This is a genomic window from Rhodococcus sp. MurmanLake-1, from assembly GCF_056945715.1.
Map to the genome: position 1 here is coordinate 173015 of NZ_JBWZNF010000004.1, position 357019 is coordinate 530033.

At 62.8% G+C, this 357019-nt stretch carries 317 protein-coding genes, 3 tRNA genes, 1 other RNA gene, 1 pseudogene and 2 riboswitches (1 of these 324 only partly in view); of the genes and pseudogenes, 193 read left to right on the top strand and 129 right to left on the bottom strand.

Going from position 1 to position 357019, the window contains the following annotated elements:
- From AC2ETI_RS13640 to AC2ETI_RS13670, 7 genes are all read right to left on the bottom strand, one after another.
- Positions 1-732, bottom strand: partial view of a universal stress protein gene (locus AC2ETI_RS13640; RefSeq protein WP_019749037.1) — the 5' portion only. The gene continues 165 nt to the left of window position 1, outside the view; only the first 732 of its 897 coding nucleotides appear in the window; the start codon lies at positions 730-732; the stop codon falls past the left edge of the window.
- 55 nt (positions 733-787) lie between these two features.
- Positions 788-1564 carry a DUF998 domain-containing protein gene (locus tag AC2ETI_RS13645; RefSeq protein WP_020908202.1) on the bottom strand — a complete coding sequence of 259 codons (777 nt, stop codon included), beginning with the start codon at positions 1562-1564 and terminating at the stop codon, positions 788-790.
- Between the two features lie 94 nt (positions 1565-1658).
- The gene (locus AC2ETI_RS13650) at positions 1659-2414 is read right to left on the bottom strand and encodes a sirohydrochlorin chelatase (RefSeq protein WP_020969974.1); all 756 of its coding nucleotides are present in this window, start codon (positions 2412-2414) and stop codon (positions 1659-1661) included.
- Between the two features lie 4 nt (positions 2415-2418).
- Positions 2419-3705 (bottom strand): sulfate adenylyltransferase subunit 1, encoded by a 1287-nt coding sequence (locus tag AC2ETI_RS13655; RefSeq protein WP_020969973.1) that lies wholly within the window; start codon positions 3703-3705, stop codon positions 2419-2421.
- A complete protein-coding gene (cysD, locus tag AC2ETI_RS13660) occupies positions 3705-4640 on the bottom strand; it encodes a sulfate adenylyltransferase subunit CysD (protein ID WP_020908199.1) in 936 nt (311 codons plus the stop codon). The genes AC2ETI_RS13655 and cysD overlap by 1 nt, the downstream gene beginning before the upstream one ends.
- Positions 4637-5380 carry a phosphoadenylyl-sulfate reductase gene (locus AC2ETI_RS13665; protein WP_020908198.1) on the bottom strand — a complete coding sequence of 248 codons (744 nt, stop codon included), beginning with the start codon at positions 5378-5380 and terminating at the stop codon, positions 4637-4639. Before AC2ETI_RS13665 ends, cysD begins: the two co-directional genes overlap by 4 nt.
- Positions 5377-7107 carry a nitrite/sulfite reductase gene (locus AC2ETI_RS13670; RefSeq protein ID WP_020908197.1) on the bottom strand — a complete coding sequence of 577 codons (1731 nt, stop codon included), beginning with the start codon at positions 7105-7107 and terminating at the stop codon, positions 5377-5379. Before AC2ETI_RS13670 ends, AC2ETI_RS13665 begins: the two co-directional genes overlap by 4 nt.
- 503 nt (positions 7108-7610) lie before the next feature.
- Here AC2ETI_RS13670 and hemW point away from each other — a divergent pair.
- On the top strand, positions 7611-8837 hold the full coding sequence (gene hemW, locus AC2ETI_RS13675; RefSeq protein ID WP_019749029.1) for a radical SAM family heme chaperone HemW: 1227 nt from the start codon (positions 7611-7613) through the stop codon (positions 8835-8837).
- A 35-nt stretch (positions 8838-8872) separates the two neighbouring features.
- A complete protein-coding gene (locus AC2ETI_RS13680) occupies positions 8873-9493 on the top strand; it encodes a CG0192-related protein (protein ID WP_483634030.1) in 621 nt (206 codons plus the stop codon).
- A gap of 26 nt (positions 9494-9519) precedes the next feature.
- Here AC2ETI_RS13680 and AC2ETI_RS13685 read toward each other — a convergent pair whose 3' ends face one another.
- Entirely contained in the window at positions 9520-9843 is a 324-nt protein-coding gene (locus tag AC2ETI_RS13685) for a type II toxin-antitoxin system VapB family antitoxin (protein WP_003944521.1), read from the bottom strand.
- A gap of 157 nt (positions 9844-10000) precedes the next feature.
- On the opposite strand from AC2ETI_RS13685, the gene hrcA reads away from it, so the two are divergent.
- The 5 genes from hrcA (at position 10001) to AC2ETI_RS13710 (ending at position 15214) form a co-directional block, all read left to right on the top strand.
- The gene (gene hrcA, locus AC2ETI_RS13690) at positions 10001-11044 is read left to right on the top strand and encodes a heat-inducible transcriptional repressor HrcA (protein WP_019749027.1); all 1044 of its coding nucleotides are present in this window, start codon (positions 10001-10003) and stop codon (positions 11042-11044) included.
- A gap of 81 nt (positions 11045-11125) precedes the next feature.
- Positions 11126-12277, top strand: a complete 1152-nt coding sequence (dnaJ, locus tag AC2ETI_RS13695) for a molecular chaperone DnaJ (RefSeq protein ID WP_019749026.1) — start codon at positions 11126-11128, stop codon at positions 12275-12277.
- Between the two features lie 2 nt (positions 12278-12279).
- The gene (locus AC2ETI_RS13700) at positions 12280-13041 is read left to right on the top strand and encodes a 16S rRNA (uracil(1498)-N(3))-methyltransferase (protein WP_021333396.1); all 762 of its coding nucleotides are present in this window, start codon (positions 12280-12282) and stop codon (positions 13039-13041) included.
- A 143-nt stretch (positions 13042-13184) separates the two neighbouring features.
- The gene (locus tag AC2ETI_RS13705; protein WP_020908192.1) at positions 13185-14423 is read left to right on the top strand and encodes a L,D-transpeptidase; all 1239 of its coding nucleotides are present in this window, start codon (positions 13185-13187) and stop codon (positions 14421-14423) included.
- A 14-nt stretch (positions 14424-14437) separates the two neighbouring features.
- On the top strand, positions 14438-15214 hold the full coding sequence (locus AC2ETI_RS13710) for an alpha/beta hydrolase family protein (protein ID WP_021333395.1): 777 nt from the start codon (positions 14438-14440) through the stop codon (positions 15212-15214).
- On the opposite strand, the gene AC2ETI_RS13715 is transcribed toward AC2ETI_RS13710, so the two are convergent.
- The gene (locus AC2ETI_RS13715) at positions 15206-16810 is read right to left on the bottom strand and encodes an MFS transporter (protein WP_400822026.1); all 1605 of its coding nucleotides are present in this window, start codon (positions 16808-16810) and stop codon (positions 15206-15208) included. The genes AC2ETI_RS13710 and AC2ETI_RS13715 overlap by 9 nt on opposite strands.
- 128 nt (positions 16811-16938) lie before the next feature.
- Between AC2ETI_RS13715 and AC2ETI_RS13720 the strand changes: the two genes are divergently transcribed.
- From AC2ETI_RS13720 to era, 5 genes are all read left to right on the top strand, one after another.
- Positions 16939-17634 (top strand): TetR/AcrR family transcriptional regulator, encoded by a 696-nt coding sequence (locus AC2ETI_RS13720; RefSeq protein ID WP_020908189.1) that lies wholly within the window; start codon positions 16939-16941, stop codon positions 17632-17634.
- A 112-nt stretch (positions 17635-17746) separates the two neighbouring features.
- A complete protein-coding gene (locus AC2ETI_RS13725) occupies positions 17747-18835 on the top strand; it encodes a PhoH family protein (RefSeq protein WP_019749020.1) in 1089 nt (362 codons plus the stop codon).
- Between the two features lie 48 nt (positions 18836-18883).
- A complete protein-coding gene (gene ybeY, locus AC2ETI_RS13730; RefSeq protein ID WP_003944525.1) occupies positions 18884-19426 on the top strand; it encodes an rRNA maturation RNase YbeY in 543 nt (180 codons plus the stop codon).
- A gap of 21 nt (positions 19427-19447) precedes the next feature.
- The gene (locus tag AC2ETI_RS13735) at positions 19448-20752 is read left to right on the top strand and encodes a hemolysin family protein (protein ID WP_019749019.1); all 1305 of its coding nucleotides are present in this window, start codon (positions 19448-19450) and stop codon (positions 20750-20752) included.
- 24 nt (positions 20753-20776) lie between these two features.
- Positions 20777-21694 carry a GTPase Era gene (era, locus tag AC2ETI_RS13740; RefSeq protein ID WP_020908188.1) on the top strand — a complete coding sequence of 306 codons (918 nt, stop codon included), beginning with the start codon at positions 20777-20779 and terminating at the stop codon, positions 21692-21694.
- A gap of 49 nt (positions 21695-21743) precedes the next feature.
- On the opposite strand, the gene AC2ETI_RS13745 is transcribed toward era, so the two are convergent.
- Positions 21744-22298 carry a TetR/AcrR family transcriptional regulator gene (locus AC2ETI_RS13745; RefSeq protein WP_483634031.1) on the bottom strand — a complete coding sequence of 185 codons (555 nt, stop codon included), beginning with the start codon at positions 22296-22298 and terminating at the stop codon, positions 21744-21746.
- 4 nt (positions 22299-22302) lie between these two features.
- Entirely contained in the window at positions 22303-23721 is a 1419-nt protein-coding gene (locus AC2ETI_RS13750; protein ID WP_020908187.1) for an amidase, read from the bottom strand.
- A gap of 329 nt (positions 23722-24050) precedes the next feature.
- On the opposite strand from AC2ETI_RS13750, the gene kdpF reads away from it, so the two are divergent.
- Genes kdpF through AC2ETI_RS13780 form a run of 6 tightly spaced genes read left to right on the top strand, consistent with a single transcriptional unit; the run spans position 24051 to position 31818 of the window.
- On the top strand, positions 24051-24149 hold the full coding sequence (gene kdpF / locus AC2ETI_RS13755) for a K(+)-transporting ATPase subunit F (protein ID WP_007731078.1): 99 nt from the start codon (positions 24051-24053) through the stop codon (positions 24147-24149).
- Positions 24149-25834, top strand: a complete 1686-nt coding sequence (gene kdpA / locus AC2ETI_RS13760; RefSeq protein WP_020908186.1) for a potassium-transporting ATPase subunit KdpA — start codon at positions 24149-24151, stop codon at positions 25832-25834. Before kdpF ends, kdpA begins: the two co-directional genes overlap by 1 nt.
- A complete protein-coding gene (gene kdpB, locus AC2ETI_RS13765) occupies positions 25831-27936 on the top strand; it encodes a potassium-transporting ATPase subunit KdpB (protein ID WP_483634032.1) in 2106 nt (701 codons plus the stop codon). Before kdpA ends, kdpB begins: the two co-directional genes overlap by 4 nt.
- Positions 27937-27942: 6 nt before the next feature.
- Positions 27943-28593 carry a potassium-transporting ATPase subunit C gene (locus AC2ETI_RS13770; protein ID WP_019749013.1) on the top strand — a complete coding sequence of 217 codons (651 nt, stop codon included), beginning with the start codon at positions 27943-27945 and terminating at the stop codon, positions 28591-28593.
- 7 nt (positions 28594-28600) lie between these two features.
- Entirely contained in the window at positions 28601-31141 is a 2541-nt protein-coding gene (locus AC2ETI_RS13775) for a sensor histidine kinase (RefSeq protein WP_020969962.1), read from the top strand.
- On the top strand, positions 31138-31818 hold the full coding sequence (locus tag AC2ETI_RS13780) for a response regulator (protein ID WP_069146814.1): 681 nt from the start codon (positions 31138-31140) through the stop codon (positions 31816-31818). The genes AC2ETI_RS13775 and AC2ETI_RS13780 overlap by 4 nt, the downstream gene beginning before the upstream one ends.
- 23 nt (positions 31819-31841) lie before the next feature.
- Here AC2ETI_RS13780 and AC2ETI_RS13785 read toward each other — a convergent pair whose 3' ends face one another.
- Positions 31842-32822 carry a zinc-binding alcohol dehydrogenase family protein gene (locus tag AC2ETI_RS13785; RefSeq protein ID WP_483634033.1) on the bottom strand — a complete coding sequence of 327 codons (981 nt, stop codon included), beginning with the start codon at positions 32820-32822 and terminating at the stop codon, positions 31842-31844.
- Positions 32819-33280 carry a MarR family winged helix-turn-helix transcriptional regulator gene (locus AC2ETI_RS13790; protein ID WP_047887960.1) on the bottom strand — a complete coding sequence of 154 codons (462 nt, stop codon included), beginning with the start codon at positions 33278-33280 and terminating at the stop codon, positions 32819-32821. The genes AC2ETI_RS13785 and AC2ETI_RS13790 overlap by 4 nt, the downstream gene beginning before the upstream one ends.
- Before the next feature lie 121 nt (positions 33281-33401).
- Here AC2ETI_RS13790 and dinB point away from each other — a divergent pair, with 121 nt between their 5' ends.
- On the top strand, positions 33402-34700 hold the full coding sequence (gene dinB / locus AC2ETI_RS13795) for a DNA polymerase IV (protein WP_257237252.1): 1299 nt from the start codon (positions 33402-33404) through the stop codon (positions 34698-34700).
- On the opposite strand, the gene AC2ETI_RS13800 is transcribed toward dinB, so the two are convergent.
- Positions 34697-35977, bottom strand: coding sequence for an LLM class flavin-dependent oxidoreductase (locus tag AC2ETI_RS13800; RefSeq protein ID WP_021333385.1), 1281 nt, complete (start codon positions 35975-35977; stop codon positions 34697-34699). The genes dinB and AC2ETI_RS13800 overlap by 4 nt on opposite strands.
- A complete protein-coding gene (locus AC2ETI_RS13805) occupies positions 35977-36741 on the bottom strand; it encodes a 3-oxoacyl-ACP reductase (RefSeq protein WP_483634089.1) in 765 nt (254 codons plus the stop codon). Before AC2ETI_RS13805 ends, AC2ETI_RS13800 begins: the two co-directional genes overlap by 1 nt.
- A gap of 17 nt (positions 36742-36758) precedes the next feature.
- Positions 36759-36852, bottom strand: a riboswitch (TPP riboswitch).
- A gap of 138 nt (positions 36853-36990) precedes the next feature.
- Here AC2ETI_RS13805 and AC2ETI_RS13810 point away from each other — a divergent pair.
- Together AC2ETI_RS13810 and AC2ETI_RS13815 are read left to right on the top strand one after the other, a co-directional pair.
- Complete coding sequence (locus tag AC2ETI_RS13810) at positions 36991-37431, top strand: DoxX family protein (protein WP_060939209.1); 441 nt, start codon at positions 36991-36993, stop codon at positions 37429-37431.
- Between the two features lie 104 nt (positions 37432-37535).
- Positions 37536-38525: an AurF N-oxygenase family protein gene (locus AC2ETI_RS13815; RefSeq protein ID WP_019749004.1), complete on the top strand. Its 990-nt coding sequence runs from the start codon at positions 37536-37538 to the stop codon at positions 38523-38525.
- Here AC2ETI_RS13815 and AC2ETI_RS13820 read toward each other — a convergent pair.
- Complete coding sequence (locus AC2ETI_RS13820) at positions 38522-39271, bottom strand: TetR/AcrR family transcriptional regulator (protein WP_007731095.1); 750 nt, start codon at positions 39269-39271, stop codon at positions 38522-38524. The genes AC2ETI_RS13815 and AC2ETI_RS13820 overlap by 4 nt on opposite strands.
- Before the next feature lie 96 nt (positions 39272-39367).
- On the opposite strand from AC2ETI_RS13820, the gene recO reads away from it, so the two are divergent.
- From recO to AC2ETI_RS13835, 3 genes are read left to right on the top strand one after another with little or no spacing between them, the layout of a single operon-like run.
- Positions 39368-40183: a DNA repair protein RecO gene (gene recO / locus AC2ETI_RS13825; protein ID WP_029255636.1), complete on the top strand. Its 816-nt coding sequence runs from the start codon at positions 39368-39370 to the stop codon at positions 40181-40183.
- Positions 40140-40958: an isoprenyl transferase gene (locus AC2ETI_RS13830; protein ID WP_019749001.1), complete on the top strand. Its 819-nt coding sequence runs from the start codon at positions 40140-40142 to the stop codon at positions 40956-40958. The genes recO and AC2ETI_RS13830 overlap by 44 nt, the downstream gene beginning before the upstream one ends.
- Positions 40955-41377: a YbjN domain-containing protein gene (locus AC2ETI_RS13835; RefSeq protein WP_019749000.1), complete on the top strand. Its 423-nt coding sequence runs from the start codon at positions 40955-40957 to the stop codon at positions 41375-41377. The genes AC2ETI_RS13830 and AC2ETI_RS13835 overlap by 4 nt, the downstream gene beginning before the upstream one ends.
- Positions 41378-41410: 33 nt before the next feature.
- Here AC2ETI_RS13835 and AC2ETI_RS13840 read toward each other — a convergent pair whose 3' ends face one another.
- Both AC2ETI_RS13840 and AC2ETI_RS13845 read right to left on the bottom strand, forming a co-directional pair.
- Positions 41411-41842 carry a Fur family transcriptional regulator gene (locus AC2ETI_RS13840; RefSeq protein WP_020908177.1) on the bottom strand — a complete coding sequence of 144 codons (432 nt, stop codon included), beginning with the start codon at positions 41840-41842 and terminating at the stop codon, positions 41411-41413.
- Positions 41843-41853: 11 nt separating this feature from the next.
- On the bottom strand, positions 41854-42237 hold the full coding sequence (locus tag AC2ETI_RS13845; protein ID WP_003944457.1) for an ArsR/SmtB family transcription factor: 384 nt from the start codon (positions 42235-42237) through the stop codon (positions 41854-41856).
- Between the two features lie 198 nt (positions 42238-42435).
- Between AC2ETI_RS13845 and AC2ETI_RS13850 the strand changes: the two genes are divergently transcribed.
- Both AC2ETI_RS13850 and AC2ETI_RS13855 read left to right on the top strand, forming a co-directional pair.
- Positions 42436-43827 (top strand): glycine--tRNA ligase, encoded by a 1392-nt coding sequence (locus tag AC2ETI_RS13850; protein ID WP_003944491.1) that lies wholly within the window; start codon positions 42436-42438, stop codon positions 43825-43827.
- Positions 43828-43919: 92 nt separating this feature from the next.
- Positions 43920-44501 carry a dihydrofolate reductase family protein gene (locus tag AC2ETI_RS13855; protein ID WP_019748997.1) on the top strand — a complete coding sequence of 194 codons (582 nt, stop codon included), beginning with the start codon at positions 43920-43922 and terminating at the stop codon, positions 44499-44501.
- Here the strand turns inward: AC2ETI_RS13855 and AC2ETI_RS13860 are convergent.
- A complete protein-coding gene (locus AC2ETI_RS13860; protein WP_483634034.1) occupies positions 44476-44937 on the bottom strand; it encodes a MepB family protein in 462 nt (153 codons plus the stop codon). The genes AC2ETI_RS13855 and AC2ETI_RS13860 overlap by 26 nt on opposite strands.
- A gap of 48 nt (positions 44938-44985) precedes the next feature.
- A complete protein-coding gene (locus AC2ETI_RS13865) occupies positions 44986-45351 on the bottom strand; it encodes a nuclear transport factor 2 family protein (protein WP_024487641.1) in 366 nt (121 codons plus the stop codon).
- A 137-nt stretch (positions 45352-45488) separates the two neighbouring features.
- On the opposite strand from AC2ETI_RS13865, the gene AC2ETI_RS13870 reads away from it, so the two are divergent.
- Positions 45489-46295 (top strand): helix-turn-helix domain-containing protein, encoded by an 807-nt coding sequence (locus AC2ETI_RS13870; protein ID WP_483634035.1) that lies wholly within the window; start codon positions 45489-45491, stop codon positions 46293-46295.
- On the opposite strand, the gene AC2ETI_RS13875 is transcribed toward AC2ETI_RS13870, so the two are convergent.
- Positions 46270-47007 carry a polyprenol monophosphomannose synthase gene (locus AC2ETI_RS13875; RefSeq protein ID WP_003944487.1) on the bottom strand — a complete coding sequence of 246 codons (738 nt, stop codon included), beginning with the start codon at positions 47005-47007 and terminating at the stop codon, positions 46270-46272. The genes AC2ETI_RS13870 and AC2ETI_RS13875 overlap by 26 nt on opposite strands.
- Positions 47008-47106: 99 nt before the next feature.
- Entirely contained in the window at positions 47107-49173 is a 2067-nt protein-coding gene (locus AC2ETI_RS13880) for a TPM domain-containing protein (RefSeq protein WP_483634036.1), read from the bottom strand.
- Between the two features lie 69 nt (positions 49174-49242).
- Here AC2ETI_RS13880 and AC2ETI_RS13885 point away from each other — a divergent pair, with 69 nt between their 5' ends.
- The gene (locus AC2ETI_RS13885) at positions 49243-49932 is read left to right on the top strand and encodes a YdcF family protein (protein WP_007731109.1); all 690 of its coding nucleotides are present in this window, start codon (positions 49243-49245) and stop codon (positions 49930-49932) included.
- 5 nt (positions 49933-49937) lie between these two features.
- Entirely contained in the window at positions 49938-51236 is a 1299-nt protein-coding gene (locus tag AC2ETI_RS13890) for a deoxyguanosinetriphosphate triphosphohydrolase (protein ID WP_019748992.1), read from the top strand.
- Positions 51237-51249: 13 nt separating this feature from the next.
- On the opposite strand, the gene AC2ETI_RS13895 is transcribed toward AC2ETI_RS13890, so the two are convergent.
- Complete coding sequence (locus AC2ETI_RS13895; protein WP_435369473.1) at positions 51250-52788, bottom strand: serine/threonine-protein kinase; 1539 nt, start codon at positions 52786-52788, stop codon at positions 51250-51252.
- An 84-nt stretch (positions 52789-52872) separates the two neighbouring features.
- Here AC2ETI_RS13895 and dnaG point away from each other — a divergent pair, with 84 nt between their 5' ends.
- A complete protein-coding gene (gene dnaG / locus AC2ETI_RS13900; protein ID WP_483634037.1) occupies positions 52873-54792 on the top strand; it encodes a DNA primase in 1920 nt (639 codons plus the stop codon).
- Position 54793: 1 nt separating this feature from the next.
- On the opposite strand, the gene AC2ETI_RS13905 is transcribed toward dnaG, so the two are convergent.
- On the bottom strand, positions 54794-55045 hold the full coding sequence (locus AC2ETI_RS13905) for a hypothetical protein (protein WP_003941570.1): 252 nt from the start codon (positions 55043-55045) through the stop codon (positions 54794-54796).
- Between the two features lie 136 nt (positions 55046-55181).
- On the opposite strand from AC2ETI_RS13905, the gene AC2ETI_RS13910 reads away from it, so the two are divergent.
- Positions 55182-55254 (top strand) — tRNA-Asn (locus tag AC2ETI_RS13910).
- A gap of 56 nt (positions 55255-55310) precedes the next feature.
- On the opposite strand, the gene AC2ETI_RS13915 is transcribed toward AC2ETI_RS13910, so the two are convergent.
- Together AC2ETI_RS13915 and AC2ETI_RS13920 are read right to left on the bottom strand one after the other, a co-directional pair.
- Entirely contained in the window at positions 55311-55934 is a 624-nt protein-coding gene (locus tag AC2ETI_RS13915; protein ID WP_483634038.1) for an HAD-IA family hydrolase, read from the bottom strand.
- 131 nt (positions 55935-56065) lie between these two features.
- Positions 56066-56263 (bottom strand): hypothetical protein, encoded by a 198-nt coding sequence (locus AC2ETI_RS13920; RefSeq protein ID WP_003941659.1) that lies wholly within the window; start codon positions 56261-56263, stop codon positions 56066-56068.
- A 177-nt stretch (positions 56264-56440) separates the two neighbouring features.
- Between AC2ETI_RS13920 and AC2ETI_RS13925 the strand changes: the two genes are divergently transcribed.
- Positions 56441-56514 (top strand) — tRNA-Ile (locus tag AC2ETI_RS13925).
- A 1147-nt stretch (positions 56515-57661) separates the two neighbouring features.
- Here AC2ETI_RS13925 and AC2ETI_RS13930 read toward each other — a convergent pair.
- Complete coding sequence (locus AC2ETI_RS13930) at positions 57662-59092, bottom strand: O-antigen ligase family protein (protein ID WP_099697619.1); 1431 nt, start codon at positions 59090-59092, stop codon at positions 57662-57664.
- A 1363-nt stretch (positions 59093-60455) separates the two neighbouring features.
- Between AC2ETI_RS13930 and AC2ETI_RS13935 the strand changes: the two genes are divergently transcribed.
- A complete protein-coding gene (locus AC2ETI_RS13935; protein ID WP_483634039.1) occupies positions 60456-60665 on the top strand; it encodes a hypothetical protein in 210 nt (69 codons plus the stop codon).
- Positions 60666-60762: 97 nt separating this feature from the next.
- Here AC2ETI_RS13935 and AC2ETI_RS13940 read toward each other — a convergent pair whose 3' ends face one another.
- Positions 60763-61053 carry a hypothetical protein gene (locus tag AC2ETI_RS13940; protein ID WP_483634040.1) on the bottom strand — a complete coding sequence of 97 codons (291 nt, stop codon included), beginning with the start codon at positions 61051-61053 and terminating at the stop codon, positions 60763-60765.
- A 49-nt stretch (positions 61054-61102) separates the two neighbouring features.
- Here AC2ETI_RS13940 and AC2ETI_RS13945 point away from each other — a divergent pair, with 49 nt between their 5' ends.
- Entirely contained in the window at positions 61103-61621 is a 519-nt protein-coding gene (locus tag AC2ETI_RS13945; RefSeq protein ID WP_031331961.1) for a DinB family protein, read from the top strand.
- Here the strand turns inward: AC2ETI_RS13945 and AC2ETI_RS13950 are convergent, their stop codons facing one another.
- Positions 61622-63094 carry a mannitol dehydrogenase family protein gene (locus AC2ETI_RS13950; RefSeq protein WP_483634041.1) on the bottom strand — a complete coding sequence of 491 codons (1473 nt, stop codon included), beginning with the start codon at positions 63092-63094 and terminating at the stop codon, positions 61622-61624.
- A 7-nt stretch (positions 63095-63101) separates the two neighbouring features.
- Entirely contained in the window at positions 63102-64112 is a 1011-nt protein-coding gene (locus AC2ETI_RS13955) for an NAD(P)-dependent alcohol dehydrogenase (protein ID WP_031331962.1), read from the bottom strand.
- Positions 64113-64251: 139 nt separating this feature from the next.
- On the opposite strand from AC2ETI_RS13955, the gene AC2ETI_RS13960 reads away from it, so the two are divergent.
- The 13 genes from AC2ETI_RS13960 (at position 64252) to AC2ETI_RS14020 (ending at position 79136) form a co-directional block, all read left to right on the top strand.
- Entirely contained in the window at positions 64252-65250 is a 999-nt protein-coding gene (locus AC2ETI_RS13960; protein WP_021334180.1) for a sugar-binding transcriptional regulator, read from the top strand.
- Positions 65251-65313: 63 nt separating this feature from the next.
- Positions 65314-66666, top strand: a complete 1353-nt coding sequence (locus tag AC2ETI_RS13965) for an ABC transporter substrate-binding protein (RefSeq protein WP_259119350.1) — start codon at positions 65314-65316, stop codon at positions 66664-66666.
- Positions 66663-67613: a carbohydrate ABC transporter permease gene (locus AC2ETI_RS13970; RefSeq protein ID WP_019748978.1), complete on the top strand. Its 951-nt coding sequence runs from the start codon at positions 66663-66665 to the stop codon at positions 67611-67613. The genes AC2ETI_RS13965 and AC2ETI_RS13970 overlap by 4 nt, the downstream gene beginning before the upstream one ends.
- The gene (locus AC2ETI_RS13975; RefSeq protein WP_020969937.1) at positions 67613-68479 is read left to right on the top strand and encodes a carbohydrate ABC transporter permease; all 867 of its coding nucleotides are present in this window, start codon (positions 67613-67615) and stop codon (positions 68477-68479) included. Before AC2ETI_RS13970 ends, AC2ETI_RS13975 begins: the two co-directional genes overlap by 1 nt.
- A gap of 27 nt (positions 68480-68506) precedes the next feature.
- On the top strand, positions 68507-69601 hold the full coding sequence (locus AC2ETI_RS13980; protein WP_019748976.1) for an ABC transporter ATP-binding protein: 1095 nt from the start codon (positions 68507-68509) through the stop codon (positions 69599-69601).
- 95 nt (positions 69602-69696) lie between these two features.
- Complete coding sequence (locus AC2ETI_RS13985) at positions 69697-70614, top strand: carbohydrate kinase family protein (protein WP_483634042.1); 918 nt, start codon at positions 69697-69699, stop codon at positions 70612-70614.
- A gap of 95 nt (positions 70615-70709) precedes the next feature.
- Complete coding sequence (locus AC2ETI_RS13990) at positions 70710-72926, top strand: MMPL family transporter (RefSeq protein ID WP_483634043.1); 2217 nt, start codon at positions 70710-70712, stop codon at positions 72924-72926.
- An 18-nt stretch (positions 72927-72944) separates the two neighbouring features.
- On the top strand, positions 72945-74147 hold the full coding sequence (locus tag AC2ETI_RS13995; protein WP_483634044.1) for a sensor histidine kinase: 1203 nt from the start codon (positions 72945-72947) through the stop codon (positions 74145-74147).
- Positions 74144-74818, top strand: a complete 675-nt coding sequence (locus AC2ETI_RS14000) for a response regulator (protein WP_020969934.1) — start codon at positions 74144-74146, stop codon at positions 74816-74818. The genes AC2ETI_RS13995 and AC2ETI_RS14000 overlap by 4 nt, the downstream gene beginning before the upstream one ends.
- A 64-nt stretch (positions 74819-74882) precedes the next feature.
- Positions 74883-76184, top strand: coding sequence for an HNH endonuclease signature motif containing protein (locus AC2ETI_RS14005; RefSeq protein WP_416315459.1), 1302 nt, complete (start codon positions 74883-74885; stop codon positions 76182-76184).
- 310 nt (positions 76185-76494) lie between these two features.
- Positions 76495-77622: an NDMA-dependent alcohol dehydrogenase gene (locus AC2ETI_RS14010; protein WP_019748970.1), complete on the top strand. Its 1128-nt coding sequence runs from the start codon at positions 76495-76497 to the stop codon at positions 77620-77622.
- A gap of 36 nt (positions 77623-77658) precedes the next feature.
- Entirely contained in the window at positions 77659-78498 is an 840-nt protein-coding gene (locus AC2ETI_RS14015; RefSeq protein WP_070386530.1) for a serine hydrolase domain-containing protein, read from the top strand.
- A gap of 128 nt (positions 78499-78626) precedes the next feature.
- Positions 78627-79136, top strand: a complete 510-nt coding sequence (locus tag AC2ETI_RS14020; protein WP_003941617.1) for a DUF3145 domain-containing protein — start codon at positions 78627-78629, stop codon at positions 79134-79136.
- A 110-nt stretch (positions 79137-79246) separates the two neighbouring features.
- Here AC2ETI_RS14020 and AC2ETI_RS14025 read toward each other — a convergent pair whose 3' ends face one another.
- From AC2ETI_RS14025 to aceE, 6 genes are all read right to left on the bottom strand, one after another.
- Positions 79247-80680 (bottom strand): acyl-CoA carboxylase subunit beta, encoded by a 1434-nt coding sequence (locus AC2ETI_RS14025; RefSeq protein WP_003941597.1) that lies wholly within the window; start codon positions 80678-80680, stop codon positions 79247-79249.
- A gap of 108 nt (positions 80681-80788) precedes the next feature.
- Positions 80789-82039, bottom strand: coding sequence for a KasA/KasB family beta-ketoacyl-ACP synthase (locus AC2ETI_RS14030; protein ID WP_020969930.1), 1251 nt, complete (start codon positions 82037-82039; stop codon positions 80789-80791).
- A 7-nt stretch (positions 82040-82046) separates the two neighbouring features.
- Positions 82047-82322: a meromycolate extension acyl carrier protein AcpM gene (gene acpM / locus AC2ETI_RS14035; protein ID WP_003941649.1), complete on the bottom strand. Its 276-nt coding sequence runs from the start codon at positions 82320-82322 to the stop codon at positions 82047-82049.
- A gap of 84 nt (positions 82323-82406) precedes the next feature.
- Positions 82407-83315, bottom strand: coding sequence for an ACP S-malonyltransferase (locus tag AC2ETI_RS14040; protein WP_020908154.1), 909 nt, complete (start codon positions 83313-83315; stop codon positions 82407-82409).
- Positions 83316-83442: 127 nt separating this feature from the next.
- Positions 83443-84771 (bottom strand): PucR family transcriptional regulator, encoded by a 1329-nt coding sequence (locus tag AC2ETI_RS14045; protein ID WP_019748966.1) that lies wholly within the window; start codon positions 84769-84771, stop codon positions 83443-83445.
- Positions 84772-84870: 99 nt separating this feature from the next.
- Positions 84871-87726: a pyruvate dehydrogenase (acetyl-transferring), homodimeric type gene (gene aceE, locus AC2ETI_RS14050; protein ID WP_007735476.1), complete on the bottom strand. Its 2856-nt coding sequence runs from the start codon at positions 87724-87726 to the stop codon at positions 84871-84873.
- A 233-nt stretch (positions 87727-87959) separates the two neighbouring features.
- Between aceE and AC2ETI_RS14055 the strand changes: the two genes are divergently transcribed.
- The 6 genes from AC2ETI_RS14055 (at position 87960) to AC2ETI_RS14080 (ending at position 91118) form a co-directional block, all read left to right on the top strand.
- A complete protein-coding gene (locus AC2ETI_RS14055; protein ID WP_020969928.1) occupies positions 87960-88520 on the top strand; it encodes a hypothetical protein in 561 nt (186 codons plus the stop codon).
- A gap of 177 nt (positions 88521-88697) precedes the next feature.
- Complete coding sequence (locus AC2ETI_RS14060) at positions 88698-89123, top strand: DUF3052 domain-containing protein (protein WP_003941575.1); 426 nt, start codon at positions 88698-88700, stop codon at positions 89121-89123.
- A 35-nt stretch (positions 89124-89158) separates the two neighbouring features.
- Positions 89159-89623: a peroxiredoxin gene (locus AC2ETI_RS14065; protein ID WP_070386528.1), complete on the top strand. Its 465-nt coding sequence runs from the start codon at positions 89159-89161 to the stop codon at positions 89621-89623.
- A gap of 32 nt (positions 89624-89655) precedes the next feature.
- Positions 89656-89727, top strand: a tRNA-Val gene (locus AC2ETI_RS14070).
- Between the two features lie 93 nt (positions 89728-89820).
- A complete protein-coding gene (locus AC2ETI_RS14075) occupies positions 89821-90045 on the top strand; it encodes a hypothetical protein (RefSeq protein WP_003941648.1) in 225 nt (74 codons plus the stop codon).
- 65 nt (positions 90046-90110) lie between these two features.
- The gene (locus tag AC2ETI_RS14080; RefSeq protein ID WP_483634090.1) at positions 90111-91118 is read left to right on the top strand and encodes a cobalamin biosynthesis protein; all 1008 of its coding nucleotides are present in this window, start codon (positions 90111-90113) and stop codon (positions 91116-91118) included.
- On the opposite strand, the gene AC2ETI_RS14085 is transcribed toward AC2ETI_RS14080, so the two are convergent.
- The 3 genes from AC2ETI_RS14085 to AC2ETI_RS14095 are packed head-to-tail and all read right to left on the bottom strand — an operon-like array spanning position 91059 to position 93219.
- Complete coding sequence (locus AC2ETI_RS14085; RefSeq protein WP_092763379.1) at positions 91059-91997, bottom strand: SURF1 family cytochrome oxidase biogenesis protein; 939 nt, start codon at positions 91995-91997, stop codon at positions 91059-91061. The genes AC2ETI_RS14080 and AC2ETI_RS14085 overlap by 60 nt on opposite strands.
- A 48-nt stretch (positions 91998-92045) precedes the next feature.
- Positions 92046-92537 carry a low molecular weight protein-tyrosine-phosphatase gene (locus AC2ETI_RS14090; RefSeq protein WP_483634045.1) on the bottom strand — a complete coding sequence of 164 codons (492 nt, stop codon included), beginning with the start codon at positions 92535-92537 and terminating at the stop codon, positions 92046-92048.
- The gene (locus AC2ETI_RS14095; RefSeq protein ID WP_021334192.1) at positions 92524-93219 is read right to left on the bottom strand and encodes an HAD hydrolase-like protein; all 696 of its coding nucleotides are present in this window, start codon (positions 93217-93219) and stop codon (positions 92524-92526) included. Before AC2ETI_RS14095 ends, AC2ETI_RS14090 begins: the two co-directional genes overlap by 14 nt.
- Positions 93220-93275: 56 nt before the next feature.
- On the opposite strand from AC2ETI_RS14095, the gene cobC reads away from it, so the two are divergent.
- From cobC to AC2ETI_RS14115, 4 genes are all read left to right on the top strand, one after another.
- Entirely contained in the window at positions 93276-94310 is a 1035-nt protein-coding gene (gene cobC, locus AC2ETI_RS14100) for an Rv2231c family histidinol phosphate aminotransferase CobC (protein WP_483634046.1), read from the top strand.
- Complete coding sequence (locus tag AC2ETI_RS14105; RefSeq protein ID WP_483634047.1) at positions 94307-95440, top strand: Nif3-like dinuclear metal center hexameric protein; 1134 nt, start codon at positions 94307-94309, stop codon at positions 95438-95440. The genes cobC and AC2ETI_RS14105 overlap by 4 nt, the downstream gene beginning before the upstream one ends.
- Positions 95441-95548: 108 nt before the next feature.
- Positions 95549-96286 carry a zinc ribbon domain-containing protein gene (locus tag AC2ETI_RS14110; RefSeq protein ID WP_483634048.1) on the top strand — a complete coding sequence of 246 codons (738 nt, stop codon included), beginning with the start codon at positions 95549-95551 and terminating at the stop codon, positions 96284-96286.
- Entirely contained in the window at positions 96283-97407 is a 1125-nt protein-coding gene (locus AC2ETI_RS14115) for a bifunctional RNase H/acid phosphatase (RefSeq protein ID WP_020908143.1), read from the top strand. Before AC2ETI_RS14110 ends, AC2ETI_RS14115 begins: the two co-directional genes overlap by 4 nt.
- A 29-nt stretch (positions 97408-97436) precedes the next feature.
- Here the strand turns inward: AC2ETI_RS14115 and AC2ETI_RS14120 are convergent, their stop codons facing one another.
- On the bottom strand, positions 97437-98672 hold the full coding sequence (locus AC2ETI_RS14120) for an SLC13 family permease (protein ID WP_283309857.1): 1236 nt from the start codon (positions 98670-98672) through the stop codon (positions 97437-97439).
- Between the two features lie 28 nt (positions 98673-98700).
- Positions 98701-99228 (bottom strand): DUF1697 domain-containing protein, encoded by a 528-nt coding sequence (locus tag AC2ETI_RS14125; RefSeq protein ID WP_283309856.1) that lies wholly within the window; start codon positions 99226-99228, stop codon positions 98701-98703.
- A 54-nt stretch (positions 99229-99282) separates the two neighbouring features.
- Here AC2ETI_RS14125 and rnpB point away from each other — a divergent pair.
- From rnpB to AC2ETI_RS14140, 3 genes are all read left to right on the top strand, one after another.
- Positions 99283-99697, top strand: an RNA gene (gene rnpB / locus AC2ETI_RS14130) — RNase P RNA component class A.
- A gap of 320 nt (positions 99698-100017) precedes the next feature.
- Positions 100018-100203: a hypothetical protein gene (locus AC2ETI_RS14135; RefSeq protein WP_007735457.1), complete on the top strand. Its 186-nt coding sequence runs from the start codon at positions 100018-100020 to the stop codon at positions 100201-100203.
- A gap of 77 nt (positions 100204-100280) precedes the next feature.
- The gene (locus AC2ETI_RS14140) at positions 100281-101690 is read left to right on the top strand and encodes an RNB domain-containing ribonuclease (protein WP_483634091.1); all 1410 of its coding nucleotides are present in this window, start codon (positions 100281-100283) and stop codon (positions 101688-101690) included.
- A 4-nt stretch (positions 101691-101694) separates the two neighbouring features.
- Here the strand turns inward: AC2ETI_RS14140 and pip are convergent, their stop codons facing one another.
- Genes pip through panB form a run of 3 tightly spaced genes read right to left on the bottom strand, consistent with a single transcriptional unit; the run spans position 101695 to position 104021 of the window.
- Positions 101695-102678, bottom strand: coding sequence for a prolyl aminopeptidase (gene pip / locus AC2ETI_RS14145; RefSeq protein ID WP_483634049.1), 984 nt, complete (start codon positions 102676-102678; stop codon positions 101695-101697).
- Positions 102678-103118 carry a hypothetical protein gene (locus tag AC2ETI_RS14150; protein ID WP_020969914.1) on the bottom strand — a complete coding sequence of 147 codons (441 nt, stop codon included), beginning with the start codon at positions 103116-103118 and terminating at the stop codon, positions 102678-102680. The genes pip and AC2ETI_RS14150 overlap by 1 nt, the downstream gene beginning before the upstream one ends.
- A gap of 51 nt (positions 103119-103169) precedes the next feature.
- The gene (gene panB / locus AC2ETI_RS14155) at positions 103170-104021 is read right to left on the bottom strand and encodes a 3-methyl-2-oxobutanoate hydroxymethyltransferase (protein ID WP_003941624.1); all 852 of its coding nucleotides are present in this window, start codon (positions 104019-104021) and stop codon (positions 103170-103172) included.
- A 207-nt stretch (positions 104022-104228) separates the two neighbouring features.
- Between panB and AC2ETI_RS14160 the strand changes: the two genes are divergently transcribed.
- From AC2ETI_RS14160 to AC2ETI_RS14170, 3 genes are all read left to right on the top strand, one after another.
- A complete protein-coding gene (locus AC2ETI_RS14160; protein WP_283309855.1) occupies positions 104229-105800 on the top strand; it encodes an alpha/beta hydrolase in 1572 nt (523 codons plus the stop codon).
- A gap of 107 nt (positions 105801-105907) precedes the next feature.
- Entirely contained in the window at positions 105908-107248 is a 1341-nt protein-coding gene (locus AC2ETI_RS14165) for a glutamine synthetase family protein (protein ID WP_003941637.1), read from the top strand.
- On the top strand, positions 107245-110259 hold the full coding sequence (locus AC2ETI_RS14170; protein WP_019748946.1) for a bifunctional [glutamine synthetase] adenylyltransferase/[glutamine synthetase]-adenylyl-L-tyrosine phosphorylase: 3015 nt from the start codon (positions 107245-107247) through the stop codon (positions 110257-110259). Before AC2ETI_RS14165 ends, AC2ETI_RS14170 begins: the two co-directional genes overlap by 4 nt.
- A 9-nt stretch (positions 110260-110268) precedes the next feature.
- On the opposite strand, the gene AC2ETI_RS14175 is transcribed toward AC2ETI_RS14170, so the two are convergent.
- On the bottom strand, positions 110269-111129 hold the full coding sequence (locus AC2ETI_RS14175; RefSeq protein ID WP_029255610.1) for a spermidine synthase: 861 nt from the start codon (positions 111127-111129) through the stop codon (positions 110269-110271).
- Positions 111130-111295: 166 nt separating this feature from the next.
- On the opposite strand from AC2ETI_RS14175, the gene AC2ETI_RS14180 reads away from it, so the two are divergent.
- From AC2ETI_RS14180 to AC2ETI_RS14195, 4 genes are all read left to right on the top strand, one after another.
- The gene (locus tag AC2ETI_RS14180; protein ID WP_020908136.1) at positions 111296-112423 is read left to right on the top strand and encodes an NDMA-dependent alcohol dehydrogenase; all 1128 of its coding nucleotides are present in this window, start codon (positions 111296-111298) and stop codon (positions 112421-112423) included.
- A gap of 189 nt (positions 112424-112612) precedes the next feature.
- On the top strand, positions 112613-113434 hold the full coding sequence (locus AC2ETI_RS14185; RefSeq protein ID WP_019748943.1) for an alpha/beta fold hydrolase: 822 nt from the start codon (positions 112613-112615) through the stop codon (positions 113432-113434).
- A gap of 43 nt (positions 113435-113477) precedes the next feature.
- Positions 113478-114509, top strand: a complete 1032-nt coding sequence (locus tag AC2ETI_RS14190; protein WP_483634050.1) for a cupin domain-containing protein — start codon at positions 113478-113480, stop codon at positions 114507-114509.
- A gap of 18 nt (positions 114510-114527) precedes the next feature.
- Complete coding sequence (locus tag AC2ETI_RS14195) at positions 114528-115049, top strand: hypothetical protein (RefSeq protein ID WP_080910122.1); 522 nt, start codon at positions 114528-114530, stop codon at positions 115047-115049.
- A 48-nt stretch (positions 115050-115097) separates the two neighbouring features.
- On the opposite strand, the gene AC2ETI_RS14200 is transcribed toward AC2ETI_RS14195, so the two are convergent.
- Positions 115098-115784, bottom strand: a complete 687-nt coding sequence (locus AC2ETI_RS14200) for a GntR family transcriptional regulator (RefSeq protein ID WP_020969908.1) — start codon at positions 115782-115784, stop codon at positions 115098-115100.
- Between the two features lie 128 nt (positions 115785-115912).
- On the opposite strand from AC2ETI_RS14200, the gene AC2ETI_RS14205 reads away from it, so the two are divergent.
- Genes AC2ETI_RS14205 through AC2ETI_RS14215 form a run of 3 tightly spaced genes read left to right on the top strand, consistent with a single transcriptional unit; the run spans position 115913 to position 118831 of the window.
- A complete protein-coding gene (locus AC2ETI_RS14205; RefSeq protein WP_483634051.1) occupies positions 115913-116833 on the top strand; it encodes a sulfurtransferase in 921 nt (306 codons plus the stop codon).
- A gap of 43 nt (positions 116834-116876) precedes the next feature.
- Positions 116877-117722, top strand: coding sequence for a hydroxyethylthiazole kinase (gene thiM / locus AC2ETI_RS14210; RefSeq protein ID WP_483634052.1), 846 nt, complete (start codon positions 116877-116879; stop codon positions 117720-117722).
- Positions 117722-118831: an LLM class flavin-dependent oxidoreductase gene (locus AC2ETI_RS14215; RefSeq protein ID WP_097387258.1), complete on the top strand. Its 1110-nt coding sequence runs from the start codon at positions 117722-117724 to the stop codon at positions 118829-118831. Before thiM ends, AC2ETI_RS14215 begins: the two co-directional genes overlap by 1 nt.
- Here the strand turns inward: AC2ETI_RS14215 and AC2ETI_RS14220 are convergent.
- Both AC2ETI_RS14220 and AC2ETI_RS14225 read right to left on the bottom strand, forming a co-directional pair.
- Positions 118824-119174, bottom strand: coding sequence for an inorganic pyrophosphatase (locus tag AC2ETI_RS14220; RefSeq protein WP_019748936.1), 351 nt, complete (start codon positions 119172-119174; stop codon positions 118824-118826). The genes AC2ETI_RS14215 and AC2ETI_RS14220 overlap by 8 nt on opposite strands.
- A gap of 2 nt (positions 119175-119176) precedes the next feature.
- Positions 119177-119956 carry a helix-turn-helix domain-containing protein gene (locus tag AC2ETI_RS14225; RefSeq protein ID WP_202022306.1) on the bottom strand — a complete coding sequence of 260 codons (780 nt, stop codon included), beginning with the start codon at positions 119954-119956 and terminating at the stop codon, positions 119177-119179.
- A 56-nt stretch (positions 119957-120012) separates the two neighbouring features.
- Here AC2ETI_RS14225 and AC2ETI_RS14230 point away from each other — a divergent pair, with 56 nt between their 5' ends.
- On the top strand, positions 120013-120405 hold the full coding sequence (locus AC2ETI_RS14230) for a VOC family protein (protein ID WP_019748934.1): 393 nt from the start codon (positions 120013-120015) through the stop codon (positions 120403-120405).
- A 72-nt stretch (positions 120406-120477) separates the two neighbouring features.
- Here AC2ETI_RS14230 and AC2ETI_RS14235 read toward each other — a convergent pair whose 3' ends face one another.
- The 5 genes from AC2ETI_RS14235 to AC2ETI_RS14255 all read right to left on the bottom strand — a co-directional run bounded on the left by AC2ETI_RS14235 (position 120478) and on the right by AC2ETI_RS14255 (position 123893).
- Positions 120478-121521 carry an alpha/beta hydrolase gene (locus AC2ETI_RS14235; protein WP_019748933.1) on the bottom strand — a complete coding sequence of 348 codons (1044 nt, stop codon included), beginning with the start codon at positions 121519-121521 and terminating at the stop codon, positions 120478-120480.
- Between the two features lie 150 nt (positions 121522-121671).
- The gene (locus AC2ETI_RS14240; protein ID WP_020908124.1) at positions 121672-122037 is read right to left on the bottom strand and encodes a DUF3349 domain-containing protein; all 366 of its coding nucleotides are present in this window, start codon (positions 122035-122037) and stop codon (positions 121672-121674) included.
- A gap of 11 nt (positions 122038-122048) precedes the next feature.
- Positions 122049-122375, bottom strand: coding sequence for a DUF3349 domain-containing protein (locus AC2ETI_RS14245; protein ID WP_020908123.1), 327 nt, complete (start codon positions 122373-122375; stop codon positions 122049-122051).
- A 34-nt stretch (positions 122376-122409) separates the two neighbouring features.
- Complete coding sequence (locus AC2ETI_RS14250) at positions 122410-122691, bottom strand: hypothetical protein (RefSeq protein WP_003941641.1); 282 nt, start codon at positions 122689-122691, stop codon at positions 122410-122412.
- A 14-nt stretch (positions 122692-122705) separates the two neighbouring features.
- Entirely contained in the window at positions 122706-123893 is a 1188-nt protein-coding gene (locus tag AC2ETI_RS14255) for an inorganic phosphate transporter (protein ID WP_003941590.1), read from the bottom strand.
- A gap of 183 nt (positions 123894-124076) precedes the next feature.
- Between AC2ETI_RS14255 and AC2ETI_RS14260 the strand changes: the two genes are divergently transcribed.
- From AC2ETI_RS14260 to AC2ETI_RS14270, 3 genes and pseudogenes are all read left to right on the top strand, one after another.
- Complete coding sequence (locus AC2ETI_RS14260; RefSeq protein WP_060938889.1) at positions 124077-124385, top strand: PNPOx family protein; 309 nt, start codon at positions 124077-124079, stop codon at positions 124383-124385.
- 96 nt (positions 124386-124481) lie between these two features.
- Complete coding sequence (locus AC2ETI_RS14265) at positions 124482-124940, top strand: DUF5994 family protein (RefSeq protein WP_003941615.1); 459 nt, start codon at positions 124482-124484, stop codon at positions 124938-124940.
- Positions 124941-125709: 769 nt separating this feature from the next.
- Positions 125710-125992, top strand: a pseudogene (locus AC2ETI_RS14270) (ATP-binding protein); the annotation flags it as partial.
- Between the two features lie 86 nt (positions 125993-126078).
- Here AC2ETI_RS14270 and AC2ETI_RS14275 read toward each other — a convergent pair.
- Positions 126079-127020, bottom strand: a complete 942-nt coding sequence (locus AC2ETI_RS14275; RefSeq protein ID WP_060938937.1) for an alpha/beta fold hydrolase — start codon at positions 127018-127020, stop codon at positions 126079-126081.
- Between the two features lie 110 nt (positions 127021-127130).
- On the opposite strand from AC2ETI_RS14275, the gene AC2ETI_RS14280 reads away from it, so the two are divergent.
- Together AC2ETI_RS14280 and AC2ETI_RS14285 are read left to right on the top strand one after the other, a co-directional pair.
- Positions 127131-128096 carry a helix-turn-helix transcriptional regulator gene (locus AC2ETI_RS14280; RefSeq protein WP_133727511.1) on the top strand — a complete coding sequence of 322 codons (966 nt, stop codon included), beginning with the start codon at positions 127131-127133 and terminating at the stop codon, positions 128094-128096.
- A 122-nt stretch (positions 128097-128218) separates the two neighbouring features.
- The gene (locus AC2ETI_RS14285; protein ID WP_080910093.1) at positions 128219-128836 is read left to right on the top strand and encodes a YdeI/OmpD-associated family protein; all 618 of its coding nucleotides are present in this window, start codon (positions 128219-128221) and stop codon (positions 128834-128836) included.
- 144 nt (positions 128837-128980) lie between these two features.
- On the opposite strand, the gene glnA is transcribed toward AC2ETI_RS14285, so the two are convergent.
- Positions 128981-130417, bottom strand: a complete 1437-nt coding sequence (glnA, locus tag AC2ETI_RS14290) for a type I glutamate--ammonia ligase (RefSeq protein WP_003941609.1) — start codon at positions 130415-130417, stop codon at positions 128981-128983.
- A gap of 213 nt (positions 130418-130630) precedes the next feature.
- On the opposite strand from glnA, the gene AC2ETI_RS14295 reads away from it, so the two are divergent.
- Positions 130631-131104 carry an RDD family protein gene (locus tag AC2ETI_RS14295; RefSeq protein WP_019748923.1) on the top strand — a complete coding sequence of 158 codons (474 nt, stop codon included), beginning with the start codon at positions 130631-130633 and terminating at the stop codon, positions 131102-131104.
- 73 nt (positions 131105-131177) lie between these two features.
- On the opposite strand, the gene AC2ETI_RS14300 is transcribed toward AC2ETI_RS14295, so the two are convergent.
- The 5 genes from AC2ETI_RS14300 to sucB all read right to left on the bottom strand — a co-directional run bounded on the left by AC2ETI_RS14300 (position 131178) and on the right by sucB (position 136634).
- Positions 131178-131933: a DUF4191 domain-containing protein gene (locus tag AC2ETI_RS14300; protein WP_003941625.1), complete on the bottom strand. Its 756-nt coding sequence runs from the start codon at positions 131931-131933 to the stop codon at positions 131178-131180.
- Positions 131934-132009: 76 nt separating this feature from the next.
- Positions 132010-133020 (bottom strand): lipoyl synthase, encoded by a 1011-nt coding sequence (gene lipA / locus AC2ETI_RS14305; protein ID WP_003941610.1) that lies wholly within the window; start codon positions 133018-133020, stop codon positions 132010-132012.
- 51 nt (positions 133021-133071) lie between these two features.
- On the bottom strand, positions 133072-133833 hold the full coding sequence (lipB, locus tag AC2ETI_RS14310) for a lipoyl(octanoyl) transferase LipB (RefSeq protein ID WP_029538295.1): 762 nt from the start codon (positions 133831-133833) through the stop codon (positions 133072-133074).
- Between the two features lie 29 nt (positions 133834-133862).
- The gene (locus AC2ETI_RS14315) at positions 133863-134750 is read right to left on the bottom strand and encodes a TIGR01777 family oxidoreductase (protein WP_317559519.1); all 888 of its coding nucleotides are present in this window, start codon (positions 134748-134750) and stop codon (positions 133863-133865) included.
- Positions 134751-134870: 120 nt separating this feature from the next.
- Positions 134871-136634 (bottom strand): 2-oxoglutarate dehydrogenase, E2 component, dihydrolipoamide succinyltransferase, encoded by a 1764-nt coding sequence (sucB, locus tag AC2ETI_RS14320; RefSeq protein ID WP_400822165.1) that lies wholly within the window; start codon positions 136632-136634, stop codon positions 134871-134873.
- A gap of 364 nt (positions 136635-136998) precedes the next feature.
- On the opposite strand from sucB, the gene AC2ETI_RS14325 reads away from it, so the two are divergent.
- Positions 136999-137349, top strand: a complete 351-nt coding sequence (locus tag AC2ETI_RS14325) for a hypothetical protein (RefSeq protein WP_003941713.1) — start codon at positions 136999-137001, stop codon at positions 137347-137349.
- Between the two features lie 55 nt (positions 137350-137404).
- Here AC2ETI_RS14325 and AC2ETI_RS14330 read toward each other — a convergent pair whose 3' ends face one another.
- Positions 137405-138922 carry a leucyl aminopeptidase gene (locus AC2ETI_RS14330; RefSeq protein WP_020908114.1) on the bottom strand — a complete coding sequence of 506 codons (1518 nt, stop codon included), beginning with the start codon at positions 138920-138922 and terminating at the stop codon, positions 137405-137407.
- 159 nt (positions 138923-139081) lie between these two features.
- Here AC2ETI_RS14330 and gcvT point away from each other — a divergent pair, with 159 nt between their 5' ends.
- Together gcvT and AC2ETI_RS14340 are read left to right on the top strand one after the other, a co-directional pair.
- On the top strand, positions 139082-140182 hold the full coding sequence (gene gcvT, locus AC2ETI_RS14335; protein ID WP_483634053.1) for a glycine cleavage system aminomethyltransferase GcvT: 1101 nt from the start codon (positions 139082-139084) through the stop codon (positions 140180-140182).
- A gap of 32 nt (positions 140183-140214) precedes the next feature.
- On the top strand, positions 140215-141318 hold the full coding sequence (locus AC2ETI_RS14340; protein ID WP_003941766.1) for a branched-chain amino acid aminotransferase: 1104 nt from the start codon (positions 140215-140217) through the stop codon (positions 141316-141318).
- Here AC2ETI_RS14340 and AC2ETI_RS14345 read toward each other — a convergent pair.
- The 6 genes from AC2ETI_RS14345 to AC2ETI_RS14370 form a co-directional block, all read right to left on the bottom strand.
- Positions 141312-142133: a dienelactone hydrolase family protein gene (locus AC2ETI_RS14345; RefSeq protein ID WP_283309778.1), complete on the bottom strand. Its 822-nt coding sequence runs from the start codon at positions 142131-142133 to the stop codon at positions 141312-141314. The two genes, AC2ETI_RS14340 and AC2ETI_RS14345, sit on opposite strands and share 7 nt — an antisense overlap.
- A gap of 126 nt (positions 142134-142259) precedes the next feature.
- Complete coding sequence (locus AC2ETI_RS14350; protein ID WP_047887995.1) at positions 142260-143234, bottom strand: GlxA family transcriptional regulator; 975 nt, start codon at positions 143232-143234, stop codon at positions 142260-142262.
- 9 nt (positions 143235-143243) lie between these two features.
- Positions 143244-144011, bottom strand: a complete 768-nt coding sequence (locus AC2ETI_RS14355) for an adenosylcobinamide-GDP ribazoletransferase (RefSeq protein ID WP_446695827.1) — start codon at positions 144009-144011, stop codon at positions 143244-143246.
- A gap of 2 nt (positions 144012-144013) precedes the next feature.
- The gene (cobT, locus tag AC2ETI_RS14360; RefSeq protein ID WP_046379938.1) at positions 144014-145159 is read right to left on the bottom strand and encodes a nicotinate-nucleotide--dimethylbenzimidazole phosphoribosyltransferase; all 1146 of its coding nucleotides are present in this window, start codon (positions 145157-145159) and stop codon (positions 144014-144016) included.
- A 23-nt stretch (positions 145160-145182) separates the two neighbouring features.
- The gene (cobU, locus tag AC2ETI_RS14365) at positions 145183-145770 is read right to left on the bottom strand and encodes a bifunctional adenosylcobinamide kinase/adenosylcobinamide-phosphate guanylyltransferase (protein ID WP_069146848.1); all 588 of its coding nucleotides are present in this window, start codon (positions 145768-145770) and stop codon (positions 145183-145185) included.
- 2 nt (positions 145771-145772) lie between these two features.
- Positions 145773-146429: a DUF3043 domain-containing protein gene (locus AC2ETI_RS14370; RefSeq protein ID WP_007730051.1), complete on the bottom strand. Its 657-nt coding sequence runs from the start codon at positions 146427-146429 to the stop codon at positions 145773-145775.
- A gap of 134 nt (positions 146430-146563) precedes the next feature.
- Between AC2ETI_RS14370 and AC2ETI_RS14375 the strand changes: the two genes are divergently transcribed.
- The 3 genes from AC2ETI_RS14375 to AC2ETI_RS14385 all read left to right on the top strand — a co-directional run bounded on the left by AC2ETI_RS14375 (position 146564) and on the right by AC2ETI_RS14385 (position 149305).
- Positions 146564-147631 carry a glycerate kinase family protein gene (locus AC2ETI_RS14375; protein ID WP_483634054.1) on the top strand — a complete coding sequence of 356 codons (1068 nt, stop codon included), beginning with the start codon at positions 146564-146566 and terminating at the stop codon, positions 147629-147631.
- Positions 147632-147780: 149 nt separating this feature from the next.
- A complete protein-coding gene (locus AC2ETI_RS14380; protein ID WP_007730053.1) occupies positions 147781-148131 on the top strand; it encodes a HesB/IscA family protein in 351 nt (116 codons plus the stop codon).
- 196 nt (positions 148132-148327) lie between these two features.
- Positions 148328-149305 (top strand): carbohydrate kinase family protein, encoded by a 978-nt coding sequence (locus tag AC2ETI_RS14385; RefSeq protein ID WP_003941700.1) that lies wholly within the window; start codon positions 148328-148330, stop codon positions 149303-149305.
- 63 nt (positions 149306-149368) lie between these two features.
- Here the strand turns inward: AC2ETI_RS14385 and asnB are convergent, their stop codons facing one another.
- A complete protein-coding gene (asnB, locus tag AC2ETI_RS14390; RefSeq protein ID WP_019748911.1) occupies positions 149369-151294 on the bottom strand; it encodes an asparagine synthase (glutamine-hydrolyzing) in 1926 nt (641 codons plus the stop codon).
- Between the two features lie 319 nt (positions 151295-151613).
- Here asnB and ctaC point away from each other — a divergent pair, with 319 nt between their 5' ends.
- On the top strand, positions 151614-152678 hold the full coding sequence (gene ctaC, locus AC2ETI_RS14395; RefSeq protein WP_019748910.1) for an aa3-type cytochrome oxidase subunit II: 1065 nt from the start codon (positions 151614-151616) through the stop codon (positions 152676-152678).
- Between the two features lie 39 nt (positions 152679-152717).
- On the top strand, positions 152718-153134 hold the full coding sequence (locus AC2ETI_RS14400) for a cytochrome c oxidase subunit 4 (protein WP_003941723.1): 417 nt from the start codon (positions 152718-152720) through the stop codon (positions 153132-153134).
- Between the two features lie 107 nt (positions 153135-153241).
- Here AC2ETI_RS14400 and AC2ETI_RS14405 read toward each other — a convergent pair whose 3' ends face one another.
- Entirely contained in the window at positions 153242-153631 is a 390-nt protein-coding gene (locus tag AC2ETI_RS14405; protein WP_020908106.1) for a DUF3224 domain-containing protein, read from the bottom strand.
- A gap of 66 nt (positions 153632-153697) precedes the next feature.
- Here AC2ETI_RS14405 and AC2ETI_RS14410 point away from each other — a divergent pair, with 66 nt between their 5' ends.
- A complete protein-coding gene (locus AC2ETI_RS14410) occupies positions 153698-153994 on the top strand; it encodes an antibiotic biosynthesis monooxygenase family protein (protein WP_020908105.1) in 297 nt (98 codons plus the stop codon).
- A 148-nt stretch (positions 153995-154142) separates the two neighbouring features.
- Here AC2ETI_RS14410 and qcrB read toward each other — a convergent pair whose 3' ends face one another.
- From qcrB to ctaE, 4 genes are all read right to left on the bottom strand, one after another.
- The gene (gene qcrB, locus AC2ETI_RS14415) at positions 154143-155747 is read right to left on the bottom strand and encodes a cytochrome bc1 complex cytochrome b subunit (RefSeq protein ID WP_044480654.1); all 1605 of its coding nucleotides are present in this window, start codon (positions 155745-155747) and stop codon (positions 154143-154145) included.
- A 59-nt stretch (positions 155748-155806) separates the two neighbouring features.
- Positions 155807-156949, bottom strand: a complete 1143-nt coding sequence (gene qcrA, locus AC2ETI_RS14420; protein WP_020908103.1) for a cytochrome bc1 complex Rieske iron-sulfur subunit — start codon at positions 156947-156949, stop codon at positions 155807-155809.
- Positions 156946-157797, bottom strand: a complete 852-nt coding sequence (gene qcrC / locus AC2ETI_RS14425; protein WP_020908102.1) for a cytochrome bc1 complex diheme cytochrome c subunit — start codon at positions 157795-157797, stop codon at positions 156946-156948. Before qcrC ends, qcrA begins: the two co-directional genes overlap by 4 nt.
- Before the next feature lie 64 nt (positions 157798-157861).
- A complete protein-coding gene (gene ctaE / locus AC2ETI_RS14430; protein ID WP_020908101.1) occupies positions 157862-158473 on the bottom strand; it encodes an aa3-type cytochrome oxidase subunit III in 612 nt (203 codons plus the stop codon).
- Between the two features lie 127 nt (positions 158474-158600).
- On the opposite strand from ctaE, the gene AC2ETI_RS14435 reads away from it, so the two are divergent.
- A complete protein-coding gene (locus AC2ETI_RS14435; RefSeq protein WP_133727505.1) occupies positions 158601-159089 on the top strand; it encodes a hypothetical protein in 489 nt (162 codons plus the stop codon).
- 140 nt (positions 159090-159229) lie between these two features.
- A complete protein-coding gene (trpD, locus tag AC2ETI_RS14440) occupies positions 159230-160321 on the top strand; it encodes an anthranilate phosphoribosyltransferase (protein ID WP_020908099.1) in 1092 nt (363 codons plus the stop codon).
- An 8-nt stretch (positions 160322-160329) separates the two neighbouring features.
- Here the strand turns inward: trpD and AC2ETI_RS14445 are convergent, their stop codons facing one another.
- Both AC2ETI_RS14445 and AC2ETI_RS14450 read right to left on the bottom strand, forming a co-directional pair.
- Positions 160330-160605, bottom strand: a complete 276-nt coding sequence (locus AC2ETI_RS14445; RefSeq protein ID WP_003941677.1) for an Lrp/AsnC family transcriptional regulator — start codon at positions 160603-160605, stop codon at positions 160330-160332.
- A gap of 78 nt (positions 160606-160683) precedes the next feature.
- Complete coding sequence (locus tag AC2ETI_RS14450) at positions 160684-162444, bottom strand: DEDD exonuclease domain-containing protein (RefSeq protein ID WP_483634055.1); 1761 nt, start codon at positions 162442-162444, stop codon at positions 160684-160686.
- Between the two features lie 521 nt (positions 162445-162965).
- Positions 162966-163144: riboswitch (cyclic di-AMP (ydaO/yuaA leader) on the top strand.
- A 14-nt stretch (positions 163145-163158) separates the two neighbouring features.
- Here AC2ETI_RS14450 and AC2ETI_RS14455 point away from each other — a divergent pair.
- The 4 genes from AC2ETI_RS14455 to AC2ETI_RS14470 all read left to right on the top strand — a co-directional run bounded on the left by AC2ETI_RS14455 (position 163159) and on the right by AC2ETI_RS14470 (position 167761).
- Positions 163159-163716 carry a C40 family peptidase gene (locus AC2ETI_RS14455; protein WP_019748904.1) on the top strand — a complete coding sequence of 186 codons (558 nt, stop codon included), beginning with the start codon at positions 163159-163161 and terminating at the stop codon, positions 163714-163716.
- A 324-nt stretch (positions 163717-164040) separates the two neighbouring features.
- Positions 164041-165093: a C40 family peptidase gene (locus tag AC2ETI_RS14460; RefSeq protein ID WP_020969878.1), complete on the top strand. Its 1053-nt coding sequence runs from the start codon at positions 164041-164043 to the stop codon at positions 165091-165093.
- Between the two features lie 74 nt (positions 165094-165167).
- Positions 165168-166526 carry a hypothetical protein gene (locus AC2ETI_RS14465; protein WP_021334104.1) on the top strand — a complete coding sequence of 453 codons (1359 nt, stop codon included), beginning with the start codon at positions 165168-165170 and terminating at the stop codon, positions 166524-166526.
- A gap of 107 nt (positions 166527-166633) precedes the next feature.
- Positions 166634-167761, top strand: a complete 1128-nt coding sequence (locus tag AC2ETI_RS14470) for a glycosyltransferase family 4 protein (protein ID WP_020908095.1) — start codon at positions 166634-166636, stop codon at positions 167759-167761.
- Positions 167762-167843: 82 nt separating this feature from the next.
- On the opposite strand, the gene AC2ETI_RS14475 is transcribed toward AC2ETI_RS14470, so the two are convergent.
- Positions 167844-169655, bottom strand: a complete 1812-nt coding sequence (locus AC2ETI_RS14475; RefSeq protein ID WP_019748900.1) for an AMP-dependent synthetase/ligase — start codon at positions 169653-169655, stop codon at positions 167844-167846.
- Between the two features lie 159 nt (positions 169656-169814).
- Here AC2ETI_RS14475 and AC2ETI_RS14480 point away from each other — a divergent pair, with 159 nt between their 5' ends.
- The 8 genes from AC2ETI_RS14480 (at position 169815) to AC2ETI_RS14515 (ending at position 176463) form a co-directional block, all read left to right on the top strand.
- A complete protein-coding gene (locus AC2ETI_RS14480) occupies positions 169815-170201 on the top strand; it encodes an SRPBCC family protein (RefSeq protein WP_019748899.1) in 387 nt (128 codons plus the stop codon).
- Between the two features lie 63 nt (positions 170202-170264).
- Positions 170265-170702, top strand: a complete 438-nt coding sequence (locus AC2ETI_RS14485) for an SRPBCC family protein (protein ID WP_019748898.1) — start codon at positions 170265-170267, stop codon at positions 170700-170702.
- The gene (locus AC2ETI_RS14490; RefSeq protein ID WP_483634056.1) at positions 170703-171971 is read left to right on the top strand and encodes an ArsA family ATPase; all 1269 of its coding nucleotides are present in this window, start codon (positions 170703-170705) and stop codon (positions 171969-171971) included.
- Positions 171968-172363: a hypothetical protein gene (locus AC2ETI_RS14495; RefSeq protein ID WP_019748896.1), complete on the top strand. Its 396-nt coding sequence runs from the start codon at positions 171968-171970 to the stop codon at positions 172361-172363. Before AC2ETI_RS14490 ends, AC2ETI_RS14495 begins: the two co-directional genes overlap by 4 nt.
- 124 nt (positions 172364-172487) lie before the next feature.
- Positions 172488-173528 (top strand): ROK family protein, encoded by a 1041-nt coding sequence (locus AC2ETI_RS14500; RefSeq protein ID WP_020969875.1) that lies wholly within the window; start codon positions 172488-172490, stop codon positions 173526-173528.
- 94 nt (positions 173529-173622) lie between these two features.
- The gene (locus AC2ETI_RS14505; protein ID WP_042952139.1) at positions 173623-174429 is read left to right on the top strand and encodes a lysophospholipid acyltransferase family protein; all 807 of its coding nucleotides are present in this window, start codon (positions 173623-173625) and stop codon (positions 174427-174429) included.
- A gap of 66 nt (positions 174430-174495) precedes the next feature.
- Positions 174496-174987: a polyadenylate-specific 3'-exoribonuclease AS gene (locus AC2ETI_RS14510; protein ID WP_029255562.1), complete on the top strand. Its 492-nt coding sequence runs from the start codon at positions 174496-174498 to the stop codon at positions 174985-174987.
- Between the two features lie 90 nt (positions 174988-175077).
- The gene (locus tag AC2ETI_RS14515) at positions 175078-176463 is read left to right on the top strand and encodes a class II 3-deoxy-7-phosphoheptulonate synthase (protein WP_007730070.1); all 1386 of its coding nucleotides are present in this window, start codon (positions 175078-175080) and stop codon (positions 176461-176463) included.
- A gap of 83 nt (positions 176464-176546) precedes the next feature.
- Here AC2ETI_RS14515 and AC2ETI_RS14520 read toward each other — a convergent pair whose 3' ends face one another.
- Both AC2ETI_RS14520 and pknB read right to left on the bottom strand, forming a co-directional pair.
- Positions 176547-176975: a protein-tyrosine phosphatase family protein gene (locus AC2ETI_RS14520; RefSeq protein ID WP_070386501.1), complete on the bottom strand. Its 429-nt coding sequence runs from the start codon at positions 176973-176975 to the stop codon at positions 176547-176549.
- A 27-nt stretch (positions 176976-177002) separates the two neighbouring features.
- Positions 177003-179066, bottom strand: coding sequence for a Stk1 family PASTA domain-containing Ser/Thr kinase (gene pknB, locus AC2ETI_RS14525; protein ID WP_019748891.1), 2064 nt, complete (start codon positions 179064-179066; stop codon positions 177003-177005).
- A 347-nt stretch (positions 179067-179413) separates the two neighbouring features.
- Here pknB and AC2ETI_RS14530 point away from each other — a divergent pair, with 347 nt between their 5' ends.
- Positions 179414-179782, top strand: coding sequence for an Rv2175c family DNA-binding protein (locus AC2ETI_RS14530; protein WP_003941747.1), 369 nt, complete (start codon positions 179414-179416; stop codon positions 179780-179782).
- Positions 179783-179802: 20 nt separating this feature from the next.
- On the opposite strand, the gene AC2ETI_RS14535 is transcribed toward AC2ETI_RS14530, so the two are convergent.
- From AC2ETI_RS14535 to AC2ETI_RS14550, 4 genes are all read right to left on the bottom strand, one after another.
- Positions 179803-180747 carry a phytoene/squalene synthase family protein gene (locus AC2ETI_RS14535; RefSeq protein ID WP_195791319.1) on the bottom strand — a complete coding sequence of 315 codons (945 nt, stop codon included), beginning with the start codon at positions 180745-180747 and terminating at the stop codon, positions 179803-179805.
- Positions 180748-180757: 10 nt separating this feature from the next.
- Entirely contained in the window at positions 180758-182335 is a 1578-nt protein-coding gene (locus tag AC2ETI_RS14540) for an alpha-(1->6)-mannopyranosyltransferase A (RefSeq protein ID WP_483634057.1), read from the bottom strand.
- A 98-nt stretch (positions 182336-182433) separates the two neighbouring features.
- Complete coding sequence (gene crtI / locus AC2ETI_RS14545) at positions 182434-184026, bottom strand: phytoene desaturase family protein (protein WP_483634058.1); 1593 nt, start codon at positions 184024-184026, stop codon at positions 182434-182436.
- 2 nt (positions 184027-184028) lie between these two features.
- Positions 184029-185168: a polyprenyl synthetase family protein gene (locus AC2ETI_RS14550; protein WP_021344573.1), complete on the bottom strand. Its 1140-nt coding sequence runs from the start codon at positions 185166-185168 to the stop codon at positions 184029-184031.
- Positions 185169-185338: 170 nt separating this feature from the next.
- Here AC2ETI_RS14550 and AC2ETI_RS14555 point away from each other — a divergent pair, with 170 nt between their 5' ends.
- Complete coding sequence (locus AC2ETI_RS14555; RefSeq protein WP_003941803.1) at positions 185339-186328, top strand: methylenetetrahydrofolate reductase; 990 nt, start codon at positions 185339-185341, stop codon at positions 186326-186328.
- Positions 186329-186367: 39 nt separating this feature from the next.
- On the opposite strand, the gene AC2ETI_RS14560 is transcribed toward AC2ETI_RS14555, so the two are convergent.
- From AC2ETI_RS14560 to AC2ETI_RS14570, 3 genes are all read right to left on the bottom strand, one after another.
- Positions 186368-187168 carry an LppM family (lipo)protein gene (locus tag AC2ETI_RS14560; RefSeq protein ID WP_483634059.1) on the bottom strand — a complete coding sequence of 267 codons (801 nt, stop codon included), beginning with the start codon at positions 187166-187168 and terminating at the stop codon, positions 186368-186370.
- Positions 187169-187238: 70 nt separating this feature from the next.
- Complete coding sequence (locus tag AC2ETI_RS14565) at positions 187239-188837, bottom strand: phytoene desaturase family protein (protein ID WP_483634060.1); 1599 nt, start codon at positions 188835-188837, stop codon at positions 187239-187241.
- A complete protein-coding gene (locus AC2ETI_RS14570; RefSeq protein WP_029255555.1) occupies positions 188834-189439 on the bottom strand; it encodes a GNAT family N-acetyltransferase in 606 nt (201 codons plus the stop codon). The genes AC2ETI_RS14565 and AC2ETI_RS14570 overlap by 4 nt, the downstream gene beginning before the upstream one ends.
- A 147-nt stretch (positions 189440-189586) precedes the next feature.
- Here AC2ETI_RS14570 and AC2ETI_RS14575 point away from each other — a divergent pair, with 147 nt between their 5' ends.
- From AC2ETI_RS14575 to AC2ETI_RS14695, 25 genes are all read left to right on the top strand, one after another.
- Positions 189587-190138 carry an SAV_6107 family HEPN domain-containing protein gene (locus tag AC2ETI_RS14575; protein ID WP_483634061.1) on the top strand — a complete coding sequence of 184 codons (552 nt, stop codon included), beginning with the start codon at positions 189587-189589 and terminating at the stop codon, positions 190136-190138.
- A 237-nt stretch (positions 190139-190375) separates the two neighbouring features.
- Complete coding sequence (locus AC2ETI_RS14580; RefSeq protein ID WP_019748880.1) at positions 190376-190822, top strand: DUF3040 domain-containing protein; 447 nt, start codon at positions 190376-190378, stop codon at positions 190820-190822.
- Positions 190823-191418: 596 nt separating this feature from the next.
- Positions 191419-191850: a division/cell wall cluster transcriptional repressor MraZ gene (gene mraZ, locus AC2ETI_RS14585; RefSeq protein WP_003941779.1), complete on the top strand. Its 432-nt coding sequence runs from the start codon at positions 191419-191421 to the stop codon at positions 191848-191850.
- A gap of 190 nt (positions 191851-192040) precedes the next feature.
- The gene (gene rsmH, locus AC2ETI_RS14590; protein WP_020969860.1) at positions 192041-193054 is read left to right on the top strand and encodes a 16S rRNA (cytosine(1402)-N(4))-methyltransferase RsmH; all 1014 of its coding nucleotides are present in this window, start codon (positions 192041-192043) and stop codon (positions 193052-193054) included.
- A complete protein-coding gene (gene ftsL / locus AC2ETI_RS14595; RefSeq protein WP_019748878.1) occupies positions 193051-193695 on the top strand; it encodes a cell division protein FtsL in 645 nt (214 codons plus the stop codon). The genes rsmH and ftsL overlap by 4 nt, the downstream gene beginning before the upstream one ends.
- The gene (locus AC2ETI_RS14600) at positions 193692-195566 is read left to right on the top strand and encodes a peptidoglycan D,D-transpeptidase FtsI family protein (protein ID WP_020908076.1); all 1875 of its coding nucleotides are present in this window, start codon (positions 193692-193694) and stop codon (positions 195564-195566) included. Before ftsL ends, AC2ETI_RS14600 begins: the two co-directional genes overlap by 4 nt.
- A 185-nt stretch (positions 195567-195751) precedes the next feature.
- Positions 195752-197386, top strand: coding sequence for a UDP-N-acetylmuramoyl-L-alanyl-D-glutamate--2,6-diaminopimelate ligase (locus AC2ETI_RS14605; protein ID WP_256064404.1), 1635 nt, complete (start codon positions 195752-195754; stop codon positions 197384-197386).
- Entirely contained in the window at positions 197383-198942 is a 1560-nt protein-coding gene (locus AC2ETI_RS14610) for a UDP-N-acetylmuramoyl-tripeptide--D-alanyl-D-alanine ligase (RefSeq protein WP_020908074.1), read from the top strand. The genes AC2ETI_RS14605 and AC2ETI_RS14610 overlap by 4 nt, the downstream gene beginning before the upstream one ends.
- Positions 198939-200021, top strand: coding sequence for a phospho-N-acetylmuramoyl-pentapeptide-transferase (gene mraY / locus AC2ETI_RS14615; protein WP_003941699.1), 1083 nt, complete (start codon positions 198939-198941; stop codon positions 200019-200021). Before AC2ETI_RS14610 ends, mraY begins: the two co-directional genes overlap by 4 nt.
- 5 nt (positions 200022-200026) lie before the next feature.
- A complete protein-coding gene (gene murD, locus AC2ETI_RS14620) occupies positions 200027-201550 on the top strand; it encodes a UDP-N-acetylmuramoyl-L-alanine--D-glutamate ligase (protein WP_047890080.1) in 1524 nt (507 codons plus the stop codon).
- A complete protein-coding gene (gene ftsW / locus AC2ETI_RS14625) occupies positions 201547-203025 on the top strand; it encodes a putative lipid II flippase FtsW (RefSeq protein ID WP_019748873.1) in 1479 nt (492 codons plus the stop codon). Before murD ends, ftsW begins: the two co-directional genes overlap by 4 nt.
- The gene (murG, locus tag AC2ETI_RS14630) at positions 203022-204191 is read left to right on the top strand and encodes an undecaprenyldiphospho-muramoylpentapeptide beta-N-acetylglucosaminyltransferase (RefSeq protein ID WP_046378701.1); all 1170 of its coding nucleotides are present in this window, start codon (positions 203022-203024) and stop codon (positions 204189-204191) included. Before ftsW ends, murG begins: the two co-directional genes overlap by 4 nt.
- Entirely contained in the window at positions 204188-205696 is a 1509-nt protein-coding gene (murC, locus tag AC2ETI_RS14635; RefSeq protein WP_019748871.1) for a UDP-N-acetylmuramate--L-alanine ligase, read from the top strand. Before murG ends, murC begins: the two co-directional genes overlap by 4 nt.
- Positions 205693-206499, top strand: coding sequence for a cell division protein FtsQ/DivIB (locus AC2ETI_RS14640; RefSeq protein WP_019748870.1), 807 nt, complete (start codon positions 205693-205695; stop codon positions 206497-206499). Before murC ends, AC2ETI_RS14640 begins: the two co-directional genes overlap by 4 nt.
- A 258-nt stretch (positions 206500-206757) precedes the next feature.
- Positions 206758-207945, top strand: coding sequence for a cell division protein FtsZ (gene ftsZ / locus AC2ETI_RS14645; protein WP_003941788.1), 1188 nt, complete (start codon positions 206758-206760; stop codon positions 207943-207945).
- A 108-nt stretch (positions 207946-208053) separates the two neighbouring features.
- Positions 208054-208821: a peptidoglycan editing factor PgeF gene (gene pgeF / locus AC2ETI_RS14650; RefSeq protein ID WP_070796856.1), complete on the top strand. Its 768-nt coding sequence runs from the start codon at positions 208054-208056 to the stop codon at positions 208819-208821.
- 6 nt (positions 208822-208827) lie between these two features.
- On the top strand, positions 208828-209577 hold the full coding sequence (locus AC2ETI_RS14655) for a YggS family pyridoxal phosphate-dependent enzyme (protein WP_019748868.1): 750 nt from the start codon (positions 208828-208830) through the stop codon (positions 209575-209577).
- 85 nt (positions 209578-209662) lie between these two features.
- A complete protein-coding gene (locus AC2ETI_RS14660; RefSeq protein WP_003941752.1) occupies positions 209663-210313 on the top strand; it encodes a cell division protein SepF in 651 nt (216 codons plus the stop codon).
- 189 nt (positions 210314-210502) lie between these two features.
- Positions 210503-210781 (top strand): YggT family protein, encoded by a 279-nt coding sequence (locus AC2ETI_RS14665; RefSeq protein ID WP_003941780.1) that lies wholly within the window; start codon positions 210503-210505, stop codon positions 210779-210781.
- A 126-nt stretch (positions 210782-210907) separates the two neighbouring features.
- Complete coding sequence (gene wag31, locus AC2ETI_RS14670) at positions 210908-211735, top strand: DivIVA-like cell division protein Wag31 (RefSeq protein WP_003941722.1); 828 nt, start codon at positions 210908-210910, stop codon at positions 211733-211735.
- 49 nt (positions 211736-211784) lie between these two features.
- Positions 211785-212099 carry a hypothetical protein gene (locus tag AC2ETI_RS14675; protein WP_021334087.1) on the top strand — a complete coding sequence of 105 codons (315 nt, stop codon included), beginning with the start codon at positions 211785-211787 and terminating at the stop codon, positions 212097-212099.
- 291 nt (positions 212100-212390) lie between these two features.
- Complete coding sequence (ileS, locus tag AC2ETI_RS14680) at positions 212391-215504, top strand: isoleucine--tRNA ligase (protein ID WP_020908068.1); 3114 nt, start codon at positions 212391-212393, stop codon at positions 215502-215504.
- 68 nt (positions 215505-215572) lie between these two features.
- Positions 215573-215911, top strand: a complete 339-nt coding sequence (locus AC2ETI_RS14685; RefSeq protein WP_070796855.1) for a TfoX/Sxy family protein — start codon at positions 215573-215575, stop codon at positions 215909-215911.
- 36 nt (positions 215912-215947) lie between these two features.
- Complete coding sequence (locus AC2ETI_RS14690; protein ID WP_019748863.1) at positions 215948-217312, top strand: DNA polymerase IV; 1365 nt, start codon at positions 215948-215950, stop codon at positions 217310-217312.
- 116 nt (positions 217313-217428) lie between these two features.
- A complete protein-coding gene (locus tag AC2ETI_RS14695) occupies positions 217429-217938 on the top strand; it encodes a WKL family lipoprotein (protein WP_029538256.1) in 510 nt (169 codons plus the stop codon).
- Positions 217939-218022: 84 nt separating this feature from the next.
- Here AC2ETI_RS14695 and gad read toward each other — a convergent pair whose 3' ends face one another.
- The 3 genes from gad to AC2ETI_RS14710 all read right to left on the bottom strand — a co-directional run bounded on the left by gad (position 218023) and on the right by AC2ETI_RS14710 (position 221244).
- The gene (gene gad / locus AC2ETI_RS14700) at positions 218023-219414 is read right to left on the bottom strand and encodes a glutamate decarboxylase (RefSeq protein ID WP_046378698.1); all 1392 of its coding nucleotides are present in this window, start codon (positions 219412-219414) and stop codon (positions 218023-218025) included.
- 142 nt (positions 219415-219556) lie between these two features.
- Complete coding sequence (locus tag AC2ETI_RS14705; RefSeq protein WP_408989266.1) at positions 219557-220321, bottom strand: sensor domain-containing protein; 765 nt, start codon at positions 220319-220321, stop codon at positions 219557-219559.
- A complete protein-coding gene (locus AC2ETI_RS14710; protein ID WP_097387282.1) occupies positions 220318-221244 on the bottom strand; it encodes a hypothetical protein in 927 nt (308 codons plus the stop codon). Before AC2ETI_RS14710 ends, AC2ETI_RS14705 begins: the two co-directional genes overlap by 4 nt.
- A gap of 68 nt (positions 221245-221312) precedes the next feature.
- Here AC2ETI_RS14710 and lspA point away from each other — a divergent pair, with 68 nt between their 5' ends.
- The 5 genes from lspA to dnaE all read left to right on the top strand — a co-directional run bounded on the left by lspA (position 221313) and on the right by dnaE (position 228203).
- Positions 221313-221999 carry a signal peptidase II gene (lspA, locus tag AC2ETI_RS14715; protein WP_021344550.1) on the top strand — a complete coding sequence of 229 codons (687 nt, stop codon included), beginning with the start codon at positions 221313-221315 and terminating at the stop codon, positions 221997-221999.
- On the top strand, positions 221996-222922 hold the full coding sequence (locus tag AC2ETI_RS14720) for an RluA family pseudouridine synthase (protein WP_007733161.1): 927 nt from the start codon (positions 221996-221998) through the stop codon (positions 222920-222922). Before lspA ends, AC2ETI_RS14720 begins: the two co-directional genes overlap by 4 nt.
- Positions 222919-223602 carry a hypothetical protein gene (locus AC2ETI_RS14725; protein WP_021344549.1) on the top strand — a complete coding sequence of 228 codons (684 nt, stop codon included), beginning with the start codon at positions 222919-222921 and terminating at the stop codon, positions 223600-223602. The genes AC2ETI_RS14720 and AC2ETI_RS14725 overlap by 4 nt, the downstream gene beginning before the upstream one ends.
- 11 nt (positions 223603-223613) lie before the next feature.
- A complete protein-coding gene (gene rarD, locus AC2ETI_RS14730) occupies positions 223614-224567 on the top strand; it encodes an EamA family transporter RarD (RefSeq protein ID WP_029255546.1) in 954 nt (317 codons plus the stop codon).
- Positions 224568-224666: 99 nt separating this feature from the next.
- On the top strand, positions 224667-228203 hold the full coding sequence (gene dnaE / locus AC2ETI_RS14735) for a DNA polymerase III subunit alpha (protein WP_007733155.1): 3537 nt from the start codon (positions 224667-224669) through the stop codon (positions 228201-228203).
- A gap of 95 nt (positions 228204-228298) precedes the next feature.
- On the opposite strand, the gene AC2ETI_RS14740 is transcribed toward dnaE, so the two are convergent.
- A complete protein-coding gene (locus tag AC2ETI_RS14740) occupies positions 228299-228532 on the bottom strand; it encodes a hypothetical protein (RefSeq protein ID WP_019748854.1) in 234 nt (77 codons plus the stop codon).
- 220 nt (positions 228533-228752) lie between these two features.
- On the opposite strand from AC2ETI_RS14740, the gene AC2ETI_RS14745 reads away from it, so the two are divergent.
- From AC2ETI_RS14745 to ilvA, 3 genes are all read left to right on the top strand, one after another.
- Positions 228753-229187 (top strand): nitroreductase family deazaflavin-dependent oxidoreductase, encoded by a 435-nt coding sequence (locus AC2ETI_RS14745; RefSeq protein WP_019748853.1) that lies wholly within the window; start codon positions 228753-228755, stop codon positions 229185-229187.
- Between the two features lie 116 nt (positions 229188-229303).
- Positions 229304-231079, top strand: a complete 1776-nt coding sequence (locus AC2ETI_RS14750; protein WP_020969844.1) for a pyruvate dehydrogenase — start codon at positions 229304-229306, stop codon at positions 231077-231079.
- Positions 231080-231158: 79 nt separating this feature from the next.
- Positions 231159-232514 (top strand): threonine ammonia-lyase IlvA, encoded by a 1356-nt coding sequence (gene ilvA / locus AC2ETI_RS14755; protein ID WP_019748851.1) that lies wholly within the window; start codon positions 231159-231161, stop codon positions 232512-232514.
- 13 nt (positions 232515-232527) lie between these two features.
- On the opposite strand, the gene AC2ETI_RS14760 is transcribed toward ilvA, so the two are convergent.
- Positions 232528-233049 carry a TetR/AcrR family transcriptional regulator gene (locus AC2ETI_RS14760; RefSeq protein WP_019748850.1) on the bottom strand — a complete coding sequence of 174 codons (522 nt, stop codon included), beginning with the start codon at positions 233047-233049 and terminating at the stop codon, positions 232528-232530.
- A 129-nt stretch (positions 233050-233178) separates the two neighbouring features.
- Between AC2ETI_RS14760 and AC2ETI_RS14765 the strand changes: the two genes are divergently transcribed.
- Entirely contained in the window at positions 233179-234723 is a 1545-nt protein-coding gene (locus AC2ETI_RS14765) for an MFS transporter (RefSeq protein WP_019748849.1), read from the top strand.
- 50 nt (positions 234724-234773) lie between these two features.
- Here the strand turns inward: AC2ETI_RS14765 and treZ are convergent, their stop codons facing one another.
- A complete protein-coding gene (gene treZ / locus AC2ETI_RS14770; protein WP_483634062.1) occupies positions 234774-236495 on the bottom strand; it encodes a malto-oligosyltrehalose trehalohydrolase in 1722 nt (573 codons plus the stop codon).
- Between the two features lie 69 nt (positions 236496-236564).
- Positions 236565-237926: an NAD(P)-binding domain-containing protein gene (locus AC2ETI_RS14775; protein ID WP_020969841.1), complete on the bottom strand. Its 1362-nt coding sequence runs from the start codon at positions 237924-237926 to the stop codon at positions 236565-236567.
- Positions 237927-238021: 95 nt separating this feature from the next.
- On the opposite strand from AC2ETI_RS14775, the gene AC2ETI_RS14780 reads away from it, so the two are divergent.
- The 4 genes from AC2ETI_RS14780 (at position 238022) to AC2ETI_RS14795 (ending at position 240867) form a co-directional block, all read left to right on the top strand.
- Positions 238022-238906: a helix-turn-helix domain-containing GNAT family N-acetyltransferase gene (locus AC2ETI_RS14780; protein ID WP_042952096.1), complete on the top strand. Its 885-nt coding sequence runs from the start codon at positions 238022-238024 to the stop codon at positions 238904-238906.
- A 64-nt stretch (positions 238907-238970) separates the two neighbouring features.
- The gene (locus tag AC2ETI_RS14785) at positions 238971-239357 is read left to right on the top strand and encodes an ArsR/SmtB family transcription factor (protein ID WP_042952095.1); all 387 of its coding nucleotides are present in this window, start codon (positions 238971-238973) and stop codon (positions 239355-239357) included.
- Positions 239354-240457 carry an ACR3 family arsenite efflux transporter gene (arsB, locus tag AC2ETI_RS14790; RefSeq protein ID WP_069146870.1) on the top strand — a complete coding sequence of 368 codons (1104 nt, stop codon included), beginning with the start codon at positions 239354-239356 and terminating at the stop codon, positions 240455-240457. Before AC2ETI_RS14785 ends, arsB begins: the two co-directional genes overlap by 4 nt.
- The gene (locus tag AC2ETI_RS14795) at positions 240454-240867 is read left to right on the top strand and encodes an arsenate reductase ArsC (protein WP_021333708.1); all 414 of its coding nucleotides are present in this window, start codon (positions 240454-240456) and stop codon (positions 240865-240867) included. Before arsB ends, AC2ETI_RS14795 begins: the two co-directional genes overlap by 4 nt.
- A 21-nt stretch (positions 240868-240888) precedes the next feature.
- Here the strand turns inward: AC2ETI_RS14795 and AC2ETI_RS14800 are convergent, their stop codons facing one another.
- From AC2ETI_RS14800 to AC2ETI_RS14810, 3 genes are read right to left on the bottom strand one after another with little or no spacing between them, the layout of a single operon-like run.
- Positions 240889-241020, bottom strand: coding sequence for a hypothetical protein (locus AC2ETI_RS14800; RefSeq protein WP_007733137.1), 132 nt, complete (start codon positions 241018-241020; stop codon positions 240889-240891).
- Entirely contained in the window at positions 241017-241607 is a 591-nt protein-coding gene (locus AC2ETI_RS14805; RefSeq protein ID WP_019748842.1) for a TetR/AcrR family transcriptional regulator, read from the bottom strand. The genes AC2ETI_RS14800 and AC2ETI_RS14805 overlap by 4 nt, the downstream gene beginning before the upstream one ends.
- Positions 241608-241647: 40 nt before the next feature.
- On the bottom strand, positions 241648-243645 hold the full coding sequence (locus tag AC2ETI_RS14810; protein ID WP_317832862.1) for an MFS transporter: 1998 nt from the start codon (positions 243643-243645) through the stop codon (positions 241648-241650).
- Positions 243646-243838: 193 nt separating this feature from the next.
- Here AC2ETI_RS14810 and AC2ETI_RS14815 point away from each other — a divergent pair, with 193 nt between their 5' ends.
- From AC2ETI_RS14815 to AC2ETI_RS14825, 3 genes are read left to right on the top strand one after another with little or no spacing between them, the layout of a single operon-like run.
- Positions 243839-244033: a DUF1918 domain-containing protein gene (locus AC2ETI_RS14815; RefSeq protein ID WP_003941743.1), complete on the top strand. Its 195-nt coding sequence runs from the start codon at positions 243839-243841 to the stop codon at positions 244031-244033.
- A 57-nt stretch (positions 244034-244090) separates the two neighbouring features.
- Complete coding sequence (locus AC2ETI_RS14820; protein WP_317832864.1) at positions 244091-244714, top strand: TetR/AcrR family transcriptional regulator; 624 nt, start codon at positions 244091-244093, stop codon at positions 244712-244714.
- Positions 244715-244771: 57 nt separating this feature from the next.
- Positions 244772-245128, top strand: coding sequence for a PLD nuclease N-terminal domain-containing protein (locus AC2ETI_RS14825; RefSeq protein WP_019748838.1), 357 nt, complete (start codon positions 244772-244774; stop codon positions 245126-245128).
- A 1-nt stretch (position 245129) separates the two neighbouring features.
- Here AC2ETI_RS14825 and AC2ETI_RS14830 read toward each other — a convergent pair whose 3' ends face one another.
- Positions 245130-246020: a LysR family transcriptional regulator gene (locus AC2ETI_RS14830; RefSeq protein ID WP_097387289.1), complete on the bottom strand. Its 891-nt coding sequence runs from the start codon at positions 246018-246020 to the stop codon at positions 245130-245132.
- A gap of 83 nt (positions 246021-246103) precedes the next feature.
- On the opposite strand from AC2ETI_RS14830, the gene AC2ETI_RS14835 reads away from it, so the two are divergent.
- Complete coding sequence (locus tag AC2ETI_RS14835; RefSeq protein ID WP_151531573.1) at positions 246104-246997, top strand: EamA family transporter; 894 nt, start codon at positions 246104-246106, stop codon at positions 246995-246997.
- A gap of 34 nt (positions 246998-247031) precedes the next feature.
- Here the strand turns inward: AC2ETI_RS14835 and AC2ETI_RS14840 are convergent, their stop codons facing one another.
- Positions 247032-247625: a TetR/AcrR family transcriptional regulator gene (locus tag AC2ETI_RS14840; protein WP_317832869.1), complete on the bottom strand. Its 594-nt coding sequence runs from the start codon at positions 247623-247625 to the stop codon at positions 247032-247034.
- Between the two features lie 55 nt (positions 247626-247680).
- Between AC2ETI_RS14840 and AC2ETI_RS14845 the strand changes: the two genes are divergently transcribed.
- The gene (locus AC2ETI_RS14845) at positions 247681-248100 is read left to right on the top strand and encodes a PaaI family thioesterase (protein ID WP_230544121.1); all 420 of its coding nucleotides are present in this window, start codon (positions 247681-247683) and stop codon (positions 248098-248100) included.
- A gap of 6 nt (positions 248101-248106) precedes the next feature.
- Here the strand turns inward: AC2ETI_RS14845 and AC2ETI_RS14850 are convergent, their stop codons facing one another.
- The 5 genes from AC2ETI_RS14850 to AC2ETI_RS14870 all read right to left on the bottom strand — a co-directional run bounded on the left by AC2ETI_RS14850 (position 248107) and on the right by AC2ETI_RS14870 (position 256070).
- Positions 248107-249036, bottom strand: coding sequence for an NADP-dependent oxidoreductase (locus AC2ETI_RS14850; protein ID WP_317832872.1), 930 nt, complete (start codon positions 249034-249036; stop codon positions 248107-248109).
- Between the two features lie 66 nt (positions 249037-249102).
- Positions 249103-249915 (bottom strand): mycofactocin-coupled SDR family oxidoreductase, encoded by an 813-nt coding sequence (locus tag AC2ETI_RS14855; protein WP_019748832.1) that lies wholly within the window; start codon positions 249913-249915, stop codon positions 249103-249105.
- Between the two features lie 94 nt (positions 249916-250009).
- Positions 250010-252367, bottom strand: a complete 2358-nt coding sequence (gene treY / locus AC2ETI_RS14860; protein WP_483634063.1) for a malto-oligosyltrehalose synthase — start codon at positions 252365-252367, stop codon at positions 250010-250012.
- A 13-nt stretch (positions 252368-252380) separates the two neighbouring features.
- Positions 252381-254720 carry a glycogen debranching protein GlgX gene (glgX, locus tag AC2ETI_RS14865; protein ID WP_483634064.1) on the bottom strand — a complete coding sequence of 780 codons (2340 nt, stop codon included), beginning with the start codon at positions 254718-254720 and terminating at the stop codon, positions 252381-252383.
- A gap of 57 nt (positions 254721-254777) precedes the next feature.
- Positions 254778-256070: an adenosylmethionine--8-amino-7-oxononanoate transaminase gene (locus tag AC2ETI_RS14870; protein WP_060938922.1), complete on the bottom strand. Its 1293-nt coding sequence runs from the start codon at positions 256068-256070 to the stop codon at positions 254778-254780.
- 38 nt (positions 256071-256108) lie between these two features.
- On the opposite strand from AC2ETI_RS14870, the gene AC2ETI_RS14875 reads away from it, so the two are divergent.
- The 3 genes from AC2ETI_RS14875 (at position 256109) to AC2ETI_RS14885 (ending at position 259427) form a co-directional block, all read left to right on the top strand.
- Entirely contained in the window at positions 256109-257254 is a 1146-nt protein-coding gene (locus AC2ETI_RS14875) for an 8-amino-7-oxononanoate synthase (protein WP_080910799.1), read from the top strand.
- Positions 257251-257934 (top strand): dethiobiotin synthase, encoded by a 684-nt coding sequence (gene bioD, locus AC2ETI_RS14880; RefSeq protein ID WP_459114256.1) that lies wholly within the window; start codon positions 257251-257253, stop codon positions 257932-257934. The genes AC2ETI_RS14875 and bioD overlap by 4 nt, the downstream gene beginning before the upstream one ends.
- Before the next feature lie 80 nt (positions 257935-258014).
- Complete coding sequence (locus AC2ETI_RS14885) at positions 258015-259427, top strand: GGDEF domain-containing protein (RefSeq protein WP_483634065.1); 1413 nt, start codon at positions 258015-258017, stop codon at positions 259425-259427.
- Positions 259428-259486: 59 nt separating this feature from the next.
- Here the strand turns inward: AC2ETI_RS14885 and AC2ETI_RS14890 are convergent, their stop codons facing one another.
- The 7 genes from AC2ETI_RS14890 to AC2ETI_RS14920 all read right to left on the bottom strand — a co-directional run bounded on the left by AC2ETI_RS14890 (position 259487) and on the right by AC2ETI_RS14920 (position 266414).
- On the bottom strand, positions 259487-260869 hold the full coding sequence (locus tag AC2ETI_RS14890; protein ID WP_003941745.1) for a tripartite tricarboxylate transporter permease: 1383 nt from the start codon (positions 260867-260869) through the stop codon (positions 259487-259489).
- The gene (locus tag AC2ETI_RS14895; protein WP_020908043.1) at positions 260866-261372 is read right to left on the bottom strand and encodes a hypothetical protein; all 507 of its coding nucleotides are present in this window, start codon (positions 261370-261372) and stop codon (positions 260866-260868) included. Before AC2ETI_RS14895 ends, AC2ETI_RS14890 begins: the two co-directional genes overlap by 4 nt.
- A 60-nt stretch (positions 261373-261432) precedes the next feature.
- Positions 261433-262401, bottom strand: coding sequence for a hydroxymethylglutaryl-CoA lyase (locus AC2ETI_RS14900; RefSeq protein ID WP_078377482.1), 969 nt, complete (start codon positions 262399-262401; stop codon positions 261433-261435).
- Between the two features lie 5 nt (positions 262402-262406).
- Complete coding sequence (locus AC2ETI_RS14905; protein ID WP_195849596.1) at positions 262407-263696, bottom strand: hydroxymethylglutaryl-CoA reductase, degradative; 1290 nt, start codon at positions 263694-263696, stop codon at positions 262407-262409.
- A 106-nt stretch (positions 263697-263802) separates the two neighbouring features.
- Complete coding sequence (locus tag AC2ETI_RS14910) at positions 263803-265776, bottom strand: helix-turn-helix domain-containing protein (RefSeq protein WP_483634066.1); 1974 nt, start codon at positions 265774-265776, stop codon at positions 263803-263805.
- A gap of 10 nt (positions 265777-265786) precedes the next feature.
- Positions 265787-266302 (bottom strand): tail fiber domain-containing protein, encoded by a 516-nt coding sequence (locus tag AC2ETI_RS14915; protein ID WP_019748821.1) that lies wholly within the window; start codon positions 266300-266302, stop codon positions 265787-265789.
- Positions 266286-266414 (bottom strand): hypothetical protein, encoded by a 129-nt coding sequence (locus AC2ETI_RS14920; RefSeq protein WP_019748820.1) that lies wholly within the window; start codon positions 266412-266414, stop codon positions 266286-266288. Before AC2ETI_RS14920 ends, AC2ETI_RS14915 begins: the two co-directional genes overlap by 17 nt.
- 288 nt (positions 266415-266702) lie before the next feature.
- Here AC2ETI_RS14920 and AC2ETI_RS14925 point away from each other — a divergent pair, with 288 nt between their 5' ends.
- Positions 266703-266867, top strand: coding sequence for a hypothetical protein (locus tag AC2ETI_RS14925; RefSeq protein ID WP_019748819.1), 165 nt, complete (start codon positions 266703-266705; stop codon positions 266865-266867).
- A gap of 5 nt (positions 266868-266872) precedes the next feature.
- On the opposite strand, the gene AC2ETI_RS14930 is transcribed toward AC2ETI_RS14925, so the two are convergent.
- From AC2ETI_RS14930 to AC2ETI_RS14940, 3 genes are all read right to left on the bottom strand, one after another.
- Positions 266873-267247, bottom strand: a complete 375-nt coding sequence (locus AC2ETI_RS14930) for a VOC family protein (RefSeq protein ID WP_021333693.1) — start codon at positions 267245-267247, stop codon at positions 266873-266875.
- A 29-nt stretch (positions 267248-267276) separates the two neighbouring features.
- A complete protein-coding gene (locus AC2ETI_RS14935; protein ID WP_019748817.1) occupies positions 267277-267690 on the bottom strand; it encodes a VOC family protein in 414 nt (137 codons plus the stop codon).
- 101 nt (positions 267691-267791) lie between these two features.
- Positions 267792-268364: a helix-turn-helix domain-containing protein gene (locus AC2ETI_RS14940; protein WP_019748816.1), complete on the bottom strand. Its 573-nt coding sequence runs from the start codon at positions 268362-268364 to the stop codon at positions 267792-267794.
- A gap of 64 nt (positions 268365-268428) precedes the next feature.
- On the opposite strand from AC2ETI_RS14940, the gene AC2ETI_RS14945 reads away from it, so the two are divergent.
- Both AC2ETI_RS14945 and AC2ETI_RS14950 read left to right on the top strand, forming a co-directional pair.
- Positions 268429-269124: an AzlC family ABC transporter permease gene (locus AC2ETI_RS14945; protein WP_483634067.1), complete on the top strand. Its 696-nt coding sequence runs from the start codon at positions 268429-268431 to the stop codon at positions 269122-269124.
- Complete coding sequence (locus AC2ETI_RS14950) at positions 269121-269441, top strand: AzlD domain-containing protein (protein WP_483634068.1); 321 nt, start codon at positions 269121-269123, stop codon at positions 269439-269441. Before AC2ETI_RS14945 ends, AC2ETI_RS14950 begins: the two co-directional genes overlap by 4 nt.
- Here AC2ETI_RS14950 and AC2ETI_RS14955 read toward each other — a convergent pair.
- Positions 269427-270083, bottom strand: a complete 657-nt coding sequence (locus AC2ETI_RS14955) for a TetR/AcrR family transcriptional regulator C-terminal domain-containing protein (RefSeq protein ID WP_336504307.1) — start codon at positions 270081-270083, stop codon at positions 269427-269429. The two genes, AC2ETI_RS14950 and AC2ETI_RS14955, sit on opposite strands and share 15 nt — an antisense overlap.
- 164 nt (positions 270084-270247) lie before the next feature.
- Here AC2ETI_RS14955 and bioB point away from each other — a divergent pair, with 164 nt between their 5' ends.
- The 3 genes from bioB to AC2ETI_RS14970 are packed head-to-tail and all read left to right on the top strand — an operon-like array spanning position 270248 to position 272084.
- Entirely contained in the window at positions 270248-271261 is a 1014-nt protein-coding gene (bioB, locus tag AC2ETI_RS14960; RefSeq protein ID WP_024487821.1) for a biotin synthase BioB, read from the top strand.
- On the top strand, positions 271258-271482 hold the full coding sequence (gene bsaP, locus AC2ETI_RS14965) for a biotin synthase auxiliary protein BsaP (protein WP_019748812.1): 225 nt from the start codon (positions 271258-271260) through the stop codon (positions 271480-271482). Before bioB ends, bsaP begins: the two co-directional genes overlap by 4 nt.
- Positions 271483-271493: 11 nt before the next feature.
- Complete coding sequence (locus AC2ETI_RS14970) at positions 271494-272084, top strand: DUF2567 domain-containing protein (RefSeq protein ID WP_279219181.1); 591 nt, start codon at positions 271494-271496, stop codon at positions 272082-272084.
- Between the two features lie 45 nt (positions 272085-272129).
- Here the strand turns inward: AC2ETI_RS14970 and AC2ETI_RS14975 are convergent, their stop codons facing one another.
- Entirely contained in the window at positions 272130-272960 is an 831-nt protein-coding gene (locus tag AC2ETI_RS14975) for an SDR family NAD(P)-dependent oxidoreductase (RefSeq protein WP_020908030.1), read from the bottom strand.
- A gap of 83 nt (positions 272961-273043) precedes the next feature.
- On the opposite strand from AC2ETI_RS14975, the gene AC2ETI_RS14980 reads away from it, so the two are divergent.
- Together AC2ETI_RS14980 and AC2ETI_RS14985 are read left to right on the top strand one after the other, a co-directional pair.
- Positions 273044-273646: a TetR/AcrR family transcriptional regulator gene (locus tag AC2ETI_RS14980; protein ID WP_046378680.1), complete on the top strand. Its 603-nt coding sequence runs from the start codon at positions 273044-273046 to the stop codon at positions 273644-273646.
- Positions 273647-273756: 110 nt separating this feature from the next.
- A complete protein-coding gene (locus tag AC2ETI_RS14985) occupies positions 273757-274089 on the top strand; it encodes an SDR family NAD(P)-dependent oxidoreductase (RefSeq protein WP_355331514.1) in 333 nt (110 codons plus the stop codon).
- A 14-nt stretch (positions 274090-274103) separates the two neighbouring features.
- On the opposite strand, the gene AC2ETI_RS14990 is transcribed toward AC2ETI_RS14985, so the two are convergent.
- Complete coding sequence (locus AC2ETI_RS14990) at positions 274104-274832, bottom strand: NUDIX hydrolase (protein ID WP_007733069.1); 729 nt, start codon at positions 274830-274832, stop codon at positions 274104-274106.
- Between the two features lie 102 nt (positions 274833-274934).
- Here AC2ETI_RS14990 and nadA point away from each other — a divergent pair, with 102 nt between their 5' ends.
- The 3 genes from nadA to nadC are packed head-to-tail and all read left to right on the top strand — an operon-like array spanning position 274935 to position 278412.
- Positions 274935-275972 (top strand): quinolinate synthase NadA, encoded by a 1038-nt coding sequence (nadA, locus tag AC2ETI_RS14995; protein WP_020908027.1) that lies wholly within the window; start codon positions 274935-274937, stop codon positions 275970-275972.
- Positions 275969-277540: an L-aspartate oxidase gene (locus AC2ETI_RS15000; protein ID WP_483634069.1), complete on the top strand. Its 1572-nt coding sequence runs from the start codon at positions 275969-275971 to the stop codon at positions 277538-277540. Before nadA ends, AC2ETI_RS15000 begins: the two co-directional genes overlap by 4 nt.
- On the top strand, positions 277540-278412 hold the full coding sequence (gene nadC, locus AC2ETI_RS15005) for a carboxylating nicotinate-nucleotide diphosphorylase (RefSeq protein WP_003941805.1): 873 nt from the start codon (positions 277540-277542) through the stop codon (positions 278410-278412). Before AC2ETI_RS15000 ends, nadC begins: the two co-directional genes overlap by 1 nt.
- 6 nt (positions 278413-278418) lie before the next feature.
- On the opposite strand, the gene AC2ETI_RS15010 is transcribed toward nadC, so the two are convergent.
- Entirely contained in the window at positions 278419-279327 is a 909-nt protein-coding gene (locus tag AC2ETI_RS15010; protein WP_021344517.1) for a LysR family transcriptional regulator, read from the bottom strand.
- Between the two features lie 71 nt (positions 279328-279398).
- Between AC2ETI_RS15010 and AC2ETI_RS15015 the strand changes: the two genes are divergently transcribed.
- From AC2ETI_RS15015 to AC2ETI_RS15040, 6 genes are all read left to right on the top strand, one after another.
- A complete protein-coding gene (locus AC2ETI_RS15015; protein ID WP_483634070.1) occupies positions 279399-280292 on the top strand; it encodes a dihydrodipicolinate synthase family protein in 894 nt (297 codons plus the stop codon).
- 48 nt (positions 280293-280340) lie between these two features.
- Positions 280341-281645, top strand: coding sequence for an HNH endonuclease signature motif containing protein (locus AC2ETI_RS15020; RefSeq protein ID WP_336504305.1), 1305 nt, complete (start codon positions 280341-280343; stop codon positions 281643-281645).
- 123 nt (positions 281646-281768) lie between these two features.
- The gene (locus AC2ETI_RS15025; protein WP_019748801.1) at positions 281769-282281 is read left to right on the top strand and encodes a GNAT family N-acetyltransferase; all 513 of its coding nucleotides are present in this window, start codon (positions 281769-281771) and stop codon (positions 282279-282281) included.
- 93 nt (positions 282282-282374) lie between these two features.
- Entirely contained in the window at positions 282375-284384 is a 2010-nt protein-coding gene (locus AC2ETI_RS15030) for an ArnT family glycosyltransferase (protein ID WP_416315411.1), read from the top strand.
- A 34-nt stretch (positions 284385-284418) separates the two neighbouring features.
- Complete coding sequence (locus tag AC2ETI_RS15035; RefSeq protein WP_483634071.1) at positions 284419-285654, top strand: hypothetical protein; 1236 nt, start codon at positions 284419-284421, stop codon at positions 285652-285654.
- 574 nt (positions 285655-286228) lie between these two features.
- Complete coding sequence (locus AC2ETI_RS15040; protein ID WP_020908019.1) at positions 286229-286732, top strand: GbsR/MarR family transcriptional regulator; 504 nt, start codon at positions 286229-286231, stop codon at positions 286730-286732.
- A 36-nt stretch (positions 286733-286768) separates the two neighbouring features.
- Here AC2ETI_RS15040 and AC2ETI_RS15045 read toward each other — a convergent pair whose 3' ends face one another.
- Together AC2ETI_RS15045 and AC2ETI_RS15050 are read right to left on the bottom strand one after the other, a co-directional pair.
- Complete coding sequence (locus tag AC2ETI_RS15045) at positions 286769-287800, bottom strand: iron-siderophore ABC transporter substrate-binding protein (protein ID WP_483634072.1); 1032 nt, start codon at positions 287798-287800, stop codon at positions 286769-286771.
- A gap of 182 nt (positions 287801-287982) precedes the next feature.
- Positions 287983-289842: a DUF4012 domain-containing protein gene (locus AC2ETI_RS15050; protein WP_134999820.1), complete on the bottom strand. Its 1860-nt coding sequence runs from the start codon at positions 289840-289842 to the stop codon at positions 287983-287985.
- Between the two features lie 192 nt (positions 289843-290034).
- On the opposite strand from AC2ETI_RS15050, the gene AC2ETI_RS15055 reads away from it, so the two are divergent.
- On the top strand, positions 290035-306189 hold the full coding sequence (locus AC2ETI_RS15055; protein ID WP_483634073.1) for a non-ribosomal peptide synthetase: 16155 nt from the start codon (positions 290035-290037) through the stop codon (positions 306187-306189).
- A 389-nt stretch (positions 306190-306578) separates the two neighbouring features.
- On the opposite strand, the gene AC2ETI_RS15060 is transcribed toward AC2ETI_RS15055, so the two are convergent.
- On the bottom strand, positions 306579-307148 hold the full coding sequence (locus tag AC2ETI_RS15060; RefSeq protein ID WP_483634074.1) for a DUF5655 domain-containing protein: 570 nt from the start codon (positions 307146-307148) through the stop codon (positions 306579-306581).
- Between the two features lie 41 nt (positions 307149-307189).
- Positions 307190-307843, bottom strand: coding sequence for a GNAT family N-acetyltransferase (locus tag AC2ETI_RS15065; protein ID WP_483634075.1), 654 nt, complete (start codon positions 307841-307843; stop codon positions 307190-307192).
- A gap of 123 nt (positions 307844-307966) precedes the next feature.
- Between AC2ETI_RS15065 and AC2ETI_RS15070 the strand changes: the two genes are divergently transcribed.
- From AC2ETI_RS15070 to AC2ETI_RS15090, 5 genes are all read left to right on the top strand, one after another.
- Positions 307967-309364 carry an MFS transporter gene (locus AC2ETI_RS15070; protein WP_308370738.1) on the top strand — a complete coding sequence of 466 codons (1398 nt, stop codon included), beginning with the start codon at positions 307967-307969 and terminating at the stop codon, positions 309362-309364.
- Positions 309361-310929, top strand: coding sequence for a pyridoxal phosphate-dependent decarboxylase family protein (locus AC2ETI_RS15075; protein ID WP_483634076.1), 1569 nt, complete (start codon positions 309361-309363; stop codon positions 310927-310929). The genes AC2ETI_RS15070 and AC2ETI_RS15075 overlap by 4 nt, the downstream gene beginning before the upstream one ends.
- Positions 310930-311074: 145 nt before the next feature.
- Positions 311075-312406, top strand: a complete 1332-nt coding sequence (locus AC2ETI_RS15080) for a class I SAM-dependent methyltransferase (protein WP_483634077.1) — start codon at positions 311075-311077, stop codon at positions 312404-312406.
- A gap of 20 nt (positions 312407-312426) precedes the next feature.
- A complete protein-coding gene (locus AC2ETI_RS15085; protein WP_084326985.1) occupies positions 312427-313746 on the top strand; it encodes a lipase family protein in 1320 nt (439 codons plus the stop codon).
- Positions 313747-313814: 68 nt separating this feature from the next.
- Entirely contained in the window at positions 313815-314486 is a 672-nt protein-coding gene (locus AC2ETI_RS15090) for a DUF1345 domain-containing protein (RefSeq protein ID WP_020908009.1), read from the top strand.
- A 4-nt stretch (positions 314487-314490) separates the two neighbouring features.
- Here AC2ETI_RS15090 and AC2ETI_RS15095 read toward each other — a convergent pair whose 3' ends face one another.
- Positions 314491-315120: a LysE family transporter gene (locus AC2ETI_RS15095; protein WP_020908008.1), complete on the bottom strand. Its 630-nt coding sequence runs from the start codon at positions 315118-315120 to the stop codon at positions 314491-314493.
- A gap of 110 nt (positions 315121-315230) precedes the next feature.
- On the opposite strand from AC2ETI_RS15095, the gene AC2ETI_RS15100 reads away from it, so the two are divergent.
- Both AC2ETI_RS15100 and AC2ETI_RS15105 read left to right on the top strand, forming a co-directional pair.
- Positions 315231-315887 (top strand): nitroreductase family protein, encoded by a 657-nt coding sequence (locus tag AC2ETI_RS15100; protein WP_003942413.1) that lies wholly within the window; start codon positions 315231-315233, stop codon positions 315885-315887.
- Positions 315881-316504 (top strand): dihydrofolate reductase family protein, encoded by a 624-nt coding sequence (locus AC2ETI_RS15105; protein WP_020969795.1) that lies wholly within the window; start codon positions 315881-315883, stop codon positions 316502-316504. The genes AC2ETI_RS15100 and AC2ETI_RS15105 overlap by 7 nt, the downstream gene beginning before the upstream one ends.
- On the opposite strand, the gene AC2ETI_RS15110 is transcribed toward AC2ETI_RS15105, so the two are convergent.
- Positions 316501-317304 carry a sulfite exporter TauE/SafE family protein gene (locus AC2ETI_RS15110; protein ID WP_483634078.1) on the bottom strand — a complete coding sequence of 268 codons (804 nt, stop codon included), beginning with the start codon at positions 317302-317304 and terminating at the stop codon, positions 316501-316503. The two genes, AC2ETI_RS15105 and AC2ETI_RS15110, sit on opposite strands and share 4 nt — an antisense overlap.
- Positions 317305-317396: 92 nt before the next feature.
- Here AC2ETI_RS15110 and AC2ETI_RS15115 point away from each other — a divergent pair, with 92 nt between their 5' ends.
- Positions 317397-318200 carry an AraC family transcriptional regulator gene (locus AC2ETI_RS15115; RefSeq protein WP_020969793.1) on the top strand — a complete coding sequence of 268 codons (804 nt, stop codon included), beginning with the start codon at positions 317397-317399 and terminating at the stop codon, positions 318198-318200.
- Here the strand turns inward: AC2ETI_RS15115 and AC2ETI_RS15120 are convergent.
- From AC2ETI_RS15120 to AC2ETI_RS15135, 4 genes are all read right to left on the bottom strand, one after another.
- Positions 318178-318627, bottom strand: coding sequence for a DUF8021 domain-containing protein (locus AC2ETI_RS15120; RefSeq protein WP_020969792.1), 450 nt, complete (start codon positions 318625-318627; stop codon positions 318178-318180). The genes AC2ETI_RS15115 and AC2ETI_RS15120 overlap by 23 nt on opposite strands.
- Positions 318628-318673: 46 nt before the next feature.
- Positions 318674-319927 carry a glycoside hydrolase family 1 protein gene (locus AC2ETI_RS15125; protein WP_097387308.1) on the bottom strand — a complete coding sequence of 418 codons (1254 nt, stop codon included), beginning with the start codon at positions 319925-319927 and terminating at the stop codon, positions 318674-318676.
- A gap of 140 nt (positions 319928-320067) precedes the next feature.
- Positions 320068-323337 (bottom strand): arabinosyltransferase domain-containing protein, encoded by a 3270-nt coding sequence (locus AC2ETI_RS15130; protein ID WP_483634079.1) that lies wholly within the window; start codon positions 323335-323337, stop codon positions 320068-320070.
- A gap of 153 nt (positions 323338-323490) precedes the next feature.
- Positions 323491-323667 (bottom strand): hypothetical protein, encoded by a 177-nt coding sequence (locus tag AC2ETI_RS15135; RefSeq protein WP_483634080.1) that lies wholly within the window; start codon positions 323665-323667, stop codon positions 323491-323493.
- Between AC2ETI_RS15135 and AC2ETI_RS15140 the strand changes: the two genes are divergently transcribed.
- The 11 genes from AC2ETI_RS15140 (at position 323660) to hisF (ending at position 331738) form a co-directional block, all read left to right on the top strand.
- Positions 323660-323941 (top strand): hypothetical protein, encoded by a 282-nt coding sequence (locus AC2ETI_RS15140; RefSeq protein WP_483634081.1) that lies wholly within the window; start codon positions 323660-323662, stop codon positions 323939-323941. The genes AC2ETI_RS15135 and AC2ETI_RS15140 overlap by 8 nt on opposite strands.
- Before the next feature lie 152 nt (positions 323942-324093).
- On the top strand, positions 324094-325416 hold the full coding sequence (gene hisD / locus AC2ETI_RS15145) for a histidinol dehydrogenase (RefSeq protein WP_020908000.1): 1323 nt from the start codon (positions 324094-324096) through the stop codon (positions 325414-325416).
- On the top strand, positions 325413-326555 hold the full coding sequence (locus AC2ETI_RS15150) for a histidinol-phosphate transaminase (protein ID WP_483634082.1): 1143 nt from the start codon (positions 325413-325415) through the stop codon (positions 326553-326555). Before hisD ends, AC2ETI_RS15150 begins: the two co-directional genes overlap by 4 nt.
- Positions 326552-327166, top strand: a complete 615-nt coding sequence (hisB, locus tag AC2ETI_RS15155) for an imidazoleglycerol-phosphate dehydratase HisB (protein ID WP_003942383.1) — start codon at positions 326552-326554, stop codon at positions 327164-327166. Before AC2ETI_RS15150 ends, hisB begins: the two co-directional genes overlap by 4 nt.
- Positions 327163-327312 (top strand): hypothetical protein, encoded by a 150-nt coding sequence (locus AC2ETI_RS15160; RefSeq protein WP_019748775.1) that lies wholly within the window; start codon positions 327163-327165, stop codon positions 327310-327312. The genes hisB and AC2ETI_RS15160 overlap by 4 nt, the downstream gene beginning before the upstream one ends.
- 44 nt (positions 327313-327356) lie before the next feature.
- Complete coding sequence (locus AC2ETI_RS15165) at positions 327357-328478, top strand: MFS transporter (protein WP_047889938.1); 1122 nt, start codon at positions 327357-327359, stop codon at positions 328476-328478.
- 9 nt (positions 328479-328487) lie between these two features.
- Positions 328488-329123, top strand: coding sequence for an imidazole glycerol phosphate synthase subunit HisH (gene hisH / locus AC2ETI_RS15170; RefSeq protein WP_047889937.1), 636 nt, complete (start codon positions 328488-328490; stop codon positions 329121-329123).
- Positions 329120-329371 (top strand): hypothetical protein, encoded by a 252-nt coding sequence (locus AC2ETI_RS15175; RefSeq protein WP_483634083.1) that lies wholly within the window; start codon positions 329120-329122, stop codon positions 329369-329371. The genes hisH and AC2ETI_RS15175 overlap by 4 nt, the downstream gene beginning before the upstream one ends.
- Before the next feature lie 19 nt (positions 329372-329390).
- Entirely contained in the window at positions 329391-330125 is a 735-nt protein-coding gene (priA, locus tag AC2ETI_RS15180) for a bifunctional 1-(5-phosphoribosyl)-5-((5-phosphoribosylamino)methylideneamino)imidazole-4-carboxamide isomerase/phosphoribosylanthranilate isomerase PriA (protein ID WP_003942371.1), read from the top strand.
- A 9-nt stretch (positions 330126-330134) separates the two neighbouring features.
- A complete protein-coding gene (locus AC2ETI_RS15185) occupies positions 330135-330968 on the top strand; it encodes an inositol monophosphatase family protein (protein WP_308370732.1) in 834 nt (277 codons plus the stop codon).
- Complete coding sequence (gene hisF, locus AC2ETI_RS15190) at positions 330965-331738, top strand: imidazole glycerol phosphate synthase subunit HisF (protein ID WP_003942380.1); 774 nt, start codon at positions 330965-330967, stop codon at positions 331736-331738. Before AC2ETI_RS15185 ends, hisF begins: the two co-directional genes overlap by 4 nt.
- Here hisF and AC2ETI_RS15195 read toward each other — a convergent pair.
- Complete coding sequence (locus AC2ETI_RS15195) at positions 331735-332352, bottom strand: TetR/AcrR family transcriptional regulator (protein ID WP_175413870.1); 618 nt, start codon at positions 332350-332352, stop codon at positions 331735-331737. The genes hisF and AC2ETI_RS15195 overlap by 4 nt on opposite strands.
- 118 nt (positions 332353-332470) lie before the next feature.
- Here AC2ETI_RS15195 and AC2ETI_RS15200 point away from each other — a divergent pair, with 118 nt between their 5' ends.
- On the top strand, positions 332471-333952 hold the full coding sequence (locus AC2ETI_RS15200) for a flavin-containing monooxygenase (protein WP_446695858.1): 1482 nt from the start codon (positions 332471-332473) through the stop codon (positions 333950-333952).
- Positions 333953-333973: 21 nt separating this feature from the next.
- Here AC2ETI_RS15200 and AC2ETI_RS15205 read toward each other — a convergent pair whose 3' ends face one another.
- Positions 333974-334495, bottom strand: a complete 522-nt coding sequence (locus AC2ETI_RS15205; protein WP_020969784.1) for a universal stress protein — start codon at positions 334493-334495, stop codon at positions 333974-333976.
- A gap of 101 nt (positions 334496-334596) precedes the next feature.
- Here AC2ETI_RS15205 and hisI point away from each other — a divergent pair, with 101 nt between their 5' ends.
- The 4 genes from hisI to AC2ETI_RS15225 all read left to right on the top strand — a co-directional run bounded on the left by hisI (position 334597) and on the right by AC2ETI_RS15225 (position 336357).
- Positions 334597-334944, top strand: a complete 348-nt coding sequence (gene hisI / locus AC2ETI_RS15210; RefSeq protein ID WP_003942390.1) for a phosphoribosyl-AMP cyclohydrolase — start codon at positions 334597-334599, stop codon at positions 334942-334944.
- A 6-nt stretch (positions 334945-334950) separates the two neighbouring features.
- The gene (locus AC2ETI_RS15215; protein WP_029255502.1) at positions 334951-335244 is read left to right on the top strand and encodes a DUF1905 domain-containing protein; all 294 of its coding nucleotides are present in this window, start codon (positions 334951-334953) and stop codon (positions 335242-335244) included.
- A 26-nt stretch (positions 335245-335270) separates the two neighbouring features.
- Positions 335271-335897 (top strand): SRPBCC family protein, encoded by a 627-nt coding sequence (locus AC2ETI_RS15220; protein ID WP_029255501.1) that lies wholly within the window; start codon positions 335271-335273, stop codon positions 335895-335897.
- A gap of 73 nt (positions 335898-335970) precedes the next feature.
- The gene (locus tag AC2ETI_RS15225) at positions 335971-336357 is read left to right on the top strand and encodes a DUF2784 domain-containing protein (RefSeq protein WP_211917591.1); all 387 of its coding nucleotides are present in this window, start codon (positions 335971-335973) and stop codon (positions 336355-336357) included.
- A gap of 60 nt (positions 336358-336417) precedes the next feature.
- On the opposite strand, the gene AC2ETI_RS15230 is transcribed toward AC2ETI_RS15225, so the two are convergent.
- Positions 336418-336843, bottom strand: coding sequence for a nitroreductase/quinone reductase family protein (locus AC2ETI_RS15230; protein ID WP_483634084.1), 426 nt, complete (start codon positions 336841-336843; stop codon positions 336418-336420).
- Between the two features lie 109 nt (positions 336844-336952).
- On the opposite strand from AC2ETI_RS15230, the gene AC2ETI_RS15235 reads away from it, so the two are divergent.
- The 3 genes from AC2ETI_RS15235 to AC2ETI_RS15245 form a co-directional block, all read left to right on the top strand.
- On the top strand, positions 336953-337375 hold the full coding sequence (locus AC2ETI_RS15235) for an ArsR/SmtB family transcription factor (RefSeq protein WP_029255499.1): 423 nt from the start codon (positions 336953-336955) through the stop codon (positions 337373-337375).
- Positions 337372-338403: a cation diffusion facilitator family transporter gene (locus tag AC2ETI_RS15240; RefSeq protein ID WP_483634085.1), complete on the top strand. Its 1032-nt coding sequence runs from the start codon at positions 337372-337374 to the stop codon at positions 338401-338403. The genes AC2ETI_RS15235 and AC2ETI_RS15240 overlap by 4 nt, the downstream gene beginning before the upstream one ends.
- Before the next feature lie 209 nt (positions 338404-338612).
- Positions 338613-357019 (top strand): non-ribosomal peptide synthase/polyketide synthase (locus AC2ETI_RS15245; protein ID WP_483634086.1); only part of this gene is annotated, 18407 nt, incomplete at its 3' end.

The following is a 357019-nucleotide window of genomic DNA, read 5'->3' on the forward strand; positions in this document are numbered from 1 at the left end:
CTGGACACTCCGGGTGACTTCGACATCGGGGTACTTCTCCGTCCAGCCGGCGAGGCACTCGGACAGCAGAGCGTGCTCATGCTGTTCGTACGGTCCCCAGTCGACGAAGCGCCTGGCTTCGGAGTACCCGCCGAGCGAGGCGTGCTCGTTCCAGGTGTGAACCGCAACCAAGGGCGCGCCGAGGAACGCGGCAAACTCGAAAGCATGCGCGACGGCGAGTTCGCTGAGCTTGCTCCCGTCGACGCCGACGACGATGGGCCTGGTGTCGGCGACCGCGTGCTCGCCGGTACCGCGGAACACCGCCACGGGGCAGTGCGCCCGGTTGACCACTCGAATGGTGTCGGAACCGAGAAACACCGATTGCATTTCGCTGGTACCGGCCTGGCCGAGTGCAACGATGCGAGCGGATTTCGAAAGTTCGACGAGTGTGGTTGCGGGAGTGCCGGTCACGAGGCCGCGTTCGACGGTGACGTCGGTGTGATCGTCGCGAATGGCGTCCTCGGCCTCGTCGAGTAACTTTGCACCCTCGACGCGAAGGTGGTGGTCGAACATCTCTTCGTCGGTGACGTTGGTACCGCCACCTGACTCGGGTTGTCCCGGCAGAACGTGGGTCAGTCGCAATGGTTCGTCGAATCTCTTTGCAGCCGATGCTGCCCACCTCGCGGCGTTGACCGCGCTTGCCGAGCCGTCGATGCCGGCCACGATTCCGTGTCGAACAGATGCACTGGTCATGGAAGTCTCCTCGCGTCGCCTCCCTACCAGTGTGTCCCTGGTCACCCCGGGTTCGCTACAAACTCGTCAGCTCCCGCGGTGCGAGAACGTCGGTAGGCACTGCTGCGCGAGTTCGACGCGGGCGCAACGACAACAGAGCGGTGATGAATCCGTTACCGGGCAGTGTCAATTCCACGTTCTTCAACACGGTTCGGCGCATCAACGCGAGCAGGGCTGCGACGCCGGTGACTGCCATCCACATCGGCAGCGGGTACAGCGTCAAGCGTTCACCCAAGCCGAAAGTGAGTGTTCGTCCGAGAAGCAGTACGGCGCCGACGATTCCGGTGGCCGCGCACAGTCCCGACCATACTGCGATCCATTTGCTGTGCTTCCAGAATTGAATTGCCATGAGTACGAGAACGGCATGACGGGCGACGAAGCCGGGAAGTACTGCGGTCCAGTGAACGAAGGTCCCGTCGTTGGCCGGGAAGAGGCCGGTAGCCGCGGTGCTCAGTGCAACGACGACGGCAAGGCCGAGAATCCACTTTTTCGCACGACCGTCCGGAATGTACTTGTGCAGCAAGGCCGCACCGAGGATGGTGAGCGCACCGAGGATCATGAAGGCCGCGTTCATCACGTCGTGCATCGGCGAACACGAATCCACGCTGCATGTCGTCACGCCCAGCGAACTGATGGAGTCACGCGCGAAGCTGTACGGCGTCTTCCAGGCTCCGGCCGTGAAGATCTCGACAAGCAGGTAGAGCACCGACAGGACCCAGGCGGTGCCGGCTGTGCCGAGGCGAAGATTGTGAGTGATGGTGTTCCCTCTCGCGGCGCTCTGAGGGGATTGCACCCAAAGATCTGTTTCGCAGGCGAAGGATGAACCTTCGCAGGCTGGACAGATCCAACACTACGGTAACAATCTGATAACGGCCTGTGAAACCGGATCAGGCGGAGCGGACCAGACGGTCGGGTAGTGCATCAGCGACTTGTCGGTAACGGTCGATCATCGTTTCGATCAGTAGAGAGTGCCCACCGATCGTTTCGGCGAAACGCGCGCGCGGACATACCGTTGCTGCTGCAGCGCTGAGCCGGTCGGTCAGTAGGCCGGGAGCCAAGAACCAGGGTGCGACGACAACGCGTTCGGCGCCGTTCTGCTCGAGAGCGGAGATCGCCTGGGCAACTGTTGGTTCCGCGGATGTCGCGAAACAGATTCGAACGCCCGACCAGTTGGTTCCGCTCAGGAGAGTGGACGCCAGTTCTGCGGTCGCGGCGTTGGCACGCGCGTCGGACGAGCCGACCGCCGCAAGAGCGACACCGACCGACGGATCGTCCGGCCGGGCGCCCGCTTCGAGGATTCGCTCGCGCACTGCCTCGATAAGCCGAGCATCGCGACCTAGTACGTCTGCTTGGAACACGGTCAGTTGGGGGTGGCGTGTCGCGGCAGCGGCCAAGAGCCCGGGCAGATCTACCCGAGCGTGGAAGGCGTTGCCCAGCAGCATCGGAACAACAACGGCGTGAGTGTGGCCGTCGTGTGCAACTCCGTCCAGGACCTGATCGATGGACGGTGCATTGAGATCGAGAAACGCCAGCCGGACATCGAGGTCTGGCCGGGCTTCACGAAGAGCCGCCACGGCAGCCGCGATCACCCGAGCAGAACGGGGATCACGGCTGCCGTGCGCAACAGCAATGAGCGGAACCATCTTCTTAGACGCGCTCGCCCAATTCGACAGCGGAAATGACGTCGCCGACCAAGCCGGCTGCGAGAGTGTTTCCACCAGCGGGATCGATCAACAGGAAGCTGCCGGTGTGGCGGTTCACTGCGTAGTCGTCGGCCACGATCGGCTCGGCCACGCGGATCGAGATCTTGCCGATCTCGTTGAGCTCGAGAGTATCCGGGCCCTGATCCGTGGTGAGATCCTGCTCGTTGAAGCGCTCCACCAAGCTGCCGACGATGGCCTGCGTCGTGCGCGTGCCGTGCTTGAGCAGCAGACGTGCGCCGGGGCGCAGCGACTTCTCGGCCAACCAGCAGACGGTGGCGTCGAATTCGCCGATCGGCTCGGGTGCGTCAGACGGCGAGGCGATGGTGTCGCCGCGAGAGACGTCGACGTCGTCGGCCAGGATCAGCGTGACGCTGCGCCCCGCGTGGGCGACGTCGAGTTCGCCGTCGGCCGTGTCGATACGAGTGACGGTGGTGCGCGTACCCGAGGGCAGGATCACCACTTCGTCGCCGGGTACGACGGAACCGGCGGCAACCTGGCCGGCGTATCCGCGGTAGTCGAGGAACTCGGCGGTACGCGGACGGATCACGTACTGCACCGGGAAACGCAGGCCGACGCGATGCGGCTCGGCGTCGACGGGAATCGACTCGAGGTGCTCGATCAGCGTGGGGCCGGTGTAGTACGGGGTCTTGTCGGAGCGGATGGCGACGTTGTCACCGTGCAGTGCCGATACCGGGATCTCGACGACGTCTTCGCTTGCCCAGCCCAGTGAGCTGGTGAGTTCGTTGAACTCGGCGGAGATCGAGGTGAAGACCTCTTCGGGGTTCTCGACGAGGTCGATCTTGTTCACGGCGAGAACGAGCTTCGGGACACCGAGCAACGCGAGAACCGCTGCGTGCCTACGAGTCTGCGCGATGACGCCCTTGCGGGCATCGACCAGCAGGATCACGAGCTGAGCCGTCGAGGCGCCGGAGACCGTGTTGCGGGTGTACTGCACGTGGCCCGGTGTATCGGCAAGCACGAAGGTGCGCTTGGGGGTCGCGAAGTAGCGGTACGCCACGTCGATGGTGATGCCCTGCTCACGCTCGGCGCGCAGTCCGTCCACCAGGAGCGACAGGTCAGGGGTGTCGAGACCGCGGTCCACCGACGCACGGGTCACGGCGTCGATCTGGTCGGCGAGAACGGATTTCGTGTCGTACAACAGGCGGCCCACGAGGGTGGACTTTCCGTCGTCGACGCTGCCGGCAGTTGCCAGTCTGAGCAGATCGCTCATCAGAAGTAGCCCTCTCGCTTGCGGTCTTCCATGGCCGCTTCGGAAACTCGGTCGTCGCCACGGGTCGCGCCGCGCTCGGTCAAACGTGATGCCGCAACCTCGGCGAGAATCGCTTCGTTGTCAGCCGCATCGGAGAGAACAGCACCGGTGGTCGAACCGTCGCCGACGGTGCGGTAACGCACCGAAAGGGTCTGCAGCTCTTCGCCGTCAGCCGGACCACCCCAGACTCCGGGGGTCATCCACATGCCGTCGCGCTGGTACACCGGACGCTGGTGGGCGTAGTAGATGCTGGCGAGTTCGACGTTGTCGCGGGCGATGTAACGCCAGATGTCCAGCTCGGTGAAGTTGCTGAGCGGGAAGACGCGCACCTGCTCGCCGGGGGAGTGGCGACCGTTGTAGAGGTTCCACAGTTCCGGGCGCTGCTTCTTGGGATCCCACTGGCCGAAAGCGTTGCGCAGCGAGAAGATCCGCTCCTTGGCGCGGGCGCGCTCCTCGTCGCGGCGAGCGCCACCGAAGACGGCGTCGAAGCGGTTCTCGGAGATCGCGTCCAGCAACGGAACGGTCTGCAGCGGGTTGCGGATACCGTCGGGGCGCTCGGTGAGGCGACCGTCCGCGATGTACTCCTCGACGCTGGCCACGTGCAGGCGCAGGTTGTACTTGGCGACGACGTGATCGCGGAAGTCGAGAACTTCCTGCAGGTTGTGGCCGGTGTCGACGTGCAGCAGGGTGAACGGCAGCGGCGCAGGCCAGAAGGCCTTGATCGCCAGATGCAGCAGCACGGTGGAGTCCTTACCTCCCGAGAAGAGAATGACCGGGCGTTCGAACTCGCCGGCTACCTCTCGGAAGATGTGGATCGCTTCGGACTCGAGGGCGTCGAGAGTATCGAACTGTGTGCCGTCGAGCTGAGGACGTGAAAGTGTCAAGTCAACTGTCATGATGCGTGCAACCCGCATTCTGTCTTGGAGGCACCGGCCCAACGACCGCTACGCGGATCGCTGCCGGGGGCTGGCTTGCTGGTGCAGGGTGCGCAGCCGATGGACGGATAGCCCTCGTCGACAAGAGGATTGACGAGGATGGAATTGGTGTCGATGTAGTTCTGCATCTCCTCGTCCGACCACGGAGCGATCGGGTTGATCTTCACGAGGCCGAAGGCCTCGTCGAAGGAGATCAGGGGAGCGTTGGCGCGGGTGGGCGCTTCGACGCGGCGGATGCCGGTCACCCACGCGCTGTAGCCGGACAGTGTCTGCTTGAGGGGTGCGACCTTGCGCAATGCGCAGCAGCGGTTGGGATCACGGGCGAACAGATCCTTGCCCTCGGCGACATCCTGCTCGGCGACGCTTGCCAGCGCGCGTGCATTGATGACGTTGACGCCGTAGACCTGCTCGACCGCGTCACGTGTGCCGATGGTCTCGGGGAAGTGGTAGCCGGTGTCGAGGAAGAGTACGTCGACGCCCGGATGCACCTGTGCGGCAAGGTGAACCAACACACCATCCTGCATGTTCGACGCAACAATGTAACCGTTACGATCCCCCGTCGCTGCGCTCGCCCCGTCACCGAACGTGTCCTCGGTCCACTGCAACAGTTCCTGTGCGCTGGCTCCGTCGAGTTCTACGGCACCGCGCTCGGCGATGGACCGAAGCTCGTCGGCGGTTGCTCGCGAAATGTCCACTGTCATCGCAAATCTCCTTCGTCTGCGCGCACTGCCCATTCGGCGAACCGTTCACCTTCGTTGCGGTTCTTGACGAACTGACGTACGACGCGGTCGATGTAGTCACCCATCTCGACGCTGGTGACCTTGTGCTGGCGCAGCTTGCGTCCGAAGGCGCTGTCGAATCCGAGGCTGCCTCCCAGGTGAACCTGGAAACCCTCGACTTGATTCCCCTCACCGTCGTCGACGAGCTGGCCCTTGAAGCCGATGTCGGCGATCTGCGAGCGAGCGCAGGAGTTGGGGCAACCGTTGATGTTGATGGTGATCGGCACGTCGAGCTGGCTGTTGATGTCGGCGAGACGCTGTTCGAGTTCGGGCACGAGCACCTGCGAACGCTTGCGTGTCTCGGCGAACGAGAGCTTGCAGAACTCGATGCCGGAGCAGGCCATCAGGTTCTTGCGCCAGTGCGACGGTCGGGCGGGAAGGCCCAGCGCGTCGAGATCGGCGATGAGCGGCTCGAGGGTCTCGTCGGCGACGTCGAGGATGATCAGCTTCTGGTACGGCGTGAAGCGGATCCGGTCGCTGCCGGCTTTCTCCGCGGCGTCGGCGACCTGAGCCAGGATGTCTCCCGAGACGCGGCCGGCGATCGGAGCGAAGCCGACTGCGTTGTGGCCGTTGCGGGTCTTCTGGATGCCGACGTGGTCGATCGGGCGCTTGGGCTTCTCCGGCGCGGGGCCGTCGATGAGCGGGCGCTCGAGGTACTCCGTCTCGAGAACCTCGCGGAACTTTTCGATGCCCCAGTCCTTGATGAGGAACTTGAGCCTTGCCTTCGCGCGCAGACGGCGGTAGCCGTAGTCACGGAAGATCGAGACGACACCCTCCCAGACATCGGGGACCTCGTCGAGCGGAATCCAGGCGCCGACGCGCTGCGCCAGCATCGGGTTGGTGGACAGTCCGCCGCCGACCCAGAGGTCGAGGCCCGGGCCGTGCTCGGGGTGGTTCACGCCGATGAAGGCGATGTCGTTGATCTCGTGAACGACGTCCTGCTGACCGGAGATGGCGGTCTTGAACTTGCGCGGCAGGTTGGAGTACTTGGGGTCGCCGATGTAGCGGCGCACGATCTCGTCGATCGCCGGGGTGGGATCGAGGACCTCGTCGAGCGATTCGCCGGCCAGGGGAGAACCGAGGACGACGCGGGGGCAGTCACCGCACGCTTCGGTGGTCTTGAGTCCGACGGCTTCGAGGCGCTTCCAGATCTCCGGAACGTTCTCGACCTCGATCCAGTGGAACTGGACGTTTTCGCGGTCGGACAGGTCGGCGGTGTTCCGGCCGAATTCCTTCGAGATGCCGGCGATGGTGCGCAGCTGCTCGACGTTGAGAGCGCCGGCGTCGCAACGCACGCGCATCATGAAGTACTTGGCCTCGAGCAGGTCGATGTTCTCGTCGCCGGTGAAGGTGCCGTCGTAGCCTTCTTCGCGCTGGGTGTAGAGACCCCACCAGCGGAAGCGGCCGCGAAGGTCGCCCTTGTCGATGCTGTCGAATCCCTGCTTGGAGTAGATGTTCTCGATGCGGGCCCGAACGTTGAGCGGGTTGTCGTCCTTCTTGGCCTGCTCGTTGGCGTTGAGCGGCTCGCGGTAACCGAGGGCCCACTGACCTTCGGCGCGACGCTTGGCGGGACGCGCAGCGCGTGCGGGCCGGGCTTCGGCAGGTGCTGCCGAATCGGCGGGTGTGGCGGCGTCGGTGGTCGACGTCATCGATGAACTCCTGGATCTGGGCGGTTGATCGGCACGCGGCACGCACTATCGACGAACTGTGGCGGTGTCTGATCGGGACGCACCGGTCCGTGTCGGAAATCGAGGGGGCTGTCCTCGGTCTCGGAAAGCTCGCGGCCGGCAGGTGTGCTCACGAAAACGAACAGCTGGAGAAGCTGTATCTCTGAAACGACGTGTCTCTGCAGAGAGTTGTTTCGGTGAAGCAGATGGAGATGAGCGGGAAAGGCTGGAAGATCAGTGAAAGATCAACAGCTACACAGGTGCAGACACGACGAGCTGCACACACGCTTGAAGTCGACATGGCGACGCGCCACAAGTCGCACTCCGAGTCCGGTCATGCGGACCATTGTGCCACGTCAACTCGATAATTCCGACTCGGGCGCATATTTCCACGAAAAACGGGGGAAATATCGAGTTCAGGCCACGCGCCGACCTGCATCGCAGGCTGAATAGGTGTGCGTTCCGGATGCTGGGACACTGGAGGCGTGAATGCCACCAGCACGACTCCCACTCGACAGAGCGAGGCGACGCCCTTCGCCTTGCCCGCGCGATCGCTCGAGGGTGTCGGGAAACGGCCGTTCGGGATCTACATCCACGTCCCGTTCTGTGCCACCAGGTGTGGGTACTGCGATTTCAACACCTACACGGCCGGTGAGCTCGGAACCTCGGCGTCGCCGCAGTCGTGGCTGGAGGGTTTGCGACGCGAACTCGATCTCGCGGCCGAGATGACGGGCGCCCCGGCGGCCGAGACGGTGTTCGTGGGCGGTGGAACGCCGTCGCTGCTCGGTGGCGACGGGCTGTCCGACGTGCTGTCGGCGGTTCGCAGCAGCTTCGGCTTGGCGTCCGGCGCCGAAGTGACCACGGAATCGAACCCCGAATCGACGTCGCCGGAATTCTTCGACGCTCTCCGCAGTGCGGGATTCACCCGCATTTCCCTCGGCATGCAGTCCGCGGCTCAGCACGTCCTGAAGATCCTCGACCGCACCCACACTCCCGGCCGCGCCGTCGCTGCCGCGAAAGAGGCTCGCGCAGCTGGTTTTTCGCACGTGAACTTGGATTTGATCTATGGAACGCCAGGGGAGCGAGACCAAGATCTGGACGCCTCACTCGATGCGGTTCTCTCCGCCGATGTCGACCACGTCTCGGCCTACGCGTTGATCGTCGAGGACGGCACCGCCATGGCTCGCAAGGTCAGGCGCGGCGAGCTGCCCGCGCCGGACGACGACGTGCTGGCCTCACGATACGAACGAATCGATTCACGCCTGTCCGAGGCCGGCTTGCACTGGTACGAGGTCTCCAACTGGGCAAAGGCGGAAACCGCGGACTCCGGTGACACCCGGTGCCGTCACAACCTCGGCTACTGGGACGGTGGTGACTGGTGGGGCGCCGGACCGGGCGCGCACAGTCACGTCGGCGGAGTGCGGTGGTGGAACGTCAAGCACCCGGCACGGTACGCGGAACAGTTGGCCCTCGGTGAACTTCCCGTCGGCGGCAGCGAAGAACTGACCGCCGAGGACGAACACATGGAGCGCGTCATGTTGACCGCGCGGTTGCGTACGGGACTTCCGTTGTCGGAACTGTCTGCATCCGAACGCCTTTCGGCCGAACAGGTGGTAGTCGACGGGTTGGCCGTGATCGAGAACGATCACGTGGTTCTCACCGACCGTGGCCGCCTGCTCGCTGATGCGGTGATTCGCACGATCCTGACCTGACGCGGCACCATCCTTCGCCGCGTAATGTGGCCGTGGTGGCCATCATTCATCGTGCGCAGCTGAATCCGTCCAAGAACGACCTGCTCCGAGCGTGGGTGCCCAAGCAGCCATGGATCAGGTCGGTCGACTGTTCGACGCTCGAACGCGTCGACGCCTATCGTTTCGACGACCCGGACGGCGAGGTCGGAGTCGAGACGCATCTGCTCCGCTCTGCCGACGGTCGAATTCTTCAGGTCCCGCTCACTTATCGTGGTGCTCCGCTGGACGGGGCGGAGACTGCGCTGATCGCAACCATGGATCATTCGGTACTGGGCGAGCGGTGGGTGTACGACGCTTGCTGCGATCCGGTCTACGTGAGCGTGGTGGCGACCGCGATTCTGACCGGTGGGGCCGGAGTCGATCTGGTTTTCGCGGACTCCGCCGATCACATCCCGGTGACGGCTCACGTAGTAGGCAGCGGTACGGCCGGCGCTTCCGTACCGGACGTCGAATCGGTGACCTGCTCGACAGTCGGCACCGACTCGATCATCAGCGCGGGAGAACTGGAATTGACCGTGGTGAGAGTGATCGACGCAGATCGAGTGTCAGGCTCGGCGACGCTCACCGGAACCTGGCCGGGGCAGCCGAATCCCGCACTGCTCGCGTTCGTCGGTTGAGTCTCGGCGCCTGAGTCGCGTGAGCGTCAGCGGACGCCCTCGATGACACCGGGCATCGCGTCGAAGTCGAAGACACGCGCGTGCAGCACGACGCGGTTTCGCAGGGCCGAACGAACCGCTCGGTGCAGGCCGTCCTCGAGGTAGAGAGTGCCGCGCCACTGCACTGCGTGAGGGAACAGATCGCCGTAGAAGGTCGAGTCCTCCGACAGCAGGCGATCGAGTTCGAGGACCTTCGTGGTGGTCACGATCTCGTCGAGTCGAACCTGACGTGGAGGGAACTTCGACCAGTCGCGTAGAGACAGTCCGTGATCGGGATACGGTTTGCCGTCCATCACGCCTTTGAAGATCATGTGCCGCCTTGTCCATGGTTGTGCGATCGACCCTTCGCCGATCTCACTCCACAGTAAGGGCAACAGCCGTCTCTGGCGCTCGGGCGATTAGACTGCCAGTGGGAACCGATGTGTAAATGTCGGTGTTCGTTCTGTTCAGGAAACGGAGGTGGCAACGATGTCGAGTACCGACGACAGGCGTTTCGAGGTCTTACGTGCAATCGTGGCCGATTACGTCTCCACCCAGGACCCGGTGGGATCCAAGGCCCTGGTCGAGCGTCACAACCTCGGAGTGTCGAGCGCCACTGTGCGCAACGACATGGCATTCCTCGAGGCCGAGGGCTACATCGCCCAACCGCACACCAGTTCCGGCCGCGTCCCCACCGACAAGGGATACCGCGAATTCGTCGATCGCATCGCCGACGTCAAGCCCATGTCCGGACCCGAGCGACGAGCGATCCTCGAGTTCTTGGAGTCGGGTGTCGACCTCGACGACGTTCTGCGCCGCGGTGTGCGACTGCTCGCGCAACTGACCCGTCAGGTCGCGGTTGTCCAATATCCGTCGCTGTCCGCGTCGTCGGTTCGCCACCTCGAGGTGGTCGCATTGACGCCGGCGCGCCTGCTCCTCGTTCTCATCACCGATTCCGGCCGCGTCGATCAGCGAATCGTCGAACTCGGGGACGTCCTCGAAGACGAAGACCTGTCCCGGTTGCGCGCGCTTCTCGGCGGGGCCCTGGAAGGCAAGCGCCTGGCCGCCGCGTCGATTGCCGTGGCGGAACTGGCCGACGAGTCTCCGGCCGACCTGCGCGACGCCGTGATCCGGTCGGCAACGGTTCTGGTCGAGACCCTGGTCGAACATCCGGAAGATCGCCTCGTCCTGGGCGGAACCTCCAACCTCACGCGCAACGCCGCCGATTTCTCCGGTCTGGCCGGCTTCCCCGGTTCGCTGCGCGCAGTGCTCGAAGCACTGGAAGAGCAGGTAGTGGTCCTCAAACTGCTCGCTGCGACGCAGAATTCCGGCACGGTCACCGTCCAGATCGGTGAAGAGACGCAGGTCGAACAGATGCGCGGAACCTCCGTGATTTCGACTGGCTACGGCGCGGCCGGTACCGTTTTCGGTGGTGTCGGTGTGCTCGGACCCACTCGGATGGACTATCCGGGAACAATTGCATCGGTTGCCGCCGTTGCCAGATACATCGGCGAAGTTCTCTCCGAGCGATGACGGACGTCGACATTTGGTCGGCACACCTCCTCGCGAGGACTGAGGAAAACCTAGAAGTAAGAGAAGGACGAGAGACTCAACGTGGCACGGGATTACTACGGATTGCTCGGCGTCGGCAAGAACGCGACAGACCAGGAGCTCAAGCGCGCTTACCGCAAGCTGGCACGCGAACTGCACCCGGACGTCAACCCTGACGAGGCGGCGCAGGCCAAGTTCAAGGAGATCTCGACGGCCTACGAGGTCCTGACCGACCCGGAGAAGCGTCGCATCGTCGATCTCGGCGGAGACCCGCTCGAGTCCGGTGGCGGCGGAGGTGGTGGCTTCGGCGGCGGATTCGGTGGCGGTGGCCTCGGCGACGTCTTCGAAGCCTTCTTCGGCGGCGGTGGCGGCGCAGGTCGTGGGCCGCGCGGTCGCGTTCAGCCCGGAGCCGACTCGTTGCTTCGCACCAAGCTGACCCTCGCAGAATGTGCGACGGGCGTCAGCAAGCACGTGACCGTCGAGACGGCCATTCTGTGCGACAGCTGCACCGGAGCCGGAACCAACGGCGACTCCAAGCCTGTCCGCTGTGAGACCTGCAACGGTGCCGGCGAAGTTCAGTCCATCCAGCGATCGTTCCTCGGCCAGGTCATGACCTCGCGTCCCTGCCCGACGTGCCGCGGTGCCGGTGAGACCATCCCGGATCCCTGCCACAAGTGTGGCGGCGACGGCCGAGTGCGGGCCAAGCGCGACATCACGGTGAAGGTTCCGGCGGGCGTTGCCGGTGGCATGCGCATCCGTTTGACTGCGCAGGGTGAAGTCGGCCCAGGCGGCGGACACCCCGGCGACCTCTACGTCGAGATCGTCGAGCAGCAGCACGACGTCTTCGTTCGGGACGGTGAAGACCTGCACTGCACCATCCGTGTTCCCATGGTCGACGCAGCACTGGGTACCAGTGTCACCGTCGACACCATCATCGACGGCCCCAAGGAAATCACCATCGAGCCAGGCACCCAGCCCGGGCACGTTGCTGTTCTTCGCGGTCACGGTATGCCGAAACTGCGGTCGGGAGTGCGCGGCGACGTCCACGCTCACCTCGAGGTGGTCATCCCGAGCCGCCTCGATCACAAGCAGTCCAAGCTGCTCAAGGAATTCAAGCTGCTCCGCGATCGTGACGAGGCCGAGGTCGTTTCGACGACGTCGCAGAACAGCGGTGGTCTGTTCTCGCGTCTTCGCGAAGCATTCAGCGGCCGCTGACGGTGGCCGCAACGGTCTTCTTTCTCGACCCGGTTCCCGGCGTCGGTGAAATCGCAGTTCTGGACGGGCAGGAGGGTCGCCACGCGGCCACTGTCCGCCGGATCGGTGTCGGCGAGCGTTTGGTGTTGGCCGACGGCCGTGGCCGGGTAGCCGACGCCGAGGTGACGAGCGTCGGCAAGGATCGCCTCGAACTGTTGGTCAGCGACGTTCAGGTTCTCGAGCAGCCCAAGCCGTTGGTGACCCTGATTCAGGCACTGCCCAAGGCCGAGCGCTCCGAATTGGCCGTCGAACTGGCCACCGAGGCTGGTATCGACGCCGTGATTCCGTGGCAGTCCTTGCGTTGTGTCGCCAAATGGGAAGGCCCGAAGCTCGCCAAGGGCGTCGCACGCTGGCGAAGTGCCGCAGTGTCTGCGGCGAAGCAGTCCAGACGCGCGTTCGTCCCGGAGATTTCGGATCTGCACAAGACGGCGGCGGTGATCGCGTTGGTTCGCGACGCCGTTGCCCGCGGCGCTGTGGTTGCGGTGCTTCACGAATCGGCGACGACGCCGTTGGCCGGCTTGCCGTTGGCGAGCGCGGACGAGGTATTTCTCGTTGTCGGTCCCGAAGGTGGGCTCGACGATTCGGAGATCAGTGCGTTGTCGGAGGCCGGGGCCACTCCGGTGCTTCTCGGGCCGACGGTCCTGCGCACGTCGACCGCCGGGGCTGTTGCTCTCGGCGCGATCGGAGTGCTGACCGATCGCTGGGGACCACGGCCACTGCACTGATCTTGTTGTGACTGCACTGACGTTGGTGTGATCCCGAGCTGAATCGGATCCGGCGCTCAGCGAAGTGTCAGATTTGCGCACTATCGTAAGGACGTCGGGGGTCGCCTTCGGCGTGAGTTGGTTCGGGGATTTCAGGAGGCCAGATGTTGTCACGTGCGCATATGCGAATTGCCGGAGCGGTGTGTGCCGCGGCGGCGATGATGCTGGTTGCGGGGTGCACCGTCTCCACCGGAGACAATCCTGGCTCTTCCGGTAATGCCGTCACCACCACACCGACCAGCGAGGCGCTCGTCACCGTCACTCCCGCCGACGGCGGAACCCCAGTGAGCCCCCTCGATCCCATCGAGGTCCAGGTCGCGAAGGGAACACTGACGACCGTCGCGCTGACCAATCCCGAAGGTAAGGAAGTCGCCGGTATCACGACGCCTGACAAGACGTCCTGGAAGCCGAGCGAACCACTCGGATACGGCAAGACCTACAAGCTTGTCGTCGATGCCGTCGACGCGAATGGTGTTGCCACGACCAAGAACACGACGCTGACCACCGTCGCGCCGAGTAATCAGACTCGCGCGTACATCAACACCACCGGTGGCGCCTCGATTTCGGACGGTGGCACGTACGGCGTCGGCACGGTCGTCGCCGTTCATTTCGACGAGTTGATCGGTGACAAAGCCGCGGCCGAGAAGTCTCTGGTGGTCACCACCAATCCGCCCGTACAAGGATCGTGGTACTGGGTCGACGGTCAGAACGTTCACTGGCGTCCGCAGAATTACTACGCACCAGGCACGACGGTCTCGGTGAACGCGAACATCTACGGCAAGCAACTCGGCAACGGACTGTACGGCCAACAGGACGACACCGTGTCCTTCAAGATCGGCGACTCCCACGTCTCGGTCGCCGACGACAACACCAAGATGGTGACCGTCTACGAAAACGGTCAGGTGATCAAGGAGATGCCGACCTCGATGGGTATGGGCGGCACCGAAACGATCGGCGGCACGACGCTCTCGTTCTGGACCCAGCCCGGCACGTACACCGTGATGGACAAGGCCAATCCCGTCATCATGGATTCGTCGACCTACGGTCTGCCGATCAACTCGCGCCTGGGCTACAAGGAATCCATCAACTGGGCCACCCGCATCAGCACGGACGGTATCTATCTTCACGAGTTGGAGAGCACCGTCTGGGCGCAGGGAAACACCGACACCTCGCACGGTTGCCTCAATCTCAGTGCGGCCAATGCCAAATGGTTCTTCGATTTCTCGCAGCCAGGAGATGTCGTCGAGATCAAGAACACCGGCGGGGCTCCGCTGGAGGTGTGGCAGAACGGCGACTGGACCCTCTCGTGGGCAGACTGGGCCGCAGGCAGCGCCCTCGCCTGAGATAGATTTCCTCGGTGCCTCGATTCAAGATTCCGTACGGCCGACACGAGCAACAGTTCGGGCATCTCTACGTTCCCGACGAGGCGGTTGACGGCCCGATCCCGATCGTCATGCAGATCCACGGCGGCTTCTGGAGCGGGCAGTACGGATTGAATCTGGGCACCGCATTTGCCGTCGAACTCGCGCGGCACGGCGTCGCAGTGTGGAACATCGAATACCGCCGCCTCGGGGCGGGCGGTGGTTGGCCGGAAATGTCCGCCGACGTGAAAACGGCGTACGACGAAATCCCCGGACTGGTTGCCGCGAAGTCCTCGGCCGAATTCGATCTGAATCAGATTCGCCTGCTCGGGCATTCGGCCGGCGGACATCTTGCAGTGTGGCTGGCGGGAGAGAAGGACACGTTCACCCGGCCTGAACGGGTAATCGCGCAGGCTGCCGCACTCGATCTGGCGTCGGCAGGCGAGCGTGGACGACGGATCAGCTTCATCGAGGATCTGTTCGGCGTTCCGTTCGAAGCGGACCCGGATCTGTATCGCAATGCGTCGCCACAGCATCGACTGCCGATCGGCGTTCCCGTTGTGTGCGTCACGGGTGCGGAGGATCTGCAGGTGCCGGCCAAGGTGAGCTCCCGGTATGCGAAGGCTGCCGAAGCGGCTGGTGATCCCGTGGCACTGCGTGTGATCGAGGGCGAAGGGCACGACGCATTTCTCTCACCCTCGACCGAGTCCTGGCGGGTCTCCCGCGAGTTGGTTCTCGCCGAAGACCCGCTGGCTCCGAGCACGTCAGACTGACACGGGGCCTTCTTGCACAGGGGCCTTCTTGCCCGGCAGGATGAACGCCACGACAACTGCCCCCACGAACAGTGCAAGGCCGCCCGCCCAGCTGGCCGCCGAAATCGCGTCGGCGTAGGCACTGCCGGCGGCGTCGAGCAACGGCGCTGCCTGAGCTGCAGCCAAGGGGTTGCCTGCCATCTCTTCGGCGACCAACGAAGCGCCGCCGACGGATTCTCCCGACACCTCCATCGCGTACGCGGCCTGTTGCGCCAGCTCACCCGTCAACTGTGGAACCTGCATACCGCTGATGAATCCTGCGATCGAATCCTTGTAGCTCGCAGCGAGGATCGAGCCCAGGATCGCGATTCCCAGAGAGCCGCCGAGTTCGATGGCGGTGTCGTTGAGGCCACCAGCAGCGCCGAGATCGTCCTCGGAGAAGTTGTCCATGATGGCGTCGGTGGCCGGCGGTTCACTCAAGCCGATGCCCAGGCCGAGCAGGATCAGTGGGACAGCGAACATCCAGTAGCCCGAATCGCCGTCTACCTGCGTGAGAATCAGAACACCGACCGCGGCGACGACCATGCCGCCGACGATGGATGCCCGGACGCCGATCAGCGGAGTGATCCGGCCACTGACCACGGCGCCGATCGAAACGGCAATTGCCAAGGGCAGCAGACGAACACCGGTTTCGAGTGCGCCGTAGCCGAGGATGAACTGGAACTGCTGTGAGATGAAGTAGATGGCACCGAAGGCGGCCAGGAAGAGCAGAAGTACGGCGAGTGTCGCGCCGCCGACCATGCGCTGGCCGAGTTTGCGGACGTCGAGCAGTGGCTGCGGGTGACGCCGTTCCCAGACGACGAACGAGACGAGACCGATCGCAGCGAGCACGGCGGTGCCGATGGGTCCGCCGGTCCACCCGAAGTGGAATCCGTTGATGATCGAGTACACGAGCGAGCCGATGGTGACCACCGAGAGTGCGCCGCCGATCCAGTCGATCCGGCCCAGGTGCTCGGCCTTGCTCGGCGGCACCAGGATTACGGCGGCGACGGCAGCGACGGCGGCGATCGGGACGTTGATCAGGAAAGTGATGCTCCAGGAATGACTGTCGAGAATCCAGCCGGCCAGTAGCGGACCGAGGGCAATCGCCAGACCCGACGTCGCCGCCCACGCCGCGATGGCGCGTGATCGCTCCGCTTTGGGAAAGGTGGCGACCAGAAGCGAGAGCGTCGCGGGCATGATGATCGCGGCGCCGACGCCCATGATCATTCGTGCCGCGATGACGGCGTTGGTGGTGTCCGCGATACTGCCGAAGACGGCGCCGCCGGCGAACACGGCGAGTCCGGCCAGAAGCGCTCCGCGGCGACTGTACTTGTCACCGATCACGCCGAACAGCAACATCAGCGCGGCGTAGGGGACTGTGTAGCCGTCGATGACCCATTGCAGTTGAGTGCTGGTGAGCCCGAGGTCTCTGGTCATGTCCGGCGCCGCGACGATCAGCGCGGTATTCGCCATCACGACGATCAGCAAACTCAGGCATAACACCCCGAGCGCGGCCCACCGCCGTGAGTACGGCTGGTCCATCTCCGAGACAGGTTTGCTCATGAGTGTCGTCATGACGCGACTCCGTTCCTGATGATCGAAGAGACTCCTCGATCTATTTGCACACTGATGTGTAAGTTAATAACTTGCACACCGATGTGCAACTATGATTGACCTAGATCACAGTTGGGCAGTCGAAAGAGGTGGAACGCGCGTTGACGCATTCGGGCACAGTCGTTTCGGGAACTGCCGAATCGGGCGGAAGGCAGCGTCGTAGTCAGGCCGCGGCGAATCGCAATCGCATCATCGAGGCGGCGATCACGGCGTTCGCTGCTGATCCGGATGCGAGTATGGACGACGTCGCAAAGGCTGCCGGTGTGGTCAGACGAACCGTGTACGCGCATTTCGACAGCCGTGAGGCGCTGATCAACGGCATCGTGGACGAGGCGTCGACCGATCTCGTTGCTGCGCTGAGCCAAGCCGGTGAGCCGCCCGAGCGCCCCGATCTGGCGACTGCCGTACTGGCATTGCTGTCATGGCCGGTCGGTGATCGATTCCGGATGCTACTCAGTTTTGCTCGCAAAGAGTTGGGGGAGCAGCGGATTCTCGATTTGATGGAGCCCGCGCGCGCCGTGAGTATCAGCGTCGTCGAGCGAGGTCAGCGTGACGGCACCTTCTCGACATACCTGCCGGCCGAGACTCTGGTAGCGATGACCGAGGCGATCACGATCACTTTGTTCGATCAGGCCAACAGTGGGCTCATCACCGACTCTGGCGAATCCTTTGCCGCCGTATGCCTGGTCATCGCGGGTATCAGTCCGGACAGAAGCGCCGAGGTCGTCGCCGAAGCGTCGGAATGGATCCGAGAATCGCTGCCGTCCGGTCGCCGCGAGGATTAGGCCGGGACGATTAACAAGTGGGCCGTGTCCGACTCTGGCGCTAGACTTCGAAGTATCGAGGCTCACGAGTCGAGTGGGCTGATCGGACCAGAAAGCAGGCCATATTCACCACGTGAGTGAACACAGTGAACTCGACGGGAACCGTGTAACCACCATCACCGATCGCGCTCTGCCCGCAGAGCGCACCGTCCGTTCGAGTATGGATCTGGCGCCGGAGACCGTGCGTCAAATCCTGGGGGCGACGGACGAGAATCTCACCGCGATCGAACGTGAGCTTCGTGCCGACATTCACGTACGTGGCGGAACTGTCTCCTTGTCGGGGACGGCTGCAGACGTTGCGCTGGCAGAACGTGTGTTCAGTGAATTGGCGTCGCTGGCCGGTCGGGGGCAACCCATCGCACCGGATGCTGTTCGACGAACCATCGGCATGCTCACCAACGAGGTCGGCGAGTCTCCGGCCGAGGTGCTCTCCCTCGACATTCTTTCGCGTCGGGGCAAGACGATTCGGCCCAAGACCCTCAACCAGAAACGCTACGTCGACGCCATCGACGAGAACACCATCGTGTTCGGAGTCGGCCCGGCCGGCACCGGCAAGACCTACCTCGCCATGGCCAAGGCCGTTCAGGCGTTGCAGGCCAAGCAGGTCTCTCGGATCATCCTGACCAGGCCGGCAGTCGAGGCAGGCGAGCGACTGGGCTTTCTGCCCGGCACATTGCACGAGAAGATCGATCCGTATCTGCGCCCGCTGCACGACGCATTGCACGACATGATGGATCCCGAGGCGATTCCGAAGTTGATGCAGGCCGGAGTCATCGAGGTCGCTCCGCTCGCCTACATGCGCGGCCGGACGCTCAACGACGCCTTCATCATCTTGGACGAAGCGCAGAACACCACGGCCGAGCAGATGAAGATGTTCCTGACCCGTCTCGGGTTCGGTTCCAAGATCGTGGTCACCGGAGACGTGACCCAGGTCGATCTACCTGGTGGGGCCCGTTCGGGTCTGCGTGCGGCATCCGAAATCCTCACCGGGATCGACGATATTCATTTCGCCACCCTCGACAGCAGTGACGTCGTACGTCATCGGCTGGTCTCCCACATCGTCGACGCTTACGAGCGTCACGAATCGGATCGGTCCGGCGAGTTGGCCGTCGGAAACCGGGCGCAGCGCCGCGCTGCACATGCTCATTCACCGCGACGGTAGGCTGATCGACGCATCAACCCCTACTTTTCCCAGGAAAGAGCGTCGCACATGAGCATCGAGGTCTCGAACGAATCGGGCATGGACATCTCCGAACCGGAGTTGATCAGCGTTGCCCGTTTCGTGATCGCTCGGATGGATGTCCATCCGGCGGCCGAGCTGTCGATGGTTCTCGTCGACTCCGCGACGATGGCGGATCTGCACGTTCGCTGGATGGACCTGCCGGGCCCGACCGACGTCATGTCGTTCCCGATGGACGAACTCGAGCCGGGTGGCCGTCCTGATTCCCCGGAGCCGGGACCGTCGATGCTCGGCGACATCGTGTTGTGTCCGTCTTTTGCCGCGGATCAGGCTGACAAGGCCGGGCATTCACTGGCCCACGAACTTGCCCTCCTGACCGTCCACGGTGTGTTGCACCTCCTCGGCTACGACCACGCGGAGCCGGAAGAGGAGAAGGAGATGTTCGGCTTGCAGAACAGCCTCCTCGAAGAGTGGTACGAAGACCTTCGCCGTATCGACCGCGAAGCAGCACTGGCCGAACGCGATCAGAAGCTGCTCGGCAAGACCGGTTTCGTCGACGGAGTGGACCGATAACAGGCATCCGGGGGTTCTGTAGTGAGTAGCGCCATAGCGCTCTTTGTTCTGGCGATTGCTCTTGTCCCGGTCGGTGGTGTCTTCGCGGCCGTCGACTCGGCGCTCAACACCATTTCGTCGGCGCGCATCGACGAGATGGCAAAGGAAGAGCGAGCCGGCGCCGCGCGCGTGCAGCGCATTCTGACCGATCGTCCGCGATACGTGAACCTGATGGTCCTGCTTCGCATTTTGTGCGAGATCACGGCCACCGTCGTACTCGTGGGCGGTCTGATCGACATCCTCTCGTTGGGCTGGGCGCTGACCGTCACCGCGGTGATCATGGTTCTCGTCTCGTACGTGGTCATCGGCGTCGGACCGAGAACGCTTGGGCGCCAACATGCGTACTCCATCGCGATGGCCGCGTCGTTGCCACTGCTGTGGATCGGTGTTCTGCTCGGGCCGATCAGTCGCGTCCTGATCCTCGTGGGTAACGCCTTGACCCCGGGTAAGGGCTTCCGCAACGGTCCGTTCGCTTCGGAAATCGAGTTGCGTGAACTCGTGGACATGGCGCAGGAACGCGGCGTCGTCGCCGACGAAGAACGCCGAATGATCCAGTCCGTCTTCGAACTCGGAGACACGTCGGCACGCGAGGTGATGGTGCCTCGCACCGACATGGTGTGGATCGAAAATGACAAGAATGCCGGACAGGCGACGTCGTTGGCCGTGCGCAGTGGTCACTCGCGCTTGCCGGTCATCGGGGAGAACGTCGACGACGTGCTCGGTGTCGTCTACCTCAAGGATCTGGTCAAGCAGACCTACCACCTGCCCGACGGCGGCCGGAACGTCAACGTCTGCGACGTCATGCGGCCGGCGGTCTTCGTTCCCGACTCGAAGCCACTCGACAGCTTGCTGGCCGAGATGCAGCGCGACCGCAATCACATGGCGATCCTCGTCGACGAGTACGGCGGAATCGCCGGGCTGGTCACGATCGAGGACGTCATCGAAGAGATCGTCGGTGAGATCGCCGACGAGTACGACGAGGACGAGACGCCGCCCATCGAGGATCTCGGCGACGGAATGTTCCGCGTATCCGCGAGGCTTCCCATCGAAGACCTCGGCGAATTGTTCGATCTCGAACTCGAACTCGACGAGGTGGAGACCGTCGGCGGGCTGATCGGATACGTACTCGGCCGAGTTCCGCTTCCTGGTTCCGAGGTGGAATACGACGGTTTGATCCTGCGCGGTGAGGGAACCAACACGGGCCGAGGCCGGGTACGCATCAGCACGGTGTTCGTGCAGCGCATCCCGCGGTCCGAAGACGAAGAGACAGAAGACACCGATGACTGAGCGAGTGTTCAGCGAGGAGCAGTTATGAGCAAGAACGAATTCCGGTCAGGCTTCGTGTGTTTCGTGGGTCGACCCAATACGGGTAAGTCCACGCTGACCAATGCGTTGGTCGGCAGCAAGATCGCGATCACGTCCTCGCGCCCGCAGACGACGCGCCATACGATTCGTGGCATCGTTCACCGCGAGCATGCGCAGCTGATCCTGGTGGACACCCCTGGACTGCACAAGCCGCGCACATTGCTCGGGCAGCGCCTCAACGACCTGGTTCGTGACACGTACTCCGAGGTCGACGTCATCTGCCTGTGCATCCCGGCCGACGAGGCCATCGGGCCCGGAGACCGCTGGATCGTGCAGCAGATTCGTCAGATGGCGCCCAAGACCAAGCTGGTCGGCATCGTCACCAAGATCGACAAGGTCAGCCGCGACGCCGTCGGAAAGCAGTTGCTTGCGCTGTCCACCGTGCTCGGCCCCGAATCCGAGGTCGTTCCGGTGTCCGCGAAGTCGGGCGAACAGGTCGAGATCCTGGTCGACGTCCTCGCCGGTCTGATGGACGAGGGCCCGGCCTTCTACCCGGACGGCGAATTGACGGACGAGCCCGAAGAGGTGCTCATGGCCGAACTCATCCGTGAGGCTGCGCTCGAGGGTCTCGGTGAGGAATTGCCGCACTCCCTGGCCGTGGTGATCGAGGAGGTCATCCCGCGCGAAGGACGCACCGAGAAGCAGGGCGAGATGCTGGACGTCCACGCGTTGCTCTACGTCGAGCGGCCCAGCCAGAAGGGCATCGTCATCGGTAAGGGCGGAGCGCGTCTGCGGGAAGTCGGTACCAGTGCGCGCCTGCAGATCGAGAAGCTGCTCGGTGTGCGGATCTTCCTGGAGTTGCACGTCAAGGTCGCCAAGGACTGGCAGCGCGACCCGAAGCAGCTCGGCCGGCTGGGCTTCTAGGGCCTCCGGCCCCGTGAGCGGTTAAGGAGTCCAGGGACTGCCTAACCACTCACAGGGGCCGGAGGACCCTGAGGATCGCCGCGCCGATGTCCTGCTCGTCGACGCCGGTGGCCAGGCGTCGGAGTTGGAGTCCAGTGATGACGGCGACGAGCGTCGATGCAATCGATTCGGGATCCGGTACGTCGAGTGCCGTCAGAATCGTGACGGTCAAATCGTCGTAAGCGGCAAAGCATTCGACCGCCACTTCATGGAGTTCGTGGTCGCGGCCGGCGGCGATGTACATCTCGAACGGAGCGATTCGCTCGGCCGAGAACGAAAGATCTCGCGTCACCTTCTCAGCTATTGCCGCGGCATCCTCGACGCTGAGACCTTTGTCGCGGTACTCCTCGGCCAAGGCGCGCAGGCGCCACGTCTCGTCTGTCACGAATCGAGACAGAGCAGCGCGAAGCATGTCCGACTGGCTCGCGAAGTGATACGTGATCGATCCGAGTGAGACGCCGGCCTGCGCGGCGATGCGCCGGTTGCTCACACCCGGGATGCCGTCGGTACCGACGACGTGCAGAACGGCGTCGAGTATTCGCTCGCGAACGTCCCGGTTACTCATCGGGTCACCACCACGGCTCGGGTCGGACCTGATCCCAACGCAGGACCGATTCCAATTGTGAAGCGAGGGAGACCAACAGAGGCTCGGTGTTCTCGTTGCCCATCAACTGCGCACCGATGGGCAGGCCGGCCTTGCTGAATCCGGCCGGCACGTTGACCGAGGGCCAGCCGAGGACGTTCCACGGCCACGCGTACGGGCAGGCGCCGGTCATGACCTTGTCGGTGTCCCAACCACCGATGCCGTCGATCGCGGTCGCCATGATCGGTGGAGTTGCCGTCGTGGGTGCCAGGACGACGTCGTAGGTGTCGAAGATCGCTCCGATCCGCTTTCGCATCCGCGGTTCGGCCGCGCGGGCCGCGCGCAGTGGCGCACCACGAAGTAGCTTGCCGTTCTGTGCATTTCCGCGTGTTCGGGCATCGACCAGTGTCGGGTCGGGAACGCGTCCGAGCCAGTCGTGGACCCCGACGAGTGAGCGGGGCAGAAAGTTCAGGCCGAAGATCAGGCCGTATGCGGGATCGTCGACGACGACGTGGTGTCCGAGTTCCCGCAGCGTGTCGGCGATCGAATGCACGGCCAGGCGCACTTCCGGGTCCAGCTTCACAGGAGTGGCGGTGAACGGATTACGAAGGGAAAGAGCGATTTTCAGCTTTCCGGGGTCGCGTCCCACCGCGTCGCTGACGGTGACCGGTGTCGGCTTGTGGAGATCGCCGTCGTGGTTGCCGGCAGCGACGTCGAGCAGCAGTGCCGCGTCGGCGACGGTGCGAGCGAGCGGGCCGTTGACCGTCAGGCCGTAGAAGGCTTCGGCGTCGGGCCAGGTGGAGATGCGCCCGCGCTGCGGCTTGATTCCGACGAGGTTGGTCCAGGCCGCGGGGATTCGGATGGAACCGGCTCCGTCGGAACCGATTCCGGCGCTGACCAATCCGGCAGCGACGGCCGCGGCGGTGCCGCCCGACGATCCGCCTGGAGTGTGGTGACGCGACCACGGATTGCGCGTGTAACCGAAGGCTGAACCGCTCGTGAGCGGCCACTGGCCCAGTTCCGGGCTGTTGGTCTTGCCTACGATCACTGCGCCGGCGTCGCGGAGGCGTCGAACCATCTCCGAGTCCTCGGTCTTGGCCGGGAAATCGCCAGGGCAACCGAAGGCGGTGGGTTCGCCGGTGATGTCGACATCGTCCTTCACTGCGATCGGCACGCCGAGAAGAGGTAGGCGCTCGCCGAGTGCGAGACGCCTGTCGGACTCGGCAGCTTCTTCGAGTGCCTTCTCGCGCCGCACGATCTTGAACGCATTGAGGTGAGGCTGAGTGGCCTCGATCCGGCTCAGCGTTGCCTCCGTGGCCGCGACGGACGAGGTAGCACCCGAAGCCAGACTCGCAACCTGGTCGACAAGGCCGGGGGCGAGATCGTGGTCGGTTCGAGAAGTCATCAAGTTCCCTTCGCAAAACTGTTCGTTCGAACGAACAGTAACTTGTTTCAGTATTAGCGAACTTGGGTTCCGCGTCAAGATCGCGTCAAGACGCCAGGTCAGTGCGTAAGTGGATCGTCAGAGACACGGAATCGGCCTCTCTGGAGGTCGAAGCTGAGAGAGCGCATCCGGTCGAGGGCGACCGAGCGTCATGGCTGCGATGCACAGCAGCACGGCAAAAGATTTCGAAGAGGGAAGCTCATGGCCGATCTGGCCTACGTTGCTCTGATTCTCGGTGGTTTTCTCGTGTGCGCGCTGGTGCTGCGCGCCCTACAGGCGAGCGCTCCCAAATGACGGTTGCCGGTGTGGTCAGCGTGGTTCTGATCGCCGTCGCCGCGGCATTGGTCATTTATCTGCTCGTTGCACTCGTAGATCCTGAGAGGTTCTGATGTCGCCCGCTCTTGCAGCCGGCCTGCAGATCGCTTTTGTCCTCGCCGTTCTGGCAATTGCCTACGTTCCGGTGGGCGACTACATGGCACGCGTTTACTCGTCGACGCGGGATCTGCGGGTCGAGAGTGTGATCTACCGCGTCGGCCGGATCGACTCGCGGGCCGAGCAGACGTGGTACGGCTACGCCGCAAGCGTTCTCGGATTCTCGTTGGCGAGCGCATTGTTCTTGTACTTTCTCCAACGGATTCAGGGTGTACTACCGCTGAGTGACGGACTGTCCGGCGTCAGCCCTGCCGTTGCCTTCAACACCGCGATTTCCTTTGTGGCGAACACGAACTGGCAGTCGTACACGCCGGAAACGACGATGAGCAACTTCGTTCAGCCCGTCGGCCTGGCGGTGCAGAACTTCGTCTCTGCCGCAGTCGGGATGGCGGTGGCCATCGCATTGGTTCGTGGCTTCATTCGGGTTGCCCGGGGCGGCGAGATCGGCAACTTCTGGGTCGATCTGACGCGTGGTTCTCTGCGCATCCTCCTCCCGTTCTCCTTCGTGATCGCCCTGATCCTGTTGAGCCAGGGAGTGATCCAGTCGTTCCACAGCGGTTTCGCCTCCACCGGCCTCGACGGCAATGCGGTGACCAATGCACTAGCTCCCGTCGCGTCCCAGGAAGCGATCAAGGAACTCGGCACCAACGGCGGCGGGATCTTGGCTGCCAACTCGGCGCACCCGTTCGAGAACCCCACCCCGCTGAGCAATATCGTCGAGATTCTGGCGATCCTGTTGATTCCGGTCTGCCTCACACGAACATTCGGAACTCTCGTCGGTGATCGTAGGCAAGGCCTCACCCTGCTCGCAGTGATGGGAATCCTGTGGAGCGGACTGCTCGCGGTGACGCTCGCTGCCGAATCCGGCGCACGCGGTGTTGCCGCCACAGCAGCTGGTTCGATGATGGAGGGCAAGGAAGTTCGCTTCGGAATCCCCGGATCGGCATTGTTCGCGGTGGCGACCACGGGAACGTCGACGGGTGCGGTGAACTCGGCCCACGACAGCATGTCGCCCCTCGGCGGCGGCGCGGTCCTACTCAACATGTTGCTCGGCGAAATCGCGCCGGGCGGAGTCGGAACCGGCCTCTACGGGATTCTCGTGCTGGCGCTGATCGCAGTGTTCGTCGGCGGACTGTTGGTCGGTCGCACGCCCGAATACCTCGGCAAGAAGTTGGGTCGTCGCGAGATAACCCTTGCGGCGCTGTCGATCCTGGTCATGCCCGCACTGGTCCTGATCGGTACCGCCATCACCGTGATCCTCGGTTCGACCACCGGTTATCAAGGCAACGGGGGAGATCCGGGCACGCCGGGATCGATCCACGGGTTCAGCGAGGTGCTCTACGCCTTCGCTTCCGCCTCGAACAACAACGGCAGCGCGTTCGGCGGTCTGACCGTCACCAGCGACTGGTTCCAGTCGTCCCTCGGAATCTGCATGCTCCTAGGCCGATTCCTGCCGATCATCTTCGTTCTCGCTCTGGCCGGTGCGCTGGCCTCTCAGAAGAAGGTGGCGCCGACGGCCGGCACCCTCCCCACATCCGGTCCGATGTTCACCGGCCTGTTGACCGGAACCGTCGTTCTTGTTGCTGCACTTACATTCTTCCCGGCCCTCGCGCTGGGCCCGCTAGCGGAGGCTCTTCAATGACCGTGCGTATCAGTGAGAAACCCGTGGTAGCGCAAGACGCTGCCGACAAGGTTGATCCAGGGCAGTCCCGTCAAGTACACGCAGGCGTATTCAACCCGCGGCAGATGATCACCGCGTTGCCGGGGGCCGTACGCAAACTCGATCCACGCCACTTGGCGCGTAACCCGGTCATGTTCGTGGTGTTCGTCGGCTCCGTCATCACCACCGTCATGGCGATCGCCGATCCCTCGGTGTTCTCCTGGGTGATCACCCTGTGGCTCTGGTTCACGGTGATCTTCGCGAACCTCGCCGAATCCGTGGCCGAAGGGCGAGGCAAGGCTCAGGCGGCCAGCCTGCGCAAGGTCAAGCAGGACACCACAGCGCATCGGATCACGATGAGCGGTGCGATCGAATCGGTTTCCGGCACCGAACTGGTGGTCGGCGACCGGGTGATCGTGGTTGCCGGCGAGGTCATCCCCGGCGACGGCGACGTGGTCGAAGGTATTGCCTCCGTGGACGAATCGGCGATCACCGGTGAATCCGCCCCGGTAGTCCGTGAATCCGGTGGCGACCGCTGCGCCGTCACCGGTGGTACGACGGTTCTCTCCGACCGGATCGTCGTGGAAATCACCGCAGCACCGGGCAGTTCGTTCGTGGACCGGATGATCGCGCTCGTCGAAGGCGCCTCGCGTCAGAAGACACCCAACGAGATTGCGCTCAACATCCTGCTCGCGTCGTTGACCGTCATCTTCCTCCTCGCCGTCGTAGCCATCGGCCCGATGGGGTTGTACGCGGGGCACGAGCAGGATCCGATCAAGCTGATCGCACTCCTCGTCTGCCTGATCCCGACGACCATCGGAGCGCTGCTCTCGGCGATCGGTATCGCGGGCATGGACCGCCTCGTCCAGCGCAACGTTCTCGCGATGTCGGGGCGTGCCGTGGAAGCTGCGGGCGACATCGACACCCTGTTGATGGACAAGACCGGAACCATCACCTTCGGCAACCGCCGGGCGACCGCGCTCCACCCGGCACCCGGCGTATCCGCCGACGATCTTGCTGCGGCAGCGCGCTTGTCGAGCCTGGCCGACGGAACTCCCGAGGGACGGAGCATCGTCGAGTTGTGCGCAGCAGAGTTCTCTCTCGCGGCCGAACCGACGCTCGACGAGGAACGCGCCGAGTTCGTTCCCTTCACGGCACAAACGCGGATGAGCGGACTCGACCACTCCGGACGCCAAATCCGAAAGGGTGCAGCAGATGCGGTGATGAACTGGGTCGTCAGTGGCGGTGGACATGCAGAGACCGCGGTGACCGATAGCGTGAACGACATCGCCCAAGCCGGCGGAACACCACTGGTAGTTGCCGTCAAGCACGGTGAGAGCACTTCGATCCTCGGCGTGATCGCGTTGTCCGACGTCGTCAAGCCGGGAATGGCTGACAGGTTCGCCGAACTCCGGGCGATGGGTATTCGCACGATCATGATCACCGGCGACAATCCGTTGACCGCGAAGGCGATTGCCGATGAGGCGGGCGTCGACGACTTCATGGCGGAGGCCACGCCGGAAGACAAACTGGCCCTGATCCGGAAGGAGCAGGAAGGCGGACGTCTCGTCGCGATGACCGGTGACGGGACCAATGATGCGCCCGCCCTTGCCCAGGCGGATGTCGGGGTCGCGATGAACACGGGAACCTCGGCAGCTAAAGAGGCCGGGAACATGGTCGATCTCGATTCCGATCCCACCAAGCTGATCGAGGTAGTGGAAATCGGCAAGCAATTGCTGATCACCCGCGGCGCCTTGACCACATTCTCGTTGGCGAACGACTTGGCGAAGTACTTCGCAATCCTGCCGGCATTGTTCAGCGGCATCTACCCGCAGCTGGACGCGTTGAACATCATGCGGCTCGCCACCCCCGAATCGGCGATCGTCTCGGCCGTGATCTTCAACGCCTTGGTGATCATCGGGTTGATTCCGTTGGCACTCAAGGGTGTTCGATACCGACCGTCGACAGCATCGCAGTTGCTCGGACGTAACCTGCTCGTCTACGGTCTCGGCGGTGTGATCACACCGTTCGTCGGTATCTGGTTGATCGATCTCGTCGTGCGTTTGATTCCTGGAATTGGGTGACCTGACATGCGTTTCACTATCGGTTTTGCCAAACAGGTGTGGGCGGGTTTGCTCGTATTACTTGCACTCACGGTCGTTCTCGGTGTGATCTATCCCGCCGCGGTGTGGGGGGTCAGCCGGATCAGCTCCGGATCTGCCGAAGGCTCACCGGTCACTGATGCCGCCGGTTGCGTGGTCGGCAGTGCCTGGGTGGGTGTTGATCCGCAGGTTGCCGAAGGGCAGCAGGACCCGTTCTTCCACAACCGCGTTGTCGGATCCGTTTCGGACGAGGATCCTTTTGCCACCGGTGATCCCGCTGCGGCACTGCCGTCCAACCAGGGGCCGAGCAGCGAGATTCTGGCCGGATTCATCATCGAGCGCCGGGCAGCCATCGCGGCACGTGAGGGCGTCGACCCGGCATCGGTTCCCGTCGACGCAGTCACCGGTTCGGGCTCGGGTATCGATCCCCATATCAGTCCGGCGTACGCCGAGCTGCAGGTCGCGAGGGTGGCGGCGAACAACGGCATCTCGGAAGACCAGGTGCGGGACTTGGTGGCTGAGCACACCGACGGTCGGCAACTCGGATTTCTCGGAGCCGAGCGAGTCAACGTCCTGGAATTGAACCTGGCACTCGGATTGACGGCACCTACGTGTGCTGCGCCGACGACTGGTGGATGATTGTCACGTGAGTTCTTCGGAGAAGGTCGGTCAATCTTTCGGTAGGGCACGCAAACGTGGTGAATTGCGTATCTACCTCGGCGCTGCCCCCGGCGTCGGAAAGACCTTCGCGATGCTCGGTGAGGCTCATCGACGTCGAGATCGTGGCTGTGACGTGGTCGCGGCCGTTGTGGAGACACACGGCCGCGCCCGCACGGCGGCGCAGATCGGTGACCTCGAGATCATTCCGCCGAAGCTGGTGGACTATCGCGGAACACGGATGCCGGAACTGGACGTCGAGGCCGTGTTGGCTCGGCGGCCGGCCCTTGTCCTCGTGGACGAGTTGGCACACACCAACACGCCGGGGAGTGAGAATCACAAGCGCTGGCAGGACGTACAGGAACTGCTCGAAGCCGGGATCGACGTCCTGTCCACGGTCAACGTGCAACACCTCGAAAGCCTCAACGACGTTGTCGCGCACATCACCGGCGTGGTTCAGCAGGAGACGGTTCCGGACGCGATAGTGCGTAGTGCGGCGCAGGTCGAGCTGGTCGATATCACTCCGGAGGCGCTGCGCCGCAGACTTTCTCACGGCAACGTGTATTCGCCGGAGCGTGTCGATGCGGCATTGGGTAACTACTTCAGACGCGGAAACCTCACGGCGCTACGCGAACTGGCTCTGCTGTGGGTGGCCGATCAGGTGGACGCCGCCCTGGCGAAGTACCGGGCCGAGAACAAGATCACCGATACCTGGGAGGCGCGCGAGCGTGTCGTCGTTGCCGTGACCGGGGGACCGGAGTCGGAAACGCTGGTACGGCGCGCATCCCGTATCGCGTCGAAATCGAGTGCCGAACTGATGGTGGTCCACGTCGTACGCGGTGACGGACTTACCGGAGTCTCGGCCCCGGAAATGGGCAAGGTGCGCGCGTTGGCCGTCGGGGTCGGCGCCACGCTTCACACCGTTGTCGGTGACGACGTACCGTCGACGCTTCTCGAATTCGCCCGCGAGGAGAACGCCACACAGTTGGTTCTGGGAACGTCTCGACGTTCTCGGCTGGCGCGCATCCTCGACGAGGGGATCGGCGCCGCGGTGGTTCAGCAGTCCGGCGGCATCGACGTTCACATGGTCACCCATGAGGAAACGACCGTCCGTCGGCGGATCTCGTTGTTCGGCCGATCCGAGTACCGCTTGCTGTCGTGGATTGCGGCAGTGGTGGTTCCGACGGCCGCAGCCGGACTCATGGGTCTGATCGACCGGATCTCCGGCGTGCAGGGTGAAAACGCGTTGTTCTTCGTGGTGGTGGTTCTGGTCGCGCTGCTCGGTGGTGTCGGGCCGGCAATGCTGTCTGCTCTGTTATCGGGACTGCTGCTCAATTACTTCTTCACCGACCCCAGGTACAGCTTCACGATCGCCGAACCCGACAACTTCATCACGACGGTGGTGCTGCTGATAGTGGCTGTGGCAGTGGCCGTTCTGGTGGACGCTGCCGCCAAAAAAGCTCGGGAAGCGAAGCGCGCTTCGGAGGAAGCGGAACTTCTGACACTGTTTGCGGGGTCGGTTCTCCGCGGTGCTGACCTGTCCACGCTGCTCGAGAAAGCTCGCGAAATCTACCGTCAACGGGGGGTTTCAGTGGTGCATCATGAGGATGGCGTAGTCGCGGCCGTGGGTGCAGAACCGCCGGCACGTGAAGCTGACGCGGATTCCGTGTGCGAGGTAAACGACGGCGAATACGCACTGATGCTGTCGGGGCCGGAGTTGAGTGCGCGTGATCGTCGGGTGTTGACCGTTGTCGCGCACCAGGCGGTCGGCATGATCCGTCAGGACAAGCTCACGGTCGAAGCGAGCAAGGCGGCTGCATTGACCGAGGCTGATCAACTGCGCCGAGCATTGCTTTCGGCTGTGAGCCATGACCTTCGGACACCGCTCGCCGGCGTGAAGGCTGCTGTGTCGAGCTTGCGCAGCGACGACATCGAGTTCTCACCTGAGGACACGGCAGAACTACTGGCCACCATCGAGGAGTCTGCGGATCAGTTGACCGCGCTGGTCGGCAACCTTCTTGATTCGTCCAGACTGGCTGCGGGAGTGGTCAAGCCGACGTTGCGGGCGGTGTACCTCGACGAAGTTGTTCACCGGGCGTTGCTTGGATTAGGCATCGGCGGCCGGTCGGACTCCCGGTCCCACAGTGTGATCGTCGACGTGGGTACTGTTGCCGTGCAAGCCGATCAGGGTTTGCTCGAGAGAGTGATCGCCAACCTCGTCGACAACGCATTGCGGTACGGCGGCACAACACCGGTGCGAGTGGGAGCAGCACGCGTCGGAGACCGCACCGTCATCACCGTCGCAGATACCGGCCCCGGTGTACCCCGTGGTGAAGCCGAATCGATGTTCGAGCCGTTCCAGCGGATGGGAGATCGCGACAACACCGGCGGAGTGGGCCTCGGGCTGTCCGTGGTTCGTGGATTTGTCGACGCGATGGGCGGAACGGTCAGTGCCACCGACACTCCGGGCGGTGGGTTGACGATGATGGTCGAACTGGCCGGTGCAGGAACGAATGGAAGCGAGTCATGAGCCGGATACTGGTTGTCGACGACGAACCGCAGATCTTGCGGGCACTACGCATCAACCTCACTGTGCGTGGATATGACGTGGTGACGGCGTCCACCGGAGCAGGGGCCCTGCGCGCTGCAGCGGAACGGCCGCCGGACGTGGTGATTCTCGATCTCGGACTGCCGGACATGGACGGCACCGAAGTACTTGCAGGCCTGCGTGGCTGGTGCACGGCGCCGGTCATCGTGCTGTCGGCGCGCACCGACTCCGCGGACAAAGTCGAGGCCCTCGATGCCGGTGCCGACGATTACGTCACCAAGCCCTTCGGGATGGACGAGTTTCTGGCCCGCGTGCGCGCAGCGGCGAGGCGTGGAACCTCGGCGGCCGATACCTCGGAACCGTCGGTCGAGACCGCGTCGTTCACGGTGGACTTGGCTGCCAAAACGGTGAGTCGGCGCGGTGAACAGGTGCACCTGACTCCGACCGAGTGGGGCATGCTCGAGATGCTTGTGCGCAACCGCGGAAAGCTGGTCGGGCAGAAGGAATTGCTTCGGGAGGTGTGGGGACCGGCCTACGACACCGAGACTCACTATCTGCGTGTCTACCTGGCTCAACTTCGTCGCAAGCTCGAGGACGACCCGGCCAGCCCCAAGCATCTGATCACCGAGGCGGGGATGGGTTATCGATTCGTGGTGTGAGAAACCAGGTGTGAGAAACCAGGTCAGATCATCACCACCAATTTGCCACGAGCCGTACCGGCTTCCATCTTGGCATGCGCTTGCGCGATGTCCTCGAACGCGAACACCTCGTCGATCGGTACCACCGCCTCGCCTGACGCGACAGCGGAGAGGAAGTCTTGCAGTACGTCGGCAGGCAGGTCGGACGCGTCCCCGCCGTACGAGGTCAATCGCACTCCGCGTGGAATGTAGTCGATCGGATAGAAGTCCTTGACTGTCCACTCGTTGGACAACATGCCCGTGAAACACACGGTCCCGTGAACGCGAGTGGCGCGCAACGTATCGGGAAGTGTTGGTGTTCCGACTAATTCGAGAGCCAGATCAACACCGTCCGGGAAAATGTCTCGCACCTGGCCTGCCACGGTACCGTCGTCGAGGACAACGTGGTCGACCCCGATCGCGGTCAACGATGACGTCTTGCTCGCATCGCGGGTGGTCGCAAGGACCGTGAGCCCCCACTGCTTCGCCAGGACTGCGGTTGCCATGCCGACCGAGGAGGTTCCGCCTCGAATCAGTAGGGATTGACCGGATTTCGCATCCAGTCCCACCGTCAGAGAGCCGTACGACGTCTGCAGCATCTCGGGAACAGCTCCCACTCTCGACCAGTCCAGTTTGCTGGAGAAGGGAACGGCCTGGCTGACGGGAACGCACGTGTACTCGGCATATCCGCCGTCGAAGACTCGACCCATCCCGCCCATCATGGCGGCGACCTGCTGCCCTTCGGTCCACTCCCCGCCGGGGCAGTTCACCACTTCGCCGACGGCCTCGATGCCCAGCACCCTCGGGAACGTCACGCCTTCGGCGAGGCCGAGGCGGGTGTGCAGTTCGGATCGATTGAGGCCGAAGGCCTTCACACGGACCAGTACCCAGCCGGTGGTAGGCGCCGGTATGGGAATCTCCTTGATCGTCAATGCTTCTGGCGGGCCGGGGGCGTCGAGCACGATTGCGCGCATTGTGTCGGTCATGCTTTCTCCTTGGTGATGAGTGTCAGTCGGCGGTTGGCTTCGCGCAGCGTGGCCAGTGTGGCGCCGAACCGATCGAGAGCCTCGGGCGTCAGCACGGAACCGAGACGGCGTGCCAGTTCGTCGTCGAACGTGGCCTTCGCCCCCTGCAACAGGCCAATGCCGTCGGGGGTCAACGCGATGAGTGAGGATCGTTTGTCGGCGGGATTGGATTGTCGACGGCAGTGCCCCGAGGACTCGATCCGATCCACCAATTTGCTCGTGCCACCGACGGTGATCGCGAGGGCTTCGGCAATGTCGAAGACCCGACAGGAACCTAGCCTGTCGATGATCTGCATCGGCTCGAATCGACTCAGTGGCAGGTCGTGCTCGATTCGGAGTCGCTGGTCGACGGCCGTCCACAGTTCGGTTTCGAAGCGGACGAGGTTGTCGAAGTGACCGCTCAGGTCCGACCCCGTCATGAGCAGACCCCGAACCGATATGCATTCCGTGGAATCATTCTTTCACCGTACGCCCGATTCGTGATCAATTCCATGGAATCTATTTGCGGCCTTTCGTTGTGTCGGTGGCGCATGGGAACATATGTTCGTGTCGCATGAACCGTTGGATCGAGAAACGCCAGGTAATCACCCTGGCGGTGCTCGTTCTGGCGGTAATCATCCTGGGGGTGGTCGACCTACGGGTGACGCAACGATCCTCCATGCGGACCTCGATTCGTTCTACGCATCGGTCGAGCAACGTGACGACCCGACTCTGGCGGGCAGACCGGTCATCGTCGGCGGTGGCGTGGTCCTGGCGGCAAGCTACGAGGCCAAGGCATTCGGGGTTCGAACTGCGATGAGTGGTGGTCAGGCTCGATCACTGTGTCCCCAGGCAATCGTCGTTCCCCCGCGAATGTCGGCGTACTCGCAGGCGAGCAAAGACGTGTTCGACGTCTTTCACGACACGTCGCCGCTGGTCGAAGGAATCTCCATAGACGAGGCCTTTCTCGAGGTCGGCGGGCTCGCCAAAATCGTGGGAAACCCGCTGCAGATCGGGGCCAACCTCAGACGCGACGTGGCCGAGCAGGTCGGACTACCGATCACGGTCGGGATCGCACGCACCAAGTTCCTGGCCAAGGTCGCGAGTGCATTCGCGAAACCCGACGGATTGCTGCGAGTGCCGCCGGAGGGCGAGACCGAATTCCTGCATCCGTTGCCGGTCGAGAAGCTGTGGGGCGTCGGCAAGATCACGGCCCAGAAGTTGCGAAACTTCGACATCGTGACGGTGGGTGACATCGCTCGGCACGACGAATCCTCGATCGTCTCGATTCTCGGGGGCGGCGCCGGTCGCCATCTCTACGCGCTCTCGCACAATCGAGATCCGCGCCCCGTCCGCGCCTATCGTGGCCGCAGTTCGATGGGTGCTCAGCATGCGCTTGGTCGCGGATCCCATTCCCGCGCAGAACTCGATGCGTCGTTGATGTCCCTTGTCGACCGTGTCAGTCGACGCATGCGTTCGGCGCAGCGGACGGGGCGCACGGTCACGCTCCGGCTTCGCTTCGCGGATTTCACGCGGGCAACTCGATCTCACACGCTGCGCCGGTCCACCGCCGACACAGCGGAATTGCTGAACGCCTCGATGGTGCTGCTGGACGAAGCGATACCGATGATCGCGGACAAGGGCATCACGTTGATCGGTGTCGCTGTCTCCAACCTGGATCGGGACGGCGCCGAACAACTCGAATTGCCCTTCGACGGTCCAGGATTCGCGGGTCCGGACACTGCCGCCCTCGACTCGGCGATGGACAGCGTCCGGAAGAAGTTCGGCTCGGCGGCTCTCACGAGGGGAGTGCTCCTGGGACGCGATCCGGACCTGTCGGTGCCGCTACTGCCGGACTAGGTGAGGTTTTCTCTCAGAGTCGCTCCCTCGTATTCGTGTCGGAACAACCCACGCGCCTGCAGCACTGGAATCACGTGATCGACAAAATCTTCCAGGCCCTGCGGATAGGTCGGCGGCATCAGATTGAAACCGTCGGCACCGCGGCCGTCTAACCAGGATTCCATCTCGTCGGCAATCGACTCCGGTGTGCCGATCATCGTTGCGTGACCACCACCCGCAGCGAGCGTCCCGAGGAGTTCCCGCACAGTCGGTGCGTCCTTCTCGACGATCCGCAGAATAGTTGCGTAGCGTCCTTGCGGCCCGCTGAATGCTTCGAGTGGAGGCAACGGGGGCACGGGCCCGTCGAGATCCCAGTCCTCGCAATCCTGTCCGGTGAACAACGAGAGTTGGCGTATCGACTGTTCGGTGGGCAGCAGGCGATCAAGTTCGGCCTTCTTGGCCCGTGCCTCGGCGACAGTACTTCCGACGTAGGTGACCAGCCCCGGCATGACGGCGACCGAGTTCGAATCCCGGCCGGCGCGCTCGATTCTCGACTTCACGTCCGCGTAGTAGCTCTGCGCGCTGGGTAGGTCGTAGGCAACCGAATAGATCGCCTCGGCGCGCTGCGCAGCCAGATCGCGACCCTGCTCGGACGCCCCGGCCTGAAACAAAACCGGTCTGCCCTGCGGGGATCGAGGAACCGTCAACGGGCCGTCGACACGAAAATGCTTGCCGTCGTGATCGATGCGAGAAATCTTGCCTGCGTCGGCAAAACGTCCCGCCCGGTCGAGGATCAGCGCGTCTTCCGACCACGAATCCCACAATGCGAGGGCCACTTCGACAAATTCGTCGGCTCGTTCATATCGGGATGCGTGATCGGGCATCGCCTCGAGTCCGTGGTTGCGCGCCTCCTGGTCGAACATCGAGGTCACGACGTTCCATCCGGCCCGTCCGCCGCTGATGTGGTCGAGCGATGCCAAAAGTCGTGCCGCGTGGAATGGCGTGTAAAAGGTCGTGGAGATGGTGGTGACCAGGCCGACGTTCGCCGTCGCTCGTGCCATGGCAGTCAACGCGGTGATCGGTTCGAGAAACCACGACGCACCAGACTCGGGTTCTCGAACACTGTGACCGTCAGCGAAGAAAACGGCGTCCAGCTTGCCGCGTTCGGCGATCTGGGCGAGCGACTCGTAATACGTGATGTCACCGAGACTTTCGACCGGTGAGTCGCGGTGTCGCCACGCCGCACTGTGATGCCCGCAACCGAGCAGGAACGCACCTATCCGTAGCTGTGCGCCCATCAGTTCTTGACGAGTCCGCCGTCGACAACCAGATTCTGGCCGGTCACGGCCCGCGACCATGGGGAGGCGAAAAAGAGTGCAGCGTCGGCAAATTCGTCCGGCGTCGTGACTCGGCGCAGGGGAGTGCTTGCCGCGATCATGTCGAACACGGCTTCCGGTGTCGCGGCACTCGCATCGGTCGTGCGGAGCAAGCCGCCGGAGACCATGTTGACTGTGATCCCGTCCGGACCGAGGTCGGCGGACAGCGTCCGTGTCAGTGCCAACAGTGCGGCCTTGGCAGCGGTGTAGTCGTGGTAAGGAACTACCGGATTCTGGACCAGATTGGTTCCGACAGTGATGATTCGGCCGAAGCCGAATTCGCGCATGCCTGGTAGCGCTGCCTGGGTGGTATTGAGTGTTCCGGCAACAGCTCCGCGTAGTTGAGAGTCGAAGTCGGCCCAGGTGATCGTGTCCGCGTTCGGCCGGGCATCGCCGTTGAACGAGAAGTCGACCAGTGCATTGTCGACCACGGTCGAGATCAGTGCGTCGAATCTCTCGCGTGCAGCGGAGAACAACTGGTCGACGGAACTGCGGTCCGTCACGTCCGCCTGGACTGCGAAGGTGCGATCCTCACCCAGTTCGGCGACCAGGGCCTCGGCGGCATCGCGGCTCTTGTTGTAGTTCACGATTACGCGGGCGCCCGAGCGGGAGAATGCTCGGCTCAGTGCGGCGCCGAGCCCGCGGGCGCCACCGGTGATCAGAACGATCTGCTCGTCGAGGTTCAATGCGCGCTGAAATTGCTGTTCGGTCATGTCGACATCCCTCCGCCAGTGCTAACTGGTCAGGTTCATCGGGTCTGATCTCAGCCGACTTCTTCGGCACCCCGTGTCACCGTCCATCAGACCACGTGAGGTGAATCGTCCCGAACGCCGGGTGTGTAGTAACGGCCGGCGCGATGAGTTTTCGATCGCTCGGGAGTCGTAATTGCAAGCGAAGTGGCAACCGGCCGCTCGCCTTCGCCCCAGGAGATTCCGATGACCACCCAGCCCGTCCACAACGAAACTGTTTCCGGTAACGCCACGACGACGACACCTTCGGCCACGGCTCGCAAGGTCGGATTTGTCCTGAGTGGGCTGTTCGTCGTTTTCATGCTCTTCGACGGCATCATCCACATTCTCAACCTTCAGACCGTCAAGGATGCCTCCGCCGAACTTGGGTTGCCGGACTCGCTGGCATTGACGGCCGGGGTGGTGCAACTGATCTGCCTTGCGCTGTACGTGATTCCGCGAACGTCGATACTCGGCGCGATTCTGCTCACCGGTTACCTGGGCGGAGCCGTGTTGACCAACCTTCGAGCGGAACAGCCTCTGCTGAGCACGACATTGTTTGCCGTCTACACCGGAATCGTCATGTGGGCGGGTCTGTATCTCCGAGACGAGAAGGTTCGCGAGATCATCCCGGTGCGGCGGGCCTGAAATCAGGCCCCTGAAGGGGTTGCGTGGGACGCGGTGTCCCATTATGTTTGACCTCATTCAAGTCCGTCGACTCCAATCGGCGGACTGGCCGTGAGGAGACACCGATGGCTCGGTCAGCGTCGATCGAAGTGGAAAAGCCGTACCGCCAGGTACTGCAGACTTTGTCCGAGGGCTCAGTTGCCCGCAGTTTCGATCCCTATCTCGACATCGACTGGGATTCACCAGAGTTCGCGATCGATCCGCATGATCCGAGGTGGGTGCTCTCATCCGTGTCGGATCCGCTCGGAGCGACGCAGTGGTACCAGGACCAGTCGTTGGAGCGTCGAATCGCCATGGGAATGTGGCGTCAGGCGAATGTGACCAAGGTGGGTTCGGCATTCGAGAGCATCTTGATCCGGGGAATGCTGCAATACATCATGGCGCTACCCAACCAGTCGCCTGAGTTCCGGTACTGCCTGCACGAGATGACCGAAGAGTGCAATCACATCCAGATGTTCCAAGAGCTCGTCAATCGTATGGACATCGACGTACCGGGTATGCGTCCGATGTTCCGGCGGCTGTCGCCGATCATCGGAGTGCTGGGAGCAAAGTTCCCGGTCATCTTCTTCATCGGCATTCTGGCTGGTGAAGAACCGATCGACCACTTCCAGAAGGATCTCATCCGCGAGGGTAAGGACACGCCGCCGGCGATGCTCCGCACCATGGAGATTCACATCGCCGAAGAAGCGAGACACATCTCGTTTGCTCACGAGTTCCTGCGCAATCACGTCCCCAGACTCAGTCGTACGAGTCGCGCCATCACATCGGTCGCCTTCCCCGGCACGATGCGTTGGCTTGCGGGCGAAATAATGTCACCGCCAAAGGAATTCGCCGAAGAATTCGGAATCCCGGACGAGGTGATGAAGAGCGCCTTCTGGGGGAGCCCACATTCACGCCGCATCCTGGGTAACTACTTCGGTGAAATGCGAGCCCTGGCAGACGAACTCGGATTGATGAATCCGGTGTCGAAGCGTGCGTGGCGAAAGCTGCGCATCGACGGCGACTACGCCCGCTACCGCGGCGAGCCGAAGCGTTCCGACAAGACCCGGATCTAGTCCGGCCGCGAAGTTCCTCCGTCGGAGGACACCAGCTCGGCTATGAGCGTGGACAATTCGACATGGGGATCGATCTGTAGCCCGCTCGAGCGGGCGACGCCGTCGAACATGTACCAGGTGTATTTCGCGAGGTCGGCGACGATCTCTTCGCGGCTCGGTTTCGGATCGGTGCTTCGGACCCAGTGGGTGAGCGTGCCCTCGACCATTGTCACCACTGCGAACGGTAGTGAATCGAAGGGTGAGGAGTCGATCCCCACGGATCGACCGACTTCGGTGATAGTGGTGCGGGCCGAGTCGGCGATTGTGGCCTTCAGACTGCTGATCGCGTCGATGCTCTCGTCGTCGTAGTCGGTGGGGCCGGTACCCATGAACTCGTGAATCCGCGGATGCTCGGTGATCCACTCGGCGACGGCGCTGATGGTTCGGGTCAGGATCTGGTCGAGAGTGCCTACCGAAATGCTCATCGACGCATCCAGGGCCGCCGCAAATTGGCCGAGCACAAACGCTCGGACTCGTCGATCGAGGTCGTCCCGGCCGCTGAATTGTCGGTACACCACCGACTTGGCGAGGCCTGCACGGTCGGCGATCTGCTGGACGGACACCTCGGCACCTGCCGCGCGCTCTTCGATCAGTTCGACAGCCGAGGTGAGTATCCGTTTCTGACGCTCGGAGTTGTGTCGCTCCCACCGCGCTTCGCGACCGGTCAACTCTGCAGTGACAGGTTGCGCAATTGCGTCGCTCGGCATCGGGCCAGTCTATCCGGACGCACCCGCCGTATTTCCGACTTGTCATCGGGCGCGGCATCGGGATCGGTCGTCGGTACAACGTGGGACACTGGTCGAGTGAGGTTGTATCGAGACACGGCGGTGGTGCTGCGCCTGCACAAACTGGGCGAAGCCGACCACATCGTCACGTTGCTCACCCGTCAGTTCGGGTTGGTACGTGCCGTGGCCAAAGGTGTCCGCCGGACCACCTCCAAATTCGGTGCCAGACTCGAACCGTTTGCTCACATCGACGTGCAACTACTTCCGGGCAAGAATCTCGACATCATCACTCAGGTGCAGACGGTCGATGCATTCGCCACTGACATCGTCGACGACTACAGCCGGTACACCACGGCCTGCGCCGTACTCGAAACTGCCGAGCGGTTGGCCGGCGAGGAACGCGCGCCGGCCCCGCAGCTTCAGCGATTGACGGTGGGGGCACTGCGTGCGATCGCCGAGCAGGCGCGGCCGGTCGAGTTCGTGCTCGACGCGTTCTTGTTGCGAGCCATGGGCTATGCGGGTTGGGCGCCTGCCCTCGAAGAGTGCGCCCGCTGCAGCGCTCCGGGACCGCACCGTGCATTTCATGTCGCCGCAGGCGGAGCCGTCTGTACCTACTGCCGCCCGGCGGGTGCTGCGACGCCGTCGCCCGGAGTGCTCGACTTGATGGAAGCCCTGCTCCGAGGGGAGTGGGAGGGCACCGATTCGGCGCCCGCGACGCTGCGGACGCAAGCCAGCGGACTGGTCGCGGCACACCTGCAGTGGCATCTCGAGCGTCAATTGCGGACGTTGCCGCTGATCGAGCGTTCGAGGCCGCATGCAGCCGTCGAGGTCGACTTGCCCGTGAGGCAGGATGGAACCCGTGATTCGACGACGCGAACCGCGAACTCCGCTTGATCCTGCTGCTGAACGGGTGATCCGGCCACCGGACCCACATCCGTCCGGGGCGACCCCGCCGATCCTGCAAACCGAACTCATCCCGCGCCACGTCGCGTTGGTGATGGACGGCAACGGACGGTGGGCGCAGGAGCGCGGTCTGCCGCGAACCGCCGGGCACGAACGCGGTGAAGCTGTCCTGATGGACACCGTGTGCGGGTGCATCGAGATGGGTGTCGAGTGGCTCTCCGCCTACGCATTCTCCACCGAGAACTGGAAGCGCAGTCCCGACGAGGTTCGATTCCTGATGGGCTTCAACCGTGACGTCATCCGCCGCCGACGCGACGAGATGAACGAAATGGGTGTGCGTGTTCGCTGGGCCGGTCGTAAGCCGCGCCTGTGGGCCAGTGTGATCAAGGAACTCGAGATCGCCGAAGAACTGACCAAGAACAACACAGTCATGAACTTGACCATGTGTGTGAATTACGGCGGGCGGGCCGAAATTGCCGATGCGGTAAAGGAAATCGCGAAGCGTGTCGCGGCCGGTGAGATCAATCCGGACAAGATCACCGAGGCGACGGTGGCGAAGTACCTCGACGAGCCCGACATGCCCGACGTCGATCTCTTCCTGCGTCCGTCGGGGGAACAGCGGACGTCCAATTTCTTGATCTGGCAATCCGCCTACGCCGAAATGGTGTACCAGGAGAAGCTGTTTCCCGATTTCGACCGCCGCGATCTCTGGGCCGCCTGCGTCGAATACGCCTCACGCGACCGTAGATTCGGTGGCGTCAAATGACAGGGGAGAACATGACCGACACCACCGACGAAGCAGCCCGCCTACAAGAACGCGCGGCCGCCTCGCTGGCGCATTTCGTGACGGTCGATGTGGCTGCGGACGGCTCGCTTGGTTTCCAGTACTCCGGCGCGCTGTGCTCGATCCAGGCGATGAATTTGTCCGAGGGTCTGGACGTGCTGTCCATGACGTGTGTCCTCGCGTGGGACCGACCGGTCAGCGCGGCACTGCATCGCAAGGTGGCCGAGCGGAACCGGACCATCCAATTCGGTTCGATCGCGGTGTTCGGCCACGGCAGTCTGGCGGACGTGATCCTGCGATACACGTTCCCGGCGGCCGGACTGGACGACGAGGCACTGACCACGATGTTGCTACTCGCGCTGACCGGCGCCGATACCGCGCGTCAGGGTTTGATTCCCTGACGCTGTCAGCTGTCAGCTGTCAGCTGTCAGCTGTCAGCTGGCGGCGCAGTCGCGGCAGGTGCCGAAGATCTCGACGGTGTGACTCACTTCGGTGAATCCGTTGTCCTCGGCGATGGTCTGTGACCACTGCTCGACCGTCGGGCCCTCGACCTCGACGGTGAATCCGCAGTTGCGGCACACCAGGTGATGGTGGTGTCCGGAGGAGCAGCGTCGGTAGACGGACTCACCTGTGTCGGTGCGCAGGACGTCGATGGTTCCGGCGTCGGACAGTGCCTGCAGCGTGCGGTAGACGGTGGTCAGGCCGATGCCTTCACCGCGCTTGCGCAGTTCGTCGTGCAGTTCCTGTGCCGACTTGAATTCGTCGATGTCGTCGAGCAGGGCGGAGATGGCGCTGCGCTGTTTCGTGGAACGAACGCCGACGGTGGCCGGTCCACGTTTCGAGGTCGTACTGCCCGGGGTGTTCATGCGGTGGAATCTCATCCTTCTTCGGCGTGGGCGACAGCGTCGACGACGATGTGTGCGAGGTGATCGTCGACGAGTCGATAGAGAACTTCTCGTCCGTTGCGTTCGCCGCGGACGACGCCCGCTGCTTTGAGAACGCGCAAATGCTGGCTGATGAGTGGCTGAGTGACGCCGAGAGCGCCGACGAGTTCGTGAACGCAACGCTCCGACTCGTGGAGCTGAAGCACGATCGCGATGCGAACGGGTGCAGCCAGCGCCCGCAGAATTTCGCCGGCGGCCGCCAAAGTTTCCTTGGGCGGCACGGGCGCCGGGGGTGCGGCTTCGAACGGGTCGTGCGTGTGTCCGAGGTCGGAATGATCATGGCTTTTGTGGAGATCGCCGGTATCCGCAATGCTCACAGCGAGGCTCCTTCGAGGGGTAGATCATGATGTCCGGGCATAGCCATCTCACCACATTATTGCAAATCACTTTCATTTTGATATGCACAAGTATGCATGTCAACCTTGGACGGAAGTGCGTGGCAGCCGCCAGATAGGCTGATGGTGCGAAAAGCGCACGAAAATCATGCATCTATTACCCAGATGGAGAGCAATCGAGTGGCACCCAAGTCCAAGATCGAAGCCGTTGTCAATCTCGCCAAGCGGCGAGGCCTGGTCTACCCGTGCGGTGAGATCTACGGCGGTACCAAGTCCGCATGGGACTACGGCCCATTGGGTGTCGAGCTCAAGGAGAACATCAAGCGTCAGTGGTGGCGCAACATGGTCACCAGCCGCGAGGACGTCGTCGGCCTCGACTCCTCGGTGATCCTGCCCCGCGAGGTGTGGGTCGCATCCGGTCACGTCGGTGTCTTCAACGACCCGCTCGTCGAGTGCCTCAACTGTCACAAGCGTCACCGTCAGGATCACCTGCAGGAGGCGTACGCGGAGAAGAAGAAGCTCGACAACCCGGACGACGTCTCGATGGATGTCATCGGTTGCCCCGATTGCGGCACCGTCGGCCAGTGGACCGAGCCGCGCGACTTCAACATGATGCTCAAGACGTACCTCGGCCCTGTCGAGAGCGAAGAGGGCATGCACTACCTTCGCCCCGAGACCGCACAGGGCATCTTCGTCAACTTCGCCAATGTGCTGACCACCTCGCGGAAGAAGCCGCCGTTCGGCATCGGTCAGATCGGCAAGAGCTTCCGTAACGAGATCACCCCGGGCAACTTCATCTTCCGCACCCGCGAGTTCGAGCAGATGGAGATGGAATTCTTCGTCAAGCCGGGTGAGGACGAGCAGTGGCATCAGTACTGGATCGACTACCGCCTGGACTGGTACACCGGCCTCGGCATCAACAAGGACAACCTGCGGCTGTACGAGCATGCGCCGGAAAAGCTTTCGCACTACTCGAAGGGCACGACCGACATCGAGTACCGCTTCCACTTCCAGGGCAGCGAATGGGGCGAGCTCGAAGGTATCGCGAACCGTACCGACTTCGATCTCTCGACGCACTCCAAGCACTCGGGCACCGAGCTGAACTACTACGACCAGACGACGGGCGAGCGGTACACGCCGTACGTCATCGAGCCGGCGGCAGGTCTCACGCGTTCGCTGATGGCCTTCCTGGTCGACGCGTACACCGAGGACGAGGCACCCAACTCCAAGGGCGGCGTCGACAAGCGCACGGTGCTGCGACTGGATCGTCGACTCGCTCCCGTCAAGGCCGCAGTGCTGCCGCTCTCGCGCAATGCGGATCTGACGCCGAAGGCAAAAGATCTTGCGGCGCAGTTGCGTCAGAACTGGAACGTCGAGTTCGACGACGCCGGTGCCATCGGTCGTCGTTACCGTCGCCAGGACGAGATCGGCACACCGTTCTGCATCACGGTCGACTTCGACACTCTCGAAGATCAGGCTGTGACGGTGCGTGAGCGTGACTCCATGGCGCAGGAACGCGTCGCCCTCGATCAGGTGGAAAGCTACCTGGCTGCGCGGCTGATCGGTTCCTGATTCGTTCGAAGCTGACGGGCGGTTCTTCTCATTCGAGAAGGACCGCCCGTTTTCTCTTTCCATGGTGGATCTTCAGGCGCAGGATCGAAGTTATGAGAAAACTCAGCGTGACCAACAGCGTGACTCTCGACGGTGTCATGCAGGCACCTGGCGGGCCGGACGAAGATCGTCGTGGCGGATTCGAGCACGGTGGATGGGCGGCACCCTTCAACGATTCCGTCATGGCACAGAAAATGGGGGAGGGGATGGCGAAGAAATCAGAGTTGCTCTTCGGACGCCGAACCTATGAGAACTTCGCCTCGTACTGGCCGTTTCAGACGGACAATCCGTTTACCGAGGTGCTCGACAACACGCAGAAGTACGTAGCGTCAAGGACTTTGGGTGAACCGCTGCCGTGGAAGAACTCGACTGTGTTGAAAGGCGATGCCGCCGACGCGGTCGCCGCGCTGAAGGAAAGCGATGGCCCGGATCTGGTGATTCTGGGCAGTGGCGACTTGATCACGTCATTGGCCGAACGGCGTCTCGTCGACACCTACACTCTGCTGATTCATCCGCTGGTTCTCGGAACCGGGCGCAGATTGTTCCCCGACGGTGCTGCGCTCGCTCAGTTCACCCTCACCGAAAGTGTTCCTACGACAACAGGCGTCATCATCGCGACGTATCAGGTGAGTTGAATACATCAGGGAACTCGCCGAAATGCTGCTTCTGCCAGCGCTGGGTTCTGACGGCTTGCACACTGGTCGGCGTGACCCAGGGCGGATAGACCCGGATAGCGCGCTTGCCGCCCGAGAAGTTCGTCGACACGATGTCGTGTTCGACGAGAGTTTCGGTGGGAAAGACGAAGTGACCCAGATGTTCTTCGTCGCAGACCTTCACCACAAACAGCGCGACGCCGTCGCTGGTGTCGAAGGGGCGGATGGGCCCGGCCTCGGAACGGCGCCACAGGGTGACGAACTGACCGAGCTTGGTCGGCGTCGTCTTGGCGGTTCGATAGACGGAGGGAAGGCCGTTGACGGTCAGCGTGTGAGCGCCGTACTCAGCACCCTCGGACTCGGGAATCGGTGTGGACCAGGTAAATCCGTCGGCGTTCATCGGCAACGATGATGCCACGGACCACCGACAGCCTTCGTGGCGAAGGCTGTCGGTTGTAGACGCACGTCAGGCCGTAGGTACCTTGTCGAGAAACCCGAGGACAAGCGTCACCCGGCCGTCGTCGTCGCGTTCGAGTACGTCGAACCCGTCGATCAGTGACTCGGCCCCCGCCGGGCCGAGAGCCCAACCGAATCGAGCCTGTCGGTGGTGCGCGTCCACCGGCCCGATGAGGGTGAAGTGCATGCCCGGAAATTGTTGCTGCACAGCGTTGATCATCGCGTCGATCTGATCGTGTCCGGTGACGTCCGCGAGCGGATCGGTGTAGCGGCCGCCGGGTGCGAACAATTGCTCGATCCGTGCTCTACGGGCGGTGGTATCTGTTTCGTTCCACATGTCGATATAGGCGTCGGCGATTGCGTCGAAGTCGCTCATGGTCGCTCCCTTGATCAGTTCCGGTGGTGAACATCCGGCGGTCTCGCCGGCTGAGACCACTGTTCCTCCGAAACTGCTTCGGGTCGATTACCTCCGAGGTCATGGTCTCGGCTACCTCGGGTCGCTAACTTGAAAGAATGACCTTCGAGACGATGGACGTTGGCACCGAACTCAAGCGGTGGCGGGAGCGGCGAAGGCTCACTCAGTTAGGTCTCTCGGCAGCGGCAGGAGTGTCGACCAGGCACCTGAGCTTCATTGAAACCGGCCGCTCCAAACCCAGCCGGGACATGATCCTTCACCTGTCCGAATGTCTGGATGTTCCTCTACGACAACAGAACACGCTTCTGCTGGCAAGTGGCCACTCACCGGAGTACTCGCAAAAATCGTTGGCGGAAGCGCCGATGTCAGCGGTGAGCGAGGCCATCGATCGCATCATCGACGCGCATGACCCTTATCCGGCCGTGGTGGTCGATCAGCAATGGGAGATGATCGCCGGGAACCAGGCCGTGAGAATCCTGACCGAGGGGGCCGCTGAATTCCTCCTGGAACCACCGGTGAACGTATTGCGTTTGAGTTTGCATCCCGAGGGCATGGCGCCGCGGATCGTGAACCTCACGCAGTGGCGGACCCACCTGCTCGCCAGGTTGGCGCGGGAAGTGGAGGTCAGTGCGGATGCGCAGTTGGCGTCGTTGCTCGACGAGTTGCGCACCTATCCGAGCGGCGGAGACTGGCACGACGACCGCGCGAATTCCCTGCTGGTTCCGTTGCGCGTACGCGCCGGCGATACCGAATTGGCGATGTTCAGCACCACCACCGTGTTCGGTACGCCGCGCGACGTCACGCTCGCAGAGATCGCGATTGAGTCGTTCTACCCGTCGGACACGCAGACCGCCGATTATTTTCGATCAGCCGCGCAGGTCAGAGAGACTTCTTGCCGAACTTGAGCTTCCACGGCACCAGAGCGGACTCCAACTGAACCGAGAGGCTCATCTTGGAGACACCTTCGGTGCGTTCCTCGAAGCGGATTGGCGTTTCGGCGATCTTCATGCCGCGCTGAACAACTCGGTAGTTCATCTCGACCTGGAACGCGTAGCCGTTGCTCTGCACCGATTCGACGTCGATGTCGCGCAAGGTCTTTGCATGCCACGCCTTGAAGCCTGCAGTTGCATCCTTGACGTGCAGTCGCAGAATAGCGTTGACGTAGAAGTTCGCCCAGGCGGACAAAGCCTTGCGATGCCACGGCCAGTCGCCGGCAACTGCGCCACCTTCGACGTAACGGGAGCCGAGAACGACTGCCGCATCGGTAGTGGTGAGGATCTCGATCATGGCGGGGATCGCTTCGGACGGATGGGAGAGATCCGCGTCCATCTGAATGACGATGTCGGCGTTCTCCGCCAGAGCCCGGCTCATGCCCGCGACGTAAGCACGGCCGAGTCCGTCCTTGACCGTGCGGTGAAGCACTCCGACCGGGATGGGACCATCGATACCCAACTTGTCCGCAACCTCGCCCGTGCCGTCGGGGGAGTTGTCATCCACCACGAGGACGTGCAGGTTCGGGATCTTCAACGCGGCGAGGCGATCGACGAGCTTTGGCAGGTTCTCACGCTCGTTGTATGTAGGTACAACGACGGTTATCTGCGGGGCGACGCTTTCCATAACACCTTCGTATGATCTGTGATCCCGACTTGCCGGATGAAGCGTACGACGAGTGCGGTCGTGAACAAAGTAGGGATTTTACTACCTCGACGGGATCCGTCAGAACCGGCCGCCGCCGCCTCGACTGGTTCGGCCGCCGCCGCCACCGCCGAAACCACCGCCGCCGCCACCGCGACCGGAGCGTCCGCTGCTGCTCGGTCCGCCGTACGAGCGGGGCCCGCCGCCACCTCGCAGAATGCTGTTGATCAGGATGCCGCCGAGGATCGCTCCCGTCGCATCGCCGCCGCCACCGCGGGGTCGTTGGTTTGCTTCCCAGGTGTTGACGTCGTTCTGCGCGGCGCGAAGTGAGTGCGTCGCCAAGGTTGTCGCGGCCTGGGCGTGTTGCAGTGCCTTCGACGGATCCGAAGCCTGCAATTGCTGGGCCGCCTGCAGGTGCCGCTGAGCCTCCGCGTAGCGAGTGCGCGCCTCCGCCCCGATCGCGCCGCGCCTGGTTCCGAGGAAGTCGCCTGCAGCGGTCACCTGAGCCTGTGCGGCCAGAATGTCCTGGGCGAGGCGCTGCTGTGCACGTTCGAGCTGCTGCTTCTGCTCCTGAGCGTCGGCAAGCAGTGCGTCGAGTTGGGCGTCGGCCGCGACGATCTGGTTGAAGGCTGTCAGCGGATCGCTGTCCTTCGACGTCTGAGCATTCGCCAACGCTGCCTGGGCTGCGGCCTTCGCGTCCGCCAACTTCTGCCCGCCCTGCGCCAGGTAAGCGTCCGCAGCAGTGATGCCCTGCTGGACGTCGTCCATCGCGGACGGAAGAGTCGCGATGGCGTTTCGGATGTCGTCGGCGGCGTGATCGACGCCGTCGAGTAGTTTGCGTGCCTGATCGAGAGCCGCTTCGGCAGTGCGAATCGCGGTGACGGCAGCGCCTTGCTTACCAGCCGGCAGCGCGGTGGCATCGCGGCCTTCCTCGATCGACTTCTCGGCGAGCGTCAGGCGTTCGCTGGCCATGGTGACGTTGTTCACGACAGATGCCAGCGTCGGCGCGGGGAACTGATCCTTCAATTTGGTCAGAATCGCCTCGGATTCGGGCAAGCGCACGCTGAGAGAAACAACACTCTGCGTCAACGCATCGAGACGTGCGGGGGCGTTGATGAGAAGGTCGCGAAGCCCGTCGAACTCCTCGACGCGAGCTTCGAGTTCTTGGTCGGCTCGACCGCACGAGGAAATGATGTCGATCAGCATCTGGCGGCGTTGATCGGGAGTTTCCGGGATGGCGTCGTCGAGTCGCTGCCTGATCGCGAAGGCTTCGGCGAGGGTGGCCTTGGCCTTGTCGAATGCTGCCGAGAAGGGTGCGACGGCGGAATCTCCGAACTCGCTGCGGGCCAGATCGAGCTCCTCCTGGCTGCCGGCGATCGCGTTGTCCGTCTCGACGAGGATCTCCTTCGCGCGTTCGTCGAGCGTCGGCAGCGGGAGTGCGTTGAGGCTGGCGATGTCGTCGGGGGAGATGTTCTTCGCGGCTTCGACGCTTGCCTTGTTCTTGTCGTTCTTGCGCTTACGTGAGTACAGGACCACGCCGCCCGTCCCGACCACCACAGCGCCGCCCGCGATGAGGAGTGTTCCGACTCCCATTCCGCCGCTCGTGTTGTTCGCGTCGCCGAGTGCTCCAGCTGCGGCAATTGCCGCGCCGGTCCAATCATCCTCGGCAAGAGCCGGTTCCACCGCGTCGGAATTGATCGATTCGATGTCGGAATCCGTGATGTTGCTCAGCTCAGCGGGGACGTCGAGGTAGTAAGCACGCTCCGCCGTGGCAACTGCAAGCAGGACGGACTTGGTACTCAGCGTCGACTTCGTGGCTGTCTGCTGTGCCCACGCCTGGCCACCCAGGTTGTTGAAATCGGGGACGAACGCGACCCACAGATCGATCTGGTGGTCCTCGCCGAGTTGATCGATCGCGGCTTGTATGTCGCTGCGTTGCCCGGCGTCGAGAACCCCGGAGGTGTCGGTGATGTGATTCGGCAACACCATCGGGGCGTCTGCCGAGGCGAGCGCAGGACTGAAGACGAGCGCCAGCAGAGCGAAAATCGCAGCGACGGCGGCGGCGCTTCCCCGACGGCGAACGGGTCGGGTGATTGTCCGACTCTGCTCTACCGAGGACAACTGCGAGAAGTGTGGTGCGAGGGCCATGACGCAAATCTATCCGTTGTGGCGCGTCGGCATCGGAGGTGATCGCCGCGAACTGGCAGAATTGCGGGAGTGAAACCTGCTTTCGGTAACCGCCCCCACGACCCATCACCCTCACGGGCGGGCGGCTTCGGGGCAGGATTGGCTCGCTGGACGCGCCGACTGATCGCCGGTGCCGTGTTGATGGCCGTGGTTCTGGTCGGGGGTACTGCGTTCCGGGTGTGGCAGGTGGCGCGCATCGACGACACGCGGCCGGCCGACGCGATAGTCGTTCTGGGCGCGGCTCAGTATTCCGGCACTCCGTCGTCCGTCTTCGAGGCCCGACTCGAGCAGGCGTACAAGCTGTACAAGCGCGGAGTGGCGCCGCAGATCATCACTGTCGGCGGTAAACAAGAAGGTGACGAGTACACCGAAGCGGCGTCGGGAAAGATGTATCTGACCGATCGCGGAATTCCGTCGAGTGCGATCACCGCAGTGGAGACCGGTTCGGACACACTTCTCAGTATCGACGCGGTGAGCGCCGAGATGTCCTCGCAGGGAATCAATTCCGCTGTCCTGGTCAGTGACCCGTGGCACTCCTTGCGAACGCGGACGATGGCCCGCGACACAGGACTCCAGGCGTGGACCGCACCTACTCGTCAGGGCCCGGCTGTCTTCACCCGCGAATCCCAGTTGCACGGAATCGCTCGCGAAACCGGCGCGCTGCTCTGGTATCAGCTCACGCACTTCTCGGCAGACTTCCCCTACACGGCAGGGCAATAGAGACCATGACAGCTCACACCACCTACGGAGGCGGCACCTACTCCGAACACGACCTCGAACGTCGTGTCGTCGAGGCGCCGAAGCGTGCGGGGTTGCCGGGTTCGCAGATCGCAGCGGCGCAGCATCGTTCGGACTTCTCGCGAGATCGGGCGCGTGTCCAACACTCCGCGGCTTTGCGGCGCTTGGCCGACAAGACCCAGGTTGTCGGCCCGCGCGACGGTGACACACCTCGCACGCGGTTGACGCACTCGATGGAGGTCGCACAGATCGGGCGAGGGATCGCCGACGGACTCGGTTGCGATCCGGACCTGGTGGACCTCGCCGGTCTCGCGCACGACATCGGGCACCCGCCGTACGGTCACAACGGCGAGAAGGCCCTGGACGAAGTCGCCAAGGACTGCGGAGGTTTCGAGGGCAACGCGCAGAATCTGCGGATATTGACCAGCCTCGAACCCAAGATCCTGCGCCCCGACGGTCTCAGTGCCGGCCTCAATCTCACCAGGGCATCACTCGACGCAGCCATCAAGTACCCCTGGACCCGGCCGCAGCCCGGCGCGAAGTTCGGGGCATACGACGACGACGCAGAGGTGCTCGCCTGGGTTCGAGAGGGGGCGCCCGAGCGTCGGCAATGCCTGGAAGCTCAGGTCATGGACTGGGCCGACGACATCGCGTATTCCGTGCACGACGTGGAGGACGGGGTGATCGCAGGCCGTATCGACCTTCGCTCGCTTGCCGATCCGTCCGAGCAGCGCGCGCTGGCAGAACTGGGGGCCTCCGAGTTTCGGGGATTGGTAGTCGACGATCTGATCGACGCCGCTCAACGGTTGTCCGAACTCCCCGTCGTACGCGGGGTCGGAAGTTTCGACGGCACACTCGGAAGTTCCGTCGCGTTGAAGAATCTCACGAGTGAATTGGTGGGTCGCTTCGCCACCGCGGCGATCGCCAGCACCCGGCTGACACACGGTGACCGACCCCTCTCGCGGTATCAAGCCGACCTCGACATACCCGAGGCCGTCGCATCCGAGGTGGCGTTGCTCAAGACCGTGGCGCTGTACTACGTGATGTCCGACGCCGGACACAAGGCGCGTCAGGATCGACAGCGTGATCGTGTTCATCGCGTCGCGGAATGGCTGCTGGCAACTGCGCCGGCCGGGCTCGATCCGATCCTGCTGCCCGCGTGGGAACGCGCCGCGGACGACGGTGCTCGGGTCCGGGTAGTGGTGGATCAGATCGCGTCGTACACGGAGAGTCGGCTGGAACGGGTGGACAAAGCGAGCCTGGGCGCGCAGGCCAGCTGGGGCTGAGCCGCTTACGCCTTCAGCAGGTCATCCGCGTCGACGGGTCGGTGGTGGTATCGAGCCACTTGCCGTAAGCGTCGCCGCCTGCTGCGCGAACGTCCTTGCAGATCTTCGACTCGGTGTTCCCGGATTCGCGATACACCGTGTAGATCGCCGTCCCCGAATCGGAGACTTGACGCAGTGACGGGCAGGACTGGTCTGTGCGTAGGTATTTCGAGCCGGGGAACGCGTCGAGGTAGTTCTGGATCTCGCTGGCGTACGTTGCCGGATCGGTGGCATTGGCCAACACCACGATTCCGGTTCCTTTGCACGAGGGGACGGTGATCGGCTTGCTGACCCCGAGGTCGCCATTTCTCGCGCCCGGGTTCGACGCCCGGGTGGTCGTGGTCGCCTGCAGTCCGGCGGTGGGTAGCGGCTCGAGCTTGGGCGTTCTGGCCGGCTCCTGAGTGGGTGCCGGTGCTGACGTGGCGATGGAAGCTGCTGCAGTGGTGGGTGATTCGGGTCCCGAGTTCCCCAACATCACCCAGGCTGCCGTGCCTCCTGCGGCCAGAACGAGTGCAACTCCAGCCGCACCGATCGCGATCGGGGCTCGGTTTCGCTTGGTCTTTGTCGCGATGTGCGTGTAGTTCCCGTTAGCGGGATTCGCCGTGGTGTAGATGGGCGGCCCGACGATCGTGGGGTGCAATCCGCCGGCGGCACCGGGGGTGTCGGTCGTCGAGAGGGCCTGCCGCGCTTGGAGTGCGAGCGCTCCCGTAGTCGGATAGCGGTGTGCGGGATCCTTTGCCATGCCGTGAGCCACGATGGCGTCAAAACCTTGCGGGAGCGACGGAACTGTCAGTGTGGGGCGTGGCGGCGGAGCGTTCAGGTGCGAATTGACCAGATGCTCGATGCTTGTGGTGTTGAAAGGTGTTGTTCCGGTGAGTGATTGGTAGAGGACACAAGCCAGGGAATAGACATCCGCTGCGGCCGTCGGCGTTTCGATTCCGAACCGCTCCGGCGCCATATATGCATACGAACCGACTGCGCTTCCCTCGGTGGTGATCTTCGTGTCCGTCTGTGAGTATGCGATTCCGAAGTCGACGAGGTAGGCGAAGCCGTTGTTCGTGAGAATGATGTTGTCTGGTTTGACGTCGCGATGGATGAGTCCGCGCGCGTGCGCTGCGTCCAGCGCTGACGCTATTTGCGAGACGATGTCGACGGCTCGCGCCGGTGTGAGTCGGCCGAACTCGGTCAACTCGGCTCGCAATGTGTGGCCTTCGACCAATCGCATGTCGATGAAGAGGACTCCGTCGATTTCGCCCCAGTCGTGTACCGGGATCACGTGCGGTTCGTTCAAGGCGGCGGTGGTGCGAGATTCTCGGCGGAAACGAGCTTGGAATGACGGGTCGGCCGCAAGTTCGCGATGGAGCAACTTGAGTGCGACCAGGCGATCCTTCGAGGTGTCGTACGCCTCGTACACTTCACCCATTCCGCCTCGGCCGAGGAGGCGACGCAACTCGTACACGCCGAATCGGGTTCCTGATCGCCCTTCGTGCGAGCTCGAGGCGTTTTCAGTCATCGTCGGTCCCATCGCTGCGGTGCAGAGTCGGCCATCAACATATCGTTGTCAGGAGGTGCCGGGGGACCGCCTAGACTGATGTACGTGGCGGGCCGAATTTCTGACAGAGACATCGCGGCCATTCGCGAACGCACTCGCATCGAGGACATCGTCGGTGAATACGTTTCACTCAAGCGTGCCGGTGGCGATTCGATCAAAGGTCTGTGTCCCTTTCACGACGAGAAGTCGCCGTCGTTCCACGTGCGACCCAACCACGGCCTCTACCACTGCTTCGGCTGCGGTGAGGGCGGGGACGTGTACTCGTTCCTGCAGAAGATGGATCACATCAGCTTTGTCGAGGCTGTCGAGCAGTTGGCGGATCGGCTCAGCTACACGATTTCGTACGAGGGTGGTGGGCCGTCCGTTCAGCGCGATCGCGGCACTCGTGCACGCTTGATCGCGGCAAACGCGGCGGCTCAGGAGTTCTACGCCGCTCGTCTGCGCGAACCCGATGCCCAGGCGGCTCGCGACTACCTCACCGAGAGAAACTTCGACGGTGCCGCAGCACTGCAGTTCGGGTGTGGATACGCGCCCGAAGGTTGGGACACTCTCACAAAACACTTGATGTCCAAGGGCTTCGAATTCAAGGAACTCGAAGCAGCCGGGCTGTCCAAAGAGGGGCGACGAGGTCCGATCGACCGGTTCCATCGCCGTCTTCTGTGGCCGATCCGCAGCGTCGCCGGTGACGTCATCGGCTTCGGTGCCCGCAAGCTTTTCGACGACGACACCATGCCGGGTAAGTACGTCAACACGCCGGAAACGATCCTCTACAAGAAGTCTCAGGTCCTGTTCGGCTTGGACCTCGCCAAGCGCGACATCGCCAAGGGGCACCAGGCGGTAGTCGTCGAGGGCTACACCGACGTCATGGCGATGCACTTGGCCGGCGTCAAGACCGCCGTCGCTTCGTGTGGAACCGCCTTCGGTGAGGAGCACCTCGCGATGCTCCGCCGACTCCTGATGGACGACAGCTACTTTCGCGGTGAGATCATCTACACCTTCGACGGTGATGCCGCAGGGCAGGCCGCTGCGATGAAGGCGTTCGAGGGTGATCAGAAGATGGCCGGGCAGACGTTCGTCGCCGTCGCGCCCGACGGAATGGACCCGTGCGATCTGCGTCTGAAGTCTGGTGACGCCGCCGTTCGCGACCTCGTGGCACGGCGCACTCCGATGTTCGAGTTCGTGGTGAAGTCCATCCTCACCGAACACGATCTGGAGACCGCTGAAGGTCGCGTCGAGGCACTGCGTCGCACCGTCCCCGTCGTTGCGCAGATCAAGGAATCAACTCTGCGCGACAGCTACGCGAATCTGTTGTGCGGATGGGTCGGTTGGGACGATCTTCCGTCGGTTCGACGACGCGTGCGTGACGAAGCTCGCAAACGGGCGTCGACGCGCGGATCTTCACCGGCGCCCAAGCGTCGTCAGGTTGTCGAGGCACCTGCCGCCGATGCGCTTGCGCTGCCGATCGGAATCTCCAGGCCCCGGCCCAACGATCCGGCGCTCTCGACGCAGCGAGCTGTCCTCAAGGCCGCATTGCAGCACCCTGGCATCGCCGGCAGTGTCTTCGACTCGTTGCCTCCCGAGTCATTCACCCACCCCGCCTACGTTGTCATCAGACAGGCAATGGCTGACGCCGGTGGAACGAGCAAGGGGCTCGGTGGCGCCGAGTGGATCGAAGTCGTCACCAAGGGCGTCGAGGACATGACGGTGGCCTCGGTTGTATCTGAGCTGGCCGTCGAACCGATGCCGTGCGACGAAGACACGGTTCCGCGCTACATCAACGGAGTGCTCGCACGACTGCAGGAAGCGTGGGTGGGCGAGCAGGTTGCCGACCTCAAATCCAAGCTTCAGCGCGTTTCACCTGCTGCGGCCCCCGAGGAGTACAACTCACTGTTCGGAGACCTCGTGGCGCTGGAGCAGTATCGCCGACAGCTGCGTGAGCAGGCTGTCGGCGACCAAAGCGTCTGACCTAGCGGTTTTTCTTCAACTGGTCGTGGGGGACCAGAATCGTGGTCTCCTCGTTGATCGGCTTCATCGGCTCGAGCTTGGGCTGAGTACTCAGTGAGTCGGCCAGCTTCTGCCGTGACGCGTCCAACACCTTCTTGGTGGCCGGACTAGTGGCCACCGCCTTCGCGGCCCGGCTGATCTGCTCGTATCGTGCGCGGCCCGCTTTGGTTCCCAGGACGTACCCAGCTGCAACACCGATCAACAAACGCATCATTCCTGCTTCCCTCCAGCACCGATCGTCCTGACTCCATCCTGCCTGATGACTCGCTGGGCAGGCGATTTGGTACTTCGGTGGAGGATTCGCTACAGTTTCTCAGGCAACGCCGGAACGGGCGAAGCGAGCAAGACAATCCCCTGTAGCTCAATTGGCAGAGCTTCCGACTGTTAATCGGACGGTTGCTGGTTCGAGTCCAGCCGGGGGAGCAGCAAAGCCCCTCACCTGAGAAATCGGGTGGGGGGCTTTCTTGTATTCGTCGCCGCTAGTGCGTTTGCAGCAGACCCGCCGATCGAAGTGCCGATTCGACGTCTGCCGCTTTGTTTGCTTGTTCTGCGAGAATTCCCAGCCGTCGAGCGCTGAGGACGTTCACCGGGTTGTCGTCGACGAAGAAGGTCTGCTGTGGACGCGCATCGAGAAACTCCAGCGCAGCCAGGAAGGCCGCAGGGTCGGGTTTGGTAGCTCCGAGCATGCAGGAGAAAACATGCTCGTCGATTGCCACTGGAGTTACAACACTTTCGATGGCGGCCAACAGGACAGGTCCATTGTCGGAGAGTGTGGCGACCGCGACGCCCTCGCTTCGAAGCGCGATTGCGAGATCGATGACTGCGCGGTCCGGGATGAAGGCCTTGGCCCAGGCTCGGCGAAGGTCGTCGCGGTCACCGGGAAACCCGAGCCGTCGAAAGCGTTCCAGGATCGCGGTTTCGGAGTGAAGGCCGAGGTCGCATTCCTGGTCGAACCCGGACGCGAACACGAGGGCATGAATCTCTTCTTCAGTGACGCCGATGGCCGCTGCCAGTTCTGCGGCGCGAAGTTCAGGCTCGAATCGCCACAGCACACCGCCCAGGTCGAACAACACGAGTTCAGGTGGTCCGCTGTCGTTCGCCATGTCGGAGAGGATAGGCGTCATCAGCACCCGTGAACGCGACGCGTAGATATTGGCGACAGATGCACCAAAGCCCGACGCAAGTGTCTGCGTCGGGCTTTCGGTGGAACCGTCGAACTGTTTGACGGGTGCGCTTACTTCGCTGCGCGATCCGACGGCTCGAACAGCCGGATGATGTGGCTGGGGTTGATGTAATAGACACCATTCGGAGAATTGAGGACGAGAGTGTCTTCGGTGAAATCGGTGACGGTGCCGTTCAGCTTCGCGCCGTCGGACATGATGATCCGGATCGTGGCCTTCGAGTTCTTGAATTCGGTCAGTGCAAGCTTCATGTGGTGATCCTGTTCCGTGGGGTGTGCACTCCCACGGTATCGGCTCATCGCGCCTGTGCCGACCAACCTTGGAAGACTCGACTCGAAAGAGTGCAACGCGTCACCGCCTGCCCGATTGTGATCCGCGTCGGATGTGCCGGTAACATTCGGATTCGCCGCGATGCATCGCATCCGGATGGGGCGGTAGCTCAGTCGGTTAGAGCCGTGGACTCATAATCCATTGGTCGCGGGTTCGAGCCCCGCCCGCCCCACAGAATAATTGCAGTTCAAACGCACTTTCGAGGAATCCGGGAGGGCGTCTTTTTTGCGTATGCCCACATTCTGCCCACGTTCTCAATCAATCCACCGACCTTATGCTGGCCACGTTGCTCGTGGCGAGGGCGGCAGCATCGAATTTCGACGCCACATCTTCTAGATGATCGTCAAGGAGGCGTTCGTATTGAAAGCAGGGTAAGTCTCTGCACATTAGAAAAGGCTGTCCGGTTTGTAAATGTTGAGGAGAAGGGGTAGTCGCGATCGGTGGTCGAAGGAAAAATGCTGATACCAAACGTATTTCAGTTCCGGTGAGTGTTCACGATCGGACCGGCCGCGAATATGCGCATTCGATTTCTCAATAGGTGGGAACCGGCTACTCAAGGCGCTGTCCTCTATGTGAGGTCGCCCGCTGAGGTGGCTCCACGCCCAGCTCAGCCGGCCGTCGCATCTGAACTGTCAGGAACGGGCGCGCTCTGGTTGGCCCGCCATGCGACCGGCCAGGTCGAAGCCTGAGGCCTATGTGTGTCGAGTCCGAGAAGGCGGGGCACCTCCTGATCGGCCGCCCGGTGGATTGGGCACCTCGAAGTTACTCGGCAACTGTGAAACAAAGATGCAAGTTGAGTGGAAACCCAGCAAATAAACGAGGGTGGCCCTGACCTCGGGGGAGAGATCGGAAACCGCACTCAATTTTAGGTTCAGTCTCGCCAGTCTTCGCAGCACCATCGGCCACAGACTTGCCCGAATCCAACCTCCACCCAACGCTTCCGCCTCTGGATCCACAATTTTCGAATCTAGGCATGCTGACACTTCCGTCGGGCCTTCGCAGTGGAGCAAATCGAAACAGTCGGCACTGTATGCGGTTGAATGTCAATGGCGCCCCTGGTTCCCGCCGAGAAATCGGGCGAACTCTTTACGGGCGGGGTATCCCGGTGGGAGGTAGCAGTCGCCGGGAATGCGGAAGCCTGATCGAACGCAAGGTCGAAATATCTCGTGGCGAGATGCGCGGACAGCGGAACGAAATTGGCGGACTATCCGACGATTCGCAGAACCGATGGCCGAGCTTCGTTCGGAGGGGTGAGCTACGCAACTCTTACTCCACGGCGGGCCGACCAAGTATGCCGACATCAGGAGCAGGAGGAGTATCTATGACACGACGTTGGGTAAGTCGGTTTGGTCCGATGGTTCAAGCGGGAAGGACGCAGCCGGAACGGTCGTATGGCTGCGTTCACTACTCTTTGGCTGGTTAATTGCGATCACAACCAGGGGTATTACCGCGACCCAAAAGATCGGGTCGATATCCCGGAATTTGGTTGCCACTTCTGTTGCGCCTGTCACGAAGAAGGCGACCATGTACGCGAGTGGGTAGAACTGACCTTGCCGGGCCCAGCATGCGGCGGACCTGGAGGCGACGAGTAGCAGTATGCCGACAGTGACGGCAGTGAGTAGTCCGCCAGTCGCCAGTGAGTTCACGAGCATGTTGTGTCCATGGAACGCGATGTCTATAAGGTCGTTTCGTACTTTGCTGATCTCGCTGTACCAGGCGTGCCCTTTGCCGAACACAGGATTCTCGCGCCAGGCTGCGAGGCTGCCAATCCAGATCCTGCCTCTCGACGACAGTGCGTGGGCGTCAGTTGTCATCAATGGAATTGTGACCATCGTGGCGGCCGCAGCCATCAAAGCCACTGCGGCCCACTTTCCACGGAGCGGGCTACTCAGGAGTTTTGCAATGAAGACTGCAGCAAAGGCGGCGAGAGTGGCGGCGAGCGCAGTCCTGGACCCGGACCACAAAACTGCAACGCCGACAATACCGATCAGCGTCCATCTCGCGCGAGAGCTTTGTGCGAGTAGGACTGCTGGAGCACCAAGGGCGAGAATCACTCCGAGCACGTTCGGGTGGTTGTAAAACCCTGCAAGGAGGGTGGATCCGAAGTTCGCTTTTTCGGAATCAGTGAGTGCGCCACTGGCCCCTGCCATCAAGCCTTTGGCGGGTGTGACTAGTCCGAGCGTGATGCTGCCTGCGGCGACAAGCCCGATCATCGGCGCCAGTATCCTGAGGTCAGGAATTGTCGCGGAGAAGGCGTAGAGGGCGAGCACCACTGCCGGGTATGCCGCGGCGTGTATAGGCGGCATTCCCGTTTCGTACATGGTGTGGGCGATGGCCAGTGCCCAGGGGGCTAGGCAAGCCCAAAGCGCAATCTGACTGTGTTGCCCCACCTCTAGGGAGGAGTTTTTACGGACGATTGCAAGTGCGCAGCACAGCAGGGTGAGGTAGATCAGAGCGTACGAAACTAGAGCCGCGGCCTGGGTTGTGGAGGCTACGTCAGCTACTGCGTTGGCGCGCCGCTTGGTCAGCGCGACTTGAGTGAGACCCGGGATGGTGCATGCAAGGAATGCGACGATGAGGATTGTCGAGATTTGTTTCCGACTCGGGTTTGGCTGTTCATGTTGGATGGCCGATTTGGTGCGCCGCATCCGTCCGTACGCCCATGGCATGACGAGAGTGGCGCCTGCTGAGATGGCCGTTCCGATGAAGATAACGAGGATGGCGGTGTCTACTGTTTTAGGTTCAAACATCGACACGGTCCAGCGCTAGGTGAGGCATCGTTTCATTGTCCGGTGCGCTGGTGCCTTGGCCTACGGGTTTTGGTGCGTGGATCGTGCGACGAAGGTCCTATTTGTTTTGTCGGGTGTCGCTACAAAGCCCCGATCTCGTTGCGAGGTGAGTCGATCCTTTGCGGTTGCACAAGGATCTTGCGGTTGCACATGAATGTCGCACCTTCGTCGATCCCAGACGAGATGAAGGTCTCGGATCCGGATGCGCAGCCCTCGACAGCGTCGGATATTCAGTGCCACTAGGTGAGGCCGAGACAGCGACATGTCGGAAGATGAAGGAAAGTAGGCACCTATTCAGGTATTTCGGCGTATGTGCTCAACGTGCTGAAGTGTCACGCTTTAGATGTGCCTACCGGTGTAGGTGCAAGGCAGTCGAGCCGTCCCCCCGCGGCTCGGCTGCCCCTCAACAGGCGGCACCGGGCCCGAATGGCCGCCTTAGAGCTGGCGACTGCAAGTTCCGACTCGGGGTTGGATACGACTCGGGATCGCACGCGCAGCTGCAGATCGGTTGTCCGACGCCACGGGTGTGATTACCGGCATCACCATGGACAGCTGACTTCAGTCCGAGATTGCGTTCAACGTGAACGATCGAAATCCGTTCGACTGCCGAGCAATACACGCAACCTTTCATCGACGCGCTGACCGGGAGCCGACCGTCGGTACCGACTCAACGCGAGGGCTGGAAGCGGAAATTGGCCCCGCAAGTTCGAGGCCCATTATCGGTTCTGAAAAGCGCTGTCTAACACGGGCTGTCAATGTCGAGGACTTTGCGCTCGGTCACGCTCAGTTGTCTGATGAGGGTGACGGGAAACATTTCTTTGTGCCGAATCCATCCTTGTGTACTTCGGTGGCGACTCGGGCTCGATTGTCGCTTTTTCGTGCTCCGTCAATCGTGGAATCCGCGGCGTGCGAGAGTTCGGTTAATTGCCTCGACCGAGTGTAGAACCGGGCAATTGGAACAAAACACTTGTCGAAGAGTTACATTTGTTGATAAAGTGTAACGAGATGTTGAGAATCGACAGCAATTTCGAGGTCGCACTACCGGAGGCCGACGGGCGCCGGGGGATATCGGTGTGCTGTCGATGGGTGGCGACGCCGCTGCGCGCCGCAACACGGATTCGGCGAACTGTGGCGGGTTGGACCCCTGATCCGACGGACCAAAAGTAACGGAGAACGTACTGTGGCAATCAAGAACTCGATCGCGCCTGGTTTTATGGACAATCACGGAAACAGGCTGTTCGGCAACACTATTCGATCAGCTGAGGGTGAGGCTCTGGTCGAACGGCTGAATACCATGTTCGAGCAAGCGAACAGGACAGGTCGGGTGGTCAATCAACGAGAACTCTCGACCGTGCTTTTTGCGCAGCGATCCGAGGGTTCGGCGGGCGACCGGTCGATTCCGGCGCCCGAGAGGTTGATGCATGCAACCGAGGGGCTCTCGTGCGAATCCTTCTCCCTGTTGATTTTGGCGGCCGAACATTTACTGCGTTCCGAAGGAAAACTCGTCGAATCGCTTCCCTCTCAAGAGGGTTGACGAGGTCAGTTGGAGCTTCGTCCACAAGGGCACAGGCTCGCCCAGGCGAGCGTCGAGCCGGGTGCGTGTCAATAGAGCCGCTGGCACCGAACACGGATTAACACGTACCTCGGGAAGCCGCATGAAGTGAATTGACTATCGCAGTCTGCTGTTGCGGTGTGAACGCTGCCCAGGCGCTGGCGGAACCCACGAGTTCAGGGACATCGTTCCATCCAGGGCTCTGTAGCCGGGCCAACGCCGCCTCGACCGTCCCGAAAACTTCGAGGTACGCATGTGCGTCGTCGCATGTGAAGGCGAGTTCGTGGGGTTCCGCGTCGCCCACGTCCCCGTCGCACGAAGTAAGCATCAGCACGAATGGAGTCGCAATAGCGATCATGATTCGCTTCATCGGCCAATCGAAGCAGACTGACCCCGCCCTGGCGGACTATTCTCGATCCATGCCGATCACCCCGGATACAAAGAACTGGACCTGGGTCCTCGAACGCCCATGCGGCGAGTGCGGGTTTGATTCGTCCGCTGTGGCGTTCGCGGATGTTCCAGATCTTGTGCGTAGCAATGCCGTCTCGTGGGCCGAGGTACTGGAGCGCGAGAATGTGACGGAGCGACCGGACAGCGAAACATGGTCAGCGCTGGAGTATTCCGCCCACGTACGCGACGTGTTCCGGATCTTCAAGGTGCGGTTGGAACAGATGCTCGAATTCGACGATCCGCGATTCGAGAACTGGGATCAAGACGCAACAGCCGAGGCCGAGCGGTACAACGACCAAGATCCGGCAACGGTGGCATCGGAATTGTCCGACGCCGCGGCGGAAGTCGCGAACGCCTTCGAAACCGTGCCAGAGGGTAGCCGCCAACGACGGGGTCTCCGCAGTGACGGATCGGCGTTCACCGTCGAATCGTTGGCGGCCTACTTCATTCACGATCCGATCCATCACCTGCACGACGTCTCGGCGTAGTCAGAGCCCGCGCACCTCCTCGAGGGTTCTTCTGGCTCCGACGGAGTGCAACGAGTCGAGGGTCTTTCGGAAGCTTGCGACAAATCGGCGATCGTCCACGAGATCGCCGAACACTTGGCGGTACCCGATGAAGGCCAACGGGTCGCTCGATTGTTTCTGGGCGAGCGGCACCAGAACGTCCGACAGCTGATCGACGACGGTGATGGGATCTCCGTTCTCGTCTGTGCCCTCGGCGTAGCGGGCCCAGCTGGCGACAATTGCGGTGGACAGGTTGATCGACCCACCGGTGTCGAGTTGGGTCCGGATGACGGGCAACAGCCACTTGGGAATTCGATCGGACGACTCGGCGCACAGACGCGCAATCGTGTCGCGGACCTGGGGGTTCGAGAATCGTTCGATGAGGGTCTTCTTGTACTGATCGAGGTCGACGCCGGGTACCGGATCAAGGGTCGGCGTCGCTTCCAGATTCATGTAGTCGAGCAGGAACCCTGACAAGAGTTCGTCCTGGCATGCCTCGTGGACCAGGCGGTATCCGGCAAGGTAGCCGAAGTACGCGATGCCTTGATGGCTGGCATTGAGAAGGCGCAGTTTCATCAGTTCGTACGGGCGAACATCCGGCACGAGATTGACGCCGGCATTCTCCAGAGGTGGCCGGCCTGAGGTGAACTCGTCCTCGAGGAACCACGCGGTGAACGGCTCAGCCGCGACCGGCCACTGATCGTCCACGCCAAACGTCTCGGCGATCTCGGTGGTCACCTCGGCTGTCGTGACGGGTGTGATCCGGTCGACCATGGAGTTGGGGAAGGCGCCGTTCTCGTCGATCCACTCCGCAAGTTCGGGATCCTTCAGGGCGGCGAACGCTCCGACAGCCGTCCTGGCGACCGATCCGTTGCCTTCGATGTTGTCGCAACTCATGATCGTGAACGGGGCGAGGCCCCGGTCGCGACGGAGTGCGAGTGCAGCACAAATCAGACCGAAGGTGGTGCGGGGGAGTGTTCCCGGCTCGAGATCGTGCATCACATCGGGATGGGACGCGTCGAACTCGCCCGTGGTGTGCGAGATGTTGTATCCGCCCTCGGTGATGGTGAGAGATACGATTTTCGTCGATTCGGATGCCATCTTTTCGATCACCGCCTCCGGATCGTCGGGCGCGAACAAGTACTCGACGATCGACCCGATGACCCGGCCCTGGAGGGTTCCGTCAGCATGCTTGAGCGCCAGCGTGTAGAGGCCGTCCTGCGCGCGGAGTGCGTCTTTCATTCGCTTGTCCGACGGCATCACTCCCACTCCGCAGATTCCCCAGTCGAAGGCTTCACCTCGTCGCAGGAGGGTATCGATGTACATGGCCTGGTGTGCACGGTGAAAGCCTCCGACACCGAAATGCACTATGCCGGTGGTGACTTTGCTCCGGTCGTAGTTCGGCACTTCGAGTTCAGCATCGAAGTCGAGCAAGGTCTTCGTATTGAGTTCCATGAAAGTTCTAGTCTCCTTCGGCGACGATGACTACGGCTTTGATGCTGCCGGGAATGCGATCGGCCACCAGGGCCTCTTGCGATCGTTCGAGTGAAAAGCGTGCTGTGACCATCGAATCCAGATCGACGCGCCCGGCAGCGACCAGTGCGGCGGCGATCGGCCACGTGTTGGCGTACCGGAACACTCCGGTGAGCATCAGTTCGCGATTCTGAATGATCGGGACCGGCAACGGTATCTCGTCGGCACCCATTCCGACCAGAACGACGGTCCCAGCGGGCCGAACTGCGTGAATCCCGTCGATTACTGCGGCCGTGGCACCCGAGGCGTCGATGAACGCATCGACGGCCAGCGAGCGTACGTCGCTTTCACGAGGATCAACGACGGTTGTTGCGCCGAATTTCAGTGCCACATCACGCCGGGCCGCATCGATGTCCGAGACGATGACTTCCGTCGCGCCGAATGCCTTGGCCACCTGCGTCGTCACGATTCCTACCGGGCCGGCGCCGGCGATCAACACACGAGAGCCGGCAGTGATTCCCGCTTTCTGGGCTGAGGCGATCCCTACGGAGAGTGGCTCGAACAGCGCAGCTGCCTCGTAGGACACGGAATCTGCGATGGGATGGGCGAAGTCGGCACCGATCGTGACGTAGTCGGTCAGTGCACCGTCGATCGGCGGCGTCGCGAAGAACTCCATATGAGGGCAGAGGTTGTATCTGCCTGCCTTGGATTCGGGACTTGTCGGATCGGGCTTCTGAGGCTCGATGGAGACGCGCTGCCCGATGCGTCTTGGGTCGACGCCGTCACCGACTGCGGCGATGCGTCCCGATGCTTCGTGTCCGAGAACGAGCGGTGAGTTGACTACGTAAGGGCCGATGCGACCTTCGTGAAAGTAGTGCGCGTCCGACCCGCACACGCCCACGGCATGGATGCGAACGAGGACTTCACCCGTCTTCGGGGACGGTCGTGGTCTCTCGACCATCTGCATCTTTCCGGTCTCAACAAGGACATTTGCCCGAATTGTCGCAGGTAGATCGACGGATTCTCCGGAAACTGTTGTGTGGGTCACAACGTAGATGTTAGCTTAATGAGCATAAGAACATCTAGTGAGCATCTGCTCACGATCAAGAAACTTTGAACCTGATACACAAGGAGACCGTGTGAACCAGTCGGCTCAGCCCGCAGGACTCAAGTCGTCGAAGTTGCCGGCTTCCGAGGATGTGCGGCTCGCCTTGCGGGCAGCGACCATGTATCACCTCGAAGGCGCTACTCAGGCGGAGATTGCAGCGAAGTTGGGCGTCTCGCGGCCTACGGCCGGGCGGCTGTTGGCCAGGGCGCGGACGCAAGGTTTGGTCAGGGTCGAGATTATGGTGCCGCCGGAGCTCGAAGGTTCGGTGAACACGGAGTTGGAATCGAAACTGGAGAAGCACTTCGGGTTGGCCGAAGTTTTGATTGTGCCCGAAGCAAATTCGGACTCGGACGATCCGGACTTCGACGCGCTCGGCCGACGAGCAGCGGAAGTTCTGGTTCGTCGTCTGCAGCCGTCGAGCGTTCTCGGGTTTACCTGGGGTCCGGAAACCGTTGCGGTAGCAGGATCTTTGCCAGACAAGGCGGCGAAGTGCTCGGCTGTGGTACAACTTGACGGCTCCATGACGGTGACCGACTACCAAACCGGTGTCGACTTCACCATCGGCCGATGTGCACAACAGTTGCAGGCCAATCCTATTCGCCTCAATGCTCCGCTATACGCCGACCCGGCGACTGTGGAGTCGATGCGAAACGACTCGGTCATCTCGAAGGCGCTGCAAGCCGGAACTGATTCCGACATCATGGTTTTCGGAGTTGGTGCCGTCTCGACTGCCACGACCTTGTTTGCCGGTAGCTTCGTCGACTCGACCATGCTGGACGAGTTGGAAAGTCGAGGCGCTGTCGGTGAAATCGGCGGCCGTTTCTACACGATCGACGGCAATCCAGTGGAGGGGCCACTGCCTGAGCGAACGGTCTCCGTATCGCTCGACGCAGTGAAATCCTGCGATCAGACGATTCTGATTTCGGGGGGAACACACAAACGCCAGGCCGTTCTGGGCGCATTGCGCGGAGGTTTGGCAAACGTACTCGTCACCGACGTCGAGTGCGCCCAGTGGCTGCTCGAAGGCTAGCGATCTCACGAGTTTCGCTGTCCGAGCGCGCGACTGACACGCAAGTGTGAAGGAAGGTAATCCGTGAAAACAGGAAGACGAGTGTGGGGCGCTGCCGCGGCGGCGCTCTGCCTCCTGGTGTCGGGATGTGCGGGCGCTGGTGCGCTCGGTGGTTCCGGCGAACGAACAGTCACCATCGCGATGGTGTCGAACTCGCAGATGCAGGACGCCATCAAACTGGCGCCGGCTTTCGAAGCCGAGAACCCTGGCATCGACCTCAAATTCGTCAGCCTTTCCGAGAACCAGGCGCGTGCCAAGATCACAGCGTCGACGGCAACCGGCGGCGGTGAGTTCGACGTCGTGATGATCAGCAACTACGAGACACCTCAGTGGGCCGCCAACGGTTGGCTCACGAACCTGTCCGAGTATGCAGACAAGACGCCCGGTTATGACGCGGACGACTTCATACCGTCGATCAAGACTTCTCTGTCATACGAGGACAGTATGTACGCGGTCCCGTTCTACGGGGAGTCGTCGTTCCTGATGTACCGCAAGGATCTGTTCGATCAGGCGGGGATAACAGTTCCCGAAGACCCGACGTGGCAAGAAGTTGCAGGTTGGGCAGCGCAGTTCGACAACCCGGATGCCAAGATGGCGGGAATCTGTTTGCGTGGAAAGCCTGGCTGGGGTGAGGTACTCGCGCCGCTGAACACCGTGATCAACACCTTCGGTGGACGCTGGTACGACGAGAATTGGAATGCGCAGCTGACCAGTCCGCAGGTCGAGGATGCGGTTCAGTTCTACGTGGACACGGTCAAGGAGCATGGTCAGCCGGGCCCTGCCACAAGCGGATTCGGTGAATGTGCAACACAATTCGCGCAAGGCAACACGGCGATGTGGTACGACGCGACGTCGGCTGTGTCGGTTCTCGAGGACCCTGCGTCGTCGAAGGTAGTCGGCAACATCGGATATGCGAAGGCCCCGAAGGTCGAGAAGTCCGATCCTGGTTGGCTCTACACCTGGGCGCTCGGAATCCCGGAGTCGGCAAAGAACAAAGATGACGCCTGGAAGTTCATTTCCTGGATGACGAACAAGGACTACATCCAGAAGGTCGGAACCGAACTCGGCTGGTCGAGAGTTCCTCCGGGAAGTCGCCTATCGACCTACGAGATTCCGGAATATCAAGAGGCCGCACAGGCATTCGGTCCGATCACCCTCGAATCGATCAACAATGCAGATCCGAAGAACCCGACAGTGCAACCGGTTCCGTACACCGGCGTCCAGTTCCTCACCATCCCTGAGTTTCAGGACCTGGGCACTCGCGTCAGCCAGCAGATCAGTGCTGCCATCGCGGGTCAGAAGAGCGTGAAAGAAGCGCTCGAACAATCCCAGCAGTATGCCGAGGTGGTCGGCAAGACCTATCAGGAGAACCGATGACTACGGTTGCCGAGCCCAGAACTACGGTGGACGACGCGCCACCGGTCCGTGTCGAAAAGAAGATCTCCCGCGCCGAGGGTTGGCGTCGTAGAGGTCCCCTGTTGCCGGCGTTGATCTTCTCGATCGTCGTCACCCAGATTCCGTTTCTGTTCACCCTCTACTACTCGACGCAGTCGTGGAACCTTGTCCGGCCGGGATCGCGGCACTTCAACGGGTTCGACAACTACATCGAGGTTTTCAAGGACAGTCAGTTTCGGGAAGTCGCGGTCAACACGGTCATCATGATCGTGGGTACGGTCATCGTTTCGGTGATCCTCGGACTCGCGTTGGCACTCCTACTCGACAGAGCCTTCCTCGGTCGCGGGATCGTGCGGACACTGCTGATCACGCCATTTCTCATCACCCCCGTCGCTGGCGCATTGCTCTGGAAGACAACAATGTTCGACCCGGTATTCGGTATCGTGAACTTTGTCCTCCAGCCTTTCGGTGTCGGCCAGGTCGACTGGGTCAGCAAGTTTCCGCTCGCCGCCGTCATGATCAATCTGATCTGGCAGTGGACGCCTTTCATGATGCTGCTCATTCTGGCCGGCTTGCAGTCCATGCCCCGAGACATCCTCGAAGCCGCACGGGTGGACGGAGCCAAGCCGTTTGCGATGTTCCGCGAACTGACACTGCCGCACCTGCGCCGCTTCATCGAACTCGGTGCAGTTCTGGGTGCGATCTACCTCGTGAACACCTTTGACGCGGTGTACATGATGACCTCGGGCGGGCCAGGCGTGGCCAGCTCGAACCTGCCGTTCTACATCTACCAGCGCGCATTCCTCGGCTTCGACGTAGGTCAAGCTGCGGCGATGGGTGTCGTGACAGTGATCGCGACCATCATCGTCTCGACACTCGCGCTCCGATTGATCTTCAAGAGCTTCACCGGCAACGAGGAGGCGGCGTGATGACTGCCGTAGAGACGACAAGCGCGACGACCGACAAACCCGTCGTCAAGAAAAAGAAGAGCAGTAAGTTCAGTCCGTGGTCGGTCGTGGCGTGGATCGCCGCTCTCGGATTCTTCTTCCCGGTCTTCTGGATGGTCCTGACCGCGTTCAAGACCGAGGCAGACGCCTACACGGACCCGCCGAAGCTGTTCTTCACTCCCACCCTCGAACAGTTCCGTGCCGTCCTCGATTCCGGTCTGGGTACAACGCTGGCGAACTCGGCATTTGCCACAGGAATGTCGACGATTCTTGTTCTGCTACTGGGTGTTCCGGCTGCGTTTGCATTGTCTCTTCGCCCGGTGAAGAAGACGCAGGATGTGCTGTTCTTCTTCATCAGTACCAAGATGCTCCCAGTCGTCGCCGCAATCGTGCCGCTGTACGTGATCGTCAACGACATCGGATTGCTCGACAACATCTGGGCGCTGGTCATCTTGTACACATCGATGAATCTGCCGATCGCAGTGTGGATGATGCGTTCGTTCTTTCTCGAAGTCCCCGGCGAGCTTCTCGAAGCCGCCAGCATGGACGGCGCGAGTTTGTGGACCTCGGTTCGAGAGGTGATCCTCCCGCTGATCTCGCCCGGAATTGCTGCGACTGCGCTGATCTGCGTGATCTTCTCGTGGAACGAATTCTTCTTCGCAGTCAACCTGACAGCTGTTCAAGCGCAGACGATTCCGGTCTTCCTGGTCGGGTTCATCACCGGCGAGGGCCTGTACTGGGCTCGGCTCTCCGCGGCAGCGACCATGGCGGCATTGCCCGTCATCCTGGCCGGTTGGTTCGCCCAGAACAAACTGGTGCGCGGCCTGTCCTTCGGTGCAATCAAATAATTCTCCTCACCCTCTCAGGAGTTCGTCATGGCTGAAATCTCGTACCAGAAAGCGTCTTGCATCTACGAAGGTGCCGGGACCCTCGCTGTAGATTCACTCGATCTTGACATCAAGGACGGGGAGTTCATCGTGCTCGTCGGTCCGTCAGGTTCCGGAAAGTCCACGGCCCTGCGCATGTTGGCAGGGCTCGAGGACATCGATTCCGGTGCGATCACCATCAACGGCAAGGACATGACCGATGTCCCGTCGAAGGATCGCGACATCGCAATGGTCTTCCAGAATTACGCGCTGTACCCCAATAAAACCGTCGGCGAAAACATGGGGTTCGCGTTGAAGATGCGCGGTGTGCCCGTCGAGGAGCGTAAGAAGAAAGTTGCCGAAGCGGCCAAACTGCTTGACCTGACGGAATACCTCGACCGCAAACCTGCCAAGCTTTCCGGTGGTCAACGGCAGCGAGTTGCCATGGGCCGAGCAATCGTTCGTGAACCGCAAGTGTTCTGCATGGACGAGCCGCTCTCCAACCTCGACGCAAAGCTACGCGTCCAGACCCGCACGCAGATCGCGGCGTTGCAGCGTCGTCTCGGAACCACCACCGTCTACGTCACGCACGATCAGGTGGAAGCGATGACGATGGGTGATCGCGTGGCAGTGCTCAAGGGCGGCAAGTTGCAACAATTCGCTTCTCCGACCGAACTTTACGATCGGCCGGCCAATGCGTTTGTTGCCGGCTTCATCGGATCTCCAGGTATGAACTTGGTAACGGCGCCGGTCAGTTCGGGTGGGGTGCGTTTCGGCGACGTCGAGGTTCCGCTGGACCGCGAGCAGATGGCGGCAATCGCCGCGGCCGGTCTGGCTTCGGTCACAGTAGGAATTCGGCCCGAGCAATTCCAGGTGGTTGCTGCCGGAGACGGAATCGCAGCTCAGATCGACCTGGTAGAGGAACTGGGCAACGAGTCGTACATCTACGCACACGTGCCTGGAACCGAAGCCGACCCGATCTCGCTCGTTGCACGCACCGGCGGGCGATCGAAGCTGCAGTATGGCCAGACGCTGGGCTTCGAGCGGGTGGACGGTCCTGTTCACCTCTTCGACCCGACTACGGGTGAGCGCGTGGGTAGCTGAATCCCACCACAATCGTGACCTGCTCGGCACCCGAACTCGTTCGTGCCGAGCAGGTCACATCCATCTTCGACTGGTGAGAAGGTTAGGGTCTACCGATGAGTGATACACGCGAACGATCCGTCGTGGTGTGTGGTGAGGGACTGGTTGATCTGGTTCCGGTGGGGGAGAGCTTCTCACCCAAGTTGGGCGGTGGACCGTTCAATGTTGCGATCGCGGTGGGTCGACTCGGATCCGACGTGGGATTCGTCTCTCGCTTGTCCACCGACGCGTTCGGAGATCGGATGATCGACTCGCTGGCCGCGTCGAATGTCGACACGACCGGAGTCGAACGTGGGCCCGAGCCGACAACTCTGGCCGTCGTGAACCTTGCCGCGGACGGAGGTGCGCGGTATTCCTTCTACCTCGAGGGAACGGCGGATCGACAGTTCGCGCTGCCGAAACTTCCCTCTGCCCGGGCATTCTCGTTCGGAACGCTGTCGCTGGTGCTCGAGCCCGGGGCCTCCGCTTACGAAGCCATGCTGCACGAAGCGCACGCCCGCGGTCGACTCACCATGGTGGACCCCAACATTCGTCCGGCGGTGATCTCGGACCCGGAAGCATATCGACGACGATTTCGTTCGTGGTTGCCCGCCATCGATATTCTCAAAGTGAGCGACGACGATGCCAAGTGGTTGGGTTCGGTCGACGGCGCCGAGTGGCTCGACGAAGGCGTCGGCGCCGTACTGCTCACCCGTGGTGGTGACGGGTTGCGGTTGATCACCAAGGAACTCGATGTTTCGGTGCCCGCGCCCGCAGTCGACGTCGCGGACACGATCGGTGCGGGCGATACCGTTCACGGAGCCCTGCTGGCCTACCTTGATCGTCACGACGCACTCGACGTCGCCGTTGTGCGCGGGTTCTCCGAGGCAGATTGGTCGGCCGCGTTGACCTTTGCCGCACGCGCGGCAGCCGTCACCGTGTCACGACCAGGGGCGGATCCGCCGTGGTCAAGGGAGTTGGGCCTGCCCGTCTAGCACTGGGGACCACCGCCCTACTGCGAGCGCAGTACGTCGAACTGCCTACCTGTGCACGATGTGCGACGGGGTCGTGTATCGGCACAGTGATACGCATGTCGATATTCCTGTACAAACTCTCGCGACTCGCGTTTCGCCGCCGCTGGGCAATGGTGGGCTTCTGGGTAGTCCTGCTGGTGGCGGGCGGAGTAGGCGCAGCAACGCTGTCCGGTCCGACCGTCAATACATTGTCGATCCCGGGCACAGAATCGCAAGCGGCACAGGACCTTCTGGCTGAACGGTTCCCGGAATCGTCTACCGGCGGAGCCAGTGCTCGCATAGTCTTCGAATCTCCGGCGGGCACGACGCTCGCCGATCCGGCCATTCGGAAATCCGTCAGTGAATTGGTCTCTGCGCTCGGGAAGGACCCTGAGGTTGCAGCGGTATCGGATCCGTATGCCTCCGGCGGAGTGTCGCCGACCGGGACGATCGGATACATGCAGGTCTCCTATACCGCCGACTCGATGGACTTGCCGGACAGTTCGAAAGAACTGCTCGAGTCCGCCGTCCACGACGCCTCGGATTCAGGGCTGGCAGTCGATGTTGCCGGCAACGTGCTGATGGAAAGCAGCGCCGAATCCATGGGAGAGGTGATCGGAGTCGCGATCGCCGCGGTGGTGCTGACCGTCACCTTCGGTTCCTTGGTTGCGGCGGGGCTTCCGTTGATCAGCGCGTTGATCGGCATCGGCATCGCGATCTGCACGATCACCATCGCAACTGGTTTCATCGAATTGGGTTCGAGCACAACCGTCCTGGCAATGATGCTGGGGCTCGCCGTGGCGATCGACTATTCGCTGTTCATCGTCTCGCGCTACCGCTCCGAACTACGTGACGGACATGATCCGGAAATTGCTGCGGGCCGCGCAGCGGGGACTGCGGGTTCGGCCGTAGTGTTCGCGGGGTTGACCGTCCTCATCGCACTGGCCGGACTGTTCGTCGTGAACATCCCGTTCCTGACAAGCATGGGTCTGGCTGCAGCATTCGCAGTTGCTGTTGCAGTGGTGATTTCACTGACGCTGCTGCCCGCCACACTCGGATTTGCAGGGTCGCGCGTCCTGAGTCGGTCTGATCGTCGACTGCTGGCGTCCGGCGGTGAACTGACACACCGGAAACAGTCGGAGGGGGCGGGCTCGCGATGGGCCAAGTTCGTGATCCGGCGTCGAGTTCCGGTTTTGCTCGCGTCAGTCCTCGGGTTGGGATTGCTGGCGATCCCCACCTTCGGAATCAACCTGAGTTTGGCGAGCCCACCAGTGCCCGACACAACTGCCGCCAGGGCTACCGACCGACTATCCGAGGGGTTCGGTGCCGGGTTCAGCGGTCCGCTCATGGTGGTCGTCGACGTTGCCGACGCCACCGATCCGGCAGTGGCATTGAGCGGCGCCCAGGAAAAGCTCGGTGCTCTGCCTGACATAGCGGCAGTGACGCCGCCAGCACTCAATCAGGCCGGCGATACAGCAGTCATCACGGTGGTTCCCTCGAGTGGCCCGGAAACCGAGGCAACAAAGGCGCTCGTCGCAGATATACGTGAGGTCGCCGGATCACTGACCGACGAGACCGGGGCCACGATGTCGGTCACCGGTCAGACAGCGTTGACGATCGACGTCTCGGATCGCCTGGCTGATGCCCTCGTTCCCTACCTCGCATTGGTCGTCGGCCTCGCCTTCATTCTTTTGATGCTGGTGTTCCGCTCGATCTTGGTACCGCTCAAGGCAACTCTCGGATTTCTGCTCTCGATCGGTGCGACGTTCGGTGTGCTGGTCGCGATCTTCCAGTGGGGTTGGTTCGCCGGCATTCTCGGAATCGAAGGCCAAACCGGATCAGTTGTGGCGATGTTGCCCATCTTCATGATCGGCATCGTCTTCGGGTTGGCGATGGACTACCAGGTGTTCCTCGTGACCAGAATGCGTGAAGCGTTCGTCCACGGTGACGGACCGGACGAAGCAGTCGTGAAGGGCTTCGACCAGGGCGCCCGAGTCGTCACGGCCGCGGCGCTGATCATGATCGCCGTTTTCGCGGGCTTCATCTTCGGCGGCGACGCCTTCATCATGCAGATCGGACTCGGACTCTCGTTCGCGGTTCTGTTCGACGCCTTCGTGATTCGTATGACCGTCGTACCTGCCGTCATGTCCCTGTTGGGCTCGAAGGCATGGTGGTTCCCCTCATGGCTGGACCGGTTGGTCCCGAACGTCGATGTCGAGGGGGAGCAGTTGACTGCGCTGCTCGCAGATTCGAAGGAATCCAGTGAACCCACGAGCGACAAGTTGTCGGTATGACCCGGATACGGTAGATCGATGACTTCGACATCGACGTGGGGTCGATGGTGTGCGGAACACCCGCGCACCATCGACCTGGCACTGACGATCCTCGTGCTCCTTGCCACGTGGACGGCGCACCGCATCGCGCTCGATGGCAATGACACCCGCGAAGTAACAGTTGTGGGAGTCCTTGTAACAGCGATCGCAGCGGCAACCATCGTATTCCGGAGGCGCTACCCGTTCTCGGCGCTGGCGGTGGCAGTACTTCTCGGCGTATTGATGATTGCACTGTCAGCGCCGCCGAATGCCGGCACAGGTTCCGCGGCGATGGTGTGCCTCTACTACGTTGCCAGCACGAGTGACCGCCGGAGGACCTTCTTCGCAGCGGCGAGCACAGTCAGCTCGCTGATGCTCGTCACAATCTTCCTGGGAGTGGGGAACAATCTCCTGCAGGAGGCACTGGGGTTGTTGGCCTGGTTGCTGATGGCAAGTTTCGCCGGCGCCGAGGTCCGTTCTCGCCGCGCCTATCTGGAGTCCGTCGAGGCGCGCGCGGTGCAAGCGGAAAGAATGCGCGAGGACGAGGCCCGACACCGCGTCGTCGAAGAAAGGATGCGGATTGCGCGAGACTTGCACGACGTTGTCGCGCACCACATAGCCTTGGTCAACCTGCAAGTCGGGGTCGCGTCGCACTTGATCGGGAAAGACCCGGAGAAGGCGACGACTGCACTACGCGGAGTGGAGGAAACGTCCAAGGCGGCACTCGATGAAATTCGGGCCACGGTCGGAGTTCTCCGTGACGCTCAGGACGGTGATCGCTCGATGAAACCGGCACCGGGGCTTTCGGATCTACCGGCACTGGTGGATCAATTCGTCAGTGCGGGAATGGAAATCGAAGTGCACGCAGTGGGTTCGCTGCGCCCTCTCGGGCCAGCAGTAGACCTCACGGCCTACCGAATTATCCAAGAAGGACTCGTGAATGCGAGCAAGCATGCGTTGCCAGGGGCCGTCACCGTGTCGTTGTCGTACGAAGCCGAGGTTCTGGTGCTGTCGGTCGAAAACTCCGGAACGGCAGTGCCTTCGACGTCACCGCCCGGGTACGGACTGCTGGGAATGAAGGAGAGGGCACAGGCGATGGGAGGCGAGGTCTCAGCAGGATTCCGCGCGGACGGGGGATTTCGTGTGGACGCCCAACTGCCGCTGGTCTCGGTCTCCAGCGGTTCGGAGCGTGAGGAGTCGTGAGTATTCGGGTGGTAGTGGCAGACGATCAGGCGCTCTTCCGTCAAACGCTTGCGCTGCTGATCGGTTCGGAAGACGACATGGAGGTGGTCGCCGAGGCGGCAGACGGAGAGCAGGCATTCCAGGCGGCGCTCGAGCACCGACCCGACGTTGTACTGATGGACATTCGCATGCCGGGCACCAGCGGAGTCGAAGCGACCGCCATGATTGCCGATCATCCGGATTTGACCGACGTACACGTGTTGATCCTGACGACCTTCGAAGTGGATGAACATGTGGCACAGGCGATTCGGGCGGGAGCGAGCGGCTTCATCGGCAAAGGGATCCGAGCGGAGGATCTACTTGATGCTGTTCGGACGGTCGCAGGTGGGAATTCTTTGTTGTCGCCGATTGCGACCAGTGCGTTGATTTCTCGATTCCTTTCCACTCCGTCGCGGGCCGACTCGACTTCTGGGATTTTCGGTCAATTGACACCACGCGAACTCGAAGTGGTAACCCTCGTTGCCCTCGGGATGTCCAACGACGAAATCGCCGCGGAATTGGTGATCAGCGCGGTCACGGCAAAAACCCATGTGAACCGGGCGATGACGAAACTGGATGTCCGCGACCGCGCGCAACTGGTGGTTCTCGCCTATCAATGCGGTGTAGTGATTCCGGGACGCTCGGTGGATTGACTCGAGAAACTCTTGACTCGAACGGGTGTTCGAGTATTGTTTGGGGTGGGGATCGGGGGATTCAATGAGTGTCTTGTTGTCGGATGTGGTGTCTGGTTCTGCGGTGGGGTTGCGCGGACGTCTGTGGCGGTTGTCTGCTTCTGAGTTGCGTGCGGTTGCGGTGTCGGCGAGTGCGGAGATTCTTCGTCTCGAGGCTGTGCGGGTGGCGGTGGTGGACGAGTTGTCGTTGCGCCCGGATGATCAGGTGATTGCCAGCCGCGGGGTGGGGTGCTGGTTGGCGGCGAACACGATGCTGCAGGTCCGGGACGGGAAGAAGATCGCCGCGTTGGGTGCTGCGCTACGGCCGTTTCCCGCGGTGGCGGCTCGCTTCGATTGCGGGGACTGCTCGTTCGATCATGCGGTGTTGATCGTGGCGTTCTGCGAGTCACCGCCGAAGGGCATGCCGGAGGAGGCGCTCCCTCGCTGTATCGATTTGTTGTTGGCTGCTGCGTCGGGGGTGGAGTCGACGACCACGAAGGTGCGGAGTGTTATCGCGACCTTGGAGCGAGTGTTCGAATCGGATGAGATTCCGCCCGCCGAAGATGTCGATCGCAACGAGTTGCGGATCGCGTCGACGTTGAACGGCCGGGTGGTGGTGCGCGGAGATTTCGACGCCCTCACCGGTGAAATGCTGCTCTCCGCCCTGTCGAATCTGACGATGCCCACCCCGGCACCCGATGGAACGCCGGATTCTCGGTCTGCGGCGAAACGCACGGCGGATGGGTTCACCGAACTGATTCGGCGTTATCTGGATTGCGCGAAAACCGGTTTCGATGGTGGGCAGCGTCCGCATGTGAACGTGCACATCAACGCGCGTGATCTGGCTGAGCATCGGGACTGCGCCGCAACACCAACTGATGGTGGTGGAGTGGCTGTGTCGGATCTTGATGTCGGGCACATGCCCTGGCTCGGGCCACTGTCCGTGTCGCAGACCAGGCTCCTCGGGTGTGATTGTTTCCTCTCGACTGTTCTGCTCGATGATCACGGGGCGCCGTTGGATGCGAAACCCGGCAAGCGATTAGTGTCCGCGGAGCAGCGAGTGGCGTTGATCGCCCGGGACAAGGGGTGCGCGTTCCCGGGTTGTGCGTGTGTTCCCGCGTGGACGGATGCGCACCATATTCGGCACTGGGCGAACGGTGGCCCGACGGTGATGAGCAACCTTGTCCTGCTGTGCCGTTCGCATCACCGGTTGATGCACCGGAAATCCGGGTTCGTCGGGAAGTGGGTGATCCGCATCGGGGTCGACAAGAAACCGTGGTTCATCCCACCGCCCTCGATCGACCCCGGGCAGCATCCGCGACCGGCGAACACCACATTCCAAACCTGAGGGGGCAAATCTCAGATGCACCAGAACGTGCCCAGGCCTGTCTCGGATCCGCTGCTCTGTGTCCGACCGATTGGTGGGAGGTGGAGTCGAATGGGTGCGTGCTTTGGGGGTGGCTCTACTTTTGGGTGCCCGTGTGGCCTGTCCCACTCAGTGGGTCATTCTTTCGTCGTCGCCAAGCCGGTTGTGCCAGGTCATTTGGACGTCTGACCTGCAGTTCAAAATCTTTCGTTAGAACACGTTCCAATTTCGCGGATTTGTGGCTATGGTCACAGAGATAGATGCGGGTGTGCGAATGAAAGGGTGAAGTGACGTGAAGACCAAGGGTGCAATCCTGTGGGGCCTCAATGAGAAGTGGTCCGTCGAGGAGATCGAGATCGGCGAGCCGGTAGCCGGCGAAGTTCAAATTCGCATGGAAGCGGCCGGAATGTGCCACTCCGATCACCACATCGTCACCGGCGCGACCCCGATGCCGTCGTTCCCGGTCATGGGCGGGCACGAGGGTTCGGGCGTCATCACCAAGCTCGGCCCGGAGGTCAAGGGACTGGAGGTCGGCGACCACGTCGTTCTGTCCTTCATTCCGGCTTGTGGAACCTGTCCGGCGTGTTCGGCCGGGCATCAGAATCTTTGTGACCTCGGGATGGGCCTCCTCAGCGGCCAAGCCATCAGCGACGGCACGTACCGGATCCAGGCTCGCGGCGAAAACGTGATCCCGATGTGCCTGCTAGGGACGTTCTCGCCCTACATGGTCGTGAACCAGTCGTCAGTGGTGAAGATCGACAAGGACATTCCGTTCGAGGTTGCCGCACTCGTCGGTTGCGGCGTCCCGACCGGTTGGGGATCGGCAACCCACATCGCCGATGTGAAGCCCGGCGAAGACGTTGTGATCATGGGCGTCGGCGGCGTCGGTATCAGTGCGCTACAGGGTGCGGTTGCATCGGGCGCCCGGTACATCTTTGCCATCGACCCCGTGCCGTGGAAGCGTGAGCAGGCCCTGAAATTCGGCGCAACGCACGCTTTCGAAAGCGCTGCCGCTGCCATTCAGCCGATCATCGACGCTACGTACGGACGCATGGCGCAGAAGACGATCATCACCGTCGGCGAAATGAAGGGTGAGTACGTCGAAGAAGCGATGATTCTGACGGCAAAGGCTGGTCGTTGTGTTGTCACTGCAATGGGGCACCTGACGGACATGGATGTGAAGCTGAACCTGTTCCTGATGTCGATGCTTCAGAAGGACCTTCAGGGCAACATTTTCGGCGGTGGCAACGCTCGTCAGGACGTGCCTAACCTCCTCGCGATGTACAAGGCAGGCAAGCTGAACCTCGACGACATGGTCACTCGGACCTACACGCTCGAAGGCGTGAACGACGGGTACCAGGACATGTTGGATGGCAAGAACATCCGCGGCGTCATCCGCTACACCGAAGCTGACTGGTGATCGAAAGCGCAACTCTTGTGCCAGTAGTCTGATCGGGTGCCCAGTACTCACAGTCTCGACGTAATCCAGCAGTGGCCGGTCGACAATGCGGCAGCGGTCGTCCTCTCCGGGAAGAATCCGGGTGAGGGCGACCGCATTCGTGGTTTCAGCGGCGACCAGTCGCATGTTTTCCCCCTGGCTTCGGTGACAAAACTGTTGTGCGCCTACGCGATTCTCGTGGCGGTGGAGGAAGGGGCGGTCGAGTTGGATGGGCCGGCCGGGCCTGAGGGGTCGACCGTTCGTCATCTCCTCGCACATGCTTCCGGGTTGGCATTCGCCGAACGTGTTGTTCAGGCGCCGGTGGCGTCGAAGCGGATCTACTCGAGTGCGGGATTCGAGGTGCTTGCCGAGTTGGTTTCCCGGGAGACCGAGATCGAATTTGCCGACTATCTTGCCGAGGCGGTATTCGCGCCGTTGGGGATGACCAGCGCGGCTCTTGTCGGTCCTGCCGGTCACGGTGCGCAGGCATCGGCAGACGACTTGGCCAAGTTCGCGGCTGAACTGCTCTCGCCGACCCTGATCTCGACGCAGACGTTCGCAGAGGCGACAACCGTGCAGTTCCCGGGGCTCAACGGAATTCTTCCGGGATACGGCTCTCAGCGCCCCAACGACTGGGGACTCGGATTCGAAATTCGCGGCGAGAAGCGTCCGCATTGGACAGGTCTCGAGAACTCGGCCGCAACTTTCGGTCATTTCGGCCAGTCCGGGACGTTCCTGTGGGTCGATCCCACGATCGATACTGCGTGCGTCGTGCTTACCGATCGCGACTTCGGTGATTGGGCCAAGCCTTTGTGGACTGAATTGTCAGATGGCGTAGTCGGTGAAGTTTCGCGATAGAGCACAAATTTCTCTCCTTCCACTGGCGCAACACGGGTAACACAAGGCACACTGTTCAATCGAGCGTGCTGCACGAACTCGACAGAGGTCGTTGGGGAAGACGTCCCTCGTCGAAGCAGGAGGCTCGAGTGCGCGAAATGAATCAATTCGCGGACGTGACGACTGGTGTGGTTTACATCCACTCGTCGCCCGCGGCGCTGTGCCCGCACGTGGATTGGGCTTTGTCCGCCACGTTGGACAGCCCTGCCAAGCTCAGATGGACCTCACAGCCTGCCTACGACGGGCTTCTGCGTGCGACGACGGACTGGACAGGTCCCGTCGGAACCTGTGCCCGCCTGGTCGATTCGCTACGGGCGTGGCCGATGTTGCGCTTCGAGGTCACCGAGGACCCGAGCCACGGCGTCGACGGCGAACGGTACAGCCATGTGCCCGGTCTGGGCTTGTGGCGCGGATCCACCAGTGCGAACGGTGATGTCGTTGTTGGAGAGATGAAACTGCGGTCCATCATGAATTCCGGTGGAGACATCGCCGCGGAGATCGATCGGGCGATAGGCGCACCGTGGGACGAGGAACTCGAGCCCTTCCGGAGTTCGGGCGAAGGCGCCGAAGTGACATGGCTGCGTAGGCGTGTCAGTTGACCGAGGTCCATCCTGAACCCTGAGTGCTCTCGCGGATTGAACGACAAAGACTTGAATGACAAAGGTGGGCCCCGCCGTATCGGCGAGGCCCACCTTGCTGTCCAGGGTTGTCAGAGCGGAATGTTCTTGTGGCGCGCACGGACAGATGGTGCAGACGCGAGCGCAGCGGTGACGATGCTGCGAGTCTTCGCCGGGTCGATTTCCTCGTCGACGACGCCGATTTCGACAGCGCGGTCGACGCCGCCTGCGATCGCCTCGTGTTCGGCAGCGAGACGGTCGTGCAATGCTTCACGCTCGTCGTCCGGTGCCGCAGCGAGAGCCCGCTTGTGCAGGATGCCGACAGCAGCCTTCGCGCCCATCACGGCCACTTCGGAGTTGGGCCAAGCGAAAACGGCCGTGGCTCCCAGTGCTCGCGAGTTCATTGCGATGTATGCGCCGCCGTAGATCTTTCGAGTGACAACGGTGACGCGGGGGACAGTCGCCTCGGCGAAGGCGTGAAGTAACTTCGCGCCGCGCCGAACCACGCCTTCCCACTCCATCGACACGCCAGGCAGATACCCGGGAACATCGACGACGACTACGAGCGGCACGCCGAATGCGTTGCACAGTCGCACGAATCGAGCGGCCTTCTCTGCACTTTCGGAGTTCAGGCACCCCCCGAGTCGCAGTGGGTTGTTCGCGATGACGCCAACCGTGCGTCCGGCCATCCGGCCGAAACCGGTGACGATGCTCCGCGCGTAATTGCCTTGCAGTTCTTCGAAGCTCGACTCGCCTTCGACGTTGTCGAGCATTTCGTGAACGATGGGACGAACGTCGTATGCACGTTTTGCGGACGCAGGCATCATGGCGCGCAGATCGCTGTCGCCGAGTTCCGCTGCCCGCTGATCGAATTCGCCCTGCTCGCACATCATCGAGACCAGGCGTCGTGCGCGGTGCAATGCGTCGGCCTCGTCGTGTGCGGCGATGTGCGCGACACCCGACTTCTTGGTGTGTGTGTCCGGACCGCCGAGTGACACCATGTCGACCTGTTCACCGGTGACACTGCGAACTACGTCTGGGCCGGTGACGAACACTCGGCCTTCCGGCGCCATGATCACGACATCGGTGAGGGCTGGACCGTACGCGGCTCCACCAGCGGCAAAGCCGAGCACGACGGAAATTTGAGGTATGAGACCCGACGCACGGACCATGGCCTCGAAGACCAGTCCGACTGCGTGGAGTGCTTCGACGCCTTCAGCCAGACGCGCGCCACCGGAGTGCCAGAGACCCACGATGGGGGACTCTTCCTCGATGGCGGTATCGATGGCTTTGACGAGGTGTTTGCAACCGTCGACGCCCATTGCGCCGCCCATGACGGTGGCATCGGAGCAGTATGCGATGGTGCGGACGCCGTCGATGTTTCCGGACGCAGCGAGCACGCCGGACTTGTCACGGGCGTGGAGCGGCACTGTTGTGCCGGGGTCGAACAGATTTTCCAGGCGCGCAAGAGGATCGCGCGGGTCTGTCGATGATTCGGACTTTGTCACGGGGGCCAGGATGGTCATCGCGTCCTCCTTCAGTACGAGCCTTGGGTGGAACGAAAGGTCGGTGTTGTCCGCGGGTGACGTTGTGTTGCAACGACACCCGCGGACAGGTGCAAACCGCGGTTCGGGCTAGGCCCGACCGAAGGCGAGCGCGACATTGTGCCCACCGAAACCGAACGAGTTGTTCAGTGCGAAATCGAAAGAGCCGGTTCGGGGTTCACCCTTGACGACATCGAGATCGATTTCTGGATCCTGGCTGTCAACATTGAGCGTGGGCGGGATGATCCCGTCACGCACCGCCAGAACCGTGAGGACTGATTCGAGGGCGCCGACAGCGCCGATCGAGTGTCCCAGCGCGGATTTCGGGCCGTACACCGCAGCGTGATTGCCGACCGCTGCGTTGATTGCCTTTGCCTCTGCGATGTCACCGATCGGCGTCGCAGTGGCGTGGGCGTTGATGTGCTTGATGTCGGACTTCGTCAGTCCGGCCATCTCGATTGCTCGGGTCATGGCTCGCGCCGCGCCCAGGCCTTCCGGATGCGGTGCCACGATGTGGTACCCGTCCGAAGTGATTCCGGAACCGAGCAGGCGGGCATGAATGGTGGCCCCGCGTGCCTTTGCGTGTTCCTCGGTTTCGAGGATCATCAGTGCGCCGGCTTCGCCGAAGACAAATCCGTCACGGTCCTTGTCGAAAGGACGTGAAGCTGCGGTCGGATTGTCGTTGTTGGTGCTCATTGCACGCATCATGGCGAAGCTCGCGATCGGAACCGCGTCGATGAAGCTCTCGACTCCACCAGCCACAACCATGTCCGCGTCACCCATGACAAGCATGCGGTGAGCGTGAGCAATTGCCTCGGATCCCGACGAACATGCCGAGACCGGGGTGATGACGCCACCGCGGGCCCCGAGTTCGAGCCCGACCGTTGCGGCCGGTCCGTTGGGCATGACCATCTGCACCGAGAACGGGGACACCTTGCGGTATCCGCCGCCACGGAGTTTGTCGACGGCGTCGATGAGCGTGTCGCCGCCGCCGAGTCCGGTGCCGATGACAACCGCGAGGCGGTCCTGATCGACTTCGGGGCTGCCGGCGTTGCTCCAGACCGTGCGACTCAACGTGAGGGCAAGGCGTTCCACCCAGCTCATCCGTCGAATTTCGACGCGGGACAAGCCCTCGTCTGGTGAAACCTTCAGGTGCCCGCCGATGCGAATGGGAAGGTCGAACTCGTCGATGAACGGGTCATCGAGGATTCCGATGCCGCTTTCGCCGGCGAGTAGCGCCTTCCACGTGCCATCCACATCACCAGCCACCGAGGTCGACGTCGCGAGGCTCGTGACGACGATGTCGGGGAATTTCCCTTTGCGGGTAGAAGCGGAAGTCACGGTCGGCTCACTCTGCGTTCTTGGCTTCGGCGCCTTCGGCTTCGAGCTTCTGGATGTACGCGACGATGTCGCCGACGGTGCGCAGGCCTGCGAGATCCTCGTCGGGGACCTTCACGCCGTACTTGTCTTCGGTCTGAACAGCGATCTCGACCATGGACAGGGAGTCGATATCGAGGTCGTCCACGAAGGACTTGTCAACGGTGACCTCGGAAGGCTCGATACCGGTGACCTCCTCCACGATCTGGCCGAGTTCCGCGATGATTTCTTCCTGAGTGTGGGCCACTGGTGTGGCTCCCTTCTTGATCGATTGAGGTGGGGTGAAACGTCCGGCCGCCGTTCGGGCTGATCGGCCGGGTGGGCGTCCGAGCTAGGTCAGCTCGGACAGTGCGGAGATATCCTCCGGGTTCTTGAGGGCCACCGTCGGCGTGCCACGCATTTCGCGCTTGGCAATTCCGACGAGGGTTCCGGCCGGCGGGAGTTCCACGATCGCGCTGACTTCTGCTGTCCGCAACGACGCGGAGCAGAGGTCCCAACGAACGGGGCGGGTTACCTGCGCGGCAAGTTTGGTGAGGGCGTCGGCGCCCGAGGAGACGGGTGCGCCATCCGAGTTGGAAAGCAGCGTGCGCGTCGGATCGGACGGGGTGATCTTGGCGGCAGCAGCTGCGACGGCATCCTGTGCAGGTGCCATGAAGCGGGTGTGGAAAGCGCCGGCGACGGGCAGTGCGCGGACTCGGGCCTTTTCGGGTGCGTTTGCTGCGAGTTCTTCGAGCGCGGTGAGCAGTCCGGCAGCCACGATCTGGCCGGCCGCATTGCGGTTGGCTGCTTCCAACCCGAGTTCTTCGAGTCGTGCGAGCACTTCGGCTTCGTCGCCACCGAGAACGGCTGACATGCCGGTGGGCTCGAGCGCGCAAGCCTTGGCCATCTCGGCGCCGCGGAGGGCGGCAAGCGCGACCGCGTCGTCAGCGGAAATAACACCGGCGACCGCAGCAGCGGCAAGTTCACCCACTGAATGGCCGGCAGCGATGACGTCGGCGCCGAGGAGCCCACGTGATTCGATTTCCTCGTACGCCAGCAGAGCAGCGGCAACGACGAGGGGCTGGGTTACCGAGGTGTCGGTGATTTCTTCGGCAGTCGCGGTCGTGCCGAGTCGGACGAGGTCCAGGCCGGCTGCCTTCGACCACACTTCGAGGCGGTCTTGCGCTCCGGGCAGTGCCAGCCATGGGCTGAGCATGCCGGGTGTCTGAGAGCCCTGTCCCGGGGCGAGCAACGAAATCACTTATTAAGAGAACACCGCCGCGAGTGACCTGCGAGATGTCGGTCGCGATGAACTCTGGCGAAGTGTTTTGTAGGGTTCCCACAAAATCCCATGTCGCGCTCGGCCATCGAAATTGGACGCTCCGGGGTTACAGGTTTGTTTGTCCGGATGTTAAAGATGTGACTGAAGTAACCGAATTGTTCGATTTGAGATCGATTTGTGTCAATCGGCCCACGGTAGCGGCGATCCGTAGTACGTACGCGTCGCGTGGATTCGTAGGATCCCGGCCGGTAACTTCCGCGATTCGCTTCAAGCGGTACCGAACGGTATTTGGATGAACAAACAGAAGACGTGCACAAGTCTCAACCGCACCTCCACAGTCGAGATAACTGTCTAAAGTATCGGTCAAGACTGTGCCGGATTCCGCTAAAGGTGCGACCAGGAAATCGCGAAGAGCCTTTACGGCAGCGTCGTCTCCGAGTAGTGCCCGTTCCGGGAGCAGTTCAGTCGCGAAAACGGGACGAGGTGCGCCGCGCCACCCGGCGACGGCCTTGATTCCCGCGAGAGCTTCGGACGCACTGAAGTGTGCTGCGCTCAACGATGGCGTTGTCGGGCCGATCACCACCGGTTCGTCGGCGAAACTCATGAGCAGGTCTTGAAGGAATTGGCTGCCTTCCGTCTTACTGCTCAGCTCGCCGCTGACGATCATCACCAGTCGCGGACCCTGCACCACGGCGAGAACAGCGCGCCCGTGCGCGGCGGCAGTGGCGTGGACGGTGCCGGCAACCGAGACCCGCTCGTCCGGCGGGGGAGACCCGACGATGACGGTGGCCGGAGCCGTGGCGTCCCAGTTCAAGGTGGCTGCGCGGGAGAGCATGTCCGAGCCGGTGTCTCCCTGCACGACGGCGTCGACGACGAGCGCTTCCAGTCGCGTGTCCAGGGCACCGCGCGACTCGGCGGCGCTTGCGTACACCGTCGCTGCTGCGAAACCGAGTTCACGCCCGTAGCGCAGGACGGCTTCCGTCAGCGCGATCAGCTGCTGATCGTTGCGGGCGAGAGCCGGCAGCCATTTCTCGAAGAACTCCATCGCCACCCGGACCATGTCGACGGTCTGGCGCAACGTGAGCTGTCGAGCAAGATCCTGAGGGATGACCGGGAAAGACTCGTATCCGAAGCTGATCTCCGAGTCGAGTTGCCGCAGCCATTCCAGGAAATTCACCACCGACGTCTGCACCAAGAGTTGAACGTCGGCACGTTGCGAAGCGTCGAGACTGTCGAAGAACGGAAGCTGCTCCTCCATCACGGTCACGGCCTCGGTGGAGAGTCGACCGGAGAACTGTTTGACGCGGCGGAGCAAGGCTTCTGGAAGTGGATCGCGAACCTGACGACGGCGGGCGAGTACAGCCTGCAACCCGGACGACTGTGGTCGAGTGCGGCGTACGCCCTCTTCGGGTTTCTCGGGATCAGGTTCGGGCATGAGAAAAACCTACGCCCATCGCCGCAGCGGATGTCGAGATGACACCCTCGGCGATGGGCGTAGGTCTGTTTTCGATCGCTGGGACTGTTGCCCTACGACTTAGGCGCTACCGGTGTCCCCGGTCTGCTCGGGAGCAGCATTCACGTCGTCGATGCGGTATCGGCTCGCTGCTTCGACGGCCTTCGACCGCTCGATCGATCCTTCCTTCGCCAAGCCGATCAGCACGGCAACGACGATGGACTCGGCATCGACGTTGAAGTAGCGACGCGCTGCAGTGCGGGTATCGGAGAACCCGAACCCGTCCGTGCCGAGCGTGGTGTAGTCGCCGGGAACCCACTGACGGATCTGATCCGAGACCGCCCGCATCCAGTCCGAAGCCGCGACGACAGGGCCTTGGGCCGACGACAACGCCGTGGTGACGAAGGGAACCGGAGCATCCTCGGACGGATTGAGCAGCGCCTGACGTTCGCATTCGACGCCTTCGCGGCGCAGCTCACCCCAGGACGTGACCGACCAGACATCGGCCGAGACGCCCCATTCGTCGGCGAGCAGCTTCTGCGCACGCAGACCCTCGGGCATCGCGACACCGGAGACGAGGATCTGTGCCTTCGGGCCGGCTGCTTCGGACGTCTTGTAGAGGTAGATGCCCTTGAGCAAGCCCTCGACGTCGAGACCTTCGGGCTCGGCCGGCTGAACGTACGGCTCGTTGTAGATGGTCAGGTAGTAGAAGATGTTCTCGCCACCGAAACCGTCGACGCCCTCGGTGCCGCCGTACATGCGGCGCAAGCCGTCCTTGACGATGTGCGCCAACTCGTACGAGAACGCGGCGTCGTACGTGACAGCGGCCGGGTTGGTCGATGCCAGGAGTAGCGAGTGTCCGTCGGCGTGCTGGAGACCTTCACCGGTCAGAGTGGTACGACCGGCGGTCGCGCCGAGAACGAATCCGCGAGCCATCTGGTCGGCGGCCGCCCACAGGCCGTCGCCGGTGCGCTGGAAACCGAACATCGAGTAGAAGATGTACAGCGGAATCATCGGTTCACCGTGGGTGGCGTAGGACGTGCCGACTGCGGTGAACGATGCCGTCGAACCGGCCTCGTTGATGCCCTCGTGCAGGATCTGGCCGATCGGGCTCTCCTTGTAGGCGAGCATGAGTTCGGCGTCGACGGAGGTGTAGAGCTGTCCGTTGCGGTTGTAGATCTTCAGCGACGGGAACCACGAGTCCATACCGAACGTGCGGGCCTCGTCCGGAATGATCGGCACGATCCGCTTGCCGATCTCCTTGTCGCGCAACAGTTCCTTGAGAATGCGCACGATCGCCATGGTGGTGGCGACTTCCTGCTTGCCCGAACCCTTGCGGATGACGTCGTACGTCTTGTCCTCGGGGAGCTTGAGCGGAGCAGCGTCGGTGTTGCGGGAAGGCAGGAACCCGCCGAGTGCTTTACGACGGTCGAGCATGTACTTGATCTCGGGAGCGTCCGCGCCCGGGTGGTAGTACGGAGGCAGGTACGGATCCTTCTCGAGCTCGGCATCCGAGATCGGGATGTGCTGCATGTCGCGGAACGCCTTGAGATCGTCCAGCGTCAGCTTCTTCATCTGGTGTGTGGCGTTGCGGCCCTCGAAGTGCTTACCGAGGGTGTAGCCCTTGATGGTGTGCGCCAGGATGACCGTCGGCTGGCCCTTGTGTGCCATGGCCGCTGCGTAGGCGGCGTGGACCTTGCGGTAGTCGTGGCCACCGCGCTTGAGGTTCCAGATTTCCTGGTCGGTGAGGTCCTTGACCAGTTCCTTGGTGCGGGGGTCACGTCCGAAGAAGTGATCGCGCACGAACGCGCCGTCGTTGGCCTTGTACGTCTGGTAGTCACCGTCCGGCGTCACGTTCATCAGGTTGACGAGTGCGCCGTCGCGATCGGCGTGCAGCAGCGCATCCCACTCGCGACCCCAGACGACCTTGATGACGTTCCAGCCGGCACCGCGGAAGAACGATTCCAGTTCCTGGATGATCTTTCCGTTGCCGCGGACCGGGCCGTCGAGGCGCTGGAGGTTGCAGTTCACGACGAACGTGAGGTTGTCGAGGCCTTCGGTTGCCGCGACGTGAGCGAGGCCGCGTGATTCGGGCTCGTCCATTTCGCCGTCGCCGAGGAACGCCCACACGTGCTGATCGGTGGTGTCCTTGATGCCGCGGTCGTTGAGGTAGTGGTTGAACCGGGCCTGGTAGATGGCGTTCATCGGGCCGAGGCCCATCGAGACCGTCGGGAACTCCCAGAAGTCGGGAAGCAGCCGTGGGTGCGGGTAGGACGGCAGTGCGCCGCCGAAGTCGGCGTGGGACTTCTCCTGGCGGAATCCGTCGAGCTGTTCCGCGGGGATGCGGCCCTCGAGGAAGGCGCGGGCGTAGATGCCGGGGGAGGCGTGACCCTGGATGAAGATGTGGTCGCCACCGCCCGGGTGGTCCTTGCCGCGAAAGAAGTGGTTGAAACCGACCTCGTACAACGCTGCCGAGGATGCGTAGGTGGAGATGTGACCGCCGACGCCGACGCCCGGTCGCTGCGCGCGGTGGACCATGATCGCGGCGTTCCAACGGATCCAGGCGCGATAGCGGCGCTCGACCTCTTCGTCGCCGGGGAACCACGGCTCGTTTTCGGTCGGAATCGTGTTGACGTAGTCGGTCGAGGTGAGCGCGGGGAGTGCGACGTGCTTCTCACCGGCGCGTTCGAGCATGCGGAGCATGAGGTAGCGGGCACGCGTGGGTCCGGATCGATCCAGAAGTCCGTCGAATGATTCGAGCCATTCGGTGGTCTCGTCCGGATCGATGTCCGGCAGGTACGACGCAACACCTTCGCGAATGACGCGAACGCGACCGTCGGTTCCCCCCGGCGTGTTCGACGCGGGCGAACCCGACTCGCCGGCGGCGCCGGAATCGGCGTTCTGCCCGGACGCGGGACCCTGGATCAGGTCAGACAACGTGTGCTCCTCATTGGTTTGGGGACGCGTGGTGGGGCGTCCTTACATAGGTGATCGAGGCCTTGTTAGGTCCGACGCACTTCCATCGTGAATATGGCGCGTACCTCATCTTTCACCATCCCGGTCGGTCCGGCACACCTCGCCTCTGGTTACTCTCGGGTAGCGTTTTTCGGCGTGACGCAGGGGTGTGATGGTTCCCCGTAGTCACAGGCTTGGGGGATCGATCGGAACGTATGAAGGGGTGGGAAAAAATAAACAAAGAAATCAACTACGGCAGGGTCGGGGCGTGGGTCTCGGTCGGATCGATCGCAGTGGGATTGTCGGTGATCGTGGGATGTTCGGCGGCGGTGACCGGATCGGCAGTACCCAATGAAGCGCACGTGGCTGCATACCAATCCGAGGTGAGTATTTCGATGGCCGCCGCGTCCTCGTCGAAAGCGGCGGCAGATGCGGCAGAGGCAGCTTTCGCGATCTGTGAGGAAGCGGTCTCTCGATCGAAAAACGACGTGGTCGCGTTCAATGCCTACGTCGACGCCGGAAATCATGGTGAGACCGACCTGAGAGCCGAAGCAAGCGCTGCTGCTTCGTCGGCCAGGGACACCGCCTCGTGGTTCGACTCGGTCGCGAGTGAACTTCCGGCGCAACTTTCCGGACTGTTCGACGAATTGGCCGCGAACCTACGTTCATCTGCAGTCGTGATCGAGAGTGATCATTCGGCGGATGAAATCAATTCGATCAGCGATACGAGCAATTCGATTCGCAAGTCGATCTTCGATGAATGTGGATCCCTGTGACCTGCGGTAATCCGCAGGCGTAAGGTTCGCCGTGTGTCAGAAGACGATCTTTGGTGAAAGTTTTCGGCGTGGTCGGCTTGCGCTAACGCCTCAGACCATGTTCGCTTTCCCTAATTGATCGTCAAACGGTAGGTGTGCGGGGTCGCCACACACCATCAACAAAAGGAGGACCCCACCGTGGTCGCCGCGGCGGATGCCCAGAACTACGCTCAGAAACTCGGGATTACCACTGACATGGTGGTGCAGGAACTGGGCTGGGATGAGGATACCGACGACGGCATTCGTGCCGCGGTTGAGGAAACCATCGGCGGGGAAATGCTCGACGAGGATTCCGACGAGGTCATCGACGTCGTGCTGCTGTGGTGGCGCGACGAGGACGGTGACCTGGTGGATGCCTTGATGGATGCCATCGGGCCCCTCGCCGACGAAGGCTTCGTGTGGGTTCTCACTCCCAAGACCGGTCTCGACGGACATGTCGAGCCCAGCGAGATCGCCGAATCGGCGCCGACTGCCGGCTTGACGCAGACATCGGCAGCCAACCTCGGTGACTGGTCGGGAAGTCGACTGGTTCAGCCGAAGGCTCGTCCGGCCAACAAGCGCTGACCCGGCCCTTTCCGCACTTTCCCAAGGAATTGCACATGCCTCTCGAAGTTGGTGCCCAGGCACCGGATTTCACCTTGAAGGACCAGAACAACCAGGAAGTCTCGCTCGCAGATTTCCGCGGTGAGAAGAACGTTCTGCTGGTCTTCTATCCGTTGGCCTTCACCGGGACTTGTCAGGGGGAACTCTGCAAGGTCCGTGACGAGCTTCCGAAGTTCGAGAACGACGACACTGCCATTCTCGCGATTTCTGTCGGGGCTTCGCCGACTCACAAGATCTGGTCAGCTGAGCAGGGATACACATTTCCCTTGCTTTCGGACTTCTGGCCGCACGGTGAAGTCGCTCAGAAGTACGAGGTGTTCAACGACAAGTTGGGCTTCGCGAATCGTGGCACCTTTGTCATCGACAAAGACGGAGTCATTCGTTTTGCCGAGATGAACGGCCCCGGAGAAGCCCGTGACCACGGACTTTGGGCAAACGCGCTTGCCGCGCTAGAGTCTTAGAGCACTCCCGGTGAGGGTCTCACCGGGAGTTCGGGCGTGTAGCTCAGTGGTAGAGCTCTGGTTTTACACACCAGCGGTCGGGGGTTCGAAACCCTCCGCGCCCACCGAAGAATTCAAACCCCGATCTGCTTGTCGACGCAGATCGGGGTTTTTTCATTTTCGGCAACGAATTGTCCGCAATACGCCATCCTGGACGCATGTCCAGTTCTGTGATCGAAGTAGCCGTCGACCCGACGCGCGTGCATCCCACCCGTCCGCACATACATATCGCCGAGATGCCCAGTCTCAGTGTTGCGTTGTTCCCGGGGCAGACGATCCGGGTTCGTTCCCAAAGCGACGCACTGGCGACCGGGATTGCCCGCGTTTGGGAGATCAACCGAATGCACCGCTTGATCTATCTGACGATCGACTGGGACGGCTAGAGATCAGCTCGGGCAGACACGTGACGGTTGGCCAGAGAACGAGCGTGGCTGCTACAACTACGCTCGTGCAAATTTCGGTTCGCTCGTCCCAATCTCGATTCAATGCGCGAGCTGCCGGGCTCCTCCTCGGCTTCGTTGCGGATCGGGCATTCGCCGATCCGGGGCGGTTCCATCCGGTCGCCGGCTTCGGAACCGCAGCTATCGCGCTGCAGAAGATGTCATACCGGGACTCGCGCGCGGCCGGAACACTTCATGTCGCCGTGCTCTTGGCCGGCACCGCAGGACTTGGCCTCACAGCCGAAGCAGCGTCGCGCCGGGCCGGTTGGGCGGCCGTGACGGGTACGACGGCGATAGCTACCTGGGCCGTGCTCGGCGGGACGTCGCTTGCACGCACCGGCATCGATATGGCCGCTCGATTGGAGGCGTCACAGGTCGACGGCGACCTGACGAAAGCGCGTGAGCTACTTCCTTCACTGTGCGGACGCGATCCCTCGGTGCTGGGCGAGGAGGGCCTCACGCGTGCAGCACTGGAGTCGGTTGCCGAGAACACCTCGGATGCAACCGTCGGCGCAGTGTTCTGGGGCGCAATTGCGGGCGTGCCAGGTCTGTTCGTCTACCGCGCTGCCAACACACTCGACGCGATGATCGGCTACCGCTCCGAGAAGTACCTCAGATTCGGGTGGGCTGCGGCGAGGTTCGACGACCTGGTCAACATCGTCCCGGCTCGGCTGACCGGCGCGCTGACGGCTGCGTGTGCACCGGTGGTGGGCGGCTCGGTTCAGGAATCACTGGCAGCGTGGAAACGCGACGCAGCGGCTCATCCAAGCCCCAATGCTGGCGTCGCGGAAGCGTCGGCGGCAGGGGCGTTGGGCATTTCGTTGGGTGGTCGGACCGAGTACGCGCACGGGGTGGAGATTCGTCCCGTCCTCGGCCGCGGGCCTGTGCCGACGCCGAACGATCTGCGCCGCGCGGCGAGGCTTTCGTCGGCGGTGCAGATCAGTGCAGCTGTGGTGTCAGCGGGTATTGCCGTATCGATCGGCAAGTTTGGCTTCCTGCGCCGTGAGCGGCACTGATTCCGGCTCGGGCTTCTTGCGACGGCTGAAGGTACGAGCCGGTTCGCCGGGGGGTGCGGCAGGCGCGGACACTGCCGCTTCCGGGGTCGTCTCGGCAGCGGCGTCGTCGGCTGCGAAACCGTCCACAGCTGCTTGAGCTGCCTTTTCCTTGCGACGTTCGCGCCACTCGGCGCGAATGAAGTAAGCCAGTCCGAGCGGCGCCATGATGCCGAACGCCAGCCATTGGAACCCGTACGAGAGGTAGGGGCCCGCGTCGAGTTGGGGGAGCGGGATCGTGCCGAGACCGCCGGGCTGGTCGGGTTCGAGTTGGATGTACGCGTCGATCAGGTCCGTTCCGATGAACTCGCCGATCGGCTGTGCGTCGATGGAGTAGACCTGCTTCGCGCCGTCCTCGAACATCGGAACTCGGCCGGGAGCAGTGCCTTCCGACAGGCGCACACGGCCGTTGAGAGTGACCGGATCGGTCGGCGGCGCAGCGATGGGCGGTGCCTCGGCGCCGTTGATCGGCCGAACGTATCCGCGATTGACGAGGATCGTGCGGCCGTCGTCCAGGCGGAAAGGCGTCAGGATCTCGTACGACGGCGCGCCCTCGATGGACTGCAGGCGGACGAGGATATCGGCGTCGGGCAGATAGGTACCTGCCGCGGTGATGTTTCGCCATTCGTCGTCCGGTGCGATCGTCGAATCGGCGATGACATCACCGATCGGCACGGTCTCCGCGTTGATCGAGTTCGAGATCAGATCATTGCGGTGCTCGGTCTTCGTGTTCTTGCCGAGCTGCCACGGAGCGAGCACGGTGAAGCACAGGTAGGCGAAGAGCCCGACCACAGCTGCCAGTACCAACCAACCGGGCCGCAACAGGAATTTCAGTCTTCGCACACGTCCACGGTATCCGTTGCCCGAACGGGAGTGAATTTTGCTCCGGGTTCAGGCTCGCTCGCGGATCCAGTCGAGTATGTCGGGAATGGCCGCTTCGATCTGGTCTCGAACCAGTTCGAAGTCCTCCTGATCCCCGTAGTACGGGTCCGGAACCGATTCTCCGTCCGCCTCGGGGTCGAACGATCGCAGTAGGCGCCGACGCTCGGTGGGCACGCCGAGATGAGCAAGCTCACGTTCGTGCCCGGTGTCGAGGGCGACGACTAGATCGGCGGCGAGATGATCTGCATTGACCTGCGCGGCGCTGTGGCCCGTCGGATATCCGGCCGCTCGGAGCACGACGTTGGTCCGCTCGTCGGCCTCGCTACCGGTGTGAAACCCCTCGGTACCGGCGCTGCTGACACGCACCCGCTCGGCGAGGCCTTCACGGCCCAGATGCGCGAGCAAGATCTTTTCGGCCATTGGTGACCGGCAGATATTGCCGGTGCACACAAACGTCACATGGAGTGGTTCAGTCACATGGAGTGGTTCAGAGGCGGCCATCGAGAAGTCCTCCCAGTTCGGATGCCGACGATACGGAGCGAAACGCTTGCCGCGCTTCCTCGGCGGAACCGTAGCCCCATTCGACGACGACGGTGGGGATGCCGTACTTCGCGGCGCCGAGCACGTCGTGATCACGATCGCCGATCATGAGCACGTCGGGGGTTCCGCCGTCGGCAGCGAGGACGGGAGTGATCCCGAGTGAGGTCAGCGAGTGCGCGATCACATCGGGTTTCGCCCGACGAGTTCCGTCGTCACTTGCGCCGCCGATGAACTCGAAGTGCTCGGCCAGGCCGAAATGCTCGAGGATGCGAATGGCGAATCGTTCCGACTTCGAGGTGGCGACGGCCAGTCTGGTGCCGCTCGCGCGAGCCTTACCCAGGACGACGTCCATGCCCTCGTACACCGAGTTCTCCTGCCACCCGGTCGCGTCGTAACGCTCGATGTACGCGGCGATCGCCCGATCCACGTCCGCCGGGGCCATGCCGAGTGACCTGAAGGTATCGACCATCGGCGGGCCGATCACCGATGCCAACATCGCTTCCGTCGGCTCCGGATGGCCGACAGTTGCCAACGCATGTCGGAAGCCGCCGTGAATGCCGGGAGCGGAATCGGTGATGGTTCCGTCCAGATCGAACAGAACTACAGGAAAACGGTCGAGGGGTGGTGTCGTCACGGCATTCATTGTCCCGGACGGCAGGGGTGATGTCCGCGCACGGTGCTCGACCGTAGGCTGACCGGGTGAGTACCGGAACGGTTGACCTGGAGAGCTTGCGACATCACGGAGATGTCGAAGCGGAGCCCGGGTTACTCGATTTTGCCGTCAACGTTCAAGGCTCCGGCCCACCGGAGTGGTTGCGGGATCGGCTGGCCGCAGGGCTGTCGACGCTCGGTTCGTACCCGTCCGCTGCAGCGGAACTGAAAGCCCGCGAAACCGTCGCGCAGCGGCACGGGCGCCGGCCCGAAGAGGTGTTGTTGCTCTCGGGTGGTGCCGAGGGATTCGCGATGCTGCCGCGCCTGGGCTCTCGGTCGGCAGCGCTGATCCATCCGTCCTTCACCGAGCCGGAACTGGCGCTGCGAGAGGCCGGTGTACCGGTGACGCAGGTGATTCTGGAGCCGCCTTTCGAGCTTCGGGCCGCGCAGGTACCAGAATCCGCGGACCTTGTCGTTCTGGGCAATCCGACCAATCCGACGTCCGTGCTTCACCCCAAGGCCGATGTGTTGGAGTTGCGTCGGCCGGGCCGGATCCTGGTGGTGGACGAGGCATTCGGCGACGCGATCCCCGGCGAAGCGGAGAGCATCGCAGGTGTCGAGTCGGCGGATGTACTGGTGCTTCGGAGCCTGACCAAGACGTGGGCACTCGCCGGATTGCGGTGTGGGTACGCGATCGGCTCTCCGGATCTACTCGCTCGACTGGCTCACGGCCGAGCCCACTGGCCATTGGGCAGTCTGCAGATCGAGGCCATCACGGCCTGCTGCGAACCGTTCGCGGTCGAGCAGTCGAGGATCAAAGCCGAAGCGATTGCGGCAGACCGCCAAGACATGTCCCGGCGACTGACCGAGATCGGGATTGCCGTGCACGAACCCGCTGCGGGGCCGTTCGTGCTCGTCGACGTCCGCGACGGCGCCTCGATGCGAGAGCACCTGCGTGCCTGCGGTATCGCCGTCCGCCGGTGCGACACCTTTCCCGGACTCGGGCCCGATCAGTTGCGCGTTGCCGTCCGTCCAGCCGAGCAGGTCTCGGTACTGATCGAAGCGATGAAGGAGATCTTGTGAGCGGCCCAATTCTTGTGGACGTCATAGCCGTGCTGGAATCTGCTTATCCGCCCGCCCTGGCGGAATCGTGGGATTCGGTCGGTCTGGTCTGCGGCGATCCTGCGGACGCGGTGACGAGAGTGGTTTTCGCGGTGGATCCGACCGAGGCAGTGGTCGACGACGCCATCGCCTCCGGTGCCGACCTTCTGGTCGTTCACCATCCACTTCTGCTGCGTGGGGTGGACACCGTCGGTGCTCACACACCCAAAGGTGCGTTGGTCCACAAGCTCATCAAGGCGGGGTGCGCACTGTTCTCGGCGCACACCAATGCGGACTCCGCCGACCCTGGAGTGTCCGACGCGTTGGCGCAGGCTCTGGGCCTGACCGTGCTGCGCCCGATCGAACCCAAGCCGACGCAGCCGCTCGACAAGTGGGTCGTCATGGTTCCGGTGGAGAATGCATCGGCCGTGCAGGATGCACTTTTCGAGGCCGAGGCTGGGCGGATCGGCGACTACAGCCAGTGCAGTTGGACGGTCACCGGTACGGGTCAGTTCTTGCCAGCCGACGGTGCGAATCCGACGATCGGGACTGTCGGCGCTGTGGAGCAGGTTCGCGAGGATCGTGTGGAAGTGATTGCCCCACGCGGAAAGCGAAGTGCGGTGCTGGGCGCATTGCGTGCCGCCCACCCGTACGAGGAACCAGCCTTCGATGTCTTCGAACTCGCAGCGTTCCCCAGTTCGCTCGGTCTGGGGCGGGTGGGTGAGCTCGAGCACCCCGAAACATTGCGAGAGTTCACGGCGCGAGTGGCGCGCTCACTGCCCTCGACCGAGTGGGGTGTTCGCGCTGCCGGAGATCCGGACGCGACCGTTCGTACCGTGGCGGTGTGCGGCGGTTCCGGCGACTCGTATCTGGACGTGGTGGCGGCGCTGGGCGCCGACGTCTACGTCACTGCGGACCTGCGGCATCATCCCGCGGACGAGCATCTTCGTGCCGGTGGCCCGGCACTGGTCGACGTCGCCCATTGGGCTAGTGAATACCCGTGGTGTGCGCAGGCGAAATCGGTGCTCGACGCCGCGTTTGCCGACAATCCGGGGTGGGAAAGCCGGGTTTCGACAATTCGCACCGATCCGTGGTGTTTGAGTGCGCATTAGTGCAGCGCTCTGCAAGGTACGGTTGCACGAACAATTCAAGAGCAGTTCTTCGAGAGCCGTCCTTCGCGAGCACTGCCGACATCGGACTTACAGCAGGAGTTATACAGCGTGAACGTCGAACCACAGGTGCAATCCAAGCTTCTCGACCTCGCCGGGGTGGATGCTGAGCTCACTCGGATCACCCACCGACGCGGAGCGCTTCCCGAGCAGCAGGAAGTCGAACGTCTCGAGGCCGAGCGAATCAGCCGTAAAGATGCGTCCGTAGCCGTCGAAATCCAGATCGACGACATCGATCGAGACATCCGCAAGCTCGAAGGCGAGGTCGACGCGGTTCGTCAGCGCGAGGATCGTGACCGCACTCTGTTGCAGAGTGGGTCGGTCGGGGCGAAGCAGCTCACCGAACTCGAACACGAACTCGGCAGCCTGGTCAGGCGTCAGGGGCTCCTCGAGGACGAGTTGCTCGAAGTGATGGAGCAGCGTGAGGCGTTGCAGGCCGATCACGATCACGCCGGCGCCCAGCTGTCCCAGGCCGAAGAAGAGCTGATCGACGCCAAGCGTCGCCGTGACGACGCCGTCGCCGATCTGGACAAGGCGCAAGAGCGTTGCGCCGCCGATCGTGAACGACTTGTCGGTGAATTCCCCGCCGATTTCCTTGCTGTCTACGAGAAGCAGCGCACCCTGGGCGGACCGGGCGCGGCGCTTCTGCAGGCACGCCGATGTGGCGCTTGCCGGATCGAGATCGACCGCGGCGAGATCTCCCGAATCGCCGCGACACCGGCCGACATCGTCGTTCGTTGCCCAGAGTGCAATGCAATCATGGTGCGTACCAAGGAGTCCGGTCTGTGACTCCCACGCAGGTCATCGTCGAGGCCGACGGTGGATCGCGCGGCAACCCCGGCCCGGCCGGCTACGGCGCCGTGGTCTTCGACTCCACCCGCTCGGTGTTGGCCGAACGCAAGGAAAGCATCGGAATAGCGACCAACAACGTCGCCGAGTACCGCGGACTGATCGCAGGGTTGGCCGCTGCCGGTGAACTCGGAGCGTCGACGGTCGACGTCCGTATGGACTCCAAGCTGGTCGTCGAGCAGATGTCCGGGCGCTGGAAGGTCAAGCACCCGGACATGATTCCGCTGCAGCGACGCGCAGCCGAGTTGGCGACGCAGTTCTCGCGAGTGACCTACACGTGGATTCCGCGCGGCGAGAATTCTCATGCCGATCGTCTTGCCAACGAGGCGATGGACGCTGCTGCCGGGATCGAAACCGCGACCCCCGCACCAGCTGCACCCGCCGCGCCGTCAGAAGAGACGTCGGAACCGCAGATCGCCGGCTCTCCGGGATGGATCGCCACCACCGGCAAGCCGACACGAATGTTGTTGCTACGTCACGGACAGACCGCGATGTCGGTCGATCGCCGCTACTCCGGACGCGGCAATCCTGAGCTCACGGAATTGGGCCGCGCGCAGGCCGCCGGCGCGGCTGCACGCTTCGGGAACCGCGGCGGTATCGACGCCATCGTCTGCTCACCCCTCGGCAGAACCCGTGAGACGGCAGAGGCATCGGCCCGCGTGCTCGGTCTTCCCGTCGTCGAGCACAAAGGTTTGATCGAAACCGATTTCGGCGACTGGGACGGACTCACCTTCCGCGAGGCAGCCGAGCGCGATCCGGACCTGCATCGTGAATGGCTCTCGGACACTTCGGTGCGCCCACCCGGCGGCGAGAGTTTCGATGAGGTACGAGAACGAGTCGTCGCCGCGCGTGACGACCTGATCTCGACCTACGGCGGCGCGACGCTGTTGGTCGTTTCTCACGTCACCCCGATCAAGACGTTGGTGCAGCTGGCCCTCGATGCCGGGCCGTCCTTGCTGTACCGGTTGCATCTGGATCTGGCGTCGCTGAGTATCACCGAGTTCTATCCAGACGGGGGAGCCTCGGTCCGGTTGGTCAACGACACGTCACATCTTCGCTGAAAATGCCCCGACTGCTGATCAGCCGTTGATCAGATCACCAACCACAGGGCGCTCACGGCGGCGAGCAGCGTCAGTGGCGTCGTGATGACCCCGAGCAGAGTGAACGTCGCCAGCGTGGGCGGTGCGCCCGCGCTGGTGGCAACTCGTCGCCAGAGCATTGTCGCGAGAGAGCCCACGTAGGTGAGGTTGGGCCCGAGGTTGACGCCGATCAACATCGCGAGCACCAGGCCTGGAGGTGCTCCCGTCCCGAGCGCCGCGATCATCAGCAAGGTTGCCGGCAGGTTATTGACGAGGTTGGACGCGAGCGCAGCGACCATGGCGACGAATAGCAGTGATCCGTAGCTGGTGTCGCCTGGCAGGATCTGCGCAATCCATTCTCCCACCGGCCCGTTCGCGACTCCGACGACGATGATCCCGAGAACCAGGACGAACGCGCAGAACCAGAGGTCGGCAGCGTAGAGCATCTTGGAGGCGGTCGTACGGTGCCGAGCCAGAGCGATCGCTCCCAGAACACTCGCACCCACCACAGCGATCCAGGCGGGCTCGATCCCGAAGAAACCCGAAACCGCGAAACCGACAAGCGTCAGTCCGATCACCGCCAGCGGCAGACTCGGCGCAGGCGAGGAAGTTTTACTTGCCGGTGGCTCTGTGTTTTCCGAGCGGACGAGTTCGGATCGGAAGAACAGTCGGAAGATCAGATATTCGACAGCGATCGTCACGACCCACGGCAGCGCCATCAACGCGGTGAAGTGCAAGAACGTCAAACCTGTTGCAGCAAAAGCGATGAGGTTGGTCAGGTTCGACACCGGCAGAAGCGTCGACGCCGAGTTCGACAGGTGCGCACTGGCATACGAATGGGGCCGCGGACTTGCTCCGATGGATCGTGCGGCCGCGATCACTGCGGGTGTCAGAAGTACGACGGTGGCGTCGAGGCTCAGGACCGCCGTGGTCAGGGCAGCCGCGCCGAATACGTAAATCAGCAACCGGTGCGGATCGGCGAGGGATTTTTGCTGCAGGATCTGGCTGACCCAGCGAAAGACGCCGAGAGCGTCCGCGGCATGAGCGAGAACCAGCACGGCAACCAGGAAGACGACGGTGGGTGCCATGCTCGTCAGTTCTTCGCGGGCTTCGTCGAGAGTGACGACACCGGTCAGGAGAACGACGACAGCTGCCGGCCCGGCGATGACGATCTCGGGAAGCCCACGTGGACGCACTATCGCGAAGACGAGGACGACGGCGACGAGCAGGATCGGTAGAAGAGTCACGCGCTGGTGCTCCGTGTCGGGGCGAGCGTCATTTGAGCAGTTTGTAGAGCGTGTTCAGATTTCGGGTTGTGGTGAACGCCTTGAACTTCGGTTTTCCGGTGTTCCTGCCGAACGCGCTCTTGACGGTCTGCCCCTTCTCGACCTCCCAGTACAGGACTCCGTCGCCGGCCACCACGCGTTCGACCGAGGCATCGAGTTGCGCTGCCGCAGCACTCAATTCCTCGAGGATTTCCGGCTCGGAGGCAACCATCGCGTAAGCATGCCAACCCTCGCGTTCTCGGTCGAACGGGTAGTTGTCCACGATCGCTTGCAGCGTCGGAATGTCGAGGACGAATACCCAAGCCTCGTAGCCGAACTCGCGGGCGAGGGCAGATTCGATCTGTTTCTTCAGCGACGAGATGTCGGTGCTCGGACTGTCGAACAGAACGTTGCCCGAGGCCAGGACGGTTTTCACGCCTTGGAATCCGAGGTCGCCGAAGACTCTCGCCAGGTCCGCCATCTTGATGTTGATGCCGCCCACGTTGATACCGCGTAGCAGGGTCACGTACCGAGTCATAAGGTGACCATAGTGCCGGCCACCGACAGGCGCCCGGTAGCATACGGGGGCGGACGAGTTGGCCGGGCGGCCGCGGCTTCTGGAACCAGCGTGTACCACGCACAGGCCTGGGGCCGAGGAAAGTCCGGACTCCACAGAGCAGGGCGGTTGTTAACGGCAACCCGAGGCAACTCGCGGGACAGTGCCACAGAAAACAGACCGCCTGCCTTTCGAGGCAGGTAAGGGTGAAACGGTGCGGTAAGAGCGCACCAGCACCTCGGGTGACCGGGGTGGCTAGGTAAACCCCGCCCGGAGCAAGGTTGAAGGTCGCATCGCTCGCGGTGCGGCTGCGCAGGTGTTCGAGGGCTGCTCGCCCGAGCCTGCGGGTGAACCGCTCGAGGCACCCGGCGACGGTGTGCCCAGATGGATGGTCGCCACTCGGCACTTCGGTGCCGCAGGACAGGATCCGGCTTACACGCCGACTCGTCCGCCCGCGATCTGCACAGTGAGAAAAAGAAGACCCCCACCGGATCGGTGGGGGTCTTCTCTTGTTCGGAAAGCTGTCAGACAGGCTTGATGACCAGCAGCGTAGCCCAGTACGTTGCCGCGTCATGGCCCATGAGCGGGAGGAGGTAATCGTAAAGAATTGCGGACATGCGCACTCCATTTTCTGTTCGTAGCTTGTGTTGGGCATTCAAGCAGAACTCACCGTTCGAATGTCCGGTTCTCACCTGCCAGGCCAAGTAGAAAGAATATCAGTCTCACAGCGATCTACAAGCTTCTATCTCACTCTGATGTCACACTGTGGATATGACTGATGAAGATCGACTCTGGTACTTCGACGTGTCCGACGGTTCCGTCACGCAGGGAAAGGGCGCGTCCTCGTTGACGAGGATGGGGCCGTACCCTGATCGGGACTCTGCCGAGCATGCATTGAAGATCGCTGCCGAACGCAACAAAGCCGCCGATCGGGCAGACGAAGACTGGAACAACTGAGACTTGGAACAACTGGGACCGGTACAGCTGCTACACCGGCCCGAACCGATCATGGAGGATGCGTGCCCGCAAGTCGAATGATGGTGCAGGGAATCGACTTCGGAGTGGTTCGGGCGGAGTTCGACTTGCCGGGAGCATTCTCGGCCGCGGCGCAGGCCGAGGCCGAGAATGCCGTGGATCGTTTCGGTGCCGGGCGTGTCGACGAAACGGGTATCGCCTTCGTGACCATCGACCCCCCCGGATCGATGGACCTCGACCAGGCAGTGCACATCGAGAAGACCTCGACCGGGTACGTCGTGCACTACGCGATCGCCGACGTCGCGGCGGTGGTGACGCCGGGCGGTGCGCTCGACGTCGAAACCCGCAAGCGTGGTCAAACCTTCTATCTCCCGGACGGTTCCGTTCCGCTGCATCCTCGGGCGTTGTCGGAGGGATCGGCGAGTCTGCTGCCGGACGTGGTTCGCCCCGCCGCACTGTGGCGTATCGAGTTGGACGCCCAGGCCGAGCCCACGTCATGGCAGGTGAGACGCGCTCTGGTGAAATCGGTGGCGCGTCTGGATTATTCGACCGTGCAACGTGACGCCGACGCGGGCACCTTGCATCCGTCGATCGCCGCACTACCGGAATTCGGACGATTGCGCAGTGCCTCGGCGGTTGCCAGGGGCGCCATCGAGCTGAAACTGCCCGAGCAGTCAGTGGTTCGGGATCAGCCAGAGGACGAGTCCTCGGCTCGCTGGCGGATCGAGCTCGAGCCACGCACCGAAGTGGACGACTGGAACGCAGAAGTGTCGCTGCTGACCGGTATGTGTGCCGGCCGCATGATGATCGACGCAGGTATCGGGCTGCTTCGCACGCTGCCGCCGGCCGAGGAGTCCGCGGTTCGCACCCTGCGGAGAACTGCAGTGGCGCTGGGTATCACGTGGCCGGAGGGTCGAAGCGTCGGGCAGATTCTTGCCGGACTCGATTCCAACGAGCCGTCGACGATGGCGCTGATGTCAGTTGCGCCGTCGTTGCTGCGCGGCGCAGACTACGCGGCCTTCGACGGCCAGCTACCGGAGTTGACGGTGCATGCGGGGATCGGAGCGCCCTACGCTCATGTGACGGCTCCACTGCGCCGGCTGTCCGATCGCTTCAGCACCGAGGTGTGTCTGGCGATCACAGCTGGTACGCCGGTACCGGAATGGGTGCGCACCGCCCTTCCCGAGTTGCCCGACATCATGAGTGGGTCCGACTCACTGGCGAACAAGGTCGACCGCGCGTGCATCGATCTCACCGAGTCCACGCTGCTCGACGGTCGGGTCGGCGAGGTCTTCGACGCGGTGGTGATGCGCGCCAAGGACGGAAAGCGCTCGGCGGAAGTGTTTGTCCCGTCGGTCGCAGTGATTGCGAAATGCGTCGGAACGCCCGATGACGGTGAGCGCGCAAAGGTGCGACTCACCGCCGTCGACACTGTCAAACGGACGGTGGAATTCACGTTCCCGGCGTAGGGCGCTACCGGTACGAATCGGTGGCTTCCACCAAGTGATGTGCGATGCCGGGCTCCATCGCGGAGTGTCCCGCGTCGTCGACGATCACGAGCTTGGATTCGGGCCACGCCTTGTGCAGCGCCCAGGCGCTGGTGGCGGGGCAGACGACGTCGTAGCGGCCCTGGACGATCGTCCCCGGAATGCCGTGCAGTGCGGAGCTTTTGCGTAGGAGCTGACCCTCGTCGAAGAATCCGCCGTTGACGAAGTAGTGGTTCTCGATACGAGCGAAGGCCAAGGCGCACCTGGTCTCGGAGTTCTGTTCGATCTTGTCCGCCTGGGGGTACAGGTAGCTCGTCGATCCTTCCCAAGCCGACCAGGCGATCGCTGCCCGGGCCGCGACGTCGGGGTCTTCGGAATGGAGCAGTTGGTGATAGACCGCGACGAGGTCTTCGCCGCGCTGCGCCTCGGGTACCGGTTCGAGGAATTTGTCCCAGCGCTCCGGGAAGATGTTTCCCGCGCCGCCGTTGTAGTACCAGTCGATCTCGCTACGACGCAGGAGAAAGATCCCGCGCAGAACCAGTTCCGTGACGCGCGTGGGAAACGTTTCGGCGTAGGCGATGGAAAGCGTGGAACCCCAGGACCCCCCGAATACCATCCACTTGTCGATCGAGAGATGTTCGCGCAGGGCTTCGATGTCCGCCAACAGCTTGTCCGTGGTGTTCACCGACAGGTCGGCGCCGTCGGCAACGTGCGGGGTGGATCGCCCGCAGCCGCGCTGGTCGAGTAGAACGATGCGATATGCGGCCGGATCGAAGAACTGGCGTACCGCCGGTTGTGCACCGCCACCGGGGCCACCGTGCAGGAACACCACCGGCTTGCCGTCCGGATTTCCGCTGACTTCCCAGTACATGCTCTGGCCGTCACCGACGTCGAGGAAGCCGGTGACAAAGGGTTCGATCGGGGGATAGAGACTCCGCAGAGCCGACGGCGGTGCTGACGTTTCGCTCATCAGAAGCCCACCAGCCCGGAGGCGAGATCGGGGATCTCGAGTGCGGAAATCGCGCCGCCCCGGACGTCCGGGCATGCGGCCGAGGTTGCCGCGTCGATGCTTTCGCGGTTCTGGGCGAGATCGAGCAGGTTGATGCCGTTCTGCGTCGCCCACGTGATGACGATCGTGTTCAGTCCGCCCTTGCCGAGCGTCGGGGTGACGGTCCGCCAGTTCTGCAGCTGCCCTTCCATATCCGAACACAACTGCTGGACCTGAGCGTCGGTGAACGTCGAACCGGACGCGGAGGTTGTTGCCGGCGCCGTCTTGGTGGAACTCGCGGGCGTAGTGCTGCTGGGCGCGGGAGAGTTGGTGGACCCTCCCGCGCATCCGCTCAGCACCGTGACGAGAGCTGCCGCGCCGACTACAGCTGCGGCAGTAGAACTTCGACGGTTACCGATCATTGAACGCACCCCTGGCTGGTTGAGAGACAGGCGGCGTTCGCCGGTCTCGGATCAGAAACTGTGTTCTGCGGCCGGGAAAGCGCCAGTGCGAACTTCTGATGCATAGGCGGCGGCTGCGGAACGCAGTTCGTCACCGACGTTACCGAAACGCTTGACGAACTTGGCTGTCTTACCGCTCGTGTAACCCGCCATGTCCTGCCAGACGAGTACCTGAGCGTCGCATTCGGAACCGGCCCCGATGCCGACGGTGGGGATGGTGAGTTTGCGGCTGACCTGGCCCGCAATCTCGGCCGGAACCATTTCCATGACGACGGAGAACGCCCCGGCTTCCTGGACTGCAATGGCGTCCGCCACAAGCTGCTCGGCCGCGTCGCCGCGACCCTGGACGCGGAATCCGCCGAGCGAGTTCACGCTCTGCGGGGTGAATCCGACGTGAGCCATGACGGGGATGCCGGCCGAGGTGATAGCCGCGATCTGCTTGCTCATCCGCTCGCCGCCCTCGAGTTTGACGGCGTGCGCGAGGCCTTCCTTCATGAACCGTGTCGCAGTCGCAAGGGCCTGCTCGGCGGAACCCTCGTAGGTGCCGAAGGGGAGGTCGGCGACGACGAGTGCGTGCGGGGCGCCGCGAACCACGCCACGCACGAGCGGGAGCAGTTCGTCGACGGTGATCGGCACGGTGGTGTCGTAGCCGTAGACGACGTTGGCGGCAGAGTCGCCGACGAGCAGCACCGGGATGCCTGCGTCTTCGAAGATGCGTGCCGTGGAGTAGTCGTAAGCGGTGAGCATCGACCAGCGTTCGCCGTTCTGCTTCATCTCGGCGAGGTGGTGAATGCGCGTCTTACGCTTCGGTGCATCGGTAGAGCTTGCAGTGGGTACAGAACCATAGAGAGGTGTTTCGGACATCGTTGTCCCTTTCTGGCCTCGAGGCCCTGAGCGTTGATCGCCTTCGGGTCCCCGGGTGTGGGTGATGACGTGTTCAGTCTGCCACCGGACATCGCCGACACGAATAGTTGACGGGGTGCAATGGGTCACATCACCGCGTGCCTGTCAGTTAGGTGCCGAACCGAGGCGAACCGCTGGCTACCGAGGTTTCCTGGCACCATCAATGGCATGTCGAAGTTCGTTCGCCTCTCCGGTGCCCTCGCCGGAAGCGCAGCAGTGCTCGTGTTGGTTGTCGGTTGCACCAGTTCGGAAGGCACGCCCGAATCAGTGGAACCTGCTGGTTCTGCCGCGTCCGCGGTGCCGTCCGGCCTCGAGAAATTCTACGAGCAGACGCTCGACTGGGGTTCGTGCGACCAATTTGTCGAAGAAGGAACTGCGCCGCTGGGGCGTGGGGTCGACTGCGCCGAGGTGAGCGTTCCCGTCGACTACGCGAATCCGAACGGCGACACCGCGAAGGTGGTGATCTCGCGTTCGAAGGCAACCGGCGACCGCATCGGCTCACTGTTGCTGAACCCCGGCGGGCCGGGTGGGTCCGGGCTGTCGATGGCGACATCGGGTTCGGTCACCGAACTGCAGGAACGTTTCGACATGATCGGCTTCGATCCGCGGGGGATCGGGGCATCGACCCCGCAGGTTCGGTGTTTGACGCCGGAGGAGACCGACGCGGAGCGTGCGGAGGTCAACGTCGACATGACGCCGGAGGGCATCGCTCTCGCCGAGGCGGACAGCAAGGACTACGCCGCCAAGTGCGCTGAGCGGACCGGTACGGAGTTCCTCGCTCATGTCGGTACCTACGAGGTGGTGCGAGATATGGACGTCATTCGGGGCGTTCTCGGCGATCCGAAGATGAACTACCTCGGGTTCTCGTACGGGACCCGGCTCGGATCCACGTACGCGGAAACCTTTCCGCAGAACGTCCGAGCGATGGTCCTCGACGGCGCGCTCGACCCCGAGCAGGATCCGGTCGACGAAGTGGTCTTGCAGGGGCAGGGCTTCCAAGGCGCGTTCGACGCCTTTGTCGCCGACTGTGTCTCGCGAACGGATTGCCCGCTGGGTGATGATCCGGCGCAGGCGCAGGCACGCTTTCAGGCACTCGTCGATCCGTTGATCGAGAAGCCGGCACAGACCACCGATCCGCGCGGGCTGAGTTATTCCGACGCGATCACGGGCGTGCAGCAGGCTCTGTATTCGCCACAGTTGTGGACGCCGCTGCGTGGGGGTCTGTCGAGTCTGGCCGACGGACGCGGCGACTCGCTGCTCAATCTCGCCGACATGTACGAAGGCCGTGAGGATGACGGCAGCTACTCCAACATCAACGACGCGTTCAACGCCATTCGCTGCGTGGACGATCCGGCAACCACCGACCGCGCCGAGGCCGGCGAATCCGACACTCGGTACCGCGAGGCGGCGCCGTTCCTCGACGACGGCCGCGGGACGGGTCAAGCGCCGCTCGACCTGTGCGCGTTCTGGCCCGTTCCGGCTACCGGCAGCCCTCACGCGCTCGACCCCCAGGCGCTCGCCGATGCCGGCCTGCCTCAGTTGGTCGTCGTCTCCACGACGCAGGATCCGGCAACGCCGTATCAGGCCGGAGTGGATCTCGCCAAGCAGTTGGGCGCTGCCCTGATCACGTTCGACGGAACCCAACACACGGTGGTTCTGGACGGAAACTCCTGCGTCGACGATGCCGTCGTCGACTACTTCGTTTACTTGAAGGCACCGGAAGAGGGTCTGACATGTTAACCGGCGCGACGCCGTACGCTGCGCCTATTCGATGGTGACCAATCACTCTGTTAACCGGGACCACTGATGTAACACAGATTTAACGTGGCTTGCTTAGTCTCGCGTGCATGGATCGCCAAAAAGAATTCGTGCTTCGTACCCTGGAAGAGCGCGACATTCGGTTTGTCCGCTTGTGGTTCACCGATGTTCTCGGGTACCTCAAATCGGTGGCGATCGCCCCCGCCGAACTCGAAGGCGCCTTCGAGGAGGGAATCGGATTCGACGGTTCCGCCATCGAGGGATTCTCACGAGTCTCCGAAGCCGACACCGTCGCTCGGCCCGACGCCTCGACATTCCAGATCCTGCCGTGGGCCCACAAGGACGGTGCGCAGCATTCCGCGCGCATGTTCTGTGACATCACGATGCCCGACGGTTCGCCGTCGTGGGCCGATCCGCGCCACGTACTGCGTCGCCAGTTGAGCAAGGCCAGCGACTTGGGCTTCAGCTGCTACGTCCACCCGGAAATCGAGTTCTTCCTTCTGGAGAACGGCCCGATCGACGGCACTCCGCCGATCCCGGCCGACTCGGGCGGATACTTCGACCAGGCCGTGCACGATTCGGCTCCGAATTTCCGCCGCCACGCCATCGACGCACTCGAGTCGATGGGCATCTCGGTCGAGTTCAGCCACCACGAGGCCGCGCCGGGTCAGCAGGAGATCGATCTGCGCTACGCCGACGCACTCTCGATGGCCGACAACGTCATGACGTTCCGATACGTCGTGAAGGAGGTCGCGATCGGTGAAGGCGTCCGGGCGAGCTTCATGCCCAAGCCGTTCAGTGATCAGGCCGGCTCCGCGATGCACACCCACATGAGCCTGTTCGAGGGCGACACGAACGCCTTCCACAATCCTGACGATCCGATGCAGCTCTCCGAGACCGGCAAGGCGTTCATCGCCGGCATCCTCGAGCACGCCAACGAGATCAGTGCGGTCACGAACCAGTGGGTCAACTCGTACAAGCGACTCGTCCACGGGGGAGAGGCACCCACTGCTGCGTCGTGGGGCCCGTCCAACCGATCGGCTCTCATTCGCGTCCCGATGTACACGCCCAACAAGGCGTCCTCGCGCCGCGTCGAGATCCGAAGCCCAGACTCGGCCTGCAACCCGTACCTGACTTTCGCGGTCCTGCTTGCTGCCGGTCTTCGCGGCATCGAGAAGGGCTACACCTTGCCGCCCGAGGCAGAAGACGACGTGTGGTCGTTGACCTCCGCCGAGCGCCGCGCCATGGGTTACAAGGAACTGCCGAGCAACTTGGACAGCGCTCTGCGCGAGATGGAGAAGTCGGAACTGGTGGCCGAAGCACTCGGCGAACACGTCTTCGATTTCTTCCTGCGCAACAAGCGTCGTGAGTGGGAGGAATACCGCAGCCACGTGACGCCGTTCGAGCTCAAGACCTACCTCGGTCTGTGACGGTGAAACCGCCCGCTGCGAGATCAGCAGTTCCAGGACCGGGTCGACTCGGGCTGGTCGAGCCCACCGCTGCCGACGAGTTGCGTCAGCTCGGTTGGGTCGACGCCGAGAGCATCGAACTCTTGTGGTCGCTTTCGCGTGCCGCGAATGCCGACCTCGCTCTGCGCACCCTTGTGCGGATCAAGGACGGGCTCGACGACGGGTGGCGCGAACTCGATCAGGCATTGCGCAAGGACAAAAGCCTGCGAGGCCGCTTGTTCGCACTCGTGGGTGCGTCGTCGGCCTTCGGCGATCACCTGGCCGCGGATCCGATCGGCTGGAAACTGCTCGACGGAACCGCTCTGCCGACCAAGGACGAGGCCACCGCAGCGTTGCTCGAGGCCGTGGGCGCCACCCTCGACGAGGGCGCTACCGAAGGCTCGCTGACCTACCGCGCAACCCTGACCGGGCCGGAAGCTGTTGTTGCTCTGCGTAAGAGCTACAAGGACCAGCTGATGCTGCTGGCTGCGGCTGATCTTGCGGCGACCGTCGAGAACGAACCAGTAGTGCCGTATCAGACTGTGGGTCACCAGCTTTCCGATCTCGCGGACGCTGCCCTGACCGCCGCACTGGCGGTGGCTATCGCAACGGTGTGCCCCGAGGGCAGTTGTCCGATCCGGCTCGCCGTGATCGCCATGGGCAAATGTGGTGCGCGCGAGCTGAACTACGTCTCCGACGTCGACGTCGTGTTCGTCGCCGAACCGGCCGATGCGACGGCCAGCCGCGTTGCCGGCGAGATGATGCGTATCGGTACTTCCGCATTCTTCGAGGTCGATGCTGCGCTGCGCCCCGAAGGCAAGCGCGGAGAACTGGTTCGCTCCCTCGAATCCCACATCACGTACTACAAGCGCTGGGCCAAGACCTGGGAGTTCCAGGCACTGCTCAAGGCTCGTCCGATGACCGGCGACATGGAGCTCGGTCGCCAGTACTCCGAGGCGATGAGCCCGATGGTGTGGATCGCCTCCGAGCGCGAGGACTTCGTCCCCGAAGTCCAGGCCATGCGTCGACGCGTCGAGGAAATGGTTCCCCCCGAACTGCGTGAGCGTGAACTCAAACTCGGCCGCGGAAGTTTGCGCGACGTCGAATTTGCCGTCCAACTCCTGCAATTGGTGCACGGGCGCGCCGACAGTTCGTTGCATGTCCAGAGCACGGTCGATGCACTGACCGCATTGGCGGCGGGTGGATACGTCGGCCGCGACGACGCCGCCAACCTGACTGCGTCGTACGAATTCCTGCGCCTGCTCGAGCACCGTCTGCAGTTGCAGAAGCTCAAGCGCACACACACCCTGCCGCCGCCGGACGACGAGGAAGCGCTGCGTTGGCTGGCCCGCGCCGCGCACATGCGGCCAGACGGTCGGCTGGATTCCCTGGGAGTCCTGCGCGCCGAGATCAAGCGGAATTCGCATCGGATTCGCCGCCTGCACGCCAAGTTGTTCTACCGCCCGCTTCTCGAATCGGTGGCGCGGATGGACAAGGAAGCGCTGGTCCTGGGACCAGAAGCCGCGGTTCGGCAGTTGGCCGCTCTGGGTTACACGGCACCCGAGCATGCTCTCGGGCATCTGACTGCACTGACGAGTGGCGCTTCACGCAAGGGTCGCATTCAAGCGCTCCTGTTGCCGACTCTGCTCGAATCACTCGCGGACACACCGGATCCCGATGCAGGTCTGCTCGCTTACCGCAGGCTCTCGGACGCGCTCGTCGACCAGACGTGGTTCCTGCGCCTGCTCCGCGACGAGGCTGCGGTGGCCGAGCGTCTGATGACCGTGCTGGGCTCGTCGGCGTACCTACCCGACCTGCTCATCAAGGCTCCCGACGTGATTCGCTTGTTCGCGGATTCGCCGAGTGGACCGCGCCTTGTCGAGCCGAAGCCCGAGGACGTCGCTCGCGGAATACTCACCGCCTCCGGCCGACACAGTGATCCCAATCGTGCTGTTGCCGCGGCCCGCTCGCTGCGGCGACACGAACTTGCGCGCATCGCTTCGGCCGACATCCTCGGCATGCTCGATGTTCCCGCCGTCTGCAAGGCGCTGTCCTCGGTGTGGGCCGCGGTGCTCAATGCATCGCTCTCCGCGGTGATCAAGGCCAGCGTCACTGAACTCGGGACCGAGGCGCCGGCCAGTTTCTCCGTCATCGGCATGGGGCGACTGGGCGGCGGCGAACTCGGCTATGGATCCGATGCGGACGTGCTGTTCGTGTGCGAACCCCGCGAGGGCGTCGACGAGACCGTTGCGGTCAAGTGGGCCAACAGCATTGCCGACAAGGTGCGTAAGCTTCTCGGGGCACCGAGCACGGATCCTCCGCTCGAAGTCGACACCGGATTGCGTCCGGAAGGCCGTAACGGACCGATGGTTCGCACGCTCGAGTCGTACGACGCGTACTACGCGAAGTGGGCTCAGGCGTGGGAGATTCAAGCGCTGCTTCGTGCGCACCCGGTTGCCGGTGATCCTGAACTGGGACTGCGGTTCCTGCACATGATCGACAAGACGCGCTACCCCGAAGGCGGCGTCAGTGACGCGGCGGTGCGCGAGATCCGGCGCATCAAGGCGCGCGTCGATTCCGAAAGGCTTCCTCGCGGAGCCGATCCGGCGACGCACACCAAACTGGGTCGCGGTGGCTTGGCCGACATCGAGTGGACTGTGCAACTACTGCAGCTGCGCCACGCCGACAAGATCGAGTCGCTGCACAACACGTCGACGCTCGAGACTCTCGACGCCATCGGCGCCGCGGAACTGCTCAGCGAAGGTGACGTCGAACTGCTGCGTGACGCCTGGATCACCGCGACGAAGGCACGCAACTGCCTCGTTCTTGTGCGGGGCAAGCCGACGGATCAGCTTCCCGGCCCGGGCCGTGTTCTCGCGGCGGTGGCGCAGGTTGCCGGATACGGCGACGACGCAGGGGAATTCCTCGACAACTACCTGCGCATCACACGACGGGCAAAAGCTGTGGTGGAGAGGGTCTTCGGCGGGGAGTAGCGTTTTCGCTCAGTCCTGCCGAACCGGTGCGTTCGCGGCGAACTTGCGGACTTCGGCGTCCTGCCACACGTGGGCGGGAACGCCGCCGCCGAGTAGCTCGCGCGCGAGCGCGGGTTGCCCGCCGATCGGTACGTCGCTGCCCGCGATGATCATGTTGCCGTAGCGACGGCCCTTGAGCATCGCGGGATCGGCGATGATCGCCATGTGTTCGAACTGCGCACCGATCGTTGCGGCTTCACTGCGCGCGCCCTGAAGATCCGGGGTGTCGCCGCAGTTGACGATGTAGATACCGCCCGGTGCCAGCACGCGTCGTACGTGGGTGGTGAATTGCGCTGTTGTCAGCGGAGTCGGAGTTGTGTTGCCGGCAAAGACATCTCGAATCACGACGTCTCGGGTGGACTCGGTGAGAGTTTCGGTGACGGCGCGGGCTTCACCGACACGAATGCGCAGCAGCGGTGCGCGCGGTAGGTCGAACCAATCGCGCACCAGTTCGGCCAGGGCGCCGTCGATTTCGACAACCACTTGACGCGCGTCGGGGTAGGTGGCGGCGAAGTACCTGGCCATGGAGCAGGCTCCGCCGCCGAGATGCAGAACCCGCAGACGCTCGGTCTTGTCACGTTCGGAATCGACCAGATGCGCGATCCACCGCATGTACTCGAAATCGAGCACCGTCGGATCTGCGACGTTCACGTGGGAACTGGGCACTCCGTTGATCTGGATGATCCAGCTGTCGTCGGAGTACTGGTCGCGGACAAGTTCGCACGTCCCGGTATCGATCGGAAAAGTACCGGCGACGGGACCGGACTCGCCTCGCTCGGGAGTACCGCTGCGAGTTCTTGTCTTGCGAGTTCCCTTGGCCACTGTGTTGATACTAGCCGTGCGCGTTTCCGGTAACGCCGAGTACCAAAAAGGCGCACGGACCGGCGGTATTCTCGAGTAGTTTCAGGCACACTCGTAGTTGGAGTGTGATCGGCGACACAAATGCCGGCGCGTTCTTTCGTCGTCCGTGCATCACGAAGAATTTCGAGGAGTGCAGGTGAAGGTCAAGGCAGCGGTAGTCAAGGCGCCAGGTCAGGCATGGGAGATCGAAGAGGTCGAGCTGGGGGACCCGGTCTCGGGTGAGGTACAGGTCCGACTCGCCGCATCGGGGCTGTGCCATTCGGACGAACATTTGCGTACGGGCGCCAGCCCGCTGCCCTTCTACCCGGCCTTGGGCGGGCACGAAGGCGCCGGAGTGGTGACGAAGGTCGGCCCGGGTGTCGCGAGCGTCGAAGAAGGCGACCACGTGGTTCTCGCCTTTATCCCGGCGTGCGGACGTTGTCCGTCTTGCGCGAAGGGTCTGCAGAACATCTGCGACGAGGGAGCCGGCCTGTTGACCGGGCAGGCGATCTCCGACAAGACGTACCGCGTCACCCTCAACGACGAACCGGTCATCCAGATGTGCCTGCTCGGAACATTTTCGCCGTACGTGACCGTCAACGAGGCGTCGGTGATCAAGATCGAGAAGGACATCCCGCTCGACAAGGCGGCCTTGCTCGGCTGCGGTGTTGCCACCGGTTGGGGATCGGCCACCGCGATCGGTGGAGCCAAGGTCGGCGACACGGTGGTGGTCGTCGGCGTCGGCGGCGTCGGAATCAACTCGGTGCAGGGTGCGGCGTCAGCCGGAGCACGATTTGTGATCGCGATCGATCCAGTCGAGTTCAAGCGCGACAAGGCAAAGGAATTCGGCGCCACACACACGTTTGCCTCCCTCGAGGAAGCGCTACCGGTGATCGGCGAGATCACCTGGGGCAAGATGGCCGACGTCACCGTGATCACCGTGGGCGAGATTCACGGCGACATCATTCAGCCCGCGCTCAGCGCGACGGGCAAGGGCGGGCAGGTCGTGGTCGTCGGAATGGGGCACTACGCGGATTCGCAGGTGACGCTCAGCCTCTTCGAGCTGACCCTTCTACAGAAGCGTTTGCAGGGAGCCATCTTCGGCGGGGTAGGACCACGGTCCCAGATTCCCAAGTTGCTCGATCACTACCGAAGCGGCGCACTCAAACTCGACGAGTTGGTGACCAAGACCTACAAGCTCGAGGAGATCAACGAGGGTTACGCCGACATGCTCGAGGGAAAGAACCTGCGCGGAATGATCGTCTACACGGAGGACGATTACTGATCGTTCCCCCTCTGACTGAAGGGTCCGGCCCGACACCACACTTCGTGGTGCCCGGCCGGAGTCTTCTGCCCCCATGCAGATTTCTGTCGATCGATGAGTCGACTGCCCCCGTAGTGGGCACTCGCAGAGTGAGGAAACCGGGCGCCGCGTCCAGACCTCAGTCCACGACTCGACAGAGAAGAGCAGAACATGCCCTACATCACCACTTCCGACGGAACCGAGATCTACTACACCGAGCACGGCGTCGGCCGGCCGATCGTCCTCAGCCACGGGTGGCCGCTGAGTTCTGACGCGTGGCAGGTCGAGATGAAGCTGTTCGCCGACGCCGGATACCGGACCATCGCGCACGATCGTCGAGGGCACGGTCGCTCGTCGAAGACGTACACCGGCAACGACATGGATACATATGCCAAGGACCTGGCTGAGCTGATCGACACGCTCGACCTGAAAGACCTGATCGTGGTGGGCCATTCGACCGGCGGCGGGGAAGTGGTCCGCTACGCGGCGCAGCACGGCAAGGGGCGCGTGGACAAGGTGATCACCGCCGGCGCCGTTCCGCCGATCATGGTCAAGTCGGACGGCAACCCCGAAGGCACACCGATCGAGGTGTTCGACGGCATTCGTGAGGGAGTTCTGCGAGATCGATCGCAGTTCTACAAGGATCTCAGCGAGAGCTTCTACGGCGCGAACCGCGAAGGGGCCGACGTATCGCAAGGGGCGAAGGACGACTTCTGGCGACAGGGGATGTTGGTCAACCTCGCCGCGGCCTACGACTGCGTCAAGGCATTCTCGGAGACGGATCAGACCTCCGATCTCGAAGCCATCGACGTTCCGTTCCTCATCGCTCAGGGCGACGACGATCAGATCGTGCCGATCGGCGCAGCGGCGGAGAAGGCGATCAAGCTGGTGAAGAAGGGCACGCTGAAGGTATATCCGGGCGCACCGCACGGAATTTACGGCTCGTATCAGCAGACCCTGGACCGGGACATTCTTGCCTTCATCGAGGACTGACGTCAGCGATTCGGAAGGATAAGAGTCGAAAGGATCAAAGGCCATGTCCACACACGTTGCCTCGCTGCGCGATGGTCCCAGTGTCTTCGAGAACGAACTCGGATCGATCTCGCAACTCGACACGAGTTCGTTGCCGATCCTGTCCGGTCTGTCGATCAAACGAATTGTTCTCGGCCCCGGCGCGATCCGCGAACCACAATGGAACGTCAACGCGAACCAGATCGCCTACGTCACCAGCGGAACCGTGCTCGTCTCGATGTTGGGCAATGCCGACGAGTTCGCCAGTTTCGTGGTGCGAACTGGGCAGATGTATCACGTCGAATCCGGCGCGATTTATCACATCGAGAATGTCGGAGAGGGGGAGGCGGAGATCATCGCTGCCCTGCGTACTTCACTCCCGCAGCACTTTTCGTTGCAGAGTAGCGTCAGCGCAATGTCGAACGCGGTGCTCGGCAATACCTACGACCTCGCCGCGTCAGCCTTCGACGTCTTCGGTAGGGCCGATGCGTCCCAGATAGTTCGGCGGGACGGCGCCGCCGTCGTTCCCGATACCGCCGGCTTTCCCAACGCGCATCTCTTCGATCTCGAAGGCCAGATCGCGCCTCTCGCATACCCGTACGGACAGGCGAAAGTGGCGCGCAAGCAGTATTGGGCGGCGCTGGAGGATCTTTCGATGTACTCGTTGACTATTGGCGAGAGTGGAATGCGTGAGCCACACTGGCATCCCGTCACTGCCGAAATGGGATACGTGCATCGTGGTCACGGGCGGATGACGGTCCTCGATCCGGACGGTTCGCTCGACACCTACCTACTGGAGCCCGGTCAGGTGTATTTCGTTCCGCGTGCCTATCCCCATCACATCGAGGTTCTAGGTGACGAGGACATCAACTTCCTCATCTTCTTCGACCAGCCGACACCGGGCGACATAGGCTACCGTGCAACGGCTTCCGCGTTCTCGCGCGGAGTTCTCTCGGCCTCGTTCGGTGTTCCGGAACGCGATCTGCCGCAATTTCCTTTCACGCCGGTCGATCCGCTCATCGTCTCGCGTAACAATCCGATCGACCGCCAGCACTGACCGGCAAGGATGCCCATCATGACCGACTCGCTGATCGTGACCGATCACGGTACGACGCTCGACTTCACGTACGAAGATGCTCTGCACTATCACGGGCCGCAGGCACCGGGAGGCGTGGCGCATGCCTACAAAGTCCTCGAGCGCGCACTCGGTGTGCTCGGCGGGGAAGGCTCTGTCGAGCGTCGCGAGTTGGTCGTCACCACTGCACACGGCGGACCAGGAGTGCGCGACGCGTTCGAGTTGGTCACGCGCGCAGTGACCGAAGAGCGGTACACCGTCGACAGTTCCCTGGCCCGGCCTGAACGAGGAAATACGCTCGCACTGTATGTCTTTCGGGTCGGCTATCGCGGCGCGAGCGCCACGCTGACTGTTCGGGAGGGATTTGTCGTCGACGAGTTGATCACTCTCTCCCGCAAGACTGACCGGACAGCCGAAGACGAGTCACGCCTGGCAGTGCTCAAGCAGGAGATGGCGGACCGAGTGATGTCGAGCCCGGCCGAGAGCGTGTACGACGTCGAGATCGGCACGCTCCCCGCCTGACTGACGGCGGCATAGGCGTCGGTGTGCAGAACTCTGGGCTGTCTGGAGTCAGCGGCTGGCGAACATCCTTATCCGCTGGTCGCGACTGCGCTCGAGATGGTTGCGCATGTGGCCACGCGCGGACGATTCGTCCCTGGCGCGGATGGCGTTCAGGATCTCTTGATGTTCCGAATTGAGCAGGTCCGGTTCGCCGTAGTTCGACGGCGGGCCGCTGTCGTAGATTCGCAATTGGGTGGTGAGGCGGATCAGCAGTGAGGTGATCGTGGAATTGTGGGCGGCTTGCCACAGGGCCTCGTGAAACTTGAAGTTCCCGGAACGCACCTCGGTGCCTTCGGTTGCAGTGCAGCAGAACTCGTGTAATCCGTCCAGGCGAGCAAGGTCGAGATCGCTGTGGCGTAGTGCCGCGGCGCCTGCCGCTTCCGATTCGAGGGCTACCCGCGCCGCGTAGATCTCGATGACGTCCTCGGGTGTGCCGGAACGGACACGAAAACCGCGAGCGGCTCGTTCGAGTAGTCCGTCGTGTGCGAGCCAGTTGAGTGCTTCCCGGATCGGGGTGCGGGATGCGCCGTACGATTCGCACAATTGAGTCTCGTGCAGCGGAGCGCCCTGGGGGAACTTGCCGGCCAGGATGTCGGCTCGCAGGCGCAGGTACTGCCGCGAGGTCTGATCGGACCGGCCGAGCGCAGCCTCCGGCACCAGCAGATCGGTGGTGCTCGTATCGGCGTCGAGATCCATGTGTCCCCATTCCTGTGCATGCAAGTAGAGCGCGTTCGATTATGCCATCGACGACGAGTGAGTACTTGCGTATACGCTAGTACTCATTTAGGTTCGTGCTTGTTCGTTTCCGAGGGAGAGGGTCCGAAGTGGCTGGAGAGACCGCGTCGCCGCTGGTGAGTGCCGTTGAACTCGACGCGATGCTGCGTGAGGGAGGCGTCGCCGTGCTCGACGCGACGGTTCATTTTCCTCCCGCGCGATTTGACGGCGACTACCGCCCGGAATCCGGGTACGGCGGCTGGGTCTCCTCGCACATCCCGGGTTCGCGACATGTCGACCTCCTGGACGTCTTCTCCGAAAGGGAAGCGGCGCTGCATTTCACACGCCCGTCAACGGAGCAGTTGGTTTCCGATCTCCAATCCAGTGGTATCGAGCCGGGCGCGACAATCGTGATCTACGACCAGGGATCGACCACCTGGGCATCACGGCTCTGGTGGGTGTTTCGCAACGCCGGCATCGAAGCAAGAGTTCTCGACGGTGGCCTCGCCGAATGGACTCGACGCGGCTTCGCGCTCGCGAGCGGCGACGACGAAACCCACACGTCGGCGTCGACGCGTTGGAGCGTGACGGATCTGGGTCTGTGGGTCGATTTACCTCGCGTTGCGTCGCTGTCCAGCGGACGCGAAGCCGGAACGCTGGTGTGCGCTCTCGCGCCTGAGCAGTACGAGGGAACCGAGAAGACGCGATACTCGCGACGCGGACACATTCCGTCAAGCGTGAATCTGTCCGCGAAGAGTCTTCTCGACTCCGACTCCCGGATGCTTCCGGTCGAAGAAGTTTTGTCGAAATCGGCCGACGTTCTACCAACCGCCACCGGCCCTGTCGTGATCTATTGCGGTGGCGGAGTTTCGGCGTGTTTGACCGCACTTGCGCTGATCCGCAGCGGCTACGCGGACGTCAAAGTCTACGACGGTTCGTTAGAGGAATGGACTGCAGATCCGGTTTTGCCGATGGTTGTCGGCAGTGAGCCCGGTGGCGCGAATCCGGATGTGCGATGTCCGCGGTCCTGAATCGCCGCAGTCCCCAAATACCTCCCGTCCTGAAGGAATTCTCATGTCTGACACTGTCTCTGTCGAAACCGTCGCGTCGGCGATCGACGCACTCCGCGATCAGGTACCGCTCGTCCAGTCGCTGACGAACATCGTTTCGGCGAACTTCTTGACCAATGTTCTGCTCGCTGCCGGCGCAAGCAACGCTCACATCGACAATGTTCATGAAGCGGGTGGGTTCGCTGCCGTTGCCGGGGGAGTGCTCGTCAACCTCGGAACGCCGGACGACGGGACAGCCGAAGCCTTCCTGATAGCCGCAGAAGCGGCCCGAACTGCGGGTACGCCATGGGTTTTGGATCCAGTCGGTGTAGGCGGACTACCCTGGCGGAGCGGTATCGCTGTGGATCTGCTGCGCTTTCACCCCAGCGCCATCCGCGGGAACGCATCGGAGATCATCGCTCTGGCCGGACTCGGCGGTGACACCCGCGGCGTCGACAGTGCCTCCGACTCCGCCGACTCAGTGCCCGCCGCTCTGTCACTTCTGAAGCATGCGGATGCCGTGTCGGCATCAGGCCCGGTCGACTACATCGTCGGCCGCGATGGTGGCGGCGACGTTCGGGGCATCCGAGTCTCCGGTGGCAGCGCTCTGTTGCCGCGCGTGACCAGTACCGGTTGCTCTCTGGGAGGCCTGGTCGCTGCCTACCTCGCCGTTACGCCGACCGCGCTGGACGGATTGGTTGCCGCGCATACGCACGTTGCCGTGGCATCGGAGATCGCCGAGGAAAATGCCTCAGGTCCTGGTTCTTTCGCGGTCGCGTACCTCGACGCGCTCTACACCGTGAATGCGGACACCATCCGCTCACGTGCCCGAATCGAATCGTTCGACCTGCCGGCTGGAGTGCAGAACTGATGGGCGTCAAGACATTTTGGTATCTCACCCAGGCCGACGGGGACTACCCGTGGAGCCCCGGTGGGCTGTTCCCCGTGGACGGGGCCAGGCAGATCGAGCTCGCGAAGACCATCGACGACGGCGGATTCGAAGGTGCGCTTGTTGCCACCTGGCCGAACGATCCGTTCATTTCGGCGACGTGGGCGGCAGCGCACACCACGCGCATGAAGTTCCTTGTCGCCGTCTACGCGAACATGACGCCGGCGCGACTGCTGGCGGAGAAGGCATTGACTTTCGACGCCTTCAGCGGTGGCCGACTGTTGATCAACTCGGTCAACGGACGCGAAAACATCCTGACCAAGTACGACATGAACGTGCCCCACGACGAGCGTTACGAGTTGGGGGAGCAGTACTGGGCGGACTTCCGCCGCATCTACGCCGAAGGCACGGAGTCGAACTTTCCCAACACACCACTGCGTATCGATGCGCCCGCTGGGCATCAGGTTCCGCTGTGGGGTACCGGTGATTCGCCTGCAGGCCTGGCGAATTCAGGCAAGGTGCTCGACACCTATCTGGCGATGTTGCGCGAGACTTCGTTCATCGAAGACAAATTCTCTGCCGCACGGGCGGCGGCGGAGGCAGCCGGGCGCGAGTTCACCGACTTCGGTGCGCTGACCGGGGTGATCGTTCGCCCCACCAAGGCGCAGGCGCACGACCGGTTCCGTTCGTTGTTCGAGAAGACGGGCGTCGAGCAGATCGCTCATGTCTTGGACAACGCAGTGCGTCGTCGTACTCAGGGGAAGCAAGACCTCAAGACTTTCACCGCTCGCGACGCACAGCGGCAGGGCTGGGCGGACAAGATTGCTTCCGGCCGACTTCCGGAACCGGAGGAGTTGTACGTCGGTGACGGGCTGTACGCGGGTATCACAGCGTGGTCGCCTCTCGACATCTTCGGCACCGGGTCATCGGCGGTGTACTACGTCGGCGATCCGGATTCGATCACGGACTCGGTACGCACGCTTCGCGGCCGAACCGGTTTGACTGCACTGATCCTGGCAGGTTGGCCGCTGATCGAGGAAGCGAAGTGGGTTGCGGAGCATCTTGTTTCGCGATTCGACGAACTCAGCTGACTTCGCGCCGCAAGACAGTGGTACCGAGACCCAAAGTGTCGCGGAGAAATGCTGCGGCAGTGCCGATTTCATCGGCAGTGCAGTCGAGAAGGATCTTGACTTCCACGTCCTTCTTGTCGATGTCGGCAATAACGGCCATGGCAACAACGCCGTTGCCGACGGCAGAGCCTCGGAACAGATCGATCCCGTCGCCGTCCGCGCTGACGGTCCCGTCGAGATAGCCGTAATCGAGCGGATAAATCGCAGCGGGGTAACGCGGGTGTGCCGACCCTCGGGGGCGATCGATCACGACAGTTGACGTGGCAGCCAGGTGATCGAGGGCGGAGAACAGGTCTTCGCTCATCGTTATCGGTGCTCGCGCAGTAGCTGAGTCGGTGTCAGGCCTGTCAGCGCTCGCGTATCGCGCGCGAGGTGGGCTTGGTCGGCGTAGCCGGCGCGACCGGCCAGCGACGACAGCGTGAGATTTGCATCGCGGCTGAGAGTCAACACGTCCTGGATACGTTGCACTTTCTGAATCATTTTGGGGGACAGCCCGATCGACGACGTGATCGAGCGTCGAAAATGGCGTTCGGAAACACCGAGGTCTGCGGCGATCTCTCGTATCGGAGTCGAAGGGGAGGAGATGAGCGCGGAGTAACCACGCTCGATTCCGTGGTCGGGTTCCAGTCCGCGCCACAACTGGCCCAGTAGGTGAGCGTCGACTGCCTCGTGGCTAAGGGCGTCGGCAAGTACCCGCGCTTGTCTGGAAGTGAGGATGTCGTCGAAGGCGATCTTCGAATCCTGCACCGCGTCGGCCGCTGTGCCGAGCAGGCTCCGCAGAGCCGGCGGATTGATCCGGATGCCCCACATGGTTGTACCGGCGGCGACCGAAACCAGATCGGCACCGGTTGCGGGTCCGACGAGCCACGACTTTCCGGTGCTGTCGACGATGAAGTCTGCGCAGAGATCGGGAAGAATCCGCTTTGCTTCCGTGGGCGCATGGGGGTCGGTAGTGCTTTTCCACGCGCAACTGAAGAGGCCGGCCGAACCGGTGATCCGAGTCTCGACATAGGTGTGGCCGTTTTGTTCAAGACTCGACGCTACCGTCCGACTACCGTCAAGAGCGAGGGTGTCAGTGCCGGTCATCAGATCATCGTCACACACTCGCCGATCACTTCTCGACCCGAAACAGGAGAAATACCGTGTCCGTCTCTCCGAGACTCGATCTCGTCGGAATCGTCACCAACGATCTCGCGCGTTCCCTCGCGTTCTACCGAACCCTCGGGCTCGACATTCCGGAAACACCCGCTGACGCTCCACACGTGGAGTTCACTTTCGACAGTGGGCTTCGGCTGGCCTGGGACGCGCTGTCCACCATCGCGAGCTTCGATCCTGACTTCGTTGTCGGGGAAGGTCGACACCCCGTCGCTTTGGCCTTCGATTTCGGGACACCCGCTGCAGTCGACGAGGCGTATCAGCGCATCACAGCCGACTTCCCCGGACACAAAGAGCCATTTGATGCCGTGTGGGGCCAGCGCTACGCCGTTCTTCTCGATCCCGATGGCAATACCGTGGATCTCTTTGCCGCGCTCTGATTTCGAACGACGCAGGCCCCGACCGAAATTCGGTCGGGGCCTGCGATTGTCGGTGATCGAGTCTTTGTCAGTTCACCAAGCGTTGAGGGTGTCGAGGATCTGGCCTCGGGCCTTCCACAGTTCCGCGCCCCAGTACGGCCACGAGTGAGTGCCGTTGGCCGGGAAGCTGTACGTTGCCGGAATTCCCAGGGAGTTCATGCGCAGCTGGAATGCCCGTGAGTTCATCAGGGCAAGGGCTTCGAGGCCGATGGCGCTACCGGTATTCACGAAGTCGACGGGACGACGCGGTTGATCGAACTGCCCGGGTAGGCCGCTCGCGGCGGAGATGTACAGAGAGAGCCCAGCCAGCTCGGGTGCAAACACGAAGGGGTCGTTGCGGAGCCAAGCGGGGTTCCATGGCGGTCCCCACATGGCATCGACATTGAAGGACCCTGCGCTGACCATGGCCACGCGGATTGCTTCACGCATGCCGGGAGCTGAGATGTTGAGGTATCCCGAGAGCGATCCGGCGAACTTGAACTGATCGCGGTGATAGGCGGCGAGCGTCAGTGCCGCGCTGCCACCCATGGACAATCCGAGCACACCGTTGTTGGTTCGGGAGACGCCGCGCGATTCCAGATATGCGGGAAGTTCCTGGGTGAGGAAGGTTTCCCATTTGTACGTGACCGGCTGGCGATTCAAATTGCTGTTCGCATACCAGTCCGAGTAAAAGCTGGACTGCCCGCCGACCGGCATGACCAGGGTGACGTTGTCGCCGCGATACTGCTCGAGAGCGTTGGTCTCGAAACTCCATGCGTTTCGGTCGTCGCGTGCTCGTAGACCGTCGAGAAGATAGAGCGCCGCGTTGCCGCCGCGCGAAGCCCACTGGATCTGAACCTTGATCGGCCCCATCGAGGAGTCGACGAACACTTCCTCGTATCCACCGGCCGGGGCGGTGCGCGCGGGCGCTGCGGTCGCTACTGATCCGCTGATCAGGCCTGCGGTCAGGGGGAGTGCGAGTGCTGTCGCGGCGAGGCCGAGGATCCGACGCTTGATTCGTTTCGAAATGCGGTTTCTCGAAATATCCGGGTTCGAAATATCTGGGTTCTTCGCCAAATCTGTGTGAGCCTCGTGCATGTATTACTCCCGCCCCAAAGGTGCTTGCACACCGAAATCCGACCGAGCCCCCCGAGGCACGGAATTCCTGATGACACTAAGTGGTCTGTATTGACGTCGACGGCTCCGTTACCGTTTCGTTATCAAACTGGTCTGATTCAGGTAGTGCCGTCATGCGTCGTCGACCGGAGGTTGCGCGTCGATTTGCCACCCTCCACGAATCAGGTGTTCACGTACCCGGGCGACGTCCGATTCGTGCGGAATATCGTCGGTGACCTTGGTGATGAGGACGCCGATGTCGATCGGATCGACCGAACCGGGAAAGTCGATCGGATCGACCGAACCGGGAAAGTCGATCGGATCGACCGGAACCGGAAAGTCGGCGACGAGATCGTCGGCAAGAACGGCGATCTCGTCGTCGGACAGCTGTCGCCGGAGCAGGGCCATCAAAGGGACGTAGTCCTGCTCCGGCACGCCGTTCGGATACCCGGCACGGAGCCAGCCGAGTATCGAAGCCAGAAGTGGTGGAAGACTCAACGAATCGAGCTTCAGTCGTTGTCGAGATCAGCGAGGGGCCACCCGGCGGCGGCCAGGACGGAGGCAACGCGCGCGATGTCCTCGTCCGAGGGAGTCTGGCTCGTGAGATCGGCGATCTGAGCGCTGATCTCGTCGCTCGAGATCACCTGGTCGCTGTTGACGTCGCTCAGTTCTGCGAGTGCAGCGCCGATGGCAATGTCTCGAATTTGCGCGTCCGAGAGCTTGCGTCGTAGCAATGCGACCAGCGGAATGCGGTCCTTGGGCGGTATGCCTTCGGGGTAGCCGGCGCGAAGCCATTCCAGAATGGACTGAGGAAGGGATGGAGTCGGTGCAGTCACGGTGATGTCTTTCCGCTCGTGAGGGCGCAAGGGATCAGAAGATCTCGATGCCGAATGTGTGGCTGAGGAAGCCCTGCATGATGAAGAGGATTCCGGTGACGATTGCGATGAGCACTACCGCGAAGCACACCACTGCGCCTGCCACGGCCAACGGACTGCGAGCCGCGACGGCAGTGCTCCCGCCGCCACTGCCACGTTGCCCGGCGTCGAGGGACTTCAGGCCGATTGCGAAGATCGCCGGAAGTCCGGCGCCAAGCAGGAGGCCGACAAGCACGACCTGCCAGAGCGAGTCGACGGTGTTTTTCAAGATATCCATGTCGATTCCCTCTTTCAGGCTTTGACGTCGGTGGTGACGCGGGCGTCCGGACCGGGGACCTCTGCAGGCACCAGGCCGCCGTCCCACTCGGCGTTGACATTGCTCGGATCGATGGGCTCCTTGCGGGAGCGCAGGTACATCCAACCGGCCAGGGCGATGAGCACAGCGAAGACGACCAGGACACCGGGCAGGCCGCCGACGATGTTGGCCAGTCCCCAGCACAGAGCGCCGACGATCGCAGCGGACGGGAGAGTGATCAACCAGGCGACCGCCATACGTCCGGCGACGCCCCAACGAACCTCGGCGCCCTTGCGTCCCAGACCGGTTCCCATGATGGAACCCGTCGCCACATGGGTGGTCGAGAGTGGAAGACCGAGGTGGCTGGAGGTGAGAATGATGGCAGCAGAAGATGCTTCGGCCGCCATGCCCTGCGGCGCGGCGATCTCGACCAGGCCCTTGCCGAGTGTGCGGATGACTCGCCACCCGCCGAGGTAGGTTCCGGCAGCGATCGCGAGTGCGCAGGTGAGCTTGACCCAGAACGGCATGTCCGCGTCGGCGGAGATGGTTCCATGGGCGACCAAGGCGAGGAAGATGACGCCCATTGTCTTCTGAGCGTCGTTGGTGCCGTGGGCGAGGGAAACGAGTGAAGCCGAACCGATTTGGCCGAGTCGGAAACCCTTGTCCTTGGTTTCCTCACCGACGTTGGAGGTGATGCGGTAGATGAGCCAGGTTCCGGCCGCTGCAACCAAGCCGGCTACGACGGGAGCGAGAACTGCGGGGATGACAACCTTGCTGAGCACGCCGCTCCAGGCGACACCGCTCATTCCGAGGGACGCGATGGCGGCGCCGATCAGGCCGCCGAACAGTGCGTGTGAGGAACTCGAGGGGATGCCGAGCAACCACGTTGCCAGGTTCCAGATGATGCCGCCGACAAGGCCGGCGAAGACGATGGTGAGCAGCGCTTGGCCACCCACATTTCCGAGGTTCACCACGCCCTTGGCCACGGTGGCAGCAACCTCTACCGAGAGGAAAGCTCCAACCAGGTTCAAGGAAGCAGACAGAGCGACTGCCACCTTGGGCTTGAGGGCGCCGGTTGCAATCGACGTGGCCATAGCGTTGCCAGTGTCATGAAAACCGTTGGTGAAGTCGAACCCCAGAGCGGTTACGACGACGACGAGGAGAACGATGAGTTCCGCATTCACGAGAAGTCATGTTCCAACACCTGCGGGCCACAAATCGACCTGAGACGTGGTCGTTCCGCGACATTTCCATCACTCGGCACCTGTTGTTCATCTTCGTCCGGATAATTGTCCGTTTCGAAACGCGTGAGGCATAGAAAATTCATTCGTGTGCATGGTCGTGGAGTTTGTGGAGGCATACGCCAATTGCCGGACGGACGTATCGGGTTCTGGACTTCCTCGAAATCGGGTAAGGCCAAGCGGCTGCGGAACAACCCACGCGTCACCGTCGTGCCGTGCAACAACCACGGAAAGGTTGCCGACGGCTCTTCGCCGGTTGCCGGGACCGCTCAGTTGGTGAGCGGTGGAGCTGAATTCGACGAGATCCGCAGCAAAGTGAAAGCGAAATACGTTGTGATGGTGCCTATTTCGAAATTATTCAACACCCGCGGTCACATCGGCAATGGTCCGTTCCCGTACGGCGACAACGGCGTGATCATTTCCGTCGATGCGTAGTCGGGATTGCGCAGCGGAGTAGCCTGAAAGTATGGAACCCACGACCGGGCGCCTCTGCCTGACGGTTCCACGAATCCTCCGTTAAGGAGCCTCGTCATGGCGCACATCAGCACTCTCGACTATGCAATGGAAGCGCCGCAGCGCCATGTCGGGCAACCTTTCCCGTCGCCGACGCGGACTCCGCGGTTCCTGCTTCGTGGTCAAGGCGCCGTCAAGGCATCGGTAGACGGCGCGTGGTTCCCATGGACCACCAACGTCACGGCGGAGCTTCACGATCTGATATCCGCACTTTCGCTGAGGTTGGGGCCGATCGCGCGGGTTGCGTTCGACTGGAACACGATCAGCAGCGCGCAGCGTCGTATCGACGAGGTCGACGGACTGGAAGTGCGGGGTCCGTACCCTGGCCAGCCTCACGATTTGATGTATCTCGACGACATCTATGGTCGTCAACTCGTTCTGATGATGATTCCGCCGTACACGGATCCGGACCGTGCGTACGAGATCATGCGGCGGTTGGTTGATCCTGGCCGTAGCGAAACCTATCGGGTGCAGTGAGATCTTTCTGACGTGCGGGGTCGAATCTTTCGATTCCTGAACATGCGTCCAGTTTGTCTGGTTTGATGGTTCTCGTAACCACAATCTCAGGCGCATTCCTTCAGGTCAGCGCTTGGGCGCGGCAGCTTGACTCCCTGCCGTGTCGTCGGTCCGGCATGTCCACCACCCTCCCACTGTGCGTGAGCGCCGGATCGAATGAAGCCCCGCCCTCCCCACGGGGGTGGGGCTTCTACTTTGTACGGGCTGACCGGCGTTCGCATCGCCGAATCCGCCGGGTCGTTCGGAAGTTCGGGACGCCCTGGTCCGTAGCATCGCCACTGTGAACATTTCTCTACTCGGTGCGGCGGGGCTTCAGGACTGCGCCGACAGTGGAATGGACTGTATGGACGGATTTGGGGCGTTCGTTCTTCTGTACGTCGGCGGATTCATTCTCACCTTGATATGGATTTCCCTGTGCCTTGTCGGAACGGCCGATGTGGTTTCCGTGTCCCGGCGAATCGGTGTGTGGCGAGCAGTCGCCTTCTTTTTCGGCATTTGGCTTGTGCCCATCGCCGGGTTGAGTGCATGGCTTGTTTTCCGACGCTCTCGTTGATTCTCGAAAGTGGAGCCGGAGAGGTAGACGCGTTTCCGGAACCCGTTAACTTGTTGGATCAGAGGCGATTTGAAAATGTGGCGAGAGGCTCTTGTCGATGCAGCAGGCGACAACGTCCATCCAGGCCATGCCGGAACTGGTTGGGCCTGGGCCAACTGGCAGTGGGTGGTCGGGACCGCCCGCTACGGCCGAGTGGATCTGCTCGGCATCGACGAACTCGGTTACATGGAACTCGACAAACGAGGCGCCGAGCTGCTTATTCAGGTGTTGACCGAACGGGAGGAAAAGAACTCCGTCGCCATCGCCTCCAACGCGTCGTTCTCCGGCTGGACGACAATGTTCACCGACCCACGACCTTGCGCCGACATCGTGGATCGGCTCACCTTGCGGCGGCAACATCATCGAAACCGCCACCGACTCTTACCGACTCGTCCACATCCGAGCTCAGCAATCCGCTTGATACACACAAGGTGGGTCCGGATCACGCCCCCTATCGGACTTGAATGAGACTGACATTTTCACTGAGACCCGCACCTAGCCTTGAAACTATGTGGCATCCTGCCGCTCCAGCCAGTTCAAGATCGCTTGGTTGGTCTCTTCGGGTCTTTCTTGCTGGATCCAGTGACCGCAGTCGAGATTGACTACTTCCACGTTGGGCACGAACTCTGTCAGGTTCTCAGCTCTCGCGATCGCGTCACGGTCGCCGTAGATCATAAGTGCGGGCTGTTGGATAATCGGGTCCACCTCCGCCAGCAAATGCCAGTTGCGGTCAAGGTTCCTGTACCAGTTCACATTGCCCGTGAATCCTGTCGATTCGAAGGCGGAGACGAAAACGGCCAATTCGCTATCGCTCATCAGAGGCTCACCGAGTGGTGTCTCTGCTCTGGCGAGATCGATCAGTGCCATACCCGGCTGAGGCTCCCTGAGGGGTTCGTTCTTCCGGTACAGGTTGCGGAGGAACCGGAAGGTGTTGTCTTCGAACACCGCGTCCGCGACGCCCGGCTGTCGATTGAAATGGACGAAGTAGAAATCACCGCCGAGCACGGCTTCCATGAACTCAATCCAGGGCTGCTCTCCGCGATCCTGGTAGGGCAGGCTCAGGTTGATCACTTTGTTTACCCGGTCCGGGTGCAACAGGGTCAGGCCCCACACGACAAAGGCACCCCAATCGTGACCGACAAAGGTGGCATCTTCGTAGCCGTAGTGATCGAGAAGTGCGATGAGATCACCCGCCAAATGTTCAATGTCATAGTCCGTCACTTCGGTCGGACGTGATGAATTGCCGTAGCCGCGTTGGTTCGGGACGATGACGTGGTAGCCCGCCTCGACAAGGGCGGGCACCTGGTATCGCCAGGAATAGGCGTGCTCTGGCCATCCGTGACACAACACGATGGGTTTCCCGGCATTGTGTCGCCCTGCCTCGAAGACTTCGAGTTCCACGCCGTTGACTTGGATGAGGACGGGCCTGGGGAAGTCGGATGGATTCACGGATGCTCCTTTGAGTTGAGTACCGATCTCGTGTCTGGATCGACCGGTTGCTCCGACGTTAGGGAGCATCGTGGACACATAAAGTCCTAGATCGCTGGCAATCTGAAGAAATGCGGAACGATCCCACAGGCCGAGCACTGCAATTGCTCTCGCTCCTTCAGACCCATCGCTTCTGGCACTGTGCCGAACTTGCCGCACGACTCGATGTCACGCAGCGGACGGTACGCCGCGACATCGATCGCCTACGCGACCTCGGTTATCCGGTCGATTCCACGTCCGGAAAGTACGGGGGCTACCGACTTGCAACGGGGGCACACGTGCCGCCCCTGATCCTCGACGATGACGAGTCCGTGGCGGTAGCCGTCGGACTGCGCTACGCCGCCGAGGCCGCCATCGGAGGCATCGAAGAAACATCGCTGCGCGCGCTGACCAAGATCGAAGCACTCCTGCCCCATCGACTACGCCGACGTGTGTCGGCACTGCATTCGAGCGTCAGTTCCATGCGGCGGGCAGATGACGACGTCGTCGACCCCGAAGCGCTCAGTGTGCTCGCTGCGGCATGTCGCGACCACGAGCACGTACGTTTCGACTACCGGCGAGGTGATGGCGAGAGCAGCAGACGGCTCGTCGAGCCGCACCGCCTTGTCACGGCGGGACGTCGTTGGTATCTCGTAGCATGGGACCACCATCGTTCGGATTGGCGAACATTTCGACTGGACCGGCTCTCGGAGCCCTGGCTGGCAGGCAGTCATTTCACGCCACGCGAGATCCCGGGCGGTGACGCGGCAGGCTTCGTCGCGAGATCAGTCGGCTCGCCACCCCGTCACCACGATGCAAAACTCGCCATCGAAGCCACGTTCGCCGACCTCGACGGCGTACTCAGATGGATTGACCACACACCGATCGAGGTGGCAGCGGACCGCTGCCTTGTCGAGATCCGCAGCGAAGATCTCGGCAGGCTCGCCATGACGGTTGCGCGCATTGCGCTCACCGCCCCAGTGGTCGTCATCGAACCAACCGAGCTTGCCGACACCGTCAGTCGGCTCGCCCTTCACCTCAGAGTCTCGCCACCATGACAGTCAGAAGAGGATTGTGCGACAAGACCATTCATGTCCAGGTTGCCGCAGGGGCGTGTTCCCTGCGCAGGCCCCTCGTCTATCGAGACACGTATCCGTTCCCCTGTGAGCTTGGAGAGTAAGTGACCAATTCGAAATCATCGCCGGCTTCCATCCACCCCCCGACGTGGAAGTTCGACTACCCGATCATCCACGCCGAGACTCGGGAACAGTGGCGAACTTGGCTGACGGACAATCACACGTCAGGCCGAGGTGTGTGGTTGTGCTCCTGGCGCACCACCACCAGCCGACCACGCTGCCCCTACCCTCAGGCCGTTGAGGAAGCCATCTGCTTTGGTTGGATCGATTCCACCAACACCATCCTCGACGAAGAGCGCAATTTGCAACTGTTCACGCCTCGTAGACGCAAGAGTTCCTGGACCCGTCTCAACCGCGAACGCGCAGCTGATATGGAAGCGCGTGGCCTTATGACCGCTGCTGGTCGCGGTGCAATTGCTGCCGCGAAATCCACTGGTTGGTGGACGATTCTCGACCAAGTCGAAGACCTCGAGGAACCATCTGACTTGCAGGCGGCGCTGGACCTGGACCCGCAAGCTCGAAGCAACTGGGACAGTTTTCCGCCCAGCGCCCGCAAACAGATGCTGTGGTGGATAGTCTGTGCCGCTCGAGACGCAACACGGGCAGGTCGAATCGCCCATATCGTCAACAATGCGGCCATCGGCGAACGTGCTCGCGGCTGATCCGCGATTCGACCGCGTCCGGTATGAAGGCCGGTCATCATCTGTCCGAGGGGTTTCCCTCGGACCGAAACAAGTCCACCCGCCCCGCAGAAGCGGGACGGGTGGACTCGGTACTCGCAGGTCTGACTTACGTCAGGATGCGGATCACACGTCGTAGTAGAGCTCGAACTCGTACGGGTGCGGACGCAGGTTGACCGGAGCGATTTCCTGCTCGCGCTTGAGCGAGATCCAGGTCTCGATCAGGTCGGTGGTGAAGACGCCACCCTCGGTCAGGTACTCGTGATCGGCTTCGAGGCGGTTGATGACCGTCTCGAGGCTGGTCGGAGCCTGCGGGATGTTGCGAGCCTCCTCCGGGGGAAGCTCATAGAGGTCCTTGTCGACCGGAGCCATCGGCTCGATCTTGTTCTTGATGCCGTCCAGGCCGGCCATCATCTGTGCAGCGAAGTTGAGGTACGGGTTACCCGAGGAGTCGGGTGCGCGGAACTCGAGACGCTTTGCCTTCGGGTTGTTGCCCGTGATCGGGATACGGACAGCTGCCGAGCGGTTGCGCTGGCTGTACACGAGGTTGATGGGGGCTTCGTAGCCCGGCACCAGACGGTGGTACGAGTTGATCGTCGGGTTGGTGAAGGCCAACAGCGACGGAGCGTGGTGCAGGATGCCGCCGATGTAGTGGCGAGCCATGTCCGAGAGGCCTGCGTAGCCGGACTCGTCGTGGAAGAGGGGCTTGCCGTCCTTCCACAGGGACTGGTGGACGTGCATGCCCGAGCCGTTGTCACCGAAGAGCGGCTTCGGCATGAAGGTCGCGGACTTGCCGTGCTGCCAGCAGGTGTTCTTGACGATGTACTTGAACAACTGCAGGTCGTCAGCAGCTGCGAGCAGCGTGTTGAACTTGTAGTTGATCTCCTGCTGTCCGCCGGTGCCGACCTCGTGGTGGCCGCGCTCGAGCTCGAAGCCCGCGTTGGTCAGGTTGGTGGAGATTTCGTCGCGCAGGTCCACGTAGTGGTCGTACGGAGCGACGGGGAAGTAGCCACCCTTGGCGCGAACCTTGTAGCCGAGGTTCGGGGAGCCGTCGGCGTTGGTCTCTGCGCCGGTGTTCCAGGAACCGGAGATGGAATCCAGCTCGTAGAACGCGGAGTTCATGCCGGAGTCGTAGCGAACCGAGTCGAAGATGTAGAACTCGGCCTCGGCGCCGAAGAATGCGGTGTCCGCGATGCCGGTGCTGACCAAGTACTCCTCGGCCTTGCGGGCAACGTTGCGCGGGTCGCGGCTGTAGGACTCACGGGTGAACGGGTCGTGCACGAAGAAGTTGATGTTGAGGGTCTTCGCCTTGCGGAAGGGGTCGATCTGCGCCGTGGTGACGTCGGGAAGCAACATCATGTCGGACTCGTGGATCGACTGGAATCCGCGGACCGAAGATCCGTCGAATGCGAGGCCGTCCTCGAACACGTCCTGGTTGAAAGCAGACGCCGGGATCGAGAAGTGCTGCTGGACGCCGGGCAGGTCGCTGAACCGAATGTCGACGTACTCGATGTTCTCGTCCGCGATGTACTTGATGACCTCTTCGGCCGTGGTGAACGCCACGCTTGTGCTCCTTAAGTCGCTTCAGCCAAGTGATGTCGGTTGAATCCGTCGAGGCAGACGGTAGGGAGCTGGTGTTGCCCGCTCGTCAACCCTTTGTTTCGGCAGTGTTACGCGTCGCAGCATCCTGGGGATTTCCGAAGTCCATGTGACCGGCCACACAGTTAAAACCCGGCAAATCTGGACTACGGTGCTGCGACGCCTATCCTGGACAGCATGGCACGTATCACCGGAACTTGGCTCTCTGGGCCGCAAGCAGCTTTGCCGAAGAGCACGGACGGCCGTGAGCAGTCGTACCGTGGCGAGTTCCTCGGTTTCCCTCAGGAGGGGCCGGGTTCGCTGGTCGGTTCGGGCCGTCGTATCGCCGCACTGTTGGTGGATTGGGTCATGGCCGTGGGAGTGGCCTCGCTCATCACCGGAGACTTCTTCGACGGTATGACCTCGACTGTCACACTGATGGTGTGGTTCGCCGTCGGTGTCGTCACCGTGGCGCTGTTCAACTTCACCCCGGGGCAGTTCGTCCTCGGACTTCAGGTTGCGCGAATCGAAGGCCCGATCCGTGTGGGCTTCGTGCGCGCGTTGGGGCGTCAGGCGCTGCTGGTGTTCGTCATTCCCGCGACCATCACCGACATCGACGGTCGCGGTATGCAGGACCGCGCGACCGGCACTTTGCTCGTGAAGTCGCGCTGACACAAACTTCTCGAACGAAGAAAGACCCGGGTCCGTATGGGCCCGGGTCTTTCGTTTTGCTGTGGGGGGAGTGTCAGCGACGACGAATGGTTCGCTGCATTCCCTTCATCTTCGCGCCTCCGGGCATCGGGCCCTTGGGAAGCGCTGCTCCGCCGCCGCGTGCGCTGAGCGCAGCGAGGCGACCTTCGATGTTGTCCATGCGCTTGGTGTCGATGTTGCGGGGCAACTTGTTCAAGTAGCGCTGGAGCTGCGAGAGCGGAACCTGGCCCTCGTCGTTGCCGATGATGATGTCGTAGATCGGGGTGTCGCCGATGAGGCGGGCAGTCTTCTTCTTCTCCTGCGCGAGGAGGCCCTTGACGCGTTGCGGCGAACCCTCGGCGACGAGGATGACACCCGGCCGTCCGACGACGCGGTGAACGGCATCGAGCTGGGTGGTGCCGGCGACGGCATTCGTGACGCGCCACGCGCCCTGCATGTTGTCGAGCGCCCACGCAGCGGCACCGGCCTGGCCTTCAGCCTTCTTGTACACCGATTTCTGGACGCGGCGACCGAAGATGATGAAGGCGCCGAGGAGACCGAGAACGATGCCGATCGGCAGCAGGAACCACTGAAGGCCCCAGATGAGACCGACCAGGAAGAAGACCAGAGCAGCACCGACGAGGGTGCCGATCATCAGCGGCAGGAGGAGCTTGTCGTCCTTGCGCTGCATCTGGAATGCCTGCCAGAGCTGAGTTCTACGTTCCTTGGAAGCCTGCTTGCGGGCAGCCTTCGCTGCAGCCTTTGCCTCTTTGGTGGGTTTGCCCTTACCGGATTTGCTGCCGTTCGCCATGTACCCAGGATACGTCCATTGCTGTGCGCCTTTACTAACCGCCCGCGGTTAATAAAGGCGCACAGCAAAAAGTGGATCAGCGATTCAGGCGCGCCATGAGTGAGCTGGCTTCCTGGGAAGCGTCTCCGCCCTCGGTCAGATGACGCTGCGCCTCGGGCAGTTCACGGCCGTGATGTGCCATGGCCTGCGCATACAGGCGTCCGGCGCGGTACGACGAGCGAACCAACGGACCGGCCATGACGCCGGCGAAGCCCATCTCTTCTGCAGCCTTGGAGTGTGCGACGAACTCCTCGGGCTTGACCCACCGCTCGACGGGGTGGTGCCGGGGCGAGGGGCGCAGGTACTGGGTGATGGTGAGGATGTCGCAACCGGCGGCGTGGAGATCTGCCATTGCCTCGGTGACCTCTTCAGGGGTTTCGCCCATACCGAGGATCAGGTTGGACTTGGTGACCAGTCCGTAGTCGCGTGCTGCGGTGATGACGTCGAGGCTGCGCTGGTACCGGAATGCCGGACGGATCCGCTTGAAGATGCGGGGGACGGTCTCGAGGTTGTGTGCGAGCACCTCGGGGCGTGAGGCGAAGACCTCGTCGAGCAGTTCGGGCTTGCCGTTGAAGTCCGGAACCAGGTTCTCGACGCCGGTGCCCGGGTTGAGTTCGTGGATCTTGCGGACGGTCTCGGCGTAGAGCCAGGCGCCGCCGTCGGGGAGGTCGTCGCGGGCGACGCCGGTGATCGTGGAGTACCGAAGCCCCATGGCCTGAACGCTTTCCGCGACGCGACGGGGCTCGTCGCGGTCGAGGGCCTCGGGCTTGCCGGTGTCGATCTGGCAGAAGTCGCAGCGGCGTGTGCACTGCTCGCCGCCGATCAGGAACGTGGCTTCGCGGTCTTCCCAGCACTCGTAGATGTTGGGGCAGCCCGCTTCCTCGCAGACGGTGTGCAAACCTTCGCGCTTGACCAGGCCCTTGAGTTCCGTGTACTCGGGGCCCATCTTTGCGCGGGTCTTGATCCAGTTGGGTTTGCGTTCGATGGGCGTCTCCGCGTTTCGGATCTCGAGACGGAGCAGCTTACGTCCTTCTGGGGCGATAGTCACGACAGTGATCCTACGCCCGGTGATTACTGCAACGGGGTTCGGGCGAGCCCGTCAGCTGTACTGAACGGTAGTAAAAGTCGGAGTAGGCGAGGCGCTTTCGAAGGTGACGCGCTCGACGTTCCGTTCGGTGACGGGCATGGTTCCGTCGAGAGCAGCGATCACTGCCTCGGTCACAGCGGGAGTGACTTCGTCCACGGTTACGTCGCGACCGAGTTCATGCGACAGCGTCGTCACCCCGGCGTCACGGATGCCGCAGGGAATGATGTTGTCGAATCCGGTCAGGACCGAATTGCAGTTCAGGGAGAAGCCGTGCAGTGCCACGCCACGTTGGACGCGCACGCCGATGGCAGAAACCTTGCGCTCGGGCTTCCATTGCCCGTTTGCGAGTTCGGCGGGCAGCCAGACGCCGGAGCGGCCGTCGATGCGCCCGCAGTTCAGCCCGAGGTCCGTGCACACCGTGATCAGTGCTTCCTCGATGCGTCGGACATACCGCACCACGTCGATGGGCTCGGCCAGTTTCACGATCGGATATCCGACCAGCTGGCCGGGGCCGTGCCAGGTGATCTTCCCGCCGCGGTCGACGTCGATGACAGGTGTTCCGTCGACGGGACGGTCTTCGGGTTCCGTGCGTCGACCTGCCGTGTACACCGGGGGGTGTTCGAGGAGCAGTAGCGTGTCCGGTCCGATGTCGTCTGCCCGCGCTGCCGCGAGCTCACGCTGACGGTCCCACGCGGCGTTGTAGTCGATCAAACCGAGTTGCTCGACGGCGATCGGCAGTTTCGAGAACCGGGCGGAAACGTCAGCGCTGCTCATGGACGTAGAGATTACGCCCGACTTCGGAATCATCCGAGTGCGGCCGCCAGCGCTTCGCCGATCGTGTTGTGGCGGAAGGAGAATCCCGCCTTTTCCAAGGCCGCGGGAATGGCGCGCTGGCCACCGAGGATGCCGCTCTTGGCGAATTCTCCGATCAACGCTTCGAGTGCGAACCCGGGAACGATCCAGGGAGCCGGTCGGTGGACCGCACGGGACATGGCGTCATTGAACTGGGCGTTGGTGACAGGGGCCGGACCGGTCAGGTTGACGGGACCGGAGAGTTCGGAATTCTTGAGCGCGAACTTGATCGCGTCGCACTCGTCCTCGAGTGAGATCCACGGAAAGTACTGGCGACCGTTGCCCAGTCGCCCGCCGAGACCGAACGAATAAATGCGCCGAAGCCGACCGAGCATGCCGCCGTGGGGTGAAATCACGACGCCCGAGCGCAGATTGACCACGCGGGCTCCCGCCTTGCGTGCGGGCTCGGTGGCAATTTCCCAATCGCGACACGTCGTGGCGAGAAAGTCGGTGCCTGCCGGCGAATCCTCGTCGACGATCTTGTCGCCGGTGTCGCCGTAGTAGCCGACGGCGCTCGCGTTGGCGAGTACGGGAACCTTCTGACTTGCGACAGCTTCGGCCAGGACATCGGTCGCGACGATGCGGCTGTCACGGATCGCCTGCTTGTAGGAACCCGACCACCGTTTGTCGCCGATGCCGACGCCGCAGAGGTTCACGACGGCGTCAGCGCCTTGCAGGACGGAGAGGTCCAGACGGTCCTGGTCCGGGTCCCAACGCGATTCGTCGGGTCCAGCGGTCGAGCGTCGCACGAGACGTACGACGTCGTGGTTGTCGGAGCGCAACGATGACACCAAGGCCGTTCCGATCAAACCGGACGAGCCGGCGATGACTACTCGCATTCGGAAAGCCTCCTTCGATTCAGCCTGCTTCGATATCCGACCGTGTATATCCGACCGTACTGAAAAAGCCGGGGCGCCACCTCCTGATGGAGATGACGCCCCGGTCGGCCGAGCAGTTGCTTACAGGCCCAGATCAGCTTCGAACGAGGCTTCTTCCAACCGCTGCTTCACAGTGGTGAGGAATCGGCCGGCGTCGGCGCCGTCGACCAGACGGTGATCGTAGGTCAGCGGCAAGTAGATCATCGAGCGAACGCCGATGGACTCGTTGCCGTTCTCGTCGGTGACCACCATCGGGCGCTTGACGATCGCGCCGGTTCCGAGCATGGCCGCCTGCGGCGGTACCAGGATCGGGGTGTCGAACAGCGCGCCCTGGCTGCCGATGTTGGTGATGGTGAAGGTTCCACCCGATAGCTCGTCCGGCTTCAGGCCACCCGAGCGTGCACGCTTCGCGATGTCGGCGATGGCGCGAGCCAAACCGGCAAGGCCGAGATCGCCGGCGTTGTGGATGACGGGGGAGAGCAAGCCCTGATCGGTGTCCACTGCGATGCCGAGGTGCTCAGCGTCGTAGTAGGTGATCTGCTTGGCAGCCTCGTCGTAGCTGGCGTTGATGTTCGGGTGCGACTTCAGCGCCTCGACGACTGCCTTGGCGAAGAACGGAAGGAACGTCAGGTTGACGCCTTCGCGCTCGATGAAGCCGGCCTTGGCGCGGGCCCGCAGGGCGACGATCTTGGTGACATCCACCTCGAAGGTCTGCGTGAGCTGAGCGGTGTTCTGCAGCGACTCACGCGTCTTGGTGGCCGTGATCTGCCGAATACGGTTGGCCTTCTGCGTGGTTCCGCGCAGGTGTGCCAGTTCCGGTCGGACGCCTGCGGCTGCGGTGGCGGCCGGTGCGGCCGCGGGTGCTGCAGCAGGAGCAGCGGCGGCGGGAGCCTTCTTGGCCTCCGCAGCGGCGAGCACATCCTGCTTGCGGATGCGGCCGCCGACGCCGGTGCCGGTGACGGTCGCGAGGTCGACGCCGTTGTCCGTGGCGAGCTTGCGCACGAGCGGGGTGACGTACGGGCTGCTGTCGCCGGAAGCTGCGGGTGCGGCCGCCGGTGCGGGAGCTGCAGCAGGCTTCGGAGCGGGTGCGGCTGGTGCGGCAGCAGGCTTGGGTGCCTCGGCCTTGGGTGCTTCGGCCTTCGGTGCTTCAGCCTTGGGTGCTTCAGCCTTGGGTGCCGGCGGAGCGGCCGGTGCTGCGGGAGCGGCCTTGGGTGCCGGAGCCGCGGCGGGTGCGCCGGATCCGACGACGGCCAGCTGGCCACCGATCTCGACGGTGTCGTCTTCCTGCGCATTGATCTCGAGCAGGATTCCGGCGACGGGGGACGGGATTTCGGTGTCGACCTTGTCGGTCGAGACTTCGAGCAGCGCCTCGTCGACGGCAACCTCGTCGCCGACGGCCTTGAGCCAGCGGGTGACGGTGCCTTCGGTGACGGACTCGCCGAGGGCGGGCATCGTCACGGCGGTGCCTTCAGCGGAACCGCCGGAAGCAGCGGGTGCCTCGGCAGCGGGAGTTTCTTCGGCGGGTTCCTCGGCAGCCGGGGCTTCCTCGGCGGGAGCTTCCTCTGCGGCGGGGGCGGGTGCCTCTGCCGCAGGTGCTGCGGCTTCGCCGGCTTCACCGATCTGGGCGAGCTCGCCACCGATTTCCACGGTGTCGTCTTCCTGCGCGACGATCTTGGTCAGGACGCCGGCGACGGGAGACGGAATCTCGGTGTCGACCTTGTCCGTGGAGACTTCGAGCAAGGGTTCGTCGACTTCGACCGTGTCTCCTTCCTGCTTGAGCCACCGTGTGACAGTTCCCTCGGTGACGCTCTCACCTAGGGCTGGCATCTGGACGGAGAAGGCCATGTCTTTTGACTCCTCGACAGTTGTGTTCGGGTTGTTGAATTTTGTCGACTTGTGGTCGTAATGCATTGTGCTCGAGTGGCGCGCGACGTGCGGCTACTTGTAGCTATTTTGCCGATGTCGACGCGCGGGCGCGGCGTCACCGTCGTTCATCTTTCCATTGATACGCCGGGCGTGTCCGATGAGGGGGATGCCGTCCGTTTCGAGTGTGTCGGCTACTGGCGAGTAGGTATGCGTTGGGGGTCCGGCTGTAACGTCGTAAGCGGACCAAACGGTATGTCGTGCGCAGGCACAACGGACATCGCCTGGCAAACTTGACATATCGCCGGGGTGCATCCGCGGCGTCGGTACCGAGGAGGGTACGACCGTGGGACTGTTCGATCGTTTCAAGCGTCCGCCGAGTGCGGCTCAGGCCGCAGCGCAGAGTGATGCGGATCATCTGGCGAATTGGGCGCATTCGCACGAAGGCGTCGAGGCCTATGTGGAACCGCAGACGACGGTGACCGAGGTGACCGTTGTCCTCGTCGCGAAGGACGGGGAGTGGACTCGTCGTCGTGTCGGCGGCGAACGTGGTGCCCGCAAATTGGGACAAGACCTGAAGATTCCGGTCTACGACGTCCGAAAAACGGGATATCCGCAGCGTATGCGTGATCACGACGAGCGTAAGCGAATCGAACGCAAGCGGGCCCGAGAGCAGGAATTGCGCGACGGCGCCTGATTTGCTGTGCGCCTTTATTAACCTCCCGCGGTTAATAAAGGCGCACAGCAAGTGGTCAGCCGTTGACCGCGATGTCCTCCAGGACCGAGATCATCGTGCGAACCGGAACGCCGGTGCCGCCCTTGCCGGTGTAACCCCACGGCCCTGACGTGTTGTACGCGGGACCTGCGACGTCGATGTGCGCCCACTGGACACCCTCGGGAACGAATTCCTTGAGGTAGTGAGCGGCGACCAGCATGCCGCCCCAGCGGTGCGGGGTGACATTGGCCATGTCGGCGACCTTGGAGTCGAGATCTCCGCGCAGTTCCTCGGGCAGCGGCATGGCCCAACCGTTCTCGCCGACGCTCTGCGAGATGGAGGCGACGCGGTCACGGAACTCGTCCGTGCCCATGACGCCGGGGGTGCGGTTGCCGAGCGCCACCATCTGCGCACCGGTGAGGGTTGCGGTGTCGATCATGTAGTCGGGGTTGTCCTCACCCGCGCGAACCATCGCGTCGGCCAGGATCAAACGGCCCTCGGCGTCGGTGTTGACGACCTCGATGGTGATTCCGCCGTACTGGGTCAGCACGTCGCCGGGACGCTGCGCGGTTGCGGACGGCATGTTCTCGGCCATCGGGACGTATGCGACGACGTTGACGGGCAGACCGAGCTTGGCGGCGAGCACGACGGTGGAGATGACGGCTGCGGCGCCGCCCATGTCCGAGGTCATGTTCTCCATCCCGGCGGCAGGCTTGATGGAGATTCCGCCGGTGTCGAAGGTGATGCCCTTGCCCACCAGTGCGACCTTGCGGGCTCCACGCTTCTTCGACGCGTATTCGAGGCGGACGAGACGCGGCTGGCGTGACGAGCCCTTGCCGACGCCGATGATTCCGCCGTAGCCACCCTTCTCGAGTGCCTTCTCGTCGAGCACCTGGACGGTGAGCCCGGCCTCGACGCCCAGTGCCTTGGCGCGCGCGGCGAACTCGGCGGGGTAGAGGTGGCTCGGGGGAGTGTTGACGAACTCGCGTGCGGTGGCGACGGCCTCGGCGATCGCTGCCGACCGTGCCAGCGTTGCCTTGGTCTCCTTGGTGCGCGGCGAGGGCACCAGAAGTTCGACGCGGGCCAGTGGCTGCGAATCAGGACCGGGAGCCGTCATGGACGACTTGAATTCGGTGAAGCTGTACGCGCCCAACGCAAATCCCTCGGCGGCTGCGCCGAGATCGAGGATCGAGAGCGTGGTTGCGACGGTGTCGATGCCGGACAGCGAGCGAGCTGCAGCGCCCGCGGACTTGCGGATCTGCTCACTGTCGAGCTTGTCGGCGGAGCCGAGTCCGACGGCGAGGACGCTGGTGACCGACAGCGCGCTCGGTGCCGGGACGCGGGTGAGCTGCTCGGGCTTGCCGGTGGCGCCGACGGCGATGAGGCTGTCGAGGATCTCGGCGAGCACGTCTTCGGCGACGATGCCTTCGCTGAGTGCGATCTCGGGGCCGTCCGGACCCGACGTCAGACCGACGACCAATATCTCTGCGCGCTTGGCGACTGTGCCGGCGAGAACGAGGTCGGGTCCCAACGATCGGGCTGTGCGAGTGCTCAAGGTGTCTCCTGTGAGGTGAGTGTGCGATGCGTCCGGTTCTGGCGGATGCCTGAGTCGATGTTAGGCCCTTTGCCGTTTGCGGACGGGGCGATCGTCGCGGCCGGGTGAGCTCTCGCTGCGGACATGTTTCGATCGGCGAAGTCCGATAGGTTGTGGGCCATGACCGACGAACAACTGTTGCAGGGCCCGATCCACCCCGTCCACGTCGAACTCGGCGCGACGTTCGCGCCGTTCGGGGGATGGCAGATGCCGGTTTCGTACGCCGGCGTCGTGGCCGAACACACCTCTGTGCGTGAGAATGTCGGACTCTTCGACGTCAGTCACCTCGGCAAGGCCGTCGTGCGTGGCGCGGGCGCCGCAGAATTCGTGAACTCCGCACTGACCAACGATCTGAACAAGATCGGGCCGGGTAAGGCTCAGTACACGTTGTGCTGCAACGAGTCCGGTGGTGTCATCGACGACCTCATCGCGTACTACGTCAGCGACGACGAGATCTTCGTCGTCCCGAACGCGGCCAATACCGCGGACGTCGTTGCGGCTCTTGTCGCCCTCGCACCGGACGGAATCACCGTCGAGGATCAGCATCGTGCCTACGGTGTGCTGGCTGTGCAGGGTCCGAAATCGGTCGCGGTTCTGACGGCGCTGGGACTTCCCACCGAGATCGAGTACATGGCGTACGAAGATGCGGAATGGAACGGCGTGCCTGTTCGTGTGTGCCGCAGCGGTTACACCGGTGAGGTCGGCTACGAACTCCTGCCGCGGTGGGAGGACAGCGAGCCGTTGTTCCGTGCGCTTCTCGAGGCAGTGCGCGCCGAGGGTGGGCAGGCCGCCGGACTCGGCGCTCGTGACACTCTTCGTACCGAGATGGGTTATCCGCTGCACGGGCATGAGCTTTCGCTCGAGATTTCTCCGCTCGAAGCGCGCTGCGGATGGGCGATCGGTTGGAAGAAGCCGACATTCTGGGGCAAAGAGACCTTGACCGACGAGAAGGCTGCCGGCCCGGCTCGCAAACTCTGGGGGATCAAGGCTCTCGATCGCGGCGTGCTTCGTGCCGGCCTCGGTGTTCTGCGTGACGGCGAGGCAATCGGCGAGACCACCTCGGGGACGTTTTCGCCTTCGCTCAAAGTGGGAATTGCGTTGGCGCTCCTCGATTCCGGTGCCAATGTCTCGGCCGGCGACGAGATCGAAGTCGACGTCCGTGGTCGTGCTCTTCGGTGCGTCGTGGTGTCTCCTCCGTTCGTGGAGACCAACACCAAGTAGAGAGCTTTTTCACGTTCGATAGGATTGCGCCCATGACAGGTGCCGCCGATTTCGTTCGTGTTCAGAGCTCGTCCCCGAAGTCCGACGCCGAGCGCCGTGACATTTTGGCGGCGCCCGGCTTCGGGCGGCACTTCACCGACCACATGGTCTCGATCGACTACACCGCGGGCAAGGGCTGGCACGACGCCCAGGTGTTGCCGTACGGAAACATCGAGCTCGATCCGGCCGCAATGGTTTTGCATTACGGACAGGCCATCTTCGAGGGCCTCAAGGCATACCGTCAGCCGGGTGGCGAGATCAGCTCGTTCCGCGTCGAGGCCAACGCCGAGCGTTTCGCAGCATCTGCGCGCCGTCTGGCCATGCCGGAGCTCCCGTCGCAGATGTTCATCGATTCCATCACCGAACTGATCGACGTCGATCTCGACTGGGTTCCCGCAGCCGGTGGCGAGGACGCGCTCTACCTCCGTCCGTTCATGTTCTCCACCGAAGCCGGACTCGGTGTCCGTCCCGCCGACGAGTACCGCTACCTGCTGATCGCCTCACCCGCCGGTGCGTACTTCCCGCGCGGCGTCAAGCCGGTCAGTGTGTGGCTGTCCACCGAATACGTTCGCGCGGCCCCTGGCGGTACCGGCGCGGCCAAGTTCGCCGGCAACTACGCCGCTTCGCTCCTCGCCCAGGCGCAAGCTGCCGACGAGGGTTGCGACCAGGTGGTCTGGCTCGACGCCATCGAGCGCACGTACGTCGAGGAAATGGGTGGAATGAACCTGTTCTTCGTCTTCGGCTCCGGCCCCGACGCTCGCCTCGTGACGCCGTCGCTGTCCGGTTCGTTGCTGCCGGGCATCACGCGCAACTCGTTGCTCGCCCTTGCCGCCGATTCCGGTTTCGCCGTCGAGGAGCGCAAGATCAGCACCGACGAATGGCGCACCAAGTGCAAGAGCGGTGAAATCACCGAGGTCTTCGCTTGCGGCACAGCAGCAGTCATCACCCCCGTCGGACGCGTCAAGTCCGCCGAGGGCGAGTTCACCATCGCCGACGGCGAGCCGGGTGAAGTGACGATGGCACTGCGCGACACCCTCACGGGCATTCAGCGCGGCACCTTCGCCGACACCCACGGTTGGATGACCAAGCTTCACTGATCGCTGGTTCGTTCCGCGAGCAACCGCTCGCGGAAGAACTGCAGAATCTCGTCTCGAGCGACGGTGGTGGGCGATCCCGCCTCGTCGACGAGATGAGCCGTCACCACGCTGTGTGGATTGGCAATGACGTGTTCGAAGAACGGTGACGTTGTCGCGTTGGCCGCTTCGTCGGGCAGCACCTTTCCGACGAAGCGCTCGCCCATGGCCTTCGAGTAGGCCGCGAATCGCTGTGCGCGGCAGAACGGGTCACCTTGAAACCGGTATGCAAGCACCGTGAGGTCTTCGGCCTCGAGTCTCGAGCGCACGGCTTCGAGTTCTTCGGGCCCGCTGTCGGTTTCGTCCGGTCGGTCGAGCGGTAACGACGGTTGGGCGAGAACCGGCGCGATGACCGAGGGTTCGAGCATCATCGACAACGCGAAGTTGCCGGTGAAGCACATCCCGATCACGCCAACGCCAGGACCGCCGCACTCCTCATGCGCCGAAGTGGCGAGTGCACGCAGCCAACGGACCGCCGGACTCGGTTCGTCGACAGCGAGGGCGCGGAACTCCGCACTGACGCAGGCTCTCTTGAACACCGTCAGCCCCTCGTCCACTGTGGGGACCGCTCCGGCGCGCCCGAACAGTGACGGAACGAAGACAGTGAAACCGGCGTCGCGCACCCAGCGGGCGAATCGCGCTACATGCGGGCTGATGCCCGGCATCTCCGGCATGACGATAACTGCGGGACCGGCGCCGGCCACGTACACGGACTTCGCCACTGCGTCGATGGTGATCGTTCGACGGTCGAAGTCTTCGAGCGGATCGTCTTCGGTCATGCTCCGGTTCGGCACGGTGAGCCCTCTCAGTAGTCGAAACAATTCCTCCGCACAGTCTTTCGGCGCGGGATCAACTACAGAAGAGGGCGGTTCGCCACGTTTTCGGGCGGGCTCGCCACGCACGGCCTATCCGGCGCCGCCTTTGCGGAATCGCTTTCGATAGTCGGCCGGGCTGATGCCGACGCGGTCGGTGAACAGGCGACGGAAGGTTCCAGGATCCTGATAGCCGATGTGCCCCAGGATCTTTCCGAGAGACCAGTCGGTCGATTCCAACAACCGTTTCGCTTTTCGGATCCGTGCACGCTGCAGATAACTGCGCGGCGATTCCCCGGTCTCGTCCTTGAACTTCCGAAGCATGGTTCGGGTGCTGAGGTGAAAAGCATCCGACAGCAGATTCAAGTCGTAAGGCTCCGCCATCCGTTCGACCAACCAACTTCCGACGTCGTCGGCGAACTGTGTGTGATTGACGGGCAGCATCGAGTCGACGATGTACGGAGATTGACTGGTTCGATTTTCCGGCGCCAGAGTAATTCTCGCAGTCGTTCGCGCAATATTGTCGCCGAGATGCTCGCGCACGAGTGCTGTTGCGAGGTCGAGCGCGGCAGTGAACGCCGCAGTGGTGGTGACGCCGGCGTCCTGGACGATCAACGAGTCGGTTCGAACCGTCGCACCGGGGTAACGACTCGCGAGGTCCGCACCGTACAGCCACGACGTCGTACATCGGCGTCCGTCGAGCAGTCCCGCCTCGCCCAGCAGATACGCGCCGACGCAGACCGACGACACCCGAACGCCGCGCGCCTCGCACGCACGGATGAACTCGATTTCTCTGTCCCACAGCGACAAACGCGTCGTAGGGTCTTCGGACGGCACGAGGTCGAACCCCGGCACAACCAGGTGATCGATGTCGTGATGCCCCTCCTGTACCCCGAGCGAAAATCCACCTGCCGCAACTACGGGCGTGCCCGACGCTGCGATGACCGATACCTCGAAGGGGTCGGCGGACGCTCCATCAGCGACCCGATTCGCGATCAGGAGAAGGTCGGTGAAAACGAAGATTTCGGCCGCCAGGCAACCTTCGTACGCAAGGACACCTACTCGCACGACGTCGGATCACAGTCCGAGAGTGAGGCCGACGGCCGTAAGCGTCACAGTGAGTTCGAGCGCGAATCCGAGAACGTCTCCGTTGAGTCCACCGAATCTACGGACGCAGTGACGCACGCACAGCACACTGATCAGTAGCGCCGACGCGGTCACGAGAGGGCCGAGCCACCACCGGTCGGTGGCAAAGGCGGAAGTGGCGATCAGCGGAACCGACCATACGATTGCGGCCCAGAGCGGTTGTGAATCGGCGACGAGCGCACCGAATCCGTTCGGGCCAGACGCGAGAATACCTCGGCGGCAGGCAAAAACGACGGCCACACGACCCGCAGCGACAGATACGAGAACGGCGATCCACTGCGTGGGGGAGTCGGCAACAGCGAGGACGCCGAAGGAGACCGATTGCAGCCCAAGGAAGATGAACAGTGCCGCGACCCCGAACGGTCCGGCACCGCCGCTGTGCATGACCTCGCGGGCGCGCTCCGGTGGACCGTAACAACCCAGTCCGTCGACGGAGTCTGCCAGTCCGTCCACGTGCATCCCGCGTGTCCCGAGAGCGAGCGCACCGACCGTCAGCAAGCCTGCGAGATAGGGATTCAGGCCGATACTGGTTGTGCCCCAAAGCAGAAACGTCGCGGCAATGCCGAGTGCGATCCCGGTGAGCGGAGCTGCCGCGATGGCGCGACGACCGGCAGTTCGGTCGATGTCGGAGGGACCACGAACCGGAAGGACCGTCAGCCACGAGAAGGCCAGAGGCACTCCGGACAGCGGGCCCGCCATGCTCACTCCGCCGTATCGGTCTTGGTCAGGTCGATCGACTCCGGTTCGTCGGCAGGTGCGCTGCCCTGAGTGCTGACACCGGCTTCGGAGAATGTCGCCATCTTGCCCAGGATTGCCACTGCGCCCTGAAGAATTGGGAGCGCTGTGACTGCACCTGAACCTTCACCGAGACGCATGTCGAACTCGACGATCGGGTCGAGACCCATTCGGGTCAATGCGATGGTGTGGGCGGGTTCGGTGGAGCGGTGTCCGGCGACCCACCATTCACGTGCGCCGAAAGCCAGTTCGTCGGCAACCATGGCGGCTGCGGTGACCACTACGCCGTCGAGGATCACCGGCGTACGACGCGAAGCTGCCTGGGCCAGAAAGCCGGCCATCGCGGCGAGGTCGGCACCCGAAGACGTGCGTAGCAGCGCGACTGTGTCGCGAACGTGCGGACGGGCGCGACGGAGAGCGTCGCGAATCGCTGCGGTCTTGCGGATCCACCCGGCGTCGTCGATACCGGTACCTCGACCCACGACCGCGACGGGTTCACTGTCCGTCAGGGCTGCGATGAGAACAGTTGCGGGTGTCGTGTTGCCGATGCCCATGTCACCGGCGATGAGAAGATCTGCGCCCCCGTCGATTTCTTCGTCCGCGATCGCTCGGCCGGCGGCGATGGCCTGAAGGGTTTCCTCGTTCGACATGGCGTCTTCGCGGTCGATGGACCCGGAAGACCTGCGCACCTTGTAGTTCGCGACGGACGGATCGGTATCGCCGTCCACTGCGATGTCGACGACGCGTACCGTGGCGCCGGCAACCTCGGCGAGGACGTTGACTGCCGCGCCGCCCCCGAGGAAGTTGGCGACCATCTGTGCGGTCACTTCCGGCGGATAGGCGGAGACGCCGTTGCGGGCGATTCCGTGATCACCCGCGAAGACGACGACGCGAGGCCGAGCGAAAGCGTGTGGGGGACAAACTCCTTGGCAGGCTGATGCCCAACCGGCGAGAGCCTCCAGCCGGCCCAGCGAACCGGCCGGCTTGGTCAGATCACGCTGACGCGCGTCGGCCTGTGCCCGCACCTCGCGGTCGGGCGGGGTGACGGGTTCGAAGTCGGCGCTACTGACTGGCGCGACGTCAGGGTTGGCATCTGGATTCGCCCCTGAAATGGGCCCTGGATTGGCCTCGGTACTCACATCGTGCCTTCCGGTTGTGCAGCAGTATCTTTCAAGATGAGCGGTAACCCTGCAACCACTAGTACGACACGATCGCACACCGCGGCGATACGAGCGTTGAGAGTGCCGATCTCGTCGCGGAACAATCGTCCCGACCGCGTCTCGGGGATGACGGCCAAACCCACTTCGGGGCTGACCAGCACCAGGTGTCCGCGATAGTTCTCGACACTGGCGACCAGGCTGTCCGCAGCGGGAGTGATGGTGCCGCGCGGAGCGTCCCAGGCGCCTTGCCGATCGAGTTCAGTGGTCAGCCACGTTCCCAGATCGTCGACCAACGTCGCTGTGTGTGAATCGCTTTCGAGCTGCGCCGCGAGGTCACCGGCAGCTGCGGTTTCGACAGTCGACCAATGAGAAGGCCGTCTGTTGCGGTGCTGGTCGATCCGGCTTTCCCAGTCTGCGTCGGAGACATCACGTCTGGCTGTCGCCAGGTACCGGATCGGTGCCGAACTTTCGGGTAAGTGGCCTGCACAAACCAAATCCTCGGCGTGCGCGGACTTACCAGACCGCGCGCCGCCGAGGACCAAAGTTCTATACGTGTTCGTCACGCTCAGATTGCGTCGCCCGGCCCCACACGAGGCTTCGGTGCGCGCAGCTTACGGATCTGCGACGCGCGAACGAACGCGTACCAGCCGAGCTTGAATCCGCCGTCGGTGCTGTCGGGGAAGCGCTCGGCGACGCGGTTGTTGATCATGCGACCGAGCCAGATGCCTTCACCGACCATGAAGAGCATCATCACGAGCATTGCCAGCGTGACGATCTGCTGGAGCGCGGGCGTGACGAACATCGTCATGATGAGGATCAATGCGAGCGGCATGAACAGCCCGACGAGGTTGCGGCGAGCGTCGATGAAATCACGGACGTAGGCGCGAACCGGTCCCTTGTCGCGGGGGAGCAGGTACTTGTCCTCGCCGGCGAGCATGCGGGCGCGGCGGTCTGCCGACGATGCGCGACGCTCGGCGGCTTCGGCCTTGCGGTCCTCCTTGGAGCCGCGGGTCGCCTTACGGCGGGCGCGGGCTTCCTTCGCGGTCAGCGGGGCAGGGGCAACGGGGCCACGCCTCTTCGCCTCGGCGTCACGACGCTTGGGTGTGGGGCGGCCCTTGCCCACCTGCTCGATGGGCGCCTCTTCGGAGGCCGAGGATGCCTCAGTGCCCTCGACGTCACGTTTGTCGGAGTTGTCTGAGTCACCGCGGCGTAGCAATTTCACACCTCCAGGCTATTGGATAAGTGCACGGTCTGGGAAACCGACCTCGGTCTTTCTGAAAAACCCGATCGCCCGAGGCACTGAAACGCGCGAGATCGTGAAACATCGGGGTCATTCGGGACTCTTAGACTTCCGCTATGCGGGTAATAGTTGCTCCAGATTCGTTTGGTGAGACGTTGACGGCCGTCGAGGCGGCTGAGTCCATTTCTGCCGGTTGGCGACGTGGCCGACCCGAAGACGACGTCGTCACCGCGCCCCAATCCGACGGTGGTCCGGGTTTCGTCGACGTCTTGGCCACGGCTGGGGGCGACATCCGGACCGCACGGGTGCCTGGGCCACTGACCGCTGGCGTCGACGCCGCGTGGCTGTTGGATTCGGACACGGCGTACATCGAGTCCGCCGAGGCTGTCGGGCTCGGTCTGCTCGGAGGTCCGCCGACACGAGACACCGCACTCGCCGCGCACAGTCGCGGTGTCGGAGAACTGATCGCTGTCGCGCTCGAGGCAGGCGTGAAGACGATTGTCGTCGGACTCGGTGGGAGTTGCTGCACCGACGGGGGGCGTGGACTGGTGGAGGCGCTGGGCGGTCTGGAGGCCGCAAGGGCGGCTACGGCGGGCATTGCGTTGGTCGCGGCTACCGACGTCGAACACGTACTTCTCGGCGAGCACGGTGCGGCAGCGGTGTTCGGCCCGCAAAAGGGCGCCGATGCCGATGCCGTCTCTGTCCTCGAAGCGAGAAACGCGAGATGGGCCGAACAGTTGGAGTCCGCAACCGGAAAACGAGTCTCGGATTTTCCGGGTGCCGGCGCCGCGGGTGGTATCGGTGCTGCGCTGTTCGCCCTCGGTGCACAGCGGCGATCGGGGGCCGACGTCGTTGCCGATCGCACCGGCCAGGCGGCGCTATTGGCTTCCGCTGACCTGGTGATCACGGGTGAAGGCAAGTTCGACCACCAATCTCTGCGCGGCAAACTCGTCACGACGCTTGCTTCGGCCGGGGCGGCGCACGGAGTTCCGACGCTCGCCTTTGCCGGTCAGGTGACGCTCGACGCGGCGGACTTTGCGTCGACCTCGATAGTCGCGACGAAATCGGTGACGGAGTTCGCCGGGTCGGTGGAACGTGCGATGGAGGAAGCGTCGGCGTGTCTCGAGGGACTCGCCGAACACACGGCACGGGAGTGGAACATCTGGCGCGGCGCCCGGAGCTGAGGATCAACAAGCGTCGACGCGCCGTTGCCGTGTCGGGAAGACCGGATAGGATGAAGACGAATCGCACCCGGTAAGGACTGGCGGGAATAAGTCGGCAGCGGCGTACCGTTGAAGCGTTCACGGGTTGGTACGAACATTAGGGAGAGCCCATGACTGTGCAGAACGAGACCGCCACCCACGGCGTCAAGATGACCGAGGCCGCATCCGCCAAGGCGAAGGCACTCTTCGATCAGGAGGGTCGCGACGACCTCGCGCTGCGTATCGCAGTGCAGCCCGGCGGCTGTGCCGGACTGAAGTACCAGCTGTTCTTCGACGACCGCACGCTCGACGGTGACCTCACCGTCGACTTCAACGGCGTCAACCTGGTTGTCGACCGGATGAGCGCACCCTACGTCGAAGGTGCGTCCATCGACTTCCTCGACACCATCGAGCAGCAGGGCTTCTCGATCGACAACCCCAATGCAACAGGCTCCTGCGCCTGCGGTGACTCGTTCAACTGAGTCTGTCGATCACAACTCAATTCACAAACAACTGACGCGGAACCGACATTCGGTTTCGCGTCAGTTGTTTGTGGTGACTCGCCTGCAGACGGTTCCGATCTCACGGCTCGGGCGCCGATACCGGCGCTACGGGCGGTAACGTGAACTTTTGCTCCTCTTTCATTCTTGTACTCACTTCGCTGAAAGGCCACGATCCGTGACTATTGCGGTAACCGGTTCCATCGCCACCGACCACTTGATGCGCTTCCCCGGCCGCTTCGCCGATCAGCTCCTCGCCGATCAGCTCGCCCACGTTTCGCTGAGTTTCCTGGTGGACGATCTCGTGATTCGCCGCGGTGGTGTCGGCGGCAACATCGCTTACGCCATGGGCGTGCTCGGTGGGTCCCCGCTACTCGTCGGCGCAGTCGGTGCCGACTTCGCCGAATACCGCACGTGGCTCGAGGACAACGGCGTCGACTGCAGCGCGGTCCGTATCTCGGACAAGGCACATACGGCGCGTTTCGTGTGCACCACCGACGAGGACATGGCGCAGATCGCGTCGTTCTACCCCGGTGCGATGAGCGAGGCCCGCGAGATCGAACTCGCGGCAGTGGCCAAGACTGCGGGCGCAGTCGAGCTGGTGCTGATCGGCGCCAACGACCCCGAGGCCATGGTTCGCCATACCGACGAATGCCGTCTGCTCGGAATCCCGTTCGCAGCGGATCCGTCGCAGCAGCTTGCTCGCCTGTCCGGTGACGAGGCCAAGGCGCTCATCCACGGTGCGAAGTACTTGTTCACCAACGAGTACGAGTGGGGTCTGCTTCAGCAGAAGACTGGTCTGAGCGAGGAAGAGATCCGCGCGCAGGTCGGCATCCGTGTCACCACCCTCGGCTCCAAGGGTGTGGAAATTGTTGACGCCGAAGGTAATTGGGTGCGAGTCGACGTAGTGCCCGAGACCGGCAAGGTGGATCCGACGGGCGTTGGCGACGGCTTCCGCGCCGGGTTCCTGCTCGCACACGGCGCTGGCCTGAGCTTCGAGCGCGCCGCACAGCTGGGATCTTTGGTCGCTGTGCTGATCCTCGAGACCGTGGGAACGCAGGAGTGGGTGTTCAATCGCGACGAGGCCCTCAAGCGCCTTACCGACGCATACGGCAGTGCGGCTGCGGACGAGATCGCGACGATCCTGCCGAAGTAGGGCTCCGCCCCGTGAGTGGTTGAGGAGTCCGGAGACTCCCTGACCACTCACGGGGCCGAAGGCCTAGATGTTGACCGGGTACACCGGTTCCTGGATCTGCGGCACGATGCGCTTCTCCACGAAGATCCCGTGCCAGACCATGAACGTCAGCACGGTCCACAGGCGTCGGCTGTGGTCGGACACGCCCTCGCGGTGATCGTTGAGCATCTTCACGACGGCCTGCTTGTCGAAGATGTGGTCGGTACCCGACTCCTCGATCTGCAGATGTGCCCAGTCGAAGAGTTCGGTGCCGCGCAGCCAATGGCGCAGGGGAACCGGGAATCCGAGCTTCGCACGGTGCAGAACATGGTGCGGCACAATGCCTTCCAGGGCCTGACGCAGTGCATACTTGGTTGTGTCCTTCGTGATCTTCTGATCGAGCGGCACGCGTGACGCTACGTCGAAGACCTCGGGATCGAGGAACGGCACACGCAGTTCCAGCGAGTTGGCCATCGTCATCTTGTCGGCCTTGACGAGGATGTCGCCGCGCAGCCAGGTGAACAGGTCGAGATGCTGCATCCGGGCAACCGGATCCCAGTCCCGTGACTGCGCGTAGATCGGCGCGGTGACGTCCTGGTGAGTCCACTCGGGGCGGAAATCGCGAAGGACGGCGCGGAGCTGAGCGTCGTTGAAGCTACGAGCATTGCCGTAGTAGCGCTCCTCGAGGGTCAACGAACCGCGATTGAGCAGACTCTTGCCGCGAGTACCGTCCGGGATGCGTTCGGACAACTTGCCCGCAGCCCGACGCAATCCCTTGGGGAGGTACTCGAAAGGCTTGAGCGACAACGGCTCACGGTAAATCGTGTAGCCGCCGAACAGCTCGTCGGCACCCTCGCCGGACAGCACGACCTTGACGTGCTTGCGGGCTTCCTTCGCGATGAACCACAGCGGAATCAATGCCGGATCGGCTACCGGGTCGTCGAGGTACCAGACGATCTCGGGAATGGCAGCGGCGAACTCGGCGGGGGAGACCACCTTGACAACGTGCTTCGCGCCGATCGCCGCGGCAGATTCTGCAGCGACGTCGACCTCGGAATAGCCCTCACGTTCGAAACCGGTCGTGAAGGTGATCAGGTTGGGGTTGTGGCGCATCGCCAGCGCCGCGATCGCCGTGGAGTCGATACCACCGGACAGGAACGAACCGACGGTGACGTCGGCGCGCATGTGCTTGGCGACCGAATCCTCGAGTGCCTCGGCGATTTCCTGGTAGCGCGCCTTCTCGGTGCCAGGTGCAAAAGGCTTGGCCGGGAACTTCGGCGTGAAGTACCGCGTGAACGTGGGTTCCTCGCCCGGACGCACCCGAGCGAAGCTGCCCGACTCCAGGCGTCGGATCTCCTTGTGCAATGTTTCCGGCTCCGGGACGTACTGAAGAACGGTGTAGTGCTCGATGGCGCGCGGATCCAGCTCGGTACCGATGCCGATCAGATCGGTGAGTTCGAGCAGGCTCTTCTTCTCACTGCCGAACGCGGTGCCGCCGGCGCCGGTAGCAATGAACAGCGGCTTGATCCCGAACGGATCGCGCGCGATGAACAGCTCGCGTGTGTCGGTGTCCCAGATCGCGAACGCGAACATTCCGCGTAGGCGCCGGACCGCATCCTCACCCCAGTAGTGGAATGCAGCGACGATGGCCTCGGAGTCGCCCTCGGTGAAGAACTTGGCGTCGTGGTCCTTGACCAGTTCGGCGCGGATCTCCAGGTAGTTGTAGATCTCGCCGTTGAACGTGAGCGCATAACGCTCCGGGTTCTCCGGCGGGCCCCAACGCAGCGGCTGGTGGGAATGAGCGATGTCGATGATCGCCAGGCGGTTGAACCCGAAGACGAGGTGGTCGTCGTTCCACGTCCCGTGTTCGTCCGGCCCGCGGTGACGAAGGCAATGCATCGCCTGGTCGACCCGCGAGACGGCGTCCTCGCTGGTTCCGCCAGATGTCAGTAGCCCGAGCAGTCCACACACAGCGTCCGGTTCCTCGATTCAGAATTTTTGTAGAGAAGGCTCCCGGACACGAGTGTCGGGGAGAGGTCAACGAACTCTTGTCGAAAGTATGCCGCAGATCGACGTCCCTGCCGATCGCGGCGGAACGAATCGACGTGATGTGCGTCGCCGAAACGACCTGAGCCGTTCCTGAGCAGCACCTGAGAGAGCTGTGTGACGTCCGCCGCGACACGGGCGAGGACCCGAGGATGGATAGCGCCCGGCTTTGGTCTACGCTGCGTAGTAATTGGGCCTTCCCTCCGGGCATGCCCTAGTTGAATTTTGTGGCGATCAGGAAGGCGTGAACGTGGCGCAAGGTCGGATCCTTCGGCGAGCGGGGCTGGCAGTATCTCTGGGCATTGCTGCCTTGCTGCTGTCGGGTTGCTCCATCGACAACGAAGTGCTTCGTTTCGGGTGGCCTTCGGGCATCACCCCGGAGGCGACGCGCATGCGTGAGCTGTGGACGTGGTCGGTTGTAGCCGCCCTCGTCATGGGTGTGCTGGTGTGGGGGCTGGTCTTCTGGGCCGTCATCTTCCACCGCAAGAAGAAGGACTCGCCGGAATTCCCGCGTCAGACGGCATACAACGTGCCTCTCGAACTCGGTTACACGGCAGTTCCCTTCGTCATCATCGCGGTTCTCTTCTACTTCACCGTCATCGTCCAGAACCATGTTCTGGACAAGACGGACAACCCTGACGTCGTCGTAGACGTCACGGCATTCCAGTGGAACTGGAAGTTCGGCTACCGCTCCATCGAGTTCGGTGACGGCAGTGCCAAGTACAACGGCATCGACGTCGAAGCCGAAGAGGCTGCCAAGGCCGAGGGCTCCACTGTCAACGATCACGGCGAAGAAGTTCCCGGCCCGATCCACGGCAACAGCACCGAGGACCTGAGCTACCTGCACTACGACAAGATCGAGACTGTCGGCTCCAGCCAGGAGATCCCGATCCTCGTTCTGCCCACCGGCAAGCGGATCCAGTTCGAACTCGCTTCCTCGGACGTCATCCACGCTTTCTGGGTGCCTGAGTTCCTGTTCAAGCGCGACGTTCTCCCGAACCCCAAGGAGAACCACTCGGACAACATCTTCCAGATCAGTGAGATCGAGAAGGAAGGCGCGTTCGTCGGGCGTTGTGCAGAAATGTGTGGCACGTTCCACGCGATGATGAACTTCGAGGTTCGTGCGGTTTCGCCCGAGGACTTCGCCAAGTACATCGAACTGCGCAAGGGTGACGCGGAGGGCAAGGGTGGTCTGACGACCGCCGAGGCCCTGCAGGCAATCGGTCAGTCGCCGGTGGCTACGTCGACCACGCCGTTCAACACCGACCGCGAGTACCGTCAGGCAACCGTCGCCACTGCAGGCAACTGAGCCGGCCAGCCTCTTCACTGAACAAGGACAAGTGCTGATATGAAGATCGAAGCCAAGCTCTTCGAGATCCTGACGATGTTCTTCATTCTCGTCGCGATCATCTACGGAGTGTTCACCGCTCTGTCACGCACAGGTATCGAGTGGGCCGGACTGACGGCCATCGTCCTGTCTGCAGGTCTGACGCTCATCGTGGGTACCTACTTCCGCTTCGTTGCCCGTCGTCTGGACACCCGTCCCGAGGACTACGACGACGCAGAAATCTCGGATGGTGCAGGAGAACTGGGCTTCTTCAGCCCGGGTAGCTTCTGGCCGATCCTGCTTGCCGCCGCAGCTGCACTCGCGGCAGTGTCGCTGGCGTACTTCCAGCCGTGGCTCATCGCAGTCGCAGTTGTCTGTGTGCTCGCCGCAGCCGCAGGCCTGGTGTTCGAGTACTACACCGGACCTGAGAAGCACTAGTTTCACCCGCACTCGAACAGAGGCGCCGCACCCACCCGGGTACGGCGCCTCTGTTGTCGTATCTGCGAGTTGCGGTACGAGGGTGCCGATTACCCAACCGCTCTTTGTCAGTCGTGGAGCGAGTATTCGAGGTCGTAGCGGTGCAGACCGTCGACGATCTCGAGCTCGAGAGTGCCTGAGATCCCCTTCAGCTCGCCGGTTCCGGACCCCGGCACGATCTCGTACAGCAGCTTCTGCGTTCCGTTGATCATCTGACCGAACTGCTGCAGTGCGAACGATCCCACAGCTTCGTCGACCTGCCCGGTGACAAACTCCAAAGCGACGTAGCCCGCTTCACCGGTTGTCGGATCGCCGGCGGACAGCATGAGTCCGGTCGATGTGCCCTCGACGCCGCCGATGAACGTCTTGTCGAACTCGAAGCGCCCGACGCGTCCGGAGAGCTCAGGATCGGCGGGGCGGAGATCGATCTCGAAGGTGCCGCGTGCATGGGATGTCATGGTCCGAGTATCTCACCAGGCGGCAACGCCTCGAGGGGACTACCGAGAACGTGCAACACTCCGTAGATGATCCTCGAACATGCCGTCCTGCAGGTCGATCCGTCGCAGTCAGCGCGATTCGAGGCCGCGTTCGATGTGGCCCGAACCATCATCTCCGAGGTCCCCGGATTCATCAGGCTGCGACTCTCGCACTGCCTGGAATCGCCGGAGCGGTATCTCCTGCTCGTCGAGTGGGAAGACGTGGAGTCACACACCATCGGGTTCCGTCAGTCCACGGGATACGAGAAGTGGCGAGAACTTCTCCACCACTTCTACGAGCCGTTCCCGACGGTGGAGCACTATTCAACTGTGCTCGAGGTCTAGCAAGGCGTCGTCCTCGCTGTTGTCGGCGCTCAGACGTCGAACCGGGGGAGTGGTGACCCACTGGAGGTTGTCATGCTGAATTGCTCAGAGAACGAGTGAGGCCCCGAACCGGAATCCGGTTCGGGGCCTCACTCGTCAACTGTCGTTCTTAGTGGAGTTCTCCACTGGAACCATCGGACTTGCCGTTGGTTCGGTTCTGGTAGTCCAGAAGGATCTGAAGCTGCTCGTGCTCAGCTTCGTGATGAGCGGCTTCGAGAGCCTCGCTCTCCTCGACTGGGTCAGCGGTGATGAGGCTACCGCTACCGGGCTTGCCGGCGAGGCCGAGCTTGTTCATCTTCTTCGGGACAGCGGCACCCTGGTACTCGAGCGGGATCGGGTGTCCGTGCTCGTCGACGGGGCCGAGCGGCTGGTGGATCTCGATGTACTGACCGTTCGGCATCCGCTTGATGATGCCGGTCTCGATGCCGTGTTCGAGGACTGCACGGTCACTGCGCTGCAGGCCGATGCAGAACCGGTACGTCACGAAGTACGCGATGGGCGGAAGGATGACCATGCCGATACGGCCGATCCACGTCATTGCGTTCAGCGAGATGTGCAGGTGGTACGCGATGATGTCGTTGATGCAGGAGATCGTGAGCACCAGGTAGAACGCGATGGACATCGCACCGATAGCGGTACGGACCGGCACGTCGCGCGGGCGCTGCAGGATGTTGTGGTGAGCGTCGTCTCCGGTGAGACGCTTCTCGATCCACGGGTACGCGATCAACAGTGCGAAGACGAGGCCCATGATCAGGGCGACGGCGAACACAGCGGGGATCGTGTAGCGGCCGAACAGGTAGATCTCCCACGCCGGCCACAGTCGAGCAAGGCCGTCCGTCCACATCATGTAGATATCGGGCTGGGAACCTGCCGAGACCTGTGACGGGTTGTACGGACCGATGTTCCACACGGGGTTGATCTGGAACAGACCACCGAGCAGTGCGAGCACGCCGAAGGTCATGGCGAAGAACGCGCCACCCTTCATTGCGAAGACCGGGAGGATGCGGACGCCGACTACGTTCTGTTCCGTACGGCCGGGGCCGGGGAACTGCGTGTGCTTCTGGTACCAGACCAACGCGAGGTGGCCGGCGATCAGAGCCAGGATGATGCCCGGGAACAGCAGCACGTGAGCGACGTAGAGACGCGGGATGATGAGGTCGCCGGGGAAGTCGCCGTCGAAGATCAGCCAGTGCATCCAGGTACCGACGATCGGGATACTCATCGTGATACCACCGAAGGCGGCGCGGAGGCCGGTGCCCGAGAGCAGGTCGTCGGGGATGGTGTAACCGAAGAAGCCTTCGAACATCGCCAGGATGAGCAGCAGGCAGCCGATGACCCAGTTCGCTTCACGCGGACGACGGAATGCGCCGGTGAAGAAGATGCGAGCGAGGTGAACGATGATCGACGCCGCGAACATCAGTGCAGCCCAGTGGTGAATCTGGCGAACGAAGAGACCGCCGCGCACCTCGAAGGAGATGTTCAGGGTCGTCTCGTAGGCGCGAGACATCGTGACACCGCGAAGCGGCTGGTACGCGCCCTGGTAGACGACGTGTGCCATCGACGGATCGAAGAACAGTGTCAGGAACACACCGGAGATCAGCAGGATCACGAAGCTGTAGAGCGCGATCTCGCCGAGCATGAAGGACCAGTGCGTCGGGAAGACCTTGTTGATCTGCCGGCGCATGCCTGCGGCGAGGTGGTAGCGGGAGTCCATAGCCTCCGCTTGTCCAGCCGCTGCCGCGCTGATCTTGGACGGTTTGGTTGTTGTTGTGGTCACGGTCGACGCTCCCAAAATGCCGGGCCGAGTGCTTCGATGAAGTCACCGTCGGCGACCAGGAAGCCCTCTTCGTTCACTGTAATAGGCAACTGCGGAAGTGCGCGAGCAGCGGGACCGAAGATCGGCTTGCCGTAGGTCAGTGCGTCGAACTGCGACTGGTGGCAGGGGCACAGAATACGGTTGCTCTGCTGTTCGTAGAGCGAGGTGGGGCAACCCAGGTGGGTGCAGATCTTCGAGTACGCGAAGTAATCGCCGTAGTTGAAGCTCTCCTGGCCCTTGCGCTTGGTGACACGCGCGGTGTCTTCCGTGCGGAGGCGGATGAGCATCACCGAGTTACGAATGCCGCGCAGTGCTGCGAGCAGAGCGTGCTCGTCGCCACGGTCGGACTCGCGGAACGGGAAGACCGTTTCCATCGAACCGGCATCGAGATCTTCCGGGCGAACGAGGACGATGTCCTCGGGACGGCCGGTGTCACGACGCAGGTAGATGGTCTCGCCCGGGTAGTTCGGGGTCCAGCCGGACACCCACAGGGGTGAGTCGTCGCCCTTGGCCCACGGGTTCTTGATGAGTCCGCCGAGAGGCATGACCATCATGACGCCGAGTGCGCCACCGCCGAACATCAAGCTGCGCTTGATGGCCTTGCGGCGGGGGAGGGTGGACGTATCGAGGGTGTCGCCGAGCTCGGCGACGATCGTGCGACGATCGACCTCGGTGGATCCACCGTCGTGGCGGTCCTGGATCGAGACCTCTTCGGGGATGAACTTCTTGGTGAACTGAACGGCACCGATGCCGACACCGAGGATCGCCAGACCCATGGTCAAGCCGATCAACGGGGTGTACAGGCTGTACTTGCCGTAGTTCTCGTCACCGGCGCCTGCATACTCCCAGGGCCAGAACAGGTAGATCGCGATGAATGCGATCGCCGAAACGCCGGCGAGGCCGAACCAGAAGGCGACGTTGCGCTCGGCGCGCTTTTCCGCCCTGGTGCCCTTTACCGACCAACGATCACGGCGGTAGACGACATCGACGCCATCGAGATTGGTACCCAGCTTGACCAGGTCGTCGCGTGACATCGCGTCGAGCTCTTCATCTGTGTACTTCTTAGGCGTATCGCCGCCATGCTGGCCAGCGTCGCTCATGACCTTGCTCCGATCCACAATGCTGCACCGACGACAGCGATGATTCCGACGGCCCACATGGCGAGACCCTCAGAGGCCGGACCGAGGCCACCGAGCCCGTACCCACCGGGGTCCTTCGACTCGCCCGACGACTTGACGTAGGCGATGATGTCCTTCTTCTCCTCGATCGTCAGCTGACGATCCGAGAACTTCGGCATGTTCTGGGGGCCGGTAACCATGGCAGCGTAGATCTGCTGCTCGCTGGCCGGATCCAGGACCGGGGCGTACTTGCCCGAGGACAGTGCGCCACCGCGGCCGGTGAAGTTGTGGCACGACGCGCAGTTGAGCCGGAAGAGCTCACTGCCGCGTCCGATGTCGCCACCGCGCAGCGAGGACTGGGCGATTTCGCCGTTCTCGTCGCGGATGAGCGTCGGGCCGCCGCCGTTGGCCTGGATGAAAGCGCCGAGGGCGTCGGTCTGCGCAGCATCGAACTTGGGGTCCTTGCGTGCAGCCTGGGCCTCGTTGCGAGCTGCGGGCATACGACCAGAGGAGACCTGGAAGTACACGGCTGCTTCGCCGACGCCGATGAGGCTGGGACCGCGGTCCTGCACGCCCTGCAAGTTCGCGCCGTGGCACGTGATGCATGACGTGTCGTAGAGCTGCTTGCCTTCACGAATCAGGGCTGCTGAATCGTCGCTGGCGGTCGCAACCTGCGGAGCTGGTGTCAACGCCGAAGCGAGGAAACCTGCGCTGATCAATCCCATCATCAATACGAGCGCGCCGGTAACGCGCCGGCGGATTTTCCGCTGGCGACGCGACTTCGCGGCATTCGCTGAGTTATCGGATGCGGGAGGGGGGGATGAACTCATCTGTATCCCTTTGGTATGTCGGGACGGAACTGGACGTCAGGGGCTGCCTGGGGCGTACAGCTGATTAACGGATGAAATAAATCGTGGCAAACAGCGCGATCCACACGATGTCGACAAAGTGCCAGTAGTACGAAACAACGATCGCGGCGGTGGCCTGGGCGGGCGTGAACTTGCTGACCCGGGTACGTGCGATCAAGAAGACGAAGGCGATGAGACCGCCGATGACGTGCAGACCGTGGAAGCCGGTGGTCATGTAGAACACCGAGCCGTACACGCTGCTCGAAATCGTGGTGCCCTCGTGCACAAGGTGGTAGTACTCGTAACCCTGGCCGGAGACGAAGAACGCCCCCATGATCAAGGTGATGGTGTACCAGCGACGAAGTCCGAAGACGTCGCCACGCTCAGCCGCGAAGACACCCATCTGGCAGGTGAACGAAGATGCGATAAGCACCAAGGTCACCGGCACGGCCAGATACAGGTTCAATTCGGTTGGCTCCGGCGGCCAATTTCCGTTCGCCTGAGCTCGTGCCACGAAGTACATGGCAAAGAGCCCTGCGAAGAACATGAGCTCACTTGACAACCACACGATGGTGCCAACGCTGACCATATTCGGCCGGTTCAGCGAGTGCACGCGTTGGGTGATTGCCGATCCTGAAGTCCCTACTGCGCTCGTCACAGACAGAAGTATGACGCTTCGTCGTAAGAGACGACCACTCGGGTCCACCATCGGCGCGTCGCTCGGCTCGAGTTCGCGGGATCGGGCGGCGAACGCGCTGGTGGCGTGGTCGGAATATGCTGGCGCGATGGCAGCTACACACAAGAGTAGACCGTGGTTCCTGAGAATTTTCGGCACGAAGATTCCGACGCCGCTCGACGCGGGGCGGTCGGATCTGGTCGTCGTTGCCGAGGGCTTCGACGACGCCGAGGCGAGTTCGACCGCTCTCGAACGTGCCGGCTCCACCGAGCCGGAGTTTCGGGCGGAGTCCGAAGTGGTTCTGCGGCACCATCTCGACCTTCCGGAGGACTCGGTTGCCGATGCCGAGAACATCGTCGCTCAGGACGGATATGTGCGAGGCGCGAGTCGGCCCGAGGACGTGACTCAGGCGGTCGAGAATTCGTTTCGCGTCATCTTCGAGCGTGTCCAAATCCTCGACGCCCTGCATTGCTCCCAGGAGCGATCACGAATGGCCGGTCTGGCGCAGCGACTCGGTGGTTCCGTCGCCGGGTGGGACGCGCTCCAGCCCCCGATTCTTGCGGAGGCGACGCCCAAACGCGGTCGCCGAAAGACCTGAGCGGCCCTATTCGGTTTCCTTGCTACCTCACTGACTAGGCTGCGAGGGTCATCGGCAGCACAAAATGGCAGCACGAAACGACAGCTCGAAACGACAGCTCGAAATCCAGCCCACATGAACGACAAGGGGACCAAGGCACTATGGCCGGCACCGACGCATCCAACGCCGTGAACGTCGATTCGAGTGCAGTGGTGCGGTCGTGGCCGATGATTCTCGGTCTGCTCACGGACGGCAGTGACCTGTCGGAAGCCGACAGTAGGTGGGCGATGGGCGAGATCATGTCGGACAATGCCACTTCCGCTCAGATCGCCGCTTTCGGCGTCGGGCTGAAGATGAAGGGCGAAACCCCCGCGGAGTTGGAAGGGCTCGCCGGCGCGATGCTCGAACACTCCCGGCGCGTGCCGGTCGATTCCGACGTCGTCGACATCGTCGGCACGGGTGGTGACCGCTCCAACACGGTCAACATCTCGACGATGGCCTCGATCGTGGTTGCCGCGTCCGGTGTGCGAGTTGTCAAGCACGGCAACCGCGCTGCTTCGTCCAAGAGTGGTGGCGCCGATGTACTCGAGGCGCTCGGCGTTCGCATCAACCTCGGCCCGGAGCAGGTTGCGAGGTGCGTCGAAGAGGTCGGCATCGGCTTTTGTTTCGCGCCGGTCTTCCATCCCGCACTGCGCTTTGCGGCGGTGCCTCGCAAGGAAATCGGCATCCCGACGGCATTCAACGTGCTCGGTCCACTGACCAATCCGGCTCGTCCGCGTGCCGGGCTGATCGGGTGCGCATTTCCGAAGCTGATCTCGGTCGTCGCGGGAGTCCTTGCGCAGCGCGGTAATTCGGCGTTGGTGGTGCGCGGAGACGACGGACTCGACGAACTGACCACATCGACGACTTCGACGGTTCACATCGTCGGCGGTGGAAGTGTGCGAACTGTCACGCTGGATCCGCGCGACCTCGGAATCGACCGCGTTCCTCTCGAAGAGTTGCGCGGAGGAGACGCCGAATTCAACGCCACCGTCGCCCGAACGCTGCTTTCCGGACAGAAGGGGCCGGTCCGGGACGCGGTCTTGCTGAACGCGGGAGCGGCCATCGCGGCGTTCAACGGTGTCGGTGACGATCTCGAGGGTGCGATCTCCGCCGGGATGACTGCAGCCGCTGCCGCGATCGACAGCGGCGCCGGCGCTGAACTGCTTCACAAGTGGGCGGCACTCACCGCCGAACTGGCCGACCAAGCCTGATCGACGAGCTACTCGCCCAGCGAGAAACCGGCCTCGACGTCTGCGCTGGAGAATGACTGGAAGGCGATGTGTGTGGCGGTTCGGAGAACGCCGGGCACCTTGTTGATTCCTCCGGTGACCACGTCGGCGATCTGGGCGTGGTCACGTACCTTCACGATGGCGATCAAGTCGACGTCACCTGCGCACGAGTAGACCTCCGTCACTCCGGACAGGTCGGCGACGGCCTGCGCGGTTTCCGGGATCCGAGCGGACTCGGCGTGAATCATGACGATGGCGTTGATCATTTCTCTCCTCGATTTCCCGGTGGGTTGTGATGACCCGGTGGTTTCGATCGAGCTTAGGGGTGCCGCTCCGTCGTTACGTCATCGATGTTCGGATTCGGTACCGGCCCGCGCGAGTCGGCACCAGGCTTCCCACTTGCCGGCGCCGCCCGCAGGTTCGACGTAGCCGGATGTCGCCGACACGATTCGGACACCGTCCGATGCGAGCCACCGTGCGATCAGGCCCAGTTCTTCGGGTGACGCGCCGCGGAACGGTGCGTCGTCCGGTAGGACGGTTTCGGCGGCCGCGGTGATGGCGTCGACGACGGGCATCGGGTGAGTTCCACGTCTGGCGAGCCCGGCGGACGCGAGACGTCCGGAACGGATCACCGACAGCTCCCAGCCGCCGTCCCCGGTGGGACGGGCGAGAATCAGTTGTTCGATCGCCGCGACTGCTGCGAGTCGCTGAGTGCGCCGCACTGCGGTAGAGACTGCGACCGTTCGGTCACGCAGACGAGCAGCATTCTCGAACAACGCGTGTGCGGACAGCTCGTCTATTCGCGCCTGCATTTGTTGGAGAGGAGCGTCGTTGGTTCCCCGGAAGAATCCACGCACAGTCTCAGGGGCGGCCGCGTAGTCCTGCGCAGTGAGTTCCGGTGCCCAGGAGGCGGGACACGCCCCCAGTTCGCGAGCGGGGCAGTCAGGGCCGTGAACGGCGCCGCGCCCGAGACGTTTGGTGCACGTGCGTAGGCGGCTGAACTCTGCGACGGTGTCGGCGACTTCGACTGCGTCGCCGCGAGAGGTGAACGGGCCGATCGAATCGGCCGTAGGCGTGCGAACCACGGACAGTCTGGGAAACGCCTCGTCGGTGAGAGTGATCCACCATCCTCTTTTGGGGAATTTGGAGCGACGGTTGTACGGGGGTGCATGCGCGCTCAGTAGGCGTAGTTCACGCACCCCTGCCTCGAGCGCATGGGCGCACTCGACGTGGTCCACACGGGTGGCGAGCGCGACCATTTCCTTCATCCGGCCGCGGGTCTCCGAACCGGTGAAGTAGTTGCGGACGCGGCGTCGAAGGTCGGTAGCAGCTCCTATATAGAGGGCTTCGTCCGAAGGGCCTCGGAAAAGGTAGACACCCGGGCTTCGCGGCAGGTTTGCGGCGAAGGACCGTTTGGCCCGCTGATGTGAGGAAATGTTGGGCAGGTAGTCGACGAGTTCGCTGTAACTGTGGACGCCTTGGTTCCCGACTCTGTCGATCAACCCGTGTAGGACGTCGACGGTCGCACGCGCGTCGTCGAGCGCGCGGTGCGTCGGTTGGGTGGTCACCTGGAAGAGATGGGCGAGTGCGGAGAGTTTGACCGAAGGCGCCTCGTCGCGGGTGAGCACGCGCCTGGCGAGCTTCACAGTGCACAGCACACGGAACGCCGGCCACGGGCGTGCGCTGCGTGACGCCGCTGCTTTGAGGAAGCCGATGTCGAAGGGCGCGTTGTGTGCCACCAGCACCGCACCCTCGGCGAATTCGAGAAAAGCGGGTAGGACACGTTCGATCGGAGGTGCGCCGATCAGCATGGCGGTGGTGATTCCGGTCAGTTCGACGATGTACGGCGGAATCGATCGGCCGGGATCGACGAGTGTTGCCATTTCACCGAGCACTTCGCCACCGCGGATCTTGACGGCGCCGATCTCGGTGATGGAGTCCTGGTCGGCGCTTCCACCTGTGGTCTCGAGGTCGACGACGACAAACGTCGTTTCGCTCAGCGGTGTGTCCAGCTCGTCGAAGCTCAGTTGCCGCCCGACGTCGAACTTCTCCCCGTCGGAGAACGGGGACGGAGACGGAAATTCTCGGGCCGAGGCGGGACTCACACCGCAGACAGTAGAAGGACCCCCCGACACGAATTCGAGAGTGCATACGCGGAACCCGGCTCACTGCGACTTCCATTGGGAAAGCAACGGATTGACCCCCGACAAAAGTATGAGAGACGAGGATCACACTTGCGGTGGGAACTCGCGAATGCGGACTCCTACCTACTTACGGGTAGGGCGATTCGTGAGGGTGTTGCTACGGCGATCAGTCGCCGAAACCGCCTGATTGATCGAAACGGGTTCTAGTTTCAAGTAATCGGCGTTGAACTGCATGGAAGATCGGATTGTCGGGTTTGGTGACCCTTGCCAGTGGGTAGCAAGCGCAGGTTTGCGGGCCAGGTGAGCCTCGCCGAACAGACCTGTTGTTATCTCTTCGTGACCCGTCCGGCGTATCGCGGGCGCGGCAGCATGATTTCCGGCGAATCGGGCGCGATTGTCACGAAGCGGTCGACATCGTCGCGATCATTTCGTAACCTTCCTGAGACCTAACGAAGTCTTGCCGGACCAAACAGGACCGGCATCGTCAGGAACCGCCTAATCGGGATCTCCGCGAGGAACCCGAACCGGGAACCCAAGTTTCCACTGGGGTGAATCCCGCCTGGGGTGCAGCACGCATGATCGCTGCGGACCACGCGGGTAGGGCTGATCTTCCCAGCCCGAACCCGTCAGCTAACTCGGTCGGCGGATGAATGGAAGAAATGGAGCACCCCTTAAGTGGCGTCACAGAGTTTCAAGCGTTCAGCGCAGTTGGCAGTAGCCGGCGCGCTCGCAGTCGGAGCATTTGCCGCAACCGCTGCACCTGCCTCGGCAGACCCCATCACCATCCCTGGCGTCGGCACCTTCGAGGTTCCGGGCGTTTCTATTCCTCAGTTGCCGGTCATCCCGGGCATCACCGACATCGCACCGGCCGCTCCGGCCGCTCCCATCTCCAGTGTTGGTGAGCAGGCAGTTCGCGCCGCAGAGAGCAAGCTGGGCTCCCCGTACGTGTACGGCGCATCGGGCCCGGACGCATTCGACTGCTCCGGTCTGGTCCAGTGGGCATACAAGCAGGCTGGTCTGAACCTGCCTCGCACGAGCTACGACCAGGCCGCAGCCGGCGTTGCCGTTTCACAGTCCGATCTTCAGGTCGGCGACGTGATCTCCTTCTACGGCGGATCGCACTCGGGCATCTACGCTGGCAACGGCAATGTCATCCACGCGTCGACCGCTGGTCAGCCCGTGAAGCTCGCACCGGTGTCCTCGATGCCGTACGACGGTGCTCGCCGTTACTGATTTCTGAACACGCTCGACGGCTGTCTCCGGTAGACGGTCGGAACGATCCGCCGCTGCAAGGCGGCGGAGCTCGGGGGAGCTCCGGATCTTCGAATGTGGGCCTCGAATCTTTGATTCGAGGCCCACATTCTCGTTTCGCGACAATTCGCCCGGTACTTCACCCCGACACGCCTACCGGCGAGTAGACACAAACGTATGCCGTTCCGTAACCTTATCGAGACATTGCGCGGCCGAGACAGGTACTGTGGATAGTTGACAGCCAGCTAACAGATCGTCGACCGGTCCCGGTCGACGTCGCTTCACCGAGACGGAGAGTTGCATTCCGTGGTTTCATCGAAAAACAACAGTCGAGTACGCGCCGCATTGACAGTGGGAGTGCTGGCGTTCGGACTCGTCGCAGGGCCTTCGATGCAGGCCGGTGCCGACCCCGTCATCACCAACCCCACCGAGGCGCTCGACAAGCTCGGTGAACTCTCCCGGGTATCCGAGCAGACCAACGAAGCGCTGCACAACGCACAGATCGACCTCGACGCGAAGCTGGCGGTCGCGAATGATGCGGACGCGCGTTCGGCAGCCGATCAGGGTCTTCTCGACGCGGCTTCGGCACGTGTCGCCGAGTTCGCTCCGGCGGTAAACCGTATTGCCACAGCGAATTACCAGGGTGCGCGAACCAATCGCCTCTTTGCGTTGATGGTGAGCGACTCGCCGCAGCAGTTGCTCGATCAGATGTCCGCGCTCGACGTGATTTCCAACGACGCGGCAGTGCAGGTCTCACAGTTCAACCAAGCCACTGCCGAAGCGCGTGCCGCCTCGGAAGCGTCGAAGCGTTCGGCCGAAGAAGCGCGGACCGCCGCCGATCAAGCCCGCGCACTCAGTGACGATTTGCAGCGCAAGCAGAGTGAACTGCAGACGCAGATCGCCGACGTGACCAAAGCTTTCCAGAGCCTCACCGACGACGAGCGTAACCAACTGAGCGGTACGCCATTCCCGCCGGACGTCGATCTCAGCAAAATTCTAGCTAACTTGACGCCTGGTTCGGGTGCTGCTGCTCTGCAGGCAGGCCTCACGCGGATCGGTGACCCGTATGTCTGGGGCGCGACCGGCCCGAACGAGTTCGACTGCTCAGGTCTGGTCGTATGGGCCTACAAGCAAATCGGGAAGACTCTGCCGCGTTCGAGCCAAGCGCAGGCGCAGGGCGGTGTACCGGTGTCGAGGGACCAGTTGCAGCCCGGTGACGTCGTGACTTTCTACAGCGACAACTCGCATGTCGGTATCTACGCCGGCGACGGAAACATTCTGCATGCGTCGACGTTCGGCGTACCGGTGAAGGTTCAGTCGATGGCAGGCATGGAGTTCTCCACTGCGCGTCGTTACTGACGGCTTGCTGCGCCCGAGTGGCGTGTGGCCAGCCGCCGTGAAGCGTCGAGTCGAGTTCTCCTACACTCGGCACCGTGCCGACTGAACCGATGACGACGCCCGACGTCGGCGCAGATCGACCACGCCGTTGGGAGTATCCAGCCCTCGTGGCGCTCGGCGTCGCCGTGGTGCTCGTTCTAGGTTTGACGATCTTCCTGACGAACAGGTCCGATTCCGACGAAAATGCGGCCAGTGAGCAGGACGCCGAACGCACCGCGCAGGTACAAGCATTTCTCGATGCATGGGCTGCGGCGCAGATGTCCGACGATCCCTCGGGGCTGGCGAAGTTCGTCGACAGTGCTGCGGCACCCGGTGTGCTCGAAGCGGAAGTTCGACGAGCCACCGCAGCGGGAGCGCTCGATTTCTCCGACTGGGGATACGAGATTCCCAGCGGCGGCCTGACACCGGCGCCGCGAACCGGTGCACCGGACGGAGACGTCGAGGTCTGGAATGCGCAGGTCCTGTTGCGATACGCCCTCGACGGCGTTGACGCATTGCCCACTCGCAAGGCAGTGTCCATGACGCTCGCGAAACGCGGCGATCAGTGGTCGGTTCTTGCGGACGGGTCGATCGTCGGACTGGACGGAGCCCGAACGGCGGGCGAATCCTGGAACGGCCCTTGGGACTTCGGGCCGCTGGCCGTCGCCGAAAATACCGCGGGCAATGCACTCGTGATCGGTCACCCGGGTCAGCAGGCGTTCGTCGACGCTTTGGCGGCCGATGTGGACTCAGCCATCGAGAACACGACGCAGTTGTGGGGGCCGTGGTGGTCCGAGCGCGCGGTGCTCATGGTGGCGGGGTCCGCGGAGGAGTTCACCGCACTGGTCGGCTCCCATCACGACGGCGCTTCGATTGCCGCAGTGTCGGTCGCGGATGCAACGGCGGACGGGTCTTCCGACGTGAGCGGCCAGCGGGTGGTCTTCTCACCTGCCGCGGCTTCGAGGCTGACCGACATCACCAGGCGAACGGTGTTGCGCCACGAGCTCATGCACATAGCCGCCCGATCGAAAACCCGTGACGGGTCGCCGATGTGGGTGTTGGAAGGGTTCGCCGAATACGCGGGAAATCGTGGATCCTCGCGGGCCTGGGGTGAGATCGCGCCGACTCTGGCAGCAGCGGTCCGCTCCGGCGATACTCCGACAGAGTTTCCGGACGACACACAGTTCGGCGGTGTCCCGGTCGTGAGTTCACTGGCGTACGAATCGGCGTGGTCTATCAACGCGTATATCGCTGATCGATTCGGCGAGGCGAAGCTGACCGACCTCTTTCGCGCCCTCGCCTCCGGAAAGATGACGGCCGAAGACCTCGACTCGCGGATCCGAGCGGTCCTCGGCGTCGGAACCGAGGAACTGCGAGTCGGCTGGGTCGACTGGACCAACAGCCATCTGGGCTGAGCAGTTCGCGGCTGGGTCAATTGCAGCGGCGAGCTGAGCTTCGCAAGTCTCCAAGCACTGCGTGCCCTTGTCACGACTCGAAGCACAGCGTGCCCTACGGTGGACGGATGCGCCGGACCCTCTTGGTGACCAACGATTTTCCTCCTCGCCCCGGAGGTATCCAGTCTTATCTCCACACGTTTGCCGGGCACCTGCCTGCTGACAAGTTGGTGGTGTACGCACCGCGGTGGCGGGGCGACTCGCACAAGAAGTTCGATGCGGCACAGCCTTTCGAGGTCGTTCGGCACCCGACGACACTGATGCTGCCGTCGCCCTTTGTCGCTCGTCGGGCCGCGAAGCTGGTCAAGAAGCACGACTGTGAGTCGGTGTGGTTCGGTGCGGCAGCGCCCTTGGCGCTGTTGGCGCCGGTTGTTCGACGCGCCGGAGCGAGCCGAGTGATCGCGAGTACTCACGGCCACGAAGTCGGATGGTCGATGATTCCCGGTGCGCGGCAGTCGTTGCGTGTGATCGGCGATCACACGGATGCGGTGACGTTTGTCAGCAAATACACCCGTGGACGGTTCTCGGCGGCTTTCGGCCCGCAAGCGGCGCTCGAGCACCTTCCGTCCGGAGTGGACACGTCGGTGTTCCACCCGGACTCGGTCGCCCGCGCAGAACTGCGCAAGCGATACGGGCTGGGGGAGCGGCCCACGATCCTGTGCCTGTCGCGGCTCGTGCCACGCAAGGGGCAGGACATGCTCATCAAGGCGCTGCCGACCATTCGCAAGAGCGTCGACGGGGCGGTACTGGTGATAGTCGGCGGTGGACCGTACGAGGACCACCTCCGTCAATTGACACGTAAGACCGGGATGGACGATCACGTCGTCTTCACCGGCACGGTGCCCGCCGCAGAGTTGGCGGCTCACCACACGATTGCCGACGTGTTTGCCATGCCGTGTCGCACGCGAGGCGCGGGATTGGATGTCGAAGGACTGGGAATCGTCTACCTCGAGGCCTCGGCGACCGGCGTTCCGGTCATCGCCGGCCGCAGCGGTGGCGCTCCGGAAACCGTGCAGCAGAACAAGACCGGGCTCGTAGTCGACGGCACCTCTGTTCGGGACGTCGCCGAATCCGTGATCGAGGTGCTGTCCGATCGTGATCGAGCGGCCGCGATGGGAGCAGCCGGCCGGGAGTGGGTTGCCGAAGACTGGAAGTGGGACACGCTCGCTTCGAAGCTGCGTAATCTGCTCGGCTGAGCCACCGGGACTCGAACGCAAACGGCCCGCACCGAATTCGGTGCGGGCCGTTCGTTGCTGCGAGAAGCTGCTTGCCGAAAACCTACTTGGCGTAGATCTTTTCGATGTCGGCGGCAAAGCTCTCGTGCACGACGTTGCGCTTGAGCTTCATCGTGGGCGTGAGTTCGCCTGTGTCCTCGGAGAAGTCGACCGGAAGAATGCGGAACTTCTTGATCGCCTCGGCGTGTGAGACGAGCTTGTTGGCCTCGTCGATGGCGTCCTGGATTTCACCGACCAGTTCGCCGTCCGAAACCAGGTCGGCAGCTGTGGTTCCCGCGGCCTTGTTGTTGCGCTCGTTCCAGGCGGGAAGTGCCTCGGCGTCGATGGTGATGAGAGCGCCGATGAAAGGCTTCTGGTCGCCGACCACGATGGCCTGGCTGATCAGGGGGTGTGCGCGAAGGGAATCTTCGAGCTGAGCGGGGGAGACGTTCTTGCCGCCTGCCGTGACGATGATCTCCTTCTTGCGACCGGTGATCGTGATGTAGCCGTCCTTGTCGACGGTGCCCAGGTCTCCGGTGTGGAACCAGCCGTTCTCGATCGACTCGGCGGTCGCCTTCTCGTTGCGCCAGTAGCCGGTGAAGACCACCGGTCCCGAGAGGAGGATTTCGCCGTCTTCGGCAATGCGAACGGAGTTGCCGGCCAACGGCTTTCCGACAGAGCCGACCTTCTGTGCGCCGATGGTGTTGACGGCGAACGCTGCGGTGGTCTCTGTCAGTCCGTAGCCCTCGTAGATCGTGACGCCGATACCGCGGAAGAAGTGGCCGAGTCGAGCGCCCAGGGGTGCACCACCGGAAATGGCCAGCTGGCACTGTCCACCGAGTGCAGCGCGCAGCTTCGAGTACACGAGCTTGTCGAAGAGGGCGTGCTTGGCCTTGAGAACGATGCCCGCGCCGCCCTTGTCCTGAGCCTCGCTCCACGCGACCGCGGTGTCTGCGGCCGCGTCGAAGATCTTGCCCTTGCCGTCACCGTGCGCCTTGGCGCGTGCGCTGTTGTAGACCTTCTCGAATACGCGCGGCACCGAGAGGATGAAGTCGGGCTTGAACTCGCCGAACGTCGGAACGAGGTTCGGGATGTCGCTCGTGTGTCCAAGCGCTGCACCGGCATCGAACGACGCGATGCTGACTGCGCGAGCGAGAACGTGCGCGAGCGGCAAGAACATCAGGGTGCGAACGCCGGGAGTCTTGAGCAGCGTCCCGAGGTTGGAGTCGAGGATGCCCTTCGACTCCGCAATGAGGTTGGAGTGCGTCAGCTGGCAGCCCTTGGGCCGGCCAGTGGTGCCCGAGGTGTAGATGAGGGTGGCGGGATCGGAGGCCTTCAGTGCAGCGACGCGGGCGTGGACGTCCTCGTCGGAGATGTCGGCGCCCAGTGCGGTCAATTCCTCGACGACACCCTTACCGGCTGCCGCGGCATCGATCTGGTAGACCGTGCGCAGCGCGGGTGCGGCTGCGGCGACGTCCTTCACGGTCGCGGCGTGAGTGTCGTTCTCGACGATGAGGTCGATTGCTTCGGAGTCCTCGAGAATCCAACGAACCTGCTCGGCTGCGGAGGTTTCGTAGATCGGAACCGTCACGCCACCGGCTGCCCAGATGGCGTAGTCGACGAGCGGCCATTCGAAACGCGTCGCCGACATGAGGCCGACGCGGTCGCCTTGCTTGACGCCGATCGCGATGAGGCCCTTGGCGACTGCAGTCACCTGGGCGGCGAAATCGCCTGCAGTGACATCGACCCATGCATTTCCGACTTTGCGCTTGTAGACAACCGCCGCCGGCTTCGTCTTCGCGAAGGCGAAGACCGAGTCGACCGCGGAGGCATCCTCGGGAATGGTGAACGTCTGGGGTGCGCTGAACTCAGGCACGAAATACCTCCGACACTGCGAAATACTGACGAGTAGGGTTTTCGTCTCCTACTGTAGTCGCATGTCCGACGCAGTTGTGGCCAGGCTTACAGTCTGTCCGGTATGTAGTGTTGCGACACCCCTCGACGCTTCGCCGACGCGATATGTGAAGCTACTTCGGTGAGCAGCATTCAGGTCGCAGACCAGACTTTCATCGCCGCCCCGCCCGAGCGGGTCGCCGAACTGTTGTCCTCGCGCGCGCGGTGGCGTCGCTGGTTCAGTGATCTTGCGCTCGAAGTCCGGGAAGATCGCGGTCCCGCAGGATTCCGTTGGGGAGTGTCCGGTCAGCTGGTCGGCACCATGGAGGTGTGGCTCGAACCGGTCATGGACGGGACGATCGCGCACTACTTCCTGCACTGTGAACCGGTCGGCGTATCACCGTCGGATCTGGCGAACCTCGACCTCGCCGGGATGAACCGAAAGCGTCGGGTCGACGGCAAGGTCATGTCCTTCCAGCTCAAGCGCGAACTCGAAGCAGGACGTGCCGCCGGGGTAGCACCGGACTGATAATCGAAGCAGTGCTCGTTGTGCAGGTTCTGGACTTTTGACGAAGGAAGGTAGCGCAGTCGTATGGCCGAGAAGACCAAGGGGTTGATCAGCATCGACGCCCCTGCCGACGCCGTGATGGACGTCATCGCCGATTTCGCGCAGTACCCCGAATGGGTGGCCGCGGCGAAGTCCGTCGAGGTGACGGCGCCGGGGCAGGGCGGCCGCGCGGACCGAGTGCGTTTTGTCCTCGACGCGGGGATGGTGAAGGACACCTACGAACTGCAGTATTCGTGGGCGCCTGACGGGATGGCAGTGAGCTGGGAGCTGATCTCGGGTGAGATCCAGAAGTCCCAATTCGGTTCGTACACACTCGAGCCCGGCCCGAACGGCACCACCTCTGTCACCTACGAGTTGACGGTCGACCTGACGATTCCGATGATCGGTCTCTTCAAGCGCAAGGCCGAGAAGATCATTACCGACACAGCTCTGAAAGAACTGAAGAAGCGAGTCGAGGGCTGAGTGCCGGAGCAACGATCTCGCGTCCAACTGTTCGTCGGTAAAGGCGGAGCAGGCACGACGACGCTTGCCTCGGCGACGGCTGTGTCGGCTGCGTCCGACGGGGCACGAGTGCTTTTGGTGTCGATCGATCAGGCAGGTTCTCTCGCGGATGTCGTGGGCGTGCCGGCGCTGCGAACGACTACACCTCTCGCCGAGCGCCTCGACGTCCGGCAACTCGACACTTCCGAGCTCCTCGAGGAAAAGTTCCGAGGACTGTCGGGATTGATCGATGCTGCAGGAAATTTCGGCGCGGGAGATCACGAACACGGTTCGTCGTTCGAGGGGTTGGAACCGGAAGAGTTGACGGGGTCCCTGGGGATCCAAGACATACTCGGACTCTCCGAGATCGTCGATATCTCGAGCAGCGGTGACTACGACCTCGTGATCGTGGACTGTCCGGCCGCAGCCGAAGCACTGCGGATCCTCGGGTCGCCGTCGATGGTGTCGGAGTATCTCGAGCGATTGTGGCCGCGGCACAGGCGGATGGTCGCCGTGACGGGCTCGGACATGCGAGTGTTGCTACTCGTGTCCGTCATCGAACGCGTGCTCGCGTCGGTGGATCGAATCGCCGTTCACCTCTCGGATCGGGAGAACACCAGCGTGCGCGTTGTGACGTCGGCCGATGGCGTGTCGGCCGCGGCGACTCGCCGGACGCTGTCCGGTCTGGCTCTGGCGGGGTTGCGAGTCGAGGGGATTGTGGTCAACAACCTTGTCCCGCAGTTCAACTCGTCGGCCGGGAAGGGGGTCGACGATTCGCCGGCGGCACAATGGCTCGCTTCGATCAGGGCGTCACAGGCACTCGTCGTCGACGAATTGCGTGGATCGACTGATGGAATGTCCGTCACAACGGTCGAGCGCGCCTGCGCCGAACCGGTAGGGTTGGCGGCTCTGGGCGAGATCGCGGCCACGTTCGAGGGTGGAACGGGCACGGATTCGGACACCGTCGACACAATCGACGCTGTCGACACCGCGGACAACATCGTGGTGTCGTTGGAGTCGGGGGCCGGAGTCGATTCGGTGTACGTGATGCGGATGTACCTTCCGCTCGTGGATCCGTCGTCGTTGTCGTTGGGCCGGGTGGAGGACGATGTGCTGGTGGGAGCAGACGGCGTACGACGCAGAGTTCGTTTGGCGTCGGTGCTGCGTCGTTGTGTCGTGAACGGGGCGGAGTTGGACGGCAGTTACCTGATCATCCGGTTCAGCCCGGATCCCGCGGTGTGGCCAGTATGAGCGAAGAGCACGAGCGCCTTGTCGCGGAATTTCGCGCGCTGGCGGATACCGTTCTGACGCGCCTGGAACCGGTCTTGCAAAAGGCTGCAGCAGCGACGGCCGACGTTGCGGGTGACTCGGCGTCAGCGGACACGCAGCCGGTGTTCACTGGCTGCAGCTGGTGCCCGGTGTGCGCTCTCGCTGCACTGGTTCGCGGTGAGCACCACGAACTACTGGCGTTTCTCGCGGGTCACGCAGCGGCGTTCCTCGCATTGCTTCGCGAGATTCTCGACGAGTTTCTCGGGGGGCCGTCCGGCCCGGATCGCGGACCGGACAGCGGAGCGACGACGCCAGGTGCCGAGCGAACTCGAACGGCGGCATTTGTCCCGATCAACGTGACGGTCAAGGACTGACTTAGTACCCCGGGTAGAGCTGACGGCCCGAGATGAGCACAATCGACACAATGGTCACCGACGCACGAGGCACCGATACAGGGTGCGCACTCCAGCGGGCGCCGCTCGCGCGGGAATTGGCGCGATGAGCGCGCGCCGCTTGAAAGCGGTCTCCGACTCCACCATGGACGACATCTTGACGGTCGGCATCGACGTCGGCGGAACGAGCATCAGGGCCTCCGTCGTGGACGTCGACGGACAAGTGCTCGAGATGATTCAAGCCCCGACCCCGCAGTCCGCACGCGCTCTCGAAGACGGCCTCGATCGCGTCGTACGCGAACTGGTCACCCGGCACGAGGTATCTGCCGTGGGGTTGGCGGTCGCAGGTTTCATCACCTCCGATCGAAGCTCGGTTCGGTTCGCGCCGCACTTGCCCTGGGTGGACGCGCCGGTGGGCAGTGACTTGAGTAAGCGGCTCGGATTGCCGGTCGTTCTCGAGCACGACGCCAATGCAGCGGCGTTCGCGGAGCACCGATTCGGCGCGGCCGCAGGTGGCCGCAATGTCGTGATGGTGGCAATCGGGACCGGAATCGGCGGTGCGCTGCTGATCAACGGTGAGCTGTACCGGGGCAGTCACGGCGTCGCCCCCGAACTCGGCCACATCCAGGTCGTGCCAGGCGGGCGTCAGTGTGCGTGTGGCAAGCGTGGGTGTTGGGAGCGCTATTGCAGCGGAACGGCGCTCGTGGACACGGCAATCGAACTGCTGGCCGCCGACCCGGCTGCGTCGACGGTTCTAGCGCGCGAAGTAGCGGTGGATCCGGGTTCCCTCACCGGTCGCCGGATCGCCAACGCCGCGCAGGACGGTGACCCACTCGCTCTGGCAACCATTGCCGAGTTCACCCGTTGGCTGGCCGTCGGATTGGCGATGGTCGGGGACGTCTACGATCCCGATCTGGTCGTGATCGCAGGCGGCGTCGCGAGTTCTGCCCCACTGTTTCTCGACGACGCCCGTGAGCAGTACGCGACATTGTTGACCGGCGCGAAGCACCGCCCACTGGCACGAATCCGTTCGGCTCAACTCGGCGAAGCTGCGGGCATGGTGGGCGCCGCCGCATTGGCGCGTTCGGTAGTGCCTCAGGATCTCGGTGGGGTCGACGGCGCTGGAACCACGTCTGCCGGACTGTGATCGGGTCGATCCTCCAGGGGCGTGTGTAGCGGGGGTTACCGGTCGGCAGTAAGGTCGTACTCAGCGAAATTCAGCTGTGAATGGGAGGGACGCCGTGTGGTATTGGCTCTTCAAGTATGTGTTGCTGGGGCCGATTCTCTGGCTGCTCGGGCGTCCGACGGTCAAAGGTCACGAGAACATTCCGACTGACGGAGCGGCCATTCTGGCCAGCAATCACCAGGCGGTTCTGGACTCGTTCTACCTTCCGCTTCGCGTCAACCGCCGCATCACTTTCCTTGCCAAGAGCGAGTACTTCACCGGTTCCGGCCTGAAGGGCGCTTTCCAGAAGTGGTTCTTCACCGCGGTCGGACAGGTCCCCATCGACCGAACCGGCGCGGATGCGGCGCAGGATGCGCTCAACGCCGGTCTCAAGGTTCTCGGTTCGGGCAGTCTGCTGGGTATCTACCCCGAAGGAACGCGTTCGCCTGACGGTCGCCTCTACAAGGGCAAGACCGGAATGGCGCGCCTCGCGCTCGAATCGGGCGTCAAGGTGATCCCGGTTGCGATGGTCGGCACCGACAAGATGAATCCGATCGGCTCACGGATGTGGCGCCCAGCCAAGGTCACCGTGATCGTCGGCGAACCCATCGATTTCTCCCGCTTCGAAGGCATGGGCGGAAACCGCTTCGTCGAGCGGGCTGTGACCGACGAAGTGATGTACAAGCTGATGAAACTCTCCGGCCAGGAGTACGTGGACATCTACGCGGCGAGCCTCAAGAACCAGGCGCCCACGAAACCCGAAGCTGCCGTCGATGTTCCGGCGGAAGGCGGCGAGGCGGTTGTCGATCTCGTGGCCTCGGCCGAGTCGAAGGAGTCCGCGAAGACCGACAAGGATTCGCTCCCGGACGCACAGGCCAGCTAGAGATTTCCCACACCTGCCGCACGCGCATTGGCTCCAGAGCCTGCGCGTGCGGCATAGTTTTCGGACGTGCGCTACTTCTACGACTGTGAATTCATCGAAGACGGTCGAACCATCGATCTCGTGTCCATCGGCGTTGTCTGCGAGGACGGCCGAGAGTATTACGCGGTCTCGACGGAGTTCGATGCCGCCCGTGCCGGTAGTTGGGTGCGCAAGAACGTGCTGCCGAAGTTGCCGCAGCCTTCGTCGCCGCTGTGGAAATCACGCGAGAAGATCCGCGACGATCTTCTGAAATTCTTCGTTCCGCGGCCGATGGTCGTTCCGGAGCTCTGGGCGTGGGTAGCCGCATACGACCACGTCGCGCTGTGCCAGTTGTGGGGCGATATGACCGAACTACCGCAGTCGATGCCGCGGTACACCCGCGAACTCCGACAGTTCTGGGAAGACAACGGCAGTCCTGCCCTCCCGTCAGCGCCCGCCGACGCACATGACGCACTTGCCGACGCCAGGCACAACCTCGTGAAGTTCGACGCGATTTCGGCAGCACGTTCACTTCGCTGACTCAGGTTTCGGTGCGCGAGAAGTGTCCCGATTGGGCTGCGATCGAGAGCCTGTGTGACGCGCCGACGGGCGAGCGAATATCCTGTAGAGGTGAACTGGACTGTCGACGTGCCGATCGACCGCTTGCCCGAACTCCCGCCGCTGCCTGCCGGACTGCGTAAGCAGCTCGACGAGGCGCTCGCGAAGCCCGCTGCTCAGCAGCCCTCGTGGCCCGCTGACCAGGCGGCCGCCATGCGGACTGTGCTCGAGAGCGTGCCTCCCATCACGGTGGCCAGCGAGGTCGAGGCGCTGCAAGAGCGTCTCGCGCAGGTCGCGCGTGGTGAAGCATTCCTGCTCCAAGGCGGTGACTGCGCCGAGACATTTGCGGACAACACCGAGCCGCACATCAAGGGAAACATTCGCACGTTGCTGCAGATGGCCGTCGTGCTCACCTACGGTTCCTCGATGCCTGTCGTCAAGGTTGCTCGCATCGCCGGCCAGTACGCCAAGCCGCGTTCTGCCGACATCGACTCGCTGGGGCTCAAGTCGTACCGCGGCGACATGATCAATTCGCTCGTCGCCGACGAGGCAGTCCGTGCGCACGATCCTTCGCGTCTGGTGCGCGCATACGCCAACGCCAGCGCCGCGATGAACCTGGTTCGCGCGCTCACCGGCGCCGGTATGGCCGATTTGCACAAGGTGCACGACTGGAACCGCGAGTTCGTTGCAGCTTCGCCCGCGGGCGCACGCTACGAGCAACTCGCCGCCGAGATCGACCGCGGCCTCCAGTTCATGAACGCGTGTGGCGTCACCGATCCGAGCCTGCACCAGGCACAGATCTTTGCCAGCCACGAGGCCCTGGTTCTGGACTACGAGCGCGCGATGCTGCGTCTCGACAACGACAGCGACCACCCCAAGCTCTACGACCTGTCGGCCCACTTCCTCTGGATCGGTGACCGCACCCGTCAGCTCGACGGCGCGCACATCGCCTTCGCCGAGTTGGTCTCCAACCCGATCGGCCTCAAGATCGGTCCGAGCACCACGCCGGAAATGGCGGTGGAATACGTCGAGCGTCTCGACCCCACCAACAAGCCGGGTCGACTGACTCTGATCTCGCGCATGGGCAACGGCAAGGTCCGCGACCTGCTGCCGGCGATCATCGAGAAGGTCCAGGCCACCGGCCACCAGGTCATCTGGCAGTGCGATCCGATGCACGGCAACACCCACGAAGCCTCCACCGGGTACAAGACGCGCCACTTCGATCGCATCGTCGACGAGGTTCAGGGCTTCTTCGAGGTCCACAACGGCCTCGGCACGCATCCGGGTGGAATCCATGTCGAGCTGACCGGTGAGAACGTCACCGAGTGCCTCGGCGGCGCGCAGGACATCTCCGATCTCGATCTCGGTGGTCGCTACGAGACGGCGTGCGACCCCCGATTGAACACCCAACAGTCGTTGGAGCTCGCGTTCCTCGTGGCCGAGATGCTGCGAGGCTGAAACCCTGCTTCGCCGACGCTGATTCGCACCGGCACTGATTTTCGGCAAACGCCCTCACCCGCTCGCGCAGGTGGGGGCGTTCGCTATTTCGTGAATCGTGTGACGAATCGGCGCTGCCAGGGCATTTCGACGGCGCGAGGTGAGTAGCGTGCGCGAACGTACGCGGTGGCGTCCTTACTCGGCACTCCGTCCATAATGGCAAGAGCGGCCAAAGCTGTTCCGGTGCGGCCGAATCCGCCACCGCACGCGATCTCGACTCTTTCGGTTTCCGAACGCACCCACACTTCGTGCAAGGCGCTGCGCAGCGCGTCGGGATCGCTCGGCAACCAGAAATCTCGCCAGCGGACCCACACCGAATCCCACTCGGTGGCGGGAGGTTCTTTACCAGTCAGGTAGACACCGAAGGTGGGGAGAGGTCCGGAAGGAAGTGGATTGCGGAGTCCTCGACCCCGAATCGATCTCCCCGACGGCAAGTCGAGTATCCCTATGCTCTCGGGTTCCCACGTGGCCATGAATTCAGACTAGGCCGAAGCGGACTGTCAGGGAATTGCGACGACGCTGATGTCGGTGCCCTTGGCAACGAGGTCGTTCTTGACGCTCTGGCTGATGATGACCGAGCTGTCGTTCTGGGTGAGCTGACGCACGGTGATCTCGAGGCCGAGGCGGCCGAGTTCTTCGCGTGCTGAGGAGACGGAGCGGCCGATCAGCGAGGGAACCTTGACGGAGTCGGAGATGAGGAGAACAACGGAGGTGCCGGCGTTGACGGAGGACCCGACTGCGGGATCTGTGCCGATCACGCTACCGCCCTCGACGGCGTCGTCGAACGTTGTTCTGGTGGTGCTGACGGAGATACCTACCTTGTCGAGGGCGGCGCGCGCAGCGTTCTCGGACATGCCCTTCACATCGGGAATGTCAACGGGCGGTGACCCTTTGGACGTGATGACCTTGACCGAGGAGCCCACGGCAACCTCGGTTCCCGGCGCCGGGTCGAGCGCCGCCACGCCGCCGATCGGGATCTTGGAGCTGAATGTGTCCCCGCCGTCGACCGCGACGAGAGTACGGTCGGCGAGTTGTGCGCCCAGGGCCGAGACGTCGCCGCCGGCCGGAATGGGCGGAACAGTCGGACGCCCGAGCGAAGTCAGCAGCGCGACGGTCGAGCCTTTGGTAACCCTGGAGCCGGAGGCCGGGTCTGTCCCGATCACCGTGTCGATGGGTTGGGCGTCGGAGTACTGACCCTGGACGTCGGGGGAGAGCCCGGCGTCCTGCAGAGCGGTGACCGCAGTGTCCTTGGTCAGCCCGTCGATCGAGGGAACAGCTGTATAGCGGCCCGAGCCCATCCACCATCCGCCGAAGCCCAACGCAAGCGCGAGGACCGCGATGACGAGCAGCCAGATCAGGGTGGCTCGTCGAGACTTGCGTCGTGCTTCGACAAAATGAGCGTGCGGATCGTCAGGTCCCAGTTGGTCGTCGCCGAAATCGGAACCGTCGTCGAAATCCGAGTCGCCGTCGACCGTCGCCGGACGAGCAGTTTGTGCGGTGACCGCGCGAGTGTGCTGAATGCCACCGGGGGGAGGAGAGCCCGTGCCGAGCGCCGTGGTGGCTGCCGCAGCCGGGGCCACGCCGGACGCCAATACCGTCGTGGCACCAGGGTTCGGGCGCGCAGCAGAGTTCGGGTGTACATCCGTCGGGGGCGCAGGCGCCGGTTGTGGCCGAGCCGGGGCAACCTGCGCGCTCTGGTGCTGGGCGCTTCGACGCGGAGCCGGAACGCGGTATGACGGAAGTTCCAGTTGTTCGCTCACACTGCGAAGTGCAGCTGCCATCTCACCAGCGTCGGCGAAACGATGTGCCGGCTCGCGGTGAGTGGCTTCGGCAACCAGGCGATCGAACTGCGCCGGTACACCGGGGATGCGTGAACCGGGGCGCGGGACATCGTCGTGGATGCGTTGGTAGGCGATGGAGAGTGACGTATCACCGGTGAACGGTGTTGTACCGGTGAGAAGTTCGAACATCAACACGCCGGTCGAATAGACGTCGCTTCGAGTGTCGGCAATTCCTGACGTCACCTGTTCCGGCGACAGATAGGCTGCGGTGCCGAGGATCACGCTGTTGGAGGTGGTGGTTGCTGCCGCGGCTGCACGCACCAATCCGAAGTCGGCGATCTTCACTTCGCCGGTGTCCGAGATCAAGATGTTCTCGGGTTTGACGTCACGGTGAACCAGTCCCGCTCGATGCGCCACCGCCAACGCGTCCAGGACAGGTGCCACGACTGCAGCGACGGCGTGAGGCGGCATCGGTCCGCGCTCACGAAGGAGTTCGCGCAAAGTTCCACCGTCGACGAGTTCCATCACGAGGAACACGTGATTGCGATCGCTGCCCTGGTCGTAGACGGCCACAAGGGACGGATGCTTGAGTCTGGCCACGGCCCGGGCCTCGAACTCGAAACGAGTCAGGAACGCTGGATCGCCGGCAAATTGCGGGTCCATCACCTTGATAGCGACAGGTCGATCCAACCGTGTATCGAGGCCTCGATACACGGTCGACATACCGCCGCGCGCGATCGGTGCGTCCACTCGATAGCGGCGCTCGAGCATTTCGCCGATCAACCCTCGACCTCCGTAATGACTATTCCTCCGTGCTTGCGATCTGTGTGGTTGTGCTCTGTGTGGTTGTGCTCTGGGCGGTAGCTGTCAGCATGTAAGTGTGGCCCCCGCCGTACGGGCGCCGATTCGCGGTCACCACGAAATCCCAGTTCACGAAATCCCAGTTCACGAAATCCCGGTTCGCGAAATCTCGGTTACTGATACGCCGCATCCCGTCCATCGTAGCCAGCGATACCGACGCGGAAGTCTCGAGAACGTCACAGAGCGCTGTGACCCAAGCGGAGCGGCGGTTTCGAGCACTGCACCGGGCGGTACACAGCGGGCTCGCCGGACCGGATAAACTTCTCGCGGTGAGCGCGATTCCTTATTGTGATGATGTCCTGGATTCTTCGGTTTCCCTGTTCCAGCTGGTGGATGTGGCGAAGAACGTCGGGTTGCCGGTGAGCAAGGTTCACCAGTTGCTTCGCGATCACAAGATCATCGCAGTCAAGCGGCATGGCGTTCTCGGTGTCCCCGAAGTGTTCTTCGGCGAGGACGGCCAGATCGTCAAGTGGTTGCCCGGTCTGCTGGCGGTGCTGCACGACGGCGGCTACACCGATGTCGAAATCCTCCGCTGGTTGTTCCTGGCTGACGATTCCCTGCCGGGGCGCCCGGTGGACGCACTGCATGGTGATCTCGCGCGTGAGGTCATCCGCCGCGCACAGGCCATGGCTTTCTGAGATGCCGGCCTTCTGACAACTCACCTCATGCGGTTTTTCGCCGCGTAGGTTGCCGACCGGACCAGACCCGGCGCAGCGACTCGAAGTCGCGTGCGTCCGGGAACGGACACTCGTCGATGCAGTATCCGGAAGTCGGCGCGCTCGACCTGGTCGAGAATTGCTCCGTACAACACGAAAGCCGTGCGGATCGACGGCTGGACCCGCCGATCGAGCATCGGGATGCCGGATTCGGCAGACCGATACCGCCCCCGCGTCACGGCAATGAAGTGTGCCAGCGCGCGCTTGACCCGAACGTCCACCGTTCCGGTTCTGCGCCCGTGCTCGAGCATCTCGATGTCGACCCCGAATGCGGCGAACTCGCCCGCCGGGAGATACAGACGTCCCCGGTCGAGGTCTTCACCGACGTCGCGGATGAAGTTGGTCAGCTGAAACGCCTCACCGAGATTCGACGCGGGCACTACAGCTTCCTGCTGCGGAACGCTCACTCCGAGAATCGGGAGCATCTGCAAACCGATGACGACGGCGGAGCCGTACATGTACTCGGCAAGCTCGTCCATCGTGTTGTAGACGGGTCGAAACTTCGCCGTGTCGGGGGCGTCCATCCGCATGGACTCGAAGAAGGCGTCGAAGTATGCACGCGGAATGTCGAACGTCTTCACAGCATCGGCGAAGGCAGGGAGTACGCGTGTCAGGTCGAGGGGAACCGTCGACGGGAAGCCACCTGTCGCAGTGGGGTTGTCGAGTGCGGTGACGGCTGCACGTTCGACGTCGGCGAGCACCGTGCCTCGTTCATGCGGACCCGAGGGTTCGTCCACGACGTCGTCGACGACGCGAGCAAATGCGTAGAGAGCGTGAACTGCGCGGCGTCGAGGCTCGGGCAGCAACCGAGCGGCCAGAAAGTACGTTCGGCCGTGTTCCCTCGTCACGTCCTCGCAGAATTCATAGGACGCAGACAATGCGTTCATGACACGCGGATCACGCAGATTCTGACGTCGAGGGCGCCGAGGCGGCTGACGTCATGTCGATCGGTTTCTCGTGTTTGCGTCCACGAAGTCTGAGTGGATCTTCCGTCTGCAAGGACATCGCCGCGATCACGGCAGCGACGATGGCCAGAGCCACATGCGGGAAGGTGTAGAGGCCGAGCGATCCGTCCGGCTGGAACACCAGCATCAGCCAGGTGGACAGCCCGGTCAGTACGGCGAGAGTCGTCGGCGACATTGCGAAACCGGCCGCCACTGCCAGCGGCCAGGAGTAGTACCAGGGGAGTGCTGCGGGGGACAGAACGACGATGGCGACCATCACGATCACGATGCCCATGACGGCGTCGCGCTCGGTCTTGCGGTAACGCCACCACACGACGGCGATGATCGCGATCAACACAACCGCCGAGATGGTCCGGGAGACTTCGAGGATTTCGTTGAAATGGTCACCGGCGAACCACGAGGTAGCCAAGGTACTGATTTCCGCTACGAGCGTGGGCAGCGAGAGCCAGTTGATGATCTTTGCCGAACCCGAGAGTGCCGTCGTCCAGCCGAGGCCGACTCCGGCGATCAGTGAGGTGGATCCGAGTACCGCCACGAACACCGCGAAACCCGCACCGGCCGTTTTGACGAACGATCGGATCGGTGACGCCGGTTCTCGCCCGGCCGCCGCCGCGTCCTCCCGCTCGTGGATCATCCAGATCCAGACTATGAAGGGAAGTGCGACGCCCGCGGTTGCCTTGATCGCAACGGCGAACGCGATCAGCCCGATTCCGAACAGGTGCTTGCGTTCGAGAGCGAGCGCAATGCCCGCGGCCATGAGGCCGACCATGAGCATCTCGTTGTGAACGCCGCCGATCAGGTGGATCAGGACGAGGGGATTGAGTACTGCGAGCCACAGGGCGATCGAGGTATTTCCGCCGAGCTTCGTCGCGAGATGGGGAACGGCCCACATCATCAGGGCGAGTCCGGGCAGCATCGTGATCCGCAACAGCATCGTGCCGGCGATGACGTTCTCACCGGTCAGCCGAACGATGGCGTCGGCGAGGAGAAGGTGAACCGGGCCGTACGGGGTAGTTGTCGTCGTCCACACGTTGGAGACGTTGTCGAGCAGGATTCCCGGATTGACGACGGGGCCGACGGCATACGGGTCGAAGCCGTTGCGTAACAAGGCGCCCTGTGCCAGGTAGGAGTAGGCGTCACGGCTGAACATGGGCACCGCGAACAGCAGCGGAAACGTCCAGACCGGGACGACGTAGCGCAGGCCGCGCAACGAGACGTCACCGCGCAGAGTCGAGCGGCCCAGTCGAACCCAGGCAGCGATCATGCACAGGACACCGATCCAGACGATGGCCGCCGACAGAATCGATCCGTGTCCGAAACGGAGCCAGGACAGATGCATCGACTCGAGCAGCGGATCTTGGCGCCGGACGCTACCGGCACCGAATCCGCCGAACGTGATCATGACTGCGCCGAAGAAACCGAGCAGTGCACTGTGACCTTCGGGAGTCCGAAGGAAATTGGCGGCCCTTAGGTGCCACGGTCTTTCAGTGGCTGCGGCAGAGGACGTCATCGGTGCAGGTTCCTCCCCCGAGGAGATCGGTGTCGATCGGCGCATGCAGCGCCCGAGTCGGTGAATCGTGGATGAATGGTCGGTTACGAGGGGCTAGTTTAGTTGCTCGCACGAGTGCCCACCGCGCTGGCTCGCTCGCGTGTACCGGTAATACGTTCGGCGGCGAGCCGCCCGGACAGCAGAACGGTCGGTACTCCCACCCCCGGAACGGTTCCCGATCCGGCGAGAACGACGTTGTCGAAGCCGCGGGCGAGGTTCTTGCGTCGGAACGGCCCCGTCTGGGTGAAGGTGTGTGCCGCCGCGAACGGGCTACCCGCGGCCATGCCCTTCTCGAGCCAGGTCTGCGGGGTGTCGACGTGATCGATATCGAACCCCTCGACCAGTCCCGTATAGCCACGTTCTTGCAGCGTGAGGATGATTTCACGCACGTAGGCCGGGCCGAGAACTTCCCAGTCGAGCGGCGCACTGTCCAGATTCGGGCACGGCGCGAGGACTGACAGCGGTTCACGGATCCGGCCGTCTCGCGAGAAGGCCAGGCTCGGGTCGGTCTGCGCCGGTCGGGTGACGAGCAGTGACGGATCACTCATCAATTGCCCGCGGCCGCGGCGTGCCGTGATCTCGGCGAAGGTGCGCTTCCACGCCTCGCCGAAGTCGATCATGTGGTGTCGCTGCGCGGGCCATCCGTCGGCGACGGCAGAAGAAACAGTGCCGTGAATCACGACCGCGGACGGCGATGTACGCACCGGGCGCGGGCGCAATCGCGTATGCGGGCGCAAGAGCGAGTCCGTGACGGCCATGTCGGGGGTGAGGACTGCGACGTCACAGTCGAAGCTCTCACCGTCGCGTGTGTGTACGGCACGCACGCGACGGTCGCTCACCTCGAGTCGTTCGACCGTGCGGCCGAGATGCAGAATTCCGCCGGCCTCGGTGAAAGCGTCGGCCATCGATTCGGCGATCGTGCGCATCCCGCCCTCGGGAAAGTAGACGCCCAGTGAGGTGTCCATGTGAGCGATCGCTCCGTACACCGCGAGGGCTCGAGATGGAGCAACGCCCGCATACAGCGCTTGGAAGGTGAAGATCCGCCGGAGGCGAGGGTCGCGGATCTTGCGATCAACCTGCCCGCCCAGTTTCCCGAATCCTCCCAGTGCGACGAGTCGGCTCAGATCCTTGACTGCGTCACGCGAATTGACCAGTCCGACGGGAGAATCGAAGTCGGCGTCCATGAAGCGGTCGAATTCCGCGTCGAAGATGCGGTTCAGCCAGCGCCGCAACGCACGGTATCGCTGCGCTTCGTCCGGCCCGCAGACACGGGAGACTTCGGCAGCCATGTCGTCGGGGTCGGCGTGAACATCGAGAGTGGTGCCGTCTGCGAATCGCGCGTGGTACGTCGGATCGAGCTTGTGCACAACGAATTTGGGGTTTGTCGAGTCGGGGTCGGCGCCGACGGCCGCAAGGGCGTCTTCGACGAGTTCGGGCATCGTGAGCACCGTTGCGCCGTTGTCGATGCTGTAGTCACTGCCCTGGTAGACACCGACTCGCCCGCCGACCGAGCCGTTGCTCTCGAGGATCGTGACGTCGCGGCCGGCGCCACGCAGATACAACCCCGCAGACAGTCCGGCAAGTCCCGCGCCGACGATCACGACTCGATCGGTCGGCGAGCTGACGGTTCGAGTGCGGTGCACGTCTGCCACGGTCAGTAGCTTCGCTTCGTGGCCGCGATCGCCATATCGGTCAGGCGAGCCTTGGACTCTGCCGTTGCCGTGCTCGAGTCGAGGGCGTTCGCAGCTGCCTCGACGAGGGTGTCGATCTGCGTTTCGACGTCGGTGACGGCGCCAAGATCGGTGATCACCTGACGCAGAGTGTCGACTTCGTTGTCGGTCAACTGGGTGCCGATTCCGTTGCGGAGCAGTTCTGCTGCCGCCGGATCTGCGGCGTCGGCGCGGGCAAGCGCCATCGCGAACAGGACAGTCCGCTTACCGGCGATGAGATCGTCGCCCGACGGTTTGCCCGTGACGGACGGATCTCCGAAGACACCGAGCAGGTCGTCGCGAAGTTGGAAGGCAATCCCGATGTCGGTGCCGAACGTCCGGTAGGCATCGATCAACTCGGCGTCTGCACCGAACAGTGCGGCGCCGAGGTGCAGGGGGCGTTCGATCGTGTACGCGGCGGTTTTGTAACGGTTGACCCGCATGGCTGCCTCGACGGTCTCGTCTCCGCGGGCTTCGTTGCTGATGTCGAGGAATTGGCCACCGAGCACCTCGGTGCGCATTGCCGACCAGACCGGGCTCACTCGTGCGGCCGCGTCGGGGCTGATGCCGGATTCTCGGATCATGTCGTCAGCCCAGGCCAAGGCCAGGTCGCCGAGGAGAATGGCGACGGCCTCGCCGAAGTGCGCGGAGTCGCCGCTCCACTCCTCGCCTCGGTGCTGGTCCTCGAATTCGACGTGAACGGTCGGGAAGCCGCGCCTGGTCGTTGATGCGTCGATGATGTCGTCGTGGACGAGCGCGCAGGCCTGCACCAGTTCGAGGGCCGCGCATGCACGAATCACCGCCTCCGCGTCGCTCCCGTTCGGGTCGCCTCCGGCGCCGAGCCATCCCGTCCAGGCGAACGAGGGCCGGACGCGCTTTCCTCCGCGCAGGACGAAGGCTTCGAGGGTGCTGACGGCTTTCTCGTATCCACCGCCGATGTTCGAGACGAGTTCGCGGCGTGAATCGAAGAAGTCGCGGAGCGCTCCTTCGAACATGCCTGGCAGTTCGAGTGAGGTCGGATGCGGTGCGGTGTTGGTCGAACTCTGTCCAACGCGCGCGGTTCCTGCGGACAGGGTGGCCTCCAAGATCGGTATGTTCTCGCGCCGGAGGGTTACACGGAAGCGAGCTTGAGGCCCAGCTTAGTGGGGGTTGGAATCAACGGGGGTTCGGGCCGTGAACTGCGTGATCCTGACATTCGGGATACGCGGTCCTGGGCGATGAGCTTGTTTGCAGCTGGAAAACATATGCTTGACCGGTGACATTCGATCCAGTCAGGGGCCGCTCCAGCGAGGGGTGGGCCACCCGAACACCGTCGATCGTCGATCGGATCGCTTCCTCGACAGGTAGCCGTATTCCGTTCTCGGTCGAGTTTTCGCCGCCGCGCGACGCTGACGCCGAAGCGCGCCTGTGGCGTGCGGTGCGTACCTTCGAGCGGCTCGGACCGGCGTTCGTCTCGATGACTTACGGCGCAGGTGGCTCGACGCGCGATCGTACGGTGCGCGTCACCGGCGAACTGGCCGAGGAGACGACCCTGCTGCCGGTTGCTCACCTGACTGCCGTCTCGCACAGCACCGAAGAACTTCGCGCCATGGTCGGTGCGTACGCCGATCGTGGGATCAGCAACATCCTCGTGTTGCGCGGCGATCCGCCCGGCGATCCGCTCGGCGAGTGGAAGAAGCATCCCGAAGGCGTCGAGTACGCCGAGGAACTCGTGCGGATGGTCCGTGACCTGGGCGACTTCCACGTCGGCGTCGCGTCGTTCCCCGAGGGGCATTACCGCGCTCCGGACTTGGCGTACGACACGAAGTACCTGGTGTCGAAGTTGCGTGCCGGCGCCGAGTACTCGATCACGCAGATGTTTTTCGACGTGGAGGACTACCTGCGTCTCCGTGACCGGGTGAGTGCATACGACGCAGAACAGGGCGCCAAGCCGATCATCCCGGAGATCATGCCGGTGACGTCGCTGCGCTCGGTGAGGCGCATGCTCGAGCTCTCGGGCTCGTCGTTGCCTCCCGCCCTCGAACGCCGATTCGACGCCGCGGCCGGAAGCGGTCCGGACGAGAACCGTGCAGCGGTCCGCGAACTCGGCATCGATCTGGCCACCGAGATGGGAGAGCGGTTGATCGCCGAAGGCGCTCCGTGCCTGCACTTCATCACGTTGAACTTCGCGCGCGCCACCAGTGAGGTCCTCGAGCGACTCGGTCTCACCCCCGACACCTCTGTCGGGACAGCACAAGCCGTCTGATCCCGGTTGCCCGCTCCACACCTATCGAGGGGGCAATCGTCAGGCGCTACTTCGTGGTGTTTTCGGATTCCTGTTGTCAGCTTGCTTGCTGCCAGGTGATTTCGTGACAGGCGTCTTCATGGCCGGTGCATTCGCGGCGGGCGCGCGCTTGATCGGTGCTCGATTGCGCGCCATCCAGGCCATTGCACCGACGATAATCGCGACACCGAGCGCCAGTCCGGCCATGATTCCTGCCCACCCGGCGAAGCTTCGGGTGCTGGGGTCCGCGTAGTTGACCTCGGCGCGCATTGTCGACACCTCGCCGGCGGGCAAAGTCCACGACACCCGGGAATCGCCGTCTCGTGTTCCGTTGGTCGTGCCGACCCGTGCCGGGAAGGCGATGCTGACCTGGACGTCGGCGCCCTGAGTCGGAACCGTCTTCAGGTCTGCCTTGCCGTCGAGCGTGACGGTGTCCCCGGATCGCTTGAGGGTGATCTGGAACGACCCGGATCCCTCGGCATACATCGAGCCCAGTTGGGCGACGTCACCGAAGGACAAGTCGCTGAAGAACGCCTGGCTGCCGACGTATCCGTCCTTCTTGTATTCCTGAACCCGTATCTTGTCCTCCAGCGAGGAAGGCGGGGTCAGCTGCGGACCCTTGTCCGCCTCGTTCGCCGGAATAGCGGCAGCTACCACCTGTCCGGTCACACGATCGTTCGCGGACACTCCCATCGACACCTGCACGCGGATGCACCCGGCAAGCAAGGGAACAAGCATGAGGGCGAGCGCGGCAACCGTCAGGAAGCGTTTCCGACTGGTCGGCTTGGCGGCGGGATCGGTGGACTGTTGCACAGTGGTCATCGTGCCAGCCGTGGCGTAGCCAGTCATCGAGGCGGGGGCGTGTCGGCGGGTGAAGTTCGGCGGGTGACCTTCACGACCTGCTCGAACGACGCAGCCACTGACTCGCTTTACCCCGGCGGCTGTCGGACAGTGCGATTCGAGCGGCACTGCGACCACTGGCTCCGGACACACCACCACCGGGATGCGTCGAAGCTCCGGTCAGATACAACCCGTCTGCTCCCGGAACGCGATGGCCGGACAGTTCGGGAAGCGGTCGCCACAACATCATCTGATCGAGTGACATCTCGACGTGCATGACATTTCCGCCGATCATCCCCAATTCCGACTCGATGTCGCGGGGAGTCTGAATGAAGCGGTCGAGGACGGAATCGGTGAATCCGGGTGCAAAAGCCTCCATCTCGCCGACGATCCGGTCGGCCTCGGCCTCGGCGACCGACGCCCAATCGCGATGTCCGCTGAGACGATACGGCTGCCACTGCGACCACAGTGTCACCTGATGCCGCCCGGCCGGGGCGATCGTGGGATCGATTCCGCTGAAACTCATTCCGAGAACCGCAGGGCGAGGAGGCAGTTCCCCTGCCAGTGCTGCGCCGTGTGCAGTGCGCAAGTGGGCGCGATCGGAAACGAGTAATTGCAATCCCGAGGTACTTTCCCGTGTCGTGGCGTCGCCGCGGTAGGGCGGGAGCGCAGATGTCGCCAGTCGCAATACAGCGCCGATGCCGGGGCCGACCCTGATCTTCCGCCGCCAGTGATCGAGCGTGGTTCGGTCGAAGCCTCCGTTGCCCAGGAGATCGAGTGTCGTGAGGATGTGGCAACCCGCGATTACCTTGCGAGCGTGAACTTCTCGACCGCTCTCGGTTGTGACGGTCCAGTGATTCGAGTTCCGGCGGATCGACGTCACGCCGTCACCGAGCGCGACGGTGGCGCCGTCGACAGCCATCCGGGATGCCAACGCAGCACTCAGTGCGCCGCTCCCTCCGACTGCTCGCCCGGGCGGCAGGACGTGCATGTGGGCCGCGAAGCCGACCATCGGAGCGGTTCCCGGTTCCGACATCGGAGGCCCGGACTGGGCGCCGAACCACGCCAACGCTGCCTTGAGTGCCTCACTGTCGAAATACTCGTCCAGCAGTGCGTCGCCCGGCGCGAGGAACTGCCGCGACAGTTCGCTGTTGCCGCGCGCTGTGGCCAGTCCTCCGAACGCACCGATCAGGTTCGATCCGGTGGGCGGTGTGGAAAATGCCTTCATCACGTGTCGGCTGCGCTCCGACCAGACCGCGACGAACCGCCGGTACGCGTCGGCGTCCTTTGTCCCGCAAGCTCGTTCGATGGACCGGCAGGTTGCATCGAGGTCGCGATGAAACACGATGCCCGGCCCGTCGGTGCCAGGGGCGGGCGGAGCGAACGCCCACGGGTCACAGTCGATGTAGCGAAGGCCGTGCGCGCCGAGTCCGAGTTCCTCGATGATGCCACTGTGTCGGATCATGAGGTGCGCAGACGACCCCCGGTCCACCTTGTATCCGGGAAATCGCTCGACTGTCGAGACGGCACCGCCGAGAACCGTGTCCTTCTCGAGAACCTCGACCGACCAACCCTCACGTGCGAGATACGCGGCCGAAACGAGCGCGTTGTGTCCGGAACCGACGACGACGGCGTCGAGAAATGCGCTCACAGCGGCAGTCCACGGCCGAGGACCGCAAATGGCCGGTTGTCGCCGGCAAAACGAAATCTGCGGAGCACGTCGCGAAATCCGAGACGGCGGTACAGCCGCCAGGCTCGGTTGTCCTCGTCGAACACCTCAGGTGTCGACAACAGAACGCTGCGTTCGGTTCGATCGACGAGGAGGTGGCGCAAGAGCGATTCGCCCAATCGGTGACCTTGACCGTTCGGATGCACGTGGAGTTCGGTGAGTTCGAAGTAGTCGCTCAGAATCGCGTCGATCTCGCTCTGAGGGCGACCCGAGCGCCGAAGCCCGTGTAGTACCTGTTGATGCCACCACTGGTCCGGGCTCCCGCGATACCCGTAAGCGATCCCCACCAGCGGCAGATTTTCGTGTGACGGTTGCTGGGGAACCGCCAATGCGCCGACGGCTTTCCAGCCAGGCCGGTTCGCGTGCTCCTGCCACATCGGTGCGCGATGGAACTCGGTTCCTCGCGGATAGTCCATCGCAGTGACGTACACGGCCAGTGCCTCGTGGAGTCGACTCGCGAATTCTTCACGATCGAGGTCGACCGTATGTGGTGTCCAGGCGATCTGCGGGTCGACCGGTCTCACCTCTTCTCTTGACGGCGTGTCGGTGGGTGCAGTTATATTGAATAGGTCGAACAGATGTTCGATGTGGGTGATCCGGAGATGCCCGAAGGGAAGCGGGCATCTCCGGCCCACCTGGCCTTGGATCCTTACGGTGCAGGAGGTGCCCCGATGTCCGAGCATGTAAAGCCTGATCGTGTGAAGTGCCAACGAACTCTTCCGGCCGAGTTGTCGAGCCCGTCGGATGCCGCAATCTCGCGATTGCCGATATCGGCGAGGCGGTCCTTCGGTGCGACGGACGCCAGCCACCGCACTGCGCAAGTGGGAAAGTCCGGTGTGGCGTGGGGGCTCCTCCGGAAGGCGGATGCGCTTCTCGAGGAAGCGATTGGGGTGGGAGATCCTGCCGACCGGTTCCGGTGTGCCTATCTGGCAGCACTACGTGGTGCCGGGGCAGTGTTGGCCGCAGCTCCTGCCGGTGCCGGATCGAAGCGCAAGCGAAGCGGAAACGCGTGGGTTCTGATGGACGCCGCAGCGCCCGCGTTCGGAGCGTGGTCGAAGTTCTTCGCGGGGTGGTCCGCTGCGCGTGCGGCCGTGGAAACCGGTGTGTCGATCGTGATCACGGACTCCGATTCCGATGCATTCTTCGCCGAGGTCGGTCGTTTTCTCACGGCGGTCGAAGATTTCATCGGTCAGGACGCGTCCGAGCATTTGCGAGCGTCGTGAACAAATGGTCCGTGTTGGCAGTTGTTTCCGGGGAATTTCCTGGTCCGCACAGACAAATGGAGCCGAATCGGGGCCCTTCGGCACGAATACGTACGCTTGTGGCGGAACTCGTACCCGGAGTTGGTGGTCCGAGACCTAAACTGCTCGTATTATGAAAACAGGTAATCGTCCAACTTGATTACCCGCCGCCCCACACCGTGGGGTGGTTGCCAAACTTCCAGTGCCGGGGGAGGTACCGTGCCACTCTCCGAGCACGAGCAGCGCATGCTCGATCAGATCGAGAGCGCTCTCTATGCCGAAGACCCCAAGTTCGCCTCCAATGTGAGGGGCGGCCGTATGCGGGCGCCGTCGAGTAGACGGCGGTTCCAAGCAGCGGCTCTATTCGTGCTGGGTCTGGTCCTGCTGATCGCGGGGGTTGCCCTCCCGCTCAAGCCGGGCGGTTTTCCGATCATCAGCCTGTTCGGTTTCTTGTTCATGTTCGGCGCAGGGGTCTTGTTCCTCTGGGGTGGTGGACGCAAGTCCGCAGCAGCAGCCGAACCCGCTTCCGAAGGTGGCAATCATCCCTCCGGTCCGCCGGGTAGGGGTAGTGCCGGTGGATCCGGGCGGGGACGCGGCCGCAAGTCCGGCGGCGGATTCTCGTCGCGGATGGAAGATCGATTCAAACGCAGGTTCGAGCAGGACTAGCTCTCCCGCCCTTCTTCGGGCGTACTTCGAGAGTAGTGCAGTTCGGACATGACGCCCTCTGTAGGGCACGGACGACCACACGTGTGGCGGTCGGCAACCAAAGTTGCCGACCGCCACACGTCGTTGGTGTGGGTGTTGTACGTGTGTGCCGGCAATCCATCGAAGTGAATCAGTGACGCGCGAGCGAATCACTCGCCACCCGCGGGCGCCCCTAGGCGTGCCCGCGAGCTTCCTCCACTTCGCTCCACTCGGCCCTCCACTTTCCTCCACCCTGGTCGAACTGCAACGCACGACCAGACCTCGTCCCGCTCACGTCTATTCGAAAACCGCGCTTGTACTGCGATTTTGTCTGGGGGAGCGACAAATCGTGGCGTGAAGGGTCGATATGACGGCGGTGTGGGCCGGGACACGGTTGCAAATTTCGCCCACGTATCCCCACCTGCGCTGACCTGCTATTTATCAGCAAATGATGCTGAATAGGGACCATGTGCTCCTTGTTTGTGGGGGAAAGTGGGGTACTGTGGGTTCGGGCGGAGAGCTGAAGCACGATCCGCTCGATAGGGAGGGTTTCAGCGCAAGCTCGCAGGAGGTGTCGAGTGTTCCTCGGTACCTTCACGCCGAAGCTCGACGACAAAGGTCGGCTCACGTTGCCGGCAAAGTTCCGAGACGAACTGGCAGGAGGATTGATGATCACCAAGAGTCAAGATCACAGCCTCGCCATCTACCCCCGGGACGAGTTCGTCAAGCTTGCTCGAAAGGCAGCGGCAGCTCCACGCAATGATCCGGCAGCTCGGGCGTATGTACGTGCCCTGGCCGCCGGTACAGATGAACAGCACGCCGATGCCCAGGGGCGAATCACCCTCTCGGCTGATCATCGGCGTTACGCAAACCTGTCCAAGGAATGCGTAGTGACCGGCTCCGTCGATTACCTCGAGATCTGGGATCTAGCAGCCTGGGAGAGGTATCTCGGAGACAACGAAGAGGACTATTCGCAGGCAACAGGCGAATCTCTCAGCGAGATCGTCTAGGCGAAGAGCCCCCGGCGAATGCCGCGAGGCCTCTGCCCGGAAAGACCCTGACGCACTTCCCCAGCGCCAGGTTCTCCTTCGGGCAGGGACCTCGAAGCATTCGCCTTCTCGAACAGTCATCGCCTTCTCGGAAAGTCAGCACCTTTTCGAAAAGTCATCGGAAATCATGAAAGTAGGAGCCGGAGCAATCATGGTGGATCACGAGGTGAACGAACCCTCGGATGCCGATGGCTTCGCGCACGTCCCCGTACTTCTGCATCGTGCCGACGATCTTCTCGGCCCTGCCATCACCGCCGTCGGTGACGGTGGCGAAGGCGCATACATGATCGATGCGACGTTGGGGCTCGGTGGCCACTCCGAATTCTTCCTCGGCAAGTACCCGGGCCTTCACCTCATCGGTCTCGATCGCGACACCAACGCACTCCGCATCGCTTCCGAGCGTCTGGCGCCATTCGCGGACCGAACCACGTTCGTGCACACCACGTATGACGGGATCGAAGACGCGCTCGAACAGGCAGGTCTGCCGTCGACGGAGTCGGTTCACGCGATCCTCTTCGATCTGGGTGTGTCGTCGATGCAGTTGGACGAAGCCGACCGAGGTTTTGCGTACTCGATCGACGCCCCTCTCGACATGCGGATGGATCAGACGGTCGGGCTGACCGCGGCAGAGGTCCTGAACACCTACAGTCACGGCGACCTTGCTCGCATTCTGAGCACGTACGGCGAAGAGCGGTTCGCCGGAAAGATTGCGTCCGAGATCCTTCGGCAGCGTGAGCGTGAACCATTCACCACCAGTGCAGCTCTGGTCGAGTTGCTGTACCGAACGATCCCGGCGGCCACGCGGCGTACGGGTGGACACCCGGCCAAGCGCACCTTCCAAGCGCTGCGGATCGAAGTCAATGCCGAGTTGGATTCGCTTCGTGCGGCCGTTCCTGCCGGGCTCGATGCACTGGCAGTCGGTGGGCGAGTGGTGTTCATGTCCTACCAGTCGCTCGAGGATCGAGTTGTGAAGGCGGAGTTGGTTCCCCGCTCGAAGTCCACCAGTCCTGAAGGTCTACCGGTCGAGTTGCCGGGTATGGGGCCGGAGTTCCGCATTCTCACCCGTGGCGCAGAACGTGCGTCTGAGCAGGAAATCGAAGAGAACCCACGATCAGCTCCGGTGCGTTTGCGTGCCGCAGAACGCATTTCCAGGAGGCGGGCATGAGTCGTCAGGGCAAATCCGGTGCAGCGCAACGCGCATACGACAAGCGCACCGCACGGGCGGCAGGCCGGACCGGAACTGCCGCTGCTGCCGGCCCGTCGATCTCTCCTCGGGCGATGCTCAAGGGACGGGTACCGTTCGTGGCCTCCGTTATCGGACTTCTGTCCATCGGTCTCGCGGTGACTCTGCTGCTGACCACTCGCGCTGCCGAGGATTCGTACCAACTCAGTGATGCACGTGCATACAACCAGTCTTTGGTCGAGCAGAAAGCCGCGCTCGAACGTGACTTCCAGTCGCGTAACTCGGCTCCGGAGTTGGCAAATCAGGCAAGTGCTCTCGGCATGGTCCCCGCCAAGGACCCTGCACGCCTGGTAGTTCATCCGGATGGTTCGGTCGAGGTCGTCGGAACGCCGACTCCCGCGACTGCCGGCGCGATGCCGCCGCTCGATGCGCCCACATCGGTGCCCGCACCGACCGCGACACCGCCGCGCACCACAACGCCGGTTGTTCCTGGAGCCACGCCGAGCGTTCCGAATAACACGCGAAACCTCGCGCAGAGTGAACAATTGGTTCCTGTGATCCCCACGACGACAGCACCCGCCACCACGACGGCGGTGCCTGCTCCGCCTGAGGAACGTCGGTGAGTCAGAACTCCCGTAACAACCCCGGTCGGCGTCCGCGCCGCTCGGCCACTGCCTCATTTCCGTTTCGTCAGCGAGTCGGTCGTATCACCATGTGTGGTGCGCTCGCCGTTGCGGCATTGCAGCTCTTGTGGATTCAGGGAATCGATGCGCCGAGCCTGGCTGCGGAATCTGCGAATCAACGAACCACGACGCAGGTCGATCCGGCCGTACGCGGCTCGATAACCGATCGCAACGGAAACCCCCTCGCGTTCACCATGGAAGCCAAGGCGTTGACTTTTCAGCCGGTGCGAGTACGCAAGGAACTCGAGGAAGCGCGCGCCAAGAGCATCGAGCAGGGCGCCGAGGGTGACAAGCAGGCGCCGGAAGTCAGCGATCGCCTCGCCGAGATCGCCGCCGGAATCCACGCCAAGCTCGGCGATACCGTTCCGGAAAAAGATCTGCTTCAGAAGATGAACAGCAACGAGACTTTCACGTACCTCGCCCGCAGCGTGGATCCGGCGGTTGCTGCCGAGATCTCGGACAAGTTCCGGGAGGTCGGCCTCGAGCGCCAGGACATCCGCGAGTACCCCGGTGGCTCTCTAGCGGCGAATCTCGTCGGCGCGACCGGCTGGGACGGGCACGGTTTGCTCGGCCTCGAAGATTCGATGGACTCCACGCTCGCCGGAACCGATGGATCCGAAACGTACGACCGCGGTTCCGACGGCGCTGTGATCCCTGGTAGCTGGCGTGACAAGCAACCGGCCGTCAACGGTTCGGGCGTCGAGCTGACCATCGATTCGGACCTCCAGTTCTACGTTCAGCAGCAGGTCCAGATCGCCAAGGACAAGTCGGGCGCAAAGAACGCTTCGGTTGTGGTCATGGACTCCAAGACGGGACAGGTGTTGGCCATGTCCAACGACAGCACCTTCAACCCCGCGATCGGCATCGACAAGAACGCGCCGACAGCCGAAATGGGCAATCCGTCGGTCAGTACGCCGTTCGAGCCCGGATCGGTGAACAAGATCGTCACCGCAGCAGCGGCCATCGAGGACGGTAAGACAACTCCGGACGAAGTTCTGCAAGTCCCGGGCAGCATCACGATGTCCGGTGCCACAGTCAAGGATGCGTGGGATCACGGTGTGGCCCCGTATACCTCTACCGGTGTGTTCGGAAAGTCCTCGAACGTCGGCACCTTGATGCTCGCTCAGCGAGTGGGCGAGGATCGCTACGCAGACATGCTGAACAGGTTCGGCCTCGGACAACGCACCGACGTCGGACTTCCCGGCGAGAGCGCGGGCAGCGTCCCGAGTCGCGATCAGTGGTCCGGCGGAACCTTCGCGAACTTGCCGATCGGGCAGGGTCTTTCGATGACAACCTTGCAGATGACCGGGATGTACCAGGCCATTGCCAACGACGGTGTGCGAATTCCTCCGCGAATCGTGAAGTCGACTGTCGATTCTTCCGGCACTCGGACCGAGACGCCGCAGCCCGAGGGTGTCGAGGTCGTCAGCGCCCAGACAGCGTCGACGGTTCGGGACATGTTCCGATCGGTCACTCAGGAAGACACCGGCAACCAGCGAGGAACCGGTGTTGCCGCGGGCGTCGAGGGATACCAGGTCAGCGGAAAGACCGGCACCGCGCAGCAGGTGGATCCCGCGTGCAAGTGCTACTCCAACTCCAATTACTGGATCACCTTCGCGGGGATCGCGCCCGCGGACAACCCCCGATTCGTGATCGGAATCATGCTCGACGCACCGGTTCGCGGTGTGGACGGCGGCGGCGGTCAATCGGCAGCACCGTTGTTCCACAACATCGCGTCGTGGATGCTGCAGCGTGACAGCGTTCCGATGTCGCCGGACCCCGGTCGCAAGTTGGTGTTGCAGGCGGACTGATTGCGGTGTGTCGGTTTCGACAGGGTCTTCGGGTGAATCCCGGACACGGTAATCTCAAACGTCGCAGTAACCTCATTCATCGCAGTACGCCGAACTTTGCTTGCGCTGCGACCGCCATAGACCAACGACCGCCATAGAACAACGACCGCGATAGAACAACGACAATTGCCAGGAGTCGAGTGACAGTGCCGAATCGTTTGCAATCGTCGAACTCGGACGGCGCTCCCGGGACGCGTCCGACACAACCGGTTGCTACCGCGATCACGGCGCTCTCCGAACTGTCCGGAGCTCGCCTCGAATGGGTCGGGCAACCGGGATCACAGTCGTCGGAGGTCGTCGTCAAGGGCGTCGACCTGCGTGCGCAGGGAATCGTGGCCGATGACCTCTTCGCCGCTCTGCCCGGTGCCAGGACGCACGGCGCTCAGTTCGCCGTCGACGCTCTGGGGCGCGGTGCGACCGCGATCTTGACCGACGAGGCCGGTCTCGAATTGATCGAGGCCGCCGGCAAGGCGCCCGACCGGTCCGTCCCGGTTCTCGTTCATCCGAACCCGCGGGATGTGCTCGGTGAGATCTCAGCGGAGATCTACGGCCGGCCATCGGAGAAGATGCAGGTCGTCGGCATTACCGGCACATCCGGCAAGACGACGACGTCGTACTTGCTCGAAGCAGCGATTGCCGGAGCCGGCCGCAAGCCCGGCCTGGTTGGCACCATCGAGACTCGGATCGACGGCCGCCGAGTACCCAGCGCTCTGACCACGCCGGAAGCTCCGCAACTCCATGCTCTGTTCGCCGTGATGGCAGAGCAGGGGATCGATACCGTCGTCATGGAGGTGTCCAGTCACGCGCTCGCTCTCGGACGCGTCGACGGCATCCGCTTCGACATCGGCGCGTTCACCAATCTTTCGCAGGACCACCTGGATTTCCATCGGGACTTCGAGGAGTACTTCCAGGCCAAGGCTCGACTGTTCGATCCCGAGTCGACGGTGCGAGCCGAGCATGCCGTCGTCTGTGTCGACGACGTATGGGGTCGACGGATGGCTGAGTTGGCCGCGACCGACGAGAGCGATGCGGTGACCACGGTCTCGACCTCGACGGCCGAGGCCGAGTGGAAGGTCGGCGTCGTCGAGGTTGCCGAGGACGGCTCGCAGACATTCGAGTTGGTCGGGCCGGACGGACAATCGTGGCCCGTCTCGCTTCGCCTCCCCGGTCGATACAACGTGGCCAACGCAGCCTTGGCACTGACTGTCAGCTTCGCGGCCGGACTCGATCCGGACGCTGCTGTTCGAGCACTCGGAACGGTGGATGTCCCCGGACGAGTGCAGCGGATCGACCGCGGGCAGAGCTTCCTGGCAGTGGTCGACTACGCCCACAAACCGGCAGCGCTCGAAGCCGTGATCGCCACCCTGCGCAATCAGGTTCCCGGCCGAGTGGCTGTGGTCGTCGGTGCGGGCGGTGACCGCGACGCCGGCAAACGCACACTTATGGGCGAAGCTGGTGCGAGGGGCGCAGACCTGCTGATCGTCACCGACGACAACCCGCGCACCGAGGATCCCGCGAAAATTCGCGCTTCGGTTATGCAAGGCGCCATCGACGTTCCCGAATCCGAACGCGGCGAGATTCGCGAAGTGGGGGACCGGGCGCTCGCGATCGAGCAAGCAGTCCGGTGGGCGCAGCCAGGCGACGTAGTACTGGTGGCAGGCAAAGGCCACGAAGTGGGTCAAGAAATCGACGGGGTCAAACACCCATTCGACGACCGCGAGGTGTTGGGCGAAATGATCGGCCGATTCGCGATCAACACAGCACATGGAGGCAAGCAATGATCCCGATGACGCTCTCTCGGATCGCCGAGATCGTCGGAGGAACCCTGCATGACGTCGACGATCCGTCGACTCAGGTGACAGGAACCGTCGAATTCGATTCGCGCAAGGCTGGTCCAGGTGGACTGTTTCTCGCACTCCCCGGCGCACGCGTCGACGGTCACGACCATGCGGAAGCGGCGGTGGCCGCCGGTGCGGTGGCGGTGCTCGCAGCGCGGCCGGTCGGGGTTCCGGCGATAGTTGTCCCGTCGGTACCGAACGACGGTCCGAGCGCTGTGATGTTGCTCGAACATGACACAGACGGATCCGGGGCTGCCGTCTTGCATGCCCTCGGCCTCCTGGCCAGGGCCGTGGTCGACGAACTGGCAGCAGAGGGGTCGGCTTCGGGGGGCGGGCTGACGCTGGTCGGTGTCACCGGTTCGGCAGGCAAGACCTCGACCAAGGACCTGATTGCGGCGCTGCTTCGCGAGCGCGGTGAGGTGGTCGCCCCACCAGGCTCGTTCAACAACGAACTGGGTTTGCCGTGGACTGTGCTCCGCGCCGACGAGAAGACCCGCTTCCTGGTCCTCGAGATGTCGGCCCGTGGGGTCGGTCACGTCGGCGAACTGACCAAGATCGCGCCGCCGAAGATCGGCGTCGTTCTCAATGTCGGCACCGCCCATCTCGGTGAATTCGGTTCGCGTGAAGCGATCGCGGTCGCCAAAGGTGAACTGGTGGAAGCACTCCCGTCGGCAGCCGACGGTGGAGTTGCGGTCCTCAACGCCGACGACCGCATGGTCGCCGCAATGGCGAGTCGAACCAAGGCCCGGATCGTATTCGTCGGCCAGTCCGAAGACTGCGACGTTCGGGCGACCGACGTGGTTGTCGACGACCAGGCCCGGGCTTCCTTCACGCTGAACTGTTCACAGGGTTCTGCGCGTATTCGTCTGGCCGTTCACGGCGAACACCACGTGAGCAACGCCCTAGCCGCGGCGGCCGTCGCACTCGAGAACGGCCTCGCGGTTGCAGACATCGCGCGTGTCCTCGAGGGCACGAAGGCAGCGTCAGCGAGGCGGATGGAAGTCACCGAGCGCGCCGACGGCGTCACCGTCGTCAACGACAGTTACAACGCAAATCCCGATTCCATGCGCGCTGCGCTCAAAGCGTTGGTGTCCATGGCGCGATCGGATCGGCACTTCGGGCGCCGTAGCTGGGCTGTGCTCGGTGAGATGGGTGAACTCGGGCCGGAATCGGTCGTCGAGCATGACGCGATCGGTCGCCTGGCCGTCAGACTCGATGTCAGCAAGTTGATCGTCGTCGGAACGGGCCGCACCTCGCGTGCGATGCATCAAGGTGCGGTGATGGAGGGGTCGTGGGGTGACGAGTCCGTCGTCGTGCCAGACGCAGCTGCGGCAATCGCCATTCTCGAAGCGGAACTTGAACCGGGCGATCTCGTCCTGGTGAAGGCGTCCAAGTCGGTTGAACTGTGGACGGTCGCCGAAGCGATTCTGGCCGCAACGCCCAGCGACAACACCGGTGACGCGAACACCGATGGCGAGAACGGCGGGGATTCGCAGTGATCCAGATTCTTCTCGCCGCAGGCATCGCGCTGGCGGTCTCCATCATGCTCACGCCGATCCTGATCAAGGCGTTCTCGAAACAAGGTTTCGGGCAGGAGATCCGAACCGAAGGTCCAGCCAGTCACCAGGCCAAGCGCGGCACTCCCACGATGGGCGGCGTCGCGATCCTGACCGGAATCTGGGCCGGCTATCTCGGCTCACACCTCATCGGTCTCGGCATGGACAACGCGGAGGGACCGTCGGCGTCCGGCCTACTCGTTCTCGGTCTGACCACCGCGCTCGGTGGAGTCGGTTTCCTCGACGACTTCATCAAGATCCGCAAGCAGCGCAATCTGGGACTGAACAAGACAGCGAAGCTGGTCGGCCAGTTCGTCGCTGCCATTGCCTTCGGAATCTTGGCCCTGCAGTTCCGCGGTGACGACGGGCTGACTCCGGGCAGTGTTCATTTGTCGTACGTTCGCGACATCGCCACCGTCTCACTCGGTTCCGTGGTCTTCATCGCCTTCTGCTACCTACTGGTCAGCGCCTGGTCCAATGCCGTCAACCTGACCGACGGCCTCGATGGACTGGCCGCCGGAGCGATGAGTTTCGTTCTCGGCGCCTACGTCATCATCACGTTCTGGCAGTTCCGCTACTCGTGCGAGACGAATCCCGGTAAGGGTTGCTACGACGTCCGAGACCCGCTCGATCTCGCGGTGCTCTGCGCGGCCGGCGCCGGCGCGTGCATCGGTTTCCTTTGGTGGAATGCCGCACCCGCCAAGATCTTCATGGGCGACACCGGTTCTCTTGCCCTCGGCGGCATGCTCGCCGGATTGTCGATCACCACAAGCACGGAACTGTTGATGGTCGTAATCGGTGCACTGTTCGTCGCGGAGGCCGCGTCGGTGGTGATCCAGGTAGCGGTGTTCCGGTCCAGCCGACGGCGGGTCTTCCGAATGGCACCGTTCCATCACCACTTCGAACTCGCCGGGTGGGCTGAAACCACGGTCATCATCAGATTCTGGTTGCTGGCGGCTATTGCGTCGGCTATCGGATTGGCCCTCTTCTACAGCGAATACCTCGCAGCGCTCGGAGGCTGAAAACCATGACCAGCTCAGCGGATTCCGAGAACGACCTGTCCTGGCTCCGCGGTACGCGAGTGCTGGTCGCCGGTGGGCGGGTGTCCGGTCAAGCGACCATCGAACCTCTCGTCGCGCTCGGCGCTGTCGTGACGGTCGCCGATTCGACCCTCGACTTCGCGCAGCGCTGCGCCGAACTCGGCGCGGACATGGTGACCACCACCTCGATCGAGGATGCCCCGGATTCGATCACCGAGTACGGGCTCGTCGTCACCAGTCCGGGCTTTCGGCCGGACGCACCGATCCTTGCAGCGGCCGCCGGTCACGGGATTCCCATCTGGGGAGACGTCGAGTTCTCGTGGCGCGTCGACCACAGCGGGCACTTCGGCGGACCCCGTAAATGGCTCGTCGTGACGGGGACGAACGGAAAGACCACGACGACGTCGATGCTGGCCTCGATTCTCGACGCCGCCGGAGTTGTCGGCCGAGCCTGCGGGAACATCGGGCTTCCGATACTCGAGGCACTCGCCGAGACGTCGCCGCGCGTGGAGTACCTCGCTGTCGAACTGTCGTCTTTCCAATTGCACTGGGCACCCTCGGTGCGTCCGGATGCCGGCGTGGTCCTCAATGTCGCCGAGGATCACCTCGACTGGCACGGCGGAATGAGCGCGTACGCCGAGGCCAAGTCGCGGGCGCTGAGTGGAAAGGTCGCGGTGGTCGGCCTCGATGACGCAATCGCTTCCGAACTGGGAACTCGCGCAACTGCAGACATTGTCACCGGGTTCAGATTGGGTGAACCGGGCGAAGGAGAACTGGGTGTCGAAGCGGGGCACCTCGTGGACAACGCTTTCGGCGATCACGTCCGCTTGGCCGAAGCAGCTTCCATAGATCCGGCCGGCCCGGCAGGCGTCATGGACGCGCTTGCCGCTGCCGCTTTGGCGCGGGCACTCGGATTCGAGGCCGACGTCGTCGAACGCGGTCTGGCCGCGCACAAGGTCGGCCCACACCGAGGGGCCCTGGTCGGTCGTGTCGGGTCCGTTGTGTACATCGACGATTCCAAGGCCACCAATCCGCACGCAGCCAGGCCGTCGATACTCGCGCACGACCGCGTCGTCTGGGTTGCAGGCGGTCTACTCAAGGGCGCAAGCGTCGAGCAGTTGGTGAGCGAAGTGGGGCCGAGACTGTCCGGCGCCGTTCTTCTCGGCCGTGACGCCGGTGTGATCGAGGACGCGCTGGCGCGACACGCGCCCGATGTTCCCGTGGTGCACGTGCTGTCGGGGGACGATGAAGTGGTGAGCGAAAACAGCAGCAACTCGACTCTCACCATCCGGCTGCCGTCGGGTGCCGACGCGGATGCCGTCATGGCCGCAGTGGTCGTCGAAGCTGCCGAGTTGGCGTCCCCCGGTGATGCAGTTGTACTTGCCCCGGCCGCCGCGTCCTTGGACATGTTCGCCAGCTACGGACATCGTGGCGACAGTTTCGCCGCCGCCGTAGCCGCATTACCCGATCCGTTCACGGATTCGCCTGGCCAAGCCGGGAACTTGCTATGACCAAGGGTCCCAAGACCCGGATCGGTGCCTGGTTGGCGCGGCCGTTGGCGTCGTTCCACCTGGTGGTGACGATTGCCACGATGTTGACTGTCTTGGGGCTCGTGATGGTTCTGTCGGCGTCGAGCGTCGAGCAGTACGTGTCCGGTGGCTCGGCATATTCGTTGTTCACCCAGCAGTTGATCTTCGCGATTCTCGGGGCGGTGCTCTTCTACGTCGCGCTGCGGATCCCGGCGAGAGTGCTCCGGCAGTATTCGTTTCCGCTGTTCGTCGTCGTGCTGATCATGCTGGTACTCGTCCTGATTCCGGGAATCGGCACCGAAGCGCAGGGTGCGCGTCGCTGGTTCAACGTCGGTGGATTCTCGGTGCAACCATCGGAAATCATGAAGGTCGCCTTGGCGATCTGGGGCGCGCATCTGTTGGCCTCGAGGCGTCCGGACGACCGATCCGTGAAGTCGATCCTGATTCCGCTCGTGCCCGCTGCGATGCTGGTCTTCGCCTTGGTCGTCGCGCAGCCGAACCTCAGTACGACCATCGCACTGGGAATCATCGTCGGGGCCTTGCTGTGGTTCGGTGGGCTTCCACTGAAACTCTTCGGCTCGATCGCGCTGACAGGCGTTGTCGGCGCCGCTGTCCTGGCCATGACGGCGGGTTATCGATCCGACCGAGTCCAGGCCTTCTTCAACAAGAGCGATGACCTGCAGGGCAACAACTATCAGGCCAAGCAGGCTTTGTATTCGCTCGCTGACGGCGGCGTTTTCGGTCGCGGACTCGGGCAGAGCGTCGCCAAATGGAACTACCTACCGAACGCTCACAACGACTTCATCTTCGCGATCATCGGTGAAGAGCTGGGATTTGTCGGCTGCGCAGTGGTGATCGGTTTGTTCGCTGTATTCGTGTACACGGGATTGCGGATCGCAGCCCGCAGCATCGATCCGTTCTGGCGGCTTCTGTCGGCCACCGCAACTACCTGGATCGTCGGCCAGGCGATGATCAACATCGGTTACGTCATCGGACTGCTGCCGGTGACCGGACTCCAGTTGCCCTTGGTCTCCGCCGGTGGTTCGTCCTTGGCGATCACGCTGTTCATGTTCGGGGTCATCGCCAATGCAGCGCGCCACGAGCCAGAAGCAGTTGCCGCTCTGAACTCCGGGCAGGACGGCAAGATCTCGAAGTTGCTCAGACTGCCCAAGCCGGTGCTGTACCACCCGCCGTCAGGGGGCCGGCCTATCCGTCGACCGAAGCCCGCACGACAGATCGAACCGGCACGCGGACGCGACGGCCGGCGCGCGATCGAGACGGGCGATCGACGCAAGCGGGCAGATCAAGGCGCTCGCCCTTCCTCGGATTCCAACCGAGGTGCGGCCGCTGGGTCACGGAAGCGCACCGCGGGAGGGCAGAATGGTCAGCGTCGGCAGGCGCCGACACGTAGGGCACAAGATCCACGAGAAGTTCGAGAGCGAGGAATTCGTAGGTGAGCGGCAACAAATCGGCTCTGTCGGTAGTGGTGGCAGGGGGAGGCACGGCTGGTCACATCGAACCCGCACTTGCGGTCGCGGACGCGGTCAAGGCCGCTCAGCCCGACACCAGGATCACCGCACTCGGGACAGCACGTGGTCTCGAAACCACCTTGGTGCCTGCCCGCGGGTACACACTCGAGCTCATTCCGCCGGTTCCGCTTCCTCGTAAGCCCACGATGGATCTGGTGAAATTGCCGACACGCATCCTCGCCTCGGTGCGCAAGACCCGTGAGGTACTCGATTCCGTCGACGCCGACGTGATCGTCGGTTTCGGTGGTTACGTCGCGCTTCCGGCGTATCTTGCCGCACGTGGCGGTGTTCTTCGGCGCCGCCGCAAGATTCCGATCGTCATCCACGAGGCGAACGCCAGTGCCGGTATCGCGAACAAGATCGGTGCTCGCCTGGCGACGCGGGTGCTTGCTGCTGTTCCGGGTTCCGGAGTGAAGAACCGCGGCGATCAGGACGCCGAGATCGTCGGCATCCCGGTTCGCGCGTCGATCGCCAATTTCGATCGAGCGGGACTCCGCTCGCAAGCTCGCGAGTACTTCGGACTGCCTCAGGACGGTCCCGTTCTGCTCGTCTTCGGCGGATCGCAAGGCGCGAAGTCGCTCAACGACGCGGTGTCCGGAGCAGCGGAAGAACTGGCGAAGGCCGGGATCTCGGTCCTTCACGCACACGGACCCAAGAACTCCCTCGAGGTCACGCAGTACTCGCAGACGGCACCGTATGTGGCTGTTCCTTATCTTTCGCGGATGGATCTCGCGTATGCCGCAGCCGACGCGACGATCTGTCGTTCGGGCGCGATGACGGTCGCCGAGGTCTCGGCGGTCGGACTACCGGCCGTTTACGTTCCGCTGCCGCACGGCAACGGTGAACAGGAACTCAACGCGAAACCCGTTGTCGCAGCGGGCGGCGCGATCATCGTCTCCGACAACGAGCTCACGCCGACGTTCGTCGCCGGCACCGTCGTCCCGATGCTGAGCGACAGCGTGCGTCTCGACAAGATGAGCAGTGGCGCTGCCAATGTCGGGCACCGCACGGCGGCAACAGAGATCGCACGGATCGTGCTCGACATCGCGGCAAAGGAAAACGCCGTCCAGGAAAATGCAAGGGGAAACCGATGACCGCGCTGCCCGCCCACCTCGAGCGAGTACACATGGTCGGAATCGGCGGTGCCGGTATGTCCGGCATCGCTCGAATTCTGCTTTCCCGCGGGGGCCTTGTCTCGGGTTCGGACGCCAAGGAGAGCCGAGGAGTCCTGGCGCTTCGTGCACGCGGGGCACAGGTCCGGATCGGCCACGACGCCGATGCTCTCGACCTGCTGCCAGGTGGACCGACCGTCGTCGTCACGACGCACGCAGCTATCCCGAAGGACAACCCGGAACTCGTCGAGGCCGCTCGCCGCGGAATCCCGGTGATTCTTCGGCCGGCTGTCCTTGCATCACTCATGCAGGGCAATCGCACGTTCCTGGTTTCGGGAACACACGGCAAGACGTCGACGACCTCGATGCTCGTGGTCGCCCTGCAGCACTGCGGTTTCGACCCCTCGTTTGCCGTTGGCGGCGAACTCAACGAGGCGGGCACGAATGCCCATCACGGCAGCGGTGACGTTTTTGTCGCCGAGGCGGACGAGAGCGACGGGTCGCTGCTTCAGTACGACCCCAACGTGATCGTCGTGACCAACATCGAGGCCGATCACCTCGACTACTTCGGCAGCGTCGAAGCGTATGTGAAGGTGTTCGACGATTTTGTCGACAAGCTACGTCCGGGTGGACTCTTGATTGCTTGCCTCGACGATCCGGGATCTGCGGATCTCGCGAAGCGAATCGTGGCCTCGGGTCGTTCGGACATCCGTGTGCTCGGTTACGGATCAGCGGATGCGCAGGAAGTAGAAGCGGGCACTGCCTTCGAGCCTGTCGACGGCGTCGAGGTCGGAGTCCGACTACTGGGCTTCCATGCACACGACGTCGGGGGAGTCCTGCAGTTCCAACTGGCCGGTGAGAGCGCCGCGCGAACCGTGCGGATGGCAGTGCCGGGTCGGCACATGGCGCTCAACGCACTTGCCGCCCTGCTGGCCGCCCGTGATGCGGGCGCCGAGACCGAGGAGATCGTCGAGGGGCTCGCCGGATTCGGTGGCGTCCACCGCCGCTTCCAGTTCACCGGCCGCGAGCGTGGTGTCCGGGTGTTCGACGACTACGCCCACCATCCGACCGAAGTTCGCGCGGTTCTCGGCGCGGCCGCGGATCTGGTTCGACCGGAAGATGATTCGTCGTCGACCAATTCGGCAGCCGGACGTGTGATCGTGGTCTTCCAACCTCACCTCTATTCGCGCACAGCGGCATTTGCCGTGGAGTTCGCGCAGGCACTGGACTTGGCCGACGAGGTAGTGGTTCTCGATGTCTACGGTGCTCGCGAAGAGCCGATGCCGGGAGTCAGCGGTGCGCTTGTCGCTCAATCGGTCACCAAACCTGTTCACTATCAACCCGATCTGTCGCAGGCACCGAAGCAGGTGGCGGCGTTGGCTCACCCCGGCGACATCGTCATCACGATGGGCGCCGGTGACGTGACCATGCTCGGCAAACAGATCCTCGATGCTTTGCGTTCGGCGCCGCATCCCGCGCCGCGATGACACCCGACGCACGAAGTCGTCGCGGGCGTCGAGATCCTCAGGCCAGGCGAGCCACCAGTACGCGTCGGCGCAGTACTCGCACCGAATCGCGATATTCGACGCGGTCGACGGAGCCGGCTCCCGAACCCACGCCGACTCGTAAGTGGTTCAAGCGACCGCTGATCGTGGCACCGCTGGCAATCGTGCTGGTGGTGGGAATTGCGCTGACGGCCTGGTTGTCTCCGGTGCTCTCGGTCCGGGGCACCGAAGTTCTCGGTGCGACGACGGTCAGTGAGGAACAGATCCTTTCGCTCCTGGCAGTACCGACCGGTCAGCCGTTGATGCGGGTCGACACCGGCGCCGCCGCCGCACGTGTAGCGACGATTCCGAAGGTGGCCTCCGCCCGAGTTCAGCGGATGTATCCGTCGACCATTCGCGTCACCGTCACCGAACGGGTACCGGTTGTCTTCGTCGACTCACCCGAGGGGGCACACCTGCTGGACGAGAAGGGTGTCGACTTCGAGATGGGAGTCCCGCCGCCGGGGGTTCCGCGTCTGGTGACACCGACGCCGGGATGGAACGACGAGCCGACGCTTGCCGCGCTCGAGGTGTTGTCGGTGTTGCCGCCGGATCTGAGATTTCAGGTGGGAGAGGTTGCCGCTCGGTCGATTTCGAGTGTCACGCTGACTCTGCTCGACGGTCGCGTCGTAAACTGGGGCGGTGTCGAGCACTCGGATCGTAAGGCTGCCGTGACGCTTCCTCTGTTGACTCAACCGGGGCAGACGTACGACGTGTCCAGTCCTGATCTTCCGACGGTCCGATAGCGCACGGTGCACCCGTGCGCCGGTGCGTGGCAAATACTTCGGTGTGTCTCGGCGCGCCTAATGGCGGAACGCGACGACGGTGCATAGCGTTTCGTTTCAGATCGAATACTTGACATAACTCTAACCCTGTGGTTGAGGTTTAGAGTTTATCTCGAACACCAGCAGTAACAAATACACCAGCAGTTACAAATACAGCAGCAGTAAAAAGACAGCAGCACTGACAAACAGCGTGAAACACGACACGGAAGGCGAGAGCCGATGACGCCCCCGCACAACTACCTCGCCGTAATCAAGGTCGTCGGCATCGGCGGCGGCGGCGTGAACGCAGTCAACCGCATGATCGAACAGGGACTCAAGGGAGTCGAGTTCATCGCGGTCAACACGGACGCGCAAGCCCTTCTGATGAGTGACGCCGACGTCAAGCTCGACGTCGGTCGTGAATTGACCCGTGGCCTCGGCGCCGGTGCTGACCCTGAAGTGGGTCGCAAGGCAGCCGAAGATCACAAGGACGAGATCGAAGAGGTCATCAAGGGCGCCGACATGGTGTTCGTGACCGCAGGCGAGGGTGGTGGCACCGGAACCGGTGGTGCCCCTGTCGTGGCAAGCATCGCCCGGAAGCTGGGCGCACTCACCGTCGGCGTCGTGACTCGGCCGTTCTCCTTCGAGGGCAAGCGTCGTGGGGGACAGGCGGATACCGGAATCCAGGCGCTCCGCGAGTCCTGCGACACGCTGATCGTCATTCCCAACGATCGCCTGCTCCAGTTGGGTGACGCGGCCGTCAGCCTCATGGACGCCTTCCGCAGCGCCGACGAGGTTCTCCTCAACGGTGTCCAGGGCATCACCGACCTCATCACCACCCCGGGTCTGATCAACGTCGACTTCGCGGACGTCAAGGGTGTCATGTCCGGTGCAGGCAGTGCGTTGATGGGCATCGGATCCTCACGTGGTGAGGGACGCGCGATCAAGGCGGCGGAATCTGCGATCAATTCGCCTCTCCTCGAAGCATCGATGGAAGGCGCCCGCGGCGTGCTCCTGTCGATCGCCGGTGGTAGCGATCTGGGTCTGTTCGAGATCAACGAGGCGGCTTCGCTGGTGCAGGAAGCCGCGCACATCGACGCCAACATCATCTTCGGAACGGTCATCGACGATTCACTCGGTGACGAGGTTCGTGTGACGGTCATCGCTGCGGGATTCGACGGAGGAGCTCCGGCTCGTCGTCCCGTGGAGTCGACCGCACAGGGACGTGGAGCTATCGGCGCCGGGCGCGCGGGTGAGGTCGGCCGGTCACCGGTGGCCGCCGAACCTGCTGGCGAGCAGCCGATTTCCGCAGCGCGCGAGACGACGGGCTCGGGTAGCTTGCCTCCGATCGGTGGCCCACGCCATGCGCCGGTCCAGGAAGACGAGGGCGACGACGACGTCGATGTGCCTGTCTTCATGCGTCGCTGACGCAGGGCTACAAACAGTTTCGAGAACAGGGTGCCCGGAATTTCTGGGTACCCTGTTCTTGACTGGATGTCCGGTCACGTCTGAGCCGGACGACAACTTTCGACGTTTGTGAGCACACATATCTTGAGTACCGAGAAGTCGACCACCCGCACCCGCATTCGCCGCGTCGTGACCAGCCGAGCCGGTGGTATTTCCGCGTCGCCGTACGAGTCGTTCAATCTCGGCGATCACGTCGGAGACGATCCGGCAGCCGTCGAGGCGAATCGCCGTCGTCTGGCACGCGAAATAGGCGTCGAGCCTGACCATCTCGTGTGGATGGAACAGATCCACTCGCGCAACGTCACTGTCGTGACGGAACCGACCGACGAAGTGATTCCCGTGACGGACGCTCTGGTCACCACCGTTCCCGGCCTGGCGCTCGCCACCCTCAGCGCAGACTGTGTTCCCGTTCTGCTCTCCGACGAGGAGGCCGGTGTGATCGCGGCAGTTCATGCCGGACGGATCGGTGCCCGCATCGGTATCGTCCCGCGCGTCCTCGCGGAGATGGTGCGACAGGGCGCGGACGTCTCACGTATCGGTGCCTTCCTCGGCCCGGCAGCGAGCGGACGCCAGTACGAGGTTCCCGCCGCGATGCGTGCGGACGTGGAAAAGCACTTGCCGGGCAGCGCAACTCGCACCGAGAAGGGCACGCCGGGACTCGATCTGCGTGCGGGACTGCGTAAGCAGTTGCTCGCCGCGGGTGTGTCCGGTGTTGCCGAGGACCCGCGGTGCACGATCGAGGATCGCGCGTTGTTCAGTCATCGCCGAGAATCTCTGACCGGGCGTCAAGCTGCAGTGATCTGGATGGAAGCGCCCGCAGCGCAGGAAACCGTCTAGGCATAAATGCGCCAGACGGATATGCGGCTGACAGAAATATCGACGGCACTCGACTCGGTGCGTGCGCGGCTGGCGGCCGCCTGCCTTGCCGCCGGTCGTGAAGTTTCCGACGTAGCACTGCTGCCAGTTACCAAATTCTTTCCGGCGTCCGACGCCCGAATCCTGTACGAACTGGGTTGCCGTGAATTCGGTGAGTCTCGTGAGCAGGAAGCAGTGGAGAAGGTCGCGGACTTCGACGGCGCTGCACAGAGCGGCGCGATCGACGATCCGGTTCGCTGGCACATGATCGGGCAGTTGCAGCGCAACAAAGCGCGTTCGGTAGCGAAGTGGGCCTACGCAATTCACTCGGTGGACAGTGCACGACTGGCCGATGCACTCGATCGGGCGGCGCTCGGAGCTTTGTCCGACGGGGAGCGTAAAGCGCCGCTGCGGGTGCTCATCCAGGTAAGTCTCGACGGAGACCCTGCGCGTGGCGGAGTTCCGACGGGAGAGCTAACCCCTCTCGCCGAGCGGATCGAATCAGCCGAAGGTCTCGAATTTGCGGGACTGATGGCCGTCCCGCCGCTTGGATCAGATCCGGACGAGCAGTTCGAAATCCTCCGCAGGGCACATCTTTTGATTCTCGAATCGCATCCCCGGGCAACCGAACTCTCGGCTGGCATGACCGGTGATCTGGAGGCCGCAGTGCGCCACGGATCAACGTGCGTGCGTGTCGGAACCGCACTGCTCGGCTCACGACCAGTAATCTCGAGGTGATCGCTCAGGTGATCGCCCAACCCGTCCACACCGCTGCGACCGGTCGCAGTCGGATTGATTCCGCCGCGCCAAGGAAGGTCGATCAATGAGCAACCTGCATAAGTTCAAGGCTTACTTCGGCATGGTTCCCCTCGATGACTACGAGGACGAATACGTGGAGGAGCCCGATCAGGCTCGCCGCGCACCCCGTCGTAGTCACGACGGCTATGCCGAGCGCGACGACCGCGAGTTCGTCGAACCTGCCTTCTCGAAGGCGAGCTACGCGCCCAGTCGTCGTGACGAAGAGGACGCGGAGTTCGATCGCTACGATTCCCGGCCCCGCGTCGACACCGTTCCCAGCCGCAGTAGCCGCCCGGCGATGGCGCCGCGTCCGGCAAGCCGTGGAAACCTCGCGGTCGACGCCCGTGCAGAGCGTCCCGAAGCGCGACGTGCGCCTGTTGTCGATGACGGCGGCCCGCTCGCCAAGATCACGACACTGCGTCCGCAGAGCTACGCAGAGGCCCGCACCATCGGTGAGCGGTTCCGCGACGGCACCCCCGTCATCATGGATCTGGTCGACATGAGCAACGCCGACGCGAAGCGTCTGGTCGATTTCGCGGCCGGCCTGGCGTTCGCATTGCGTGGTTCTTTCGACAAGGTGGCCACCAAAGTGTTTCTTCTCTCACCGGCTGACATCGACGTTTCCGCTGAGGAACGCCGTCGTATCGCGGAGACGGGTTTCTACAGCCAGAAATGATGGTCTCGACCGCAGTCCGGCCCCTGAGCAGGGGTGACGTGAGCACATTCGAACGGCGGCCCGTCTCGGCGGACGCCGCATTCGGACCCATCGCCGGCCGTTACAAGACGGACTCGATGCGGGCCGGTTCCGGAATTGCTGCGGTGTGTCTGTTTTGGACACACCGCAGAAGTCAGGCAGAGTGAGGGTGTGGACGCGCTTCTCTCTGTGATCTATCTGGTGCTGGTTGTCTTCTGGCTGTTGCTGATCGGCAGAGTGATCGTCGAGTTCGTTCGTTCGTTTGCCAGAGATTGGCGACCGACCGGATTGGTCGCAGTCATTCTCGAAACCATTTTTACGATCACCGATCCTCCGGTGAAACTGCTCCGCAGGTTGATCCCCCCGATCAACCTCGGTGGAGTTCGCTTGGATCTATCCATCATGGTCTTGCTTTTCATCGTCATCATCCTGATGTCGGTTGTTCGCTGAGCGCAGTCCGAGTGAGTGGTATGCCAGAATGGAAGCCATAACTCATCCGGTGGTTCGCCACTACGTAGACTGTGTTGCAACTGAATGCTTGCTAGACCGCCAAATGACGCGTGAAGGGATCCTTCCATGCCGCAACTGACTCCAGCTGACGTGCACAACGTTGCGTTCAGCAAGCCGCCTATCGGCAAGCGTGGCTACAACGAGGACGAGGTCGACGCATTCCTCGACCTCGTCGAGCAGGCGCTGTCGCAGCTCATCGAAGAGAATGCGGACCTGCGCCAGCGCGTAGGTGAGCTGGATCAGGAGCTCGCGGCTGCCAAGAAGTCGCCGGCACCTGCTCAGCAGGCAGCACCCGTCGCAGCGCAGCCCAAGCCGGAGCCCGCTCGGGTTGTCGAACCGCCCAAGCCTGCACCCGTTGCAGCTCCGGTTCCCGCCGCCGCTGCCGTTGCAGCGCCGCAGAGTGGCGACACCCACATGCAGGCCGCGAAGGTCCTCGGACTGGCTCAGGAGATGGCGGATCGCCTCACCAACGATGCCAAGACCGAATCCGAGCAGCTGCTCGGCAGTGCTCGCACCAACTCCGAGCAGCTCATGAGCGAGGCTCGCAGCAAGGCCGACGGCATGATCGCGGATGCGCGCAACAAGTCGGAGGCAATGCTGACCGACGCTCAGACTCGCTCCGAGACCCAGCTTCGCCAGGCTCAGGAGAAGGCAGACGCTCTCAAGGCAGACGCCGAGAAGAAGCACACCGAAATCATGGCGACCATCAACCAGCAGCGTTCGGTCCTCGAGGGCCGTATCGAGCAGCTCAAGACGTTCGAACGTGAGTACCGGGTGCGCCTGAAGTCCTACCTGGAATCGCAGCTCGAAGAGCTCGAACAGCGTGGCTCGGCCGTTCCGGTCGACGGTGGACAGGATTCCTACAGCCCGTCCTTCGCCAAGGGAAACAGCTGACCGAGAGCGCCTCGTCGGCTCAGCTATCGGACCGGACAAAGGTTGATACGTGCTGGTCGTGACGTTGGTTCTCGCGGGAGTTGGCTTCGCTCTCCTGATCGTTGCCCTGACCACAGGGTCGCTGATCTGGGCGTGGGCATGTATCGCGATTTGTGTAGCAGGTGCCGTCCTCCTGCTGGTCAGTGCGCTGACCAGCAGGAAGGCGGTTCCTTCGTTGGATGACCCGATGTCGGGCAGCGGCGTGTCGTCGCCTTACGGTCGAGTCGAGAGTTCCTCGGATTCCTCGACCGATGATGCAGCTACTGCCAACGACGACAATCAGGGAAACCACGGCGGGTCGCCGGGTGCCCCCGACAAGACCTAGGGCGAGTTCCGACAAGGTCCAGGACGAGTATTAGACTGTCCAACACGAATACCAGGCTGTGATCCGGCAATCACCGGGGAGCTTTCGGAAGAACGGTTGTCGACGCTTTCGTACGTGTCGAGGACCCAGTAGAACCGAACGGGTGAGCCCGTCACAGCTCGATCGAGTGGCAGCTCGAGATCCGGTGTGAAAGCACGGATCTGCGGGGTGCAAACGGGGTGGTACCGCGGTGTCGGCGCACAAGCGTCACGTCGTCCCCGTGCCGAGTCCGACTGGCACGAGGAGATCGCCATGGCGAGTAACGGGTATCCCAAAGTCGACTACGGTGTCCCCGCCGACACCGGAGTCAAGTTCCCCGAACTGGAACAGAAAGTCCTGAAACAGTGGGACGACGACGACACCTTCCGTGCGTCGGTTTCCAATCGGGACGGTAACGAAGAGTTCGTTTTCTACGACGGACCGCCATTCGCAAACGGTTTGCCGCACTACGGCCACTTGCTGACGGGGTACGTCAAGGACCTGGTGCCGCGCTTCCAGACAATGCGTGGACGCAAGGTCGAACGACGCTTCGGCTGGGATTGCCACGGCCTTCCGGCAGAGCTCGAAGCGGAGAAGCAGCTCGGCATCAAGGACAAGGCCGAGATCGAAGTCATGGGTCTGGCCAAGTTCAACGAGTACTGCAAGGCCTCGGTGCTCAAGTACACCGACGAGTGGCGTGACTACGTCACCCGCCAGGCGCGCTGGGTCGATTTCGACAACGACTACAAGACCCTGGACGTCGACTTCATGGAGTCCGTCATGTGGGCCTTCAAGGAGCTGCACGACAAGGGCCTGATCTATCAGGGCTTCCGTGTGCTGCCCTACAGCTGGTACGAGCAGACTCCACTGTCCAATCAGGAGACTCGCCTCGACGACGCGTACAAGATGCGTCAGGATCCTGCAGTCACGGTCGACATGCCGCTGGTCGCTCCGGGTTCACCCCTCGACGGCGCAAACGCGATCATCTGGACCACGACTCCGTGGACACTGCCGTCCAACTTGGCCACTGCGGTTCATCCCGAGGTCGACTACGTCCAGGTGCTCGGCGAGGACGGAAAGCGGTACGTGCTCGCAGAAGCACGAGTAGCTCATTACGCACGTGAGCTGGGGGAGGACCCCGAGGTCGTTTCCCGTCACAAGGGCGCCGAGCTGGTCGGACTGTCGTACACACCGCCGTTCGACTTCTTCCTCGGACATCCGAATGCGCACGTCGTGCTCTCGGCGGACTACGTGACAACCGACTCCGGAACCGGAATCGTCCACCTCGCACCGGCTTTCGGTGAAGAGGATATGGACGTGGCCACGGCCAACGGTATCGAGGTCGTACAGCCGCTCGATCCGGGTGGAAAGTTCACCTCGATGGTTCCGCCGTACGAGGGCCTGATGGTGTTCGACGCCAACCCTGTCATCATCAAGGACCTCAAGGCTGCCGGAAAGCTGCTGCGGCACGAGACGATCGAGCACTCGTACCCACACAGTTGGCGCAGTGGGCAGCCGCTGATCTACATGGCGGTTCCCTCGTGGTTCGTCGCGGTCACCAAGTTCCGAGATCGCATGGTCGAGCTGAACAAGGACATCACCTGGGTGCCCGAGCACATCCGTGACGGCCAGTTCGGCAAGTGGCTCGAAGGTGCACGAGACTGGAACATCAGCCGAAACCGTTACTGGGGCAGCCCGATCCCGGTGTGGGTGTCGGACGATCCGCAGTACCCGCGTACGGACGTGTACGGCTCGCTCGATCAGTTGGAGGCAGACTTCGGTGTGCGTCCGACCGACCTGCATCGCCCGATGATCGACGACCTGGTCCGTCCGAACCCCGACGACCCGACCGGGAAGTCGATGATGCGCCGCGTTCCCGAGGTGCTCGACTGCTGGTTCGAATCCGGTTCGATGCCGTACGCGCAGGTGCACTACCCATTCGAGAACCGTGAATGGTTCGAGGGCCATTTCCCGGGCGATTTCATCGTCGAGTACAACGGGCAGACTCGCGGCTGGTTCTACACGCTGCACGTACTGGCAACCGCACTCTTCGATCGTCCGGCGTTCAAAACCGTTGCTGCGCACGGCATCGTGCTGGGCGACGACGGACTGAAGATGAGCAAGTCCAAGGGCAACTACCCGGACGTGAAGGAGGTGTTCAACCGCGACGGCAGCGATGCCATGCGATGGTTCCTGATGTCTTCGCCGATCTTGCGCGGCGGAAACCTCATCGTGACCGAGCAGGGCATCCGCGAAGGCGTACGTCAGGCGTTGCTCCCGCTGTGGAACGCCTGGAGCTTCCTGCAGTTGTACGCGCCGGAATCCGGTGTGTGGCGTACCGATTCGGAGAACATCCTCGATCAGTACATCCTGGCCAAGCTCGCTACCACGCGCGACGTGATCACCGAGGCCCTCGAGGTCAACGACATCGCCGGCGCGTGCGACGAGCTTCGGTTGTTCTGCGACGCGCTCACCAACTGGTATGTGCGACGGTCTCGTTCGCGGTTCTGGGACGAGGATCGCGACGCGATCGACACCCTGCACACCGTGCTCGAGGTCGTGACGCGTCTCGCTGCGCCGCTGTTGCCGCTGGTGTCCGAGGTGATCTGGCGCGGGTTGACCGGGGAGCGCTCGGTTCACCTGGCTGATTGGCCGGAGGCGTCGGAGCTCCCCGCGAACCCCGAGCTGGTAGCGGCGATGGACGACGTCCGGACCGTGTGCTCCACGGTGCTGAGCCTGCGCAAGGCGCAGAATCTGCGAGTTCGTCTTCCGCTGCCCGAGGTCACGGTTGCGGCGCCGGATGCCGAGCGTCTGCGTCCGTTCCTCGGACTGATTGCCGACGAGGTCAACGTCAAGAAGGTCGATCTGACCGATGACGTCGACGTGCACGGGCGCTTCGAGATCGCGGTCAACGCGCGTGCTGCAGGACCGCGTCTGGGCAAGTCCGTTCAGACTGTCATCAAGGCGGTCAAGGCGGGCGACTGGACCGAGAACGCGGACGGCGTAGTGGTTGCGGCGGGCATCGAACTGCTGCCCGAGGAGTACACGCAGAAACTGGTTGCAGCCGAGCCTGATTCGACGGCGGCATTGCCCGACGGTGCGGGACTCGTCGTACTCGATTCCGTCGTGACGGAGGAACTCGAAGCCGAGGGCTGGGCGAAGGACCGTATCCGTCAGTTGCAGGATGCGCGTCGTGCCGCCGGTTTGGACGTCTCGGACCGGATCAACGTCGTACTCGAGGTTCCGCAGGACTGCAAGGAGTGGGCGGAGCGTCATCGCGAATTGATCGCCGGTGAGGTTCTGGCCACCTCGTTCTCGGTGGGTGAAGCGGGAGACGACGCCGTCGATCTCGGTGACGGTATCCGCGCCGCGATCACGAAGGTCTAATACCGCCGTAACTACTCCGGCTCCCCGATGAATGTCTGTATGTCGGGGTGCCGGAGTAGTTTGCTCTCATGAGTACGAGCAAGGAAACCGTGGCGCGCATTCTCGAGCAGTTGGAACCGCTCGACGTGCGGGCAAGGGCGATGTTCGGCGAGTACGGATTGTATTGCGACGAGAAGATCGTGGGCTTGATCTGCGGAGACGTTCTGTTCGTCAAACCCACCGAGGTCAGTGCGGAGTTCGGATCAGAGGCGGATCTGGCTCCGCCGTACCCGGGAGCGAAGGATTACTACCGGGTTCCGGAGGAACGGCTGCAGGACCTCGATCACCTGCACGCCTTCATTCAACGGACTGCCGACGTACTACCCCTGCCGAAGAAGAAGTCGCCCAAGAAGAAGGCGCGGACGTAGATTCTGCACCTACTTTTGAGAGAACCGTAACGCCCGATGAATCAAGGTGATCCCACACGAAGTCGCAGGTGGGTGCTGCATCTCGACATGGATGCATTTTTCGCTTCCGCCGAGCAGTTGACGCGTCCCACGCTGCGAGGTCGCCCGGTGCTGGTCGGCGGCTTGGGCGGGCGCGGAGTGGTGGCCGGGGCAAGTTATGAAGCGAGAGTTTTCGGTGCGCGTTCTGCGATGCCGATGCACCAAGCACGCCGGATGGTCGGTGGCGGAGCGGTGGTATTGCCACCGCGGATGTCGTTGTATTCGGTTCTGAGTAAACGCACCTTCGACGCGTTGCGCCTTCGTATGCCGATCCTCGAGCAATTGTCGGTGGACGAGGCCTTCGGCGAACCGGTGGAATTGGCCGGAGTTGGCGCCGACGAGGTCCGCGCGTTTTGTGAGGACCTGCGGGCGTTGATCAAAGCCGAGACCGGGTTGGTTGCCTCGATCGGTGCCGGCGCAGGTAAGCAGGTCGCCAAGATCGCGTCGGGACTGGCAAAGCCCGACGGCGTCGCAGTGATTCCTCCCGGGATGCAGCACGAGTTGCTCGATCCACTTCCGGTGCGAAAGCTGTGGGGGATCGGTCCTGTTGCCGAGGAAAAGCTCAAGCGTCTCGGCATCGAAACCATCGGAGGGTTTGCCCGCACTCCCATAGCGGAGGTGGCGTCGATACTCGGAACCACTGTCGGACCGGGGTTGCATCGGCTCGCGCAGGGGATCGACGATCGGCCGGTCGCCGAGCGTGCCGAATCCAAGCAGATCAGCGCGGAATCCACGTTCGCCGCAGACATCGTCACGATGGCGCAACTGCGCGCAGCCGTCGAAAGTAGTGGTCGTGCAGCATTTTCCAGGCTGGAGAAGGACGGAAGAGCTGCTCGCACCGTCGTACTGAAGCTCAAGAAGTCCGATATGAGTATCTTGACTCGATCCGTGACGCTGCCGTTTGCCACGATCGACCGCCAAATCCTTGTCGCGACCGCGCAGAAACAGGTCATCGATCCACAGGAATTGGGGCCGATTCGCCTGGTCGGTGTGGGATTCGCCGGTTTGTCCACCGTTCGGCAAGGATCACTTTTCCCCGAGTTGGATCAGGATGTTCCCGGCTATCCGGTCGAGACTCTCACGGGCGCCCTCGATGAGGCCGAACTCGACGTTCCGGTGGCCGCACGCGTGCCTCAGCGCTACTGGCACCCTGGTTTGGACGTGAAGCATCCAGAATACGGACACGGTTGGGTGCAGGGTGCCGGGCACGGAGTGGTGACAGTTCGCTTCGAAACCCGTTCCAGCGGAACGGGAATAGCCAAAACCTTCGCCGAATCGGATGAGGTGCTCGAGGTAGCAGATGCGGTCGACAGCCTTCTCTGAGGATGTCCTTAGACTTTTTCCGCTTACCGTTGGGTAATGTTGTCGACGATCCTCGAGCAAGCACGATGTTCGACTGACGCTCGAATGTGAACACCCGAATGGATAGGACTGAGAAGTTGAAGCTTCAGAAGATGACCGTTGCAGCCGTGGCGATCGCAGCAGCCCTGACGATGACCGCTTGTGGGTCGGATGACAAGACCGACTCACCCACCACGTCGTCCAAGACCACGACGACCACGACGGCCTCGGACTCGACAGATGCACCGGTCGCGTTGCCGACCGCCCCTGAGCTCAACGCGAAGGTCGCCCAGGCACTCGACGAGAGTGTTCCGGCCGCAGACAAGGTCAACCTCGTCCAGGGAGCTGAGGCTGATCCCGAGCTGATCAACCAGGTGGCCGCTGCCGCCAAGGCTGCCGGCGCGCAGGTCGAGATCCTCGACCCGGTCACCGACACGGGTAGCGAGACGGCTGCAGCTTCGCTGAACATCGTCGTCAACGGCCAGCCGCTGCAGCAGGGTCTGCAGGCTTCGTTCGTCTACGAGGACGGCGTCTGGAAGCTCTCGAAGACCACCGCTTGCCAGATCGTCGGCGTTGCAGGTCTGACCTCGCCTGCTTGCGCTGCTTGATCTCTGCGCAACACCTGAAACACCAGAGCGGCCGTCGACCCCCCGAAAGGGAGTCGGCGGCCGCTCTTCATGCAGTGAGCGTCGTCAGTGATGGAATCCCTCGGTGACGCGTGGCCGCGGCATCGGGCTGTCGAGTTCGTCGAGGAACGCGGTTTCCTCTTCGATGATGCGCAGCAGATTGGCTGCCAGGTCCATGCTCAGTCCGTTACGAACCACGATGCGCTGCACTGTCAGATCCGAGAGATCGTCCGGCATGGGATAGGCCGGCACCAACCAGCCCTTGCCCCGCAGTCGGTCGGACAGGTCGTACAGCGTCCAGTTGGACGTGTGGCCCTCGGCGAGGCGCCACGCGAAGACCGGGATGTCGGAACCGTCGTTCCACAGTTCGAAGGCGTCCAGTTTCCCGATTCCTTCGGCGAGGAATTTCGCCACGTCCTGTGAGGACTGCTGGATCGCGCGATAGCCGTCGTGGCCGAGACGCAGGAACAAGTAGAACTGCAGGATCACCTGAGCGCCGGGCCGCGAGAAGTTCAGCGCGAAGGTCGGCATACTGCCGCCGAGGTAGCTCACCTTGAACACGAGGTCGTCGGGAAGTAGATCCTGCGATCGCCAGACCACCCAGCCGAGGCCGGGGTAGACGAGTCCGTACTTGTGCGCCGAGGTGTTGATGGAGTGCACGCGCGGGAGCCGGAAATCCCATTCGAGTTCCGGCTGTAGGAACGGGGCGATCATTGCGCCGGAAGCGCCGTCGACGTGGATGGGAACGTCGAGTCCCGTCTTTTCCTGGATCGCGTCGAGTGCCTTCGAGATTTCCAGGACCGGCTCGTACATCCCGGTGTACGTGACACCCATGATCGCGATTACGCCGATGGTGTTCTCGTCGACGTACTTGTCCAGATCGTGACCGTCGAGGGTCCGGTGTTCCTCGCTGATCGGCACGTAGCGCGCCTCGACGTCCCAGTAGTTGCAGAATTTCTCCCAGCACACCTGGACGGCGGAACTCATGATGAGATTTGGTTTTTCGGTGGACTTCCCCGCGGCTTTTCGTGCGTGCTGCCAGCGTCGTTTCATCGCCAGGCCACCGAGCATGCACGCCTCGGACGAACCGATCGTCGAGGTACCGATTGCGTCCTTGGGGGAGGGCGAGTGCCAGAGGTCGGCAAGGATGCGCCAGCAATAGGTTTCGATCGCGGCGGTCTGTGGATACTCGTCCTTGTCGATCATGTTCTTGTCGAACGACTCGGCATACAGTTTGGTGGCGTGATCGTCCATCCACGTGCTGACGAACGTCGCGAGATTGAGCCGCGCATTGCCGTCGAGCATCGTTTCGTCGTGGACGATCTGATACGCGGTCTCGGGAAGCATGCCGTCGGGTTCGAGTGTGTACTTCGATGCAACCGAATCCTCGCCAGGCCTCGAGAAGATCGGATTGACGGCTACGTAATCGGTGTGATCTGACCTTCTGGGTTCCGGCATGAACTCTGGCTCCTCACATCAGTGTGTCGCGTTGGTCTGTTTCGTACCTACTCTCACCGTTCAGTGTGGACGGGCAGTTGTCAAAGGGTCTGTGGTCCCGAATCATTCGCGTAAGGCCGAGACGGGACTAATCCGCTCGTTGTCAGGGCGTTTGTGCGCGCAGGCGATCGGCGGCGGCCGATGCCATCGAGTGCAGCACGTCGGGGGCGATCGGACTCGGCGCAGTTGCGGACACCTGGGTCAACGTGGTCCCGACTGCGGCCACGATCGCATCGGCGACCAAGGTGAAACCGCCACTCTCCGTGATGATTCGGAAAGCGAAAGACGCGTCGCCGACGTTCGGGTCCGACGCTCCGCCGACGCGATAGGTGATTGTCGTTCCGTCGGCATCGGTTCCCGAATATTCCGCGCACCCGGCCAGCGTGGTCTGAAGTTTCTCGAAAGCTGCTGCTGCCGCTGCGCCGTCGGCGTACGAAGCAGAGTCCTGATCGATGCTCGTGAAATCGGGGCCGGTGAACATGTCGGAGAGGTCGGCGACCGATCCGGGAGCCTGGGTGGCTATCGGTGCCAGAACCTGAGCGCAGACGGCGGGGTCGGTGCTCGACTTGTCCGCCTCCGAACTCTCCGGCGCCGGTGCGAGGCCGAGGTCGTCGACCGGGTCGGGAACTATGTCGAAGTCCGCAGGTAGTTCGGAGAGGGTGAGCGCGGCTCGTTGCAGCGCATCACGGTCGAGAGGTGCCCCGCTCAGCGGTGCGGCCGGAGCAGCTGTGAACGGCGCCAAGCCGACCTGTGGGGCGGAAACCTGCGTAGTTGTGTCAGCACTAGGAGAGTCGTCCGAGCCGCAACCGGTGACGACGAACAGTGCCGCCGTTGTTGTCAGGCCCAGTGCGAGCGACCGGCGTGTCACGATTCCCACCGAATGCTGTTGGAGATCGTCTGCCGGATCACCGAGGAGCTGTCCGGATCGCCGTACGCCTGGTCGCCGCCGACGGTCATCTGTCCGGCGATCGGCAAGGGGAGTGAGAGGTCGACGGTGAGGTTTCCGGAGCCGGCCATGACGTACTGATCGATGTTCAGCGTTCCGGCGTCACCGGCCAGGTTCCAGACCGGGCTCTGCGGGGTCTGCGATACGTCCACCGCGAGCGAAAGCCGATTGCCCTCCCGCGCGGTGAGCGTGACGGTGGTTGTCTGATCGAGCAGGATTTCACTGCTGACTTGTTGTCGAACCACCCAACGTGCGCCGACACCGACCGGAGCGTCGGGGAGTGCAACGGTCCGGTAGACCGCTTGGCCGAGCGCCTGTTCGATTGCAGCGCGGGCAGCATTGGCCGAGTTGGCGGACGGCTTCAACCGTAGGGCGGTGATGGCGCCCGAATCCGTGACCGACAATCCGGCCGCAGATCCGTCTGCCCCGCTCAGCGCTGCCTGCAGCGTTGCGTCCGGCGAGGTCATCGACGACAGCGTCAGGTCTACGACAGCGGTGGGATCGTCAGCGGTCACGTTTGCCGAGAGCGGGATCGTGATCTCCGGCGAAGAGAAATCTTGTGCCGGCTGTTGATCGATCTGCTGACTCACGACCGCCTGGGTGACGAGCGTCGCCGTCTGCGTGGTGCCGACAGGCAAGTTCATGCGCAGTACCTCGCGCGGTTCGCTTCCCGCATCGAGTACCTCGACGGTGGCGGCGGTCACCGGAACAGTGACTTCGCTCGGCGACGAGGTAGGTGTGGTGGGAGGTTGATCCGAGTCGCCGCAAGCGGTGAGAACGGTGGTGAGAGCGAGGGCAGCGAGGGCGAACGGAACTCGTCGGCCGGTCGTGGACAGCAGTGGCACGCGCTCCAGGCTAGCCGCAGTTGCAGAGTGCGTGACCCGGTGCGGTGAACATGAGGGATGATGGTTGCGTGAGTACAGACCACCCAGACCGAGATGTCAACGCGGAGGATCAGCCGATTACCGAAATCTCGAAGGCCGACGAGCCCGAAACCGTGAAACCGGAAGCCGTGAAATCGGAAGACGGTGACCTGGCGGTTGCGCCGGTCGCAAAGCCCCGCCGGCTGACCATGCTCATTGCCATCGCCGCTGTCATCCTGCTCTCGGACATTCTCACGAAGGTGTGGGCAGTCGCCGCGGTCAAGCCGGGGCAGCCGATCGAAATCATCGGTGACGTGGTCACATTCACGATGGTGCGCAATCCCGGTGCAGCGTTCTCGATGGCGACGTCGATGACGTGGATCCTCACCCTCGTCGCCATCGGTGTCGTCATCGGTGTGATCAAGATCGGTCGCACGCTCCGATCACCGTGGTGGGCGCTCGGTCTCGGCCTCGTTCTCGGCGGCGCGCTGGGTAACCTCGTCGACCGATTCTTCCGCTCTCCCGGAATCATGCGCGGACATGTGGTGGACTTCGTCTCCGTCGGTTGGTGGCCCGTGTTCAACATCGCGGATTCCGCGATCGTCTGTGGCGCGATCCTGCTTGTCGTACTGACTCTTTTCGGCTTCGAACCCAACGGCGAACGCCTGCGTGATCACAAGGCGGACGACAAGAAGCTCACCGAATCGAAGGCCGCAGCCGAGGGAGAAACCAAGTGAGGGAATCCCGTTCGATGCCCGTGCCCGACGGCCTCGACGCCATGCGGGTCGATGCCGGCCTCGCGCGCCTTCTCGGACTCTCGCGCACCGTGGTCGCGACACTCGCGGAAGAGGGTTCGGTACTCGTCGACGGTGTGGCGGTCGGCAAGTCCGATCGTCTGACCGCAGGGTCGTGGCTCGAGGTTGTCCTGCCCGAACCGCCGCGGCCCCTGACCATCGAGGCGACACCGGTCGAGGGGATGGAGATCCTCTACGCCGACGACGACGTCGTTGCAGTCGACAAGCCCGTCGGAGTTGCCGCGCACGCCAGCGTCGGGTGGACGGGACCGACCGTCATCGGCGGACTTGCCGCGGCCGGTTTCCGTATCTCGACGTCCGGTGCCCACGAGCGTCAGGGCATCGTTCACCGTCTGGACGTCGGAACGTCGGGTGTCATGGTGGTTGCCACCTCCGAGCGCGCATACACCTTGCTCAAGCGCGCTTTCAAGCAGCGGACCATCGACAAGCGCTACCACGCACTCGTGCAGGGACACCCCGACCCGAGCAGCGGAACCATCGACGCCCCGATCGGACGCCACCACGGGAACGACTGGCGGTTCACGGTCACGGCCGACGGCAAGCCCAGCGTCACGCACTACGACACCATCGAGGCGTTCCAGGCAGCGAGTCTGCTGGACGTGCACCTCGAAACCGGTCGCACACACCAGATCCGTGTCCACTTCTCGGCGTTGCGCCATCCGTGCTGCGGCGACCTGACCTACGGCGCGGACCCCCGACTTGCCGAGAGGCTCGGTCTCGAACGCCAGTGGCTGCACGCAGTCTCGCTCGGCTTCGCCCACCCGGCGGACGGTCGTTGGGTCGAGATCAAGAGTAAGTACCCGAAGGATCTCGAACACGCACTCGAAGTTCTCCGGTCCTCATGACACCGCGCGGGCTTACCCCCGCGCTGGCCGTCGTCGCAGTGGTGGTCGGTGTGGCGGCGGTGGTGGGCGTGGGGTTCGCGAATCCCGTGCCGACCCCGCCGATCACGACGGACACTCTCGGTCCGGACAGTGGGGAAGCTGTGCCGGACTACCTCGACCGAGCGCGAGATTCGGTCGCGTCGGTCGACGGGCCGGTGTGGGCGTTGGTCTCGTTCACGAAGGCACTCACCGTCGACGAGGTCATCACGTCGACCAGCAGTGTGCAGGTGCCGGGCGCTGAGGTCTCGGGCGTTCGCGTTTCCAGGGTCATGTTCCGAGTTCCGATCGAGCGCGTCCAGACGCCGCTCATGTCCGTGCCCGTTCCCGACAACGACGAAGCAGTGCGCAGATCGCCCGGTGTTGCAGCCACGCGACTGATCTCGCTCGGCGGCGACACCGATCGTCAGCAACAGGTGGCGCTCGCGTCGGCGAAGCAATTGTCCGCCGGGTGCGCCTGCGCGGTGGGCGTGCTGGTGCGAGCTACTCCCGAAGGACTCGAAGCGATCGAACATGACTCGAACGTCCGTGCAGTGGAAGCATTGCCGTCCGACGCCTCGCCGTGGTTGGCGGCCGTCCGTCCATTGCTGCCGGAGTACGTGGACGTCGTTGCTCCCGGCCCCGACGACGGCCCGGTCCCGTGAACTCCGGTTCCGTGAACTCCGGTTCTGTGAACAAGGACGAACGCGCTAGGTCCGGTTCGTCCTCGGGGATCTTCTACGGTGTGGCGGCTTTCCTGTTGTGGGGAACGTTCCCGGCATTCTTCGGACTACTCGACTTCGCCGATCCGGTCGAGATCCTTGCGCACCGGGTGGTGTGGACCCTTCTGTTAATGCTGATCGTGTTGGCCTTTGCCGGCCGCCTCGGATCGCTTCGCGGAATCAGCGCACGCACCTGGCTGCTGGTGACCGCGGCATCAGCGGCGATCGCGGTGAACTGGGGAACGTACATCTATGCCGTGGTGTCAGGCCGCGTCGTGGAGGCGGCCCTCGGGTACTTCATCAACCCGCTGGTCACTGTTCTGCTCGGCGTCGTGATCTTCCGCGAACGATTGCGCCGCGCTCAGATCGCTGCCCTCGTCCTCGCTGCAACGGCAGTTGTCGTGATCACGGTCGACTTCGGTAAACCGCCGATCGTCGCATTGGTGCTCGCCGGTTCGTTTGCCACCTACGGGCTGGTCAAGAAGGTGGTTCCGCTCGATCCCCGAACCAGTTTGACTGCCGAGGGAGTCGTCGCCGCACCCTTCGCGGTCGGCTACCTCGTGTTTCTCGGCCTGACCGGGGCCGGTGCCTTCATCAGCAGCGGCGCCGGACACAGCCTGTTGCTGCTTGCCGCCGGCCCGGTCACTGCACTGCCCCTGCTCCTGTTCGGCGTTGCCGCTCAGCGAGTTCCCTTGGCGACGATGGGCATGCTGCAGTACCTCACCCCGGCGCTGCAGATGGCGTGGGGTGTGGCCGTCATGCACGAGGACATGCCGGCCTCACGCTGGATCGGCTTCGTTCTGATCTGGGCTGCGCTGGTGATCTTCACGACAGATACCTTCGTCGCCAGTCGACGTTCGCGGCGTTCGATGAGGTCGAGCGCCGAACCTGAGGTTCCGGTCACGTGATCGGAGGCGGCACACTGCGACTCCTCGATGGCGGTCGCCGAACGTGTCGGCAACGCGGCATACACTCGATCTCGCTCCCAGACCTTCAGAGAGGCGCACGTGGCTGACTCGTTCGTACATCTTCACAATCACACCGAGTACTCGATGCTCGACGGTGCGGCCAAGGTCGGCGCCATGTTCGAGGAGGCCGCTCGTCTCGAAATGACCGCTGTCGGCATGACCGACCACGGAAACATGTACGGCGCCAGCCAGTTCTACAACGAGGCCAAGAGTGCCGGCATCAAGCCGATCATCGGCATCGAGGCGTACATCGCACCCGAGTCTCGCTTCAACACCAAACGAGTTCTCTGGGGAGATCGCAGCCAGAAGTCCGACGACGTCTCCGGTAGCGGTGCGTACACGCACATGACGATGGTGGCCGAGAACGCCACGGGGCTCCGAAACCTCTTCAAGCTGTCTTCTCTCGCGTCAATCGAGGGACAGCTCGGCAAGTGGCCTCGCATGGACGAGGAACTCATCGCGGCGCACGCCGAGGGCATCATCGCCACCACGGGCTGCCCGTCCGGTGAGATCCAGACGCGCCTTCGTCTCGGCCACGATCGCGAGGCTCTCGAAGCTGCCGCGAAGTGGCAGGAGATCTGGGGACCGGACAACTTCTTCCTCGAACTGATGGATCACGGTCTCTCGATCGAGCGCCGGGTGCGCGAGGGTCTGCTCGACATCGGCAAGCAACTCGGTATTCCGCCACTTGCCACCAACGACTGCCACTACGTCACCAAGGACGCCGCCGAGAACCACGAGGCGCTGCTCTGTATCCAGACCGGCAAGACGCTGTCCGACCCCACTCGCTTCAAGTTCGACGGCGACGGCTACTACCTCAAGTCCGCTGCAGAGATGCGCGCCATCTGGGACAACGAAGTACCGGGGGCGTGCGACAACACCGTGGCCATCGGCGAGCGTGTGCAGTCGTACGAGGACGTGTGGGCGTTCCACGACCGCATGCCGATCTTCCCGGTCCCGGAGGGTCACACGCAGCAGACCTTCCTGCGCGCCGAGGTGATGCGCGGACTCGATCGCCGCTTCCCGAGCGGACCTCCGCAGGAGTACCTCGCCCGCGCCGACTACGAGATCGGCGTCATCAACGAAATGGGCTTCCCGGCCTACTTCCTGGTGGTCGGCGACCTGATCAACCACGCCAAGGACGTCGGAATCCGCGTCGGGCCCGGCCGTGGATCGGCTGCCGGTTCGTTGGTGGCCTACGCGATGGGTATCACCAACATCGACCCCATCCCGTACGGGTTGCTGTTCGAGCGATTCCTCAACCCCGAGCGTGTGTCCATGCCCGATATCGATATCGACTTCGATGATCGCCGTCGCGGCGAGATGGTTCGCTACGCGACGGACAAGTGGGGCAACGACAAGGTCGCCCAGGTCATCACCTTCGGCACCATCAAGACCAAGGCTGCCATCAAGGACTCGGCTCGCGTCCAGTTCGGCAAGCCGGGCTTTGCCATCGCCGATCAGATCACCAAGGCGCTCCCGCCGCCCATCATGGCCAAGGACATCTCGGTTTCCGGTATCACCGATCCGAAGCACGAGCGGTACAAGGAGGCAGTCGAGGTTCGAGCGCTCATCGACTCCAGCCCGGACGTCGCGAAGATCTACAAGACCGCGGTGGGTCTGGAAGGGCTGATCCGTAACGCCGGTGTGCACGCCTGCGCGGTCATCATGTCGTCCGAACCGCTCACCGACGCAATCCCGGTCTGGAAGCGCGCCCAGGACGGCGCCATCATCACCGGTTGGGACTACCCATCGTGTGAAGCTATCGGCCTGCTCAAGATGGACTTCCTCGGTCTGCGAAACCTCACGGTTATCGGCGACACGCTCGAGAACATCAAAGCCAACCGCGGCATCGACCTCGACCTCGACACTTTGCCGATGGACGATGCGGCAACATACGAACTGCTCGCCCGCGGCGACACTCTCGGTGTGTTCCAGCTCGACGGCGGCGGTATGCGCGAGTTGCTGAAACTGATGCAGCCCACCGGATTCGGCGACATCGTCGCCGCACTGGCGCTGTATCGACCGGGGCCGATGGGTGTGGACGCCCACATCTCGTACGCCAAGCGCAAGAACGCCTTGGAAGACGTCAAGCCGATTCACCCCGAGTTGGAGGAGCCGCTCGCGGAGATCCTCTCGGAGACGTACGGCCTGATCATCTACCAGGAGCAGATCATGCAACTGGCGCAGAAGGTGGCCGGTTACACCCTGGGTCAGGCCGACTTGCTGCGTCGCGCCATGGGTAAGAAGAAGCTGTCCGAGCTGGAAAAGGCCTACGCCGGCTTCCGGCAGGGCATGTTGGACAACAACTTCAGCGAAGCGGCCATCAAGGCGCTGTGGGACACGGTCCTTCCCTTCGCCGGCTACGCGTTCAACAAGTCGCACTCCGCCGGCTACGGACTCGTGTCGTACTGGACTGCGTACCTCAAGGCGAACTACCCGGCCGAGTACATGGCAGGTCTGCTCACATCCGTCGGTGACGACAAGGACAAGTCCGCGATCTACCTCGCCGACTGCCGCAAGTTGGGCATCACCGTTCTCCCACCGGACGTCAACGAGTCACGCGTCGACTTCGCGACCGTCGGCGACGACATCCGTTTCGGTATGGGGTCGGTGCGCAACGTCGGCGCCAACGTCGTTGCCTCGATCATCAAGGCGCGCACGGAGAAATCGAAGTTCACCGATTTCTCCGACTATCTCGGCAAGATCGACGCGATGGCTTGCAACAAGAAGGTCACCGAATCTCTCATCAAGGCCGGTGCTTTCGACTCGTTGGGTCACCCGCGCAAAGGCCTGATGTTGGTCCATGCCGACGCCATCGATTCCGTGATGAGCACCAAGAAGGCAGAGGCGATCGGACAGTTCGACCTCTTCGGCGGTGCCGAGGCGGACGAGTCGATCACCTCGGTGTTCGACGTCAAGATTCCCGAGGAGGAGTGGGACTCCAAACATCGCCTGGCACTCGAACGAGAGATGCTGGGGCTGTATGTTTCCGGTCACCCGCTCAACGGCGTCGAGCACATTCTTCGCCAGCAGTCCGACACGTCCATCGCCGCGATACTCGAAGGCGGCGTTCAGGACGGTGCCCAGGTAACTCTCGGCGGCATCATCGCCTCGGTGGACCGACGGGTCAACAAGAACGGTCTGACCTGGTGCATCGTGCAGCTCGAAGACCTCGTGGGTGGAATCGAGGTGCTGTTCTTCCCGCAGGCCTACGCCGTGTACGGGATGGACATCGCCGAGGATGCCATCGTGTTGGTCAAGGCTCGCGTTTCGATCCGAGACGATCGGATGTCGCTGATCGGCAACGACCTTGCGGTGCCTGATATTTCGGCGATCGGGGTCGCGCGCCCCCTGTCGGTCTCGCTGCCGCTTCGGCAATGCACCAAGGACAAGCTCAGTGCTCTCAAGCAGGTGCTGACGAGGCACCCCGGAACATCCGACGTTCACGTTCGGCTGATCGGTGGAACCGAGATCAGCTTGTGGAAGGTCGACGACGTCCTTCGGGTCGAACCATCCTCGGCTTTGATGGGCGACCTGAAGGCATTACTCGGGCCGAGCTGTCTGACGGTCTGACCGCCGATCGAGCGTACCTGAACCGAACGAAGGGACCTTGCTGCATCAGCAGCAAGGTCCCTTCGTGGTTCGCGGGAGTACGGGGAGTGGAGTGATCAGGTGGTGCGTGAGTAGTACACGCGACGCGCCCACCAGGTGACCACGGCTGCTGTTGCGGCAGTCAGTACGGCTACCTGCATCGACTGGGTGACAGCTCCGGCGACCACGAACAGCACAAAACCGACCGCGAGAGCTTCGATCTTGTACAGCGGCCACCGAGTCCCGGCCAGATCGACGAAATGGTCGGACGAGGGGCGTGATTCGCGAGTGGAGATATCTGCGGTAGTCATCTCGTCCCCTTCTCGGTGCAGTCTGTTCTCGATGCGGCTTGGCTAGCGATACGGCTGTTCGAAGCTGTGGTTTCAGAGTAGCCAGAGATGAGAGTTCGGGCAAGCGAACTTTATTGATCGGCAGCTCACTTAATCGATCAACCAGGGGAGTGTGCCGACGACGGTCCTGGTCGGTGTGGTTCGGTGGCCAAGGTGCTCGAGTGGGTGTTCACTGGTACACATGCCAATCACAGGTGAGTACGAACCCAGTCCAGCGTCGTGGGCCGCCGATCAGGTCGCACGCATCGAGAACTCCGGTGGCACCGAGGGAAACGACATGAACGGCATGCCCGTCGTCGTTCTCACGACCGTCGGGGCAAAGTCCGGCAAGGTCAGGAAGACGCCGCTGATGCGCGTCGAGCACGACGGCTCGTATGCCGTTGTGGCTTCGCTTGGTGGCGCTCCGAAGAATCCGGTTTGGTACTACAACGTCAAGGCCGATCCCCACGTCACGCTGCGTGACGCGACGCAGGTCTTCGACCTGGTTGCTCGTGAAGTCACCGGAGACGAGAAGGCGATCTGGTGGGAGCGCGCTGTCGCTGCGTACCCCGACTACGCCGATTATCAGACGAAGACCGATCGTGAGATCCCGGTGTTCGTGCTCGAACCCAAGTAACGCACTGCAGTCCTCACGAAACGGCAGTCCACAAGAAGCACTGCATAAACCACAAGCAAATCGTCACTCGCGGGGGTCGGCGATCCCGACTCCCGTGAGTGTGTCATGGAGGTCTGATGAGTCCGAAAACCGTTGCAGATCAATTGGTTCAGCAGCTCGTTGACGCGGGTGTCAGTCGGATCTACGGAATTGTCGGTGACAGTCTCAATCCCATCGTCGATGCGGTACGTCGCACCGGTGGTTCCGAAAAGGGCGGAATCGACTGGATACACGTCCGTCATGAGGAAGCAGCTGCGTTTGCGGCCGCAGCGGATGCCCAGATCACCGGGAAACTCGCAGTGTGTGCCGGATCCTGCGGTCCCGGAAACCTTCACCTGATCAACGGCCTGTACGACGCTCATCGTTCGGGCGCGCCGGTCCTCGCGATCGCCTCACACATCCCCAGCGCCCAGATCGGAATGGGCTACTTTCAGGAAACGCATCCCGAGCGGATCTTCATCGAATGTTCGAGTTACACCGAACTCGTCAGCACGGCAGTCCAATCACCTCGCGTGGTGCAGTCGGCGATTCAGCATTCGGTGGCTCGAAACGGCGTCTCGGTGATCGTGCTTCCCGGGGACATCGCCGATTGTCCGGCAGAAGGCACCCCGCCGACGCTCGTCGAAACCCGAAGGCCGACAGTCGTTCCGGATGCCGGTGACGTCAAGGCGTTGGCAGATGTGATCAACGGCTCGCGTAAGGTTGCGATCTTCGCCGGCGCAGGCGTGCGAGACGCACGCGCCGAGGTGTTGGCGCTGGCCGAAACCGTCGGGGCTCCCATCGGGCATTCGCTGCGCGGCAAGGAATGGATCCAGTACGACAACCCGTACGACGTCGGGATGACGGGATTGCTCGGTTACGGTGCGGCGCACGACGGTATCCACGGCGCCGATCTTCTGCTCCTGATCGGAACGGACTTTCCTTACGACCAGTTCTTGCCCGATGACGTTCGTACCGCTCAGATCGACATCGCGGCCGAGCGGTTGGGGCGTCGAACCAGCCTGGACCTGGCGGTGCACGGTGACGTCGCGAGCACCTTGAGCGCACTGATTCCGCAACTCGATCGAAAGACCGACCGCGGGTTCCTGGAGGATACGCTCGCAAAGCACAACACTCTGATGACCAAAGTGGTTGGTGCGTACACGGATCCGGTCAAGCAGCGCACACCCATTCATCCCGAGTATGCGGCCTCGATCCTCGACGATCTGGCGGCCGACGACGCGATCTTCACCGCCGACACCGGGATGTGCAACGTGTGGACGGCGCGCTATCTCAATCCGAACGGATCGAGACGCTTCATCTCCTCGGCGCTGCACGGATCCATGTCCAATGCGCTCCCACATGCGATGGGTGCGGCATGGTCGAGTCCGGGGCGTCAGGTCATCTCGGTGTCGGGCGACGGTGGATTGTCGATGCTGCTCGGTGAGTTGGTCACCGTCGCGATGTACAAGTTGCCGGTCAAGATCGTGGTGTTCAACAACTCGACGCTCGGAATGGTCAAGCTCGAGATGCTGGTCGACGGCCTTCCGGATTTCGGGGTCGACGTGCCCGCGGTCGACTACGCGGCGGTTGCTGCTGCGCTCGGTATCTTCTCGCGCCGAATCGAGAATCCCGCGGACATCGAAGCGGGCCTACGCGCCGCGCTCGATCACGACGGTCCGGCCTTGGTTGATCTGGTGACCGATCCGCTGGCATTGTCGTTGCCGCCCACCATCACCGGTGGTCAGATGAAGGGCTTCGCTTTGGCGATGTCGAAGATGGTGATGAACGGCGGCGTCGGCGAGGCTGTGCAGATGGCCAAGTCGAATCTGCGGAACGTGCCACGTCCCTCACAGTTGGATCCTCGCGGCTGACCTACCCGCCGCCCTGCCTCGCAGACCATGTGGGGCGGGGTGGTGGGAAGGTTGATCCCCGACGTGCGAAAATGGCGGAGTGTCTAACTCGCCCGATGTCGTAGTAACGAAGTCCACCGTCCCCGCGCTCGACGCGCAGGAGATCGACGCGGCCATCGAGCGAATTCAGCACGTCATTGCGGCGACACCCCTGCAGTACAGCGACCGTCTTTCGGCGTTGACCGGCGCGCACGTGTACCTCAAGCGCGAGGACCTCCAGGGCGTTCGTTCGTACAAGATTCGTGGCGCGTACAACCTGATCGCTCAGCTCAACGAGGCCGAGCGCGCGGCCGGCGTGGTGACTGCCAGTGCCGGTAACCATGCGCAGGGTGTTGCCTTCGCGTGCCGAACGATGCAGATCAAGGGTCGGATCTACGTTCCGGCAAATACCCCCAAGCAGAAGCGTGATCGCATCCGCGCCCACGGTGGAGCGTTTGTCGAACTGTTCATGATCGGTGAGACCTATGACGCCGCCGCTGCTGCGGCCGCGGAGGACGTAGCCGAAACCGGCGCAACCATGGTTCCCCCGTTCGACGACGTGCGCACCGCTGCGGGGCAAGGAACCATCGCAGCGGAGATTCTCACGCAACTGGACGCACCTCTCGACACGATCGTCGTGCCGGTCGGCGGCGGCGGTTGCATCGCGGGCATAGCCACCTATCTGCACGAGCGATCGCCCAAGACGTCGATCGTCGGGATCGAGCCGTCCGGCGCGGCGTCCATGACGGCCGCTCTCGTTGCCGGGGGCCCGGTGACTCTTCCCGACGTCGATCCATTTGTCGACGGGGCAGCGGTCAAGAGGATCGGCGATGTTCCCTACGAGGTCGTCTCACGTCTGGGTGCCGCCGTGGTGTCGCACGCGTCGTTGCCGCTCGTGGCTCGTCAACTTCAGACACGGTCCGGTTCGGGATCGTTTGTCGTCAATCAGATCGACGAGGGCGCTATCTGCACGGCGATGCTCGAGCTGTATCAGAGCGAGGGCATCATCGCCGAACCCGCGGGAGCGCTTTCCGTTGCGGCACTTCAGAATTTGACGTTCGAGCCGGGTTCGACCGTCGTGTGCCTGATTTCCGGTGGCAACAACGACGTATCCCGTTACGGCGAAATCCTCGAGCGTTCGCTCGTTCACCTCGGGCTCAAGCACTACTTCCTGGTGGACTTTCCGCAGGAACCGGGAGCGCTCCGTCGCTTCCTCTCGGACGTGCTCGGGCCGGACGACGACATCGCGCTGTTCGAGTACGTCAAGCGAAACAATCGCGAGACGGGTGCCGCGTTGGTGGGTATCGAACTCGGTTCCGCCGACGGTTTGGCGGCCTTGCTCGAGCGAATGGAGCGCGCGCCGATGCAGTCCGAGAGGCTCGAGCCGGGAAGCCCGGCGTACCGCTATCTGACGTAAGGGACGCCCCCGGTCAGGGCCGCAGTCGCTCGACCACCTGTCGATGCAATTCGGGATCTGGCTGGGGGAGCCCGAGCATGGCCGCCAAGTACAGACCGTCGCCGACGAGTCGGATGATCTCGGCTTGTATGGGATCGGCGATCTCGGTCTGAAGGCCTTTGTCCCAGCTGCGCATCACGTGGGTAACGGCTTTCTGGATCTCGTCGTGTTGTCCGTCGACTGTTCTCAGTGCCGCGATGATCGACCGGAAGAGTGAGAGTTCTTCGCTTTCGTTCGCATCGGGGATCTGTAGATAGAACTCGGTGACCGTCGTACCGCCTGCTACGGCGTCTTCGAGTTGCTGATCCGAGCGTTCTCCGAGTCTGCGGACCATCGCCGCGAGGAGTGCTTCCTTGCTGGGGAAGTGATAGAGAAGTCCGCCCTTGGAAACCCCGGCTTCGGCGGCAACGCCTTCGAGCGTGACTTGGGCAACGCCGCTGACCAGCAGCAGCTTCTCCAGTGCGTCGAGAATTCGATCGCGAGTGTCGGCAGCCATGTGATGTGACCCTACCCGGAAATAACTTTACCGCTTGGACGGTTCACTGTTACCGTAGACCTACTGTACCGGCTGGACGGTTCAGTGAAATCTTTTCGAAAGAACATCAGAGAAAGTCGCAGGGGAGCAATGTCAGTGTCGGCAGATCAGACGTCTGCAATCAATCCCGACGAGGTTCGGGCGACAAAGCGTGACTGGGCGGGCTTGATAGTCCTTGCCTTTGCTGTGTTGCTCATCGCAGTCGACGGCACGGTGCTCGATCTTGCGCTTCCGTTCATCAGCGCCGACCTCGAGCCGAGCAGCACGCAGTTGCTGTGGATCATCGACGTCTATTCGTTCGTGCTCGCCGGTCTGCTCATCACCATGGGTACGCTCGGTGACCGGATCGGTAGGAGAAAACTGCTCCTGATCGGCGCAGTCGGCTTCGGTCTCGCCTCGATCATCGCCGCTCTTGCTGTCAGTCCCGAGATGCTCATTGCCGCCCGCGTGCTGCAGGGTATTTCCGGTGCAACGCTGATGCCGGCCACCCTCGGTCTGATCCGCACGATCTTCGTCAACCCGCGTCAGCGCACCGAGGCAATCGGTGTCTGGGGCGCGATGGCCGGTGGCGGTACAGCGGCAGGACCTTTGGTCGGTGGTTGGTTGCTCGAGCACTTCTGGTGGGGTTCGGTCTTCTTGATCAACATTCCGGTCATGATTGCGCTGGTTGTACTCGGCCCGATCCTGATCCCGGAGTCGAAAGACCCCAACCCGGGTCGATTCGACCTCATCAGCGCTGGTCTGTCGATGGCGACCATGTTGCCGTTGGTGTACGCGGTCAAGGAATCCGTGGTGCACGGCGTCAGCATCACGTTGCTGGTGATCGGCCTTGTGGGTCTCGCCGCCGGCTACGTGTTCGTGCGTCGTCAGCGGATGCTGAAGGATCCGATGTTGGATCTGAAACTGTTTGCCAATGCGTCGTTTTCCACCGCCGTCATCACCAACCTGCTCTCGATCTTCGCGCTGGCCGGTGTCCTGTTCTTCGGCTCGCAGTACCTGCAGTTGGTGCTGGGTAACTCGGCGCTCGACGCCGGCCTGCTGATGCTCCCGGGTATGTTGCTCAGCGCATTCACCGCGGTTGCGGCGGCCTGGTTGATTCGCCGGTGGTCGGTGTCTCACGTGCTCAGTGCAGGCCTCGCGGTTGCAGGTATCGGTGCTGCGATGCTGCTCGCCCTCGGGGTGGACAGCGGCCCGTTGATGTTCGTGATCGGCTTCGGTCTGGCCGGTGCAGGTGTCGGTGTCGCACTGACCCTGACGTCGGATCTTGTGGTCAGTTCGGTGGAACCCGAGCGTGCCGGCGCTGCGTCCGCGGTGTCGGAGACTGCGTACGAACTCGGTATCGCGCTCGGTGTGGCGATCCTGGGCAGCGTGGTGATGGCGATCTTCCGCAAGGGAATCGACACGTCCATGCTCGAAGCAGATCAGGCGCACGCTGCGCAGGGCACCCTCGGCGGTGCGCTGCAGGAAGCGACGTACCTACCTGGTGAACTCGGTTCGGTGCTTGCCGATTCCGCGAAGGCGGCGTTTGTCGACGGTATGCACGTTGCTGCCGGCGCAACCGCTTTGGTTCTGTTCGTCAGTGCCGCATTGGTATTGCGGATGCTGCGGAGTACACCAGAGAACGCGAAGCGGTAACGCGTGTAACGGTAGAACGCGAAGCGCTAGCTCCTGCAGAATCCGGGTAGTCAGCTTTCGAGTACGACGAACGAGTGCCCAGGCACGACTGTTGCGGACGCGGTCTCGTCCTGTGTCGGCGGATCCCACCAGAGGATGGGGGTTCCGCCGGCTGGGACCGAGGCCGCGTCCGTTCCCAGATTGCACACGATCTGTAATGCGCCGCGGCGCAGGGTGATCCACTGGTCGTCCTCGTCGTAGTCGACGTGCAGGTGCCCCAGCCAGGGGTCGGTGATCTCGATTCGCTTCTTGCGCAGGGCAAGGAGATCGCGATAGCACGCCAGGACGCGAGCGTGTGTCTGGTCGGTTCGCTCGTCCCAGTCCAGTTTGGACCGCAGAAATGTCTGTGGATCTTGCGGATCCGGAATGTCGTCGCTGTTCCAGCCGTGTGCCGCGAACTCCGCCTTACGGCCTTTGGCGGTCGCCTCGCCGAGTTCCCGTTCCGGATGCGAGGTGAAGAACTGGAACGGAGTGGTGGCTCCCCATTCTTCGCCCATGAACAGCATCGGCGTGTACGGCGAGAGCAGGACCAGTGTTGCCTTGATCGCCAATTGTCCTGGCGTCAGATAGGCGCTCGGGCGGTCGCCGATCGCTCGGTTGCCGATCTGATCGTGGGTGCACGTGTATGCGAGCAGAGCGCTGGCGGACTGGTGCGTGATGTCGATCGGCCGGCCGTGAACCCGCCCACGGAACGAGGAATACGTTCCGGCGTGGAAGAACCCGCGCCGCAATGTACTTGCAAGGGATTCCAAGGATCCGAAGTCGGCGTAATAACCCTGACGTTCGCCGGAGACGGCTGTGTGAATGGTGTGGTGGATGTCGTCGTCCCACTGCGCGTCCAAGCCGAACCCGCCCGCCGCTCGTGGCGTGATCAGAGTGGCGTCGTTGAGATCACTTTCGGCAATCAACGTGAGCGGTCGGCCCAGATGGGCCGACAGTGTTTCCGTTCGGACGGCGAGTTCCTCGAGGATGTGCGTTCCGGTGTGATCGACCAACGCGTGGACGGCGTCGAGGCGTAGGCCGTCGATGTGGAAATCACGCATCCATCGCAGGGCATTCCCGATGATGTATTCGCGAACCTCGCCCGACTGCGGGCCTCCGATGTTGATCGTTCGGCCCCAGGTGTTCGCGCCATCGGCAATGTAGGGGCCGAACTTTTCGAGGTAGTTGCCCGACGGGCCCAGGTGGTTGTAGACCACGTCCAGGATCACGCCGAGTCCACGTTCGTGGGCCGCATTCACCAAGCGCTGTAACCCGTCCGGGCCACCGTAGATCTCGTGGACCGTGTACCAGAGCACACCGTCGTAGCCCCAGTTGTGAGTTCCGTTGAAACCGTTGACCGGCATGATCTCGACGAACCCGACGCCGAGGTCCACGAGGTGATCGAGACGCTCGATCGCGGCGTCGAAAGTTCCTTCGGGGGTGAATGTTCCGATGTGCAGTTCGTAGACCGACGATCCTGGGAGTTGCCGTCCGGTCCACTGAGAGTCGGTCCAGGAGGACTCGTCGAGTTGGTGCAGTTGGGAGCGGAGATGCACGCCTTCGGGCTGGCGTGGTGACCGCGGATCCGGGAGTATTTGACCGTCGACGACAAAGCCGTAGCGAGCTTCGTTGTCGCAGTCGACCTCGCCTCGCCACCACCCGTCGTCGGTCCGCTCCATGTCGTGCGTGATGCCATCGACTTCGACCCGGACCGATTCCGGCGTTGGCGCCCAGACCTCGAAAGTATGCACACGATCAGCATGCCTTGTTCGGTCGGATGTGGCAGCCCGGCGGGGTGGATCCGTCGTCATGGACTGTTTCTAGCCGCGGGTGTTGCCAGACGGAGCGGACAACGTGATCAGTTCCGGAGTGGGTGCGCCGCAGCATCCGCCCTCGGCTTCCCCGCCTTCGGCTTCCGCTGCGTCAGCTTCGTCGAAAACACCTGCACCGCCGCAGACTCCGGTCTCCGGAAGGATCAGCTCGACGCGGGCTGCCGCTTCGTGATCGCCGGCGAGTTCGGCGGCGATGCTGCGAACCTGCTCGTAGCCGGTCATCGCCAGGAAGGTGGGTGCCCGGCCGTAGCTTTTCATTCCTGCCAAGTACACGCCTGGCTCCGGATGGCGAAGCTCCTTCGCGCCATGCGGGTACACCGTGCCGCACGAGTGGACGTTCGGGTCGATCAGTGGAGCCAACTCGACCGGTGCTTGTAAGACCGGGTCGAGGCCGAGTCGAATTTCCGAAAGCCAGGAAAGATCGGGGCGGAATCCGGTCAGCGTTATGACGTTGTCCACGTTCTCGATGCGATCACCGGCATCGGAGGCAAGTACGAGTTGTCCCGAAGGGGTTGTTGTCACCTCTGCGGTGCGGAAGCCGGTGACCACTCTCAGTAGTCCGTCCTCGACGGCCTTCTTTGCGCGCAGTCCCAGGGCGCCGCGCGCGGGCAGTTCGTCAGCTTCGCCGCCACCGAACGCTGAGCCGACGTTTCCTCGGCGGACCGCCCAGATGATGCGGGTGCTCGGAGCCTGCTCCGCCAACCCCGACAGCGCAACGATCGCCGTCAGCGCAGAGTGGCCGCTCCCCGCGATGACCGTGTGTTTTCCGGCAAACTGTGCACGCACCGCCGGATCGTCGAGATCAGGAACCCGGTACCTGATCGCAGTGCCCACAGCGCCCTCGCCGAGGGCGGGAAGACCTTCACCGCCGAGCGGGTTGGGAGTACCCCAGGTGCCGGATGCGTCGACAACCGCCTGGGCGAACACGCGGTCCTCGGTTCCGTCACGGCGGCGCAGATGAATCGAGAGGGGTTCGGTATCGCGGCCGGCGTCGACGACCAGGTCACGTCCGCGTCGGGCTACGCCGATCACTTCGGTGTCGAACTGGATGGCGTCGCCGAGTGTTGAGGCGAGTGGCCCGAGGTAGAGGTCGCGCCATTGCCGGCCGGTCGGGTACGTCTCAGCGTCGGGAGAGCGCCATCCATTCTGCTCGAGGAGTCGCTGCGCGGCGGGGGAGACGAGTTCGGACCACCGGGAGAACAGTCGAACGTGATTCCACTCGGAGATCGCAGCACCGGCTGTGCTTCCGCGCTCGAAGACAAGGGGTGTGAGTCCGCGTTCGCGCAGTTCTGCTGCGGCTGCCAGGCCGATCGGGCCGGCCCCGATCACGACAACGGGTAGGGGGTTCATCTCGTACCTTTCATCGACGATTATCGATCTTAGTGGAACTGTATCGACAATCATCAATGTAGGCAACCATCGACAGCTGTCGATATAGTGGAGAGATGACATCGCTGCAGACTCCGACGGTGCGCGTCGGTGATTCGGACCCGGATCAAATTGGTTCTTCCGTCCTCGCGCAGGGCGATGCCGATACCTACGCGCAGTGGTTCGCCTGCCTTGCCGAGCCGATGCGCGTCCGATTGCTTCACCGGGTGGCGAGCGCGGTCGGTGGTATTACCGTCGGAGCGCTCGCCGAAGCGTTGGGGATCGGACAACCGACGGTGTCGCACCACCTGCGCAAGCTCGCCGATGTGGGTTTTGTGACCATGCGTAAGGAGGGGACGAGCACGGTCGTCGCGGTGAATCCGACGTGTTGCGTTGCCTTGCCGCAGGCGGCGGACGTGGTGATGGGAGTCCTTGCTCCGCGTCCTTGCTGCCCGAGTGATCTGCCCGACGATGTCTCTGTCCGGGCCATGATCGACGACGACTGGGATGCGGTTCGCCGTATTTACGGCGAGGGAATCGACACCCGAAATGCCACCTTTGCTACTGAGGTCCCCTCGCGTGAGCATCTCCACGAACGGTGGCTGTCGAAGCATCGGTGGGTCGCGACTATCGAGGGTGTTGTTGTCGGTTGGGCTGCGTTGAGACCAGTTTCCGAGCGTGACTGCTACCGCGGGGTGGCGGAAAACTCCGTGTACGTCGCGGGCGGAATGCGTGGTCGGGGTGTCGGAAAGGCGTTGTTGCGCAAGCAAGTCATGGCCGCTGATGTCGACGACCTCTGGACACTGCAGACGTCGATATTTCCCGAGAATCGCGCCTCCATCTCGCTGCATCATTCGGCCGGGTTCAGAACTATCGGTCTCCGCGAGAAGATTGCCCAGCTCGACGGTGTTTGGCGTGACACTGTTCTGCTCGAACGACGTGCGGTGACCGCCGAGGGGTGAGTCCGGGATCCGGCCGACCGGGCACTCGATTGCGCGTTGATTCGATATCTGTCAATATCGAAGAATGTCGAATCAAGAGCCACCGGAGTCCGAGGCTTGCTGCACCCCGCTCGTCCGTGAACCGCTGACCGAGGATTGGGCCGGCGACCTGTCGCGGATGTTCAAAGCTCTCGGCGATCCGGTTCGCCTCCGCTTGCTCAGCTTGGTGGCAAGTCACGAGGGTGGTGAAGCCTGCGTCTGCGACATCTCCGACTCGTTCGATCTGTCTCAGCCGACTATCTCGCATCATCTCAAGGTGTTGCGTCAGGCCGGGCTGCTTGACTGTGAACGTCGCGGGACCTGGGTGTACTACTGGGTGATTCCTACTGCACTGCAACAGCTTTCCGCCGTTCTACTGGTTGAAGGTACGAGCGTGAGTGTCGCGGACGCATGCGCAGAGGTCAGCGCATGAGCAACACCGCTGTCACCACCGAACACCCCGCAGTCGTCGGAAAACTCTCCACCCTCGACCGCTATCTGGCGGTCTGGATCGGCGTGGCCATGGTCGTCGGCCTGCTGGTTGGACGCTGGATCCCCGGTGTGAACACTGCCCTGGACAAGGTGCAGATCGACGGCATCTCGTTACCGATCGCCCTCGGCCTGCTGATCATGATGTACCCGGTGTTGGCGAAAGTTCGCTACGACCGCCTCGACACAGTCACCGGGGACAAGAAACTCCTCGCCGGCTCCCTGTTCCTGAACTGGGTTCTCGGCCCGGCGCTGATGTTCGCCCTCGCCTGGCTGTTTCTGCCTGACCTGCCGGAATACCGAACCGGTTTGATCATCGTCGGTCTCGCTCGCTGTATCGCGATGGTGATCATCTGGAACGACCTGGCCTGCGGAGACCGCGAAGCCGCCGCGGTGCTGGTCGCCATCAACTCGGTGTTCCAGGTGATCATGTTCGCCGTGCTCGGTTGGTTCTACCTCTCGGTCCTGCCCGGGTGGCTCGGCCTCGAACAGACCACCATCGACACCTCGCCCTGGCAGATCGCGAAATCGGTCCTGATCTTCCTCGGTATCCCGCTGCTGGCAGGTTTTCTGTCCCGCTTCTTCGGTGAACGCGCCAAAGGCCGCGACTGGTACGACAACAAGTTCATCCCCAAGATCAGCCCCTGGGCGCTCTACGGTCTGCTGTTCACCATCGTCGTGCTCTTCTCGATGCAGGGCGAACAGATCACCTCCCAGCCTTGGGATGTCGTCCGGATCGCGCTGCCCTTGCTCGCGTACTTCGCGCTCATGTGGGGCGGAGGCTACATCCTCGGCGCCGCAATCGGATTGGGCTATGAACGCACGACGACCCTGGCGTTCACCGCAGCGGGCAACAACTTCGAACTCGCGATCGCCGTAGCCATCGCCACCTACGGCGCCACCTCGGGGCAAGCTCTTGCCGGTGTTGTCGGCCCGCTGATCGAGGTACCGGTGCTCGTCGGGCTGGTCTATGTCTCCCTTGCTCTACGCAAACGCTTTGCAGTCAAAGAGGTTTCATCCAGTCGAGAAAGAGCGAGGTCATGAGCAAACCATCGGTGTTGTTCGTCTGCGTCCACAATGCCGGCCGATCTCAGATGGCCGCGGGATTCCTGAGCCATCTCGCAGGCGACGCCATCGAGGTCCGTTCCGCCGGATCCGCACCCGCCGAGACCGTCAATTCGGCAGCGGTCGAGGCGATGGCAGAGCACGGTATCGATATCTCAGCTCAGTCTCCGAAGATCCTCACCGTTGACGCCGTCCAGGATTCGGATGTCGTCATCACCATGGGCTGCGGCGACACGTGCCCGATCTTCCCCGGCAAGAGCTACCGAGACTGGGTTCTCGACGATCCGGCCGGACAGGGCCTCGAAGCGGTTCGCCCGATCCGTGACGAAATCGAGCGTCGCGTTCAAGCCTTGATCGCTGAACTCACCACTGCCGCGAAGTCTCCCTGACCGATCGGGGAATCGACAGGATCATTCGCCCGCGGGCTCGATGTGTTCGGCACCGAGGACCGAGAGTCGGTATTCCTGTGCGTCCTGCTCGGTTTCGAAATCTTTCTCTTCGAGGAGGTTTCGATCGGCGTCGAGGTATCGGTAGGTAGTCATTCCTCCACCGTGCCACTGATGTCCGATTCGTGCTCGGATACCGGTTCGATTTCGTCGACGACTGTTTGAATCAGACTTCCGTAGCGCCGGATCAGGTCCTTCGACGACAACGAATCCTCACCGAGGAGTTCGAGCGTCCGCATGCCGGTGGCAAGTCCGAGCAACAGTGAGACGACGACCTGGCTGCGAACCAAACCGGGCTCGGTGTCGCCGATGCGTCGTGCGATCCCGTGAACGTATCGTTCCTTGATCTCTGCCCGGGCGGCGTCCGGATCTGGCGCCTCGTGAACGTGTACTGCGAGCATTGCCCACGGATCGGTTTCGTCGGATTCTCTACGAGCGACAAGTTTCTCGACCAGTTGACAGCCGATGTTTCCGGTGGCGTCGGCATTGGGATCCTCGTCCATCGGAGGTGCGGACGGGATCGCAGCCGAATACAACCGAGCTTTGCTGCCGTAGATCTTCATGACCAGGGCAGGGGAGTAACCGGCTGCGACCGCGATGTCCTTGATGGTCGTCGATGCGTAACCTCGTTCCGCGAACAAGGCTTTCGCTGCTGTGAGGATGCTGGCTTCACCGCTGCTCATGCCGCTCGCCTCGATACCCGATCGCCATGCGTTTGGTTGCTCATACTGTCGTCAACGGCTCGGCATCGACGGGTACGTCGAAGTCGACGACGGTGGACTGCGCGATGACCGCTATCTGACGAGCCAATGTGCCGTGTCCACTCTCGGTCAGCGCGGTCAGGATGTACCGGCCGGATGTCGGGAGTGCGATTCCGTAGTGCCCGGTTCCGTCGGTGACGGTGGATGCGACGAATTCGCCGGTCGGTTTCGTGAGTGTGACGACGGTTCCCGAGGTTGTTCGGCCGTCGACTCCGACCTTGCCGGAGATGGTGAGGCGGTCACCGAGTTCGACGGTGTGCGTCGATTGCGCGCTGTCGAAAGCGATCACCTGCGACCGAGGGGACCAGCCGTCGGCACTCGTCACCACCAAGTACCGTCCGGGCCGGGGTAGTGCGAGGGAGAAGTTGCCCTCGTTGTCGGCGCGACTCCAGTCGATCGGTCGCCCCTCCATGTCCATCACGGTGACAACAGCCTGCCGGATCGGTCGGCTGTCGGCTCGGACCACACGACCGGCAACCACAATTTCCGTTTCGGACACGGCGGCGTCGGGAAGCTCGAACCCTTCCGGGGTCACCGGGCGAAGCGCCGTTTCCGGTTTTGCGCCGCGGCGAGGAATGAACGCAGCGGCAGCGGCAGCAGCCACGGCGGCGAGGGCGGCCAGCCAGAAGATGTTCTTGAAGGCGTCGATCGACGGAAGGCCCTCGCCCGGCCCGGACGGGATGACCATCGAGGTGAGCATGGCGGCAACCACTGCGCTGGATGTGGACGTACCGACTGAGCGGAGCAGCGAATTGAGGCCGTTTGCGGACGCGGTTTCGGTGATCGGAACCGATCGCATGATCAGCATCGGCATCGCGGAGTAGGCGATTGCAGTTCCGATGCTGACCACCGCCGCGCTGATGATGATCAGTGTTATCGAGCCGGTCAGGAACACGCGCGCGATGTAGGCGAGCGCGAGCACAGTGCCGCCGACGATCAGGGTGATCTTGGCTCCGAATCGCTTCGTGATGTTCGCGGAGACGGGAGCGAAGAAGACCATCGCGAGGCCTGCCGGAATCATGCACAGTCCGGCCGCCATCACTCCCAGTTCGAAGCCGTAGCCGGAGATCTTCGGCATCTGGAGTTGCTGAGTGGTGGAGAGGTTGTTCGCATACATCGAGAAGCCGACGAGGATCGAGGCGACGTTGGTCAGCAGAACGGGCCGCTTGGCCGACGTTCGCAAGTCGACCATCGGCTGGGTGACCCGGAGTTCGTACGGGAACCACAGTGCGAGCGTCACGATTCCGATGACAAACATGAGCAATGTCAGTTCGCTCGTCCATCCCCAACGGGCCCCCTTGGAGATGGCGAGGAGGATCGCCGTGAGTGCTGTCGAGAGCATGACCGCGCCGAGGAAGTCGAATTTGCCGCGGGTGCGAACACTCGATTCCGGGACGACGGCGGCTACCGCGATGATCAACAGGACGCCCACGATCGCCGAGAGCCAGAAGATGGCGGGCCAGCCTAGATGCTCGAAGATCAACCCGGACAGGGGGAGCCCGAGTGCGCTGCCGATTCCGAGAGTGGCACTCATCAAGGCTGTTGCCGACGCCACCTTCTCCTTGGGCAGTTCGTCGCGCATGATGCTGATTCCGACGGGGATCATCGAGATCGCGAAGCCCTGGAGGCCACGGCCGATCAGCAGGGCGACAAAGTTGCCGCCGATCGCCGCGACCAGTGATCCGACCACGATCATCGTCATCGAAATCAGCATCATGCGCCGTTTTCCGAACATGTCCGCCAGGCGGGAGACGATCGGAGTGGCGACGGCGCTCGTGAGGAGTGTGACGGTGACGAGCCAGGAGGCGTCGTCAGCGCTGACGCCGAGGATTTTCGGGAAATCGGGCAACAACGGAATGACCATCGTTTGCTGCAGCGCGACCACGGTGCCGGAAAGACAGAGAATTGCGGTGATGAGCCGACTTGAACGGCGAGTGGTCGGAGACGAGTGCAATGCCAAGAGACGGTCCTTCACGCGGCGGTGGTGAACGGGAATTCACCCATGAGTGAACCACTGTTCACCCCTCGCTGTCACCTTCGGTGAATATGCGATTCCTCACGACGGCAACCCGTCCAGGGTTTCCAAGTCGGTATCGCGGGAACAACGTCAGTGGTTGGTCTGCGCCCGCGCGAGCGGGCAGCGAGGAGGAGTGATGCATGCCGAAGTGGGTGACCGTCTCCATGTCCAGGGGCGCGTGGTTGGGCAGGCGGAGGTAACTGCCGAGGTCCTCGAAGTCCACGGGGAGGACGGAGGGCCGCCCTATCTGGTCAGGTACGACAACGGGCACGAGGCGTTGGTGTTTCCCGGTAGCGACGGCTGGATAGATCACCCCGGAAAAGGCTCTTGAACTGCACGATTCTTTCCATGCATGGCCGTTGCATCGAATGCGGCTAAAGTGTGCGCAATGGAGGGCAGACGCCATTACCACTCCCGCGTGCGTGAAGCTTCCGCACAGCGAACGCGTGAACTCATTCGTGATGCGGCGACGACCTTGTTTGTCCGAGACGGATACGTCAGTGCCACCGTCAAACAGATTGCCGACTCGGCCGGCGTCGCCAATCGGACGGTGTTCACAGCCTTCCCGGGCGGGAAGCTCGAGATCTTCGAAGCGGCCCTCGCCGCGGCGCTCGATGCCGACGAGGTTCCACTCGGCGCGCCGAACCTGGCCTCGGACCCCGATGACGTTCGCCGGATCGTCTCCCAGATCGTGGCACAGGGCATCGGACTGCTCGAACGTGCCGGCGCTCTGATGATGGTCGCGGTCGAATCGTCAGGTGCGGATGCCGACATGCGGCGACTGTCCGAGGAATCGTCGGATCAGTCGGCCGTCAATGCGATGTCGATAGCCGAGGGTCTGTCCGAGCACGGATTGTTGAGGCCCGAGATTTCGCTCGAGAAAGCCGCGGGCATACTTGCCGCTTTCGTCTCGCCTCAGCTTCATCAGCAATTGCGTCGGGTCAGTGGATGGGATGTCGATGCATACCGAGGATGGCTCGAGTTCAACATTCGCCAGAATCTAATGTACTAATCGGTCTGTTTTCGTTAGCATGGCGAGGGTTTTTTATTCTCGGGAGGAATCGCCAGCGTGCCCTATGCCTTGTTCGGCCTCATCACGATGTTGCTGTGGATTTTCTGCATCGTCGACGCCATCACGAGAGATGACGCCTACATCCAGTACCTACCCAAGGTCGTCTGGATTCTGATCATCATCTTCCTTCCCACCTTGGGGTCCGTTCTGTGGCTGGTGGTCGGGCGCGGACAGAACGCGCCCCGCGGTTACGTCGGTCCAACCGGTTACGGCGAATACGAGCGTCCGGGACGCGCCGTTGCGCAGGATCCGGCGGCGGACGAAGCATTCTTGCGTCAGTGCCGCGAGCGGGCGGAAGAGCAGCGTCGAATTGCAAAGCAGCAGCGCCGCGACGGCGACGCTGATCGGATTTGAGTTATCGGTAGGCCGTGAGACGGTCCAGCACGAGCCGAAGCGGCGGCCACGACGATCGGCCGCGACGCGTCACCGCATGGGCGGTGAGGATGACAGGCGGATCGGTCAGCGGCACGACGCGTACGCCTTCGCGGGTCGTGCGTTCGAGTGGCATCAGCCCCACGCCGTAACCACTGAGGATCAAGAGTTCGACCAAGTCGAGACTGTCGATCTGGTGAGTGATCCGAGGGGTGAATCCAGCCAGTGACGCGAGGGTTCGCACAGCGCGCTCGTCGGCTGTGTTTCGTGAGTTCACTATCCATGGTGTGTCTGCGAAGGCGCGGAGATCGATCCCGGATTTCGTGGACTCGTCGGGTGTGCGGGCGTTGTCGGGAACGCATAATCCCCACGGCGTCGACCAGAGCGGTAGTGCTTCGAGTAACGAGCTCGGGGATGCGGGGGCGAGGTTGTAGTCGTACGTCAGCGCGAGGTCCAGGTCATCTCGTTCGAGTAGGGCAAAAGCCTCGGCCGGTTCGTACTCGCAGATCACCACGTCTACCTGTGGATGGCTGTGTTGCAGGCTCAGGGCGACGGGGAGCATCGCGGTTCTGACGGCAGTAGCGAATCCGCCGACTCTCAATGTCCCCTCCGGTTCGGCGGTCGGATCGAGGTCCAGGCGAGCTGCATCCACGGCTGCCAGGATGGTGACGGCATGATCGGCGAGTCGTTGACCGGCAGGTGTGAGGCGAACGCGTCGGCCTTCCGGTTCGATCAATGCAGTACCGGTTTCCGCGGTCAAAGCCGCGAGCTGTTGGGACACTGTCGATGTCGTGAGGTTGTGAGCTTCGGCGACCGCGCGCATGGAACCCAAGCGGGAGAGTTCGAGGAGGAGATGGAGTCGACGGGTTTCCATCGTTCGATCATTCACTAATCGTGAACATAATGTAGGTCAAAATCGCGTGGACACGAACGGTTGGCGTCCCGTTCAATTCAGCTATGGATACGAAAGCGCGGGCCGGAGTGGGCCTGGCTGTTCTGGCGATGTTGTGCGTGCAGCTCGGGCTTGCCGTGTCGGTGGGTCTGATCGATCAGCTCGGAGCAGACGGAGCAGCGTGGATACGTCTCGCCTGGGCGGGCATCATTCTTCTGATCATCGTCAGGCCCCGTTCCTCCGCGTTCACTCGCAAAGCGTTTCTGGCCTGCGTGGTCCTGGGTGTGGTCACCGCCGGCATGACGCTGTTGTTCATGGCGGCCGTCGAGCGTCTTCCTCTGGGAACGGCAAGCGCGCTGGAGTTCTTGGGTCCGCTGACGGTTGCTTTGCTCCGGGGGCGTGGCCGCGTTCTGTGGCCGGTTCTGGCAGGCGTGGGCGTAGTCCTTCTCACTGAACCGTGGGCAGGGACAGTCGATCTGGTCGGTGTGGCGTACGCACTTGGCGCGGCGCTCTGCTGGGCGATGTACATACTGCTCACCCAGCGGGTCGGCGACGAGGTTGCCGGTATCAACGGGCTGGCGGTGTCGATGGCGGTTGCCGGGTTGGCCGCGACAATTGCCGTGGGCCACTCGGCCATTGGGCGGCTGACCCCGCACCTGGTTCTCGTGGGCCTCGGACTTGCGATCTTGCTGCCCGTCGTGCCGTTCGTTCTGGAGATGGTCTCACTGCGGCGGCTGTCGACAGCAGCATTCGGCACGCTGATGAGTCTCGAACCCGCTTTCGCGCAGCTCATCGGTCTTGTTGTGTTGCAACAAGTTCCGAGTGTTCTGGCAGTGGCAGGTATCGCATGCGTCGTCGTCGCGGGGATCGGCGCGGCCCGCGGTGGTGCTCGGGGTGGTGGGAAGCCGGCAGGCCCACCCTCCGATTCCGAGCGAACGTACCTTTCGGCGCCTTCATGAGACCGAGAGTGCCGTTCGCTCAGGGCATGTCAGCTCAGTGCACGGCCGCCGCAGCGATGGCTCCGGCGAACACGTCGGCGACCTCGCCGAGCGAATCGAGGATCGGTTGACCGGATCGTTCGACGCGAGCCCGCACCAGCGAACCCTCGAGTGCGGACACTGCCAGGACGGCAAGCCGTTCCGCTCGAGTGTGTGCGACACCGGACTCGATCAGTGAGTCGCGCAGTAGCGAAGTCCACTGTCGGTAGACCGCCTGTCCTGCGGCTGTCACGCTCTCCGAATCGGGGGCAAGTTCCAACAACACCGTCGTGATCGGCGAGCCTTCGTGGAAGTCCGAATCGCTCACCCATCCAGCGAGCAGCCGCGCATACTCGCGCAGCAGTGCTCCGGCGTCCGGGTGGTTGTCGGCGAGTTCGGTCAGAGTGTCGGTGACCAACTGCCCGCCGACGCGGACGACCTCTTCGCCGATCTGCTCTTTGCCGCCGGGAAAGTAGTGGTAGAGCGAACCTTTCGGGGCGCCACTCGACTTGAGGATCTCGTTGAGTCCCGTAGCCGCATACCCCTGGCGGCGAAACAGATCGGCTGCAGCTCGTACCAGTGCTTTGCGGTGTTTCGGGGGAGTCGCCACGAGTTGGAGCTTAAACACCCCAGCGATCCACCACAATCTATGTAGACTGGTCTACATGGAACATTCGGAAATGCTGGAACAGTTGCGCGCAGTCAACGCCTCGGCGGCCTTCAACCGGTGGGCCGGATTCGAAGTGACGGAGGCCGAACCAGGACATGTCTGCCTGCGGCTCGAATGGCGTGAGGATCTTGGCCAGTACTCGGGACACTTGCACGCTGCGCTTGTGGCGGGACTTATCGACACTGCGTGCGGATTTGCCGCCTTTACACAGGTTGGTGTCGTGGCGGCGTCCAACTGCGCGGTCAATTTCGTGAGCCCGGGAGTCGGAACGGCATTCGTCGCCACGGCACGCTCGGTCAAGGCTGGGCGCAAGCAGGTGTTCGTCACTGCCGAGGTACATGCCGAACGCGAAGGCGAATCCGTGCTCGTCGCGTTCGGCACTACCCTCTTGGTTCCACTCGCCGTTCAGGCTTAGGGAACCTCAGGGAATGAGGATGAACTTCCCGGCGGGATGAGAACTCTGCAACTCGGTGTGAGCGAGGGTGACGTCTGCGAGCGGGAAGGTCTTGGCGATCTTCACGGTGAGGTGTCCCGACCCGGCTTGTTCGACCAGTTCGGAGCGAGCCTTCAAACGTGCTTCGGCACTTGCCGGATTGCCTCCGCCGACAGACGCGAAGCCGTCGGTCTGGGCGCGTCCGAACGCGACGATGGTGACGATACGGCTCTTGTCGGTGACCAACGCCAGAGATGTATCGACGGCTTCGTCAGTTCCGGCGGTGTCGAAAGCGGCGTCGACACCGTTCGGTGCGAGTTCACGAACGCGGGCTTCGAGGCCCTCGCCGTAGAGCACCGGCGTGGCGCCGAGCGAGCGCACGTAGTCCTGATTCGATGCTCCCGCAGTGCCGATCACGGTGGCACCGCGTGCTGCGGCGAGCTGAACCGCAATAGCGCCGACGCCACCGGACGCGCCGTGGATGAGGACGGTGTCCCCGGAGCCGACGCGAATGGTGTCGAGGGCGTCGACTGCAGTTCCGCCGACGAGAAGGAGTCCGGCCGCCTGTTCCCAGCTGATGCCGGCGGGCTTCGCGGTGATCGAGGAGACCGGAACGACTACCTGTTCGGCGTAAAGACCGTTGCCGGGGCTGACGATCACCTCGTCGCCGACTGCAACACCGGTAACGCCGTCGCCGACCGCCGAGACGACGCCCGCTGCCTCGCCGCCGAGGCGGATCGGAAGTTTCTCGGGATCAGTGCCGAAAGCACCGCTGTAGAGCTTGAAGTCGAAGGGATTGACGCCGATCGCCTTCACGTCGACCAGGACTTCACCTGATTTCGGCGCCGGTAAATCGATGTCCACCAGCTCCAGGACCTCGGGCGTGCCGTACGTCTGCGCTACAACAGTTTTGGTCATGTCTCGCGCAACCGTCCTCGGGGAAGCGATATTCCCCGAGGACGGGAAAAACTCGAGAAGATTCGATCAGCGGATCAGGGTGCCCAGATCGAGCGGCATCGCGATGCCGGTGATGTGATGGGCCTCGTCGGAACCGAGGAACGCGACGGCTGCGGCGATGTCCTCCGGCTGGCTGACCGGGTCTGGCAAGGTCTGCATGAAGATCGGACCGAGGGTGTGAGCGTTGGCGTCGATGAGCGGCCGCATGTCCGTCATCTGCATTCCGGTTTCCACGCCGTGCGGGTGGATGGTGTTGACCCGAATGTTGTACTGCCCCAATTCCGAGGCCATCGTCTTGGCCAGACCGGTGATGCCGTGTTTGCTCGCGACGTAGTGGCCGAGGAAGGGGAGCCCACGCAGGCCGGCGACGGAGCTGGTGAAGATGATCGAGCCACCGGTGCCTTGCTTGATCAGGTGCGGGATCGCTGCCTTGGCGGTGTGAAAGACTCCGGTCAGGTTGACGTCGAGCGTTTCCTGCCACTGCTCGGGCGTGATTTCCCAGGACATGTTGGCAGAACAGATTCCGGCGTTCGCGACGACGACGTCGAGGCGCCCCAGTTCGTCGATGCCGGCATCGAGCGCCGCGGACAGCGCAGAGAAGTCGCGGACGTCGGTCTTGGTAGCGACAATTCGTCGGTCCAGAGCCTTGACCAGTTCGACTGTCTCGGCCAGGTCGTCTTCGGTGGCGCCGGCGTAAGACGTGGATTCGAATTGAACACACGCGTCGACGGCGATGATGTCTGCGCCCTCTTCTGCCAGCCGGACAGCTTCCGCCCGCCCCTGACCGCGGGCTGCTCCGGTGATGAAGGCAACTTTTCCGGTGTATCGATTGGCAGTCATGCTCAAACCTCCGAATAGTGGTGACGATCTGCTCTTCGGAAGTTAGCGCGACGAAGTTCTTTTCGGGGGTGAATGTCCAGTCAGCGGAAACCGCTCAGCACACCCTGGTCAACAGGGCACATGGTCCGTCGGCGAAGACATCGCGCGCATCTGCGGACGTGACGGGTTGTCCGCTCAGTGCGTCGAGCCATTCGCCTTCGGGAAGGTCGATTCGTGTGTCTCGCCAGCCGTGCGACGAGAGTCCGAGCGAATGTCGCGTCGCCAGAGCAACGACCATGGGCGGATCACCTGCCGGGCCGCGCGAGAAGCCGACCAGATGACCGGATCCGGAACCTGAAGCGAAGATGGGCCGGTACTCACCGTGATCGAACCACGAGGGGTTCTCCCGCCGCAGTGTCAGTGCCGTGCGAACGAGGTGCAACTTTGCGGTTCCTGTCGCGTCGATCGGCGCGGCGCCGGATTCGAGCAGTGATCGCCTCGTTCCGTAGTCGACAACGCGCCGGTTGTCCGGGTCGACCAGCGAGTCCTCCCACAGCTCCGTGCCCTGGTAGACGTCGGGAACTCCGGGCCCGAGGAGTTGGAGCAGCTTTTGGCCCAGAGAGTCCGCCCAGCCGTGACGCGCGATCCGGCCGACGAATTCGCTGACCGAATCAGCGACAGGTCCGTCGAACACCTCGTCGATCCAGCGGTGCACTGCCGACTCGAAGCCGACGTCCGGATCGTTCCAGGAAGTCCTGGCGCCGGACTCGCGGACGGCTTTCTCCGCATAGGCGTGTAAACGCTCGCGCAGCTCTGGAACCGAGGCTGCCGAGCGGCTGTCCGCCGGCCACACACCGATGATGTTCTGCCACAGGAACAATCCGGTAAGCGGATCAGGGCTGGGGCACGCGTTTTCCCACTCGCGAATCAGCCGGGACCACAGGGTCGGCACCTGAGACACAACACCGATCCGTGCCCGCACGTCCTCGCCGCGTTTGGTGTCGTGAGTGGACAGACTCGTCATCGCCCGCGGCCACCGCTTCGCTCGGTCCGCGTTGTGGAGATGGAATTCGGCGACGGAGACGGCAAGTGATGCAGGGTTGCCGCCGACTTCCTGACGTGAGACCAGTCGCGCCGTCCGATAGAAGAGTCGATCTTCGACGGACTTCGCCATGACGGCGCCGCACACCTGCTGGAAGCGAACCGCCGCTTCACCGCCGTTCACCAGGGACTGCGCCAGCACGTTGAACGCTGCTTCATGCCCAGGAGCCAGTTCGTGCATGTCGCCGACGATGCGAGCGGCCAAACCGGCGAGCGGACTGTAGTCGGATCGATAGACCGGCATCCGAGCGATCGCGACGACAACTGCGTCGTTCAGTTCGGTCTCACTGCAACGACTTCCGGTTTCGCGTCGGATTGCGCGCACGAGTCTGCGAACCTCGGGTGCAAGGTCACCGCGCCCGGTGTCGCGTTTGAACTGACGTTCGGTGTGATGCAACCACGTACTGTCCCCGTCGTCGCCGGTCAGATCTGCGGAGAGTTCGGTCAATTCGAGTTCGGCGGCGGGATCGACGAAAATGCCGCCCAGTTGATTGAGTGCGTCGTATCCGGTGGTGCCGTCGATCGGGAGCAGCGGATCGAGTGGTTCCGTATGGCCGAGGATCTTTTCGATCACGAGCCACTGATCTGGTCCGATCAGTTCCCGCAGGCGCCCCAGATACTCCGCCGGATCGGCGAGTCCGTCCGGGTGATCGATGCGAACGCCGTCGATCAGTCCTTCGTCGACCCACGACTTCAATTGCCGATGGCAGAGTTCGAAGACTTTGGGGTCCTCTTGGCGCAGTGCAGCGAGTTCGTTGACGGCAAAGAACCGTCGGTAGTTGATGATTCCGGCGTTCCACGGTACGAGTCGGTACGACTGCCTGGAGTGGACCTCCTGTGGAGATCCGAATTCGGTGCCGGAGGCGACAGGGAAGCGGTGCTCGTAGAACGCGAGAAGTGTTTCCTCACCATCCTTCTCGACAGTCAGTGCGTCGAGATCGTCCTGGCTGCCCAGCACCGGGAGCGAGAGTTTGCCGTTGGCCCCGTTGTCGTCTGCCCAGTCGATGTCGAAGAAGTCCGCGTACTCCGACGACTGCCCGTGCGTGAGAACGTCCCACCACCAAGCATTTTCGCGAGGTTTGGCGACACCGACATGGTTGGGGACCAGATCGACGATCAGGCCCATCCCACGTGATCGAACCGCGCGCGATAGCTCCACCAAAGCCTCGCGGCCACCAAGTCCTTCGGACACGGTCGTCGGATCGGTGACGTCGTAGCCGTGCGTCGACCCGGACGTCGCAGTGAGGATGGGGGAGAGATAAAGATGTGAGACCCCCAATGCCTCGAAGTAGTCCACCTGTGCGGCCGCATCACGAAGAGTGAATGCATCCGGTCGCAACTGCAGTCGGTAGGTGCTGGTTATCGGGGCCATGTGCACGTCTCCCTCAGGCGGTTCTGCGAAGTACCGTCAATGCTCGCGCTTTTACATCCAATGTTGTTCCGGCCTTGATCGCGGTATCGCTCTCACCAGTGGGGACCGAGGTGTCGAGTACGACGGTCCACTCCGACGCGTAGTCCGCGTTGGGGGTGGAGAATTCGAGATCTTCGTAGTGAGCGTTGAAACACAGGAGGAACGAATCTCCCGTGACACGCTCGCCGCGGTAGTTCGGTTCCGGGATCGCGTCGCCGTTGAGAAAGACGGCCAACGACTTACCGAAACCGCTGTCCCAGTCGGCCGGAGTCATCTCCTCGCCCGACGGCGTGAGCCAGGCGATGTCTCGGCCCTGATCGCCACTTCGAATGGGTCGGCCCTCGAAGAATCGACGACGCCGGAAGACCGGGTTCTTGGCGCGCAAGGCAATTGCGCGCTTGGTGAACTCGACGAGGTCCGCATTGGTTTCCGCGAGAGTCCAATCCATCCATGACAGTTCCGAATCCTGGCAGTAAACGTTGTTGTTACCCTGCTGAGTTCGGCCCATCTCGTCGCCATGAGCAAGCATCGGGGTGCCCTGGCTGAGCATCAGCGTAGCCAGGATGTTTCGGCTCTGACGTCCACGCAGTTCGAGGATTTCCGGGTCGTCTGTGGGGCCTTCGACGCCGCAGTTCCAGGATCGGTTGTGCGATTCGCCGTCGTTGTTGTTCTCGCCGTTGGCTTCGTTGTGCTTCTCGTTGTACGAGACGAGGTCGTGCAGGGTGAAACCGTCGTGGGCGATGACAAAATTGATGCTCGCGCCGGGGCGACGTCCGGTCGCCTCGTAGAGATCAGAGGATCCGGTGAGGCGGGAAGCGAACTCGCCCAGCGTTGCCGGCTCACCACGCCAGTAGTCGCGGACGGTATCGCGGTACTTACCGTTCCATTCGGTCCACAGGCCTGGGAAGTTGCCGACCTGGTAACCGCCTTCGCCGACGTCCCACGGTTCGGCGATCAGTTTCACCTGACTGACGATCGGATCCTGTTGCACCAGATCGAAGAAGGCGGAAAGGCGGTCCACGTCGTGCAGTTCACGGGCGAGTGTGGAGGCCAGGTCGAAGCGGAAACCGTCGACATGCATTTCGGTGACCCAGTACCGCAGCGAGTCCATGATCAATTGCAGGGTGTGCGGATGACGGGCATTGAGGCTGTTGCCCGTTCCGGTGTAGTCCATGTAGTGCGCTTCGTCGCCGTCGACCAGTCGGTAGTAGGCGGCGTTGTCGATTCCGCGGAAGCTGATGGTCGGCCCCATGTGGTTGCCCTCGGCAGTGTGGTTGTAGACCACGTCGAGGATCACCTCGATACCCGCCTGGTGGAAACTGCGCACCATTGCCTTGAATTCCGCCACGGCCGCATCGGGTTTGGCGGCCGAGGAGTAGTCGGTATGTGGAGCAAGAAAGCCGAAGGTGTTGTAGCCCCAGTAGTTTCGCAGTCCCTGATCGAGCAGCACCTGGTCGTGCATGAACTGATGGACCGGCATCAGTTCGATCGCCGTGACACCCAGATTGGTGAGGTGCTCGATGATCACCGGATGCGCGAGTCCGGCGTAAGTGCCGCGCAATTCCTCCGGAACTCCGGGGTGCGTCGCGGTCATACCCTTGACGTGCGCTTCGTAGATGACCGTCTCGTGGTACGGACGCTTCGGCGAGCGGTCGGATGCCCAGTCGAAGAACGGATTGATGACGACGGTCGACATCGTGTGACCGAGCGAATCATGCTGGGGGAAAGGGATGGTAGCGGGTTCGTCGACGAGCGGTTCGGGATCGAAGGGTTCTGGGTCGAGGCTCTCGTCCGATTCCTGATCGTCCGTGGGTGACTCGTCTTCGAGGCCCACCTCGCCCGATTCGGCTTCCGAACTCGTTTCGTCGGTGGCTTCTTCCGGCTCCACGGCAGGATTTTCGTCGTCTCCAGCAGGTTCGGGGTCCGCCGCCGACTCGACGTCGTACGAGAACAGTGAACGGTCTCCGTCGAAGTCTCCGTCGAACGCTTTTCCGTACGGGTCCAGCAGGAGTTTGCTCGGATCGCAGCGCAGACCTGCAGCCGGATCGTACGGCCCGTGCACGCGGTAGCCGTATCGCTGGCCGGGGGACACGGACGGAAGGTACGCATGCCAGACGTAACCGTCGACCTCGTCCATCCGAATGCGGGTTTCGGTGCCGTCCTTGGCGATCAGGCACAGTTCGACGGCTTCGGCGACCTCGGAGAAGAGCGAGAAATTGGTCCCCGCGCCGTCGTAGGTGGCACCGAGTGGGTACGCACTGCCAGGCCATACCGGGATGGGAGTGGCTGAGGGCGCGCTCGGCGGTTGATCCATGAATCAGACCCTATCGGGTGCAGCCGATCGAATCTTGTCGACTGTCTACGCCGCTGATCACCGTTTCGCCTGGCTGCGGGCGGTTGCAAGCATTCCGGCTGTGATCTGTTCCACCTCCGCGTCCGAACACAGGTACGGAGGCATCGCGTACACCAGGTTGCGGAACGGTCGAAGCCAGACCCCGGCGTCGACGGCCGCATCGGTGGCGCTCTGCATCTCGACCGGCTGCTCGAGTTCGATCACCCCGATTCCGCCTTTGACTCGAACATCCACCACCCCGGGAATTGTGACGGCTTCGGCGAGGCCTCGAGTGAGGCCACGTTCGAGGGTTGCGACGTCACGCCGCCAGTCCATTGCGAGCAGAAGTTCGGTCGACGCGACCGCGACAGCGCACGCGAGTGGATTGCCCATGAAGGTGGGGCCGTGCATCAGTCCGCCGCCCTCGCCGGCAGTGATGGTCTCTGCGATCTCCGTGGTGCACAGCGTTGCCGCCAGACTCATGTACCCGCCGGTCAGTGCCTTGCCGACGCACATGACGTCGGGACTGACGCCGGCATGATCGGCGGCGAACAGTTCACCGGTGCGTCCGAATCCGGTCGCGATCTCGTCGAAGACCAGGAGGACTTGGTATTTGTCGCAGAGGTTACGGAGGTCGATCAGGTATGCCGGGTCGTGAAAACGCATTCCGCCGGCGCCTTGGACTACCGGTTCGACGATCACCGCGGCGAGGTTCTCGTGATGCTCGGCCAGCAGCGTTTCCAACTCCTGCACGTATTCGGGGAGATAGTCCGCCGGGGGAGTCTGCGCGAAGACCTGAGGGCGAAGGACGTCGGTCCAGAGAGAGTGCATGCCGCCGTCGGGGTCGCAGACGCTCATGGGGGTGAATGTGTCGCCGTGATATCCGCCGCGCCAGGTCATCAAACGATTTTTCGACGGTTTTCCGAGGCTCCGCCAGTACTGCAGGCACATCTTGACTGCTACTTCGACGGCCACCGAACCGGAGTCGGAGAGGAACACCTTGTCGAGGTGAGGTGGTGTGATGTCGACGAGTAGTCGCCCGAGGCGAGCGGCGGGTTCGTGCGTCAGTCCGCCGAACATGACATGACTCATCTTGCCCAGCTGCCGTGCAGCAGCAGTGTCGAGCACGGGATTGCGGTATCCGTGAATGGCGGCCCACCACGAGCTCATACCGTCGACCAATCGGCGGCCGTCGGAGAGCGTGAGGGTAGCCCCCTGGGCAGAGTCGACGATCAGCGGACGAGTCGACGCGGGAAATGATCCGTACGGATGCCAGAGGACATCGGCATCGATGGCGGAGACGTCATGGGGATCAAGTCCGGTTGTGAGCACGGATGCACCCTAACCATTGAGTTGAACGGTGTTCAAGTATGGTCGGAAAAGTGAACACCTCGCTGAATTGGCTCACTGCCGTCGAAGCGGACCGTAGGGCCGCTGGACTGCGCCGCGAACTCCGTCCTCGCACGGTCGACTCCCCGTTGATCGACCTGGCGTCGAACGATTACCTCGGACTCGTGCGGCACCCCGACGTGATCGAGGGTGCAACGGCGGCTCTGCGCCGTTGGGGCGCGGGCGCCACGGGTTCGCGTCTGGTCACCGGCACCACCACCGAACACGAACTGCTCGAAGTCGAACTGGCCGAGTTCGTCGGGGCGGACTCCGGACTGGTCTTCTCTTCCGGCTACACAGCCAATCTCGGCGCGGTGACGGCGCTCTCGGGTCCCGGATCGTTGATCGTCTCCGATGCGGGATCGCATGCCTCACTCGTGGATGCCTGCCGCCTGTCACGTGCCCGGGTTGCGGTAGCTCCGCATTCGGACGTGAGCTTTCTCGCCGACACGTTGCGCAGCAGAGTGGAAGAGCGAGCGCTGGTCGTCACGGATTCGGTCTTCAGCGCCGACGGAGACCTCGCGCCGCTGCGGGAGATGCATCAGGTGTGCCGCGAGTACGGGGCGATCCTGCTGGTCGACGAGGCGCATGGCATCGGTGTGCGCGGTGCCGGTGGACGTGGACTCGTCCACGAGTCGGGCCTGGCGGGTGAACCTGACGTCGTCGTGACGGCAACGCTGTCCAAGTCGCTCGCCAGCCAGGGCGGAGTTGTACTCGGCGACAACAAGATTCGCGCGCATCTCATCGACGCGGCAAGAACGTTCATCTTCGACACCGGTCTCGCTCCCGCCGCTGTCGGGGCGGCCAGAGCTGCACTCGCCGTACTCCAGCGCGAGCCGACGCGAGCGCTCGACGTCCTGGCCCGGGCATCCGAACTCGCCGACGTCACCGGTGCGCCGTCGCCTGAATCTGCTGTCGTCTCGGTCGTTCTCGGCGATCCGCAACGGGCGTTCGATGCCGCGTCGGCGTGCCGGGACCAGGGGTTGCATGTCGGTTGCTTCCGCCCGCCGTCGGTTCCGGAAGGAACGTCACGGCTGCGTCTGACCGCACGAGCGACGCTGTCCGCATCCGAGATGGAGCAGATCGCTCTCGTACTGCGCGGCGTCTTGGCCGGTGCCCGAGCATGAGCATTTTCCTGGTGACCGGAACGTCGACCGACGTCGGAAAAACAGTGGTGACAGCCGCATTGGCATCGGTGGCCTTGCAGTCGGGCAAGTCGGTTGCAGTGCTCAAACCGGCCCAGACCGGCGTCGACGTGGACGGTGCGGGTGATCTGGCCGAGATCGAGCGTCTGACCGGTGGCGGCATGACGCTGGTCGAGTTGGCGCGGTATCCCGAACCTTTGGCGCCGGATACTGCTGCACGTCGAAGTGGTCTCCCGTTGTTGGCGCTCGACGACGTAGTCCGAGTTGCTCGCGACCTGGACACCACCCACGACTTGACCCTGATCGAAGGTGCCGGCGGCTTGCTGGTTCGGTTGGGGGTGGACGGGTTCACCGCGCGCGATCTCGCCGCAGCTCTGGCAGCACCGGTAGTGCTGGTGGTTGCGTCCGGCCTGGGCACGCTCAATCACACCGCTCTGACCGTGGAAGCGCTGGGTGCATCCGGTGTGGAATGCGCCGGGTTGGTGATCGGTTCGTGGCCGCAGGAACCGGACCTCGCCGAGAGGTGCAATCGCGAGGATCTTGTCTCGGTCAGTGGTGTTCCCCTTCTCGGGTTGATGCCTGCGGGAAGTGGCAGCGAGAGTGTCCAAGAGTTTGCTCAGACCGCTTGGGGCGCGCTCGGTAAATCTCCTTTGGCCATCTGACGCCGTAACATCCGATTTGTCTGCATCGATAGCCAAGGCACAGTGGGGCGAATTGTGAGTAGGTCAGTCGAATGTAGGTGGTGAGCACGGTCGAAAAGTCGTTGTCGTCATCGGCCGTACGTCGCGCACTGCTTATCGGCGTAGTCGTCTTCGTCTCGTGCCTGGTCGGAATTCTGAGCCGCCTACCGGGCACGCTTGCTGTCTTCTGGCCGGCCAATGCGCTGCTTCTCGGGATTCTCTTTCGATCGCCGCGCTCGGCCACACCGCTCACCTGGATCTGCGCTGCAGCCGGCTACGTTGGAGGCGACCTCATCACGGGCGGGGCGTGGGAGTCCACGGTGTGGCTCAACGCGGCCAACATCGTCGGTGTTGCGAGTGGCTTTTACGCCTTCCGCTGGGTGGGCGGCGACGATCGTCGACTGACCAGTATTCAGTCCGTCGGCTATCTCGTGTCGATGACTGTCGTGGCCGCGTCGATGGCGGCGCTCGTGGGCGGAATCGCGAACCGCGTGCTGTTCGGCGGGCAGTGGTGGGACGGCTGGTTGCTCTGGTTCTCGAGTGAGTTCGTCAACTACATGACCATCGTCCCGTTGGTGCTGACTTTCCCTTCGCTTCGGCGGGTGGATCGAGACCCGAAAGCTGTTGCCACACTTCTGCGTCGATCAGTTGTTCCGGCAGCGCTGCTGGCCATCTGCATCATCTTGGAGTGGGTGATCGGCGGCGCCGGAGCGATCGCGTTTGCCATGCCGGCGCTGGTGACTGCCGCTTTGCTCACCAATGTCTTTGTCACGTCGGTGCTCACCGCCGCATCAACTGCCTGGACGTTGGTACTGACGGCCGACGGGCATCTCGGATTGTCCAGCGAAGGCGTCTCGCCCGTCAGTGCGTCCGTCCAGATCGGATTGTCGTTGCTGGCGGTAGCGCCGATCGCGGTGGCGTGTGTGATCCTCGAGCGCCGCCGCGCGCTCGAGGCACTCACACAGGCCGTCACCCACGACGATCTCACCGGTGCGTTGCGCCGGGACGAGTTCTTGCGGCGAGGCGGCAGCGTGACGGGTGCGCCCGATCCGCGTCGCCACTCTGGTCGTCCGGTGAGCGTCCTGATGATGGATCTGGATCACTTCAAGATGGTGAACGACAACCTCGGTCATCGCGCCGGCGATACCGCGTTGGTGAGTTTTGCCGATCAGGTGCGGCGGAACCTCGATGACAAGCATCTCTTCGCCCGGTTGGGCGGTGAGGAGTTCGTCGTACTGATGGCCGGCGTCGATCTCGAGGGTGCGACCGAAACGGCCGAGATGATTCGACGCGCACAAGCGGAGAATTCGTCGGCGGTGTTGGGTGAACTCGGGCCGACGGTCAGCATCGGCGTCGCATGTTCACCCCACGGCGACGCAGACCTGACGCAATTGGTCGATTGCGCCGACGAGGCGTTGTACCGAGCGAAGAAGCTGGACCGGAATCGAACCGTGGCGCTCACGGTCGGTAGCTGAAGAAACACGTGCGGACCCGCATTCTTGCGGGTCCGCACGTGTTGGTTGAATCCAGCGAATCAGAACAGATTGATCAGGGCAGGAACACTGAACAGCGCCACGTAGTAACCCATGAACAGAACACCGCCGTGAATCTTGAACAGGCGCCCGAGAAGGCCACCGACCAGGCCGACCGTCACGGTGATCAGAAGCCCGAGGATGCCGCCCTCCCAGATGCTGATGACCACAACCAGTCCCGTGAACACCGCGATCACAGCTTCGTGACTGATGTGCTTGACCACCGCCGACGCAGCGCGGTACGCGTAGTTCATGGCAAACGGGTACGCGATGACCGTTGCCGTGACCACTGCGAGCAGTCCGTAGAGCAGGAACTCCCACTGCGTCAGGTACGTGGAGAGATTGTTGATCACTCCGGTTTCCTGATTGGTCTCGAAGACCGGCGGAGCGTTGAACAGAGGGGCCGCGGGACCTGCTGCCAGCGGGCTGAGCGGAAGGCCGAAGGCCACGAGAGGGATGAGGGTTTCCGCGATGTAGGTGGATTCCGTCGTACCGTTCTTTGCCGAGACCATGGTGGTCAGTCGGTGATAGCCGTTCTTGATCCGCGCACCTACCAGCTCACCCATCAGAACTGTCATGGCGACAGGGCTGAAAACGAACGTTGCGCTGGACACCGTGGAAGCGGCTGCGGTGTAACCGATCTGCTTGCGATCGAGGACCTTCAGAGGATTGGGGAAGTATCCCTTCCATCCTTTGATGTCCGGGGCCAGTGCGACGGTCTTGGGTTCGCTGCGTTCCATGTCCTTGCGGCTCGACGGCCCCAGGGTCAGCGCGAGGTCGGCGATCAGCGGCCCGACCGCAATGGCCAGGAAGTAGCTGATGTTCAGCGACACATCGTAATTCGACGTCAACGCGCGGGCACCGAGGATCAAGATGACAAACGGAACGAGGGCGACCACCCCGGCCCAGCGGCCTGGTGAGGCGTAGGCGATGCCGATGGCGGCGACCAGGAACAGCCACGGTGCGATCGACTGAACGGTGTCGGCGAACGGCGCGAGGATGGTCGCGAACAGAACGGCAACCGGCACGGCGACGAACGCCGAGATCACTGCTCCCGAGATCGCCTTGCGGAGTGCGATGTGCGGGATGCCGAGTGAGCGCATCATCTGCGCTTCCGGCAAGAGCGGAATCGCCATCGTGTCGCCGGGAATGCCCAGCAGCATCGTCGGCACCGCATGCGTCATGTGTTTGGCGATCGCACCGGAGAGGAAGAACGTGAAGACTGCCGCCGGGGGAGCGCCGAGCAGAATCACGAGCAGAGTCAGCGGTGCGATGGTGGCGGTCTCGTCCGTGCCGGAGATCAATCCGATGAACGTGAACGCGACAGCACCGATGATGCCGAAGAGAACGGCGATGAGAATTTCGTTGGTCAGAACCGAACTCATGCGCGCCCACCGTCCTTCGGCGGGTTCGAGGGCGATGTCTTCGAGGCCTGAGCGTGCTCGGCCTCGGCAGCGGCGAAGTGGTCGTACAGACCTAGTTCGCGAAGTTCCTGTCGGCTCTGCTCCGGAATGTCGGCGAGAGTGCCCAGACCCTGACGCTGCTCACTCATCGTCGTGATGACACCGTCGATCGACTCCGCGTCGGCGGCGGCCAAGGCGACTATCCGCTTCGGCTTGATGAAGATTCCGCAGACGACGCCGGCGAGCAGGCAGGCAGCGATACCGACCAGCAGGCTGTACGCCTGGGCCAACGACGGTTCGTTGACGACCCGTTCGAACAGAGACTGGGCCGCAAGCAGAGCCGAGGCGCCCACGACACTGCCGACTGCGACGGAGATCGCGAGGTGTCGACCGTTGACAGTGTCGCCCCAGACTTCGAGGTATGTCTGCTGATCGGTCGGCGCGGTTGTGGTGGTCGGCGTCGTTGCCGACTGCGGTGGTGACATCAGTCTTCTCCAGTGTCATGCATGGCAGGGGGTCGTACAGGGAGGGGCTGCTTGCGAGTGTCAGGTACGTGCTGCGCGGAGGGCGGTGACGACTCGGGACGGACTCGAGTGTCCGATCTGTTCGGCCATCCAACTACTTGTGTCGGTAAGGGAATCCAGGTCGATGCCGGTGTCGATCCCGAGGCCGTGGAGCATCCACACCAGATCCTCGGTGGCGAGATTCCCGGTCGCGCCCTTGGCGTACGGGCACCGTCCGAGACCACCTGCGGAACTGTCGAATTCGGATACTCCAGCGGTCAATGACGCATAGACGTTCGACAGCGCCTGGCCGTAGGTGTCGTGAAAGTGCATGGCGATCTGCGATGTGGGGATGCCACGTTCTCGGAGGGCGTCGAGTAAGGCGAGCACATGGCCAGGTGTGCCGACGCCGATGGTGTCGCCGAGTGAGAGTGACGTGACACCGCTGTCGACCAGGGTCTTCGCGATGTCGGCGACACGTTCGACGGGCACAGTGCCTTCCCAAGGGTCGCCGAAGCACATCGAGATGTAGCCGCGGACGGGAAGTCCCAGAGCTCTTGCGGCGGCAGTGACCTCGGTGGCCGCGGCTATAGCGCCGTCCACCGTCGAGTTGAGGTTTCGTTTCGCGAATTCCTCTGTAGCGCTGACGAACACTGCAACTTCGCGCGCTCCGGCGGCAACGGCCCGCTCGAGACCCCTACGGTTCGGGACAAGAACGACCGTACGTACCGAGTCCGGCAGGTGCAGCCGATCCATCAATTCTTCCGCGTCCGCGAGTTGCGGGATCCATCGAGGTGAGACGAAGCTCGTCAATTCGACAGTGCGGGAACCCGCCGCGACGAGGCGTTCGATGAACTGGGCTTTCGTCTCGGTCGGGATCACCGCCGTCTCTGCTTGAAGTCCGTCGCGTGGCCCGACTTCGTAGATCCGGACCGAGGTCGGTAGTCCCGGCGCCGGCACTCGATGAGGCGCCGGCTTCCACACTGGTGATCCTGCAACTGTTTCGGTCATTGTCGTCAGTTTCCGCCGCGGATCTCGGTGAGAACCTTCTCGGCATGTTCGACGCGAATGCTCTTGTCCGCGATCAGGCGTGCGACCACGGCGTCGATCTCGCTCTTCTGCGCTCCGGCGGTGGCAGCGATGTTGCGGGCGTGCAGTCCCATGTGTCCGCGTTGGACACCTTCACTGGCCAGAACGCGGACAGCGGCCAGGTTCTGCGCCAGACCGACTGCCAGGATGATGCCGGCGAGTTCCTCGGCGCTCTCGACGCCGAGCATCTTGATTGCGGCCTGCGCTACGGGGTGCACTTTGGTGGCCCCGCCGACGAGGCCGACCGGCATGGGCAGCTCGAGGGTGCCGACGATGTTTCCGTCGGCATTCTTCTCGAAATGCGAGAGCGAGGAGTAGATTCCGTCGGCGTTGACTGCATGGGAGTGGCATCCGGCTTCGACTGCGCGCGTGTCATTTCCGGTAGCCAGCACTACGGCGCTGATGCCGTTCATGATGCCCTTGTTGTGCGTCGCGGCGCGGTAGGGATCCAGCTCCGCCAAGCGCGCGGCATGGATCAGGTTGTCCACAACCTCTGCGCCGCCGATCAATTCGGCGTCGAACACGGCGCGCACGCGCGTCAGCCGCAGATCGGCCTTGTTGGTGAGAATGCGCAGGACGACGTGTCCGCCGCCGATCTCGGCGACTCGATCCGCGATTGCCTCGGCCATCGTGTTGACGGCGTTGGCGCCCATGGCATCTCGTACGTTGACATGAAGATGGAGGACCACGTAGGTGGCCTTGTCCGAAGGAACGATGCGAACCGAAATGTCCTTCACACCACCGCCGACGCTGACCAACTTCGGGTCCTGCTCGTTGGCGAGTGCAATGATTTCCTCGCGAGCCTCGAGGAGTCGGATTCGGGCGGCCGCCGGATCCACGACGTCGACGAGTTGTATCTGGGCCTGCATGATCGGCGGGGTGCTCGAGACGTGAAAGCCGCCGAGTCCGCGTGCGATGCGGGCAGCGTTACTCGCGGCTGCGACTACCGACGGCTCCTCGGTGGCGAGAGGGATCAGGTAGTCCGTGCCGTTGATCGTGAAGTTGGTGGCGACGCCGACCGGGATGCCGATGACACCGACTACGTTCTCGACCATGCGATCGGCCTGATCGATGGTGAGACCGTCGGCAGCGTCGTAGACCGCGATGTCTGCTTCGGTCAGGTCCGTCTGGCGGACGATCTCGGCGCGCCGTGCGGCGACATCGTAGGACCGGAAATTGGCGATACGGCTATTGATAGACCGGCTGTTGATTGACACGGGGGGTGGTCCTCCTGAAGTGATTCTGTGCTCCGCTTCACAGTAGGGAGGGTGATGGCTGCCAGGCCACGTGCTCAGGGCACATCGATCGGTCGAAATTGTAGTGTCATGCACCACCGTCTTTGTCGACGGTCTCACCCCCGGCCTCTTCGGCGCCCACTTGCCGAAGCTCGTCGAGCCTCGTCGCCATGGACACCCGAAAGAAGTTCTCGTCTTCACGCCACGAGTGACCGAGGAGCGTGCGGATGCGCTCGAGACGCTGAATGACGGTGTTCGGGTGATAGTTGAGGGCGCGGGCAGCCTTGGTCGGGCTTCCTTCGTTGCGCACGAGGGCGCGCAGGGTCGCAGTGAGATCGGTGTCCTTGTCGCGATCGTAGGCGAGTACCGGGCCGATCACGTCATCGATGAACTGATGAAGTGATTCCGGATTTTCGCCGAACAGAACGGTGTACGGCAGATACGACGCCGTCGTGACCGCGCCGTCGGTCTTGCCCAACGCCGAGAGCAGGCGAGCAGTACGCAGGGCAGAGGTGAAGCGCGCCGGGAGGTCTTCGGGACGCTCCGCCGTTGCCGGCGCAATCACCACGGCGTGAGGTCCCACCGAACCGGTGATCTGGCGGTGAACGACGGTTGCCGCGGCTGCCGGGTTCCCCGAGCGCGAGACCACCGCGATCAATCCGGCGTGCTGCGACGCCAAAGCCCCGACCGGCAAACTCTGCCCGATTGCGCGGAGCGCAGCGGTGCGGAGTTCCGGAGCAACCGACACCACGAGGACGGTATCGAGTTCGCCGAGGGAGATGCCGAGGTTGCGGGTCCGACGTTCGAGATCGCGCCTGCGCTCGGGCGCAGTGCTCAACAGATCGGCGACCAGTTCGTCACGTGCGCGCCGATCCGCTGCTGCCGCCGCCGTGTGTTGCAACACGAGGATCGCAGTAACCTGAGCGGCCCGTTCCACGGTCCTGAGTTCGACAGGTCCGATCGGCGCGTCCGAACGATTCAGCAAGATGGCCCCGAGGAACGATTCTCCGGCGGTGATGGCGCTGACGAGTTGGATCACGGTTTCACTGTCATCGGCGACAAACGTGCATCGGCCGCTTCGGCGACTCTGGTCGATGGCCTCGGACACGGCGCGAGGTAGAGACAACGGCACCGTCGTGATCTGCTCGCCCGAGGATTTGACCAGAGGGCGTAGCTCACTGTCGACCACGACGGTGCCGCGCTCGAGTGCGCTGCTGAGGGTTCGTGCAACCTGGGCATAGCCACCGCCGCGGAGAACGGCGTGGATCAGATCCTGGTGGACGATGTTCGACTTGTCCCGCGCGGACACGTGCTCACGCAGTTCGTCGAGTGCTCGCCCGGTCTCGGCGGCGGATTCCTCGGCGCGATCGAGCGCCCGCGCGGTTTGCAGGACCACCGAGGCATGATCCGCCAGCGCCGAGAGCAGGGCTATCTGATCGGCAGTAAATCGTCGTTCCCGGCGGTCGGCGGCAAACAGGACTCCGAGGATCTGGCCGTCCGAGAGCATCGGCACGCCGAGAATCGCCACCAGCCCTTCGGCGACTATCGCGGCGTCGACCACCTCGTCGTGACGCGACTGCGTGTAGTCGCTGTAGTTCTGAACCCATTGGGCTGCTCGAGATTCGGCAATCGCACTGACCAGTCCCGCGCCGGCGGGAACCTGCAAATGCTGTAGTTCCGGCGAGACGGCGCCTGCTGTCTTTCGAACATTCAGATCTCTGGTGACCACATCGAACTCGGAGAGGTACGTGACGTCGGTGCCCATGATGTCGTGTGCTCGGTTGACGAGTCGCTGGAGCAGAGTGTCCACGTCGCGAACTTGCGCGAGTTCACGCGCACTCGAGTAGAGGACCGCCAATTCGTTCTCGCGACGGCGCAGTCGGCGGAATTCCGACCGACTGGCCCGGATGCGGGCCGCGGTCTCCGTGATCTCCGTTGCGCCGAGGCCGAATTCGGAAAGTACCTGTTCGACATGTTCGTCACCGACGGAGTCGGACGTCACGTCGAACAGCGCGGCAATCTCGTTGGGTTCCGAGTCGGAGTCTGAATCAGGGGCGCTCACACCGAACAAACTACAGACCTGCGGACCTACCGAACTCGTCGAGCGGCGGGGATGTGTGACTGTTGTTGACTTCTAATGCATTTCGATCCGTACCCGTGCCTCCCAGTTCTTCGTGCAGTCTGTCCATGTCCTTCTCGAGCGCGCTGACCTTTGTCTCGAGGGCGAGAACTTTGCGGTTCAATGCTTGGATGCTCGCCATGCAGACGCCGTTTGCATCGACGGCCGAGATCCGACGGGTGTTGGATCCCAGGCCGAAGACTGCGGCAAAATCCTGTGCCATCGGTCCGAGATGACGGATCGACTTGTGGTCGAAACCGTAACTCCACGTGCTGATTCGGAGAGCCGTCAACCGGTCGAGCACGTCCTGGGCGCTGGTGGGAACGGCTGCGTCTGTGTCCACGCCGCGGCGACGTGTGGCGTGCGAGAGCACCCACTGCGCGGGGTGGCGCATCGCCGCGTTGACCCGAGTGCTGACCCGAGTGCCCAAATATTCAGTGCGCTCGCCCTCGTCAGGCGGTGAGGTCACGTTGCGCAGTTTTGACGGTCTTGTCGCTCAGCAGAATTCCCGCTCCCGCGCCCAGTAGTCCGAGGCCGATTCCGACAGCAGCGCTGCCGAGGCCCAAAGCAATTCCCAACATGATTCCTCCAAAAATTGTGCGGTGAATTGAGGGGCCAGGTGTCCGACGAAAGTGCTGCCGACCTGCTCCGCGCTCATCTTTCACATTGCTCCGCCGTGCGGGCGATGACAACCCGTCTGGACCGAATTTCTCGTGGAAAACACAGGCGTGCAACACTGGGTCAAGAACTGCTGGGTCATCGGCGCCTTGTCGGCGCCGTACGGGCGGCAGTAATCAAGTAGCCATCGACCGATCTCTAACGCAGGTTTATCTGCGCGCGGCAACGATGACCAGGCAAAAGGGTGGCATGTGAACGAATCGAGCAATGGCTTGTTTTCCGACCTCAGCGCGTCGGAGCCCGTTGTCGACGCAAAAAGCGCCGAGCAACTGGCGGCCGAGCGTGAAACTGCGGCAGCAGAACGCTCCAACACCGACACCGCTGAACAGCGGCAGTCACAGCTGTTCAGCGGTTAAGCGCGTCAGGACTCCTTGATTACCGACAGAACATTGCCGGCTGGATCGGTGAACCACGCGATGTCGGGGCCGTTGCCACGCATGATGCCTCGCGCATCCTGGGGGAATCCGTCGTATTTCAGGAACTCCACGCCACGTGCGGTCAGTTGATCGACGGTTGTGTCGATGTCGTCGACGACGAAGTTGAGAATCGTGTACGTCGCCGCTTCGTGATTCGGTTTGGGATAGACGAGGATTTCGGTTCCGCCGGCAAGATGTAGCCGAATCAGCCCCATGTCTTCATCGGTCACTTTCAGCCCGAGTATTTTGCCGTAGAACTTCTTTGCAGCATCGATGTCTGTCACCGAAAATCCGCTGAATGCTTTGGTGTCCGCAAGCATGACTGTCTCCGTTCCTAGCTGGTGTCGGACTAGGTGGGTTGGGAATCCGTCATTCCGGATTCCATGTCGGCCCTGGCTTCCTCGCTGAACTCGATGATCTGAACGTAGTTTCCGTCGGGGTCGATCGCGGTGGCGAACAAACTGCCCCCGCGGACTTCGAGCGGAGCGTGCCAGTTTCCGCCGAGTGCGTCGATGCGCTGTGCGATCGACCGGGCGTCGTCGGTCTCGACGTTGAGGAACATGCGACCCGGTTGGGGGTTGGTCTCACCGACGTCGTCGCGTCTGTCGAGCATTACGTAGAAACCGTTGAAGTCGAGGACGTCGTAGCCAGGGTCACCGGGAGTCCGGTCGACCTTCGGGGCGAACGCCTCGGCGTACCAGTCGCGCAAGCGTTCGGGGTTGGTGCTCGAGAGCAAAATGCTGCTGATGCTGGATCCGGACATGGGTCCTCCTGCTGTCGGTCGTTACTGTCGTCGGCAATCGAGGCTCTGGCCACATCACCTCCCAGATACAGACTTCCCGCAGCGGCGAAACTCATCGCGGCTCAGATGTGTTCCGACACCATGATCGCCGTCGTCCCTGGTTCGAGCGCCCGAAAGATATGCTCCTCGTCGCCGGGATAAGCGAGATAGTCGCCCGGTCCGAGCTCGATCGGATCTGCAGTGGGCCCGACCTCCGCTCGCCCGGTGCCGATCACAACGTGTTCGGTGGTGCCGCGCGCATGCGGAGTCGAAATACGCGGCTCGCCCGGTTCGGCGACTATCCGATACAGATCGCGTCGTGCGTTCGGTGGGCTCGGCGACAAGAGCGTCGCGATGTACGACGCGTTTGCCGAAGCAATTGCGGGACCTTCTCCGGCTCGAATCAATTGAACGGTCTGTGCCTGCGAGTCGACGAGTTGTGAGAACGGCACACCCAACGCGTTGCCGAGTGCCCACAGTGTTTCGAGGCTCGGGTTCCCGAGGCCGGATTCGAGTTGGGAGAGTGTGGATTTGGCGATGTCGGCGCGCCGCGCCACCTCCGAGAGGCTCAAGCCTGCTCGGGCACGTTCGCGTTTGAGTGCGACGGCGACCAGTTTCTGAGGAGTCTCCGCTGTATCCGTTTCATTACTGGTCATCGTTCGATTCTCCGATCGGTCGTTCTACTTGACGAACGGTGTCACTTCGTTCAACATAGAATACATGCGTTCTTTATGGCGAACAGTTGATCGAGGCACGGTTCGGGTGAGCGTGCTGATCTGGCTCTCCGTGGCCATCGTCGGTGTGTCCTACGGAGTGACGGCAGGATCGGCTGGATTCTCGTTGTGGCAGCTGTCGGCATTGGCTGTACTCGTTCTGGGAGCGTCTTCGGAGTTCTTGTTCATCGGAATTATCGCAGCCGGAGGCAGTGCCGCCGCTGCTGTTGTGGCGGGCTTGTTGATCAACTCACGTAACTTCGCCTACGGGATGTCGGCAGGACCATTTCTCGGCCGGGGTCGCTACAGAGATTCAGGCTGGCGCAGAATGGTCGGCGCGCACCTGGTCAACGACGAAAGCGTCGCGGTCGCCATGGCGCAGGGATCGGTGGAGCGTAAGCGTGCGGCTTTTTGGTTCTGTGGAATCGGGATCGCGGTGTCGTGGCCGATCGGAGCGCTGCTGGGCGGGCTGCTCGGCAGCGTCGTCCGAGACCCCGGCGCGTTGGGATTGGATGCCGCGTTTCCGGCTGTCATTCTGGCCCTTGTCTTGCCTGCGCTGAAGGAAAAGGTGACGCTGCTTGCCGCCCTGATCGGTGCAGCAGTCGCGGTGGCCACGTCGCCGTTCCTGCCGCCCGGTACCGCGCCGCTCGTAGCGCTGCTGAGTATCGCGGTGACGATACCGTTCCGGGAGAAGGTTCGATGAATACCGCGTCGGTCTGGATCGGTATTGTCGTGTTCGCTTGCGGCTCTTACGCTTTGCGGGTAAGTGGCGTTCTGCTCCGCGCTCGGGTGAAGCTTTCGAGCTTTGCCGCGAAAACCCTCGATCGTGCTGTCGTGGTGCTGCTGCTTGCAGTGGTTGCGACATCGACGATCTTCATCGGGCATGACGTTGCAGGGCCGGCGCGGATGCTCGGTGTGGTGGCCGGAGGTATCTGCGCCTGGTTCAAGGCGCCGTTGGTACTAGTGGTGATTGCCGCGGCCGGCACTACTGCATTACTACGGCTGTCAGGGGTGTCGTAGAGCCGATTCGGTGCGCGTTGAATGTGTGGTCGAATTCAGGCGAGTGCGGATGCCGTCGATGAACAGGTCCAGGCCGAACTGGAAGCGCACTGTCGGATCGCCGTCGAGGAGGTCCTCGTCGGAACCGCCGCCGATCACCTCGGGGGAGTCGGGGGAAATGGGTGCTCGGGTAAGTGCCCCCATTTCTTCCATCTGCGCTCGGGACTGCTCGTCGACGGTGTGGCCGAGCACGTAGTACAGCAGGGCGTACGCCGCGAGTTGGGCATGCTCGCGTGATAGCCCGGATTCTTCGCCGGCGTGTACGAAGTGCTCGCGCACCTTGCTGCTTGTCATCCGCGAGGCGAAGGTGGCACTGACCAACTCGGCGCCGTCGCGGTGCGCCAGCAGGGCAGACCGAAGTCTTTGTGCCAGTTCGGAATACGCCTCTTGCCATGTCTCTGCGTCTACGGGAGTGTCGAGGTCTTCGAGGATCTTGTCGACGACCGCACCGAGCAAGGTCTGCTTGTTCGGGAAGTGCCAGTACAGGGCGCCGGGTTGGACACCCAGTGACGTTGCGAGCCTGCGCATCGTGAGGTCGGCAAGTCCGAACTCGTCGAGTATCGCCATGGCGCCGTCCAGCACGTCGCCGCGTCGCAACTGCACTTGTTGTTCCCCTCGTTTCGTCCCGCTGTGGGGCGCTCGCGATCGGATGTCGATCGGACCCGCCTTTGACAGTATTCCACCACGTCTCTAACGTGAACACCGTTCAACTTGTACGGTGTTCAATTTTGCTGGTTTCGAAGGAGACGTCTGTGACCCCGCCCCCGATTAGCACGGCCCCTGCGACGGTCGACATCCTCGACCAGGCGCGCGAGCAAGTTCTCGAAAGAGGAGTTGGCCTGACCGAAAGCCAGGTGCTCGACGTACTCCGACTCGACGACGACAGGCTCGAAGACCTGCTGGCTCTCGCCCACGATGTGCGTATGAAATGGTGTGGACCGGAGGTCGAGGTCGAGGGCATCATCAGCCTCAAGACGGGCGGTTGCCCCGAGGACTGCCATTTCTGCTCGCAGTCCGGACTCTTCCAGTCGCCGGTTCGCGCGGCCTGGTTGGACATCCCGAGCCTGGTGGAAGCTGCCAAGCAGACTGCGAAGTCGGGCGCTACCGAGTTCTGCATCGTGGCCGCCGTCCGCGGACCTGACGCCCGGTTGCTCGCTCAGGTAGCCGCAGGTATCGAGGCGATCCGCAATGAGGTCGACATCCAGATCGCCTGCTCGCTCGGCATGCTGACCCAGGAACAGGTCGACCAACTGGCCGCCATGGGTGTGCACCGGTACAACCACAACTTGGAGACCTCGAAGTCGCACTTCCCGAACGTCGTGACCACACACTCGTGGGAAGAGCGGTGGAACACGCTTCGGATGGTTCGCGAAGCAGGCATGGAAGTGTGCTGCGGCGGAATCCTCGGTATGGGTGAATCATTGGAGCAGCGTGCAGAATTTGCCGCGAACTTGGCTGAACTCGAGCCGGACGAGGTCCCGCTCAACTTCCTCAATCCGCGTCCCGGCACACCCTTCGGGGATCTGGATGTGCTGCCCGCCAGCGAGGCGCTCAAGTCCGTGGCGGCATTCCGTCTCGCGCTGCCCCGCACGATCCTGCGCTTCGCGGGTGGACGCGAGATCACCCTCGGCGACCTGGGTGCCAAGCAGGGCATCCTCGGCGGAATCAACGCCGTCATCGTCGGCAACTACCTGACCACCCTCGGGCGTCCCGCCGAGAAGGATCTGGATTTGTTGGTGGATCTGCAGATGCCGATCAAAGCACTGAACGACACTCTGTGAGCACTCCGGTGACCGAGGAGCGGTACAACCCGTTCACCGGGCGTCGGATCGTCGACGGTGTCGACGATCCGACGCCGACTGCGGCGTCGATGGGGCTAGAGCCGCCTCGCTTCTGCGAGCAGTGCGGGCGCCGCATGATCGTTCAGGTCAGCCCTGACGGATGGTGGGCGAAATGCTCCCGACACGGTGTCGTCGACTCGATCGACGCCGCCCGCAGGTAGCGTCACTCGGTGTGATCTCTCTTCGGCAGACTCGTCTGCGCACCGCGATCGTGATCGCCGCAACCACTGCGGGCGTGAGCGTGCTCGTCGGTGTGGTGTGGGCGTTCTTGGCTCCGGCCGAGCACCTGTTGGTGGTGTCCGAGGGGCGCGGCGTCGCGTTGACGGGTGAGAGCCTCCATCAGTTCGACGCGAGTGCTGTGTTCATCTGGCTGGCACTGATCGTCGGTGTGCTGTCGGCAGTAGCGGCGTGGTTGGCGCGTCTGAGTCGAGGCCCGTATGCCCTGGGCGGGTTGATAGTCGGCTCGGCGGCAGGTGCCGGACTGATGGCACTCGTGGGTTCGGGCGTGGCAAAACTGCGTTTCCCCACCGCCGACAATCCGGCGGTCGGGGAGATCATCGCGCGTGCACCGAACATCGGCACGTTGCTCGTGCTTCTGTTTCAGCCGCTTGCGGCGTGCGTCGTGACTTTGGTTCTTGCGGTGCTCAATCCGTACGACGACCTCGGTGTGGGGGACCACCCGGAATCTGGGGATCGGGAATCCGGGGATCCGGCCACCGAGGCCGAACAGACCGACGACGAGGTCCAGCCGAAACTCCCGTAGCCGTTGCTTCTATACAGCCGTTGCTTCTATACAGCCGACGCTTCTCTATACCGCCGACGTCGACGGGCGGTTCGCTGCGGACTTCATTCGCACGTCACCCAACAGTCGACCCGAAATCAACGCTCCCAACCGGCGGGTTGCGAAGCGAGTGCTGATCGAGGACACCCAATTCGGCAAACCTGATACGACTGTCGGCGGTGCGTTGCGTCGATCCAGTGCCCGGAAAGCTGTATCCACCACCTGAGTTGCCGTCTGCATTCGCCCGACCGCAGCATCTTCGGAGCCGACGACGTCGAAGAACTCGGTTCGTGTCGGGCCGGGGCACACCGCCAATACGGTCAATCCGCTGCCGCGAGCTTCTGCCCAGAGTGCTTCGGTGAAGTTGAGTACAAAAGCCTTGGACGCGCCGTAGACGGCCATGCCAGGGGTCGGCTGGAACGACGCCGTGCTCGCGATGTTGACGAGCGCTCCACGTCCGCCCAGGAGATCGGGCAGGAAGGTGTGCGTCAGTTCGACCAGCGTGGCGATGTTGAGCTGAATTTCGGACGTGACGCGCTCGAGATCTTCGTCCACGAATGCTCCGTGTGTTCCGAATCCGGCGTTGTTGATCAGCGAGGTGACGGTGATGCCACGGTTTGTCAGCTCCTGGTGCAGTGTTGCGCCGACGCCGGGCGCCGCCAGGTCGGCAGGCAGAACTGTGACTGTGATGCCGTGGGCGACGCGGAGTTCGGTAGCGAGGGCTTCGAGGCGATCTGCCCGCCTGGCGACGAGAACCAGATTTGCACCGCGAGCGGCGAAGCGGTGGGCGAATTCCACTCCGAGCCCAGCGCTGGCTCCGGTGATGAGGACGGTGGTTCCGGCTACGTCGATGGCCATGGTGGCTCCTTCGGTTCGGGTGATCCCAAATGTAGGCACTGACACCATAGTTGTCAATGACAACATTTTGATATGGTGCCACCATGCCCGCCCACGAACAGCCGTACCACCACGGCAGCCTGCGACAGGAACTCCTGGCATCGGCTGAAGCGACCCTCGAGCGAGATGGCGTCGACAAGTTGTCGCTGCGGCAGCTTGCGCGCGAGGCGGGCGTGAGTCACGCGGCCCCTGGCAAGCATTTTCGCGACCGTCAGGCTTTGCTCGACGCCTTGGCTGAAAGCGGATTCCATCGGATGACCGGTGCACTCGAGCGAGCAGTTTCGGAGGCGCCGCCGACCGCGAGAGCCCGGTTCTCCTCGCTCGCCAACGCCTATGTGGATTTTGCGCTCGAGCATCCGGGCCTGTTGTCTCTGATGTACAGCAACAAGCATGCACCCGGTGCGGCCGAGACTGTCGTGAACGCGGGGCACGCGACGATGGACCTGACCGTTCGGCTCGTATCGGAAGCGCAGGCTGCGGGTGACATTGCCGCCGGCGATCCGGAAAGTATTGCGCTGGTTGCCTTTGCGACGTTCCATGGCGTCGCGACGCTGGCCGCGGGCGGAATGTTGGGCGACGTGCCGGTCGGCGATGTGGTGAACGCGGCCTCGACGGTCTTCTGGGCGGGGCTGTCTCGATCTGCCTGATGTGTGGGGCGCGGAATCCCCAGAGTTCTCACAGAACCAACACAAGGGAGCCACAAGATTGCGGACTTACATGGGAGTCAAGAAGTTTGATTCCGAGTGGAGGTTTCGCAATGAGCGTTTCGGAGATCGCCCCGAACAGGGGAGTTGCACTTGTCACGGACATCGGATTCGAGCACGGTGCGCGTATCGCCACCGAGTTTCTCGACGCCGGTTGGAGCGTGGCGGTCACCGCGCGGACGGTGACAGAATTGGTGCGCATCTTGGCGGGAAAACCGACCCATCGCTTCTTTGCGATAGTCGCTGATCCGACGGATCGTTGGCAGGCTGATCGGATTCTCGATCGGGTGACGACGCGGTTCGGCGCAATCAATCGGGTCATCGATCCGGCCGGCGCGGTGACCTCGGCGTGGCTGCAACGCGGAAGTTTCGAAGCCGTTGCCTGAGAACCTGATCGACGTCAGCTCGGGGGACGCAGTGCCGCGAACTCGTCGGTGACTCGCAAGGTGGAGTCGGTGAAGCGGTACAGGGCCGGTGGGCGTCCGCCCGACTTGCCGGACGGTGCGGTGTTGCCGGTGGGAGTCAGTACGCCTCGGCGACCCAGTACGCGTTGCAAGTTGGTTGCGTCGACTTGGTAACCGAGTGCAGCGCAGTAGATTTCGCGCAGTGTCGACATCGCGAACTCTTCGGGAGCCAGCCCGAATGCGATGTTGGTGTAGGAGAGTTTTGCAGCCAGTCGATTACGCGCGTGCCGTACGACGGTTCCGTGGTCGAACGACATCTCCGGCAACTTCGAAACGGGGTGCCAGGCCGTGTCGGGTGGAAGTTGTGGGTCGGCGCTGAGGGGAACGAGTCCGAGGAAGGTCGACGCGATGCGGCGCGGGCCCGGCACTCGTTGTGGATCACTGAAGACGGAGAGTTGCTCGAGGTGGGCGACCTTTCGTAGGTCGACCTTCTCGGCGAGGAGTCGTCGAGCGGAGGTCGTCAGGTCCTCGTCGTCGCGCAAAGTGCCCCCGGGCAGTGACCATGTGCCTTTCTGCGGGTTGAGTGCGCGCTGCCACAGCAGCACGGCCAACTCTTCACGCCCTTGTGGGCAGTGATCGCCGTCACCTGCGGCGATGCTTGCGGGGAAGGTGCGAACTTGGAACACCGCTGCAAGCACTTCGTGGGTGGTGTTACTATTGGGCACGTTTTCGATCCTAAGTCGAAAACCTCGAATACGGAAATCCGGGCCAGCCCGTCCGGATTTGAACTGGGTGACGAGCCCGGGTTCACGGTGAAGGAGAACGCCATGACGACCACGACGTTATGGGAGGGATCGGCCTCGCAGATTCACGACGGCCCCGGCGGATACAACGGAGTCGAAGCGACCCCCGAGTGGGCCGCTGAGATCAAACGTCTGGCTCGCGAACGCGGCGCGACGATTCTTGCGCACAACTACCAGCTGCCTGCGATTCAGGACGTCGCCGATCATGTCGGCGACTCCCTGGCGCTTTCGCGAATCGCTGCCGAGGCGCCCGAGGACACGATTGTCTTCTGCGGTGTGCACTTCATGGCCGAGACCGCGAAGATCCTGTCGCCGTCCAAGACCGTGCTGATCCCGGACGAGCGAGCCGGCTGCTCTCTGGCCGACTCGATCAATGCCGAGCAGCTTCGTGAGTGGAAGGCCGACAACCCGAACGCCCTGGTGGTGTCGTACGTGAACACGACGGCAGAGGTGAAAGGTCTCACCGACATCTGCTGCACGTCGTCCAATGCCGTCGACGTGGTCAACTCGATTGATCCCGACCGGGAAGTTCTCTTCCTCCCGGACCAGTTCCTCGGAGCTCACGTCAAGCGCGTCACAGGCCGCACCAACATGCAGATCTGGGCCGGTGAATGCCACGTCCACGCGGGTATCAACGGTGACGAGTTGACGGCGAAGTCCAAGGCTCACCCCGATGCCGAGCTTTTTGTGCACCCTGAATGTGGTTGCGCTACTTCGGCTCTGTACCTCGCCGGTGAAGGCGCGGTCCCCGCGGACAAGGTCAAGATCCTCTCCACCGGCGGAATGCTCGACGCTGCCCGCGTCACCAAGAGCAAGCAGGTTCTGGTCGCCACCGAGATCGGGATGCTGCACCAGTTGCGCAAGGCAGCGCCCGACGTCGATTTCCAGGCCGTCAACGACCGCGCGTCGTGCCCGTACATGAAGATGATCACGCCTGCTGCGTTGCTTCGCTGCCTTCTCGAGGGCAAGGACGAGGTCCACGTCGATCTCGAGATGGCCAAGCGTGCACAGAAATCGGTGCAGCGCATGATCGAGATCGGTAATCCGGGCGGCGGCGAGTGAGCAGCCCTGCCGGGCGTTTCGCCTGGGAGGCTCATGCCGACCTGGTCGTCGTGGGAGGCGGTGTCGCGGGCCTCACCGCTGCGCGCACCGCTTCTCTGCGGGGGCTGAAAGTACTCACGGTCAGCAAGGGTGGTCCGACGGACACCTCGACTCAGTACGCGCAGGGCGGCATCGCAGTCGTCGACGATCTGAATACGGATTCCGTCGAGTCGCACGTTGCGGATACGTGTGAGGCCGGCGTCGGCTTGTGCGACGAGGAAGCCGTCTATTCCATCGTCGAAGCTGGTCACGACGCAGTTGCGGCGCTGGCCGCGTTGGGCGCGGTCTTCGATCGCGGGCGAGACGGCGAGGTGTCGCGCACCCGCGAGGGTGGGCACAGCACGCGTCGGATCATCCATGCGGGCGGCGACGCCACGGGCGCGGAAGTGCAGCGAGCTCTGAACGCTGCCGGCCTCCCCGTTCTGTTCGGTGCAGCGGCAGTTCAGGTGGTGACCAACCGGCGCGGGGTGTGTGGACTCATCGTCTCCTCGCCGGAAGGGCTCGGAGTGATCCATGCGCCCGCGGCACTGCTCGCTACCGGTGGACTCGGTCAGCTGTATGCCTGCAGTACAAATCCGCCCGGCGCAACTGCCGACGGAATCGCGTTGGCGCTCGAAGCAGGTGCGGCAATTGCGGATCTGGAATTCGTTCAGTTCCATCCGACGGTGCTCTTCACTCCGGGTGGAGTGGGTCGCCGGCCCTTGATCAGTGAGGCGGTCCGCGGCGAAGGTGCGATTCTTGTCGACACCAACGGCGATTCGGTCACCGCAGGTGTTCATCCGCTGGGTGATCTCGCCCCGCGTGACGTGGTCTCGCGCGCAATCGCAGCACGCCTACGAGATCTCGGTACCGATCACGTTTACCTCGACGCCCGCAAGCTCGACGGCTTCGATTCGCGGTTCCCGACGATCACCGCATCCTGTCTCGAAGCGGGCATCGATCCACGCACCCAACTCATTCCGGTCGCTCCGGCCGCGCACTACTCGTGCGGTGGAGTCGCCACCGACGTCCATGGACGAACTGGAGTGCCTGGACTCTACGCAGCCGGCGAAGTGGCTCGCACGGGATTGCACGGCGCGAATCGTCTTGCGTCCAACAGCCTTCTCGAGGGTTTGGTGGTCGGGGAGCGTGCCGGAATCGCAGCTGCCGAGCGTCGCGAGGTTCATGCCGAAGTGGTCAACGTGGTGCGCAAGCCGATGCCGATCCTCCCACGAGAGACTGTGCAGTCCGTCATGACAGCACACGCGTCGGTGGTTCGCGACGGAGGCGGTCTCCTGACTGCGCGAGCCGCGCTTGCCGACGCCGATCAGACAGTGGCGGTGGCTGCTGGGGACCTCGAAGACGCGGCGCTCACACTGACCGCGACAGCGTTGGTCGATGTAGCCGTGGCACGAACCGAGAGCCGAGGCTGTCACACCCGCACCGACTATCCTGAAACAGATCCGAATCAGCGTCGCAGCACTCGGATCAAGATGAGTGCCGATGGAGCGCTCGAAATACCAGACATGTTGTTGACAGGAGTTCATTGATGACCGAGCAGAAGATCCTGCCCGCGCCGCTCGACCGTGACGAACTGCTCACGTTGGTCAGGCTCGCTCTGGACGAGGATCTGCGCTATGGCCCTGATATCACTTCTACCGCAACGGTTCCCGCCGATGCGGTCGCGAAGGCTTCGGTCGTCTCACGCTCCTCGGGTACTGTCGCCGGCATCGACGTCGGACTGCTTGTTCTCGACGAGGTGATCGGCGCGGGTAACTACGAGGTCGTTGATCGGGTGGCCGATGGAACTCGGGTTGCGCCAGGTCAATCGGTGCTCACCGTCGTCGCGCCCACCCGCGGCCTTCTCACGGCAGAGCGGACGATGCTCAACCTCGTCTGCCATCTCTCGGGAATCGCCACGGCGACGTCGCAGTGGGTCGACGCCATCGCCGGCACTCATGCCAAAGTGCGGGACAGCCGAAAGACACTGCCCGGACTGCGTTCTCTGCAGAAATATGCAGTCCACGTGGGCGGAGGCGTCAACCACCGCATGGGATTGGGTGACGCGGCGTTGATCAAGGACAACCACGTTGCCGCTGCCGGTTCGGTGGTCGCAGCACTTCGTGCGGTCCGTGAGCTCGCCCCGGACATCGAGTGCGAAGTCGAGGTCGACAACCTCACTCAGCTCGACCAGGTGCTGGCGGAGAACGTGGAACTTGTTCTGCTGGACAACTTCCCGCTGTGGCAGACGCAGATCGCGGTCCAACGCCGAGACGCTGTTGCCCCCGAAACCAAGCTCGAGTCATCCGGTGGTCTCACCATCGACGTTGCCGCAGAGTACGCCCGAACCGGCGTCGACTACCTCGCTGTAGGTGCCTTGACGCACTCGGTGACAGTGCTCGACCTCGGGCTCGACATGTAGGTGCCGCTATCGCTCGGCGTCCAGCAGTTGCGGGACGGCCGAGCGAAGCGCGCTTGTCACGGTTGCGACCGCCGGGTGAGCGTCGGAGCCGGCTCGGTGTGCGATCTTGGTCCTTCGTCGAATGGGCATCGGCGTCAGGCGCACTCCGAGTGGCGGATGGATTGCTCCGAGTTCCGGGACCAGCGAAACGCCCTGCCCTGCAGCGACGAGGGCGAGAACGGTGGCGAACTCGTCGATGTGGTGTCGCACTTTCGGAGTGAACCCGGCCGCTTGGCACGCGCGAATGGTCATTGCATGACAAGCAGTTCCCGGGATCGCAGTAATCCAGTGCTGCTCCACGCAGTCGGTCAGCGCGGTAATGGTGCCGTCGGGATCTGTAGCGGTGTCGTTCGACGCCAGATAGACCGATTCGCTGCACAGAGGCAACGCTGTCAGGCCCGGTTCGCTGGGACGAGGGACGAAGTCGTAGTCGTGAATCAACGCCAAGTCCAGATTCCCAGCTCGTAGGGCGTCGGCGACGTCCGCTGGGTCGATCTCCGAAACCATCGGTTCCAACCCGGGATGCTCGCGAGAGAGGGCGATCAATGCCGGCGGGAGGATCGCCCGTGCGGCGGTCGGGAACGTTCCGATGCGCAGCGGCCCCGCCAGTCCACGACGCGCGTCGACCAATTCGCCCGACGCCTGTTCCAGGCGTTGCAGGATGACTTCGGCATGACGTGCGAGGTTCTCACCGGCCGGCGTGAGGCGGACGCGACGGCCTGTTCGTTCCAGCAGCGGCACGCCGGCTTCACGTTCGAGGACGGCCAATTGCTGCGACACCGCGGAGGGACTGAACGACAGCGCCTCGGCAACGGCAACGATGGTTCCGCGCAGCGCTAGTTCGCGCAATAGCTTCAGTCGACGAACATCGAGCATCAGCTCAGCTTACGCTCGACGATGGAAATGCGAACTAGACCTACAAGGTCTGTTCGGTGAGGCTGAGTTCTATGACTACGACTCGAGTTGACCTGGCTGGAATCCATGTACCACTGATCACGCCCTTCGAGAGCGACGGTCGTGTTGCAACCGACGCACTCGAACAGCTTGCGCACCAGGTCCTCTCCGAAGGTGCGGTCGGACTCGTTGCACTGGGGACTACAGCGGAAACCGCAACCCTCACCGAGCAAGAGAGAGTGACCGTTCTGGATATCTGTGCGAGCGTGTGCCGTGCGAGAGGTGCGACGTTGATCGTGGGCGCGGGTAGCAACGACACGGCGGGCAGTGCGCAGGCGCTCGGGAGGCTGACTCGGTGGCCTGACGTCTCGGCGGCCTTGGTGCCGGTTCCCTCCTTCACGAGGCCGTCGAAAGCCGGTGTGGCGGCGCATTTCGCGCATCTGCAGTCGTCGAGCCGCGTGCCGCTGATCGTCTATCACGTGCCGTACCGAACTGCGTGCGATCTGGACAGCGGCACTTTGCGGGAGCTGGGTGATTTGCCCGGGGTTGTTGGTGTGAAGTATGCCGCGGGCGGTATCGACGCAGCTGCCGTCGAACTCTTCGCGGATCTTCCGGACGACTTCGCCGTGCTGGCGGGGGATGATCTGTTCCTCGCGCCGCTTCTGGCCTTGGGTGCGTCAGGCGGAATCTTGGCGTCCGCTCATCTGTCGACCGCCGAGTTCGTGCGCCTGGTGAAGGCTTGGGACAGTGGAGATGTGGACAGTGTTCGCGATCTTGGGCGACGGTTGTCGACGCTGTCAGGAGCTCTCTTTTCCGAATCGAACCCGACTGTCATCAAGGGCGTGTTGCATGCATTGGGGCAGATTCCGACTCCCCATGTGCGACTGCCGTTGCTACCTGCGAGTGACGAATCGGTAGCGCGGGCGCTCGAGGTCTACCACTCTTGACTCGAACGGGTGTTCGAGTATTGTTGGGGGTGGGGATCGGGGGATTCAATGAGTGTCTATCTGTCGGATGTGGTTTCGGGTTCTGCGGTGGGGTTGCGCGGACGCCTGTGGCGGTTGTCTGCTTCTGAGTTGCGTGCTGCTGCTATCGAGGCGAGTTCGGAGATTCTGCGTCTCGAGGCTGTTCGTGTGGCGGTGGTGGACGAGTTGTCGTTGCGGCCGGATGATCAGGTGATCGCGAGCCGCGGGGTGGGTTGCTGGTTGGCGGCAAACACGATGCTGCAAATCCGGGACGGGAAGAAGATCGCCGCCCTCGGTGCAGCGCTACGCCCGTTTCCGGCAGTGGCGACCCGATTCGATGACGGGGACTGCTCGTTCGATCATGCCGTGTTGATCGTGGCGTTCTGCGAATCACCACCAAAGGGCATGCCTGACGAAGCGCTACCGAAGTGCATCGATTTGTTGTTGGCTGCCGCTTCCGGAGTGGAGGCCACGACCACGAAAGTGCGAAACGTCATCGCGACCTTGGAGCGCATTTTCGAATCGGATGAGATTCCACCCGCCGAAGATGTGGATCGGAACGAGTTGCGGATCGCGTCGACGTTGAACGGTCGGGTGGTGGTGCGCGGAGATTTCGATGCTCTCACCGGGGAAATGTTGTTGTCGGCATTGTCGAATCTGACGATGCCCACCCCGGCACCGGATGGAACCCCGGATTCTCGGTCGGCGGCGAAGCGGACCGCGGACGGGTTCACCGAACTGATCCGCCGCTACCTGGACTGCGCCAAAACCGGCACCGACGGTGGTCAGCGTCCGCACGTGAACGTGCACATCAACGCCCGTGATCTGGCGGAGCACCGGGACTGCGCCGGAACACCCGCTGCTCCTGATGGTGGAGCGGCTGTGTCGGATCTCGATGTCGGGCACATGCCCTGGCTGGGGCCACTGTCGGTGTCGCAGACCAGACTCCTCGGGTGCGACTGTTTCCTGTCGACTGTTCTGCTCGACGATCACGGGGCGCCGTTGGATGCGAAACCCGGGAAACGATTAGTGTCCGCGGAGCAGCGCGTGGCGTTGATCGCGAGAGACAAGGGTTGCGCGTTCCCGGGGTGTGCGTGTGTACCGGCCTGGACGGATGCGCACCATATCCGGCACTGGGCCAACGGTGGCCCGACCGTGATGAACAACCTTGTCCTACTGTGCCGTTCACATCATCGGCTGATGCACCGGAAATCCGGGTTCGTCGGGAAGTGGGAGATTCGGATCGGCGCCGACAACAAACCGTGGTTCATCCCGCCGCCCTCGATTGACCCGCGGCAGCACCCGCGACCGGCGAACACCACATTCAAAACCTGACTGAGTGGTGAGACCCGTTCAGATACACAACTTCACGTCGATAGGCTTCAACTCGGAGATACATCCGGGTTGGGGCCTGGAGGCCGTGGTGTTGTGAACGGCTGCAGATATGGGGGAGGTCATATGGTTGTGGACGTTGTGCAAGCGGTCGAGAGCGATGGGCCGGAGATTCTGGCGCTGCGGCACGCGGCAGAAGACTGGTTGGCAGAACGCGGAATCATCCAGTGGCGCCCACGCGAAGTGTCTGTCGAGCAGGTCGGGGAGCAGATTTCGAGAGGGGAGTTCTTTGTTGCGCGAGACCGGGCGCAGTTAAGGATTGTCGGCGCCCTGCGGTTGATCTGGTCAGACCCCGTGGTCTGGCCCGATTCGAACGAGCCTGCCGGCTACGTGCACGGATTGGTTATCGATCGAGAATTTTCGGGCACCTCGTTGGGTGAACGCTTACTCGTCTGGGCCCATCGACGGTCCGCGGAGGAGGGCGCGCAGTACTTGCGGCTCGATTGTGTCGAAACGAACGTGCGGTTGCGCCGCTACTACCGAGACGCGGGTTTCGCCGAGGTAGGGCGTCGTGACTTCGGAGATGTTGTCTACAACGGTTGGTTCAGCGTCGTGCTGTTCGAGCGTTCCCTGACCTGATTCATTCACAGCAACTTTCCAGCCGGCTCCCAGTGCCGCCGGGGTTGAAAGCGCGATCGTTGGCAGGACAGTAACTCGTGAAGGGACTTCCTGATGACCGCCGTTCTGCATCCGGCCCCGCCTCAGCGGCCGGCACCAACTGCCCATCGAGCCGAGCCCTCGCCGTCGTGGTTCCGCACTCGCCGTACAGGATTGGCGCTTACGATCCTGTTGGCAGCAACGGCGGTCTTGTATTTGTGGAATTTGACCGCGAGTGGCTACGCCAACACCTTCTACGCTGCGGCAGCGCAGGCCGGCTCCCAGAATTGGAAAGCGTGGTTCTTCGGTTCCCTCGATACCTCGAATTTCATCACTGTCGACAAACCGCCCGCTTCATTGTGGGTCATGGGTCTGTCCGGACGAATCTTCGGATTTTCGAGTGCCAGCCTTCTTGTTCCGCAGGCGTTGATGGGCGTCGGATCGGTTGCGCTCGTGTATGCGGCCGTCAAACGAGTGGCGACGCCGGCTGCGGGTCTTGTGGCGGGAGCTGTGTTGGCAGCTACGCCCGCTGCCGCCCTGATGTTCAAGTTCGACAATCCCGATGCATTGCTTGTTCTGCTCATGACTCTCGCCGGCTACTTCGTGATTCGCGCCATGTGCACGGCGGTGGGTCGACGAGCCGCAATGTGGGTGGCGCTCGCCGGAGTCGCGCTGGGCTTCGCTTTTCTCACCAAGATGTTGCAAGGGCTGATGGTGTTGCCTGCATTTGGTGCCGCGTATTTGATTGCCGGACAGGTGCGCTTGCGGACTCGCCTGTTCCACCTGGTAATCGGTGCTGCGTCCGTTGTCATATCGGCTGGGTGGTGGGTGTTGGCAGTGTGGCTGTGGCCCGCTGATTCTCGCCCGTACATCGGCGGATCGACCAACAACAGCGTCATGGACTTGGTACTGGGATACAACGGATTGGGTCGACTTTTCGGGAGCACCGGTGGCGGTGGCGGAATGGCTGGTGGCAGTGCAGGTTCCAGCTTTGGGGGAAGTGCCGGACTCGATCGGCTGTTCGGCAGCGAGATGGGTATCCAGATTTCCTGGCTGATTCCTGCGGCACTGATCGCGTTGGTGTTCGGACTCCTCGCCCGTGGGCGTGCACCGCGCACAGATCTTCTCCGTGCGTCGTTGATCCTGTGGGGTGGTTGGTTTCTCGTTACCGGCCTGATCTTCAGCTACATGTCCGGAACGATCCACCCCTATTACACAGTTGCGCTGGCGCCTGCTGTTGCGGGGATGATCGGCGTCGGTGGATACGCCCTGTGGTTGGTGCGTGCCCGCTCGATCGGACGCTGCGGCTTGGCAGCGATGATGCTGGCCGCAGGAATTTGGAGCTGGGTGTTGTTGCACCGCAATGCCGAATGGCTGCCGATGCTGAAGTGGATTCTGTTGGCGGGCACTGTCGTCGGCGCGATCCTGGTTCTGGTGGGAGCCAAGGGTCGATTTCGCAAGCTCGCTGTCGCTGGATTGATCATCGGCTCGTTGGCAGGGATAATCGGTTCGGCGTCTTACGCGATTGCCACTGCCGCAACAGCGCATGGTGGGTCCATCCCGACGGCAGGACCAACCGGCGCCGTGTCCGACTCCGGAATGGGCGGGGGAGGAGGCATGGGTGGGGACCAAGGGCAGGGAGACGGTGAGGCTCTGCCGAACTCTGATGACGCCAGCAGAAATCCGATGGCGAGTGGGCCAGGAACAACGAGTGGGCCAGGAACAAGCAGTGGTAGCGAAAGTACTTCCGAGTTGACGGCAATGTTGGTCAATGCGGGCACCACGTGGTCGGCCGCGACCAACGGCTCGCAAAGCGCAGCAACCTACGAGTTGGCCAGCGATACTGCGGTGATGGCGATCGGCGGTTGGAGTTCTGATCCCGCACCGACGCTGGACCAGTTCATCGAGTACGTGACAGACGGCGAGGTCCACTACTACATCGCCAGTGGCCAGGGCGGAAGCCCGAAAGATGGCCAAGGCGGGGACAGTACGTCGAATGCTATTCAGGAATGGGTCGAAGCGAATTTCACGTCGACAACGGTGGGAAATTCTACGATCTACGACCTCAGCGGGTATGTCGGATAGCGACGTAGTTGTTGTCATAGGCAATGATCGAGAAATGTCTGGGCGCACCGCACACGAGTCGAACCGTCGCCGCGAGCAATGGACCTGGCGCGACGGGCTGGTGATCGTCTCAATCGTCGCATTGGGAACTGTTGTCGCGGCGGTGACGAACGAAGACACGGGCACGTCGATTCCTGGCTGCGATTCGGTGGCATCGCCGGGTCCGCCGGTGCGAATCAACTACGGTTTTGCCGGTGAGCCCGGTTATGCCGACCCGGACTATCCATGGTTCTCGGGTCCGAAGGCCACCGCCATGAGCGATGCCCTACTCGAATCGTTACCTTCCGATGTCGACGTTGCATTTGCGAGTCCATCGAAATCGCTCGAGTTTGCGCCGATCCAGAATTACCGGGGCGTTTCGTTTCCCGACGGGGTCGACCCGATCGAGTTCAGCGGTTCGACGTCGGCGAAGGGAACCTTGACTCGCGTCGGGCGGACTGCGGATATCTCGGTTCAGGTTCGTGCATGGGATCAGCCGGTGCCACCGTGCCTGGAGGGGCTGGTGGATCGGCGGGAGCATCTCGCGAACGGAACGGTACTCGACATGGCAGATTTCGAAGACAAAGACGGTTCGGAAGTCGGGGGCGAGCGCGGTGTAGTCGCGTATCTCGGTGACGGATCCAGAGTTGTTGCGAGCATCGACACGTCGACCGACACTTCGACGGATAGTGGTCCGCTTTTGACGATGGACGAACTGATCGCGGTCGCGACAGCGCACGGGCTCGCTGTGACTGAGCCGGTTCCAGACTCGACGCCGCCACCGATGGCATCCTGCTACACCGATTCCGTGAATGCCGGTCCACCTGTGACGCGCATGGAGATCGACCGGCTGAATCAGTTGCTCGATGCACGTTGGAAGGATCTCGGCGCGGAAGAGGTCACTTTGGAACGCCCGCTCGGTTCGCTGGTTCCGGATGACTACGGACGGGGAGGGGCGTGCGAACGAATCGTCGTCTCGACATCGGACGACCGCGGTGATGTCGAGATATCGATTGGTACGGCCGTCCCGGAACCAGGCGCGATCCTGACGTTGCCCAACGCCACCACGGTGACTCGCCTGGTCGATCCCGATGGCTCGGGCGATGACACGGTCCGGGTTGTTCACCCCTCCGGCGAAACAGTAGTGGTGACCCAGTTCGTGACATCGGCTGGCTCCACATCGGCGTCGCCTTTGACGATCGAACAGCTCGAGTTCATCGCAACGACTCCAGGGCTGGTGATTTCGCGGTAGTAGTGGACGCGTCTCGGTTACCGTGTCGCGAATGGCAGGAGAAATTGGTCGGTGGCGTCTGTTGATTTGCGTAGTAGGCATGGCTTCCTCGATCGGGCTCGTGGGATGCACAGTCGATTTGGAGCAATCGTCACCCTCGCGGGAGACACCAGTCGGTGGTCTTTCTGCAGGTTCAGAGTGCCCAGGCGACCCCATTGTGGAGGCGGCATTGGCTGACGCACTGCGCTCACGAGCATCCGAGTTACCTACTGGATTGACAGTCGGCGGCGGGTCGTTCGATAGTGAATCGCGAAATGTCCGCCTCGATCTGTGCGTCGTGGATACCGACCCGCGCGACTCGGCTTCGTTGACCGCCCGGGCCATTCAGGCTTCGCCTCTTGGTGATTCGGTGAGCTCGATGGTCGTCCAAGTCCGCGAGCCGAATGGGTCGGCGACGACGGTGACGTGTGCCGACTTCACAGCGCACGACTTCTCGGGCGACCCTGCGGCGACGCGGAATGCGTGGGTGTAGGCATCAGCTGGCAGAATCGGAAGTCAATGTTCTTGTTGTCGAGTGACGTCGGAGGCTCAACGAATGGGCGATGCCAGCCCTGCTCGCGGTGACGACTTCTCCACGTGGTTCATTGACCAGTTCTCCGTGTACTGGCAGTCCGGTGGTGGAGCTCGCATCGAGGGACGCATTGCGGGCTATTTGTTGATCAGCGAGTCGCCAGGGGTCAGTGCCGAAGAGTTGGCGCAGGCACTGGGCGCCAGTCGCGGATCGGTGTCCACTTACATTCGCCGGTTGATCGACCGGGGGTTCGTCAAGCTCACGCGCAAGCCTCGGGATCGGACTCACTACTACGTCATGGATTCCGACGTGTGGGGCGGATTCCTCGAAACAGAGCACGTGTATCTCGAGAATCAACGCAAACTCGCGACTGAAGCACTGCAGTACGCAAATCCCAACGGCCCCGCCTACATTCGTGTCCTCAACATGCGCGATTACATGGGGTGGATCATCGACAATCGAATGTTGAGTAGCGAGTGGATGCGATTCAAAGCCCAACGCGACGGCAAGAAGCCCGCATCCGAATAGGACGCGGGCTTCTCGATCGCGCGATGCTGATCTACATCACTTGTTCAGCTTTGCGATTGCCTCGTCGATCATCGGCACGTAGCGCTCGAGCGACCAGGGCACAGTCAGAGGGTTGATCATCGAGGAACCGGTGACGAAGGGCTGCTCGGTCGGAGCGATGACAGTTCCCCGAGCCACAGCGGGGATGGCCTTGTAGGCGGGCTGCGCTTCGATCTCGGCCCGATTGGCCGGGTCCGAGTAGAAGGTGAAGAGCAGGTCGGACTTGTCGAGGAGGTTTGCGTTCTCGAGGCCGATGACGGCGGAGTCTGTTCCTTCAGATTCCGTCAAGGTGTAGACGACGGGATCCACCTGCAAGCCGAGTGCGCGGACCATGGCCACGCGCTGCTCTTCGGCGAAGAAGACGCCGAGGGTTCCTGGGCCCGTGTTGTAGATGAAGGAGAAGCTGACGTCGGCGTAGTTCGGATGTGCTGCAGTCGATTCCGCGAACTGCGACTTGATCTTGTCGATTTCGGCTGTCGCCTTCTCGGATTCGCCCATGGCTTTGCCGATGACGTTGATTTGCTCTTCCCACGTGATGGTCCACGGGCTCTCGGCGTAGGCGACGGTCGGCGCAAACGCGTTGAGTGAGTCGAACTGCTGCTGGGTGATGCCGGACCAGGGGGCGAGGATCAGGTCGGGCTCGAGCGCGATGATCGCTTCGATGTTGAGGTCGGTGCCGCCGGTGAACTGCTCTGGCAGTTCGCCACCCTGCTTCGTGACCGCTTCGTGCACCCACGGCAGATATCCGGTGTCGTCGCTGCCCCATGCGTACTTTTCGACGCCGACGGGGATCGTGCCGAGCGCGATCACGGTCTCCGCCGACCCCATGCCGAGGGTCACGATCCGCTCAGGCTTTTCGGTGATGACGGCTTTTCCGAGCGCACTTTCGATAGTGACGGTTTCGAAGTCGCTGCTGCTTGATTCGGTTGCAGTGTCGTTGTTACTGCATCCGCCGATTACCAGGGCGGCAATGACCAATCCACTCAGCGCCACAGTTCGGCGAAGTGAGCGCACACGGGCGTATCGCATGGGGAACCTTCCGTTGTCGATGCGCCGAGGAGTGAGACTCCGACGGATCGCAGCCGACGGCCGGTTCCAGGCGCGTCAGGAAGCATAGGCTAGCCTTCATCAAAGTTTCAAATCTGTTGAAAGTTCACTAGCCCGGCAAACGACGACATGCCAGGGGCCTCGTCGACGTTTGCCGGTCAGGCTCAGCAGCTAGGAACGTCGACGGTAATCTTCGGGTCGTCGACAAGCGGCTGGACCGGTACGCGAGCTTCGCCCTCGGCTGTGGGCTCGGTCAGATCGAACTTCAGCTCAACGGTCTTCCCTCGCGGAATGACGGCCCTTGTCATGAATGCCGGGTGACCCTGTTCGGTTCCGTTGACGGCAAACGAAATCTGCCCGCCCACGGAGACGGCGTCGAGTTTGGCGCCGGCTGTCGCCAGTAGGGTGACTGCAGCCACATTGGTGCCATTGGGCAGTCGTCCGGGGTTGTCGACGATCCCGCTGACATATTCGGTCAGTTCGGTGTCAGGTGCGTCGTTGGTCAGTCGAACAGTGACGGTTGTCTTTCGGGTGTCGCCCGTGCAGGGTTTGGCCGTGTAGTCGATTTCTCGTGTGAGGTAGTAATCGAGCTTGTTGCCGGCTTGGTTGTTGATCACGACACCGGCATACGGCGCAGCATCATCGGGAATCGCATGCCCGAGGACGGTGTCGGCAAGAACCGATTGTTCGTCGGGGTGAGAGCTCCACACTGCGATTCTGCCCTCGCTGACACCTCTGCCCAGAGCCTCCAGTAATGCGCTCGGCGACTTGATGTTCCCGGTCATCTTCGCCACGACTCGAGCCGCGATTGTCTGCAGATACTGCTTTCGTGCCTTGTTGTCGGAGGGAAAGCGTGCGTACGCGGTCGACTCGGTCAACTCAACGACGTTGTCGGCCGTCACCGACTCTCCGTCCGGCATCTCTACTGGTCCCACCGCCTCGAGGAGGTAACTCAGTGCTATCGGATCGGTCGCTATTGCACCGTCGACCATCTCACCCCCGGACTCCTGTGACCACAGGGACTGCCAGATCTGCGCTGCGTAGGGAAAGTGTGAGCTGAGGTTGCTGTTGCGAAAATCGGTGGTCGGTCGACTGTTTCCGTACAGCTGATTGAAGTCAGGACCAAGGTCTATCGGTTGATTGTCCAGTGTTAGTTCGGAGTTGGGGGAGAGCGTGTCCACCCGAGCGGCGCCGTTGTCGACTCGGACGATGCCGTATCCACCCAATAGACCGCCGGTTCCTCGGGCTTCGGCATTGGTCTGGAAACCGATGAAGTAATTCCGCGGTCCGTCGGTGCCGAGCATCGCCGGTGCGATGCGCGCCGCGGTGGCGGTGTTCGTCAGGAGGGTAGCCAGTTCGCTTGTCTGCGACTGCAATTCTGCTCTGGCATCGTTAACTCGGCCCAGGTACTTTGATTCGCGAACTTCCTGTGCCTGCGACGACAGCAATTCCGCGGCGATAGCTGTTTCGTCCAATTTCGGTTCCGCTTCGCGTAACGGTGCGAGTGCCAAGCGTCCACCAGGCTGCACCAATTCCGTTGGTGCGAGTGAAGTTCCGACAGTGACAGCGGGACCGAGAACGTCACGCGTGAGTCCCTGAACGACCTCGGTCATCTGACGCGTCGTGTCGAAGGGCGACCCGATGACCGGAATTGCGGCGGCGATGTTCCAGGGGAGTGAATGGGTGTTGTCGTACGCTGCGGATGCATTTCGATCGGCTTCCGCCGCGGCGGACTCTGCGACCCCGGTATCCCCGGCCAGAAGTGCACTCTTCGCCGATTGTGCATGGTCGCGAGCTGCTTCAAGGTTGTCTTTTGCCTCGTATGCCGTGTACCCGAGCCAGGCCACGAAACCGCCCACGACCAGTGCCGTTCCCGTGATTGCGAGTACAGTTCGACGGCCTCCCGGCAGGGTGACCGTCCTCTTCGGTTCGCGCTCCGGGCCCCTCGGTGGGATGGTGTTGGAGCCGCTCGGTTCAGCCCCGGAATCGTCGTCGGACTTTGGTCCCACCGTGTCGTTGTTCATCCGCTGAAGCTCCTGACGTTTGAGTGCGTGAAAGCTGCGTCGACATGTCTAGCAGTGTTGGCCCAGTGGTGAAAACTTAGACGAGACAGTAGGGTTCGGTTCGGCCGTTCGTGGTGTTCGCTCCCATGGATTCACGTGATCAGCCATCGAATGTTCGTGAAAAACAAGGCTGGTGAAATGTGAGGTGACGGGTTGAGTGCTTTTCCGTTGTCTCGGGCTCAGCTCGCGCTGTGGTTTGCGCAGCAACTGAGTCCGTCAACTCCGTTCGTGGTGGCTCAGTACGTGGAGCTACGAGGACCGGTTGACGTCGACGCTCTGATCGAGGCAACGAACACGGCATGTCATGAATTGGAGTCGCCGTTCGTTCGCCTCGTCGCCACTGATGCCGAGCCGGCGCAGATTGTCGATCACTCGATCGTCGACGATCTCGCATACCTCGACTTACGCAGCGACGACGACCCGGTTCAGCGCGCGAACGAGTGGATGACAGCGGAATACTCACGGCCACTTGACGTGATGTCTGACCGCCTGATCTCGGCGACTTTGCTTCATCTGGCAGACGATCACTATTTCTGGTACTCGCACGCCCATCATCTTGTGCTCGACGGACATGCGGCGATGACACTCACCGCGCGGGTGGCCGAGCGCTATTCGCATCTGGTTCATGGCAAGACGCTGACTCCATTCGGTGGTGTCGGGGTACGTGCACTGCATGACCTCGACGTCGACTACCGATCCTCGTCGCGGTATCGATCGGACAAGCAGTACTGGACGGAGATGTCCGAAGGCCTGCCCCGCCCGGTTCGCCTCGCCGACGGCGCCGGCCTGACGTCCATGCCGCAGCGCATGATGGTGCGGACACTGAATCCAACTCTTGCAAAACAGCTTTCGGATGTCGCGACCGAGTGGACTACGTCCGAGGTGGCGGTCCTCGTCGGTGCATTCGCGTCCTATCTCGGCCGCATGACTGATTCCGATGACGTAGTCCTCAGCTTGCCGGTGTCCGGCCGCACCACGGCGACGTCGAAACGTTCAGGTGGGATGCTGTCCAACATCGTGCCTGTTCGTGCGCAACTCGAACGGGATCTGTCGCCACAAGAACTGGTGCGTCAGATCTCGGTTCAGATGACCGGTGCACTACGCCACCAGCGATTCCGCTACGAGGACATGGGCTTCCAGGAGGGTCAGGGCGGATCCCGTGAGGCGGCGGGCCCGGCCGTGAACGTCATGATGTTTCACGAAGCCATTCGGCTCGGCGACGTCGTCGGCGAATTTCACGTCCTCACATCCGGACCCACCGAAGATCTGTTCTTCAGCATTTATCCGTCGATCGCGGGGGAGAACGTTCGCCTGTCCTTCGAAGCCAATCCACGCCTCTACAGCGAACGTGACCTGGCGATGCATCATCGTCAGTTCGTTCGGTTTCTCGAGGGATTCCTCGACTCGGCTACCCGTGCGCTCGGTGACCTCCGCATCCTCTCGACGGACGAAGCGAAGGATCTGGTCCCCGCGTTAGGTCCGCGGACGGACGGATTCGCGACGCTCGATTCGGTCGTCAGAGGCGGCGCAGGGCAGGGGAGCGTCGTCGCGATCCGCGAGCAAGGTGTGGACGTCACTTACGACCAGCTCGGCGCTCGCGCGGATGCACTGTGCGCCTTGCTCGTGGAGAACGGCGTCGAACGAGGTGACGTCGTCGGGATCCTGACCGAGCGCTCGACCGATTCCGTAGTTGCATTTCATGCAGTCGTGCGGGCTGGTGCTGCCCTTCTTTTCGTGGATCCTCAAACACCCTCCGAGCGTGTCGCTTTCATTCTCGACGACGCCGACGTGTCCGTTGTGGTCGGTGGCGAACTCGTGAACGTGCCGGCGTGGGTCTGCGTCGTCGACCCCAGGGAAGACGAGACCGTCGATGGGCCGGTGAATCGACGTGTGGGGGCGGGTTCATCTATCGCCGACCTGTCTCTGGACGACACCGCCTACGTGGTCTACACGTCGGGGTCGACCGGACGGCCGAAGGGCGTCGCGGTCACGCATCGAGGCATTGCGCCGTTGCTGCGTTCTCACGCCAGGCGACTGAACATCGATAGTTCCTCCCGCGTCGCGCTCTTGGCAGCTACCTCGTTCGACGTGGCGATCCTCGAGATTCTGGTTGCTCACGGCTGCGGCGCGACCGCCGTGATCGTTCCTCCCGGATTGATCGGCGGAGTGGACCTCGAAGACTATCTGCGGCTCGAGGGTGTCACGCACCTGATCTCGACACCGTCGGTTCCGCTGACGATGGATCCTCGGAAACTGCCGGATCTTCGAGTGTTGAACGTCGGCGGCGAGCGACCGCCGGTGGCGCTCGTGGATGTGTGGTCGAGTCATGTCGACATCGTTAATTCGTACGGACCCAGTGAAGCGACCGTCGCGGCATTCATGAGCGAGCCACTCGAGCCTGGCGGTGATACTCCGATCGGGCGTCCGATCGACGGCGTTGCCGCTGTGGTGTTGGATTCGTGGTTGCGTCCGACTCCGGTCGGCGCCGTGGGTGAGCTGTACGTGATGGGACCAGGACTGGCGCGCGGGTACCTTTCCCCGACGCTGACCTCGGAGCGTTTCGTAGCGGCGCCCTTTGGTGCCACTGGTGGCGGCGAGCGCATGTACCGCACCGGGGACGTCGTGCGATGGAACGATGCCGGTCAGCTCGAGTTCTTGGGCCGCTCTGATCAACAAGTCAAGATCCGTGGAGTACGCGTCGAACTGGGCGAGATCGAGGCTGTGCTCCTGTCGACTCCCGGTGTTGCGCAAGCAGCGGTGGTCGAGCGATCCGGGTCGCTTGCGGCGTACGTGACTGCCGCCGAAGGTGGGGACGGCACTGCTCATCTATTGAGTCAGAAGGCGGTCCACGAACATCTGGCTTCACTACTTCCACGTTCCATGCTTCCGGGTTCGGTGACGATTCTGGCAGCGTTGCCCGTCACGAGCCACGGAAAGACAGACCGTTCGGCGCTTCCTGAACCGACATGGTCCGCGGTCGCCGAGCAGCACTCGACCGTGCACCGTCCGATCGAGTACGACGAGGAATTAATTGCCTCGGTGATGGCCGAGGTCCTGGGCGTCGGAGTTCTCGGACCGCACTCCGACTTGTTCGCCTGGGGCGGTAGTTCCCTCGACGCCGTGTATGTTGCCGCGCGCGTGAGTTCTGCACTCGGTAGACGAGTTGGTGTCAGGGACGTGTTCGGCGCCCCGACTCCGGCGCGCCTTGCCCAGAAGATTCGTGAGGACCGGGCGGACTGGGTGGTGGAGCCCGAGCGGATTTCGGACGAGGTCACCGTCGAAATCGCTCCGGCGCAACAACGTCTATGGCTGCTCAACCGTCGCGATCCCCAGTCGTCGGCGTACAACATTGCGTTCGAGGTCGCGTTCAGTGGTGCACTGGATACAGAGGCGATGAGGGCGGCGGTAGCCGACCTGACCGATCGCCATCTCGTCTTGCGTACGGTGTTCTCGTTCGAACAGAATCACGACACGTGGCCGATCCAGGTTGCGACTGCGACTCCGGTGACTCTGATCGAGGTTCCGTCCGAGGATTACGAGGCTGCGTCAGCGGAATTGGTTGCGGCAGGTTTCGATCTGGAGACCGATGCGCCGCTTCGTTTGATCCTCACCTCCGGCAGCGATGCCGACCACCGCTTGACCGTAGTTGCGCATCACATAGCCTTGGACGGCCTTTCGTTCGCCACGATCGTTTCTGACCTGATCTCCGCGTACGACGCTCGCGCCGACGGACGGTCGCCGATCTGGCCTTCGCCCGCGCTCGACTACCGCGACTATTCCGCTTGGCACAGAACCGTTCTCGGTGATCCTGCAGATCCACAGAGCTTGGCAGGTCGCCAGCTGGAATTCTGGTCCGACGCACTCGCCGGCGTTGATCCGACTCTTGCTCTTCCCGTGGACAGATCCCGCCGGCCGGACCAACCGTCGTCGGCTCGGGACGTGACTTTCGAATTGCCCTCGCCCGTCCACGCGGCGCTCAACGAGATCGCTCGAGCGCATCACTGCACAACCTTCATGGTGTTGCACGCCTGCCTTGCGATTGCGCTGAGCAAGATCACCGGTGCGTCCGATGTGGTCATCGGAACCCCGACGTCCGGCCGAACACACCCTTCGTTCGACGGCGCCGTCGGTATGTTCGTCGGGACCGTGGCGCTGCGAACGCTCCTTCGCGGCGGAGACACCTTCGGTGAGTTCTTGAGTCGGGTACGCGAGGCCGACGTGGCAGCTTTGTCCAATGCCGACGTCCCGTTCGACTGGGTGGTCGACCGCGCGGTCGGTGGGGCCGCAGGCGACAAGAATTCCTTCCTCAGAGTGGTTCTCGCTGTCGATCCGGTAGCACCGGATTCCGAGCTCGCGGTGGGAACTTTGACGGCCCACGGCACTCCGCTACCTCCCGCGCACCCTCGCTTCGACCTCGAAGTGACTGTGCGCGAAGATCGTACGATTGACGGCGACGCGAGCGGTATTCGCGGCACTTTCCGATATGCCGCCGATCTGTTCGATGCGGGCACCGTGCAGAGCTGGGTCGAGCGACTGCGTCGAGTATGTGACTCGATTACCGAGAACTCGTCAATCATGCTGCGCGACATCGATGTTCTCAGCGTTGCGGAGCGCGAAGAATTGCTGGCTTGGGTGCCGGGGCCTTCGATTGTCGCGCAGTCGCTGCCCGACCTCTTCGGGGCCGTCGCAGCCCGGCATCCGAATGCAATCGCGGTGTCGAGTGGCGATACTCGCGTCACCTATGAAGAGGTGCGAGTTCGTTCGGAGGGCCTTGCCGCCGTATTGATCGATCGAGGAATTGGAGTCGGGGATCGCGTGGCGGTCGCCCTGCCTCGATCGGTCGACCTCGTCGTAGCCATCTTCGCCGTCGTTCGCGCGGGCGCTGCGTACGTCCCGATCGACTTGCAGTATCCCGACGCTCGCATCCACTACGTACTTGCCGATGCAGGCCCGAAAGCGATTGTGTCGACGGACGAATCAGCTGGGCGGTTCGTTGGGTACGAGCAAGCTGTCATCCTCGTGAACGAGACGGCTGACGCGACGGGCGGTTGGCCTGTTCCGCAGTCGGAGGCCGCCGCCTACGTGATCTACACGTCCGGATCGACCGGAGCGCCCAAAGGTGTGGTGGTGACTCAGGACAACGTGTTGGCTCTGCTGGCCTCGACTCGCGAGATCTTCGACTTCGGCGACGAAGACGTGTGGTCGATGTTTCATTCGCACTCATTCGACTTCTCGGTCTGGGAGATGTGGGGTGCGTTGACCACTGGCGGATCCCTGGTGATCGTAGACGGTGACGTCGCGCGCTCTCCCGAAAGATTCGCGGATCTGATTGTGCGGGAGAAAGTCACCGTTCTGAATCAGACCCCGGCCGCCTTCTATGCGTTGGCGGAAGTTACGCCGGAAATGCTGCTTCCGCTCCGGACGATTGTTTTCGGCGGCGATCGCCTCGACGTCGGGCGCGTGCAGGGTTGGTTCGATCGGCACCCGGACGTGCGGGGTGTCAATATGTTCGGAATCACCGAAACCACGGTCCATGTAACCAATTTCGATCTCATCTCCGGTAACGAGACTGTCTCGCCGATCGGGTCCCCACTACCAGGGTTTCGCAGCTACGTGCTCGACGCGTCGTTGAAGCCCGTCCCGCCGGGATCTGTCGGCGAACTGTACGTTGCCGGTCCGCAGGTGGCCGAAGGCTACTTGGGTCAACCAGGGATGACGTCTTCCCGATTTGTGTCTGAACCCGGATTCGAAGGATCGCGGATGTACCGCAGCGGCGATCTGGTCCGTCGGCGAGCCGGTCGACTCGAATATGTTCGCCGCGCCGACGGTCAGATGGCCCTGCGCGGTTACCGCGTCGAACCGGGCGAGGTCGAATCCGCGCTGTTGGCTCACACGTCGGTGGAGCAGGCCACGGTGGTGGTGAGAGAACTCGACAGTGGGCCGACTTTGGTCGGTTACATCACCCCTGCGAACGGACACGACCTCGACGGTGTGTTGCGGACTGCTCGTTCGTTGTTGCCCGCACATATGGTCCCGTCGGCTTTGATGCCGCTTGCGTCATTGCCGGTCACGATCAACGGCAAGATCGACCGAGCATCACTGCCGGACCCGACGTCGCAAGTGCAGCCGTCTCGGCAGTCGCGAGACTTCTTCGCTCAGACAGTTGCAGCCATTCTGAGCGATTTGATGGAAGTTCCGCATATAGATCCGGTCGGGAATCTCTTCGATCAAGGGGCCAATTCCTTGATCGCCACTCGTCTTTCGTCGCGCCTGAACTCCGCTTTGGGCTGCAACCTCGATGTCCGCGATGTGTTCGAGCACCCATTCGTCGATCAGCTCGCCGGCATCGCTGCTGCCCGAATCGGCGCGGGGCAAGCGTCTCCGTTGTCTTTGGTACCTCGTCTGACTTTGGTACCTCGCCCAGGCACTGCGGAGGTGCGGCTGTCGGCTTCCCAACACCGAATGTGGATTCTGAATCAGTTGGATACAGAATCCTCCGGCTACAACATTCCGATCGTGTTGCGCCTGACGGGTGAATTGGACGTAGCTGCAGCCGGACTGGCAATTCACGACCTGATCGACCGTCATCGCACTCTGCGGACCGTATATCCGGTTGTCGGCGAGCGTCCGGTTCAGACGGTGCTCGACGCCGAGGATGCGCTTCCGCTGTTTCAGCTCGAGGCACTCGACGGCGACGACGCCGAGAATCGTGTTGCAGAACTGGTGGGTTCGGGCTTCGATGTCACCGTGGATCCGCCCGTACGTGCGGCACTTCTCCAGCTTTCGCCTGACGAGTACATCCTGGCTGTTGTTATCCATCACATTGCCGCCGATGCTCGATCGCTCGACTTGTTGGTACGTGACTTCACGGCGGCGTACATCGCTCGCTCGGCCCAGCAAGCTCCGACGTGGTCGCCGCTCGCGCTCGAATACTCCGATTACAGCGCATGGCAACGGGAATCGGGGATTCCCGAGACGGTATCCAGCTACTGGAAGCATGCTCTCGAAGGCCTTCCCGAGCAGGTGACGCTACCCCTGGACCGTCCGCGTTCGACGTCCGCCCGCGCGTCGAGTTGCCGGGTAGAGATCTCGGGTTCGGTACGGACGGGCCTTCAAGCACTCGCACGATCGAACAACGGAACCATGTTCATGGTTGTCCACGCTGCACTCGCGGCGCTGCTGGCGAGGTACAACGGCAGCAATGACGTAGCTGTCGGCACTGTTGTGTCCGGACGCGTCACACCTGAACTCGACGAGCTGGTCGGCATGTTTGCCGGCACGATTGTTCTTCGGACCGAAGTCGATCCGTCGAAGTCGTTCGGCCGGTTGGTCGAGCAGGTTCGTCAGCGAGACGTAGCGGCGTTCGCGCACGCAGAGATGCCCTTCGACTCGCTGGTTGATCTGATCGACCCACCGCGATCGCGTTCGCGACATCCGTTGTTCCAGGTGGCGCTCTCGTTCCAGACAACTCATTCCGCCGCGTGGTCCATACCGGGGTTGTCCGTCACTCAGATCTCGCCCGATGTCAGGCAAGCAAATTTCGATCTGCAGCTCAACGTCACGGACGAGGGGATCGGGGGCGGTCTCGGTCTCGAATTCGTGTACAACGCTGATCTATTCGATGATCTGACGGTATCGAGCTTTGCGGGTCGGTTCGAGCACCTCCTGAATCAAGTGTCTGTCGACCCCAATGTCGTGGTAGGGCGAATCGACCTGTTGACGAGTGCGGAGCGAGCTCTTCTCGTCCCCGCACACGGCGCGGTCGACCGGCCCGATGCATCTCGGTGTTCCGGCACGACGCTTGCATCGATGCTGCGATACGGCGTCGAATTCGCTCCGGATGCCGTGGCGGTCGAAGCTGAGGGCAACACACTCACTTACCGAGACCTCGATGCACAGTCGGACGTCGCGGCCGACGAGTTACGTTCCGGGGGAGTCGGAGTGGACCACGTCGTTGCTTGGACTGCTGATCGGTCCATTGCGTCGATCGTGCGATTGTGGGCGATTGCGAAGGTCGGTGCAGCTCCGGCATTGGTGGACCCGGAACAGCCGCAGGCGCGAGTACGCGATGTCCTCGAAGCACTGGGCGACGGCGCGGTCTGCGGCCTCGACGCCGGTGGTGGGCAGGACGCGGACTGGGTGCGACAGCATTCCGAGAACCTCGCGGCCTACGTAGTTTTCACGTCAGGAACGACTGGAACTCCGAAGGCCGTGGTGGTGACCAACGGCGGGCTCGGCGTGATCGCCGAAGACCTGCCCCGTCGATTCTCGGCTGGTCCGGGTTCGCGCGTATTCCATCGCGGAGCGCCAGGGTTCGACATGACGTTGCTCGAGGTGCTCATCGCGAGTGCGTCCGGGGCGACGCTCGTTCTGGCGAAGGACGACCAACTGTTCGGCTCGGGACTTGCATCAGCACTGAGGCGCGAGCGAATTACTCATCTGTGCGCCACACCTACTGTCGTCGCCTCGATCGGCGATCCTTCGCTGCCGGACCTTGCAACGGTGATGTTCGGGGGCGAGCGACTCGGCGGTGCGTTGGCGAAGCGCTGGCAAGCCGGACGCAGAGTGATCAACGGATACGGACCGGCCGAGTCCGCGATGTATTCGCTTGCTACCGAACCACTGTCGATCGAACATCGGTCAGCTGACACTCACGACGGATCCGTCGGGTATCCACTGGCCGGGGTCGACGCCGTCGTGCTCGATGATCGACTCGAACCGGTGCCGCCGGGAGTCGCCGGCGAACTGTATCTCTCCGGTCGAATGCTCGCGCGCGGTTACGCCGGCCAACCGGCCCGAACCGCGGAGCGATTCGTGGCAACGAGTTCAGGAGTCCGGATGTACCGGACCGGCGATCTGGTGATGTGGAAGCCGGAAAGCCCCAAATCTGAAGGCAATATGTATCACCTGCATTATCTCGGGCGAACCGACGTGCAGGTGAAGATCAACGGTGTCCGGATCGAACCGGGTGAGATCGAGGCAGTCATTCAGTCTGTCGCGAACGTCGATTTCTGCGTCGCCGGGGTTCGGTCGGCCCAGGGTGGAAGTCCTCTGTTGGTCGCCTACGTGCGAAGCTCGGATGCCGAAAGAGTTGACACGGGTCAACTTCGCGCCGCTGTCGCAGAAGTCCTTCCGACGTACATGGTTCCGCATGTCATCGTCGAAATCGAGGGCGCGCTTCCGATGCGGAACGGCAAGGTCGACTTCACCCGTCTCCCGGCGCCGACACTGGATGCTTCCCGTGCACAGGGGCCGGCCACCGCCACAGAACGCCTTGTTGCCGAAGCTTTTACTTCGGTGCTCGGCGGGAATGAGGACGACCGCGACGCAGACTTCTTCTCGCTCGGCGGCAACTCGCTGTCGGCCGCGGAGGTTACCTCGCTCTTGAGTAGTTCCCTTGGGCTGGTTGTTCCGCTCCGGACCGTATTCGAGCATCCAACAGTTGCGGCGTTGGCGGCCCGGATCGATTCGCTCGAGCAGAGTGGCCCGGCGACCGATGTTGTCCGACTGGAACCGCGGCGCGACCCCACGCCCGCACCTCTGTCACGGAACCAGCGTGCGATGTGGGTACTTAACCAGCGGAACACGTCGAGCGGTGCGTACAACCTGCCGATCTGCATCGAGATCGACGGTGAACTCGACGTGCCCGCGCTGCGTCACGCAGCGACGGATCTTGTCGGCCGTCATGACGTCCTCAGGACCCGGTATCCGGGCACTCCACCGGTTCAGGTCGTGGATCCTCCGACCTCCCTGACAATGGAAACGCGACTGGTCGCCGACATCGAGGTCGAGGTGCTGCTGCGAGAGTTCGGCTCGCGCGGTTTCGATGTGGCGGCAGACCTGCCGGTGCGCTGGATGCTGCTCCAGGTGTCACCGGTCAGGCACGTTCTGGCAGTGAGCTTTCATCACATCGCAGTCGACGGGGCGTCGATGCGAACGGTGGTCGGCGACCTGCTGACCGCTTACGGCAAGCGACGAGCTGGACTGGATCCGCAATGGTCTCCGCTGCCGATCCAGTACGGGGATTTTGCCGCGTGGGAGGCAGCACGTGACGTTTCCCCTGTCGTCGAGGAGTTCTGGCGCCGAACGCTCGACGGTGTGACATCTGTGTCGCCGCTGACGGTGGATCATTCTGATGGCGGGCCGGATTCCGTAGCGCAGCGAGTGAACTTCGTGATTCCAGCCGTCATCACCTCGGCACTGCAGGCGCGAGCCGATCGATTGAAGGTCTCGCTGTTTGCGGTGGTTCATGCGGCGTTGTCCGTGGTGCTTGCCAAGCTGAGTGGAAATCCCGATGTCGTGATCGCGACTGCTGTCGACGGACGGCGTACGCCTGAGCTCGACGGCGTGGTCGGCATGTTCGTGGATACGGTGCCTCTTCGCCTTCGGATCGACGGGGACGTGCCGATCGACCTTCTGTTGGGTGCAGCTTTCCATGCTGATGTGGCAGCATTCGAAAATAGCTCTGTTCCTGCCGAATTGGTTGGTGAGCTGCTCGGCGGACGAACTCCCCAGATTGCGCTGGGTCTGCAGAACTTCGCGATCCCTGCCGTGGAGGTGGCCGGTCTCACGATTGAGGCTCGCGAAATCGAGACCGCGACAACGAAGTTCCCCATGCACGTCTCGCTCGCACCCGCTGTCGACGGATCATTGACCGGAGCGCTCATCTATGCCGCGAGCGCGTTCGATCCTTCGAGCGCCGACGCGGTTGCTCGACAACTGTCGAGAGTGCTCACCTCGATGGCCGAGGATGTGCCAGTACTCGTTTCGGATCTCGCGGTGGGCGCTGCGCCCAGTTGGACTGCTGTCGAGGTCGATTCGTCCCGGACGCTGACCCAGATTTTCGCCGCCACAGCGGCGCGATTCCCTGACAACATTGCTCTCGACGACGGGCAGCGCACGGTGACGTATGCCGAACTCGACTCTGCCTCGGATGCCCAAGCCTGGGAACTGGTGGCTCGGGGCGCAGGACCGGGTGCCGTGTACGAGATTCCGGCGGTACGGACTATCGCGTACCTGGTCCGAATGTTGGCGATCTCGAAAACGGGCGCGGCATTCGTGCCGATCGACCCCGACCTGCCGCCGGCACGGCTGAAGCAACTGCGCACAGTGCTCTCCGACCGCAGCCCCGTTCCCGGTCGGCAGTATCCGGATTCAGTCGCGTACGTCGTTCACACGTCCGGGTCGACTGGTGAACCGAAAGGCGTTGCAGTCACCCACCGAGGTCTGGGCCTTCTTACCGACGACGCAATCCGGAAGTACGGCGTGACTTCGGACTCGGTTGTGCTGCACGGTTACAAACCGACGTTCGATGCGGCGATTCTCGAGATGATGTTGGCGATCGGCGCCGGGGCTACCTTGGCGGTCGCTCCTCGGGAGGCTTTCGGCGGAAGGGCACTCGAAGAATTCGTCGCAGAACGCGGCGTCACTCACATGTTGTCCACTCCGGCCGTACTCGACACCATGGCTCCGGAGCGGTTCGACTCATTGGAGGTGGTGGCAGTCGGTGGCGATGTGCTCTCACCTTCCACCGCGCGTGCATGGAGTCGCCGCGCGCGAATGCTCAACGCATACGGACCGACGGAATGCACGGTGGTCACGACCGTCGCCGAGGTGGATCATCGGGTCACCATCGGAGTTCCGCTCGCCGGAATCGGTGCAGAGGTACTGGATACGCGACTGCGTCCGGTGCCGTGGGCCGGGATCGGTGAGTTGTACGTCAGCGGGCCCGGGCTTGCGATGGGCTATGCCGGAGATCCCGCCGGCACCGCCAGCTCGTTCGTCGCAGCACCAGGTGGACGCCGCCGTTATCGAACCGGTGATCTGGTTCACCGCCGCACCGATGACACGCTCGGATTCGTCGGACGCTCCGACCGTCAGATGAGCGTGCGAGGAATCCGCGTCGAGCCCGCCGAAATCGAATCAGCTCTGCGGCGGTGCACGGGCGTCGAGGCTGCGGCGGTTGTCCTCGTCGACGAGATCGCCGTTGCGTGCGCGGTTGGCGATGGTGTGGAGGCGGATCAGCTGACAATCGAGTTGGCCGCGATGTTGCCTGCGTATCTGATGCCCGGCCGCGTGGTCGTGTTGGAGTCGATCCCGCTGACGACGAACGGAAAACTGGACGCAGATGCGTTGCGGCGCCATGTGTTCGAGAGCCAGGCGCCCGATGCGGCAGTGACGGTTTCGGAGGAACTCGTCACCGCTGTCATGTCGGAACACGTGTCCGGAAGTTTCGGCGCTCTGCACAACCTGTTCGAATCAGGTGGTGATTCGTTGGCCGCAGCAGCGGTGGCAGGTCGACTCGCCTCGATCTTCGCGCGGGATGTGCCTGTTCGCGCCGTCTTCGACAATCCGTCGCCGCGAGCGATGTCTCAGTGGCTGTCGGCGAGCGCGTCCGATGGCAAACGCCGCGAACTGACTCGACGTGATCCCGGCATGCCGGCCCCGCTGGCGCCCTCGCAACAACGACTTTGGCTGATCAATCAGCTTCAGCCGGAATCGACTGCGTACAACCTGACGTTTGCAGCGGTCCTGGCAGACGACATCGAGCGTTCGGTTTTGAGCAGCGCCCTCGGTGACGTCGTCGATCACCATGCCGTGTTGCGGACTGTGTTTGTTCCGGGTGAACTCGGTCCACAACAGGTTGAAATAGACTCTGTTGCAGTCGATCTCACCGCTGAGTGCGTCGACGATATCCGTGCGAGCGCTTCGGCCTTCGCGACTGTGCCGTTCGATCTCGAACGAGATGTTCCGTTCCGTGTGCGTGTGTTCAGCGAAAATGCAGGAGCCGATTCTGCAGGATTGACTGTCCTGGTACTGGTTGTTCACCACATCGCAATCGACGGTGCGTCGATGGGCCCGATCCTTGCCGATTTCGCGGCAGCCTTCGAGGCGAGGGTGCTCGGAAGGGAATGGGATCGCTCCGCTGAGGGGATCAGCTACGGCGACTACAGTCTCTGGGCGAGAGAGAGCTTGGGCGATCCGGAGGATCTTCTGAGCGTGGCGCATCGGCAACTCGACTACTGGTCGAACGCACTTGGTGGCGTCGAGGATGTGTTGGCTCTACCCGTCGACAACCCCCGGAGTCCGGTGTCTTCACGATCCGACGAGATGGTGACGGAAGTCCTCGATGGTGCCACCTATGACGCGTTGTCGGCGTTGGCTCGTTCGCATGGCGTCACGGTATTCATGGTTGTCCACAGCGTGATTGCCGTGCTGCTCGCTCGCGAGTGCGTCACGGACGACGTCGTGGTGGGAGCAGCTGTGAGTCTGCGGAACGATCCGGCGCTGCTGAGCGTGGCCGGCATGATGGTGGGTACTGTCGCATTGCGCACGAGGATCAACTCCTGCGACCGCTTCGCTGCTGTCCTGGACGAGGTTCGCCGTGTCGATCTGGAAGCAATGGCGAACGCGGACGTCTCGTTCGACGATGTAGTTGCGAAGGTCGATCCGCCGCGCAGGATGAACGAGCATCCCCTGTTCACAGTCATGCTGGCATATCGGCGAGCGCTCGACGTGCCGCAGATCGACGGCATCACCGTCTTCGACATCGACAAGGCAGGGTCGTCGACCGGTTACGACTTGACGTGGGACCTGGTCGACACCGGTGACAGTCTGACGATTCGATTGCTGTATGCCACAGACAGATTCCGCGCGTCGACGGCGGAACTGTTCATGCAGCGGGTGACACGTATCGCCGAAGCAGTGACAGGTGAACCCGAGATCGTGGTCGGGGAGATCGAATTGCTGTCCGGTCTCGAACGCTCGGCGCTGACGGCTGCGAATCCTCGACACGTCGAACCGCTGACGATTGCGGACATTTTCGAACGCGCGCTGCGGCAGGCACCCGACGGCATCGCGCTGGAATTGAACGGCAGGCGCTGGACCTATCGCGACCTGCACGAGGAGTCGTCGCACTGGACTCGCGAGTTGGTGGTCCGAGGAATCGGACCCGATGACGTGGTGGCCGTTGCGCTCGGTCGCGGGCATCTGTGGATCGTTGCGCTGTGGGCGGTAGCGCGGGCAGGCGCAGCGTGGCTGTCGCTCGATCCGGCGCTGCCGACAGCGCGCCGACAGACGATGGTCGAGGAGTGCGGTTCGGTTGTCGGTTTGACAGCGCGAGGTGCATCCGAGAGTTTGCCGGACTCCGTCGAGTGGGTGGCGATGGATGAATCCTGCACTGCTGGTGGGGCTGTCGAGGTATCGGCAACGCCGGCTCATCCCGACAACCTCGCCTACGTCATCTACACGTCGGGTTCCACGGGAAGACCCAAGGGTGTCGAGGTTTCACACCGCGGCATCATGAACGTCTACACCGCGCACGCCGAGATCGCCGAGCTCGATCGTGGCCCCCGAGTCCTGCAATTGGCGTCGTCGACCTTCGACGCGTCGGTGATCGAGATTCTTCTGGCGGCGGCAGGGTGTGGAACGTTGATTCTGGCTCCTGACTTCGTCTACGGGGGAGAGGAACTCGCGAATCTGCTGATCGCTGCCGACGTCACACATCTGATCGTGACGCCAACGGTCCTGGCCACAGTCGATCCGGATGCAGTGCAACCGTTGATCGTCGAATCGATGGGGGAGCCGCTCTCTGCCCGCCTTGCGTCGGCGTGGTCACCCCGACATCGCATCGTCAACGGATACGGACCGACCGAATCAACGATCGCGGCATCGATTTCCGCGCGGATCACTGACGGGGACGTCACCGTCGGCACCCCGGTACCTGGCACGACGGCGTTTGTTCTCGATCAGAGGCTCCGACCGGTTCCGGATGGCGTTGCGGGAGAACTATTCCTCGCCGGCGAGAATGTGGCACGGGGGTACGTCGCCTCTCCGGGTCTGACTTCCGAGCGTTTTGTCGCCAATCCTTATGCGGTGGGGACTCGGATGTATCGCACGGGTGACCTCGTGCGTCGTAGGCGTCACGACCGAGCGCTCGAGTACCTGGGGCGCAACGACGCACAGGTGAAGGTGCGGGGTGTCCGCGTGGAACCGGCGGAGGTCGACGTGGCTCTGTCAAGCCATGGAGCAGTGATCTTCTCGGTTACCGTCGTCTCTGACGACGGGCGCGGATCCGCTGAACTCCGGTCGTACGTAACGCTGGCGGAAAACGGTTCGGTGACGGAATCGGAGCTTCGCGGGTTTGTCTCCGGCCTGCTGCCGAAGCACCTGCTGCCTTCTTCGGTGACGGTGATGGGAGTGGTCCCGTTGCTCGCTTCGGGGAAGATAGACGTAGCGGCACTTCCTGCTCCTTCGCCGCAGGTAGGGTCGAGTGTGGATCGACCCGTCTCGGATACCGAACGTCAAGTGGCACAGGCATTCGAGGGCGTGACCGGCGCGAAATCGGTGGGCCGCTACGACGACTTCTTCGAGCTCGGCGGGACGTCCATGGGTGCAGTTCGAGTGGCTTCGCGCTTGCGTGAGACCCTGAACAGGGATTTCCCGGTTCAATGGATTTTCACCGATCGAACTGTGGCGGAGCTTGCCTCTCGGATGGATCTCGTTCATGCCGACGTCGTGGAGGGTGATTCGTTCCATTCGGATCCGCTGGACACGATCGTCATGTTGGGCGGCAATCCTGATGACCTAAGGCCGCCGTTGTTCTGTGTGCATCCGGTCAGCGGAATTGCCTGGTGCTACGTCGGACTCGTCGGTCAGCTCGAAGGTCGACGGGTATACGGCATCCAGGCAACGGGTGCAGGTGAGCTACCCGGCACGGTGGCGGAGTTGGCGTCGGGGTATGTCGATGCCGTACGGAATGTGCAGCCGTCGGGTGAATACCATCTACTGGGTTGGTCTGCCGGTGGAACGATCGCGCTCGAGATGGCGAGCCAACTCGAAGAGACGGGCGATCTGGTCGGTTCGGTTGTCATGCTCGACGCGCTGTTGCCGGAGATGATGCCATCGGTACAAGCGGCTCCGAAACCTTCCGAACTGTTTGCACAGATCGGACTAGCTGAGGTTGAAACTGAAACTGCAGCATTGACTTTCGTAGACGTTGCGGCAGAGATCCGAAGGCAGACCGGTATGGATTTCCTTTCCGATACGGTTCTCGAATCCGTAGTGGGGCGGGTGGAAAAACTGTCGCGAATCGTTCGGGACCACACGCCGCGGCGCTATTTCGGCTCAGTGGAATTGTTTGTGGCGCAGCGTGATCTGCCTGAACATCGTCACCTGGTCGAAGAATGGTCCGAACTGGTGGGGCCGCTACGGGCATACCTGGTCGACTGCTCTCACTCGGAAATGTCGAGCACGGAGGCTTTGGCGAGTGTTGCGAAAGCCCTCGTCGACGGTGTCGAAAGCGTCTAATTCTCATCGAAGCAACTCAATCATATTGGGGTGCAGCAGATCTGCCAGGCCGGGACTTTGGTCCGGAATTGTCACCCCCGTGGTCCCCTTGCTTCAGTTCTGCAAGCAAAGTCTGTAGTCTTTCCCTTGTGGCAGTAAGCCATTCAGAAACTATCTCCGGAGGATCGTATGTTGGGTTCCCTTTTTTCCATCAGCTCTGAAATCGGTGTCCCGTCCGTTGATGCGCTCTTCGAGGCTGCTCGGACCATCATCGGCGCGATCTTCGGCCTGAGCTGACACGTCGCAGCGACCTTCCCCCGCGGTGAAGAAAGTCCCTGTTCTCCGACAAGGAGAACAGGGACTTTCGTGCAGCGTGCCGGTGAGTGGTTGCGTGGCGGCGCGTGAAGGTCCTACCGGCCGTTCTGTAGATACGCGATGGCTATCAGCGATCCGACTTCGTCGTTCACGTCCTCGGTGCTGGTGAGCCCGATCTTGTGAGTCGACTGCCCGGGAGCTTTGGCCGGCACCAGAAGTTCGGAACCGGGGGCCTCGACAAAACGTAGTCCGAGGTCGACTCGGGCTTTGGTGGCCGCTTCGATGGCGGAGAATTGGCGAGCGCGAACAAAGGGCGTGTATGTTCCGCGGCCTTCGACGCGAACATCGGTTCCGAGCTCTTCGATCAGACGTCGGGCTGCATCGAAGATGGGTCGCAGTGCTGCCTTCGGACCGCTGTACTGCTGGTCGATGTATTGCTCGACGGTCGGCTCCACCCATCCGGACTGTTTGGCAGTCTCGAATGCAATTGCCCACTGCGAGTTCTGCGGTACACCGTGCTCTGCTTTCAGCCACTTGCGGACTTCGTTCTGATCGAGCGGGTCGACCCCCGACGTGCGTACAGCCTCAACCCATTCTTCGAGAGTGCGTCCGGTACGGTCGCGCATGGACGAGGTGACTGCGGCCATCATGTCGGAGGGTTCCATGTGTCTGTTCTACCGGTTGCCGCTGTGCACGGGTAGCTCGCTCAGTCGATGCCCAGCATCGCCCTGAGCGCGTCTGCGCCGGTCACTTCGACGGGGTACGGCGGTGCGACAAAATGTTCGCGCCTGAGGGTGAAGAGTCGACGCACGGTCATTCGGCCGTCGGCAGCCAACTCCTCGACTGTGCCGTCGGCGCGGTACCCGACTTTGGTCGACACCGTGATCGAGGCGGGGTTGTCCGTGAACGCCGACGACACGACGCTTCGTGCGCCCAAAGAGTCGAATGCGAATGCGCAGATTGCCTGTCGGGCAAGAGTGCCGATGCCCCGGCCTTGGAACCCGCGCCCGATCCACGAGCCGGTTTCACCGGTACGACTTTTGGGAAAGTCCGTCGCGGCGAACGCCTGGCAGCCGACAATTTCTCCGTCGACGACAATGGCTGTTTCGAATTTCCAGTCGGCCGTGGTCATCGCTCCGCGGACCGACCAGTGGTATTGGATGAATCTTCGCGACACTTCGGTGGGAGTGCCCACCGTCCAGGGGACGAGAAACGGCATCTGTTCGGCAGGGTGAATGCCGGCTCGGACCAGCGCAGCGAGTTCGGGGAAATGGTCGTCGCGCACAGGGACCAAGGTGATGCGCCCACACGTGATCGTGACTCCGTACGGAGGCCAGATCTCTGTCAGTGGACCAACCATCGTCTTCAGGCTTTCGTTCGTGTACGAATCGGTTCACAGTCTGGCATGCCCGGCCCGTCCGAGTGAGCGACTTCTGGTCATCGAGATTCTTTTGCCCTCGCGGAACGGAGTCGTGACATTAGTGTGTGGACGGTGACTACAGACAAACCGGTACGTCTTCGTGAAGGTAGATCGCCTGACAGGCTTTCGCGCGGCGTGGTGGCCGGATACGCAGCGGGAAGTGTCGGCACGGGTGGATTCGGCGTGCTTCCAGGTCTGGTACTGGCGTACTACCTGACCGATACGCTCGGCGTGGCCGCGGCGCTCGCGTCGCTTGTGGTCATTGTCCCGAAAATCGCCGACGTTCTGATCGATCCGCTGATCGGGTCGATCAGCGATCGAAGCTCTCATCGAACTGGTACGCGAGTGCCACTCATGCTCGCAGGCGCTCTGGGACTGCCGTTGCTCTTCATTCTCACGTTCTCAGCCCCCGTGTCTGCGGGCCCCGGAGTCGGGGCGTTGTGGGTGCTCGTCTTCTTCCTGCTCGCGGCCAGTGCCTACAGCCTCTTTCAGGTTCCATATATCGCGTTGCCGACCGAGTTGACCGGCGATTACCACGAACGCACTCGTTTGGTATCGGTTCGAATTGCGGTGCTGGCCCTGACAATTCTGGTCATCGGCGCTGGTGGACCGGAACTCCGCGACGCTGCCGGGGGCGGAGCACGCGGTTATCTGGTCATGGCGATCGGGGTGTCGGCGCTGATGTGTGGGGCAATGATCTGGGCAGTTCGCGGAGCGGCGCGCCACACGGTGACCCACGCGGACGCGCCGGTCGGCTCGTTGCTCTCGCAGTATCGGGACGGGTTCGACGCGATACGACGTACCCGCGCGTTCCGATTGCTGGTCATCGTCTTTGTGCTCCAAGCACTTGCCACCGCTGTGATGTTGGCGGGCGCGCAATATCTGGCGACCTATGTGATGGGCAGCGAAGGCGCGCTCACCGGTCTGTTCGTTGCACTCGTCGGACCAGCTCTCGTCGTCATGCCGCTGTGGTACCGGTTCTCGCATCGGTACGGAAAGCTTCGCGGCTACGTCGTGTCCTCGGTTCTGTTTGTCGTCGCGACGGCGTTGTTGACCCTTGCGGCTGTCAACGCCGGTTCGTGGATCTACGGTGCAGTCGCCCTTGCCGGCGTCGGATATGCCGGCATGCAGGTTTTCCCGTTGGCGATGCTTCCTGACGTCATCGAGGATGACGCGCGAATCGGTGGACGCCAACGTGGTGGTTCGCTCAGTGGTATCTGGACAGCCTCGGAAACCGCAGGCCTTGCCCTGGGGCCCGCGGTGTTCTTGGGTGTACTCGCGGTGACCGGCTTCGTTTCGAAAACTGCGGGCGAGACTGTCGTGCAACCGGAATCAGCGCTGACCGGAATAGCCCTTGGCTTTTCGGTCGTGCCGGCGATCCTGGTTGCGATCAGCCTGGTCGTACTGCGGAGTTACCGCACCGAACAAGAATCCACTCACGAGAACGTAGGTGAACGATGAGTTCCACTCAGGCCGAGGAACTTCAGGGCAAGATCGTCGAGAGCACAAACCTCGAGAAAAGGGCGGCCGACATCTTGACTCGGTTGCGTTCGCTTCGTGAGCAGGACGCCCCGACGCACGGAGGCCGGGTTCTGTCGTACGTGTACGACAGCGGTCTCGCAGCCCTCGACGAGTTGGCAGCGGACGCAGCTCGATTGGTTCAGCCGGTCAACGGTCTCGACCCGACGGTGTTCCCGTCCACGGCGGTGATGGAGCGTGAGTTGGTTGCGTTCGCTCGCGAGTTCCTCCATGGAGCTTCAGACCCAGCCGCAGATACAGACACAGACACAGACACCGGAGGCGTAGTCGTCGGAAATGTCACCAGCGGCGGAACGGAGAGTTGTGTGTTGGCCGTCAAGGCAGCTCGCGACTTCCGCGGGCTCCCGCCGGGTGAGGGTTCGCTGGTTCTTCCGACCACCGCGCACGCCGCTTTCCACAAGGCAGCGCACCTACTCGGACTGGAGCTCGTCCTGGTACCCGTAGATCCCACGTCGGGGCGCGTGGGCGCACCCGATATTGCGACGGCAGTTCGGAAGGACACGGTTCTGATCGTCGTCTCGGCGCCCAATTACCCGTTCGCGGCGCTCGACCCGATCGCCGACGTCGCGGAAGTTGCTCGTGCACATTCGATTCCATTACATGTCGACGCCTGCATCGGCGGGCTTGCGTTGCCGTGGTGGGGTGATCTGCCGCCCTGGGATTTCCAGGTGCCCGGTGTCACCAGCATGTCGGTCGACTTCCACAAGTACGGATACTCACCCAAGGGCGTCTCGGTCTTGCTGCACCGCGGGCGTGACCTGCATCGCAAGCAGTATTTCGGGCTCACGGACTGGCCGGGGTATCCGGTGGTCAATCCCACTCTTCTCGGTTCCAAATCCGTTGCTGCTCTGGCCGGAGCGTGGGCGATTTCGCAAGTTCTCGGGCAATCCGGGTACGCCGAACTGGTGTCCCGGGCGCAGCGGGCCACCCGTGCGCTGATCGAAACGGTCCAGAGCATCGACGGGCTTCGCGTCGTGGGCTCGCCGGTGGGGCCGCTGTTCGCGGTCGCCACCGATGGTTCGGTGCCCCTCGAACGTCGAGTCGATCCGCATCGCTGGGTAAGCGCTGTCGGTGCCCGCGGCTTCGTCCTTCAAGGGCAGCCGGCGTCGACGCAACCTGACGGAACTGTATTGCCTCGAACAACCCACCTCACCGTCACCCCGGTGACCGAGTCGGTGCTCGGCGAGTTGACCAATGCGCTCGTCCTCGGTGCCGACGACGTTCGCGGCTTGGCGGCAGCCGAGGCGCCGCCGGCCCTGGCAGAATTGGCCGGAGCATTCGAACGTGGCGATGTCACCGTCGCCGATGTTCTTGCGTTGCCCAGTGACGCTGTCGCGGCAGCTTTGAGGTCGGCGGGGCTGGATCCTCGGGGTTCTGCTGATTCTCCCTTGGACATGGCGGCCGTCCTCGCGGCAGTGGAATCGCTGCCACGTGAGGTGACTAAGAGACTGCTGGTGGAATTCCTCGCCGGGCTGGTGGAGCCCTGACACCGCTATGAATACCGAAACCTCGATGAATACCGAAACTGCGATGAACACTGCCCAAAACTCGGACAAATGGCGCGAAAGATTCGCGAATCGGGCGTAAGTTTTCTGTCATCGGCTAACCATCTTTTGTCGGAGGGGTTGATCTGTGACTGGTGCCGCGACCAAAATTTTGACGGTTTTCGAGGAAGTGATCGGGGTTCCGCTTCCGGTTCGCGTGCGATGTTGGGACGGTTCGGAGGCAGGTCCGCCGGACGCCGCTGCGCGGGTACATTTCCGGAATCGGCGTGCCCTACGTCGAGTCCTGTACTCTCCCAACGAATTGGGGCTGGCGAGGGCATACGTGTCCGGCGATCTGGACGTAGACGGCGATATCTTTGCGCTCCTCGATGTCCCGGATCTGGTCACGCGGCTCGGTGAGAATCGTTTGTCGGCGTTGCCGTTGCGCTCGCTGGTGCGCGCCGCCGGTACTTTCGCCGGCTTGGGGGCGGTGGGTCCACCGCCATCGCCTCCGTCGATCGAGATGCGTCGTAAGCGAGGCAAGCGGCACAGTAAATCACGCGATTCGGCCACGGTCTCCCATCACTACGACGTCGGGAACCGCTTCTACGAAATGTTTCTCGGGCCGAGCATGGTCTATTCGTGCGGGTACTGGCCGGAAGGGGTCGAATCCATCGAAGCTGCTCAGTACGCGAAGCTGGATCTGATTTGCCGCAAGCTCGATCTGAAGCCGGGAATGCGACTGCTCGACGTCGGTTGTGGCTGGGGATCGATGGCACTGCACGCTGCCCAGAACTACGGCGTCGACGTCGTCGGAGTGTCACTGAGCAACGAGCAGGTCGAGTACGCCAAGGGACGAGTTGCCGACGCGGGTTTGGCCGATCGTATCGAGATTCGGGTGCAGGACTATCGCGACGTCGACGACGGCCCGTACGACGCGATTTCGAGCATCGGCATGTCCGAGCATGTGGGCCTGGCCAATTTGCCGGTGTACACGGCAAAACTCTACGACCTGCTCGTGCCGCAGGGTCGTCTGCTCAATCACGCCATCGCGGCGGTGAAGTCTTTGTCGGACAACGTCGATGACGGACGCACTTTCATCGACAGGTACATCTTCCCGGACGGTGAGATCCTTCCGCTGAGCAAAACCATTGATGCGCTCGAACTTTCAGGCTTCGAGACGCGTGACAGCGAGGCGTTGCGCGAGCATTACGCCTTGACACTGCGCGCGTGGGTACAGAACCTTCGCGAGAACTGGGACGCATCGGTCCTACAGGTCGGTGCTCCCCGCGTGCGTACCTGGTTGCTGTATCTCGCTGCCAGTGCCCTGGGTTTCGAGGAGCCGCACAGGCTTACGATTCATCAGGTCCTGGCCGTGAAACCAGGGGATCGGGGGGCCAGTGGCATGGCCCGCTCGCGTAGCAGTTGGTATCGATCGATTGAAGTCCCGCAGATCGAAACCGGTCCGCGCGTCGACTGAGGCCTATACGTTGGATTTCCATGAGCACCCGGAAGGTTGTCCTCGCGGCACTGAAGGTTTCGGCCGTTGCGGTATCGGCGCTGTTGTCGACCTCGCTACTGTTCACACCGGTATCGAACGCCGAACCTGTGAACGATTTCTACGACGCGATTCCGGGCGACGTCGGTGATCCGGGTTCGGTGATTCGGACGGAACCGCTGCCGCTGGCCGGTGCCGTTGGCGGAGTGCCTGGTGTGGGGACCCGGATCCTGTATTCGAGTACCGACACCCACGGATCCAATGTTGCTGTGTCGGGCTCGTACCTGGAGCCGGCCGCCCCGTGGTCAGGCGCGGGCCCGCGCCCGACGGTCGTGATCGGTCCGGGCACTCAGGGCCAAGGTGATCAGTGCGCGCCGTCGAGGATGTTCCCCACTGCCGGTCAACTCCGCCTGGCGGAACCCGGGAATCCGTCGAACTACGGTGCCGGTGTGGACAGTGTCGGTGTCAACTACGAGTCCGCATTTGCTTTCGCATTCCTAGCCCAGGGCGTTCGCGTGTTTGTCACCGACTACATCGGACTCGGAACACCCGGCATCCATACCTACGTCAATCGCGCCGAGGAAGCCCATGCGATGTTGGACGGTGCACGCGCTGCCCGAGCCTTGGCGAAGGCAGGAGAGGACGATCCGATAGCGCTGTGGGGCCATTCGCAGGGCGGCGGCGCCACTGCCGCTGCAACCGAACTGGCACCCGAATACGCGCCTGAGTTGAATCTGGTCGGGAGTTACGCGAGCGCGCCCCCGGCAGACCTGGCAAGCGTTCTGCGTCATATCGACGGTACCGGCCTGATGGCCGCGATCGGCTACACGATCAACGGCGTCCTCGACCGATATCCCGCCGCCCGAGAGCCGATCGAATCTCGACTCAACGACTACGGCCGGTCCGTGCTCGCCGACGTCGCCGGGCAATGCCTCATCGATTCCCGAACCAAGTACGGGAAGCAGTCGACGGCGTCGTGGACCACGGACGGCCGGCCACTTGCCGACGTGGTGGAATCGGTACCGGAGATCCAGCAGGTGATCGAGGAACAACGCATCGGGCGGCGAACCCCGGCCTCGCCGATTCTGGTCAACGGAGCGCTCAACGACGATTTCATCCCGTACGAGCAAACCCGGCGCCTGGTTCAGGACTGGTGCGCGCGCGGGGCCGAGGCGACGTTGTTCACCGACACCCTGCCTGCAGTGAATCCGGGGAGCGGTAACAATCACCTCGCGCCGGCCGTAGCGGACTTCGGTGTCGGATTGCAGTACGTGCTGGACAGATTCAACGGCAAGCCTTTGGTCGACACCTGCAACGCCTGACACGCCTGCTTCTCGATTACCTTGCGGCGTAACCACCGTCTCATTGCGAACGGTGGTTGACTGAGCCCGTGAACGATCGATCGCACGACCTTCCGATCAACCCGGTTCCGCGGAGTGAGCTGGGTGCCGGGCCAGCGCTGAGAGTGTCGACAGGTCTGGTGCTCGGTGTCGCTGCAGGCGTCGTCACGGCGTTGGTCGGCTACCCCCGGTTCGCTTTCCTGATCGGCTGGGATGTCGCGGCGATGGTGTTCACGGTGTGGACGTGGATTCTGGTCTGGCCCTTCGATGCGACGCTCACCGCGAGCCACGCAACGCGGGAAGAACCGGCTCGCAACGTCGCACACCTGCTGATTCTCGGCGCTGCCGTCGCGAGCCTCGTCGGTATCGCGTTCCTGCTCTTGGCGGCACCCGACGGACATCACTACCAAGTCGTGGCGGCATCGGTTGCAGTCGGTAGTGTCGTGATCTCGTGGCTGGCGGTCCACACGCTCTTCGCCCTCGGCTATGCGCGGCTGTACTACTCGGGCCCCGACGGCGGAATCGATTTCAATCAGGAAGAACCGCCGCGGTACAGCGATTTCGCCTACGTGGCCTACACAGTCGGGATGAGCTTCGCGATTTCCGACACCAACTTGAAGTCGTCGGACATGCGCGCGATGGCGCTCGGCCACGCATTGCTCTCGTACCTGTTCGGTTCGGTGATCGTGGCGTCCGTCGTAAACTTGATTGCAGGCCTGTGACCGATCAAGCCGCTGCACGTCCGATGCTCGAGAGGAAGCCGGCGGCTCCGAAGAACAGGCCGGCGAACACTCGATTGGTGGTTCTCTGCTGTTTGGGGGATCGCATCAAGGTGAGCACCCGTGCGGCCAGCCCGGTGTATCCGGTCATCACGATCACGTCGACTGCGCACATCGTGGCGGCGATGATCAGATACTGCGGAAGCAGCGGTGCCGACGGGTCCAGGAATTGTGGGAGCACTGCGAGCATGAAAACGACAGCCTTCGGGTTGCTCGCGTTCACGAGAAAACCGCGAAGCATCATCATCGGGCCGGAACTGCTCGCGGTTGCCTCGTCGGTCTCCACCTCGGTGGGCGCCGATCGCCACTGCCTGATTCCCAGGTAGACGAGGTATGCCACACCGAACCACTTGATCAAGGAAAAGGCCACGGTCGAACTGGCGAGAATTGCACCGACCCCGGCCGCGACAATTCCGATCTGCAGCAGCAATCCCAACTGCAGCCCGAAGATGTTCCAGTATCCGCGCCGCAAGCCGTAGGCAAGCCCTGACGACATCGACGCAATGGCGCCGGCCCCCGGTGACAGGCTGATCACCCAACTTGCTCCGAAGAACGCCAACCAGACGTGCCAACTCATGTCGAAAGTCCTTTGATCGGGAAATACTCCCGACAACCAGCACGCACGGGATCAGAAAAGTGTAGACGGACTGTCCTGCTCACTGCTCGCGACAGTGCAATGATCGGGAGATGACGTCGTATCCCGTACTCGACCTGACACCCGACGAATTACTGACCACAACGCGGACGGTTCGAAAGCGTCTGGATCTGACCCGTCCCGTGCCGTTGGACCTGGTGAAGGAATGCCTCCAGATCGCCCTGCAGGCGCCCTCCGGTTCGAATCGCCAGGGGTGGCAGTGGATGGTGGTGACCGATCCGGCACTGCGTGCAGCAGTCGGGCAGATCTACAAGGAAGTCACCGACGAGTACCTTGCTTCTCACGGTTCGGCGGCAAAACTCTTCGCCGATGATCCCGATCGCGCGCCGATCCAACAGCGAGTAGGCACCAGCGTCGCGTGGCTCGGTGAGCACATGGGCGAGGTGCCGGTTCTTCTCATTCCGTGCATCAAGGCGGGTAAGACGTTGCCGGAGGGGAACCAGGCCGGTCTGTGGGGTTCTCTACTCCCGGCCGCGTGGAGTTACGCTCTGGCCGCACGGGCACGTGGACTCGGTACGGCGTGGACGACATTGCACCTGCAGCGTGAAGCGGAAGTTGCCGAGCTGCTGGGTATTCCGGCCGGATTCCATCAGGCGGCGCTTATCCCGACGGCGTACTTCACCGGCGAGACGTTCAAACCCGCCGCCCGTGAACCGGTCGACAACGTGCTGCACGTGGACCGATGGTGAGCCTGATCTACTCGGCGATCTGCTCGATCGACGGGTATGTGGCTGATGAGCAGGGGAACTTCGACTGGGCGGTTCCCGACGCGCAGGTCCATTCGTTCGTCAACGAGCTCGAGAGGGGAGTCGGCACGTACCTGCTCGGGCGCCGGATGTACGAGACGATGATTCCCTGGGAGACAATGATTCCCTGGGAGACAACGGCACACGAGGACCTTCAAGGTACTTCCGCATCGGTAGGTTCTTCGGTGCCGGACGAGTTTGCCGGAATCGAGGCGGCGACAGTCGAGTTCGCTCAGATCTGGGGTGGCATCGATAAAATCGTGTACTCCACGACGCTGAACGAGGTGTCGACGGCGCGCACAACGATTGCCCGGGACTTCGACGCCGACGCCGTTCGTGCGCTCGAGAGCGAAGCGGTACAAGATATCTCGATCGGCGGGCCGACGATCGCTGCAAGTGCATTCGCGGCGGGGTTGGTCGACGAATGCCGACTGTTCGTCTGCCCGGTCAGCGTGGGAGGCGGATTGCCTGCTCTCCCGCGCGGGCGACTGGACCTGCGGCTGCTGGAACAGAAAACCTTCGACAGTGGCGTCATCTATCTGCGGTACGCCGTCCACTAAGCCGCGATCATCACCGCCGTGACTACGCCGAGTAAAGCGATGTAGGCGGCGGCGTGGATCCGGTCCGGGATGGCGCCGACAATTCGCCGGCTCAGTGCAATCGCAGGTAGAGAGCCGGCCAGTAACGCGCAAACGGCGAGAAGGTCGATTGCGCCGACTCTGCCCGCTGACAGATCCGAGGCGGTGCTGTGCCCTGATGAGGCCGCGTACACCGCAGTCGCGACGACGGCGACAGGCAAGCTCAACGGGTTGGCGCTCGCGGCGGCGTCGGCCATCGGAACTCCGCCGCGACGCATCATCGGAACCGTCATGACGCTCCCGCCGACTCCGAGGAAACTTGCGACGGCGCCGATGCCTATCCCGATAGCGCGGACGCCGTGACGGTCAAGATGTTCTCGAGGTTCAGGTGGTGTCAGAAACCCTTGTCGCAGAAGGCTGTCGAGGATTGTGACCACGAGGTAGAGGACGAACAGAATCCGAACGGCGCCGTCGTCGACGTGACCTGCCGCAACCGCTCCGAGGCCTGCTCCGGCTGCGACGGGGCCGATCAGTGGTCTGATGTACTCCGCCCGAAGCCGTCCTGACTTCCTGAATGCGATTGTGGCACTGAGTGAATTGACCACCATCACTGCCGCCGAGGATGCGACGGCGACATGCATCGGATCGATGACGTCCGCCCGAAGTGTGGATGCAGCGTAAACGACTGGGACGGTGACAAACCCGCCACCGAATCCGAACAGAACGGTAGTGACTCCGGTCAAGGCGCCGAAAGCGAGAAGGATGAGGGCGTAGTGAAGCACTTGATGAACGGTAGCGATTTCTCCGCTGGCGCACATTCGAAGGTTCGCCACGTTCCATTGTCAATCAGACACGGACTCGGTAGGTTCCTCCGGTGCGCAACATCTCGATCAACGACGTCGATCACTCACCTCGCGGTGTTCTCGCAATCGGAACCGACTACCCACCAGGTCACGTGCTGGCCGCCCACAAACATCGACGAGCCCAGTTTCTCTTCGCTGTGAACGGTGCGATGAACGTCGAAACCGATGACGGTGAGTGGACGGTTCTGCCGTCCAATGCGGTCATGATTCCCGCCGGTGTCGCTCATGCAGTGACGATGGACGGTGTCAGCACGCGAAGCCTCTACATCGAACCGTCCGCAGCGCCGTGGTTCCCGGTCAGGTGCCGAGTCGTCGCGGTGTCGTCGCTCCTGCGTGAGCTGCTCGTCGCTGCAGTCGACATGGATGTCGAGCTGAACGTGGAGGACGACTTCCCCGCACACGGACGCGGCGCCGCGGTATTTCAGCTGATCCTGCACGAACTTCGCGATCTTGCGCCCCTACCTGTGGAACTCCCGCTGCCTCGGCACCCGCGATTGCGGGCGTTGTGCACGCGGTATCTCGCCGGCCCGTCGATCCACGACTCGCCCACGCGGTGGGCCGAGCAACTCCACATCAGTGAACGAACACTGCACCGCTTGCTGATCTCGGAAACGGGGATGAGCGCGTCGTCGTGGATGCAGCGTGCCTGCATTCTTCACGCGCTGCCGAAACTCTCTGCCGGTGCCAGTGTGACAGCCGTTGCGTCTGAACTCGGATACTCGACGCCGGCTGCCTTCGCAGCGATGTGCACCCGAGTTTCGGGTGCACCGCCCAGTAGCTATCGGGCGCGCGTCAGGACACAGACACCGGGATGATGTGGGCGACGACGTCGTGGATGAGACCGTCACGGACTTCGAAGGTTTCACGAATCTCCACGGTCATGAGGCGAGTGCCACCGATTCCCGCGTCGAGCAGATAGGTGGTCGAGACGATGTCCCCGGCTTCCGACATCTCGAGGTCTCGTACGCCCTGGATAACGCGGTATTGGATACCGTTTTCGAGGTCGGCGGACATCTGTGGTCCGGAGAACCCCGTCTTGAGTCCGGCTTCGACGCGCGTCGCATCCGGGGCGAAATGAACATCGGAAACGTCATGGGAGACCAGGGCGTCGATGTAGGCGCGTGCCTGCGCCTCGCGGGGTGAATCGGCCGGGTTGGGGGCTGCTGTCGCAGCGCCTCCGGCAACCAGGATCAGGGCAGCCGTGGCAGCGGCAGTTCCGGCGATATTTCGCAGTGTTCGCATGGGACATCCTAACGACGAGGTGTGGAGGAATTTCGGAAAACGGCCGTCATCGAGTAGCCGTACAGCTGCGGGGAGGATCGACGAGCGAGCAGAAAGCCGGGGCCATGACGGGCACGTAGTCGGCCCCGACGCCGTTCTCGTGAATGATCCGGCGGTAGGCGTCGACGCCGTCGGTCGGGATTCGCGCCGCAGTGGGATCGCCGAGAACATCGACCGTGTAGAGGCCGAATCGAGGTCGGTACGAACCCCATTCGTAGTTGTCGGTGATGGACCAGTAGTTGTAGCCGATCACGTCGGCACCGTCTTCTCGGGCGCGTTCCATCCAATAGATGTGATCGCGTAAGTGATTCGCGCGTGTGTAACCGTCGGCGCGCGGCGCTCCATTGTCGGTGGGCATGCCGTTCTCGACGATGTAGAGGGGGAGTTCTGGATACTTGCCCGAGTACCGCATCAATGCGTCGTAGAGGCCTTCGGGTTGTGGTGTGACGTTGTAGAACTCGTCGAGTGCGGCGTACGCGGCAGTCGGATTGTTCAGGGCCACACCGTAGTAGTAGTCGATCCCGAGAAAGTCGAGCTTGTCGCGCACCCGATCCGTGAATACCGAATCGATCGCCTCGGACACGCCGGGAATGAAGGAGAAATTACTGCTCGCGCGGGCACCGGGATCGAGAACATGGATGCGGTCGTAGATCGCCCGGTGGACTCGGACCAATGAATCGAACATCGACGGTGCCTGGGTGAGTGCGATTCCGCCGTAGGTCAATTCACGCTGAACATACACAGTCGGCTCGTTGATCGTGATCCACAGCGCTCCGATTCCGGAGTACCGCTCGACTACCTTCTCTGCGTTGACCAGCCAATCGGCTTCCGTCTTCGGATTTGTCCAGCCGCCTTGATCGACAACCCATCCCGGATACACCCAGTGGTCGAGCGTGATCATCGGAGTCATGCCCCGCGCGCGGATGTGAGCTACCACGTCGTCGTAGTACGCGAATTCGGCCTCGTTCCAGCTCCCGGCGGCGGGCTGAACTCGCGCCCACTCGACGCCGAATCGGAAAACCTTCGATCCCAGATCGGCCGCCCGGTCGATGTCCTCGGCGTAGCGATGCCGGAAGTCGACCGAATCACCGATCTTGTCGTGGGTTCGTCCGGAATCGGAGTATCGAGACCAGTTGCTGTCCGGCGACGAACCTTCCGATTGGAATCCGGAGGTGGCAACGCCCCAGAGGAAGTCATCCGGTACCTCCGCCGAGGCGCGAGTGGGAAAGGCGAGCGCCCCGAGCAGGCACGTCAGTGCCATGAGTGCAGGCGTAACAGACCGTGACAGGGCTCCCATGCCTGGGAGACTAAGTCATACAAGTGTCCAGTCGCAGGCGTTTCGTCCGATCCGCCCGCGACTGGACCGTGTCACTCAGTGACCCATCCGCTCAGAAATTCCGCTCAGAAAACCATGGTCATCGATCCCGGATTCCACGTCCCGGAGCGCTGAACGGTCGCTTCGTCGACCTGGGCAGGCACTGCACTCGGATCGATCGGTGTGTACTTCTCGATCGAACCCCAATCGCGAGCCCAGTCGTTGTCGAGATACGACGGAATGGTCTGAGCGGTCAGGAGCAGATCGATCCACCCCAACGGTCCACCGCCGTAGTGGTCCTGCCAGGCACTGGTCACGAGCGCGCCGGAATGGTCGGGAAGGATCCGATACTCGGGGACCTCGGCGATACCGACCCGATGATCGAAGGGGCGTTGGCACGGGAATGCCAGTCCGACAGCCCAATCCAGCATGACGGGCGCCTGTGAACCGACGACGTCGTTGAGCTTCTGGGTCTTCGGAACCCGCGGCGGGGTGACGGCCACCCATTGGTCGGGCTTGCTGTCGTAGTCGCTGACGACAAGTCGAATGCTGTTGGCTTCGACGGGAATCTGGTCCAGCGGCACACGCAGGTTCCGCCACGACGGTGCCGGACCGATGTCGAGGGGCGCGATCTTTCCGAGTGTTTCCACAGCGTCTGTTTCGGCATCGTCGACGCCACGCGCTGTTCCGTATTCGACCTCGACGTTCTGGCCGTAGGTGACGATTCCGTCCTTGTCGACCGACCGAACACGACCAGCGGTTGCAATCGAGATGATGTCTCCGCGTGTGGCGTTCTCGCCCACGTCGGGGAGTTGGTACCAGTCGCTGGTCAGAGTGCCGGGGGAGGGCTGACCGTAACTACCCATGACGGGTGTTGTCGCCGGGTCGAGACCGAACGGTAACGCGACCGAACTGCCGTTGACCCCGGTCTGTCCGGCGCCTCCGCCGGTTCCGGCCGAGTTACCGGCGGTGTCCTCGGAGGTGTCGACGGTGTTCGCGCCGCCGGTAGCCGTGGCTTCCTTGTCTGCTCGAAGGTCGGAGGCGACGCCATTCGGATCGAATCCTGTAGCCCCACCGGCGGAGAGTGCTGTGGCGACGCTGCCCGAGAGGGGCGTCAGCATCGAGGCGTTCGGATCGGTCTCGAGCAGAACGTCGTTGGCGAGTCCGCAGTGTTGGCCGAGAACGGCGTCGACGTTTGCACGGCCCACCGAATAGGCCGGGTACTGGGTGATCGCGCCCTTGGCCATGGACAGCACCTCGAAGAGGACCATGGCACCTGCGGCAATCGTCAGTGGCGAAATGGCAAGCAGTCGAGCGTGCTTCGCGGACGGTTCCTTCCCGGCGGTGTACGGCTCACGGAAGAAGTACCACGCGGCGACGCCGAGCATCAGCACCGTCAGCCCGAGGAGGACGGTGCTCGCGCCGAGTCCGCTGATGGACACCGGCTTGTCCCACCACGGAACGCTGTAGCTGGACACGTAGTAATAGCTGTTGCTGCCGGTGAATGCGACAGCCAGGAGAAACAGTACGGCTGCCGCGAGGAGGGCCCGATTGCGCGGCGAGCGCAGGAGTTTTGTACCCACGGCGACCGCCGTCATCATCGCCAGAACGGCGGTGAGTCCGGCAAAGATTCCGAAGTGGTGCGTCCACTTGGTCGGCGAGAACATCAGCAGTGGCAGTGCGCCGATCGTCAGCCCCACGACGCGGCGTGACGGACCGGCGGCCAAACCGGGAATCCGGCCGCCCTTGCGCAGCATCATCGCGGTGCAGACGCCAAGGCACAGAACCATGACGAACACACCGAATCTGCGAGTCAGAGAACCGTCGACGGAGATGTTGAAGAGGTATTGGTAGCGGAGGTACTCGTCGAACCAGGGCTGGTTCGGTGAGATCGAGTGGACGCGTTGCATCTCGATGACGGCGGCGAGGCTCTGATCGCCGAACGCGGGGATGAGGATCGACAGTCCGGCAGCTAGCAGTGGCCCGACGGCCGCGATGTAACCGGTGGTGCGGGCACGTTCGATGATGATGCGCATGATCGGGCGGATTCCGGCGATCAGTGCGGCGAAGCAGATGAGGCCGGAAGGCCCGGCGGTCAAGGTGAATCCGGCGATCAGAATCGCGACTGCGACCGGCAGAAGTCGTCTCGTCGCGACTGCGCGTTCGATCGAGCACCACGTCAGCAGGACGCCGAGAGCAACGATCGGTTCGGGGCGCAGTCCGTTGTTGAACGGAAGCCAGAACGCGAGGAAGACAAGCGCGCCGGTCCACAGGGCGAGCCGGTTTCCGCGAATTGCGGCTCCCAGTCGAGGCGCGACCTCGCGGCTGATGACGAGCCAGGTGATGATGCCTGCCAACAGAGCTGGCAGACGAACCCAGGGGCTTGCAGTGCTGACGTGCGCCAGGAGTCCGAGGATGTTGTAGTACGGCGTTCCGAACGGGGTCTCGGGGACCGCGAACCACCGGAAATAGTTGGACATGTAGCCCGATTGCTCGGAGGCCCTGGCCATCGTGAACTGGTAGCCGTCATCGGTGGTGGTAGCGCCGATGAAGTGCCAGAGCACCAGAGTTCCGACGACGACGCCGTCGAGGACGGTGAACTTCCACCATCGGGCGGGCAGAAATTTGCGTGTGCCCCGGCCGTCGCGGTTGTCGAGGCGGTGCAGCGCGAAGAGGGACACGACAGCCGTGAGTGCCCCGAGAATCATGGCGAGAGTCTTGATCACCGACGGGCTCGACGTGAAGCGAGAGTCCGCCTCGATCGAGACGTTCAAACCGGCTGATGCCGAATCGAGGTCGCTGAAGACGCCGACTACCTGTGGTCGGCTGTCGCCCTCGATGACGCGCGGTTCGGAACCGGTGGCGCTGAAGGTGGTTCGGGTCGGCTCGGCGGCGAGCGTGAGTGCGCATCCAGTTTGCAGATCAGCAACGGGTGTCGAGAGCAGCACTTGATCGCGCAGGACAACGTCGACCCGAGCGGGAGCGTCGGCGGATTCGGGGGAGACAGTGGCAACAAATCCGTAGCGGCGCGCATCGGCGGCACCCGGGGGAGCCGTCGAGACGAGTGTTCCGCCGGTGGCGGCCAACTCGCTGATCGACGCGCACGGGATCGATGCCTCCATGCGCAGCGGTGTGTACGAGACCAATGGCGCCTCGACGCTTTTCGTCGACCCGGCCTGCGGCCAGTTGACGACGGCTGTGTCCTGCTCGATCGGCAGGAACGGCACTGATCCGCACAAAACTATGCCGAGGATCGATGCGACAATCGCAACGATCCGTGCTCGGTTCGGTCCGCTGGATCGCTGAGGGGTCGGCAAGGCCGGAGGTGCGGTCGTGGCCACGTCACTGTCTGTCACGACTTTGGACCCTAGCTGTGCGTGACGTGTTTGTTATAAAAGCACGAGTAATGGGATGGTCGTGTTCCCGGTGCCGTTCCGCGGTGCGGGGGTTGTCGGCGATCGAGGCGGGGTGCTGTGCACGAAGTTCACGAGTCCATTTCGTTGAGCCCACTACTGCGGCGTTCGACGGCCGCATTGTGCGTCGTCCTCGGAATTGTCCTGGTGATTGTCTGCGGGTTCGCGGCGATCGTGGAACACGACCCGGCGGGCTACGTCGGCGCCGTGTTGTCCGCGGTCCTGTCCTTCGAGTTGGCCGCGTACATGTATGTGGAAGGTGCGCGTGATCATCACCACAGACGTCGAACGAGTGTCGATCGCGCTGTCTCCGGGGCTGCGTCAGGTATTTCGGTGGGACGAAGTTGTGTCTGCAACTGCAGTACATATCGGGATGGGCTCCGGAATCGGTTATCGAAAGACCGGCCCAGGTATGCGGGTAATTCTCGCGTCACCCGGCGCCGGGGTCCGCTTTCGTCTGCACGACGGACGCGAAATCTCGGTGGCGACCGACCGAAGGGACGAGCTGATCGAACTCGCCCGGCGGCGGGCGCCGGACCTGCAGTGAGCGTCGCAGGTGGACCGGTGAAAAATGGGGTGCGCCTATCCTGGATAATTGACATCAGTTTTGTGTTTCAGGCGCGTTGTTCAGGCCTGTAATGCCGGACCGGTTTGCTGCCGCTTGCACAGGCACCCCGTTTGCGTACGAGAGGAACTCTCATGCTTGCCCGCACCGACCTGCGTGGTCGTACCCCATCCACGGCCGAACTTCGCGCCGCGCTTCCCCGAGGTGGAGTGGATGTGGACGCGGTGCTGCATCAGGTTCGCCCGATGGTCGAAGCTGTTCGTGATCGCGGGGCAGAAGCCGCCCTCGAGTTCGGCGAGAAGTTCGACGGCGTTCGTCCGGCTTCGGTTCGTGTACCCGCAGCCGAGCTCGAGCGCGCACTTCGTGAACTCGACCCCGCAGTCAAGGAAGCCCTCGAGGTTGCGATCGAGCGCACCCGCAAGGTGCACGCCGATCAGCGTCGCAAGGACACCGTCACCGAGGTCGTTCCGGGTGGCACGGTCACCGAGCGTTGGGTTCCGGTCGAGCGCGTCGGGCTGTACGTACCCGGCGGCAATGCCGTGTACCCGTCGAGCGTTGTCATGAACGTCGTGCCGGCCCAGACGGCCGGCGTCGGGTCGCTTGTTGTCGCCTCGCCGCCCCAAGCCGACTTCGGCGGATTGCCGCACCCGACCATTCTTGCCGCCGCAGCCATGCTCGGCGTCGACGAGGTGTGGGCCGTCGGCGGCGGGCAGGGCGTCGCCCTCCTTACCTACGGCGGAACCGACACCGATGGAACCGAGCTTGTCCCGGTCGACCTCATCACCGGTCCCGGCAACATCTACGTCACTGCGGCCAAGCGTCTGTGCCGTGGACTGGTCGGCATCGACGCAGAAGCCGGTCCCACCGAGATCGCGATCCTCGCCGACCACACCGCTGACCCGGTCCACGTTGCCGCCGACCTCATCAGTCAGGCCGAGCACGACGTGATGGCCGCCAGCGTTCTTGTCACGACCAGCGTCGAATTGGCCGACGCCGTCGACAAGGCTCTGGCTGCGCAGCTCGAGATCACCAAGCACCGCGAACGCGTCACCACGGCACTGACCGGCAGCCAGTCGGGCACGGTGTTGGTTTCTGATGTTTCCGCTGGTCTGCGCGTCGTCAACGCTTATGCGGCCGAGCACCTCGAGATTCAGACCGAGGACGCAACCGGTGTCGCAGCTCAGGTCACCAGCGCTGGTGCCGTGTTCGTCGGCCCATGGGCGCCGGTCAGCCTCGGCGACTACTGCGCCGGCTCCAACCACGTTCTGCCGACGGCCGGGTGTGCACGTCACTCTTCCGGTCTGAGCGTGCAGACCTTCTTGCGTGGGATCCACGTGATCGACTACTCCGAGTCGGCTCTGAAAGACGTTGCCGGACACGTCATCACGCTCGCCAACGCGGAGGACCTGCCCGCTCACGGCGAGGCTGTGCGTCTGCGATTCGAGGCTCTGCGATGAGTAGTGCTCCTGGAGAATCGATTACGGTCGACGCCCTTCCGATTCGCGAGAACCTGCGTGGAAAGTCGGCATACGGCGCACCGCAATTGACGGTGCCTGTTCAGCTCAACACGAACGAGAACCCGCATCCGCCGACGCAGGCGCTCATCGACGATGTCGCCGAATCCGTGCGCGAAGCCGCGAAGGAACTGCACCGCTACCCCGACCGTGACGCTGTCGCGTTGCGGACGGATCTGGCGGCGTACCTGTCGAAGCAGACGGGTGTACCGGTCACCGTCGACAATCTGTGGGCGGCAAACGGATCGAACGAGATTCTGCAGCAGCTGTTGCAGGTATTCGCAGGTCCGGGACGTAGCGCGATGGGTTTTGTTCCCTCGTATTCGATGCACCCGATCATCGCCGACGGTACCGATACCGAGTGGGTCGAGGTCTTCCGTCGGGACGACTTCGCACTCGACGTGGATGCTGCCGTCACAGTGATCGAGGAACGTCGACCGGACGTCGTGTTCGTGACCAGTCCCAACAACCCGACCGGACACAGCGTCGGTATTGCGGAACTACGACGCATCCTCGACGTGGCGCCGGGCATCGTGATCGTCGACGAGGCGTACGCGGAGTTCTCCGCTGCCCCCAGCGCGATGACGCTGATCGACGAGTTCCCGGCCAAGCTGGTTGTGACCCGCACCATGAGCAAGGCTTTCGCGTTTGCCGGTGGCCGACTCGGCTACCTCGCCGCCGCTCCCGCGTTCATCGACGCACTGTTGTTGGTGCGCTTGCCGTATCACCTCTCGGTGGTCACGCAAGCGGCGGCACGTGCCGCCCTGCGTCACGCCGACGAGACCCTCGGCAGTGTCCACGCCTTGTCCGCCGAGCGTGATCGGGTGTCGAAGGCACTGGCGGACAACGGTTTCCGAGTGATTCCCAGTGACGCGAACTTCATCTTGTTCGGTCAGTTCACCGACAGCGCACAGGCGTGGAAGGAATACCTCGACCGCGGGGTTCTCATCCGCGACATCGGCATCCCCGGATATCTGCGGGCCACCGTGGGACTCGAAGCCGAGAACGACGCGTTCATCAAGGCCAGTGACGAAATCGCAGGCACCCAGCTGGTCGACACGAATTCAGGAGAGACGGCATGAGCGATCGCATCGCGCGGATCGAACGAACAACTCGGGAATCAAGCATCGTCGTCGAACTGAATCTGGACGGGACCGGCATCGTCGACGTCTCCACCGGCGTTCCGTTCTTCGACCACATGCTAAATGCCTTGGGTACGCACGCCAGCTTCGATCTGGACGTCAAGGCGAAGGGTGACGTCGAGATCGACGCTCACCACACCGTCGAGGACACCGCGATCGTTTTCGGCCAGGCGCTCGGCCAGGCTCTCGGCGACAAGAAGGGCATCCGTCGTTTCGGCGACGCTTTCATCCCGATGGACGAAACGTTGGCGCACGCGTCGGTCGACGTCTCCGGTCGCCCTTACTGCGTGCACACCGGTGAGCCCGACTACATGGTGCATTCCGTCATCGGCGGGTACCCGGGCGTTCCGTATCACGCGGTGATCAACCGCCACGTGTTCGAGTCGATCGCATTGAATGCACGTATCGCACTGCACGTTCGGGTTCTGTACGGCCGCGATCAGCATCACATCACCGAAGCCGAGTACAAGGCCGTTGCGCGCGCTCTGCGTGAGGCGGTCGAGCCGGATCCGCGCGTGAGTGGCGTGCCGTCGACGAAGGGCACACTGTGAGCGTCCTCTTCACCTACCTGCTGTTCATCGGTGCGGGTATTGCCGTGGGCGGCGCCTACTCGATGTTCAAGGTCAACAAGCTTGCGTCGGGAATCCTTCTGGGGTTGGCGGTTCTGGCGGCGGTAGCGGGCGCACTGCGTCTGTGACGCGAGATCCTGCTCCATCGCCGGGGTTGCTTCGCACTCCGGGCATGATCGGTGTCCTGATCATGGCGGCGGCAGCTTTCGGTGGCTGGTCGTTGCTCTTGCCGGTGGTGCCGTTGCTGGTTGCGCATTCCGGCGGATCGGATGCGCTCGCCGGATCGGTGACCGGTGTCTTCATGGCGGCCACGGTCGTGACGCAACTGCTCGTGCCTCGGTTGTTGCGGACGCAGGGCTACCGGCGCGTGCTGGCGGTCGGATGTCTGCTCCTCGGTCCACCGTCGTTGGTGCTGTTGATCTCGGCCGACGCCGGCCCCGTCCTGGCGGTTTCCGCGGTGCGAGGAATCGGTTTCGGCATGCTGACGGTTGCCGGCAGCGCGCTCGTGGCGGAGTTGGCGCCCAAACGAATTCTGGGCCGTGCCACCGGCGCTCAGGGAATCGCGATCGCAGCGTCACAAATGGCGGGGCTTCCGCTGGGGCTTGCGATCATGGAACGGTGGTCGGCGACACCGGTGTTCGTTCTCGGTGCGCTGATCCCGGCACTCGCGCTGGTGGCCATTGCCGGGTTGCCGAAGATCTTCGCCCAGCCCACCGGCGAATCCGCCCGGTTGAGTGTGTTCGTCGTCTTGGTCCCGGTGCTCGCTCTGGCGTGTGTGTCCGCGTCGTTCGGCGGGCTGTCGTCTCTACTGCCGATCGCAATCTCGGAGCGCGCGGCCGTTGCAGGTGTGGTGTTGGCGACCGCCAGTGGATCGATGTTGATCGGCCGGTACTCGGCGGGCCTGATCGCCGATCGTCTCGGCAGTGGTCGGACACTCGCGCCGGCATTGGCGTCGTCGACCATCGGATTGGTGCTGTTCGCGATCAACGTCGACGGCGGGCCGACGCCGGTCTTGTTCTGCGCGGCGGTCCTTTTCGGGCTCGGGTTCGGGGCGGTGCAGAACGAATCCTTGGTCATGGCGTTTCAGGCTGCCGGCCCGAGGCAACTCGGATCCGCCAGCGCGATCTGGAACATCGGCTACGACGCCGGCACCGGAATCGGTGCACTGGCGTTGGGATTCGTGGCCACGACTGCCGGCTATGCGTGGGTCTTCGCGGTCTCCGCGGTCGTTGTCGCTCTGCTCCCGGCACTGGCCGCGGGCGGCAAAGTGATCGGCAGCAGGGTTGCCCGATAGAGTTGGGGCATGAGCGCTTCCACGATTGCTGTACTCGATTACGGCTCCGGCAACCTGCATTCGGCTACTCGCGCACTGGCGCGCACCGGGGCGCAGGTGGAGGTGACCAACGATATGAAGGTTGCATTGGCGGCCGACGGTCTGGTGGTGCCCGGCGTCGGTGCGTTCGCGGCCTGCATGGAAGGTCTGCGCGCAGTCCAGGGTGACCGAATCATCGGTAGACGCTTGGCCGGTGGCCGACCGGTGCTGGGTATCTGCGTCGGCATGCAGATTCTGTTCGACCGGGGAGTCGAATTCGGTGTCGAGGCGGAGGGCTGCGGCGAATGGCCTGGCACCGTCGAGAGGCTGCAAGCAGAGGTTTTGCCGCACATGGGCTGGAACACCGTGGAGGCTCCGGAGTCGAGCATGCTGTTCAAGGGTATCGACGCCGACACCCGCTTCTACTTCGTTCACTCGTACGGTGTGCAGAGTTGGGAACTCGCGCCGTCCGAGCACATCGCACCTCCGAAGCTGACGTGGGCAGATCACGGCGGAAAGTTCCTCGCTGCCGTCGAGAACGGTGCGTTGTCGGCAACGCAGTTCCACCCGGAGAAATCCGGCGACGCAGGCGCCGAGTTGCTGAGCAACTGGGTGCAGAGTTTGTGACCGGGAGTTCCGGCCCGAACCGCGGCGACGACTTTTCCCTCGCTCGTCTGGCGTTGCTCTCGCTCGGCGCCGCTGTGGCTGCGTTGGCGGTCGCCACCGTCGTCATCGTCGTGCTCAAACCCTCGCCGGGTGTCGGTCTCGCGATCGGTCTCGTGGGGGTCGTTGCTGCGATCGCGGCAATGGGCGTCGTATCCAAGCGGATGACCCGAAAAGCGTTCGGTGACCCGGAAGACGGTTCGAGGTCCTGACCTACTAGGGTTACCGCACGTGAGCCTGGTCCTTTTGCCTGCTGTAGATGTTGTCAACGGTGAAGCTGTTCGCCTCGTGCAAGGAGAGGCGGGAAGTGAGACCGGTTACGGGTCGCCCCGCGACGCTGCTCTTGCGTGGCAGAACGACGGTGCCGAATGGGTGCATCTTGTCGACCTCGACGCCGCTTTCGGGCGTGGGTCCAACAGCGAACTGCTGGCAGGCGTCATCGGCGACCTGACGGTCAAGGTGGAACTCTCCGGAGGAATCCGCGACGACGCTTCCTTGGAAGCTGCACTGGCCACCGGCTGTGCCCGCGTCAATCTCGGAACCGCCGCTATCGAAGATCCCGAGTGGTGTGCCCGTGCATTGGCCAAGTACGGCGACAAGATCGCCGTCGGACTCGACGTTCGTCTGGTCGACGGCCAGTACCGCACCCGTGGGCGCGGCTGGGTCACCGACGGCGGCGATCTGTGGGAGACCCTGGCCCGTCTCGATCGCGACGGCTGCACCCGTTACGTCGTCACCGACGTCTCCAAAGACGGCACACTCACCGGTCCCAACCTCGAACTTCTCAGTCAGGTCTGCGCTGTCACCGACGCTCACGTCGTCGCCTCCGGTGGTGTGTCGACCATCGAGGATCTGCTCGCCATTTCCAGCCTGGTTGATCAGGGTGTCGAGGGCGCGATTGTCGGCAAGGCGCTGTATGCCGGTCGCTTCACGCTCCCCGAAGCACTGGCAGCAGTTTCCGGATAGATTTTCCAGATGACACCGACGCGTGACCTCGACGAACTTCTCGCGATTGCGGGTCGGCTTCTCGACGGCGTCCACGATCAGTTCGTCTCCGGCGTCGGTGCACCCAGCGCGGTCCGTAAGGGCTGGGGCGATTTTGCCACCGAGGTCGATCTCGCGCTCGAGAAGCGGTTGACCGCGGAGTTGTTCGAGCAGACCGGCATCGAGGTGCACGGCGAGGAATTCGGCGGCCCAGACGTCGGTTCGGGACTGGTCTGGGTTCTAGACCCCGTCGACGGTACTTTCAACTACTCGGCCGGATTGCCCACTGCCGGAACGCTGTTGGCGCTTCTCGACGATGGTGTCCCGGTGCTCGGATTGACCTGGCTTCCGTTGATCGCTCACACGTACGCCACTCGTGCCGGCGGTCCGTTGTTGGTCAACGGAATCGCCGTACCGCCGCTGGAGCCAACCGATCTGGCGTCGTCGATCGTCGGATTGGGTGCCCTCAACGTCAACAGTCGCGGCCGGATACCGGGCAGTTTCAGGCTCGACCTGCTCGCCGAGATCAGCAAAGTGTCCTCGCGGATCCGGATACACGGTTCCACCGGAGTCGATCTGGCCTTCACCGCGGCCGGCATCCTGGGCGGTGCGATCGTCTACGGCCGCAACGCGTGGGACAACGCGGCCGGGGTCGCGCTCGTTCGTGGCGCGGGCGGGGTGGTCACCGATCTGGCCGGCAACCCGTGGACCGTAGAATCGGAGTCGGTGCTCGCTGCCGCCCCGGGCATCCACGGTGAGATTCTCGATATTCTCAACGCGCTCGGTGATCCGCGCGCTTCGTCCTCAGGAGGACCACAGTCATGACCCTCGCAGTTCGTGTGATTCCGTGCCTCGACGTCGACGCCGGACGAGTGGTCAAGGGTGTCAACTTCGAGAATCTTCGCGACGCCGGAGATCCGGTGGAACTCGCGGCAGCGTACGACGCTCAGGGCGCCGACGAACTGACCTTCCTGGACGTCACCGCCTCCACGTCGGATCGTGGCACGATGCTCGACGTCGTAAGTCGTACTGCCGAGCAGGTTTTCATTCCTCTGACCGTCGGCGGTGGAGTGCGCACGGTCGCGGACGTCGATCGTCTGCTGCGTGCCGGTGCCGACAAGGTCAGCGTCAACACCGCGGCGATTGCGCGCCCGGAACTGCTCAAGGAACTGAGTGAGCGTTTCGGCTCGCAGTGCATCGTCCTCTCGGTCGACGCCCGCACCGTTCCCCAGGGGCAGCCGGACACACCGTCGGGGTGGGAGGTCACCACGCACGGGGGCAAGCGCGGCACCGGGATCGACGCTGTCGAGTGGGCCGAGCGTGGTGCCGAGTTGGGCGTGGGGGAGATCCTGCTCAACTCCATGGACGCCGACGGTACTAAAGCCGGCTTCGACCTTCTGATGATCCGCGCTGTCCGGGCGGCAGTCCACGTACCGGTGATCGCCAGTGGCGGTGCCGGCCTGGTCGAGCACTTTGCCCCGGCAGTCGAAGCGGGCGCAGACGCAGTTCTCGCAGCGAGCGTCTTCCACTTCGGCGATCTGAGCATCCCAGAGGTCAAGGATGCGATGCGTGCCGAGGGAATCGTCGTTCGCTAGGCGTTCTCGGCGCGGATTCCGTCGAACATGAGGCGGCTGATGGCTTGGTTCAGCGTGGTGCAGTCGACGGACGAATCGGCTCGCAATCCTTGAATGGCACTTGCCAGCATCATGCCGTTGACGGCCTGCGCAGTGTTGTCGACGTCGAGGTCGGCGCGTAGATAGCCGCATTCGACTCCGTGATGCAGGTACGCCGCGGTCAACGATGCCGACTGATCGAGTAGATCGAGCATCCGGCCAGTGAGATCGGCGTCGACGCCTGTCGTCTCGAAGAGCAGAACCCGCGGAATGCGCGGGTCGTCGAAGAAGATGCGGGGGAGCGCTTCGGCGATGCGACCGACCTGGGCGCGGTACTCGTCCAACGTATTTGCTGCGTCAGGGGCATTTTCGACGGCGAGTGCGCTGATGATCTTTGCGATCAGATCGTCGATGACGTGGTCGATGATGTCGCGCTTGTTCTCGAAGTATCGGTAGAACGTGCCGTGACCGATTCCGAGAGTTGTTGCGATATCGGCAATTCCGGTCGCGTGGTAGCCGCGTTCCGCGAAGCAGTCGAAAGATGCGTCGATGATCTCGCGGCGCAATTCCGCTTTTTTTCGTTCCGCTCGGGTCATGGCCTTCGTCACGTCTGGAATGATACCGTTCTCAATAACGGAATGACGTGTCAGTTTCTGATGTGCAGTTCACGGGTGCGTGGTTCATGGGTGTGCAGTTCATGAGAGGGATTCTCCGATGGCAGTGCAGTACGACGCAGTAGTGGTGGGGGCGGGCTTCGGCGGAATGGGTGCGGCCATTCAACTCAAGAGGATGGGCCTGGACAACCTGGCGATCCTCGAGCGTGAGGACGATCTGGGTGGAACCTGGCACGTCAACCGCTATCCCGGTTTGGCTGTCGACATCGCGTCGGTCACCTACTCGTATTCGTTCGAGCCCAATCCGAACTGGTCCAGGCTCTTCGCACCGGGTGCCGAACTCAAGAAGTACGCCGATCATGTCGCGGACAAGTACGACCTGCGGAAGCACATGACGTTCGGTGCCGTGGTCAACGGAGCCCGCTGGGACGAAGATTCCTCGCACTGGGTCGTATCCGTGGAGGGGGTACCGGACATCACTGCCAAGTACCTCCTGACTGCGACGGGTTTCCTCTCGCAGCCCCATCGACCGGACATCTCCGGTATCGATGAATTTGCGGGCAAGATCATCCACACCACCGCCTGGGACGATTCCTACGACTTGTCGGGCACCAAGACTGCAATCATCGGAACCGGCGCCACCGCCGTGCAGTTGATCCCCGAGGTGGCGCGGGAGGCCGCAGAGTTGACCGTCTACCAACGCACCCCGATCTGGGTCGTTCCCAAGATCGACGTCCCCATTCCGAGCGCAGTGCAGAAGCTGTTCTCGCGCATTCCGCTCACCCAGCGAATCGCCCGCGCTGTCAGTTCGTCGATACTCGAAATGATCATGGTCAGTGCGGTCCTGCATTACAAGCAGGTCAAACTGTTGAACAAGGGCGCTGCAGCCGCATCACGAGCGTTTCTGCGGTCGCAGGTCCGTGACGCGCATCTCCGCGAGCAACTCACACCGGACTACGACTTCGGGTGCAAGCGACCCACATTCTCGAACAGCTATTTCCGTACCTTCACCAAAGACAACGTGCACCTCGAAACCACGTCGATCGACCACATTGCTGCCGACGGAATCGTCACGGCCGACGGCCGCAAGACCGAGATCGACACGCTGGTGCTGGCAACGGGATTCAACCTCTGGGATGTGAACTTTCCGGCCATCGAGGTTGTCGGCCGTGAGGGCCGAAACCTCGGTAAGTGGTGGCGCGACAACCGTTTCCAGGCCTATGAGGGGGTCGCGGTTCCCTACTTCCCCAATTTCCTCACGCTCGCCAGTCCGTACTCGTACAGCGGGTTGTCCTACTTCACGACTATCGAATCCCAGATGCAGCACATGGATCGACTGTTCGGCGAGGTGAAGCGGCGTGGCGCGGAGACGTTCGAGGTCACCGAAACCGCCAACGCCGAGTTCCTGGACCGGATGACGGAGAACCTCGCGGACTCCGTCTTTTACGGCGGCAGTTGCCAGACTGCGCGGAGCTACTACTTCAATCAGCACGGGGAGGCTGCGATCCTGCGGCCCACGTCTACACGCAATGCGTTTGTCGAAGCGAAACGCTTTCCGCTCGAGGATTATTCGATCAGCTAGGCGGGCATGCCCCGTGTTCGGCTATCTCGCCGATCTGACTCCGCTCGGAACCGATATCACGGGATAGCGGTTCTGCCGGTTCAGTCGGGAAGAGACCGAGCTGTGTATCAGTTGGCTCACCGCGGAGGCAGCGCCTTTTCGCGGTGAGCCGATCACGATGGTGAAGGCGTCGTACTTGTCCGCGGTCGCGAGGATGACACCGGCCGGGTCGCCGTAGGTACAGTCGTATGTCCAGGTGTCCGTGTGCGAGGCAAGTGTCGAGGTTGTCTGTTCGCGTTGCGACACCATCTCGTCGTGCAGACGCGTTTCGAACTGTGGTGAGTCGGTTTCGACAGGCAAGTCCTCGGACGTGATGCAGTGAACGACGTGGAGTGCTGAATCCTCCTTGGCGGCAAGCGTCAATCCGTAGCTGACGACATTCTTGCTGCTCAGGCCTGCGCCGATCCCGACAACGATGTGGCGGGTCGGGACGCGATCGGTGCTCGCGTTCACGAGGTGGCAGGTGTACTCCGGGTGTGGGCCGTCATGACGTTGATGGTTCATGTCGGATCCTCTTCCAGAGCGAGAAGCGAAGAAACCTCCATTCTACGGCGACCAAGCAGGGGAATTCCACGGAAGTCACAGGTGGAAGGTATAAACGTCATATGAGTCTTGATCCCGCAATCGCGGCGAAGCTGAAGCGAAACGACGCCGGACTGTTCAGCGCGGTTGCGCAGGAGAAGTCGACCGGTGATGTGCTGATGGTCGCGTGGATGGACGACGAAGCGCTCGCACGAACACTGGAAACCCGTAAGGGGACGTACTATTCGCGCTCGCGCCAGCAGTACTGGGTCAAGGGTGAGACGTCGGGGCACACCCAGTACGTCCACGAAGTGCGACTCGACTGTGACGGCGATTCGGTCTTGCTGATCGTCGATCAGGAGGGAGCCGCGTGCCACACCGGCACTCACACGTGTTTCGACACCGACGTCCTACTCGCTGCGGAACAGTGACGCGACATGGCCGCTGACAAGACTCCACAACCGCTCGATTACTCGTTCACCTCACCCATCGAGAAAGACGGGGCGTTTGCGACATTTCTGACGGTGCCTGGTTCGGCGGAACTTCTGGGAACGAGGCGCGCTGTGAAGGTAGTCGGGACTCTCGATGGTGAACATCCCTTCGAGGCGACGCTGATGCCGTCCGGTGACGGTCCACACTGGCTTCCGCTGCGCGTGGCGCTCTGCAAGGCGATCGGCAAGAGTGCCGCTGGAGAAGAAGTATCGGTACATCTACAGCAGCGCCTGAGCTGAAAGTTTCGCTCGAACCGAGGAGTCTCATGGTCGACAAAGCAGTTGATTCGTTGCAGTTGGTGGCGCGAGAACTGGGCCCGTTCGGCGGAGACGAGGGGAAAACGCGCATGCTGCGCATGTCGCGGACTCTCGCGGCGCCCATCGGCACGGTCTGGGCGGCGATCACCGAGTTCGACCGCATTCGCCAATGGTTCATGCCGGTCGCGGGAGAAGCCATGATCGGCGGCCACTATCAGCTCGAGGGCAACGCCGGCGGCGAGATTTTGGCGTGCGAAGCTCCTCGAACTCTTCGCATCACCTGGGAATATGGCGGCGATGTGAGCTATGTGACTGTAAATCTCGCCGAAAAGGGCAGTGGTGCAACGCTGTTCGATTTCGAACATGCCGCGGACGTGGAGCCGGATCGGTGGGCCGAGTACGGTCCAGGTGCCGTCGGTGTCGGGTGGGACATGGGACTGCTCGGGCTGGCTCGACACGTGGAACTGGGGATCGCGACGCCACTCGAGACACCTGAGTGGTCGGCGAGCGACGAGGCCAGGGCATTCATCGCGGGAAGCAGTGAACTGTGGGCCGAAGCTGCGATCGCATCGGGCGACGACCCGGATGCGGCCGCAGCCGCCGCTGCTCGCACGACCGCTGCATACACCGGGTAGATCACCTCTGCGAGGACTAACATCGGATTAGTCTGGTTGTTGCGGGACTTCCGCGCCACGAGCGGAGGCGACGATGGTGTATCGGCTCATCGAAGTAGTGACGGTGTTCGTCCACTTCGCGTTTGTCCTCTATGTGGTGCTGGGTGGGTTCGTGGCGTGGAAGTGGCGTCGTACCATCGGTTTTCACCTTCTTGCAGTCGTCTGGGGAGCCGGTTCGATAGCGGTCGGATATGACTGCCCGCTGACCAATCTCGAGAACTGGGCCCGCCGAATGGCCGGTATCGCGGAGTTGCCGTCCACCGGATTCATCTCGCACTACATCACCGGCGTGTTCTATCCGGCGAGTATCGAAGGCCTGGTACAGGCGCTCGCGGCGACAGTGGTTGTCGGATCCTGGGTCGGATACGTGCTGCTCGGACGGCATTCGAAGGCTGAGGTCAAAGCCTCTTCAGTGACCTAATTCCGTACAAACGATCCCTGCCGTTTCCGAATGGAAACGACAGGGAGGCGCTACCTGGATTTACGCGCGAGTCAGTGCCACCACCGGGATTGTGCGGATCCCAGCTGTCTTCTCCGCATATTCGGCAAATCCCGGGTATCGACTGGCCTGCTCGTCGTAGATGCGGTCACGCTTCTCGCCGGTTACTTCGCTGACGGAGACCGGGTATGTTTCGGTGCCGATCTCGACCTCTGCCTGGTCGGTGGCAACGAGGTTGTAGTACCAGTCGGGATTGGTCGGGGCACCGGCCTTGGATGCAAAAACGTAGATGGTCTTCGGATCCTGCTCGTCTGCCAGATACATCATGGGACTCACGAAATCGCGTCCGGATTTGCGTCCTGTGTGGTGGACCAACACCATGGGCGCACCTTCGAAGAGGCCACCTACCTTGCCCTCGTTCTCCCGAAACTCCGCAATGATTCCTGCGTTCCAATCGTCGGTACTCATCGTTGTCTCCCGGTCTGCGAGTGGCGAAGGGCTCTGCCGCCAAGCTTTGCACAACTGGTGAATCGACGAGAGGTCATCTTCGGCGTCCAGCATGATCTACTATCTACGTATGAACGCAGATAGTGGTGTTTGTCGCCGCAAGCTTCCCGAGGATCAAGTCGACCTCGTAGTCGAGGTGTTCCGCATGCTGGCCGACGCAACCCGTGTGCAGGTTTTGTGGGCATTGGTAGACCGCGAGTGCTCGGTGAACGAACTGGCGGAACGCGTCGGCAAGCCGGCGCCCTCGGTGTCGCAGCACCTGGCGAAATTGCGCATGGCAAGGTTGGTACGAACGCGCCGCGATGGTACGACGGTGTTCTATCGTCTGGAGAACGACCATGTGCGCCAACTGGTTACGGATGCGGTCTTCAATGCCGAGCATGCCGGACCAGGATTGCCGGGGCATCACCGTAGTGAAGGTGAGCTTCGGGAGATACACCCGGAGCGCTCGGCGAAGGTCGATCGTAGCGATCAAGAAGAAGGTGCGTCATGACGCACGAACCAAAGACGTCCCACGGTCACGGCCACGGACACGGCCACGGGCCGAAGGGATTTCGATCGGCAGTCCGCGAAGTGTTCTCCCCGCACAGTCACGACGCTGCCGACAGTGTTGACGACGCATTGGAATCGAGCGCAATCGGCATCCGGGCGGTCAAGATCAGTCTTGTCGCGCTCGGAGTCACCGCAGTTGCTCAGGTTGCGATCGTGGCGATCTCGGGTTCGGTGGCGCTGCTGGCGGACACCATTCACAACTTCTCCGACGCGCTCACGGCAGTCCCACTCTGGATTGCCTTTGCGCTCGGTCGGCGCGCTGCAACCAGGCGCTATACCTATGGTTTCGGGCGTGCGGAGGATTTGGCCGGACTGTTCGTGCTCGCCATGATCGCACTGTCGGCAGTGATCGCCGGTGTCGAGGCGGTGAGGCGATTGATCAACCCGGTCGAGATCGAGCACCTCGGTTGGGTAGCGGCGGCAGGTTTGATCGGTTTCATCGGAAACGAATTGGTGGCGTTGTATCGGATCAGGGTCGGCAGGCAAATCGGTTCAGCGGCCCTGGTGGCCGATGGATTGCATGCTCGGACAGACGGATTCACCTCGCTCGCAGTCCTTCTGGGGGCCGGGGGAGTTGCGCTGGGTTTCCCGTTGGCAGATCCGATCATCGGCCTTGTCATCACCGTGGCCATCGTGGCGGTGCTGAGGACTGCAGCGCGAGACGTCTTCCGGCGGTTGATGGACGGCGTCGAACCGGAGTTGGTGGACGGCGCCGAGCATGCATTGATGCACGAACCCGGAGTCCTCGGTGTTCGTGATCTGAAGATGCGGTGGATCGGACACCGACTGCATGCCGATGCAGAACTCGACATCGATCCCCGGGCAACGCTTGCCGAAGCTCACGCGATTGCACACAGCGCCGAGCATTCGCTCACTCACGCGGTACCCAAACTCGCTACCGCCTTGGTGCATGCGTACCCGGCGCATGACGCACCGAATATTGAGACCGCACTCGAATCCCAGGTCTGATCTGCAGAAACAGACCTGGCGGAATCCTTTATGTGATCGCATGGGAACTTGTTTTGCCATTTGACGAGATGGGAAGGTTATGCAACCCTATCTTTGATCAATCGGCGGACTGTGTCGAGTGGTAGTCGGCACGGTCGTCTCGCGCCGCAGGTCCACGGCAATCGATGCAGGCCGTCGGTACTTTTTTCGGCAGATGAGAGAACGACGCTGTGCATGCTGATCGACGTTTCGAGCCCTTTCCGCTGACCAGCGCGCAACGCGGAATCTGGTTTGCCCAGCTACTGCGCACTGATGTGCCGATCACGATCGCGCAGTATGTCGTAGTCGACGGGACTCTCGACGCGGCGGTGCTCGAAAGTGCCTGCGTCACAGCAGCGCATGAGTTCGGCTCCGGGATGCTGAAACTGCTCGAGATCGACGGCGAACCGTTTCAGCAGATCGATTCCGAGCTCAGTCAGAGCGTCGAAGTCGTCGATCTGAGCGGTGAGCGCGAGCCGGAGGCAGCCGCACTCGAGTGGATGCGGCAGGAGTACACCCGACCTTTTGATCTGCTCGCCGATCGATTGGTGAAGTCAGCCGTCCTGAGCGTCGGCGCGAACCGCCAGTTCTGGTACTGCCGGATCCATCATCTAGTCCTCGACGGCTACGGCGCCATGAACTTCATGACACGCATCGCCGAGCTCTACTCAGCGGAGGTCGCCGGCCTTTCAGTCCCCGAATCGTCGGCAACCGATCTTCTGGCCGTGCACGACGCCGAGGCCGAGTATCGGCACTCGCCGCGATTCCGCCGAGATCAGGACTACTGGGCAGCCAAGACAGCAGAGCTTCCGGCCGTGGCAAGTCTGGCCGGGAAGCGGATGGACGCCACACCGGGTGCGGTCGTGGTCGGCCGAACACTCGACAGTGCGAACGCGACGGCGAAGGCGGACGAGTTCTCTTCGGCGGCGGCGGTGGCTGCCTTCGCGCTCTACTTCGCCCGGGTGACCGGCACCGAAGACGTAGTGCTGAGTTTGCCGGTGACCGCGCGAACGAACAGGGTTCTGCGCGGTTCGGGTGGCATGATCTCCAACGTCGTTCCGCTGCGCCTCGCGGTGACCGCTTCGACCACGGTTGCCGAATTGAGCGCGGCTGCCTCGCTCGAACTGACCGGCGCGCTCAGACATCAGCGGTACCGCACCGAGGACATGAGGCGCGATCGAGGCGTCGGTGCCGAGCGTGGGTTCTTCGGTCCCGCGATCAACATCATGAACTTTCACCCCGAAGTGGTCCTGGGGTCGGTGACTGGTCGATTCCACATCTTGTCGACAGGGCCGGTGGAAGACCTGTCGGTCAACATCTATCCGAGTGCCTCGGGAGAGGCGCCGCGAATCGATTTCGAAGCCAATCCCCATCTGTACACCGCAGATGTCCTGAGCGACCATGTCCGCCGATACGTCGAACTGCTGTCCCGGTACACGCAAGCGCTGCCGGACACTCGTGTTCACGATCTCGAGATCCTGAGCGAAGCCGAGCGGAAGTCGCTCGTTCCGGCACGCGGCCCTGACGCACTGGCACCGATGACCTTGCCCACGATTCTCGCCCACGGCGTCGCGGCGTCGTCTGAGGGGATCGCACTGAGCTGCGGTACCCAGCAGCTCAGCTACCGCGAACTCGATCGTCGCTCCAACGTACTCGCTCGAACGCTGATCCGGCGCGGAGTGGGTCCTGGCACCATTGTCGTGATCGCGCTGCCGAGATCCATCGACGCCGTCATCGCGTGGTGGTCGGTTGCCAAAACCGGCGCTGCATCAGTTCCGGTCGATCCGACGTACCCGGTCGAACGAATCGGTCACATGGTCGGGGACAGTAATGCTGTTGTGGGAATTACTGATTCGACTGTCCATCAGATGCTGCCCGTCGATCTGGACTGCATCTCGATCGACGCCTTCAGCTTTGTCGGCGACGAGTCCGTCGTCGACGACTCTGACCGCACGGCGCCGTTGCGAAGCGATCACATCGCCTATCTGATCTACACGTCCGGTTCCACCGGTACACCGAAAGGTGTTGCCGTCACGCACAATGCGTTGGTCGATTTCACCGCGTGGGGTCGCCCCGAACTCGGCGTCGGTGCGAATTCGCGAGTTCTGCGATTCTCGTCCGCGAGTTTCGACGCCTCCGTCTTCGAAATGGTTCAGGCGTTCAGTGCCGGGGCGACGATGGTCATCGCTCCGGCAGATGTCTACGGCGGCGGCGAGCTCACAGAACTGCTGCGCAGCGAGCGCGTCACCCACATCATCAGTGCGCCGGCAATTCTGGGCACGGTGGACGCCACCGATCTTCCGGATCTCGAAGCTGTGGTTGTCGGAGGTGACGTGTGCCCGCCGGACCTGGTTCGACGCTTCGGCCCGATCTGCCGGTTCTACAACAGTTACGGCCCCACCGAGTCGACCATCGTCATCACCACGACACCCCCGCTGGCGTCGGACGAGGCCATCACGATCGGTTCTGCGATTCAGGGCGCGCATCTGATGGTTCTCGACCGCTGGTTGCGACCTGTGCCGACCGGGGTGGCCGGTGAACTGTATCTCGGTGGCCCCGGATTGGCGCAGGGCTACCACTCACGTTCAGCTCTCACCGCTGCGAGTTTTGTCGCCGATCCTCTCGGCGGCGGAACTCGGTTGTACCGCACCGGAGACGTGGTCCGCTGGACTCGGACTCTCGAACTCGAGTACGTCGGCCGCTCCGATTTCCAGGTGCAGGTCAATGGACTTCGCATCGAACTCGGTGAGATCGACGCTGTGCTCGCACGCCATGAATCCGTCGATTTCGTGGTGACGCTTGCCGGCGGCACCGTGCACTCGTATGTGAAGATCAAGCCGGGACACGATCTCGACGAAGAAGCGTTGATCGCACACGCATCTCGATTCCTGCCCGCTCACATGGTGCCGTCCCAGCTGATACCGCTGGCCGAAGTGCCACTGACCCCGGCAGGCAAGCTCGATCGCCAGGCGCTACCCGAACCGGAATTTCGTTCGGCGGCTCAGAACTACCGGGCGCCGAGCGGTCCGGTCGAGCGCATCATCGCCGACGCCGCTGCGTCGGTACTCGGCGTCGAGCGAGTCGGCGTCGACGATTCCTTCTTCGCGCTGGGTGGAGACAGCATCGTCGCGATCTCGCTCGTCTCTCGAGCAAAAGCCGCCGGAGTTGTCTTCACTCCTCGCGACGTGTTCGAACGCAAGACGGTGGCGCGATTGGCCGAAATCGCACTCCCGGCAGATGAATCGGTCGTACTCGAAGAACTGCCGGGTAAGGGAGTGGGGTTTGTCCCGCTGACCCCGATCGCAGCCAAGATACTGGGCACGGCCGGCAGCATCGAGAACTTCTATCAAGCCGTGTCGGTCAGTGTTCCTGTCGGACTTGATCTCTCGCGCCTCGCGGCAACTCTTCAAGTAGTTGTCGATCAACACGACGCTCTTCGCGCGCGTTTGCTGCCCGACCACTCCGGATTCGACATTGCCCCTGGCTGTGCTGTCGATACATGGGTTCGTCGGACCGTCACCGAAGCGCTACCCGGAACCCCCGAGTTCGAGGAAGCTCTCACCCAGGCGACCGCGGACGCCGCGTCGAGGCTCGATCCGTACCGCGGCGATACTGCTCAGATCGTCTGGCTCGACTCGACGCACGATTCGGGCCGATTGGTGGTCGTCATCCACCATCTGGTTGTCGACGGCGTCTCGTGGCGGATTCTCCTTCCGGACTTCGTTGTAGCCTGGCAACAGATCGTTCACGGTGGCACGCCGGTACTGATGCCCGTCGGAACGTCACTGCGGCGTTGGTCGCACGGACTCACCGAGCTGTCACCGTCGGCGGAACTCGAGTACTGGCGTGAGGTCGTCGACTCCGATGGTGCGCCGATCGGTTCGCGTCCTCTCGATGCGGAACGGGACCGAGGGTCGTCACTGCGTCGGGTCCGGGTCGACATCGACCGTGACACAACAGATCACCTGTTGCGCGCGGTACCGTCGCACTATCGGACCGGTGTCAACGACGGCTTGCTCAGTGCCCTTGCCCTGGCATTGCGCACCTGGAGCGAATCACAGCGGATGCTGGTCTCGCTCGAAAGTCACGGACGAGACGAAGACGTGCTGCCCGGCGCTGACCTGTCCAGGACCGTCGGCTGGTTCACGGCGGTGTACCCGGTTCGGATCGATCTCACCGGACTCGGAGTGGACACGCCGGCGGTCGTGAAATCCGTCAAGGAACAGCTGAGAACCACGCCGGGGTCCGGTATCGGTTACGGGCTGCTCCGACGTGCAGGGATGCTGACCGGCCCGGAACCGCAGATCGGTTTCAACTACTTGGGCAAGATGTCCACCGCGGAGTTCGGTGACGAATTGCGGGCCGCGGGCTGGATTCCCGACGCCGGAATCGATCTCAACAACGGCAGCGGAAGCGATCTCGCGGTCAGTTACGCGATCGACATCAATGCCGCCGTCGTGGACGGTCCGGAAGGCGAGTTCCTTTCGGCGTCATTTGCTTTCCCCGAAGGTATCTTCGAACCCGCTGCAGTCGCGGAGCTCGCGACGGCGTGGCGCGTCGAACTGGAGAAGATTGCCGCCTCCGTCGGTGATCATGCCGGCCTTACACCGTCAGACGTTCCCCTGGTCTCGGCTTCGCAGGACGAAATAGAACTGTGGGAGAAGCAGTTCGGCCACCTGGAGGACATCTGGTCGCTCTCGCCGCTGCAAGCCGGATTCCAGTTTCACGCCGGCCTCACCGCCGATGCCGTCGACGTCTACACCGGCCAGATCGTTCTGTCCCTCGCCGGGATCGTCGACAGCGATCGACTACAGCGGTCGCTTTCGAGACTGTTCGAGCGCCACACCGCACTTCGGACTGCTTTCGTGTACGACTCGAACGGCGTTGCAGCACAGCTCGTTCTCGATTCCGTGACAACTCCATGGCGGGAGGTGCTCGGGGATGATCCGCACGTCGTCGCGGAACTCGAGCGCACGGCACCGTTCAATCTGAGCGCGCCCCCACTGCTTCGTGCAGTCCTGGTACGCCAGGGTGCGGATTCGGCGCACCTGATCGTGACCAATCACCACATTCTCTTCGACGGTTGGTCCATGCCGTTGTTGGTGCGCGATCTTCTGTCGCTCTACGCCGCAGACGCGTCGCTGCCGGTTCCCGCTCGGTCGTATCGCACCTATCTGCACTGGCTCGCCGAACAAGACAACGGCGCGGCATTGGACAGGTGGATCGGCGCACTGTCTGGAGTAGACGAACCGACGCTGATCGCACCACACCGTACGGAGTCCTCCGTGCACGCAGTTCCCGTGGATGTCGAAGTCCCGCTGGAAGCCTCGTCGACCGAGACGATCTTCGAGTTGGCCAGGCGCAGCGGCGTCACGGTCAACACTGTCGTCCAGACTGCGTGGGGTCTACTGCTCAGTGGCATGCTCGGACGCGACGACGTCGTGTTCGGAGCCACCGTCTCGGGTCGACCCGCGTCGCTGACCGGGGTCGAAGACATTCTCGGGTTGTTCATCAACACAGTTCCTGTTCGCGTTCGTGTCAACCCGGACAGTTCGGTGTCCGAACTCCTCGAACACGTTCAGTCCGAGCAGGTTCGGCTGCTCGACAGTCACCACGTCGGCCTGGCCGAGGTGCAGTCGGCCGTGGGCGCCGGCGCGATGTTCGACACGTTGACGGTGTTCGAGTCATATCCCGTCGACCGTTCGGCGCTCGAATCCGCGACGGATATCGCCGGGATGCGAGTTACGGGAATCGAGGTCACCGACGCGACTCACTACCCGCTCGCCCTGATCACGGTCCTCGAACCGAGCCTTCACCTCACCATCGAGTACGCACCCGATTCGATGGACCACGACGCAACAGAGCGTGTCGGCCGACGCCTTGCATCGATACTGGGCGCGATGACTGGCGAGAAAATCCGCATCCGGGACATCGACTATCTCGACGCGGCCGAACGACGGCTCGTACTCGACGAGTGGAACGACACTGCCAACGTCATCGCTGACAAGACGCTGCTCGACCTACTCGGCGCCGACTCGGAAATCGCCGACTCGGAAATCGTCGACTCGGGTATCGCCGACTTGGCCGATGCTGCACTGACCTTCGCGGGCACGACGATCAGTCGCGGAGAATTCCGGTCCCAGGTCAACTCTCTCGCTCGTCACCTCGTAGAACGCGGCGTCGGGCCGGAGTCACTGGTCGCGATCGCTCTGCACCGGAGCGCGCAGTACGTGGTGGCAGTGCACGCCGTCATCGCAGCCGGCGGTGCGTATCTTCCGATCGATCCGCAGCATCCGGACGAGCGGATCCGGTACCTGCTCGACATCGGAGCACCGTCGGTCGTCCTGTCGGTCGCGGCCGACGCCACATCGCTGCCCGATGGGGTCAACCCCGTACTTCTCGACGAGATCGATCTGTCGGGGTACTCCACCGAGCGGCTCGCGGACGTCGAGCGTCTCGGTCGTGTATCGCCGGATCACGTTGCTTATGTGATCTTCACATCCGGGTCCACCGGAAAGCCCAAGGGCGTTGCAGTGTCGCATCGAGCGATAGTCAATCGCCTGCTGTGGATGCAACATGAATATCCGCTCGGCCGTCACGACGTCGTGCTGCACAAGACACCCGCCACCTTCGACGTCTCGGTGTGGGAGTTGTTCTGGCCATTCGTCGCCGGCTCGCGACTGGTAGTTGCAGAACCCGATGGACATCGCGATTCTCGGTACCTCTCCGAGCTGATCGCTCGCGAAGGTGTCACCACCTTGCACTTCGTCCCGTCGATGCTCGACGTCTTCCTCGTCGACGGAGATCTCGCACAACTTCGATCCGTTCGTCAGGTGTTCGCCAGCGGCGAGGCACTTCCGCGTGCGACGGTCGTTCGCTTCCACGAACGATTCGGTGCACGTCTGCACAATCTTTACGGTCCCACCGAAGCTGCCGTCGATGTCACTTTCCACCAGACGGATGCCGCCGCAACAGGTCCGGTGCCGATCGGCGCTCCGGTCTGGAACACGCAGGCCTATGTGCTGGACCACCGCCTCGCGCCGAGCCCGATCGGAGTGGCGGGAGAACTCTATCTCGCGGGAGTCCAACTCGCCCGCGGCTACGTGCAACGCTCTGACTTGACAGCAGATCGTTTCGTAGCCAACCCCTTCGGTCCCGGCCGGATGTATCGGACCGGCGACCTCGTCATGTGGAACTCCACCGGTGAGATCGAGTATCTGGGTCGTACCGACTTCCAGGTGAAGCTTCGCGGGCAGCGCTTGGAACTCGGAGAAATCGACGGGGTCCTGTTGGAACTGTCGGGAGTTCTCTCGGCCGCCACCGTCGTACGTCAGGATCGTCTGATCGCCTACGTGACAGCTGATTCGGCAATCGACAGTGCCCTTCTCAGCGCGCACGCGCAGGCGAAGCTGCCTACCTACATGGTTCCCTCCGCATTCGTGTTCTTGACGTCGATGCCGCTGGGCCCCAACGGAAAACTCGACCGGCGTGCGCTGCCGGAACCGGATTCGGCGGCAGCTGAGTATGTCGCTCCCGTCACCGAACTCGAAAAGGCCGTTGCCGCGATCTTTGCCGAACTCCTCGGTGTGAGCGAAATCGGCCTCACCGCCGACTACTTCGCGCTCGGTGGCAACTCTCTGACGGCTACGCGGGTGGTGGCACGGATCAACTCGGCACTGGGATCGACTCTGGGTGTCCGAGACCTGTTCGACGCTCCGACAGTTGGTGCGCTGGCCGGACTCGTCGCCGGCAGCGCGCCGTCCAGGTTCACCGAGCTCGGACTGCGCCCTCGACCGGACCGGATTCCGCTCTCACCGGCCCAGCAGCGTATGTGGTTCCTCAACAGATTCGATCCGGAATCCGGGGCGTACAACATTGCGGCAGCACTCGCTTTGTCCGGCAACCTGAACGTTCAGGTTTTGCGCCAGGCGATCAGCGATGTCATCGACCGGCACGAGGTGCTGCGCACACTCTATCCTGATTCGGATCAAGGTCCTTACCAGTGCATTCTCGACGACGCGCCAGTTGCTCTCGAACCCGCGGATGTCAGTGACCCCGTCGCGGCTATCGGCGAATTGGTCGGTGCCGGGTTCGACGTGACCACCGAGGTTCCGGTGCGGGCTTCGCTTCTCCGGACGTCTGGTCGGGAGCATATTCTTGTACTCGTCGTCCACCACATCAGTGGCGACGGTTGGTCGATGCAACCACTGGCCGCGGATGTGATGACGGCCTACGCGTCACGGCTCGCGGGAACCGCGCCACAGTGGTCGCCGTTGAGCGTTCACTACGCGGACTACACGCTCTGGAAGATCGATTCTCTCGGCAACGAGGACGATCCGGAATCGGAGGCATCGCGCCAGATCGAATACTGGCGCGCTGCATTGGCGCACGTCCCGACCCGTCTCGATTTCCCGACGGATCGGCCGCATCCCACAGTCGCGTCCTATCGAGGTGCGACGGTGTCGTCGACCCTCTCGGCGCAGACGCACCGCGCCGTCGAATCCCTGGCTCGCAGCACTCGGTCCACACCGTTCATGGTGCTGCACACGGCGTTGTCGGTACTGCTGTCTCGGATGGCGGGGGAGTCCGACATCGCGATCGGCACCCCGGTCAGCGGACGCGGCGATCAGGCCCTCGACAACCTCGTCGGCATGTTCGTCGGAACCGTGGTTCTCCGGACTCAGGTGGATCCGACGGCTTCGTTCCGCGGATTGCTCGAATCGACCCGTAACGCCGACCTCTCGGCATTTGCCCACTCAGATATTCCGTTCGAGCGTCTCGTCGAGGTGCTCGACCCGCCTCGCTCGACGGCGCACCACCCCTTCTTCCAGGTGGTACTCGCGACCGGCGATATTCCGACCCCATCCGTGAAGCTTCCCGGCCTCGAAGTTTCTCAGGTCCCGTTGGATGCTCCGATCTCGAAATTCGATCTCCAACTGGATGTCTCGTCGCCGCGCCCGGACGGGTCGGTGACCACGACGTGGACCTATGCCCTCGACATCTTCGACGAATCGACTGTGCGCGAGCTCGCGGATCGGTTCGTCGCCATTCTCGACGCTGTTGTCGCCCAACCCGAATCAGTGGTCGGCGACCTCGATCTGCGGACGATGCCAGAGATCGAACGTCAGGGAACTGCCCAGTCGGTCGCCTTGACGGAGCTGACACTGCCGGAGATCCTCACGGCCGGGGTCATCAAATCCAACGGTGGTCCGGCCATACTGTGCGGCGACCTCGAACTCTCTTACGACGATGTAGACCGGCGTACCAATCGGTGGGCGCGGGCACTCGTAGCGCGAGGGATCGGCCCTGAATCGGTAGTGGCGATCGCCATTCCACGATCGGCCTCTTCTGTACTCGCCACTTGGGCCGTTGCCAAGACCGGAGCCGCGTTCGTACCCGTCGACCCGAGCTACCCGGCCGAGCGAATCGAGCACATGCTCACTGATTCGGGCGCGATCCTGACGCTGACGGAAGAAGTCGTGGCGTCGCTTGATCGCGACGACGTCAGTGACACGCGAATCCTCGATTCCGAGCGCACGTCACCGATTCGCACGGACCACACCGCGTACGTCATCTACACGTCGGGATCCACCGGCACTCCGAAGGGCGTCGCCGTCTCCCATGCGGGTCTCGCGGCGCTGGTCGACGAGCAGGTTTGCCGATACGAACTCGACAACCTCAGTCGCACGATGCATTTCGCTTCCCCCAGCTTCGACGCATCTGTGCTCGAACTGGCCATGGCTGTCGGTGCCGGTGCCGCGATGCTTGTTGTTCCCACCGGCATCTACGGCGGAAGCGAACTCGCAGCCCTCATGCGGGCGTCGAAGATCAGTCACGCATTTGTGACCCCGGCTGCCCTGGCTACGATCGAACCGGCAGAGGTTCCGGATCTCGGTGCGGTGATCGTCGGCGGTGAAGCGTGCGACGCCGCGTTGGTCGCGCAGTGGGCATCGGCGCGAAAGATGTTCAACGCATACGGTCCCACCGAGGCCACCGTCATGGCTACCCTCGCGGGGCCCATGTCGGCGACTGATCGGATCACCATCGGTAGTCCTGTTCGCGGCACCGTCGCACATGTTCTCGACTCTCGCCTCCGTCCAGTTCCGGACGGAGTGACAGGTGAGCTGTATCTGACCGGGCGTGGACTTGCCCGCGGTTACCACCATCGCGGCGACCTGACAGCGTCTCGATTTGTTGCCGACCCCTCACGTTCGGGGCTGCGGATGTACCGCACCGGAGACCTCGTGCGACGTCGTGGAACGGAACTCGAGTATCTCGGCCGCAGTGACTCGCAGGTCAAGATTCGCGGCTTCCGCATCGAACTCGGTGAGATCGACGCGGTGCTCGGTGCGCACTCCGGTGTACGAACTGCGGTGACGACAGCAGACGACACCGTCGGGCTGCACTCGTACGTGGTCGGTGGTCATCTGGATCCGGAAGAAGTGCGCACCTTCGTCTCCAGTCGACTGCCGGCACACATGGTTCCTTCCTCTGTGATCGTTCTCGAGGAAATTCCGTTGACGCCGGCCGGAAAGGTCGATTTCCGCGCGCTGCCTGCCCCGACGATGCGCCGGAATGCGTATGTCGCACCCGTCACGAAGACGGAGGAGTTGATCGGCCGGATCTTCGGTGACGTCCTGGCAGTCGACCAGGTCAGCATGACGGACGACTTCTTCGACATCGGTGGAAACTCTCTGAGTGCTACCCGAGTGATGGGACGGGTCGGCACCGAACTCTCAGTCACCCTCCCGGTTCGGGTTCTCTTCGATGCCAGGACAGTCGCGGCCCTCGCTGTGGCAGTCGATGCAGCGCAGAGCGGAACGCGGCCCGCTCTGGCCGCCGGGCCTCGGCCCGAGCGAATCCCGCTCTCGCCGGCGCAATCGCGAATGTGGATTCTCAATCGATACGATCCTGCCTCGCCCGCGTACAACATCCCGCTCGTCCTTCGCCTGCGCGGCCGGCTGGATTCAGTGGCTCTCCGAGAATCTCTGTCGGACATCGTTCTTCGCCACGAATCCTTGCGGACGATATTCCCTGACGATGCCGAAGGGCCTTTCCAGCGGATTCTCGACGACGTCGACGTTCCTTTTCGTCACACGGTGGTTTCTCCGGAACAGGTTGCCGATCAGATTGTCGGCGCTGTGGACGAGGGGTTCGACGTCACCAGAGCAATCCCGTTGCGGGTAAACCTGTTCGAGCTCTCGGCTGACGAACACATCCTGGTCGCCGTGATTCACCACATAGCCGCGGACGGTGCGTCAGTGGCGCCGCTCGCACGGGATCTCGTTCTGGCTTACTCGGCGCGCCGTTCGGGTACGGAGCCGTCACCGGCCCCGTTGGTTGTTCAGTATCCGGATTACAGCGTGTGGCAACACCAGGTCCTCGGTTCGGAAAGTGATCAGACCAGTCTTGCTTCGGCGCAGGCCGAGTATTGGCGTGGCCAGTTGGCCGGCGCGCCGGAGCTTCTCGAACTTCCGGCCGATTTCCCGCGGCCGGCGATTGCGTCGCTGCGCGGAGCGAACACCGAACTGGTGTTGGCGCCCGCGATGGTCACTGCACTCGGGCAGTTGGGCCGCACACAGGGCGCCACGACCTTCATGGTGCTCCAGGCGGCCCTCGCGGTGCTCCTGTCCAACCTCGGCGCGACTGACGACGTGGTGATCGGGACACCGATTTCCGGACGCGGCCAACAAGCGCTGGACGACGTGGTCGGAATGTTCGTCGGCACGGTGGCACTACGCAGCCGTCTCACCCCGGCGATGTCGTTCCTCGATCTGTTGGCGCAGGTGCGAGCCACTGACCTCACTGCGTTCGAGAATGCCGACCTACCATTCGAGCGGCTGATCGACATACTGCAACCCGCTCGCTCCCAGGCCCACGCGCCGATCTTCCAGGTGGCTCTGTCTCAGGAGCAAGAGGGAACCGCTGCGTTCACGCTGCCTGGTCTCGAGATCGAAGCCGTGGACAACGCAGTCGCGGCGGCAAAGTTCGACCTCCAGATCACGATGGTCCAGCACGCAGATTCGTTGAATCTCACCTGGACATACGCCACAGCCCTCTTCACCGGCACGTCCGTGGACGGATTTGCGCAGCGGTTCCACCGGATTCTCGCGCAGATTGTCGAGACTCCGGAAGTGGCAATCGCGGATATCGCCGTTCTGGACGAGAACGAATACACCAGACTTACTTCGGCATTCGGTCCGTCAGCGCCAACGGTTCGCACCCTGGCAGATCTGTTGACCCTGCACTCGGAATCCGCGAATGTGGCAATCGTTTCCGAGTCGTACGGTGAGATGACGTACAGCGAGCTGGATGTGCGATCCTCACAGCTGGCTCGGCTCCTCATCGAACGTGGGATAGGCCCCGAAACAGCTGTTGCGGTGTCTCTTCCACGTTCGACGCAGTCCATCCTCGCACTGTGGGCTGTTGCCAAGTCCGGAGCAACGTACGTTCCGGTGGATCCGACGTATCCCGACGAGCGCATCGCACACATGCTGGCAGACTCTGCAGCGCTGGTCGTGATCACCGACTCCGAGACGGCGCCAACACTTCCGAACGGAATCGATACGATCGAGATCGACTATCTCGACCTCGATCGCTACCTCGCAGCGCAGGTCGACGATGCCGATCGGATCCGCCCATTGCACGCGGATCATGTTGCCTACCTGATCTACACGTCAGGCTCGACCGGTCTCCCCAAGGGCGTCGCTGTCACTCACCGGGGACTGTCCGTGTTCTCCGCTCGGACCCGCACTGATCTGGCGGTATCGCGCGGTTCTCGGGTACTGCGACTGTCCTCGGCCAGCTTCGACGCGTCCATGTTCGAGATGATCCTCGCGTTCACCGCCGGTGCCACGATGGTGATCACACCGCCGTCCGTCATTGCCGGCGAGGAACTCACCGACGTGATCCGGCGTCATCGCGTCACCCATGTGGTGACGGCTCCTGCGGCGATGACCACCGTCGACGCAGGAATTTTGTCGGATCTCGAAGTCGTCGTGCTCGGCGGCGACGTCTTCCCGGCGCAGCTACTCGACCGTTTTCCCAGCCAGACAAGACTCTTCAACAGCTACGGGCCGACCGAGAGCACCATCGTCATCACCAAAACCGGGGCTCTCCACGAGACTGCAGCTCTGGTCGGTGACGGCGAGCAACACCGTCACACGTCACTCTCGCCCGTCACGATCGGTATTCCGCTCGAAGGCGCACACGTTCTGGTCCTCGATTCCGCCCTCAATCCCGTCCCCGTCGGTGTCAGGGGCGAGCTGTATCTGTCGGGACCCGGCCTGGCACGTGGGTACAACCGGCGCGCGGCATTGACCGCAGAACGCTTCGTGGCGAACCCGTTCGGTGCATCGGGCGCGCGGATGTACCGGACCGGCGACGTCGTCGCCTGGACCGAGCAGGGCGAACTGGCGTACATCGGACGATCCGACGCCCAAGTTCAGCTTCGCGGGCTCCGCATCGAACTGGGGGAGATCGAATCAGCGCTCGCCTCCGTTCGCGGAGTGAGCGCTGCTGCCGCCACTGTTCACCGACATGACTCTCTCGGCGATCAACTCGTCGGTTACGTCACCACCACAGATGCGGTGTCGGCGGAGTCCGTCCTCGAAGCCGTATCCGCGGTGCTGCCACGTGCCTCGGTGCCCAGTGCCGTGATCCTGCTGGATCTGCTACCCCTGACTCCGGCCGGAAAGCTTGATCGCGCAGCACTTCCCGTTCCGGAGTTCATCGCCTCGGCGATGTTCCGGGTGCCGACCACACTCGCAGAGATTCGTGTCGCGAGCGCTTTTGTCGACGTTCTCGGTACCGATACCGTCGGCGCAGAAGACAGTTTCTTCGAGCTGGGTGGAAACTCGCTCAGCGCGACTCGGGCGATTGCCCGAGTCAACGCCACGTTCGGGATCAAACTCGGGGTTCGGGCGCTGTTCGAGGCGCCGACCGTCGCAGAACTCGCACTGGTGGCAGACTCGGCAGAACGTGATGATCAGCCCCGATTGGAAGCACGACCGCGACCTGAACGTATCCCGCTCTCACCGGCACAGAATCGGATGTGGTTCCTCAATCGATTCGACACCGCGGCTGCCACGGACAACCTGCCCCTGGCGCTGCGTCTGAGCGGAACCCTGGACGCGCCGGCGTTGGCTCTCGCACTTCGTGACGTGGTCCAACGCCACGAGTCATTGCGTACCTACTATCCGGATTCCCCGAACGGTCCTCGCCAGGAAATCCTGCCCGAGTCTTCGGTGGATCTCGATCTGGTTCCGCATGACGTCACCGAAGCCGAAGCGTCGCAGCGGCTCTTTGCTCTTGCCGGCACCGGATTCGACGTGACAACTGACGTACCACTGCGGACCGCTCTGTATCGAATCTCCGAGACCGAACATGTGCTCGCCGTCGTCATCCATCACATCGCATCGGACGGATCATCGCTCGGACCCCTGGCCGCCGACGTCATGGGCGCCTACGTTTCGCGGACTCGCAGCCTAGCTCCACAGTGGTCACCGTTGTCCGTGCAGTATGCGGATTACGCTCTCTGGCAACATGATCTGCTCGGCACGGACGCGAATCCCTCCGCCGATGCTCAGAGACAAATTCAGTTCTGGACCTCTGCGCTCGCCGGAATTCCGGACCTGTTGAAATTGCCGACGGACAGGCAACGTCCGCCCCGTCAGAGCTACCGCGGCAAGGAGATTCACTTCACGATCGGCTCGGACACCGCCGATCGACTGCGTGATCTTGCTGTCGGATCAGGCGCGAGCCTGTTCATGGTGGTCCACGCGGCATTCGCCGCACTGCTTGCCCGGTTGGGCAACAGTGCTGACATCACCATCGGCTCGCCTATCGCGGGACGAGGGCACGAGTCGCTCGATGCACTCGTGGGGATGTTCGTGAACACCTTGGCATTGCGAACCCAGGTGAACATGGCAGCACCGTTCACGGACCTGCTGAACCACACCCGCGATCAGGATCTCGCAGCCTTCGCGCACGCGGACCTACCGTTCGAGCGGCTCGTCGAGATCATCGATCCGGTCAGATCGACGGCCCGCCATCCGTTGTTCCAGGTGGCACTGTCCTTTCAGAACCTCACGCCGACAATGTTCGAGCTACCCGGACTGCAGATCGCGGCGGTTGGTGCCCCAGTCGAGACGGCGAAGTTCGACCTGCACCTGACCGTCACCCCTGGGGACTCGGGTTCGATGTCGGCGTCGTTCACCTATGCAACGGATCTGTTCGACCAATCCACAGTGGCGACATTCGCCAACCGTCTGCTGCGCGTTCTCGATTCGATCGGTCGAAACCCGGACGTCCCGGTAGGCGACGTCGCTCTGCTCGGCGACGAAGAGATCGCCGCCACCGTCAACACGTGGAACCGCACCGACACCGTCGTTCCAGAGACGACCCTCGCGGATCTGTTCGACGCCCAGGTACGCAGAACACCGCGCGCCGAAGCGCTGGTTCTCGGTGACCGTCGCCTGACCTACGCCGAGTTCGACGCCGAAAGCAACCGGCTGGCACGGTATCTGATCGGAATCGGTGTCGGCCCGGAAGTGACTGTCGCGCTCAATCTGCGGCGCTCCGTCGAACTGGTCGTTGCCATGTACGCAGTGGTGAAGGCAGGCGGGGCCTACGTTCCACTAGACCCGGATCAGCCGGCAGAACGCACGACTCACATCCTCGAATCCGCAGCGCCCGCAGTTGTTCTGAGCACTTCCCGCGATTCGCTCGACGGGCAGTTCCACGTCGTGGACATCGAAACTCTCGATCTGGACGGAAACGACGCAGCACCGATTCGGGACAGCGAACGCCTCGCCTGCCTGCGACCGGACAACATCGCGTACGCGATCTACACCTCGGGATCCACCGGAAAGCCCAAGGGCGTGGCGATTTCCCATCGAGCGATCACGAACCAACTCTTGTGGAAGCAGGATCAATTCCCGCTCGGCGCGCACGACCGCGTACTCGTCAAAACTGCAGCTACCTTCGACCTATCCGTTTGGGAATACTGGTGGGCGTTGCAAACCGGCGCCTGCATGATTCTCGCCGAGTCAGGGGCACAGCAGGACGGCGAGTACCTCACGCTGCTGATCGAGCGTGAGCACGTCACGACACTGCATGCCGTCCCCTCGATGTTGTCGCTGCTCAGTGTGTCCGAGCGCCGACTGCCGAATTCGCTCACCAGGATTCTGTGCATCGGCGAGACCCTCCCGATACAGACAGCCAAGCACATGCGAGAGCAGAGTTCGGCGCAGGTCTACAACCTGTACGGACCCACGGAAGCAGCGGTCAGCGTCACAGCGCACCGAACGAGCGATGCAGACGTTGCCGTAGTTCCGATCGGAACCCCCGCCTGGAACACGCGCCTGCATGTACTCGACGAGCGGCTTCACCCGGTTCCGGTCGGTGTCGCAGGTGAGCTCTATCTCGCTGGAGTTCAGCTGGCGCGCGGGTACATCGGGGATGCGGGGCAGAACTCGAGCCGTTTCGTCGCCGACCCGAATGGAACGGGAGAGCGTCTCTATCGAACCGGCGATCTGGTTCGGTGGAATGCCGCGGGCAGCCTCGAATACCTCGAGCGTGCAGATTTCCAGGTCAAGGTCCGAGGTTTCCGCATCGAACTCGGCGAGATCGAAACAGCGTTGCGCGCCGAACGACCGATCCGCGATGCGGTGGTCACGGTCACGACGTCGGCCACCGGTGAGCAAAACCTGGTCGGCTACGTCACCGCGGCAGCTGGCTCGGACATCGAGAGCTCAGCGATTCTGGCACGACTGCGCGCCACCCTGCCCGGCTACATGGTTCCGACAACGCTGATGACGCTCGACTCCCTGCCGCTGGGGAGTACAGGCAAGGTAGATCGACATGCGCTACCGGAGCCAGTCTTCGAGGCACGTGGTTTCCGTGCACCGACGACACCGGCCGAACTGTCGGTGGCGACCGCTTTTGCCGAGGTTCTCGGCAGCGGAAGCACGGGGGAGGTGGGCATCGACGACGACTTCTTCGAACGCGGCGGCAATTCGCTCAGTGCAACTCGGGTGCTCGGGCGGATCAACGCCGCGGCGGGCACGGACTTGCCGGTGCGTGTGGTCTTCGAGTCGCCCACTGTCGCAGAGTTGGCTGCAGTGGTGGAAACTGCCGAGCTTTCGCGGCGGCCCGCGCTGGGTTCGCAGCCGAGGCCGGCGAGGATTCCGCTCTCCGCTGCGCAGACTCGTATGTGGTTCCTCAATCGCTTCGATCCCGATTCGTCGGCATACAACATCCCGGTGGTTCTGCGATTCACAGGTCCATTGGATGTCGAGGCGTTGCGCGCCAGTGTCGCCGACGTGATCGCTCGCCACGAGGTCCTGAGAACCGTGTACCCGGAGTACGACGGAACGGGTTACCAGGAGGTCGTCGAGGAACCTCGTGCTCTCGACATTCTCGACATTGTCACGGTGCAGGGGGATTCGCTCCACAGCGTGCTGACCGATGTTCTCGGCGTATCGTTCGACGTCACGTCCGAGATCCCCGTTCGAGCCTCGCTGTTGCAGGTTGACGAGTTCGAGTACGTCCTGGCGATGACGGTGCATCACATTGCGGGTGACGGTTTCTCGATGGGTCCGTTGACGCGTGACGTGATGGTGGCGTACGAGGCGCGGTCCCGAGCTATGGAGCCGTTGTGGGCGCCGCTCGAGGTGCAGTACGCGGATTACGCGCTGTGGCAGCTCGAGACGTTGGGTTCGGAAGAATCGTCGACCTCACTCGTCACACGACAGTTGGACTTCTGGCGGAACGCTCTCGAGGGAGCGCCCGCCGTCCTCGAACTCCCGTTGGATCGGCCCCGCCCGGCTGAGGCCTCCGGACGAGGATCGCTTCTGAGCGTGCATCTCGAACCTGCTCTGCAACAGGCAATTTCCGAACTGGCACGACGGCATCGCGCTACGCCGTTCATGGTGTTGCATGCTGCTCTGGCCGTCGTACTGTCACGGTTCAGCGGCAGTTACGACTTTGCCGTCGGGACGCCGACCGCCGGGCGCGGCGAACGCGTGCTCGACGATCTCGTCGGTATGTTCGTGGGGACCGTCGTGTTGCGCACCAGAGTCGATCCAGGTGAGGAGTTCACCGACCTGCTGTCCCGAGTCCGCGACGTCGATCTTCAGGCTTTTGCGCACGGCGACGTTCCGTTCGAGCGTCTGGTCGAGGTACTCGATCCCGTTCGTTCGCAGTCCTATTCACCGCTCTTCCAGGTCAGCCTCGCACTACAGAACCATCTCGATTCACGGTTGACTCTCAACGGGTTGCACATCGAGAGCATCGAACCTGCGGTGGTGAGCACTCAGTTCGACCTCGATTTTGTTGCGGCCGAACAATTCGACAACGACGGCCTACCGGCAGGGCTTGTCGTTCAGTTGACCTACGCCACTGATCTGTTCGAGGAATCCACCGCCTCACGCCTGATGTACGCCTTCGAATCGGTCTTGACTACTGCTGTCGCAGAACCGGATCGGCGAGTCGAGATGTTCGAGGTGGAGTCTGTGGTGGAGCGTGGGTTGGTGTTGGGGGGTGTGAATGAGACGGATCGTTGTGTTGACGGTGTGACGTTGGCGGATTTGGTGGC

Excerpts from the sequence above, each read along its gene's own strand:
- AC2ETI_RS13650 (WP_020969974.1), bottom strand. The coding sequence starts at position 2,414 with ATGGTTCCGCTCATTGCTGTTGCGCACGGCAGCCGTGATCCCCGTTCT.
- AC2ETI_RS13655 (WP_020969973.1), bottom strand. The coding sequence starts at position 3,705 with ATGAGCGATCTGCTCAGACTGGCAACTGCCGGCAGCGTCGACGACGGA.
- cysD (WP_020908199.1), bottom strand. The coding sequence starts at position 4,640 with ATGACAGTTGACTTGACACTTTCACGTCCTCAGCTCGACGGCACACAG.
- AC2ETI_RS13665 (WP_020908198.1), bottom strand. The coding sequence starts at position 5,380 with ATGACAGTGGACATTTCGCGAGCAACCGCCGACGAGCTTCGGTCCATC.
- AC2ETI_RS13670 (WP_020908197.1), bottom strand. The coding sequence starts at position 7,107 with ATGACGTCGACCACCGACGCCGCCACACCCGCCGATTCGGCAGCACCT.
- AC2ETI_RS13685 (WP_003944521.1), bottom strand. The coding sequence starts at position 9,843 with ATGATCTTCAAAGGCGTGATGGACGGCAAACCGTATCCCGATCACGGA.
- hrcA (WP_019749027.1), top strand. The coding sequence starts at position 10,001 with ATGTCGAGTACCGACGACAGGCGTTTCGAGGTCTTACGTGCAATCGTG.
- AC2ETI_RS13705 (WP_020908192.1), top strand. The coding sequence starts at position 13,185 with ATGTTGTCACGTGCGCATATGCGAATTGCCGGAGCGGTGTGTGCCGCG.
- AC2ETI_RS13715 (WP_400822026.1), bottom strand. The coding sequence starts at position 16,810 with ATGACGACACTCATGAGCAAACCTGTCTCGGAGATGGACCAGCCGTAC.
- ybeY (WP_003944525.1), top strand. The coding sequence starts at position 18,884 with ATGAGCATCGAGGTCTCGAACGAATCGGGCATGGACATCTCCGAACCG.
- era (WP_020908188.1), top strand. The coding sequence starts at position 20,777 with ATGAGCAAGAACGAATTCCGGTCAGGCTTCGTGTGTTTCGTGGGTCGA.
- AC2ETI_RS13745 (WP_483634031.1), bottom strand. The coding sequence starts at position 22,298 with ATGAGTAACCGGGACGTTCGCGAGCGAATACTCGACGCCGTTCTGCAC.
- AC2ETI_RS13750 (WP_020908187.1), bottom strand. The coding sequence starts at position 23,721 with ATGACTTCTCGAACCGACCACGATCTCGCCCCCGGCCTTGTCGACCAG.
- kdpF (WP_007731078.1), top strand. The coding sequence starts at position 24,051 with ATGACGGTTGCCGGTGTGGTCAGCGTGGTTCTGATCGCCGTCGCCGCG.
- kdpA (WP_020908186.1), top strand. The coding sequence starts at position 24,149 with ATGTCGCCCGCTCTTGCAGCCGGCCTGCAGATCGCTTTTGTCCTCGCC.
- kdpB (WP_483634032.1), top strand. The coding sequence starts at position 25,831 with ATGACCGTGCGTATCAGTGAGAAACCCGTGGTAGCGCAAGACGCTGCC.
- AC2ETI_RS13770 (WP_019749013.1), top strand. The coding sequence starts at position 27,943 with ATGCGTTTCACTATCGGTTTTGCCAAACAGGTGTGGGCGGGTTTGCTC.
- AC2ETI_RS13780 (WP_069146814.1), top strand. The coding sequence starts at position 31,138 with ATGAGCCGGATACTGGTTGTCGACGACGAACCGCAGATCTTGCGGGCA.
- AC2ETI_RS13785 (WP_483634033.1), bottom strand. The coding sequence starts at position 32,822 with ATGACCGACACAATGCGCGCAATCGTGCTCGACGCCCCCGGCCCGCCA.
- AC2ETI_RS13790 (WP_047887960.1), bottom strand. The coding sequence starts at position 33,280 with ATGACGGGGTCGGACCTGAGCGGTCACTTCGACAACCTCGTCCGCTTC.
- dinB (WP_257237252.1), top strand. The coding sequence starts at position 33,402 with ATGTTCGTGTCGCATGAACCGTTGGATCGAGAAACGCCAGGTAATCAC.
- AC2ETI_RS13800 (WP_021333385.1), bottom strand. The coding sequence starts at position 35,977 with ATGGGCGCACAGCTACGGATAGGTGCGTTCCTGCTCGGTTGCGGGCAT.
- AC2ETI_RS13810 (WP_060939209.1), top strand. The coding sequence starts at position 36,991 with ATGACCACCCAGCCCGTCCACAACGAAACTGTTTCCGGTAACGCCACG.
- AC2ETI_RS13815 (WP_019749004.1), top strand. The coding sequence starts at position 37,536 with ATGGCTCGGTCAGCGTCGATCGAAGTGGAAAAGCCGTACCGCCAGGTA.
- AC2ETI_RS13820 (WP_007731095.1), bottom strand. The coding sequence starts at position 39,271 with ATGCCGAGCGACGCAATTGCGCAACCTGTCACTGCAGAGTTGACCGGT.
- AC2ETI_RS13830 (WP_019749001.1), top strand. The coding sequence starts at position 40,140 with ATGGAACCCGTGATTCGACGACGCGAACCGCGAACTCCGCTTGATCCT.
- AC2ETI_RS13835 (WP_019749000.1), top strand. The coding sequence starts at position 40,955 with ATGACAGGGGAGAACATGACCGACACCACCGACGAAGCAGCCCGCCTA.
- AC2ETI_RS13840 (WP_020908177.1), bottom strand. The coding sequence starts at position 41,842 with ATGAACACCCCGGGCAGTACGACCTCGAAACGTGGACCGGCCACCGTC.
- AC2ETI_RS13855 (WP_019748997.1), top strand. The coding sequence starts at position 43,920 with ATGAGAAAACTCAGCGTGACCAACAGCGTGACTCTCGACGGTGTCATG.
- AC2ETI_RS13865 (WP_024487641.1), bottom strand. The coding sequence starts at position 45,351 with ATGAGCGACTTCGACGCAATCGCCGACGCCTATATCGACATGTGGAAC.
- AC2ETI_RS13870 (WP_483634035.1), top strand. The coding sequence starts at position 45,489 with ATGACCTTCGAGACGATGGACGTTGGCACCGAACTCAAGCGGTGGCGG.
- AC2ETI_RS13875 (WP_003944487.1), bottom strand. The coding sequence starts at position 47,007 with ATGGAAAGCGTCGCCCCGCAGATAACCGTCGTTGTACCTACATACAAC.
- AC2ETI_RS13880 (WP_483634036.1), bottom strand. The coding sequence starts at position 49,173 with ATGGCCCTCGCACCACACTTCTCGCAGTTGTCCTCGGTAGAGCAGAGT.
- AC2ETI_RS13890 (WP_019748992.1), top strand. The coding sequence starts at position 49,938 with ATGACAGCTCACACCACCTACGGAGGCGGCACCTACTCCGAACACGAC.
- AC2ETI_RS13895 (WP_435369473.1), bottom strand. The coding sequence starts at position 52,788 with ATGACTGAAAACGCCTCGAGCTCGCACGAAGGGCGATCAGGAACCCGA.
- AC2ETI_RS13905 (WP_003941570.1), bottom strand. The coding sequence starts at position 55,045 with ATGATGCGTTTGTTGATCGGTGTTGCAGCTGGGTACGTCCTGGGAACC.
- AC2ETI_RS13915 (WP_483634038.1), bottom strand. The coding sequence starts at position 55,934 with ATGGCGAACGACAGCGGACCACCTGAACTCGTGTTGTTCGACCTGGGC.
- AC2ETI_RS13920 (WP_003941659.1), bottom strand. The coding sequence starts at position 56,263 with ATGAAGCTTGCACTGACCGAATTCAAGAACTCGAAGGCCACGATCCGG.
- AC2ETI_RS13930 (WP_099697619.1), bottom strand. The coding sequence starts at position 59,092 with ATGTTTGAACCTAAAACAGTAGACACCGCCATCCTCGTTATCTTCATC.
- AC2ETI_RS13940 (WP_483634040.1), bottom strand. The coding sequence starts at position 61,053 with ATGAAGCGAATCATGATCGCTATTGCGACTCCATTCGTGCTGATGCTT.
- AC2ETI_RS13945 (WP_031331961.1), top strand. The coding sequence starts at position 61,103 with ATGCCGATCACCCCGGATACAAAGAACTGGACCTGGGTCCTCGAACGC.
- AC2ETI_RS13950 (WP_483634041.1), bottom strand. The coding sequence starts at position 63,094 with ATGGAACTCAATACGAAGACCTTGCTCGACTTCGATGCTGAACTCGAA.
- AC2ETI_RS13970 (WP_019748978.1), top strand. The coding sequence starts at position 66,663 with ATGACTACGGTTGCCGAGCCCAGAACTACGGTGGACGACGCGCCACCG.
- AC2ETI_RS13975 (WP_020969937.1), top strand. The coding sequence starts at position 67,613 with ATGACTGCCGTAGAGACGACAAGCGCGACGACCGACAAACCCGTCGTC.
- AC2ETI_RS13980 (WP_019748976.1), top strand. The coding sequence starts at position 68,507 with ATGGCTGAAATCTCGTACCAGAAAGCGTCTTGCATCTACGAAGGTGCC.
- AC2ETI_RS13985 (WP_483634042.1), top strand. The coding sequence starts at position 69,697 with ATGAGTGATACACGCGAACGATCCGTCGTGGTGTGTGGTGAGGGACTG.
- AC2ETI_RS13990 (WP_483634043.1), top strand. The coding sequence starts at position 70,710 with ATGTCGATATTCCTGTACAAACTCTCGCGACTCGCGTTTCGCCGCCGC.
- AC2ETI_RS13995 (WP_483634044.1), top strand. The coding sequence starts at position 72,945 with ATGACTTCGACATCGACGTGGGGTCGATGGTGTGCGGAACACCCGCGC.
- AC2ETI_RS14005 (WP_416315459.1), top strand. The coding sequence starts at position 74,883 with ATGAGTGTCTTGTTGTCGGATGTGGTGTCTGGTTCTGCGGTGGGGTTG.
- AC2ETI_RS14025 (WP_003941597.1), bottom strand. The coding sequence starts at position 80,680 with ATGACCATCCTGGCCCCCGTGACAAAGTCCGAATCATCGACAGACCCG.
- AC2ETI_RS14045 (WP_019748966.1), bottom strand. The coding sequence starts at position 84,771 with ATGCCCGAACCTGATCCCGAGAAACCCGAAGAGGGCGTACGCCGCACT.
- AC2ETI_RS14055 (WP_020969928.1), top strand. The coding sequence starts at position 87,960 with ATGAAGGGGTGGGAAAAAATAAACAAAGAAATCAACTACGGCAGGGTC.
- AC2ETI_RS14065 (WP_070386528.1), top strand. The coding sequence starts at position 89,159 with ATGCCTCTCGAAGTTGGTGCCCAGGCACCGGATTTCACCTTGAAGGAC.
- AC2ETI_RS14075 (WP_003941648.1), top strand. The coding sequence starts at position 89,821 with ATGTCCAGTTCTGTGATCGAAGTAGCCGTCGACCCGACGCGCGTGCAT.
- AC2ETI_RS14090 (WP_483634045.1), bottom strand. The coding sequence starts at position 92,537 with ATGGCCGCCTCTGAACCACTCCATGTGACTGAACCACTCCATGTGACG.
- AC2ETI_RS14095 (WP_021334192.1), bottom strand. The coding sequence starts at position 93,219 with ATGAATGCCGTGACGACACCACCCCTCGACCGTTTTCCTGTAGTTCTG.
- AC2ETI_RS14125 (WP_283309856.1), bottom strand. The coding sequence starts at position 99,228 with ATGACTCGGTACGTGACCCTGCTACGCGGTATCAACGTGGGCGGCATC.
- AC2ETI_RS14135 (WP_007735457.1), top strand. The coding sequence starts at position 100,018 with ATGACTGATGAAGATCGACTCTGGTACTTCGACGTGTCCGACGGTTCC.
- AC2ETI_RS14140 (WP_483634091.1), top strand. The coding sequence starts at position 100,281 with ATGATGGTGCAGGGAATCGACTTCGGAGTGGTTCGGGCGGAGTTCGAC.
- pip (WP_483634049.1), bottom strand. The coding sequence starts at position 102,678 with ATGAGCGAAACGTCAGCACCGCCGTCGGCTCTGCGGAGTCTCTATCCC.
- AC2ETI_RS14150 (WP_020969914.1), bottom strand. The coding sequence starts at position 103,118 with ATGATCGGTAACCGTCGAAGTTCTACTGCCGCAGCTGTAGTCGGCGCG.
- panB (WP_003941624.1), bottom strand. The coding sequence starts at position 104,021 with ATGTCCGAAACACCTCTCTATGGTTCTGTACCCACTGCAAGCTCTACC.
- AC2ETI_RS14160 (WP_283309855.1), top strand. The coding sequence starts at position 104,229 with ATGTCGAAGTTCGTTCGCCTCTCCGGTGCCCTCGCCGGAAGCGCAGCA.
- AC2ETI_RS14165 (WP_003941637.1), top strand. The coding sequence starts at position 105,908 with ATGGATCGCCAAAAAGAATTCGTGCTTCGTACCCTGGAAGAGCGCGAC.
- AC2ETI_RS14185 (WP_019748943.1), top strand. The coding sequence starts at position 112,613 with ATGCCCTACATCACCACTTCCGACGGAACCGAGATCTACTACACCGAG.
- AC2ETI_RS14190 (WP_483634050.1), top strand. The coding sequence starts at position 113,478 with ATGTCCACACACGTTGCCTCGCTGCGCGATGGTCCCAGTGTCTTCGAG.
- AC2ETI_RS14195 (WP_080910122.1), top strand. The coding sequence starts at position 114,528 with ATGACCGACTCGCTGATCGTGACCGATCACGGTACGACGCTCGACTTC.
- AC2ETI_RS14200 (WP_020969908.1), bottom strand. The coding sequence starts at position 115,784 with ATGGATCTCGACGCCGATACGAGCACCACCGATCTGCTGGTGCCGGAG.
- thiM (WP_483634052.1), top strand. The coding sequence starts at position 116,877 with ATGTCTGACACTGTCTCTGTCGAAACCGTCGCGTCGGCGATCGACGCA.
- AC2ETI_RS14215 (WP_097387258.1), top strand. The coding sequence starts at position 117,722 with ATGGGCGTCAAGACATTTTGGTATCTCACCCAGGCCGACGGGGACTAC.
- AC2ETI_RS14220 (WP_019748936.1), bottom strand. The coding sequence starts at position 119,174 with ATGAGCGAAGACCTGTTCTCCGCCCTCGATCACCTGGCTGCCACGTCA.
- AC2ETI_RS14225 (WP_202022306.1), bottom strand. The coding sequence starts at position 119,956 with ATGACCGGCACTGACACCCTCGCTCTTGACGGTAGTCGGACGGTAGCG.
- AC2ETI_RS14235 (WP_019748933.1), bottom strand. The coding sequence starts at position 121,521 with ATGCACGAGGCTCACACAGATTTGGCGAAGAACCCAGATATTTCGAAC.
- AC2ETI_RS14250 (WP_003941641.1), bottom strand. The coding sequence starts at position 122,691 with ATGGATATCTTGAAAAACACCGTCGACTCGCTCTGGCAGGTCGTGCTT.
- AC2ETI_RS14265 (WP_003941615.1), top strand. The coding sequence starts at position 124,482 with ATGGCGCACATCAGCACTCTCGACTATGCAATGGAAGCGCCGCAGCGC.
- AC2ETI_RS14280 (WP_133727511.1), top strand. The coding sequence starts at position 127,131 with ATGCGGAACGATCCCACAGGCCGAGCACTGCAATTGCTCTCGCTCCTT.
- AC2ETI_RS14295 (WP_019748923.1), top strand. The coding sequence starts at position 130,631 with ATGGCACGTATCACCGGAACTTGGCTCTCTGGGCCGCAAGCAGCTTTG.
- AC2ETI_RS14300 (WP_003941625.1), bottom strand. The coding sequence starts at position 131,933 with ATGGCGAACGGCAGCAAATCCGGTAAGGGCAAACCCACCAAAGAGGCA.
- lipB (WP_029538295.1), bottom strand. The coding sequence starts at position 133,833 with ATGAGCAGCGCTGACGTTTCCGCCCGGTTCTCGAAACTGCCGATCGCC.
- AC2ETI_RS14315 (WP_317559519.1), bottom strand. The coding sequence starts at position 134,750 with ATGCGAGTAGTCATCGCCGGCTCGTCCGGTTTGATCGGAACGGCCTTG.
- sucB (WP_400822165.1), bottom strand. The coding sequence starts at position 136,634 with ATGGCCTTCTCCGTCCAGATGCCAGCCCTAGGTGAGAGCGTCACCGAG.
- gcvT (WP_483634053.1), top strand. The coding sequence starts at position 139,082 with ATGACCGACGAACAACTGTTGCAGGGCCCGATCCACCCCGTCCACGTC.
- AC2ETI_RS14340 (WP_003941766.1), top strand. The coding sequence starts at position 140,215 with ATGACAGGTGCCGCCGATTTCGTTCGTGTTCAGAGCTCGTCCCCGAAG.
- AC2ETI_RS14345 (WP_283309778.1), bottom strand. The coding sequence starts at position 142,133 with ATGACCGAAGACGATCCGCTCGAAGACTTCGACCGTCGAACGATCACC.
- AC2ETI_RS14355 (WP_446695827.1), bottom strand. The coding sequence starts at position 144,011 with ATGGCGGGCCCGCTGTCCGGAGTGCCTCTGGCCTTCTCGTGGCTGACG.
- AC2ETI_RS14375 (WP_483634054.1), top strand. The coding sequence starts at position 146,564 with ATGCGGGTAATAGTTGCTCCAGATTCGTTTGGTGAGACGTTGACGGCC.
- AC2ETI_RS14380 (WP_007730053.1), top strand. The coding sequence starts at position 147,781 with ATGACTGTGCAGAACGAGACCGCCACCCACGGCGTCAAGATGACCGAG.
- AC2ETI_RS14400 (WP_003941723.1), top strand. The coding sequence starts at position 152,718 with ATGAAGATCGAAGCCAAGCTCTTCGAGATCCTGACGATGTTCTTCATT.
- AC2ETI_RS14405 (WP_020908106.1), bottom strand. The coding sequence starts at position 153,631 with ATGACATCCCATGCACGCGGCACCTTCGAGATCGATCTCCGCCCCGCC.
- AC2ETI_RS14410 (WP_020908105.1), top strand. The coding sequence starts at position 153,698 with ATGATCCTCGAACATGCCGTCCTGCAGGTCGATCCGTCGCAGTCAGCG.
- qcrB (WP_044480654.1), bottom strand. The coding sequence starts at position 155,747 with ATGGACTCCCGCTACCACCTCGCCGCAGGCATGCGCCGGCAGATCAAC.
- qcrA (WP_020908103.1), bottom strand. The coding sequence starts at position 156,949 with ATGAGCGACGCTGGCCAGCATGGCGGCGATACGCCTAAGAAGTACACA.
- qcrC (WP_020908102.1), bottom strand. The coding sequence starts at position 157,797 with ATGAGTTCATCCCCCCCTCCCGCATCCGATAACTCAGCGAATGCCGCG.
- AC2ETI_RS14435 (WP_133727505.1), top strand. The coding sequence starts at position 158,601 with ATGGCAGCTACACACAAGAGTAGACCGTGGTTCCTGAGAATTTTCGGC.
- trpD (WP_020908099.1), top strand. The coding sequence starts at position 159,230 with ATGGCCGGCACCGACGCATCCAACGCCGTGAACGTCGATTCGAGTGCA.
- AC2ETI_RS14445 (WP_003941677.1), bottom strand. The coding sequence starts at position 160,605 with ATGATCAACGCCATCGTCATGATTCACGCCGAGTCCGCTCGGATCCCG.
- AC2ETI_RS14470 (WP_020908095.1), top strand. The coding sequence starts at position 166,634 with ATGCGCCGGACCCTCTTGGTGACCAACGATTTTCCTCCTCGCCCCGGA.
- AC2ETI_RS14485 (WP_019748898.1), top strand. The coding sequence starts at position 170,265 with ATGGCCGAGAAGACCAAGGGGTTGATCAGCATCGACGCCCCTGCCGAC.
- AC2ETI_RS14495 (WP_019748896.1), top strand. The coding sequence starts at position 171,968 with ATGAGCGAAGAGCACGAGCGCCTTGTCGCGGAATTTCGCGCGCTGGCG.
- AC2ETI_RS14500 (WP_020969875.1), top strand. The coding sequence starts at position 172,488 with ATGAGCGCGCGCCGCTTGAAAGCGGTCTCCGACTCCACCATGGACGAC.
- AC2ETI_RS14520 (WP_070386501.1), bottom strand. The coding sequence starts at position 176,975 with ATGGCCACGTGGGAACCCGAGAGCATAGGGATACTCGACTTGCCGTCG.
- AC2ETI_RS14535 (WP_195791319.1), bottom strand. The coding sequence starts at position 180,747 with ATGAACGCATTGTCTGCGTCCTATGAATTCTGCGAGGACGTGACGAGG.
- AC2ETI_RS14540 (WP_483634057.1), bottom strand. The coding sequence starts at position 182,335 with ATGACGTCCTCTGCCGCAGCCACTGAAAGACCGTGGCACCTAAGGGCC.
- AC2ETI_RS14560 (WP_483634059.1), bottom strand. The coding sequence starts at position 187,168 with ATGACCACTGTGCAACAGTCCACCGATCCCGCCGCCAAGCCGACCAGT.
- AC2ETI_RS14575 (WP_483634061.1), top strand. The coding sequence starts at position 189,587 with ATGTCCGAGCATGTAAAGCCTGATCGTGTGAAGTGCCAACGAACTCTT.
- rsmH (WP_020969860.1), top strand. The coding sequence starts at position 192,041 with ATGGTGGATCACGAGGTGAACGAACCCTCGGATGCCGATGGCTTCGCG.
- ftsL (WP_019748878.1), top strand. The coding sequence starts at position 193,051 with ATGAGTCGTCAGGGCAAATCCGGTGCAGCGCAACGCGCATACGACAAG.
- AC2ETI_RS14610 (WP_020908074.1), top strand. The coding sequence starts at position 197,383 with ATGATCCCGATGACGCTCTCTCGGATCGCCGAGATCGTCGGAGGAACC.
- murD (WP_047890080.1), top strand. The coding sequence starts at position 200,027 with ATGACCAGCTCAGCGGATTCCGAGAACGACCTGTCCTGGCTCCGCGGT.
- ftsW (WP_019748873.1), top strand. The coding sequence starts at position 201,547 with ATGACCAAGGGTCCCAAGACCCGGATCGGTGCCTGGTTGGCGCGGCCG.
- murC (WP_019748871.1), top strand. The coding sequence starts at position 204,188 with ATGACCGCGCTGCCCGCCCACCTCGAGCGAGTACACATGGTCGGAATC.
- AC2ETI_RS14640 (WP_019748870.1), top strand. The coding sequence starts at position 205,693 with ATGACACCCGACGCACGAAGTCGTCGCGGGCGTCGAGATCCTCAGGCC.
- ftsZ (WP_003941788.1), top strand. The coding sequence starts at position 206,758 with ATGACGCCCCCGCACAACTACCTCGCCGTAATCAAGGTCGTCGGCATC.
- AC2ETI_RS14655 (WP_019748868.1), top strand. The coding sequence starts at position 208,828 with ATGCGCCAGACGGATATGCGGCTGACAGAAATATCGACGGCACTCGAC.
- AC2ETI_RS14660 (WP_003941752.1), top strand. The coding sequence starts at position 209,663 with ATGAGCAACCTGCATAAGTTCAAGGCTTACTTCGGCATGGTTCCCCTC.
- wag31 (WP_003941722.1), top strand. The coding sequence starts at position 210,908 with ATGCCGCAACTGACTCCAGCTGACGTGCACAACGTTGCGTTCAGCAAG.
- ileS (WP_020908068.1), top strand. The coding sequence starts at position 212,391 with ATGGCGAGTAACGGGTATCCCAAAGTCGACTACGGTGTCCCCGCCGAC.
- AC2ETI_RS14685 (WP_070796855.1), top strand. The coding sequence starts at position 215,573 with ATGAGTACGAGCAAGGAAACCGTGGCGCGCATTCTCGAGCAGTTGGAA.
- AC2ETI_RS14690 (WP_019748863.1), top strand. The coding sequence starts at position 215,948 with ATGAATCAAGGTGATCCCACACGAAGTCGCAGGTGGGTGCTGCATCTC.
- gad (WP_046378698.1), bottom strand. The coding sequence starts at position 219,414 with ATGCCGGAACCCAGAAGGTCAGATCACACCGATTACGTAGCCGTCAAT.
- AC2ETI_RS14725 (WP_021344549.1), top strand. The coding sequence starts at position 222,919 with ATGACACCGCGCGGGCTTACCCCCGCGCTGGCCGTCGTCGCAGTGGTG.
- AC2ETI_RS14740 (WP_019748854.1), bottom strand. The coding sequence starts at position 228,532 with ATGACTACCGCAGATATCTCCACTCGCGAATCACGCCCCTCGTCCGAC.
- AC2ETI_RS14745 (WP_019748853.1), top strand. The coding sequence starts at position 228,753 with ATGCCAATCACAGGTGAGTACGAACCCAGTCCAGCGTCGTGGGCCGCC.
- AC2ETI_RS14750 (WP_020969844.1), top strand. The coding sequence starts at position 229,304 with ATGAGTCCGAAAACCGTTGCAGATCAATTGGTTCAGCAGCTCGTTGAC.
- AC2ETI_RS14760 (WP_019748850.1), bottom strand. The coding sequence starts at position 233,049 with ATGGCTGCCGACACTCGCGATCGAATTCTCGACGCACTGGAGAAGCTG.
- AC2ETI_RS14765 (WP_019748849.1), top strand. The coding sequence starts at position 233,179 with ATGTCAGTGTCGGCAGATCAGACGTCTGCAATCAATCCCGACGAGGTT.
- AC2ETI_RS14775 (WP_020969841.1), bottom strand. The coding sequence starts at position 237,926 with ATGAACCCCCTACCCGTTGTCGTGATCGGGGCCGGCCCGATCGGCCTG.
- AC2ETI_RS14780 (WP_042952096.1), top strand. The coding sequence starts at position 238,022 with ATGACATCGCTGCAGACTCCGACGGTGCGCGTCGGTGATTCGGACCCG.
- AC2ETI_RS14785 (WP_042952095.1), top strand. The coding sequence starts at position 238,971 with ATGTCGAATCAAGAGCCACCGGAGTCCGAGGCTTGCTGCACCCCGCTC.
- arsB (WP_069146870.1), top strand. The coding sequence starts at position 239,354 with ATGAGCAACACCGCTGTCACCACCGAACACCCCGCAGTCGTCGGAAAA.
- AC2ETI_RS14795 (WP_021333708.1), top strand. The coding sequence starts at position 240,454 with ATGAGCAAACCATCGGTGTTGTTCGTCTGCGTCCACAATGCCGGCCGA.
- AC2ETI_RS14800 (WP_007733137.1), bottom strand. The coding sequence starts at position 241,020 with ATGACTACCTACCGATACCTCGACGCCGATCGAAACCTCCTCGAAGAG.
- AC2ETI_RS14805 (WP_019748842.1), bottom strand. The coding sequence starts at position 241,607 with ATGAGCAGCGGTGAAGCCAGCATCCTCACAGCAGCGAAAGCCTTGTTC.
- AC2ETI_RS14815 (WP_003941743.1), top strand. The coding sequence starts at position 243,839 with ATGCATGCCGAAGTGGGTGACCGTCTCCATGTCCAGGGGCGCGTGGTT.
- AC2ETI_RS14820 (WP_317832864.1), top strand. The coding sequence starts at position 244,091 with ATGGAGGGCAGACGCCATTACCACTCCCGCGTGCGTGAAGCTTCCGCA.
- AC2ETI_RS14830 (WP_097387289.1), bottom strand. The coding sequence starts at position 246,020 with ATGGAAACCCGTCGACTCCATCTCCTCCTCGAACTCTCCCGCTTGGGT.
- AC2ETI_RS14835 (WP_151531573.1), top strand. The coding sequence starts at position 246,104 with ATGGATACGAAAGCGCGGGCCGGAGTGGGCCTGGCTGTTCTGGCGATG.
- AC2ETI_RS14845 (WP_230544121.1), top strand. The coding sequence starts at position 247,681 with ATGGAACATTCGGAAATGCTGGAACAGTTGCGCGCAGTCAACGCCTCG.
- AC2ETI_RS14850 (WP_317832872.1), bottom strand. The coding sequence starts at position 249,036 with ATGACCAAAACTGTTGTAGCGCAGACGTACGGCACGCCCGAGGTCCTG.
- AC2ETI_RS14855 (WP_019748832.1), bottom strand. The coding sequence starts at position 249,915 with ATGACTGCCAATCGATACACCGGAAAAGTTGCCTTCATCACCGGAGCA.
- treY (WP_483634063.1), bottom strand. The coding sequence starts at position 252,367 with ATGGCCCCGATAACCAGCACCTACCGACTGCAGTTGCGACCGGATGCA.
- glgX (WP_483634064.1), bottom strand. The coding sequence starts at position 254,720 with ATGGATCAACCGCCGAGCGCGCCCTCAGCCACTCCCATCCCGGTATGG.
- AC2ETI_RS14875 (WP_080910799.1), top strand. The coding sequence starts at position 256,109 with ATGGTCGGAAAAGTGAACACCTCGCTGAATTGGCTCACTGCCGTCGAA.
- bioD (WP_459114256.1), top strand. The coding sequence starts at position 257,251 with ATGAGCATTTTCCTGGTGACCGGAACGTCGACCGACGTCGGAAAAACA.
- AC2ETI_RS14890 (WP_003941745.1), bottom strand. The coding sequence starts at position 260,869 with ATGAGTTCGGTTCTGACCAACGAAATTCTCATCGCCGTTCTCTTCGGC.
- AC2ETI_RS14895 (WP_020908043.1), bottom strand. The coding sequence starts at position 261,372 with ATGTCACCACCGCAGTCGGCAACGACGCCGACCACCACAACCGCGCCG.
- AC2ETI_RS14900 (WP_078377482.1), bottom strand. The coding sequence starts at position 262,401 with ATGACCGAAACAGTTGCAGGATCACCAGTGTGGAAGCCGGCGCCTCAT.
- AC2ETI_RS14920 (WP_019748820.1), bottom strand. The coding sequence starts at position 266,414 with ATGTTGGGAATTGCTTTGGGCCTCGGCAGCGCTGCTGTCGGAATCGGC.
- AC2ETI_RS14930 (WP_021333693.1), bottom strand. The coding sequence starts at position 267,247 with ATGCTTGCGGACACCAAAGCATTCAGCGGATTTTCGGTGACAGACATC.
- AC2ETI_RS14935 (WP_019748817.1), bottom strand. The coding sequence starts at position 267,690 with ATGTCCGGATCCAGCATCAGCAGCATTTTGCTCTCGAGCACCAACCCC.
- AC2ETI_RS14940 (WP_019748816.1), bottom strand. The coding sequence starts at position 268,364 with ATGACCAGTAATGAAACGGATACAGCGGAGACTCCTCAGAAACTGGTC.
- AC2ETI_RS14945 (WP_483634067.1), top strand. The coding sequence starts at position 268,429 with ATGCGTTCTTTATGGCGAACAGTTGATCGAGGCACGGTTCGGGTGAGC.
- AC2ETI_RS14950 (WP_483634068.1), top strand. The coding sequence starts at position 269,121 with ATGAATACCGCGTCGGTCTGGATCGGTATTGTCGTGTTCGCTTGCGGC.
- AC2ETI_RS14975 (WP_020908030.1), bottom strand. The coding sequence starts at position 272,960 with ATGGCCATCGACGTAGCCGGAACCACCGTCCTCATCACCGGAGCCAGC.
- AC2ETI_RS14980 (WP_046378680.1), top strand. The coding sequence starts at position 273,044 with ATGCCCGCCCACGAACAGCCGTACCACCACGGCAGCCTGCGACAGGAA.
- AC2ETI_RS14985 (WP_355331514.1), top strand. The coding sequence starts at position 273,757 with ATGAGCGTTTCGGAGATCGCCCCGAACAGGGGAGTTGCACTTGTCACG.
- nadA (WP_020908027.1), top strand. The coding sequence starts at position 274,935 with ATGACGACCACGACGTTATGGGAGGGATCGGCCTCGCAGATTCACGAC.
- nadC (WP_003941805.1), top strand. The coding sequence starts at position 277,540 with ATGACCGAGCAGAAGATCCTGCCCGCGCCGCTCGACCGTGACGAACTG.
- AC2ETI_RS15010 (WP_021344517.1), bottom strand. The coding sequence starts at position 279,327 with ATGCTCGATGTTCGTCGACTGAAGCTATTGCGCGAACTAGCGCTGCGC.
- AC2ETI_RS15015 (WP_483634070.1), top strand. The coding sequence starts at position 279,399 with ATGACTACGACTCGAGTTGACCTGGCTGGAATCCATGTACCACTGATC.
- AC2ETI_RS15020 (WP_336504305.1), top strand. The coding sequence starts at position 280,341 with ATGAGTGTCTATCTGTCGGATGTGGTTTCGGGTTCTGCGGTGGGGTTG.
- AC2ETI_RS15025 (WP_019748801.1), top strand. The coding sequence starts at position 281,769 with ATGGTTGTGGACGTTGTGCAAGCGGTCGAGAGCGATGGGCCGGAGATT.
- AC2ETI_RS15030 (WP_416315411.1), top strand. The coding sequence starts at position 282,375 with ATGACCGCCGTTCTGCATCCGGCCCCGCCTCAGCGGCCGGCACCAACT.
- AC2ETI_RS15035 (WP_483634071.1), top strand. The coding sequence starts at position 284,419 with ATGTCTGGGCGCACCGCACACGAGTCGAACCGTCGCCGCGAGCAATGG.
- AC2ETI_RS15040 (WP_020908019.1), top strand. The coding sequence starts at position 286,229 with ATGGGCGATGCCAGCCCTGCTCGCGGTGACGACTTCTCCACGTGGTTC.
- AC2ETI_RS15045 (WP_483634072.1), bottom strand. The coding sequence starts at position 287,800 with ATGCGATACGCCCGTGTGCGCTCACTTCGCCGAACTGTGGCGCTGAGT.
- AC2ETI_RS15050 (WP_134999820.1), bottom strand. The coding sequence starts at position 289,842 with ATGAACAACGACACGGTGGGACCAAAGTCCGACGACGATTCCGGGGCT.
- AC2ETI_RS15060 (WP_483634074.1), bottom strand. The coding sequence starts at position 307,148 with ATGGAACCCTCCGACATGATGGCCGCAGTCACCTCGTCCATGCGCGAC.
- AC2ETI_RS15065 (WP_483634075.1), bottom strand. The coding sequence starts at position 307,843 with ATGGTTGGTCCACTGACAGAGATCTGGCCTCCGTACGGAGTCACGATC.
- AC2ETI_RS15075 (WP_483634076.1), top strand. The coding sequence starts at position 309,361 with ATGAGTTCCACTCAGGCCGAGGAACTTCAGGGCAAGATCGTCGAGAGC.
- AC2ETI_RS15085 (WP_084326985.1), top strand. The coding sequence starts at position 312,427 with ATGAGCACCCGGAAGGTTGTCCTCGCGGCACTGAAGGTTTCGGCCGTT.
- AC2ETI_RS15095 (WP_020908008.1), bottom strand. The coding sequence starts at position 315,120 with ATGAGTTGGCACGTCTGGTTGGCGTTCTTCGGAGCAAGTTGGGTGATC.
- AC2ETI_RS15100 (WP_003942413.1), top strand. The coding sequence starts at position 315,231 with ATGACGTCGTATCCCGTACTCGACCTGACACCCGACGAATTACTGACC.
- AC2ETI_RS15105 (WP_020969795.1), top strand. The coding sequence starts at position 315,881 with ATGGTGAGCCTGATCTACTCGGCGATCTGCTCGATCGACGGGTATGTG.
- AC2ETI_RS15120 (WP_020969792.1), bottom strand. The coding sequence starts at position 318,627 with ATGCGAACACTGCGAAATATCGCCGGAACTGCCGCTGCCACGGCTGCC.
- AC2ETI_RS15125 (WP_097387308.1), bottom strand. The coding sequence starts at position 319,927 with ATGGCACTGACGTGCCTGCTCGGGGCGCTCGCCTTTCCCACTCGCGCC.
- AC2ETI_RS15135 (WP_483634080.1), bottom strand. The coding sequence starts at position 323,667 with ATGATCACGCGCACCTTCCACATACATGTACGCGGCCAACTCGAAGGA.
- hisD (WP_020908000.1), top strand. The coding sequence starts at position 324,094 with ATGCTTGCCCGCACCGACCTGCGTGGTCGTACCCCATCCACGGCCGAA.
- AC2ETI_RS15150 (WP_483634082.1), top strand. The coding sequence starts at position 325,413 with ATGAGTAGTGCTCCTGGAGAATCGATTACGGTCGACGCCCTTCCGATT.
- hisB (WP_003942383.1), top strand. The coding sequence starts at position 326,552 with ATGAGCGATCGCATCGCGCGGATCGAACGAACAACTCGGGAATCAAGC.
- AC2ETI_RS15165 (WP_047889938.1), top strand. The coding sequence starts at position 327,357 with ATGATCGGTGTCCTGATCATGGCGGCGGCAGCTTTCGGTGGCTGGTCG.
- hisH (WP_047889937.1), top strand. The coding sequence starts at position 328,488 with ATGAGCGCTTCCACGATTGCTGTACTCGATTACGGCTCCGGCAACCTG.
- AC2ETI_RS15185 (WP_308370732.1), top strand. The coding sequence starts at position 330,135 with ATGACACCGACGCGTGACCTCGACGAACTTCTCGCGATTGCGGGTCGG.
- hisF (WP_003942380.1), top strand. The coding sequence starts at position 330,965 with ATGACCCTCGCAGTTCGTGTGATTCCGTGCCTCGACGTCGACGCCGGA.
- AC2ETI_RS15195 (WP_175413870.1), bottom strand. The coding sequence starts at position 332,352 with ATGACCCGAGCGGAACGAAAAAAAGCGGAATTGCGCCGCGAGATCATC.
- AC2ETI_RS15200 (WP_446695858.1), top strand. The coding sequence starts at position 332,471 with ATGGCAGTGCAGTACGACGCAGTAGTGGTGGGGGCGGGCTTCGGCGGA.
- AC2ETI_RS15205 (WP_020969784.1), bottom strand. The coding sequence starts at position 334,495 with ATGAACCATCAACGTCATGACGGCCCACACCCGGAGTACACCTGCCAC.
- hisI (WP_003942390.1), top strand. The coding sequence starts at position 334,597 with ATGAGTCTTGATCCCGCAATCGCGGCGAAGCTGAAGCGAAACGACGCC.
- AC2ETI_RS15215 (WP_029255502.1), top strand. The coding sequence starts at position 334,951 with ATGGCCGCTGACAAGACTCCACAACCGCTCGATTACTCGTTCACCTCA.
- AC2ETI_RS15220 (WP_029255501.1), top strand. The coding sequence starts at position 335,271 with ATGGTCGACAAAGCAGTTGATTCGTTGCAGTTGGTGGCGCGAGAACTG.
- AC2ETI_RS15225 (WP_211917591.1), top strand. The coding sequence starts at position 335,971 with ATGGTGTATCGGCTCATCGAAGTAGTGACGGTGTTCGTCCACTTCGCG.
- AC2ETI_RS15230 (WP_483634084.1), bottom strand. The coding sequence starts at position 336,843 with ATGAGTACCGACGATTGGAACGCAGGAATCATTGCGGAGTTTCGGGAG.
- AC2ETI_RS15235 (WP_029255499.1), top strand. The coding sequence starts at position 336,953 with ATGAACGCAGATAGTGGTGTTTGTCGCCGCAAGCTTCCCGAGGATCAA.
- AC2ETI_RS15240 (WP_483634085.1), top strand. The coding sequence starts at position 337,372 with ATGACGCACGAACCAAAGACGTCCCACGGTCACGGCCACGGACACGGC.